This window comes from Kribbella sp. NBC_01505 (genome assembly GCF_045040285.1).
GTDB lineage: Bacteria > Actinomycetota > Actinomycetes > Propionibacteriales > Kribbellaceae > Kribbella.
In genome coordinates this window covers 2,606,831-3,063,618 of sequence record NZ_CP109425.1, presented here as the reverse complement: position 1 = coordinate 3,063,618, position 456,788 = coordinate 2,606,831, and the positions used below count along the sequence as shown (strand labels likewise).

Here is a 456,788-nt window from a genome sequence, read left to right as displayed (position 1 = left end):
CGGTGCCGAGTACTACGAGGAAAGCGGACCGCCACGTCAAGTGACGGTCGCCACCATCGTGGTACTCGGCTTCGGCGTCCTCTACTTGCTGCTCGGCCTGATGGCCCTCACCTCCGCCGGCGACCAGATCTCCGAGGTCGTCACCGGCTCGAAGGGCTCGTCGGCCGTCGTGGTCGTCGTCGCCTGGGTCGGCGCCGTCCTCTACATCGTCCCGGCCCTCTACCTCCGCCGAGGCCGCCGCTGGGCGCGCTACCTGATCATCGGCATCGCCGTACTGGGCATTGTCGGCGGTCTGCTCTCCCTGCCCACCGGCCTGCTCGGCCTGGCGATCCACGGCGGCTTGCTCTTCCTCATGCTCCGCCCCACCACCAAGCGCTGGTTCCGCCGCTGATGGAGATCTGGATCAACCCCGCCTGCTCCAAATGCGCCGCCGCCACCCAGGCCCTCGACGAGGCGGGCGTGTCCTACACCGTACGGCGCTACCTGGACGACCCGCCAACGGCCGCCGAGCTCGACGCGGTCCTGGTCCGCCTCAACCTCGACCCGTGGCACGTCGTACGCCACAACGAACCCGAGGCCGCGGCACTGACCGACCTGCCCCGCGACGACGACCATCGCGCCGACTGGCTAGCCGCCATGGTCGCGCACCCGATCCTCATCCAACGCCCCCATCCTGACCGCCGACGACGACACAAGTCCCTGCCGAGGCCCAGAGGTCTGTCCAGCAACGGTTTCCAGACCAGTGACTCGACTGGCCCCTCAGACGCGTCGGCCAAGGCGGCCTGGGGAGCCCTACCCACCCGAACCGACCTGCCGAACTCCCCAAACCGCTTTGGGGAGCGCAGTACTCCTGGCCGTCACTTCGGACTGGGGAGCGCTGCCTGCCTGAATCGGTTTGTTGGGTTCCCCGAACTGGTTTGGGGTGTGCTGCGTGCCCGAATCGGCTTATCGACCTCGCCGCTGTCGTGGTTGTCGGAGCACCGATGCTGGGATCAAAGCAGGAGCGTGCCAGGCGGAGCGGCGCGTGGCGAGCTGAGTAGATCTTGTCAGAGTTTTTGGAGGCGGGCCAAGGCTTCTTGCAACAGCTCTTCCTTCTTGCAGAAGGCCCAGCGGACCAGGGGGCGGCCTGCTTCTTTGTTGTCGTAGAAGACTTGGGTGGGGATGGCTACTACGCCTGTTTGCTGGGGGAGGAGGCGGCAGAAGTCGATGCCGTCGGTGTGGCCGAGGGGGCGGATGTCGGTGGTGATGAAGTAGGTGCCGGCGGGGCGGTGGACCTCGAAGCCCAGCTCTGCAAGGCCGTCGGCGAGGAGGTCGCGGCGGGACTGCAGGGTGGCCCGGACCGTGTCGAAGTAGTCGTTGCCTAGGGCAAGCGCATTGGCGACGGCGGGCTGGAAGGGGGAGCCGGAGACGTAGGTGAGGAACTGTTTGGCGGTGGTGACCGCCGTGACGACGGCGGGCGAACCTGTGATCCAGCCGATCTTCCAGCCGGTGACGGAGAAGGTCTTGCCGGCGCTGCCGATGGAGACCGTGCGGTCGGCCATACCGTCGTACGTGGCCAGCGGGATGTGCCGGTGGTCGTCGTACACGAGGTGTTCGTAGACCTCGTCGGTGATGACGACCAGGTCGTGTTCGACGGCCAGGTCCCGGATGCCGCGAAGCTCGAAATCGGTCAGGACGGTGCCGGTCGGGTTGTGCGGGGTGTTGATCAGCAGCACCTTGGTGCGCGGGGTGACGGCGGCGCGGAGCTCGTCGAGGTCGAGCCGGTACGACGGTGCGCGCAGCGTCACGGGGACCCGGTGACCGCCGGCGAAGGCGATGCCCGCGGCGTACGAGTCGTAGTACGGCTCGAGGGCGATCACCTCGTCACCGGGCTCGACGTAGGCGAGCAGGGCGGCGGCGATCGCCTCGGTGGCGCCCGTGGTGACGAGGACCTGCGTGTCCGGGTCGTACGACAGGTCGTAGAACCGCTTCTGGTGGTCGACGATCGCCTGCCGCAGCGCGGGGATGCCGCGGCCGGGCGGGTACTGGTTCGCGCCCGCGCGGATCGCGGCGATCGCATCCTCGAGCAGCGAGTCAGGACCGTCGGTATCGGGGAATCCCTGACCGAGGTTCACCGAACCGGTCGCGACCGCGAGGGCCGACATCTCGGCGAAGATCGTGGTGCCCAGCCCGTTCAACCGCTCAGCGTGTCCGCGCATACCTCCGACCTTAGCCGTTGGCGTTGCGCACCATCTGGGCGAGCCAGTCGCGGGCCGTGGCGCGGTCGGCTTCGCTGAACGACGCCTCCAGCTCGGCCTCCACCTCCAGTACGGCGGGGGCCGCCGCGGCCAGCCGTTGTTCGCCGACCTGGGTGAGGAACAGCTGCTGGGTACGCCGGTCCTGCGGGTTCGGGCGGCGTTCGACCAGGCCGGCCTTCTCCAGGCCGGTGATCAGCTCGTTGGCGGACTGCCGCGCCGTACCGACCGAGCGGCCGACCTCGGCGACGGTGTGGCCGGGGTGGTACGTGAGCACCATCAGGGCGCCGTACTGCTGCACCGACAGCCCGTGCTCGGCCAGCACGACGGCCACGGTCGAGCGCATGTTGAGCCACGCGTGCCGCACCAGGAACGTCACGCCGAAACGGTCGTCGGGTCCGATCATGCCCCTCATTCTGCCCATCAGCTCGAAAAGGTGATTGACAGGAACCTGTCAATCACTCCACACTGAAACCTCGTCAGGGTCCTGTCAATCATAGGAGCTGTGGTGTCCGTTCTGCAATCGCCCGCCCGACCCGGGCGGGTTCTCGCCGTGCTCGTCCTGCCCGCCTTGCTGACCTGGATCGACTCGACGGTGCTGGGCGTTGCTCTCGAGCGCCTCGCCGACCCGGTCCAGGGGCTCGGCGCCTCTCCCGGTCAGCTCCAGTGGGCGATCGGGATCTATGCGTTGCTCTTCGCCACAGCTCTGTTCGCCGCCGGCGCGCTCGGCGATCGGTGCGGACACCGCACGATGATGATGATCGGCCTGGTGGTGTTCGGCGGCTCGTCCGCCTGGGCCGCCTGGGCGGGTGACCCGGTCGCGCTCATCCTGGCTCGCGCCGCGATGGGCCTGGGCGGCGCGCTGATCATGCCGACCTCGATGGCCATCCTGGGCTCAACCTTCGCGCCCGAACGGCGTGCCGGCGCGATCGCCATCTGGTCGTCCGCGGCCGGTGTCGGGGTGGCTGCCGGACCGGTCCTCGGCGGCCTGCTGCTCAGCCACTTCTGGTGGGGCTCGGTATTCCTGATCAACCTGCCGCTGGTTGCGATCGCCTTGCTCGGCGCCGCGTTGGTCCTGCCCAACCCACGCAGCGTGCAGCGCCGCCGCCTCGATCCGCTCGGCCTCGGTTTGTCCACCCTCGGTCTGCTCGGGCTTTCGTACGGCCTGATCGAAGGCGGTCACGCAGGCGGCTGGAGCCGCTGGCAGGTCTGGGCGAGCATCGCGGCCGGCCTCGTCCTGATCGCCGCCTTCCTGTACTCCGAAGCGCGCGAACATGACCCGAGTTTCGATCCGCGTCTGTTCCGCAACCGGCATTTCGCGGCCGGCAACCTCGCCCTCGGCGCGCTGTTCCTGACCATCACCGGCCAGGCGTTCTACCAAACCTTCTACCTGCAAGGCGCCCGCGGCTTCAGCCCGCTCCACGCCGGACTCCTAACGTTGCCTGGGGCAACAGGCGTCGTACTCGGCTCACCCCTCGGCGCCCGACTGGCCGCCCGCTTCGGCATCGCCCGCGTCTCCGGTACGGCGCTCGCCGCGTTCACGCTCTGTCTGGTCCTGAACCTCACCTTCACGACCGATACGTCGCTGCTGTGGTTCGCCATCGTCGGCGCAACGGCCGGCCTCGCGATCGGTGCCGCCGTCGCGCCGACCACCGCAGGCGTCGTCGCGACCCTCCCGATGGACCGGATCGGTGCGGGTTCCGCAGTCAGTAACGCGATCCGGCAGGTCGGCAGTGTGCTCGGGGTCGCCGTGATCGGCACGCTCGTCTCGTCGACCTACCAGCACCGGATCGCGTCGTCCCTCGTCGGTCTGCCCGACGAGGCCCGCGAATCCGCCGAGGCCACCAGGCACTTCGCGGCCGCATCCGGTCGCCCGCAGTTGGTGCCACTCGCGAACGACGCGTTCATCCACGCCATGCACACGGCCGCACTCGTCGCCGCGGGCTTCACCTTGGTCGGCGCCGTCGTACTGATGGTTGCCTTCCGCCCCCGCCGGAAGTCGGAAGCCCCAGTCCCTGTCTCCGTCGGTGCGCCCGGGCGGTCTTAGGCCGGGCCCACCGACGGTGCTCCCTTAGTTCCAGGGTGATGGCGCCGGCGGCGGTACGACGGCTGGACGGTCCTCGCACCAGGTGGCGCCGTACCAGCCGCCGTCGTTGCCGGTGAGCAGCCGTACGTCGAACTCCGGCGGGCCGTCGAAGTGGAAGGTGCCGCAGTTGTTGACGAAGGGTGCGCCGACGTTGCGGGCGTCCACGTTCTCGAACGAGGCGAACCCGCCGACCCGGGCGTTCACCACGCCGGTGCCGGTGCCGTCGACCTTGATGTTGCGGACGGCAACATTGTTGATCGCGTAGACGTCCTTCACCGGCCAGTCGACGACGAACATCATCGCGTTGTACGTCGAGTCGAGGAACGAACTGTCGGTGATCTGCAGGTCGGCGTTCATCGTGGACTGCAAGGCGTACAGCCAGATCGCGCCGAGCCCGATGTTCCAGTTCAGGTCGCGGGGGCCGCCGCGCACGGTGGTGTTGCGGGCGAAGGTCAGCTTGCCCTCGAACGGCGTCGAGTTGAAGCGGGACCCGGCGTGCAGGGTGGAACCCTCGCGGATCGGGTCCGCGACCAGGTTGTCGGTGACCGCGTTGTCCTTGCCGCCGTAGATGGCGATGTTGTTCGCCAGCACGGGCGTCTGGACGGTGTTGTGGTCGTAGACGTTGTCGTGGTTGGCGAGGTTCTTCTCGTTGGACTCGGACCACATCGCGAGGCCGTCGTCGCCGCTGTTGCGGACGAAGTTGTTGGTCGCGCGGACGTTCGAGACGCCGAGGTGCAGGTTCATCCCGTCGGCGATCGCGTCGGTGATGATGGTGTTCCGGATCAGCAGCCCGTCCATCGGACCGTCCAGCCAGATGCCGACCTTGGTGTGGTGCAGGTAGAGGTTCTCGATCGTCGAACCCCCGCCGATCGCACCGCCGACCCCGTTCACCTGGTCGGTGTCGATCCGTTCCCGGACGTCGCTCTCGATCGCGAAGTCGGCCAGATGGACCTTCGTGCTGCCGCCGGCATCGGCGTACTTGCCGTAGAAGCCTGGGGCGCTGTGCACCGATTTGTCGGGCGCGGGTTCGGCGAGTGGCAGCACCTTGCCCTTGATGATCGTGTGCCAGTTGCCCGCGCCGCGGACGGTGACCTTGTCCACGACGATGTGCCGGTTGACCTGGAACGTGCCCGCCGGGATGAATACCGACCAGCCGATCTTCTTCGCGGTCGCGATGGCGCGATCGATCGCCGGTGCGGCGTCGCGCCGGCCGGTCGGGTCGGCGCCGAAGAGCCGCACGTCGAGCGATCGGGCCGGCTGCCGGATCGGCGCCTGCACGAGTTCGAAGTCGGCGACGTCGATCACGGTCCAGGCGGCATTCGTCTGCTTCGGTACGGCGAACCTGACGCGATCGCCGGCCCGGTACGTCCGGTCCAGCAGCACGCGCTGCTCGTCATAGAAGTGATTCGGCCGGAACGGCTTGGCGACCGGGTCCGGTTCCGGCTTCCACCAGCCAGGAATCGGGTCGACGTTCGGATCATTGGAGAACGGATACATCCCGTACAACCAGGCGTACTCCGACGTGAGCGTCAGGGTCCGCTTGTGCTTGCCGTTCACCGTGACGTCGAGTGGCGCGCGGATCCCGCCGCCCGTCGGGGCATCCGGGATGCTGTATCGCAACGTCAGCGCGTTGGCCGCGTGCGTGAGCGTGAACTCGACGTACTGCTGCGGCATCAGTCGCACGGCTGTCCGACCAGACGCCTCCGCGGGCAACGTGTAGGCCTCCCGCCCCGGACCGATCTGCTCCCCCGTGAAGAAGGCGTTCTCCGCCTCCTGCTCGACAAACGGAACGGTGGCTCCCCGCCCGGCAACCAACGCCGGATCAAGCCCTGCGCGAGTGACCCGCGGCCCCGGCCGCCCAGCCATCGCAGGAGCAGTAAGCGTGGCGCCGAGCACGGCCGTCGTCAGGGCGACGGCCAGAACGCGCAAATGAGTACGGGACATTGGCGGATCCCCTCCAGACGACTCGCCTGGAGGCTACGCAACCCGACATTCCCCTGCAAGATCCCGACAGAAGAAAGAAAATTCCCCTCACCCAGTCCCGCCCGCCACCCACCCTCCCCAACGTCCGAAGAACCCGCACACCCACCCTCCGAATCGTCGGACGTTAAGTCCCGAACGGCGCTGGGCGGCCGGAGCGGACCTGCATCACCCACTAAGTACTCCCGGCGAGGGTTTCGGGCGGCGGTTGAGCGTGGCGAGGCAGGCGCCGCGAACGTTGTTGGGTGATGGCGGTCCGCGGTGTGGGCTGAGCCGTTGTCTCGGGTGACCGGTGCGGGCTGGGGGGTATCGCGCTATCCGGTGGATTTTGGGTGCCCAGCGACGAAAATCGACCGGATAACGCGCCGAGCAGTCGTTCGCGCCCGAGTCGGGCAACGCGGTGGCGGTGGCCGGGCGGACCTCGTACGGGGGCGGGACGGCCTACCGGGTTAGTTGGGTTGGGGGGTGGGGCGGAGGGCTCGGAGCCAGAGTTCGGTTTGGGCTATGTGGGCGGAGGCGGCGGTGGCTGCGGCGGCTGGGTCGCGGAGGGTGATGGCGGAGAGGATGGCGCGGTGGCCGCGGTCGCTGGTTTGTTTGATGGCGTCGAAGTCGATGCCGGGCTCGAAGATGCGGTAGTGGCCGCCTCGGCCGCGGATCACGGCGGTCAAGGCCGTCACGGTTGGGTTGGCGCCGGCGGTGCAGATGGCGCCGTGGAACTCGGCGTCGAGTTGCTGGATCTCGGCTGCGTCTGTGGTCGCTTCGAGGCGGTCGAGGATTTCGGCGAGCCGGTCCGCGAGCTCGGGGTCCTGGCGTGCGGCTGCTGATGCGGTCGCGTGGGCTTCCAGGACGCGTCGTACCTCGAGCAACTCGAGCACACCCTCGAGCGGGATCAGCTCCACCGACAGTGAGAACCGGCTGATGATCGCCGCTGGGTCCAGCGCCGACACGTACGTACCGGACCCGTGCCGGGACTCGATCACCCCGAGCGCCGCCAGCGACCGGACGGCCTCGCGCAACGAGCTTCGCGAGACGCCGAGCCGGTCGCACAGCTCCGGCTCGGGCGGGAACTTCGCCCCCGGTCCCAACGCCCCCGACGCGATCATCTGCCGCAATCCCGCCAACGCCGTATCAGTTGCCGCCACCGCTCACCTCCGAAGTCCTCAGACCATTCAAGCCCACGATCACCCATTTCCCCCGAAAACGCGAACCAGATCCCTCAGTCATCAGATGTCAGTGCGTCCAGGAAGCGCGCCAGATCCCAGGCCCGCCAGCTGCGCGGGCCCAGTTCCTCGTACGGCGTCGCACCGGCGACCGCCTCGCCGGAGACCCAGACGGTCGCCATCCCGAGCTGCTCGGGAACCTGCAGGTTGACCGCGAGATCGTCGCAGAAGACGGCGGACTCCGGAGTGACCGCGAACTGGTCGTTGAACCGTTGGTAGGTCTCCGGGTAGGGCTTCGGGACGAGTTGACCGGCCAGGATGTCGAAGACGCCGTCGAACAACCCGGCCAGCCCGAGCCGGGCCAGCGCCTGGTCCGCGTGGTACGCCGATCCGTTCGTGAACAGGAGTTTCCGGCCGGGGAGCGCGGCGAGGGCGGTGGTCAGCGCGGGGTCGGGCACCAGGACCGAGTAGTCGATGGTGTGTTCCCAGGCGAGGTAGTCGTGCGGGTCGATCCCGCGGGTGTTCATCAGACCGCGCAAGGTGGTGCCGTGCTCGGCGACCAGCGCGGCCTGCAGACGGTGGGTCTCCGCTTCGTCGGCGTCGAAGACGTTCGCCAGGTAGGCGCGGATACGGACGTTCATCTGATCGGCGAGCCCGGTGCTCGGCGGATAGAGCGTGTTGTCCAGGTCAAGGATCCAAGTGTCGATGCGGCTCAGCACCCGGTCAGACTAAGTGGTCCACTAGTGACAGACTGGGGGCTGGCGATTGGGAGGACCGACGTGGCGACTGCGCTCATCACGGGACCTACGACTGGCATCGGCCGGGCGTTTGCGGAGAAGCTGGCGGGCGAGGGGTACGACCTCGTGCTGGTTTCGCGGGACGAGGCGCGGTTGAAGGAGGTCGCGGCCGAGATCACCCAGCAGTACGGCGTGGAGTGTGAGGCGCTGGCCGCGGACCTGACCGATCGCGACGAGCTGGCCCGGGTCGAGGAGCGGTTCCGGAGCGGGCCGATCGAGGTGTTGGTGAACAACGCCGGGTTCGGGCAGAAGAAGCCGTTCTGGGCGAATCCGGTCGAGGCCGAGGAGAAGCAGCTGGATCTGCTGGTGCGGGTCGTGCTGCGGCTGACGCACGCGGCGGTGCTGCCGATGATCGAGCGTGGTTCGGGTGCGGTGATCAACGTGTCGTCGGTGGCCGGGTTCCTGCAGCGCGGCAGCTACAGCGCGCACAAGTCCTGGGTGACGAACTTCTCCGCGGGGCTCGCGATCGAGCTGCACGCCAAGGGGGTCGCGGTGATGGCGTTGTGCCCGGGGTTCGTGCACACCGAGTTCCACGACCGGATGGGGATGGACAAGACCGTCGTCCCGTCGTTCATGTGGCTGGAGGCGAGCGACCTGGTCGACGCCGCCTGGAAGGACCTGATGCGCGGGAAGGCGATCTCGATCCCGACCCGCCGGTACCAGCTGCTCGCGGCCGCGGCGCGCTACACCCCGCGCACGCTGATCGCGCGGTTCTCGACGATCGGGCTGGACGGCCGCCGCCGTACCTGAGATGCCGTGATCAACTCGTGTCCCAACCGCAGCGGTCCAGGTCGCGTCCAACCTGACACCTAAGGGGAAGGTTGGAGCCATGAACACTCGGGGAATGCGGCGCGTGGTCGCCGCGGCGGGGCTGGCGGTCGCCAGTCTGGGACTAGTAGCCTGTGGCAACCAAACGCCGGCCGGCGGAGCACCGTCGCAAGGTGTCAGTACACCGGCGCCGAGCACTGCGCCGACCAAGCCACAGCCCAGTACGTCGATGCCGATCAAACCGTCGACGCAGCCACCGACGGTCACGCCGTCTACCGGGCCGACGGCTTCGCCGACCAAGACGGTTCAACCGCCGACCGTGAGTCCGACCAGGCCGCCGACCGTCACCCGATTGGCGAACGCGATGCTGCTCACGGGCAAAGAGGTCGCGGCGTCGGACCCGAAGCGCGGCTGGACGACTACCTCCGCGGCGAGCCGGTCGATCTGCGGCAAGTCGGCCACCCAGGGGAACGGCGTGCAGGGTCGGCTGACCCGCTCGTTCACCAACGAGCTGGACGCCTCCGGGGGGCAATGGCTGACCCGCTACCAAACCCCGGCCGCGGCCAAGACGGCGTACGAGCAGATCGTCGCCACCATCAAGTCCTGCAAGGCGTTCGTGCCCGGTGAAACCCACGCCCGCAAGCTGACCGAGAACCGGACCCTCGCGGTCGGCGACGCCACGGCGATCCTGCGCTGGTACGACTACCCGAAGCCGAACGACCCGGGCAGCGAGGACGGCGGCTTCCCCTACGCCGTCACCCGCAAGGGGACCGTCGTCTCGGTCATCGCGTTCGGCGAAATGGGCAAGGGCATCGCCCCGGCCCACTGGGAAGCCCTCGCGCAAACGGCCGCCGCGAAGCTCCCGTAGTCACCGCAGCGGCTTGTCGGTGCCCTGACCGGGCTTCGACGGGTCGCTGATCAGCTGCACCGCCGCGGCGATCGCCTTCGCATCGAGGGGCTTGTCGGCCGCGGCGTGGGCGGCGAACCCGCTGCCCAAACCGAAGATCGTGGCGTTCAGCCCACCATCCACCTGCGCCTGCCGCCCGTCGATCTTCGTGTTGGGCTTCTCGTCCGGCAGCGGCTTCTCGACGCCGGCGGCCGGCAGCCCCGAGACCTGGGACGGGTCGGTCGGCGTGAAGTCGGCCACCGTGACCTCGTAGGTGACGTACTTGTCGGCGCGGACGTACGGGACGCGCACCATGACGACCTCACTGTCCGCCGTGAAGAGCCGCCGCGGGACGGTGAAGGGAACCGTCAGCATCGCCGGCGCCTTGCGACGATGGATGCTCTCGGCAACGTGTCGCGCGCGCTGCAGCCGGTCCGCGTGATCGGTGAACACGACCACAGTTCCCCACGCGTCATCGGCGTACTGCCAGGTGATCGTCACGGCGGCCTTGTTCTCCGAGACGACGTACACCGGTCGGCCCTCGATGGGATCGAGCGGCCGGATCGACGGGCCGGCCGATGGTTTCAGGCCGGGCGCGTAGAGGGTGACGGCCGCGGCCGCGTCGCTCGGCCCGGAGCGGTCGGTCCGGGTCAGCGCGATGATCTGGAAGCGCCGGCCGGTGACGTACTGGTACGGCTGGAAGCCGCCCGCCGTACCGGCGTCGAACTCGCGGCCCCAGACCTCGAAGGGCTCGAACGGCGGTAGGCCCGCGACCGGCGGTTCCTGGAAGGCGTTCAGCAGGGGGCGGACCGAGGAGGCGGCGCCGACGATGCCGACGACGGCGAGACCGCCGAGCACGCGGCGGCGGTGGATGGTCCGGCGGCCGTCGTGGATCGCACGGTCGATGCTGATCGACTCGGTGGGCTCGTCGGGCGCCTCCTTGAGCGCCTTCAGGAGCCCGGCGTAGTCCTCGTGTTGCTGGTTCATGCGCGCTGCTCCTTTCGGTCGAAGGCTGCGAGGTTGGAGCCCAGTTGGCGGCGCAGCTGGATCAGGCCGCGGGAGGTATGACTCTTCACGGTGTTCTCCGGGCATCCGAGGGTGGCGGCGACCTCACGGACGGACAGGTCGTAGAGGAAACGCAGGACGAGCACGGTCCGGACCTTCGGCGGAATGCGGTCGAGGGCCTCGGCGACCACCAGGCGGGTCTCCACCTCGCGACCACCCGGTGCAGGACGCTCGATCGGCTCGTCGACGAGTTTGACCTTCGACCACCGCAGCCGGCGTTCGTTGAGGAAGGTGCGGACGACGATGGTCCGCACGTACGCGTCCAGGTTGTCGGCGCTCTGCGCCTTGTGCCAGTGCACGTAGAGCTTGGTGATCGCCGTCTGGACGATGTCGTCCGCGCGGTCGCCGTCCTTGCACAGCGACCCGGCCAGCCGACGCAGCTCGGGCAGGCGTGCCGTGACGTAGTCGACGTACTGCTGCTCCTCCTGTGCGCGCACGCTCACACCTCCCTTCTGACAATCATCATGAGCGCTCCACCGGCCACACCCACATTCCGCCGACGAGCGAGCCCTTGCCGAGCAGCCCGTCCAGGCACGTCCGCATCCGCTCGTTTCCCGCCTGTACGACGATCGCGTCCGCCCGCCAGAACTGCAGATCGGCGTGAAGCCGGGCCGGGGCGATCGCGCACTCGCCGCCGTCCTGGACCTGCCAGAACATGGTTGACGTCGGCCGCGGCTGCGCGCCGTACCCGCCCTTGCCCGTCGGTCCGTGCGGTCCGACGAAGTACCCGTCCGGCAGGGTGAATCCGAAGTTCGCTTCGCGCTGCCACTGCAGGGGCGCGCCGTTCGCGCCGTTGGTCGGCGGAGCCGGTACGACGGAATGGCCCGGCCGCACGTAGTCCCGCCAGAGCCCCGCGCTGAAGAACTCCGGCGCCGGACCGCGATCGATCACCGTCAACGGGACCGGCACGATCGGCAGCAGCGCGGCCGCGATCACGGTGTACCCGAGCATTCGGAACTTCAACGGCTTGAGTTGATCGATGCCGATGGCAAGGAGTATGCCGATGATCGGGATGCAGACCATGGCCAGCCGGGACTCGACCACCGAGTCGTAGAGCGGCAGGAACCGGATAGCGGCCCACGGGCCGGGGATATCGACGCCGAACAACTCCATCGATCGTCCGGTCGACAACCAGGCGAAGATCAGGGCAGTGATCCCGAGGATCCGGACCTTCGGTTGTTTGCGCAGGGCAATGACGATGCCGACCACGAGGAGCAGTAACGGCCAACCGAAGAACGCGTTCTCCTCGGTCGGATTGATCGAGCGTGCCTGGGCGGTGTCCGGATCGCCCGCCAGAGCCCAGGAGTTGAACGCGGTGAACGCACCCAGCGGATTGCCCGCGCTGCCGTGGCCGAGCTTGTGATAGCTCTGCGGGCCGAAGAACTGCCAGGCCAACGGCAGCGCGACGATCGCCAGCGTGACTGCCCCGGCGCCCAGGATCGTTGTCGCATACCGGCGGACGAAGGTGGACGACTCCAGCGGCCGGACGATCGCGTGGATCAGGCCGAAGACGGCCAGCCCGGTTGCGGCCAGCAACAAAACCTCTTCACCCAGGAAGATCTGATAAGCGATCAAGAGGCCGAGCACGATCGCGGTCCGGCGGCCAGGCGGTCGCGGCAGCAGGAGCAGTGGGATCACTGCCAGTACGACGAAGTTCGGGTGCGCGTTCGCGTGCGAGATCATCGCGGGCGCGAACCCGCAGAAGAGTCCGCCGATCGCTGCCGCCGGGGCCGAGGCGAGTCGCCGGGAGAACATCCAGAACCACGCGTACGCCGTACCGGCCAGGCCGAGGGTGAGGATCAGGACCCACGTCACGCCGGAGCCGAGCCACGCCGTGACCGGGATGAGCGGGAGGCTCAGCCCGAACATGGCGGTGTTGGCCATCAGGTTGACGCCGAGTGGAGCGTTCATCAGCGTGCTGAACAAGGGGTTCTGGCCGTTCAGCACCTGATGGGCGGTGACGTCGAAGAACCATTGCCACTGGTTCTGATCCTGGCCGCTGTCCCAGAGGTAGCGTCCGTTCGGATCCGCCCAGATGCCATGCAGCAAGACGACCGCGGCCGTTAAATAGCCGACGGCAACCAATGCCGCGGTCCATCGACCTACCCGTGGGCGAGTGGGTTGGGCTGCGGGTCGCAGTTCGACGACGGTCACGGCGTACCCAGCAGCTCGGGCTGGAGCAGCCGGTGCAGTGGCGGCAGCGCGTGGTGGTACCGCCGGATCCGGCCGAGCTCTACCAGACCGGACAGGTAGCCCGACGGCCGCAATTTCGAGCCGTCGCGGTCGAACCAGCGCACTGGCACCTCGGCGACCTCGAGACCGAGCCGGTGGAACAGATGCAGCACCTCGGCATCCGAACACCAGCCATCGATCCGAGCCAGCTGGAAGACGAGCCGCGCCCGCGGTCCGTCGTACAACTTGAAGCCACACTGGGTGTCCTGGATCCCCGGTACGGCGAACGCCTGGATCAGCGCGTTGCCGATCCGGCCGCAGGTCTCGCGGAGCCGGCTCTGCCGGATCTCGAGCTCCGAATCGGCGAGTGCGCGCGAGCCGATCGCCGCACTCGCCCCGCCATCCAGCGCAGTCTGCAGGATGCCGAGCTGCTCGATCGGAGTCGCGTTGTCGGCGTCGCACATCAGGACGCGGGCGCCGCGGGACGCGAGGATGCCGATCCGGACGGCGTGACCCTTGCCGCGATTGACCGGCCAGCGGATCAGCCGGACGCGGGAGTCACCGGCAGCCTGGACAGCTCGCGCGGTGTCGTCGGCCGAACCGTCGTCGACGACCAGGACCTCCCAGTCCTGGCACACGGTGCCCAGGTGGGCGGTCACGGCGCGCAGGGTCTGCGGAAGCCGCTGTTCCTCGTTGTATGCGGGAATCACCACGCTGAGCTGAACCGTCACACCACGCAGACACCGGCGGCGGTCCGGATGGTTGAGTGACCTGGGTCACAGCCTGAGAGCGACCTCGGTCAGTACGTCGAGGGTCGCGGTGATCAGGGGGTGGTCGGCGCGGCTACGGCGGACGGCGGCGTACACCCGGCGTACCGGCGCTGGATCGGGCAGCGGGCGGATGAGTGCGAGGGTCGGCGCGGGGACCGCGAGCCGGGGGACCAGCGAGACGCCGGCACCGGCGGCGACCAAGGCGGCGACGGCTTGGAAGTCGTCGGATTCGTGCGCGATCTTCGGCTGGAAGCCGGCCTGTTCGCAAGCGAGCAGGACGACATCGCGGATCGGGTTGCCGGCCGCGGTCATCACCCAGTCGTCGCCGGCGAGCATCGCAAGGTCGACCGTTTCGTGGCCGGCCGCCGGATGGGTCGGTGGCAGGACAGCGACGAAAGGCTCGGCGTACAAGGGGATTCGGGTCAGGCGCTGGTCGTCCGCGCGCGGTGAGCCGCGGTGCTCGACCGCGATGGCGAGGTCCGCGTCGCCGTCGAGGAGCTGGGTGATGCCTTGGTGACCTTCGGCATCGCGGATGACCAGTGTCAGGCCGGGGCTGGTGTCGCGCAGCCGGGCCAGGGCCGGCGCGACCAGCAGGCTGATCGCGGTCGCGAAGGCGGTGATCCGGACCTCGCCGGTGGTGCCGTTGGCGAACAGCTTCAGCGCGTCCTCGGCCCGCTCGACCTCGCCGAGAATCGTGGCGGCGTGGGTCAGCAGCAGGCGGCCGGCCGAGGTGATCGCGACCCGGCGGCCGCGGCGTTCGAGCAGCTCCTGGCCGACCTCGGACTCCAGGGCGGCCAGCTGCTGGGAGACCGCCGAAGGGGTCAGGTGCAGCACCTCGGCGGCCGCGGTCACGGTGCCGTGATCAGCAAGCGCGCGCAGGACCCGCAACCGTCGTACCTCGATCACGGTCCTCAGCTTGGCACACCTCGGCGGTGGGCTTGTCCAGCAGGCGTCGTACGGCGCGGGCCAGCCGGGCGCGCTTCGGCCGGTGCAGGCGGATCGGGGCGTGCGGATCGGCGGAGTGCATTTCTTCGTGGACGGATTTGACGAAGGAGAACGGGATGTAGCTCATGCCTTCGACGGTACGAATCATCGAGGTGATGCGTCCAATGAAAGTTTGTCGCGCAGTTGATACGCCTGATGCATGATGTAACCCATGGAGCTGCGGCAGTTGCGGTCTTTCGTGGTGGTGGCCGAGGAGCTGAACGTCGGGCGTGCGGCGGTGCGGCTGCATCTGACGCAACCGTCGTTGAGCCGGCAGATCGCGGCGCTCGAGCGCGATCTCGAGGTCGAGCTGTTCGCGCGGATCAAGAAGCGGTTTGTGCTGACCGCGGCTGGTGCGACGTTCCTAGCGGAGGCGCAGGATCTGTTGCGACGCTCGGACGAGGCGGTTCGGGCCGCACAGCGCACGCAGCGGGGTGAGCTGGGGACGCTGCGGCTGTGGTTCGTGCAGTCGGCGACCTTCGATGCTCTGCCACGGTTGCTCGGCGCGTTCCGAACGGCGTACCCGGAGGTCGTTCTCGACCTGGAGTCGATGACTACGTTGCGTCAGACGGAGGCTCTGCGCGACGGGCGGATCGACGTGGGTCTGCTGCGCCCTCAGGCGCCCGCCGGGACGACTGCGGTCGGCCTGGCGCCTGGGCTGGAGACGCGGGTCGTGTCGTCGGACCCGGTGCTGGTGGCGCTTCCCGCGGGACATCGGCTGGTCCGGCGCAAGCGGCTGCGGCTGGCCGATCTGGCCGACGAACCGTTCGTGTTCTACACGCGGCCGAGCGGCCCGGTCGTCCATGACACGTTGGTCGGCTTCTGCCGTTCGGCGGGATTCACGCCGCGGATCGAGCAGGAGGCGGCCGACGTACAGACGATCGTGTCGCTGGTCGCGGCCGGGCTCGGGGTCTCGCTGCTGATCGGACCGACGCCACCGTCCGACCCGACGAGCGTCGTTTACCGCGAGTTGTCCGACGACCTACCACCTTGGCAACTCTCCGTCGCCTGGTCGCCGGACAACCGGTCCCCGGTTCTCGCCCGCTTCTTGGACTGCGTCTAGCCGAGGGTGTCGGGGTCGCCGCCGGTGCGGACGCCGGTCTCGAGGTCGGCGATCGCGGCCATGTCGTCGTTGTCGAGCTGGAAGTCGAACACCGCGATGTTCTCCTGGATCCGGCTCGGGGTCGTCGACTTCGGGATCACCACGTTGCCCAGCTGCAGGTGCCAGCGGATCATCACCTGAGCCGGCGACTTGCCGTACTTGTCGCCGAGCGTCTTCAGCGTGGTGTCGCCGAGCAGCTCACCCGACGCGAGCGGGCTCCAGGCCTGCGTGATGATGTCGTTCTCCGCGTTGAACGCGCGCAGCTCGTCCTGCGGCAGCGCCGGGTGCAGCTCGATCTGGTTCACCGCCGGCCGGATCGTGGTCTCGTCGAAGATCCGCTTGAGCGCCGGCTCGTGGAAGTTCGACACCCCGATCGCGCGGATCCGCTTGTCGGCGTACAACTGCTCGAACGCCTTCCACGTGTCGACGTACTTGTCCTTCTTCAGGCACTGCCAGTGGATCAGGTACAGGTCGACGTACTCGAGGCCGAGCCGTTCCACACTGGCGTCGAACGCGGCCAGCGTGCTGTCGTAGCCCTGGTCCTCGTTCTGCAGCTTGGTGGTGATGAACAGGTCGTCGCGCGGCAGACCGCTCGCCGCGATCGCCCGCCCGACACCGGGTTCGTTGCCGTACGCCGCCGCTGTGTCGATGTGGCGGTAACCCGCCTCGAAGGCCGTCGTGACCACGTCGGCCGCGATCGCATCCTCGACCTGCCAGACCCCCAGGCCCAGCTGCGGGATCTCGACGCCGTTGTCCAGAGTGATGGAGGGGACTGTGTTCATCTATCCATTTGACCGGCCCGACGGGGTCTGGCCCAGTCATCTGATGTGTGACAACAACCTCATCAACCGCCCGTAACCACCTCGACTGCCTTCGCGTCCGGCTCCAGGAACCCCAGCAACGCGGTCCCTTCCCGCTCCAGCGCGGCCTGGTCGCGCTTCGGCAACCGCCCGAACGGCGTCAGCGTGAGAGTCGCCACACCACGCTTCGTCGTCATCGTCCAGAGGCCCGCGACCAGCCCGTCGACCGTGTACGTCGCCTTCACCCGCAGGTTCTTGGTGAAGACGGCCGGCCGGTGTTCGTCGGCGATGATCCGCTCCCGCTTCGCGTGCGCCAGCAGCAGATTGTCGAACTCCGGCAGGAACCTGACGGGAACCGCGGTGTCCGGATCAGGGCGCGGCGCATCCGGTACGTCGTACAGGGGCTTGCCGTTGTCGTCCGTGAACACCTCGAGATCGAGGCTGTCGAACACCGGCTTCGCTTTTGATAGTCCGGACCAGGTCTGGAAGTCGGCCGGGGTCGCGGGGCCGAACGCCTGCAGGTACCTGATGACGAGCTCGGCCTGCTCCTGCTTTGCATGCAGCTTCTTGCCGAGCCACGCATCGGCCGGCGTGAACCGCGCATTCGCCGGCCAGCCCCAGCGGACGCCGGTCGGATACATCACCAGTGGCACGAGCATGCGGGTGCAGAAACCCAGCGCTCGCTCATTCACCTCGGGAAACTCGCGCTGCAAGGCATCGCGAACTTCGGTGAACGTCAACGGCTCCTTCGCGAGGATCCGCTCCGCCGCCGCTACGACCTTCGCCGGCTCCATCCCCTCGGCCCGCTCCTTCAACATCCGCAACCCGGCTTCGAGCACCGGAGCCACAGTCGTGCGAAACCGCAGGTAGTCCTCGGCAGTCACCAAATGCAAAGTCCCGCGGAAGAGCGTCGCCCTGACAACCTCTCGCCCCTCCACCGCCCGATCCAGGTCGTCCTCTTTGAACCCAGCAACCCGAGACCACAACCCGACGTACGGATGCTTGGCCTCCTGCCCCTGCATCCCAGCGAGCCGCCCAACCGCCTCCACCGCACCAACCTCAGCCCGCTCCACCAACAACTGCCGAGCCAAAGTCGCCCGATTGACCGCCCGCCCACTCATCACCACCATCCCCGCATCGTCGCGCACCCTGCCGACAAATCGAATGCGTCAGCCCGCGAGTGCTGACAACCTGATCCGCATGCGTAGCTCCAGGCCCACTCTCGAGCTCACCCGGTACGCCGAACTCCAGCCGCCCGAACCCACCGACGAACTGGTCTCCGTCTCCATCGGCCCCACCGGCGAAGCCGCCGCCCTCTGGGCAAGCCCGGCGGATGCGACGACCCTGAGCGAGGGCGACTTTCGCGTCGGTCCGGTCAGCCGGGCGGTCTCCGTGCGGGCCGCTCTGCACAGCCCAGATCTCGTCCAGGTGGTGTCGATTCCCGACTTCCGCCTCCGCTGTTCGATGGTTCAGCCGATGCCTGGAGGTGCGTTCCTCACTGTCGCACCCCGCATCCGGCCGTGGCCGGACGGCGTACCTCCGAATGCGACCATCCACGACGCAGCCGGCAACCTGCAGGCCGAGGGGGTCTTGGGCGACGGCATCGAGCACATCCAGACCACCGAGAGCGGCCAGATCTGGGTGGGCTACTTCGACGAAGGCGTCTACGGCCACCTCTACTGGGGTTCAGCAGCAGTGGGAGGAGCCGGCCTCCTGCGCTTCACTCCCGACCTGATGGTGGACTGGACGTACTCGGCCGCCGACGCCGGTCTGGAGATCATCGACGACTGCTACGCCTTGAACGTCGTCGGCGAAACCGCCTGGTGCTGCTACTACGCCGACTTCTCGCTGATCGCAGTCCAGGCGAACGCCGTCCGCTCCTGGCGGAACAAGGTCAGGGGCGCCCGCGCCATCCTCGTCCACGACAACCGCGTCGCCCTGTACGGCGGCTACAGCAACCACCGCCACCGTCTCGTCACCGCCCACCGCGACCAGAAGGCCCTCACCAACTACCGCGACTACCGCCTCGTCCTCCCCGGCGGCAAGCGGATCCCCCGAGCCCGAACCTTCGCCCGCGGCTCCACCCTCCACATCTTCGCCGACCGAACCTGGTACCGCCTAGACCTGGCCGACCTGCCGTAAGCGGACATGCACCACCCACCAACCTCCGCCGACCGCAGCCGTCCCCGCCTGAGCCAGCTCAGCCGAGCCCGCAGATCGCGAGTTACTGGGTGATGGCGGTCCGCGGGTGTCTCCAGCGGCCGAGTGTGTTCGTGCCGTCCAGGGGCAGGAGCCGTGGGGTTGTCTTTCGGTAGGGCACTCGGGCCGGCTGGACGAGTCCCTCCGCGCGGGCTCGTGCTCGATCGGATCCCGGCATGCCGTTGCCGGACAGGTGGTGGGTGACGGCTTCGCGGACGAGATCTTGCTGGGATTTACCCGTGCGTTCGGAGGCGGCCTGCAGGGCTGCTCCGAGTTCCGCACTCAATTCCAGGTTCATGGAACCCATGGTGTCGGACTGGAGTGAGCCTGTGCCACTCAGTAACCGGCCCGGATGGGCGTCTCGGGCCGGTTGTGGTCCGCTCAGGCCAGGGCGGCGCGGGCTTCTATGAAGGCGGCGATTGCCTTCTCTACGTCGGCGGTGGAGTGGGCGGCTGAGAGTTGGACTCGGATTCTGGCCTTGCCGTGGGGGACTACGGGGTAGGAGAAGGCGATGACGTAGATGCCCAGGTCCAGGAGTTTCTCGGCCAGTACGGCGGCTTGGGCGGCGTCGCCGATCATGACGGGGGAGATGGCGTGGGTGCCGGGGAGGACGTCGAAGCCGGCTTCGGTCATCTTGGCGCGGAAGAGGGCGGTGTTGGAGTCCAGTTGGTTGCGGAGGGCCGTCGAGGTGGCGATCAGTTCCAGGGCCTTCAGGGAGGCGGCGGTGACTGAGGGGGCCAGGGAGTTGGAGAAGAGGTAGGGGCGGGAGCGTTGGCGGAGGAGTTCGACGATCTCGCGGCGGGCGGAGACGTAGCCGCCGGAGGCGCCGCCGAGGGCTTTGCCGAGGGTGCCGGTGACGATGTCGACGCGGTCCTTCACGCCGAACAAGGACGGGGTGCCGGCGCCGTCGGGGCCGACGAAGCCGACGGCGTGCGAGTCGTCGACCATGACGAGGGCGTCGTAGCGCTCGGCCAGGTCGCAGATCTCGTCGAGCGGGGCTAGGTAGCCGTCCATGGAGAAGACGCCGTCGGTGGCGATCAGGCGGTAGCGGGCGTCGGCGGCGTCCTTGAGCTGGGCCTCGAGGTCGGCCATGTCGCGGTTCTTGTAGCGGAAGCGCTTGGCCTTCGACAGGCGGATGCCGTCGATGATGCTGGCGTGGTTGAGCTCGTCGGAGATGATCGCGTCCTCAGGCCCGAGCAAGGTCTCGAACAGGCCGCCGTTCGCGTCGAAGCAGGAGCTGTAGAGGATAGTGTCCTCAGTACCGAGGAAGGTGCTCAGTGCCGCTTCGAGGTCCTTGTGGATCTGCTGCGTCCCGCAGATGAAGCGGACCGACGCCATCCCGAATCCCCAGGTGTCCAAGGCGTTCCTGGCCGCCGCGATCACCTCGGGGTGGTCGGCCAGACCGAGGTAGTTGTTCGCGCAGAAGTTCAGCACCTCGTTGCCGCTAGCAACAGAAATCAGCGACTGCTGCGGCGACGTGATCACCCGCTCGGACTTGTACAGCCCCGCGTCCCGGATCTCGCCGATCGTCGTCGTCAGGTCGTCCCGCATCTGCCCGAACATCAGTGCTTCTCCTCCAGTACTTCGCTCGTCCAGTCCAGAATGACCTTGCCGCACAGCCCCGCGCGGGCGACGTCGAAGGCCTGCTCGAAGTCGCCGTACCCGAACCGGTGCGTGATCACCGGGGTCAGGTCCAGCCCGCGTTCGAGCATCACCGACATCGAGTACCAGGTCTCGAACATCTCCCGGCCGTAGATGCCCTTGATGGTGAGCATGTTGAGTACGACGGTGCTCCAGTCGATCGCGATCTCGTCGGCCGGGAGCCCGAGCATCGCGATCTTGCCGCCGTGATTCATGTTCGCGAGCATGTCGCGGAGCGCGGCCGGCTGCCCGGACATCTCCATCCCGACGTCGAAGCCCTCGCGCATCCCGAGGTTCTGCTGCGCCTCGGCGATCGTCTCGGTGCCGATGTTGACCGCCCGCGTGACGCCGATCTTCCGGGCGAGATCCAGCCGGTACTCCGACAGGTCCGTGATCACGACGTTCCGCGCCCCGGCGTGCAGCGCGACGGCCGCGGCCATCACCCCGATCGGCCCGGCGCCGGTGATCAGCACGTCCTCGCCGACCAGCGGGAACGACAAAGCGGTGTGTACGGCGTTCCCGAACGGATCGAAGACCGCGGCGACGTCGAGGTCGACCGGGTCCTTGTGGACCCAGGCGTTCTGCGCGGGCAGAGCGACGTACTCGGCGAAGGCCCCCGGGTGATGGACGCCCAGGCCGCGGGTCTTGATGCACAGGTGCCGGCGGCCGGCGCGGCAGTTGCGGCAGCGGCCGCAGACCAGGTGCCCCTCGCCGCTGACCAGGTCGCCGACCGCGACGTCGCGGACCCCGACCCCGATCTCGACGACCTCGCCGACGAACTCGTGCCCGGTGACCATCGGTACCGGCACGTTCTTCTGGGCCCACGCGTCCCAGCTCTGGATGTGCAGGTCGGTACCGCACAACCCCGTCCGCAGCACCTTGATCAGGACCTCGTCGGCCTCGATCTTCGGCTCCGGAACCTCCTGCAACCACAGACCGGGCTTCGCCTCAGCCTTGACCAGCGCCTTCACCGCGTACCTCCGTAGATCGGTCGCCCACATCGTCGTCCCGGGCAACCACCCGCGTCCATCGACACGTCGTACACAGCCTTTGCAGTTGAACTGCATACTGGTCCGCATGAGGGGTGTCGTGCGGGGGCTGGGGATCCTCTTTCTGGTGGCGGGTCTCGGGCTGCTCGGATGGGTCGGGTGGCAGTACTTCGGGACCGGGATCACGTCGAACCAGCAGATGGGCGAGGCGGAGAACTCGCTGCGTGAGCAGTGGAAGAAGCAGGCCTTGCCCAAGGCGGCCGAGGGGGATCCGGTTGTCCTGGTGCGGATCCCGAAGTTCGGCGCGGGCTGGGAGAAGCCGGTCATCGAGGGCGTCGGCAAGGGCGAGCTCGCGCGCGGGATCGGGCACTACCCGCAGACGCAGCTGCCCGGTGAGCCGGGGAATTTCGCGATCGCCGGGCACCGGGTGACGCACGGTTCGCCGTTCCGCAAGCTGCTCGAGCTGCGCAAGGGCGACCAGGTGATCGTGGAGACCGCCGACGCGATCTACACCTACGAGCTGGACGGCTCGCCGCGCGACCTGACCGTGAAGCCCGCCGACAACTGGGTCCTCGAACCGGTCCCTGGCGAACCGCGTGAGACCGCGACCAAATCGATCATCACGCTCACCACCTGCCAGGACCTCTTCCACTCGCCGGACCGTTCGGTGGCCTTCGGTCATCTGGTGAAGCTGACCAACAAGTAGGCTGACCGCTCATGAGCTACGACCGGGACGCGCTGCTGGAGCAGGTCAAGACGAAGGCCGTCGTGCACGGCAAGGTGACGCTGGCGTCGGGCAAGGAAGCCGACTACTACGTCGACCTGCGCCGGATCACGCTGGATGCGGCCGCGGCGCCGCTGATCGGCCCGGCGATGCTGGAGCTGACCAAGGACCTCGAGTACGACGCGGTCGGCGGGCTCACGCTCGGTGCGGATCCGGTCGCGATGTCGATGCTGCACGCGGCGGCGGCCCAGGGCCGGACGCTGGATGCGTTCGTCGTTCGCAAGGCTGAGAAGACGCATGGTCTGCAGCGCCGGATCGAGGGCCCGGACGTCAAGGGTCGCCGGGTGCTCGCGGTCGAGGACACCTCCACCACCGGTGGTTCGGTGCTGACCGCTGTCGAGGCGCTCCGTGAGGCCGGTGCCGAGGTGGTCGCGGTGGCGGTCATCGTGGACCGGGCGACCGGTGCCAAGGAGAAGGTGGAGTCCGAAGGACTGGAGTACCGCACTGTCTTCGGCCTGGACGACCTGGGCCTGTAGTGAACGTCAGCCCGATCCTGCTGGTCCTGCTGGCGTTCCTGATCGCACTGGGGTTCTTCTACTTCAGCTACGTCCAGGCCAAGAAGCGCCGCGAGGTGTTCGCCGGCTTCGCCGCCCAGTACGGCTGGTCGTACACCCCCGCCAACCACGCGCTGGCGGGCAACTGGCAGGGGTCACCGTTCCAGACCGGTGACCACTGGCAGGTGAAGAACGTGCTGGCGGGGCTGTTCAACGGGCACCAGATGGTTGCCTTCGACTACAGCTACCAGACGCACACGTCGAACGGCCGAGGCCGCCGTACGACGACCACTCACAAGTACGGCGTGGTTGTCCTGCAACTGCCGGGAGCGCTGCCGCATCTGGAGGTCACCCACGAGGGGATCTTCGGGGGAGCGGTGGCGAACGCCCTCGGCTTCCGGGACCTGCAGTTCGAGAGCGACCAGTTCAACCGCGCGTTCCGGGTGAAGGCGAACGACGAGCGCTTCGGCCATGCCGTGGTGACCCCGCGGATGATGGAGCTGCTGCTCGCCCGGGGCGAGATCGGCTGGCGGATCGAGGGCAACTCCCTGATCGGCTGGGACCCCGGACCGCACCAGCCCCAGGAGGTCCTCAACCGCCTGCAGTTGCTGGAACAGGTGGTCGCCCAGATTCCGCCGTACGTGTGGCGCGACTACGCGGGGGTAGAACTCCGCTACCCGTAGAGTCTTGGCCAGCATCGCCAACACTCGGGAGCAAGGCAATGACTTTCGTCATCATCGCGATCGTGGTGATCGTCGTGATTCTCGGCATCGCGCTGATCACGTCGTACAACCGGTTCGTCAAGCAGCGGAACCTGATCCAGGAGTCCTGGCGGCAGATCGATGTCGAGCTGCACCGCCGCTACGACCTGATCCCCAACCTGGTCGAGACCGTCCGGGCGTACGCCGCGCACGAGCGGCACGTGTTCGAGGAGGTCGCCCGGCTGCGCACGCAGGCCGTGAACGTCCAGGGCGCGACCCCGGAGCAGCGGGCCGCGGCGGAGGGCGAGCTGTCCGGCGCACTGCGGCAGATGATGATCTCGGTCGAGGCCTACCCGCAGCTGCAGTCGAACCAGAACTTCCTCGGTCTGCAGCGCGAGCTGACCGACACCGAGGACCGGATCGCGGCCGGCCGCCGGTTCTACAACGCGAACGTCGGCGACTACAACACCCGGGTCGAGGCGGTGCCGTCGAACATCGTCGCGGGCGCATTCAAGTTCGCCAAGGCCGGCTACTTCGAGGTGAAGGACGAGTCGGTCCGCGCGGTTCCGCAGGTCTCGTTCGGGACCATCGGTTCGGTCTCCGGTGAGCAGGCGCCGCCGCAGATGCAGCAGGGCGGTCAGTCCTCGGGTCAGATCCACCCGCAGATGCCGGGCGACCCGGGCGGCTACGCACCGCAGCAGATCCCCGGACAGCAGCCCCAGTACGGCGCTCCTCAGGGACCGCCGGTGGGCGGCCCGCCTGCGGGTTCCCCCAGCCCGCAGGACGGACAGCCACCCTTTACGGGCTAACACCGCACCGGCGGCCACTGACGGAGTGCCTGGCGGACACTCCTGTGTCCCGAAGTGAGGACACTTCGACACCGGATCCCCGTGATCCAGGACCCCCGATCCCGAATTCCGTTCCGATGCCGGGTCCGGGGCGCGGCGGCGGTCGGTCGCCGTGCCCCGGGCCCTGCCTCCCCCCGGTACCGGTGTCAACCCTGCCCGACTGAGATACATCCGGCGTACATCGGGCTTCCCGCGCGGTACAGCGGGATGTGAGGATGGATCGGTTCAAGACCGTGGAGAGGGTAGGCGAGTGGACAGTCCGAGGTACGGAATCCTCGGGCCCCTGCGTCTCAGCCACGTCCAGGGGCAGCCGCTGAAGGCCGCGAAGCCGCGGCAGCTCCTCGCGACCCTGCTCCTGCACCCCAACCGGTTCGTCTCGACGGACCTGATCGCGGATGCACTCTGGGAGAGCACGCCACCACGCTCCGCGACGGCGAACATCCGCACCTACGTCCGCGCTCTGCGTGGCGTGCTGCAGGACGCCGGTCTGTCCGCGCCGATCGACACCTCGGCGGCCGGCTACAGCATCGAGGTCGGCGTCGACGAGCTCGATGCCAGTCTGTTCGAATCGCTGCTCGCCGAAGGCGGTCACCTGAAGGACGCCGGTGACGGCCGGCAGGCGATGCAGGTGCTGTCCCGGGCCTACACGCTGTGGCGCGGGCGCCCGCTGGAGGACCTGACCATCCCGGCCGCTTGGGAGGGGTCGATCAACCGGCTCGAGGCGCAACACCGCGGGCTGGTCGACAACCTGCTCGACCTGCGCCTGGAGTACGGCGATGCCGGCGGCGCCGCCGTACTGCTGAGTGCCCGGCTCACCGATGACCCGTACGACGAGCAGCTCTGGCGGCGGCTCGTGGACGCGCTTCTGGCCGCTGGTCGAGTCGGTGAGGCGCGAGCGGCGTACGGGAAAGCTGTTCAGACGCTTGCCGACGAGCTCGACATCAAGCCCGGACCGGAGCTCGAGGCAGCGGGAGCCCGCGCCGAGAACGGCCGCTCCGCCAACTGGCCGAACCCAGGCATCCCAGCAGCCCGACTAGGCCAATCGAAAGAGGCGGAGCGTCCGCGTGCCGAGGTGGTTCCGGGGCCGATGGCGGCCCCCGAGCTCACCGATCCGCTCCGCCCGCCGAGTCAGCTGCCGCTCGACCTGCCCGACTTCAGCGGCCGCGAGGACCACCTGGACCAGCTCCGCGACCTGGTCTGCGGTCGTGACCCGGTCCGGCCGCCCATCGCGGTCGTGTCGGGTGCTCCGGGGACCGGCAAGACCTCTCTGGCCGTTCGGCTAGGCCATCTGGTCAGGGAATCCTTCCCGGACGGGCAGATCTACCTCGACATGCACGGTGCGACCCAGCCACGTGATCCGGCGGCCGCGCTGACCGATCTGCTGCTCAGCCTCAACCTGCCCGACTACGCGATCCCGACTGATCCGGAGCGGCGTTCGGCGATGCTCCGGTCGGAGCTGGCCAGCCGGCGGGTGCTGATCATCCTCGACGACGTTGCGACCGCCGGTCAGGTCACGCCGCTGATGCCTGGTACCGGTGCTTCCGCAGTCGTCGTCACCAGCCGCAACCGCTTGGCCGATCTGGCCGGTGCGGACAGCCTGGCTCTGGACACGTTCGACGACGGCGAGGCCGCTGCGCTGCTGGAGTCCGTGGCCGGCGCCGGACGGGTCGACCGCACGACGTCCGCCGCCGAGGAGATCCTGGCCGCCTGCGGGAACCTGCCGCTGGCCATCCGGATCGTCGGTAGCCGATTGGCCCAGCGCCCCGACCTGAGCCCGGGCGAGCTGGCCCGACGGCTGCGGGACGAGAGCTCCCGGCTGGACGAGCTGAGTATCGGCGAGCTGGCCGTCCGGACCAGTGCCGACCTGAGCTACGACGCACTGAGCCCGGACGAAGCCCGGCTGTATCGGCTGATCGGTCACTTCGCGGTCGGCGTCTTCTCCGCGCGGGCCCTAGAGGCGATGGCGTCGCCGGCGTCGGTACGACGCAGTCTGGACCGACTGATCGAGGTCAACCTGGTCCGGATCAGCTCGGTCGACCACCGCGGTACGGCGCGTTACCGGATGCACGACCTGCTTCGCCTGCATGCGATCGGAGTCGGCGACGAGGGGCAGCAGGCCGAGGCCGTGAAGGACGTGGCGACTGTCGTCGACGCGATCCTGAACAAGATCCGCCGAGCCAACAAGGCGCTCGCGGTCGAGTACTTCGGCGTACTGGAGCACACCGGGCCGTTGACGTCACCGGACCCGGCACCGTTCACCGAGACCGACGCGATCGCTTGGTTCGACAGCGAGCGCAGTACTTTCGTGCCCGCGATCCGGGCTGCCGCCCAGAACGGCCTGCACGAGTATGCGTGGCGGATCGCCGCCGCGTGGGGGCCGTATCTCGACATGCGTGCCGGCTTCGACGACTGGGGTGAGTCGCACCGCGCGGGTCTGCGGAGTGCGATCGAGTGCGGCGACCGTTGGGGCGAGGCGATCATGCACCGCAACCTCGGCCAGCTCGGCATCTACCAGGACGACTGGGATGCCGCTTCACAGCACCTCGACCAGGCGGCGACGATCTTCGCCGAGGTCGGGGACCGGCTTGGTGACGGCATCAGCGCGGTCGGTCTCGGGACCTGGCTGCGCGAACGCGGTCGGCCGGACGAAGGCCTGGCGCAGTACGAGAAGGCGATCGAGGCCTTCATGGAGGTCGGCAATGCCAATGGCGAAGCGGTCGCACGGACTGCAGCGTCGTCGGTCTGGCTGTCCCGCGACGACACCGTGATCGCCGGTCGCTACCTGGCCGAGGCCTTCCTGCTCGGCGTCCGCCTGGCGGATGCACACCGCGTCGCCAAGGTACGGCGGCGGATCGCAGAGCTGCGGTTGCACCAGGGCCGCCAGGACCAGGCAGTCCGGCAGCTCCGGACGTCGCTGGAGACCTTCACCAATCTCGGTGACGACCACTGCGCGGCGTACGCTCGTGCCGATCTCGGCCATGCCCTGATGGAGCGCGGTGAGCTGGCCGCGGCGCGCAAGATGTTGCTGGACTCGATGGAGATCGGCCGCCGGCTGGGCGATCGCAGCGTCGAAGGTCAAGCCGCGCAACACCTCGGACGGCTCTACCTGAAGACCGGCAACCTGGACTGGGCTCGCCGGACCTTCGACCGGGCCGCGCGCGTGTGGCAGCAGGCCGGTCACGACGCCCGCGCCACCGCCTGCCGCCGCGAGCTCGCCGCGTTCGAGAACGACGCCGCCGCGGTCTGATCGCCGTACAGCCTGATCGCCGTACAGCGGCTCAATGTACGGCGGCTGTATCGCGCTCCGGCAAGCTCTCTTCAAGCACGGCAACACGAGGCCGGCGGTTACACGGGGATCGGGGGATGCCTATGGCCTGGGGGGATGTTGTGGTGGAGCGGCGGGTGACGAACCCGCGGGACACCGAAGCGGCACTGAACTGGCAGCTGGAACGACTGGGGTCGGCGGCTTGGCAGGACTGGCCGTTGAAGTTCCAGCGGATGGCGTTCGGCTACGCGCAGGACAGCGGCTGGCACGACGCGGCCGACGCAGTGCAATGGCTTGACCACCACGCCCTTCTTCACGAAGGGACGGCGCCACGGGGGGCGCTGGTCTGGTACCAGGCGGCAGACCGGATCCGAGTGGCTTGTGCGCTCGGCTCCGGTCAGGTGGTCGGCCCGCTGGTCGACGGTCCGGTGGCCATCGCCGTGCTCAGTGAGGTGAGCACGGACTGGATCTGGTCCGAGCCGGTCTTTCCGTTCGGCCAGTAGTAAGGCTCAGTCTTTGGCGGCGGCGTGCTTCGGGGCCGCGTGCTTTGCCACGCCGTCGCCGCCGGCTGCCGCTGCCTTCTTGTTGCGGCGGCGGGCCAGCACGATCTCCACACCCATCGGGATCAGCGAGATCAGCACCAGCAGGATCAGCGCCGACTCGAGGTGGGCGTGGATGAACTCCACGTTGCCCAGCGCGTGCCCGAGCAGCGTGATGCCGGGGGCCCAGATGACCGCGCCGACCCCGGTCCAGAGGAAGAACTTCTTCGGGTCCATCTTGCCGGCGCCGGCCACGATCGTGATGAACGTCCGCACGATCGGCACGAAGCGGGCCAGCACCAGCGCCCGGGGGCCGTAGCGCTCGAAGAACTCGTGGGTCTGGACGATGTACTTCGGTTTCAGGAACCGCGCGTTCGGGTTCTGGAACAGCGACGTCCCGAGCACTCGTCCGATGTAGTAGCCGGAGACGTTGCCGAGGAACGCGGCCACCGTCAGCAGCACGCAGGCCAGCCACAGCGGTACGTCGATGGTGCCCTTCGCGATGAACAGGCCGACCGCGAACAGCAGCGAGTCACCGGGCAGGATCGGGAACAGCACCCCGCACTCGACGAACACGACCAGGAGCGTGCCCCAGAGGGCCCAGTCGCCCAGCCAGTTCAGCAGGTACTCCGGGTCCATCCAGTTCGGCATCAGCATCGCGAGTTGTACAAGCACGGGCACAGGGTAGCGTCCCAACCTGTGCAGGAGCTCAATCGTGATGAGAAGGACCTCCGCGGGACCGACGTGGTGGGCCCCAACGAGGTCGGCGTCGGTCCGTGGACCGGTGACTGGCCGGACGACCCGCGGCTGGACCCGGAGCTGCTCGAAGGCGGCGACCGGCGGAACGTGGTCGACAAGTACCGGTACTGGCGGCTCGAGGCGATCGTCGAGGACCTCGACCAGCAGCGGAACCCGTTCCACGTCGCGATCGAGAACTGGCAGCACGACCTGAACATCGGATCGGTCGTCCGGACTGCGAACGCGTTCCTGGCCAGCGAGGTCCACATCGTCGGTCACCGGAAGTGGAACCGCCGTGGCGCCATGGTCACCGACCGCTACCAGCACGTCCGGCACCACCCGCAGCTCGCCGACCTGGCGACGTACGCCGCCGAGCGCGACCTGCCGGTGATCGGCATCGACAACCTGCCGGGCTCGGTCCCCTTGGAGACCTACGACCTCCCGGCCGCCTGCGTGCTCCTCTTCGGTCAGGAGGGCCCCGGCCTGACCGACGAAGCCCACAAGATCTGTACGGCGGTGCTGTCGATCGCGCAGTTCGGTTCGACCCGCTCGATCAACGCCAGCGCGGCCGCCGCGATCGCCATGCACAGCTGGATCCGGCGGCACACGTTCGGTCAGGCGACATGAGCGGGTGGGCTGATCACGCGATCTGGTGGCAGGTCTATCCGCTCGGATTCACTGGTGCGGAGCCGACCGCCGCGCATCGGTTGCCACGGATCGAGAACTGGCTGGACTATGCGATCGAGCTTGGTTGCTCCGGGCTACTCCTGGGGCCGGTGTTCGCCTCCGAGACTCATGGGTACGACACGGTCGACCACTTCCGGATCGATCCTCGGCTGGGGGACGACGCGGATTTCGATCGGCTGGTCGCGGCCGCGCACCAGCGTGGGCTGAAGGTTGCGCTCGACGGGGTCTTCAACCATGTCGCTCGGTCGTTCGATGCTCCGGACGACTGGATCCGGCGGCAGCCGGACGGGACGCCGGCCACCTTCGAAGGCCACGAGCAGTTGGTCGCGCTCGATCACAGCAACCCGGCGGTCGCGTCGTACGTCACCGAGGTGCTGGAGCACTGGCTCGATCGCGGGGTCGACGCGTGGCGGCTGGATGCGGCCTATGCGGTGCCGGCGGAGTTCTGGCGGGCGGTGTTGCCGCGGGAGCGTTATCCGGAGGCGTGGTTCTTCGGTGAGGTGATTCACGGCGACTACGCCGGGTACGTCGCTCGGAGCGGGCTGGACTCCGTCACGCAGTACGAGCTGTGGAAGGCGATCTGGAGCTCGCTGAACGACGGGAACTTCTTCGAGCTGTCGTATGCGCTCGGTCGGCACGACGCCCTGCTGGACACCTTCGTGCCGCAGACCTTCGTCGGCAATCACGACGTCACCCGGCTCGCGACCCGGTTGGACGACGAGCGGCATGTCGGGCACGCGCTCGCGATCCTGTTCACGGTCGCCGGGGTCCCGAGTGTGTACTCCGGTGACGAGCAGGGGTTCCAGGGGCTGAAGGAAGATCGCGTCGGCGGTGACGATGCGATCCGGCCGGAGTTCCCCGCGTCGCCGGGCGACCTCGCGCCGTACGGAGAGTCGACGTACCGGACGCATCAGGAGCTGATCGGTGTACGGCGGCGGAACCCGTGGCTGACGCGGAGCCGGACGGTGGTCGAGCATCTGGCCAACCGGACGATGGCGCTGCGGTCAGGCAGTGGCGACGACTCGGTGGTGCTGCTGCTGAACATCAGTGACGAAGAGTTTCGCCACTCGGGGGAGTCCGTTCCGGCGCACAGTTGGAGATTGTTGACGGGACGCGTAACCCCCGAGGCCGGTGCTCCGTTGTCCTTCTGACAGAAGTGAGGCTTCTCGACCAAAGTCAGCCCCTCGGGCGGGGCGGCGCGCCCTCACGCGCGCCGACTGGGTTTGTGACGGGAAAACAGGGGATTGTCATGAGTTCACTGTGGGACGAACTGATCCACGAATTGGGGACGGTGCGCGCCTTGAGCGCTGCTGCTCTCCAGGCGCGCTCCGAATCGTCGCGCGTCGCACTGATCACGTTGCTGGATGCCGAGACCGCGGAGATCTCGGCCATCCTCGAGCAGATTCTCCGCGACGCCCGCGAGCGGGCGGAGGCACAGCAGTCGTCAGCGGCCTAGGAGTTGGCTGACTGCCGTCTGCAGGGCCTCGGTGGGATCGGTAGGTAGCTCGGACGCGCGGTAGGCGATGTGCGCGTCCGGGCGGACCAGCAGGCACCCGTTGTCCGGGATCTCGCGCACGCGCGACCAGTCGCCGTACAGGTCCTCGAGTTCGCGGCCGGGTCCGACCACGAAGGGCTCGATCGGTACGCCGAGTTGTTCGGCGACCGACTGGGCCGCCTTCACCCACGCCTCGCCGCCGATGCCGGTGAGCAGAGTGAACCGGCCTTTGCCGACCACATCGAGCGTGCTGACGGTGCCTTCGTGGCTGCTCAGCCAGGCATGCGGAATCCGCGCGCCCGGCCAGGTGGTCGGGTGGTAATAGAGCTCCGGATCCCGGTCGTACGACGGTTCCGGCGTGCCGTCGGTGACGACCGCGCCCGAGCTGTAGCGCTGACCGAGCTCGACGCCGTGGGCGTTGAACTCGTAGTCCTTGAGCGCGATCGCGGCCCGCAGCTCTTCGCGCTGGGCGATGCCTTCGGGGGTGTCGTCCTTGCGGGACTCGATCGTGCGGCCTTCCGGCGCGTCCGGCGTCATGCCCAACGCCTTGAAGATCTGGCCGAACTGGGTGCGGCTCTTGTTGGCCCGATCGACGATCTGCCGGGCGATCGGGGTCCGCTCCTCGTCGTACGTTTTCAGCAGGTCGGGCGACGCCTGGTCCTTGAGGACGAGCGAGAGCTTCCAGGCCAGGTTGTACGCGTCCTGAATCGACGTGTTCGAGCCGAGGCCGTTGCTCGGCGGGTGCCGGTGGATCGCATCGCCCATGCAGAACACGCGGCCGCTCGACGCCTTCTCGGCGTACATGTGGTTCACGCTCCACACCGAGGTGCCCTTCAGCTTCACGTCGATCGTGTCGTCACCCACCAGGTTGTGCACGATCTCGGTCGCCATCGCCTCGTCCACCACCGGCGCGGGCTGCGTGATGTCGTAGCCCCAGACGATCAGCCACTCGTTCCACGGGCGGACCATCCGGACCAGGCCGGCGCCGATGCCACCGATCTGCGCACCCGGCTGCAGTACCCAGTAGAGGACGCTCGGCCGATGCGCGACGTACTTGGACAGATCGGCCTCGAAGACGATGTTCATCGAGCCTTCGATGTCCATCGCCCCGGCCATCGGCAGCCCGATGTCCTGTGCGACCTTGCTCCGGCCGCCGTCCGCACCGATCAGGTACTTCGCTCTGATCTGATACGTCTCGCCACTCAGCCGATCGCGGACGGTCGCGGTCACGCCGTCGTCGTCCTGCTCGAGCGACAGGTACTCGGTGTTGAAGCGAACCTTCGCTCCGCGGGCGGCCGCCGTACTGACCAGGATCGGTTCGAAGAGCGTCTGCGGGAGGTCGCAGGGCAGCGTCGGGCTCGCCTCGGTGTAGTCGGCGAGCCGGCGTGGATGCGTGCCCCACGTGCGGATCCGGCCGATCTCCTCACCGGCCAGGCTGGTGCAGAACGCGGTCTGGCCCATCAGATGATGCGCGGTGCCCTTGCCGGTGATCTGGTCCTCGATGCCCATGTCGCGCATCAGCTCGACCGTGCGCTGGTTGGTGATGTGGGCTCGCGGGGTGTTCGCGGTCCAGCCGTAGCGCGTGAGCACGATGTTGTCGACGCCGTACGTCGACAGGAACAGGGAGGCGGCGCCACCGGCCGGACCGGTGCCGACGATCAGGACGTCGGTGGTGATCATCGCGACTCCTCAGCGAGAACGAGGTCGTAGGTGACGGAGTAGTAGGGCACGTCCGGCGTCTTCCCGTACGGCGCGGTGGAACCTGCCGGGTGTTCGCTGAACTCGGCGACCAGCGAGTCCTTGACGCCGAAGACCGCGTCGTTGCCGAGGTAGGGGTCACCCTGCTCGAACACGTGGGTGATGAGCCGGTGGTAGCCGGGCGCGGTGACCATGAAGTGGATGTGCGCGGGACGCATCGGGCCGCGACCACCGGCCCGCAGCATCTCGCCGACCGGGCCGTCGTCCGGGATCGGGTAGGCGACCGGCTTCACCGCCCAGAACGCATAGTTGCCCTCGGCATCGGTTGTCAGATGGGCCCGGTTCTGCGGACCGCCGAGCTCCGACTTCTGGACGTCGTAGAAGCCGTCCTCGTCCGCCTCCCAGGTCTCCACCAGCGCGTCCTTGATCGGCTCACCCTTGGTGTTCAGGACCCGGCCGCTCACCAGGCACGGATGTCCGGGCGCGCCGTTCGCGATGTCGCCGCCGAGCTCGACCTCGGGCGAACCCTCGACGAAGAACGGCCCGAAGACCGTCGACTCGGTCGCGCCTTCGGTCGCCGGGTTGCCCAGCCCGACCGTCAGCATCGACAGTCCGAGGGTGTCGGCCAGCAGCACGAACTCCTGGCGCTTGTCGTTCGAGATCTGGCCGGTCCGGGTGAGGAAGTCGATCGCGAGGAAGTACTCGTCCTCGGTGAGGTGCACCTCGCGTGCGAACGCGTGCAGATGCCGCACCAGCGCGCTCATCACCTCTTTGGTCCGCGGCTCCAGGCTCCCGTCGAAGCTGGCCACCACCGCATCTGTCAGGTCTTCTCCGTGCAGGTCCATTTCGCTGCCTTTCAGGCTTCGATCACCAGTGCCAGTCCCTGCCCGACGCCGATGCAGAGAGTGGCCAGTCCGTAGCCGCCGCCGCGGCGTTTCAGTTCCTGCGCGAGGGTGGTGAGAATCCGGGTCCCGGAGCTGCCCAGGGGATGTCCGAGGGCGATCGCTCCGCCGTTCACGTTGACCTTGGTGCGGTCGAGGTCGGGCCATTGGCCCAAGCAGGCCAGGCTCTGGGCGGCGTACGCCTCGTTGAGCTCGACCAGGGTGAGGTCGTTCCAGCCGATGCCGGCCTTGGCCAGCGCCTTGTTGGCAGCCTCGACCGGTCCGATCCCGAAGTACTGCGGCTCCACGCCGTGCACCGCCCGGCTGACAATCCTTGCCAGTTTGGGGATTCCCAGGCGATCCGCAGCAGCTTCATCACCGATCAGTACGGCGGATGCCCCGTCGTTCAACGTGGATGCGTTGCCGGCGGTGACCGTGCCGTTGTCGCGGAAGGCCGGCTTGAGCTTGGCCATCAGCTCCGGCGTACTGCCGTCGCGGATCGATTCGTCCCGGGTCAGCGGGGTGTGCTTCTTCGGGAGGATCTCGGCCAGACGGTCCCAGGGCAGCACCTCGTCGTCGAAGGCGCCTGCTGCCCAGGCCTTGGCTGCCTTCTCGTGACTCTCCAGGGCGAACAGGTCCTGCGCTTCGCGCGTGACGCCGTACTTCTCGGCGAGTTGCTCGGTCGCTTCACCGAGCGAGACCGTCCACTCCTTCGGCATCCGCGGGTTGATGAAACGCCAACCCAGGGAGGTCGACTCGGCTTGGAGGCTGCCGTGCGGGAAGGCGCGGTCGGGCTTCGGGAGCACCCACGGTGCGCGGCTCATTGATTCCACGCCACCGGCGATCACCAGGCTCGCATCGCCGGTCTCGATCGCCCGCGCCGCCTGGATCGCGGCTTCCAGGCCGGACCCGCAGAGGCGGTTGACCGTCGTACCGGGGACGCTGGTGGGGAAGCCGGCCAGCAGGGCGGCCATCCGGGCCACGTCGCGGTTCTCCTCGCCGGCGCCGTTCGCGTTGCCGAGGAAGACGTCGTCGAGCTCCGCCGGGTCGAGGCTCGGGTTTCTCCGGGCGAGCTCTTGCAGGGTGACGGCGGCGAGGTCGTCGGGGCGGGCGCCGGCCAGGGCGCCGCCGAGTTTGCCGACCGGGGTGCGGACGGCGTCCAGCAGGTAGGCGGATCTCATCGGGTTGCTCCTTCGGGCCGGGTCCCGGCCCACGCTCTCGTCAGAATCTCTTCCACATCGCCGGGGAACGAGTGGGCGGCCGCAACGGCCTGCTCCCGCGTCAATCCCAGGGCTTGCAGGCTGGTCGGCACATTCGCCGCCGCGAACAGATCGAACAGGCCGGTCGCCAGGTCGTCGGTCTCGAGCGCTTCTTCCAGCCGGGCTTTGGCTCTGGGAACCTCGACGGCCTTCACCCGCGTGACCTGGGGGAGGACGGCCGCGTGGGTCTCGGCGTGCGGGAGGTTGTAGGTGCCACCGAGGAGATGGCAGAGCTTGTGATGTACGCCGGTCCCGGCCGCGGCGAGGGCGGTTCCGGCCAGGCAGGCGCCGTACAGAAGGTTGCCGCGAGCATCTATATCGGTGGGGTTCGCGAGGGTTGCGCGGAGGCCGGTGCTGAGAGCGCGGGCGGCCTCGACTGCGGTGGTCTCGGTGATCGGGTTCGCCTTCTCGGTCCACACCGCCTCGACGCAGTGCGCGAGGGCGTTGGCCACGCTCGCCGCGGTGACCTTCAGCGGTAGCTGGAGTGTCAGTCGCGGGTCGTAGATGACCGTCTTCGGTAGCACTCGCACATCGGTGCCGGTGGTCTTGCTGCCGCCTGAGGTCTCGCCCCAAACGGGCGTCATCTCGGAGCCGGCGTAGGTCGTGGGGACTGCCAGGATCTGGACGTCCGCGGTCAAGGCGATCGCTTTCGCCAGCCCGATCGCCGATCCGCCGCCGATGGCGATGATGCCGTCTGCCTGGACTTCTCGGGCTTTGGCTCGGGCCGCCTCGGCGACCTCGGTGGGGACGTGCTGCCGGACGCCGTCGATGCGTCCGGCGAAGCGTTCTTTCAACCCTGCTTGGACTTCGTCGGCTGCTGGTTGCGCGGAGCCGGTCGCGATGACGAGTGCTCTCCGGATGCCGAGGAGCTCGACCTCCGTGGCGACCTGGTGCAGGCTGCCCGCTCCGAAGACCACCCGTCCGGCGTACGACGTGTGGACGAACGCTTCGGTCATTCCCAGCCACCCCATTCGCGGTGCTCAGCCATTGATGACCTCGCGGGCGCGCAGCCGGCGCAGGACGTCCAGCTCGGTCTCGGTGGGCGCCGGGACCTCTTGGATGCTATCGGCAACCTTCAGGTCCCAGCCGGTGACCGCGCGGGCCTGCTCGACGGTGACCCCGGGGTGCAACCGCGTCATGGTCAGCTCGTTGGTCACCGGATCCGGCTCGAGGACGCCGTGGTCGGTGATCACCAACGTGGGACCGGCGCCGGGCGCCTGCCGCTCGCGACCGGTCGGGCCGTAGCCGACGCTCGTGACGAAGTCGACCTGCTCGACGAACGTCCGCGGCGACTGCTTCACGATCACGATCACGCGGCCGGCATTGGCCGCGATCTCCGGTGCGCCACCGGCACCCGGCAGCCGCGTCTTCGGATTGTCGTGGTCACCGATCACCGTGGTGTTGATGTTCCCGAACCGGTCGATCTGCGCGGCCCCGAGGAACCCGACATCGATCCGGCCGGCGCCGACCCAGTAGTTGAACATCTCCGGCACCGAGACGACCGAGGTCGCGGTGGCCGCCAGGTCGTCGTCCCCGATCGACAGCGGCAGCCGACGCGGCTTGGCGTCGATCGCACCCGACTCGTAGACGAGGCGGCAGGCCGGCGCATGCGTGTGCCTGGCCAGGTTTGCTGCCAGGTTCGGCGGACCGACCCCGACCAGGCACACGTCCCCGTCATGCAGTTCGCGGGCGGCGGCGACGTTCATCATGTCCGCGCTGTTCCAGTTCTCAGGCATCCGCAGCCGCCTCCAGTCCGTTCTCCTTGGCCCAGGCGAGGAAGGAGCCGCGATCGCGCGACACCGCATCCCACTGCTGGTAGAAGTCGTTGTCCCGGGTCGAGTAGCCGAGCGCATACGACGGCCAGGCCCCACCCGGTACGACGCTCACCGCGGCGAGCGCCCATTCCGGCAGAATCACCGCACCGGTGCGTTCCGGGAACTCGTCCACGATCTCTTCGACCGTGACGATCGCCCGGTCGGCTGCGAGGACCGCCTCGCGCTGCACGCCGGTCAGACCCCACAGCATCACGTTGCCCTCGCGGTCGGCCAGCTGTGCGTGGATGACGGACACATCTGGGTTGACCGCCTTCACTGCGGCCAGCTCCTCGCCGGTGAACGGGCAGGTGACCCGGCTGATGATGTCGCTCTGTTGTTCGAGGTCAGTGCCGCGATAGCCCCGCAGTACGGCGAAGGGCAGTCGGCCGGCACCTGCGACGTACGCGTTGGCCAGTCCGGCGTGGCTGTGCTCGTGAACGACCAGCTTGTGCGGCCAGTGCTTCTCCACGGCGTCGCGCAGGCGGTGCAACGAACCGACGCCCGGATTGCCGCCGTACGAGAAGACGAGCTCGTCCGCGACGCCGAGGCCGATCAGCTGGTCGTAGACGACGTCGGGCGTCATCCGGACGAGCTTCAGGTGCCGACGGCCCTGGCGGGCGATCTCGTGCGCGGCGGCGAACGGGATCAGGTGGGTGAAGCCCTCGAGCGCGACGGTGTCACCGTCGTGGACGTGAGTCGCTATCGCTTCGTCGAGGGGGACTGGACGGGGCATGCGCGGCTCCACTATGATTTCGCTGAGCGAAAAGTTCTTCTTTCAACGAAAAGTAGGCTAGCCGATGGTTGGTGAGGCGTCCAGTGGGACCTTTCTGCAAGGGCTCGAGCGCGGGCTCGCGGTGATCCGTGTGTTCTCCGCGGAGGCGCCGTCCCTGACGTTGAGCGAGGTGGCGCGCGATGTCGGCCTCACGCCGGCGACCGCGCGGCGGATCCTGCTCACGCTCGAGCAGCTTGGCTATGTGCGCACTGACGGTCGCCAGTTCTCGCTGACCCCGCGCGTGCTCGCCCTCGGTTGGGCCTACCTGTCCTCGCTGGACCTCGGCGAGCTCGCCGGTCCGTACATGGAGGAGCTGAGCGTCGCGACCCGCGAGTCCTGCTCGATCGCGACCCTCGACCTGCCCGACATCGTGTACGTCGCTCGCGTCCCCACCAGCCGGATCATGACCGTGGCGCTGGGGGTGGGCGCGCGTCTTCCCGCCTACCCCACCTCGATGGGCCGAGTCCTGCTGTCCGGTCTTTCGTCGGCCGACCTCGACGCCTACCTGTCCGCGCTGGACGCCGAGCCGCTCACCGACCGTACGGTCACCGCACCCGACGCTCTCCGCACAGCCATCGACCAGACCCGCGTGGACGGCTACGCCTTGGTCGACCAGGAGCTCGAGCTAGGCCTCCGCTCCCTGGCCGCCCCCATCCACAACTCCCGCGGCCGCATCATCGCCGCCCTCAACGTCTCCGCCCATGCCTCCCGCTCCACCCCCGACTCCCTCTGCCAAGAAGTCCTCCCCCACCTCCTCAACGCCGCCACCCAAATCACCACCGCCCTAAAACACCGAGGCCCCCTCTAACCCCGCCCCCCGCCGTACCCCACCCCGCCGTACCCCACCCCGCCGTACCCCACCCCGCCGTACCCCACCCCGCCGTACCCCACCCCGCCGTACCCCACCCCGCCGTACCCCACCCCCACCTCGCGCCCAAAGAGCAGCCCCCGCACCTTTGTGCACGCGCCGCGTCTTTGTGCGCGCGGCGCATCTTTGGGAACCCACCAACCACGCAGAGCGCGTCGAAACGATCGGTGGCTTCCCAAAGTTGGTGATCGCACCCAAAGAGCGGCCGCCGCACCTTTGTGCACGCGTCGCGTCTTTGTGCGCGCGGCGCATCTTTGGGAACCCACCAACCACGCAGACCCCGTCGAAACGATCGGTGGCTTCCCAAAGTTGGTGATCGCACCCAAAGAGCGGCCCCCGCACCTTTGTGCACGCTCCGCGTCTTTGTGCGCGCCCCGCATCTTTGGGTAGCCACCGACCATCCGGAGGGGGTGGAAGTGGTTGGTGGGTTCACAAAGTTGGTGATCGTGCACAAGGAGCAGTCGGCGCACCTTTGGGGGCGAAGTGGGGGTGGGGTGGGAGGGCGGGTCAGCCGAGGCCGATTTGGGTGTTGAAGGACTGGTTGTCCCAGAAGAGGTATTCCTCGTCCATGGTGTTGTGGCGGTTCCAGATGCCGACGGTGGCCATCGAGATCTTGTAGGGCTTGTTGGTGGGCTTGATGTAGCCGCCCTTGCCGTCGGGCATCGGGCGGGTGAAGGTGCCCTCCATGATTCCGGTGACCGCGGTCAGCTCGTTGGTCGCGACCCGGAGCGGGTGCTGCTGGATCCGGGTGTCCGGCGCCCAGACGAACATCGCCTTCAGGTCCGCGATGTGCTTGTCGATGCCGTCGGTGAAGTGCCCGTCCGGCCAGTGCACGCGGATGGTGTGGGCGTGGCTCTCGTCGAGCCGGTTCCACTTCTGGCCGGTGAAGATCTCGAAGTCGAGCTCGTCGAAGATCCGCAGGTGCCGCCGCTCGGTCGGCGACAGGTTCGCCGGGTAGTCGTCGTGGGCGAGTGCGGTGCCGTTGTTCACCGCGGCCAGGGCCAGTGCGCCGAGGCCCACCGCGCCGCTGCTCCTGATCAAAGAACGCCGGTCGATCGTCATGATTCCTCTTCCTCGGGCTCGCGTTGCTGTCTGGAGTTTCTAAGAGATACTGCTTACCAATAGAAACTACGAACTTCAAGTACCTGGTTCCTGTGACGAACTACACTGGCCAGGTGAGTGAGGACATCGAGTACGACGTGTTCTCCGCCGCCTGCCCGTCCCGGCCGGTGCTCGAGGACGTGACCGGCCGCTGGGGAGCACTGGCGCTCGGAGCGCTGGCCGACGGCCCCATGCGCTTCAACGAGCTCCGCCGGCACGTCGACGGAGTCAGTCAGAAGATGCTGGCCCAGTCCCTGCAGGCCCTCGAACGCGACGGCCTGGTGCTCCGGGATGTCCAGTCGACCTTTCCGTTGAAGGTCGAGTACAGCTTGACTCCGACCGGCGCCGTACTGGCCGGCAAACTGCTGGATCTGATCGGCTACCTGACCACGAGCATGCCGGGGATCCTCGACGCCCAGTCCGCGTACGACGAGGCCCACGCCGACTGACGCTGGGTCAGTGGACGTGGGCCTCGGGGTGCTGTGTCAGGAGCGCGTCGACTCGACGATCTCCAGGTAGTGCGGGTTGTTCATGATGCCGATCAGGTTGCCGAACGGGTCGACCACCGACGCGGTCCGGAAGCCGGTGTTGTTGCCTCGCTCAACGATTCCCTCGTTGACGGTGGCGCCGAGCTCGACCAGGCGGGCGAGGGTTGCTTCGAGGTCGTCGACCTGCCAGTTGAGGATCGCCCCGGCCGGTCCGCCGTCCACCTTGTGCGGTGCGAACTTGGCGTTGATGATGCCCAGCTCGGCCTGGAAGTCCCCGAACCGGAACTCGACGTACACCGGCTCCTCGGCCGACGGCACCGCGAAGTACGCCTCGGTGCCGAGGAACTCCGCGTACCAGTCCCGAGCCGCCTTGACGTCCTCCGCGTAGAAGCTCACGGTCGCCATGCCTCGCAACATCTGCCCACACCCTCTCGCTGTTCTGATGTCTCTACTCTCCCAGCAGAAGAGGACAGGTTCTGTCCGCTACTTCCGAAGATTCCGGATTCGCTGCAGGACATCGAGTTGCGCCGAGTTGTACACGTCGTTCATGGCCAAGTCGATCGTTCGGCCGACATGTTGCGACCCACCAGGAGCGGCGGCCCGGGCCTGCTGCAGCTCGGGGAACTCGGCGCGGATCTCCGCGAAGTGCGCCCCGAGCCGGACGACCAGGTCGGCGCGCCTGCTCTCGTCCGCATCCGGCGGCAGCTGGTCGAACTCGCCGACCGCGGGATCCTCGGCGTACTCGACCAGGAATCGCTTCCATGCCTTGAGCCCTTCCGGTCCGAGGAGGCGGGCCTGGACGACCAGCAGGGCGCGGTCGTTCGCGGACATCTTGCCGACCAAGGGCGCCCACTCGGCCGGAAGGTCGGTCGGCCAGCCGTGCTCGAGCATCGGAGCCAACTCGGCGCGGAGTCGTTGCAGTCGCTCGATCCCGGCGGCGAGCTCGGCATCGAGGTGGCGCAGCGTCTGCTCGGGGTGTTCGGAGGTGTCACCGAGCTCGGCGATCTGCGCCAACGACAGGCCCAGCTCGGTGAGCCGGCGGATCCGCAGCAGCCTGGTCAGCTCGGCTACGCCGTAGTGCTTGTAGCCGTTGGAGGTTCGTTCGGGCTCTGTGAGCAGACCGAGCTTGTGATAGTGCCGGACCGCCTTGACGGTCGTCCCGGCGAGCTCGGCGACCTGACGGGTGCTCCACGCCATGGAAGCGATCTTCCCATGGCGTGGAGTGTTTCCGGCCAGGGTCAGCTGCCCATTAGCTGGCGCAGCGCAGGTCGTGCTTCGGGCGCTTCCCGTCGACGAGGAAGGCCGTTGCCACGTTCAGGACGCAGGCGTTGCCGCCGTAGACGTAGGCTCCGTGGCCACCCTGATCGACGCTGACCAATCGGGATCGGTCCCCGAACGCCTTGCGTAGCAGGACTCCGCCGACATGCGGAGTCGCTGGGTCGCGCAGGTTCTGCAGGATCAAGATGTTCGCCGGACCCTTGGTGCTGATCGTGGCCGGCGGCTCGCTCGGGGCATGCGGCCAGAACGCGCACGGGTTGATGTTGGCGCCCGCCGCACCGAACAGCGGGTACCGCTGCCGAGCATCCTTGACGTCGCGCTGGTAGGTGGCCAGGTCGCGCGGCCAGGCCGAGTCGTTGCAGACCACAGCCAGATACGCCGAGATTGCGTTGTCGTACGGCGACGGCGTACCCGCTGACTGGGTTGTCGGGGCAGCTGCGGGCCGGGCGCCGAGCACGGGGTCGGCGGCCAGCGCTTTGGGTGCTGGCAGTGTCGATGCTCCGGGCTTCTGGCCGGTTGGGGTGAAGCTCTTCAGGCCCTGCCAGAGCTGGGCGGCGTGGGGGAAGTCGTGATCGGCGTAGAGGCTGGCGAAGACCGTGATCCGGAAGGTGGCACCGTCGTACCCGAGGACTGGTTTCGTCTCGAGCTGCTTGGCGAAGGCGAGGAAGTTCCGGCGGACTTCGGTCGGCGTCCGGCCGAGACCGTACGCCGTGCTCCGGGCCGCCGCGAACTTGGCGAAGTCGGGGAACCGTTGCTCGGCGCCGAGCCCGAAGCGGAGCTGGCTCTCCCGAGTGAGCACGGTGCTACCGGAGTTGCTGTCGAGCACGATCCGGTCGGTGCGCTCGGGGAAGAGTGAGGCGTACGTCGCGCCCAGCGCCGTACCGTAGGAGCCGCCGAAGTAGCTGAGCTTCTCCTCGCCCAGAGCGGCCCTGATGGTGTCCATGTCCCGCGCGGTGTTCGCGGTCGACATGAATCGGAGACGTCCGTCGTGATCGTTCGCGGCGCACTGATCGGAGACGCCCTTCACCACGGTCGCCCATTGGGTGACCGCTGCCGCATTTGCCGGGTACGGCGGGACGTTGCCGGCGTACGCCTGATCGCTGGTGAAGCCACAGCTGACGGGAGCGGAGTGGCCGACGCCGCGTGGATCCATCCCGACCAGGTCGTAGCTGTCGAGCACGCTGCCCGGAATGCCGAGCGTGACCAGCTCGGCCGGCATCGACAGCCCTTCGCCGCCAGGGCCGCCGGGGTTGGTCAGCAGGACTCCGCGCCGGGCCGGGTTGATGCTGGCGACGCGGGACACCATGATGTCGATGGTCGCTCCGCCGGGCTTCGCGTAGTCGAGCGGCACCGGAACCTTCGCACACTCCATCGGCGCGGCCGGGAACTTCGCCGTCGTATCCGCCGGGCAGGCACCCCACACCACCTTCGACCCCGCCGACGACTTGGCCGGTGCCATTGCCGATGACCTTGCCGGTGCCGACGTGTTGGTCTGTGCCGGGCTGGTCCCGGCGGCGGTGCTGGTGGCTGGCACCAGCACCGATCCGGTCGCCAGGATCGCGAGCCCCCAGCCCGCGATCGCCTTGCGTCCCCGTCCCATGGCGTCTCTCCTCCGTTGCTCGAATGCTTCCGAGCACCATCTGAAACCGTGGCCTTAGGGCACGGTCAAACCGGAGAGACGCGGGGTGTTTCAGTCCGTCTGGGTGACCTTGCGCAGACCGCGCGGGGCGTCGGGGTCGAGGCCGAGCTTGCGGGCCAGCGCCTCGATCGCGCGCTGGGCCGGGATGACGAGCGCCAGCGGGGCCAGGGTCTCGGGGAGATCCGGGCCGGGCAGGTTCACGTCGCAGCGGGAGGCGAAGGTCGGGTCGCCGCCGATGCCGAGGATCTTGCTGCCCTTCTCGCGGACGAGGCCGGCCAGCTCGGTCATGCCGGGCAGCGCCGGGCCCTCGCCGGCCGCGACCAGGATGGTGACCAGGTCGGCGTCGACGACCGCGATCGGGCCGTGCTTCAGGTCGGCGTACGAGAGACCCCGGACCGGCTGGAGACAGGTCTCCTCGAGCTTGAGCGCGACCTCGAGCGTGGTCCCGAAGGTCAGGCCACGGCCACTGGCCAGGACGTCGTGCGCACCGGCCAGCAGCGCGGCGGCCTCCTCGACCGAACCCTCGAGCATCTTCGCGGCCGCGTCCGGAACCCGGGCGATATCGGCGTCCAGCGTGCCCGGCTTCTGCGCGAGCGCGTCGACGACGACTGTGATCGCGGCCAGCTGGGTGGTGTAGGTCTTGGTCGCCGGGACCGCGAGCTCCTTGCCGGCCTGGGTGATCAGGGCGACATCGGCGGTCGAGGCGAGCTGGCTGTCGCCGTCGTTGGTGATGCCGACCACCGCGGCGCCGTTGCGCTTGGCCCACTCCGCGGTCTCGACGATCTCCTGGGTCGCTCCGGACTGGCTCACCGCCACGACCAGCGAGTTCGACAGGTCGAGGTTGGCGCCGTACAGCGTCGCGACCGACGGAGCGGCCAGCGCGGCCTGGCGGCCGGCGTGGATCTCGGTCAGGTAGCGGCCGTAGACGCTCGCGTTGTCGGACGACCCCCGGGCCACGAAGATGACGTTGCGGCGACCCGCGGCGAGCCGCGTGATGTCGTGCCGCAGCGGGAGAACATGCTCGAACGTCGCGGCCAGGGCGGCCGGCTGTTCGGCGATCTCCCGCGCCATCTGGGTTGCCGGGGCGGGGACAGACACCACTGCGATCACTGGTCCTATCTGGTCTTAACAGGTATGCTGCGCACGATAGCAGTGAGCGGCGTCCCGGGGCACCCCCGAGTCCCGCCCAGGTCTGGAGGATCGAGTTTCGATGGTGGCGACGAAGCGGGCCCAGGTCCGATCGGTGCTGGAACGGCTGATCGATGTCGAGCTGCACCCCGGGGATCCGATCCCCTCGGAGCGGGCCCTGGTGGACAAGCTGAACGTCTCCCGGGTGACCGTGCGGCAGGCGATCAGCGACCTGGTCGAGTCCGGCGCGCTGGAGCGGGTGCACGGCAAGGGCACCTTCGTCACCGGCCCACAGGTCGACTCCCAGCTGCACCTCACCTCGTTCTCCCGGGAGATGCGGGCGCGGGGGCTGGAGCCCGGCACGGTGGTGCTGTCGGCCACCGAGATCGAGGCCTCCGACGAGACCGCGAAGGGGCTGCGGGTCCCCAAGGGCACCAAGGTGATCCGGGTCGAGCGGCTGCGCACGGCCGACGCCTCGCCGATGGCCTACGAGGTCGGCTTCTATCCGTCCGCGCTCTTCCCCGGCCTGCTCGGCCGCGAGCTCGGCACTCTGTACGACGTCTTCGCCAGCGAGTACGACGTCGTCGTCACCTCGGGTGAGCAGACCGTCCGGGCGGACAACGCCGACGGTCACGTCGCCCGGGTTCTCGGCGTGGCCAGGCGGGCACCCCTGCTGGTCCTCGAGCGCACCACCTTCGCCGGCCGCAAGGTCGTCGAGCTGTCCTGGTCGGCCTACCGGGCCGACCGCTACCGGCTGCACATGGCGCTGACCCCCCGCGGCCCGCGGTCCGGGTCGGCCTGAAAGCTGTAACAAACTGGATCGGTCCTGTTCATCAACTGGTCTGTTCGTCTGCCGTTCGCTCCCCGGCCACCTGGCCGGCTCGGCAGGCAGGCCGCCGGGCACGACGAAGTGCCCGCCGGTGATACTGGAGCTCAACCCACATGAACTTTGCTGTGAGGAGTACCGCGAGACATGCCTATTGCCACCCCTGAGGTCTACGCAGAGATGCTGGACAAGGCCAAGCAGAACCGCTTCGCCTACCCGGCCATCAACGTCAGCTCCTCGCAGACGCTGATCGCCGCCCTGCGCGGTTTCGCCGAGGCGGGCTCGGACGGCATCGTCCAGGTCTCCACCGGCGGCGCCGAGTACCTGTCCGGCTCGACGGTGAAGAACATGGTCACCGGCTCGGTCGCGCTGGCGGCCTACGCGCACGAGGTCGCCAAGAACTTCCCGGTGAACATCGCGCTGCACACCGACCACTGCCCCAAGGACAAGCTGGACGGCTTCGTCCGGCCGCTGCTGGAGATCTCCGCGGAGCGCGTCGCCCGCGGCGAGAACCCGCTGTTCCAGTCGCACATGTGGGACGGCTCGGCCGTGCCGCTGGACGAGAACCTGGAGATCGCCAAGGACCTGCTGGCCAAGGCCGCGGCGGCGAAGATCGTGCTGGAGATCGAGGTCGGTGTCGTCGGTGGCGAGGAGGACGGTGTCGCCAACGAGATCAACGACAAGCTCTACACCACGGTCGAGGACGGCCTGGCGACGGTCGAGGCGCTCGGCGCCGGTGAGCACGGTCGCTACCTGACCGCGCTGACCTTCGGCAACGTGCACGGCGTCTACAAGCCCGGCTCGGTCAAGCTGCGCCCGGAGATCCTGAAGGAGATCCAGGACGCGGTCGGCGCCAAGATCGGCAAGGACCGCCCGTTCGACCTGGTCTTCCACGGCGGCTCCGGCTCGACCCTGGAGGAGATCCGCGCCGCGGTCGACCACGGCGTCATCAAGATGAACGTCGACACCGACACGCAGTACGCGTTCACCCGTCCGGTCGCGGCGCACATGTTCGCCAACTACGACGGCGTCCTGAAGGTCGACGGCGAGGTCGGCAACAAGAAGGCCTACGACCCGCGCGCCTGGGGCAAGGCGGCCGAGGCCGGTATGGCCGACCGGATCAAGGAAGCCTGCGAGAGCCTCCGCTCCACGGGGACGTCGCTGAACGGCTGACATCACGTTTCTCCTTCCAGGGCTTGGCTTTGAAGCAATTTCTGGTTCGAGGTAGATCTGGTTCGAGGGGCTCATCGCTGACCGCGATGGGCCCCTCGATCACATCCGGGCGAAGTCGACGTGCCGGATGTCGGTCCGGCGGGCCGCCCGGGCGAACGTGCTCGTGATGCGGTCGAGCACGACCTTCGGGTGGTCGAGGTCGGTCCAGGAGATCCAGCACCTCTCCACGGGCGGCGGACCGTCCGCGGTCGGGAGAGGGGCGGGCTGTTCCGCGTCCTCTTCCAGCTCTTCGCACCAGTAGGGAATCCGGGGCTCGAACTCGACCAGGGTGCGTTGCTCGGGGAACCAGAGGGCCGACTCCAGCTCCGGCGCTTCGACATGGGGTGGCAAGGCATCCGCCGGGGTGGGCAGCCCGGCCGCGTGGAGCGTGAACCGCAGCCGCGACTCGGCCACCGAGGCTGAACCCCGGCAGTGGGCGAAGACCCCGAGCGCCCGATCCCCGCCGTACTCGAGGAGGCCGGCGGCTCGGCGCAGGGTGCGTTTGGTGGCGAGACCGGCATACAGAGCGGCGTCGGCCAAGGCGATGGCCGGAGCTGTCGGTGCGATCGCCGCGACCTCGGCGACCGAGCGGGCCGCGGACACCATCGGCAACTTGTTCCAGATCAGTACGCCGGGACCGACCGGATCCCGAATGTGCCGATACACACTGCCGATCCGGCCGCTCCGCCCCGCGGGCGCGGTCACGTGGACGGTCGACAGGTCGAGCCCCCACACCGGCAGCGCGTGCAACACGGCCGCCGATTGATGGCTGGCGAACACCTGGCCACCGCTGGCCAGCACTGCGCGATGCACACGCCGGAGATACAGGACCTCTGGCGTCACGACCGTCAGCGCCCGCTGCTCCGCATACGTCCCGCGCCGGATCCGCCGCCACCCACCGGTCGCCAGTAAGTAGTCGATATCCGCGTCGTCATATCCACAGGCCCGGGCGTCCGCCCGGCGAAACACCCCGCCCCGAAGGCCGGCCATCACCGCAAGTTGAGGATTCATACCCAAGAAGTTGCAGCAATCAGACCCTCGATCCGCCAACAACTTTCAACCTGTGGAGAACCCAGACGTTCGGCTCGACGTACAGCGCCTGATCCTGCGCGACTGCACACCGAACCGTCGTCAGCGCTCCCGGCACCTCGAGCTCGCCGCTCGCGTCGAACGGCAACCCAGTCCACCGGCGCCACTCGGCGAGGGACCCCGCCACGACCCAGGACGCCGGCGCTACCCCGACGATCTCGCCGCCGGCCCGCGCATGCGTCCGGAGCCACGCGTCGTACGGCAGACCGTCCGGTCGCGTGCGAGCGACGTACTCGGCCATTGGTGTCCGTGGTTCGACTGACTTCTGGCTTGGGCGGACGGGGGCTTGCAGAGTGTGGTGCCCCAGGTCGGCGGCTGCTTCGCGGAGTGCGGACAGCAGCGCAGCGGCCAGACCTTGGCCTTGCAGGTGGTGGGCAACGCTGATGTTGAGCGCGCAGGTGGTGTCCGGGCGGACGCCGCTGTGCAGGTCGGCGAAGGCCCAGACGACTGCCTGCTCCCAGCCGCCGGTCGGGAGCTCCGGCCGCGCGGCGAGCTGCACGGCGTGCGCATCCCCGACGACCTGTCCGTCGGGGGTGGTGGCGATCAGGCAGGTGCTCGGGAAGGCGGTGAGGGTGCGGTGGAAGTACGCCTCGGAGACGCGGTTGTGCCGCATGAACTCCGGCCAGGGGCCGGCATCCAGGGCGGCGCCGGCCAGGTGCGGACGGTCAGCGACCGTGGTGATCTCGACCTGGTGGTGACGCCACGACCTGGAAAAGGGCATAAAAAATGCCCGTCATGTGACTATGACGAGCTCGGCTCTGGTTGGAACCCAGGGTTGCCAGAGGAGGGGCATGTTGGCCTCGCCCGGGGTCCGGTTGCCCTTGCGCTCGTTGCACGAGGCGTGGGCGGCGACCGCATTGAGCCACTCGGTGCGGCCGCCTCGGGACCTCGGTTGGACGTGGTCCATCGTGTTGGCGTTCTCGAGGCCGCAGTAGGCGCAGCGGAACTTGTCGCGGCGGAGGACCCCGTGTTTGGAGTACTTCATCCGGCCGGCGGCGTAGCGCCAGTGGGTGACGACGTAGCGGACCAGGCGCAGCACTCTGGGCACCGGAAAAGGGCCGATGTATCTCTCGCCGTGCGCCTCTTCCACCACTGCGACCTCACGGACCAGCATCCGGATGGCGTGCTGGATCGAGACGGTGTGCAGCGGCTCGTACGACGCGTTCAGGACTATGACGCTCATCCGGTGCCTCCTTCCGGCCGTAGCTGGGAACCACGGCGGTGTTGACGCAAGGGTCTCAAGCATCCGTGGCCGGTCGGTGAACGGTCAACGGATTTCGCCAGACGGTCACGTGCCGGGTCGGCGGCGTGATCGGCGAAGATGTGCTTATGGAATTGAACAATCTGCTCTCAGGCCCACCCGAGACACTACTCCCAGTGGACCCGGCCGCGGCGGAACTCGCCGCCGGGACCCCCGCGGTGGAGGCCGCGGCCAAGTTCCCGGCCTCCTCACTGGCCTGGGGGACGCTGGCTGAGGCGGCCCTCGCCGCCGGTAACACCATCGAGGCCTACGCCTACGCCCGGACCGGCTACCACCGCGGTCTGGACGCGCTCCGGCGCAACGGCTGGAAGGGCCACGGCCCCGTTCCGTGGGAGCACGAGCCGAACCGCGGCTTCCTGCGCTGCCTGGCCGTCCTCGGCAAGGCGGCCGGCATCATCGGCGAGACCGAGGAGGCCGAACGCTGCACGACCTTCCTGCGCGACTCGTCCGCGACCGCCGCGGACGCCCTGGCCTGAATCCGGTTTGCCGGGCTGGTCACCTGACGGCAGGATGCGTCGGATGACCAGCCCGTACTCCCAGCAAGGTTTCCGCGTCGGCTTCGACTGGGGTCCGGTCGGCGCCGACGTGGTCACCGGCAATCTGGTCGCCGTCGTCGACGTGCTGTCGTTCACCACCACAGTCACCGTCGCGGCCGACCTCGGCATCGACGTCTACCCCTATCGCTGGCGCGACGAGACGGCCGTCGCCTACGCCCAGCAGTACGACGCTCACCTGGCAGTCGGCCGATCCCAAGCCGGCCCCGGCGACGTGAGCCTGTCCCCGGCCACCATCCGGCAGGCGACCGGGGTCACCCGACTGGTGCTGCCGTCACCTAACGGCTCGACCATCGTGCAGCAGCTCAGCGACAGCGGCGCCACGGTCATCGCTGTCTCCCTCCGTAACCGGCTGGCTGCCGCAGCCTGGGCCAACGAGCGTCTGGCCGCCGACCCGAACCTGAAGGTCGTGGCGATCGCCGCCGGGGAACGCTGGCAGGACGGCTCGCTGAGACCAGCTGTAGAGGACCTCTGGGGTGCAGGAGCCTTCCTGAGCGCACTCGAGATCGACGGGCTGTCACCGGAGGCCCGAGCGGCGGTGGCGGCCTACGAGGCGGTGGCCGATGAGCTTCCCGCCGTGCTGCACGACTGCGCCGGCGGTCGCGAGCTCACGCAGTACGGCTATCCCGACGATGTCCGGATCGCAGCGGAGGTGGATCAGAGTCTTTCCGTGCCGGTGCTGAGAGACGGTAAGCTGAGCACGTCAATCTGAAACGATGATTTTTGCCCGTTGACAGAGCCGGCAGGCGGTGTGCGTCCCCACTTCCTGCCAACACTGGACGGTTGTAGGCGGATTCGACGGACCGGTGAAGCAGGACGCCCACGGTCTGTCCCCGCCCCGACGGGCAGCGGAAGGCCTTACCGTGCCGGCACTCACCGGACGGCTCAGCTATGCCCAAGCACTCCGCACTCCTGGGGCATGGAAGTTCTACCTCGCGGCCGCACCGGCCCGCATCGGGATCGCCATGACGGGCCTCGGCATCGTCTGGCTGGTCCACGGATCCACCAACTCGTACGCCGTCGCCGGCACCGTGACCGGCGGCTTCGCCGTCGCCGAAGCGGTGGGCGGTCCGCAGGTCGCCCGCCTCATCGACCGCTTCGGCCAGACCCGCATGCTGCCCATCATCCTGCTGACCCACGCGTTCACGATCGCGCTCCTGGTCGGTCTGACCGTCTCGCATGCACCACTCTGGGCACTCGTCACTGCGGGTGTCCTCGCTGGCTCATCACTGCCGCAACTAGGTGCACAGACCTCAGCGCGGTGGTCATACGCCTTGCGTGGCTCACCACTGCTGTCGTCTGCCTTCGCGCTCGAGGCCTTGAGTATCGGTGTGGCTTTCCTGGTTGGTCCGGCTCTGATCGGCCTGGTCAGCTCGTTGGCAAGCCCAGTGGCCGGTTCTGCGATCGCCACCGGGCTAGTGTTGGCAGGCGGATTCACACTGGCCGCACAGCGTCGTACAGCACCCCCGCCTGTCGAACGTGGCCAGCAGGTGAGCTCAAGTCACTTGCTACACAAGCGATTCCTCGCGCTGGTTGCCACCACCACTGGCATTGGACTGTTCTTCGGCAGCATGCAGGTGTCGGTCACTGCGTATGCCGTCGAGCGTGGAACCCCAGCCCTGGCAGGTCCGCTGTACAGCATCACCAGCCTGGTCAGTCTGTTCGCCGGACTCATCTATGGCGCCAGACGATGGCGCATGGCAACAGAGAGCCAGCTCGTCCTCGCGCTGGCCGTCCTGACCATCGCCTCAGTGCCTCTGCTTGTCGTCAACGCGCCGTGGGCTGTCGGAGTTGCCTTGGCCTTGCCAGGACTGGCGATCGCGCCCTACCAGACCCTCTCCGCAGTAATGACCGAGTCGTCCGTGGAGCCGACCGTACTGACCCAGGCCTTCACCTGGATGAACTCAGGAAGCGCCGCCGGCATCGCCCTCGGCGCAGCCCTGGCCGGCCGGATCGTCGACGCCCAGAGCCCCCACCACGGCTTCGCCGTCGCACTACTCGCCGCGCTCTTTTCGGTGCTGATGGCCATCGTGGTCGGATCGGCCAGGGCCTTGAAGCCTGCTGACGGCCGCCGTTGAGGTGACTTGACGTATTTTGTCGACGAGGTCTGCGACACTTTGTGTAGAAGGCTCGAGCGTTCGGACGTAGTGAGAGGAGCGCGCCAATGCTGGACACCTATGAGACACCGCTCCTCACGGCGCGAGAGGCGGCGAGGTATCTCAAGATGCCGGAGTCGACCCTCGACAGTTGGCTGGTGGGTGGGGCGCGGCCGTCGCTGGTGCACGCGGTTCATCCTGAACGTCGTGGATGGCCACGGGTTCCCTTCGTCGGGATCATCGAGGCCTATGTCCTGCGGACGCTCCGTGAGCTGGGATTCTCGATGCCGGAGATCCGCCGGGCGGCGGATCTGGTCCGGTCCGAGTTCGACGACCCTTACGCGTTGGCAAGCGAGCGAATTGCCAGTGACGGAGTCGGACTGTTCGTTCGCGTCGCGGATGAGTCTCTCGTCCACGCCCGCGATCGTCAGGTTGCGTTCTCCGAGGTCATCGCGGAGTACTTGACCTACATCAGCTGGGACTCGGCCGGCAGCCCAGCGCGGCTGCGCCTGCCGCAGTACCCAGCTCAGGCAGAGGTGGTCATCGATCCGAGGTTCGGATGGGGCGCACCGGTACTGGCGAAGAGCAAGGTGCCAGTCGATTCGCTGGTTTCCCTGTGGCGAACCGGAGAATCGATCAGCCTTGTTGCCGAGGAGTTCGACCTGCCCGCGAACGTAGTTGAAGATGTGCTCCGCCAAGCTGCCTGAGTACTTCTTCGATCGCAGTCTCGGTAAGGCCTCGGCAGCCCTCCTTCGGGAGCGCGGCTGGGTGATCCATCTGATCGCTGACTTCTACGAACATGATGCTGCCGACGTCGCCGACGAGCAGTGGATCGCCGAGGGGTGTTCGCGAGGCTGGCTGTTGCTCACGAAGGATCAGCGGATCCGCTACCGGGAGCACGAGTTGAGCGCGTTGGCGGCCGGTCACCTGTTCTGCCTCGGCTCCGGGAATCTGTCCCTTGCCGACATGGCTCAGCGCTTCGTCGAAGCGGAGCGGGCGATGGTGAACGCAAGCCGACGACGCTCCGTCGGATTCTGGCACGTCCATGCGGGAGGCAGAATCAAGCTGATGTGGCCATGACGGTGCGCGACTAACCTCCGTAGGCCTCTAGTTCTACGATTCTTGAGTAGGTTGGGCCTTCGTTGCCGGCCAGGGTGCGGATTCTTAGTGCGGTGGCCAGTACGGGGGTGAAGGTGGAGGACTTTAGGCCTGCAGTGTTGGCTCGGACTTCGGCGACGGTCTGCCAGTTGCCGGCGACCTGGGCTTGGACGTCCCAGTCCTTCAGGCCGTAGCCGGCTGCGGGGTACTGCTTGGAGTTGAGGGTGTAGAGGTCGACTCGGCCGACGGTCTGCGGTTGGTCGAAGGTCACTTGGAGCCAGTCGGGGAAGGTGCCTTTGGTGGCGTCGTTCCAGCCGGTGGTCTTGGCCCAGTGCTCGGAGTATCGGTCACCGTCGACTGCGCCACAGGCTGGGTACACCGGGAGGTGTTCGCTGGACGCTGTGACTGGCACGTAGCGAGCGAGGTTGCCGGTCGTGTTGATCGGCGGCTCGCCTACCTGCACCGGGAGCGTGAGCTTCCGGTTGCCGGCCTTGACGGTGATCGAGTAGCTGCCCGGTGCGGTACTCCGCGGTGCGTTGACGGTGATCGGGACTTTCAGCGTGTAGCCGGGCGGCAGGTAGCTCGACACCAGCTTGCGCGACAGGGTGAGCGACGTACCGGCATCAAGGAACGCATCGGCGTACACAGCTGTCTTTCCGGTGTTGCCGAAGCGCAACTCGAAGCCCGCCTTCGAACACGGCGCCGGTGTCACCGCGACCTGGGCTACATCGGCCGTGAGGGTCAACGACTGCCGATCCGTGCTTCCAGGAGCAACCGCACCCAGAACCACCGCAGCCAGTACGACGATCGCGCGCATCCTCATCGAGCTGCCTCCACTGTGTTCAGACCGGGGTTGCCGGCCTCGACCACGAACGAATGGATGGTGGAGATCGGTGCGCCGGGCCGGTCGATGTAGGGCACCGCCCGGAAGTCGATGCGCAGTTCCCGCTCGTCGAACCGAAGCACGGAGTAGCCCCGCTTCTCGTTGACCAGCTTCAGATGTGGGTTCGCGGCCAGGAACTTCTCGCCGTTGGCCGAGACGTCGACGCCATTGCCGCCACTGCTGAAGGAGGTCGGCACGACCTCCACCCCGTAGGTCTGGGAGGACGGATCGGCGAAGTCGCGCTTCATGTCCATCGCGTAGCCCGCGTGCACATCGCCGGTGAGGACGACCGGGTTGCGGTGCCGGTTCGCAGCGAGGCCGTCGAGCATCACCTTCTGCTCGGCGCCGTACCCGTCCCAGGCATCCATGTTGTAGAGGTCCGCCGGGGTCGGGTCGAGATCCATCCGGCTCATGATCACCTGGTTGGCGAGCACGTTCCAGGTAGCGCGCGAGCGCTGCAGACCGGCCAGGAACCACTGTGCCTGCTGCTGTCCCGCCAACACTCGCGCCGGATCGCGGCGGGCGTCGGAGTCCGCCTTCCAGCCGTCACCGGCGGCCTGGTCCGAGCGGTACTGCCGAGTGTCCAGCACACTCAGCTCGGCAAGCCTGCCGAAGGTGAGTCGGCGGTAGAGCAAGTAGTCGGGTCCCTGTGGGGCCGGTCCGCGCAGCGGCAGGTGTTCCCAGTACGCGCGGTACGCGTTGGCACGCCGTACGAGGAAGTCTTCGACCGGAGCGTTGTTCTTGGACGTCAGTCCGGCGTAGTTGTCCTGTACTTCGTGGTCGTCCCAGGTGGTGATCCAGGGAGCGTTCAGATGGGCCGCCTGCAGGTTCGGGTCCGACTTGTAGAGCGCGTACTGCAGGCGGTAGCGGTCGAGGGTGTCTGCCTCGGTGCGGAACTGGTCCGGCACCGGATCGGTCAGATTGCGCAGTCCGCCAGCCGCTGCGATGCCGTACTCGTAGATGTAGTCGCCGAGGAACACCACCGCGTCGACGTCCTCGTCTGCGAGATGTCCCTGGGCCGTGTAGTACCCGTCGGGCCAGGACTGGCAGGAGCTCACGCCAAGCGTCAGGTGCCCGCCGCGCTGACCAGGCGCGGGCGCCGTACGGGTGCGGCCGGTCTGGCTGAGATAGCCGTCGACGCGGAAGCGATACCAGTAGTGGCGGCCGGGCTGCAGTCCCCGTACGTCGACATGCACACTGTGCGCGAACTCCGGCCGAGCGGTGGCGTGGCCGCTGCGCACGATCTTGCGGAAGTGTTCGTCAGCAGCGACCTGCCAGTCGACACCGACCTTCCGGTACGGCGCTCCGCCCAGCGGCTCGAACGGACGCGGCGCCAGGCGGGTCCAGATCACGACCGCATCGGGCAGCGGGTCGCCGGACGCGACGCCGAGTGCGAACGGGCTGCCGGTCAGTCGGCCCGAAGGCTTCAGAGCGGAGCCCGGCAGGTTGGTACCGAACGCCACCGCGGTGGCGGCGCCGGTGAGGGTGAGGAACCGGCGTCGGGCCAGCCTCACCGCGGGTCTCAGATCTTCGGTCACCGGTTATCCCTTCAGACCACTGGAGAAGCCACGGATGACATAGCGCTGCAGGACCAGGAAGACGAGCAGGATCGGCAGGGCGGCGAGCACCAGCCCGGCCGCGACCAGCCCGTAGTCGGAGGTGTATTCGTTGACGAAGGCAAAGATCCGGACCGGCACGGTCTCGCGGCCGGAGCCGCCCAGGTAGAGCAACGGGGTGAAGAAGTCGTTCCAGATGTGCACGGCGTTGAGGATCAGCACGGTGCCGGTGATCGGCCGCAACAGCGGGAAAATCACGTGCCGGAAGGCCTGCAGGTGCGAGGCTCCGTCGATCAGCGCCGCGTTGGTGTAGTCGGCCGGCAGGGACCGGATGAAACCCGTGTAGAGGAACACGGTGAAGGGCAGCTGGATCCCGGTGTAGAAGAGGATCATGCCCTGGTAGGTGCCGAGCAGACCCAGGTCGTTGACGAGCTGGTACAGCGGAATCATGCCGAGCTGGAACGGCAGGATGATCCCCACCAGGAACAGGATGTAGAGGCTGTAGCTCAGCCGGGAGGCCCGGCGCGCGAGGAAGTAGGCCGCCAGTGAGCCGAGCACGATCAGCGCAAGCACGCTGGACACCGTGATCAGCGTGCTGTTGAGCAGCGCCGAGCCGAGTGACGCCGACTGCCAAGCCGTACCGAAGCTGTCCACCGATGGTGGGTCGGGCGGCGACAGCGGTGCGTTCGCGATCTGCTCGGGATCCTTGAACGCCAGCGTGACGAGCGCGTAGACGGGGAACAGAAAGGCGATGGCGACCGCCACCATCACGAGCTCCAGGACGAAAGTGCGCGGCCGGTACGCCGTCCTCATGCGGCCGTCTCCCTCGAACGCAGGTAGCCGATCTGGACGAAGGACACCGCCGCGACGAAGATCGCCAGCACCAGCGCGACAGCGGTGCTGTAGCCGAACTTGCCGAACACGAACGCCTGTTTGTAGAGCACGGTCGACAAGGTGTCGGTGGCGTAGCCGGGACCACCGTTCGTCATCGCGATGATCTGCGTGAACAACGTCAGTCCACCGACCGTGGACAGCATCACGTTGATCGTCACGGCCGGTGCCAACAGCGGCCAGGTGATGTGCCGGAACCGGGCAACCGTTCCGGCGCCGTCCACCATGGCCGACTCGTGCAGCTCGGGCGGCACGCCTTCCAACCCGGCCAGGAAAATCACCATCGAGTAGCCGGCGCACTGCCAGATCACGGTGAAGGCGACCGACCAGATTGCCAGCGACGGGTTCCCCAACCAGTCCTGCCGCAGTGAGCCCAGGCCGACCGCCCCGAGTGCAGCGTTGAGCCCGGCGTCGGGTGCCGGGTTGTAGACGTACTTCCACAAGAACGACACCATCACTGGACTGACCACGACCGGCGCGAAGAAGATCACCCGCAGCACCATCCGGCTCTTGATGGTGGTGTGGACCCCGAGAGCCAGCAACAACCCCAGACCGTTCTGCACCACCACGATCGCGACGGTGAGCAGCAGTGTGTTGCGTAGCGCACCCAGCGCCTGGTCGTCATGGAGCAACTGCTCGAAGTTGGCCAGGCCGACGAATGACCGTTCCTCTCCGACACCGGACCAGTCGGTGAAGGCCGACCCGGCGCCGGCCAGGCTCGGGTAGAGCATGATCACCGCGTAGACCAGCAACGCCGGTACCGCGAACAACCAGGGCGGCGCGATTCCGCCCCGCCCGCCAAACCGTCGTACCGGCGTCATGCTGTCTTCCGGTAGGCCTCGTCCATCTTCTTCAGAGCGCCGTCGACCGTGGTCCTGCCGCCGAGAAGCTCTTGTACGACGGCGAAGTGGGTGGGCTGGACCTCGGCGTTCGGCCAGCGCTGGTCCATGAACGGGACCGCCTTGTTGTCCGCGAGATAGGGCAGGAAGGGCTTCAGGACCGGATCGACCTTGGCCGCGCCGTCGGAGTACAAGGGCACGCAGGCGACCGCTTCGGACCAGGCGCTGACGACCTCCGGTTGCCCGCAGAACTCGATGAACTTGCGGGCCTGTTCGGCCTTCTTGCTCTTCGCGCTGACCGCGATCCCGACCACGATGCCGCCGGGGATCCAGTTGTCCGCGACGGTGTCGGTCGCCGGGAAGGGGAACATCCCGAGGTCGTCCGGCTTCGGCGCTGCGGCGCGATAAGCCTGCAGGACAGCCGAGACCTGGACGGCCATCGCCGCCTTGCCGGTGCCGACCATCGAGGTGGCCTGCTCGTACGTCGTACCGTTGGGGTTGGCGTTGAAGTAGCCGCGCTTCTGCAGCTCCAGGTACTTGTTCATCGCGTCGGCCCAGCCCGAGCCCGCGAAGCTCGCCGAGCCCGCCGCCATCTTGTCGTCGAAGTCGGGCTGCTTGGCGTAGACCGTGCCGGGGACCAAGGCGTAGTTGATCAGCTGCGTCACCCATGGGGTCTGCGCACCGAGCGCCAGTGGCACGATGCCCTTCTTCTTCAAGGCTTCGCACACTGTCAGCAGCTCGCTCCAAGTCGTCGGCGGCTGCACCCCGGCGGCGGCGAAGGCCGGCTTGTTGTAGATCGCACCGAGCACGCTGGTGCCTGGCGAGAAGATGTAGGTCTTGCCGTCCTGCTGATAGGCGCCTTTGAACCCGGTGGGGATCTTCTGCGTCCAGGCCTGGTCGCTCAGGTCCGCGAGCAGATTCGCCTTGCTGAGTTGGACCATCGACATCGCGCTGCCGTTGCCGGGGTAGACCGCGTGCAGGTCCGGGGCGTTGCCGGCCGCCAACTGCGCCCGCAGCGAGGTCTGCAGCTGATCGGCGGGTGAGAACGACAGGTTGAAGTCGAAGTCGGCGTTCTTCGCCTTGTACTCCTCCAGCGCCTTGCGAAGGCCGGCTTCCTGACTGCCCGCGCCGATCACCTTCAGCCGGCCGCCGCCGCTTCCGGACGAACCGTTCCCGCAGGCCGCGAGCGCGCCGACAGCTGCCGCACCGCCCATCAGTTGCAGGAGTCTGCGGCGGGGCAGGGGACGCTCGAATACGGATGCCACGGTTCCTCCTGAGCTCCGGAAATACCGTCGAATGACGTGAATTCACCGGGAAGAAGTGTTAACTACTCACGCCGGGCACGGTACGGACGCCGCGGAGCGGGTGTCAAGAGCTCCGCGACCTTGTTTGAAAGGATTCATCCGCCGTTGTGCCAGGGCGGGCGAGGTGCGCCTGTCAGCGGTGGCTGATCTGGGCGCCGAGGGCGGCCCGGACCGCGTACTCGGCCGGTGTCAGGCCGATCTGCTGCTTGAACTCTTTCGAGAAATGGGCCTGGTCGAAGTACCCGAGCGCGGCCGACAGCCCGGCGAGCTCGGTGACTTCGCCGCGGGCCAGCAGCTCGGCGCCGTCGTGCAGCCGGTACCGACGGAGGACCCACTTGGGCCCGACTCCGACGTACCGACGGAAGAGGCGTTGCAGGGTCCGGATCGGTACGTCGAAGCGCTCGGTGACCTCGTCGACCCGGGCCAGCGAGCGGTCCGTGGCCATGGCGGTGACGATGTCGCGGACGAGCTCGTACGACGGGTCCGGCGGCGACAGGTGATCACGGAGGAACGCCTCGAACACGGCGCGACGCCGTACGTCGGACTCCTCGGCGAACACGAGATCCGCCAGCCGATCGCCATCGGGGAAGACTGCGGAGATCGGCAGCACCTGGTCGCTCAGCGAACCGACATCCAGCCCGGTGATCGCGCCGAATCCACCAGCCCAGAACTTCGCTCCGAACACGCGGCCGCGGCCGGTGAGCTGTCGCTCGAACTTGCGCGTGTAGACGCCGTTCACGAACGCACCGCCGGGCTGCTCGAAGGTGACGTTCACGCTGGGGAACGGCAGCACCTCGGCGGTGTAGGGCTCGTCCAGATCCCACTCGACGATCCAGTACCACTCCACGAAGCGTTCGGCGCCGGGACCGGGAGCGAGCCGGCTCAGCGTGCGGTGCCGGGCCTGCTCGCGGGGATGCAGGATGCCCTTCTCGCTGTCTTCGGGCTGGCGCATGGGTGGCTGTCGCTTTCTTACAAGACCGGTCGGGTGGTCGGCGGGTTGACTAACAGCATGACGACGGACACCGACAAAAACAGCGTAGTCAACCCCATCCCCGACGGTTATCACTCGCTCACGCCGTACCTGGCGGTGCCGGACGGGGCGAAGGCGATCGCCTTCTACCAGGAGGTGTTCGGGGCGCAGGTGATCAGCAGGCAGGACCTGCCGGACGGTCGGGTCGGCCAGGCCGAGCTGCTGATCGGGAACTCGATGCTGCAGCTCAGCGACCAGATGCCGCAGCTCGGGCTGCAGGCGCCGAACGGTGAGTGGGTGCACTCGTCGCTGGTGCACTACGTGCCGGACGTGGACGCGACGTGCGCGAAGGCGATCGCGGCCGGGGCGAAGCCGGTGGAGGAGGTGCAGACCTTCATGACCGGGGACCGGTTCGGGTCGCTGATCGATCCGTTCGGCCACCGCTGGGCGATCCTGACGAAGGTCGAGGACGTGTCCCGCGAAGAGGCCGACCGGCGGGTGCAGGAATGGCTCGGCTCGAACCCGGAAGGTATCGGCTGATTGCACGATCGGGCAATTTCGGAAGGCCGCCGGAATTGCTGCGTATCGTCGAAGAATGTCGACCGACTGGAATTTGCTCGAGGTTGCCGAGAGCTACGAGGACTACGAGCCGGTCCGCGAACGGGCCTTCGCCTGGGCGGCTCTGTTCGAGCAGGCCGGCCTCGCTGAGCCCGGGTGCCGCACCGTGCTCGACTACGGGGCCGGGACCGGCCGGGTTGCCGCGGAGATCCTGCGGGGCCATGACGTTTCGGTGATCGCCGCCGACCGGTCGCCGAGCATGCTGAAGGTCGCCCGGAGCAAGCGCCAGGACCCGCGGATCTCGTACCAGGTGATCGGCGACGACCAGCGGCTCGAGCTGCCGGACGACGGGATCGACGCGGCGATCTCGAGTTTCGTCTTCGTCTGTATTCCGGACGCCGAAATCATTCAGAACATTGTTTCCGAGGTCTACCGGGTGCTGCGTCCGGGGGCGACCTACGCGGTGCTCGACGTTAATCCGGATTCGATCGGTGTGCCTTTCGAGATCGGCCGGTACGGCGAGGCCGGGCGCGCGTACGCAGCGGGCGAGGCGATCGAGATGCGACTGGCCAGGCCGGGTGCGGAGCCGGTCAGTCTGGTCGACTACCACTGGCCGAAGGACGCGCAGCTGGACCGGTTGCGCGCGGCCGGATTCCGCGAGGTCGGGCTGGTCGAGCCGACGCTACCGGCGGACTACGGCGGGCCCGATCAGGACCGGATGCCCGTGGAGCGGACGTCCCCGCCGTACGTGATCTATGTGGCCCGGAAGTAGTCGGCGAGCCAGGGCATAAGACTGCTTCCTCAAGGAAATGAGACTGCTTCCTCAAAGGAAATGAGGAAGCGGCCCGCCGGAACCGTCCCCTGCGGCAGTTTCGGCGGGCCGCTGACTAAGAGTGTGCACGTGATCACGGAAATTGGCAACCCGTTACGTGATGAAACACTTACTTGAAGTGGTCGTTCCAGAGGTTCCAACGATGAACTCAGCGAGTGGACCGGGTTCCGGTAAGCTTCGGTCGTAAGAGCCTGGGTGCGTTGCCGCGTGAATTGGCGGTGAACGTCTCCGGGCTTCACCGTTTCCAGCGTCCGGCTGCCGCACGTCGTGAGGGCCGCGGGCCGGCGCGTGAAGAGGAGGGCTGAGATGCCCGCAATCGTGCTCGTCGGCGCCCAGTGGGGCGATGAGGGCAAGGGTAAGGCGACCGATCTGCTCGGCAACACGGGCGAGGTCATCGACTACGTGGTGAAGTTCAACGGCGGCAACAACGCCGGCCACACGGTCGTGATCGGCAGCGAGAAGTACGCGCTGCACCTGCTGCCGAGCGGCATCCTGACACCCGGGGTGACGCCGGTGATCGGCAACGGGGTCGTCGTCGACCTCGGTGTGCTGTTCGAGGAGCTGGACGCGCTGCAGGCGCGTGGCGTCGACACGTCCCGGTTGGTGATCAGTGCGAGCGCGCACCTGATCCCGCCGTACAACCGCACGCTGGACAAGGTGGCCGAGCGGTTCCTCGGCAGCCGCAAGATCGGAACCACGGGCCGCGGTATCGGGCCGACGTACGCCGACAAGATGAACCGGATCGGCATCCGCGTCCAGGACCTGTACGACGAGAAGATCCTGGAGCAGAAGGTCGCCGGGGCGCTGGAGCAGAAGAACCAGCTGCTGGTGAAGGTCTACAACCGGCGAGCGGTCGAGATCCGCGAGGTCCTCGACGAACTGCTCTCGTACGCCGAGCGCCTCCGCCCGATGGTGGCCGACACCAGCCTGCTGCTGAACAAGGCGCTCGACGACGGCAAGACCGTGCTGATGGAGGCCGGCCAGGCGACACTCCTGGACGTCGACCACGGCACCTACCCCTTCGTCACCTCGTCGAACGCGATCTCCGCCGGCGCCTGCACAGGCACCGGCATCCCGCCGACCCGCATCGACCGCGTGATGGCGGTCGTCAAGGCCTACACGACCCGCGTCGGCGAAGGCCCGTTCCCGACCGAGCTGCTCGACGCCGACGGCGAGTGGCTGCGGCAGCAGGGCTTCGAGTTCGGTACGACGACCGGTCGCCCACGCCGCTGTGGCTGGTACGACACGGTGATCGCCCGCTACGCGGCCCGCGTGAACGGCGTCTCCGACTTCGTCCTCACCAAGGTCGACACCCTCACCGGCCGCGAGAAGATCCCGGTCTGCGTCGCGTACGAGGTCAACGGCGTCCGCCACGACGAGATGCCGATGACCCAGACCGACTTCCACCACGCCACCCCCATCTACGAAGAGTTCGACGGCTGGTCCGAAGACATCACCGGTTGCCGCACCTTCGAAGACCTCCCCAAGCAGGCCCAGTCCTACGTCCGCGCCGTCGAATCCCTCAGCGGCGCCCGCATCTCCGCCATCGGCGTAGGCCCCGAACGCTCCCAAATGGTCCAACTCTGACCTCCCGTCGGCTGCCCATCCCGGGCAGCCGACACACGCCTCGGCCGGCATGCTGGTCGCCCAAAGAGCCCCACCCTTGTGCACGCCGCGCATCTTTGGGAGCCCACCAACCGTTCCAGGCCCGCCGAAATGGTTGGTGGCTTCCCAAAGTGGGTCTTCGTGCCCAAAGAGCAGCCCACCCACCTTTGGGCGCGGGGATCATCTTTGGGAGCCCACCAACCGTTCCAGGCCCGCCGAAATGGTTGGTGGCTTCCCAAAGTGGGTGTTCGTGCCCAAAGAGCGGCGGGGAGTGGTGGGGTGGGTCGACCCCCGGTTGGCCGGGTTCTGTGCGTCTTTGCGGGGATCTGCTGTCTCTCAGCGGCAGTAGCTCCCCGCAAAGCCAAAGATCCGGCCACCCGATCTGCCCAGCAGCAACCCCCGCGGCGGATCACCTACCCGACCTCCTCACCACCAGCCCAGCCGCAGCCCGTCAGCCACAAGCGACGGGAACCGCGGTCGCCGACCGCACCATCCCCCTCAGCCACAGACCGCCCCAGCCACCCGTCTCCGTAAATCCGGCCGCAGCGGCGACCAGCCACCGCGTACGTCGCCGGCCGAATCCGAGCGGACGGACGGGACGAGCGCCCTCGGGACGGCGGGGTTCCTGGCCAGGCAAAGTCCTCAGCCACCGCGACCGATCACCTGCCGCGATCGCGCTCCCCGAATCAGGCTTGTGTCGGAACGTTCGTGTAGCTAGTCTGAAATCAGATTAGTTGGGAATCCGGAGTAGCGGGAGGCGGTAGTAGTGGGCGACTCGTCGTCGGGTTGGCTGCGGGGAACGGTGGAGTTGGTAGTAGGGGCTGTGCTGGTTGAGGGGGAGCTGCACGGCTACGCGTTGATTCAGCGGATCGCTGAGCTGGGGCTGGGGGACATCAAGGCGGGCGCGCTGTATCCGGTGCTCGGCCGGATGGAGAACGGCGGGCTGATCGAGGCGAACTGGGTCGCCGGCCAAGGCGGTCCGGGTCGGAAGGTCTATCGGCTGACCGACGCGGGACGCGAGCGGGTGCGTGCCGACGCGGCGCTGTGGCACGACTTTTCGGGGGCGATGGAGCGTCTGATCACACAGACGGAGAGGGCAGGGAGATGAGCATGGTGAGCGGGGACGTGGACAAGGACGCAGTCGTTTGGGATGCGCGGGTGCGGTTGAAGCTCGCAGGCGGCGGTGTCAGTAGGCAGACGGCCGACGAGGTTCTGGCTGAGGTCGCACAGCACTGCGCGGACAGTGGTGAGACGGCGCGGGCAGCATTCGGTGATCCCGATCAGTTCGCGATCACAGTTATCCAGGAACGGCAGTCGCCGGCGGAGCGGGCGGATATCGACCGGTTCGGCTACAACAGTGCTGAGCGCAGGTCCGAGACGATTGCCCAGGTGGGCTTGTCCTTCACGGTGATCGGCGTCTTCCTGTGGATCGCCGAAGGGCTGATGCTGTCGGTGACAGTCGCCGGAGGCATCGGTTGGGTGCTGTTCATCGCGGCGAGCGTCCGGGCCAAGTACGTCGTGCACACGATGCGCGGGGATGGTCGTCGTACCGGCGTGTTGGTGCGGGCGTGGTGCGAGGCGCTCGGCCTCGGCGTCACTGCCGCACTGGCCTTCACTTTGCTTCCCACCAACAGCATTGGCCGGTTTCCGACGCCAGTCCTGGTCGGGGTCGGCCTTGCGCTGCTGGGCTGGGCGTTTGTCCGCGATGACACCGAGCCCGCTCCGGCCAACGAGGACGAGGCGTGGCTGGTCGAGCTGAGGGCGCTGCTGGTCGGCAGGCACGGCGTACCGCGTCGGAGGGTCCAGGCGTTGATTGCTGAGACCGAGGCGCACCTCAACGATGCGAAGCGCTCGCCTCTGCAGGAGTTCGGTCCGGCCGATGAGTACGCCGTGACGCTGGCCGACGGCGAGCCGCGAACCCGCTGGCCGTGGCTGTGAGACAGCGGCCTTAGTTGATGCCGATGATGGGGATGTCGCGGATGAGCGGTGCGTGGCGCAGGTCGCCGAGGGTGGGGCGTTCGATGGTGGCGCCCTCGGTGGGGTTGCGGGCCCAGTCGGAGCCGGCGCCGCGCGAGGCTTCGTAGAACGTGTAGCCGCCGACGCCCAGGGCGACGATCGCTACCGCCGTCGCGAGCCAGCGCGGTCGGAAGATGTTCCGGGCAGTGATGTGCGCGCCGCGGCGCAGGGAGTTGCCGCCGGGTCCCCACCAAGCCGTGAAGAGGGCAGCCAGGCCGGCGGAGCCGAAACCGATGGCTGACAAGGGCTGCCAGTCGAGGCTGCGCGCGGTGGCGGTGACGCCGGTGACGACGCCGCCTACGATCGCACCCACTACCAGCGGCAGGATCAGACAGACCAGAGTGATCAGTCCGGCGGTCACCAGCTGCACGGGTGACGAGGCGACGGCGACGACACCGTCCGAGCGACCGGAGCGGCCGCGGACCTGGCGGCGGCGCATCAACGCCGTACTGCCGCGGTCGACTGTCCGTGCAACCACAAACAACACAATCGCCGCCAGTGCGCCCAGCAACGGGTAGAGCGCGATCAGTCCGGTCAACCCGACCATCAGTCCGACCACTACCGCCGTACGGCGTCCTGTGGCCGGAGCCCGGTGTGGTTCCACTGCCTGGCCCGGCTGCTGGTACGGCGAGACGTCCTTCGACGGAGCCTTGTACGGCGACACGTCTCTCGAGGGAGGCTGGTACGGCGCCACTGGCTGAGGCGCGTGCTGATAAGGCACCGTCACCCCAGGAGCAGCAGCAACCGGTGCCGGGCTGTAAGGCGCCGGATGTGTCATCGGTGGCGTGCCAAAGGGACCTGTCACAGGAACACCTGCAGCAGCAGTACCACCTGCAGTTGCAGCACCACCGGCAGCAGCTGCAGTGCCCGCGCCCGCTGCGGTTCCGGCGGCTGCTGCGGCGGCGGCTCTGGTGGCTTTGCGGGTGGCGGCTGCGTCTCGGACCTTGTTGGCTAGGGGGGAGAAGGCGGAGAGCGGTGGGATGACTGGGGGGACGAGGCCGGCTACCTCGGTGGGGGACGGGTCGGGGTCGACTGGGTCCGGGGTGTCAGTTGGCATCACGCGGGTCATTTGGCGCGTGGGCGGATGCATCTGGACGGTGTCGGCGACAGATGCTGTGCGTGGGGGCAGAGCGTCGCGGCCCTCGGCGTAGCGGGTGAGGCCGGTCATGATCTCGGCCTGGGTGGGACGGTCCTGTTTCTTCGGGGCCAGAGCCGCAGCCAGGAGAGTCTTGAGTCGTGGGTCCAGACCCTCAAGGTCCGCCTGGCCGGTGTGGACGCGGTGCAGGACGGCTTCGAAGGGGCCCTTGCCGAACGGGCGTCGCCCGGTGGCAGCGAAGGTCACTGTGGCCGCCCAGCCCCACCAGTCGGCGGACTCGGAGACCATCTCGCCTTCGATGAGCTCTGGTGCCAGATAGCCCGGCGTACCGATCACGAGACCGGTCTGCGTCAGCCGGAGGTCGTCGGCGGCCTGGGCGATGCCGAAGTCGATCATCACCGGCTTGCCGTTCAGCATCATCACGTTGCCGGGCTTGAGGTCGCGGTGGATCACTCCGGCGAGGTGGATCGCCTGCAGCGACTCGGCCAGGCAGCCGGCTAGCGGGAGCCACCTGCGCGGAGTCAGCGGGCCACGGTCGTCGACCTGCTCGTCCAGTGGACGGCCGGGGACGAACCGCGTCACCAGATACGGCCGCTCGGACTCCAGGTCGTGATCGAGGATGCCCGCCACACCGGGGTGGCTCACCTTCTGCAGTGTGGTGGCTTCGCGCTGCAACCGGGCGCGCGCGGTCTCGTCGTGCGCGACATGCGGCCGCAGCACCTTGAGTGCGACCTCCTGCAGATCCGGTCCCTCTGCCAGGTAGACGACACCCATGCCACCTTGACCGAGGCGGCGGATCAGCCGGTACGGACCGACGTGCTCCTCCACCTCCCCGGCGGGCCTGGAAGGCGTTCCCCCTGTGACAGACATGCCATCGACTGTACGTCGACAGCAGATCAACCATCCACGATGACGTCCGAGGTAATCGCCGAAACGACCTCCAACGCCCGAGGCTGGTGCCACCAGGAACCACCGAGGAGGCACCAGTGACGCACTATGCGATCGCCAACCTGCAGAACGTCAACGTCGGCCCGGACATCGTCGAGTACCTGGAGCGCATCGACTCCACACTCGCGCCGTACGACGGCCACTTCATCATCCACGGCAATCAGCCGGAGCCCGTGGAGGGCGAGTGGGCCGGGACCCTGATCGTGATCGCGTTTCCCGACGAAGCGAGTGCCCAGGGCTGGTACGCATCACCGGCGTACCAGGAGATCCTGCCGCTGCGCACCAAGAACTCCGACGGCGTGACGATGCTGCTGGCGGGCGTCGACCGCAGTCACCGCGCCACCGACGTACTGGGCTGACTTCGCCCAGTACGTCGGTCGGCGTCGGTCGGCGTCAGCTGACTCGCAGTCGGAACGAGAGCAGTCCGGTGCCGGTCGCGTTCGTGATCCACGGTCCGGAGCCGATGTGGCTCTGGTAGATCAGAGCGGTCACTCCGGTTGCCGGACCGGACAGTGTGAGCGCCAGACTCCCACCGGCCTGGTAGGCGACAGACGACACAGTCACTGCGGAGCCCTCGATCCGGAAGTCCGCAGCCGCACCGGCGGCCACAGTCAGCGGATCACCAGTCCGGAGCTTCACTACGAGCTTTGAGCCGCTTGCGGTGACACTGGCCGGGTTCGGCGCCGAGACGCCGGCCGACGGGCCGCCGTACAGGTCGCGAGCGATCACTGCGAAGTTGTGGTCACCCAGGTCGCGGTAGCCGCCGAGGTACGCGTAGTGGCAGCCGTCGTGACCGGACAGTCCGTTGGTAGAGAGCAGTACGACGCCATCCGTGTCACCGAGTGCGCGCTGCGCCTCCCGCAGGTTGATGCTGGTGGTGTTGCCGCAGGGCGACGTACGGACTTGATTCACGTAGTAGCGGGTCGTCGTACCGAAGTCAGCACGCCAGTCCGCCAGCAAAGCGCGGAACCCAGCCACATGCACGGCTGCGTTGTCGTTGTCGCTCTCGCCCTGGTACCAGAGCACTCCGCGGACCTGACTGATCACACCGGCAGCCTTGAGCCGCGTGCGCAGTCGGCCGTAGTTGGTGGTGAGGTCATCAGGATTGGCGTCGTTCCGCTGGAAGAAGCTGATCGGCTGACCGCCGTGTGCGCCCTGGATGATCGCCACCGGCACCTTGTAGGTGTCCACGAGCCGGCGACCCATCCGGATCGCCCACTGGCCGACCGAACCGGACTGCACTGTCACGTCACCAGTCGCGTAGTGCCACACCCGGTCTGCGCTGGAGACCTGACCATCCGAGGCCGGAGTGCCGTAGCTGCGCAGCCATGGCGACTCCTCCACGTTCGCAGCGCCGCTGTACTTGGCCGCCTCTGCGTTCGACTGTCCCTGGATGACAAACACGTCACCAGAGACCACACCGGTACGCCGGGCCACGACTCGGTCGAATCCGCTTCCGAGCGCACGCAGTTCGAAGGTGTGGTCCTGCAGCGCCGCGTTGATCCGCGGAGTGAACCGGAAGTCGCGGGACCGCGAGCGGTACGTATCCGTGTGCCCGTTGCTGATCACTCGCAACTGCACCTCGGTGACATTCGGATCGGTCATCCGCCCGGCCACCGGCACGTTGGCGCCGTTCGCTGCGTCACGGGGAACCAGCTGCCGATCCTGCGGTGCTTCGGACAGCGTCACCAGCGACGTCCGGACGTAGGCAGTCAGCTTCCGCTGCGTGTACCGCGGCGCGTTACCGGCGAACGTCCAGTCCGGCTGACCGGACGGGCTGGTCCCGATACCGATCGACAGCGGTACGTCGGCCGGCTGGGTGAACGAGTTGATCGCGAGCACCGTCTTCGCGGCTGCACTCGATGGCCGGGTCGCACCAACCTGTGAGACCTGGAACGACCCGTACGCACCGATGGTCGGGCTGTCATCCGCGTCGAACGTGATCGGGGAGGTGTTCGCGACCTGGGTGCTGGTCTGTTCGGCGTAGGTGTTCGGCCACATCTCCAGGTAGCCGGTCTGTCCGAGGCCAGTGGTCACGTTCGGCACGTTGGACGCGACCTCTAGGTCGTCAACGCGCTGCCGGGTTATCTGTCCGGCATTGGTGGGCAGTCCGATGTTGCGGGCGTCCGCAGAGAACGGTTCCATCGCGGTCCACACGCGCTGCGGTCCGTCGGGTCCGTTCAGCTCGAGGCAGTACCCGACGCGGTCGAAGTTCGACCCCACCTCGGTACGGCGATCAAGGGTGTACGGCAGCTCCTTGTCGAGCCAGCCGGCGCGCTCTGGCAGCGTCAGTTGCAGCACCGGCGTGAAGCCGACTGCTGCGGCCGCGCAGCCGACGCCGGGATCTCGGAGCGCGGGAAGAATGGCATGGGCCTGCGCAGTGACAGTCGAAGCCAGCAGGGTGGCTACAACAGACACAGCAAGAAGACGTCGAGGCATAGGCGGACCTCCGGGGGCGGGGCGGTTGTCTGGGTACTTCGTAAGCGACCCGATGCCCCCAGGGCTTGGGCCGGACCGGAGTCGTGCGGTCAGCGGTCCGAACCCTGCGCCCAACGGACCGGGTGTCCTGAGTCAGAATTTCGACGGCACTGGAGACGCCCAGGCACGCACCTCGCGGCGTTGGCGAAACGCCCACGATGAACCCCGCATCGAGGACGCTCCGCCGCCTTGCGATGCACGCACCTGGACCCCTCCAGCACTCGCCGACCTTCTGACTCAGGACACCGCGTTGTCAGCTCTTCTGCAGCTCGGGATAGGCCGCCGCGAGGTCTCCGGCCACGGACTGCTTGGCCCACCGTGCGGTGTCGTCGGCGAGCACCTCGTACGCGCCGGATTCGATCCCGTCGAGCGCCTGCTTGGCCACGTCCTCCGGCCGGGTCTTCGGTCCGTCCAGCCAGGACGTCATGTCGGTGTCGACGTACCCCATGTGCAGTCCGGTGACACCGATGCCACGGTTCACCAGCTCGACGCGCAGGGAGTTCGACTGGTGCCACAGCGCCGCCTTGGTGGCGGAGTAGGCGCCGTGCCGGGCAACCCAGGACAGGGCCGAGTGCGCGTTCAGGATGTGACCGCCGCCGTTCCGCTCGATGATCGGGACGAAGGCCTTGGTGACCTCGAGCGGGCCGAAGAAGTTCGCCTCGAAGACTGCGCGCAGGTCGTCGGTCGGTGCGTCCAGATAGCTGTCAGGAGCACCCGCTCCGGCGTTGTTGATGAGCACCGTGACATCAGGTGCGGCCGCAGCCAGCGCCTCGATGGATGCCTGGTCAGTGACCTCCAGCGGCAGCGGTACGACGCGCGGGTCGCTGCTCGGCTTCGGTGTCCGGGCGGTGGCGTAGACCTTGGCCACTCCGCGGGTGAGCAGGTCGTCGACGATGGCCTTGCCGATGCCGCGCTGGCCACCGGTGACGAGAACGACAGCGCCTTGTAATGCGGTCATGAGGTGCTCCTGGGGAGATTGGAAACCGATCTGTTTCCACTAGCGTAAACCGATCAGTTTCTATTCCCAAATCCAGCCGGTACCCTCGTCGTATGAGCAGCTCGGCGACACCCCGCGAACGCCTCCTCGAGGCAGCGGGCGACCTCTTCTACCGTGACGGCGTGAACATCGGCGTGGATGCGCTGTGCAAGGCGGCGGGAGTGTCGAAGAAGTCGATGTACCAGCTGTTCCGCTCCAAGGACGAGCTGATCGCGGAGAGCCTCGCGAACCGCGGCCCGGCGTACCAGGCGATGCTGACGCCGGGGCCGGACGACCGGACGCCGCGGGAGCGGATCCTGGACGTCTTCGAGCGCCAGGACGATGTGGTTGCTCACGGCAACTTCTTGGGCTGCCCGTACGTCGGGACCTCGGTCGAGCTGAAGAATCCGGAGCACCCGGGGTCGGTGGTCGCGCGGCACTTCAAGCAGCAGCTGACCGATTTCTTCCACCGCGAGCTGGTCAAGGCCGGCGCCGAGGACCCGGGCACGGTGGCCATCCAGCTGACGATCGCCTTCGACGGCGCGAGCGTGCGCTCGGTCATCCGCGCCCAGTCGCTGGGCGGCATCGGCGTACTGACTGCCGGCGCCCTCCTGGACGCGGCCGGCATCCGCGCTCCCGAGCTCGCAGGTCACCTGAGCTGAGGCTGAGCTGACGCTGACGTTGATGCGCCCGGGCGGGCCGATCGCCCACCCGGGTCGCGACGATCAGTTGGTCAGCTGGGCGAGCTCAGCGCCGGCCAGCAGGAAGGCGCCGACGCCGAAGTCGGCGGTCGACTGGTAGTTCACCGGCTGGCTCGACTCCGGCCGGTCGCCGACCTTCTGGACGTAGCCGAGGAAGCCGTCCGGGTGGACGGCGGTGGCGACCATTCCGTTCCAGGCCTTGGCCGCCATCGGCAGATAGGTGACCGAAGGCAACAATCCGGCGCGGACCGCGTAGGCCGTCGAGTACGCGAAGAACGCCGTACCGCTGGTCTCCGGGCCGGGCAGGTGCTGTGCGTCGGCCAGGTTCACGTTCCAGAAGCCGTCGGAGCGCTGGATCGACCGCAACGAACCCACCAGCTGCGTCAGGCCGGTCTTGTACTCCGCGACATTCGCCTGGTCGGCCGGTAGCGCCTTCAGGGTCTTGACGTGGGCCGCCGCGACCCAGCCGTCGCCGCGCGACCAGACGACCGGTTTCCCGTTGGGAGAAAGGATTCCCGTCGGCAGGAAGCGGTCGTCGCGGTACCACAGCCCGTTCGACGTGATCCACAGCTTCCGCGTCCGCTTGGTGTGGTTGTAGAGCTGGTAGACCTTCGTCCAGTACGCCGGATCCGCGCGCAGCTTGCCGATCCGGGCGAACGCCGGCATCGCCATGTGCAGCGCGTCGCACCACCACCAGTCGTCGATCTTGGTGCTGTTCACCATCCGGCTCAGGGTGTCGGTCGCCGCGGTGAGCTTGTTCGCGGACGGCTCGAGCTCGTAGAGGTCGAGGTAGGTCTGAATGCAGTTGTGGTTGTCGGCGTGCCGGGTGCTGACGCCGCCGGGGATGCCGTAGTTGTGCCGTTCGGCCCAGGCGCGCGCGTAATTCAGGTAGCGCACCTCGCCGGTCAGCTTGTGCGCGGCCATCAGGCCGCTGAAGAAGGTGGCGCGGGCCCAGCCGTTGTCGCCGGAATCACTGTGCGTGGCGATCCACTGGTCGGCGACGCGGCGCACCACGGCGACGATGTCGGCCCGTCGCGGCAGGCTGCCCGGCGGTGGCGCCGCGCTGGCGGTAGCAATTACGGAGGGTAGTGCCGGGGCGGCCATGACTGCGGTTCCGACGGTCAGGAACTGGCGTCTTTTCATGGGACAAGTCCTCACTTTGTTCCACTGAACTGGGAAAACAGGATGAATTGTTCCAGCGTGAAGTTAATGCTCCTGAGATATTGACGCCCTTACTGTCCGTCGTCAAACTTCCGAAAAGACTCTGCGGATTCTGGGGGGAGTCGCAGAGTCCTACCGCCCCCTCAAGCAAGGACTCCGCCCATGAGAATCAAACCTCTACTGATGGCTGTGGTGAGCGCCGGTCTGGTGGCCGGCGCCCTGAGCAGCCCAGCGGTCGCCGCCAAGCCTGCCAAGCCCGCGGAGATCGCACCGGCACTGGCGCCGGCCGTCTTCGCGCATCCCGGGGTCGGCGTCAGCCGGGCCCAGCTGGACTTCGTGAAGGCGAAGGTGCTGGCCGGTGCGCAGCCGTGGACCAACGCCTACAACCAGGCCAAGAACAGCGCGTACGGCTCGTTGTCGCGGACGCCGGCACCGCGGGCGGTCGTTGAGTGCGGTCCGTACTCCAACCCGAACCTCGGTTGCACCGACGAGCGGCAGGACGCGATCGCGGCGTACACGGACGCATTGGTCTGGTACATCAGCGGTGACGTCCGGTACGCGCAGAAGTCGATCGCGCTGATGGACGCGTGGTCGGCGACGATCCGCGACCACACCAACAGCAACGCGCCGCTGCAGACCGGCTGGGCCGCGTCGTCGTGGCCGAAGGCGGCCGAGATCATCAAGCACGCCTACGGAAACTGGCCGAACTCGGCGCGTTTCGGCACCATGCTGCGCAACGTCTACGTGCCGGAGATCATCAACGGCTCGAACTCCAACGGCAACTGGGAGCTGACGATCATCGAGGCCCTCCAGGGCATCGGCGTCTTCCTCGAGGACCGGACGATCTACGACAAGGCGCTCTCGCTGTTCGCCAACCGCGCACCGGCGTACGTGTACCTGGCGTCGGATGGTGCGCTGCCGAAGACGGTGCCGAGCCAGAACCTCAACACCCGCGACAAGATCGTCAGCTACTGGCAGGGCCAGGGTACGTTCGTCACCGGTCTGACTCAGGAGACCTGTCGCGACTTCGTCCACACCGGCTACGGCATCTCCTCGATCTCACACGTGCTGGAGACCTCGCGGATCCAGGGCATCGACCTCTACCCGACGTACGGCGAGCGCCTGCGCCAGGCACTCGGCTTCCAGGCCAAGTACGAGCGTCAGGCCGAAGCGGTCCCGTCCTGGTTGTGTGGCGGTTCGGTGAACCGTGGCCTCGGTCCGATCACCGAGGTCGGCTACAACGCCCTGCACACCCGGCTGGGCATCGCGATGGCGAACACGCAGGCGCTCACGGAGGCCAATCGGCCGTCCGGTACGAACGCCTTGTTCGTGGCGTGGGAGACCTTGACCCACGCGGAGAACCCCGCCTGAGGTAGCAGACTCAGGCTTACGAAGGTGATCCGGGAGAGCTGGGGATTCTGCCCCCGCAGCTCTTCCGGATCGCTATGTCAGTGCGCAGTGACCCGCAGCGCGCTCAGTGCGGTGACCAGCTCGGCCAGCTGCTGTGGATCACGCAGTGACCGACCGGTGAGCGTCTCGATCCGCCGTAACCGGTAGCGAACGGTGTTGGCGTGACAGTGCAACTGCTCGGCGGTCCGGCTCGGCGACCCCTCGTTGGCACACCAGGTCCGCAGCGTCTGGATCAGTACGGACCGCTCATGCACACCGAGCGCCAACAGCTCTCCCAGTACGGCGGCGCTGATCCGCTCGGCCTCGACCGGAGCCGCACTGACCAGCATGGCCAGCGGACTGGGGTCGTACTGCACGACCTTGCCGCCCCGATGCGACAACGTGGTCAGAGCGATCCGCGCATCGTGCAGTGCCCGCGGAGTGTCCCGCAGATGCTCGAAGACCGGGCTCACTCCCATGTCGCCACTCGCACAGCTCTCCAGATCAGCCAGTACGCCGGACTCCGCCGTACTGCGGCCGATCGACAGCAGGCCGGTCAGTGCGTCCGGTTGCCAGCGCCACGTCGAGTGGACACCGTGCCGCCGCAACCGGGCAGTCAGCTCTGGACCGTCTCCGGCTGTGGTGATCGCCACCAGGAACTGTCCACTGAGCGGCGTACCGAGTGCTTCAGCGATCTCCCACAGGGTCGTGGTGTCGGAGGTGGCGCCGCTGAAGAGCGCATCGAGCAGTGCGAGTCGCCGATGCTCCTGCTGTACGGCGAGCTCCGTCGAGGACGCGCGGTAGGCGATGGCGAGTGCGTCGGTGCACTCACCTGCCAGCCGCCAGACCGTGGTCGCCGCGTCGACCAGACTGGTGTCGCTGGCGATCCCAGTGGTCCGGGCGGTCGTCACCAGGTCGTGCCAGAGCTCCTCGAAGCCGATCCGGAACGCACGGAGCACCTCCGGCAGCGGTGCGTTCTGCTCGGCGCGCTCACGCCCAGTGGCGCGGGCCGGGGTGAGGTCCAGTGGCTCGGCCGCGCTCAGGCTGCGCAACACCGGTACCAGGTTGCCGTAGATCGAGCGGCGCAGGTCGACGGCCGACACATCGCCCTCGGAGTAGAAGGGCAGCTCGGAGTAGACGCGACGCGACATCGACTCGACCACAGCGTCGAGCCGCTCGAGCACCAGATAGCTGAGGGCCGGCAGCTCACTCATCGCAGCAGCGTAACTCCGCAGGTCAACCCACAGGAGTTGGTATGGCGAACAATCCGTCCGGGCTGATCTCGCTCACCGGTGACATTGCCCGGGCCGGCGCGCGGATCGAGGCTGCGAACACCATCGGAATGGCTGGAGGAAGCGTTGAGCCCAGGGAGGGACCACAAGGGTGAGCTGACCGGACGGGTCGCAGTGGTGACCGGAAGCAGCCGGGGGATCGGCCGTGCGCTGGTGCTGGCGCTCTCCCGGGCCGGTGCGGACGTCGTGGTGAGTGGAAAGAGTGAGACCGAGGACCCGCGGCTGGTCGGCACGATCCACTCGGTGGCGGAGGAGGTCAAAGCACTCGGCGGCCGCGCGCTCGCCGTACGGACCGATGTCCGGGACGAGGTCGAGGTGGAGCGGCTGATCCAGCGCACCGTCGAAGAGTTCGGCCGGGTGGACATTGTGGTGAGCAACGCAGGCGCACTGTGGTGGGAGCGCGTCATCGATACCCCACCGAAGCGCTACGACCTCATGTGGCAAGTGAACGTGCGGGCCGCCTACCTGGCCGCGTACTATGCGCTCCCGCACATGGTCGAGCAGGGCTGGGGGCATCTGCTCACCAACAGCCCGGAGGTGACGACCACAGCCACACCGGGCAAGGCGGCGTACATGACGACCAAGATGGGCATGAGCCGGCTGCAGCTCGGGATTGCGGCCGAGCACCTGGCCGACAACGTCGCTGCCAATGCACTGTGGCCGGCTGCGCCAGTGGACACCGCGGCGACGCGCAACTGGGGTAGCGACCGGATGGGTGATCCGGCACAGTGGCGTCGGGTCGACATCTATGTGGACGCCGCCATGGAGATCCTGACCAGTGAACCGCGGACGTGTACCGGGAGGATGCTCACCGACGAGGAGATCCTCACCGAGCGCGGCTGGACGGCCGAGGAGCTCGACTCCTACTGGCTGACCGGCGAGGCGCCGGCGGAACCGTTCTGGATCGACGGGAGAAGCACATGATCACCGAGGACACGGTCGGGTCCTTGCTGCGGCAGGCGGCCGAGCAGGCGCCGTCCACGGTCGCACTGGTGGAAGGCGTGCCCACTGACCGGCGGCGCTGGCGGTATTCCGAGCTTCTGGCTGAGTCCGAGCAGGTAGCCCAGGCCCTGCTCGGCCGGTTCGCACCTGGTGAGCGGATCGCGGTCTGGGCGAACAACCTGCCCGAGTGGGTCCTGCTCGAGCTGGCGGCCGGGCTGGCCGGCCTCACCCTCGTCACAGTCAACCCGGCGCTGCGCGAGCGCGAGGTCGTGCATGTACTGCGGCAGTCCCGTGCGGCTGGGATCTTCCTGATCCGCGAGTACCGCGGCAACCCGATGCTGGACACACTGCTCGCGGTCCGGGCGGAGCTCCCCGACCTGCGTGAGGTCCTGCTTTTCGAGGACTGGAAGAGCTTCCGTGAATCCGCCTCTCCGACCCAAGAGCTGCCGACCGTCCATCCCGACGACCCGGCGCAGATCCAGTACACCTCCGGTACGACAGGGGCCCCGAAGGGCGCCGTACTGCGGCATCGGTCGATCACCAACAACGCCCGGCTGTCCTATGTGCGGGCCTTCGACATGCAGCCGGGGGAGGCGTTCGTCAACACGATGCCGCTGTTCCACACCGCAGGCTGTGTGCAGGGAACACTCGCACCGCTGGTCAGTCTGGGGACCCAGGTTCTGCTGCCAGGGTTCGATCCTGGGCTCTACCTGCAGCTGGTCGAGTCCGAGCGCGGTGCGCAGTTCTGCGCCGTACCGACGATGCTGCTCGCGATCCTCGGCCATCCGGCCTTCGAAACCACTGACCTCTCGTCGGTGCGCTATGCGGTGTCAGGTGGTGCCACAGTCGCGCCTGAGCTGGTACGGCGAGTTGAGGCGGCGCTCGACGTACCGCTGGCGATCATCTATGCGCAGACGGAAGCGTCGCCGGTGATCAGCATGACCAGCCTGGACGACGCGCCCGAGGACCGGGCCGCGACGATCGGCCGGCCGCTGCCGGGGGCCGAGGTGAAGATCGTCCGGCTCGATGGTGAGCCGGCGGCGGCGGACGAGGTCGGCGAGCTGTGGACCCGCGGCTACCACGTGATGGCCGGGTACTTCGAGGATCCCGTCCAGACGGCCGCGGCCCTCGATGCGGACGGCTGGCTGCGGACCGGCGACCTGGCGAGTATGGATGCGCGCGGCTACTGCCGGATCGAGGGGCGGCTGAAGGAAGTGATCATCCGCGGCGGCGAGAACATCTACCCGCGCGAGATCGAGCAGCTGATCGCCACGCACCCGTCGATCGCGGACGTCGCGGTGGTCGGCGTACCGGATGACCACTGGGGCGAACAGGTCGCCGCCTTCGTCAGACCGGCCGCCGGTACGACGCCTTCGCCGGCCGAGCTGGAGGAGTTCCTGCACGGGCGACTGGCGCGGCACAAGGTCCCGAAGGTATGGCGGGTGGTCGAGGAGTTCCCGACCACCGCCTCGGGCAAGATCCAGAAATTTGCCCTACGCAACCAATTGAACTAGCCGCCTGCTCTAGCCGATCGCTTCGCCGCGTTTCCAGTAGCCCTGGAAGGAGATCGACGGTTTCGGGAGGCCAATCACGTTGACCAGGTGGCGTCGTACCGCCTTGATCATCGAGGACTCGCCGGCCACCCAGGCGAAGTCCACCGACTCCGGCAGCTCGGCGGCCTTGAGGGCCTCGAGCAACGGAAGGTCGGCGTCCGACTCGGGGGCCGCGGTGATCCAGGTGACGTCCGCGGTGCCGGGAGTGGGCAGCGGGCGGACGTCACGGTCGTCCGGGACCTGGGCGAAAACGGTCGCGTGTACGCCGGGCTCAAGCTGCTCGAGGATGCCGGTCAGCGCGGGGAGCGCGGTCTCGTCGGCAATCAATACGCGGTGCTTGCTGGTGCTCGGCGGGACGTAGTCGACGCCCGAGTTCAGCATGCCCTTGGTGCTGGTCGTGTCGACCGCGAACGGGATGAACAGCGCGATCTCGGCACCCGGTACGACGTCGGTCGCCCAGGCTGAGGCAGGTCCGTTGACACCGTGCAGGACGAACTCGATGTCCAGCTCGGACTGCTCGGCGCGCAGTTCGCGAATCGTGTACGTCCGCATGATGCAGCGCTCGTCCTCGGGCTGGGCGCACCAGTCGGCGTACCACTCCGCACCGGACAGCAGCATCAGATCGGTCCCGTTCGGCGGCGGCAGCAGGATCTTGATCCGCTGGTCGGGACCGGCGACGACGGCCTCGGCGAGCCGCGGTGCGACGAAGGTCACGCGGCGCAGGTGCGGGCTCAGATCTTCGATCGCCTGGACGGTGACGAACAACGAATCGAAGACGATCGGCTGGGCGGCGACTGTGGTCATTCGGGTTTCTCCAAACCGGCGCGGGGAGACTCGGATGCGCATTCGAGGACGGCCAGGTTATTCTGAGGCACCTAGAGGTTAGCCTTACCTAAGAGGAAACCAAAAGCCTGATGCCACCGCCTAGTACCGCAGTCGACACGAGCGCGACCGCTGCCGTTTCGACACGCCCGCGCCGGACCCGGCGCGCCACCTTGGTGCTAGGGCTGGTTGGCGCGATCGCCCTGCTCGCGTTGGTGGTTCTGCTCAGCATCGCCGTCGGCTCGAAGCAGATTCCGTTGTCCACGGTGATCGACGCATTACGCCATTACGACGAGTCGAATACCGATCACGTAATCATTCACTCACTGCGTGTGCCGAGAACGATCATCGGTCTTTTGGTCGGCGCCGCGCTCGGGCTGTCCGGTGCGTTGATGCAGGGCGTCACCCGGAACCCGCTGGCCGACCCCGGAATTCTCGGCGTCAACGGCGGCGCCGCACTCTTTGTTGTCGGCGGCATCTACTGGTTCGGGCTCGCCAGCCTGACGGCCTACGTCTGGCTGGCCTTCGCCGGTGCGGCCGCGGCCTCGGTGGCGGTCTACTTCCTCGGATCGCTCGGCCGCGAGGGCGCGACGCCGGTCAAGCTCGCGCTCGCCGGTGCGGCGCTGACCGCGATGCTCGGGTCGCTGACAACAGCCTTGCTGATCAGCGACGTCGACACCTTCGACCAGTTCCGGTTCTGGTCGGTCGGGTCGCTGTCCGGCCGTGGTTCGGACATCGCCGGCCAGGTGGCGCCGTTCATCCTGATCGGGATCGTGCTGTCGATGTTCTGCGGCCGCATCCTGAACGCGATGTCCCTCGGCGACGAGGTGGCGAAGTCGCTCGGTCAACGAGTCGGCCTGGCCCGGTTGTTCGTCGCGGTCGTCGTCGTGCTGCTCTGCGGAGCCGCAACCGCCGCGGCCGGACCGATCGGGTTCGTCGGTCTGACCATCCCGCACGTCGCGCGGCTGATCACCGGCCCCGACTACCGGTGGATCCTGCCGTACTCGGCAGTGCTGTCCCCGATCCTGCTGCTCGGTTCCGACGTGATCGGCCGGGTCGTCGCCCTGCCCGGTGAGCTGCAGGTCGGCATCGTGACCGCGGTCATCGGCGCACCGTTCTTCATCATGCTGGTTCGCCGGCGGAAGCTGGCAGACCTGTGACCACAGCCGAACCTGTGCCCACCGTAGAAGGAGTCCACGTCATCAGCCGGGCCCGGGCGGTCCGGCAGGCCCGCACGGTCGCGGTGATCGCCGTACTCGCGGTCCTCGTCTTCATCACGTTCTGCGTCTCGCTGTCGCTGGGTGACTTCAAGATCCCGGTCATCGACGTGGTGAAGACCCTGTTCGGCGGCGGCGACAAGGCCACCGAGTTCATCGTGAACCGGCTCCGCCTGCCGCGGGCGCTCACCGGCCTGATGGTCGGCGCCGCGCTCGGCATGTCCGGGGCGATCTTCCAGAGCATCGCCCGCAACCCGCTGGCCAGCCCCGACATCATCGGTGTCACGTACGGCGCGAGCGCGTTCGCCGTGTTCGCGATCGTCACGCTCGGGATGACCGGGCTGGCGGTGTCCGGGTTCGCCATCGTCGGCGCGATCCTGACCGCGTTCATCATGTACGTGCTGGCCTGGCGGCACGGGGTGTCGAGCTACCGGTTGATCCTGATCGGGATCGGGATCGGCGCGATCGCCACCAGCGTCACGTCGTACCTGCTGACCAAGGCGCGGGTCGAGATCGCGCAGCAGGCCCTGATCTGGCTCACCGGCTCGCTGAACGGGCGCGACTGGTCGAACGTGCAGGCGATGACGATCACGCTGGTGATCACCGTGCCGCTGTCGGTCTGGCTCGTGCACCGGCTGCGCATCCTGCAGCTCGGCGACGAGACGGCGTACGGGCTGGGGTTGCGGGTGGAGAGCTCGCGGCTCGGACTGATCGTGGTCGGCGTCTTCCTGGCCGCCGTCGCGACCGCCGCGGCCGGGCCGATCGGGTTCGTCGCGTTCGTGGGTCCGCCGATCGCGCGCCGGCTCACCCGCTCGCCGGGACCGGCGATGATCACCTCCGCGCTGATCGGTGCGCTGGTGGTGGCTCTGTCCGACCTGATCGCGCAGCACGCGTTCGGTGAGACGCAACTGCCCGTCGGCGTCGTGACCGGAGTCGTCGGAGCGCCGTACCTGATGTACCTGCTGGCTCGGACGAACCGGGTGGGAAGTGGTGGCTGAGATGGAGAACAGTGTGGCCGGAGACACGATGAGGCACAGCCTGGCGGCCGAGGGCCTGGCGGTCGGCTACGACCAGCGGCAGATCATCGACGACCTGTCGGTCGAGATCCCCACCGGCAAGATCACCGTCATCGTCGGCGCCAACGCCTGCGGCAAGTCCACGCTGCTGAAGACGCTCGCCCGGCTGCTCAAGCCCTCCAAGGGCACGGTGCTACTGGACGGCAAGAGCATCCAGTCGATCCCGACCCGCGAGGTGGCCACCAAGCTCGGCCTGCTGCCACAGTCGCCGACCGCGCCGGAAGGCATCACGGTCGCCGACCTGGTCGGCCGTGGCCGCTACCCGCGGACGCGCTGGATCCGGCAGTGGACCAAGACCGACGACGAGGCGGTCGCGAGCGCGATGACCTCGACGGATGTGCTGGAGATCGCCGACCGGCCGATCGACGAGCTCTCCGGCGGTCAGCGCCAGCGGGTCTGGATCGCGATGGCGCTCGCGCAGGAGACCGACATCCTGCTCCTGGACGAGCCCACCACGTTCCTCGACCTGACCCACCAGTTCGAGGTCCTCGACCTGCTCGTCGACCTCAACAAGCGCGACGCCCGCACGATCGTCCTGGTGCTGCACGACCTGAACCAGGCCTGCCGGTTCGGCGATCACCTGATCGCGATGAAGAACGGCGCGATCGTTGCCAAGGGCAACCCGGATGACGTGATCACCGAGGCGGTCGTGCACGACGTGTTCGGCCTGCACGTGAAGATCATTCCGGACCCGGTCGCCGGTACGCCGATGGTCGTGCCGATCGGCCGTCACACCACCCGCACCGACCGCAGCACCGACCATCCGGCGGATCTGCCCGCGGCCAACCCGGCTGCCGCGGCACTGGCTGCTTCCGCGGCGGCGAACGGCGTCTGCAGGCCTACCGACAGCTGACGGATCGGTTTTGTCGGCGGCCCCAACTAGGGTTGCCGCCATGTTGTCCGTCCTGGGTTATCACCGAGCCGTGCTGACGGTTGTCCGCCGTCAGGACGAGGCTGCTTGGGCTGCTTTGCGAGGTGAGCCCGGCGGCGATCTCGACGATGCGCTGCGGCGGAACGCTTATCTTCTGGGCGCTGACGCCCATCCGGTCGTGCACCGGGCCGGCCGGCGGGCGGCCGAGGCGCTCGAGATGGACCCCGACATCGAGTACTACCAGGTCAACGGTGAGCCGAATGCGTCGTACCTGCATCAGGCCGGCCGGGCGGTGGTGCTGTTCCAAGGCGCATTGCTCGATCGGCTGGACGAGGACGAGCTGACGGCCGTCATCGGGCACGAGCTTGCTCATCGGTTGCTGTGGCAGAGCGAGGGTGGTGCCTATCTCGCGGTCGATCGATTGCTTGATGCCGCGGCGGGTGACGCGCGGACACCGGCGCAGTACTTGGAGACCCATCGGCGCTGGTCACTGGCCACCGAGCTGTTCGCCGACCGTGGTGCGCTGACGGCCGCTGGGGATCTTGGTACGACGATTCGCGCGTTGCTCAAGCTGGAGACCGGGCTGAGTTCGGCGGATCCCGCGGCGTACCTGCGACAAGCGGAGACGGTCGACCTGAGTTCGGGGAGCCGGGGGACTTCGCATCCCGAGGCCGTGATGCGGGCCTGGGCGTTGAAGGGCTGGCTCGCCGGGGAGAACGTGGAGTCGCTGATCACCGGACCGCTCGATGTGGATGCGCCTGACCTGCTCGATGCCGAGCTGCTACGCGAGGTCAGTCGCGACTTCGCGGCGTTGATCGCTGGGTCCGAGGGGTTGGTGACAGAGGCCGTCGCTGTCGCGGCGGCTGGGTTCGCGGATCCGTCGGCGCCGTTGGGAGTGCCTGGAGCGGCGGTCCGGTTCGATGAGCCGTTGGCGGTGCGGCCGGTTGACGGTGCGCCGCTGCCTCGGCCCCGGCCGCTGGCCGACTCCACCAGGCGCTATCTGGCCTACCTGCTGCTGGATCTCGCCACGGTCGACCCTGATACGGGGGATGACGGGCTTGTCGCCGCGCTCCGGATTGCCCGGCGTACGGGACTCGGTGGGTATGTCGAGGTTGCGGACAGCGAGCTCGGGTGGAGTGACAAGGAACGCGCGCGGCTTGTCGAGGCGGTGAACGAGTGAGCGCCGAAGAGCTGGTCGTGCTGGCCGTGGGCCAGGAGGGGCTGGGGAGTGACGCGCTGCTGGCCGCGGTGCTGCCGCTGTTCCGGGCGACGGCCGAGGTGCATGAGCGTGGTTTGGTGGCGCCGCTGCGTGGGCTTGACCGGCTGACCGTCGACGACCAGCATCAGCTCGGGTTCCGGCCGGAGGATGCGAGCCGGCCGACGCTTGCGGTGGCGGAGCTCGATGCTCGGCAGGGGCCGCGTGCGGAGGCTGTTGAGGTCGTTGCCCACCGGAGCGAGCAGCTGGATCTTGGTTCGGATGGCGGTCGAACGACGACTTCCGTCGCCGAGCCGGTTCCTGAGGCGATCACGGGGCCGATGCATGTGCCGGGGTGGCAGAGCTGGGAGCACGTGGTCGGACACCACGATCCGCTCACCGATGTGTACAGCCTCGGTCAGTTGCTGTTCGCGCTGGGGAGCGGGTTGGACCTGTCCCGGTCCGAGGATGTCGCGGAGCTGATAGATGCCAGGGGCAACCTTTATCGGCTGGCGCCGCGACTGCATCCGGTGATCGTCTCGATCGCCGCGCAGATGGCCGAGCCGGATAGGCGTCGGCGTGCCCAGGATCTGCACTCGCTGATCGACCAGCTGGAGAACTATCGCGACCAGCCGCTCGACTTCGACGTCGCAGCGATCACTCACGACGCGGCCGACCGTCGAGCAGCAGTGCTCGGCGCACTGCGGAACCGGCTGTTCGACCTGTCGCGGCGGAATCGGTTGATCAACTTCCGCCCGACCGGCCAAACGCTGAACCTGACCGAAGTCTCGGTTCCCCTGATGCTCGACATCCGCACGATCCGTGCAGAGCAACTGTTCACCTGGCGCGACGAGCTGGCCACCCAGCTCCTCGGCAAGACGCAGGCACTCGGCAAATGGATCCGGTACGACGAGGCGCCGTATGCCGCGAACACGTTGGACAAGCTGATCTCGACAGCGCGGCGGGACCGGACGGAGTACGGGCAGGATCAGTTGCGGTTGGTGCCCGCGTTCCTGCGGTGGCACGACCTCAAGAACGATCCGGAGACGCGGCTCGCCTCGCCACTGGTGCTGGTGAAGGTGGAGCTCGCGAAGAAGCGCGGGGTGCGGGACTCGTACACGATCCGGGTCACTGATCCGATCGCGGAGGTCAATCCGACGCTGCGCCATCACTTGCATCAGCTGTACGGGATCACGTTGCCGGAGACGGTCGACCTGTCCGAGCGTGGCGCGTTGGCGATGCTGCACGAGCGGCTGGCGAAGGAGATTCAGGCGACCGAGCCGGGGCTGCAGTTGCACCTGCAGGAGAAGCCGCGGATCGACCTCGTCCGGCAACGAGCGATCGTGAAGCTGCGCAGCTACCAGCGGGGTCGGCGGCGCGGGGCGGTCGGCTTTACGGGCAAGCAGTATGCGTATTCGTATCGGCGGTCGGACTATCAGCCGCTCGGGACGCAGATCTTCCGGTCGCAGATCGCCCAGCAGGTGCTGCCGCTGGGGGTCGCGCTCGGCGCGGAGCCGCGGCGGCCGGGAGCGATCGAGACCGATACGTATTCGCTCGACACGGCCGGTGGGCCGTACTCGTGGGACGTCGACCTGTGTGCGGTGTCGCTGGCGAACTTCAACTACCGGACGCTGGGGCTGGTCCGGGATTACGACGAGCTGCTCGCGACCGGCGAGAGCGCTGCCTCGTTCGAGCAGTTGTTCTCGGATCGGCCGCGACCGATCAGCAGCGTGCCGCCGGAGTTGCCGGTGGGCGAGCGCCACCTCGTCGTGCCGGCGGATGGCTCGCAGGTGGGCGCGATCGCGCGGGCACAGCGTGGCGAGAGCTTCGTCATCCAGGGCCCGCCGGGGACCGGGAAGTCGCAGACGATCACCAACATGATCGCGGACTTCGTCGCGCGCGGGCAGCGCGTGCTGTTCGTCTGCCAGAAGCGCGCGGCCCTTGATGTCGTCCACGCCCGGCTGGCGAGCCGCCGGCTCGACGGGCTCTGCACGCTGATCCACGATTCGCAGGCCGACAAGAAGACGTTCGTGCACGGGCTGCGCGAGACCTACGAAGCCTGGCTCGCTGCCGACGACAACCTCGACGAGCTGACCGAGCGCCGGACCGCGCTGGTCGCCCGCGTCGATCGGTTACTGGTCGCGGTCGGTGACTTCGAGGGCCTGCTGGCCGCGGGCTCACCCCGCCTGCGAGACGTCGTCGATCGGCTGGCCGAGCTGCGCGACCACCACTGGGAGGCTGCCCCGGAGCTGATTCCTCGAGCTGCTGACTGGTGGTCTGCTCGCGAGGCCGTCCGCGCGGTAGCTGCAGAGTTGGCGGCCGCCGACCCGCAGACCGATGGCGTGCTGGCCCGAAGCCCGCTGGCCTACGTGGCCGCCGACCGTTGGGCCGATGACGACCTTTCGGTCTTGGCTCGAAGCGTCCGCACGGCCTGGACAGGGGTAGCTGAAGCCCTCGCCGTGGCGGATCACCAGGGTTCTTCGACTGTCCGGCAGGTGGAGGCGCTTGCTGCGTTGGGGCGTGTCTTGGTGCCGCTGGCGGTCCGGGATCGGGCGCAGGCGCTGGATCCGCGATCGGATGCTGCTTCACGGCTGGCTTCGGCCGCTGCGCAGCGTGGGCAGCTGGAGAAGGCTGAGCGGAGTGCTTGGCAGGCTGCTGCCGGGTGGAGTGAGCCGTTGGCGCCGGCTGATGCGAAGTCGGCGTTGATCATTGCCCAGAGCAAGGAAGGTGGGCTGTTCTCCTTCCTGGCTGGGGATTGGCGGCGGGTTCAAGGGTTGGTGCGCGGGCGGTTCGACAGCTCCGGGCGCACGGTTCGGCCTTCTGTGGTGGAGACTCTGACGAATCTAGTGGCCGCTCAGACGGCATCCGCAGCCGTGGCAGCGCATGCTGAGCAGCAGCTGGTTGATTGGGGAGTTGGCGATCCGCGCGAGCTGGTCGAGCGACTGACGGCGGTGCGCAGCGATCCCCGGTTGCCGGATTGGCGGTTCGCGCTGGCCGACGGCGTACCGGATCGGTTGCGGTTGCTTGCGGACGCGCTCGACGCGGCCGAGGGGCCGACACGTGAGTTGCTGGATGCGGAGGTCGCGTCGCTGACCGTCGACGCGCTCCGCGAGCTGCTGGATCGGCTCGTCGCTGCGGACTCCGTCGTACGGGCTGTTGGTCCGGCCCTGCGTGAATTGCAGACGGTTTCGGCGACGGTGCAGACCGCTGTGCGGCGGTTGGATGCCTCGCCCGATCAGCTTGAGTACGCCGTCTGTGCGGCGGAATGGGAGCGCGCTCGGTCGGTCGCGGCGCTCCGGTTGCCGTCGGCGCGGGTCGATTCGATCGTTGGCGAGCTCGGCGTGGTCTACGACGAGCTGACCGAGCTCGAGGCGGAGGTGATCGTCGCGCGGGTCCGGCGGCGGTTCCTGGCTGAGGTTCAGCACTCCGAGCAGAGTGTGACTGGGATGTCGGCGGAGGATCGAGCCCGGAAGAAGCTCTTCGCCACCGGGCGGCGCGAGGTGGAACACGAGTTCGGCAAGGTGATGCGGTACCGATCGATCCGCGACCTCGCGTCCGGCGCTCCTGGTGCGGTGGTGTCCGCGCTCCGGCCGGTGTGGCTGATGAGTCCGTCGTCGGTTTCCGACACGTTGCCGCTGACCGCGGCCTTTGACGTCGTCGTGTACGACGAGGCGAGCCAGATCCCAGTGGAGGAAGCGATTCCGGCACTGCATCGCGCGCCGCAGGTGATCGTGGTCGGTGACCAGATGCAGCTGCCACCGACGCAGTACTTCCGGGTGCGCGCCGACGGCGATCTCGAGGACGACGCATCCGAGCAGGTGGGAGTGGCGCTGACGGAGGACAGCTTCCTCTCGATCAGTGCGCTGCGGCTCGCCGCGACCATGCTGACCTGGCACTACCGCAGCCGGTCGGAAGCCCTGATCTCGTTCAGCAACTCGGCGTTCTACCAGGGCCGGTTGGCCACGGTCCCGGATCGGTTGCCGGCCAATGTCGCTCCGCCCTGGCTGCTGCGGTCGGATACGCCGATGGTGTCCGAGGTCTGCGACGGCCTGCTGACCGGCAGCATCACGTCGGTCCGGCTGGCCGACGGAGTCTATGTACGGCGGACGAACCCGGCCGAGGCACGGTGGATCGCGGAGCTGGTGCGCGAGCTGTTGGCTCGGCAGACCGGGAAGAGCATCGGGATCGTGGCGTTCTCCGAAGCCCAGCAGACCGAGATCGAGCGTGCGCTGGACGAGTTGGCGGACAGCGATCCGGCGTTCGGCGCGCAGTACGAGGCCGAACAGGTGCGGATGCACGGCGAGCAGGACGTCGGCCTGTTCGTGAAGAACCTGGAGAACGTGCAGGGCGACGAGCGCGACATCATCCTGATGAGCGTCTGCTACGCAGCCGGCGCCGACGGCCGGATGCTGATGAACTTCGGCCCGATCAACACCTCGGGCGGCGAGAAGCGCCTGAACGTGATCTTCAGCCGCGCCCGCCACCACATGGTCGTCGTCAGCAGCATCGAGCCCGAGGCGATCACCAACACCTACAACGACGGCGCCAACACCCTGCGCCGCTTCCTCACCTACGCCGGAGCCGTCTCCCGAGGCGACGCCCCCGCCACCCAAGCAGCCCTCGCAACCTTCGCCGCTCCCGGCCGTCGGCTCGCTGCATCCGCCCAACCCGATGCTGCCGCAGTCGTCACGCAACTCCAGCAGGCGTTGGAGTCCCACGGCATCGAGGTCGAGACAACCGTCGGCAACTCGGTCTTCCGCTGCGACCTAGCCCTACGCCTCCCCGGCGACACCGGCTACCGCATGGCAGTCCTGGTCGATACCCCAGCGCGAGTCTCCGCCGACAGCCTCCTAGAACGCCTGACCACCCACCCAGCCGCCCTCAAAACCACCGGCTGGCGAGTCCACCACGTCCTGACCACCGACTGGATCCAGTCCCCCGAAACAGTCCTAACCCACCTCCTGGACACCCTCCACCGCCCCACCGACCCCTAACCCCAGTCCGATACCTCCTCGTCCCCAAGGGTCATCCGCGCCAGCCGCTTTGAGCACCCACCAGTCACGTTCAACCCGCTGGAATGGTTGAGCGGTGCTCAAAGTCACGCGGCCGGCTCGCTTTGAGTACCCATCAACCACTTTCGGCCCGGCCAGGTGACTGATCCGTGCTCAACGTCGTACCGGGGCGCACGGGGTTGCGTCATGCTCCTCACCGATCCGAACCGGCCGGGCCCGAACGCGGTGGTTGCTCGCCCCTGCGGCCGATTGACTGAGAAGCGCTTGGCTGAGCGGGTCTCTGGCTGAGGGGGACGGTGCGGTCGTGACCGCGGTTCCGGTCGCTTGAGCTTCCGGGCTATGGCTGAGCTGAGCGAGGTGACGGCAGTCGGCAAGTTCCGGTCGCCATTTGAGAAAAAGTACCGACCAACGAACCCGGTTCGCCGCGAGTGGCGCTATTCGCGAGGAGCGATTCCCCGGCTGGCCCGCGCCACCAGTGGTGGCCGGAGACAAGAAGCCGGGGCCGGAGACCTATGGCAACAGGTCTCCAGCCGTCACAAGGTGTCTCGCGCCACCAGTGGTGGCGCGAGAACCCGGCCGCCTGCCCGACCATCCGGGGCCACTGACCGCGACGGGTCAGGTAGCAAGCCTCCTGATCGTCGGCGGAAACCACAGCCCGTCAGCCACAGGCAACGGGGAACCTCGGTCGCCGACCGAACCATCCCGCCCAGCCCCAGACCACCCCAGCCACACCGCTTCAGCAAAACCGACCGCAGCGGCGACCAGCCACCGCCTACCTCGCCGGCCGAATCCGAGCGTCCGGATGGGACGAGCACCTTCAGGAAGGTGGGGTTCCTGGCGAGACCGAGCGATCAACCACCGCGACGGATCACCTCGTCCCCGGCAGATCCACGGACGTCTACTGCCAAATACCAGCAGCGATCATCCGCAAACCTCCCCCAGCCTCCACCTCTAGCTAACGTCCGAAGATCCGGAGACCACGCTCTCCGATCGTTCGGACGTTACGGCGGCGCGGCTTCTAACGTCCGAAGATCCGGAGACCACGCTCTCCGGTCGTTCGGACGTTAGGGGCAGCTGGTTAGCGAGATCGGCGGGTGGTTTGGTGGAGGAGGAGGCCGGCTAGGAGGGCGCCTAGGGTTCCTAGGGCGAGGTCGCCGAGGGTGTCGGTGTAGGCGGTTTGGAGTTCGGGGGAGTTGCGGACGAAGGCTACGTACTCGCCGAGCTCCCAGACAACAGCTGCGGTGGCGCCGAAGCCCAACGCCACGAAGGCGGTGACGGCGCGGGAGAGGTTGCGAGGAGCGAAGGCCAGCAGGGCGCCGGCGGTGAGGAAGCCCCAGAGCAGGAAGTGCATGGCGTCGTCCCACCAGGCGACCGTGTCGAACAGGTTGAGGCGGTTGCCGATCAGGTCGATCAGCCAGGGCAGGGTCAGCAGCAGGTCGGCGGTCCAGGGGAAGGTCTGGTGCAGTTTGCTGCGGGTCCGGCCGTAGGCCCACCACCACAGTGGGAGCACCATCGCGCCGATCGGATAGACGACGAGCCGCGCGGTCGACGCTTTCCCCTTGATGCCGCTCAGGTCCGGCCAGATCAGAGCCGTCAGCAACAAGGCGAAGAGCAGTACCTTGGCGATCAGGGCGGCGTACCGGACCTTGTTGGTGCGGGTGGCCGGGGCCGTGGTGGTGGCAACCATCGTCGTCATGCCTCTCAGTCAAACTGACCGCTGGGCGAGGCGGATGAGTACATCTACGCGAAGAACCCCCGCGATCTCGTCAGTCTGACGGATCGCGGGGGCTCTGGGGGATTAGGTCAGCCGACGCTCAGCAGGTCGACGACGAAGATCAGGGTCTCGCCCGGCTTGATCGCGCTGCCGGCGCCGCGGTCGCCGTAGCCCAGGTGCGGCGGGATGACCAGCTTGCGGCGGCCGCCGACCTTCATACCCTGGACGCCGGTGTCCCAGCCCTGGATCACCTGGCCGATGCCGAGCTGGAAGCCCAGCGGGGCGCCGCGGTTGTACGACGCGTCGAACTCCTCGCCGGTGGAGTGCGCGACGCCCACGTAGTGCACGTTCACCCGCGAGCCGGCTACGGCCTCGTCGCCGTCGCCCACGGTGATGTCGGTGATCTCGAGATCCGCCGGCGGCGGTCCGTCGGGAAAGTCGATCTCTGGCTTGTCAGTCATGACTCCAGGCTAACCAGACCCCTGGTGCACCCGATTCAGCGGGTCAGGGCGGTGAACCAGGCGAGGATCTGCGGGTAGGCCAGTTCGGCGGTGCGGTTGTGGTCGACCGGCCCGGTGTCCGTGATCGTGGAGCGGGTACCGCGGGGGTCGAGGTTGGCGCGGCAACTCTGTGCGTTCTGAGCCGGTACGTCGGTATCCGCCGAACCGGTGAAGAACCGGGTCGGCACCCGCGGCGACCAGTCCGTGCAGATGCGGTCAGCCTCCCGCAACCGCTTACCCAGCGGCCCGGTCGGCCGAGCCAACTGCTGGAGAAACGCAGGCCGGACGAGCTTGTCCGGGCTCGACGGAAGCGCGGCCGCGATCTCCTGGACGGTGTGGCTGCCGTCGAACATCGCATCGACAACCCGGTCGTACGGCGGCAGGAACACCTCCGCGGGATCGTCGTACAGGGGGATCAGCCGGCTCCACGCGGTCAGGAAGTAGCCGAGGTAGAGCGTGGCCACGAACGGGCTGACCTGCCCATTGACCAGCGCGGGCAGCTCGACGCCCAGCAGGTCGTAAGGTCCGGCGACCGGAGCCATCGCCCGCAGCCCGAACCCGCGGACCTCACCCCGCTGCAGCGCTCGCCCGAGACTGAGCGTGATCCGGCCGCCCTCGGAGAAGCCGGTGACGAGTACGTCGTTCCGCACGGATCGACCAAGCGCGCCGGCGAGCTGACGCGCGGCGATCAGCTGGTCCGCGGATGCACTCGTCTCGGAGGCGGTATCGCCGTACGGATGCCGTCCGGGCCCGGTACCCAGCCCGAGCAGATCCGGCGCGGTCACCACGAATCCGGCGCCGGCGAACATCAGGCTGCGGACTCGGTCCGGGCTGCTCCGCGAGACCGACGCCGTCGAGGCGCGGGTCGCGTTGGTGCCGTGCAGGAAGGTGACCAGATCCAGCCGCCTCTCGGTACGGCGGGGAATCGCGACCAGACCGCTGGCCGTGGTCGGTCGGCCGTCCGGGGTGATCGTCCGATAGACGACCCGATAGGCATCCGCGCCGTACTGGGCAGGCTTCCCGGTCGACTGCAGATACTCGGTCAGCTCCCTCCTGGTCAGGTGCTCGATCGGCTCAACCGAAACGACCGAACCCCGCGGAGGGCTGGTGGCAACTGCGGGTGTCGGTCCGACCAGACCGGCGGTGAGGAAGAGAGTCAGGGCAGCGCGTGCGAGCAGGCTCATGCCATCCAGCCAACGCCTTCTCAGGCGCTGGCGGGATGGTCCCTCGACCACTCTCGTAGTGGACTTTCGCCCACCCCGGGTTGCTCAGACGGGCGGGAGGTCGGCGGCCAGGGTGCGGAGCCGGTCGAAGACCGAACCCCCGGAAGCGGAGCCACCATCGTGCTGCCACTCGTTGGTGATCCAAGTAGCGAGGTTGCCGATCCGCGCGGCGGTGCGCAGCGAGAGCGCGACATCGACGTACATGTCCTCGTGCCAGATCGCCGCCGCGACCGGGACCCGGTTCGAGGCCAGCCGGTCGACGTCGTACAAGGGGAACCAGCCGCCCTCGGTGGCGAGCAGATTCGCGGCCTCGGCGAACTCGCGCAGACCCGCGATCTCCTCGAACATCCAGGGGTAGATCATCTCGCCGGTGAAGAGCAGCCGCGACGCGTCCGGTGCGAACTCCGGCGGCCGGAGCCGGTCGGCGGCCCAGTTCGTCGGGTGGTCGTCCTGCGCGTAGATGGACTCGTGGATGACCGCCCACAGCGGATCCAGCCCGAGCGTGGTGTGTTCCGTGACGGCATAGCGGAACTTGTCGGACAGCTCCGTACCGTCCCAGGCGCCGTCGACTAGCCAGTGCAGCGACTGCGCCGCGTTGCCCATGCCGAGCCCGATGCCCAACGACTGGAAGCGCCGGACGTCGAGGCGGTCACCGTCGGGCAGGCGGACGTCGTGATCGCGGAGGTGGTCGGCGATCCGGCGGACGCGTTCGACGTCTTCGGGGAAGCGGGCGTAGTACGCGTCGTTCTTGGCCACAACCTGTGGATAGGTGTGGGCATAAACGTCGTCGGCGGTGGTGTCGAGGCCGGGCAGACCGCCGGTGATCAGGCAGGTCTTCAGTCCCTCCGGAGCGAGCGACAGGTAGGTAAGCGTCAGGAATCCGCCGTAGCTGGTGCCGAGCGTTGTCCAAGGCTTGTCGGGGCTGAGCTGGCCGCGGATCAGTTCGGCGTCGCGCACGATCGAGTCGGCGCGGAAGTGCCGCAGGTACGCCGCGAGCTCGGCCGGGCTCTTCGCCGCTGCGGTACGGCGGGTGATCGCCGTACTGCGACCCGTCCCCCGCTGGTCGAGGAGCAGCACGCGGAAGTCGTCCACGGCGTGGCCGATCCAGCCGCCGGCCTCGAGCGGGCGCGGCGACGCTAGCCCCGGCCCGCCCTGCAGGTAGACCAGCCACGGCAGATCCGAGTCTTCCTTGCCTGGTGCGACGACTTCGCGGCCGAGCACCTCGATCGTTTCGCCGTCGGGTTTGGCGTGGTCGAGCGGAACGGTGAACAGGTGATCGGTGACGACCAATCCCGGCAGTCTCGGCATGCCGCCCATCCTCGGCCCCGCCGAGGTCATCAGTCCACGGGATTGATGCGTGCGTGCAGGTGGGCGTCGTGGCGGCCGTCGGCGAGTCGCCAGGCGCCGCGCAGGGTGCCTTCCAACTGGTAGCCGGCCTTCTCGGCGACTCGGCAGGACTGGTTGTTGCGCGTCGAGTGCTGGAGGGCGAGGCGCCGGAAGCCGAGGTCGAAGCACCAGCGCTCGAGGGTCGCGAGTGCCCGCGGCGCGAGCCCCTGCCCTCGGGCGGCGGGCAGCATCCAGTACGAGAGGCTGACGGTGGCGTTGCCCAGATCGATCTGCCGCAGCCCGATCTGGCCCACCACCGCATCGCCGCTGGTGATCGCCCAGGAAGCGGCCTTGGCTGCTGTCCAGCGCTCCGGCCACTGGGCGAGCCAGGCCTGGGCTTCAGCGATGTCGTCGATCCGCAGCACATGCCACTGCTGGATCTCGGCGTTGCTGAAGGCCTCGATCACGGCCGGTACGTCGGACTCGCGCCACGGGCGGAGGCTGTCGAGGACGGGCTGGTCGGCGGCGAACGTCGTACCGGACAGGGCCGGGCTCACTAACGTCGGCATGGTTAGGCGAGCACCTCGTGGAGCTTGACGGCGAACTCCGCGGGCTTGCCCGGCATGCCGTACTCGTCGCCCAGGAAACCGCCGTGGTTGCTGGGGAAGACGACCGGGGTGAGGCCGAGCCGGTCGGCGACCGCCTGGCCGCCGCGCGCGGCGAGCTGCTGGACGGACTCCTCGCCGACGCCGATCACCAGTTTGTCCGCAACGGCGGCGAGGGCGTCGAAGTCGGGCTGGTACGACGTGCTGCCGCGGAGGTTCTGGCCGATCAGGATGTCGTCGCGGCTGCCGTCGTCCTCGGCGGGGAGGCCGAACATGGCGGGATCGGGCGCGGGCCGGTCGGTGTAGTCGGCGGGGAACTCGCCCTCGAAGCTGACCAGGGCGATGAACTTCGCCATCCCGGCGCCAAGGCCGTCGCGCTGGTAGGTCGCGTAGATGTCGTCGTTGGCGGCCCGCGCGGCGTCGCGGTCCGGGAGGATCTCGACGAGCGGCGGTTCGTGCGCCACCAGACTGTTGACGAGGTCCGGCCGGGCGGTCAGCAGGGCCAGGCCGTTCACGGCGCCGCCGCTGCTGGCGAAGACGTCGACCGGGCCGACGTCGAGAGTCTCGATCAGTACGGCGATGTCCGCGGAGTGGATCTGCGGATCCAGCTCACCACTGTCGGTCCGCACGCTGCGCTCGACGCCACGCGGGTCATAGGTGACCACGGTGCGATCGGTGAAGTGCGACGCCAGGGTCGCGAAGCCGCCCGCGCCCATCGGGCAACCGATCATCAGCAGCACCGGCTGGTCGCGATCCGCGAGCTCCCCGCGGACGTCGTACGTGAGGGTGACGCCTGGAAGGTCGATCGTGGTGGTGACCGGGTCTGTCATGGCTGGAGCCTACTAACGCTGGACCTGGTCGGCACTACCCTCGAAAACCATGCGGAGAAAACTTCTGGCGACGTTGATGGCTGCTGCGCTGACCATTGCCGGTTCCGGTACGGCGCACGCCGCCGGACCGAACTACGGCGAGTACTCGCTGATGTTCGAGAAGTCGGCCGGGCAGTACTGGGCCGGTCAGTCGGCGGCCGGGCAGTGGGCCTGGACGCCGTTGAGCGCGACCGAGTCCGACATCTCCTGGGGCGACCCGGCGACCTGGCCGCCGAAGTCGGCCGAGCACTTCATCCACGACGGCGACTGGGTACTGCTCGACGGCTACAACGACGGCGCGGGCCGGCCGCTCACGCAGATCCAGCGGGTGACGTCGGAGAAGCTCGGCGACGCCAGCTGCAACAACCTCACGCCGATCCCGTCGGCAGGCGGCCGCCAGCACTACGTGAAGTGGAACATCCCCGCCACGGGCTACTGCCTCGACGCCACCGGCACCATCAAGCCCCCGAACGGCTCCACCACCGTCAACTTCCGCCACCTGCAGAAGTGGTCGCCCCCGCACACCTGCTCCAACCCGTACTTCAGCAACCAGACCTGCATCACCCAGTTCGAGCAGTGGTGGGACGACAACAACCACCCCTACGCCCTCCAACTCTCCCGCACCCTGGAACTGGCCAAAGGCCAAGGCATGGCCTTCACCAACCACACCACAGTCCCCGTGAACTGGAACGCCAACGCCCGCTACTACTGGCACTACTGAACGCACGAAACGGCCATCCGGAAGTTTCTCCGGATGGCCGTCGGTGTGGGGTGGGACTACTTCTTGACTGCCTTGTTGTAGGTGTCGATCTGGGGCTTGACGGAGTCGGCGGCGGCCTTCATGGCGGTGGCCGGGTCAGTGCCCAGGACTGCCTTCTCCAGGCCGTCTTCAGCGGCCTTGCGGGCTTGCGGCATGACGCCGAGGATGCAGCCGGAGGAGGCGTTGGTCGGCTTGGTGTTGTGGAGCTGGGTGATGGCGGTGGTGAACTGCGGGTACTGCGCCACCCAGGCCTTGTCGGCCGGGAGGTCGAGGGCCTTGGAGTTGATCGGGAAGTAGCCGGTGCCGGTGTGCCAGGCGGCCTGCTGCTCCGGCGACGACGCGAACTTCACGAACTCCCAGGAGGCGCGCTTCTCGGCGTCGGAGTGGCCCGGGCCGTCGACCCAGAGCGAGGCGCCGCCGATGATCGGGCCGCCGGTGTCCGAGGCGCTCAGGTGCGGGAACGGCGCCGTCATCACGGTGAACTTGCCCTTGGCCGCGTCCAGGTAGCCGCGCAGTGAGCCGGTCGACTCCAGGTGCATGGCCGACGTACCGGACTTGAAGACGGCCTGGGCGTCGTCGGTCTTCTTGCCGGTGTTCGGCATCAGACCCTGCTTGACCATCTCCTGGTACCAGGTGGCGACCTTGACGCCCTGCTCACCGTCGAAGTCGACCTTCGAGGCGAGGTCCTTGCGGCCGTTCTCGTTGTCGCAGTAGGTCGTCCCGGACTGGGCGATCAGCTGCTCGACGAACCATCCGTAGATGGCAGCGTTGAAGCCGTACTGGACGGTCTTGCCGCCCTCCTTGACGGTCAGCTTCTTCGCCGCCGCCATGATCTCGTCGAGGTTCGCCGGCGGTTTGGCCGGGTCGAGACCGGCCTTCACGAAGGCTTCCTTGTTGATGTACAGCAAGGGCATCGAGGTGTTGAACGGCATCGAGTTGAGCTTGCCGTCGATCGAGTAGTAGTTCGCGATGTTCGGCTCGATCGAGCCGAGGGAGTAGCCGTCCTTGTCGGCGAACTTCTGGATCGCGACGGTCTGCTTGGAGTCGATCATGAACCGCGAGCCGATGTCGTAGATCTGGACGACCGAGGGGGTGTTCCCCTGCTGCACCGAGGTCTTGTACTTCGTGATCGTCTCGTCGTAGTCGCCCTGGTAGACCGGGGTGACCTCGATCTTGCCCTTGTTGGCTTCGTTGAACGCGGCAACCAACTTGTCGACCGCCGTCCCGTTGGCGCCCTTCATGCCGTGCCAGAAGGTGACCTTCGTGACGCCGGTCGCCTGGTCGAGGGCGCTCGCGTCGGGCGCGTCCACCGAGCCGGCGGCGTCGCCCTTCGTGTCGCTGCCGCCACAACCGGCCGCGATCAGCGCCAGCGCGGCCAGGACCGACACCGCGGATGCCGTACGTCGGATTGAACGCATCACAGAACCTCTCTCGAGAACATCAACGGATCGCGCCCGCGGTCAGGCCGCGGACGATGAAGCGCTGGCCGAAGATCACGATGGCCAGAGTGGGCAGGATGGACAGGGTGACGCCGGCCAGGATGATCCCTGGGTCGGCCGCCTCCGCGTCGTTGAGCTGGCTGATCCCGATCTGCAGCGTCCGGCGGGACGCCGAGTCGCCGATCAGCAGCGGCCAGAAGAACTGGTTCCACGCGGCCAGGAAGACGTACAGGCTGACCGCCATCAGGGCCGGCTTGTTCAGCGGCACCAGGATCCGGGTCAGGAACCGCCAGTGCCCGGCGCCGTCGATCGTCGCCGCGTCCCGCAGCTCCAGCGGGAACTGCAGGAACGACTGCCGGAGCAGGAACACCCCGAACGCGTTCGCCAGGAACGGCAGCACCAGCGCGAGCATGGTCCCGGCGTACGACGCGGTCAGCCGCTCGCCGCCGATCGACCAGCCGGTGATGGTCAGGTAGTTCGGGAGCACGATCGACTCCCACGGCACCATCAGCGTGGCCAGGAACAGGCCGAACAGCACGGTCCGGCCCCACATCTTCATGAACACGAACGCGTACGCCGCGAGCACGCTGGTGATCAGCTGCGAGATCGTGATGACCGAGGTCTGCAGGATCGAGTTCAGGTACTGCTGCCCGATCGGCGTCCCCGAGTGCGTGGCGCCTTCGTAGTTGCCGGTGAACAGCCCGTGCGGGAAGAGATCCGGCGGGTACGACGAGATCTGGCCGGGTGACATCACCGAGCCCGCGATCACGTAGTACACGGGGAAGATCACCAGCAGCGCGGCCCCGATCAGGACCAGATAGGTGATGACGCGTGCCGGCCTCACTTGTAATGCACCCGCCTCTCGAGGACGCCGAACTGGACACCCGTGCAGATCAGCAGGATCACGAACAGCACGATCGCCTGGGCCGACGCGGCGCCGAAGTCGCTGGCGTTGTTCGCGAAGGCGGTGTGGTAGATCGAATAGACCAGGGTCTTGGTCGACTGCTCCGGCCCGCCCTCGGGGGTGAGGATCTTGATCTGGCCGAAGCTCTGCAGGGACTGGATCGTCGAGATCACGACCAGGAAGAACAACTGCGGGCCGAGCATCGGGACGGTGATGAAGCGGGCGGCCCGGAAGCCGCCGGCGCCGTCCAGGGTGGCGGCCTCGTTGATCTCGTCCGGGATCGCGCCGATCCCGGCGGACAGCACGAGCACGTTGTAGCCGATGCTCATCCAGACCGTCGTGATCGCGACGCTGATCAGCGCCCAGGACGGGTCGGTCAGCCAGCCGATCCGGTCGACCCCGAACTTGCCGAGCATGCCGTTGGCCAGCCCGATCGCCGGGTTGTAGATCGTGGCGAAGATGACCGACGCGCTGGCCACCGAGAACGCGAACGGCAGCGCGAAGGCGGTCCGGAAGATCCGGATGCCCTTGATGTGCTGCTCGAGCAGCAGGACGACGAGGAGCGCGCCGAGCACACCGGGGATGACGGTGAGCAGGACGAAGGCCAGGGTCACCCAGAGGATGTGCCGGAACTCGGCCGAGCCGAGCATGTCGCGGTAGTGCTGCAGTCCGACGAAGGCATCGGGCCGGCCGAAGAGGTCGGAACCGTGCAGGGACAGCGAAACGGACTTGCCGAGCGGCCAGACGATGAACAGCGCGAAGATGACCACGCAGGGCACGAGCATCAGCCAGGACAGCAGCGAGGCGGGCGTCGGCCGCCGTCCGGGTGCGGTATGGGTAGTCAAGCGTTTACCTCCAGTCAGAGCGCAGTCTTACACCGCCCGGGGCCGCCACGGCCAGGGCACGCTAGGCTGAGCGCCCGTGAAGGTCTTGGTGATCGGTACGGGTGGCCGCGAACACGCACTGGTGTGGGCGTTGGCCCAGGATCCGGATGTCGAAGAGGTGGTGGCGGCCCCGGGCAACCCTGGCATCGCCGCGTTGCATCCGGCGTACGACGGCCAAACGATTGTTTGCCGTCCGGTGGATGTTTCGGACCACGCCGCGGTCGTCGCGCTGGCGACCGAGATCGGTGCGGACCTGGTCGTGGTCGGGCCGGAGGCGCCGCTGGTCGCCGGTCTCGCCGACCCGCTCCGGGAGGCCGGGATCGCGGTCTTCGGGCCGTCCAAGGACGCTGCCCAGCTCGAGGGGTCGAAGGCGTTCGCCAAGGACGTGATGGCTGCCGCGAGCGTGCCGACCAGCCGCGCCTACGTCTGTACGACGCCCGAGCAGGCCGCTGAGGCGATCGACGCGTTCGGACCGCCGTACGTGGTGAAGGACGACGCGCTCGCCGCCGGTAAGGGCGTCGTGGTCACGTCGGACCGCGACGAGGCGCTCGCGCACGCGGCCGGTTGTGCGCAGGTGCTGATCGAGGAGTTCCTGGACGGTCCCGAGGTGTCGCTGTTCGCGATCACCGACGGGACGACGGTGTTGCCGATGCAGCCGGCGCAGGACTTCAAGCGCCTGGGCGACAACGACGAAGGCCCGAACACCGGCGGCATGGGCGCCTACACACCGTTGCCCTGGGCACCGGAAGGATTGGTTGCCGAGGTCACCGAACTGGTGCTGCAGCCGACCGTCGACGAGATGCGCCGCCGCGGTACGCCGTTCAGCGGCCTGCTGTACGCCGGTCTCGCGCTCACCTCGCGCGGTCTGCGCGTGATCGAGTTCAACTGCCGGTTCGGTGACCCGGAGACGCAGGCGCTGCTGCCGATGCTGAAGACCCCGCTCGGCGGCCTGCTGCTCGCGGCCGCCACCGGCAAGCTGGCCGACTACGACCAGCTGAGCTGGCGGAACGGTTCGGCGGTCGCGGTCGTGGTCGCAGCCAAGAAGTACCCGGCCAGCCCGCGCAGCGGCGACCAGATCGCCGGGGTCGAGCAGGCCGAGAGCGGCGGAGTCCAGGTCTTCCACGCCGGTACGGCGCTCGACGGCGAGGAGCTCGTCACGTCGGGCGGCCGGGTGCTCGCGGTCAGTGCCACCGGCAAGGATCTCGACGAGGCCCGGCAGCGCGCCTACGCCGGGGTCGGCCAGATCCGGATCAAGGGCTCGCAGCACCGCACCGACATCGCCCTGAAGGCCGCCCGCGGCGAGATCGACGTCTGAGCTACGGCCCGTAGAGGATGCCCGGCGTCGGCCCGATCGTGCCGTCGAAGGTGTTGTCGCGGACCGGATGCACCCCGGCGAACTTCGGTACGCCGGGCAACGGGTGCTCGAAGATCTCCCGCAACCGCTCGTCCTCGATCCCGGCCACGCCGAGCACCGCAACCCGCCGTACCCCGGTCGGGTTCTCGGCACGCAACTCCCGGTGCAGCGGACTGAACCGCGACAGCACCCGCGGCCGGGAAACGCCTTCGTCCAGCGTCTTGATCGCCGGTCTGCCGGCCAGCCGAGTGATGAACTCGTCGATCGGTAACCCAGATTCGGGCAGTAGCTCCAGCGCGGCAGTCTCGATCCGCAAGGCGGCCGTCCCCTCGGCCGACATCAGCGGCGCCTCGCCTTCCTTCACGCGCTGCCGCTTGAACCCGACCTCCAACTGACCCGCGGCCGCCATCGCGATGAACACGGTCAGCGCCACCCGCTCGGCCCCGCCAAGCACCCACGCCGTCTCGTACTCGGTCAACTTCGTCATGAAACCCATAGTGACTCTCAGTGAGGGTCATCCAGTGGCAGCTTCAGGTCATCGAGGTCACCCTCCGCACTCGGCCTGCGACCGTGGGAAATCGATTGCACCTCGAGATCTCTGGGAGCGACATGAAGAAGAAACTGGTGACAGCAGCCGCGACGCTCGGGCTCGGTCTGGGCGCGGTCCTGGCCGTGGCCGGTCCGGCGGAGGCGAACGTCTGGTGGTTCCAAGGTGGGTTCGGATCACCGCAGGCCTGTGAAATCAACGGCTCGACCGGTCAGTCAATGCACTACTGGATCGCCTACGACTGCAAGCAGAACAACAGGCCGACCGGGACGTCGTGGGATCTCTGGGTCTTCGGCTGATCCGTTCCGCGATTGCGGCCGGTGTCGGCACACCAGCGATAATGGTGGTGTGCCGACTGCCAGCAAGCCTCTGATCCCGAACGTTCTCGCCTCCCGTTACGCCAGTCTGTCGATGGCGCGGCTGTGGTCGCCGGAGCACAAGATCGTGCTCGAGCGGCAGCTGTGGCTCGCGGTGCTGAAGGCGCAGAAGGAGCTGGGCGTCGACGTACCGGACGGGGTCGTCGAGGACTACGAGCGGGTTGTGGACCAGGTCGACCTGGAGTCGATCGCGGCCCGGGAGCGGGTCACGCGGCACGACGTGAAGGCGCGGATCGAGGAGTTCAACGCGCTCGCCGGGCACGAGCACATCCACAAGGGCATGACGAGCCGGGACCTGACCGAGAACGTCGAGCAGCTGCAGATCCGGGCCGGGCTCGAGCTCGTCCGCGATCGCGCGGTGGCGACCGCCGTCCGGCTTGGCCAGAAGGCAGCGGACCACGCGGCGCTGGTGCTGACCGGCCGGTCACACAACGTCGCCGCGCAGGCGACCACGCTCGGCAAGCGGTTCGCGTCCGCGGCCGACGAGCTGCTGGTCGCGATCGCGCGGCTCGAGGAGCTGATCGAGCGCTACCCGCTGCGCGGCATCAAAGGCCCGGTCGGTACGTCGCAGGACATGCTCGACCTGTTCGGCGGCGACCCGGCGAAGCTGGACAAGCTGGAGAGCGACATCGCCCAGCACCTCGGCTTCAGCCAGACGCTGACCAGCGTCGGTCAGATCTACCCGCGATCCCTCGACTACGACGTCGTCTCCGCGCTGGTGCAGCTGGCCGCCGGGCCGTCGAGCCTGGCCACGACGATCCGGCTGATGGCCGGGCACGAGCTGGTCACCGAGGGCTTCAAGGAGGGCCAGGTCGGCTCTTCCGCGATGCCGCACAAGATGAACACCCGGTCCTGTGAGCGGGTGAACGGCCTGACTGTGATCCTGCGCGGCTACGCCTCGATGGCCGGTGAGCTGGCCGGCAACCAGTGGAACGAGGGCGACGTCTTCTGTTCCGTCGTACGGCGGGTCGCCCTGCCGGACGCGTTCTTCGCGCTGGACGGGCTTTTCGAGACGTTCCTGACCGTGCTCGACGAGTTCGGGGTCTACCCGGCCGTCGTCAGCCGCGAGCTCGAGCGGTACCTGCCGTTCCTGACGTCGACCAAGGTCCTGATGGCCGCGGTGAAGAACGGCGTCGGCCGCGAGACCGCCCACGAGGTCATCAAGGAGCACGCGGTCGCGACCGCCCTCGATCTGCGCAAGGGGCTGGCGGCCAACGACCTGTTCCACCGGCTCGGTGCGGACGGACGCCTCGGGCTCACCGAGGAGCAGATCGTCGGCATCGTCGGCGAGCCGCTGTCCTTCACCGGTGCGGCCGTCGCGCAGGTCGGCGCGGTCGTCGCCCGCATCGACGAGCTCGCCAAGCGCTACCCGGAGGCGGCCGCCTACAACCCGGGTGACATCCTCTAACTCGTGTTCGGACCGTTGACCTGGGCCCTGGTCGGGCTCTCGCTCGCCGCGATGGCCTATGCCATCGTCCTGGCTGCCCGCGACAAGCGGATCAACTGGTCGCTGCTGGGCGTGCTCGGCGTGGTCGAGGTCGGCCTGCTGGCGCAGCTCGTGGTCGGGATCGTGCAGCTGGTCGGCACCGATCGAGACGTCTCCGGACCGTTCTTCGTCGGCTACCTGATCGGCTCGCTGCTGGTCCTGCCGGTGGGTGCGCTGTGGGCGCTGGCCGAGAGCAGCCGCTGGGGCGCGGGTGCGCTCGCGGTCGCCTGCTTCGTCGTACCGGTGCTTGAGTTGCGGCTGCACGAAATCTGGGTCGGATGAGCGCCCCCGAGGCGACCCGGCACGGGCCCGGCCGGATCTTGATCCTCGTGTACGGCGTGTTCGCGCTGGCCGCGACTGCCCGGGCCGGCGTTCAGATCGCGATCCAGTTCTCGGATGCTCCGATCGCCTATCTGCTCTCGGCGGTCGCCGCGGTGATCTACTGCGCGGCCACGTTCGCCCTGGCGAAGGCGACCGTCGTGTCCCGGCGGGTTGCGACGATCGCGATCGCCATCGAGCTCATCGGCGTACTGGGGATCGGTGCGTTCAGCTACGCCGTACCGGAGGACTTCCCGGATGCGACCGTGTGGTCGCACTTCGGGCAGGGCTACGGGTTCGTCCCGCTGGTGCTCCCGATCCTCGGGCTGCTCTGGCTACGCCGTACCCGGTAGCAACTTCCAGCGCAGGGCCCGCAGCAGCGTCTGGGGGCTGGCCAGCGTGCTCGGGTGGTCGAGCATCGTGTTGACGCGGGTGAACTTCGCGTTGAGCGTCGAGTCCTTGGCCGTGGCCTCGTAGATCATTCCGGCGATCCACTTCGTCACGCGATAGCCGCGGGGGTAGGGGCCGTCCACGTGCGGTAGCGAGAGATCGGCCGAGGTCGACAGCTGCCACGCCACGTCGACGACCACGCTGACGTCGTCGAAGTACGAGCGAGCCGGTTGATCGAGCGCCGGGTCGGAGTTCAGGTACGCCGACAGGCACGAGGCATGCAGTGTCGCCGACGTCATGCCTTGTCCGTAGATCGGGTTGAACGAGGCCACCGCGTCGCCGGCCACGATCAGACCGGCCGGAATCCGGTCCAGCTGGTGGTAGTCCCGGCGCCGGCTGTCGGCCTGGTGGTAGGTCACCACCTCACCGATCAGCTCGGCGTTGTCGGCGATCTGGCCGAACTCGGACGGGTAGTCCCGGCGGCAGCGCGCGCGGAAGTCCTCGAAATCGCGCGTCGGCCGGTCGTCGGCGTACCCGGCGACCAGCATCAGCCACCGGTCGCCCTCGACCGCCAGGACGCCGCCTTGGCGTGGCGACATCCCGGCGCCGGGCTGGTTCGAGGCGATCGCTACCCCGATCGTGGAGACCTTCGGGTCCCGTTTGAACAGGGCGCTGGCGTAGTTGAGCTTGATCGGCATCCGTTGCATCGGCGGCTGCGGCCAGCCGGCCGCTCCGAGCCAATCGCTGAGCCGGCTCGACCGTCCGGTCGCGTCGACCACCAGGTCGGCGGGCGCGGTGACGATCGACTCCGGGCCGCTGGTGCCCTCCGGCTGGTACCGGGCGGCGGTGACCCGGTCCGCACTGATCTCGATCCCATCGGCCCGGCCGCTGACGAGCTGGACGTTGCCGATGTCCAGCGTGCGCCGACGGACCATCGACTCCAGGAACGGCCGGGTGCTGACCAGCGTCGGGCCTACGGACTCCACCGGGGCCGCCGGACGTTGCGTGCCGTTCACATAGTTGCGGGACTCTTCCGGCGACGGATTGGTCGCACCGGTGGCCAGCGCCTCTTCACTGAAGCCGGGGAACCAGCGGTCGAGCTGCGCGTTGCCAGCTGCCAGCAGGGCGTGCACCTGACTGCCTTGCGGTACGCCGGGACGTGGGTCGGTGGAGTCCGTCGTGGTGTCCCGCTCGATGATCAGCACCTCGTCGGCGTGATCACTGAGCACCCGAGCGGCCATCAGCCCGGCCATACTCGCGCCGAGCACGACCGCGCGCTCCATCACGACCTTCGGTCTCGCCGGTCGTTCGACCCCGGTGATCCGGGCGAAGCGTTGTGCGGCGGACTCGACCATGGTGCCCCCAGGCAGAAAGTGGAAGTTGCCGCCACTTTAGAGCGCCTACCAAGATTCCGCCGCCCCACGCATGTCGTGACTCCCAGTGAACTGCCAGCCACACCCAACGACCGTTTCAGGTTCGCCCGACAGCATCGAATCCATGCAGACATCAGGTCATCCCAGCGATTCGAGGCGGGTCGAGATCGTCGTACCCGTCAAGAACGAGGAACACGACCTCGGCCCGAACATCCGGCGGTTGCGGGAGTTTCTCGACACCGCCTTCCCGTATCCGGCCGAGGTCTGCATCGCCGACAACGGAAGCACGGACGCGACGTACGAGATCGGCGCGCTGCTGGCCGCCGAGCTGCCCGGGGTCCGGGTGGTCCGGATCGACCAGTCGGGGCGCGGGCGCGCGCTGAAGCAGGTCTGGTCGGAGTCGACCGCGGACGTGCTCGCCTATATGGACGTGGATCTGTCCACCAATCTGAACGCGCTGCTGCCGCTGGTGGCTCCGCTCTTCGCCGGGCACAGTGATGTTGCCATCGGCACCCGGTTGTCGAACGGCTCGCGAGTGGTCCGACGGCCCAAGCGGGAGTTCATCAGCCGGTCCTACAATTTGTTGCTCAGGGCAACTCTGAGCACGCACTTCTCCGATGCCCAGTGTGGATTCAAGGCGATCCGCGCCGACGTGGCCCGCGAGCTGCTGCCGTACGTCGAGGACACCAGCTGGTTCTTCGACACCGAGCTGCTGGTGCTCGCCGAGCGGGCCGGCCTGCGGATCCACGAGGTCCCGGTCGACTGGGTCGACGACCTGGACTCCCGGGTCGCGATCGCCAAGACGGTCGGCGAGGATCTGCGCGGGATCGCCCGGCTCGCTCGGACCCGGGTCGACCTCGAAGCGATCCGTACGACGTACGGGCGGCCGCGGGTTCTCGATCCACGGACCGCGCTCGCCGCGCGGGTGCTCAGGTTCTGCGGGATCGGCGTACTGAGCACGCTCGCGTATGCGCTGCTCTATCTCGTGCTGCGGCAAGGCATGCCGGCGCAGGTGGCGAACCTGCTCGCGCTGCTGATCACCGCGGTCGGCAACACCGCCCTCAACCGCCGGATCACCTTCGGTGTCCGCGGGGTCGAGGGCCGCTGGCGGCATCAGTTGCGCGGCCTCGTCACCTTCGCCATCGGCTGGAGCCTGACCGCGTGCGCCCTGTGGCTGCTGCACACCGCGGTCGCGGTGCCGCACCAAGCGGTCGAGGTGACCGTGCTGACGCTCGCGAACCTGGCCGCGACCGTGGTCCGGTTCAGCCTCTTCCAAGCCTGGGTCTTCGACGATGACGCACCCACCGTCCCGGCAATCCAACACAGCGCACCATCGAGCCTCAGGAGCAGTTGACATGGCGACACTGACCGAATCCAGACCACGAGTGGTCGCGAAGCCACTCGCGATCAGCCGGGACAAGGCCCTGTACGGCGGCCTACTGGTCCTGACTGCGATCGCCTACCTGTGGGGACTGTCCAAGAACGGCTACGCCAACGAGTACTACGCGGCCGCCGTACAGGCCGGGTCAACGAGCTGGAAGGCCTGGTTCTTCGGGGCGTTCGACTCGTCGAGTTTCATCACCGTCGACAAGACCCCGGGTGCCCTGTGGGTGATGGGGTTGTCGGGGCGGATCTTCGGCTTCAGTAGCTGGAGCATGCTCGTGCCCCAGGCGTTGATGGGCGTCGCGAGCGTCGGCTTCGTCTACGTCTCGGTACGGCGCTGGTTCTCGGCCAATGCCGGGTTGCTTGCCGGAGGCATCCTTGCGCTGACGCCGGTCGCCGTACTGATGTTCCGCTTCAACAACCCGGACGCGCTGCTGATCATGCTGCTGTGCGCGGGAGCCTGGGCGGTCACCCGGGCGATCGACTCGGAGAAGCATGCCGCGCGCTGGATGATGCTGGCCGGGGCGCTGGTCGGATTCGGGTTCCTGGCGAAGATGCTGCAGGCGTTCCTGGTACTGCCGGCCTTTGGGTTGGCGTATCTCGTGGCTGGTAAGCCCGCGCTCGGGAAGCGGGTTGTGCACAGCGTGCTGGCACTGGTGGCGATGATCGTGAGTGCCGGTTGGTGGATCGCGATCGTCGAACTGGTCCCGGCCTCGGCGCGACCGTGGATCGGTGGTTCGTCGGCCAACAGCATCCTCGAACTGACGCTGGGCTACAACGGCCTCGGACGACTGAACGGCAATGAAGAAGGATCTGTCGGTGGTGGCGTCGGGAACCCCGGATGGGGTGGCGCGACCGGGCTGCAGCGGTTGTTCGGTGGTGAGTTCGGATCGCAGATCGCGTGGTTGCTGCCGGCCGCGCTGCTGGCGACCGTCGTGCTGATTGTGGCTGCCGGTAAGGCGCCGCGGACGGATCGGACTCGGGCGTTCACGATCCTGTGGGGCGGCTGGCTGCTCGTGACCGGGCTGGTGTTCAGCTTCATGCAGGGGATCATTCACAGCTACTACATGATCGCGCTGGCGCCGGCGATCGCCGCGGTGATCGGGGCGGCGATGATGGTGCTCTGGCGACGCCGGGCCGAATGGTTGCCGCGGGCAACTCTCGCGGGCGGGATCTTGCTGACGGCAGGCTGGAGCTTCGCGTTGCTGAATGCATCGCCGACCTGGAATCCGTGGCTGCGCTGGGTTTTGCTGCTGACTGGGGCGATCGCGGCAGGCGCGCTGCTGATGGTTCCTGAGCTTCGCTTGAGCCGGACGACGGCTCGGCGGGCGGGCCTCTTCACCGGGGTGCTGCTGGCCGTGACGGCGTTGGCCGGACCGACGGCGTACTCGGTGAGCACGATCGCGACGGCTCACGCCGGAGCGGTTCCGACGGCAGGTCCGGCGGGTGCCGGTGGCCGGGGCGGGTTCAACCGCGGCGGTGGTCCGCCTGGGCAGACCGGGACGGGTACACCGCCCGGGACCGGTACGCCTGGTGCGACGACTGGTACGCCTGGTGCTACGACTGGTGCGCCGACCGGCGGGATGCGTGGCGGCGGTGGCGGCTTCCTTGGTGGCGGCGGGATCAGCGCGGTGTCGAGTGAGCTGGTGACGCTGTTGCAGCAAGGGAAGAACGGCTACACCTGGGCGGCTGCGGCGGTGACCTCGAACGCGGCAGCACCGCTGCAGATCGCCGCCGAGGTGCCGATCATGTCGATCGGCGGCTTCAACGGAACCGATCCGGCACCCACCCTCGCGGAGTTCAAGGAACTGGTTGCCCAGGGCAAGGTGCACTACTTCGTCGGCAGTACCGGCGGTGGCGGCGGCTTCGGTGGCGGGCGCGGCGGAACCTCCTCGGAGATCTCCACCTGGGTGTCCCAGAACTTCCAGGCCCAAACAGTCGGCACGGCCACCGTCTACGACCTGACCAGCAACTAGGAGCTTTTAATGACGAATCCTCAGTTCCCCAACCAGCCAGTCGGTCCGGCGCCGGCTTTCCCCGGACCTGGAGTACCCCCGGCCGGCGCCTACGAGCCGCCGGCCCCGGCGACCGCCGTACCGGCAGCGCCTGCCGCCGCGAAGCCGAGCGGTCTCGTCCTGGCGGGAGCCGGATCGCTGGTCGCGGTGCTGGCGTTCCTCGGCGGGATGGCGGTCGGGCACGCGTGGGACGGCAGCTCGACCGGGACGACCACTGGGCCTGGTGGCGGGTTCCGACAGTTCCCTGGTCAGGGTCAGGGCGTTGGGCCTGGGCAGCAGGTGCCTCCTGGGCAACAGGTGCCGCCTGCCAGGTGAGATCCGGTAGGTGAGAAGCAGCCCGGCGGGTACGAGCGGACACTTGGGGCTCGCCGGGCGTTTCACCTTGAGGGGTGGTGTGACTGGTGCGGAGTGGGGTAAGCATCTGGGGGTGGAATGGTCGAACGTCACCTGGTTCCTGACCGCGCTCGGTGCGGTCGTCGTGCTGTTGACGCGCGTCCGGCTCGGAGGAGCGGTCGTCGACGGCACTGGCCGGTCCAGTGGAAACGCCGGATATTCGGCTGCCCTGCTGCGGATCCACACCGCCGCGGGCGTCCTCACGCTGCTGGTCTGGATCGTTGCCATGGTCACCGGTCGCCGTGAGATCGCTTTCCTCGGCCTGGCCGGGTGGTGGCTGCTGGCAACCGTCGGTTTGTTGCTTCTGGCCCGTTGGCTGCCGAGTGGCGGCAAACATTCCGAACATGCCCGCGGTGATGCCTGGGGCTCCGGCGCCGGCCTGTCCCTCCTCGGCCACGTCGGCGTCTTCCTCGGCTCCGGCTACTTCACCTGGATCACTCTGACGGAACGCCTCTGATCAGCCCGTCCAGCACCGCCCCGACAGCACGCCGTACACCGTCCTCGTAGTCCGCCTCCGAGAGCGTCGACCCGGTCCCGGCGACCCGGTCGTACAGGAGGCCGTCCAGCATCGCCGCCAGCGGCCACGCGGCCCGCTCCGGATCCGGTACGCCGAGTCCCGCGAGCAACTGACCGAGCCTCTCCCGCAACTGGCGCCCACCGGCGTCGATCGCAGCCCGGAGCTCAGGCTGCCGACTCGCCTCCAGCGACAGCTCGTAGCGCGCAATCAGCCCGTCCGGTCGCTCAGCAGCCAGCCCCACGACCATCGCGGCCACCAGTTCGGTCGGCGATTGATCCTGCGTCGGAGTGGCCGTCTCCAGGTCGCGTGCCAGCAGCCGGTCCAGGCAGGCGGTCAGCAGCGCGCTGCGAGTGCGCAGGTAGTACGACGTAGACCCCGGCGGCAGCCCAGCCTCCCCGTCAACCGCCCGATGCGTAAGCCCCCGCAGCCCCCGCGTCGCAACCAGCCGAATCGCCGCGTCCGCAATCGCATCCCGCCGCTCCACCCCCACCGGCACCTTCTTCGTCACACCCCGCAGTCTCCCACCCCCACCCCACCACCCAGCCCCCATCCACCCCGCCCACTCCGCCCCCAATCCGCCCAAAGGTGGGCCGCCTGCTCCTTGTGCACGACCACCCACTTTGGGAACCCACCAACCACTTCGCCGGCCTCCAAATGGTCGGTGAGCGCCCAAAGATGCGCCCCGCGCCCAAAGATGCGCCCCGCGCCCAAAGATGCGCCCCGCGCCCAAAGATGCGCCCCGCGCCCAAAGGTGGGCCGCCTGCTCTTTGGGCGCGGAGACGCTCTTTGGGAAGCCACCGATCATTTCGGGGGGCTCCAAGTGGTTGGTGGGCGCCCAAAGATGCGCTGCGCGCCCAAGGATGCGTCCCGCGCCCAAGGGTGGGTGGGCTGCTCTTTGGGCGCGGAGACGCTCTTTGGGAAGCCACCGATCATTTCGGGGGGCTCCAAGTGGTTGGTGGGCGCCCAAAGATGCCCTCCGCGCCCAAAGATGCCCTCCGCGCCCAAAGATGCCCTCCGCGCCCAAAGATGCCCTCCGCGCCCAAAGATGCGCTGCGCGCCCAAAGATGCGCTGCGCGCCCAAAGATGCGGTGCGCGCCCAAGGGTGGGTGGGGTGCTCTTTGGGCGGGGGACAAGGGGGCTCTACAGGTGTAGAGTGGGGGGATGGGGACGGTGATCGTGGTGGGTGCGGGGATCGGAGGGGTTACCGCTGCGGTGGCGTTGCAGCGTTGTGGGTGGGGGGTCACGGTGCTGGAGCGCTCGGTGACGTTGGGGGAGGTCGGTGCCGGCATCTCGGTCTGGCCGTCGGCGGTCGCCGTTCTCACTGAGCTTGGGGTCAAGGGCATCGACCAGGCGGCCGCGCTGTCCGGTCCGACCGCGCTGCGGAAGCCGAGCGGTCGCTGGGTGGTCGGTGCGGCTGACCTGGGGGTTGAGCTGCCGGTGATGATCCACCGGGCCCAGCTGCACGGGCTGATCACCGCGGAGTTCGGTCCGGGCGTGACCGTGCGGACCGGGTACCTGGTCAAGACCGTCACGCAGGACGACAGCGGCGTACTGATCAACGACGAGCTCCGGGCCGACCTGGTCATCGCGGCCGATGGCCTGCGCAGTGTGATCCGCAGTGCGCTTCACCCCCAGTACGCCGGACCGCGGTACTCCGGCTACACGGCGTACCGGGGGATTGCCGACGTGCGGGCGGACGACGGTGGCGAGACCTGGGGCCAGGCGCAGCGGTTTGGTGTCACTCAGCTGATCGACGGCCGCGCGTACTGGTACGCCACGGCCAACCAGCCTGCTGGGCAAGGCGGTGACCTGGCCGCGGTCATCCGCCGGTACGGCGGTTGGCACGACCCCATCCCGGCGATCCTGGCCGCGACCGACACCGCCCTGCAGAACGACATCTACGACCTGACACTGCCACTGGTCCCGTTCGCCACCGGCCGGATCGCACTGCTCGGAGACGCGGCCCACGCCATGACTCCGAACCTCGGACGCGGCGCCTGCACCGCCATCGAGGACGCTGGTGCCCTGGCCAGACACCTCCAGTCGGCTCCCGATCCGCTCACCGCTCTGACCCGGTACGACGCCGAGCGCCGCCCGATCGCCACCAAGCTCGTCAAGCGCTCCCGGCAGATCGGTCAGCTCGGCCAACTGGACAATCCGCTCGCGGTCGGCGTCCGCGACGTACTGATGTCAGTGGGGGCATCGGCGGCCCGTGGTGCTGCCGCACTCCGCAAAATGAAACAATCGCGGCGTGACCACTCCTCCGCAGGCTCCTGAGATCCCCGGTGCCAAGCACCTCCACTCCGGCAAGGTGCGCGATCTCTACGAGCTGGAGACCGGCGAGCTGCTGATGGTGGCCAGTGACCGGCAGAGTGCGTTCGACTGGATCCTGAGCACGCCGATCCCGGACAAGGGCAAGGTGCTCACCGCCATGAGCCTGTGGTGGTTCGAGCAGCTCGGAGTGCCGAACCACATCATCTCCACCGACGTTCCGGCCGAGGTGGCGGGCCGTGCGGTGATCTGCGAGAAGCTGGAGATGTTCCCGGTCGAGTGTGTCGCCCGCGGGTGGCTGACCGGCTCCGGACTGGTCGAGTACGAGGCCACCGGCGCGGTCTGCGGGATCCCGCTGCCGGCCGGACTGGTCGAGGCGTCGCGGCTGGACGAGGCGATTTTCACGCCGGCCAGCAAGGCCGAGTTCGGCGAGCACGACGAGAACGTCTCGTACGACGCGGTCGTGGCCACCGTCGGCGCGGAGACGGCCGCGGCGCTGCGGGAGGCGACGCTGGACATCTACAGCCGCGCCCGGGCGATGGCCGAGGAGCGGGGGATCATCCTGGCGGACACCAAGTTCGAGTTCGGCGCCCGTCCGGACGGGACGATCGTGCTGGCCGACGAGGTCCTCACTCCGGACTCGAGCCGCTTCTGGCCGGCCGAGCAGTGGGAGCCGGGCCGGGTGCAGCCGTCGTACGACAAGCAGATCATCCGGAACTGGCTGCAGTACGAATCCGGCTGGGACCGGCACTCCGGTGAGGCGCCGCCGCCGCTGACCGACGAGGTCGTCGAGCGCACGCGGGCGGCGTACATCGATGCCTACGAGCAGCTGACCGGCCGCACCTTCACGCCCTAGAGCCGAGCTCAGAACAGGCCGACCCCGAGGGCCAGCAGGACGAAGCGGGCGCCGCGGCCGACGAGCACGGACAGGCCGAAGCTGACCACGCCCATCCGGGACGCGCCGCCGATCAGGGCGACGCCGTACAGGGGTGGGAGGCCGACGGACGCGCTCAGGAGCGTGACCGGAACGCCCAGGCGGCGGTCGCTCATCGCATCCAGCAGGCGCTTGCTGACGTCCCGGTTCCACTGGACGAAGCGGCCCCGGCGGGTGTCCAGGTCGACCGGCTTCGGCTCCTTGGACTTCCGCGCGGCATAGCCCGGGCGGTAGCGGACGGCGAGGAACATGGCGACCTTGCCGATGGTCTGCCCGACCGCCACCCCGATGGCGGCCACCACCGGGTCGAGCGCACCGGAGACACCGACGCCGAGGACATAGGCCTCGGCGTTCAGCACCGGAATGACGGCGGAGCCGATTCCGAAGCCGATCGCCAGCAACAGCTGCCACACCCACATGACCTCGAGGCTATGCGCTGTTGCCTGAGCAATCACGAACATTTTCAGGTCCGGGGTGTGGCGACCTGGCGCCCACGGAGGATCGCGATCAGCCGGTACGACGAGGCCACCTTCACCACGCACGCGCCGATCGCAGCCGTGTAGGGCAGCCACTGCCAGCCGGTCTGGTGGGCGATGACGAGTGAGATGACCACTGCGGCGGTGTTGACCGCCTTGGCCGGCTTCGACCAGTTCCAGAGGTAGATCGGGTTGTCGACCTTGTAGAAGTAGTTCGGGCTGAGTGTCCCGCGCCACAGCAGGAACGCGAGCGACAGCATGGTGTCCAGTACGCCGAACTGCACCAGGAAGATCGCCAGCGGCCCGATGGTCTCCGGGAACGTCGCCATGAACGCGGCCGCCAGCAGGAACGAGCACGCCCGGTCGCAAACGATGTCGAACACCGCACCGCCCTCGGACTCCTCGTCGCGGTACCGGGCGACCGCACCGTCGGCCATGTCGCCGATCCAGTACGCCGCGTAGCCGATGATCAGCCAGCTCAGCGCACCGGTCCGGAACGCGACCGCGGCGATCACCATGGCGACGACGGTCCGGGCGAGCGTGATCCGGTTCGGGACGCCGAGCAGCAGCGCCGGACGGACGGGCAACGGAACAGGAATGGTGGCCATCATGCAGCCCTCAGATTCTCGGGATCGAGTGCGTCCCGCAGTTGGTTGCGAAGCAGGTAACCGGCCAGGGCGGCGCCGCTGACGGCGAACCCCCAGGACAGCAGCAGCAAGCTCGAGAAGCCCACCGCGAGGAACGGCAGCGACGGCAGATCGACCTGGAAGCCGATCAACCCACCGGGGCCCACCACGAGCCCCAGACAGCTACCGATCATGAGCGCCGGTGTCGCCACCATGGCGACCTGTTCCCGGACCATCAGGCGGCCCTCAGGTTTTCTGGGTCGAGGGCGTCGTGTAGTTGGTTGCGCAACAGGAAGCCAGCCAGTACGCCGCCGCCGAGTGCGAAGAGGCAACCGCCGGCGATGACACCGACGGTGCCCAGCAGCGTGACTGTCTGGAAGGGGCCATGGGAGGTGCCGACCACGCGGTCCAGACCGAGGAGCATGCCGGCCGCAGCACCTGCTGCGAGGGCCGGTGCTCCGACGGTGGTGATCTGGCGGGTGATCATCCGCCCCAGGAAGCGGGCGTCGACGCCGAGTGCGGTCAGGGAGGCGAGCTGGCGGCGCTGGTCGACCAGTTGGTCGGCGACACCGACGATCAGCGCGCCCATCGCGACCCCCATCACCAGCACGAGGCCGGCGATCGCCATGGCGTAACCGGTCGCGAAGAAGACTGCTTGGTCCGCGAAATCGGGGTCCCGCTTGATGGTGAGCAGGCCGTGGAGCAGGAGCCCGACCAGGAAGCCGCAGCAGCCGAGCAAGGTGCTCAACCGGGAGGAGGACCGGGCGTCCGCGATCAGCCGCGCGCCGGTCAACAGGTTGACCGCATCGCCGGATCGGTGGAGGAAGCGGGCGGCGGTCTGGAACCAGAGCCGGTTGAGGTGCAGCATCACGAAGGCCAGCCCGACCACGAGCACGGTCGTTGCGACGTAGCCGGTCAAGGAAGCGGTGAGCAGTGCGAGCGCGATCAGCACCGCGCCGGCGAGGATCCCGCCACGGCTTGGCTTCCCGGCTGGGACCTCTTTCTGCAGTGAGTCGTCGTCCTCGTGCAGCACACCGGCGATCAGCGCGCCGGCTGCGGTCATCATCACGATGACCAGGAGCCAGACCCCGAAGTCGACGACCTCGGCGGCGGGCAGGATCTGGGCGACCCTCGGCAGCAGGCCCAGGAGCAGGCTGAGCAGCAGATAGATCGGTCCCGCGAGCAGACCGCCGGCCAACCCCGCCATGGACGCGTCCGTGACGGACAACCGCCGTACCTGCCTGCTGGAGGCGCCCGCCAGCCTCATCGCGGCCATCCGGCGTTCGCGGGCCGCCGTACCGAGCCGGAGCGCTTGAACCCCGAGTCCTGCGGTCAGTGTCGCCAAGATGACGAGGATGGCGACCAGACCGGATCGCAGACTGGGCTCGGTGATGTAGTTGCTGTAGACCGTCTTGTCGACCTCGCCGTGACCGAGCCGAGCGATCCGCAATGCACCGAGGAGGAGTGCGCCGCTGAGACCCAAGGCGGCGACAGTCAGGTGAATGCGGCTGCGGTCCGCCGGAGTGCGGGACCTGGCTAACAGGAGCTGGGTCTCGAACCTCATCAGATGGCTACTTCGTGTTGGATCACACCGTCGCGCAGCCGGATTTCGCGGTTGGCGGTGGCGGCCACGAGGTTGTCGTGGGTAACCATCACCAGTGCGGCACCGCGGTACCGAGCGGTGCTGATGAGTACGTCGAGCAGCTCCTTGCCCGCGCGGCTGTCCAGACTGCCGGTGGGCTCGTCAGCCAGTACGACGGACGGTCCGGTCACCAGTGCGCGAGCTATGGCGGCCCGCTGGGTCTGACCGCCGGACAGCTCAGCCGGTACGGCGTCTGCCTCGTCCTCGATGCCTACCCGGGTCAGCCAGTCGCGTGCGTGCTCATGCGCCTCGGAACGCTGATGACCGGCGAGCAGCAGTGGCAGTGCGACGTTGTCGATCAGCGGCAGGTCCGGCACCAGTTGGCCGAACTGCAGCACGACACCGATCTTGGTCCGCCGCAGTGCGGCCCGGTCGTCGGGTGACAGGGCCGCCAGGTCCTGGCCGTCGAGCCGGACCGAACCGGCGTCCGGCGCCAGGATGCCGGCCGCGCAGTGCAGCAGCGTGGACTTCCCGCAGCCGCTGGCGCCCGTGATCGCGACGATCTCCCCGGCCTTGACCTGCAGCGAGACGCCGCGCAGGGCCGTGTTGCGCCGGTACGAGTACTCGACGTCGGTCAGCTCAAGAGCGTTCATGGGGTCTCCTGCTCGGGAATGCGGTCGAGGGCGCTGTCGAGCCAGCGCAGGTCGGCGTCGAGATGGGCGACGATGTAGTCGCGGGCTATCGCGGCGGTCGGGTCGGGACCGGTCGGGGTCTCCTGCAGTTCGCGGATGCGGCGCAGGTGACTGGCGCGCTGCCGGGCCAGGAAGGTAGCGGCGTCGCTGCCGGTGCGGACTGCCGCGACGACCTTGCGCAGCACCTCGTCGGCGCTGCCCCAGGCGGGCGGGACCGGGTCGACCAACCAGTCGGCCAGGTGCTTGCGGCCTTTGTCGGTGAGCGCGTAGACAGTCCGGTCCGGACCGCCGCCGGAGACCTTCTCGACCACCTCGACCAGTGCGTCGCGCTCGAGCCGGCCGAGCGTTGTGTACACCTGCCCGAACGCCAGCGGGCGTCCGTCCGGAAACCAGGTGTCGTGGCCGCGCTTCACGTCGTACCCGTGCGCGGGACCTGCCGAGAGCAGGCCCAGCACGAGCTCCGCGGTTGCCATGGGAAGGACTATACATCGAGTGTATGTACTGAGTGAATAGTCCGCCGATGCGGGAATCCGGGGACCCGGTCGGTAGGATTCGCAGCGTCACCCCGGAACGAGACCTGGAGTAGTCAGTGGCTCGCGTTGTCGTCGACGTCATGCTCAAGCCCGAGATCCTCGACCCGCAGGGCAAGGCGGTGCACGGCGCGTTCGGCCGGCTCGGCTTCGACGGCGTGGCCGATGTCCGGCAGGGAAAGCGGTTCGAGATCACCCTGGACGGTGAGGCGACCGAGGAACGGGTCGCCGAGATCCGCAAAGCCGCCGACACCCTGCTGGCGAACTCGGTGATCGAGGACTTCACGCTGCACGTGGAGACTGCTGACGTCGAGGCGGGTCAGTGAAGGTCGGGGTCGTCACCTTCCCCGGTTCGCTGGACGACGCCGACGCCCGCCGCGCGGCTGCGGTGGCCGGTGCCGAGGCGGTCGCTCTCTGGCACGGTGACGCCGACCTGCACGGGGTCGACGCGGTCGTCCTGCCGGGCGGCTTCTCGTACGGCGACTATCTGCGCGCCGGTGCCATCTCCCGGTTCGCGCCGGTGATGGAGACCATCATCAAGAAGGCCGGCGAGGGCATGCCGGTGCTGGGGATCTGCAACGGCTTCCAGGTGCTGTGCGAGTCGCACCTGCTGCCCGGTGCGCTGATCAAGAACCACCACCGCAAGTTCATCTGCCGCGACCAGGTGCTGCGGATCGAGAACAACACGACCGCGTGGACCAGCGACTACGACGCGAACCACGAGATCACCATCGTGCTGAAGAACCAGGACGGTTCGTTCGTCGCCGACGAGGCGACGCTGGACCGGCTGGAGGGCGAGGGCCGCGTGGTCGCCCGCTACCTCGGCAACCCGAACGGCTCGTACCGCGACATCGCCGGCATCACGAACGAGCGCGGCAACGTGGTCGGCCTGATGCCGCACCCCGAGCACGCCGTCGAGACACTCACCGGACCGACCACGGACGGCCTGGGCTTCTTCACCTCGGTCCTGAAGGCCGTCGTCGCCTCCTGATGACGTTACGCGGAGTGCGGCGACTGCTGTTGTGCGCCGCCGCCCTCCTGACAATCGGCACGGCAACAGCCGGTACGTCGCACGCCGAGTCGCCGACGCCCGAGTCGTCCGGGGTGATCGTGTTCGGCGTTCCGGGACTCAGCTGGAACGACGTGAAAGCGTCACCCGGCCTGGCCGCGTTGATGGACTATGCGAACGTCGGCTCGATCACCGTGAAGACGGCTGGGCCGCACACCTGTCCGGTCGACGGCTGGCTGACCCTCGGTGCCGGCACTCGCGCCTGGGGAAGCGTCCCCGATCAAGAGTGCGGTGAGCTCCCGGCGATTGCCGACGGCAAGATCGCGAACTGGCAGACCTACGTCGACCGCCAGGCAGAACGCCACACCGGCGCTCCACTGGGCCGCCTCGCGGAGAGCCGCCCGAGCCTCTGCGGCTTCGGCCCCGGCGGGGCGATCGCCGTCGCGCGGGCCAACGGCGCTGTCGGCAACTGGTTCGCTGATCTGAGTATCGACAAGCTCCAGGGGTGCGGCGACGCGATCATCGACGCCGGGCCCCTGCCGTTGCGTGAGGGCCGCGACGAGGCACTCACGAAGCTCGCCAACCTCGTGGGCGAGGCCAAGGCTGCTGCGATGGGCTCCACAGTGCTGTTGGTCGGCATCAGCCAGGAGACCGCCAACGCCCACCAGGAGCCGTTGGTCGCCATGCAGTTCCCGACCGGTGAGCCCGGTTCCCGGTGGCTCACCAGTGACTCCACTCGCCGGCCGGGCCTGATCCAGCTCACCGATGTGACGGCGACCGTGCTGCGTGGGCAGGCCAAGGAGCTGGACCCTGCTGGAGCAGCGCAGCCCGGACCGCTCGACGGAAATGAAATCTCCGTCGATGGTGGTGAGCACGGCACCCCGGCTGCGGTGATCGAGGAGCGGCTGGATACCAATCAGCGGTTCGAGCAGCCGCGGCCGGTGCTGATTGCGGTGTCGATGACGATCCTGCTCGTTGAGCTGCTGGCGGTGGGCTGGTTCTGGCTCCGGCGTACTCCGCGAGCCCGCCGGGCCGCGACGTTCATGCTGCTGACCCAGGGCGGCTTCTTCATCGCGGTCTTCCTGTCTACAGCGACCGTCTGGTGGCGCTGGCCGTCTCCTGGTTTCTCCTTGTACTGCGTCGTGCTGGGGATCAGTGCGCTCTTCGCTGGGCTCGCACAGGTCTTCCTGAAGCGCTACGCGTACCTCGGTATCGCACTGGCCGCCTACGCCATTCTGTTGGTGGACGGAGTGCTCGGTACGCCGCTCCAGTTCGGCAGCATGTTCGCCGACGGCCCTGTCATCGGTGGCCGGTTCTATGGCTTCGGGAACTCGACTTTCGCCACTCTGGCGATCGCAGCGCTCGTGGTAGCCGGTTGGGCGGCGCAGAAGCTCATCGACCGGAGCAGAGTGCGCGCAGCCCTTGCTGTGCTCGCGATTGGCGGCGCTGCGATCGTTGTGGACGGCAGACCGGGCTGGGGCACCGATTTCGGCGGCATCATCGCGCTGACACCGGCAGTGCTCCTCATGGCCTGGCTGACCTGGCGCGGCAGCATCAGTTTCCGCGCACTCATCGGCGTGGGCGTGGCCGGCGTACTGGCTGTGTCTGCGGTTGCTTTCCTCGACTATCTGCGTCCTGCGGACCAGCGCAGTCACTTCGGTACGTTCGTCGCGCGGCTGCTCGACGGTGACGTCAGTGACGTGCTCATCCGCAAACTGCAGATGGCGGTCGCGTTCTTCAACGGTCCGGCCGGCTGGGCGATGCTCGTCGGGGTGGTGCTCGCCATGCTGGCGACTGTGCTCCCCGCGCGGGTCCCGTTCCCGGCGTACCGGTCCTTCTACACCAGTCTGCCGATGATCCGGCCGACTCTGCTCGCCATGTCGACCTGTGGTCTGGTCGGCATGCTGCTGAACGACGCCGGGGTCGCACTGCCCGCGATCATGACCGGTTTCGCCGCACCACTGCTGGTGGCGCATCTGATCGCCCCTCAGCAGTCCAATACCGATCAGGCCAGTACCGTTTCACCTGAGTCCCACCTAGTGCAGGAGTCCAAAAGTGTCGACTGACACCGTCACCAACGCCGAGAGCACCCCTGAGGTCGAGCAGCCGTGGGCGGAGCTCGGACTGAAGCCGGACGAGTACCAGCGGATCCGCGACATCCTGGGCCGGCGCCCCACCAGTTGCGAGCTGGCGATGTACTCGGTGATGTGGAGCGAGCACTGCTCGTACAAGTCGTCCAAGGTGCACCTCAAGCGGTTCGGTGAGATCCCGCAGGAGACCCCGGCCGGCAAGATGCTCGCCGGGATCGGTGAGAACGCCGGCGTGATCGACATCGGCGAGGGCTACGCGGTCACCTTCAAGGTCGAGTCGCACAACCACCCGTCGTACGTCGAGCCCTATCAGGGCGCGGCCACCGGGGTCGGCGGCATCGTCCGCGACATCATCGCGATGGGCGCCCGCCCGGTCGCGGTGATGGACCCGCTGCGGTTCGGTCCGCTGGACGCGCCGGACACCAAGCGCGTGCTGCCCGGGATCGTCTCCGGCATCGGCGGCTACGGCAACAGCCTCGGTCTGCCGAACATCGGCGGCGAGGTCGTCTTCGACCCGACGTACATCGGCAACCCGCTGGTGAACGCGCTCTGTGTCGGCGTCATGCGGCACGAGGACCTGCACCTGGCCAACGCGACCGGCGTCGGCAACCAGATGATCCTGTACGGCGCCAAGACCGGTGGCGACGGGATCGGCGGCGTCTCGATCCTGGCCAGCGAGACCTTCGCCGAAGGCGGCCCGACCAAGCGTCCGGCCGTCCAGGTCGGCGACCCTTTCATGGAGAAGCTGCTGATCGAGTGCACGCTCGAGCTCTTCGCCGCGAAGGTTGTCGAGGGCATCCAGGACCTCGGTGGCGGCGGTCTTTCCTGCGCGACCTCGGAGCTGGCCAGCGCCGGCGACGGTGGCATGCGCGTCTCGCTGGACAAGGTGCCGCTGCGGGACGCCTCGCTGTCTCCCGAAGAGATCCTGATGAGCGAGTCCCAGGAGCGGATGATGGCCTGCGTGACGCCGGCCAACGTCGAGGAGTTCCTGAAGATCTGCGCCAAGTGGGACGTCCAGGCCGACGTGATCGGTGAGGTGACCGAGACCGGTCGCCTCGAGATCGACTGGCACGGCGAGCGGGTCGTCGACGTCCTGCCGGAGACCGTCGCGCACGAGGGCCCGGTCTACAACCGTCCGTTCGCGCGGCCGTCCTGGCAGGACGAGCTGCAGGCCGACGGCGCCGAGAAGTTGCCGCGTGCAACGACTCCGGCGGAGCTGCGGGACACCCTGCTGCAGCTGGTCGCGTCGCCGAACCTGTGTGACAAGTCCTGGGTCACCGACCAGTACGACCGCTACGTGCTCGGCAACTCGGTGCTCGCGCAGCCCGAGGACAGTGGCATGATCCGCGTCGACGAGACCAGCGGCCTCGGCGTCGCGGTCTCCACCGACTGCAACGGCCGCTTCGCCAAGCTCGACCCGTACACCGGTGCCAAGCTCGCGCTGGCCGAGTCCTTCCGCAACGTCGCCACCACCGGCGCCCGCCCGGTCGCCGTCTCCGACTGCCTGAACTTCGGTTCCCCCGAGGACCCGGACGTCATGTGGCAGTTCACCGAGGCGATCCGCGGCCTGGTCGACGGCTGCAAGGAGCTCGGGATCCCGGTCACCGGCGGCAACGTGTCGTTCTACAACCAGACCGGTGACGTGGCGATCCTGCCGACGCCCGTCATCGGCGTACTGGGTGTCATCGACGACGTCACCCGCCGGACGCCGATCGGCTTCACCGGCGAGATGGAGGGCCACCAGCTCTACCTGCTCGGCGAGACCGCCGAAGAGCTGTCCGGCTCCGAGTGGGCGCACGTCGTCCACAGCCACCTCGGTGGTCGTCCGCCGGCCGTCGACCTGGCCGCCGAGCAGCAGCTCGCCGACATCCTGATCAACGCGTCCCGCGACGGCCTGATCGACGCCGCCCACGACGTCAGTGACGGCGGCGTAGCCCAGGCCCTGGTCGAGTCCGCCCTCCGCGGCGGCGTCGGCGCCCGCGTCTGGGCCCCCGACGGCCTCGACACCTTCCTCTTCCTCTTCGCCGAGTCCGCCGGCCGCGCGGTCGTCGCCGTACCCCGCACCGAAGAGGTCCGCTTCACCGACATGTGCACCGCCCGCCGCTTCCCGCACACCAAGATCGGCGTCATCACCGGCGACACCCTCGACGTACAGGACCAGTTCGAGATCCCCCTCACCGAGCTCCGCGAGGTCTGGACCGCCACCCTCCCCGCCGCCCTCAACTGACCCTCAGGGGAACCTGGCGCTGCCCCATCGTCTGGCACACTCGATAGCAGGGAGTGTGAGGCACATGGTGGAGCGGCGTCCGGTTAAGGCGGGGGATCTGATCGGCAAGGCTGCGGCGGCCGGGCAGGAGGCTCGGGTTGTCGCGGCTCGGCGGCGGGTGGCGAACATCCGGCTGACCGACGAGGAACGGCACCTGTTCACGGATGAGTTGGCTGAGCAGTTCGCGATCGGGCGGCTCGACGAGCTCGAGCTGCATCGGCGGGTCGACCTGCTGAACGAGGCGGTCACGCATGCCGATCTGCAGCCGATCTTTCACGGGCTGCCGACGCCTTCGCTCTATCGCCCCACGCCGCGGCCAACCGGCCGCTGGCGGTGGGCAGCCTTCGTCGGCGCGGCCTGGCTGGCCGCACCGTTCTTCCTGCTGGGACTGGTCTTTCTGGTGTTCGGCCGCGAGGTCGCCGCCGCGATCTTCGGCGTTCCGGCCGTTCTGTGGACGGCCGTCGCGTTCCGCTGGGCCCGCCGAGGCACCCGCTCGGGGCCTGCGATCAGGTGACGCGGGTTCCGCCGTCGAGGTGGAGGTCGATCGCGTTCGCGGCGCCGTTGCGGAGCAGGAAGTCGGTCGCGTCGACGATCTCGGCCGTGGCGGTGAGGCGGCCGGTGGGGGTGCGGGCCGCGACCGCGGAGGTGTTCTTGTCCTGCCAGGCGGGGCTGTCGCCGACGACTCCAGGGTGCAGGGCGTTCACGCGGACCGGCGCGAGCTCGACGGCGAGCGTGCGCATCACGCCGGAAACGGCGGCGTTGGTCGCGGTGATCATGGTCGAGCCCGGGTACGGACGGACCTTCCCGAGCCCGCCGAACAGCACGATCCCGGCGCCCGGACGGAAGCGACCCTGCAGGACGCGGGCGACCTCCGTGTAGCCGACCAGCTTGACCGTCGAGGCCCGGATGGCGTCTTCGATGCTGAAGTCCTGCACGGTGTTGCTGTACTGCTCGATCGCCGTGATCACCAGCGAGTCCAGCTCACCGACCTCCGCCAGCGCCTTGTCGATCGACTCCGGACGGGTCAGGTCGATCGCCAGCCCGCGGGCGCCCAGCTCGGCCGCGACGGCCTCGGCGCGCTCCGCCGAGCGGCTGGTGATGATCACCTCGTCGCCGCGGTCCACGAAGTGCCGGGCGATCTCGCGCCCGAGCCCACCACTGCCACCGACGACCAGTACAGCTGCCATGCCAGCCACTCCCCAGAAGTTGAAGATTCAATCTAGAGCGTAGCTCACGCGCCGAGCGTGGACTCCCGGGGGACGAGCTGCGCCGGAAGTTCCAGTACGCCGTGATGCGGCGTACCGGCGATCGCCTCCAGCAGGAGCTGCGCGGCGCGGCGGCCGAGCTCCTCGAGGCGGAGGTCCACCGAGGTCAGTGGTGGACGGCTGGCCAGTGCCATCACCGGCCAGTTGTCATAGCCGGTGACAGCGATCTCAGCCGGTACGGCGCGGCCCAGCTCGCGGAGGCGGTCGCAGACACCGCGCGCGATCTGGTCGCTGCCACAGGTGATCGCGTCGACGTCAGGCTGTGTCCTGAGGATCAGATCGGTCGCCTGGCGACCCCACTGCTCACTCCACTCACCGAACAGCGGCTCGGCCGACAGACTGCCGCTCATCGCCTGGGCCCGCTCGATTGCGGACCGGTGATCGGCCGGACCGGTGATGTGTGCGATCCGACTGCGGCCAAGGCTGGCCAGATGCGTGGTGACCGCGGCCGCACCGGCAGCGTCGTCGACGATGACTGAGGCATCTGCCGGATCGCTCGACGCAGCGAGCGCATAGACAACAGGCAGCGGTACGTCGATCGGCGGCCGCGGCTCAGTGCGGCGGCCGGTCACCACGATGCCGTCGACCCCACGGGCCACCAGCGACCGCAGATAGCTCTGCTCGCGGAGCGGATCGTCGCGGGTGTCGCACAGCACGGTCGCCAGCTCGCCGGCGCTCAGCACGTCCTCGACGCCACGCATGATCGGGATGCTGAACCGGCCCGAGCTGTCGGTGGTCAGCAGGGCGACCGTGAACGTGCGCCCGGACGACAAGGCCCGGCCGCGAACGTCCGGCGTGAAGCCGAGCTGGGCCGCGGCACGGCGTACTCGCTCGCGGGTGTCCTGGCTGAGCTGGCCGGTGTTGTTGAGCGCCTTCGAGGCCGTCCCGGCGGAGACCCCGGCCAACGCGGCGACATCCGTGATCCGTACCGCCGGGCGCTTCATGGGGTTACTCTAGCAGCGCGGAAAACGTATTCTGTTTTTCCGTGTGTAGGTGATCGTCCGCCCCCGAATCACCCGAAAGCAGGGACTGCCATGACCTTTCCGAAGGGACTGCCCCGTCGTGAATTCCTCGGTGTCACCCTTGCCGCGGCGGCTGCCGTGAGCGCCGTCGAACCGTCCACCGCCGAAGCCGCCCGACCACTCGGTCCGCCGGCCGGCCGTGGCGGGCACTACGTGCCGCAGCGCGCGCCGCTCCGGCCGGTGCCGTTCCAGAAGCTGCCACCCGGTGCGATCGAGCCGCGCGGCTGGTTGGCGCAGCAGCTCAAGCTCCAGGTCAACGGCCTCTGCGGCCGGTACGACGAGATCTCCGACTTCCTGGTCTACGACACCAACGGCTGGGTCGACCGGAACAAGGATGCCTGGGAGGAGCTGCCGTACTGGCTGCGTGGCTTCGGTGATCTCGGCTACGTCACCGGCGACACCGGCGTACTGACCAGAGCGCAGCGGTGGATCGACGGCATCCTGCGTACCCAGGCCGCCGACGGCTGGTTCGGTCCGGACCGGCTGCGGACCGCGCTGGAAGGCGGGCCGGACTTCTGGCCGGGCATGCCGCTCCTGGGTGCGATCCGCTCCTGGTACGAGTACTCCGGCGACCAGCGCGTCATACCGTTCATGACCAAGTACCTGCGATTCCAGAACGGGCAGCCGGCTGAGGTGTTCAACCGGTCGTGGGGTGCGTTCCGCTGGGGCGACAACATCGACAGTGCCTACTGGCTCTACAACCGGACCGGTGAGTCATGGCTGCTGGACCTGGTCAACAAGATGCACTCCGGCTCCGCGGACTACGTGAACGGCATTCCGACCTGGCACAACGTCAATCTGGCCCAGGGGTTCCGAGAGCCGTTGCAGTACTGGCTTTTGTCGGGCAACGAGCAGCACCGCGCGGCGACGTACCGGAACTATGACACTGTGCTCGGACAGTACGGGCAGTTCCCCGGTGGCGGGTTCGCGGGGGACGAGAACTCGCGGCCGGGGTTCGGTGATCCGCGGCAGGGGTTCGAGACCTGCGGGATCGTGGAGCTGATGCACAGCTTCGAGATGCTGTCCCGCTTCACCGGAGAGACTGTCTGGGCGGACCGGTGTGAAGAGCTGGCGTTCAACTCGCTGACGGCGTCGTACGACCCGAAGCAGCAGGTGATGCACTACATCACCTGTGCGAACAGTGTGGAGCTCGACGACACCATCAAGCATGGGCAGTTCCAGAACGGCTTCGCCATGCTGGCTTACAAGTACGGCATCCACCAGTACCGGTGCTGCCCGCACAACTACGGCATGGGCTGGCCGTACTACGCGCAGGAGCTGTGGCTGGCCACTACCGACAACGGACTGGCTGCCTCGCTCTACGCCGCCAGCAAGGTGACTGCGAAGGTCGGTGGCGGTGAGACCGTCAGCATCGTGCAGGACACCGAGTACCCGTTCGGCGACACCATCAACTTCACTGTGCAGGGCAACTCGCGTTTCCCCTTGTATTTAAGGGTCCCTGGCTGGGCTGATGAGTACTCCGTCGCAGTCAACGGCGCACGCTGCCGAGTGCGTGCAGAAGGCGGCTGGGTCCAGCTCGACCGCGCTTGGCGGTCCGGTGACCGCGTGAAGCTGGTGCTGCCGATGCAGGTCAGCACTCGGCAATGGACTGCGAACCAGGGCTCGGTCTCGGTCGACCGTGGGCCGCTGACCTACTCGCTGGCGATCAGTGAGCGCTACGAGCGCATCGGCGGTACGACGGATTGGCCCGAGCTAGCTGTGCACCCGGACTCCCCGTGGAACTACGGTCTGGTGCCAGATGCCGGATTCACCGTCGTACGGCGGACTCCCGTGCCCGGTGCGGACCCGTTCACGACCGCGGGTGTGCCGGTAGCGCTGACCACGAAGGCGCGCCGCATCCCGCAGTGGGAGGCCGACAGCGAGAACGTAGTCGGCCTGCTGCAACCGAGCCCGGCCAAGACCACCCAACCGGACGAGACAGTGACGCTCATCCCGATGGGCGCCGCCCGACTCCGCATCACCTCGTTCCCGCAGGTCTCGTCGACCGGAGCGGAGTGGCGGCGACGGACCCGCATCACCGCCTCACACGTCTTCGACGGTGACTCGCTCGAGGCAGCCGACGACGGGCGCCTGCCCTCGTCCTCGGCCGACACCTCCATTCCGCGCTTCACCTGGTGGGACCGGCGCGGTTCGACGGAGTGGATCCAGTACGACCTCCGCGAGGTCCGCGACCTGCGCCGGGCCTCGGCGTACTGGTTCGACGACACCGGCTTCGGCCAGTGCCGCGTCCCAGCCTCCTGGCAAGTTCTCTGGCTCGACGGCTCCACCTGGCGCCCAGTAACCAACCCCACCCCATACGGCGTAGCCCCCGACCGCCTGAACACCACCACCTTCACCCCAGTGCGTGCCCAGTACCTCCGAGTGGAGGCAGTCCTGCGCCCGACATTCTCCGGAGGCCTCCTACACCTCGCGTTCGAGTGGAGTAGTTAGTGCGGTTCGCACTCCGGTCAGCGGCGCTGGGAGCTCCCCAGCCCCGACTTTGTGCACCCACCAACCACTTTCCGGCCGGAAAAATGACTGGTGGGTGCACAAAGATCGCTCACGTGCACCCAGACCCTCGTGCAGGAGAGGATGAGGGTCTGGGGCGATGGAGGGGGAACAGGTGGGGAACTCGGCGCTGGAGTTTGCGGTGCTAGCGCATCTGGAGGTGGCGGAGCTGATTCAGGCCGAGCTGGCCAGGCGGTCTGGGGTGTCTGAGACCGCTATGCAGTCGGTGCTCGATCCGCTGGTGGCGCGTGGGGAGGTGGCTCGCCAGGAGCAGGGGGTCGAGCCGGCGACCTTCAGATTGACGATGACCGGAGTCGAGCGGCTCAAGAACCATCGCGAGTACTCCGAGGCTCGGGCTGGGCGGGAGTGGCGCAAGACACCGAGTGAAGGGCCACAGGAGCCGCGGTCGATCACCTGGACGTGGGCGGGGGAGACGCCGCCGACGCAGCAAGGCAATCCGGCGCTGGAGCAGGCGTTGATTGAGCAGTTGGAGCATGTTGCGTTGTCGCGGGCGGAGTTGGTCCGGCGGGTCGGGGCTTCGGATCACGAGGTGCAGGCGGCGCTCGACAAGCTGGTGGGGGAGACTTTCGTTGCGCGTTATCCGGAGGACAATCTGCCGGCGGAGTACGGGCTGACGGAGGGTGGGCTCGGGCGGCTGAGGCTGATTCGGGAGTTCACCGAGTCGCCGATGAGTGCGATGGGGAAGGTGCTGGGGGCAGCGGCGTCGGAGGCGGTGCAGCGGCGACGGCGGGTTCCGGCGGTGCGTGCGCGGTCGACGCGGATGCGGTTGAGTGACAGTGAGCGGACGGCGTGTTCCACTGCGCTGGCCGAGCAGTTCGGGCTGGGGCGGATCGACATCGGCGAGCTGCATCGCCGTACCGACCTGTTGTTGGCGGCTACCACCCGAAACGACCTCGGCGTGGTCTTCGACGGGCTGCCGTTTCTGGTGCTCGACAAGCAGCAAGTCCAGCACCAGCCGTCCCACTGGCGCATGGTGGCGTTGGGGTCGCGGTCACGGTGTCGCTGCCGTTCCTGCTCGGCAGTTGGGCCCTCCTCGACACTCACGCAAATGTGACGAGTGTTCTGATCGGTCTGGCGCTGGGTGCCGGTGCAGTGGCCTGGAATCTGATGGCCTGGTTCTGGGCTCGCGGCGGCCGCAGATCGCAGTGAATTAGCCTGTCGGTGTGGAGCCTGTGTTGCGGTTGGCGGTGCGGGAGGACAGCGCCGCGGTGGCGGAGCTGGGGCGTGCGTCGGTGCTGGAGCTGTTTCCGGCGTTCCATGACGCCGTTGAGACCGCCAGTGCGGCGGAGCACATCACCAAGCTGGACCCCGCGCTCATCGACGACGGCACCTACTACGTGCACGAGGTCGATGGCGAGATCGTGGCCTGCGGTGGTTGGAGCCGACGCAACAAGCTCTTCAACGCCAGTACGGCGGGTGCCGACGAGCGACTGCTGGATCCAGCGACCGAACCGGCGCGGATCCGGGCGATGTTCGTCCGGAGCGACTGGACGCGGCGTGGACTGGCCAGGGCGATCCTGACCGCCTGCACGGACGCTGCGCGGGCCGAGGGGTTCACCCGGCTCGCACTGATGGCGACACTGCCCGGAGTGCCGCTGTACAAGGCTTTCGGGTTCGTTGAGGTGGGCGCTGCCGAGCTGCCGATGCCGGATGGCGTGAAGCTGGCCGGAGTGGCCATGGAACGATCGATCGAGGAGAAGACCCCATGACCGTACACATGCCACCCCTCCGGGGCGGCGAGTCATGGGGTCCTGGCTCCATTTCTTCCCTCGTCATTCCAGTCGCTTCGCTCCCTCCACTCCTCAGTCCAGAAATGGAGACCCCATGACTGCAGGCACCACCGTCACCGCCCCCGACGGCACCGAGGTCGTCCTCGGTGAGATCGGCACCGGCGTCCTGCTGAAGAACGACCGCGTCCGCGTCTGGGAGGTCTCGCTCGCACCGGGCGAGGCGCAGGGCTGGCACCTGCACCACAACCCGTACGTCGTGCTCTGCCTGTCCACGTCCCCTTGTCACATGGACTGGTTGGACGGCAGCGCTGCGCGCGAGCTGAGCGAGACGGTCGGCGGTTCGGTCTACCGTCCGGTGTCCCCGGTCCACATGCTCACGAACGACGGCGACGCGCCGTACCTGAACCGGCTGATCGAGCTCCTGGATCTCGGTGAGGAAGCGTCCGGTCAGCCGTACACCGCCCTGGACACCACCGAGGCCGGGTTCGACGAAGAGGTCCCGACCAAGGTCGTCGTCGACGAGGACGACGTACGGGTGCAGCACGTCACTCCGGACGCGGGGGAGACCTACACCTGGCACACCGGCGCCTACCCGGCGCTGGTGGTCGACCTGGACCTGGCGAACCCGGACGTGACCTACCTCGAGCCTGGCGAGAGCTACACGCTGCCCGCCAAGCCGGAGCGCACGTCCGGCTTCAACCTGGTCGAACTCCGCTACTACAGCAGCGCGCGCACCTGATCCCCATCACGTGCGGCCAGCACTGCGGCCGTGTCGATCAGTCTGAGATCGGCCTCCCGCAGTCTGGCCTTCACCAAGGGCACCTGCGGAGCGATAGCACTCAACTCGTGCACACCTAGCGCGGCGAGGATGACGGCGGCCTGCGGGTTGCTGGCCAGGTCACCACACACTCCCACCGGTACGCCGGCGTTGCGGACGACGTGATCGACCAGCTGCAGCACGGCCGGGTCCAGCCCGTCCGCCAGTGCGGCCACGGCCGGATTCGTCCGGTCGGTCGCGGTGACGTACTGCGTGAGGTCGTTCGTGCCGATGCTGACGAAGTCCAGGTCCGCGGTCAGCGTGGCCACCCGCAGGGCGGCCGCGGGCACCTCGACCATGATGCCGACCTTCAGGCCCTCCGGGCGCGGGCCGAGCTCGTCCAGCGCCCAGGCGACCTCGTCGGCGGTGGTGACCATCGGGAACATCACGTGCACGGGGATCTCGGCCGCGATCTGCCGGACGGCCTCGAGTTGGTCACGGAGCAGCTCCGGTCGGCGCCGGAAGGCCCGCAACCCGCGCTCACCGAGGAACGGGTTCGCCTCTTCGTCCTGCGGCAGGAACGGCAGCGGCTTGTCGCCGCCGACGTCCCAGGTGCGGATCGTGATCGGCTTGCCCGGCAGCGCCGCGGCCACCGCCCGGAACGCCTCGACCTGCTCGGCGACGGTCGGCGCCGTACGGCGATCGCCGAACAGCAGCTCGGTCCGCACCAGCCCGGACCCCTCCGCACCCCGCACCGCGAGCGCGTCCTGCACCGTTCCGACGTTCACCAGCACCGCGACCGTGCGGCCGTCGATGGTCACCGCCGGCAACTCCGCCTCGATGGCGGCTTGCTCCTGCTCAGCCTCGCGCTCGGTGATCGTCGCCCGGACCCGCTCCACATCGGGCTCGATCTCGAACGACCCCTTGCGGGCGTCGAAAGCGACCACCGCGCCGGCCGGCACGTCCACGTCGCCGATCCCCGTGATCAGCGGGATCCCACGCGACCGAGCCACGATCACACCGTGCCCAGTAGCCCCGGCAGCCCGCACCGCAACACCCGCGAACCGATGTCCGTCCAGCATCGCCGCCGTCGCCGCATCCAACTCCGGTACGACGAGGATCGCGGGCTGGTTGGTCTCGACCTGAATCGGGCTGTCTTCCGTGGTGTCCGTCAGATGCCGCAGCACCCGGTCACGCACCGCCCGAACGTCCTGCGCGCGCTCCCGCTGGTACGCGTCGTGCAGCTCCTCGAACCGCTGGGCGAGCCGGTCGAAAACCAACTGCCAGACGTTCACCGCCGACGCCCCGCGAACCAGGACCTCGCGAATCTCCTTCAGCTGCCGATCGGTCAGCAACGCCAGCTGTGCCTCGAAGATCCCGGCGAGGTCCGGACTCGCGTCGCGCAGCCTCCGCAGCTCCTCGGCAACCGCCTCGACCGCCGCCTCCAGGCGCGCAGGCTCGTTGTCGCCGGCAACATATCCGCTCACGTCGACGAGGCCGCTGGCCAGCACAGCAGGACCGAACGCGACGTCCAGCCCGGAACCACCGTTGTCGCCCTCCACCGGCGCACCCAGGCGCGCGGGGAAACGAGCAGGCTCGTCGTCGCCGAAGTTCTCCGTGGCCAGATCCTGAACCGCGGCCAGTGCCGCATCCGCCTCCGGGCCGTCGGCTGCGAACCGCAGCAGATTCCCGCGGATCGCGTTCAGCGTCGCGACCATGCTGAGACTGCCGGCGTCGACCGGCCCGTGACCGGTGTCCACATTCGTCACCGTGACCCGAGCGTCGAACTCGTGCAGCAATCCGACGAGCCGCGCCGCCGGCCGGGCGTGCAGCCCGTGCTTGTTGCTGACGACAACCTCAATGCTCTGCCCGGACTCGACCGCGCTCACCGACTCTGGAGCGGCGTCGGCACCGAGATGCTCCTGCTTCCCCAGCAACCCACGCTCAGCCTCGGTTGCGACCGCGTCCAGCGAAGCACCGGTCGATGCCGTCACGGCCGCAGCCACCAAGCCCTCGACCAGCGGCGCGCTCGTCAACCGGACCCGCGCAGCGAGCTCAGGATCGAGGAACTCCAGCGCCAGCTCCGCGCTCAGCACCGCACTGCCCAGATCCACTAGCACCAGTACGCCGTCCGCGGAGTCCGCCGCCGCGATCGCCTCGGACACGGCGACCGCGTCCGTACCGAACGTCGTCTCGTCCAGCCCGGCCGCCACGACAATCACCGGCTGCTTGCCATCAGCAACCATCTCGGACGCCAGCCCGACCGCCGCGGTCGCCAGCGCGTGGCTGTGTGACACCACCACGATCCCGATCATGCGAGCGTCCGTGCGGCCGACTCGAGCAGCAGGGTGGTCGAGGTCGCGCCCGGATCCTGGTGACCGACGCTCCGCTCGCCCAGATAGCTCGCGCGTCCCTTCCGTGCCTCCAGCGGCACGGTCGCATCCCGTCCCTTGGCTGAAGCCTCGGCGGCAGCGGTCAACGCCGCCCCGAGGTCACCGCCACCCGCAACAGCAGCGTCGTACGCATCGAGAGCCGGAGCCCAGGCGTCGTACATAGTTTTGTCCCCCAGTTCAGCCTTGCCACGCGCCAGCACTCCGCCGACACCGGCCCGCAGTCCTTCGCCGATCGTCTGCGCGGACAGCTCGGCACCGGCGAGCGCCGTACCGAAGCGCAGGAAGAACGTTCCGTACAACGGCCCGCTCGCTCCACCGACCTTGCTGACCAACGTCATCCCCACCTTCTTCAGCAACTCGTCGACCGATTCGAACGATGTCTCGTCCAGTACGGCGACCACCGCCGCGAACCCACGATCCATGTTCGCGCCGTGATCCGCATCCCCGATCGCCGAGTCGAGCTCTGTGAGGTACGCCGCATTCTCGTGCAGCACCTTCGCGGAATCCCGCAACCAGTCGGTGAACTTGTCGATCATGAGCCCCACCGTAGGCCGGGTGTGTTAACGGGAGCGTCCCAGAGGCGGACCAGCTCGTCGTCGACCTTGAGCAGGGTGACCGAGCAGCCGGCCATCTCCAGCGAGGTGATGTAGTTGCCGACCAGCGAGCGGGCGACCGTGATGCCCGCGCGGTCCAGCAGTTGAGCCACCTCGTTGTACATCAGGTAGAGCTCGATCAACGGCGTGCCGCCGAGTCCGTTGACGAAGGCAATGACCGAATCGCCTTGTCCATAAGGAAGATCGGACAGAACTGGGTCGACCAGCAGTGATGCGATCTCGCGGGCCGGTGCCAGTGGCAACCGTCGGCGGCCGGGCTCGCCGTGGATGCCGATGCCGAGCTCCATCTCGGTCTCGGCCAGGTCGAACGTCGGCTTGCCCGCGGCCGGGACTGTGCACGACGTCAGCGCCATCCCCATGCTGCGGCCGCTGTCGTTCACCTTCTTAGCGAGGTCTGCGACCTCCTGCAGCGAGCGACCCTCCTCGGCCGCCGCACCGACGATCTTCTCCAGCAGCACGGTGACACCAACACCCCGGCGACCTGCCGTGTAAAGGCTGTCCTGGACGGCCACGTCGTCGTTCGTCACGACCGACAGCACCTCGGTACCGGCGTCGGCCGCGGCCAGCTCGGCAGCCATCTCGAAGTTCATCACGTCGCCGGTGTAGTTCTTCACGATGTGCAGGACACCGGCGCCCGCGTCGACCGCCTTCGTCGCCGCCATCATCTGATCCGGCACCGGCGAGGTGAAGACCTCACCCGCACAGGCCGCGTCCAGCATCCCGAGCCCGACGAACCCGCCGTGCAGCGGCTCGTGCCCGGACCCACCCCCGGAGATCAGCCCGACCTTCCCCGGTCGCGGCGCCTCCTTGCGATAGACGATCCGGTTCTCGTGGTCCACCCGCAGGCGGTCCGGATGCGCCGCCGCCATCCCGAGCAGCGCTTCACTCACAACATCGGCAGGGTCGTTGATGAGCTTCTTCATGCCCCCCATCTGAGCACACCCCGGCCGCGAACGGCAGCCCCCGAAAGTCAGGCCGCTTTGACCTCGGAGAGCAACGGAATCGAGCGGATCGGTCGACTGAGCGTGAGCAGGACCGAACCGACCGCGAGCAGGCCGCCGAAGATCAGCAGGGCTGTCTGTGCCCCGAGCGTCCCCAGCAGGAGCCCACCGAGGAACGGTGCCAGCGGGGCGGCGCCGTTGGACATGAACATGAAGGCGCTCTGCGCCCGGCCCTGCAGCTGATCCGGGGTGATCAGCATCTGATATCCGAACAGTCCGGAGTTCAGCGCGGGCAGCAGGAAGACCGCGAATGCCGGCAGCACGATCAGTACGGCGGTCTTCGTGCTGGCGGCCGTCGCCGCGAACGCGACCGTGATGACCCAGGAACCGACCATCGTGATCCGCCCGGTGCTGTACTTCGCCAGCAGCCGGGGCGCCGCGAAAGCGCCGGCGAGCCCGCCAACCCCCATCGCGGTCTCCAGCAGGCCGATCACCGGAGCGTGGACGCCACGCTGCTGCATGCTCAGGATCAGCACCAGGATCGTCCCGTTCGCGGCGAAATTGAGCAGGGTCGCGACGACCGCGATGGTCCGTAGGTCGCGATGGCTCAGAAGCCAGGCCAGCCCGGTACGGATCGCCTTCAGCATCGGCTCGTGCGCGCCGCCCTCGGGCTTCGTGGCCGGCAGCGGGTGGCGGATCGTCGTGAGCATGACCGCCATCACCAGGTACGAGACCGCGTCGGCGGCGATCGGGATCACCCGGCCGATCGAGAAGAGCAGACCACCGAGGGGTGCGCCGGTCAGCGCGGCGACGTTCTGCCGCCCGTGCGCGGTGGCGAGTGCGGTGCTGAGGTCCTCCGGGGCGACGATCTGCCGCAGCGCGGCGGTCTCCGCGGGCATGAACAAGCTGTAGCCGGCGCCGTTGAGCAGACCGACCACCATCAGGTGCGGAAGCGTCAGATGCCCCAGCCAGCCGGCAACGGCCACCGAGCCGAACAGAAAAGCACCGAGGAAGCTGTAGCCGATCAGGATCTTGCGGCGGCTCCACCGATCCGCCAGCGCCCCACCCGGTAGCGCGGTGAGGAGCGAGCCGAGGGAGGCCGCCGTACCGACGAGACCTGCCTGGACCGGCGAGCCGGTGATGGCAAGGCCGAGCAGCGTGAAGACGAAGCCGCTCATCGCCGACCCGAGCGAGCTGACGGTCTGACCGGTCAGCAGCTTCAGGTAGTCGCCGTTGTGGAAGAGCCCCCGTGTGGACATCCTCGCGAGGTTATGTCCACTCAGGGGCTAGCGGCAGACCTCACGGTCTGCAGCTTCGTGCAATTGGTCAGTCCTTCGGGCGGAGCAGCGGGCGGACGACCTCGCGGGCGTCGTGGATCCGCGACTTGACCGTGCCCAAGGGGGCACCGACCTCTTTCGCGATCTCCTCGTACGAGAGGCCGTAGACGTCGCGCAGGACGAGCGGGGTGACCATCTGCGGACGGTCGCGCTCGAGCGTCTCCAGGGCCTCCAGGAGGTCCAGACGGGTGCCGGCGATCACGCTCGTGGTGCGCGGGTCCGGCTTCTCCATCGTCTCCGGGTTGTGCGCCGCCTGGGCGGTGCGCTTCAGCTTGCGGTACGTCGAGCGGGCCGAGTTGGCCGCCACCGAGTGCACCCAGGTCGAGAAGCTGCTCCGGCCCGAGAACGAGTTGATCTTGGTGGCGATGTTGAGCAGAGCCTCCTGAGCCGCGTCCTCGGCGTCCGCGGAGTACGGCAGGACACTGCGGCAGATCCGTAGGACGCGCGGATGGACCAGCCGGAGCAGGTCGTCCATCGCGTTCTTGTCGCCTGCCTGGGCCTGCTCGGCCAGCAGCGCGAGCTCATCGGCCGGGCTGGTGCTCTCGCTCATCTGCGCCTTTACTGTCTCGGCCCCGGTCAGGGACTCTCCGTACTACATAATGCCTTGTATGGGGGTCCCAACCAGACTAGGCCGTTACATCGTGCGCCGCCGCCTGGGCTCAGGCGGTTTCGCTACGGTATGGCTCGCTCACGATGAGCAACTGGACGCCGAAGTGGCGATCAAGGTGCTCGCGGACAACTGGGGGCACGACGAGACCGTGCGCCGCCGGTTCCTCGAAGAGGGCCGGTTCCTGCGCCGTGTCGAGTCCGAACACGTCGTCCAGGTCCACGATGTGGGCGAGCTGGAGGACGGCCGGCCGTTCCTGGTCCTGACCTACGCCGACCGCGGCACGCTCGCCGACCGGCTCAAGAAGGAGCCGCTGGCGCTCCCGGTGGCCGTCGACGTGGTCGTGCAGATCGGCCGGGGACTCCAGGCGCTGCACCGGCGCGGGCTGCTGCACCGCGACGTGAAGCCGGCCAACGTGCTGTTCCGCAGCACCGACGACGACGGTGAGCGGGCGGTCCTGTCCGACCTGGGCCTCGGCAAGTCCCTCGACGAGGTGTCGAGGATCACGCTGCCCGGCGGCACCCCGTCGTACGTCGCTCCTGAGCAGGCGATGGGTGAGCGGCTCGACCAGCGCGCCGATCAGTACTCGCTGGGAGCCGTCGCGTACGCCGCTCTGACCGGCCGCTCGCCGCACCAGGTGGACGGATTGGGCGCGGCCGGCCGGGTGAAGGCTCCGCCGCCGCCGAGCTCGCTCGGATTCGAGCTGCCGGACCAGATCGACGCCGCGATCGTGCGCGCCCTCGACCCGGACCGGTCGAAGCGCTGGCCCGACGTACCGACGTTCACTCGTGAGCTTGTCGGGGCGCTCGACGAGACCACCCATGGGTTCCTCGGGAAGTCCCGCGAGGTCATCACGGTCGGCGAAGGGGACGACGACGGCGAGGTGACCGCGCTCAGCGAGGCCAACCAGCCGACGATCGTCAAGGCCGGAGCCACCGTCGACAGCAAGGCCGAGACGGTCGACGCGGACGACGAGACCGCGGCCAACCCCACGACGACCACTGCGGCCGCGGAGACCACGACCGGCAAGAAGCGATCCAAGAAGGCCCGCGCCGCCGAAGCCGCCGCAGCTAGCGCTGCGGTCACTGAGCCAGTGGCTGCAGGGACCACGACCACCAAACCCGTGCAGGACAAGGCCGCAGCCGACGAGGCCGGTACGGCGACTGTCGACGCCGAGGTGCTGGGAATCGCCGGCGGACTCGGTGGATCGGGTGACACGGCAACGGCTCCCGTGAAACCGCGGAAGCGGCGGCGGGCCCGGTGGGTGATTGCCGCCGTACTGGCTCTCGCGATCGGTGGCGGGGCCGGCTTCGAAGGCCAGCGGTATCTGTCGGCTCGGCAGTTGGTGGCGGTGAACTACGGGGGCTTTTCGCTCGACGTGCCGCGCGGCTGGCTGAAGTCGGTCGCCGAGGAGCCGTGGCAGCCGCCGGGCAGCACCCAGTCGCTTCCGGCCGTGCGGATCAGCGAGCAGAGTGCGTGGGGATCGGGCGCGGGAGTCTTCGTCGGAGTGACCGGGATCCCGGCCGCGCAGGTCAAGCTCACGACCGACAACAGCTTCCAGTGCCAGATCAAGGAAGCGCCGACCCCGTGGGGTCCCGGCGAGGTGAACTTCAGTGAGCAGTTCTGGCAGAAGTGCGGTCCGGACGGCGGTATGCTCCTCCAACGAGTCGTCGTGACGGGGACCGGCGGCTCGATGCTCATCCAGGTTCTGATGCCTGGTGACGACCGCGCACGAGCCAGGGAGATCGCCGGCTCGGTCGGTCTCATCAGCTGAGGCCACAGGGGGGATGAGCGCCTGCCCGCTCGTGCTCAACCCTGTCTGAGGAAACCCCTGTGCGTATCGCCACGGAACGGCTCCGCCCGTCCCCTGCCCTGATCCAGTCCACCCGCCGCCGCTTCTACCGGCTGCGTTCGTCGATCTTCCGCACCATCTGGCCCGCCGACTGCTGAACCGTCAGGACGGCGCGAGCGGGATATCGCGCCGTACGACGCTCTCCGAGGCGTGGTCGATGACGGCCCGGAGAGCGGCGGCATCCTGCGGCAGCCCGGTGACGCCGAGCTCGACGGCCACGTCGCCACTCTCGTCCGCGACCCAGCGAACGATGACGAGCCGCAGGATCGGATTCTTCGAGATGCTCTCCGGAGGGACCCACTCGTAGGCCAGCGTCGCGACGTCGCCGTCGTCGACCTGGGAGATGAATCTGACCTGCTGACTCTCCTCGAGATTGGTCAGGTCGTGGACCTTCGCGGCCATCGAGGCGGACGGCGGCCGGGTCCGGGGGAAGCCGGCCTGGAACCGCAGGTAGCGCTTGGTGGTTTCGTTGAACCGGGCGGTGTCCTCGTCGGACTGCGGCGTGTACACCCAGCCGATCGGGACCTTCAGGGAGACCTCCGACTTGAGGGTGCCGCGGACCGTGACGGTCTGGGTCTTGTACCTCAAGGCGCCGGCCCGTAGCGGCTTGCTGGTGTCCGGCACCGGCTTGCGCGAGTCGACCGGGATCGGAGTCGTGGAGGGCGGCGCCGGCGTCTTCAACAGGTCGATCTGGCCGAGGGGCATCGGCTTGCCGGTGGCCGAGATCGAGCGGTCCAGAGCGGTCAGCCAGCCCACGCCGTACCCGCCGGCGCCGCCGATGGCGATCATCGCCACCAGACCGGACGCCAGCAGTGCAGTCCCCCGACGTGCCATCTGTGCCCCACCTCCCCAGAAAACCCACCTACTGGAGAAGACCTCGTGACCGGGCTCGCGGTTGCGTCAGCCGGGTAACAATTCCGTGAAAGTCTCTCTGGGCGGAAGAGACATTGTCTCAGTCTTTCGGCGTGACCGATTCTGCCGCTTTGTCCGCGATCAGATCCAGTGCTTTCTGGTCATGGGCCAGCCCGGTGATCGACATCTCGATGTTCGCGCCGCTCCGGCCGGAGGTGGCGACGTACTTCACGACCACCGGCCGGGTCCACTCCTGCGGAATGTAGGAGTACCGCAGGGTCGACACCTGCCGCTGGTCGCCGTCGTCCTCGTCGAGGACGTCGTCGGACTGGTCGATGATCTTGAGGTTGTTCTCGTACGAGACGTTCGCCTTCAGATTGGGAACCAGTTGGTCCCGCTTCTGCCTGGGGGTCGCCTTGACCGGGAAGACCGTCGCCAGCCGGATCCAGCGGGCATGCGACGGGTCCTGGTACTTGACCTCACCCTTCTCGGTCAGCAACAGCTCCCACCCGATCGGCACCAGCACCGACATCCGGACCGGTGGCGGGTCGATCCCACCGACCGCCACGAGATCGACCGTGACGTTCACCCGATGGAACTTCAGGTCCTTGGCGTTCAGCGGGGTGTACCCGTCGGGCTTCGGCGTCTTGCGCGGCAACGGCCCCTCGGTCGGCGAGGCCGTCACAGCGCCGAGCGGAGCAGCAACTCCGGAGGCGACCGGGTACGGCGACTTGGTCACCTCGCCGGCGTAGTAGCCCCCGGCGACGCCAAGCACGGTCGCGAGTACCAACCCGCCGACCAGCACCACCCGCTTCGCGCGCACCGAGACATCCTCTCAGGCTCCCGGCCCCCCAACCCAAATCGGTTCGCCCGGGGTGTCGCCGCCGCCCTTTGTGCACCCACCAACCATCTGGAAGCCCCAGGAATGGTTGGTGCGTGCTCAAAGGTGTCGGCCGCGGTGCCTTGAGCACGCATCAACCACTTTCACGCGCCCGGAATGGTTGGCGGGTGCTCAAGGGTGGATCAGTAGACCTCGATGCGGTCGAGGCTGATGATCGAGCCGCCGGAGGACGGGTTGCGATCGCCGGTGACACGGACCTTGAGGGTGTGTTGGCCGGCCGACAGGGTGGGGGTGACGTAGGTGAGGTGTTCGCCTACGCGGATGGAGCTGTAGTAGTCGACGCGCTGTTCGGGCCCGCCGTCGACGGAGATGGCGGCGATGCCATTACCGGCGTCGATGACGCTGAGCAGGGCTGCGCGGGTGCCGTTGAAGCGGATGGTGGCGGTGGCGTTGGTTTCGCCGCTCCAGTGGTCGTCGCTCCAGAAGCACTGGTTGCCACAGCCGGATCCGGAGCTCCAGTTACCGGTGTACTCAACTTGGTTGAGGCCGGTGCCGACCTGGGTGTCGTTGATCCAGTAGTTGGCCGAGCCCGGGTCACCGGAGGGCAGGTTCTGGGTGGCCCCGGCGGCGAGCGGGCTGCCGAGGTTCGGCGTACCGTCGGCGTTCCAGCTGATCTTCTGCGCGCGGGAGGTGCGGAAGTTGTAGGTGTAGTTGCTGGTGTTCTTGCCGTGGTAGGCGATCCAGTCCTGGGTGCCGTCGGGCGACTTGAAGAACGAGTGGTGGCCGGGACCCCAGACGCCGGTGGAGTCGTTGCGGGAGAAGATCGGGCCCGGGTGCTGCTGCCAGTTCGAGGCGACCATCGGGTCGGCGTTGTTGGCCAGGCTCTTCATCCACAGCTGATAGTCCGGCTTGCCGGTGTCGCAGCTCGAATAGGTCAAGAAGATCCGATCGCGGCCGTAGAGCGGAGTCGGCCCTTCGCGGACCTCGTTGCAGCCGCCGTCGGCCGGGATCGCGACCCGCTGACCCACGGACGTCCAGGGGTTGCTCATCCGGACGATGTACAGCTGCTGCGGTCCGCCCATGCCACGTCCGGGTCCGGTCCAGACGAAGTACTGCTGGCCGTTGACCGTGATCGGCTCACCGTCGATCGCGTACTCACCGAAGTCGGCGATCTTCGCCTTGAACGAGTACGGCCCGAGCGGGTCGTTGCCCGCGGACTCGAGCACGTACATGCGGTGGTTGGAATCCACGCCGTCGGAGGCCGTGTAGTAGATGTACCAACGGTTCCCGACGTGCCGGAACGCCGGTGCCCACATCTGCGTGTTGCGGCTCGGATCGCTGTCGCGCCACACGACCTGTTCGGGCTGGATCAGTAGCGTGGCAAGGCTGTTCGACGACCAGATGCCGATCCGGTCGCCGCGGGTGGTCGCGACGTAGTACTTGCCGTTGTAGACCAGCATCGAGGGATCCGCCGACGGGTTCACCGGGTTCCGGAACGTCTGTGACATCGCCGCGTGCTCCTGTGGTTCGGCAGCCTGAGCTTTGACTGTTGGAGCGGTGCTCGCGACCGTCCCGACCAGGACGGCGGCGAGCAGGGTAGCGAGGACGGTGCGGGCGAACCTCATGGCAAGACCTCTTCCGAGCCGCTGTGCCAACGTTGTAGAGGCACTTTCTACCGGCGCTGTACGACGATGTAAACAGTTCACACCACGGTCGAACAGCACTGCCCGGAACCGGCCGGGGACGACCGGCGTCGTAGCTCGCATGAAGCTCAAGGTGCGGGTCGTGCACTACCGGGAGGACTCCTGGTACGCCGACATCGACGACGCGGACGATCGTCAGCCCGACGATCCGTACTGGTACGTCGCCGGCTGCCGGTCCCAGGCCGAGGCGATCCGGCTGGCGTGCGGGCAGCTCGCCGTACTGGACCAGGCCGTTGCCGCAGGCATTCTTCTGAACCGGATCAGCATGGAGTCGGTGGCCGCGTAGCCGGATCGAGACCTGGTGAGACCTGGTGAGCCCTGGTAACCAGTAGTGACAGGGCTTCATCATGGAGCGATGTTGGGGGAATCGGAAGGTACCAAGGGTGAGGCCACGATCGAGCAGATCGGCCGGCGCAGAACCTTCACCAGGACACTGCAGTTGGCGATCGTCCTGCTCGTCGTGCAATGGCCGATGCGCAACGCGGTCGCTGCCGGCGGCAGCTGTGAGGTCCCCGGTCGGCTGTCGCTGCTGGTCGACGCGACCTTCATCATGGCCTACGTCTACGCGGCGTACCGGGGCTACAAATACGTCCGGTTCCTGAATCATCAGTCCTGGCGCAAGGTTGCGGCGATCGGTGCGTGGCTCGTCTTCGCGGCCGCGGTCCTCGACGTCTTCGAGGACCTCAAGCTCTGGTCGGACTTCGGCGGCACCGCCTGCGCGGACCTGTCGACCGGCCTGCTCACCACGGTGATGGGCGTGACCTTCCTGGTCGGCTGGCTCGTCCTCGCGGTCTGCTACTTCGCGACCAGCCGCTACGGCCAGCAGAAGCTGTACGGCGTCGAGCTCGAACTGCCGGCCAAGTTCACCCCGAGCCAGGAGCAGGACAGCCCGGACGCCGGCAAGCTGGTGATCACCTGCTCTGGCGGTGGTATCCGCTCGGCCTCCTTCTGCCTCGGCGCCCTCCAGCACCTGCGCGAACTCGGCTTGTACGACAAGGCTTCCACCGTCATCGGCGTGAGCGGCGGCGGTTACACGGCCGCCGCGTTCCACGTCCTGCGTCGCGCCGTCAAGGACCCGTTCGCCCAAGGCTCGCCCGAACTCGCCCGCCTCCGCCGCCAGACGCGGTATCTGCTCCAAGGCGGTCGCGCAGTCTTCCTGGCCGGTCTGTCCGTCCTCTTCGGTCTGGTCGTCAACCTCCTGCTGATCGGCATCGTGCTGCGCGCGATCGCCTGGGTCCTCGGCTGGTTCCTCGACAACCAGCGGGTGATCGTCGACGGCTACACCGAGATCCACGTGACCTGGCGGCCGGACGGCTCGTGGAACTTCCTCGCGCTGTCGGTCGGCCTGCTCGCGGTCAGTGCCGCCATGTTCCTGATCGAGAAGGTCTGGGACCGCTGGGCACGGATGCCCGACATCGTCCGCAAGGTGCTGAACTCGATCGGCAGCGTCTCCCTCCGGTACGGCGCACCAGTCGCGGTACTGCTCCTCGGCGTACCCGGTGGTCTCTACCTGCTCGGCCAGTTGCCAGGTGACAGCGGATTGCCGTCCGCCCTGCTGGCGTTGGTGGATCCGACCAAACAAGGTGTCGCGTCGTTCGGTGCGTTGGTCGTCGTACTGATCGGTCTCGGCCGCTCGGTCTGGAACGGTCTGGCCAGCGAGGGCAAGGAGTCGTCCAAGCTCAGGGATCGCCTGCTCGCGTTCGCGCAGACAAAGCTCGCGCCCTGGGCGGGTACGGCGATCATCGTGCTGGCCGCGACCATCGTGCTGCTGCGCTGGACCGGCGGCTACGCGATCGAGGAGAACTACCAGAAGGACTGGGGAGTCGCGGTGATCCTGGCCGCGATCGCTGGGGCCATCAAGGTGTTCACCGACGCGAACCGTACGTCGCTGCACTCGTTCTACCGCGAGCGGTTGTCGCGTGCGTTCCTGGTGGAGCGCAAGCCCAACGGCTCCGCGGCCGCGATCGACTACTACAAGCGCCTGCGCTACTCGGACTGGGCGAAGCCGAACACGGCCGGGCCGCGCCTCGTCATCGCCGGCGTCGCGAACGTCGAGGACGCGGACTTCGTCCCGACCCAGCGCGACTGCGTGCCGTTCGTCTTCGACGCGGACTGCATCGGCATCATCGGCGACCGTTCGCTCCCGGACGGCGGCCGCCGCCGGACCGCGGACTACGAGCGTGAGGCCGATGTCCTGCTGCGCGAGGTGACCGTGCCGGCTGCGATGGCGATGAGCGGTGCCGCCCTCAGCCCGCTGACCGGCCGCGTGAATGGGCGGACCCGGCCGGTTCGCCTGCTGCTCGCCGTACTGAATGCACGTCTTGGCGTCTGGCTGCCGAACCCGTACTGGAACAACCGCGCAGAAGATGCGTTCCCCGAGGTGCACGGCTTCTTCCCCAAGCTCAGCCGGTACGTCGGCAGCGTGATCGACAAGCCTGGTCCGTATCGCCTGCTGAGGGAGGCGGTCGGGTCGCCGTCGATGTACGACCGGCGGATCTACGTGACCGATGGCGGCCACTACGACAACCTCGGCCTGGTCGAGGCGCTCCGCCGCAAACCGGCCCAGGTGATCGTGATCGATGCGTCGAACGACGCGGAGGATCGGTTCAGCGCACTGGCCGAGGCGATCGCGACCGCCCGGATGGACCACGGCATCCAGATCGACGTCGACCCGAAGCCGATGATCCGCGGCGGCAAGGCGCGCGCGGACCGGGCCTGGGTCTACGGGATCGCGACGCATCCGCAGGCCAAGGGCGAGGAGAAGCCGTACAAGACGGAGATCTTCTTCGTGAAGGCGGTTCTGACGGGCGGCCTCGACTGGGATCTCGAGGTCTACGCCGGCCGGAACCCGGCGTTCCCGCGGACGGCGACCAGCGATCAGTTCTACGACGAGTGGGACTTCGAGGCCTACCGCTCACTCGGCTACTCGCTGGCCGAGTCGCTCACCGGCCATCACCGGGTCCGGGACCGGCTGAACACGCCCTAGTGCCCTAGGCAACAGAGCGTTGCTGAACCGGTTGTCCCTGTAGATATCCCCACAGCCTGTGGATAAGTCTCTACATTTGCTCGCTGCGCTCGCAGGGGCAGCAACCGGTTCTGCGGGTGCACGTGCAGTCCGGGGAGTGAGCTGTTGCTTGCCGCGCTGCGACGACGGTGATTGCATAGGCGCCGTGCCGGAAAACTTTACGAAGATTTAGTCGTGACCTTCGGCGCGCCAGGTCGTTGATCAGTCAGACAGTTCGGATCAACGGCACAGATTTGCTGGGGAATCTGGGAAGGACCGCCCGTGTACCGATTCAATCCGCCGCCTGACTGGCCCGCGCTGCCGAGCGATACCTGGCGGCCGCCGCCTGGCTGGGAGCCGGATCCCGCCTGGCCGGACGCCCCGGAGGACTGGGGTTTCTGGGTCGGCCGCACCGGTCGCCCGGCGACCGGTCCGCTCGGCGCCTTCGGTTCCGTCGACGCCGGCCGCTCCGAGCTGGCCACCGCGGACCCGTCGCTCGTCCTGATGCACGCCTGAGTCCCGCTGAGTCTTCGTGTCACCAGCTGTTCGCCCCGCCTACTTACAGGCGCAGTCGGCGGTCGGCGAACCGGCTCCCGTCGCCCCCGAGGCAGCGGGAGCCGACTCGGTTCTAGCCTCTTAACGCAGCTCAGTGTTATCTTCTCAACTGATCTAACAGTCTGAGGGGAGAGTCGCTGTGGCCTGGATCGGCATCGACCTCGGCACGCAGAGCGTGCGGGCCGTGCTGGTCGATCCCGACGGCGAAGTGCTGGCCCGGGCGTCTCGGCCGCTGACCAGCTTCCGCGAGGGCGTCCGCCACGAGCAGGATCCGCAGCAATGGCTCGACGCCGTCGACGCCTGTCTGGTTGACATCGGCGGGGTCCCGACCGGCATCGCGATCTGCTCCACCTCCGGCACCTTCCTGCTGACCGACCCTGCCGGCCGCCCGCTGACCCGGGCTCTGATGTACGACGACGCCCGCTCGGCCGCCCGTCGTGTCCACATCGTGGACGCCGACCCGGATCGCTGGGCGACCTCGATGCAGCCCACCTGGGCCCTGCCGAAGGTACTCGACCTGGTTGCCAACAGTAGTTACCGGGTTATCCACAGTGCTGATTTCGTCGCGGCGCATCTGGTCGGGCACCCGGTGGCGACCGACACGAGTCACGCCCTGAAGACCGGCTACGACCTGGTCGCGAACAGTTGGCCGACCGCAGCCTTCGACAAACTCGGCCTGCCGATCGAGATCTTCCCCGAGGTGGTGCGTCCCGGGACTGAGCTCGGCCGCACCCCGGCCGGAGTTTCCGTGTACGCCGGAATGACGGACGGCTGCGCTGCCCAGATCGCAGCCGGTGCGCTGGCACCAGGGGACTGGAACTCGGTGCTCGGTACGACGCTCGTCCTGAAAGGCGTGAGCGAGAAACTGCTCGACGATCCGACCGGCGCGGTCTACAGCCACGTGCACCCCGACGGCGGTTGGCTTCCTGGTGGAGCCTCCAGCAGCGGCGCCGGCGTACTGACTGAGTTGCTTCCGGGTGCGGACCTCGACGCGCTCGACCACGCCGCTCAGCCTGTCGACGCAGTCACCTACCCGCTGACCAAGGTGGGCGAGCGGTTCCCGTTCGTCGCGCCGCAGGCTGAGCGCTTCACGCTGGGACGGGTCGACAGCGAACTGGATACCTATGTCGCGGTTCTGCAAGGCGTTGCGTTCGTCGAGCGGCTCGCCTTCGAACACCTCGGCGCGCTCGGGGCGGATCCGGTTCGCCGCGTCTCCCTCACCGGTGGCGCGACGCGCAGTCAGTACTGGAACCAGCTTCGCGCCGACACCCTCGGCGTACCGGTTGAACTTCCGGCGGCCGCAGATCCGGCGTACGGGATGGCTGTTCTGGCCGCATCGCAGGGTGGCTCGGTGACCGAAACCGCCCGGCGGATGGTCCGGGTCGATCGCGTTCTCGAGCCGCGACCGAGCCGCCTCGACGACCTGTACGCCGCTTTCGTGGCGGAGCTGGATGCGCGGGGGTATCGCGGATGAGGACCACGATCGTGCTGGCCCGGCATGGGCGGACAGCCTGGCATCACGGCAACCGCTACACCGGCTCGTCCGATCTGCCGATCGACGAGGTCGGTCAGCAGCAGGCCGAGCAACTACGGGATTGGGCAACCGACTTCGCGCCGGATGCGCTGTGGTGCTCGCCGATGCTACGAGCCAGGCAGACCGCCGCGCCGACTGCCTCGGTCCTTGATCTGGAGCCGATCCTCGATGCGAGGTTGCGAGAGGTCGACTTCGGATCGGCCGAAGGGAAGCGACTTGCCGAGCTGCCGCCCGCGGTTGCTGCGGCGTTCGAGCTCGACCCGGTCCGCGACCACTTCCCGGGCGGCGAGGACCCGGCGGAAGCAGCCGATCGGGTCGCCGAGGTCTTCGCTGAGATCGAGCGGAAACATCAGGGTGGCAAGGTCCTGGTGATCGCTCACAACACGCTGATCCGCCTTCTCGTGTGCAGGGTGCTCGGGTTGCGTTTGACCGACTACCGCAGACTTCTTCCTGCACTCGGTCCCGCGGCGCTCGTGCGCTTCCGCAGTACGCACGGCACAGTGGGGCTAGAGGCGTACAACGTTCCAGCAGTACGAATGGAGAACCCGTGACAGAGACCGACGGTGAGCTGAGTCGTCCCGCACGCCGGCAGGCCGAGATCGCGGCGTACGTCGTCGAGCACGGCTCGGTGTCGGCCAACGACCTGGTCGAGGCGTTCGGCGTCAGCGTGATGACGGTGCATCGCGATCTGGATGAGCTGGAACGCCAAGGCGTGGTTCGAAAGTATCGCGGCGGCGTCAGCGCGCAGCCGACGAGCGTCTTCGAGAGCAATGTCGCGTACCGGCTGAACACCGCGCAGACCGAGAAGGCTGCGCTGGCCCGGTACGCGCGGACGCTGATCGAGCCTGGGATGTCGGTGATGCTGGACGACTCGACGAGCGCGCTCGCTCTGGTCGACCTGCTCGAGGACATCACCCCGTTGACGGTGGCAACGAACTTCCTGCCCGCGATCACCCGGTTGACCGACCGCCGGGATATCACGCTGGTCGCGCTCGGTGGCATCTACTCGGCTACCCACGACTCGTTCGGCGGGATGCCGTGTGCGGAGGCCGTCGAGGCGCTGCACACCGACCTGCTGTTCTGTTCGGTGTCGGCGGTCTCGCCGACGCACGCGTTCCACCAGGAGGAGGAGATCGTCCTGGTGAAGCGCGCGATGCTGCGTGCGGCGAAGACCAAGGTGCTGCTGGTCGATCACGCCAAGCTGCAGCGCACCGCCCTGCACCGGCTCGCGCCACTGAGCGACTTCGACGTCGTGGTGGTCGACGAGAAGACCCCCGACGAACTGATCCGCCCACTGCGCGACCAAGGGGTGACCGTGGAGGTCGCTACCTTCTAGGAGGCACCAATGGACGTCGGCGTGGACGTCGGCACCACTGTCACGAAGGCGGTCGCGTTCGAGAACGGCCGGCCGTTGGCCGAGGCGTCTCGGCCGACCCGGTTGGTGCGGCCGTCGGCCGGGCGGTTCGAGCACGAGACCGCCGAGATCGTTGCCTCGGTCAACGACGTGGTCGGCGAGCTGGCTGCTTCGGTCGGGCGTGAACCTGGGGTCCTGGCGATCACCGCGCAGGGTGACGGGCTCTGGCTCGTTGATGCTGACGGAGCTGCGGTGCGGCCGGCGATCTCGTGGCTGGATGCGCGCAGTAGCGGAATTCTCGAGCAGTGGACCGCGGATGGCGTTGCTGAGCAGGTGTTTCGGCGCTCCGGCAACCGGATGTTCCCGGGCGCATCCGGTCCGCTGCTGGCCGCCGTACTGGCTGAGGAGCCGGCGGTGATCGCGTCGGCGGCGACAGCGGCGTACTGCAAGGACGTGGTGATGCAGGCACTGACCGGGGTGCGCGCGACGGATGTGTCGGATGCTTCGGCTCCGTTCCTTGATCCGCGGACCGGTTCGTACGACGACGAGGCGCTGGCCGCGACTGGCTTGTCGGAGCTGCGCCACTTGCTCGCGCCCGTGGCATCGGGCGGTCCGGTGGGCGAGTTGCGGGATGACTCGACCGGGATGGCTCGGGGGACGCGGGTTTCGGCCGGGCCTTATGACCTGCCGGCGGCTGCGGCCGGGGCTGGGGTGGATACGCCCGGCGATGCCTTGCTGACCGTCGGTACGACGCTCGCCTGCCAGGTGGTCACTCGATCCATCCCGAGCGATCCGGCCGGGCTGTTCCTCGGTACCTGGACGCCTGGACTGTGGTTGCGGGCGATGCCGGCCATGGTCGGTACGGCGGCGCTCGACCGCGTACTTGGATTGGTGGGCGCGGGCACCGACCAGCTGCCGGCGTTCCTCGCCGAGAGTCCACCGGGTGCGCAGGGCGTGACCGTGCTGCCGTATCTGTCCGAGGCCGGGGAGCGCGCGCCGTTCGTCGACACCCGTGCTCGCGGAACCATCGACGGCCTCTCGCTGTCCACGACCACTGCCGACCTGATCCGCGCAACCTGCGAGGGCATCGCATACGCCGCTCGGCATTGCCTGGAAGCGGCAGGCTGGACGGGCCGAGTGACGGTCTGCGGCGGTGGCGCGCGAAGTGCCGAGTGGACGCAGATCCTCGCCGACGTACTGAATGCACCGCTGCACACGACCGCGGCCGAACAGGTCGCCGCGCGTGGCGCCGTCATCTGCGCCCGACGTGCGGCGGGTGACGAGGTCGGACCGGAGTGGATCGCCTCGACACGCCAGATCGACCCGGACCCGAGCCGCGCCGCCTTCTACGCCGAGGGATACGCCCACTACCTGCGCCGGATCGAGAACGCCCGCCCCCGCTGGGCCGATCCAGTACCAACCCTAGTGGGCCGTGGCGAAAGTTCTTTGGCGCTTGCGGCGCCCAGGCACGCGCCTCGCGGCAGCTGAGGAACAGCCACGATGGAAAGGCATCGAGGCCGCCCCTCAGCCCCCACGATGCACGCACCTGAACACCGCAATCACTCAAACAACTTCCACCACGGCCCACTAGGAGCTCGATGAGAACCGTCACCACTCTGCTCGCCGGTGATCACTTCGTCCGCAATTCGTTGCTGGCCTCGGCTTTGGGCACGTTGGAGGGTGTGCAGTTCGACTTCCGCGAGCTCACCTTGCCGTGGCCGCTGACGCCGTACGGCGCGGTGGCCGAGGTGGATGAGGCGAGTGATGCCGAGGATCAGTTGATCGCGGCGCTGCCTGGGGTCGAGTTGGCGGTCACGCAGATGGGACCGTTCACCGAGCGGGTGCTGGACGCTGCGCCGGATCTGCGGTTCCTGGTCGTCTGCCGGGGTGGTCCGGTCAACGTGAATGTGCCCGCGGCAACCAAGCGCGGCATCATCGTTGCCTCCACCCCCGGACGTAACGCGACCGCTGCCGCCGAGCACGCGGTCGCCTTGATGATGGGGGCCTTGCGCAACCTTCCGCGCCTGCATCGCACGCTGGAGCTTGGCGAATGGCGCAGCGACCTCTACGCGTACGACGAATGTGGCGTCGAGCTGGATGGCGCGACCGTCGGACTGGTCGGGTACGGCGCGATCGGGCAACGAGTCGCCCGGGTGATGCTTGCCTTCGGCTCCCACGTGGTCGTCGCCGATCCGTACGTCGATCCGGCCCGAGTCCTGCCGGGGATCGAGGTCGTCGAGCTGGATGACCTCCTGCGCCGGTCGGACGTGGTCAGCCTGCATGCGCGGTTGACCGATCAGACCCGCGGCATGATCGGTGCAGCCGAAATCGCGCGGATGCCGCGCGGCGGCGTACTGGTGAATACCGCGCGGGGTGGGCTGCTCGACTACGAAGCAGCCGTGGATGCCCTCGAATCAGGCCAGTTGGGGGCGGCTGCCTTCGATGTCTTCCCGGTCGAGCCGCTGCCGGCGGGGTCACGGTTGCTGACCGCACCCAATGTGGTGCTGACCCCACATTTGGCCGGAGCGACGCGGCAGACCGCGCTTCGGGCCGGATCGATCGCCGCGGAGGCCGTCGCCGCGTACCTCGCCGGAAAGGACCCGGCAGGACTGGTCTCGGCCTAGGACGGGAACCGGAACGGACATGAACTTCGCAACATCCTCCACCTGGACCGAACTGCTCCTGCTGCTGATCGCCTTCGTGCTGTCGATGGTCATCGGCATCGAGCGGCAGGTGCAGCAGAAGAGTGCCGGGATGCGGACGCACACGCTCGTAGGGACCGGTGCTGCCCTGTTCACGCTGGTCTCCGGGTTCGGCTTCCAGGAGGTGCTCGGCCCGGACGTGAAGCTCGACCCGTCCCGGATCGCGGCCCAGATCGTCTCCGGCGTCGGCTTCCTCGGCGCGGGCGTGATCTTCATGCGCCGCGACGTCGTGCGTGGTCTCACCACCGCGGCCACGATCTGGATGACGGCCGCGATCGGGATGGCCTGTGGCGCCGGGATGCCGATCCTCGCGGTGGCCGCGACTCTCCTGCATCTGCTGGCGGTTGGGCCCTTCGGCTGGTTGGGGCGGCGGTTGCCGTCGCCGGATCGGCGGCGCGTCGTGACAGTGCGGTACGACGACGGGGCCGGCGTACTGCGGGCGATCTTGGCGACCGCGACGACGATGGGGTTCGAGGCGTCGGTACTGCGGACCGAGGTCGACCGGCATCAGGTCCGGGCGTCGATGCGGTTCACCGGACGCGCCCCACTGCAGAACCTCGTGCTGGCACTGAACGACCTCGACGGCGTGACCGGCGTCCGCCTGCGGGATGATGATGACGGCGACTGATGATGTGAAATCGGATGGAAAATCACAGACTTTCTCTATACGACACCATGATCTGGTGATAATTTCACGGCGTGCCTGAGAATCCGGTAGGTCCGCGGTCGCGGCGGCGACGGGAGTACTGGCTGTTCGCGGCGCTGGTCGCGCCGAACCTGCTGGTGATCGCGGTCTTCGCCTACTGGCCGATCCTCTACAACGCGTTCCTGAGCCTGACCGACTGGAACATGATCGCGGCCCGGCCGGCGTTCGTCGGACTGGCGAACTACGGGCGGACGCTGACCGATCCGGCCTTCCACCGGACCCTGTGGATCACGGTCCTGTTCACCGGGCTGATCGTCGCCGGAAGCCTGGTGATCGGGCTGGCGCTCGCGTTCCTGTTCAACCTGCCGCTGAGGGGGCGCGGCGCGGTCCGGACGATCGCGTTCGCGCCGCATGTGTTGTCCGGCGCGGCGGTCGCGACGATCTGGTTGTTCATCTTCGACCCGGGCTACGGGTTGATGCGGGCGCTGGCCTTCGGCGCCGAGCCGCCCGACTGGATGAACAACTCCGACTGGGCGCTGCCCGGGCTCGTGATCGTCTACCTGTGGAAGAACGCCGGCTTCGCCGCGCTCATCTACCTGGCCGGTCTGCAGGGGCTACCGAAGGAGCTCGACGAGGCTGCTGTGATGGACGGCGCGAGCATTTGGCGACGGTTCCGCGCGATCAAGCTTCCGCTGCTGGCGCCGATCACCTTCTTCCTGCTGATCACCACGGTGATCGGGACCTTCCAGGCCTTCGACGTGATCGCGGTGATGACCGGCGGCGGGCCGGGTGACGCCACCACGACCTTGAGCTGGTCGATCTACAACGAAGGGTTCCAGGCGTTCAACGCGGGTCGCGCGGCGACGTTGTCGATCATCATGTTCGTCATCCTCCTGGTCGTCACCACGGTTCAGGCCCGAGTCATGGAGAGGCGGGTGCACTACCGATGAAGGTGCGCGCGCTGCAGTACGTCGTACTGGTCGGGGTCGCGGCGGTGTTCCTCGGGCCGTTGTACTGGTTGGTGTCGACGGCGTTCAAGCAGCCGGCCGAGATCTACCAGTGGCCGCCTTCGTGGTGGCCGGATCACCTGACCTGGGAGAACTTCGCGCTGGCCTGGAAGGCGGCGCCGTTCGATCGCTTCTTCGTGAACTCCACGGTGATCACGCTTGCCGGGACGCTCCTGAAGGTGACGAACGCGGTGCTGACGGCTTATGCCTTCGCGTACCTGCGATTCCCGGGCAAGAAGGTGCTGTTCTTCCTGGTGCTCGGCGCGATGATGGTGCCGGGGCATGTGACGCTACTGCCGAACTATTTGACCGTGGCAACGTTGGGCTGGATCAATACCTATGCCGGGTTGATCATTCCGGGGATCGGTTCGGCGTTCGCGACGTTCCTGATGCGGCAGCACTTCCTGACGTTGCCGTCCGAGGTGACGGATGCCGCCGCGGTCGACGGCGCCGGCCATCTGCGGACGCTGTGGCGCGTCGTACTGCCGATGTCGCGGCCGATGCTGGTCACGGTCGTGGTGATCACGGCGGTCGAGGAGTGGAACAACTTCGTCTGGCCGCTGATCGTCACGAACACCGCGTCGATGCGGACGCTGCCGGTCGGACTGCTGATCCTGAAGGACGAGGAGGGGCTGGCCAACTGGGGAACGATCATGGCCGGGACACTGCTCGTGCTCGCGCCGATGTTGCTGATCTTCCTCATTGCCCAGCGCTACATCGTCGGCGGAATCACGCAGGGTGCGTTGAAGGGATGAGCATGCGGCGCAGGGGATTCCTCGGACTGACCGCGGCATTGTCGTTGGCAGGCTGTGGATATCGGTCGATCGACGCGGTCTACTCGCAGCCGGCCGGGGCCGTGCCGCCGCAGTATGCCGGCCGCGTTCGGGTCGTGTTCTGGTCGTCGTACGGCGGCGTGAATGGCAAGGCGGTCGACGGACTCGTTGCCAAGTTCAACGAATCCCAGGACGACGTGTACGTCGAGGTCCAGTTCCAGGGGAGCTACGACGATGTCGCGCAGAAGGTCGCCGCGGCCCTGATCGCCAAGCAGGCGCCGGATCTCGCCGTACTGTCGGATGTGACGTGGGAACGGTTCTTCCTCAACGAAGCGCTGGAGCCGTTGAACGGATATCTGGCGGATCCGACGGTCTATCAGCCGAAGCTGTTCGGTGAGTATGTGGTGAAGGGGCAGAGCTGGTGCGTTCCGTTCGCCCGGAGTACGCCGATCCTGTACTACAACCGGGATGCGTTCGCGGCCGCTGGTCTGCCGGATCGAGCGCCGCGGACGTGGAGCGAGCTGCAGTCGTGGGGGCCGTCGCTGGCCAAGGTGCAGGCGGGTGGGCGGTCGCTGCGGACGTTGGCGTTGGCGAAGGTTGACGGGGACTGGCAGTTCCAGGGGAACGTGTGGCAGTTCGGTGGTTCCTACTCGCGCGGGCTCGACGTCACGATCGACGAGGCGGGCGCGGTGGCGGCGGGGGAGTGGCAGCGGTCGATGGTCCACTCGCTGAAGCTGGCCTATATGGCGAGCAGTCCGAGTACGGACTTCGCGAACGGGCTCGTGGCAATGATCCAGGAGTCGACCGGTGGGCTGAAAAGCATGACCAGCAAGGCGAAGTTCCGGGTCGGCGCGGGGTTCGTGCCGGCCGAGGTCGCATCCGGGATCGCCACCGGTGGTGGTGGGATCGGGATGCTGCGCAATATCTCGGCCGAGCGGAAGCAGGCGGCTGCGAAGTTCCTCGCCTTTCTGGCGCGGCCGGAGAACTCGGCCTGGTGGACGATCCAGACCGGCTACCTGCCGGTGGTGGAGGCCGCGCGGAACGTGCCGGAGCTCAAGAAGTTGATCGCCGAGCAGCCGAACTACGGGGTCGCGATCGCGCAGCTCGCCAACGCCCGGCAGCAGGATGCGATCCGGCTCTACGGGCGCAATGCGAACGTTGCCATCTACACCGGTCTGCAGCAGATCTACGCCGACAATGCGGTTCCTGCCAAGGTCTTCGCTGCGGTGGGCCGTCGGCTGGACGCGATCGGTGATGAGGTTCGTCGGCTCTACGAGGAGAAGGTGCTGTGATCATCACCGGTCATCGAGGCTCGCTCGGCAGCGAACCCGAGAACACCTTGCGATCGTTTCGTCGAGCGGTCGCGGACGGTTGCGACGAGATCGAACTCGACCTCCGGGTGAGCGCGGACGGTTCGCTCGTCGTCATGCATGACGCCACCGTCGACCGAACCACGACCGGCTCCGGCTCCGGCTCCGGCGAGGTCGCCTCCCTCACGCTCGCCCAACTCCGCACGCTGGATGCCGGGCTGGGCGAGCGCGTCCCGACCTGGGCCGAGACGGTCGCCGCTCTTCCCGGGACGGTCCGCTTTCAGGCCGAGGTCAAGGCGGCTGCCGCTGTTCCGTTGCTGGCCGATTCGCTCCGGGCCGACCCCGAACTCGCGGCTCGGACGCTCGTCACGTCCTTCCATCCCGAGATCCTGCTCGCCACCCGACGTGCCTTCCCCGGGGTGACGACCGGCCGGATCTTCGGTCGCACGACTCCCGACGTACTGGCGCTGACCCGGGAGGCTGAAGCGACCTGGGCGTTGTGCGGCATTAGTGGTCTGACCTCGGCGTTTGTCGCCGACCTGCATGCTGCTGGGCTGTCCGTGACCGCCTGGCCGGTGCCCGACGCGACCACGCTCGCCGAGGCGGTGGAGCTCGGGGTGGACGGGGTCACCACCGACAACCCACATCTGCTCACACGTTCCAACGTCTGAATTTGTTCTTCCATGGAACATAAATGTGTGATTGGCTCTTCCGTATGGGAATCAGCATCGGTGTGGCCGGAGCCGGCCAGTTCGCCCCCTCGTTCCTGCGGCTGTGGACCGCGCACCCGGATGTCACCGAGGTGCGGCTGACCGACGTCCTCCCGGAGCGGACGGCGGCGATGGCGGCCAAGCAGGGAGTCGCGGTCACCTATCAGTCGTTCGAGGAGATGCTCGAGTCCGACGTGGACGCGGTCGCGATCTTCACCCAGCGCTGGCTGCACGGCGAGATGGCGATCCGGGCGCTCGAGGCCGGGAAGCACGTGTACTCGACCGTGCCGATGGCGATCCAGGCCGACCAGATCGCGCGGATCATCGAGCTGGTCAAGGAGACCGGCCTGACCTACATGATGGGTGAGACCAGCTTCTACTACCCCTCGTCGGTGTACTGCCGGCAGCGGCTGGCCGCTGGTGACTTCGGCCGGGTCTTCTACTCCGAGGGCGACTACGTCCACGACATGGATCTCGGGTTCTACGCGGCGTACCAGTACTCAGGCGGTGAGGACTGGAAGAAGACCGCGTCCTTCCCGCCGCTGCTCTACCCGACGCATGCCGTCGGCAACGTTCTCTCCGTGACCGGCCAGCACGCCACCCATGTGTCGGCGATCGGGGTCAAGGACGATCGCGGTGACGGGGTCTTCGACAAGGAGATCAGCCAGTTCGACAACGACTTCTCGAACGCGACCGCGCTGTTCAAGCTCGCCGACGGCGGCATCATGCGCACCAACGAGATGCGTCGCGTCGGCTACCCGTCGCACATCCGCGAGTCGCGGCTGCGCGTGTTCGGGACCGAGGGCAGCTTCGAGCAGCTCGCTACCACGACCCTGTGGCAGAACAAGGAAGGCGTCGAAGATGTCAGCCACCTGATGGAGACGTCGGCCGGCGCCCTCGACGACGAGGACCTGGCGAACGTCGACCCGGCGCTCCGCGACGCGTTCCGCTCCGGCCTCTCGCCGGTGCACGACCGCAGCCGCCTGCCGTCCGAGTTCGACGGCCTGCACAACGGCCACGAGGGTTCGCACCACTTCCTCGCCGACGACTTCGTCCGCGCGGTCGCCGACAAGACCCTCCCGCCGATCAACGCCTGGGTCTCCGCCCGCTACACCCTTCCGGGGATCTACGCTCACCAGTCCGCGCTCCAAGGCGGCGTACAGCTGGAGATCCCCGACCACGGCGACGCCCCGCTCTAACGACAGGACATATACGCCTACTAGGCCACCGCGCCACGCTCAGGCCCGTCACCCGCAGCGGTGACCGGCCTGACATGTCCTGTCCTTAGAGCTACCGTGCACCGATGGACCTGTTCGCCGGAATCTCCGTCAGCGACTACGCCACCGCCGTCGGCTGGTACTCACAGTTGCTCGGTACCTCGCCGGCCTTCCTGCCCAACGACATCGAGGCCGTCTGGGAGCTCGCCGAGCACCGGTACCTCTACATCGAGGTAGTCCCCGAACACGCCGGCCACGCCCAGCACACCCTCTTCGTCGAGGACTTCGACGCGACCCTGCGTGGGATCGCCGAGCGTGGACTCGAGCCCAGCACTCGCGAGACCTACGACAACGGCGTCCGCCACGCGACCTTCTTCGACCCCGACGGCAACGAGATCTCGTACGGCGGCGCCACCCTCGAATGATCCGATCAGGCGATCGGCTGCGTACGGCTTATTACCTCCGCCGCGTGGAACGCACCGACCGATCACGGTGGCGACGGAGGTACGGATCGCGTCCGGTGCGGCCTCTCCTCACTGCGCTCGCGACCCGATCCACGGCGGCCGTCGCGCGGGTCCTGATTCCGGCCCGAGCGACGGCCCCACCCGACAGGTCCTGTCCTCAGGCGGAACGCTTGGCGAGGTCTGTCAGGCCGGTCATGATCCGGTCCAGGCCGAACTGAAAGTCCTGGTCGGTGTAGGCGATGGAACTGGTGATGGTCTCGTCGGCGAACAGCTGACAGAACATCGGGTAGCGGTCCGGTGTCAGCACGCCGCTGAGGAGCTGCACGTACCCGCTCTCGGCTTCGCCGGCGATGACCGGATCCGCTGCCAGGCGGGCCTGCTCCCGGACGTAGCCGGTGATCAGTGTGATCGCGCGGAGCCGGTCGGGTGCGCTCAGGGTTGTTCGCGACATCGCCCGCAGCATGTGCTCGCCCCACATGAGCTCGTTCGGGGTGGTCGGTGGCCCGGTCGGCGGCGTGTCCAACATCCACGGATGGGCCCGGTAGCGCGCGAAGATCTGCTCGGCGAGCCGGCGCAATGACTGTTCCCACCGGTCCGGGTCGGGCCGGTGGAGATCCGGCGGTGGTGCGGCCGCGGTGTCGCGCATCAGCAGGACGAGGTCCTCCTTGGCCCGGACATAGCGGTACAGCGACGTGGTTGCGCAGCCCAGCTCGGCGGCGACCCGCGCCAACGAGACAGCTGCCAGACCGGACCGGTCGGCGAGCCCGATCGCCGCGTGCACGATCTGCCCCAGGTTGAGCCCCGGCCGTGGACCACGCTTCGGCTCGCGCGCGGTAGCCCATGCCAGCTCGGCGCCCCGAGGCAACTGTGCCCTGTGTGTCTCGGCCATCGGTGCGGATTCTCCCGTCGCTCGTTGACCTCTCACTCTAGTTCGGCGTACATTGTTCGCCATTATGGAGAACAATGTACGCCATTATTCTGAGTGTGAGACTGCCACGACGAGCGCGGCTTCCGTGTGCAGACTGGGGCAATGGTCGGGCGGCGTCGTCGCCATGCTGAGCCTCATCTACCTGGGCATGCTCAGCAGCATGATGGTGGCGGGTCTGCCGTTCCCGCCCGCCGAGCCGTACACGACCGGGTTCCACGTGCTGATCCTGGCAACGGTCCTGGCCATGGTGCCGTTGTGGTGTGCCATCCACCTCGCCGCGCCACCCGACCGCCGAATCTTCACCCTGACGTCGCTGGTCTTCGTCGCGATGCTCGTGCTGCTCGTGACGATCAACCGGTTCGTCGCGCTGACGCTGGTCCGCCAGAGTCCGGGACTGGGGCGGACCGAGGGGCTCGACTGGTTCCAGCCCTACGGCTGGCCCTCGCTGATGTTCACCTTCGAAAGTCTGGGCTGGGGCATCTTCTTCAGCCTCGCCTGCCTGTTCCTGGTGCCGGTGTTCCGGACCGGCAAGCTGGCGCGCTGGATCGGTGGCTCCTTCCTGGTGGTCGGCGTCCTCAGCCCGGCCGCCGCGATCGGCCTCTACCTCAACTCGATAGAGCTGATGGGCCTGGTCGCCCCGGTCGCCTGGGGTGTAGGCCTCATCCTCGCGACCGCCCTAGTGGCCCGCTGGTTCAAACCAGCCACCCAGAAGCCGACTCTCGTCGAGTGATCCGCTCAGCCGGTCGCGTGCGTATCGCCTAGTACTTCCGCCGCGTGGAACGCACCGACCGATCACGGTGGCGACGGAGGTACGGATCGCGTCCGGTCCGGCCTCTCCTCACTGCCGCCGCGACCGATCCAGGGGCGCCGTCAGCCGGCCCACCGATTCCGGCCCGCCGACGGACCCCCGCCCCTCCCCAAACCGGTTTGGGGAGCATCCACCCCCCAATTCGGGCGGATTTGCTCCCCAAACTGGTTCGGGGAGGATTGGCCCCTCGATTCGGGCGGATTCGCTCCCCAAAGCGGTTTGGGGAGGATCGGAGGCACTGTTAGGGGTGGAGGGCAATCTCGTCCAGCCGCGCCCAGTCCAGGACGCGGACTGCGATGACGGTTCGTCCTGCCAGCTCGGCGTGCAGGAGGCGGTGGAGGCCGTCGAGGACGGTGATCCGGCCGTCCTCCCGCCGTACGACGTCGATGGGGTATTCGCGGATCTCCAACGTGTAGGGGACGGTGTAGCCGAGATCGGCTGCCAGAGTGCGGGCGTGCTGCTGGTGGTAGCGGGCTGGGTCGGCGGCGACCTGGTACGGCGTGACCTGGAACGGGCGGCCGTCGTACGCCCAGAACGGAAGGTCGAGGTGATGTGCGAGCTCAGCCACCGTCAGCTCGGCCGCAGGTAGATCGAGGGCGTGTAGCCGCGACACATCCCAGTGGAAGTCGAGGATGTACGGCCGGAGGATCGGCGGGATCGGCAGCGGGAACGGTTTCCGGGTCACTCGTAGATCTTGCGGAGGCGGGACTGCATGGAGTTGTGGATGTGGCGGGTCATTGCGGCCTCGGCGGCGGCTGGGCTGCCGGAGGTGATGGCTTCGACGAGGGTGCGGTGTTCGGTGAGGACCTCGGGGCCGATGTCGCGCTCGTAGTGCAGCCGGAAGATGTGCAGGTGGCAGTGGGTGCGCTGGAAGGCTAGGCGGACCTGGGCGCTGCCGGAGAGCGTGGCGATGAGGGTGTGGAAGCGGTTGTCGTGGACCGTGAGCGACTTGTAGCCGGCGTAGTCGACGGACGTGGGTTCGACGGCGGCGGCGAGCTCGGAGTGCAGCTGGTCGCGGCCTTCGTCGGTGATGAGTTCGGCGGCGCGGCGGGCGGCCCACGGTTCCAGCAGCAGCCGGAAGCGGTAGAGGTCGTCGAACTCGGCCAGCGTGAGCAGCGGGGTCGCGCGGTAGCCCTTCAGCGGCTCTTTGAGCGCGAGCCCCTCGGATTCCAGCCTCGCCAGCGCCTCGCGGACCGGGGTCGACGAAACCTGGAACTCACGGGCGAGTCCGTCGATCGAGATCCGGGCACCGGGCCGGATGACGTGGTCCATCAGCATCGTCTTGATCGCCTCGTAGACGTCGTCGGCGAGCATCTGCCGACGCAGCACCCGCCTGTCGGACCCAGCTACATCGTGATCAGCCACCCCGTCTCCCCTCCGGATCCTGAGCGCGGCCTTGACCCGGCCGGTTGTCTTGGGCAGGGTGGATCATGCATCATGCACGATCTGGCCCACGGTAGCGCCGGAGTAGCCAGCTACGGAAGGCGGACACGGTGTTGAGGTTCGAAGAGATCGGCGTTCTACCCGAGCCCGAGGACAACGCCGCGATCTGTTCTCGACGCCTGGACGCGGGCACCCAGATCGAGCTCGGCGGCACCACGATCACGCTCCCGCACACCATCCTCGAGGGCCACCGGGTCGTCGTACGGCGGATCTCGCAAGGCGACGCGATCACCTCCTGGAACACCCCCTTCGCCCGGGCGTCCCGCGACCTGCTCCCCGGCGACTACGTCTGTACGCCGACCAGCCTGCAGGCAGTGACCGCCCGTGGCGTGGAAGGTCTCCCTGCCGAACCGTCCGCCACGAACGAACCCCTGGACCCCTTCGAGCTCGACGAGAACGCGCTCCACCTCGGCCGGCAGGTCACCAGCGTCGAGCAGCCCGGCACCTTCCTCGGCTATCCCCGCGCGCAAGGCCCAGCCGGTACACGCAACCACGTGGTGGTGATGGCGACCAGCTCCCGCAGTTCCGGCTTCGTCACCGAGCTTGCCCGCCGCTTCGACGGCGCGGCCGCGGGCGACGGCGTCGTACCGGTTGCTCACACCGAGGGTGGCGAGGACGAGGTACCGAACAACCTGCACTTCCTGCTCGCGACCCTGGCCGGCTTCACCCTCAACCCGAACGTCGGCGCCGTCCTGATCGTGGACACCGCCGACGACGTGGTCTCCGGTCAGGCGATCCAGGACTTCATGACCGAGCACGACTACCCCGAGATCCAGGTCCCGCACGCGTTCTTCACCCGCGAGGCCGGGTTCGAGCACGACCTGACCACAGCCGGCGCCCTCGTCCAGCCCTGGCTCCCGGTCGTCGATGCTCAGCAGCGGGTCGAGGTCCCGCTGGCCGACCTCAAGATCGCGCTGCAGTGCGGCGGCTCCGACGCCTTCTCCGGTATCTCGGCCAACCCGCTCGCCGGCCTGGTCGGCGCAGAGGTCATCAAGCACGGCGGCGCCGCCGTACTGGCCGAGACCGACGAGCTCATCGGCGCCGAGCCCTATGTGCTGAAGAACGTCCGCGACCTCGCCACCGCCCGCCGCTTCCTGACCACGATCCGCTCGTTCAAGGAGCGCGTCGGCTGGCACGGGCACACCGCCGAGGGCAACCCGTCCGGCGGCAACGTGTACCGCGGCCTCTACAACATCGTCCTCAAGTCGATCGGCGCCGCCCGCAAACTCCCGCGCGAGGTCCGCCTCGACCACGTGATCGACTACGGCGAACCGCTGCCCGGCAACGGCTACATCTTCATGGACAGCCCCGGGAACGACCTCGAGTCGGTCGCCGGCCAGATCGGCAGCGGCTGCAACCTGATCTTCTTCACCACCGGCAACGGCTCGATCACCAACTTCCCGTTCGTGCCGACCCTGAAGTTCGTCACCACCAGCGATCGGTACGAGCGGTTGCACGCGGAGATGGATGTCGACGCGGGCCGCTATCTGACCGGTACGACGATGGCGCAGCTGACCGCGGAGACCTTCGACCTGACCGTCCGGGTCGCGTCCGGCGAACCAAGCGCGGGCGAACGCGCGGGCCACAGCCAGGTGTCGATCTGGCGGAACTGGAAGCAGAGCGGTCCGCGCGAAGGGATCTCGATCAGCACCGACGGCCGCCAGAGCCGCGCGCTGGCCGACCTCCCGGCCGACGACCGCGATGCGCCTCTCGATGGTCTTCCACTGACCGGCTTCGTCAGCGCCGGACGCACCCCGGCCCGGCTGCTGCAGGTCGACGATCGTCTTCTCCCCGAAGCCGTCGGACTGATCTTGCCGACCAGCCTCTGCTCCGGCCAGATCGCCCTCCGCCTCGCAGCTCAGGCTGAGCTGGAGAAGTGGGCCGGCGACGCAGTCACCCGGATGGTCGCGCTCCCGCACACCGAGGGCTGCGGTAGCAGCGGCGGTGCTTCCGAGGAGACCTTCGCCCGGATCATGCTCGGCTACCTTCTGCACCCGAACACCCGGATGGCTCTGCTCCTGGAACACGGCTGCGAGAAGACCCACAACGACTACTTCCGCTCCCGCCTGGTCGAGGCCGGGAAGGATCCGTCGCGGTTCGGCTGGGCGAGCATCCAGGCGGACGGCGGTCTGGACGCCGTCGGTATCAAGGTGCAGGACTGGTTCAACAGCTTCGACCTCTCCCGTCCGGTCGAGCGCGAAGGCGATCTCGGTGCGCTCACGGTCGGCCTGGAGGCTCGCGGTCCGCTGACCGCCGACACCGCCGGGGCGCTCGGTCTGATCGGCGGTGAGATCGTCGGTTCGGGTGGCTCGGTCGTGCTGTCCTCGCGCGGCTCACTGCTTGCGGATGAGGACTTCCGCCGTACGGCGTTCGGCTCCGTCGCCGAGGTAGGCCCGACGATCGCGCATGGTCAGCAGCTCGCGGGGCCGGGCTGGCACGTGATGCGGATGCCAGGCACGGACTGGATGGAGACCGCGACCGGGTTCGGGGCTTCCGGCGTCCAGCAGATCCTGGCGCATGTCGCCGGCGGGACGTTGTCGGCGCAGCGGTTCGTGCCGGTCGTCGAGTTCAGCAAGGACCCGGAGACGGTCGCCCGGTACGGCGACGACCTCGACGCGGTCGCCACCGGGGACGCGGCCGACCAGGCGCGGATCGGGCTGGAGACGATCGCGCTGGTCGCGAGCCGGCAGCTCGTGCCCAAAGCAGTTGCCTCCGGCAACGTCGGCTTCCAGATCACCCGGGGTCTGCTCGGCACGTCAATGTGACCTGGACTTCAAAGTGATCGGCACGTCAATGTGAGAGGTGGACACATGCACTTGGTCCGTTACCAGTCGCCCGACGGGCGGCCGGTCGTCGGCGTACGTACCGGGGACACAGTGGCACCGGTCTCAGATATCGCCAGCATGGCCGAGCTGCTCCGGCTTCCACTCGCGGACCTGCGGACGGCCGTTACCAAGACCGGTACGGCGGTCGCCGCCGACGGCCTGACGTGGTTGCCGCCGATCGACGGCCGTGGCGAGGTCTGGTGCGCGGGCGTCACGTATGAGCGGTCGCGGGGCGCGCGGATGGAGGAGAGTACCGAGCAATCCGTCTACGACAAGGTCTACACCGCGGAGCGGCCCGAGCTGTTCCAGAAGGCGCCGGCCTGGCGCGTCGTGACAGACGGCGAACCGGTCGGGATCCGGGTCGACTCCGGGCATGACGTCCCGGAGCCGGAGCTCGCGGTCGTCGCCAACAGTCACGGCGAGATTATCGGCTACACGATCTGCAACGACATGAGTTCACGCTCGATCGAGGGCGTGAACCCGCTGTACGTCCCGCAGGCCAAGCTGTTCGCCGGTGGCTGCGCGCTCGCGACCGGGATCCGGCCTGCCTGGGAAGTGGCTGATCCCAAGGATCTGACGATCGACCTGGTGATCCGCCGCGGCGACGACGACGTCTTCACCGGTACGACGTCGACCGCGAAGCTGGTGCGCGAGCTGCCCGATCTGATCGATGCGCTCTTCGTTCCGAACGACTTCCCGGACGGCGTGATTCTGGCCACCGGGACCGGCATCGTGCCCGAATTTGCGTTCGAGCTACACGAAGGTGATGTGATCAGGATCAGCATCGACGAACTGGGTACTTTGACGAACACCGTGGCCACCGGCCGGGAGCCTTTCGCGTTCCTGGCTGTGCAGAACTCTGAGGAGAAGCGATGACCGCCGACACCACGCCTGCCGAGCTCGAGCAGGCCCTGGCCGACGCTGCTGCTGCCGCGGCTGCGCTCGGGACCGCGGAGCCCGCCGTGCGGGCCGGGTGGATCCGGGCCGCGGCGGACGCGTTGGATGCGGCCGCGGATGAGCTGGTGCCGATCGCGATGCGCGAGACGGCATTGCCCGAGGCGCGGTTGCGGGGTGAGGTCGGTCGGAGCACCGGACAGCTGCGGATGTTCGCCGACGCGCTGGTCGAGGGATCGTTGCTCGAGGTGATCATCGATACCGCCGATGCTGCGGCCAAGCCGGTGCCGCGACCGGATCTGCGCCGGGTGCTGGTGCCACTCGGCCCGGTTCTGGTGTTCGCTGCCAGCAACTTCCCGTTCGCCTTCAGCGTCTGTGGTGGTGACACCGCGTCGGCTCTGGCGGCCGGCTGCCCGGTGATCGTGAAGGCCCATCCGGGGCATCCGGAGCTCTCGGTGCGGACGGCCGCGGTGATGATCGAGGCTTTGCGCGAAGCCGGTGCGCCGGATGGTTCGCTGGGGCTGATCCAGGGCTTCGATGCCGGTGTGGCGGCGCTGAAGGATCCGCGGATCACTGCGGCTGGTTTCACCGGTTCGGTTCCGGCCGGCAAGGCGTTGCACGAGATCGCGGTCACCCGGCCGGAGCCGATTCCGTTCTACGGCGAGCTCGGCAGCCTGAACCCGGTCTTCGTCACGCAGGCCGCGATCGATGCCCGCGGCAAGGAAATCGCCAGTGGGTACGTCGGTTCGTTCACGCTCGGCGTCGGTCAGTTCTGCACCAAGCCGGGGCTCCTGTTCCTGCCGGATGGTCACGGTCTGAAAGACGAGCTGATCGCGGCGATGGGCGGTGTAGGTGGCGGCTCGATGCTGAACGGCCGGATCAAGGAGGCCTTCGATACCGGACTCGATCGGCTGCACAAGGTCGAGGGCGTCGTCGAGTGGGCGTCGGGTGGTGGTGCGACGTTGCTGCAGACGACGCTCGCCGACCTGATGGTCTCGCGTGCGGACGTGCTGGAGGAGTGCTTCGGCCCGGTCTCGATCGTGGTCGAGTACGACGGGGCCGACGAGCTGCGCGAAGCGATCGCCGCCTTCGACGGAAACCTCACCGCCACCCTGCACGCCGAGGAGTCCGACGCCTCATTGGTCACCGACCTGCTGCCGTTGCTGACGGCAAAAGCCGGGCGAGTGCTGTGGAACGGCTGGCCCACTGGGGTTGCGGTCTCGTGGGCCCAGCATCACGGCGGTCCGTTCCCATCGACGGTCGGTTCGATCCACACGAGTGTCGGAGTGACCGCGGCTCGTCGGTTCCAGCGACCGGTCGCCTACCAGGACGCGCCCGATGCGGTGCTTCCCGCCGTGCTGCGTGATGCGAACCCACTCGGGATCAGCCGCCGCATCAACGGCGCAATCAGCCGAGACGAGGTAGAGCGATGAGTGATCGCCCGCCGACCGACGATCCGCGCGACAGCGAGCTGCCGCCGGCAAGCGGCGTACCGACTCCGGAGAAGGGGACCGAAGTCCCCTCTGGTGCACCGAACGGGCTGCGGAGTTATGAGCACTGGTTCGGGGAGGAGGGGCGGAACGGGTTCATCCATCGGTCGTGGATGCGGGCCCAGGGCTTCTCCGAGGAGGTGTTCGACGGGCGGCCGGTGATCGGGATCTGCAACACCTGGTCCGAGCTGACGCCGTGCAACGCCCACCTGCGGCGGTTGGCGGAGTCGGTGAAGCGCGGGGTGTGGCAGGCCGGCGGATTCCCGCTGGAGTTCCCGGTGATGTCGCTCGGCGAGACGATGCTGCGGCCGACCGCGATGCTCTTCCGGAACCTGCTCAGCATGGACGTCGAGGAGTCGTTGCGAGGTAACCCGATCGACGGCACGGTCCTGCTGACCGGCTGTGACAAGACCACCCCGGGCTCGATCATGGGCGCGGCGAGCGTCGACCTGCCGACCCTGGTGGTGACCGGCGGACCGATGCTGAACGGCAAGTTCCGCGGCTGCGACATCGGCTCCGGTACGGCGGTGTGGCGGTTCACCCAGGATCGGAACGCCGGGCGGATGACCGAGGCGGACTATGCGGCGGCCGAGTCCGGCATGTCCCGGAGCAACGGCCACTGTATGACGATGGGCACCGCCTCCACCATGGCCTGTATGGCCGAGGCGCTCGGTCTCCAGCTGACCGGGTCCGCCGCGATTCCCGCGGTCGACTCCCGGCGGTATTCGCTCGCCCAGCAGGCGGGTCGGCGGATCGTCGAGATGGTGCATGAGGACCTGAAGCCGTCCGACATCCTGACCCGCGACGCGTTCGCCAACGCGGTCCGGGCGAACGCGGCGATCGGTGGTTCGACCAACGCCGTCATCCACCTGCTCGCGATCGCCGGCCGGGTCGGCGTCGAGCTCACGCTGGACGACATGGACGAGTGGGCCCGCGGCGTGCCGTGGCTGGCCGACCTGCAGCCGTCGGGGAAGTATCTGATGGAGGACTTCTACTACGCCGGCGGTCTTCCGGCGGTCCTGCGCGAGATCCTGCCGCTGCTCAAGGCGGACGCGATCACCGTGACCGGCCGGACGATGGGCGAGAACGTCGCTCAGGCGGAGCGGATCGACTGGGCCGGTCAGGAGGGACAGCCTGCCGTCGCGGTGATCCGCCCGGTCGGCAATCCACTCGGGAGCGGTGCAGGCACCGCCGTGCTGAAGGGCAATCTGGCGCCGGATGGTGCCGTGGTCAAGCAGTCCGCGGCGTCGGAGCGGCTGCTGCAGCATCGCGGGAAGGCGCTGGTCTTCAGCAGCATCGAGGAGTATGACCTCGCCGTCGACGATCCGGAGCTGGATGTCGACGAGGACACCGTGCTCGTGCTGCAGAACGCAGGGCCGCGCGGCTATCCGGGGATGCCGGAGGTCGGCAACATGACGATCCCGCGCAAGCTGGCCGAGATCGGTGTCGACGACATGGTGCGGATCTCGGACGCGCGGATGAGCGGCACGGCGTACGGGACGGTTGTTCTGCATGTCACGCCCGAGGCGGCGGTGGGTGGGCCGTTGGCGCTGGTTCGGACGGGCGACTGGATCGAGCTGGATGTTCCGGCCCGGCGGCTGCACCTGGATGTGTCGGACGAAGAGCTGGAGAAGCGGCGAGCGGACTGGCAGCCACCGGCGCCACCGACGGATCGCGGCTGGGCCCGGCTGTATGTCGACCACGTCACGCAGGCCAACAAGGGCTGCGACCTCGACTTCCTGGTGGGCCGCACCGGCTCCGCGGTCGCGCGGCAGAGTCACTGATGACCGCGCCGGCGCAGGATTGGGGACCGTTCGAGGCCGTCCGGGGATTGCGCCCGGACGGCGTGATTCCGCAGGTCACGCCGATCCGTCGGCTGCTTCCCGACCTTCCGGCGGTGGCACCGGCGGAGGCGACCCAGGCCGCGCTGGAGCCGCTGCGGTCCCGGATCCAGCCCGGCGCGCGGATTGCCGTGACCGCAGGCAGTCGTGGAATCCATGACTTGGTGCCGGTCGTTCGAGCGGCTGTCGACTGGCTGACGGCGGCGGGCGCTGCGCCGTTCGTCGTGCCGGCGATGGGTTCGCATGGCGGTGCGACCGCGGAGGGGCAGCGCGAGATGCTGGCCGGGCTCGGGATCACTCCGGCCAGCGTGGGTTGCCCGATCGAGGCGACGATGGAGACAGTGGTCGTCGGCAAGCTCGAGGACGGTACGCCGGTTCACCACGACGCGATCGCCGCGGCCGCCGACGGGGTGCTGGTGATCAACCGGGTCAAGCCGCACACCGACTTCCACGGTCCGATCGAGAGCGGCCTGGCGAAGATCCTCGCGATCGGCCTCGGGAATCACGCGGGTGCGGCCGCGCTGCACGCGGGCGGGATTCCTTCGCTGGGCGGCAATATCGAGGTCGCGGCACGGACGGTCGTTGCTGGCGGCAAGATCCTGGGTGGGCTGGCGATCCTGGAGAACGCGCTCGAGCGCACCGCGGCGGTGGAGTTCGTTCCGGCGGAGGGAATCGCGGGCGCGGCCGAGCACGCGTTGTTGCAGCGGGCAAGCAGTCTGCTCGGGCGGCTGCCGTTCGACGAGTTGGACGTGCTGGTCGTCGATGAGATGGGCAAGGACAAGTCCGGCTGCGGGATGGACACGAACGTCATCGGGCGCTGCTGGGTCTACGGCATCCCCGAGTTCGAGTCGCCGTCGATCGCCGCGATCAGTGTGCACTCGCTGTCGGAGGCCTCGCACGGAAACGCGTCGGGTCTGGGGATGGCCGACGTGATGCCGGCATCGATGCTGGCGCAGATCGATCTGCGCGCCAGCTACGTGAACGCGTTGACCTCGGGCGCCGGGGGAGCGCGTCGGTCCCGGCTGCCGATGGTGATGGAGGACGACGAGGCGGCGATCCTGGCCGCGATCACGATGTGCGGACGGCGCGATTGGTCCGAGCTGCGGTTGGCCCGGATCAAGGACACGCTCTCCCCGCATGAGCTGCTGGTGACGCCCGCGCTGCTGGACGAGGCCGCGGACCGGTTCGACCTGGAGATCACCGGCGCTGCCAGTGACCTGACCGTCGAGGGGGTTCTTGCGCCATGGTGAGTCTTCGCGAAGCGCATGCCTTGCTGGCCGATCGCGGCTTCCGGCCCGGTGGTCCGTCCACGGCCACGTTCCCGGACGGAGCGCCGTACAAGGTGGAGATCCCTTCGTGTGAGGGGCCGCGGGTGCTGGCGGCTGTGCTCGAAGAGGCGGCCACGCGCGGGGTGACCGTCGACCGGGTCTCGCAGGGCAGTGGCGTGATGATGCTGACCGACGGCGAGATCGAGGAGATGCTGTCGCTCGGGGCGTCCGCCGGGGTCGAGGTGTGTCTCTTCCTGGGACCGCGCGGCGCCTGGGACATCGGCGGGCAGGCGAAGGTCTCGGCCGCCGTCGGAGGCGTGGCGCGCGGCAACGCGATGGTTGCCGCGTCATTGTGCGACGCCTTCCGGGCGGTCGAGCTCGGCGTGCGCAGCCTGCTGGTCGGGGATATCGGCGTGCTGGAGCTGCTGGGACAGCTGAAGGTCGACGGATCGTTGCCTGCTGACCTCGTGCTGAAGACCTCGGTGCTGATGCCGCTGCCGAACGCACCGACCGCACGGTTGTACGAGCGGCTGGGTGCGACGAGTCTGAACGTGTCGACGGATCTTCCGGTGCCGATCCTGGCGGAGATCCGATCGGTCACCTCCGTGCCGATCGACATGTACATCGAGGTGCCGGACGACCAGGGCGGGCACGTGCGGTTCTACGACGTACCGGAGATCGTGAAGGTGGCCGCGCCGGTGTATCTGAAGATGGGTCTGCGGAACGCCCCGAACATCTATCCGGTCGGGGCACACCTGGCCGCGACTGCCGAGGCGTTGGGGCGTGAGCGGGTCCGCCGAGCCGAATTGATCCTGCGACTGCTGGCCGAACAGGATGAGACCTTATGAGTGACTTGCTGGTGGCCCGCCTCCGCTCGGTGCTGGGGGACAACGCGGTGGTCGTCGACGCCGACGTATTGGAGTCGCATCGCAACGACGAAGCGACCTTCTGCACGGCCGGCGTGCCGCTGGCGCTGGTGCGGCCCTCAACCACGGCTGAGGTGTCGGAGGTGCTGAAGGCCGCGTCGGAGTTCGGCGTACCGGTTGTCACGCAGGGAGCGCGGACCGGCCTGTCGGGCGCCGCGAATGCGGTCGACGGATGCTTGCTGCTGTCGACCGCGCGGATGAACCGGATCCTGGAGATCTCCACCGAGGACCAGGTCGCGGTGGTGCAACCGGGCGTGGTGAACGCCGAGCTGTCGCGCGCTGTTCTCGAGCAGGGGTTGTTCTACCCGCCGGATCCTTCGTCGTGGGAGATGTCCACGCTGGGTGGCAACATCGCGACCAACGCCGGTGGGCTGTGCTGCGTGAAGTACGGCGTGACCTCGGACTTCGTGCTCGGGCTCGAGGTCGTGCTGGCATCGGGTGAGGTGCTCCGGACCGGCCGGCGGTCGGCGAAGGGCGTCGCCGGGTACGACGTGACGCGGCTGATCGTGGGTTCCGAGGGAACGCTGGGCGTGGTCACCGAGGCCACGCTTGCGCTGCGGCCCGAGCCTGAGGCCGCGCTGACAGCGGCGGCCACGTTCCTGTCCATCGAGGACGGGATCGCCGCGGCTGCCGCGGTGATGGCAGCTGGGCTGCGGCCGTCGCTGCTGGAGTTCATCGACGGGCCGACTGCGCGGGCGATTCAGGACTATCGGGACATGGGACTGCCCGCGGATGTCGGGTCGCTGCTGATCGCACAGTCCGACCGGGGCGCGCGGGCCGCCGACGACGTGGCGCGGATCGCCGCGATCTGCACGGCCCACGGTGCGGTCGAGGTCGCCGAGGCGTCGGATGCCGAGGAGTCCCGGATGCTGCTCGAGGCCCGCCGATTGGTGCACGCTGCCCTGGAGCCGCTCGGCACCTCGCTGGTCGATGACGTCGCGGTGCCGCGGTCGAAGCTGGTCGCGCTGCTCCGGGGGATCGCCGAGATCAGCACGAAGTACGACATACCGATCTACTGCGCCGGGCATGTGGGTGACGGCAACATGCATCCGAATGTCATCTTCGAGCCCGGCAACACCGCGGCCGAGGCGCGGGCGCTGGAGGCGTTCGGGGCCGTGATGGAGCTCGGGCTGGCGCTCGGCGGGACGATCACCGGCGAGCACGGGATCGGGACGTTGAAGGCGAAGTGGCTCGAGGACGAGCTCGGTCCGGTCGGCCTCGAGCTGCACCGGCGCGTCAAGCACGCCTTCGATCCGGCCGGTTTGCTCAACCCTGGCAAGGTGTTGCGTTGATCGACCCTTCATTGGTGCGGCCGTCGGCACGGCAGCTCGCATGGCAACGGCAGGAGCTGACAGCCTTCGTGCACTTCGGCGTGAACACGTTCACGGATCTGGAGTGGGGGACGGGGCTCGACGATCCGGCTGTGTACGACCCGCAGGAGCTCTCGTGTGATCAATGGGTGCGAGTGCTGGTGGACGCCGGGTTCAAGAGCGTGATCTTGACGGCGAAACACCACGACGGCTTCTGCCTGTGGCCGAGCCGCTATGTAACGCACAATGTCGCCGCAAGCCCGTCCGGGCGCGACGTGATGGCGGAGCTGTCCGCCGCTTGTGCTGAGCATGGGTTGGGGCTGGGCTTCTACCTGTCACCGGCGGATCTCCATCAGGAGAAGGCACCCGGTGGGTACTACGGCAACGGCAGCCCGGTGGTTGTCTCCGACATCCCTTCACTGGGTTCGTCGCGGTTCGTCTACGAGGTGGACGACTACAACCGGTTCTATCTCAACCAGCTGTACGAGCTGCTGACGCAGTACGGGCCGATCGCCGAGGTCTGGCTGGACGGCGCCAACCCGACCAGTACGGCGCAGGAGTATGCCTTCGACGCGTGGTTCGACCTGATCCGGAAGTTGGCGCCCGAGGCAACGATCGCGGTCGGCGGACCGGATGTCCGGTGGGTCGGCAACGAGGACGGGCTCGCCCGCGAGACCGAGTGGAGCGTCGTACCGTTCGCTTCCGGTCGGATGGTGGCGGCAGAGTCCGCTCCTGAGGTGGCCGGACCTTCGGAGCTCACTGCCGCTGACGAGCTGCGCTGGTATCCGGCCGAGGTCGACGTCTCGATCCGGCCCGGCTGGTTCTACCACTCGTCCGAGGACAGCGCAGTGAAGTCGCTGGCCGAGCTGTTGGACATCTACCGCAAGTCGGTCGGCCGGAACGCCGTGCTGCTGCTGAACATTCCGCCGGATCGGCGCGGCCTGTTCGCCGAGCCCGACGTACAGGCGTTGTCTGCCTTTGGTGCAGCGATTCGCTCGTACTACGACACTGCTGTCGACCTGCCCGGATCGTTCAATGTGCTGAGCCTGCGCGAAGACATCGCGGCCGGCCAACAGGTCGAATCTTTCGCTGTCGATGCCTCGATCGATGGCGCCTGGACCGAGATAGCGGTCGGCACCACCATCGGCTACCGCCGCCTGATCCCCCTGGACCATTCGGTGACCGCTGACGCCGTACGGGTCCGTGTCCTGGCCAAGCGCGGTGCGGCGGACGTCGCCGTCACCGTTCACCACGACCCGCACCTCGGCTGACCTCGCGGCAGCTTCCGGCCGCGGCTCCGGCGAGGTGCCGTTGCTGGGGTTGACTGCCGGCATGGACGTCTACAACCGGCGCCTGCAGGATGTCGGCCAGTTGGCCGAGGCGTTCCTGGAGGCCCCAGCGCCTGATCTGCGTGACTTGGCCGACCTGACGGTGATGGCCGCCTCGTTTGACTATCAGGTCAAGAATGGTGGCTTCGCGCAACTGTTCTTCAACGGCGGCTACGACCTGCTCGAGCCCTACGAGGTCATGCTGCACACCGTCGACGCCGAGCGAACCGCAGCCTTCTACGTCCGGGCCATCACGCTGTGCGCCGACCACGCCGACGACTTCCACCTCGTGATGGCGACCTTCACCCACCCCTGCCAACTCAACATCGACCTGCTGATGCTCAGCATGGAGTACCTCCGGGAGAATCACTTCGACACCGAGGTCGCCAGGTTCCTCGAGTACGCCGAGGCGACCTTCGCGAACGTCCCCCTGCCTGGAGTCGAACCAGGGACCGAGCCTTCGGAGAGCCCGACGTGAATCCGTCACCAAAGGGTCAGGCGCCGCCATCCACCTGAATGGCGGCGCCTTCGCTTACTCCTCCACCGAAACGACCCGCATCCAGTCGGAGCATTCGCCCTCACACCAGACGTGGTCACCGCGGTGCGCCAACCGGTCCCGCTGCACGTGCCCACACGACAGCAGCACCCGTCGCAACGCATGCCCCTGACTGACCGGAGAACCGGTCCGCCCACCAGGCACTCGCTTCCTGTTCCTGAGTCCCGCCATAGCCGGTCCTCCTTTCATCTCATCAGTTGCCCCAGGCCCTTTCGCCCGGAGTTGGTGCAGCAGACAGGATTCGAACCTGCTCAGCCCGAAGGCAACGGGGTTACAACCCGCCCCACCTCGCCATCGGTGGCGCTCCTGCTCGTTGTCTTGCTTGGTGCGGTGGCGCAGACGGGACTCGAACCCGCACACTCCGCGGTGAAAGCGCGGCGACTCTTCCGTTTCGTCCACTGCGCCCTGCGTACCCCGTACCGGATTCGAACCGGTGATCCCCCGGCCGAGAACCGGATGTCCTGACCACTAGACCAACGGGGCCTGCCGACCTGCGCGCTCCGTACCGGATTCGAACCGGTGATCCCCCGGCTGACAACCGGGTGCCCTAACCGCTAGGCCAACGAAGCTCGTGCTGCGCGGTGAGAGTGAGATTCGAACTCACGGGCCGGCCGAAGCCGACCGACGGTTTAGCAAACCGCTGCCCTTACCTACAGGCGGATCTCACCTTGCGCGGGGCTGCCGTGTCCCCTGAACACGGCAGTCCCGTCAGCCCTTGACGCAGATGACCTGCTTGAGGTGGGCGACGACCTCGACCAGGTCGGACTGAGCGGCGATGACCGACTCGATGTCCTTGTACGCCGCCGGCAGCTCGTCGAGCACCCCGGCGTCCTTGCGGGATTCGACGCCGGCCGTCTGGGCGATCAGGTCGTCGACCGTGAACCGGCGCTTCGCCTCGTTGCGGCTCATCCGCCGGCCCGCCCCGTGTGAGGCCGAGTAGAACGAACGCTCCGAGCCGAGACCGCGAACGACGTACGAGCCTGTCCCCATCGAGCCCGGGATCAGTCCGAGGTCGCCGACGCCGGCCCGGATCGCACCCTTGCGGGTGACGAGCAGGTCGAGGCCGTCGAAGTGCTCCTCGGCCACATAGTTGTGGTGGCACGAGATCGGCTTGTCGAACTGGATCTCCTGCGGGAACGATTCCCGCACCGCCCGCATCACGAGCGCCAGCATCGTCGCCCGGTTCTGCGACGCGTACTTCTGCGCCCACGTCAGGTCCCGCCGGTACGCCGTCATCTGCGGCGTACCGGACAGGAACACGGCCAGGTTGCGATCCGGGAGGTCCGCGTTGTGCGGCAGTTCCCGGGCGATCGACATGTGCCGCTCCGCCAGTTCCTTGCCGATGTTGCGGCTCCCGGAGTGCAGCATCAGCCACACGCGGTCGTCGTCGTCGAGGCACACCTCGATGAAGTGGTTACCCCCACCGAGCGAGCCCATCTGCTTCTGGGCCTTGCTCTCACGCTGCTGCACGCCCTTGTGCAGCTCGTTGAACGACCCCCACAGCCAGTCCCACGCCCGCGGGTTCAGCCCGAGCCGCCGGATGCTGACCGGCTCGTCGTGCGCCCGGAAGCCGACCGGTACGGCGGCCTCGATCCGGGACCGGATCCCGGACAGGTCGTCCGGCAGGTCCGCTGCCGTCAGTGACGTCAGCACACCCTCCATCCCGCACCCGATGTCGACGCCGACCGCAGCCGGCGACACGGCCTGGTACATCGCGATCACGGACCCCACCGTGGCGCCCTTACCGAGGTGCACATCCGGCATCACCCGAACACCGTGCACCCACGGCAGCGCAGCGATGTTCCGCAGCTGCTGCAGTGCCTGCGCACCCACCTCGTACTCGTGAGCCCACATGAGCGTGGAGCTCTTGGCCCCGCTCAGCTCCACCGGAAACTCCACGTTCATCTCCTCACCCTTCTCGTGTGTGTACATGCAGCGGAAGCAGGTCTCGAACCTGCACGCCCTCTCAAGGGCTGACCGTTTTCGAAACGGTTGCCGATAGGCCGAAACTCGGCTTATTCCGCCGGACTGACGCCGTACCGGATGACGTCAGGACGCTGCCAGGGCAGGGCTCGAACCTGCGGGGCCTCGGGTCAGAACCGAGGATGGGTCACCGTCGCCCACCTGGCATCGCGCTCCAACGCGACACCGGTGGGGTGTCACGTCAGAGCGATAACTCAGCTCGCGAGGGGATCCACGGCTGCCACAACAGCGGCATACCGGCTTCCTCGGGCGTGCGTGAGCCCTTCTTCTCGTTGCACGATGCGTGCGCGGCCACAGCGTTCAGCCACTCACCACGTCCACCACGGGACCGCGGTACGACGTGGTCCATCGTGGTCGCGCCCTTCAGGCCGCAGTACGCGCACGTGTGCTTGTCACGCCGCAGTACGCCGGCCCGCGTGTACTGGAGGCGGCCGGACGCGTAGCGCCACTTGGTGACGACATACCGGACCAGTCGCAGCACTCGGGGGAGGGGGAACGGTCCGATGCTGGCGCCGTCATGTGCTTCCTCGACGACGGCCACTTCGCGCACGAGCATCCTGATGGCGTGCTGGATCGACACGACCTGCAGTTGCTCGTACGACGCGTTGAGAACGATCACACCGCTCATGTGCTTCCTCCTCCCTTCCAGTGTGCCCGACCACGCCACGCGAGGTCGGGTGTTTCGGTGTCGGTGCGGCCCCAGGGAGTCGAACCCTGAACCTCCTGGTCCTAAGCCAGGTGCCTCTGCCAGTTGGGCCAGAGCCGCAAGTACTACGGTGAGTGGTGGCACTACGCACAGAGGGTGTCCGGCGGGGCTCGAACCCGCTTCCTCCGGGGTCACGTCCCGGTGCCTCGACCGCTTCGGCCTCGGACACAGCACGCTCGGCAGGACTCGAACCTGCAACCTCCTGCTTCGTAGGCAGGCGCTCTCTCCACTTGAGCCACGAGCGTTCATGCACCCTGCGCGGGATGTGCAGCGGATTTCCCGCGCAGGGCACTGCTGGGGCGCCCGCTCGGCCGGTAGCAAGCATCCTGCGGGCGCCTGGTCCAGCTGGAGGGACTCGAACCCCCGTCTCCCTCATCCCAAATGAGGTGGCCTGGCCACTGGCCCACAGCTGGATAAACGATGTAATTGTCAATTGTGCGAATGGGCATCCGTAAATGCCCGAAGAATGCATCGGTGGAGGGAATCGAACCCTCTTGACGCGGGTTTGGAATCCGGTCCGCAGCCATTGCGCACCGACGATGGTCCGTGTGTGGACAAAACAAAAGAGCCGCCTGCTCCGGTTGCCCGGCCCAGACGGCTCCTGAGGTGTCTCCCTCGCGGGATCACCCAGGCGGACCGCCTGAACGCAGGCTCAGTTCACTGCCGAGCTGGTGATAGAACGTATCGATACGCACAGTTCGCAGGCACGACGGCAAAGCCATGGGGCAACGCCGCCATGCTTTCCGCTCGTTCTGCGTCCTGGTCACGATTCGTCTCCTAGTCAGTAGTCCTTGCGGGGAATAGTCTCACCCAAAGCCATCCCCCGAGTCAACGCATTTCCCCCACCTTTTCTTCCCCGCCCCCATTCACCCCCGGGAAGTCCCCTTCTTTGTGGAGTCCTGAGGCCGCTCCGTGGCAGTAGCAATCCACAAAGACCCCCTCGACCCGCCACGTCCCAGCTCCACCGTGCCGCACCCCACACCCCCGCCCCCGGTATCCGATTCGAACTACCCCCCACCCTCCCGCTACACTCTTCCCTCGGTACCACCCGCCGCCTTAGCTCAGTCGGCAGAGCGTCTCACTCGTAATGAGAAGGTCGTCGGTTCGATTCCGACAGGCGGCTCCACGAAAGGCCCTCTGACCAGGCAAAACGCCTGAGTCAGAGGGCCTTCCACTCGCCCCGGATCTGCCAGGTACGGGAAGAAGTACGGAAAGTCTGGCGGGGTTCCGCAGGTGTCCGTAGTGGTGTAGGCCGCGCTGGTGTGCGGCGGGGTTCGCCCCACATGCGCGTGTACGAGCGCGTCTCGGACTGTGTGTATGCCCTCGGGGAGAGCCTTGAAGCTGTCGGGCCGTGCAGGGGCTGGTCGTGGTCTCGTTCTGGCGTCAACGAGGGCTCTGCCTGGTATCCCTGTTGCCCCAAGTGGGGTCGTGGGCTCCGAATGACCCGGTAGCGGTCGCGCAAGAGGCGATAGAGCGCCGCCGATGAAGACCCAAGACGGTCCTGGTCGTGGCTTGGTCCTTCGGCACTCGCAGAAGGGTCTTGCTCTGGGCCTGACCGAGGCCCTGTAAAGCCGCGCAGCGGCCCGAGATCTGCCCGTTGACTCCGTAGGGCAGCGAGTTGCTGAGGTGCTCCTCGCTCGAAGAGTGCTCGTATCGTCTACGGGCGGAGTGGAGCGCGGTACTCGATCGGTACCTCGGTAGCGCCCTCCGAGCTTCCGGCTAGCCCGTAGTCAGTCTCTGCTGGTCCCACAGGTTGTTCCTCCCAAACGAACTCGCCTATGTCGCCGAGGGGAGCTCCGGCTGCCAGGTGCCCTCGCGCGTGACTCGGCCGCTCAGTGTCGGATCAGCTTGTGGAGCTCGCTGGGGTCGGAGGTGCTGAGGTAGCGGAAGCTTTGCGGGGGACGGAACGAGGCTGATGCCCGCAATGTGCCGAGGCTCAGGGGGTGGGCGAGCTCTTTGACGTCGTCTAGTCGCAAGAGGTGGGCCTGCTCGACGCCGGTGAGGTATTCCATGAACTCTGCCCAGGTCAGGCCGAGAGTGTTGCGATAGCGGCGCCATGCGGTGTGGGGACGCAGCGAGACGACATCGGTCAAGGTTGCGGTGCCTACGACACCCATGGTCGGCGAGCTCTCGTAGAGGATTACGGTGGTCCCTGGGAGAGCCTTGATCGGACGTCGCCGCAGTTCGACGGTTTTAGAACCGTCAAGGATTGCCTGCGCGAACCGAGGGCGCAAGGACAGGACCAGCGCTCTGTCGGTCATGTGGAGAACCCTTCGCGGTAGATCGTAGCGAAGAGGTCGGCAGGTATCAGGCGAGGACTCTGCGGAGGCGCGCCTGATTGGTCTAGTTCCTTGGCGATCTGGCGAAACTGGCGCAGTAGAATCTGTCTCGGGAAGATCTCCGTGCTGGTGAAGCGCAGAGCTTGTGCGAGGTCGTTGCGTGCTGCCTGCATCACATCTTCGAGTCGCCACACGCCGAGGTGCCGGAATCGGTTGTGCAGGTCCTCGGCGGGGCCGACATGAACGGCATCGAGATGGGAGCAGGCGATGATAGCCGCCTGCTGAGCGACCGATGATCCGGTGGCGCTCATGTACCAAAGGATTCTTGCCGGTGCCTGCAGACGTTGCGTACCCGGGCTGCGGTAGTAAACGTGCTCGCGATTCAGGCCGAGTGTGTCGTCGCGCTCCAGCAGTGCGGATGGCACATCGAGCAGCTCGGTTGAGAACGTCTGACGAATCGGGATCAGGTACGTCGGTAGTGCGGAGTCGACGAGTTTCGCGGGCCACCAGTTCTGCTCGAGTTCGGCGGCCGGGATTGCAAGCATCCCTGATCGTATCCAGGACGGTGGGGCCAGTCCGACTGCACGCGCCGCTTCGATCGCTTGGAGACCGATGACACTGGCGTCGCCGACTGCGTCGAGGACGAAGGTGATCAGGCTCCCATTGTGCTCGCGGAACCCGTCGTTGATCGCAGCAGACCGGGCCGCCGATTGAAGGCGAGTGCAGTCGATGGCAACGACTCGTATGCCGCGGTCGCGCGCAGTCCGGCGAAGGTCGAAGAGCAGATGGCGGATCAGGGTGTCGCCGATGTAGGCGTTGGTGACGCGGAGCGTCGTGACATTCAGAACAGGTCCTTGCTCTTGTAAGCCGTAGTAGGCGGACAGCTCTCCGTTGGGTCCGAAGACGCCGATCCGATCGCCGCCATCGAGGGCGACCTTGCGGGCGGCGGTGAGGATCGATCTTGGCCGCTCACCACCCGACACGTTTGCGAGCGATTCAACGAGATGATCTTCGCCCGTGCCGAGCAGCCGTTGGGTGTACCGGGTGTGGCCCAGATCGGCCGGCCGGTAGGCCTCTGCTCTGGCGAGTTCGTCGATCCGAACGAGGACATCGGTCGGGTGAAGGACCGACATGCCGCGACGACCGGCTTCGGGGCCAAGAGCCCGTGTGAGCTCGGCGTCGAGGGTGACGAAGACGTTGAGTCCACCTGCAATCGCCGCCGCAACATGCTGGAGATCGAACTCGTCCTGCGGATGGCGTGGATAGCCGGGGATCTCCGTGGCAGCCGCGGTCAGTAGTAGTCCATGAACGAGCGAGTACCGCGCCGGATCGCGTGGGGCCGCGATCAGGGGCTGGATCTTTGCCAGGCACTGCTGCCGGAGTGCGCCCCGGATGGTCTCAATCTCCGCATCGAGACCATGAGTCCTGAACAGCTGCAGCCGGTCCGACAGTTGTTCCTCCAGTAGAGCGGCGGACTCAATGTGACCTGGGCGGCCCGGCTCAAGCCAGTTGCGCAGGATGTTCATATCGATCGCGGCCTTGACCAGCACCGAGTTGGTGTCTACGGCGTACAGGTCGAGGTGACCATGATCGAGCCACCAGTCGGTCAGCGGCTGGGCGTCTCGTCCACGACCCGGGCGCTCGCCCAGTTGCCTGAAACCCAAATTGATCCACATCTGCGCGAGCCCGTAGTCCCGGCGGCAGCGGACCCGGATCCCGAGATAGTCCGCGTACCGCTCGGAGACCGCTTGGACCAAGAGCCGCGCAACGCCCTGATGCTGAGCGGTCTGCGCCACGCACAAGTGCGCCAGCCGGATCCGTCGCCTGGCCAACCCGAACAATGAGTAGCCGACGACGTCGCCATCGGCGAGTGCGACGAGGAGCGTCCCGGCATCGGCTGCGTCGTGATAGGCCGCAAACGGCAGGTGCCCGAGGGTTGCCCTGGCTGTGTTGCCCAACTCAATGGCCGCGTTAATGAGCTCGTCGTCCTGGGGACGTACGGCGACGATCTCAGCGTTCGGCGTCAAGCGTGAGCCAGCACCCGACATACCCCGAGGCTACGGTCGGTGACGAAATCCTGCTCCGCCGCGCGTGTCGGCTGCCCCGCGGCTGACTACGTCAGCGGCGGCCGATCCAGCCCCTGCGGTCTAGGTCGGCGGCGTCTGGTTGTACGGCGCCTGTCTCGTCGAAGACCATCCTGAGTCGCTCGGCGTCGTCGTACTGGGGCCAGCCGGGGACGCCGGTGATGGCGAACGGGGTGACGGCGTTGTACACGGTGGTCGCCAGTTGCTGCGGAGGGCTGTCGCCGTAGACCGGGCGACCTCGCCGGGGCGCGGATGGAGGCCAGGTCGTCGCGTCCAGGCCGTGGGGCCTGCACGGCCCACCTGCGCACCGGCGGCCTGGAAGCCGCGATCTGCCTGTGGCTGCTACCGGCACGACGTTGTTGGGCGGGTGGTTCGACCTGCGAGGAACCTTCCTGACTCTTGCCGACAATGACGACAGGACGGTATTAGTCGACTGACGGTTATCGGGCCGGCTCGAGCGGGGTGCGCCCGGGGATGGGGCTGGATGACGCATCCGCGGCTGCTTGCCATCGACGGCAATCCTGTCTTTTGCCTTGATGGATCGCTGGATCCTGGCGGTCCGCGGATCGCGGATCGCGACGCGATCCGCGAGACCTACGAGCGAGCTTTTCTTTGGGATGAGGCCTTCGCTGAGGGTTTGCGACCGCCACAGATTGGGGCAACGCTCAGCGTTCTGGGGTACTGGACGCGCGGCCCGACGGAGCCGGCGACGGTCGTCATGCCGACTGGGACAGGCAAGACGGACACGATGATTGCGGTGTTTGTTGCCGGGCAGTTGCAGCGTTTGCTGGTGGTCGTCCCGACGGATGCGTTACGAGAGCAGATTGCCGACAAGTTCCTCAGCCTAGGGATCCTGCCCTTGCGTCGTCTGGTGAAGGACTCAGCCCGAATGCCGGTCGTAGGTCGTGTCGAACGCGGATTCAAGTCGGTCAGCAGCGCACGAGAGTTCGCAGCCGTCTGCAATGTCGTGGTGGCGACTCCCAACGCGCTCGCGGCTTCCTCGGAGGAGGCCCGGACCGCTTTGCTGGCGGCGCACACCCACCTCTTCGTGGACGAGGCTCATCACATTGCGGCGAAGACGTGGAACCGGCTCCGTGAGATGTTCGGATCGAAGCCGGTTGTGCAGTTCACGGCCACGCCGTTTCGACGCGACCACCGGCGTCTGGGCGGACGGTCGGTCTACACCTTCAGCCTCAGGCAAGCGCAACGGCTGGGCATCTACTCGTCGATCGACTATCTGCCGGTCACGCCCAGGGCTGACACGGATCTGGCGATCGCACAGGTGGCGATTGCCCGACTTCGGGAAGACCTCGACTCGGGGTTCGACCATCTGATGATGGCGCGGGCTCGCAGCATCGCCGAGGCGACGCGATTGCACGCGCTCTACTGCGAGCTCGCGCCAGATTTGGAGCCTCAGCTACTCCACAGCAAGGTGGGGGCTGTCGCCCGCCGGTCAGCCTTCGCGACCATGGATGCGCGGACTTCACGGATCGTCGTCTGCGTGGACATGCTTGGAGAGGGGTATGACCTGCCGCAGTTGAAGGTCGCGGCTTTGCACGATGTGCATCGGAGCCTGGGCATCACGCTGCAATTCGTCGGTAGGTTTGCGAGGACGAGTGACTCGGTAGGACCTGCGTGTGTGGTGGCTCCCCGCCGGCCCGCGCGGCTCGATGAGAATCTGCGCCAGTTGTATCAGGAAGACGCAGACTGGAATCTGCTCATTCGCGATCTGAGCGAGGGGCAGGTTGCGGAGCAAGAGGCTGTCGACGAATTCGAGAGCGGGTTCGGCGACGAAGGCACAGCGCTGTCCGTTCGCAATGCGCTGCCGAAGATGAGCGCGGTGGTTTACCGCACTGAGTGCGACCACTGGAACCTCGCAGGTCTGGCCGAGCTCTTCACCCCCGAGGACTTGTTGACGGGCCAGTTCGTCGTCAATGCCGAATGGCACGTGCTGTGGTTCGTCACAGAGGACCGGCAGCCCGTCGTGTGGCAAGGTCTGGCGACCGTGGAGGACGTCTCACATGAGCTCTATGTCTTCTACTGGAACGAGGATCAGGGCCTGCTCTACATCAACTGTTCGGCGAACGACGGACACTATGAAGCCGAGGCTCAGGCGCTGTGCGGAGGAGGGGCGCGGTTGGTCCGGGGTACGGCTGTCTACCGCGCGATGGCGGCCCTGGAGCGTCGCGTCCCGACAACTGTCGGTCTACTGGACAGCCGGAATCGGTGGCGGCGTTTCACCAGCCACACGGGCGCGGATGTGTCGGAGGGGTTTCCGCAGGTCGAGGCTCAGACCAAGGCCCAGACGAACATCTTTGCCGTCGGCTACGAGGCTGGTCGCCGGGTGAGCGTTGGGGCATCGCGTAAGGGCCGGATTTGGAGCTATCAATCGGTTCCGACGCTCAAGCACTGGGTCGATTGGTGCGACGTCATGGGTGCACGGCTCATTGATGAGTCGATTGACATCGAGGCAGTGCTGGCAGGTTTCATCCGCCCGGAGATGCTCGACGCGTGGCCGGACTTGGTGGCTCTTGCCGTTGAGTGGCCGGTTGAGTTGGCACAGGTCGATCCCGACAGCACAGTCATCGAGCTTGGGGCCGATGCGGTGCCGCTGATCTTCGCCGAGTTGGCGATTGTGGAACATGTGACGGGCCCACCTCTGGTGGCGGTTCGCACGGACGGCTGGGAAGCGCAGTACAGGGTGGACATCGATCAAAACGGGATGGTCGTCACACCGGTCGGACCTGATCCTGTTGTGAGGCGTGCTCGGTCGAGTCAGACGCTGTCGAAGCTCTTGGGCCGGCGCGGGTTCCGGATCCTGCTCGAAGGCGACGCGGTAGTTGAGCAGCCGGGTGTGTTGTTGCGGCCGCGGCGGGATCTGTCGCCGTTCGATCCCGAGCGACTGCAGCCGGTCGGTTGGGAGGGCATCGACATTCGTCGCGAGTCACGTGGGCCGAGCAAGGACCCGGCGTGCGTCCAGGCCCGGGCGCTGGAGCACTTGCTGGAGGAGGCTTGGGATGTCGTTGTTGACGACGATGGCGCGGGCGAGGTAGCCGACCTTGTCGCGCTTCGCCGCTCGGGAGACGCTCTGGTCGTTCGGCTGGTGCACTGCAAGTACTCGTCGAAGAGCTCGCCTGGCAGCAGGGTGGATGACTTCTACGAGCTCTGCGGCCAGGCCCAGAAGAGTGCGCGGCACCGAGACGACCTGTATGCCATGGTGGAGCGGCTGATTCGGCGTGAGCAGCACAGATCTGCTGCAGGGCGCCGAACTGGAATCGAGCGCGGTTCCGTCAGCGATCTGTATCGCCTGGGCGATGAGCTTTCGCTCCTGACTGTCACGATCGAGATCGTGCTTGTCCAGCCAGGACTCAGCCAGAGCGCAGTGAGTGATTCGGTGCTGCACCTGCTGGCAAGCACCGAGATCTACGTCGGCGAGGTGGGTGCCGCAACGCTGTACGTCCATTGCAGCGAGTAGCTCACACCTGCGGCGATCGACGGGTCCGCGGCGAATGGCCAGTTCGCGCTCCCGACCCGTGTTTGATGGGCTTGTTGGAGCGGTCTTGGCAGGTGTGGTGACTGTTCTAGCAGTGCGTCTGACCATCCGTCATGAGCGTCGGCTCGCGACCGAGCAGCGATTGCAGGAAGCGTGTACACGTCTGCTCAGCGCCGTCACGGTGCTTCGACGCAGGATGTTGCATGCACCGGATGAGCAACTGTGGGATCGACCAGAGTTCCTGGAGTACGTCGCCGGGTGGCCGAGGTTCGGATGCGAGCAGCTCGCCAACATGCGCAGTTCGCACGGGTTGTCGAGTCGGTCGGGCAGGCGTATCTGTCCAGGCTGGAGGGTGGTGGAGGCGATCTGACCGCGGTGTATTCGGAGCTGGTCCTGGGCGATCTGAACACGATGACGCGGACGCTGGAGGCTTGGTTGCTGGATCCAGGGCGGTTCCGCAAGGGTGAGGCAATCGAGACGACCCTCCGAACAGGGACCGTCTACGCGAGACACGACATCTCTGCTGATGCCGACACGGTGATGGCCGCTGATCAATCGCCCGTACTGGACCGCGCTCCACGCGTCGTACGACACCGCATCCGCGAGCAGTAGCCCCGAACAGCGCGTGCCGACTCACTGAGGGCGACACGCGACGAGATGTGGGTGATCGCGGAGCGGGTTAGGTTGACTTCGCTTGGTTACCAGGGGGAGGGCGAAAATGGATATTGGTGAGCTCGCTGCGACGGGGGCGACGACGCTGGTTGCGGCGATGACAACGGGCGCCTGGGAACAGATACGCACACGGCTCGCGCGCCTACTTGGGCGCCGTGACGATGATGCGCAGCGTGAGTTGGAGTCGGATCTCGACGAGGCGCGGAAGCTGCTGGTGGGATCCACCGGCGAGGAGCTCACGGCGCTGGAGATCAAGGCCGAGTTGCGTGGCCGGCTGTCGCAATTCCTGCGCAGTAATCCTGATCTGGCGGCTGAGCTGGAGAGCCTGCTGGCTGAAGTTCAGAGCGGTGTTCCTGATGATGTGACACCCGTAGGCCAGTACGCGTTCGCAGATCGCGGTGCGGTTGTCATCCAAGCGGGCCGAGATGTGCGGGGGACGTCCCTGGGCGCGGACCGGGATCGCGAGAAGTGATCGAGAACATGGACAGTCAGGCATCCTTGGCCACGGCGTCTGATTCATCGGCCGGTCCATCGGTTCCGACAGTGGTTCAGTACGCCGACGCCTCCGGTGCTTCACGCGTCAACCAGGCTGGTCGAGACCTCTATGAACAACAGGTTCGGTGGCTTCCCGAGGTGGATATCAGCGCCGAGGTGGAGCGGACCGTCGCCGCATTCGTCGAGCCCAAGGGATATCGGCAGCCGGCAGATGCCTTCAACGATGGCCGCCAAGCTCTCGTGGTGCTCCGAGGGGCGAGGGGGAGCGGGCGACGTGCGAGTGCGTTGAGCCTGCTGGCGCGTTCCGGTGACGGAGTGACCGAGTGCTCGCAGGATTGGATCACAGGCCCGCAGGTTCCACTTCTCCCCCGTGCGCAGGATGGCCGGTACCTGCTGGATCTCACCGGGGAGGAGGACGTGCCGGCGACATTCGGCAGCCACCTCGGCTCGTATTCGGATGTGCTGGCCGGTCGCGATGCCCGAATGGTGATCCTCGTGACGCCGGAGTTGTGGCGCTCCTGTGAGCGGCACTGTCACACCTTCACGTTCGATCTCGAGACGCCTGAGCCCGAGGCAGTGCTGGTTGCCCACCTAGGGCAATCTGCGGAGCACCTCCGCTGGTACCAGGAAGAGCCTGCCCTGCGCGCACTTGTCGGCGAGACATCGCATGTCCGGGCCGAGGAGCTGGCAAGAATCATCACGGGCACTGCGGAGTTGAATGCGGCGGGTGCCTCGCGGGTCGCGGATGCTTTCAACCACTGGCTGGGCTATCTCGTCGAGCATCTCGGCCCGACTGTCAGCGAGAGCGAGGTTGCGCAGGCCGCCAAGATGCGGGAGCGGGCCACGCTCATCGCGGCCGCCGTGCTGGACGGGTCTCCGATCGGAGCGGTCCTGGCGGCCGCCGATGAGTTGCTCCACGAGCTCGGCGAAGCGCCGTCGTACCGTGAAATCCTCCTGGGCGATGGAGTGACCAGCCGCTTCGAAAAGCTTGAGATCGAGACTTCTCAAGGCAAGGTCGACCTGATGGGCCGTCACCCTGGACTCGACCGCGCGTTGCTTGCGTGGCTGTGGACGCAGCGATTGCCGATGCGACCGCGGATCCAGAGATGGATCGAGCGGATCACGGTCGACAGCAAGATCGCGGCCGGCCAGCTGGCCCGAGTGGCAGATGCACTTGTCGGGTTGGCCATCGACCAGCGTTCGCTGGAGATTCTCGGGACCGTTGAGGCGTGGGTGCAGAGCGGAGCACAGCACCGCCGCCTGGCAGTGTCGGTCCTCGAACGCCTAGCGGTAGACCCGGAGATCGGTTCCGAGGTACGGCGCCGACTCCGAAACTGGGCGATCAACAAGACGACCGGCCCCGAGCTCCTTGAGGCAGTGACGTCGGTCTGTGGTGGCCTACTTGGCCAAATGAACACGCCGGCCGCCTTGGCCAGGCTGAAGCTGCTCCTGGGGCGGCCAGAGGCCGCCGTACGCCGTGGGGCGAGTGATGCGTTGCAGAGCTTGGCGGATGAGCCGGCGATGGCCAAGGTAGTAGCCACCACAATGAGCAAATGGAGCGAGGATGCGGAGGACCACGCCGCACACCAGGCTGTCCTCTCCCTCGCTGATCCAGGCGAGGAAAACCGGCGTGCCAGGCAGATCGACGCTCTCCTGCGGGATCCGGTACGGTGCGCGACCTTGCAACGCAGTTGGTCGGCACAGCTCACGGCGGGGAACAGCGACGCGGTGGATCTGCTTCGGCGCTGGCTCGCATGTGTAGACGCGAAGGTCCTCGATCGTGAGGTCGTGATCGCAGCGCTCAAACCTGTTGCCGGCTCCCTGCGGGGTGAGCCGTTCAAGGACCTGTTCATGACGAGAAGAGATTTGAGCGCTCAGGAAGAGCTCTTTCGGGAGCTTTACGCGCCGAGGCCCCAACAGGTCGACAACTGAGTTCAAGTAGATGATCGACGTACTCGGTAGACGCCGCGCTCGGTTCGTCACGGTGCTGTCGTCAGACCTGCCTGGAGCAGTGTTCACTGCGACATTCGTCGCTCGCTGGCACCGGCCGGCGGCGCCGGCTGACGAGCCGAACGCTGTGTCAATCCGCGCGGCGCTTCGGGAGCGGGCCGAGGAGGTCGCGGTCGGCTATGCAGTCGACCGCCCGGACGCCGCGGCAGATGCGATCCGTCTCCGAGTTGAACATAAGCCGCTGGCCGTCGCCTCAGGGGCATCCGTGGAGGTCGAGATCTCGGTGAGCTTGTCGGTCGATGCGCAGAGCGCTCGGTTGCGGCAACAACGTCGCGAGGCCGAGCGCCGCCAAGCTACTCAGATCGCAGATATCCGGGATGAACTGGAGAGCCTGCGGCAGCAAGTGTTGAACGGTGGATCTGCCGCGCGCCTGTGGCTGCTCATGCGGTTCCCTGAGCTCGCCGGCCGGCACGATTTCGTCGATCTGTTGGTCGAGACGCTGGACGACCAACAGGCAGAAGGGCACGCGGTTGAGGACAGCGCGACGGCACTGACGGAGTTCACTGCGTGGTTGATCAACGAGGCGCGCCCAGGGGAGAGGGGCTTGGATTTGCTCGACAACTTCCTGGAGTACTGCGAGGCGCCGGAAGTGAGCAAGATGCTCCATGTACTGGCCGCGCGGACTAGCCCACCCGGGTGAACCGTCAGGTGTCACGCGGAGCAGTTCTTTGACGACAGAGATAGGGCGAGAGAAGCCGACGGATATGCCTCGTCCGATCGGGGACAGCGCACAACACTGCAGAACCCACTCGAACACATGGCCCGCAGCTCAGCACCGACCAGCGGAGGTCGTGATTACCGCGACGGCATCTGCGAAGTCGGTTGGGTAGCCGCTGGCGGCGGGGCCTTGGCGTCGTAGCCGTGCGGCATAGGAGGGCTGCCGTTGTTGGGGGAGGTCGGTGGTGGTCGTGCTGAGTGGTCGCAAGGTGATCCGGCGGTGCTTTGCTGTGGCTTCGCGCGGTGGAGACTTCGTCGTCATGGAGGGTGTTGCGCGTAGGTGGCGGTAGAGATCGCCGTAGTCGCGGATCATGCGGATCACGCGTTTCCGGGTGCCGATCCCGAGTCGTTGCGGGCCGGTGACCAGGTGAGGTGTTGCGGGTTCCAGGTTGCGTTGTTCGAGTTCTTCTCGAGTGTGGGGTCGATGAAGGCTGCGACGAGTTCTGCTGCGGTCTTGGCGGTGAAGGATTCGGCTAGTGGTACGCCTTTGGCCGCTTTGGGGTATGTCCGGGTCCAGTCGGCGGGGATGTCGAAGTGTCCGAACGGTTTGATGTTGCTGAGGTTCTGTTTGGCGGTGATTGCGAGCCGCAGCTCATGCAGGTCAACTCTCTGGGTGTGCGCGAGTACGACGAGGTCGACCAGGTCTTTGACGCGACTGCTGTGCTTGCCGCCGGGATAGTTGGTGTCCATGGTCGCGCAGACTTTGTCGGCGATCTGGTCGGCGGCGGGGTAGAGCCGGTAGGGGTGAGTGACGAGTGGTCGGCGCAGGTGGAGTCGGTTGGCCGGCTCGATCACTTCGGGTTGACCGATCGGAGGCGGTCCGACTACGACGTCGACCACGATGGTGTCGATCTGGTTGTCGTGGTCGACGTCGATGCAGGCAAAAACATAGCGCCGCGTCGCTACGCCGGGCTGGTTGTCTCCGAGGCCGGTGGGTGTGGAGCGGATGAGCCGGAACGTGAGATGGTCGCCGAGTTCCACGTCGACCAGTTCGGTCAGGGCTCTCTCGGCTTCGGCGAGATTGGGCGCTTGCTGAGCTGCGAGGTCTACGTCCTTGGTGGTGCGCGAACGGGGCACGCGGGCGAGCATGCTCATCCCGCCCTTGAGTAACCACTCGGACTGCTCGCCATGGGCGAAGACGCGAGAGAGGAACCGGTCGAAGCGGGCCTGCCGGATCTTGGCGTCGACGCTGGCAGCACTGACTCCGGGGCCGGCGTGTTGGGCAGCCTTTTTCGCGGCGTCCTTGATCGCCAGCTCCAGTGATCGCCAGTCGGTGTAACCTTCGTTCTCAGCCACGATCCCATCCTTCCGGGCTCACGCCGGCCAGTTCGAACAGGTCGTTTGCCAGAGAGCTGCCGTCACCCCTGCGCTGTGCTGCGATGGGGTCGAGGTAAGACGCGAACCGGATGGCTGCCACGAGCTTGTCGGCGCGCACCGCGTCACGGATGGCGCCGGCGACCAGGGACAGGTCGGTGCCGATTTCGACCAGATCTGCGAGGGTGCGCTCCACGGTTAGGGTGGGGAGTCCGTCGACGGGGATCACTTCGTCACGGCTCAGTTGCCGGATGCGCAGCTGAACCCCGGGAAGCCGGGTTCCTTTACGTGCAGGCACCATGAAGTCGAGGCCGTCGAGGAAGAAGTCACCGACATCGTGGACGATCGCCGCCGTGATGCCTGCCCCTACGACCGATGCGACCCCGGTCCTGGTACGAGGTGCGGTCGCTCCACCCAGTGCCAGCCAGGTCGCGTAGATCGCCTCGTGATCCTGTGGTGGTGCTCCGGCCATGCGGTACACGCCCTGCGCTATACGCTCAATCGCGCCGGCTGAAGCCATCCGGGAGAGCTGCTTGCGGGAGACACCGGCATCCTCGGCCTGAGCAGTGGTGATCAGACCCCACCGGTGCTCCGCGATGGAGCCGAGCCGCACCAGCGTTGCATCAGACATGACAACTATTGTACCCAATTTCGGGTACAAATGTTGTCAGTCCCGAGTCGGTGGCTTGGCGACTCGCATCGTGCGGACCAGCTGTCAGAGCAGTTCATCGACGGGGTCCGGCGGTTTCGCCGATCAACCGCTCCGCGCAGAGACCAACGAACTTGGCCTGGCCCAGACATGGAGACCTGGAAGAGCTAATTGCGGCCTTATCTGCAACACGCTACAGATACTCGCGGGCGTGCCGGAGGCGATCCGAACAGCGCATCTAGGTCACACCGCGCAGGTCAACCGTCGCAACGGCACTGACGCCAGAGACGAAGTCCTGTTTGACCGATCATTGGCCGAGCTGCGGGCCGCAAAAAGTACGCTCCAAAGTACGGAAAGCGAGAGCTCCCCAGTGATCTCTGACGAGCCGATCTGAGCCCCAAAGGATCCAGTCAATCGTGCTCTGACCAGGCAGTTCATAGCGAGACGGCTCTCTGACCAGGCATTATGTCGAGAACTCTTGAATAATGAGAAGGTCGTCGGTTCGATTCCGACAGGCGGCTCCACCAAGAAGCCCAGGTCACAGCAGATGTGACCTGGGCTTCTGCCTGCTTCGGCTGCTTCCCGGCGGACTCCTCGGAGCCCGTCTTACTCGCCGGTCTCCTCGCATCCTCAGCGTCCAGCGGTCTCGCGGTCTCGCATCCTGGCAACATAGTCGCGTGAGTCTCGGTGAGGATCGCGACAGCGCCGGTGTAGACCTGCGTCGTGAGCTGTCCGAGCTCCGGGCCGAGCGAGACCGGCTGCGGGTCGAGAACTTGCGGCTGTCGCGTCTGCTGGAGCTGCGAGGCCAGGACACCACGCCCGCGGCCGAGCAACTCGCGGCTCCTGTGTGGCCCGGCGGGTTGGTGTCGATGGCAGGCTCGACGCCGCAGCAGAAGCTTGCCCTCTACCTGGACCTCTTCCGTGCCAGGAGCGATACGTATGCAAAGCGCTGGGAGGACCCGCGTACAGGAAAGAAGGGATGGATGCCCGTAGCAGCGGGAGGCTGGCGTAGGGGTATGACTCGCGCGACCGCCCGTCTGCTCCCGCTGACCCCAGACGTCGTCGCGGAGCATCTGGCAGCACAGTCGCGGCAGGACCTGTTCATCGGCCTGTACCCGATGCTCCCGAACAACACCTGCTGGTGGCTGGCTGCGGACTTCGACGGCAAGACCGCGATGCTCGATGCCCTGGCGTACGTCAAGGCCGCCCGGAGTGCAGGCGTCCCCGCTGCGCTAGAGATCTCCCAGTCCGGTGCCGGGGCACATGTGTGGATCTTCTTTACCGAGGCAGTCCCAGCACAGACGGCGCGCGCGGTGGGGACCGCGCTGATCCACGAGGCCATCCTCCAGCGTGGCGCCATGAGCCTAGGTTCCTATGACCGTCTGTTCCCAAGTCAGGACGTGCTGCCCGGCTCCGGCCCTGGCAACCAGATCGCCGCTCCGCTTCACGGCAACCGTCGCAGGAGCGGGCTGACGCTCTTCCTCGACCCGGCCACGCTGGAACCGTACGAAGATCAGTGGGCATTCCTCTCGACGCTTGACCGGCTCACGCCGGGTGATGCCGCGCGTCTCGGGCGTCGCGCGCCGCCGTCGGCCGCGACGTCACGACCCTGGCACGAGCTGAATCCACCAAGGTCCACCCGCCCATGCCGCCGGTCGTGCGCGCCGAACTCGCTGCTGGTCTGGTCCTGGACGCAACCGCACTCCCGCCAGCTGCTCTCGCGACTTTCAAGCATGCGGCATCGATGGCGAACCCGAAGTTCTACGAGCTACAACGGCTTCGCAAGTCCACCTGGGACACCCCGCGGTTCGTCACCGGCTACAACCTGGCCCTGGACGAGAAACTTTGTCCTGCCTCGCGGACTCAGGCACCTGGTCACCGGCATTGTCGAGAGCAGTGGCGCTCGTCTCGACGTCACTGACAACCGAACCTCGGGAGCGGAGATCGACGTCGCTCTCATCGGCGAGCTCACCGACCGGCAGGCCGTGGCAGTCGGTGAGTTGCTCGCGCATGATGACGGCGTCCTGGTCGCCCCGCCAGGATCGGGCAAGACCGTCATGGCGTGCGCGGTCATCGCCGAACGAGCGGTGTCCACACTGATCCTGGTCGATCGCAAAGCCCTCGCCGACCAGTGGCGGACCCGGCTGACCGAGTTCCTCGGCCTCAAACCAGGACAGCTTGGTGGCGGACGGAGCAAGCTGACAGGGATCGTCGACGTCGCCATGCTGCCTACCCTGGCCAGGCACGACGACGTCGCGACCCTGACTGCCGGATACGGGCAGATCATCATCGACGAAGCTCACCATGTCGCCGCAGCGGCCTACGACCACTCGGTCAAGAAGATCGCGGCCCGCTACTGGCTCGGTCTGACCGCCACCCCCGACCGCCGTGACGGTCTCGGCGAGCTTCTGCGCTGGCAGCTCGGACCAGTCCGGCACACGATGACGGACGAGATACCCGGGACGCTGGCTGAAGCAGTTGGCGCTAGTGCGGGACCGGCACGAGTGCTGCACTTGCACGAGACCATCTTCACCGCGGCAGACATCGATCAGGATGCCCCGTCACCCATTGCCGAGGCGCACCGGGCACTCACCGTGGATGTAGATCGCAACGAGCAGATTCTCGAGGACGTCCACGCCGCTCTCACCCGGGGGCGTAACTGCCTCGTCCTGACCCGCCGGGTAGCCCATCTCGAAACGCTGACTTCGCTCCTGGCCGGTCGCGGCCACGCACCACTTGTGCTCCAGGGCGGCATGCCGGCCAAGGAGCGGCGTGCAATCGTCGAACGACTCGCCGACGCCAGGGCCGGAGACGGTGTCCTGGTTCTGGGTACTACGCCGTTCGTGGGCGAGGGGTTCGATGCACCCGCCCTGGATACCCTGTTCATCGCAGCGCCGATCTCCTTCGACGGACTCCTGCTCCAGTGTGCCGGGCGAGTCGTCCGGCCCGCTCCCGGCAAGACCGTCGCCGAGGTCCACGACTACCACGACCCACTCGTCCCGATGCTGGCAGCCTCGCTCCAACGACGCATGCCCGGGTACAAGCGGCTGCACTTCGAGCGGGCCTGAATGCGAGACCGCGGCACGAGGCGAGCCGCCCGGCCAGGCAGCGAGCAGGAAGAGCGTAATATTGCGTGTTACGCTTTGGGTGTGGCCAACATGCGCTTCAGTATCTCGACGGACCCGCAGGTTCATGCTGCGGTGAAGGCCCACGCCGACACCGCTGGCATGGACGTTTCGGGTTACATGATTGCGGCCGCCATGGCCCAGATGGCAGCCGACGACGCTGCGGCGGCGGTTTTCGCCCCGCTCGACAGCGACAACGCTGCCGCGCTGGACGAGGCCGCGACACTCGAGGCTCCCAGCCTGCCTGCCTTCGAAGACCTGACGGCCGAGGAGCAAGCCCAGGTCAGCAGGATTCTCGCCTCAGCGCTCGGTTCGGACCGAGCCGACGTCGCGTGACCGGACGGACTGTCGTCTACGACACCGGCATGCTCCTTGCGATGCTGAGTGGCGATGCAGTGGCGTTGACCTTGCACCATGGACTGCGAACGGCACTGCACAGGCCCATCATCATCGGTCCGGTCCTGGCGCAGGCACGGCGACCGGAACCCAAGACGGCGCACGCCTTCAGCGGATACCTGAAGGACTGCACAGTTCCGCAGGCACGGGGCTCGGCGGCACCGATGCAAGGGAAAGCCGCCACCACCGTGGAGTGCGTGGCCTGCGCGAAGACCGGAACCCTGGACTCGTATCAGCGGGCTGGGGCCATGCTTGCCAAAGCCCTGTTGCCGGGCAAGAAGCGCCCCGACGCTGTTGACGCTCTCGTCGTGGTGACCGCAGCCCTGCATGTCCCCGCCCAGATTCTCACCACCGATCCCGGCGACCTGACCGCCTACGCCGCAACCCTCAATCACGCCGACATCAGGATCGAACGCATCTGATCGTTGCCGCCTCCCGGCGGGAGGCGGTCAGACTGCTTTCATGAGTTTCCAGTCGTTCGAGGGTGCCGCCGAGCTGTATCCGGACCTGGTTGCCGCGGGCAGCCTCGTTGCCGCGCTGGAGCAGACGGCCGGCGGGCTGGGTGTTGAGCTGGGAGAAGTACGCGGTCCGAGCTCCGACACGGCGACGGTCTCCGGCGGTGCGGCCGGCCGCGGCTCCTACTCGGTCTGCCTATGCGCTGTGGAACGATGGGTCATCGTCGATGGCTGGAGTCGAGGCGTCTGCCTCATCGGCGGCAAGACGAAGGACCTCCAGGCAGTGACCCAGGCCGCAGCTGCTTGGCGAGCCGGTGCGACTCTGCGGGAACTGCGAGACCGCTGTCCTTTCGTCAGCTTCAGCGAGCTTTCTGAGGCTCATGAGCGTGGTCCTGCTGACGCCGTCGCGGTGGAGTGGCGTCTCCTCCGCAGGAGGATGCAGGAGGGCTTCTCGTTCCCGGGAGCCCGTGAACTGGTGGAAGCCGCTTATGTCGAGCCGAAGCTCAGGCAGCTCTTCCCCTTCACCAGCCACTGGTCCCTCCACTTCACCACCTGCACCGGGTACCCGTACACCCGGGTCATACCGTTCGTCGATCCACTACGTGACGGGACCTACCAGGTGTACGACGCCAAGCTGGGAACGGTGATCGGCCGGGCCGACACCGCTGAGCAGGCCATCGCGCTCGTGCTCCGCCATCTACCCCCGGACCTCGGCCCAGCCGTCGCAGGCACCGCCGAAGACCTGGCCGGCTCATAGCCGTCCTAGCTCAACCCGCGTGAATGAGGAGTACGTCATCGAGATCGAGTTTCGGATGGTGATGGACGAGCGGGCGCTGTCGAGCTCGGTCTCAGCTGGACGGCCGTCGGCGGTGTGATTGACTTTCTTCCACCAGGAGGTCTGCCCTGTCGGATGAGGAGTTCGTCATCGAGATCGAGTTTCGGGTTGTGAAGCCGGCTGGGGATCGGGCGCGGCGGAAGGTGACCCAGCTCCGGCTCGTGGGCACGACGGACGCCTACGGCGAGATCGAGATCTGGGTCGGGTCGGGGGTAGCGACCGTGACCGGGGTCGGAGTGCCCGGCGTTGAGATTCGGCATCCGGGGAAGTTCGAGTCGGACCTGTTGCCGATCGATGAGCAGACCGTACTCGCAGTCGACGGCGTACCGGCTGTGTTGATGCCCGGATCGGGGCGGAGCAAGACTGATCGGGCGGCGCGGATCGAATTGAACGAGCGGAAGTACACACTCATCGCGACCGAACGAAGTACCGAAGAGCTTCGAGGCGCCGACGGTACGACGTTGGTTCGGGTCTACCGGCCGTTTGGGCTGAAGCCGAGCACGGTCAGCACGTCCACCAACGCAGACGCCACTGATCTGGCCGTCGGCCTCGCCTTGCTCGCGCTGGATCCCACCAAGCTGACCACGACCCGAGCAGCTCTTAAAGGCGTGTTCAACAAGGTGTTCAACTCAGGTACCGGCGAACCAGGTTGAGCAAGGCTCAGGACGCCGCGGCTGGGTTGGCGAGTTTGGTGGCCTGTTTGTCCAGCTCCGTGGCCTCTGCGCGGAGTTTGGTGGCGACCTCGCCGCAGCGGGTCTTCCAGGTGCCGATCTCGCCGGTGAGGCGGTCGGTCAGTGGCCCGGACCACTCCATCTTGCCGGCGTAGTCCTTGACCGGGTCGATCAGCTTCTCGACCTGGTCGGCCAGGGTGCGGAGCCGGCTGGCTTGTTTGCGCATCTCCTCGACCTCGGGTGGCGGCATCGAACGGATCTCCTCAACGGCTTCAGATGGCAGGTAGTACTCCTGTCCGGATACATTCTGCTGCATGGGCGACGAGCGCGGGTTCCGGCCGGAACAGTTGGAGCGTCTCGCGGGGTTGATCGGCAAGGTCGCGGTCTCCGCGGACGACGCGTTCAAGCAGGCGGGCAATCTCAGTGCCACTGCCCAGATGACGTCGTTGCGGGAGTTGCCGGGCTGGGCCGAGAAGCAGGACCCCGATCTACGCAAGCGGTCCTCGATCATCCGGCTCGAAGGCGGTGATCCGCTGGCCGGTCTGGCCTGGGCAGGGTTCACGCCCCTGGAGCTGTCCGCGAACGGCGACAAGCTCGACCCCGCGTCGCTGATCTTCGTCAACACCGTCGCCGACTACGCGAACAAGAACCACCGGACCGACCTGAACCGCAAGTCCGGCGAGAGCCTCGACGACTACCTGAAGAGGCTCGAGGCCGCGGCGATCTCGAAGGTCATCCCGGCCCTGGCCCCGCACGAGGCGACCGTGGCAAACGTGCTCAAGGTCGTCGGCGATGTACGCGGTGTGATGACTACCGGACCGATCGTGACCATGCAGGGCGCGGCCTTGCTGCGTCTGATGGCGAACAACAAGGCCTGGGCGCCGCTGACGGCCAAGCTGACCGGCGGCCGGTTCGCCCTGCAGACCCGCTCGGCCGTTGCCCCCGGCACCTATCTCGGCGCGATCACCCGCAAGCTGTTCATGAAGAGTGCCCTGTACCGCGACACGGTGGCGCTGCTGCCCGAGTTCGCCGAGATGGACCGGGTGTCCGGCGCGGTGAACGGCGGTCGCGCCCTCCTGGGCACGCGGGTCAACAACTTCCTCAACCTGACCTTCGGCAACAACTCACTCGCCAAGGTGCTCGGCGGGACGACGCATTCCGGCCAGGCCGTCACGATCTCGGGCCAGGCCAACCTGCTGAAGGTCTGGGCCGCCACCGGCGATGCGTCGAAGCTCGCGGAGTCCGCGGCAATTCTCGGCGTCGATGCGACCAAGCTCACCCGCTTCGGCGCACTTGCCCGTACGGCGGGTGGCCTGCGCACCCTCGGCGTCGTCGGTCAGGCCGGCATGACCGTCTACAGCGCCGCCAACGTGATCTCGCAGGGCAACCCGGTCGACGCCTTCAAGCGTAACGGCGCCGGGTACGTCGCAGACGTGGCCGAGCTCGGTTTCAACGCGTCCCTGACCGCGGCGATGATCGCGCCCAACCCGTTCACCATCGGTGCAACCGTCGTCTTCGGCGCGGTCTATGTCGGGGCGAAGGTCGTGGAACACTGGGACGACATCAAGGAAGGCGCCGGCAAGGTGGTCGACAAGGTCGGTGGGTTCGTCAAGAAGCTCAACCCGTTCGGATGAGGAAGAGACAGATGCCGTCGTACGACAGTGCCCGGGACCGGTTTCGCCTGGCTCAGCAGCATCTCGGCGTACTGGGATGTCTGTATGAGGGTCAGCCCGTCCCAGCCGAGTTGCAGGCTGCGCATGAGGAGCTGAAGCTCACCGGGTTCCTCGCCGAGGACGACAGCGCGATGCCTGAGCTGGCACCGCTGGTGTCCGTGCTGGCCGGCCCGATCATGGTCGTCAACCTCGAGGTCACCGGCCCGGAAGGCGTCACCGGCAACGGTGCGATCCTGGGCAACGACGCCTGCTACGTCTACGAGACGTGGCCCGGTCAGGACGAAGCGGAGTACGTGCCGACCGATCCGTCCACGTTGATCTGGGCGCTCGCCCGCGTGGCCGGCCTGCGCGAACGCGACGCGAAGCCGCCGCAGGCCGCAGTGATCCGTACGACGATGGCCGCGATGGACGCCGGTTTCGCCGAGCTGGGCCGACTCAACCTGGACAGTACGTCGGAAGCGGCCGGGCCGGTGAGCTCCGCGATCGCCGAGGCGAGTGGTCTGGAGGAGCCGGAGTTGACCGTCCTCACCCACCTCCTGCTGCAGCTCACCGGCAACTGGCGGATGACAGTCGCCTGGCCGAGCGCCGACGGCGAGAACACCGACATCCGCGGACTGGCTGTCCTCGACTGCGGCCCCCTCGGCTACTGGGTCCGCGACCTCCCGGCGGAGCCGATTCTCCCGGGTGCGGTCACCCCGGACAGCGAACTCCAGTTGACCTTCGCGACGGCCGCGGAGGTCTGGGAACGCATCACGAACCTCATCCCCGACGAGCTCCCCGCAGCGCCCAAGAACTAACCGTGTCGCCTGCTCACCGCCGCGCTGCGACCGTTGCAGCTCGGGCTCTTGGGCGGGAGGTCGCCTCTGTTGAACCGCACCGGACGTGGGGGCCGACGGTTGTGGTCGAGGTTGTTTTTCGCGACGGTTTGACGGTCTTCGTCAAGGCGGGCGCGAACCAGAACGTGCATACCGAGGCCGCGGTTATCGAGCGGGCGCGCGCAGGCGGCGTACCTGTTGTGGAGGTTTTGGCAACGGGCACCGACGAGGATTTGCCTGGCGGTCGGTGGATGATCAGCCGGGCTGCGCGCGGGCGGACGCTTGAAGATGTCGGGTTGGCTGCCCCGACGGTCAAGCGGAGCCTCGCTGACCTTGCGGAGCACTACGCGCGATTGCACGAGACGACGCTGCCTGGACGCGGGCCGATCGCGCCTGACGGTTCGCGGGGGACACTCGACAGTTGGTCGCAGTGGCAACAGCAGGGCATGGAAGAAGCGCTTGCCAAGCTGACGAACCAGGTCAGTGTTACGTTCGCTGAGCGGGCTAGGGGCTTGTCAGAGCAGTTCGCTGCGGAGCTCGACCGGGCGCCTGCCGCGCTGCTGCATGCCGATCTGGGTGACCGCGAAGTCTTCGTCGACCCGTCGAACGGAGTCGTGACGGCCATCGTGGATTGGGGCAGCGCCTTGGTCGGAGACCCCCTGTACGACGTTGCTCGCTTCGTCGGCGGCGGCCCGGCCACCGACCCTCGGCCAGGCCGGCTCAATCCCTTGCTGCGCGAACGCTACTTCGCGTGCAGGCCTCAGGAGCTCGACCAGGCGAACCGTAGGTTGCTCTTCTATCGCTTCCACATCTGCGTCCTCGAAGCCGCCTGGGAGCCAGACTGGGCGCCGGCCCACACCGCCTGGGCCGACAAGCTCATCACCGAACTTTCCTAAGGACCCGTCGGCGTCAGGGAGGCTTTGTTGTCGGCGACCCAGCGGAGTTCGGCTGCTTCTTCGGCGACTACGCCGTCGGCGACCCAGGTGCGTTGGGGCTCGATGCCTTGGGCGGCCAGGGAGAGTTCGAGGTCGATGGTCGCCTGGCCGCGGCTGATGATGGCGTCGACCACGTCGAACGGTTGGGTCGGGCCGTAGGCGGCCAGGAAGTGCTCGATGCGTTCGCGGCGATCCGGGACTGCTGGGAAGTGGTGCCAGTCCAGGCAGTGCTGGTCCGCGCGGGTCGGTGCGAACCAGAAGAGCGCGTAGGCGACGTCGTCGAGGGGGCTGCCTGGATGCAGATAGTCCCAGTCGAACAGCCCCACGGCCTGCCCGTCTCGCCAGGCGAAGTTCCACGGGCCCGGATCGCCGTGGCAGAAGACCTCGGCTTGCGGGGCCGCGAGTGCTGACTGTCCGAACACCGCATCAGCCGGTGGTACCCAGCTGCGCGATGCATCGTGAATCCGGCGCAGCAGTCTGGCGGCTGACTCAAGTCCTTCGAGCCTGTGCTGATGCTGCCACGCATCACCGCCCGCATCGCCTTCGACGAGACGCAGGGTCTCCGTCGTACCGTCGAGCGACAGTGGTTCAGGTACCACGTCCTCCAGCCCCTGGGCGCGCAGATGCCTCAGGAACGCGTGCACGGTCGCCGTCTGCGCGGCCGCCGTACGAGTGACGATTCCGTCCGCAACACGCACCGGCCGAAACTCGGCGTTCGACTCGACGGCGCGGGCGCGAGCTTCGGTTCCGCCGTCGTGATCTGTGCTCACGCTCGCGGCCACTGGTTCCACTCGTGCCGGCCTGCGCGCAGGGCTGCCAGTGCGCGCCACCGGGGATCTCCGGAGGCCTCCGATTCCGCTTGCATGGATTCAGGTTGTCATCCGCACGCCTGGCCGGCCACCGAGTTTGATGCGGGGCGGACCTGTGCCACTGATCAACTTCCCTAGGGAGTCAGGGAGAGAGTGCGCTGAGCGTGAGCCGAACTAGCCCCACGAGGTTGGTCAGTGGTGGCGGTCCGCCGTCAGTAGGATCTCCTGGCCCCAGCTGTTGACTCGGAGGAACTCGTGACGCTCCCGGCCCCAGCCCGATGACTGTCGACGAGCTGGCCGAGGAGGTCGGCCCAGAGCTCTTCCAGCGCGCCTGCGCAACCGCCTGGGCCACAGCGCCGCAGGTGGGACGCGGTATCCAGCCGGAGTGGCCTACCGACGAGTCCGAGGTGCTGCACGAGCTCTCCTAGCCACCCTCGCCCTCCCACCCACCCGCACAAACACCCTGCAAGAAAACTCAGCTAGGTGGTGGCGGTGGGTGGGATGGCGTCGGCGGAGTTAGATCTGGCCGGCTTTTTCGAGGGCTGCGCAGCAGGTGTTCACTAGGAGGCGGGTGACGGTGTAGGGGTCGATGTTGGCGTTGGGGCGGCGGTCTTCGATGTAGCCCTTCTTGTCGACCTCTACCTGCCACGGGATGCGGACCGAGGCGCCGCGGTCGGAGACGCCGTAGCTGTAGACGTCGTGCGGCGCGGTCTCGTGGGCGCCGGTGAGGCGCTCCTCGATGCCGTGGCCGTAGCCGAGGATGTGCTCGTCGACCTTGCCGGGGGCGCCGAGGGACTCGCAGGCGGTGATGATCGCGTCGTAGCCTTCGCGCATCGCGCGGGTGGAGAAGTTGGTGTGCGCGCCGGCGCCGTTCCAGTCACCCTTGGCCGGCTTCGCGTCCAGCGTCGCGGCGACGTCGTACTCCTCGGCGATGCGGTAGAGCAGCCAGCGCGCCACCCAGAGGTGGTCGGCGACGTCGACCGGGCCGGCGGGGCCGATCTGGAACTCCCACTGGCCGGGCATGACCTCGGCGTTGATGCCGGAGATCGCCAGGCCGGCCTCGATGCAGGCGTCCAGGTGCTTCTCGACGATCTCGCGGCCGAAGACCTCGTCGGCGCCGACGCCGCAGTAGTACGGGCCCTGCGGGGCGGGGAAACCGACGGCCGGGAAGCCGAGCGGACGGCCTTCCTGGAAGAAGGTGTACTCCTGCTCGATGCCGAACCAGGACTCCTGCTCGGCATACTGGGCCGCGACCGGGAGCAGATCGGCGCGGTGGTTGGTCGCGTGCGGGGTGCCGTCGACGAGGTAGACCTCGCACAGCACCAGCTTGTGGTCGCCGCCGCGGATCGGGTCGGGGCACGAGAAGACCGGCTTGAGCACACAGTCCGAGTTGTCACCAGGTGCCTGGTTGGTGCTCGAACCGTCGAATCCCCAGTCCGGCAGCTCCGCGCCGTCGGCGAGAATCTTGGTCTTGGAGCGCAGCCGCGCGCTCGGCTCGGTCCCGTCGATCCAGATGTACTCGGCCTTGTAGGTCAACCGTCTGTCCCTTCATCGCGGCCGTCCCCTCAGGTGTTCCTGAACCGGCCACCATCGACAGTGTCAACGAGCCATTACGGACCTGTTGCTCGTTTGTGAACGCCGTGTAAACCGGCAGCCCGGTACGACGCCTGTCAGCGTCTGCGGGCTAGCTGGGTGTGATGCTCTCGGGCTCGCCCTGGTCCGGGTACCACGTCATCTCGATGTCGTCCGCGACGACCAGCCAGCGAGCGGTGGCGTCCATCGACCACCACTCGACCTCGCGGACGAGGCGGCCGGCATCGTCGAGACGCAGCTCGTCGTAGCGCCAGTCCGCGTGACCTGTGCCGACTGTGAAGCCGTCGAACGTGTAGGAGTGCACCGTGGGGTAGCGCAGCTTGATGTTGCCGTCGTCGTAGGCGCCGCGCAGTGTCAGCTCGAGCGAGAGCAGCCGGTTGTGCCAGTGCGGCTCGCCAGGTCCCATGCGTTCCGTGATGGACATGGATTCCAGCCGGCTGTCGTGCGGACCGCGGTGGTCGTAGGAGGCGTAGTACCAGTCCGTCCGGGCGAGGTGCAGTGCGCCGGCCGGGAACCGATCGGCGGACTTCTCGACGTACTCGGCGTAGGCGGTGAACCCCTCGGGGGTGCGGCCGTCGGACTGCAGCATGAACATGCCGGGCAGTCTGCCAGCCGCTAGGTCAGTGGAGCTGTGGTCCAGGTCCAGGTGCCGTTGGTGCAGGTGAAGGTCCAGCTGAGGGGCTCGCCGGTCTGCAGATAGGCGACTGCAGGAACGGCGAGGGGCGGGTAGGGGAGCTGGGTGAGGAGTGCGGCGGCTTCGGCGGGTGGGAACCAGGCGGCCTCGAGGATCGCGCCGTCGGGGTCGTCTACAGCCAACGTGTCGTCTTCCACCGTCGCGGCGTAGTTCCACGCGTTTGAGGTCAGCTCGCCGTCGATGATCACTGTGATGTGCCAGACGAGCTGCAGCGCGCTCTCTGCGGCCTTTAGACCCGTCTCCTCGGCCAGCTCCCGGACCGAGCCCGCCTCGGGGCTCTCGCCGTCTTCCACGGTTCCGCTGGGCGGACTCCAGTACGGCGCGTCCCACGTCTCGTACTGCTCGCGCACCAGCGCGACCCGGCCGTCGTACGTCGCGATCACTCCGCCAAACCGTCGCACTGTCATGGCTGAAGAATATTCCGGAAGGGGAGCGTCCGGAACCGGGATTACGGTTCTGGACATGAGCGAAACACCATGGGAACCGCCGTTGGCGGGCAGCGAGGTTGAGCAGGTACTGGGTGCGTTGGAGCGGTTGCGCGCGACGTTCCGGTACAAGGTGGACGGGCTGGATGCCGCTGGGCTCCAGGTGCGGATCGGGGCGTCGAGTGTGACGTTGGGCGGGTTGCTGAAGCACCTGGCGGCCAACGAGGACTACATGTTCAACGTCAAGCTCAGAGGGCTGCCGATCGGTGAGCCGTGGACCAGTAACGGGTGGCGGGACAACAACGACTGGGAGTTCGACTCGGCGGTCGATGACTCGCCTGAGACGCTGTATGCGTTGTGGGACGGCGCAGTGGAGCGCTCGCGCGAGCGGGTGGCGGCTGCGTTGGCAGAGGGCGGCATGGAGCTGCCAGCACACATCAGCTGGCCGGACGGGCGGCATGCGAGTCTGCGGCGGCTGCTGTGCGACCTGATCGAGGAGTACGGGCGTCACACCGGCCATGCGGATCTCATCCGGGAGGCGGTCGACGGTCGGGTCGGTGAAGACCCGCCTGCAGGCTGGCGGCCGGCCGTGTCAGTTCAGTAGCTGCAGCGCCTCGTCGTACTGGGCGCGGTCAAAGGTGAACGGACCGAAGCCGCTGTAGTCCCACTCCGGTCGGTGCGGCTGCCTGAAGCTGTCCCAGGTGACGGTGTCCGCGTCGGCGTGGATCTGCGCCGCTAACGGCCAGCAACCCATGTCGCCGCAGTCACAGCCGAGGAGGGCGTACGGCGTACCGGGCCCACCAGTCAGGTAGGCACGCAGGCCACTGGGCAGATCGCCGTACAGCACCAGGCCGGCGTAACCATCTGCTGGCTTGAGACCCTCGTTGCGTTCGTAGCGGGCGACCAGTTCGATGAGACTGACGCCGTTCACGAGCGGAACGAGCTCAGTGCCGCTGTCCTCCCACGGCCGAAGCTCGAACCCCACCTGTCGCATCGCACCAGCCTAGGCGCGCTTGAGCGTCCCGTCAGGTGTAATAACGACGGTCGCCCGTGCTGACCCGACCCGTAGGTTGAGCAGCGTCTGGCCGGCGCGCTGCGTAGTGGTGTAGCTGACAGCCGCATCGGCGTGGGCGGGCACGATCACCGACAGGATAGAGGCAGTCCGCCCCGATCGCGCGAATCCGACGACCGGCGCCGGACTGCGCTTGTCGATCGTCCGGTACTGCCAGCTCGACCCCACCCGGGCCGGGCTGGTCGGTTCGCCGTACGGGACCTGCAGGAGCACCGTCTTCACGGTGTCACCCGGCCGCTGCGCCACCACCGAGCCCTTGCCGTACGGCGTCACCCGTTGCCCCGCAGGCAGATGCCACTGCGTCTCGTAGGCACGCCGTACCGCAGACGTCCCGCGGTCGAGCACCACCATCAGATCCGGATCCTTGAGCACCAGTACGTCGCGGGTCCGGCCCGCATCGCGGAGTTCGTAGAACTCAGACGCGTCCTGCACCACCGACCGCGTCAACCGAGTAGCCGACGCACCAACGCCCGACACCGTCATCACGTTGTGCGCGGACTGCCCCCGCGCCCATCGCTGCCAGTCGTCACCCTGGTACCCGGCGTGACCGCCGTCCACCAGCACGTCACGTCCCAGCGAGGTGTAGGTGATCGACATGTGGTCGTCGTGCCCGTGCAGTCGGCGCACTGGCCCAAACCTGATGCTGTACGTCGATTCCGCGCCGAATGCTCGCTCAGAACCCCACCCGGTCCGCCCGAACACGTACCCCGCGTCGAAGATCCCCACTCGCTCCGCTGGCCGAGTCCCACGCTTCCCCAGCGTCCCGGCGTACTCAAGCGGCGTACCGGCCACTGGCGCCGTCTTCACAACCTCAGAGTCACCAAGCTGATGCAGATACCCGAGTGAGTTGGTCGCCAGCGCCAGCCAGCGCGCCATCTGCGCCCGCCGCGCTGTGATCGTCGGACTCGGGTCGACCCCACACTGCCCGAGTACGTCGATCGCCCGTCCCCAGAGCGAGTAGTTGTACTGCGCGTAGGCCGTCGACTGCTCATTCGTCGACCCCTGCGCGTCGATGGCCGTCTTGATGCCTGCATCGAGCCGATCAGCCGCAGTCCGCTTCAGCTGCGCACGTCCCAGCGTGCACCCCACTCCGAACAGCGCGAGGCTCTCTTCGGTGCCATGGTTCCAATCACCGCTCCAGTGCTGCTGCAGGTACTGCGCATGCTGCAGCAACGCGGTATCGATCCACCGGTACGCCGCAGGCAGCTGGGTGGCTCGCAGTCCGGACAGCACGGCCTGACGCAGGCAGATGAGCACGTTGGTCCGGTGCATGGTCGACTCGGTAGCGCCCGCGTCGTCCCGCCACGGATACGGGTTGTCGCGGACCCAGTCGTGCGCGATCGCGTCCACGCGTTGCAGCGCTCGCTTGTCGCCCGTGCCGGCCGCACGAATCCCCTGCCCGAGCCAACGCAGCGAGTGCAGCCACATGTACCAGCTGGGATTGCCGGCCGGATTGAGCCGCCAGTCCACGTCCCCATGCCCGTCACCGACCTTGTACGGCGGTGTCGTGCCCCAGGCGAACGTGTCCCGGTAGAGGTTCTGCACGGGGTTCGGTCGCTCGATACCGGAGTACGACGCGCAGGTGTACGTGTTGCGCTCAACAGGCGCGGCTGGAGCCGCCTGCTCCACAGTCACCGGTGTAGGACGAGTAGACGACTCTGACACCTGGTCCGGAACCACCACGGACCCGATCACTACCGCAGCAGCCACCACTACAGCCGCAGGGCGCGAACGCAGGCCGGTGGCGCGCTCACCACCCCGGCCGGTGGGCATTACTCCGCGCTCTCCAGCGCCTGCGCGATCAGCGCGTTCCGAGCCTGCTGCCCGGCCGGCTGCGTGGTGTGGATACCGTCCCGCAGGTACGCCCTGACCTGACCCGGCCGCGCCGACAGGAACTCCGACCACCGCACCACCCGCAGATTCGGGTATCGTTCGGCCGCCTTGTCGAGCGCCTGGTTGATCACTGCGCTGTTGGCCCGGTCCGCGGACTGCACGGCTGCGGACTTGTCGAACCGATTGGCGTGCACGTTCACCCAGTACACGGTCCGCTGCGGTCCGGCGAGCTTCATCGCCTGCTCGACCTCGGTCGCGAACGCGGCCGGCTCGAAGATGTCGTTCGTCCCGACCGCCATGACGATCCGGTCCGGCAGCCCGAACTTCCGTGACCACTCCGCCAGCGCATCCACCGCGGCCGATGCAGGCTGGCCAGACCAGTCGTGCACAGCGATCGGCTTGCTGGTCTGTGCGGCCACCTGCGCCTCCAGCGCCGGCCCGTCCTGTACGGCGATGCTGTCGCCGAACATGAACACCCCGTTGCCGCGGACCGTGGCCCGGATCTTCACGTCACTGGAGATCCGCCGGCTCAGGTTCTTCCAGGGACCCAGCCGCCCGGAGCTGGACCGCCCCGTTGACGTCGTCCGAGGAGGGACATCAGCTGAGGTCCGGGGCGCAGCCGTAGGCCGTGGAGTCGGCTTCACCGGCGCGGGAGTCGGCGTCGGCGTCCGGTCGTCCACTGCTCCAGTAGCCGCGACAGTCACCAGCGGCTGGTCCACCTTGGACACCGCCTGCACCACAGCCATCGTCGTACCGCCCAACAGCGCGACCGCTGTCAGAGCGCCACTGAGCGCCATCCACCGGCCGCTGATGAGCCTCCACGGACCGACGAACAGCTCGCGGCCCGCATCCCGACGACTCAACCCGCCCTCCATAGCTCAAGCTTCCGACCGCCTTAACTTACCCTGCCGAGGCGGTCGAAAGCCTCCTGAGCTCAGGACATCCGGACCAGCGACCCGCCGCCGGTGACTCCCACGGACGTCTTCACCCCGTCCACAGTGAGGTCGATCACGAACGTCGTACCGGACATCCGGGTCGTGTAGCCGACCTGGCCGTTCAGCCGCACCGGAACGACCAGCGACAGCGTGCTGACCGACTTGCCGACCCGGGCGAACATGACAGTCGGGGCGGCGGTCCGCCTGGTGATGTCCGGGAAGACCCAGCCCTGCTTCGGGTTGGTCACGCCCCGCTTGACCAGCGTGGAGCCGGCCGGAACCGCGACTCCCCGGTACGGCACCTGCAGCAGCACGGTCCGGGTGTTCTCACCGGCCTTCTTCGCGACGGCCCCGGTGCGGGAGGACACCGTGGCGGTCTGGTCCGACGGGAGGTGCCACAGGGTCTGGAACTGCTGAGACGTCTTCGCGGACGCGCGGTCCAGCGTCACCAGGACATCCGGCTTCCGGAGGACCAGCACGGCACGGGTCCGGCTGACACCCGCGGCAGGCGTGTCGGTCATCTCGTAGAAGTCCGCGTTGGACTTCACCGTGTACCGGGTCAGCTTGGTCACCGGATTCGCATCGGCGAGCTTCGGAGTGGTCATGGTGCTGTGGGCGAACGGGCTCAGCACCCACGGACGCCAGCCGTTGTTCACGTAGCCGGAGTACCCGCTGTCGACGATGATGTCGCGGCCGCGGGCCTGGTAGGTGACCGAGGTGTGGTCGACGTGGCCGTGCAGCTGGCGGCGCGGACCGAACCGCAGGCTGTACGCCGTCTCGTTGCTGAACGGAGTCGTGGTCCCCCAGCCGGAGCGGCCGAACACGTAGCCCGCCGAGTAGACCTTGACCCGGTCCTTGGGGGCGATGCCGGACTTGCCCTGGGTAGCGGCGTACTCCGCCGGCGTACCGGGGATGTTGTACGTCTTCGCGGTCTCGGTGTCACCGATCTGGTGCACCAGACCCAGCGGGGTGGTGGCGTGCGCGATCCACGTCGCCAGCAGCTCGCGGCGTACCCGGATCGTCTTGCCCGGGTCGACACCGCAGTCCTGTAGAGCCTTCGACGCGCGGCCCCAGAGGTTGTAGTTGAACATCGCGTAGCCGGTGGACTGCTCGTTGGTCGAGCCCTGGGCGTCGATCGCGGTGGTGATCGACTTGGCCAGCCGGTCCTGCGCGGTCTTCATGTAGTCGGTGCGGTTCAGCGTGCACCCGACACCGAACATCGCGATGCTCTCGTCGGTGCCGTGGTTCCCGGCGCCACTCCAGTGCGCAGTCATGAACCTGGCGTGGTTGATCAGTGCGGTGTCCAGCCAGGAGTACGAGGCCGGCAGCGTCTCCACACCGAGGTTGGCCAGCACTGCTTGCCGGGTGCAGATGAGCACGTTCGTCCGGTGCATCGTCGACTCGTGGGCGCCGACGTCCGACAACCACGAGTACGGGTTGTCGTTCACCCAGTCGTGCACGATCGCGGTCACGTGGTCGAGCGCGGCCTTGTCGCCCGCGGACGCCGCGTAGATGCCCTGACCGATCCAGCGCAGCGAGTGCAGCCACATGTACCAGCTGGGGTTGTTGTGCGGGTTGAGCTTCCAGTTGATGTTGCCCTTGCCGTTCCCGACCTTGTACGCCGGGAAGTTGCTCCAGATGAACGTGTCGTTCATGACCGCGCTCAGCGGTACCGCGTCGTCGATGCTGCTGAATCCCGGGCAGACGTACTTGCCGGCGGCCGCGCCCGCGCTCTTGGCCTGCGCGCGCGGCTTGATGTCGGTCACCGCCTCGCCGGTCACCGGCACGTAGTTCGACGTACCCGGCACGAACTGCGACTCGGTCGGCTCCGCGACGTCAGGCAGTACTTCGATCCCCGGACCAGTTGCCGCGAACGTCGGTGCGGCGGGTCCGGTCAGCGCGATCCCACCCACTCCCGCCAGGACGAGAGCAACGGAAAGAACACGTTTGAACACCACGAAATCCCCCACCATGAAGCTGCGCCCAGGCAGCACCCCAGAAACCCGTTGTCCCCCGACAACTCACAGTGTGCACGGCCGGTTACGGTTTAGGCCAATACCCACTGATTGTGTGTTTGTGAACAGGCGCGATCAGGAGACCCGGACCAGCGAGCCGCCGCCGGTGATGCCGAACGACGCCCGCACACCGTCGACATTCAGGTCCACCACGTACGTCGTACCGGACATCCGGGTCTTGTAGGTGACCTTGCCGTTGGCACGGACCGGGACGATCAGGGACAGGATCGTGACGGACTTCCCGGCGCGCGCGAAGACGACCGTCGAGGCCGCCTTGCGGGTGGTGATGTGCGGGAAGTGCCAGCCCTGGATCGGCTTGGTCTGGCCGGTCTTGACCAGCGTGGAGCCGGCCGGGAGCGCGCCCTTGTAGGGAAGCTGGATCAGCACGGTGCGGGTCTTGTCGCCGGACTGCTTGGCGACGGCGGCGGCGCGGCCCGAGACCGTTGCACGCTGGTCGGACGGCAGGTGCCACAAGGTCTGGAACTGCTGCGCGGTCTTGGCGCTGGCTCGGTCGAGGGTGACGACCACGTCCGGCTTGCGCAGGATCAGTACGCCGCGGGTGCGGGTAACGCCTGCTGCCGGGGCATCGGTCAGCTCGAAGAAGTCGGCATTGCCCCGCACCCTGGAGCGGGTCAGCTTGGTGATCGGGTTGGTATCGGCCAGCTTCGGCGTCACCATCTCGTTGTGCGCGGACGGACCGAGGACCCAGGAACGCCAGGCCGGGTCCGCGTAGCCGGAGTACCCGGCGTCGCTGAGGATGTCGCGGCCACGCGCCTGGTACGTGATCGAGGTGTGGTCGCTGTGTCCGTGCAGGACCCGCTTCGGCCCGAACCGCAGGCTGTACGCCGACTCGGCCGCGAACGGCGTGGCCGAGGAGCCCCAGCCCGAGCGGCCGAACACGTAGCCGGCCGAGTAGATCTTCACGCGGTCCTTGGGGGCCTTCCCGGACCTGCCCTGGGTCGCGGCGTACTCGGCCGGCGTACCGGGGATGCTGTCGGTCCGCACGTACTCCGTGTCGCCGAGCTGCTGGATCATGCCGGACGGCGCTGTGGCATGGGCGATGAAGGTGGCGAGCAGGGTGCGGCGGGTCCGGATCGTCTTGCCCGGGTCGACACCGCAGTCCTGCAAGGCCTTCGCGGCGCGGCCCCAGAGGTTGTAGTTGAACTGGGCATAGCCGGTCGACTGCTCGTTCGTCGCGCCCTGGGCGTCGATCGCGGTGGTGATCGCGGTGCCCAGCCTGGTTTGTGCCGTCTTCTTGAAGTCGCCGCGGTTCAGAGTGCACCCGACACCGAAGAGAGCGATGCTCTCGTCTGTACCGTGATTGCCCTTACCGCCCCAGTTCGCGGTCATGAACCTGGCGTGGTTGACCAGAGCCGCGTCCAGCCAGGCGTAGCTCTTCGGCAGCTTGGTGGCGCCGAGGTTCTTCAGTACGGCCTCGCGCAGGCAGAGCAGCACGTTCGTGCGGTGCATGGTGGCCTCGTGCGCGGCGGGGTTGGCCTTCCAGGAGTACGGGTTGTCCTTCACCCAGTCCTTGGCGATCGCGGTCACGTGGGCGAGCGCGGCCTTGTTGCCCGCGGACGCCGCGGTGATGCCCTGACCGATCCAGCGCAGTGAGTGCAGCCACATGTACCAGCTGGGGTTCTTGTACGGGTTGGCCTTCCAGTTGATGTTGCCCTTCCCGTTACCGACCTTGGTCGGCTTGAACTTGCTCCAGACGAAGGTGTCCTTCATGACCGAGCTCAGCGGTACGGCGTCGTCGATGGTGCTGTAGCCGGGGCAGGCGTAGTGCCCTTTCGCGGCCGCCGCCGTACTGACCGCGACGGCCGGCACGGACACGACGGAACCGCCGGTGATCGCCATCACGAGGGCAAGCGAAGCTGCACGTCCGAGCACTGGATTCCCCTAGCTACGAGCTGCTCCCCAGCAGCACCCGACACTTGTTGGCACCTGAGAAGATGCTCAGTTCGCGCAAGAAGTCATTCAGTTGCTCAAGGCAACTTGGGAGAGACTTATCACGTCCGGGGCCCGGAATTGGGGATCTTGGCCGGGTCAGGCGTTGCGTTCGGCCTCGCTGCGCTCGACGCAGAACTCGTTCTGCTCGGGGTCGAGCATGGTGACCCAGCCGGGCCCCTCGGGCGTGCGGTGGTCCTCGTGGATACTCGCGCCGAAGCCGAGCAGCCGCTCGACCTCCTCGTCGCGGGAGCGCTCGGTCGGCACCCAGTCGATGTGCACCCGGTTCTTCAGCGTCTTCGACTCCGGGACCCGGATGAACAGCAACCCCGGCACCGGAGCGGGGGCCACGACCAGGACCTCGTCGTCCCCGGGCTCGTCGCCCTCGCCCAGCGGCCAGCCGGTCGTGGTGCTCCAGAACTGCGCGAGCTCGTAGGGGTTTTCGGCGTCGATCGTGATGTGTCGCAGGATCATGCCCAGACCCTAATGCCCAACACAGGGCGTCCGGCCGATGACGCAACGGGGTTGGTCGGCCCGGAGTCTCGCGAACTGTCGGCGGGCGGGTCTAGTGTGCGGCTCAGGGTGGTTTCTGGCTGGTTTTCGGGCACGGGGAAGGGGAGATCTGATGGCATCTCGGTTGAATCCGTACATCCAGTTCGACGGGAGTGCGCGCGAGGCTCTGGAGTTCTATCAAGGGGTGCTGGGCGGCGAGCTGACCACGAGCACCTTCGGCGAGTTCGGCGCCGGCCACGGTCCGGACGACGACAGCAAGCTGATGCACGGTCAGCTGGAGACACCGAGCGGGTTCACGCTGATGGCCGCGGACACTCCGCAGGGGATGCCGTACAACCCCGGCGAGAACATCTCGATCAGCCTCAGCGGTGACGACGGCGACGACCTGCGCGGCTACTTCAGCAAGCTGTCCGAGGGCGGCAAGGTCACCGTCCCGCTCGAGAAGCAGATGTGGGGTGACGAGTTCGGTCAGCTCAGCGACCAGTTCGGCATCAACTGGCTGGTCAACATCACCGGCAGCTGACCGCGTTCCACCAGCAGGACCGGCCCCTCGGCGACTCAGCCCCGAGGGGCCGTGCCCTTTGCTGTCTGGTGTCTTGCGTCTGTTGTCTGGTGTCCGGCGTCGACGGAGGGTGGAGCGGGCTTGGCTGATCTGGCTGACGACGGTGTGCGGCTGGAGGACGGGCGCTGGGTCGAGCTCTGGCACGGCGGCGCGACGGCCGGTATGCCGGTGCTGTTCCTGCCGGGCTGCCCAGACACCAGGCAGGCGGCGTATCCGGGGGATGCGGCTGCCCGGCGGCTCGGAGTCCGACTGGTGGCGATCAACCGACCTGGGTACGGGCGGTCAACCAGTCACGCCTCGACGCATCTCTCCGTGGCCGATGACGTAGTGGCCGTGGCGGACGCTCTGGGGATCGAGCGGTTCGCGGTGGCCGGCATGTCCATCGGCGGCCCGTACGCCGTGGCGTGCGCGGCCCGACATCCAGATCGGGTCACCGCCCTGGCCGTGCTCGCGAGCCCGGCGAGCGTTCCGGAGCTGGACCCGCCGTACCACCGAGACGACCTCGACGTCGACGGCCAAGCCTTCTTCAACCGGTTGGCCCGAACCGCGCCCGAGGAAGCGGTCGAGCTGATGCGTCCCGACTTCCTGGCCTACGTCGCCCAGCTGAATCCCTCTGACCCGGACGACACCGCCCTGGTACGACGCTTCCTGGCCGAGCTGGATCCGCAGGACGCCGAGGTGATGCGCGGGGCGACCGGTGAGGTCGCTGGCCTTCGCCTCGGATCGGACCAGGCAATCGCCGCCGGCGTTCGTGAGGCCTTGGCGAATCCGGAGGGCTACCTTCGGGATGCCGCGATCTCCTTCCGTGCTTGGGACTTCCGGCCCGAGGAGGTTTGTTGCCCAACGCGCCTCTGGTACGGCGAGCTGGACACGAACGCCTCCGTGCGCAACGGGCACTGGCTCGCCGAACGGATTCCCGGGGCCCAGTTCGTCATCCACCCGCAGACGACCCACCTCGCCGTACTGCACAAACACTGGACGGCAGTGCTGAGCGGCCTCACGCAGAAAAATCAGGTTCCGCCGACGGGGTCGGCGGGCTAGCTTGAACGCATGGGACAGAACGACGTACTGCGGGATCCGATCCGGCACAACAACTGGGCGACCAAAAGCCTGATCCAGTTCTGCCGAGAACAGGGACTGACAGCCGAACAGCTCGAGGTCACCGGCGTCGGCACCTTCGGCGGGATCGTGGCGACGCTGGATCACATCGTGCGCTGCGACGGCAGCTACCTGCGCCGGATCGCGGACCGCCCACTCGACTACGTGGATAGCGACAGTACGCCGGACTTCGACCTGCTGGAGCAGTGGAACGACGAGGCCGGAGTGCTGTGGGAGGAGTTCCTCGCCGGCCCGATCGACGTCGAGAGGGTGATGATCGTCGACGACAACACCCGGGGCACCCGCGTAGGCATCTTCATCGCCCAAGCCATCAACCACGCCAACCACCACCGCGAACAAGTCTGCGCCATCCTCACCGGCCTCGGCATCGAGCCCCCAGACATCCAAGCCTGGGAATACGCCTGGCAAACCGAACGCATCTGGGACCTCCCCACCCCCTAACCCGGCCCCGCAGCACCCGGCGTCCGATCCCGAGCCACCATCCGGGGGCTTGAACAAGTTCCGGTGGCCTTGAACAAGGTATGACCTGTTCACGCCCACCGCCGAGTGTTCACGCCCCCTGCTTGTGGCCGCGGCGAGGTTGCGCAGTGGCGCCACTCGCGAGGGCGGCAACCGTCGGGCTGGGGAGCCGTCCCCCGGAGCCCGACGCGTAGAACCTCCCCCAGTGCTGCTGGCCCCTCGCCATCACTGGCGGCCGCAGACATGAAGCTGGGGCTGGAGACATGAAGTTGGGGCTGGAGACATGAAGTTGGGGCTGGAGACTTGTGGCAACAGGTCTCCAGGAACCACAAGGTGTCTCGCGCCATTACACAAGGTGTCTCGCGCCATTGGTGGTGGCCCGAGACCATCCACCTGGCCTCAGGCAGCGTTCGTCGTGGTCTTCGGACGCTGACCACCTCGGCCGTGGCTGGGCTGGTTCCCGGATGATTGCTGCCGGTATTTGGCAGTAGAACCCCGTGAACCTGCGGCTGGTCGGGGTTTCCACGTGTTTGCGGGGATCTGCTGCCGCTGGGAGGCAGCAGATCCCCGCAAAGCGGGGTTGGTGTGCCCCCGATTCGCGCCGCACCGGACAGGCCGGACACGTACCCGGTGGCTGGCCGCCGCGGCGGCCGATTTACTGAAGCGCTAGGCGGGCGTGGTCTGGGGCTGAGGGGGATGGCGAGGCCGGTGACCGAGTTTCGGTTGTTTGAGCTTCCGGGCTTGGGTTGCGGTCCCGGAAAACGAGGGGATCTCCCCGCAAGTTGCTGGTTCTCCCCTCAATATTTGAGCAGAGAAGGGTCAACTTGAACGGATATCCAGCCAAATTTCCGCAGCCGAGGCAGACAACCCGAACCCCAGTGGTCAACCACGTCGGCGAGTCACCTGACAGGCATCCTGATCGTCGGGAGCAACCACCGCGACGGGCCAGCTACCAGGCATCCTGATCGTCGGGAGCAACCACCGCGACGGGCCAGCTACCAGGCATCCTGATCGTCGGGAGCAACCACCGCGACGGGCCAGCTACCAGGCATCCTGATCGTCGGGAGCAACCACCGCGACGGGCCAGCTACCAAGCCTCCTCACCGTCGGGAGCAACCACAGCCCGGAAGCTCAAGCCACCGCAACCGCGGTCACTGACCGCACCATCCCCCTCAGCCGAAGACCACCCCAGCCACCCGTCTCAGGAAATCCGGCCGCAGCGGCGACCAGCCACCGTGTACGCCATCGGCCGAATCCGAGCGGCGGGACGGGACGAGCACCTTCGGGGAGGAGGGGTTCCTGTCCAGACAAAGCCCTCAGCCACCGCGGCCGATCACCGCCGTTGGCGCGCGGGTTCTGGTCGCTGTTCGCGTCCTGCCGCGATCCCGCTCCCCAAACCGGTTTGGGGAGCACAGCCGCCAAATCGCCACAGGCACTATCTGGCAGCAGACATCCGTAAACCGGCGAGCGCGTCCGCCCGATGCGCCTTTGCGGTGTTCTACTGCCGCTCGGTGACAGTAGTTCGGCGCAAAGGCGAGCTTTCGCTTGGCTGGTGATGCGGCCGGCTGGGACTGCGGGCTGGGGCTAGAGGTCTTGGGATTCTGGGACTGGGGTTAGGGCGGTGCCGTAGGTGAACCAGTTGAGGAGGTTCTCTACGACTAGGTTGCCCATTGCGGTGCGGGTTGGCTCGGTGGCTGAGCCGACGTGGGGGAGGAGGACTGCGTTCGGCAGGGTGAGTAGGTCGGGGTGGACCTTGGGCTCGTGTTCGAAGACGTCCAGGCCGGCGGCGAAGATCGTGCCGGAGTGGAGGGCGTCGACCAGCGCCTGCTCGTCGACGACCGAGCCGCGGGCGACGTTGATCAGGATTCCGTCCGGCCCCAGGGCATCGAGGACCTCGGCGTTCACCAGGTGGCGTGTGGAGTCGCCGCCGGGGATGACCACCATCAAGGTGTCGACGTCGCGGGCGAGCTCGAGCAGGGTCGGGTAGTACGGGTAGTCGACGTCTTTCTGGCTGCGGTTGTGGTAGGCAACGGAGATCCCGAACGGCGCCACTCGATCGGCGATCGCCTGGCCGATCCGGCCCAGCCCGAGGATGCCCAGGCGGCGGCCGTTCATCGTTGCCTTGGTCAACGGATACGAACCGTCCTGCTGCCACTTGCCGGCCCGCAGATAGCGCTCCGCCTGCGGCAGCTCGCGCACCGTCATGAGGAGCAGGCCGAGGGCGGTGTCCGCCACCTCGTCGTCCAGAACACCTGGGGTGTTGGTGACCACGACACCGTGCTCGGCCGCCGCCACGGCGTCGATCTGGTCGTAGCCGACGCCGAAGCTGGCCACGAGCTTCACCGCGGGCAACTGATCCAGGTAGGCGCCGTCGATCCGCGTCCCACCGGCGGCGACGGCAACGATCTCGTCGCGGCGGGCCGCGAGGACCGCGTCGGGGTCGCTCTCCTCCCAGAGCCGGATCAGCTCACAGTGACCGCTCAAGCCCTCGGCGACGGCGGCCTGCATCGGTGTCGGCATCAGCACCACTGGTTGTCCCATGCGTCCTATCCTCATCGACGGACCCCGCCCGGACCAGGAACCCGGTACGCATTTCCCAGGAACTGGACAGGAATCGCGCCCGAAGTTCACCTGCTCACCCCTGTTTCGCGGCGGGCTCTGTCAGCGACGATCGGGGCAGGGAGGCAACCATGATCATCGACTGCGCCTACTACCAGGACGGCCGCCGTCAGCACGTCGAGACGATGTCGGTCGGCGATGCCGCCGCGCACTGTGCCAAGGGCGGATTCGTCTGGCTGGGCATGTTCGACCCGAGCACCGAGGAGCTCGCCGAGGTCAGCGCGAGTTTCGGCCTGCACGAGCTGGCCGTCGAGGATGCTCAGACGTTCCACCTGCGGCCGAAGGTCGAGCCGTACGAGGGTGACATCCGCCTGGTCATCCTGCGCACCGCCCGGTACGACGAGGAGCGTGAGGAGGTCGAGTTCGGCGAGGTCAGTGTGTTCGTCGGGCCGGCGTTCGTGATCACGGTCCGCCAAGGGGTGGCGAGCGACCTGCACGGTGCGCGGATCCGGCTGGAGCAGCGTCCCGAGCTGCTGGAGGCCGGCACGAACTCGGTGCTGTGGGCGATCCTCGACCAGGTCGTCGACAGCTACGGCCCGGTCGTCGCGGAGCTGGAGCGCGACATCGAGGAGGTCGAGCGGACGGTGTTCGCCGGTGCGGTCGCGCCGACCGAGCGGATCTACTTCCTGCGGCGCGAGGTGACCGACTTCTATCGTGCAGTGCATCCACTGCTCGCCGTACTGGCCACGATCGAGCGGGGTGCTCGAAACACCGAGCTGCTGCCGTACTTCCGCGATGTGCACGACCACCTGGTGCTGGTGAACGAGGAGGTGGCGGCTCAGCGCGACCTGCTGGCGACAGTGCTCGAGGCGAACATGGCGGTCATCTCGGTCGAGCAGACCAAGGTGAGTGTCCGGCAGAACGCGACCATAGAGCAGCTGACGATCCTGGCCACGGTCTTCCTGCCGCTGACCTTCGTCACCGGCTTCTTCGGTCAGAACTTCGCCTGGCTGGTCGACCACATCGGAGCCGAGTGGGACTTCCTCGCACTAGGCCTCGGCGGCCTGCTCGTGCCCTGCATCGCCTTGCTCATCTGGTTCCGCCGCCAGCGCGCCGCCCGCCAGCCAGATCCGTTGGGGTAGTGGACACCAGCTGACCGCAATGCTGTCGATGCTGGGAGACATGAGCGAGCACAACACCAGCACACTGCACACATACCTCGGTTATCGCGACGCGGCCGGCGCCCTGCGCTGGTTGGAGCGAGCCTTCGGCTTCGAGACCACGGCGGAGCATTCCGACGGTCAGGGCGGTATCGGCCATGCGGAGATGCGGTACGGCGACGTCGCGTTCATGGTCTTCAGCGACAAGCTGGGCTACGACCGTCCAGTGCGGAAAGAAGACACCGTCGGACAGGGCATGTACGTCGCGATGGACAGCCGCGAGACGGTAGACGCGTTGTACCAGCGCGCATCGGAGGCTGGTGCGGAGACGGTCTGGAAGCCGGAAGCGAACGAATGGAACTACCGCTTCCGGGTTGCGGATCCGGAGGGCTACGAGTGGACGTTCGGTATCTACCGGCCGGGAGTAGCCGTCGAGTGGTAAGACGGTGGGACGTTGCGACGGATCGGTCGTACGTGACTGTTCACCAGGCGGTTCACGTGGGCGGCGTGTGGTGGTTCACCGAGCGAGTGGTGCGTATCCGCCTGACCGGTGACCTCAGCCGGCACCTGCGGCTCTAGCCGAGGTTCAGGTCGGCGACAGTCACTGGTTGGCCGGTGGCTAGGGACTGGTTGGCGGCGATGCCTACGGCAACCGCGTGGATGCCGTCGTGGATGTCGGCGGCGCGACCAAGAGGGTCGTTGCCGGGGCCTTGGAAGAGGTCTGCGTAGAGGAGGCGGTCGCCGCCGCCATGCCCGCCGGTGGCTTGGGGGATCTCCACCTCTACTGCGGCGGACCAGTGCTTCTGGAGTACCAGGTGTTCTCCGTCGGAGCGGATGTCGCCGGTGATCAGGTTTCCGGCCGGATAGCTCGGGTCGATGTGGGCGTCGAGTACTGCGGCGCGTTCGACGACCGCCAGCTCGGCGCGGCCCTCGGTGCCGTTGACGGAGACCTTGTAGCCCTCCCAGGGCGAGTGCGCGTTCAGGGAGTAGCTCAGGCGGGCGCCGTTGGTGTACTCGGCGATGACGGCCAGGTTGTCCTCGATGGTGATGCCAGGCCCGAAGACGTCCTGGTCGCGGAGATAACCGTCGTACTGCTCGCTCTCGTAGTAGAGGCGGCGGTTGGCGTCGTCTGCGCGCAGGTCCAGCAGCCAGGGGTCGTCCGGATGGTCGTCGACCGTGCCGCGGGGTGGGCGGGGACCGAGACCGCGGCTGGTGGCGTTCTGGTCGCCGTAGAAGGACAAGGCGCCGGAGGCGAAGACGCGTGCGGGTTCGGAGGCGATCCACCAGTTGACCAGGTCGAAGTGGTGGGAAGCCTTGTGGACCAGCAGACCGCCGGAGTTCTTCTTCTCGCGGTGCCAGCGGCGGAAGTAGTCCGCGCCGTGCCTGGTGTCGAGCACCCACTGGAACTCGACGCTGGTGACCGTGCCGATGGAGCCGTCCGCTATCAGTTGGCGCAGGGCGCTGTTGCGGGGTGAGTAGCGGTAGTTGAAGGTCACGACGACGGACTTGCCGGACTCGGCCATGGCAGCTGCGATCTGACGGGTGCCATCGGCGTCGATCGTCAGCGGCTTCTCGACGATCACATCGGCACCGGCTCGGAGAAGCCGCGACACCACGCTCGCATGGGTGTAGTCGGGGCTCGTGACGATCACTCGGTCGACGGACTGCTCCTTGACCATGCGCTCCAGGTCGTCGGCGCCGTACTGCGGGAGTGCGTGGCCGCCGAGCTCTTCGACGTACTGCTGGTGGAAGGCGAGGCGGCCCGGGTTCGGGTCGAGGAGGGCAACCAGTTCGGCGTCGGTGGGGTGGTCCTGGAAGATCGCGCGGAGGTACTCGCAGGCCCGGGAGCCGGTCCCGGCGACTGCGTAGCGCCTGGCCATGGCGGCGGCCTCTCTACTCGTGTAGATCTACTCGTGTAGATCGAGGCTAGCAACAGCCTTCCGCGGCGGTCAACGGTCGTACCATCGGCTCATGTCGCCGTCTCCTGTCACCCGCAACGACGTCGCCCGGTACGCCGGTGTGAGCACCGCCGTCGTGAGTTACGTGGTGAACGACGGGCCGCGGGCCGTGTCGCCGCAGGCGCGGGAGCGCGTTCTCGAGGCGATCCGCGTGCTCGGGTATCGGCCGAACGCGACGGCACGGGCGCTGCGGACGGGGAGCACGCAAACCTTCGGCCTGATCACTCCCGATGGCGGGAACCCGTTGTTCGCCGAGCTGGCCAAGGCGATCGACCGGGCCGCGGCTGAACGCGGGTACGTCGTACTGCAGACGAGCGCTGACGGCGATCCGGAAACCGAGCGCACAAAGGTCGCCCAGTTGCTGGCGCGGCAGGTGAGCGGACTCGTGCTGGTGACGCCCGCCGAGGCCCCTGACCTGGCCGGCGCCGACGTACCAGTCGTTGTCGTCAACCGGGTCCTGCCGGGAGTGAGCTCAGTCAGCCCGCGCTACCGCGAAGGTGCCCGCGCCGCCGTCGAACACCTCGCCTGGCACGGCCACACCCGAATCGCCCTGGTAATCGGCGAGCCCGGTCCTCGGTCAGAGGTGGCGCGGGGGGCGGGGTCTGAGCGGGAGCGGGGGTGGCGGGAGGGGTTGCGGGCGGCGGGGTTGGCGGATGGTCCGCTGATCAGAGTGAGGTTCAGCCGGGACGGTGGGTATGCGGCGGGGAGGTGGTTGGCGGGGTTGGAGGTGAGGCCTACTGCGGTGTTTGTCAGTTCGGATCTGCAGGCGGTTGGGGTTCTGCGGGCGGTGCGGGAGGCGGGCTTGCTGGTGCCGGAGGATGTGGCGGTGGTGGCGTTTGACGGGACTGCGGAGGCGGAGTGGTGTTGGCCGCCGCTGACTGTGGTTCGGCAGCCGTTGGAGCGGATGGCCACGGAGGTGGTGCGGCAGTTGGTGGAGGGGCCGGCCGGTCGCACCACGGCGTACCCGACCGAGCTGGTGATCCGGAAGTCCTGCGGCTGTTAGCGAGTTCTAACGTCCGAAACACGCCGACCCTGTACTGCGAACGTTCGGACGTAAGAGCTAGAGGGTGCCTAGGTCTTCGAAGATGAGGGCGGTGCGGGTGCCCAGGACCTCGGGGATGGCTTGGAGCTTCTCGAGGACTACGCGGCGGAGGCCTTCGTTGTCGGCGGCGCGGACCAGGAGGATGGCGTCGAAGTCGCCGCCGACCAGCGCCATGTGTTTGATCTCGGGGATGGCCTGGAGCTGTTCGCGCAGTGAGCGCCAGGAGCTCTGGCGAAGACTGAGCGTGACGTACGCCGAGGTCGCGAGACCCAGTTTGAGCGGGTCGACGGTGACCGTGAAGCCGGTGATGGTGCCGGTGCTGGTGAGGCGTTCGACCCGGGCGTAGGCGTTCGCCCGGGAGATGTGGACCTGCTCGGCCAGGGCCCGGATCGAGAGCCGTCCGTCGCGGCCCAGCGCCTCGACGATCTGCCGGTCGATCTCGTCGAGCGCCGGAGCGATGACCATCCGTCCAGGACCTGCCTGATGCGGGATCTCGTCCTGGGACATTTGCACTCCAAAATCAGCCGATGGAAACCAAGTGTCTCGGCATTTTCCCAGGTCTGGATTCGAATGGCCAGAAGAACGACGATGTGGCCACCGTCCGTCTCCCTGCACTGGAGGGTTTATGACCACCGTCGAGGAGCGTTTGCTCCCCTCCGCCGAACCAGTCCGGTTGATCGACCAGGACGGGGTTCCGCACCACCATTCGTCGTACAAGCTGCCGACCGACCAGGCACTTGTCGACGGCTACGTTGAGTTGATCAAGGGACGTCGGATCAACGATCAGGCCAGCGCGCTGGTCCGGCAGGGCCGGCTGGCGGTCTACCCGTCGTCGCATGGGCAGGAGGCCTGCCAGGTGGCGGCCTCGATGGTGCTCGCCGACGGGGACTGGCTGTTCCCGACCTACCGCGACACGGTCTCGATCGTGAGCCGCGGGGTCGACCCGATCGAGGTGCTGACGCTGCTGCGCGGTGACTGGCACTCGGGCTACGACCCCTACGCGCGCAACGTCGCGCCGCAGTCGACGCCGCTGGCGACGCAGCTCACGCATGCGGTCGGTGTCGCGCACGCGGCGCGGCTCAAGGGCGAGGACACCGTGGTGATGGCGCTGTGCGGTGACGGCGCTACGAGTGAAGGCGACTTCCACGAGGCGCTGAACTTCGCGGCGGTCTTCCGCGCACCCGTGGTGTTCTTCGTGCAGAACAACGAGTACGCGATCTCGGTTCCGCTCTCGAAGCAGCTCGTCGCGCCATCCATTGCCCACAAGGGGATTGGGTACGGCGTTCCCGGAGAACGGGCCGATGGCAACGACCTTGCCGGGCTGCTCGCCGTACTGGGGCAGGCTGTCGACAAGGCGCGTGCCGGCGAGGGGCCGCAGCTGGTCGAGGCGCACACGTACCGGGTGCAGGCGCATACGAACGCCGATGACGCGACGCGCTACCGGCAGGACGACGAAGTGACGCCCTGGCTGGCGAAGGATCCGATCAAGCGGCTCGAGGCCTACCTGACGAACGCCGGTCTGCTGGACGACGCCGTCCGGCAGCGGGCTGACGAGACCGCCACTCGGGTGGCGCAGCAACTGCGGGACGGGTTGATGCCGGAGCCGAGCGTGGATCCGGAGGACCTGTTCAAGCACCTGTACGCCGTACCGACGCCGCAGCTCGTTGAGCAGGCCGCGTTCCTGCGGGACGAGCTGGCGCGAGAGGAGGCCTGACCATGACGCACCAGAAGATTTCGATGGCGCAGGCTTTGAACCAGGCGCTGCGCGACGCGATGGCCGCTGACGACAGCGTGCTGATGTTCGGTGAGGATGTCGGGGCGCTCGGCGGGGTCTTCCGGATCACGGACGGGCTGACCGCCGAGTTCGGTGAGGATCGTTGCTTCGACACCCCGTTGGCCGAGTCCGGGATCGTCGGGATGGCGGTCGGACTGGCGATGAACGGGATGCGGCCGGTGGTCGAGATGCAGTTCGACGCGTTCGGGTATCCGGCGTTCGAGCAGATCGTGTCGCATGTCGCGAAGATGCGGAACCGGACGCGTGGCCGGGTCGCGCTGCCGATGGTGATCCGGATGCCGTACGCCGGTGGGATCGGCGGGGTCGAGCACCACTGCGACTCCTCGGAGGGGTACTACGCGCACACGCCGGGACTGACGGTCGTTGCCCCGAGCACCGTTGCCGACGCGTACACGTTGTTGCGCCGGGCAATCGAGTGGCCGGATCCGGTGGTGTTCATGGAGCCGAAGAAGCTCTACTGGGCCAAGGAAGAAGTCGATCTGACCGAGGATGTGCCGGGGATCGGGAAGGCTGTCGTACGGCGCGAAGGGGCGGACGCGACGCTGATCGCCTACGGGCCTTCGGTGCCGGTCGCGATGGAGGCCGCGGAGGTTGCCGCGGCCGAGGGGCGGCAGTTGACGGTCGTGGATCTGCGGTCGGTGGTGCCGTTCGACGACGAGACGGTGTGTGCGGCGGTACGGCGTACTGGGCGGGCTGTGGTGGTCGCCGAGGCCAGTGGGTTCGCGAGTGTGTCGTCGGAGATCGTTGCTCGCGTCACCGAACGGTGTTTCCACTCGCTGGCCGCGCCGGTACGGCGGGTGACCGGGTTCGACATTCCTTATCCGCCGCCGAAGCTGGAGAAGCACCAGCTGCCGGGGGTCGACCGGATCCTTGATGCTGTTGACGATCTGCAGTGGGAGGACTCGTGAACACCTTCCTGCTCCCGGATCTCGGCGAGGGGCTGACCGAGGGCGAGATCGTTCGCTGGTTGGTCGCGGCCGGTGATGTGGTTGCCGTGGACACCCCAGTTGCGGAGGTCGAGACGGCGAAGTCGGTCGTGGAGCTGCCGTCGCCGTACGCGGGTGTTGTCGAGGAGCTGCACGGTGAGGTGGGGACGGTCATCCCGGTCGGGAAGCCGCTGATCACCATCGGCGCCGAGGCCGGCGCGGCCTATCGCGAGGAAGAGCGCGCCGGCTCGGGCAACGTGCTCATCGGCTACGGCACCGGCGAGTCAACCGGCCCCGGCCGCCGCCGCAAACCGCGTGGTGCTGCGTTGGTCGGAGACTTTTCGTCAAATAGCGCCCAAAAAGTACCGGACAGCGCGAAGCGGCGGGTGCCGTTGGTGGTTTCGCCGCTGGTACGGCGGTTGGCGCGCGATGCCGAGGTGGATCTGACGAGCGTCGTGGGAACCGGGGCCGACGGACTGATCGTCCGCCGCGACGTGGAGCTGGCGATCGCCCGCCGAGTCGGACCTGTGGCGGCTGAGGTCACGACGGTTCCGGCCGCCGCCGAACGTCAGTCCGCCCCGGTTGAGGTAGCCGGGGCCAGCGCGAGGGCGGTTGACTCGCGGACTGGGTTGGCGGAGTTGCGGCGGGAGGGGATGAGTGGGTTCCGGAAGGTTGTGGCGGCGACTTTGAGTCGGAGCCGGCGGGAGATTCCGGAGGCTACGACGTGGGTGGATGTGGATGCCACCGCGTTGCTGGAGTTGCGGGAGTCGTTGCGGTCGGCAACTGATCCGGGGCCGGGGTTGCTGGCGCTGATGGCTCGGTTCGTCGTTGCCGGGTTGGTGAAGTATCCGGAGCTCAACGGGTTCGTGGACACCGAGCGCGAGGAGCTTGTTCAGTTCGACGGGGTGAACCTGGGGCTGGCGGCGCAGACCGAGCGTGGGTTGGTGGTGCCGGCGGTGGCTGGTGCGCACAAGCTGAGTGCGCGTGGGCTGGACGCGGAGATCCGGCGGTTGACCGAGACCGCGCGCGCCGGGCGACTGACGCCGTACGAGCTGGGCAGCGGGACGTTCACGCTGAACAACTACGGGAGTTTCGGGGTGGATGGGAGCGCGGCGATCATCAACCATCCGCAGGTCGCGATTCTCGGTGTCGGGCGGATCATCGACCGGCCGTGGGTTGTCGACGGCGAACTGGCGGTGCGGAAGCTGACGCAGTTGTCGCTGGTGTTCGACCACCGGGTGTGTGACGGCGGAACGGCCGCCGGGTTCCTGCGGTTCGTCGCGGATGCTTTCGAGAACCCGACTTCGGCGTTCGCTGATCTGTAGAGAGAAGAGTGGCCGGCCCCCGTGGGCCGGCCACTCGAACGCAGCTAGTTGTTGATCTGCGTGGTCAGTGCGCTGGCGTAGGTGGCGACCTGCGCGTACACGCCCGGGTTGCCGGCGTCGGCGCAGCCGAGACCCCAGGAGACGACACCGAACAGTCGGCCGTTCAGGACGAGCGGGCCACCGGAGTCACCCTGGCAGGAGTCCTTGCCGCCATTCTTGTAGCCGGCGCAGATCTCACCGTTGGCCACGTAGCCCTCGCTTGCGTAGACCTGGTTGCAGTACGCGTCGCCGAGCACCGGCGTGAGGACCTTCTGGAAGCGGTCCGAGGGACCAGTGCCCTCGGTGTCGCCCCAGCCGTAGACGGTCGACTGCGCGCCGACCGCGTCCGCTGCGGTGCTGGTCTCCAGCGGCAGCGTCGCGATACCGGTGAACGGTGTGGTCAGCGTCAGTACGGCGACGTCGTGGCCGGCTACCTGTCCGTACTGCGGGTCCTTCCAGATCTTGGAGATCTTCGAGGTCCGACCGGCCGTGGTGCGCAGGTCGTCGCGGCCCTGGACCGCGGTGTAGGTGCTGATCGGCTGGGTGACGCAGTGCGCCGCGGTGACCAGCTTGTTCGCCTTCACGAGGGTCGCGCCGCAGTACTGCCCGTACGGGTCGGACGAGCGGCTGTTGTTCAGCGCGATCGCCCAGGGGGCCTGCGCCGTACTGGCCAGGGTTCCGCCGACGATCGGGGCCGGGGGCTTCGACCGGGCGGCCTGGGCAGAACCGACCGCTCCGGCCGATGCTGCCACCAGGATGATGGCGGCGAACGCGGCACGGGCGAGCTTGAGCTTTCCTGACATACCTCACACTCCAGGGTTATCTCAGGGGGCCGCAGGGCGGCGCAGCCCCATAACCGTGAAGAGTCGTCCTGTGACAGGGGGTAGCACAAGCGATTGACCGGGCACAGTGGTGACGGGTCATCCCTGTGTCACAGCAGGTCAGGACAGCTGTCGGGGACGCAGTCCGACCAGAATCACCCGGAGCCCTGCGGAAAATCTGGCCTCCGGACCGGCGCGGTTGGCGCGGTTGAGGTACGCGGCCAGACTTTCGGCTCCGACGCCGAGCTGATCACCGGCCTCGTTGGCCCACTGTCGCTCGGTCAGTCCGCTGCGCCGGACCATCGCGGACCAGGCGGAGTCGGTGACGGCCGAGCCGATCAGGTAGTGGAAGACGGCCGAGACCGCGGAGTCGAGGTACTCACCCTTGAAGCGCGCTGCGGTCAGGATCGTCACGAGCTGGTCGGTGAAGGCCTGGTAGTTCGGGCCGAGGCCGGCGTGGGTCGCGAGCAGTTGCGGTGCCCAGGGGTGCTCCCACAACACCCGGTACGCCGCTGTGCACGCAGCCGTGAGGTGGTCCCGCCAATCGCCCGGGCCGGGGTCGGCGAGCGCCGTACCGAGGATTTCGTCGACTGCGAGCTCCAGCAGGTCGTTCTTGTTGGCGATCCGCCAGTAGAGGGCTGAGGTCGCGGCGGTGCCGAGGACGGTCGCCATCTTCCGCATCGAGAAACCGTCGAGACCGTCGTGGTCGAGGAGCTCGATCGCGGCGCTCACGATCTGCTCGCGGGTGAGCGGGGCCCGGGTCGCCTCCGCCTCGCTCCGGAGCCATACGGATCCGAGCGCTGTCCGGTCGTCTGCTGCACGCACTGAAACAGTGTCTCAGATCCGAGCACACCGTGTTCGCAACCAAAGTCGCCGGGCGAGGGACGGAGGGTGGACGACTGTCGCCTTCGCTCGGCGAACACTCGTGGACATGGACGAATCGCGGATGGACCGAGCCCAGTTCCTACGACGCGCGGTGGCGCTTGGGGTGGTCGCCGGGGCGGCAGGCTCCGTAGGTTCCGCAAGCCTGGCCTCCGCTGCGGGAGGCGGCACTGCGGCGGGCAATGCCCTGCCCCACCCCGTCGAGAGGGCCCACTCCCTGGGTACAGGCGGGCGACGCAGGCTGGCGTTCAAGGGGGTGGCTTATGACGTGGGGACGGGGTTCCTTGGAGACGACAGTCGGGTTCGGTGGAGTCGGGAGTTGATGTGTGGGGAGGTTCGGGCGATCGGGGAGCGGTTGCATGCGAACTGGGTGAGTGTTTATGGGAGTGATGTCGGGCGGCTGATTGAGACGGCGGAGGAGGTGACGCGGCGGGGGATGGCGGTTTCGGTGCAGCCGCGGGCGTTTGATGAGCCTCAGGAGGATGCGCTGGCGAAGTTGCGGGCGGTGGCGATCGGGGCGGAGCGGTTGCGGCGGCGGTCGGGGCCGGAGGTGATCTTGGTGGTGGGGTGTGAGTTCATGCTGTTCACGCCGGGGATCGTGCCGGGGAAGGACTTCTTCGAGCGGGTCGAGTATCTGACCAAGGGTGAGTTCGACATGAAGGAGCTGCAGCGGCGGTTCCGCGCGATCACCGCGCAGATGGTGAAGGTTGCCCGGCGCAACTTCCACGGCCGGATCACGTACGGTGCCGCGCACGACCTGGAGAACGTGGACTGGTCGTTGTTCGACATCGTCGGGCTGGACTACTACAGCTTCCACGAGGATCCGGCCGGTCACACCAAGGAGCTCGCGCCGTTCCGCAGGTGGGGCAAGCCGATCATGGTGCTGGAGTTCGGCTGCTGCACGTTCACCGGGGCGCCGGAGCTGGGTGGGATGGGCTGGGAGATCGTCGACTTCAGCGGCGACGTACCGGTGATCCCGCCGCAGTACACGCGAAACGAGCAGGCCCAGGCCGACCACCTGACGAACATGCTCGAGGTCTTCGCCAACGAGGGCTTCCTCGGCGCCTCGATGTACACGTTCATCTCACCGGACGCCCCGCACCGGCCGAACGACCGCCCTCACGACGAGGACATCGCGGCGTTCAGCCTGTGCAAGGTCATCCGGAAGACCTCCGCGGACCCAGCGTCGCCGTACCGCTGGGAACCGAAGAAGTCCTTCCACGCAGTCGCGGAGTACTACGACACGCACTAGGAGGCTGCTGAATTAGGGCGGTTTTGGGATTGGTTGCTGTGTGGGTCTGAGCGCGGAGATTGGTGGGCAGGCGCAGTTCGAAGTCTGGGGCGAGGCGTGGCAGAGCGGTCCGGTCGGTGAGAAGGTGTCTGGGGCCGGTGGGGTGGCTCGTGGTGGGCGCTGACGCCGATCGGAAGCCTCGCTGGTGGCCTTTGTCAGGTGGTCTGGGCGGTCAGGACCCAGAGTCCTGTCGTGCGGGTGAGTCCTCGGCCGATGAGGTTGCGTAGGTTGAGGGCGGCGGTGCGGTGTTTGAGCCAGGCGTTGTTCTTGGTGGTGCCGCGGTAGCGGAGTTTGACGCGGCGTCCGCCGTGGCTGGCGATCTGGGAGATGGCTCGTTCCACGTTGGGCCGGTTGGTGCGGTAGTTCTGGCGCAGGTCCGGGTCGTTGGACCAGTCGCGGCGGGCTTGGCGTAGCAGCGCGTCGTGGTTGTGGAGTTGGAGGATACGGCCGTTCTTGGCCGTGGTGCAGTGGGTCCGCAGCGGGCAGTCGCGACACAGCACGCCGAAGACCACGGCGCGTGTCTTGGTGATCGTCCGGGTGTGCCCGGCCGGGCACTGGGCCTGGCCGGCCGCTTCGTCCACGGTGAAATCATCGATGGTGAAACCGCCTTCGACCGGGGCCTTCACCGGGCCGGGTTTGATTACCGCGCCATGTCCGGACTCGGCGATGGCGGCCCGCAGATCCCCTGCGCCATAAGCGGAATCGCCGTACCACTGGCGGGGTTCGGTCTCGGCGGCCAGGAAGTCGGCGGCCACGGCAGCGTCGCTGTTGTCGGGCCCGGCTGCCTGGGTGAGGGCCTCGTCGGTGATGATCGCGGTCTCCGGCTCGGCGGCCACGTGCGCGCGATACCCATCGCGGGTGTTACGTGGCGACTTGCGGGTATGGCGGGCCTCGGGATCGACCGTGGAGATCACCCGCTCGGGCGCGGTCCGCCGCGCGATCCGCCACCGCCCGTCGGTGCCGTCGCTGCCGTCGGCCGGTTCCACGTCTTGGCCGGCGATCAATGCCAGCAACGCCACCACGTCCTCGGCGTCGTCGTCCAGCTTCGTGCCGGCCAGGGCATCGATCAGCGCGTTCGCGTCGTTGACCAGCGCCGATACCAGCGCCTGCCGCGCGTCACGGTCGTCCCAGTCGATCACCGGCTTGCCCGGCTGGGAATAGTCGTGGCCGGTGCACACCGCCGCGATCTGCTCCATAGCGCCAGGCACCTGCCGACCGACCCGGCGAATCACCGAGACCAGCTGAGTGATCGTGTCCTGAGTGGCCACCGCGTCGTCAAGGATCGTGGAATCCACCGCCCGCTTCGACCGGCCCCGCAACACTCCGGTCACCGCAACCAGCTTGCGGACCGCGTCATTGATCCGATACGGCCGATCCGACTTCGCCAACCGCCGCCGCCAATACACCAACGTCGAAGCGTCGAAACCCTTCGCGTCCAACGCCATCCCGGTCGCGACCTTCCACCGCAGATCACACCGCGCCGCCTCCGCGGTCTCCCGATCCGAATAGTCGTGCAACGTCTGCAGCACCATCACCGACGCCATCACCGACGCCGGGATCGACGGCCGTCCCTTACCCGACCCGAACAGATCATCGAAATCACTGTCAGCGAACAGCTCTCGCCGATGCTCAGCCAAGAACGCGAACATGCTCCCCTCAGGCACCAGATGACCGACCAGCGCCCGCGCATCCAACAACTCCCGATCAACCCGCTCAACACCCTGCACCCCACAATCGTCCCCGCGACCAACCCACACACCCGGCAGGGACACACCGATTATTCAGCGGCCTCCTAGACGACGTTGAAGGTGTCCGGGTGCGGGCCGGTGCGCTCGTCGCGGTCCAGAGGGGTGATCGCGGCGAGGTCCTCGTCGGTCAGGTCGAAGTCGAACACGTCGAGGTTCTCCTTGATCCGGGCCGGCGTGACGGACTTCGGGATGATGATGTTGCCGAGCTGGAGGTGCCAGCGCAGGACGACCTGGGCCGGGGTGCGGCCGTGCTTGGCCGCGAGCGCCTCGATGACCGGGTCGGTCAGCAGCGAGCCGCCCTTGGCCAGCGGGCTCCACGCCTCGGTGCGGATACCGAAGTCGGCGCCGTACGCGCGGACCTCGTCCTGCTGCAGGAACGGGTGCAGCTCGACCTGATTGACGGCCGGGGTGATCCCCGCGACCTCGGCGAGCCGGTCGAGGTGCTGCGGCTGGAAGTTGGAGACACCGATCGCGCGGACCTTGCCGTCGGCCAGGATCTTCTCCAGCGCGCGCCACGTGTCGACGTACAGGTCGAGCTCGGGCGCGGGCCAGTGGATCAGGTACAGGTCGAGGTAGTCGAGGCCGAGCAGGTCGAGGCTCCGGTCGAAGGCCTTCAGGGTGTTGTCGAAGCCCTGATCGGCGTTCCACAGCTTGGTGGTGACGAACAGCTCGTCACGATCGATGCCAGAGGCAACCAGTGCCTTACCGACACCGGCCTCGTTCTGGTACGCCGTCGCCGTGTCGATGCTGCGGTAGCCGGCCTCCAGCGCCGCCGTCACGGCCGCGGTGGTCTCGTCGTCGGGGACCTGGAACACGCCGTACCCGAGCTGGGGCATCTCGACGCCGTTGTTGAGTTTCACGGTGGGAATCATCGGTGGATCAAATCCTTCAGACAGTAGTGAGGACAGAGGAGTTCTGGGTACGGCGGCGGTGGTCCAGTGCCCCAGAGGTCAGGGCAGCAATCAGACCGGCGATCGCCAGCGCGGCGCCGACCCAGTTGGCGGCGGTGTAGCCGAGGCCGTGCGAGATGGTCAGTCCGCCGAGGTACGCGCCGATCGCGTTGCCGAGGTTGAAGGCGGCGATGTTGGCCGCGGATGCCAGCGCGGGTGCACCGGCCGCCTTGTCCATGACCCGCTTCTGCAGCGGAGCCACGGTCGCGAACCCGGCTGCCCCGAAGAGCGCGATGGTAATTGCCGACGGCACCTTCGCGTGCGCCGTGAAGACGAACGCGACCAGTACGGCGGCGAGTAGCGCGAGGATGACGTACAGGCTTGGCATCAGCGAGCGATCCGCTGCCTTGCCGCCGAGCAGGTTGCCGACGACCAGGCCGCCGCCGAACAGCACGAGCAGCCAGGTGACCGCGCCGGACGAGAAGCCCGCGACCTCGGTCATCATCGGCGCGATGTAGGTGAACGACGCGAACACACCGGCGAAGCCGAGCGTGGTCATGGCCAGTGCCAGCCAGACCTGCAGGTTCTTGAACACGGCCAGCTCGACCCGCAGGCCAGGTCCCTCGGTCGTGTCCTGCCGCGGGACCAGGAAGATGATCCCGGCCAGCCCGATCACGCCGAGCGCGGAGACAGCCCAGAACGCCGACCGCCAGCCGAACTGCTGACCGAGCGCTGTACCACCGGGAACACCGAGCACATTGGCCACGGTCAGTCCGGTGAACATCAGCGCGATCGCGCTCGCCTGCTTGGCCTTCGGCACCAGCGATGCCGCGACCACCGAGCCGACGCCGAAGAACGCGCCGTGGGACAGCGCGGCCACGATCCGTCCGGTCATCAGGACGCCGTAGGTCGGGGCGACCGCGGAGATCAGGTTGCCGGCGATGAACACGCCCATCAGGGCGATCAGCACGGTCTTGCGAGACACCTTGGACCCGATCGCGGTCAGTAGTGGCGCGCCGACCACGACGCCGAGCGCATAGCCGGAGATCAGTAGACCGGCCGAGGGGATGCTGACGCCGAAGTCCGTCGCGACCTCGGGCAGTAGCCCCATGATCACGAACTCGGTGGTACCGATCCCGAATGCACCGATGGCCAGTGCGAGTAAGGCCGCAGGCATGGGCTCTCCGCTCCTTCGAATGTAGTCTTGAGACTGTTACCGGCGTCCGCCGCTAGTTTCCAGCGCGGATAGTTGCAGACGCGGGCTATTGCACAAGCGCTATGATTGCGCATGCAAACGTAAAGTTCAAGTGGAGGAGCCGTGGGACTACCGGACGACGCCGCCGAGGCGCGGGCGCAGGGGTGGCGGACCCTGGCTGCTCTGCATGCCCGGATCGAGGACGAGCTGGAGCGCGCGCTGCAGAAGCAGCACGGACTGTCCGTGAGTGAGTACACCGTGCTCGACGTGCTGGCCCGGCAGAACGACTACCACCTGCGGATGAACCAGTTGTCGACTGCGGTCGTGCTGAGTCAGTCCGCGACGACACGTCTGGTGAGCCGGCTGGAGGATCGCCAGCTGTTGAGTCGGTACCTCTGTGCCGACGATCGCCGGGGGATCTACACCGAAGTCACCGCCGCCGGCCGCGAGCTGCTCGACCAGGCCCAGCCCACCCACGACGCCGTACTGACGTCTGCCCTCCAGAAAGCAGCCGAGCTCCCCGAGCTGGCTCCCCTGGTCACCGCCCTGGACAAGCTGCCCCTGACGGTCTGACTGTCACAGGTCGGCCGTGATCGACTGACTGAGTAGGGCTATGAAGGCTGCGGCCAGTGGGTCTGGGCGGCCGCGCGTGTACGCCGTTAGGGCGCGGCTGATCGAGGGGGCGGGGCGGAGGATGTGGCCGTCGTACGAGGGCGGCAGGATGTTGTGGGGGACCAGGGCGGGGCCGAGGCCGGCGGCGGCTAGCGCTGGGGCGGCGGCGGTTTGTTCGGTGCGGATGGCGATGCGGGGTTCGAAACCTGCTTGTGCACAAGCGATGTCGAGTACGTCGGACAGTCCGTGGCTCGGCGTGTAGTGGACCCAGGACCGGTCGGCGAGGTCGGCTAGCTCGACCGTGTCGCCGACCGCGGCGGGATCGTCGGACGCGACCACGACGACGAAGTCCTCGGAGCCCAGCGGCTCGAGCGTTCCCAACCAACCGGTTGGTTGGGGCCCGATCGCGAGGTCGGCCTGACCGGCGGACATGGCCTCGACGAGCTCGTCGGTATGCCGGTGCTCGAAGAGGCGGATGCCGACCTCGGGGTAGGACTGGCGCCAGCGGCGGAGCGCGGCGGGAAGAACGCCCAGGGTGATCGAGTAGAGCGTGGCGATCTGCAGCTCGCCGACCTCGAGGCCGGCCGCTTGGCGCGCGGCGCATTGGGCGCGGTAGGCATCGGCCAGCGCCGCGCGGGCGTGCGGGATCATCGCGCGGCCGGTCGAGGTGAGCCGGATGTTGCGCGGGAGCCGCTCCAGCAGCGGGCCGCCGGCTGACCGCTCCAGGGCGCGGATCTGATGCGAGAGCGCCGGCTGCGTGACATGCAGCTGCTCGGCCGCCTTCGTGAACGAGCCCGTGTCCACAACCGTGACCAGGTACTCCAGCTGGCGCAGCGTTGTCATTAGCCCAGCTTATGGCAACTGAAATAACTATGCCTTGGACTTATCCACATGCCTGCACACAGGCTGTGGATATGCAGAATGTGGCGTTGGTGGTCGGTGCCCGTGGGGTGATCGGGACGAATCTGGTCGAGCACTTGGCCTCGCTGGCGGACTGGCGAGTGATCGGGTTGTCACGGCGTGGCGGCGTCGACGTACCGGGGAAGGTTCGGCACCTGGCGGTGGACCTGCTCGATCCCGCGGATACCCAGGCCAAATTGGCTGAGTTGTCCGAGGTGACGCACGTGTTCTACGTGGCGTACCAGGACCGGCCGACCTGGGCCGAGCTGGTGCCGCCGAACCTGGCGATGCTGGTCAACGTGGTGGATGCGATCGAGCCGGTCGCGAAAGGTTTGCGGCACATCAGTCTGATGCAGGGCTACAAGGTGTACGGCGCGCATCTCGGACCGTTCAAGACGCCGGCGCGCGAGGACGATCCGCCGCATCTGCCGCCGGAGTTCAACGTCGATCAGCAGCAGTTCCTGGAGGCGCGGCAGGTCGGCAAAGCGTGGGACTGGTCCGCACTGCGGCCGTCGGTGGTCGGTGGTGTTGCCTTGGGCAACCCGATGAACCTGGCCGTCGCAATCGCTGTGTACGCGTCGCTGTCGAAGGAACTGGGAGTGCCGCTGCGGTTCCCGGGCAAGCTCGGGGCGTACGACGCGCTGCTCGAGGTGACCGATGCGGGGTTGCTGGCCAAGGCGGCGGTGTGGGCAGCGACCGCGCCGGCCGCGGCGAACCAGGCGTTCAACATCGCGAACGGCGATCTGTTCCGGTGGAGCGAGTTGTGGCCGAAGATCGCACGCTGGTTCGAGATGGATGTTGCCCCGCCGCTGCAAATGTCGCTGCAGGACGTGATGGTCGACAAGGAGCCGGCCTGGAAGCAGTTGCAGGCGACGCACGGGCTGGCGGCGACATCCTTTGCCGAGGTGTCGTCCTGGCCGTTCGCGGACTTCGTGTTCGGCTGGGACTACGACGTCTTCGCCGATGGCTCGAAGGCGCGGCGTGCAGGCTTCCATGAGTACGTCGCCACCGACGAGATGTTCTTCCGCGCCTTCGCCGAGCTCAGGCGGCAGCGCGTGATCCCCCAGTAACGTCCGAACGATCGGAGAGCGTGGTCTCCGGATCTTCGGACGTTGTGAATTCTCGTCGCGAGAAGAGGGTCTGGTGTCGGCCGTGGCTGGTCGCCGCTGCGGGCTGCTGCTTGACCGGTTCGGGGAGTCTCTGCCCTCGGAATCGGTCGGTTTTGCTCCCCAAAGCCGCGCAGGCGTCACTGCGGTCGGCACCGGTTTATGCTCCCGGTGTGGCGGCGATGGGTGCGGGGCGGGTGCTGGGCGCGAATCTGCGTGCGCGGCGGGATGAGCAGGGGATCTCGCTGTCCGAGCTGGCCCGGCGGTCGGGGATCGCCAAGGGGACGTTGTCGCAGCTGGAGTCCGGGAGCGGGAACCCGACGATCGAGACAGTGTTCAGTTTGTCGAACGCTCTTGGGGTGCCGGTGTCGGCGCTGCTGAGCGATGCGCCGACGGCCGATCTGGTCGTCGTGCGGGCGGCGGAGATCGACGTACTGTCCGGTGAAGCGATCGATCTGCGGATGGTACGGCGGCTCGAGCCGGCCGGTGGACTGTTCGAGATCTACACGCAGGACGTGCGGCCGGACGCCGTTCAGCACTCGGACGGGCATCCCGGGATCGAGCACCACATCGTGCTCAGCGGCCGGTTGCGGGTGACTTCGCGCGGTCGGACCGAGGAGCTCGGGCCGGGGGACTACCTGGCGTTCCGGGCCGGTGGGCCGCATGGGTACGAGGCGGTGGACGGGCCGGTGCGGTCGGTGCTGCTGCTGGAGTACCCGCCGGACGCCGCGCCATCCGGCCCGGGACCGCATCGCGACTGACCGTTGACCGCGGGGCGGCGAGCGACGTACTCTCGAAATCGTTCAGTTTAATGAACGTTTGCCGAGGAGGTCGCCGTGCCGCAGCCCGACGTGGTCGTCGTGGGTGCCGGCATGGTCGGGGCCGCCTGCGCCGAGGCGCTGTCGGCGGCCGGGGTCCGGGTGCTGGTGATCGATCGGGACGGGCCAGCGGCCGGTACGACGGCAGCCGGCGAAGGCAATGTGCTCGTGTCGGACAAGGAGCCCGGGCCGGAGCTCGAGCTGGCGGTGGCATCGCGGTTCGAGTGGGAGACGGTGCTCGCGCGGTTGCCGGAGCGGGTTGCTGATGTCGAGTGGGAAGCCAAGGGTGGTGTGGTCGTCGCGACCGGCGATCCGGCGCCGCTGAAGGCGTTCGCTGCGAAGCAAGCGGGTGCTGGGGTCTCGGCTCGCCTGATCTCTGCGGCTGAGGCGTTTGAGCTGGAGCCGTTGCTGACGCCCCGGGTCACGGGCGCGGTGCATTATCCGGATGACGCGCAGTTGCAACCGGTGCTGGCGGCAACGGCTTTGCTTGCTGCTGTTCGGGATCGGGGCGGTGAGGTTCGGTCGGGGGTGACTGCGATCGGGGTCCGGCGATCTGCGTCGGGGCGAGTGATCGGGGTGGAGACGACTGACGGCGTGATCGCGTGCGCCGCCGTACTGAATGCTTGTGGGCCTTGGGCTGGGGCGTTCAGTGCTGAGGCTGGTGCGCCGATTCGGGTCCTGCCGCGGCGGGGGATGATTTTGGTGACGGCGCCGCTGCCGGAGTGTGTTCGGCACAAGGTCTACGACGCGGACTACGTCGGCGCGGTCGGGAGCGGGGACGCGGATCTGCAGACGTCGACGGTGGTCGAGTCGACGCGGGCCGGGACGGTGCTGATCGGGTCGAGCCGGGAGCGGGTCGGGTTCGACGAGTCGCTGCGGGTTCGGGTGTTGCGGGAGTTGGCGCGGAAGGCTGTTGGGCTGTTTCCGTTCCTGGCCGAGGTTGCGGTGATGCGTGCGTACGGCGGGTTTCGGCCGTACGCGCCGGATCATCTGCCGGTGATCGGGGCCGATCCGCGCGTGCCGGGGTTGTGGCATGCGACCGGTCACGAGGGTGCGGGGATCGGGTTGGCGGCGTCGACCGGGCGGTTGATCACTGAGCTGTTCCTGGGGTTGGAGCCGCATGTGGTGGCGGATCCGTTCCGGGTGGACCGGGCGGCGGTGATCGACGGATGACCGCCTTCTTCGCGCGGGACTCGGTCGGTACGGCGAGCGCCGTACCGGTGACTGTGGATGGTTCGCCGGTGGAGGCGGTTGCCGGGCAGACGGTTGCCGGGGTGTTGCTGGCGCGGGGGCAGGATGCTTGGCGGACGACGCGAGGCGGGGGTCGGCCACGCGGGGTGTTCTGTGGGATCGGGGCATGTTACGACTGTCTGGTTGTCGTGAACGGGATTCCGGATGTGCGGGCCTGCCAGCGGACTGTGTGTGCGGGGGATGAGATTCAGTCGCAGGTTGGGGCTGAGTTGCCTCGGGGCGGTGGCGCTGGAGGCTCGGCTGGTGTGTCGCGGCGGGCTGACGTTGTGGTGGTGGGGGCCGGGCCGGCGGGGATGGCGGCTGCGTTGGCGGCGGCTGATGCTGGGGCGTCGGTGCTGCTGGTTGATGCTGGGCGTACTTTGGGTGGGCAGTTCCATCGGCAAGCTGAGTCGGAGTTCGGCGTGCGGCGGAAGGCGTTCGTCGGTGATCGGCTGTTGTCGCATGAGCTGATCACGTATCTGCCGGAGACCTCGGTGTGGGCGGTTGAGGGGATGCGGCTGTGGGTGCAGAGCGGGGCGGCGGATGCTGCAGGGCGCTCGGTGTTTGCGGTTGACGGTGGTTCGGTGGTGTTGGCTACTGGTGCTTACGATCGGGTTTTGCCCTTCCCTGGTTGGGATTTACCGGGGGTTTATACGGCGGGGGCGGCGCAGGCGCTGGCGAAGGGTCAGCGGATCGCTGTTGGTCGGCGGGTTGTTGTCGCTGGGACCGGGCCGTTTCTGCTGCCGGTCGCGGAGTCGTTGGTCGGGGTCGGCTCGTCGGTGTTGGGGTTGTTCGAAGCCAACCGGTTGTCGACGGTTGCTCGTGGTTGGTCGTCGGATCCATTGGTTGCCGTTGGCAAGCTCGGAGAGTTCGCCGGGTATGTGCGCACGCTCGCTCGCCACCGCATTCCGTACCGTCATGGTTGGACGGTCGTGGAAGCCCACGGGACCGACCATGTCGAGGCCGTCACCGTCGCTCGACTGGACCCGAACTGGAACGTGGTGTCGGGCTCGGAACGCCGGATCGAGTGTGACGCGGTCTGCGTGGGCTTCGGTTTCACCCCACAGCTCGAGCTCGCAGTAGCCGCCGGCTGCAAACTCACCGAAGACGGCCTGGCAGTCGTCGCAGACGCCGAGCAGCAGACAACCACCCCCGGAGTCTTCGCCGCCGGCGAGCTGACCGGCATAGGCGGCGCAGCCCTATCAGCAGCAGAAGGCGCAATCGCCGGTGCAGCCGCGGCTCGTGCGGCCGGTCATCCGACGGTGGTGGACGCCGATCGGCCCACTAGGTTGCGGCGGTTTGCGGGGGCTTTGGGGCGGGCTTATCCGGTTCGGGAGGGGTGGAAGGGGTGGAGTTCGGCGGGGACTTTGGTTTGTCGGTGTGAGGAGGTTTGCCGGGGGGAGGTTGAGGGGGCTGTGGGGGAGCGGGGGGTTGCGGGGCGGGCGCTGCGGTTGAGTGCCCGGGCTGGGTTGGGGTTGTGCCAGGGGCGGGTTTGCTCGCGGAACGTGGCTGAGTTGCTGGGTGGAAGTACGTCCATGAAACGGCCGATCGCCGTACCGGTGCGGTTGGGTGATTTGGCAGAGGCTGAGGAGAAGTTGTGACGGAGAAGCTGGACGGCGTAATTGTTGCTACCGCCTTGCCCTACAAGGAAGATGCCTCAGCACCCGCTGGGTTGCGGCCGGACTTGGATCGGTATGCGGAGCATTGCCAGTGGCTGGTGGCGAACGGGTGCCGTGGAGTCGGGCCGAACGGGTCGCTGGGGGAGTACTCGTCGCTGACGGATGATGAGCGGCGGGCGGTGGCGCGGACGGCGATTGATGCTGTGGGCAACGATGGTGTGGTGGTCGTCGGGGTGCACGGGGTCGGCGCGCATCAGGCGCGGTCGTGGGCGGAGAAGGCGGCCGAGGACGGGGCGGACGGCGTACTGTGCCTGCCGCCGACGATGTACCGGGCGAACCGGGGTGAGGTGCTTCATCACTTCACCGAGGTCGCCAAGGCCGGCCTTCCGGTGATGGTCTACAACAACCCGATCGACACGAAGGTCGACCTGACGCCCGATCTGCTGGCCGAGATCGCGCAGATCGAGAACGTTGTCGCGGTCAAGGAGTTCTCGGGCGACGTCCGGCGGATCCTGGAGATCCGCGAGCTGGCGCCGGAGCTCGCGGTGATCGCGGGTGCCGATGACCTGACCCTCGAGGCGCTGCTGATGGGGGCGACCGGATGGTTCGCCGGGTTTCCGAACGTTTTCCCGGCCGAATCGGTGCGGTTGTACGACCTCGCCGTACAAGGCAAGCTGGAGGAGGCGCGCGCGTTGTACGAGCCGCTGGTCGCCGCGTTCCGCTGGGACTCGCGGGTCGAGTTCGTCCAGGCGATCAAGTACGGCATGGACTACGTCGGCCGGTACGGCGGCCCCTGCCGCCCGCCGCGTGGGCCGCTCGTGCCCGAGCACGTCGTACAACTGGAGCAGGACATGAAGAAGGCTGTGGAGTCTTTGCGATGAGATCCGTCCGCACGATCACTGCGATCGACTCACACACCGAGGGGATGCCGACCCGCGTCGTGACGGGCGGGGTCGGGGTCGTGCCCGGTACGACGATGGCCGAGCGGCGCGAGTACTTCGTGAAGCACCTCGACGGGTTGCGGCTCTTCCTGATGAATGAGCCGCGCGGTCACGCCGCGATGAGCGGCGCGATCCTGCAGCCGCCGACCCGCCCCGACGCGGACTGGGGTGTGCTCTATATCGAGGTCTCCGGGTGCCTGCCGATGTGCGGCCACGGCACGATCGGGGTCGCGACCGTGTTGGTCGAGTCCGGCATGGTCGAGGTGCAGGAGCCGCTCACCGTCGTGCGGCTGGACACCCCCGCGGGACTGATCGTGGTTGATGTTGCCGTGCGCAACGGTCGCGCGGAACACGTGACGCTGCGGAACGTACCGTCGTACAGCCATGCTCTGGACGCGGTTGTGGAGGTGCCGGGGCTGGGGTCGGTGACCTACGACCTCGCGTACGGCGGGAACTTCTACGCGATCCTGCCGTTGGAGCAGCTCGGGATCCCGTTCGACCGCGCGTACAAGGATCAGATCCTCAACGCTGGGCTCTCGTTGATGGATGCGATCAACGCGGCCGACCGGCCGGTGCACCCGCTCGATCCCGGGATCAGCGGCTGCAAGCATGTGCAGTTCACCGCGCCGGGTCTCGATGGCGCGCACTCCCGCAACGCGATGGCGATCCACCCAGGCTGGTTCGACCGCTCACCGTGCGGGACCGGTACGTCGGCCCGGATGGCGCAACTGCATGCCCGTGGCGAGCTCGCCCTCGACACGGACTTCGTCAACGAGTCCTTCATCGGCACCCGCTTCACCGGCCGGCTGGTCGAGGAGACAACCGTCGGCAACCACTCGGCCGTCGTGCCGACAGTCACCGGCCGAGCCTGGATCACCGGGACCGCCAACTATCTCCTGGATCCCGACGATCCGTTCCCGACCGGCTTCGTGCTGTAGCCGCTAGTTGAGGTGGTTTTCCCAGTCGGTCGGCACGTTGCCGGCCGGGCCGGGGACCGGCTGGTCGGCCGGGCGGGACTGGGGGTCGGCAAGCGCGGGGCCGTCGTAGTACTGGGACTCGCCGTAGTGCCAGAACCAGTCCTCGCCGGGCTCGAAGCTGCGCACGATCGGGTGGCCGCTCTCGGCGAAGTGGGCCGACGCGTGCTGCGCCGGCGACGAGTCGCAGCAACCGATGTGACCGCACTCCGCACACCGCCGCAGGTGGAACCACCACCCGTCGTTGCTCAGACACTCCGCACATCCGGTCCCGCTCGGCGGCACCGTGCTGTCGATCCCAGAACTCTCCGTCATACCGGACATCCTTACCCGCCCGAGCCCCCCAAACAAGCATCGTTCAGCGGGTCACTCCGGCCAGGCGGAGTTCTGGATGATCTCGACGAAGTCGGTACGGCGGTAGTCGGGGACGAAGTGGGCCATGACGTCGGCCTTGACGTTGCCGAAGGTGGTGGCGGGGCGGTCGATGAGGCCCTCGGTGAAGGCGGCGAGGATCTGCGGCTTGAAGTTGGGCCGGGGGTGCGCGGCGACGACGGCCTTGCGCTGGGTGTCGGGGAGGAAGTCGTAGCCGAGGCCCAGTACGTCGAACTCGACGCCGCGGGTGACGAGGGCGATCTCCGGCGCCATGTGCAGCGGGATCTCCGGGGTGGTGTGCAGCGCGATCGCGGTCCAGACGCGATCGGCGTCGAGGGTGGGGATGCCGTGCGCTTCCAGGAACCGTCGGGCCTGGTCGGCGCCGTCGATCTCGAAGCGCTGGTCGGTACGGCGGTAGCGCTCGGTCAGACCGAGGTCGTGGAATAGGGCGCCGACGTAGAGGAGTTCGGGGTCGAACGCGAGGCCGTCGGCGAGGCCGCGGAGGGCGCCGAACAGGAAGACGCGGCGTGAGTGGTGGTAGACGAGCGGCGTCGCGGCGTCCCGGACCAGGTCGGTGGCTTCGCGGGCCAAGGTGCTGTCGGGGATCTTGATGCCGGCGATCTCTTCGGTCATGGGACTGCCTTTCCAGTGTTTGGGTCTTCAGCTTGACCGCCGCGGCTACGCTGAGGACATGTCCAAAATGCCGGGAGCACCACAGATTCGGACATGCCGGGTCGCCTTCGTCGTGTACGACGACGTGACGCTGCTCGACGTCAGTGGGCCGCTCGAGGTGTTCCATCAGGCCAACCGGGAAGGCCCGCGGTACGAGACCGTCCTGGTCTCGCCCAAGGGCGGCAACGTGCGGACGTCCTCAGGCCTGACGCTGGCCGACACGGTCACCGCGGCCGAGGTCGACCGGGTCGACACGGTCCTGATCGCGGGCGCCGACCACCTCGCCGAGCGGGTTCCGGACGACGTCCGGGACACCGCCGCCGTACTGGTAGCTCGAGCCGAGCGGGTCGCGTCGGTCTGCACCGGGGCGTTCGTGCTCGCCGCGCTGGGTGCATTGGATGGCCGCCGCGCCACCACCCACTGGCGGCATGCAAGCGCGCTCGCCCGCCAGTATCCGCAGATCCAGGTGGAGCCTGACGCACTGCACATCACCGACGGGCGGTATGTCACCTCGGCCGGCATCAGCGCCGGAATCGATCTGACACTCGCGCTCGTCGAGGCCGATCACGGTGCGGACGTCGCCCGCGAGGTGGCGCGCGAGCTCGTCGTGTTCATGCAACGCCCAGGTGGTCAGTCGCAGTTCTCCACGGCGATCGCGACACCTCCGGCGAAGAGCGATCCACTGCGGGTCGCGACCGCGGCCGTGGTGGCCGACCCCGCAGGTGACCACAGCCTGCCGAACCTCGCCAAACAGGTCGCGGTCAGCCCGCGGCATCTGACCCGGCTGTTCCAGACCGAGCTGCGGACCACGCCCGGCCGGTGGATCGAGCGGGTCCGGCTGGACCGCGCGCAGCAACTGATCCTCGACGGCCACAGCATCACCGCGGCGGCGCAACACAGTGGCCTCGGCAGCGACGAAACCCTCCGCCGCGCCTTCGCGAGGCATCTGAGTACGACGCCGACGGAGTACCGGCGACGGTTTCAACAGGTCGGGCAGTAGGCCTACGAGGCCGGTCGAATGGTCTAGCCGGGTTCCTGGACCAATTCGGCCGAGCCCGTAGATGGTTGACGGCAGCAGGTGGCCGCCCCGCCGCCGTTCCGAGAGGACCCGTCATGCTGCCAGTCCGCCGTCTCGTCATCGCTGCCCTGGTGGCCGTCGTGGCCTTCGCTCCGAACGCCCAGGCCGGCACCGCGCCACCCCCGAAGCAGGTCGTGCAGGCCGCGCCCGGAGTCGACTACTGGACCGAGCCGTCCAGTACCAGCGTCTTCCGGGACAGCCTGCCCAGCAAGGAATCCGGCCGCACGATCGCCCTCGATGCCGCGAGCAACGAGGAGGAGAGCGCGCAGATCGTGCTGCGTTCCTCCTCGACGGTGAACGTCGACGGCGTCTCGTTCTCTGCGCTCACCGGCAACGGCGCATCGATTGCCGCCAGCAACTTGTCGTACAACTTCGTCAACTACAAGTACCTGAACGCGAACACGAAGTTCGGCAGTCAGCAGATGTATCCGCCGGTCCGCAAAGCGCCGGGAGACTTCCCGGATCCGTTGTCCAACGCCCGTACGGCGAGCGTCGGACCGCGAACGGCGTTGTCGATCTGGGTGACCGCAGCCGTACCGAAGGGAACCGCCGCGGGGGTCTACACCGGTACGGCGACGGTAGCCACGCAGGCGGGTCCGATCGAGGTGCCGATCTCGGTCGACGTCCGCGCGGTGACGCTGCCGGATCCGAAGGACCAGACGTTCGAAACGACGCTGTGGAACGTGTTCTTCGGTGAGATCTCGTGGGCGCCGAACGGTCAGACGATGGAGCAGACCTACAAGTACCCGCGGTACAGCCCGCAGTACTGGGACCTGATGGACAAGGTCGCCACCCAGATGAAGCGGCACCGGACGAACACGCTCACCCTGCCGCTGGTGAACATGCTGTTCGACGGCAACACCACCGTGACGAACAACAGCAACGCGCAGGGCGTCTACACCTTCGACTGGAGCCGGATCGACGAGGTCATCCAGTTCATGCTGGACCGTGGTGTGGTGAAGCGGCTCGAAGGCTTCTGGGTCTCGGCGGACACGTACAACTGGGGTCGCCCGCAGGACGGGATCCGGGAGGTCGAGATCATCGACGGCACCGGCGGCAAGGGGCAGCGCAACTACGTGAACTGGAACACGGCGAAGGCGAACAACTTCATCGACCAGTTCATCCCGCAGCTCAAGCAGCACCTGGACGCGAAGGGCTGGACCGAGAGCCTGAAGTACTGGATGCATGTCGGTGACGAGCCGGTCGGCGACCAGGAGGAGGCGGCGTACCGCGGGATCGCGCAGCGGATGCGGTCGCACTGGCCGGACGTCCGGATCGGCGACGCCGCGTTCCACGAGCCGACCGCGTCGAACCTGGCGTCGACCATGTCGGTGATGGTTCCGAACCTGCTCAACTACGACCAGAACCGGGCGACGTACGACAACTTGCGGGCCCAGGGCAAGGATCTCTACTTCTACAACTGCAACATCCCGGTCGGCAACTTCCTCAACCGCTTCATCGACCAGCCGCAGTACAACCAGCGGCTGACGCCCTGGTACGCCTACTCGCGGGGTGCGAACGGCTACCTGCACTACTCGATGAACGGCTGGCTGGCCGATCTCGACGAGACCGAGTCGAAGGGCGACCACGAGATCGTCTGGCCGGACGTCGAGAACAACACCATCCAGTCGTCGATCCGGTACGAATCGCTGCGGGACGGGATCGAGGACTACGAAGTACTGAACATCCTCGGCCGGACGAATCCCAAGCTGGCAAAGGATCTGGCGGCCGCGTTGGCCGAGCGGGCCGACAAGTACAGCGCGGACACCGGCTACCAGGCGCGGATCCGGCGGATCGCGCTGGACGCGGCGGCCGGCAAGCCGGTGATCGCCGCCGACCTCGCCGCGGGGAAGACCGTCAGCGCGTCGAGCGCGGCCGCCGGCCACGAGGCAGCCAAGGCGGTCGACGGTGACAAGGCGACCAGTTGGCAGCCGAGCGGAACCGGTGCGCAGTGGTTCCAGGTCGACTTCGGGCGGCAGGTGCAGCTCGACGGTCTCCAGCTGAACTGGTCTGGAGTTGCTGCTGGCAACTACTCGGTCCGGGTCTCGTACGACGGGGTCCGCTGGAGCACGGCGTACACGGGCGGTGGTGGAACCTTTGCCGGGGTCAATGGGAAGGCGCGGTTCGTCCGGATCGAGTTCGGCAGTGGAGTGTCCGGGCTGAACAGTCTGGAGGTGGCCGGGAGCCCGTTGGCGAAGCAGAACGTGCTCGGCGGTCGCAGCTACACGGTCAATCCCGCGCCGAACAACAAGCCGGACAGCGGATTCGAGTCGACCGACGGCGTTCTGGCGGATGCGCACGACGATGGCCGGACCTACGGGTTCGGGGCGGGGCAGGGGACCGCGACCATCCAGTTCGACCTCGGTTCGGCGCAGAACCTCGACGAGGTCCGGCTGCACGCCTACGAGGAGTATCCGGCGTACCGGCCGGACCGGGTGACGATCGCGACCAGCACCGACAACGTGACCTGGAAGCAGAAGGGCTTCCTGCCGGGGACGCCGAACGACCGGTCGAAGATCTGGTACCAGTTCGACTTCCCGCCGACCACCGCGCGCTATGTCCGGGTGACGTTGAACAAGACGTTCACGGCCGACGCGTCGGTGATGCTGGTCGACGAGATCGAGGCCTACGCCGCCACCGGTCCGGACAACCTCGCCGCGGGCGCGACGTACACGAAGGGTGAGCCGCCGCACGCCAACTACCCCGACACCGGCAACAAGGAGTCGACGGACGGCGTGATCGCCGGACACCACGAGGACGGCTTCAGCTACGGCTACACCTTCGGAGTCGGTACGACGGGTTGGCGGAAGGTGACCGTGGACCTGGGCTCGGTGAAGACGATCGGGCGGATCGAGGTGCACGACAACTTCGACGGGGTGACGAAGTACTCACCGGATGCCGTCCGGATCTCGACCGGCGAAACCCTGGACAGGGTGACCCAGATCGCGGCCACCAGCGTTTCGTCGGCGCAGTGGTTCCGGTTCCCGGTGCAGACGACCGCGCGGTATGTGCAGGTCGAGTACGAGAAGTACTCACAAGGCGTGGCGGCCGACTGGATCTTCGTCGACGAGATCGCCGCCTATTCGAACTGACACAGCCGAACTGAGACAGAAGTCTGCGGGATCCCAGTCAGCGGGTCACGACATATACCCAGTGAGACCCCCGGTGGGGGGACGATCTGGAGGTGGTGGCGTGACGATCGCGCTGACTGGGAGACCCGAGGGGTTGCCGGCGACGATGAGTGACGGCGAACTCTGGCGGCGGTCCGTCGAGGGGGAGACCGAGGCGTTCGGGGTCCTCTTCGACCGGCATGCCAAGGCGGTCTACAACTTTCTGTTCCGTCGGACGGCCTCGTGGAGCGACGCCGAGGACCTGACGTCGCTGGTGTTCCTGCACGGCTGGCGGCGCCGGGCGGAGGTGGTGCTGGTCCACGAATCGGCGCTGCCGTGGCTGTTGCGGACCGCCGACTACGTCTTGCGGAACGAGTGGCGCAAGCAGCATTTCCGGCGGCTCAACCTGCTGCGCCAGAGCCCGGCGGCCGACGTACCGGATCATGCCGAACACGTCGCGGCCCGGATCGACGACGAGCGGGAGGCCAAGCGGCTGCGGGCGTTGCTGCGCAAGTTGCCGCGGCACGAGCGCGAGATCGTCGAGCTCTGCTTCTGGTCGGGGCTCGACGCCCAGTCGGCGGCCGTCGCCCTCGACATCCCGCTCGGCACCGTGAAGTCCCGGATGTCGCGCGCCCGCACACGTCTTCGCGACCTGAGCGTCGCCGTCAGCACTGTGGAGGACCCGTCATGAGAGAGCTGCTCAACCGCCGTACCGATCAGCCGCTGCCGCCCGGGCAGCACGAGAGACTCCGCGCCGAGCTGCTCGACGCGATCGAGTCCGAGCAAGCCGGTACGCCGCGCCGCGTGCTGGTCCCGGCTGCCGCTGCTGCCGCGGTTCTGCTGGTCGCCGCCGGCCTGGCCGTCGCCGTACCGGCATTGCGGAACAACGATGCGGGTACGGCGGTCGCCGGGCAAGGTCAGCCGGCCGTTCGGGATCTGTCGGAGGCCGATACCGCCGCGCTGCAGAAGCAGTGTCTGGCCGAGGCCGACCGGATCACGGTCAAGCAGTTGCCGAAGCCGTTCCGCTCGTACAAGCCGGTCCATGCCTTCGAGTTCGTCGATGTCAACGATCCGAAGGTCGTGAAGACCTGGCTGATCGCCAAGGGGCTGCCCGGGTACTGGCTCTGCAGCCGGACCGCCGGCGGACAGATCAGCGAGTCGAGCCTCAGCATCCGCGGGGACGGGGCTGAATGGTCGATGCCGTTGCGGGGCCTCGCGCGCAACGCCGGCATCTTCATGAATCCGGTAGTTCGGGTGACGTTGCAGCAGAAGGGCCACCCGGCGACCGACGCCCACCTGTACCACGGGTTCTGGTTCGCGCCGACCGTCGGCCGGGTCGGCTGGGGACCGTACGACGCCGATGACCCCGACCAGGACGACTTCGTCTATCGCGGGTACGACGCGAACGGCAAGGAGATCTACTCCAGCACCACCACGCCGGAGCCGTGCACCGCGCGGGTGAACATCGTGCACGACGACGGGACGCGGGAGCCGGCGCCTGGCCCGGCGAACCCCAGCCCGCCGTACTGCAAGAGGTACAAGTGGACCTTCTGAGTCAGGTGCCGAGCTGAGCCGGTGTGGCCCAGGCCGCGACATGTACGTCGCGAGCCTGGGCCACCGCAGGCTTCGTCGCCTAGCCGAGCATCCAGTCGAACGTCCCGGCATTGCCGAGGTAGGCGACAGCGGTCTCGGCGGATTCCCGGGTGAGGTTCTCGACCATGATGACGTTGGCCTCGTAGAGGACCACGCCGCCTTCGGTCCCGCGTTCGGCGTCCTGGCCGATCCGGACCGGGTCGTACACGACGACGGGGAACTCGCGGTCGCCGTGGACCAGCCGGGCACCCATCAGCACGCCACGGTCCTCGATCTGGGCCCAGTCGCCCTCGTCGAAGTCGTCCGGGGCGGCCAGCCGCCAGCCTGCCTGGGTCATCTCATCTCCTTACGGTCGGTACGGCGTCAGCACGATGTCGTTGAGAAGGTTCTGGAATTCCTGTTTGGTCATCTTCTCGCCCGCGTTCGGCATGATCTCGTAGTGTGTCGGGTTCCCGCCGGTCTGCATGAGCCTCAGCCGGGGGCTGATCGTGCTCCTGTCGACCTCCCACGGCACCAGGCCGGCCCTCGGGATCGCCACGATCTTCGCGGGGTCGGTGTCGGTCGACGGGCCGGCGTTGGTCCGCACGTAGGGCGTGCCGTCCTGCAGCTTCGACTCCCCGTCCTTCAGCTTCCACGGGTCGCCCTCTTGGCCAGGCTTGACCCCACGATAGAGCGCCGAGTCGTCGTCCGGTCCGGGCCCGAGCCTGCGTGGTGTCTGCTGGGGACCCTTCTTCTTCTGCTGCTGGTCCCTGTCCGGCAGGGGTACGCGGGGCTTGGCCGGTGGGCGAGGCTTCGGCGGGGTCGGTTTGGGTCTGGGTGCGGTCTTGGTGCCGCCGTCGCCGCGCGCATGGTTGTTCCGGGGTTTCACCTTGTCGGCGACGTACTTGACGATCGTCTTGTAGACGATCTTCGCCTTCGCGACCACGTACATGACGAGCACCGTGATCAGCTTCCACAACGTCACGATCGTGGTCACGACGACCTTGACGAGTTTGACGACCGAGTGCCACGCCCATTTCAGGACGTCCCAGATGTTCTCGACCTTCTCGCGCCATTCGATCGTCTGCACTTCCTGCTGGTACGACTGCAGGTACATCTGCAACATGAACGCGATGATCAGCACGATGATCAGCACCGGGATCACGATCAGAATGGCGAGGTCGCCGCTGGAGTCGTTGTAGCTGACCGGGTTGTGGTTGGCGTAGCCGTACCCGTTCATCTGCCGTGGATCGCCGGGGTCGAGGATCGCGTCGACCGACAGGAATCTGCCGGTGCTCTTGTCGTACTGCCGGGACCCCAGCTGGACCAGCCCGGTGTCCGCGTCGTTGGTGCCGCCGTGGAAGTCGCGCTGCCCCGGCCAGGATGCCGGTGCCGCGCCGCGGAGGTCGCCGTACGGCATCGTCCGGCGTTTCTGGACGACCTGTGTGACCGAGTCGATCGCGGTCTGCGGCGTTCCTTGCAGATCGCTGGTGAGCCAGCTCAGCTGCGTTCCGGAGCGGACGGCGACCACTCGGTCCCCGAACCCGTAGTACCGCGTCCCGGTCACGGTCTGACCGGACTTGTCGAGGTGCAGCTCGGTCTCTCCGACGTACAGCGTGGTCCCGGTCGAGTCGCGACGGATCAGCCGCTTCCCGTCCGCGTCGTACACCGCGGCCGTCGAGGCCGTGCCCTTGGTCGTGCCGGTCAGCCGGTTCTCGGCGTCCCAGGCGAGGACCTCGTCCTTGCCGTCGGCTGTGCGCCGGGTCGTGTTGCCGACCTCGTCGTACCCGAAGGTCTTCGTCTTGGTACCGGCCGGGCCGGTACTGGTGACGCCGGTCAGCGCATGCGGTTTGGCACTGCCGTACTCGTAGGTGCTCGTTGTGGTCCCGGCAGGTGTGGTGGTCTTCTCCGACTTGCGGTTGCCCGCCTGGTCGAACGTCCACTCCTGTGCGTACGGCGCCGGTCCGCCGAGGTCCTGTGCACCCGCGCAGTCGCCGGCGCTGTTGTCCGCACCCGGCTTCGGGGTCCAGGCCTTGGTCAGCCGGCTCAGGTAGTCGTAGTCGAAGCACTGCGTGTCAGTGGCCTCGGCCGACTCCGCCGGAGCGATGTCGGTGATCTTCTTGATGTTGCCGCCGGGGTCGTAGTCGTACCGGGTGTCCGAGACCCGTTTGGGCGACAACTCCTTGTCCACAACGACTCTGCTCACTCGACGGGTGATCTGGTCGTACTCGAACTTCTGCTGCACGAACGGACCGGACGCCGTACCAAGAGTCAGCACGTCGGCATCCTCGAACGGCGTGTACGACAGCTGCCGCACGTAGGAGTCCTGGCCGGCCATCGAGGTCGGCAGGCCCTGGCTGTTGTAGCCGTAGTTGATCGTCTCGGCCCCGAGCCCACCTCCCGCCGGGAGTGATCGGGTGGCCAGGTTGCCGTCCTCGGTGTAGGTCTGGCCGATCGCGTACGTGCCGGCCAGCTTGCCCTCGGAGGCCGGCAGGGTCAGCGTCGTGCCCGTGGCCTGCCCGGAGGCGTCGTACCCGGTGATCGCGGTCGTGTACGCCTCGGTCTTGCCGTCCTTGACGACGTAGCGCGTCGAGGACGTCGTCCGCCCGGCCGCGAGGGAGTCGTACTTCCACTCGGTCTGCACCGGTCCGTCCGGACCGTTCAACCGAGTGTCGGTCTTCCGGCCGACGGAGTCGTAGCTGTTGTACAGCTTCACCCCGCGGGCGTCCGTGGTCGACACCAGTTGGTCGGCGGCGTCGTACTCGAACTTACTGATGCCCTTGTCCGGGTCGCTCTCCTCGATCTTGCGGCCCTGGATGTCGTACTTGTAGCTCCAGACGCTGCCGGCCGGATCGGTGACCGACTTCAGGTTGCCGGTCGGCCAGTAGGCGTACTTGGTGCTGTCGTACGTCCCCGTCGTACCGGTGCCGTGGTACTGGCGCAGCTCGGTCAGCGTGCCTTCGGCGTTGGTGATCCGGGTGACCGGCGTCTCGCCGTCCGGCGGGTCGATGCTCTGCCTGCCGGTGGCGACGTCGTGCTCGATCGACCACTTCTCCACGCCCATCGACTTGAACAGCTGCCGCGCGGGCCGCTCGGCCTGGTCGTAGACCGTCACCTCCTGCTTGGGCAGGGTGGCCTCGTCGACGACCTTGAGCTCACCCTCGGCCAGCGTCGCGGCGTAGTACGGACCGTTGACCTTGGTCTCGAGCCCCCGCGAGTTGTACCGGGTGTCGGTCACCAGCCAGCCACCGCGTGGCGACTGCTCGTGCGTCTGCCGGAGCCGGCCGAGGCCGTCGAACAGCTCGTAGCTGACGTCGAAGGTGTTCTTCACCCGGCGTTTGGTGATGACCGCCGACGGTCCGTCGTCGCGGATGGTGTACGCCATCTCGAGGTCGGCCGGTCCGGTCGGTGCGTGCCCGGCGTCCCACGACTTGGTGACGCGTCCGACGGCGTCGAGCTGGCGTACACCACGCCGTCCGTCGGCCGCCTGGACGGCGGTCTGGACGCCGAAGGCCGGCTCGATCTCCCCGGACACCTGCTGGCCGTTGTCAGCCGTGTCGGTGACCTTCACGAGCGGCCCGTACGCCGGACTGTAGGCCCGTCGCGTGGTCCGGTTCAGCGCGTCCGTGGTCTCGGTCTGCCGGCCCTGGGCGTCGTACTTCGCACTGAAGGTCAGCTCGTACGTCGGCGCACCGGCCGCGTCGAACCCGGACAGCCGCTCGGCCCGGGTGACCTGCCCGACGGTCGGAGTGGCGGTCGGCGAGGTGGCGCCGTCGTAGAACAACCGCTCGTCCATCAGTACGTCGGTGTTGGTGAACGGCTGGTCGCAGCGCTTCCCGACTCGTTGCACCCGGGCCGGGAGCTCGCGCAGGTTCTTCGCCGTGTTCTCGACGTAGCTGTACCGCGTGCAGCCGTCGTCAGCCGTGGTGCTGAGGTCGCCGGCCTCGTCCTTGGTCAGCAGACGGCCGCCGGCGTCGTAGTTGTTCTGGGTGTCGGTCTTCACAGCACCGGTGCCGGTCGGCTGGTACTGCGTCATCTGCTTCTGGCCGGAGTACCGCGAGGTCAGCGTGCCCCACGGCCGCGTCATGGTCGCGGTGGGAGCGGACAGGTAGTAGTCCGAGATGCTCTTGGTGAGCACCTCCGGGCCGTTGTACACGATCTGCTCGCGGGACTGGCCGGCGAACTCGTTGACGTCCTCCACCGCGGTACCGGTGGAGTCGGTGATCTTCACGTCCTTGGTGCCGCCCGCTGCTGTCCGGTCGCCGTCCAGGCCGCGGAAGTACAGCGTCTCGTTGGCGGACTGCGGTTCGTCGGCACGGCCCTTGAGCACCTTGACGCGACCGAAGCCACGCCACTGCGACCAGGTCGACTCCTTCAAGTCGGTGCCGGCGTCCTGCTCCTCGAAACGCCAGGCCGGCTTGTCGAGGTACTGGACAGTCGTGATGACCGGTACCGGCGCCTGCCACGGGTCGGTGGCCGAGACCGTCCGGTCCGTCTGCTGGACGGACTGCACGACGTACTTGTGGAACCAGTCGGTGCGGTCGGGTGAGGTGTCGAGCAGCGACCACTTCTGCGGACGGCAGCGCCGGTCGTTGTTGTCCGGTGCCGGCAGACCTGTTGGCAGACAGTCGATCGGGTAGTAGTTGACCGCGAGGTCACCACCGGTCCCACCATGTACGGCGTTGATCCGGAACCACTCGAGCGGCGGCACGGTGTCGCTGCCGGTGTCGACGCGGTTCGCCAGCGGGATGCCATCGAAGCTGGTCGTGGGCATCTGAACCGGTGTACCGACGAGACCGGTCGGAGTGATCTCCTTCAGCCACAGGGACGGACTGCTGTTGTCACCGCGCAGATACTCCTGCCGCAGCGACCACGACTGCACGTCCTCGTGCTTGCTGGTCGCGGCTCGCCATACCTGGGTAGTGACCTTGTCCATCCGGAGCTGGGTCCAGAACGTCGGGGTGTAGTGGTTCTCGCAGTTCGTCGTGCTCGCGCAGGTCAGGTCCCACGGAGTGTCCGGGTACGTCGCCTTCTGCGTCGGCCCGCACGGCAACGGCGTACAGCGCTCGGCCGTTGTGTACTGGACCTGGCCGATCGGCTTCTGGGTGAACACCTGGCCGTCGGTCTGGCCGTACTCGATCCGCTTGATGTTGCCGGCGCGGACGTAGGTGCTGACCGACGCCTTGGTCAGGTTGCGCGCGTAGCGGTCGATCTCGGTGTTGTAGAACGTGCTCATCGTGTTGCCGTTGCGGTCGACGACGTAGTCCAGGTTCCAGGCGTAGGCCTGCTGGCACCACGAGTCGGCGAACGCGGTCTTGTTGCACTGCTCACCGGAGTGGTTGCCGAACACCGGGACGGTGAACGCGGACTTCGTCTCCTCCTTGCCGGTGGACCAGCCAGGCAAGCGGTTCAGGCCGAAGTAGTACTTCGTCCCGTCCTTGGACGTCATCCGCCAGTACTCGCCCTTGTCGGCCGCGGCGATGCCGTCGTCGCCGTTGGTCGCGCCGCTGAGCCGCTCGATGATCGAGCCGTCGTCGCCGCGCATCCGCCAGACCTCGCCGCTGGCGTCCTTCTTGGCCAGCACCAGGTCACCGGACTTGCCGTTGAGCGAGATGTTCAGGCTGTCGCCGCGGAAGCAGAGGTCACCGGTCTTGCGGGTGCCGTTGTTGCCGCCGAGGTCCTTGGAGCAGGTCTTGTAGCGGCGCTCGATCGAGCCGCCGCCCATCAGGTTGAACCCCTGACCGACGACCGAGGTCTGGTTGTTGGTGGACGACGACAGACCGTCGAGCGCGCCGGAGGAGTAGCTCAGACCGGTGCCGGGCTGGGGGCCTCCGGACGACGGCGGAGCAGTGAACGGCAGTTGCCATTCGAAGTCGCCGGACGAACCGCCGACGCTCCAGGTCGAGGCGCCGTCGCCGATGCCGGACTTCTTGTAGTCGCCGGCACCGCTCGAGTCGCCGGCCGCGACCATGAAGGTCCGCGGCTGGGCACCGACCGGTACGTCGGCGATCACGTCGCCGTTGCCGTTGTTGCGGGTCGGGATGACGACGGTCTTGCCGTCCTGCTGCGTCGTGAACCGCAGTCGGGTCGCCCAGTCGCCGCCGTACGTGTCGCGGAACTCGCGGTAGTCGACGCCGACCGTGACGTTCCCGGACTTGGCCGAGCCGTCGGCCCGGGCCACGGTGAGTTCGAGGGCGTCGCCGCGTCGGCCGACGAGGTCGACCGCGACCTTCGCAGGCGCGGTGGGGGCGACGCCGTTCGCGAGCACTGCTTGCGAGGTGGCGGCCGTCGGCGCGACCCAGACCGGCAGCGAGCCGGCCTTGGCGCGCTCGTTGACGCGGCCACCGTTCAGTGCGAGCTGCCAGGTGCCCTTGGCGGCGGGTTGCGGGACAGCAACCTCCGCGGATCCGGCCACCGGCCACCGATCGGCGGGCCGGCCGGTGTAGACACGTGCGGCCACCTGATCCGCTGGGCGGGGATCGGCCTTCGCCGTCCGGCCGTCGAGGGACTTGTACTCGGTCGGTGTGAACGCCGGGTCGGACCGGGTCGCGGCCGCGGCGGCGAAGCCTTGTTGCTGGATGGACAAAACCATCGTGACAGCCAGGCCGACGGCTATCGTCGTCCGGACGCCGAGGTTCGCTCGGAACCTTCGAGAGGGCATGGGCGGGCCTCCTGAGTTAGAGGCCTCCACTTTGCGGTCCGGCCACGGTCGGTCACCAGGTCAGAAGTGGACAACGTCCAGTACCGGTCAGCGGCCGATTCGGCTGTCACGCCCCGCTACCAGCGGCCGTCCTGATCAGGTGCTGAAGGTGACGCCTTGCCCGGGGCGGAGTTGGGCGCAGGCGGGGATGGAGGCTTGCGCGACGTAGGCGATCACGGGGTACCCGCCGGTGACGGGGTGGTCGGCGAGGAAGACGACCGGGAGGCCGGAGGGCGGGATCTGGATCGCGCCGAGGGCCATGCCTTCGCTGGAGAGCTCGCCATCGCGGGAGCGCTCGAGCGGGGTGCCGTCGAGGCGGACGCCGACCCGGTTGCTGTTGCTGCTGACCGCGTACCGCTGGCTGAGGAAGGACGTCCAGCCGGCGTCGGTGAACCAGTCGCGGCGCGGGCCCGGAGTGACGCGGACTGACACCGGGCCGGCCTCCGGATCCGCGACCGGGGCGAGGTCGACGCCCGGCATCGGTCCGAACGCGCGACCGACGGATAACGACGTACCGGCTTGTAGTGGGGCTGGTCCGAGGCCGGAGAGCAGGTCGGTCGAGCGAGAGCCGAGGATTGGCGGTACGTCGATTCCGCCGCGGACTGCGACGTACGTGCGCAGGCCGGAGCGGGGTGGGCCGAAGCGCAGCACGGTGCCGGCCCGAACGAAGGACGGTGCATTCAGCGGTACGCCGGAACAGGGGGCGCCGGTCACGGCGATCGTGAGGTCGGTGTCGGCGTGCAGGACGAGCCCGCCGAAGGTGATCTCGAGCGCGGCCGCTCCGGGGTGGTTACCAACCAACCGGTTGGATAGCGCGTACGACGTGGCGTCGCAGGCACCCGAGGCCGGGACTCCGAGGGCACCCTGGCCGACCCGGCCGGCATCCTGAATCGTTGCCAAGGGCCCCGTTTCCAGGACCGTGATCATGTGGGGCCCGCAGCCACGAAGCGGACCCGGCGGCCGGGGTGGAACAGTGCGGCCGGATCCCGTTGCTGGTCGAAGATCTTCAGGTCGGTGCGGCCGATCAGCTGCCAGCCACCCGGCGACTCCCGCGGATAGACCCCGCTGAACTCACCGGCCAATCCGACCGCGCCGACCGGGACCTTGGTGCGCGGTGACGAACGGCGTGGAATGTTCCAGTCCGCCGTACCGGTCAGGTAGCCGAAACCGGGAGCGAAACCGCAGAAAGCCACGGTCCACTCCTCACCGGTATGGCGTTCGACCGCCTCGGCCGGGGTGCACCCGAGCAGCTCGGCGACGTCGGCAAGGTCTTCGCCGTCATAGACGACCGGGACCTCGAGCAGGTCGCCTGCGCTCCGGGCCGTGGTCAGCGGCTGCACGTTCAGCAGCAGGCGGTTCAAGGCGTCCAGGCTGCCTGTTGTCGTGACGAGCACGGTCCGGGCCGCGGGGACGATGTCGACGGCGTTGGGCGGCCGGTCGGCGAGCAGTGCGGCGTAGTAGCCGAGCACCTGGTCGAGGTCGTCGAGCTCAACCAGCAACGCGCAGTCACCCGCGGGCAGGACGCGCATCAGCGACCGAACGGGCTCAGCGTCACGCCGGCATCCTCCAGCGCGGCGCGAACCTGGCGAGCGATCCCGACGGCGCCCGGAGTGTCACCGTGCACGCAGATCGAGGCCGCGTCGACAGTCAGCTCACCACCCGCGCTGTCGGTGATTGGCCGGCCGGTCGCCATCGCCGTACAGCGGGCGGCGATCTCGTCGGCATCGTGCAGCACCGAGCCGGCCTCGCGGCGGGACACCAGCGTGCCCTCGGGGGTGTAGGCGCGATCGGCGAAGGCCTCGTGGACAACGGTCAGACCGGCCTCGGCGGCGAGGCGGAGCCAGGCCGAGCCGTGGAGACCGAGCACCGGGAGGGTGCGGTCGTAGTCGGCGACCGCGCCGACGACGGCAGCGGCCTGCGCCTCGTGGTGGCCGATCGTGTTGTAGAGCGCGCCGTGCGGCTTCACGTAGCGGACGCGATCCCCGGCGATCCGGGCGAACGCGTCCAGTGCGCCGAGCTGGTAGACGATCTCGTCGCGCAGCGCGTCCGGCTCGATGTCGACGAACCGGCGGCCGAATCCGGCCTTGTCGGCGTACCCCACGTGGGCGCCGATGGCGACCCCGCGCTCGACCGCTTCGCCGGTCACCCGGCGCATGATCGAGGGGTCCCCGGCGTGGAAGCCGCAGGCCACGTTGGCGCTCGTCACCACGTCGAGCAGTGCGCTGTCGTCGCCCATCGGCCAGGAGCCGAAGCCCTCGCCCAGATCCGCGTTGAGGTCCATCAACGTCCTCCTCAGCTTGTACTTCGAGGGTAGATATTGTTCAACAATCCTGCAAGAGGATGGTTCTACTTTCCCTGGTGACCTGTAGTAAGCGATGATGCCGCCATGACTACGGGTGAGGCCGACGGGAGCCGGCAGGCGTGGCTGCGGACGGTCGCCGCGGATGTCGCGCGGCTGGACCGCAGTAGCTCCGCCGAGCGCGCCGCCGACATTCTCCGCCGCAGCATCACGGAGGGGGCGCTGCCACCCGGTGCCCAGTTGTCCGAGGTCGAGCTCACCGAAGTGCTCGAGGTCAGCCGGAACACGCTGCGCGAGGCGTTCCGGCTGCTGACCCATGAGGGTCTGCTGATCTACAAGCTGCACCGCGGCGTCTTCGTTCCGGAGCTCGACGAGGCCGACGTGGTCGACCTCTACCGGTTGCGCCGGGTGCTCGAGGTGGACGTCGTCCGCGGGCTCGCCGACCGCGACCCCGAGCTGCCCGCGGCCCGGCTCGAACCGCTGGCCGATGACGTCGAGGCCGCCGAGGCCGCGGCCCTCGCGGATCGCTGGCCTGCCGTCGGTACGGCGAACATGCGGTTCCATCAACACCTGATCGGCCTGGCCGACAGCGCCCGGATGGACGCGATGACCGGCCGGCTGCTCGCGGAGCTGCGACTCCTCTTCCATGTGATCGCCACGCCGCGCGAGCTGCACGAGCCTTATATTGCCCGCAACCGCGCGCTTTTCGAGCTGCTCGAAGCCCGCCGGTACGACGACGCCGCGGCCAACCTGCACCAGTACCTGCTCGAGTCCGAGATCGCCATCCTCGAAGCCTTCCGGTCTCGCTGACGATTAAGGGGTTGCGCGCCCCCATCGCGACCTGAGTTGATGAAGTTTGACCAGCCGGGAGCAGCAAGGGGAGCGCAGCGCATGACCGACGAGCGGACCGACCAGACGCCCAAGTCCTACCGCCCTATCGACGCCAAGGGATTCCGTGAGTCGATCGCGCGAGGCTGGGGTGCGGTGGACCGTACGGTCACCGTGCCGGCCGGGCTCGCCGAAGCGGCCGCCGAGCATCGGCGCAAGCTGGTCGCGGCGCTGCCGGGCCGCCGGATCGCGCTGGGAGCCGGTCACGCGCCGGTGCGTTCCAACGACACCAACTTCGACTTCCGCGCCGACAGTGACTTCGTCTGGCTGACCGGTTGCCAGGCCGAGGGCGCCGTACTGGTGCTGTCGGCCGACGGCGACGCCACCTTGTACCTGCGCGAGGCGGCTGGGCCGGAGGAGGCCGATTTCTTCGCGAACGCGCGCGACGGCGAGCTGTGGATCGGTCCGGTCCCTGGCCTGAAGGACTGGTCGGACGCGCTGCAGATCGCCTGCCGCCCGATCGAGGAGCTGCCGTCCGCGGTGCGCGGCGCGGTGCCTTACATGCTGTCGGTGCCCGGGGTCGACCCGATGCTCGACGCGCTGGTGCAGACCGCGCCGCACGACGGGAACGCGCTGCGGCAGTCCATTGCCGAGCTGCGCCGGATCAAGGACGACTGGGAGCTGGATCAGCTGCGCGATGCGGTCGCGGCCAGCGTGCTCGCGTTCGAGGACGTGGCTCGCGAGCTGCCCGAGGCGATCCGTAGTGGCGGTGAGCGTTGGCTGCAAGGCACTTTCGACCGCCGTGCGCGGACGGCCGGCAACGGCGTCGGCTATGCGTCGATCGTTGCTGCTGGCAAGCATGCGCCGGTGCTGCACTGGGTCCGCAACGACGGTGCGGTCAACGAAGGCGACGTGATCCTCCTCGACGCCGGTGTCGAGACCCGCACGCTCTACACCGCTGACGTGACGCGGACCTTCCCCGCCACGGGTGAGTACACCGCTGCCCAGCGGCAGGTTCACGACCTCGTGCACAAGGCACAGCTCGCCGCACTCGATGCAGTCAAGGCAGGAGCGCCGTACCGAGCCTTCCAGCATGCGGCGATGGTCGTGCTGGCCGAAGGGCTGCGGGACTGGGGTCTGCTCGACATCTCGCTCGACGAGCTGCTCGGGCCGGACGGTCAGCAGCACCGCCGCTTCATCGTCTGCGGGACCGGCCACTACATCGGCCTCGACGTGCACGACTGCGACGCGGCCCGGCCGGAGACCTACTTCGCCGGTGAGATCGAGGCCGGGATGGCGCTCGCGGTCGAGCCGGGCCTGTACTTCCACCCGAACGACGAGACCGTGCCGCCGGAGCTGCGCGGGATCGGCATCCGGATCGAGGACAACGTCGTCGTGCACTCCGACCGGCTGGAGATCCTCACCGAGGCCCTCCCGATCGACACCGCCGGCCTCGAGCAGTGGACCCGCAAGCACCTCAACAGGCAGTAATCGACCGGTCACCGAAAATTATCGGTCACCAGCAGTAACACATTCCGGTGGCAACCCGATGTAGTCGTCGGGGAGGGTCGAACTCGGCCCGGCGCGTGACAGTGGGGGGCCGCGGTCACGCGCCGGCCGAATTCCGACACCGGATCAGAGGAGATCCACGGGGGAATGGCTATGAATCTGCGAGTGAGAGTCGTCCACTACGGCCAGGCACACTGGTACGCCGACATCGACGACGCCGACGATCCAGTCGTCGACGACCCCTTCTGGTACGTCGACCACTGCCGCACCCACGCCCAAGCCCTGGAAGCGGCCTGCGCCCAGCTGTCCACCCTGACCACCCGGGTAGACCGCGGCGACCGCCTCCACCGAGTCCTCGAAGTCACCGGCGTAGCGGTCTAACCCCTAACGTCCGAAAAACCCGCGGTCCACGTACTGCTGTTGAGTCTCGTCAGATAGTTCACGGGTGTGTCGCGGGACATTGGTGACACTTTGATCGGTCCGCAGGCTTGAGTTCTGGTTCATGGCCGGGGGTCGCGGCTGCGGCCGATTTGCTGCACGGGAAGGTTGAGGGGATCTCCGCTCAAGTTGCTGGTTCTCCCCTCGTTTTTTGACCAGAGAAGGGTCAACTTGAACGGATAGCCCACCAAAATTTACTGAGGCCCAGGCAACGGGCACAGACCCATCGGCGCGCCTTTGTGTGGATCTACTGCCACCCAGCGGCAGCAGAACTCCGCTGATCGACAACTCCCGCAGATCCGGGGCCGGCGCCGCACTCCGCAACAGGCTCACAACCACAGCCCAACGCCGCCAGACCGGCTCGACCGCAGCCGTAACTGCCACCTATGTTCGGAGACAGCAACTAGTACCGATGTCCCGAGACATGACAGCGATCCACGTACTGCATTCCTTCGGACGTTAGCGATCAGGTGGTCGGATGCTCCCCAAACCGCTTTGGGGACCGAAACCGGCCGATTCCGGTGGGTGTTCCGGTGCACTACGCTCCCCAAACCAGCCGGCCAGTCGCGGTCCGCACGCCTCGGTCGAGCAGAAATTGCCCTGGTTGGGCGAGGAGAACCTCATTTCAGTGGTTGCCCCCACGGATGGGGGGTTGCCTACTGAAAAGACGAGTGGGCAACCCCCTATCTGAGCGGGCAACCCCAAGGCCGATTGGTCGGCCCAGCGGGGCGGTGGCGCGGCGGGCGGCCGAGCCGGACGGACCTCGCCGCTCAGCCGGTCGGGGGGACGGCGGGGCAGGTTGTGCCGGGCTTCGGGAGTTTGCGGTTGACGAGGTAGGTGTCGATGGTGGCGGTCATGCAGGGGCTCTTGGTGTAGCTGCCGTGGCCCCAGCCTTCGTAGGTGAGGAGGCGGCCGTTGCGGCCTAGCTGGCGTTGGACGTTCTGGGCCATTGAGTACGCCGTGGCTGGGTCGTGCAGCGCGTTGGCCAGCAGGACTGGGGTTTTGAGGTGGTGCACGTCCAGGCGGTGCTGGGGGTTGTTGGCTGCCGGACCGCCCAGGCAGAGCGAGATGGCCATGAACTGGCCTGGGTACGGCATGCCCGGGTTGTTGCGGGCGAGCCTGGCCAGCAGGGCGGCGTACTCGGGGTAGGTCCTGACCTGCAGGTTCCAGTCCTGGCAGAACGGGACGAGGGTGTTGGAGACGAGCTCGCCGGTCGGTGGTGGCGGGGTCGGGATGACGCCCTTCTGCAGCACGGTTGCCAAGGCGTTCCACTGGGGCGCGTAGAGCAGGCGGAAGACGGCGAAGGAGGCGTTGAACTTGTTGTCCGACCGAGCCAGTACGTCGGCCCAGCGCGCCCGAACGTCTTGTCCGTGCAGGGCGCACGTCGTCGTACGGTCGCACCAGGCGACGAACTCGTCGAACGAGTCCTGGACCGACGCGGCCTGTGGATCGAGGAACTGGCGTGGTGTCGCGAGGCTGTGGTCGAGGACGCTCTCCAGGACCATCGCGCGGACGCGGTGCGGGTAGGTCTCCGCGTACTGGGCGCCGAGCGGGGTGCCGTACGAGCTGCCGTGGAAGGTGATCTGCTGCTCGCCGAGTGCGCGGCGGATCGCGTCGACGTCGCGCACGGTCTGCCAGGTGTCGACGTGGTCGTAGAGCGGACCGGTGTGCGCGCGGCAGTCGTCGGCGAGCCGGCGGTTGTAGTCGATCAGCGCGTCGAACCCCGCCTGGTCGCGGACGAGCGGTGACGGCATCGCGGCGTACAGGCTGGTGGTGCACTTGACCGGGTTGCTGCGCGCGATCCCGCGCGGGTCGAAGCTGACGATGTCGAACCGGTCCTGCAGTTCGGGGCTGAAGCGGTCCATGCCGGTCTTGATCCGGTCGACGCCGGAGTCGCCGGGACCGCCGGGGCCGAAGATCAGGACGCCGATCCGATGCTTGCCGGTCCGGCGGGCGATCTCGAGGGCGAAGGTCGGCCCGTTCGGATTCCGCCAGTCGACGGGGAGTTGCAGGGTCGCGCACTCCGAACCCTTGATGTCCTCCGGCTTCTCCTTGCCTTCGAGCTTGCAATCGGTCCAGTGGACAGCGGCCGACGCCGGGAGGACGGCGAGGCTTGAGGCGGTGACTGTGAGGACCAATCCCCACACGAGCGATCTGAATCTCATCTGCTCGATCCTTCGGTAACCGCTTGCTCCCGCACATCGGGGACAGCCCCCAAGACCACCCCGGGCCGGCCTTGAGGGACTTGTTAGGGTCGGGCTCGATGACACACTCACGGTGGTTCCGCGCAGTGGCGATCGCCGAGGCGATCTCGTGGACCGGTCTGCTGATCGGCATGCTGTTCAAGTACGTGCTGTCCGACAACGAGGCCGGGGTGAAGATCTTCGGCCCGATCCACGGCGGCATCTTCGTCCTGTACGTCGTCACCGTGCTGATCGTCCGGGGGCCGCTGCGCTGGTCGTGGCCGGTCACACTCGCGGCACTGGCCGCGAGTGTTCCGCCGCTGTTCACCTGGTTCTTCGAGATCTGGGCTCGAGGTCGGGAGCGGCAGTTTCACGCCTACTCCGCGGCACCCGGCACGGCACCTCACCGCACTTGAGCGAAGGACAAGATGCTCCGCATCGTGCCCTCCTCTCAAGCACGCCGAGCTACCGCACCGGGCACCTGCTCGCTACGGCGTGAAACTGCCGCTCCCGACCTAGCGCACCGGCCGGATTGACGCCGGGCCGAAGGCCGCCGTACCGTCGCGTCCGGAAGCTAATTCAACAGCCGCATGAACCCGTGCGGGAGAGACCCGGCCTAGGGCATCTCTCCCAACCCCACACCTACTGCGCTGCACTCGGCACGGCACCTCGCCGCACGGGTGCAAAGGGCAAGATGCGCCGCATCTAGCCCTTCGCCCCCGCGCGCCGATGCACCGCACCGAGCACATGCTCGCTACGGCGTGGGATTGGGAGAGATGCCTGTGAGCCGGGCGCCGTAGGAGCAACTCTCCCCAAGAATCTCTCAGGCACCTTCACCGTGCGGGCGAGGCATCTCTGGAGGGCATCAGCCCGACAGAGCGGGGAGGACACCACTCGGTCAACGACGACCGGAAGGGACCTCCGTCATGGCGATCAGTGTCTTCGACCTGTTCAGTATCGGGATCGGCCCGTCGAGCTCACACACCGTGGGCCCGATGCGAGCGGCCCGTACGTTCGTTCTCGGCCTCCAGGACGCGGGTCTGCTGACCGCGACCGCCCGGGTCGAATCGCAGTTGTTCGGGTCGCTCGGTGCGACCGGGCACGGCCACGGCAGTAACAAGGCGGTGCTGCTCGGGCTCGAGGGTGAGGACCCCGAGACCGTCGCCACGCACTCCGTCGACGCCCGCGTCGAGACGATCCGCGAGCGCGGCCGGCTGCGGCTGGCCGGCGTCCACGAGATCGCGTACGACGACAACTCCGACCTGATCATGCATCGGCGGAAGGCCCTGCCGTACCACCCGAACGGGATGTCGTTCCTGGCCCGCGGGGCGGATGGTGAGATCCTGCGGGAGCGCACGTACTACTCGGTCGGCGGCGGTTTCGTGGTCGACGAGAACGCGGCGGCCGGGGACCGGATCGTCCCGGACAGCACGGTGCTGAAGTACCCGTTCCTGAGTGGTGCCGAGTTGCTCGATCGGTGCCGTGAGTCGGGGCTGTCGATCGGCGAGGTGATGCTCGCCAACGAGCAGGCCTGGCGGTCCGAGGAAGAGATCCACAGCGGCCTGCTGAAGATCTGGAAGGTCATGCAGGACTGCGTCAAGGAGGGCTGCGAGACCACGGGCGTGCTGCCCGGCGGTCTGAAGGTGCCGCGGCGGGCACACGCGCTGCACGGCAAGCTCACCGGCGATCCGTGGTCGGTGGATCCGCTGAAGGTGATGGACTGGGTCAACCTGTTCGCGCTCGCGGTCAACGAGCAGAACGCGTCGGGCGGGCGGATCGTCACCGCTCCGACGAATGGTGCCGCGGGCATCATTCCCGCCGTACTGCACTACTACCGGCGGTTCATCCCGGGCGCCACTGACGACGGCTGCGTGCGGTTCCTGCTGGTCGCGGCGGCGATCGGCGTTCTGTACAAGGAGAACGCGTCGATCTCCGGGGCCGAGGTCGGTTGTCAGGGCGAGGTCGGTTCGGCCTGCTCGATGGCCGCGGCCGGGTTGTGCGAGTTGCTCGGCGGTACGCCGGAACAGGTGGAGAACGCGGCCGAGATCGCGATGGAGCACAACCTCGGACTCACCTGCGACCCGGTCGGCGGGCTCGTCCAGATCCCGTGTATCGAGCGGAACGCGATGGCCGCGGTGAAGGCGATCAACGCGGCCCGGATGGCGATGCACGGCGACGGCGTGCACGTGGTGACGCTCGACAAGGTCATCAAAACCATGCGTGAAACCGGTGCGGACATGAAGATCAAGTACAAGGAGACTTCCCGTGGCGGCCTGGCCGTCAACGTGATCGAATGCTGACGTGCAAGCACCGCTCACCAACAGCGTCCTGATGACCCGCCGGCTGGCCGAGGGATGAGCCTGCTGCGTTACTGGTGGGTGCTGCCGGGTGGGCTCGCCGTACTGGGTTATCTGCTGTCCTTCGCCGGGCTGACCCGGTCGCAGCGCGCCGAATGGGTGACCGCCCGGGTCGTCGATCTCGAGTCGCCGGACCACGGTGCCAGCAAGGACGGCGGCATCCCGGTCACCGTGTCGTTCCGCGACCCGCGCTCGGGCCAGGAGTTCACGCTGCCGAACACCGACGGCAAGCACGGCTTCCCGGTCCGCGCCGCCTGGATCGGCCGTGAACTGGTGGTGTACTACCCGAAGGGCCATCCGGAGAAGTTCCGGATCGCGCTGTATCCCGAGGCCGAGGGGGACGGCCGTGACTTCCCCAACGTCATGGTGGCGCTCCTGCTGCTCGGCCTGGTCATCCACGCGATTGTTGCCTGGGGCTACGAATGGGCCTTCCTCGGCTTCGGTGCCCTGCTGTTCCTGGCCGGTCTCCTCGGCCGCGACCTCCGCAGCGCCCGGCTCCGCGGACGGCAGTTGGCCGACGCGATCGCCGTACCGGCTCACGTCGTCGCCGTCACCACCGACGTCTACAAGGACGGCGAAGGCAGCGAGATCATCAACCACGCCCCGGTCATCGCCTTCACCACCACCGACGGCCGCGCGGTCCTCGTCCAGCCCCTCGACAACTTCCCCAAGCCAGGCACCTCGCTGGGCCGCGAGTTCACCCTGCACTACGCCCCCAGTGACCCCACCGTCTACACCCACAACCTCGACTTCGACCGCAAAGACCGCCTCAACACCGCCCGCTACACCACCGTCCCCCGAGCCCTGGGCCTACTAGCCCTCCTCGCCGGCGCCACCCTCCTCTACCTCCACCGCTGAGGAATCCACCCACTAGGTTTGGTCGGGTGCCGATGAAGCGAACGAGCGTGTACGCCGATGCCGCGGATCTGGCGGTCCTTGCCGAGGCAGCGCGGCGGCGGGGTGTGGCGGCGGCGGAGCTCCTCCGCGAGGGTATCCGCCTGGCCGCGATGAACAGCCGGGTCTGGGACGCGCCGCTCGACTGGCCGACCTTCGACAGTGCGCCCAGTGATCCGCGGTAGCCAAGGACATGTAGTCCTGGGCTCGGGGGACGTCCGTCACGCTGCGGGAGCTGATGAACGGGGTGCCTGAGGGAGCTATCTCATGTCGTTGGCGACGCTAGGGGTTGGTGGTTTGGAGGATGGTTCGGGCTACTTGGTCGGGGGCGTCGTTCATGGGGACGTGGCCGGCGTTGAGGAGGGGGATCATCCGGGCCTGGGGGATCTGGAGGTGGGCGCGGGCGGCTTGGACCGGGAGGAGGACTCGGTCGTGGGTGCCCCAGGCGATGGTGACGGGGAGGTTGGGGACGTCGCCGTCGAAGGTGGCGCCGGCGCGGGCGTGGGCGGCTACGCGGTCGAAGCCGGGGGCGTCGCGGAGGGCGCGGGATTCGGCGACGACGGCGTCGGGGGAGCGCAGGGCCGGGCGGTGGTAGATGGTGCCGGTCAGGACGCGGCGGCCGGCGGGGGTGCGGGCGAGGCGCTGGACGGTCTGGTCCGGGGTACGGCGGGCGACGCGGCGGAGGTTGGTGAGCAGGCCGATCGCCCAGCGGTTCTCGCGGGGTGACCAGAAGCCGGCCGGGGCGAGTGCGGTGACCGAGCGGACCAGGCCGAGCTGGCCGAGGCGGAGCGAGACCATACCGCCGAGCGAGTTGCCGGAGACGTGCGGCTGGTCGAGGTCGAGCGCCTTGCAGAGGGCGTCGACGGTGTAGGCGAGCGTGTCGAGCTCGTCCGGGATTCCGAGCGGAAGGTCCGGCGATTCGCCGAATCCGGGGAAGTCGAGCGCGATCACGTCGTGCCGCTCGGCCAGCTGGTCGAGGACCGGGTCGAACGCCTGCCAGTGGTGACCGATGCCGTGCAGCAGCACCAGCGGATCGCCCGAACCCTTGCGGTAGTAGGCCACCTCGACACCCGGAACGCCGGCCACGGTCAAGCTCGCGGTTGCACTCATAACCTCATCGTGAACCTACTACCGCGTCCTGTCATCGTGACATGGTTGATGTCACATAGCCTTAATAAGCTTCTACCTCGCTGGTGGACGCATTGCCGCTGACCGTGGGGTTCAGGTTGATCTTCCAGGACTTGTCCGGCCCGAACGCCTGGTCGAACTTCAGGTACGAGCACCCGGTCCCGAACTGCCGCCGCGCCGAGCTCCAGTCCGCGCCGCTCTTGTAGTACAGGTGGTAGGCCCCGCCGATCCGCGTGATCGCCGCCGCCTTGCCGGCCCGGATGTACGTCATCACGTGCGGTTCCCGCGGCGGCTTCCCGTCGGTGACGACCGAGATCGCGACATCCTTCGCCGTACCGTTGGTGATCTCCAGCCGCCCCGTCCCGGCCTTCCCGGTCCGCACCACGGTCGCGCCGTTCACCGGCCGCTCCGGTTTCGGCGCCGCACCCGGGTTCGGCAGCGTCCCCCCGAACACCAGCTTGAGCTTCGTCAACGCCGCCAACGCGGGCGCGAGATCCACCCGCAACTGCCGCTGCACCTTCTGCGACGTGTACGCCCCACCACCACACCGCGCGTCGAGCTCGGCCTGCTCCGAATCCGACAGCTTGTACGCCGCCACTCCGATCCGGTCCTGCAGCAGTTGATGTACGGCGCTCAATCGCCCCTCGACCGTCAATCCGGCCAGCCGCCCCGAGGCGGTGTTCAGCGACTTCGACACGTCATCCATCGCCTGCGCCAACCCCTCGGCCGTCTGCGCACGCGTCAACGCCCGAAGACTCACAGCCAGCGACTGCTCCGCCTTGGTCAACTCGGCCTGGTACGCCGCTTGCCCCAGCGGACCCTTCGGCGCCGACGACGCGACAGCCGCCGTACCGCCACTCACTGGTGGGGTATCTGTGCCGTTGACCAACGGCGCTCCGCACCCCGCCAACACGCAGAGCAGCGCCCCAACTACCGCAACCTGCTTCATCCACCCCGCCCCAGTATCCCCAACCCCGCGCCCTGCTCCAGGCTACGTGGCGGGCCAACTGGAGACACCCAGCGCAGCGTTAAGAATCCCGCGGAGCCGGGCGGACAAAGGGAAAGGCGAGCGTGGCGCGGATGTTCTGGCCGGTCAGCATCATCATCACCCGATCGACGCCGATCCCGAGCCCACCGGTCGGCGGCATCGCGTACTCGAGCGCACTCAGGAAGTCCTCGTCCAGCGACATCGCCTCCGGATCACCGGCCGCCGCCTTCAGCGACTGCTCGGTGAGCCGCCGCCGCTGCTCGACCGGATCGACGAGCTCCGAGTACGCCGTACCGATCTCGGCTCCGAAGGCGACCAGGTCCCAGCGCTCGGCGAGCCGGGGCTCGGTCCGGTGCGTCCGGGTCAGCGGTGACGTCTCCAACGGGAAGTCGGTGTAGAACGTCGGCAGCGTGGTGTTCGGCTCGACGAGCTCGTCGTACAGCTCGAGAACCAGCTCACCCGCGCTCAGCTCGAACGTCGTGTGCACCCCGTGCTTGAGACACAGCTCCCGCAGCGCCTCGACCGAAGTATCCGGAGAGACCGGTACGCCGGTCGCCCGTGCCACCGCATCGTGTACCGAGATCACCGGCCAGTCGCCGGAGATGTCGATCTCGCCGTCCGGCCGTTGCACCATCGGCTTGCCGAACACCGCGGTCGCCGCCTCGATCAGCAGCTCCCGGGTCAGTTCGCGCATCACGTGATAGTCCGCATACGGCTGGTAGGCCTCGACGGACGTGAACTCCGGGTTGTGCGTCGCGTCCGCGCCCTCGTTGCGGAAGTTCCGGTTCAGCTCGAAGATCTTGCCGAGCCCGCCGACGCTGAGCCGCTTCAGGAACAGCTCCGGCGCGATCCGCAGGAACAGGTCGGTGTCGTAGGCGTTGATGTGGGTCTGGAACGGCCGCGCGTTCGCGCCACCGTGCACGGCCTGCAGCATCGGCGTCTCGACCTCGATGAACCCGCGGGTCTCGAACCCGTTCCGCATCGCCCGTACGGCGGCGCTGCGCTGTCGCATCATCCGGAGCGAGTCCGGATTCATCACCAGGTCGATGTGCCGCTGCCGCACCCGGGCCTCGGGGTCGGTGAACCCCTTCCGCTTGTCGGGCAACGGATGCAGGCACTTGGCCGCCATCATCCACTCGGTCGCCTCGATGGACAGCTCGCCGTGCTTGCTCGTCACGACCTCGCCGGTGACGCTGACGTGGTCGCCGATGTCGACGAGCCGCCGCCAGTGGTCGAGCGCAGCCGGGCTGCACTCCTCGGCGGACAGCAGCACCTGCAGCTGGACGAGCCCGTCCTGCAGCTGGGCGAACGACAGGCCGCCGTGGTTCCGCATCCGCAGCACCCGGCCGGTCACGGAGACCATGTGGCCGGTGTGGTGATCGGGCGGCAGGTTCTGGTGCAGCTCGCGAATCCGCTCGATCGTCTCGGTCCGCAACACCGACACCGGGTACGGATCGATGCCAGCGGCAACAAGCCCGACCAGCTTGGTACGGCGGATCTGCTCCTGCTCGGTGAGTTTGCGCTCCGGCAGGGCAGGCCGCAGCAGGGTCTGCTCCTGCTCGTGAACCGACGCGGCGAACGTGTCGCCGTCACCGGCCTGGATCGCGTGCCGGTCACCGTGGCTCTCGCTGTCGACCCGGGTCCACGGCCGCGGCGCGGGCAGGAAGCCCTCGGCCGTGCCGGCCGCCAGCAGGACCTGGGCCAGCGAGGCGCCGCGGGAGTAGCAGATCAGTCGCGGCGACCAGCGCGGCAGATACTTCTCATTCGACTGGTAGAGACTCTCCAGCTGCCAGAATCGCGAGGCCGCGGTGAGCAGCGCGTTCGTCAGCCGCAGGACCGGACCCGCGCCGACCCGCTCGGCGTCGCTGAAGATTTCCCGGAACATCGCGAAGTTCAGCGAGATCCGGTGCAGACCGAGGTCACCGCACGCCTCCACCAGGGAGGTGACCATGAACTCCATCAGACCATTGACCGACTCGGGATCGCGGCGCATCAGGTCGAGCGAGACACCGCGCAGACCCCACGGCACGAAGGACAGCAGGCCGCGGACCTCGCCGTCGGCGTCGCGCGCGATCACCATCACGCAGCGTGCGTCCGCCGGGTCGCCCAGCCGGCCGAGCGCCATCGAGAAACCACGCTCGGTCTGGGCACCCCGCCACTTCTCCGCAAGCTCGACGTACTCAGCGAGTGCGTCGGGGGAGAGGTCTCCGTGCCGAACGACCTCGGCGCGATAGCCGGCCCGCTGGGCCCGCGTCACCGCCTGCCGGACCGGACGCATCGTGCGGCCTTCGAGACTGAAGTCGGCGACGTCGATGATCGCCTCGTCGCCCATCGCCAGCGCGCGCAGCCCGGCGTCGACATACGCCTGGGCGGCCTCCTCGCTGGCAGACAGGACCGCCGGGGACCAGCCGTAGAGGCGAGCCTCCTCGGTCCAGGCATCGATCGCTCCGGGCCAGGCGGCCGGATCACCGAGCGGATCACCACTGGCCAGACTGACCCCGTTGACCACCCGATACGCGATCGCAGAGTCACCGGCTGTGGAGAAGATGACCGCCTTGTCCCGGCGGGTCGCGAAGTACCCGAGCGAGTCCCGCTCACCGTTCTCGAGCAGCAGACGCCGTACGCCGAGCTCCTCGGGCTGGGTCAGATAGCGGACCCGGCGGGCCGAGCGGAGGAAGATCGCGAACGCGATCACCAGCGACATGGCCGAGATCGCGCTCACCACCAGCCCGACCCAGGCATGCCCGCCGTGCCCGTCGAGCTTGCTGTGCTGCTGGCCGAACGCGGCCACGACGGCCCAGCCGATCTTCTGCTTCTGGCCGGTCAGGCTGTTCGGGAAGACCTGGGTCAGCGAGATGCTGACCGCGATCGAGATCAGCATGCCGGTGATCAGCGCACCGACGGCGAGCCGGCGGCTACCTGGTGCCAGCCGGGCCGGGAACGCGCCGCGGATCTTCCACAGCAACACCATCAGAGCGGCCACCACGACGAGCTGCACGATGTTGAACTCGAGCCGCTGGACCGTCATCCGGTCTTCGAGCAGGGCGGTCTCGGGGTTGTTCAGCTGCACGCTGCCGAAGGTGACCAGCGCGATCAGCCCGAGCAGCAACAGCCCCTCGAAGATCCACAGCACCCAGAGCAGCGCAGCCCGTTTTCCGCGCAGCAGCGCGCTGCCGACCACGGCCAGGTAGACCGCCGGGAAGAACGTGTGCCCCGCGGGGATCCCGAAGAAGTCGAAGCCCTGATCGACCCGGCGCACATACGCCGGAGCGAAAAGATGCAACACAATCGCAAGGAACGACCACACCGCGGCGAGCATCACAACACGCCCGACCCACACCGCAGCGCGGTGCTGCCACGCCGGAATCACCTTCGTCTGTTCAGACCGCACCTTGCGATCATCCCACTCCCCAGGCCTAACTTTCGGTCGTGCTAGCTCCACCTTCCGGGTAGACCTGGCGCGACAGTCACAGACTGGGGGCGTATGGAAGGCTTACGGCCATGTTCGCCGTACCCGCCGGGTTCCCGTACCGCCTGACCCGCGACCTGATGATCGCCGCCGGCGTCCTCTACTGCAGCCTGCTGCTGGAGGCCGCCGCGGGGTATCCCCTGAACGTCCACACCTCGTTCCTGAGCGAGCTCGGAGCTCTGGACCAGTCGACCAGCCTGTACGCGCGGGCGATGGACCTGGGGGCGAGTGTGCTGGTGCTGGTCGCCGCGGTGCTCGCCCGGCCGGCGGCGCGGATCCACCGCGACGTCATGGGTCTGATGATCAGTACGGGGCTCTTCGGGCTCGGGACGCTCGCCGACTCGTTCTTCCCGATGGACTGTGCCCCTTCGGCCAGCCAGGCGTGCCGGCTCGCGGAGAAGCACGGGCAGGACGGCGCGGAGCTGGTGATCCACGAGGTGACCTCGACCCTGGCCGGGCTCGGGACCATCGCCATCGGCCTGTTCGCGATCCTGGTCCTGCGCCGGATCGGGTGGGGCGGCTTCTGGGGCAAGACGGTCGCTGTCCTGGCCGGAGCGGTCGCGGTCACGAACGCCTGGCTCGGGCTCGAGACCGGGCTGGAAGTGATCAGCGGTGACGACCTGCACCCGCCGGGCATCCTGCAGCGGGTGGCGATCCTGCTCGTCTGTGTTCTGCTGGGAGTGTTGCTTCCCGCCTTGAAGCGAGGTTTTCAGCGATGACGATGCCCTGGATCGTGCTGCCCGGGATGGCCGAGACCGCGGAGGAGTTCGCCCGCGTCGTCGAGCTGCTACCGGAGTGCGAGCTCCACGTGATCGATCCCTGGCAGACGCCGGTGAACGCCGATCCCGACGTACTGCGGGCTGCCGCCGGGGTGCCGGATGGCGTGCCGGTCGGGCTGATCGGTCACTCCATCGGTGGGCTGGCCGCATTGCGCTGGACGCTGACCCGGCCGGGGGAGGTGGCGCGGCTCGTGCTGGTCGACTCGACCTTGCCGTCGGAGTCCGGTCAGCGCTGGCTCTACCCAGGGACCGGCGCCGAACGGGTCATCCGCGTCATGCTGGGTTTCTACGGCCGGATCGGCTTGCCGCGGCTCGTCGGTCCACTCGTCCGCCGGTCGATGGTGCGGGTCGGCAGCATCGCCAAACGCGATCCGTTGTCCAAGGCAACGATCAGGCAGCGGTACGGCGATTCGCGTTCCTGGCAACGGTTCTGGGCCGAACTTGCGGCCAGCTGGACGACCGCTGCCGAGGTCGGCAAGCTGCTTCCGGGGAGCGGCGTACCGGCTGTGTTGCTGGTGGCAACAGGTGGTAGCTCGCGTTCCGGTGCCGACACCTGGCTGGCCGGTCAACGCGAGCTGGCCACGGCGTTGTCCGGCACGGTCGAGGTGCTGACCGACTCGGCGCACCTCGTACACATCGACCGCCCCGACGCCATCGCCGCAGCGGTTCGTGGCTAGGTCGTGCTGGTCAATGTGGGGGTCGGGAGCTTGCGCTGCCAGACCTCGTCGAGGGCCATCCGCATAGCGCCGGTGACGACCGCGTCCTCAGCCAGAGCGGACAGCTCGAGCTTCGGGTGGTTTAGCGTGAGCAGCCGAAGCTGGTCGGAGATGGCATCCAGCAGGACAGCACCGGCCCGGGCCACACCGCCGCCGATCACCACAGCTGTCGGATCCAGGACCAGTACGGCGGGGGCCAGCGCGCGGGCGAAGTCGCGGGCGACCTGCTGGACGACTGCCTGAGCCACCGGGTCCCGCTCGGCCGCAGCGGCGAAGACATCTGCCGTGTCGAGCTGGTCGCCGCCCAGCTCGGCGAGCCGGGAGTCGGGGTTGTCCAGGGCGGCCTGGCGGCCGAGGGTGGCGATCGCCTCCGAGCCAACCGCACGCTCCAGCGGACCGCGGCTGTCCTCGGGGTTGATCACGTCATCCGGTGCGGTGGCGATGAAGCCGATCTCACCGGCCGCGCCCGTCCCGCGGTGCAGGCGACCGTCGATCACGATGCCGGCACCGAGCCGCTCACCCCACTGGACCGCGAGCAGCGTGCCCGTGCCGCCCCGAGCCGCCGCGATGGCCAATGCGGCCAGGTTCGCGTCGTTGTCGAGGATGACCGGGCAGTCGAGCAGGCTGCGAACGTGCTTGATCAGGTCGATCGCGGACCAGCCCGGCACACTCGGGACCAGCTGGACCCGGCCGGTGTGCTCGTCCACGATGCCCGGGCTCGCCGCGACCGCCGCCGCGATGTCGTCGGCCGGTACCTCGGCCTCCGCGAGCGCCTCGGTAATCACCTCGCTGATGACCCCGAGCAGTTCCTGAGCAGTCCAGCCCGGACCGGAGCGTCGTACCAGAGCGAGCTTGCGACCGGCCAGGTCGGAGACGCCGACGGTCACCCGGTGCGGGCCGACATCCAGCCCGAGCACCGGCGCGGCGCGGCCGCGCAGCGAGACCCGGATCGCCGGGCGACCCAGCGAACGGTCCGCGGAATCCGGCCCATGCTGCTGCAGCCAACCGGCGTCCAGCAGCTCGTCGACGGCCTGCGCCACGGTCGGCCTGGCCAGTCCGGTGCGCTCGACCAGCTCGGCCACGCGCAACGGCGCGGGCGCGGAACGGCGAACCGCGTCCAGTACCGCGGCGACGTTGATCCGCCGCAGCATCGTCGTACCGCCGCCGCCGACCGTTCCCTTGCTCATGTCCGACCCCTTGCCTGCCACCCGCCCACTCTATATACAAAGCGAGCGTTCATAAATTACGTCTTGAGGTCAGTCTTGCAGCACGGTGCGAGCAAAACTGCTCAACGCCTCCCGATCGGGCTGCTGGGTTTTCGTCATCAGACTCGCCACGTGCTTCTCGACGGTCCGCGGCGAGATGTGCAACCGGGACGCGATCGACTTGTTCCCGATCCGGTCCACGAGCAGCCGGCACACCTCGTACTCCCGCGTCGTGATCCCCAACCGCCGCAGGTCCGCGGGCACCTGGTCACTCCCCGTACGCCGCTGCGAAACCGTCGCCCCCAGCTGCCGCAGCAACCCACGGCACGCGCTGGAGACCGGCTGAACGTTCGCGCCGTGGAAGTACTCCTCGGCCTGCCGAAGCCAACTGATCGGGTCACCCCAGCCATCGGCGTGCGCCGGTTCGGCCACCAGCCGCATCCCGAGGTGCCGAGCCATCGGGAACAGCGACGACGTCTCCATCGCCTCGGTCATCTTGGCGTTCGCGGCGTCGCGCAGCCCGTCGCGACCCAGCAGAACGGCGTGAGCCATCTGGACGAACTGCTTGTTCCAGCGCATCCCGCCCGCGGCCGTCGCGTTGATCACCTCGAAGTGTGGCCAGCTGTTCCGGCCGGCGAGCACGCCGAGGAGCAGGGAGAGGCCGTTCTTGCCGGAGGTGTGGAACGTGGTCGGATTCTGGGCGTCGTAGGCGAGTGCCTGAGCCATGTCGGACTCCGCGAGCTCCCGGTTCTCCTCGAGCAGCGCGCAGAAGGCCCTGCCGAGCCCGTACGTGACCGGCAACTCGTACGGCGTGTTGTCTCGGGCCAGGCTGGTTGCTTCGTCGAAGGTCTGCTCCATCGCGTTCCGGAGGCCCCGATGGGCTTCGTGGATCGCCTTGTAGGCAAGGAAGAACGTCGCGATGCCGTTGAGCCGGAGCCGGCGAGTCACCTGGAAACCCTCGTCGATGGTCGCGGCCGCGAGACTGTACTCCCCGCGCAGGACCGCCTGCAGAGCGAGGATGCAGTTGACCTCGTAGACGAGTGCGATCGCGCCGATCCGGAGTGCCTGCTGACGGGCCCGCTCCAACTCGACGACGCTTCCGGTGGCCAGACAGATGCTGCCACCCTCGTAGACGTGCGCCAGGACCCGCTGCAGGGCCATCCCGTGCTCTTCGGCGACCTGGCGAGCGCGCTGGAAGTAGGCGATCGACTCGTCGAGATCCCGCTCGCGGGCCAGCATCCCGAGCATCTGGAAGGCCTCACAGGCCACCTCCGGTAGACCGGCCTGCTCGGCGGCAGCGGCGGCCCGGGTGGCCAGTTCGGTGGCAGTACGCAGGCGGCCGGGACTCGTCCGGGCGATCTCGAGATTCGCCGCCAGAATGTCGACCGGCGCGGTGTCGACCGGGTCGGCGCCCTTACCGAGCAGCGACCGGGCCACGGCCAGATGCGTCTCCGCGGCCGCTTGGCGACCGGCCACGTGCTCGGCGAAGGCCAGGTGCACCTGCAGTCCGGCCACCTTGTGATGGTCGAGATTGCGGTCCGCCATGTCGTCGACGGCGGCCGCGTGGAGAGCCAGGTCGTCGAACTGTCCCACCGTTCGCAGCGCGACCAGCAGCAGCCCGAGGACCTCGGCGCGCTGCTCCAGGTCGGGATCCGTGGTCAGCAGCTTGTTCGCGCGCTCGAGGAGGTTGACGGCAGAGCTGGTGGAGCCCTCCTCGAAAGACCGTCGGCCGGTCTGCGCGAACAACTGGCCCGCCCGGCTGAGGTCGCCGCCGGTCTCGGCCAGCTCGGCCACCATCGGCGACCACTCGCCGGGCAGACCGGGATGCAGCTCTTCGATCGCGTCCGCACAGCGCCGCGCCAGCTCGGCGCGCTCGGTCGGCGTCAAGCCGGCCAGCAGCGCATCGGCGGTCAGCGGATGGCAGAACGCGTACCAGTCCGGAACCGGCTCGTCCGGCCCGACCAGCTGCGCCGCGACGCCTGCCCGGAGGGTTGCCAGCAGCAACCGTTCGTCTGTTCCGGTGGCCTTCCGCACGACGCTCAGCGGAAACCGGTGCCCGATCACGGCGGCCAGGACGAGAATGTCGCGGGACTCGCTGCCGAGCTGGTCGGTGCGGCTCGTGATACTGCGGACCACTGCTGCCGGCACGTTGGTGCGTAGTCCGTCGATCACTTCCAGACTGCCATCCGGTTTCGCCAGGAGCTGCCCGGCCCGGCTGGCCTCCTGCAGTAGTTCCTCGACGATGAAAGGGACGCCGGCGCTGTCCTGCCACAAGCGTTCGCACAGCTCTTTCGGCAGGCCTTCGACCGGCACCTCGAGGCAGGCCGCCGCGAGCTCGACGACCTCGGCCGGCCGGAGTGGTCGCAGTCCGAGAAGGTTCGCCGAACCACGTTGTGCGGCGATGCGCGCCAGGTCCGTGGCCGGGCAGTGCTCCGGACGCATCGTCGCGACCAGGGCGATCGGCTGGTCCTCGAGGTTGTCGAGCAGATACTCCACGACGGCCATCGTCTCCGGGTCTGCGTCGTGCAGGTCCTCGAGGACCAGCAGACAGCCGCGGCCACGGCCGACCAAGGAGAGCAGGCGCAGCACAGCCTCACCGAGCACCACCGGTGAGGCTGCGGCGTCATGCGCGGTCCCGTCGTCCCACTCCGGGATCAGCCGCCCGAGCACCTGCCGGTACGGGCCGAGGCTGTCCGGGTCGGGCATCTCGCCGCGGCGGATCAACGCCAGCAACGCCTCGGCGAAAGGGCGGAAGGCAACCATGGTGCCCAGAGCGCCGACCCGGCCGCGCAGCGCGGCCATCCCGTCGTCGAGTGCACGAGCTGTCGCGAGCGCCGCGAGGCGGCTCTTGCCGATTCCGGGCTCACCGACCAGGAACACGGCGCCCCCGAGCCCGGCGCGTGCTGTGGCCAGCATCTGAAGGAGCTGGTCGATCTCCGGGTCCCTGCCGACCACCCTGGGCGAACGGGTCTGCATGGTGGCCACTGTAATCACCGATTCCTGTTACCGCAGCGGCATCGGCGAAGTCGGCCGGCCGGATGCCCGGCCGACTTCACTGGTTCAAACGCTCGCTGGACGGCGCAGTCAGTAGAAGCTGACCGAGGTGGTGATGGTGATGGTGTTCGGATCGGTCTCGGCGACGAGGGCGGCTGCGGCCAGTCCGACCAAGCCGGTCAGAGCCATCGCGCGGGCGCCGATCCGGGTGCGGGTGGGCAGGGCGATCGGGCCCAGCGGGTCGGTCTCGGTCGCGGCCTGGTCAGCGTGGTCGCGGCACTCGTCGTTCTGGACGTTGTGGTTCTGGGCGGTCATTTGGTTCTCCCCTGGGGCGTATTGAACGATTCCGGCAGCACGGTCGAATCGCTCACTCGGTGATCACCGTCGTGGTCAGCGTGGAGTCGTACGCTCCGATGGCGATCGCCGACAGGCCGACTACACCGGCCAGAGCCATCGCGCGGGCGCCGATGCGGATGCGGGTGGGCAGGGCGATCGGGCCCAGCGGGTCGGTCTCGGTCGCGGCCTGGTCAGCGTGGTCGCGGCACTCGTCGTTCTGGACGTTGTGGTTCTGGGCGGTCATGTTTCTCCCCTGGTGCTGAATGGATGTCAGCGGCGCACGGCTCGCTTCCATCCGGTGGTTGATTCCAGCAACAGCACGGAGGGCACGCGTTCTGGGAACGCCAGCCGGAGCAACCCGTAGCCGATTCCCGCCAGACCGGTCAGCAGACCTGGAGATGGAACCGCGCGAGGTGTACCGCACTGTGGTCCGTACTGCTGTAGTGCAGCGAGCACCAGCCGGATACGGTTTTGCCGTACCCCCTCAACGGCAGGGTGATCGCTTTCGGTCAGCCACGCCAGTGGCTCGACCGCGCCGAGCTCGCCATGACACAAACTGAGGTCTGCGAGTATCGGACGTTCGGAGGTGGTCCTCAAATACACTTCGAGGTCCACAGGTTTTCCGGCCACAAGCTGCGCCAGGGTTGTTCCGGCGTCGCCGGAACACCAGCCAGGGCTGGGCTTCTGGCCGTTTCGGTCCGGATCAGCTGCGGCCGAGGCCGCAGCCGCGTACTTGTCGCCGGGGGTGCCGTACCGGCCGAGTGCCCAGGCGATCCCCTGGTAGCCGCGGGCAAAGCCTTGGCCGGGTGCGGCCCGACCGCTGCCGACGACCTGGACCAGCTCGTCGGCGTAGCGCCGAGCCAGCCGCACGGCAGCCGGTACGTCGCGGATCGCCTGCATGGCGGCCAGCCCACCGGCCGCACCTTCGGCGTAGGCCGGGAATTCGCCAGGGTCCGGCGTGAGTTGGGCCGCGAGGTCGAGCGATGCGCTCAGCCAGGTCGACAGCTCGGCATCGCCGAGCAGCGAGGACAAGCGGTCCAGTCCGTAACTGATCCCGCCGAGGCCGTGCAGCCCCGGGCCGATCAACTGCGCCGACTCCTGGTCGGATCCGAGTGCCTCCAGCAGTTGCGGGATCGGGCGGATGACATCGCGCGCCAGCTCGCAGTACTTGCGCTCTCCGGTCAGGGCGCCGACCTGTGCGAGGAAGAGCGCCGTACCGGTGTAGCCGTTGGTCAGGCCGGCGCCCATGGGACGCACCGCCCAGTGGTTGTCGTCCAGGAGTTCCAGGCCGATCCAGTTCGCCGCACCGCCGGTCTTACCGATGACCTGGGCAACGATCTCGTCGGCGATGTCGGTGGCGGCTGCCAACGCGCCGTCCGGGTGTGCGCCGGTGGTGCCCAGCCAGGGTCGACTTGCGGTGCTGTGGTGGACGATCGGCTCAGGTCGGGTTGCCAGCGTCGCGGAGATCAGCCATCGCTGCCGATGCTGATCGACGTCGCTCAGTGACGCGATCTTCCGCTCGACCGTGGCGAGCCCTTCAGCCGCAAGCACACCGGGGATGTGCGTGCCGTCCGATGCCCAGACGTCGCGACTGCCCGGGTTGACCGTGAACAAGGGGACGTCCCCTTCCCACAAGTCGTCCAGCTCGTGCGGGACGAGGCTGTGCAGCCACGGGCCGGCCTCCCACAGCAGGTCGAGCAGTTGACTACGTCCGTCCGCCGCACGCAAGGCGTTCGGATGCGTCGCCTCCTCGAGCAGGCCGGCGTACAGGCTGGTGCTGCGGGGTACGAAGCGCACCTGGTCGGTTGCGCATCGGGCCAGCATCCCGTCCGGTCCCAGGAGCTCGCCACGGTTCCGGGAGATCGCCTGGTAGGCGTCCCGGAAGCCCATCAGTACGGCGATCTCGTGGTCGCGTGGTTCGACGGCGATACCGTCGAGGATCGGCCTGTTGTTCCCGGTGGGAGCAGCGGTCGGCCGCCGGACCAGATGCATCGAGTCCAGGCCTGCGTCAGCCCAATCGGCGCGCACCGCCGCGGGTGCGTCGGCGTCTCCGCCGAGTCCGGAGACGTCGGCCACCGAACCGGTCTCACCGACTATGAGCAGCGGCAGCAGGGCGGTGCGGGAGACCGAGCTCCGGATGCTCTGGGAGGCCGGATCACTGCCGATCGCGCCAGGCGGGGTCGGGGACGGGTGGAACAGGGTTTCGATGTCGACCAGGACCGGGTGCTCGCCGACGGCGATGAGGTTCTCGTAGTGCATGTCGGTGCCGTCAAGGACGTACAGCAGGGCGAGTAGGGCGCCTTGGCGGTGGTAGAAGCGGCGGACGGCGCCTTCGTCGGCGCAGGGCTCGGCGGTGATGAACTCGAGCCAGCCGTAGTCGGTGCGGCGTTCCAGGCGGACGGTGCGCAGGTCCAGACCGGTTTTGCTGTTCAGCCAGTCGACGAGTTCGTTGAAGTGGCCGTGGAGGTCGAGGGAGCGCGGTTTGTAGATCAGGCGGCGGCCGTCGGCGAAGGCCAGGGTGGCGGTCGCGCGGCCGCCGCGGTGCGAGTCACCGGCGGGCTCGACGGAGACCAGCGCGCCTGGGTCGCGGCCGCCGAAGATCCCGTCGACGAGCGACTCTCGGTCCTCGGCGAGTCGTGCCAGCAGTTCGAGGTGACCCTCGATGCTCTGTCGGCACGACTCGCCCAGGACCCGGGCCAGCACCGGATAGGCGGCCAGGAACTCCGCCAGCTCGCTCCCTCCGACGAGCTGGTGGGTGAAGTCGAGGAAGCGAAGCGCCGGGGTGGCGCCGGCGAGCTCACCGCGGTCGCGGGCTCGAGCCAGTTCCAGTACCAGCGTGCGGGAGGAAAGCTTGACCAGTCGCAGTCCGAGGCGGCGCAGGAACTGCTCGGTCAGTACGCCGGTGTGGCCGGCGGCGGTCAGGTCTTCTCGGGCGACGGTGAGCAGGGGCTGCAGGCAGCTCATGAAGGCCTGCTGCCAGTCTTCTCCGGCCGTCACCGGGGTGACGCACCGGTGGGCGGCGATGCTGCGCTCGACGTACTGCGCCCAGGGCGGGGTACCGCCGGCCATCTCATCCGGCCGCAGCTCGTCCGGCCGCAGCTCGTCCGGCCGCATCTCGTCCGGCCGCAGCGCGGCGGACCACCAGGCGCTGTCGCGCTCGTCGGTCCGGAGCGGAGTCGCGGTCGCTGAGTTGAGCATCTGCTCAGGCTGCCATCGGCAGTTGGTGCTCGACATGGGTACCAAGCCCCCATATTTCCGGCCGAACCGGGAGATCACGGATGACAACGATGGGCAACTGCCGCGGGGCGACGACTGGGGGTTGATCACCCCGCGGCAGCAGCGCCCGGCCGGCCTTTGGTGGAAGGCGGGCCGGATCAGGTGTGGAGCGCTAGTGGCGCGTCGCGTCTAAACCTTGGCACTGGCGGCGCCCAGGCGGGCACCTCGCTGCGTTGGAGGAAAGGGCACGATGGAAAAACATCGAGCCCTTCCCTCCGCCTTGCGATGCACCCACCTGGACACCGCCAGCACTCAAGTTTTAAACGCGACACACCACTAGGGCTCCGACTGTGGTCTCTGCACTCGTGCTTGGCCTCCTCTGCCGCGAATGTCCGGAAGGAACGCCGGGAACGATGCCTGACAGCTCAGGCAGACGGCAAGGGATCGGTGCCCCCATCTTTCGGGGTCCCGGCGGGGGCAAACATGGGGGCCGGGCCCCCATGTGGAAAGCGCGGAGCGCTGCGACGGTGGTCGGGTGTTATCTCCTCTGATTCCTGGTCTGCCGGTGTCTGCGCACTCGGTGCTGGACACCGTTCCGCAGCTGCCCGGTCAGTCGGCTGCGGCCGCACTCCGGGAGACCGCGGAGGTCGCACAGGCTGCCGACGACCTCGGTTACCGCCGGTTCTGGTTGGGGGAGCAGCACGGCGTCCGGGGCGTCGGCAGCGCGGCACCTGCCGTGCTCGCCGCAGTACTCGCGGCACGGACCGATCGGATCCGGTTGGGCTCGGCCGGCGTCCTTCTGACCAACCACCAGCCGCTGGTGATCGCTGAACAGTTCGCCGCGCTCGCTGCGGCGTACCCGAGTCGCATCGATCTCGGTGTTGGCCAGCAGTTCAGCCATGCACCCAGTACGGCGGCCGCGCTCGGCGGTAGCGCCCGGGACACGTTCCCGCAGCGACTGGACGAGCTGTGCGGGTTCCTCCGGGACGGCATGCCCGGTCGCGCACCTGTTGGCGATGTACGGCTGTCGCTTGCCGGACTGCCGCCGCCGGTGCTGGTCTGCGCCGATCACCCCGGTGCGGCTGCGGTTGCCGCCGTACGCGGGCTGCCGGTCGTGGTGCAGCATCACAGTGCGACTGCGATGACCAGTGCGGCGGTGGCGGCGTACCGGGATCACTTCGAGGCCAGTGGGCCGACGGTGAAGCCCTATCTGGTGGTGACGATCGGAGTGGTTGCCGCGGACACCGAGGCCGAAGCCATCATCCGGTTCGCCGAGTATGTGCGGGTGCGGACGCGGCTCAGCGTTGCGTCACCGCGGGCGACCACAGCCGAGCTGATGGCGTTGCTGGAGCCGCCACTCACCGGCCGGGAGCGCGGTCGTGCCGAACGCCTCCTGGACGACCCGAGCCACATTGTCGGCTCACGGACCACAGTGGTGTCCGCACTCGGCAGACTGGTCGCCAGTACGACGGCTGACGAGCTCATGCTGGTCCCGCTGGCCTTCGACGGTCTGGTCCGGTCGTCGATCCTGCGCACGATCGCTGCCGGTCTGACTCGCACGATCCGGACGGTACCGCGGCACGCTCCGCCGCTCATTGCCACCGCCTGAGAGCGACCTATGGTGGGTATATGGACCACGAACAGGCCGTTATCGAGGGGTGTCCGACCGAGCTGTTCATCGCTGGCAAGTGGAGAGCGGGCGAGGGCGGCAAGACACTGGCCGTCGAGGACCCCTCCACCGGTACGACGCTGTGCGACGTCGCCGATGCCACTCCGGCCGATGGGCTGGCAGCGCTCGACGCTGCGGTCGCCGCGCAGGCGGACTGGGCAGCCACGGCACCACGTGAGCGTGGGGAGATCCTGCGCCGTACCTATGAGCTGATGACTGAGCGCGTCGACGAGCTGGCGCTGCTGATGACGCTCGAGATGGGCAAGCCGATCGCCGAGTCCAAGGGCGAGATCGCGTACGCGGCCGAGTTCTTCCGCTGGTTCGCCGAAGAGGCGGTCCGGATCGAGGGCAGCTACCAGGTCGCGCCGAACGGCAAGGGCCGCTTCCTGGTGATGCGGCAGCCGGTCGGCCCGTGCCTGCTGATCACGCCGTGGAACTTCCCGGCCGCGATGGGCGCCCGCAAGATCGGCCCAGCGGTCGCGGCCGGCTGCACGATGGTGATCAAGCCCGCCTCACAGACACCGCTGTCGATGCTGAAGCTGGCCGAGCTGATGACCGAGGCCGGGCTGCCGGCCGGCGTCCTCAATGTGGTGACCACCAGCGACTCCGGTGGCGTGATGGAACCGCTGATCCGCGACGGCCGCGCCCGCAAGCTCTCCTTCACCGGCTCGACCCAGGTCGGTCGCAAGCTGATCGAGCAGGCCGCCGAGCAGGTGCTGAAGACCAGCATGGAGCTGGGTGGCAACGCGCCGCTGCTCGTCTTCGCCGACGCCGACCTGGACCAGGCGGTCGAAGGCGCGATGCTGGCGAAGATGCGCAACGGCGGCGAGGCCTGTACGGCGGCCAACCGGATCTACGTGCAGACGCCGATCATGGCGGAGTTCGCCCAGCGGCTGAGTGAGCGGATGGGCGCGCTGACCGTCGGCCGCGGGACCGAGGACGGCGTCGACCTCGGCCCGCTCATCGACGCCACCCAACGGGACAAGGTCAAGGACCTGGTCGACGATGCGGTGGCGCACGGTGCGGAGGTGCTGACTGGCGGCACGGTTGCTGAGGGCAACGGTTACTTCTTCCCGCCGACCGTGCTGGCCGGAGTCCCGCGTGACGCCCGCCTGCAGAAGGAGGAGATCTTCGGCCCGGTCGCGCCGCTGACCGCCTTCGACACCGAGGACGAAGGTGTCGCAATGGCGAACGACACGGAGTACGGGCTCGTCTCCTACCTGTTCACCAACGACCTGACGCGCGCGCTGCGGGTCTCCGAACGCCTCGAGACTGGCATGATCGGCCTCAATCAGGGCATCGTCTCGAACCCGGCCGCGCCCTTCGGCGGCGTGAAGCAGTCCGGCCTCGGCCGCGAGGGCGGCACGGTGGGGATCGACGAGTACCTGGAGACCAAGTACATCGCCATCAATATCTAGCTATTCGGCGAGCCAACGCTGCACAGTCTCCGCGTCGGGGCGGGGACTGGTGCCGATGGCGTGTGGGACGAAGCGGGCGTAGTAGTCGGTGATCGGGCCGTCGGACTCGCGCACCATCATTCCGGCGGCCGAGCCGTCCACGATCCAGCTCCCGAGCACGGCCTGGTTGCCGTCGTACGAGGGGAGTGGGTACCACTGCTGGTAGACCATCGTGGACATGTCGTACGGACCGTCCTGCGTGTGGTCGTGGTCGACAGTATGGATGACGATGTTGCTGCCCTCGCGGCCGTGCAGCGGTTTGGCGACCCACTCGGTCAGGTCGCCGGGGTGACCGAAGTGCGCCGGTAGCAGGTTCGGGTGATCCGGGTAGAGCTCCCAGAGCACCGGCAGGATCGCCTTGGTGGACAGCATGGTCTTCCAGACCGGTTCGATCCACTGCACCGGCTGGCGTTCCTTGCCCGCGAGGATGTGCCGGCCGAACTCCTCGTCCAGCATGTCCTCCCACGGGTACAACTTGAACGCCGTACGGATCGGTCTGTTTCCCCAGTCCACAAAGGCGCGCTGCGCGGAGTCCCAGCCGACGTCCTCGATCTCATGCCCGTACGTCGCCAGTCCGGCCTGTGCCGCGGTGTCGCGGAGATAGGCGACCGTCATCTCCTCCTCACCGGAGGTCTCAGCGGCAGAGTTGAAGAAGTGCGCCTCGTTGCCGGGGAGGCGGCCCGCAGTACGTTGCTGGGCCCACCACTGCACCAGGCGGTCGTGGACCGAGTTCCACTGGTCGGCGTCCGGGAAGACATCCTCCAGCCAGTTCCACTGGATCACCGCTGACTCGACCAGGCCGGTCGGCGTGTCGCCGTTGATCTCCAGCATCTTCGGGTCGGTGCCGTTCCACGCCAGGTCGAAGCGGGCGTACATCGACAGGTCCTCGCGCCGCAACGACTGCTGGACCAGAGCGAGCGTGCCGGACGCCAGGCCGAGCTGGGCGTCCGAGAAACGGTCACCGGTCGCCATCACCTCGGCTGCGTGCCGGCACATCGCATAGAGCTCCTCGGTAACGCGTTCGAGGTGCAGGACCTCGTCCATGGTCACCTCGTACCAGGCGCTCTCGTTCCAGTACGGGCGTTCGGTGCCGTCGGGCATGTCGGTCATCGGGAACACCAGTCCCTGCTCGACGACCTTCTCCCGCCAGCCGGCGCGTGGCTTGCTCGCATGCCGCCACATCAGCCCCCGGACCTCCCATGGCTCGACTGACCGAATCCGCCGCGCGCAACAGTACCGATGTCGCCACCGCTCTTCGACAGACCGCCACGCTGGATCGTCGGCGCCCCGCCGCCGCCACCGGTGGACTGGTCCCGCTGCCGGGGCACGGTGTAGGTGCCACCGCCGCTGCTGTACCGCCCGCCGATGGCCGGTACGTACGCAGCGCTCCGAGTTGCCATGTAGAACCAGAAGAAGCCTGCGCCCGAGCCGTGGTACTCCCGCTCGTCCTTGCAATTGTTGTCGTCGACCCGGGTCTCCGTCTGCGGATCGACACAGATGGCCGCGTAGTCCGCGGTCTCGTCGTCGTCGTCGCTGGAGCACCCGGTGAGAGTGGCCGCGACCAGAGCGGTCAGGCCGAGCGTGATGCCGGCACTCCGCATCCGCCGCTTCTTCATAAGAAGACTGACGGGGTGGTCATCTCAGCGGTTCCCGTTCATGAGCTGAGTCACAGTGACGAGCTGATAGCCCTCTGCCCGAAGCTTCTTCACGATCGGTACGACGGCCTCGGCCGTGTGCGGTGCGTTGTCGCCACCGTGCATGTGGAGGACGACGATCGAGCCGTTCTGCACGTGGGAGAGCACCTGCTTGATGATGGGCTTCGGGGACTTCGCGAAACCGTCCGCCCCCGGTACGTCCAACCCCACAGCCGTCACGCCGGCCGGGGCGAGCTCGTGCAACGCCGTACCGTCGTAGCACCCACCGGGGAAGCGGAACCAGCGCGTCGGGTGCGGATCCAAGGCGTCCAGCTGTTTGACCGCCTTCTGCACGTCAGCCAGCATCTCTGCGCGCGGGACCGTGCCGAGTGTGTAGCAGTGCTTGGTGAAGGCGCGGTGGTCGTAGGTGTGCGTGCCGAGCTCGAACAGCGGGTCAGCGGCCAGCTCTCTCGTCACCTCTGGATACTCCTCCATCCACATCCCGGTGAGGAACATGGTGGCCGGTACCTGCAACTGCCGGAGCTCCTTGATCAGAGTGGCGTTGTAGTACGACTTCACCTTCCCGCTCTCCAGCCGCTTCCGCATGACTGCGGTGAGGTCGGCGTCGAACGTCAGCGCAACCAGCTTCCGGTCGCGCGGCCCGTGGTCGACAACGCGCATCAGATTGCTGGTCGGCGGGGTGAAGGGCGTAGTAGCAGGAGGAGGCGTGCTGGGTGGCGGCGTGCTGGCCGTCGTGGACGGAGTCGCTGAGGGAGTCGCCGAGGGCGTCGTACTCAGTGGAACGACGCCCGTGGACGACTCCTTGTCCGCACAGCCGGCCAGTACCGCTACGGCTGCCAGTAGCAGCGCAATCCCCCGAGCACCAGTCACAATCGTCCAGTATGCGTCACTCCACGGTCAGGGCTCGGCGTCGGTTCAGTTCAGCAGGTCGTTCGCCGAGCGCAGGACCGGTACGCCGACCTCTGCCGGAGCGCTGGCGCCGGTGACGTGGAAGGTGTGGGATTCGCCGGCGGACAGGGTGATCAGGCAGGAATCGACCCGGGCAGCCGCGTCCAGGCGGTCCGGGAAGAGTGCCAGGTCCTTGGCCAGCGCGGTCGCCGTGACAGTGACGTCGTACCCGGTTGCCGTCGGGGTGACGGTAGAGGTGAAGGCATCGGCTGCCAACTGCAGCTTGGTGTCCTCGACGAAGTACCAGTGCGCCGACGCGCCGTCGTCCGCCCGGACCTCCAGGTACTCGGTGGTCGCGTCGTAGGAGATGAGCGAGACCGGTACCGTGCTCAGCGTTGCGGAGCGGGGCTCTACTTCGAGAGCGATGCTCTCGCGAGCGAACACCTCACCGCCGGGACCGGTCGCCCGCCGGGTCAGCGTCAGCCGGGTCGACCAGGCCTCGTCCGAATCGTTGTGCGCGGCAACGACCAGCCCGTCCTCGGTCGGCTGCACGCTGAGCAGGCGATCGGCGTACACCTTCTCGAGAGCGAACCACAGCGGCTTGCGGATCCCGTGCCCGTCGACCGCGGCCCACGACACCACCGGCCAGTTGTCGTTGAGCTGCCAGATGATCGCGCCCGTGTTCAACGGGAACAGGCTGCGGAAGTGCTCGATCCCGTAGATGATCGCCCGCGCCTGGTTGAGCTGCGTCGTCCAGTGCCAATCATCCATCGACTTCCACAACGGCAAGTGATCACCGAGACCGCGCTCCAGCTTGAGGTTGCCCTCATAAGCCTTCTGGTGCACGAGCATCTGCTCGCCGTACGGATCCAGCGGCTCGTCGTGCACCACCGAGGTCAGCGTCGACCAGGCCGGCGGTCCCTGGAATCCGAACTCCGACACGAACCGCGGCTTGTACTTGCGGTAGTTCGTGTAGTCCACCTGGTTCCACACGTCCCAGATGTGCATGGTGCCGTTGCGGTCGTCGTTCGGGTGGATGAAGTGGTCGTACGAGTAGGGGCTGCCTTCGGAGTACGGCGTTCGCGGGTCGAGCTCGTGGACGATCTTCGGCAGCAGGTCGAAGTAGTAGCCCTCACCCCACTTGCGCCCGGCCAACGGCGCGCGCCAGCCCCACTCGACGTACCCCCAGATGTTCTCGTTGTTGCCGTTCCAGACCGCGAGGCTGGCGTGCTGGCTCAGCCGCGTGACGGCCTGCTGCGCCTCGGCCTCGACCTCGCTCCACAGCGGCTCGTCCTCGGAGTAGGCCGCACACGCGAACAGGAAGTCCTGCCAGACGAGCACACCTTGCTCGTCACAGATGTCGTAGAAGTCGTCGGTCTCGTAGATCCCGCCGCCCCAGACGCGCAGCAGGTTCATGCCGGCGTCGAGCGCGTCCTGGATGCTCGTCTCGTACGTCGAACGGTTCAGCCGGGTCACGAACGCGTCGTCCGGGATCCAGTTCGCGCCACGGACGTAGATCGGTTTGCCGTTCACCGACAGGACGAACGGGCCGCCGTCCTTGTCGGGGGCAACGTTCATCGTGATGTCGCGGAACCCGACCCGCCCGGTCCAGCTGTCGTCACCGGCGGATACGGCGACGTCGTACAGGGGCTGCTTGCCGTGGCCGCGCGGCCACCAGACCTCAACATCGGCGACGCTGCTGGTCAGCTCGACGCTTTCGGTGCCTGCAGCAACTGTCGCGGAGACTGAGGTGCCACCGACCTCCACCGTGACTGTGGTTTCGGCTGCGCCTTCGCTCCAGGCCAGTGCGACGTGCGTGGTCAGCGTGCCGTCCTGGCTTGCGAGCGGACGGACGGAGGAGATCCGGACGCCGGACCAGGACTCGATCCCGATCGGCTTCCAGATACCGGCCGTGGCGAGGTCGGGGCCCCAGTCCCAGCCGTAGTTGCTGGCCATCTTCCGGATCGCGTTGTACGGGTGCTTGTTCGTGTGCGGCCAGAGCCCGAGCGTCTCGGCGAACCTCTTCGCGGCCTCGACCGGCGCCTCGAACGCGACCACCAATTCATTGCCTGAAGCAACCAGCAGGCTGGTGACGTCGAACCGGTACCCGCGGTGCTGGTTGCGGGTGCGGCCGAGCTCGGTCCCGTTCAGCGTCACGGTCGCCACCGTGTCGAGTCCGTCGGCCACCAGTTCCTGGATGGTGTGACCGTCCGCGGCCCAGTCGAAGGTCGTCCGGTAGACCCAGTCCGTCGAGCCGATCCAGGCCAACTTGCTCTCATTGTCCCCGTCGAACGGGTCGGGGATCAGGCCCGCCGCCAGCAGATCGGTATGTACCTCACCAGGCACAGTCGCTGTCACAGCTGCTCTGTCGGCAGACTCGACAGTCCAGGTGGCGCCACCCTCGGTGGTCAGATTCTTGCGAGCAGTCACAGCGGATCTCCAGGAGAGCGTGAACCGGTTTAGTCAGAACAAACTACCGCCCCCAGGGTGAGGCCTGGGAGCGGTAGTTCAGGGAGCGAGAACGTACTGCCGCCACAGGTCGGCGAGTGCCTGGTGGCCGGCGGCCGAAGGGTGCACGCCGTCGTCGGCCAGCGTCGCCGCGCCGACCGTTTCCGCGAGCTTGTTGAGCTCGACATCGGCCGGGACGAGGATCGCGTCGTACTCGAGAGCCAGCTTCCGGACGACCTCGATCTTCGGATCGAGATCCTCCCGCCAGACGGCGTGCTCGGGCTTGACCGCCAGCAGGAACGGCTCGACCAGCACGATCGGACACTCCAGCGGGTCGAGCAACTGCCGGTACGACGCCTCGAACGCCTCGACCGTGGTCGGGTCGTTCTTGTCGTACCGCCGCCAGGTGTCGTTGATGCCGATCAGGATCGACACCAGGGACGGATCGAACGCCAGGACGTCGGTCGACCAGCGCGCGACCAGATCGACCGCGCGATTGCCGCTCGTGCCGGCGTTGACGATCCGCGGCCGGTCCTCGCCGAGCGCAGTCGCTATGTAGCGGGGGTAGGTGTCGCCCAGCCCCGTGGGATCGGTGCGGTGACCGCCGTCGGTGACGGAGTCCCCGGCGAACACGACGGTCCACCGGGGATCCAGCTCAAGTTTGTTCACGGAACCATCTTCACAGGGTTGCCGCGTGCACGTCCCAGTCGTCCGGCAGCACCGGTGCGACCTCGACCGTGCTCGTCACGTCGACGAACGCGCCGGTGTCGATCGACTGGGTGATGGAGGACATCACGTCGACGATGTGGAACGCGAGCGCTCCGTTCGCCCGGTGCGGCCGGTCGGCGCGGATCGCGCGCGCCATCTCCAGCACGCCCGTGCCACGCTCGGCCGAGGCCTTGGTGGTCTCCAGCGTCTCCCAGTCCTCGGCGCCGCGGCGGCGGATCTTGATCTCGCCGTCGAACGCGTTCGGGTCGGGTACGGCGAGTGTCGCGTCGGATCCGGTGATCTCGACGAACCCGGCCCGGGACAGCGGCGAGTCGAAGCTGAAGATGCTCTGCGACGACTGGCCCGACTCGAACCGTGCGATCGCGCTGACGTGGGTCGGAACCGTCACGTCGAAGTCGGTGCCGGCCAGCGGACCCGATCCGATCGTGCGCTTCTCCTTCGACTTCGACCCGATCCCGGCCACCGCCGCGACCGGTCCGAACAGCTGGACCAGCGTGGTCAGGTAGTACGGGCCGATGTCCCAGAGCGGTCCGGCGCCTTCGGTGAACAGGAACGCCGGGTTCGGGTGCCAGGACTCCGGGCCGGGGGACTGCATCAGGGTGAGCGCGGTGAGCGGCGTACCGATCTCGCCCCGCTCGATGATCCGGCGTGACTCCTGCAGACCCGGACCGAGGATCGTGTCCGGAGCGCAGCCGAGGCGCAGACCTGCGTCCTGCGCGGTCGCCAGCAGCTTGCGCCCGCTCTCCTGGTCCAGCGAGAACGGCTTCTCGCTCCAGACATGCTTGCCCGCGGCAACGGCAGCCAGCGCGACCTCGACGTGCGCGATCGGGATGGTCAGGTTGACCACGATCTCGACATCCGCGTGGTTCAGCACGGCCTCGGGACCCCCGTGGGCCTCGATGCCGAACTGGCTCGCCTTCTCCTTGGCCGCCTCCGGCCGCAGGTCGCCGATCGCGACGACCTTCAGGTCCGGGAAGCTCTGCATGCTCTTGATGTAGGCGTCGGAGATCACTCCGGCGCCGATCACACCTACGCCAACTGAACTCATGCGGGAGCGCCCTCTCCGGTGAGGAACTTGAAGCTGCCCTCGACGGCGTCGAAGATCTCGCCGGTGAAGTCGTCCAGCTCGACCACGCGCAGCGCCTGCGGGGCCGCGGCCAGGATGTCGGCGATCGCGATCGTGCCGTCACCGACAGCGGTCTGCGCCTTGTTGTCCAGCGTGCCGTCGCCGTCCTTGACGTGGATCGCCTGGACGCGGTTGCCCCACTTCTTCAGCAGGGCGGGGATGTCACCGCCACCGACGACGCCCCAGTAGGTGTCGACCTCGAGGATGACCTCGTCGTTCAGGTGGTCGATGAAGATCTCCAGCGGGTGGGCGCCGTCGATCTTGTTCTCGAACTCGAACTGGTGGTTGTGGTAGCCGACCTTGATGCCGTGCTCGGCCGCCTCGACCGACGCCTGGTTCAGGGCCTCGGCGGTCGCCTTGATGTCATCGGCGGAGAGCCAGCGGGCCGGGTCGATGAAGGGCTCGATGACGGTGCCGATGCCGAGCTTCTTGGCGGCCTCGTAGATCGGCGCGGCCTCGTCGCGGAGCAGGCCGGCGTGGGTGGTGGGCGCCGTCAGGCCGTGCTTGGGCAGCGCGTCGGCCAGGCGGTCCGCGTTGCCGGGGATTCCGAACGGCTCCACCTGGGTGTAGCCGATCTCCGCGATGCGGGCCAGGGTGGCGTCGAAGTCCTCTTCGAGCTTGTAGCGGACGGTGTACAGCTGGAGGGACAGGTTGTCCACTGCGACCATGGTTTCTCCTCGTGACCGGCACTGCGCCCGCTGCCCTGGAGCCGCCGTACCGGCGTGATAGCCGAACCGGTTAAGTAACGCTGGCAACCGTATCCCACGAGAGCGCGCTCAGACTAGGGGTTGCCGGATGGTTGTGACGCCTACTGCGCGGCACTCGGCACGGCACCTCGCCGCACGTGTGCAAAGCGCTAGATGCTCCGCATCGAACACTTCGCCCCCGCGCGCCGATGCACCGCACCGAGCACCTGCTCGCTACGGCGCCACAACCATCCGCCAACCCCAGGTCAGCCCACACCTCGAATCCCCGCGACCGGAACCGGCGCGTTCCGAAAAGAGAACCAAAGAGTCACTCTCTGCTCCCAACCGGTGACACGGCGTGGAAACGCGCGCACACTGGAGGATTCCGGACCGACCGTCAGCGGTCCGGCCGCCCGTGAGGAGTTTGTTGTGCCCCGAGTCACCATCAAGGAGATCGCACGCCGCGCCGGCGTCTCCAAAGGCGCGGTGTCGTACGCGCTGAACAATCAGCCCGGAGTCTCCGCGGCTACCCGTGCGCGGGTCTTGAGAGTCGCCGAGGAAATGGAGTGGGTACCGAATCGCGCCGCCCGTCAGCTGTCCGCGGCGCGCAGTGAGACCTTCGGCCTGGTGCTTGCGCGGACCGCGCAGACGCTGACCGAGGAGCCGTTCTACATGGGCTTCGTGGGAGGTGTGGAGTCCGTGCTCGCCGAGCGCTCGTACGCGTTGGCCCTTCAGGTGGTGACCAACTTGGACGAGGAGCTCGCGACGTACCGGAAGTGGGCCGCCGAGCGACGCGTCGACGGCGTGATCGTGGTCGACCTGCGGGTCGCCGATCCGCGGATCCCGTTGCTGCGCAAGCTCGGCCTGCCCGCCGTCCTGGTCGGCGATCCTGAACTGGCCGATGGTCTGCCGTGCGTCTGGACCGACGCGACCGCGGCCATGCATTCCGCCGTCGGTCACGTCGCCTCGCTCGGCCACCGCCTGGTGGGTCGGGTCGCCGGACCTCCCGAGTACGGCGACGTGTGGATCCGCGACCGTGCGTTCGGTGAGGCGAGCAGCCGCTTCGGCCTGGAGACCAAGGTCATCCACACCGACTACTCCGCCGACGAAGGCGCCGCCGCCACCCGCGACCTGCTCGCTGCCGACCCGCGACCGACCGCGATCATCTACGACAACGACCTGATGGCCGTCGCCGGCCTCTCCGTCGCCCAGGGCCTCGGCGCCTCCGTCCCCCGCGACATCACCCTGATCGCCTGGGACGACTCCACCCTCTGCCGCATCACCCACCCCCGCCTGACCGCGATGTCCCACAACATCGTCGGCTTCGGCGCCGAAGTAACCCACCGCCTCCTGAACCTCCTGGACGGCGCCCGCCCAGAACCCCACCTCTACTCCACCCCCCTCCTCAACATCCGAGACTCCTCAGCCCCACCCCCCACCCTCACCCCGACCCCCCTCTGCAACCGCCCACCCCGCTACGCCCCCCGCCCCCACCCCACCCCCTAACCACCCAACGCGGCCCCTCCCCGGACGGCTACTCGCTCCGCCCGGTCCCGAACCCCGCCGCCCCCGCCGCCCCTCCCGCCCCTCCCGCCCTCCCGCCCCTCCGGAATTTGAACGGATATCCCCTCGAACTGCCCCTTCTCCCCTCGTTTTTTGAGCAGAGAAGGGCCCAGTTGAGGGGATATCCGTTCAAATGCGCCCTCAGCGGCGGCGGCCGGGGTGTTGCCGCCCGCGCCCTGCGGAACGCCCGCGGGCCGGCCGCTGCGTCGGACGACCGGCCGCAAGGTTCCCTACCTGGCGCGGCGCCCACTGCGGGTTCCGGCCGACCGCACCCATGACGGAGCGGACTGCTCCCAGGTCGGTTCCACCCCTCGCGATTTCGACGGATATCCCCTGGTGTTGCCGGTTCTCCCCTGATTATTCGGGCAGAGAAGGGGCGATTTGCGGGGTGATCCGTTCATATTGCCCTGGGGTGGTACGGCGGGGTGGGGGAGTGGAGGGGTTAGGGGGTGGGGGTGACTTTTACGGGGACTCCGTTGACGGCGGCTGTGCCGGAGATGGGGTCGGTCAGGGCGCTGTCGGTGAGGTCGTTCAGGGAGATGCCGGGGAGTTGGCTGGCTACGGCCAGGTGGACTCCGGGGCGGGAGTGGCCGAAGCCGTGCGGGAGGGAGACGACGCCGGGCATCATGTCGTTGCTGGAGGCAACTTCTACGGCGAGGGAGCCGGCGGCGGAGGTGATGGTGACGAGCTGACCCGCGGTGAGGGAGCGGTCGGCCAGGTCGGTGGGGTGCATCAGGAGGTGGTGGCGGGGCTTGCCCTTCACCAGGCGGGCCGAGTTGTGCATCCAGGAGTTGTTGCTGCGGAGGTGTCGCCGGCCGATCAGGAGCAGCTCGCCGTCGGCGGTCGTCTGCAATGCGTCCAGCCGCGCGATGTCGGCGAGGATCATCGGCTGGTCGAGGTTGATCCGCTTGTTCTTGTGGAACAGGGCGTTGGGCATCGCCGGCTGCAGCGGCCCGAGGTCGATCCCGCCGGGCGACTTCCGGAGTTTGCGCAGCGACAGCTTGTACGGACCGATCCGCAGGCCGGCGTCGACGATCCGGCGCGGGGCCAGCCGCAGTCGCGCCTCCGCCAGGATCCGCTTGCGGCTGAGCGGAGTACGTCGTACCAGGGCGATCCCGAGATCGCGGAAGATCTCCCAGTCGTGCCGTGCCGACGGCGGCTTCGCCAGTACGGCGTCGTTCCAGCGGGCCGTGTTCCGGACCGCGAACTGGTGGAAGATCACGTCGTAGTGTTCGCGCTCGAGCGGCGGGGCCGGCGGCAGAATCACGTCGGCATGCCGGGTGGTCTCGTTGATGTACGGATCGACCGAGACCATGAAGTCCAGCGACTCGAACGCCTCGTCGAGCTTGCGTCCGTCCGGTGTCGACAGCACCGGGTTCCCGGCGATCGTCACCATCGCGCGGAGCTGTCCCTCGCCCGGCGTCAGGATCTCCTCGGCCATCACCGACACCGGCAGCTCACCGCCGAACTCGGGCAGCCCGCGGACGCGGCTCGACCACACCCCGAAATGCCCGCGCCCGAGCCCGATCAGCGCGTTCACCGCCGGACGCGGGAACATCGTTCCGCCCGGCCGATCCAGGTTGCCGGTGATGATGTTCAGCACCTGGATCGCCCACTGGCACAGCGCGCCGAACTGCTGGGTCGACACCCCGACCCGCCCGTACACCGCGGCCCGCCCGGCCGTCGCGAAGTCGGTCGCGATCTGCCGGATGACGTCCGCGTCGATCCCGGTCAGCGCGGTAGCCCGCTCCGGGGTCCACTCCTCGACCGCGGCCTCGACCGCCGCCAGCCCGTCGACGTACGACGCCGGTTGCGCGTGCCCGCCGACGATCACCTGATGAATGAGGGCGAGCAGGAAGGCCGCATCGGTCCCGGGCCGGACGAAGTGGTGCTCGTCGGCGACCGCCGCGGTCTCGGTCCGGCGCGGATCGATCACGACCACCTTGCCGCCGCGCTTGCGAACCTCCTTGAGCCGCCGCCCGAATCCGGGCGCGGTCATCATGCTCCCGTTCGAGGCGAGCGGGTTGGCGCCCAGCATCAGCAGGTACGACGTCCGGTCGATGTCGGGCACCGCGATCATCAGCTGATGCCCGTACAGCAGGTACGACGACAGCATGTGCGGAAGCTGGTCGATCGACGTGGCACTGAACTTGCTCCGCGTCCGCAGCTGCCGGACCATCGTCGGCATGTGCGTCAGCGCGCCGAGGCTGTGCACGTTCGGGTTGCCGAGATAGACGCCGACCGAGTTCCGCCCGTGCTCGCGCTGGATCGCGGTCAGTTTGCTCGCGATCAGTTCGTACGCCGCGTCCCAGCCGATCGCCTGCCAGCCATCGGCGGTACGTCGTACCGGCGTGGTCAGGCGGTCCGGATCCTCTTGCAGATCACGCAGCGCGACGGCCTTCGGGCAGATGTGACCGCGGGACAGCGGGTCGGACTCATCACCCCGGATGTCCGTGACGTGGCCGTCCTCCACCGTCACCAGGACGCCGCAGATCGCTTCACACAGGTTGCACGAGGTTCGCCGTACCGTCGTCGCCATCCAGTCAAACTACCCTTGGGTAGCCTGGCTCGCCATCACTCGAAGCGCGCCTCGTCGAGCCGGCCGAGGATCGCGTCGACGGTCTCGCCGGCGGACAGGTCGGAGTTGTCCAGCCACAGGCCACGGCGCGGGCTGAACGCGTGCAGCTCGTAGTCGAGCTCCTCGACGGCATGATGCGAACCGCCGAGCCGCCCGGAGATGACATCGGGCCGCGGCGTCAGTACGACGAGGTAGCGCGGGCGGGTGCGGATGCCGTCGAGGAACTCGCGGAGCAGCTCGCCGATCACGACGTCCTGCAGCACGACGGTGAACCCGGACTCGGCGTACGAGTCGGCGGCCTGGCAGGCGAGCCGGAATCCGAGCCGCATCTGCCGCTGTGCCTCGGTCGGATCGTCGGTCATCGAGGGGTGTCCGCTGACGATCATCCGGCGGAACACATTGCCGGGGATGTTGACGCCGTACTGGAAGCGTTCGGCGAGGAGCTGGGCGACCGCGGACTTCCCGGACGCCATGATCCCGCTGACGACGATGACGCCCGCGGACTCCATGCTGGTGATGTTGCCACGGTAGGCAATGTTTTAGTCAGGTTTGTGGCGAACATGTCGTGCAGTGGACGAGAATTCCTTGGTTTGGCCAATCTCTTTGTTTTGTAAGGGCTTTTCGGCCAAGAGGGAGTCGATGTGAAGGCGCAGGAGCCTTCTGACCCGGGCCGGAGTGGTGCGCCGGCGCTGGACGGCGGCGTGCATCGCCAGCCCGTCGACCAAGGCATGCAAACGTTCGGCCTCGAGCCGCAGGTCCAGGCCTTCGCGCAGTGATCCGGCGGCGGACAGCGCGTTCACCAGCTCCGCGCACAGGTCGTGCAGGCCGTCGTTCACGGACTCGATGTTGTCCTGCAGCGCGCCGGCTCCGGACTCGGCCAGCGCCTGAGCGGTGAAAGCGAGCCAGACGTCGAGCTCCACCATCCGCTCCTCGTCGAGCGGGAGCACCTCTTCGAGGTACCGCAGCGCGACGACCGTGGCGCTGCCCTTCGTGCCGCCGCTCGCGGTCAGCGCGGTGAGTCGCTCCCCGACGCGGCGGGAGACCAGCTCCATCGCGAACTTGAGCAGGCCCTCCTGGTCGGGGAAGTAGTAGCGCACGGCGCCGGCGGACCAGCCGGCCTCGGCGGCGATGGTGCGGACCGAGGCGGCGCGGATACCGCCGCGGCGGACGACCCGCCACAGGGCCTGGGCGATCTCCTCGCGGCGGGCGTCGTGGTCGACGATCTTGGGCATGTGCCCTTTTTAGCACACTCGTGTTATGGTTCTTTCACAACACAGTCGTATCAAAACAAAAAGGGGTGAACTGCTGTGCTGCTCGCTGTGATCGCTGCGTGTGAGATCGGCTTCTGGGTGCTGCTTGCGGCCGGGATGGCGACGCGCTACCTGTTCCGTCGGCCCAAGGCCGGGATGGTCCTGCTGATGATGGTTCCGCTGGTCGACGTGGTCATGCTCGTGGCGAGCGTGGTCGACATCCACCGCGGCAGCGTGCCGTCGTTCAAGCACTCGCTGGCCGCGATCTTCATCGGCGTCAGCGTCGCGTTCGGGCATCAGACGCTCAAGTGGGCCGACAGTTGGGCGGCGCACAAGTTCGCCGGCGCGCCGCGGCCGGCGAAGCCGCCGAAGGGTGGCCGGGAGCGGGCCCAGCGCGAGCGCGCCGGCTGGTTCCGGCATCTGCTCGCGTACGTCATCGGTGTCGGCATCATGCTCGTGCTCGGCCTGCTGTCCGGGAAGGGGTACGACGCTGCCCTCTACCCGGCGTGGCCGTGGACGATCGTGCTGGTGATCGACGGGTTCGTCTCGTTCAGCTACGGATCCGGCGACGCGGCGAAGGACGAGCAGGCGCCGCGACTGAAGCAGGACGCCTGACCTACCGGCTCCACCCGTCCGGTCGTCGTAGATTGCAGCTATGACGACCGGACGGCTGGTTTCTGCGGTCACTGCGGGCATCGCGTTGGGTGGCGTCGTGCTGCAACTGGTGGTGTCGCCGGGCTGGGACGTCTTTGTCTACTTCACGATCCAGTCCAACCTGCTGCTCGGTGTGACCACCCTGCTCCTCGCGCTCCGGCCGGATCGGCCACGCGGGCTGCTGTTCAAGGTGCTGCGGTTGAACGGGGTGCTCTGCATCGCGGTGACCGGGATCGTCTACCACGCGGTGCTCGCGGGCACGGACGAGTTGTCCGGCGGGGCGGCAGTAGCGAACTTCCTGCTCCACACCGCCAGCCCGCTGATCGGCGTACTCGGCTGGGCCATCTTCGGACCCCGCGGTGCGACGAACGTCCGGATCGCTGCCTGGTCAATCGTGTACCCGCTGCTCTGGCTGGCCTTCACCCTGATCAGAGGCGCGGCCGACGGCTTCTACCCCTACCCGTTCGTGGACGTGTCCCTGCACGGATATGGACAGGTCCTGCTGAACTGTCTGTTCGTCGCGGTACTGTTCCTGGCTCTGGCGGCCGGGGCCACAGCCCTTGATCGTCGGCTCAGCGAAACCGTCGAAGGGTGAGGTGTCCCTTCGGCGTCGTAGCTCGACGCTACCGGCGCCCAGGCACGCACCTGGACACCGCTATCGTTCGACCTACAACCCCGAAGGGACACCTTGCCTTGCTCGTCACCTCTCGCTCGTACGCCGAGTACGAAGCGATGTTCGACCTGACCGAACTGCCTGCCTCCGTGCTCGACTGCTCGGCCGGGGGATCGAGCTTCACCGCCGAGGCCGCCGCGCGCGGAGTGGACGTGGTGGCGGTGGATCCGGCGTACGAGTTGACGATGCCGGAGCTCGTCGACACCGTGCGGCGCAGTCTGCCGGTCGGGAACGACCTGGTGGACGCACACTCGGACAAGTTCGTCTGGCATTGGTACGGCGCTCCGGAGCGGCGCGACGAGATGCGGCTCGAGTCGGCCGACCGCTTCCTGCAGGACATCGGCGAGGCGCCCGACCGGTACGTCGCGGGCCGACTGCCGGAGTTGCCGTTCGAGGACGGGCGGTTCGAGCTGGCGCTGTGTTCGCACCTGCTCTTCACCTGGGCCGACACCTTCGACCGGGCCTGGCATCTGGCCGCGTTGCGGGAGCTGCTCCGGGTGAGCAGCAAAGAGGTCCGGGTGTTCCCGTTGGTGCAGCAGGGGGCTGGTGAGCCGGTGCCGTTCCTGCCTGAGGTGCTGAGCGATCTCGTCGGCGTCCGCTGGGAGTTCCGCAAGGTTCCCTACGAGTTCCAGACGGGCGCCGACGAGATGCTCGTGCTCACTCACTCCTGAGGGGTCCGAAGTGAGGGGCGGGCGTCTTTCAGGGAAGGAAGCGTCCGCAGACCGGCCACGGCGAGTTGCCGCGCTGCGCGTAGAGCTTCTTCGCGCGCAGCAGCTGCTCGCCGGCTGATGCCTTGGCGGGGCTGCCGCTGCCGCCGACACTGCGCCAGGTCTGCATGTCGAACTGGAACAGGCCGAGGTACTTGCCGTTCGGGCTGACGGCCCGCGGGTTGCCGCTGGACTCACAGTTGGCGACCTTGCGCCAGGCGGCACTCATGCTCACGTTGTTGCTGGTCGACGGGCGCTCGGCGGAACGGTTGGTCCGCGGTGCGCGCACAGTCTGCTTGGTGACGACCTTCTTCTTGGTGACGACCTTGGCCTTCGGTACGACGCGCTTCGGCGCGGTGGCCGTCTTCACACCGTCGAGCGTCAGGGTCTGACCGATCAGGATCAGGTCCGGGTCACTCAGATTGTTGACCTTGGCCAACTGGTGCCAGTCGGCGCCGTTGGCCTGAGCGATCTCGGAGAGCGTGTCTCCGGCCTTCACCTTGTAGTCGGTCGCGAACGCCGCGCCGGTGGCAGCGACGGTGATTCCCGCGCCGAGACCGGCGACGGAGAGGGTCCGGACCACCCGGCGAGTACTTCGCCGGGGGCGCGCATGTCGGGCTTTGGACATCGGTAAGGCGCTCCTTGTGAGCTTGGGCATGGTGGACAACACCAGCCCCCCAGGCAGGGGAGGGGGCACCCGGACAGGTAACGAAAGGGAGTCCGGATGATCACGTCCAGGTCACGACGCGATGTGAGTCATCCTGTGTGACCATCGCCGCGAACGCAAGGCCAGATCGGAATCTGCCCCGATTTTTTCTGTCCCTTGACGTACCGAAAACCCAACAACAGAACGGTTTCCGACTGTAATCACCGAGGGTAAACCGATCGGTTTCACGAGTGAAGTCAGCGGTGTAAATACCGCGCCGGAACAAGGTCGATCGTGAGTTTCCGGACCAGCGCACGATCACTGTCCGGCCAGGCGTCCCAGACCTGGGCAGCCCAGGTCAACATCGCTTTCTCGACCTCGTCGGGACCACCCGCGGCCAGTACGTCGGATGCCGTCAGCTGCCCGGCGGACTCGGGCGCGGTGAGCTCGGGCCAGTCGTCGAACGAGTTCGCCATGATGCCGTGCGCGGTGCGGACGTCGACGTTGCCGGAACCGCGTTCCAGGAACATGTAGAGACCGTTCAACGCGAAGACCGGACCGATCCTCGGGGCTCCGGCCTGCACGTGCTGCGCGTGGTAGGCATCCATCCGCAACTGGTGCAGGTAGCCGAGCTGCTCCCGGTGCTCGATCTCGAAGACGAGCAGGTCGCCGGCAGCCTTCAGGCAGGCCGCGGAGGCATGGATCTTCGGGTTGTCCGGCCACGGCTGCACCGGCAGCTCCACCCGGCAGCCGGGGCAGCGGGTGGATTCGCGCGTGTCATCTCCGGAGTTCACTCGTTGATGGAAACACGGGCACCGCCGTCCGGCAGCTGGATTTTGGCCGTCGTGGGGTGGTGGCCGCCAGATGAGGCGACGGACGTGATGGGGGCATGCGGTGATCCGAGTAGCTCTCGGCCACCGCGGCACGATGGTGCGAGGCGCATTGGCCGCGGTGCTGGCAAGTGAGACGGACATGGAGGTCGTGGCCGAGCTGGATCGCTCGGAGGACGTCCTCCAGGTGGCCGGCCGGCGGCCGCATGTCGTGCTGCTCGACCCACAGCTGCCCGGCCGGATCCGGATCGAGGAGCTGTGCCGCAAGCTCACCGGCCGCGGGGTGCTGGTGCTGATCGACCACGAGGCGATCGCCGCGACCAGCCTCGCGCTGGTCAAGCAGGCGCCGCGGATCGGGCTGATCGCGACCGACTCGACCACGGACCAGCTGGTCCAGGCGGTGCGCGACGTGGCGAAGGGGCTGCCGGTCGTCGACGTGCGGCTCGCGGTGGCGGCGCTCAAGGCGGGTGACAATCCGCTCACCGATCGCGAGTGCGAGGTGCTGCGGCAGGTCACCACGGGCGCGACGGCGCAGGAGGTCGCGCGCACGCTGAGTTTGAGTGCCGGGACGGTGCGCAACTATCTGTCGCGCATTTTGGCGAAGACCGGCTCCCGTAGCCGCATCGAGGCGATTCGGAAGGCTCAAGACGCCGGCTGGATCTGACCTGGCTGGATCTGCCGGGGCTGGACGCGAGTGGGCTCGGGACGGTTGCGCTGGAGCTCGCTCACGATCGGGTCCCAGTTGCCGTGCAGATCGCGGTACAGGCTGGAGCTGCGCATCAAGGCATGGTGGGTGCCGAGGGCGGCCTTGTTCCCGTCCAGGACGAGGATGCGGCGGGCTCGCAGCGCTGAGCTGATCCGGTGCGCGATCACCACCAGCGTCCCGCCGCGCCGGGCGAACGCCTCCTCGGCCTGCCGCTCGGCCTCCGGATCGAGGAAGCAGGTCGCCTCATCCAGTACGACGAGTGGCGCCGGAGAAAGGTAGGCCCGCACCAGCGCGAGTAGTTGCCGCTCACCGGCGGAGAGGTCGGCGGGCTTCACGACTGCGTCGAGACCGCCGATCCGCTCGATCAACGTGCTCGCGCCGATCGTGTCGATGGCTGAGCTCAGCTCGTCGGTCGTCGCATCGGGTAATAGATAGGTCAGGTTCTCAGCGACCGTCCCACTGAAGACATAGGCCTCTTGCGGGATCAGCACGCGCGTCTGCGCCAGCCGCTCGGTGGTCAGCTCGGTCGGTGGTACGCCGCCGAGCAGCAACTGGCCCCCGGTCGGTGTCAGCATCCCGCAGATCAACGCGGCCAAGGTCGACTTCCCGATCCCGCTCGGACCGACCACCGCCAGGTGATCGCCTTCCGGGATCGTCAGCTCCAGGTTGTCCAGCACGGGCTCGGCCGCCGGCCCATACGCGAAGGTCAGGTGGTCGGTCTGCACCTGGTGCCCGTGCGTCACATCGATCGGTCGGACCGGCTCGTCCGGGTGGCCGGCGTCGAGGATCCGACCGAGCGTGATCACGAACCGCAGGCCGCTGTCGCCGAGCGCACCCATCACCTGCCCGAGCGCCGGTTGCAGTCCGATCAGCACATAGGTGAGACCGCCGAGCAGCGTTCCGGTGCTTACACCGCGCCCGACCAGCCAGGGGCCGGCCGCGAGCAGGATCAGCAGCGGCAGCCAGCCACCGACCGCGAAACAGAGAGTGCGCAGCGCCGACACCTTGGCCAGCGCCCGCTCCGCCGACGCGTGCGCCTCGATCGGCTCGCCGACCAGGAACTCGGCGTACTCCTCGGTGCCGGTCGCGGTGATGTCGCGCACCCCGCTGAACACCATCCCGGCTGAGGCGGCCAAGTCCTCGTCGGCCTGCAGCGAGGCCCGCACCCGGTGGGACGCCATCCCCAGCACCGCGATGGACAACGCGAAGCCGGCCAAGAACGGCGGCACGACGAAGGCGGCCACGATCGGCGCCAGTGACAACAGGCCGGCCAGCACGCCGAACAGGGTGACTGCGAAGCTCCTCATCACCAGGACCAGCCCGGCGAACGTGTCCCGGACGATCTCGACCTGCCGATTCAGCCGTGCCACCGCGCTGTCGTCGCCGGTCCGCAATGCGCCGGCCACAACTCGCCGTACCAGGTCGTCCCGGACCGGCTCGACCAAGTCGCCGAGGCGCCGGTAGACCTGCCGTGCACCCGCGGCGCCGAGGCCTGCAGTCGCGACCAGTCCGCCGAGCCAGGCGATGCCCTGCCAGACGTGGCCGGCCAGGAAGTTGTCAGTTGCCCGCGCGACCGCGACCCCGTAGATCGCAGTCGGAAGAATCTCCGGCACCGACCACGCGACCAGCTTGACCGTCGCCCGCTTCCGCAACGACTGAACGCCGTACCGCAGCTCGCGCTTCATGCCCTCCACGCCTTTCGGCCCCATCGCGGTGCGCGATGAGGCCGGTTGTGAAGAGCAGGAAGGATCACCCGAAGACCTCCCGGTACGACGTGTTGCTCCACAGGTCGGCGTGCGGGGCGACTGCACGGACCTGGCCGCGGTCGAGCCAGACCACGAGGTCTGCCCGGGCGGCGGTGGCGGGGCGGTGTGTGACGATCAGGCGGGTCCGGAGCTGGCGGTCCTCGGTGAGGGTCCGGCCGATCTGCCGCTCGGTGGCGGTGTCGAGACTCGAGGTGGCATCGTCCAGCACCAGCAACCGGTTGGCCGGCCAGGCGCGGGCCAGCCCGAGTCGCTGCCGCTCGCCACCCGACATAGGGGCCCTGCGCAACGAAGTGAAGTACCCGTTGGGGAGTCGGCTGACGAAGTCGTGGGCGTGCGTGGCGCGGGCCGCGGCCAGTGTCCGGACCGGGTTGATCGCATCGGGTGCGATCGATTCACCGATCGTCCGGCCGACCAGCTGCGGCCGCTCGAACGCGCAGCCGACCGCACGGCGCAACGCATGCCGACTCACTGCCTGCAGCGGCACGCCGTCCAGCGAGACATGACCAGTCGACGGATCGCGCAATCGAGCCGCGACCGCGGCCAGCACCGACTTCCCGGCGCCGCTCGGCCCGACGACCGCAACCGTCATCCCACCGGGGAGCTCGAGGTTCACATCGTTCAGCAGGACGTTGCCATCCGCGACGACACTGACGTGGTCGAAGGTGAGGTGCCCCGCACCGGCGGCAGGCAGCTCCAGCGAACCGTGCGGCACCGTGGTGATCGCATCTACCTCGGCGCTCCGCTGAACGCCCGCCTTTGCGCGGGCGATCTCACCGATCACGCCGGTTAGCGTGCCGAGACCGGCGCCGAGAACGGCGTACTGCGAGGCGGCGAAGAGCTCACCGGCAGTGATCTGCCCGGCGACCAACTGGACGCCACCGACCGCAAGCACGGCAACCAGTACGAGCGGGCCGACAACCGCGGCCTGTGCTCCGGAGCGAGCCAGGATGCGCCAGGTGACGACACCTTGTTGGTGCAGCTCGGGCAGCAGGCCGAGAATGCGTTGCTCCTCGCGGCCCGTCGTACCGGCTGCGGCGATGGTGCGGATGCCGGTCAGCGACTCGGAGAGCCGGGCGGCGATCCGGCCCTGCGTCTCCTGGTAGGCCAGGCTGACATCCGCGGTCCGCTTCGCGAACGCGAGCAGCACCAGGATCACCAGCACCACACCGCCGAAGAACGCGGCTGCGAGCCAGGGGTCGATCAGGGCGAGCAACACCAGGCTGCCAACCGGCGGGGCGATCGCTGCGATCGCGGTGACCGCGGCGGGGCCGGCCTGGGCGGCATCGGTCGCGTTGGCCGAGACTCTGGTGACCAGGTCGCCGGTCTCGAAGCCGCGGCTGCCCTCCGGGCCGCCGCGAACGACCTGGTGGACCAGGCGATGCCGCAGCCAGGCAGTGGTTTCGGCGACACAGGCAGCGCCGGCGAAGGCGTCGATCAGGCTCGCCACGATGCCGAGCCCGATCGCTGCCGCGGCGGCGATCAGCCAGCGGGTGTAGCCGGTCCCGGCGACGATCGAATCCACCGAGCGGCCGAGGATCGTCGGCAGGGCCAAGGTCACCGCGCTGCCGATCAATGCGTTCAGCCCGATCAGCGGCAGCCACCCTCGGCCACGTTTCGCGACCGACCCGAAGGTGATCACGACGACACTCTCAGCCCGGTGCGAGCAGCCAGGAACGCGAGCATGTCCGCGGCCAGGCCGATGCCCTGACTCGCGGAACCACTCGCATGACCGGCATCCGGATCCAGTCGCAACAGGACTGGTCCCTCACTGGCGGTCGCGTGTTGCAGGGCTGCGCAGAGCTTGCGGGAGTGCAGTGGGTCGACGCGGGTGTCGTTGCCGAACACTGTGAACAGCACGGCGGGATACTTCACGCCTTCGCCGACCCGGTGGTACGGCGAGTAGGACAAGAGGTTCTCGAACTGCTGTGCGTCCTTGGCGGACCCGAACTCCGGGGCCCAGCGCTCACCCAGACCGGACAGCTCATAGCGCAGCATGTCTGTCAGAGGTGCCGAGCAGACCGCGGCGGTGAACAGCTCTGGCCGTTGAGTCAGTGCGGCCGCGACCAGCAAGCCGCCGTTGGATTCACCGCACAGCGAGAGCTGCTCGGCTGTCGTCCAGCCGGTGGAGATGAGGTGCTCGGCCGCCGCGATGAAGTCGTCGAAGACCTTCTGCTTGCGATCCAGGGTCCCCGCCTGGTGGGCTTCCGCGCCGCCGCGGGTGGTCGCGGTGACGAAGATGCCACCGGCCTCGACCCAGGCGAGCGCGAACGCCGAGTACGTCGGAGTGAGGAGCTGCCCGAATCCGCCGTACCCGTAGAGGAGGGCTGGTCGGGGGCCGTGGTCGCCGCGCCTGGCGATCACCAGCAGGGGGACCTTGGTGCCGTCGGGACTGGTCGCGACGAGCTGCTGCGACACGGCCCTCGCGGCCACGCCCGGCGCCGGCGACCAGAGCGTCGCCTGACCGGTTGTGTGGTCGTAGCAGTAGACGGCCGACGGAGTGACGCTGTCCGTGTAGCTGAACCAGGCTTGGGGTCCGCCATCGGGAAGCGTGGTCAGTGAGCCGACCGAACCGGCACCGGGGAGCACGACATCGCTGACGTGCGCGCCGGTCTCGAGGTTGTGGACAGCGATCCCGGTCGGGCTCGCGAGCAGGAGCGCGTCGTCCAGGATGGCCAGGCCGGTGAGTGGGGCCTCCGGGGTGACGAGGTCCTGCCAGATCAGCGGATTGTGCGGATCGCCGACGCAGATCCGGCCGGTCGGTGCGTCCTTCGTAGTGACGACGTACAGGCGGCCGTCGGGGCCGACCGACATCACAGTCAGCGCGTCGATGCCCTGCTGGATCGGGCGCGGTGATTGCGCGCTCTCGAGATCCTGCAGCCACAGGTCGTTCGCTCCACCACGAGCCGCGGAGATGGTCAGCCAGCGGCCGTCGGCGCTCAACTCCAGCCCGTACGACGCTTCGCTCGACAGCACGACGGTGTCGTCGGGAACGTCCAGGTGGCGGCGGCGCACCTGCCGGAAACGCACGTAGTAGAAGGACCTGCCGTCCGGAAGCCAGGCGACCGGGGAGTAGCGGCAACCGTCGATCGGGTCGCCGACGAGTTCACCGGTGTCGACGTCGAGGAGGTGCAGGACGGACTCTTCGGTGCCGCCACGGGAGATCTGGAAGGCGACCAGGGATCCGTCGGGCGAGGGCTGCCAGGCGTCCAGGGTGGTGAGCCCGGACGGGTCGAGCGCCATCGGGTCGAGGATCGCGCGCCGGCCGTCGTACAGGACCGGGTGCTGCTGACCGGGGTCGCGGCGGAGCGTGAAACAGCGCCCGCCGTGCCACGACGGGGTAGAGACAGTGCCGACGTTCGAAAGGGCCTTCACCCGGTTACGGAACTGGAACCGGCCGGACAGAGTGGCCGCATGGTTCAGCCAGAGCTCTTCCTGGGCCGCGAGCCAGCGCTTGGTCTCGGAGGACTCTGCGTCCTCCAGCCAGCGGTAGGGATCCGCGATGGTGTGGCCGTGCACCTGCTCCACGAGCGGTAGCCGCTCGGCGCATGGATAGGACTGCACGGAATCGGACAACGGTGCTCCTTCCGTCGGATGGTGCGGACCGGGCTGGAGACAGGTTCGGCCCTGGGTGGGTATGCCGCCCACCCAGGGCCTCCGGAACCTGTTAACCAGGATCCGATCAGTGGCAGAGCAGAAGGCTCAGGTTGCTCGGGCGCTGCGAGGAGCAGCCCAGCACCGTCAGCGTCGAGCCACCACCGTGGTGACCACCGCCGTAACCCGGGGTTTCGAGGCCCTGAAGGTCGAGAAGTGCCATGTGTTTACACCTCCTTCGATTCTTGTTGTAGGGATGGGAACTCGGACCACTGGGGAGGTCCGAGGAACGGGAGGGATGTGGGCACCGAGTGCAGTGCCGATCCCAGGGCCAGCAGGACGCCGGCCGATCCGGTGGCCAGATCCATCGACAGGCGAAGGAGCTGGTGACCGGGGAACGCGAGCCCACCTGCGTAGGGCATCGCGTGCCAGCCGAGTCCGTACACGAGGTCGTCGACCGTTGTCTGCTGCGCACCGAGTGAGGCTGCGGTGAGAAGCAGACCGGCGCGACCCATGAACAGGCCGGGCTGGACGTAGAAGGAGCAGTGCGCCACCCGCTCGAGCCGCGCGAGGACCGCGGTCAGCTCGTCGGACGGGCGATGCTTCAGGTAGCGCGCGAGGGCGAGGGCGATCCCGGCCGAACCTTCTTCGAGGTACGGCAAGGTGCGCCAGCCCTGGTTGACCTGGAGCATGTCGCCCTCGGGTGAGGCCGAGCAACGCCGCAGGTCCTGCCGGATCGCGATCTCGGCCAGGTCGAGCAGACCGGTGTCGCCCAGCTGCTCGAACGCGGCGATGAAGAGCAGCGCCGGTCCGGAGGAGCCGTACATCAACCCGGCGTGCGGATACTGCCCGCCGCTGATCTCCGGTACGTCGCCCACGTCGCCGAGCCGGTCTGCCACCAGATCGAGAACCCGGACCGCCTTGGCACGCAGGGCGGGCTCGGTGTCGAAGTGCAAGAGGTTGAGGCCGATCCCGGCCAGGCCCGAGTGCAGCCCGAGCTCGCGAGTGCTCCAGTCGTCGGCGAGTGTGCGCTCGACCAGATCCAGCGCGTGCTGGCGATGACCGAGCTCGTCGAAGACGTGAGCCACTCCGTGCAGACCGTCGTACAGACCTGGGCCGGCCTCCGTGGACAGACTCCGCTCGCGCAGCCACTCCTCGTAGTGCTCGAAGCGGCCGGCGCCGGTCTTGGCCAACGCGTAGAGGACTCCGGCGGCACCACTCGCGAGGTCGATCCCGCCACCGCTACGGAACTGCGCGATGTCGCCGGGGAACAGCCGGTCGGTGCGCTCGGGCGTTGCCGAGGCCACGATCGCCTTGGTCAGCGCGGCGCGGACGTCGGTCCACTCGGCCTTGCCGGGTAGTGCGAGCTCGGCCATCTCCGGATCGCCGGTGACCTCGGGGCCGACGACGGTCCGGACCGCGGCGTCGATCGTTGCCCTCGGCACCGGGAAGGTCTCGGTGATCATCTCGGCGAGCTGGAAAGCCTTGCCGCGATGGAGATTCAGCAGGATCGTCGTCTGCGGCGCGTAGACACCGAGCTCGATACAGGCCAGTGCGTAGCGGTCCACCTCGACACCCTGGCGGTCCGGCGGTGCGGCGTAGCCGGGGTGGGCAAGGGTGGAGCGAGCCTCGTCCGCGGCGAGTGTCGCCACCTCGAAGTCGATCAGCACCATCCGGCCGTCGGCGTCGATCAGCACGTTGTCCGGGTGCAGGTCGCAGAACACGACGCCGCGCTCGTGCAGCTGAGCAACCGCCGCGGCGACCTGCTCGACCGCACGCGTCGCCCACTCGGCGAACTCCGCCCGGTCGGCCTCGGTCGCATCCGGCCGGCTGAGCGGATAGCGCATCACCAGCTCACGTTGCAGGGACACCGAGTCGATGTGCTCCTGGATCATGAAGTGGTGCTCGCCGAGCTCGAGCTGCTCGTAGGTCTTCGGTACGACGTCCAGGCCTTCGAGGCGCTGCAGGATCTCGTACTCGTGGGCGATCCGGGTGACTGCGTCCCGGCCCGCGATGTCGAGACCCGCGTAGGGACGGCCTTCCTTCAGTACGACGCGGTCACCGGACTCCTTGTGGTGGCCGAGATACACGCCGCCGCCGTTGGAGAACTGGATGACGCTTTCGATCGTGTAGGCGAGCTCGTTGGTGGAGACCGCGTTGCGGGCCTCGAGGTGCGGCTGCAGGAAGTCCGGCAGTGCCACCCAGGGCGGCAGGCTGAACGTCGGGCCGCGATGATCCGGAACCAGCTGTCCGTGGTCGTTCTCGAGGGCAAGCACACGCTCGCCGCTCGGCGACAGACAGAAGCGGCTGACGAAAGCGCCGTACCGGACGAAGAGCGCGCCGGTGCCGTAGCGCAGGTCGCTCAGGATGTACGGGCCCTGGACGCCGTCGAGGACGTCGTCGAGCTCCTTGAGGACCAGCTCCAGCTGCGCCTCGTCGGTCGGGTAGATCGTGACCAGCTTGCCGCTGGCTCCGCGCGGTGCGGCCTTCGAGTTCGCCATCACCAGCACGGCTTCGTTGCGGAGGAACTTGAACGCGATGCCGCGGGGTACGCAGTACTCCCACACGGCCTCGAGCGTCCGGATCACATCGTCGAGCCGCGCCGAGACGTGGATCTTCCAGCCCTGCTGCGGCAACCGCAGACCCTCGGGTGCGTAGTGCATCCAGGTGTCGCCGGCGACGTGCTGCCATCCCTCGGGCACCGCCCGAGTGGCCGGCTCGAAGTCCGGATGTTCCACACTGCTTTGGATACCTTCCCCGCCCCGCCGCCCCGAACGATGGGTGGGTGTGTCGTAGAACGTCCGATCCGACAAGCAGTAGAACTCGTAACTCTCTTGCGCTCCGCTACGCATAACTGATCAACCCCCTCTCGTGGTGCTCCGCCATCTTGGGCGGCTGGAGAGGGGTCGGCGTAGTGCACGATGTCATCACTCTGATGTGAAGAATCCACATACTACGAGTGGGTAAGTAAACACTCTTTGTTACCTGTTCGCGCGTTCTGAGCGTGGAATCGGCTGTTACAAGATGTCAATTCGTGGCAGTGACATCACGAGGCGTAACTTCGCTCTGGATGCCTCGTCGGCCCGGATTCATACGTTGGTGTCAGGCCTCAGTTCCAGTTGTCCTGCTGAGGAGTGTCGGCCGGCGACGACCACCAGCGGTGCCTGGGCAGACCGGTGCCAGGGGCAAACACATGCAGTTCGGCGTCGAACCGGACTGCCCGGCAGCCGCTCGCCAACTGCGCTAGCAGTTGCCCTACCGGCCGAGCCACCAACCGGGGGCTGGAACAGGAACCGGTGGCCCGCCACAGGTCATTACTTGTTCAAACCCCCGCGCGATCTGCCCACCCCCGAAAGCTGTCGGCGGCTGACCCACCTCGGCCCACGCGCGGACCGGCCGCGTGCGGGACGGGGATTACACCGGGTAGGTGGTTACTTCGGTGGCCTTGAGGGTGGCGTGCAGCGGGTGGCCGGGGGCTGGCTGGAGGTCGGCCAGGGCGGCGGGGGTGATGTCGGCCAGCAGGGTGGCCGGGCCTAGGGGAGTGGCGTCGAGGGTGAGGCGGACTGTGTGGGCGTGTTGTTCCAGGGCGACGACGGTGGCGGGCCAGGTGTTGCGCGGGCTGCCGTTGGGGGGTGTGCGGTAGAGGCTGACAGCGGTGGGCGGGAAGGCTACGTGGACTGGGCCTTGGGCCGGTTCGGCGAGGGTGATGGTGCCGCCGGTGGGGAGGGTGACTGTGGTGCCGTTGGCAGTGCCTCGGTAGAGGTTGAGGCCTACTAGCTGGGCTACGTAGTCGGTGCGGGGGTGGCGGGCTATGTCGGTGGGGGTGCCGGACTGGACGATGCGGCCGTTCTCGATGATGACCAGGCGGTCGGCCAGCACCATGGCGTCCAGGGGGTCGTGGGTGACCAGCAGAGTGCGGCCGGGGAAGCGGTCGAGATGCTGGCCCAGTTCGGCGCGGACGTGCAGGGTGGTGCTGGCGTCCAGGGCGGCTAGTGGTTCGTCCAGGAGCAGTACGTCGGGGCTGGTGGCCAGTGCGCGAACCAGAGCGACTCGCTGAGCTTGGCCGCCGGACAGTGCGCGCGGGCGGGTGCGGGCGTAGGAAGTGAGACCTACGGTCTCGAGCCAGCGGGCTGCTTCGGTGCGGGCTTCGTGCTTGTCGATGCCACGAGCTCGCAGGCCGAAGGCTACGTTCTCCAAGCAGGTCAGGTGGTTGAAGAGCAGGTAGTCCTGGAAGACCACACCGATCGGTCGCCGCTCGGGCGGACGGAAGGTGCCGGGCGGTTCGTCCCAGGTCTCGTCGCCCAGAGCGATGCGTCCGGCTCCCAACGGGAGCAGACCGGCGATCGCGCGTAGTGCAGTGCTCTTGCCAGCGCCATTCGGCCCCAGCAGCGCAACGACTTCACCGGGGGCGATCGTGAGATCCACATCCAGGTCGAACGGACCACGGCTCACCCGCAGGTCGGCGTACAGGGTCATCGCAGCCCACTGATCCAGCGCTCGCGTAGCGACGCCAGCACGACGACGGACACCAGCAACAGCACGAGACTCAGTACGACGGCCACGTCCGGATCGGTCTCCAATGCCAGGTACACGGCGAGCGGCATGGTCGTCGTCCGGCCCGGGAAGTTGCCGGCGAACGTGATGGTCGCGCCGAACTCACCGAGTGCGCGCGCCCAGCAGAGCACGGTGCCTGCGACCACACCGGGCGCAATAGAAGGCAGTGTGACCCGGCGGAACGTCAGCCAGCGGCCAGCGCCGAGTGTTGCGGCCGCCTCTTCATAGCGTGGGTCCGCAGCACGGAGTGCGCCCTCCACCGAGATCACCAGGAACGGCATTGCCACAAAGGCCTCGGCAACGATCACTCCGGCCGTTGTGAACGGCAGTGAGAAGCCGAACCAGGTATCGAGATGCTCACCCACCAGTCCGCGCCGCCCGAGCACCAGCAACAATGCGACACCGCCGACCACCGGTGGCAACACCAGCGGCACGGTCACCAATGCTCTGATCAGCCCGCGCCCCGGAAGCTCACCTCTGGCCAGCAACCAAGCCAGCGGGATCCCCAGCAACAGACATAGCGCGGTAGCGGCGGTCGCACAGACCAGTGAGAGCCGCAGCGCCGTCCACACGTCCGCACTGAACAGTTTGCTCGGCAACGTCGACCAGGGTGCTCGAGCGAGCAATCCGATCAGTGGGATCAGCAGAAAGGCCAGACCGATCAACGCAGGCAGCAAGAGCACGAGGGGCAGCCGCCCGCTCGTGCTCCTGCTGCGACGACTCACGGTGCGTCGAAACCTGCGGCCGAGAGGACAGTCTTGCCCTTGTCGGACAGGATGTAGTCGACGAACGCCTTGGCGCCGCCCGCGTTCGGTGCCTTGCTCAGCGTCGCGATCGGGTATTCGTTGATCGCCTTGCCGGCCTCAGGGAACTCGATTCCGTCCACCTTGTCCTTGGCAGCCAGCACGTCGGTCTTGTAGACCAGCGCCGCGTCCACCTCACCCAGGCTGACCTTGGTCAGTGCGGCCTTCACGTCCTGCTCCAGGCTGTCCGGCTGCGGTGTCAGGCCGACTGCCTTGAACACCTTGTCCGCCGCCGCACCGCACGGCACCTGCGTGGCGCACAGCGCGATCTTCTTGTTCTTGTCGGTGAAGTCCTTCAGCCCGGCGATCTTGCCCGGGTTGCCCTTCGGTACGGCGATCTCCAGCGTGTTCGTCACGAACGTGGTCGGAGTGCCCTTGTCGGTCACCTGGTCCATGTTCTTCGGCGCTGCGGACGCGAACACGTCAGCTGGCGCGCCCTGGTTGATCTGCGTGGCCAGCGCCGAGCTGCCGGCGAAGTTGAAGACGACCTTCGTGCCGGGGTTGGCGGCCTCGAAGTCCTTGCCCAGCTGGGTGAACGTCCCAGTCAGCGATGCCGCTGCGAAGACCGTGATGGTCCCGGACACTGCCGCCGTACTGGAAGTGGAGCTGGGCGGGGGTGACGCGGCCGGCTTGTCGGCGCCGCAGCTGACCAGGGTCAGGGCGGCAACGGTGGTGAGCGCGGCGAACGCGGTACGGCGGAACATCAGGCCTCCGGGATCTCTACGACGACGTGCGTGGACTTGATCGAGGCGACGGCGACCACGCCGGGCTCCAGGCCGAGCTCGTCGGCGGCCTCGCGGCTCATCAACGACACGACGCGGAACGGGCCTGCCTGCATCTCGACCTGGGCCATCACGCCGTCCTTGACGACGCGGGTGACGATCCCGCGCATGCGGTTGCGTGCCGAGGCCGCGGTGGTGTTACCCGGCTCCGGTGTCTCGGCCAGCTCCTGGGCGAACGCCGCCAAGGCCTGGCCCTCGACGGCCATCCGGCCGCCGTCCTGAACCGAGGTCAATCGCCCCTGATCGATCCAGCGCCGGACGGTGTCATCGCTCACACCGAGGAGCGCTGCCGCCTCACTGATCCGCAAATTCGGCACGGTAGACAGCATACCGCCGCAACTGCGCCTGGCTGCCGGTCTGTCCGAGTTGTCCACAAGCCGTAATTGGTCACAGAAAGTCGCCGCGAATCCGCATATGTTGTTGGTATGAGGACATCGGGGATGCGGGACTATCTGGACGGGCCGCACAAGGCGGCCCGCGACGTGGTGCGCGCCGGCCTGGCGGCGAACACCGAGCTGTTCGAGTTCGCCGTGCGGCAGCCGCGCGACGAGTATCGCGACACCGTGCTGCAGATGATGCAGGCGATCACCGCCGAGGGGCATCCGGCGCGGGGCTTCCCGAAGGAGTACGGCGGCGAGGGCGACCTCGGTGGGTACATCGCCGGGTTCGAGACGCTCGCGTTCGGGGACCTGTCGCTGATGGTGAAGGCCGGGGTGCAGTTCGGTCTGTTCGCGGGCGCGATCCTGCATCTCGGCACCGAGCGGCACCACGAGGCCTATCTCGCGGACGCGATCGGCGGCCGCCTGCTCGGCTGCTTCGCGATGACCGAGACCGGGCACGGCTCCAACGTCCAGGCCCTCGGCACGACGGCGACGTACGACGCCGCGACCGGGGAGTTCGTCATCCACACCCCGTCCGCGTCGGCTCGCAAGGACTACATCGGCAACGCGGCCCGGCACGGGCGGATGGCGGCCGTGTTCGCCCAGCTCGTGGTCGGCGGCGAGATCCACGGCGTGCACTGCCTGCTGGTGCCGATCCGCGACGAAGCCGGTACGGCGCTGCCGGGGGTCACGCTGTCCGACTGCGGCCCGAAGCTGGGGCTGAACGGTGTCGACAACGGCCGGATCGTCTTCGACCAGGTCCGGGTGCCGCGGGAGGCGCTGCTCGATCGCTATGCCCAGGTCGATGCCGCTGGCAACTATCACAGTGAGATCGAGAATCCGGACCGCCGGTTCTTCACGATGCTCGGCACGCTGGTCCAGGGCCGGGTGTCGGTCGGGGGCGCGGCGATCACGGCGAGCAAGGTCGCCCTCGAGATCGCGATCCGGTATGCCGCCCAGCGGCGGCAGTTCGGCGCCCCGGGGAGTGAAGAGGAGACGCTGCTGCTGGACTACCGCATGCATCAGCGCCGGCTCTTGCCGCTGCTCGCGCGGACGTATGCGCTGCACTTCGCGCAGGGTGAGCTGGTCGACGAGTTCGTCCGGGTGTTCGGCGACGGCAGCAGTGAGCACGACCGCCGGGCCCTGGAGGCGCAGGCGGCCGGGACGAAGGCGCTCGGGACGTGGCATGCGACCGAGACGATCCAGATGTGCCGCGAGGCATGCGGCGGCGCGGGCTACCTCGCGGAGAACCGGTTGGCCACCCTGAAGGCGGACACCGATGTGTTCACCACCTTCGAGGGGGACAACACCGTCCTGCTCCAGTTGGTGGCGAAGGGGCTGCTGACCGACTACCGCGAGTCGTTCGGGAAGCTCGATCCGCTCGGGACGGCTCGGTTCATCGCGGCTCAGGCCGTCGAGATCGCGGTCGAGAAGACCGCGCTGCGACCGCTCATCGATCGGCTGCGCGACGTCGTACCGAATCGGAACGACACGGCCGACCCGGATGCCGGGCTGCGTGACGACGCGTACCACTCCGGGCTGCTGCGATTCCGTGAGCAGCACATGCTTGCCGGGGTCGCGCGGCGGCTGAAGGCGGGGATCGACGCCGGCGACGGGGCCTTCGACGTGTTCAACCGTTGCCAGGACCACGTCATCGCGGCCGGCCGGGCCCATGTGGACCGGGTCGTGCTGGAGGCGTTCCAGGCGGCGGTCGTGGGTGCGCCCGAGGAGATCCGGGGCGTGCTGAAGGACGTCTACGACCTGCACGCGCTCTCGGTCATCGAGTCCGAGCGCGCGTGGTATCTCGAGCACGGACGGTTGTCACCGGCCCGTTCGAAGGCGATCACCGCCTTGGTGAACGAGCTGTGCGGGGTCGTCCGGCCGGTCGCGGTCGAGCTCGTGGAGGCGTTCGGCGTACCGGGCGCGGCGGTCGAGGTGCCGATGGTTGTACCGTCACAGCATGAGTGAGTCGATCGAACCCGCGTCGGCAGCCGAGGCCGCCCGCGAACTCGCCCGGGTGCTGCTGGAGCAGGCCGACGCCCTCGACCTGCACGATCTGCGGGCCACGACAGCGATCGAGAACGTGCGCGTCCAGGCCAGAGTGCTGGCCGACGCGGTCAACGAGCGCGGCTGGGGTGACATCTTCCTCGGGATCGACTCCTACGACCCCGACGAGCTGGACGAGCTCCCGCTCGGGCCGGACGACTTCGACGACCCCGAGGACTACCGGGAGATCGTCGCGGGCGACGACCTGGACGAGCTCGAGGAGGTGCTGCTGCCGGAGGACGGTGTCCGGCTCAGCTACCAGGCCCGCTACGACTTCGTGGTGACGGATCCCGAGGCGTTCGTCCGCTACGTCCGCAGCCGCGCGCCCGAGGCGCAGAACGACGAGATCGTCGACGACATCGAGGACGCGCAGTCGGCCTTCGAGCTGCTCTGCTACCTCGACGGGCTCGGCTCCAAGGACTACGACCAGGCCGGCCTCACCCCGGCCGGCGGCGAGGAGTCGCACAAGGTCGTCGAGTTCTCCCTGTGGGACCTCGACCCGACCCGCCGCGACGACACCTACCCGTACTGAGCCACCGCGCTGTACTCAGGCCCCGGGCCGCGGCTTGTTGTTGCGGAAGGCAACATGTCGACGGAGAGTAGTTGAAATAATACTCAGCGTTGCCTTGTTCAAAGGCAATGCAAATGTTTGAACCGAGCAGTAGCCGGTTCTCAGGTGCCCATGACAACGTTCTTCTTGTCAGCGACGGACGGGTCGCGGACACAGGCTCCAGGCGGAAAATCGACGTACTCCCGTCCGTGACCGGAAATGTACCTCCCCTGCCGGCTGCGGAATGAGACGACGGATCCGCCCTCCTTCGGGCCGACTGCCCTCTCGGGGCAACAGCAGGACGCCGGTCGCGCCATCAGCGGTTCCGGTCGCCAGTGAGGTGGCGACCGACACCCGGCGCGGCCGGCGTTTCTTATGCGCGGAACTTCTGCTGCGCGGAGCCTTGGCGGCGTACTGGTGCGACTGGGGACCAGTACGCCGCGAGGGCGTGCTCGGCTAGGCGAGTTCGAGCAGGGTGTTGGAGCGTTGCTGGACTTCGCCGTAGGTGGTGGTGCGTTGGCGGGCGGGGCGGTTCGCGGCGGTGGCCATCGCGGTGAGTTCTTCGATGGACTTGCGGGAGCCGTGTTTGGAGCCGGCCATGCGGCTGATGGTTTCTTCCATCAGGGTGCCGCCGATGTCGTTCACGCCGCCGTTGAGGACGGCTACGCAGCCGTCGACGCCGAGTTTCACCCAGGAGCACTGGATGTTGTCGATGCGGCCGTGCAGCATGATCCGCGACATCGCGTGCACGGCGCGGTTCTCGTCGTACGTCGGGCCGGGGCGGGCGACGCCGGCCAGGTAGATCGGCGAGTTCTGGTGGATGAAGGGGAGCAGGACGAACTCGGTGAAGCCGCCGGTCCGGTCCTGGACGGCGGCAATCGTGCGCAGGTGCTGGACCCAGTGGTGCGGGGCGTCGACGTGGCCGTACATCATCGTGGAGCTGGACGGCAGACCGATCTTGTGGGCGGTGCTGATCACCTCGATCCAGCTTGCCGTCGGCAACTTTCCCTTGGTGAGGATCCAGCGGACGTCGTCGTCGAGGATCTCGGCGGCGGTGCCCGGGATGCTGTCCAGGCCGGCCTCCTTGACCGAGATCAGGAACTCCTCGATCGACAGGCCGGTCCGGACCGAGCCGTTCAGGACCTCCATCGGCGAGTACGCGTGGACGTGCATCTCCGGGACGCGGTCCTTGATCGCGCGGACGAGATCCGCGTACGCCGTACCGGGCAGATCGGGGTGGATACCGCCCTGCATGCAGACCTCGGTCGCGCCGATCACCCATGCCTCCTCGGCGCGCTGGGCGACCTCGTCCATCGAGAGCGAGTAGGCGTCGGCGTCGGTGCGGCGCTGGGCGAACGCGCAGAACCGGCAGCCGGTGTAACAGACGTTGGTGAAGTTGATGTTCCGGTTCACGACGTAGGTGACGTCGTCGCCGACAACCTCCTTGCGCAGGTCGTCCGCGATCCGTGCCAGCTCGTCCAGCGCCGGGCCAGTGGTGGTCATCAGGGTCAGCGCCTGTGCGTCGGACAACCCGGCGGGGTCGTGCTCGGCGGCGGCGAGCGCGGCCTTCACGTCGGCGTCGATCCGGGTCGGCGCCGAAGCTCCGAGCCCGGCATCGATCGGGAGTGACGTGCCGGCGGCTCGGCGGGCCGCGACGTTTTCACGTACGGCGTCCCAGTCGCCGTACGCGGCGTCGAAGTCCGAACGAGTCTCGGTACGGCGGCCCTCGGTGTCGATGGCGGTGTGCAGATCGGTCCGGCCGACGCTGTCCCAGCCGCCGTCGGGCTCCTGCCAGGGCAGGCCGACGGGCATCGCGGACTCGTTGGCCAGGCCGGTCTCGGGATCGACCAGTGCCTCGACGTGCGAGATCAGGCGCGGGTCGAGCCAGGGCTCACGCAGGTACTCGGGGTGGGCCGTCAGCCGCTCGCGCAGCTCGAAGCCGGCGTCCGCGGTGACCTTGGCCAGGTCGTCGATCTGCGGCCAGGGCCGCTCCGGGTTCACGTGGTCGGGCGTCAGCGGGGAGACCCCGCCGAAGTCGTCGACGCCCGCGTCGAGCAGTGCGCGGCACTCGGCCAGGTCGACCAGGTTCGGCGGCGCCTGGACCCGGACGCCCGGCCCGAGCACGACCCGGGTGACGGCGATCGCGGCCAGCCACTCCTCCAGCGGTACGTCGGCGTCGTTGCGCATCGCCGTGTCCGGCTTCACTCGGAAGCCCTGGATGATGACTTCCTGGATGCCGTTGTACTGCCGGGCGATCTTGCGCAGCGCGAAGATCGAGTCGGCCCGCTCAGCCAGGTTCTCGCCGATGCCGATCAGCAGACCGGTCGTGAACGGGACGTTCGAACGACCCGCGTCCTCAAGTACTCGCAGGCGGATCGCCGGGTCCTTGTCAGGGGAGCCGTAGTGCGGCTGCCCCTTCTCCTCGAACAGTCGCCGCGAGGTGGTCTCGAGCATCATGCCCATGCTCGGCGCGACCGGCTTGAGTCGCTGCAGGTCCTGCCACGACATGACGCCCGGGTTCAGGTGCGGCAGCAGTCCGGTCTCCTCGAGGACCCGGATGGACATTGCCCGGACATAGTCCAGCGTGCTGTCGTACCCGGCCTCCTCGAGCCAGACGCGGGCCGCGTCCCACCGCTTCTCCGGAGCGTCGCCCAGCGTGAACAGCGCTTCCTTGCATCCCATCGCCGCGCCCTGCCGGGCAACCTCGAGCACCTCATCCGGCGACATGAACGGCGCATGCACGCGGCCCGGTGTGGTCGCGAAGGTGCAGTAGTGGCAGCGGTCCTGACACAGCCGCGTCAGCGGGATGAAGACCTTCTTGGAGTACGTGATGATGCCGGACCGGCCGGCATCGGCCAGCCCCTGGTCGCGCACCCGGGCCGCGGTCGCCATCAGGGTGGTCAGCGCCGTCCCCGAGGCGGTCAGCAGCACCTCCACCTCGGCCGGGTCGAGGGTCTTGCCGTCGTCGGCCCGCTTCAGTGCGCGGCGCATCGCCGTACTCAGCTCGTTGGTTGTCACGTCACCAAAGCCTAGGGGCCGAAACCCGGCCGATCCCGCGATTCGGGCGGCCAAAAACAATCCGTACGAGTGTCCTGATAGTTTGCGATTTATGCCTGCCGACGGTCGCCGTAAGCGTGGTGAGCTGCGGCGGAGTGAGCTTCTGCAGGCCACGGTCGAGGTGATTCGATGCGACGGAGTCGCAGGTGTGAGCCATCGTGCGGTCGCCGCGAAGGCCGATGTGTCGGTGGCCTCGATCACCTATCACTTCGCGACACTGGACGAGCTGCTCGTCGCCGCGCTCACCTGGGCGGCTGATGATCTGGCCACTGAGCTGCATGGTTGGGGCAGTGAACTGGGACTCCGACCTACTGATGAGCTGGCCCGGCTGATCGAGCACAACCTGGTACGGCGTCGCGGCCGCACGCTCGCCCTCTACGAGCTCTACCTGTACGCGGCTCGTCGTCCGGAGCTCAGGTCGGCCGCAGCGGCATGGCTGGAGCCGATGACCGATATCGCCCGGACCTTTACCGCGGATCCGCGGAAGGCGCAGCTGCTGGTCGCCTCACTGGACGGTCTGCTGATGCAGTGCCTGATCGGCGCGCGCGAGGTCGACCGGGCCGACATCGCGGCGCTCCTCGACGTACTGCGGTAGCGCGCGAGCTACCCCAGGTGGGGTGTGTGGGCCAGCGCTGGCGAAGACGTATCCCTGTTGGCTGGAGCGCATGCTCAGGTTGTCGGTCGGTGCTGTGCGGGACAGGTGGCAGTTGTTCGCCGGAGCGATCGTTGCGGTGGCTCTTGGCGTCGGACTGGTCCAGTCGGGTCTGCAGATGCTGGCAGCCACTGGGCGACCCGTGCTGCCCGCCGGACTGTCGGCGTACGAGCGCGCGCAGGTCCGTGAGGGCTATGTGGGCGCGGGGACGCTGCTGGGGATGTCCGTGATGCTTGCGGTGTTTCTGACCGTGTTCATCGTCAGTACGACGTTCGGCTTCACCGTGGTCCAGCGTCGCCGGGAACTGGGGCTCCTGCGACTGGTCGGGGCGCAGCGCGGCTATCTGTGCCTGATGCTGGTCTGCGAGGCCGCACTGCTCGGTTTGCTGGGGACTGTGGCCGGGGTGCCGATCGGATTGCTCGCAACCTGGGGGCAGTCGGCGCTGATGATCAAGCTCGGCATGCTGCCGGAGTGGTTCGCCGCACCGTGGAGCCAGGGCTCGATGTGGGCCGCGTTGGTCGTCGGCATCGGTACGGCGCTCACCGGCGTACTGGCTGCTGCGTGGCGCGCGTCCCGGGTGAACGCGTTGGAGGCGCTGGCCGAGAGCCGCGCCTCGCAACGGGTGATGACTGGCTGGCGGTGGTTCTGGGGACTGTCGGCGGCGGCTGCCACTGTGGCCATGGTGATCGCGGCGCAGGCCGCGCGGGATCTGGTGGCCGGTCTGCTGATCGGACTGATGGTGCTGGTCAGCGGATCGGTCGCGCTCAGCCAGCTCAGCCCGATCGTCGTACCGTGGGCCGGGCGGTTGCCCGCGCTGGTCCTGCGCGGCCATCTGATCGCGGACCTGGCCCGGGCCGGCGTTCTCCATGCGGCACATCGGAGTGCGGCGACTGCGGCACCGTTGATCGTGCTGGTGGGGTTGGTGGTCGGTCTCTGGGGCACGTTCGGTTCGCAGGCGAAGGCGGTCGGGGTTGAGCAGGAACGACTGATTACGGCGGACCTGGTTGTTGATCGAGCGGTCGCGGCGGGGCCTGGGATCGCGGTCGTTTCGCCGCAGACCGCCGTACCGGTGGTGGTCTCGCGAGGGAAGAACACCGTGTACTCGGAGGCGGTCGGGATTGATCGGGTGGCGTATCAGCAGACGCATGCGCTGCGGCCGCGGAAGGGATCGCTGGACAAGCTGTCCGGGCAGACGATCGCGATCGGGCCGGGGATGGCGGCCGAGGGGTACAAGCTGGGGTCGACACTGACTGTTGCCATGGGCAAGAAGAAGGTGGCGGTGAAGGTCGTCGCGATCATGCCCGAGACGCTTGATGTCAGTGAGAACTTCTTCGTTCCGCTGTCGTTGTTGCCGGCAGGTGGTCGTATCGAGACGCTGGTGAAGGTTGCTGCAGGCATCGATCCGGCGGTGGTGGCCGCGGGGTTGCCGGGGGAGGTGCGGACGGTTGGTGAGTGGGCGAAGGCGCGGGGTGATGCGCAGCAGCGCAACAACACTGGCCTGTTTGCCGCGCTGATGGGGCTGGCCGGGATCTTCACCGCGGTCGCTGTTGTGAACGCCGTGGTGATGTCGACGGCGGACCGGCGCCGCGAGTTCGCGTTGGCCCGGATGGCGGGGCTCACTCGTCGGCAGGTGATCGCGGTCGCGCTCACGGAATCCGTCACAGTCGTGCTGACCGGCGTACTCCTCGGCGCACTCGTAGCCGCCGCAGCCCTCGCCGGAATCGCCGCCGGCCCCTACGGCCTGGCCGCCGTCGCGATCCCCTGGCGCCTCCTCACCCTGATCCTCGCCGCCGCCCTCACCGTAGTAGGCGCCGCCACCGCAACCACTGCCCACCAAGCCACGAAGCAACACCCCATCACCCTCCTAGCCGCCCGCTGACCCCTTGAGCACGGCCCAACCATTTCGACGGCCCCCGCATGGTCGATGCGTGCTCAAGGCGGCACGGCCCCCTTCGTACGGCGTAGGCCCGGCCGGGCCGGCGGTTGGGCGCTGGGAGCGGTGGCGAGTGTCGGTGCGCGTTAGTCGGTGGATTTTCGTCGCGGGGCACCCAAAATCCACCGGATAGCGCGATGCCCCTGGCCCGCGCCGGTCGCCCGGGACGACGTGTTGTGGTGCGGGCCCGACAGGTCGCCCGGCGAGCGCCGGGAGCGGCTCGGGGCACGCTGTGGACCGCCCGCACTGACCAACCTCCGTGGCGCCTGCCTTCTCGCGCTCGACCGCCGCCCGAAAGCCCTCACCGGAGGGAGTTGGTCAGTGGCGCAGGTCCGCGCTCGCCGATTTGGCGCTGGGAGCGGTGGTGGTCGGTGCGCGTTAGTCGGTGGATTTTCGTCGCCGGGAGGCTGTTGCAGAATCGGCGTGGCTTTGGTGACTGCAATCCGGTGGCTGGGCGGGGTTGGTGCGGGTTCACGGATGATTGCTGCCGGTATTTGGCAGTAGGTATCCGTGGATCTGTGGCTGGGTGGGTTTGTGCGTGTTTGCGGGGAGCTGCTGCCGCTGAGTGACCCTGGGTTCACGGGAATCTGTGGCTGGTCGGGGTTTCCACGTGTTTGCGGGGATCTGCTGTCTCTGGGTGGCAGTAGATCCCCGCAAAGCGGGGTTGGTGTGCCCCCGATTCGCGCCGCACCGGACAGGCCGGACACGTAGACGGTGGCTGGTCGCCGCGGCGGCCGATTTACTGAAGCGCTAGGCGGGCGTCGCCTGGGGCTGAGGGGGATGGCGAGGCCGGTGACCGCGGTTGCGGTTGCTTGAGCTTCTGGGCTATGGCTGGGGTCGGCAGGGTTGCGGTAGTCGGTAAGTTTCGGTCGCTATATAAGAAAAAGTACCGGCTAACGAACCCGGCTACCCGATCTGCACGGCATCAACCCCCGCGACGGATCACCTACCCGACCTCCTCACCGCCAGCCCAACCACAGCCCGCCAACCACAAGCAACCGGAACCGCGGTCACTCCACACCATCCCCCTCAGCCGAAGACCACCCCAGCCACACTGCTTCAGTAAATCCGGCCGCAGCGGCGACCAGCCACCGCGTACGCCGCCGGCCGAATCCGAGCGGACGGACGGGACGAGCACATCCGGGGAGGAGGGGTTCCTGTCCAGGCAAAGCCCTCAGCCACCGCGCCTGATCACCTGCCGCGATCTCGCTCCCCGAACCGGTTTGGGGAGCAACAGCCGTCAAACGCACCAGGCACCGGGAACCCAAAATCCACCGGATAGCGCGATGCCCCTGGCCCGCGCCGGTCGCCCGAGACGACGCGTTGTGGTGCGGGCCCGACCGGTCGCCCGGCGAGCGCCGGGAGCGGCTCGGGGCAAGCTGTGGACCGCCCGCACTGACCAACCTCCGTGGCGCCTGCCTTCTCTCGCTCGACCGCCGCCCGAAAGCCCTCACCGGAGGGAGTTGGTCAGTGGCGCAGGTCCGCGCTCGCCGGTTGGGCGCTGGGAGCGGTGGTGGTCGGCGCGCGTTAGTCGGTGGATTTTCGTCGCGGGGCACCCAAAATCCACCGGATAGCGCGATGCCCCTGGCCCGCGCCGGTCGCCCGAGACGACGTGTTGTGGTGCGGGTCCGACCGGTCGCCCGGCGAGCGCCGGGAGCGGCTCGGGGCAAGCTGTGGACCGCCCGCACTGACCAACCTCCGTGGCGCCTGCCTTCTCACGCTCGACCGCCGCCCGAAAGCCCTTACCGGAGGGAGTTGGTCAGTGGCGCAGGTCCGCCATCGCCGATTGGGCGCTGAGAGCGGTGGTGGTCGGCGCGCGTTAGTCGGTGGATTTTCGTCGCGGGGCACCCAAAATCCACCGGATAGCGCGATGCCCCTGGCCCGCGCCGGTCGCCCGAGACGACGCGTTGTGGTGCGGGCCCGACAGGTCACCGGGCTAGTACCGGGAGCGGCTCGGTCCACGGCGCGGACCGCCATCACCCAATAACCTTCGTGGCACCGGCGTCGGCACGCTCAACCATCGCTTGAAGACCCTCGCCGGGATGGGTTGGTGGGTGGTGGAGGTCCGCCCGCGTTGTCCAGTTCAGCCGCCGACCTGGCTCGTCGCTTTCTTTTGTGGCTGTCTTTGGCGGTTGGGTGGGTGCAGGCCGAAAGTTCTCGGCCGGCGGCGTGGGTTTGTGGTTGCTCGCAGCGTCCGGCCGATCTGAAAGACAGCACCGTGAGCCGCCGCGGTGCCTGGGGTGGATGGCGAGGCCGGTGACCGAGGTTCCCCGTCGCCTGTGGCTGACGGGCTTCGGTTGCGGTTCGAGAAGAGGTCGGCGATCAGCTGTCCGTTGCCCTGGGGTTGCTGGCTTTGGCTGCGGTTCGAGATGGAGGTCGGTGGCCGCGTTGCCGTCGCCTGGGGCTGACGGGTTTTGGTTGCGGTTCGAGGAGGGGTCGGCGATCTGCTGTCCGTTGCCCTGGGGTGACGGGCTTCGGGTGCGGGTTCGGGGCGGAGGCGGGTGATCGGGCTTCCGTTGCCTAGGGCTGATGGGTTTTGGATGGGGTGCGACGGACAGGCCGGTGACCGCGTTTCCGTTGCTTGGGGCTGCTGGCTGTGGTGGGGGTTGGGGGAGGGCTTAGCCGGAAACTCTTCGGCGTATGGCGCCTAAGAGTTTCCGGCTAGTGCGGGTTCGGGGTTTGACGTCCGACGATTCGGAGGTGGGGGTTTGTGGGTGCTTCGGACGTTAGTTGAAGGGGAGGGTTGTGTTGGGGGTGAGGGTGGTGGGGGTGAAGGTGATGGGGGGTTGGTTGGGGAGGCTTAGGGAGGTTAGGTGGAGGGTGCCTGCGCGGACGTGGAGGCCGTCGGAGTCGAGGGTGCCGAAGGCGTTGCCGGTGGACCAGAAGTGGGTGCCGGGGGTGGTGAAGCGCATTGCGCCGGTGCGGCCGTCGTAGTCGAAGCCGGTGAGGGCGATTACTGCGCCCCAGCTCGCCATGGCGCGGGCGTAGTGGTGACCGCATTCAGCTTCGTCGTAGGGGTTGCGGCGTTCGCCGTCGTACCGGGCTCGGATGTCGGTGATGACCTGGAGGCCTTCGTCGATGAGGCCTTCCTGGATCAGGCCGACGGCGAGGATGTGCTCGAAGCCGGTCATGACTTCGGTGAAGTAGGGAAACGGGCGTTCGGGGCGGTTGCCGCGGGGGTAGCTGCACATCAGTACGGCGGTTTCGTCGCCGAGCACGTAGCTGCGCATGTGGTTGAAGTGGCCGTGGAATCCTTCGCGGCGGTTGTGGCGCAGGATGCTTCGCAGGGTGGTCTGCACTCGTTCGGTGTCGAGGAGGGTGCCGAGGTCGGCGATCCGTGCGAGGTGCTGGCCGGCCAGTTGGTCGACCAGGCAGCCGTCGCCGAGTTGTAGTTCGGGGTGGGTGGGGTCGGCGGCGCCCATGGATTCGCGGAGGCCGGGTGCTACGGCGTCGGCGGAGGCGGGTGGGCGGATCTCGTGGCGGTAGTACTCGCCGTTGAAGAGGTTCTTGTCCATCCAGGCGCTGCCGTAGTCGAAGAGCCGGCGGCAGTCGGCGGCGAGGGCATCTTCGTTGAGGTGGCGGGCCATTTCCTCGCAGGCGCGGAGGGCTGCGAGGTACCAGGACTGCATTTGCGGGTTGGGGCCGTAGTACTCGACGTCCATCGTGTTGTGCTGGCAGCCTTCCATCACGCCGTCGCGGTCGGCGTCCCAGCCGCCCTCGATCCAGCAGAACTCCAAGGCGCGCCGGGCCGCGGGCCACAAGGCATGCAGGAGTTTGTCGTCACCGCTGAGACGCCAGTCGCGGTACAGCTTGACCAGGCAGCCGAGCTGACCGTCGGCGGCCGCGACCCGCCAGTCTTGGGCGTTGGTCTCCAGGGGCAGACCGACGCGGAAGCTCATCAGGCCCTGCTCGTCGGTGGCGTGCGCGAACTCGACCTCGCGGAGGGAGCGCGCGATCTCGCCGAATAGGTACGGCGTTGCCTGCTCGTAGTTCCACACGTGCGTGCAGCTTCCGAAGCAGCTGCCGACGTGATCGGAACAGCCTTCCCAGCCGAAGAACCGGCCGTCCGGGGTGCGGAACACGGTTTGGGTGCGGAGCGTGCTGAGGTTGAAGAGTGCGGCCTCTTTGACCTGCTCGGGTAGGTCGCTGGCGAGGAAGTCCGAGACGAAGTCGACCGTACGGCGTTCCAGCGACTCGAGCTGTGCAGCGAATCGGCAGACTGCGGTCCACGCGTCGTCGACGAGGGTCGTGTAGTGGTTGCCGACGACATCGGACTTCTCCCAGGCGCGCCGGTTCGGGAAGTGCCAGCCGAGCAGGAAGGTGAAGCGCTCGGTCGCGCCGGCGGCGACGGTACGGCGATCGGCCACCGAGGCGACCGGTGTCTCGGACTCGCTGGCCCGCTCGTCGAGTCGTCCGTCGGCGGTGAAGTCGTCCCAGAAGTCGAGCAGGCTGCCACCCCAGGTTCGATCGGCCCACCCTGTACGACGACTCACGTCCTGCCCATCCAGCACCGCCAACGCAATCGACCCGAACTGCTCAGCCTCCGGGTCAACCCCGCGGCTACCCATCAACACCCCTTCGATATCGACAGCTGGGTGTCCGGATCCCCCAGAGGCAGCGGTGTTGTAGTTGCCTGCGGCAATGTCTGAGGTTCCGTCGCGGCCGATGAAGTTTTGGAGGGAACCGGCCAGGGAGACGGTGAGTGGTTGGTCGGTGGGATTGGTGACGGCGAAGCGGAGGACGGCGACGGGCCACGAGCTCGCCTCGACGTCGGTGGGGACGAACGGGGTGAACGCCTCGACGGCGAGCTCCACCGGTACGTCGTCATCACGCAACGACAGCCGTGCGAACGGGTACGCCGTACCGAATTCGGCGGAACGGAAGCGGGGCAGACCGTGGCTCTGGGCGGGGCTGCCGTGGGCGCCTTCGTAGTCGCTCAGGTCGAGAGGGCCTTCGGCGGCGCGGGTGGTGACGGTGCCTTCGGGGGATTCGGTGCGGATCGCGAAGAACGCCGTACCGGGGTGGAAGCCCTTGGCGGGGCGGTTCACGATCTCCCAGTCGCGGAGGTTGCCGCGGCCGCCGAAGCTGACGGTTCCGGTGCCGATCCCGCCGAGCGGGAGGGCGAGCCGGTGCAACTGCCGGCCGGTGTAGGTACGAAGCAGGGGCCACGGCGAGGTCGTCATGCTCATCGACCTTAAGTGCCCTGGCCCCTGGGGGAAACGGAGTTGTTTAGACCAATCAGGCGTCGGCGACGGTGAGAGCCTGGGCCTCGGTCGCTGAATGGTTGGCGGGGACGCGGAGGTGCGCGAGCGGCTTCCAGCCGGTGGCCAGGACTCCGACGGCGAGCAGGACGGCGAAGGCGCCGACGTAGAAGGGGAGCTGGACGTTGACCTCTTCGCCGAGTTTGCCGGCCAGCCAGGGGGCGACCGCGCCGCCGGAGAAGCGGACGAACGAGTACGCCGCGGACGCCGTGCCGCGCTCGACCGGAGCGGCTCCCATCACGGCCTCGGTGATCAGGGTGTTGTTCACGCCGAGGAAGAGGCCGGCCACGATCACGCCGATCGCGAGCACTGCCTTGTGGTGCGCGAAGACGCCCATCAGAGCGAGGTCGGCGCCGAACAGCAGCAGCGACGTCATCACCACCGGCAAGGTGCCGAACCAGCGCTGCAGCCGCGGTGCGACGAACACCGAGGTGAACGCCAGCCCGATACCCCAGCCGAAGAAGATCAGCCCGATCTGCCGCGCGGACATCGCCAGCGGGAACGGAGTGAAGGCGAGCAGGGTGAAGAAGCCGAAGTTGTAGAGCAGTGCGGTGACGGCGACCGTCGCCAGCGAGCGGTGCCGCAAAGCCTTCAGAGGTTCGAGGATCGACGTACGGCGGGCCTCGGGCGGCGTCGACGGGAGCAGGAAGGCGGTCGCGGCCAGCGCGATCGTCATCAGCACGGCGACCCCGAAGAACGGGCCTCGCCACGAGATCGTGCCGAGTTCACCGCCGACCAGCGGACCGGCCGCGATACCGACACCGAGGGCGGCCTCGTACAGGATGATCGCCTCGGCGACCGAGCCGGCCGCGGAGTTCACGATGGTGGCGAGGGCGGTCGCGATGAACAGCGCGTTGCCCAGACCCCAACCGGCCCGGAAGGCGACGATCATGCCGATCGAGTTCGACAGGCCGGCCAGCGCGGCGAACACGACGATGATGGCCAGGCCGATCAGCAGGGTGCGCTTGGCGCCGATCCGGCTGGAGACCGCGCCGGTGATCAGCATCGCGACACCGATGACCGCCATGTAGCTGGTGAACAGCAGCGACACCTGGGACGGGCTGGCGTGCAGCTGCTCGGCGATCGGCTTGAGGATCGGGTCCACCAGGCCGATGCCCATGAACGCGATCACGCAGGCGAACGCGACCGCCCAGACGGACTTGGGTTGCTTCAGAAACGACGACGTACCGCTCACCGGGGCGTGTCCTCCACTGTCTCGAGGGTGAGGATCTTGTGCATCACGGCGGCCGCGTGCTCGAGGGTCTCGAGGTCGGCTGCCGGAAGGTGACGGAGTCTGGCCGCGATGGCGGCACCCGCCTCCTGGCGGGCGCTCAGCAGTTCGGTCAGGCCTGCCTTCGTGAGGCTGATCAGGCTGGCGCGCGAGTCGGCGGGATCCGGCTCACGCCGTACCCAGCCTTGCTCTTCCTGGCGCTGGACCAGCGTGGACATGGTCGGCTGCGAACACCGGTCGGCCTTGGCCAGATCACTGATCCGGGTCGGCCCCAGCTCGTCCAGCCGGCCGAGCAACCGCATCGCCGCATGCGGCAACGCACTCACATCGCGGCTCGCCAGCCGCGTCAACCGCGCGGCGGCGACCACGACCTCAACACCCAGCTCGGTCAGCTCCACGCCTTCCAATATACATAGGATAGCTATGTATATCCATCGATGGGTGCGGTGAAGCAGATCACCCTGCCCGGGGTCAGTCCGGGGTGGGGATCTCGAAAAGAGCGAGCATCGAGCAGATCGTCTGGTACACCCCGGCGACGGCAAGAATGTCGAACAGGCCGGTGGTACCGAATGTCTGCTCGGCCTCTCGGTAGAGCGCGTCGTCGATCCGGCGGTTCGCCAGCAGCTCGAAAACGACCTTCGCGGCGAGCGATTCGTCGTGCGGGAGGTCGTCGGGGATGTCTCCCGCTGCCAGCGCCGTGACAGCGCTGTCAGGCAATCCGGTCTGGCGCGCGACCGAGAACTGCGCGTACAGCTCGTAGTCGGCTCGCCAGACGGCCCCGGTGGCGATGATCACCACTTCACGTACGGCGGGCGCGAGGGTCGTGTACTGCGCCTCGGCGACCTGCAGATCCGACATCTTCTCGGTGATCTCGGGGTGCAGCAGCAAGGGATTGAAGGGGCCGATCAGGCGCCCGTCGTCGGTCGACGCCTGGACGCCGATCTTGTCGGCGAAGGCCACCCAGGTCGACTTCAGCGTGTCGTAGAGCGCCCGCTGCGACCCGGTCAGCGTGCTCGGATCGAACAGCGGGAGTCGTCCGCCGAGTCCGTCGGTCGATTGCGTCATGGTCGTTGTCCCTTCGCCTGTCAGCGTTCGGTGAGCTCGATGCGTACGAGCGCGGCTTTGCGGAGCACGCCATCCGGCGGAAGCTGGATGACGCCGCCGTCCGTCGGGGCGTAGGCCACCCGGCCGTAGTCACCCTCGCCGCGGCCCCAGTCGATACTCGTGGGCCCGATCAGCTTGCCGTCGAAGGGATCGCCCGCTGCCGGCGCATGACCGACGCCGTCGCCATCGGGCGTCAGGGACGCGCGCTCGATGATGTGGTTGGGGTGCCGCGCGATATAGGCGACGCCGAGATCCTCGTCGAGGCAGAGATCGTCGATGTTCGGGATCTCACCGAGGAGCTCCGGTTCGCCGGCCGGGTCCAGCGTCCGCGGGTCGACCGGGACGCGCAGGAACAGGTTCTGCGACGAGGTCGTGTAGTACACGAACCCTGTTTTCGGCCCGAAACGCATCCCGTTGATCCCGGGGAAGGGCACCTCCATCGTGGCCGAGAACTTGATCGGCGGATGCCCGCCACCTGCCGCCATGGTGTCGTGTTTCAGCCAGACCCGAGCCTGCCCGGTCAGCCCGTCCTTGCTCAGGTCCACGCGCCAGATCAGGCCCTCGACACAGTCGGCGACCAGCAGGACGCCCGGCGCGAGCAGAGCGGAGCCGTTGGGTCCGGCCGGTGCCTCGAAGTCCAGCACCTTGGTCGGCTGAACGGGTTCGCCGGGCGTCCAGCCTCGCAGATCGAGGCGGTACACCGTCGCCTTCCCATAGGTGAAGACGTAGAACACCTCAGGCTCAGCCTCGACGAGACTCTGGGCCAGCGCTCCCTCTTCGAATGTGTGCAGCAGTAGCGGCTCAACAGGCAGGTCGCCTTTCGGCACATACCAAACCTGCCGCTGCGGCGACGCGACGACCAGGATGGAGCCGTCAGCACGGACCGCCAGGTTCTCGAGCATCGTGTGCTCCGGGAACCAGGCAACGGTGGTCACCTTCGAGAACGCGTCGCTCATGCGATGTCACTCCTTTGATCGTCAGAAGCTGTCGGAAGCTCTTCCTTCGTGCACTCGTCAATCCTGCGCGACCGTCGGCAGCCCGAGCCTCGCCGACTCCCCACGAAAACTTTGCAGTCCCGCAACCGAATGCTCTTCTGAGGCTGGATGACCCCCGCGGAATGGTTCGCTCAGGGAGTGAACGCCACCGTCTCCCGCAGGGTTGTGCTGTCCGCCGTCGCCACTGGGCTGCTGGCGACCGGGTGCGGGTCGCGCGGCGAGAAACCCCGTGCCGGTACGACGAGTCCGCCGCCGCTACCGGTTCGGGCGGCTGGCATCTACGTCTTCAGCGGCAGCTTCGACGGCCAGGCGCCGCCTGCCGGGGATGGGGTGCTGATCACGCCGCACTCGACGCACTCACTGGAATCGCTCGCCCTGCGGACCGAGGTGCAGGGGCCGGAGGCGCTGCAACTCGGGATCGATGCGTTCTCGGTGGAGCCGGGCCACGAGATCGTGATCGCGAGCTTCAAGGAGCCAGGGCCGCCGGCGTACTCCGAGAAGGCCAAGGCAACTCTGGTGGTTGCCGCCGGCAAGCAGACGCACCCCGTCGACCTGTTCGGGCCCTACGACCCGGTTGGCAGGAGCTACCGGGAGTTCCGCTCGCAGACGGTCGTCGCCTGTGTTCCGATCGGTACGCCGGTCGAACTACTCGCCACCGACGCCGGCCGGACCGTGTCGCTCGACCTCCGGACCGGAAAGCGGGGCGCCGGCGCGTACCCGCTGTCGGCATACAACACAGCCCAGGCGCGACTCGGTTCTGACTTCAGGGCCACCAGCGGCATCATCAGCCGACCAGCCGGCAGATTTCAGGTCGATGCCGAAATGTACAACCTGGACTTCGGAATCCACTACGCGGCCTTCGGGGTCAGACCGTGGACTCCGACACGAGGCTGGGCTCCCCGCGGCACGACGTGGGCCGTGCTGGCCAGTCTCAGTGTGACCGGCCGCACGGCTGACGGCCTCGGAAAGAACAGGGACGAGTATTGGTCGGTGACCACCGTGCTGGACCTGGCGTCGACGTTCCAGCTGACGCCCGCCGGAGGCCGTCGCCTCGCGGGGCCTCCCGGCAAGTTCAAGGTCCCGATCATCTCGGCGTCGGGCCTAGACATACCGGATCTGATCTGGGCGGTCCCCGACACCTTCACTGAGGGAGTGATCCGCATCCAGCCCCAGGGCTCCCTGACTGTCGAGTACGCGAACCGCCGCATCCCCGCCGCTTGGGCCTCGCCGCCCCTTTCTAAGGACGTCCCCGTCGCGGTCCCTGTGTAGGCACCGGCCTGCCCGAGGTCTCCGACCGCCGGGGATCAGCGAATTGTCGGTGCGGGGTGCTGGATGTGCGCTGGACCGGTTCTGGACCGGCAGTGTCTAGCGTCGTCAAGCATGAAGAGACAGCGGATCGCGGCTGCCCTGGTCGTCCTGGCCCTCGGCTCGGTCGCGGCCTGTTCCGGAGGCGGTGAGCGAGCGGCTGCCCCGGCGCCGGCGAGCAGCAGTACGCCGACCGCCTCGCCGACTCCGACTCCGACGCCGCCCATCTCCGAGGCTGAGGTCGGGCAGGCGGTCGCCGACTACTTCGCGACGCGGAACCGCGCAGCCGGCAAGTACGACGACAAGCTGATCAAGAGCGTGGCGAGCGGCCCGTTGCTCGAGCAGCGCCTGATGGATCACAAGATCAACCGGATCCTGAAGGCCAAGATCCCGGCGGTCGAGGTCAAGAACTCGGTCGGCACAGTGACGCCGCCGGGAGTATCGCCGCAGCGCCTGGTGGTCGAGACCGAGTTGCAGACCGAGCGCTTCCCGCGCCTGACTGCCTTGGCCGAACGGAAGCGGCCGGGGCTGCCGTGGAGCTGGCGCTATGCGGTGACCCTCGACGACGAGACCGTCATGCAGTACCTGACGACGAAACCCCGGACAGGCGACTCCACCCTGCGGACGCCGACGAAGGCCGAACTGGCGCGCTTGAAGCTGTCTCCCGCCGCCGCTGTCGAGAAGCTCGCCCAACTGCTGACGACCAGGACGATGGACATCAGCTTCGCGCCGTTCCGCACCACGGGAAGTGCGGACTCGTACACCGGCGAGTTCGTCTGGGCTCAGACCAACGACGACGACAAGCCGACAACCCTCGCGGTGGTCGACGGCCCGGTCGTCGCGCTGCAGTCGTCGTACGACAAGGTCCTCGTCTTCGCCACGATCAACATGTCCTGGATCTACCACCCCGAGCCCGGGACCACCCTCCAGTGGCCGCCGGGGCCACGCGCGGCCCTTGCGGTGAAGGGCCGCACGTACAGCAACGCGCTCATGTACTTCGAGAAGCTCCAGGTGGTGATCGGGATTCCGCCCAAGGGGCCGGGGATCCCCGACGTCTTCGGGATCGAGCCTCAGCTGACCGGAGTCGGCGGCTACTGACCGGTGCGGAAGAGGCTGACGGGGAGGGGACCGCGGTGGAGGATGTGGGGGACGTCGGCCCAAGGGAACAGTGGCTCGGTGGGGTTGAGGGTTCTTAGGCGCTGCAAGGCTTTCTCGGACGGCTGAGTGAGAGTCGCGACGGTAGCCGGGGAGTAGGCGATGAAGTCCTCGGGCGGTTGCGGGCGTAGTTCGGGGTCGTGGCGCTTGAGCAGGATGCAGGTGTCGGCGGGGTCGAGGAGTTCGGCGTCGAGGGTCCAGTAGTCGGGGACGAACGGGCCGATGCGGCCGGACTCGTGCAGTGCCTCGAAGAGTGGGGCCGGGTGGACCGGTGAGAGAAAGACGAGGTCGGTCCAGGTGCAGCCCAGCGGGTAGACCGGATAGCCCATCGTCTCGGGGCGCATCGCGTACTTCGCGGCTTCGCGCTCGTACAGGTCAGGGTGCTGATCGCGAAGCAGGTTGAGCGGCAGGATGGCGTCGCCGCGGAGATCATGGATCGCAGCTCGGTACAGAAGAGTCGTCATACGCGAAAGCCTCCGACCACAGGAAGTCTGCGTCGGAGGCTTTCACACATTCTACCGGCGCTTGAGGTCGGTGGCGAGGACTTGGGCGATGTTGCGTTCGGCCAGGGCGGTGATGGTGACGAAGGGGTTGACGCCGAGGCTGCCGGGGATCAGGGAGCTGTCGGTGACGTAGAGGTTGGGGTGGTTGCGGACGCGGCCGTAGTTGTCGGTGGCTTTGCCGAGCAGGGCGCCGCCGAGCGGGTGGTAGCAGAAGTCGGCCGCGAAGGCGCGGTTGCCGGTGAACAGATCGCGCCGGTACGTCGTACCGATCGCCTTGTTGATCTTGTCGAACAGGAACTGGGCCGAACGGATGGACGGGGTGCTCTGGCTCGCGCCCCAGTGCAGGTCGGCGCGGTCCGTGCCGTGGTTGTAGGTGAAGCGGCCGCGTTCGGGGTTGACGGTGATCGCGAGGTAGAGGCTGGCCCAGGTCTCGATGCCGACCGGGAGCGGGGCGATCTCGGCGAACGACGGGTACTTCGGGTGGTTCCAGTTGTCGATGGCAAGGGTCGGGATGGTCGACTGGAGTGATCCGGTCGGGTCCCAGAGGTGGTTGGCGCGGGCCGTCATCACGTTGCCGTTGGTGCCCCAGCCGTTGCCGATCGCGGCCGGCAGATTGGGTAGCGTGCCGGTTTCCCTTGCGCGCAGCAACAATTCGGTGGTGCCGACGCTACCGGCGCCGAGGAACAGTGACCCGCAGGCGATCTCGCTGCGCCGGATCACCTTGCCCCAGGCATCGATCTGTTCGAGGCCGACCAGATATCCCTTACCCTGCTGGCGAATCGTGGTCACTCGGGTCAGTGTGCGAATAGTGACGTTACCGGTCCCGAGGGCGTCGGCGAGGTACGTCTTGTCGAGCGACTGCTTGCCGTGATTGTTGCCGTAGATGACCTCACCGGCCAGCGCCGACCGCTTGACCTGCTTCTTCTCTTCGCGCCGCAGGTAGTTGAAGTCGTAGACGTTCGGTACGACGCTCGTCTTGAAGCCGGCCTGGTGAGCGTGCCGCCGGGACACCCGCGCGTACTTGTAGACCGGCGTCTGCTCCAGGTATTTGGGGTCGATCGTATTCACGCCGAGCATTCGGCGGGCGAGCGGGAAGTACCGCTTGTACATCGCGTCCGCGTCGACCTGGGGCAGCATCTTCTCGAAGTACGCGCGCCGCGGCGTCGGCGCCATCCCGCCGTTCACGAGTGAACCGCCGCCGACCCCGCGACCGACGTACACGCCCATGTTCGGGAAGTCGATCCGGTCGAGCACACCGGCGTACGGCGTACCGAGGTCGCGGTTGACGACGTCGAGCCAGAGGAAGGTGTCGAGCGGTGCGGCGGTCTTGCGGTGGAACCACATCGACCGGCGGTCCGGGCTCAGGGTCGAGCAGAACACCTTCCCGTCCTTGCCGGGGGTGGTCCACAGCTGGCCCATCTCGATCATCGTGGTCTTGATCCCGGCGGCACCCAGGCGCAGCGCGGTGACGGCGGCGCCGTACCCGGTGCCGACGACGAGGGCGGGCACGTACGGCGTCGCCGTGGCGGACGCGGTCGCGGGGCCGATCCGGGTCAGGCCGGTCGCGGCTGCCGCGGTGAGGACGGTCAGACCGGCGAACCGGCGGCGGGTCAAAGCGGACGGAATAGTCTCGAAAGTCACTGACGCAACGTAGTCGACCAATTACTAGGCTGCAGCGGTCTCGGCATGTCGCTTACCTTTACCCGCATGGACATGCGCTTTCTCGGCCGGACCGGACTGCAAGTCAGCGAACTGTGCCTCGGCACGATGACGTTCGGACCCGGGACCGACGAACCCACCGCCCATCGCATCCTGGACGAGTTCGTCGCGGCCGGGGGCACGTTCATCGACACCGCCGACACCTACTCCGGCGGGGTCTCCGAGGAGATCATCGGCAGCTGGCTGAAGAACCAGAACCGCGACGATCTGGTGATCGCGACCAAGGTGTACGGCGAGGCCGGCCCCGGACTGCCGGTCCGCGGCGCTGGGCGCAAGCACATCCTGGCCGGGGTCGAGGACAGCCTGCGCCGGCTGCAGACCGACTTCATCGATCTCTACCAGACCCATGTCTTCGACGACGCGACGCCGTTGGAGGAGACGCTGACGACGCTCGACGCGCTGGTGACCAGCGGCAAGGTTCGCTTCATCGGTGCGAGCAACCTGACCGGTTGGCAGCTGCAGAAGGCGATCGACCTCTCGAACCATCGCGGGCTCGAGCCGTATGTCAGCCTGCAGCCGCTCTACAACCTGCTGGACCGCGACGCCGAGCTCGATCTGATCCCGGTCGCTCTGAATGAAGGGGTTGGGGTCATCGCGTGGAGCCCGCTGGGTGGGGGCTGGCTGTCGGGTAAGTACAGCAAGGAGGCGGGCGGTCCGCCGGCCGGCAGCCGGAGCAGTCAAGAGGACTGGGATGCGCACGACAACGACCGCACCTGGCGAGTTCTCGACGTACTGCGTGCGGTGGCGGGCGAGGTCGGGAAGACGCCGGCGCAGGTTGCGCTGCGGTGGGTGCTGCAGCGGCCGGGGCTGACCGCGCCGATCATCGGTGCGCGGACTCCGGAGCAGCTCGCGGACAACCTCGGTGCGACCGGCTGGACGCTGAGCGACGAGCAGATGGGCCGCCTCACCGAGGCCGGGGACGGACCGCTGCCCTACCCGCACAACATCCTCAAACTGCCCCAGTTCATCCGCCGGCCAAGCTGACCGCCGCCGCGAGCAGGTCGCACTGCTCGCGCCAATCCCCATCGGCGAATCCCATCACCAGGTGGCCGGCGCCCGCCTGCTGGAACTCCGCCAGCCGCTCGGCCGCCTGGGCGGGACTTCCAGTGATCGGTACGCCGGTCGCCGGAATGCCGTAGCCGGAACTGATCGCGGCCTCGAGCTCCGCCGCGGTCTTGACCTGGTGGCCGAGTGCACCGGTGGCGCCGACCGCGACCGTCATCGGTCGATCGGTCTGCCCCGCCAGCCAGCTTCGCCCCGCCGCGACGTCGGCCGGCTTGACGAGCGACGGAAACCATCCGTCGCCGAGTCCGGCGGCCCGGCGGAGTGCGACCTTCGATGCATTCCCCACCCAGAACGGCGGGCGCGACACGGCCGGTGCCAAGGTCACCTCCTGCTCGCCGATAAGTGTCGGCGCACCGGCGAGCAGGGCCGGCAACAGTTCGAGGGCTCGGTCCGTGCGCGGCCCGCGATCGGCGTACGGGATCTCTGCCGCCGCCCACTGCGCAGACCCGCCGCCCGAGCCGATCCCGAGGATGAGCCGGCCGCCGCTGACCTGCTGCAGGCTCCCGATCTGTTTCGCGGCCCAGGCGAGTGAGCGCAGTGCGGGGACGAACACGCTCGCGCCGATCGAGATCGTCTCGGTCACCGCGGCGGCGGTGGCCAGGCCGACGGTCACGTCCAAGACCGGACCGCCGACGGCAAGGTGGTCGCCATGCCAGACGCTGGCCAGTCCGGCCTTCTCGGCGTACCGGGCGGCCTCGCGTAGGTCCAGATGCTGCTCGTGCTGGGTCCGCAAGGAGGGGAGGACGACTCCGACTGCCAGTGGACTCACGGGATGGTGATCACGATCTTGCCGTGGACTCCGCCGGCCTGGTAGGCGCGGAGGGCATCGGCGGCGTTGGCCAGTGGGTACGTCGCCATGATCGGAAGCCGGAGGTGGCCCTCGGCGTACTGGTTCGCCAGTTCGGTGAGACGGGCCGCCGAACGGGCGAGTGGGGTGACGCGGATGCCGAGGCCGGCGGCCTTGCCGTGGTCGGTGAGGGTGAGGATGCGGCTGCGGTCCTTCACCAGTTCGAGCGTCGCGTCCAGAGCTGGGCCGCCGACCCCGTCAACGGCGGCGTCGACACCCTGTGGGGCCAGCGCGCGGACCCGGTCGACGAAGTCGTCGGTGTAGTCCAGTGGAACGGCGCCGAGCTCGCGGACATAGTCGTGCTGCGCGGCCCGGGCGGTGCCGATGACGGTCGCGCCGCGCAGCCGGCTGAGCTGTACGGCGAAGGTCCCGACGGCCCCGGCCGCGCCGTGCACCAGGATCGTGTCGCCCGGCCCGATCCCGATCTCCTCCAGCGCGATGTGTGCGGTCTGGGCTCCGGCGGAGAATCCGCCCGCGACCTCCCAGGGCATGTTCGCCGGCTTGGCCGCCACCTGCGTGACCGGCACGGTCAGCAGTTCCTGGTAGCTGTTCAGGGTCCCGTAGCCGAGTACCTCGGCGCCGATCGCGAACTCCGTCACGCCGGCGCCGAGTTGATCCACGACCCCGGCGAACTCGTTGCCCGGAACGGTCGGGATCGCCGGATCCTGCTGCCGGTGGATCTGACCGGCGACCACCGCCACATCGAACGGCTGTACGCCGGCGGCCTTGACCCGCACCCGGACCTCGCCGGGTCCCGCCGAGGGCTCGGGTACGTCGATCAGCCGGAGGACCTCTGGTCCACCGGGCTGGAAGAAGGCCGCGGCTCTGCTCGTCCCACTTGTCGTCTGCATGCCGACAGTCTCAAACCTGAACATAAGTTGATGTCAAGGGAGGTACTGTCGTGCCGTTGCGGTGCCCGTTCGTGCAGGTGTGCAAAATTGCACTCGAAATAGTTTGCAGTGAGTGCAAGAACCTGCCTACCCTCGTTGGGTGAGGCAGGGTGAGGGTGGGTTGCGGGAGCGTAAAAAACTCCAGACCAGGGCGGCGCTGACGGAGGCCGCCCTGCGGCTGGCGTTGGAGAAGGGCCCGGAGAACGTCACGGTCGAGGAGATCGCCGAGGCGGCCGACGTGTCGGTGCGGACGTTCTTCAACTACTTCCCGCACAAGGAGTACGCGATCCTCGGGCGCAATCCCGCGCACCTGGAGGCCGCGCTCGAGCTGATCGCCACGGCACCGGCCGAGCAGTCGCCGCTGACCACGATGTGGCTGATCGTGCACGACGTACTGCGGGATCTGCTCAGCGAGGGATCGCTGACCCGGCGGGGTGAGCTGATCATGACCTCGCCGAGCCTGCTCTACCACCTGATGCTGTCGAGCATCGACGACGAGCGACAGCTGTCCGCGGCGATGACGGAGCGGATCGGTGACCCGTTGCGGGCGCGGCTGATCGTGACCGCGGCCGGGACGGCCTGCCGGGTCGCCGTCGAGCTGCACAAGACCACGCCGGACTCCGTGCCCGGTGAGCTGGTCGACCAGGCTTTCCAATTACTTGCTCAGGGCATCGATCCTGACTATCAGAAAGGTCACTCATGACGACGACCTCGGCCGAGGGGACCGGAGCTGGCGCGGCGCTGACGCCGCGGCAGACCGTGCAGGCCATGTCCGGTCTGATGATGGGACTGTTCGTGGCGATCCTGGCCGGCACCGTGGTGTCGACCGCGTTGCCGCGGATCATTCACGACCTGGGGGCGAGCCAATCGTCGTACACCTGGGTCGTCACGCTCGAGCTGCTCGCGATGACGGCCACGGTGCCGTTGTGGGGAAAGCTCGCGGACCTCTACAACAACAAGCTGCTCGTCCAGCTGTCGCTGGGCTTCTTCGTCGTCGGCTCGCTGGTCGCGGGCTTCGCGCCGAACATCGAGGTGCTGCTGGGCAGCCGGGTGCTGCAGGGTCTGGGCGGTGGCGGTCTGACCGCGCTGGTCCAGATCGTGATGGCGGCGATCATCCCGCCGCGTGAGCTCGGCCGGTACTCCGGAATCTTCGGTGCCGTCTTCGCGTCGGCGACCGTCGGTGGGCCGCTGCTCGGTGGCTTCCTGGTCGACTCGCCGCTCGGCTGGCGGGCCTGCTTCCTGATCGGCGTGCCGTTCGTGATCGCCGCGATCATCCTGCTCCAGCGCACGCTGCACCTCCCGACCGTCCGTCGAGAAGTGAAGATCGACTGGTGGGGTGCGTTCCTGATCACTGCCGGTGTCAGCACGCTGCTCGTCTGGACCACGTTCGCCGGCAAGCGGTTCGACTGGGTCTCCGGCTGGAGCATTCTGATGGTCGGCGGGGCACTGGTCGCCCTGGTGGCCGCGGTGCTCGTCGAGCGCCGGCACCCCGAGCCGATCATCCCGATGGACCTGTTCCGCAACCTCACGGTGACGCTGGCGATCGTGGCCAGCGCGCTCGTCGGTGTCGCGATGTTCGGTGGCTCGGTCTTCCTGGCGCAGTACTTCCAGGTCGCCCAGGGCTACTCGCCGACCAAGGCCGGCCTGATGAGCCTGCCGATGATCATCGGCATGATGGGCGCCTCCACCGTCGCCGGTGGGCTGATCACCAAGTACGGCAAGTGGAAGATCTACCTGGTGATCGGCAGCATCCTGCTCCCGATCGGGTTGGCGCTCTTCGGCACGATCGACGCGCACACCTCGAAGTACATGCTCTGGGGCTTCATGCTCGTCCTCGGTGTCGGCATCGGCCTGGTCATGCAGAACCTCGTGCTCGCCGCACAGAACGACGTACCGGCACGTGAGCTCGGCGCTGCGACCTCGTCCGTCAGCTTCTTCCGCAGCATGGGCGGCACCATCGGCGTCAGCGTCCTCGGCGCCATCCTGGCCAACAAGGTCCTCGACACCCTCAACCCCGGCGGCGCAGCCTCCGGCGGAGGTGGCGTCGTCCCGAACGTCGCCGAGCTCGCGCCTCCCGTCCGCGCCCTGGTCGAGAACGCCTACGGCGACGCCACCGCCGACCTCTTCATGATGTCGGTCCCCTTCGCCGTCCTCGCCCTCCTGGCCGTCATCTTCATCAAGGAAAAGCCCCTCCTCACCACCACAGCCACCGAACGCCGAGCCGACGAAGAAGCCGCCGGAAAACAAGACGCCTAACAGTTCCAGGGGTGGGAGAGCGCGTCTGGCTTCCCGCATTCGATCGTGCTCTCCCATCGGTCCGGTGTCCGCTGAGGCTGCCGTGATCAACCCTCCCCAAACCGGTTTGGGGAGTCCGACCGCCCGATTCGGTGGGGTAGCGCTCCCCAATGGCGCGATCCTCAGTGTTCGGGGTGCCGTTCGCCGTTGATGTCCGAGGGATTGCGGTACGTCGTGGGCGTGGTCGGTGTGGTTTCGGTCGTTGGGGTATCTGGTGTTTGGCGCGGGTTGGGGTTGCGCGTCGCTGGGATTCGGCCGGGGACGTGCGTGGTGGCAGATGACTTGCCTCGGTGCACCCACCCCACGCGACGGTCGTGGTGGTAGATGACTCGCCTGCGGTACGCCCACCCCACGCGACGGTCACTGTTAAGACGGGCCCTTCGTGTAGCTCAGCCGTAGCCCGTCAGCTGTAGGCGACGTGCACGCGATCGCTGACCGCACCATCCCCGTCAGCCGAGAACCCACCCCGGCCACACCGCTTCAGTCAAACCGGCCGCAGCGGCGACCAGCCACCGTGTACATCGCCAGCCGGATCCGAGCGCCCGGATGCGACGAGCGCCTTCGGGACGGAGGGGCTACTGGCCAGGCGAAGCGCCCCGCCCGCACAGCGATCCGGGGACGACACCCGGCCCCTGTCCACGGACCTCTGCCTTGGCCCCCGGCCCAGGCAGGTCTGCGGGGATCTGCTGTCTCTCAGCGGCAGCAGATCCACACAAACCCCGGGGCACACCCGCAACCACCACGACCGGTGTCCGAAACGCCGGCCACGTACTGCGAACGCCAGGCGGTCCAGGGCGGCACCAAGGGTCGCGCCGTACGGCGGCATTGGGGAGCGCTACCCCACCGAATCCGATGGTAAGACTCCCCAACCCTTCCGAAGCGCGATGACAGACCTCCCCAAACCGGTTTGGGTAAGACTCCGGGTGACGTCGAGCCGGTGCCGGCTGGGTCATATGGTCGTGTTCGCCGCTGACGAAGCTGAGGCGGCTGAGTCCTGAGGATTGACGATCAAGGAGATCACCATGCTTGTTGCGTTTTCGGTGGCGCCGGCTGTTTCTAGTAGCGAGGACGGGTCGGTGGCGGGGGCGGTTGCTGCTGCTGTTCGGGTTGTGCGGGAGTCGGGGTTGCCTAATCGGACCGACTCGATGTTTACGACGCTTGAGGGGGAGTGGGACGAGGTGATGGCCGTGGTCAAGGCGGCTGTTGAGGCGGTGGGGGCGGTTTCGGCTCGGGTGAGCCTTGTGCTGAAGGCGGATATCCGGCCTGGGTACACGGGGCAGTTGACGGCCAAGGTGGAGCGGATCGAGCAGGCGCTTGCTGATTAGTGGGAGTTGAGGGCGGCTACGGCTTCGGGGTGGCGGTTTTCGCGTTCGGCGGCTCGGAGGAAGTGGACTCGGTCGACGAGGATCTCTTCGACGTCGGGGTGCTGTTGGAGGATGGCGATCGACTCGTCGGTGTATTCGTCCAGCGGCATCCAGGACGGGTCGGGGGCGCTGCCCATCAGTTCCGTTTGGACTGCGGGTGGGACGAGTTCGATGACCTGTACGGCGGTATCGGCCAGCTGCAGGCGGAGGCTTTGGGCGTAGCTGTGGATCGCGGCTTTGGTGGCGTTGTACGTCGGGGTCAGGGCCAGGGGGACGAACGCCAGGCCGGAGGAGACCGTGATGACGGCTGGGTCGGTCTGCTGTTGCAGGTAGGGCAGGAACGTGGTGATCGAGCGGATCGTGCCGAGCAGGTTGATGTCGATCGTGGCCTCGCTGGCGGCCAGGTGGGCCGGGTCCTGGAGGTTCTCGGCCTGCATGATTCCGGCCATCGTGATCAGGACGTTGACGGTATGGCGGGCGGTCACCTCCGCGAAGGCGGTGGCGATCGAGTCGGGGTCGGCGACGTCCAGGACGACGCCTTCGAGGTGGTCCTCGGCGGCGAGTTGGTCGAGCAGGTCCTTGCGGCGGCCGCTGATGATGACGGTGTTGCCGAGGTCGCGGAAGCGGCGGGCGAGCTCGAGGCCGATACCCGACGTACCGCCGGTCATGAAGATCGTGTTTCCTGTTGTTTTCATGGCTCCAGCCTGCGATCGGATGCCGTGGGCAACCAGGCTCGGTGTAACCACTGCTCGGCAAGCAGTGGATAACCGCGCGCAGGCGAGGACACTGGAGACATGGAGTACGCAGACCTGTCAGATTTCCTCCGCAAGCGCCGGGAAGCCCTGCAGCCCGAAGACGTCGGGATGCCTCGCGGGCGACGCCGTCGTACGCCGGGACTCCGGCGCGAGGAGGTCGCCGTACTGGCGTCGATGTCGACCGACTACTACAGCCGGCTCGAAGGTGGGCGCGGGCCGCAGCCGTCGGTCGAGATGCTCGGAGCGATCGCTCGCGCGCTGCGGCTGACACTGGAGGAGCGGGACTATCTGTTCGTGCTCGCCGGGCATGGTGTGCCGCCGCGGACGACGCGGGCGTGTCACGTCGATCCCGGCATGCTGCGGATCATGGACCGGCTGCAGGACACCCCGGCGCTGCTGCTGAACCGTTGTGGCGAGACGGTCGCGCAGACGCCGGCCCACGTCGCGTTCGCCGGCGAGCAGACGAACTTCGAGGGGATGGAGCGCACCGAGGCCTATCGCTGGTTCGCGCACCCGGAGTCCCGCGCCCTCTACCGCGACCCCGAGCTGTCCAAGCACAGCCGGCTGCTGGTCTCGATGCTCCGGCAGGTCGCGACCGCGGACGGGCCGAAGTCGTACGCCGCCTCGATCGTGACGGCGTTGCAGGCGCTGAGCCCGGAGTTCGCCGAGATCTGGGAAGCGCACGAGGTGATCCCGCCGCACAGCCGGACGAAGCACTTCAACCATCCGGTCGTCGGCGAGTTCGATCTGTACTGCGAGGTGATCAACAACGCCGACCAGCAGCAGACCCTGGTGGTCTTCACCGCCGAGCCGGGGAGTGAAAGCGCAGAAAAGTTGCGGCTTCTCGGGGTTTTGGGAAGTCAGTCGATGAGCTCTGGACAGGACTTAAGTAGGGAGTTAATTTAAGCCCTGGATCTCGGAATGCCCTTTCCGAGGTTGACCCTTCGGAAAGGACCGCCCCATGCCTTCCGCTCGCTTACGCCTGCCTGCCCTCATCCTGGCCCTCCTCGTGATCGTGGCCGGACTGACCAGCTCGGCAATGGCTCAAGTTCAAGCGACCTTCAACGTGCTGGCCTTCTACGACGGCAACACGGACGACGCGGCGCACAACGACTGGGTGAAAGAAGCCAACCAGCGGTTCCCGCAGTTCGCCGCGCAGAACGGCTTCACCTACACCGCGACCAACGACTGGAACCGGCTGAACAATCTGCAGGCCTCGCAGTACCAGGTCGTGATGTTCCTGGACAACCGGCCGTGGGCCACGTCGCAGCAGACGGGGTTCCAGCGCTACATGGAGAACGGCGGCGGCTTCTTCGGCTTCCATGTGAGCAACTACAACGACTCCGGCCAGGGCTGGCCGTGGTTCAACAACACGCTGCTCGGCACCGGTCGCTTCAATTCGAACACCTGGCTGCCGTCCGCGGTCACGCTGAAGACCGAGAACCGTTCGCACCCGTCACTGGTGAACACGGGCGCGACGTTCCGGTCGTCGGTCAGTGAGTGGTACAGCTGGCAGAACGACCTGCGGCAGAACCCGAACATCCAGGTGCTCGCCTCGATCGACCCGTCGAGCTTCCCGGTCGGCAGCCAGAACGGCAACATCTGGACGTCGGGCTACTACCCGATCGCGTGGACCAACAAGAACTTCAAGGTCATCTACGCGAACTGGGGCCACAACGCGATGAACTACCAGACCAACACCCGGACGTCGTCGACGTTCGACAGCGCGGCCCAGAACCAGTTCATGATGGACTCGCTCAAGTGGCTCGGTGGCGGTGGCGGGACGGTGCCGCCGGTCGAGCAGCCGGAGCCCGGCACCTGGTACTCGGTCGCGAACAAGGCCAACGGCAAGTGCGTCGACGCCCGCGCGGCGGCGACCGCCAACGGCACGGTCGTCCAGCAGTACAGCTGCAACGCGACCACGGCGCAGAACTTCCAGTTCCAGCCGACCTCGGACGGCTTCACCCGGGTGAACAACCGCAACGACGCCACCAAGGTGATCGACGTGGCCAACGTCGCGACCACGGACAACGCCCCGCTGCACCTGTGGACCTACGGCGGCGGCACCAACCAGCAGTGGCAGGCGGTCTCCGAAGGTGGCGGCTACTTCCACTTCGCCGTACGGCACACCGGTAAGTGCCTGACCGTGCCCGGAGGTTCGACCGCCGACCAGACCCAGCTGGTCCAGTCCACCTGCAACGGCGGTACGGCGCAGTCCTTCAAGCTGACGGCAGCCTGACCGCCCGCTAGATTGCGGCCCATGAGAATCCTGCGTGTGGCCGCAGTTGCGGCAGGAGGTCTGCTCTTGATGTCTCAGCTCATACCTGCCCAGGCGACTGGCGGGCCGTCGTACAAGTGGAGCGTGACGCCGACCGGAAGTACGGCGCAGTTCCGTGGCTTGTCGGCGGTCAGCAAGGATGTCGCCTGGGTCGGTGGGACCGAGGGCCAGGTGCTGCGCACGGTGGACGGCGGCAAGCACTGGCAGAACGTCAGTCCGCCGGGCGCCGGTGCGCTGCAGTTCCGCGACGTACAGGCGTTCGACGCCAAGCGCGCGGTCATCCTCTCGATCGGCAACGGGACCGACTCCCGCGTCTACCGGACCTCGGACGGTGGCAAGAGCTGGACCGAGACGTTCCGCAATCCCGACCAGCCCGCGTTCTACGACTGCTTCTCCTTTCACACTGATCAACACAGCCACGACGATCAGCGGGGTCTTGCGCTGAGTGACCCGGTCGACGGCAAGTTCCGGATCGCGGCCACCGGGGACGGCGGCAAGTCCTGGAAGGTGCTGCCGAACGCCGGTATGCCGGCCGCGCTGCCCGGTGAGTTCGCCTTCGCCGCGAGCGGCACCTGCCTGGCCGCGGGACCCGCCCGTACGGCGTGGTTCGCGACCGGCGGCGGTGATCGGCCGCGGGTGTTCCGCACGAGTGACGGTGGTCTGCACTGGACTGTGGTTGATTCGCCGATGGCCGCCAGTCCGGAGGGCGGGATCTTCAGCCTGGCGTTCCGTGGATCGCTGACCGGTGTCGCGATCGGTGGGGACTACAAGTTCCCCGAGCCCGCGACGCGCGCTGCCTCCTACACGAACGACGGTGGTCGCACGTGGAAGCTGGTCCCGGCCGACAAGGCGCCGAAGTCTTACCGCAGCGGCGCGTCGTTCATCCCGCCGGCCGTGGCCTGGTCGCTGTCCACAGTGGTCGCAGTCGGTCCGCTGGGCAGTGACGTCAGCCGCGATGGTGGGCGTAGTTGGAAGCAGTTCGACGACGGCAGCTTCGACAGCATCGAGTGCGGCGGGTACGGCGTGCACGCCGGCTGCTGGGCATCCGGTGCGAAGGGTGCCGTGGCGAAACTGGTGGTCGGCCGATGAGGCGCGGATTGGTGATGCTGGTCGCGTTGCTGATGACTACTCCCGCGCTGGCGGCCGCTCAGCCGGACGGCGGTCGACCCGGTCGCGACCTGACGGTGATGACGTACAACATTCACCATGGCGCGGGCGTTGACGCCGTACTCGATCTGGAGCGGATCGCCGCGCTGATCGAGCAGAACGGCGCTGACGTGGTCGGGCTGCAGGAGGTCGACCGGCACTGGAGTGAGCGCAGCAACTGGGTCGACCAGCCGGCGTGGTTCGCCAAGCGGTTGAAGATGCACTACGCGTACGCCGCGAACCTCGACCTGCCGCCGTTGAACCCGGGGGAGCCACGCCGCCAGTACGGTACCGCGATCCTGTCGAAGTACCCGATCAAGGACTTCCACAACACGCTGCTGCCGCTCTATCCGACCGGTGAGCAGCGCGGACTGGCCGTTGCCACGATCAAGGTCCGGGGTGCCGAGTTGCGCTTCGCGAATACGCATTTGACCAGCAACAACAATGCCGAGCGGCTCGAGCAGGCCCAGAAAGTCGTCGAGCTGTTAGGAAAGATGCGCCAGGCAACATTGTTGGTCGGTGACCTGAATGCGCGGCCGGATGCGCCGGAGATCAAGACGCTGACCGGAGTGCTGCAGGACACCTGGGTCGAGGTCGGTACGGGCCCCGGCTACACGATCGAGGCGAGCAACCCGACGGCCCGGATCGACTACCAGCTGCACAGTTCGCAGCTGCGTCCGCTGAAAGCTGCAGTGCCCGTGAGCTTGGCTTCGGACCACCTGCCGGTGGTTGCCTCGTTCACCCTTCGCTGACCGTCCATCAGCGCTGAAGCGCCCGCTCAACTTCGGTTGGGCGGGCGCTTTTGTGGAATTACAAGCTTGTAGTTTGTCAAGTCGACACGCAGGTGAAACAAAGATACTTGTGTGATTACTGTTCCCAATGGGGCTACAGGCAACTAGTGTCACGTATGTGGTCCACGAGGACCAAAAGCGCTCACGGGGCCAGGGAAGGGCACTGTGACCGGCGGAAGGAAGATCCAGATGCGCGGCACTGGGAAGACCGGTAGGGCAGCGCTCTCACGAGCGGCGCTCTCCGGTGTGCTGGCGGTCTGTCTGGCCGGTTCCATGATGGTGGTTCCGGTCGAGGCGCAGGCCAAGCCGAAGCCGCCGGTGATTCCGTCACAGGCCGCCGTCGAGAGGGCCAAGAAGGCCGCCGCCGACAAGGCGGGTCAGGTCAAGGCGATCGAGCAGCAGCTGGCCGCGGCCGAGGCCCGGCTCGAGCAGCTCGGTATCCAGTCCGGCATCGCCGACGAGGCCTACAACGGCGCGGTCTACCGGCTCGAGCAGGCCAAGAAGGATGCGGCCGCCGCGGCGGATCGGGCCGCCAAGGCGCAGAAGTCCCTGACCACTCAGCGGCAGCAGATCGGCCGGTTCGCGGTCGCGTCGTACCAGGGCGGTGGCGACATCGCGAAGTTCGGGCCGCTGTTCACCGCGGAGGGTCCGCAGCAGCTGCTCGACTCGGCCGGTACGGCGCACACGGTGTCGAGTGCGATGCAGGGTTCGTACCTGCGGTACTCGGCGGCGCAGGTGGTGACGAACCTGTTCAAGGTTCAGGCCGACCAGGCCGTCGTGAAGGTGAAGCAGGCGACCGACGAGGCCGCGAAGGCGAAGAAGACGGCCGAAGCGGCCGAGGCCGCACAGTCGGCCGCGGTGACCGCGATGGGTGTCCAGCGGCAGCAGTCGATCGCGCAGCTGGCCGTCCTGCAGAACACGTCCGTCCAGGTCGCCGCTCAGCGGCAGCGGGGGCTCGAGGAGCTTGCGCGACAGCGCGCCGCCGCACTTGCCGCGAAGAAGGCCGCTGAGCTGCGGCGCAAGATCGAGGCCCGGGAGGCCGCCGAGCGCGCCCGGGAACGGGCCGAAGAGGCCCGTGAACGCGAGCAGGGCAAGAAGAATCCGCCCAAGAAGAAGCCGCAGAAGCCGCGCCCGGGCAACGACGGCAACGGCAACGGCAGCTCGGGCCGCGGCGCGAGCTCGGCGATCAGCTTCGCGATGTCCCAGCTCGGCGACATGTACCTCTGGGGCGGCACCGGTCCGTCCCGCTGGGACTGCTCCGGCTTGATGATGGGCGCCTGGAAGCGGGCCGGCGTGCAGCTGCCGCACTACAGCGTCGCGCAGTACGAGCAGACCAAGCACATCGACGAGGACGAGCTGCGGCCGGGCGACCTGATCTTCTGGGCGCTCAACCCCAACGACCCGGGGACCATCCACCACGTCGCGATGTACCTCGGCGGCGGCCGGATGATCCACGCGCCGCGCACCGGCAAGCCGGTCCAGATCCAGAGCGTCTACTACTGGGAGCCCCCGGACTTCTTCGGCCGGCCCTGAAAGTTTGCTGGAAACACTGCAGGACGGGGATGCACGTGATGAGAACTCTGGACGGTAAGGCGATCTTCGCGGTCGCGATGTCGTGGGTGCGGCCGTCGGCCCGCCGCGAGGTGCGGGCCGAGGTGCCCGCGGCTCCGGTCGCCGAGACCCCGCCGCCGATGGGTGCCGCAGGCAACAATGATCGCGAGTTCACGTCGTACTCGCTGATCGGCTGGTAGTAACTTCAGGGAATGGCGACGAGACGCCCGAGCGGTGTCCGGGCGTCCAGCTCCCGATGAAGATCCTGTACGTCGGCCAACGGGTAGCGGGCGTGCACCGCGGGCTGTAGTTCGCCGGTCTGCCAGCGGCGGGTGACCTCGGCGATGTCGGCCCGGGCCTCGTCGGGGCGGGCGGCCCGCCAGCCGAGCATCGAGACGCCGGTCACGGACTGCAGGCCGAAGAGCGCCTGTGCCGGGACGGTCGGCAGCTCGCCGGTGATGGCGCCGTACGTGACCATCGTGCCGAGCGGCCGGACCAGGCCGAGGCCTTGGTCGAAGACGGTGCCGCCGACCGAGTCGAGCACCGTGTCGACGCCGTCGGGAGCGAGTTCGCGGACCTTGGTCGGCCAGTCGGGGTCGGTCAGGTCGATGGCCTCGGCACCGAGTGAGCGGATGAAGTCCAGTCGGGTCGGCGAGGACGCCGTACCGATGATGGTTTTGGGGTCGAACGATCGGGCGAGCTGGACGGCCAGGTGGCCGATGCCGCCTGCTGCGGACTGGATCAGGACACTGCCGCCGGGTGGGATCCGGCCGGCTTCGAGCAGTCGGAGCGCCAGCGGTCCGGACATCGACATCATCGTCGCGGCGCCCGCGTCGGCGCCTTCGGGGATGGTCGCCAGGAACGCTGCATCCAGTACGGCGTACTCGGCGAAGGCGTCCGCGGACAGTCCGGCCACTCGGTCGCCAACGGCTAGGCCAGGAGGAGTGTCCGGACCGAGCTGGGTGATGTGTCCGACCACGTCACCGGTGAGTGAACCGGGCAGTGGGCGCGGCCAGGGGCTGCGTCCGGAGCGGAAGAGAGCGTCGATGGCGTTCGCGCCGATCGCCTCGACCTCGACCAGCACTTCGCCGGCGGCGGGCTCGGGAACGGCGACGTCGTCGAGCTGCAGAACCTCGGGGCTGCCGTGGGAGTGGTAGCGCGCTGCGCGCATCGAGCGCTCCTAGTCGTGGGATCTATAAATAATGGGTGAGACCCACGATAGCTCACGAGTTCTAGAGTGGACAGGTGCAGAAGTCGCCGAACCATCGCCTGTCCGATCGGGTGCTGTGGGCGTTGGGGCGGGCGAGTCAGCAGTCGCAGCGGCTGGTCCGGCGGCACGCGAGCGAAGCCGGCATGCGGACGCAGCACTACCACGTGCTGGCCAGCCTGGACGGCGACGGCGAGGCGGCCCAAGCGGCGCTGGCCGACCGGATCGCGCTCGATCGCAGCGACCTGGTGACGATTCTCGACGAGCTCGAAGAGGCCCGGTGGGTCGTCCGCCGCGTCGACCCGGCGGATCGGCGGCGCAAGATCGTCGCGATCACCGCGGCCGGCCTCGAGCAACTGGCGGTGATGGACCAGGTGATCTACGCGGCCGAGGGTGAGCTGCTCGAGCCGCTCACGGCCGCCGAGCGCAAGGTGCTGCTCGGGCTGCTGAGCAGGCTGAGCGGGGAATGACGAAACCGCCGGCGCCGCGGTGGCGGGCCGGCGGTCGGTGGAACCGTCAGTGGTCTTCGGTCTTCAGTGGCCTTCGGTCTTCAGGCGGGCGAACGACGCGGTGACCTCGGCCTCGGCGTCGGCGCGGCCGACCCAGCTGGCACCCTCGACGGACTTGCCCGGCTCGAGGTCCTTGTAGACCTCGAAGAAGTGCTGGATCTCGAGGCGGTCGAACTCCGGCACGTGGTGGATGTCGCGCAGGTGCTCCTGGCGCGGGTCACCGGCGGGGACGCAGAGGACCTTGTCGTCCGGCCCCTTCTCGTCGGTCATCCGGAACATGCCGATCGCCCGCGCCTTGATCAGGCAGCCCGGGAAGGTCGGCTCGGTCAGCAGGACGAGCGCGTCCAGCGGGTCGCCGTCCTGGCCCAGAGTGTCCTCGATGAAGCCGTAGTCGGACGGGTACTGAGTGGCCGTGAACAGGGTGCGGTCGAGCCGCAGCCGGTTCGTCTTGTGGTCCAGCTCGTACTTGTTACGGGTGCCCTTGGGGATCTCGATGAAGACGTCGAACTCCATACGGCAGATACTGTCACGGTTCGGACCGACCAAATGACAGGAGTAGCCCGGTGGCCCGTCCTTCCCGTGCGGCGTTCGTCACGCTGCTCGCCTCAGCCCTCTCTTTCGGCTTGGTGGGCGGTGCCGGCGCTGTACCGACGGTTGTCCAGGCGGCACCGGCTGTGCTGACTCCGGCGACAGCGGAGGGTGTGGCTCCGACCGCAGCGGGTGTGCAGAAGGCGCTGGCCGCTGTGCTCGCCGATCCGTCGCTGGGCAAGCACCGGGGCGTCTACGTGTACGACGTCTCCCGGGACAAGGTCGTCTTCTCCACCGGTACGGCGACGCCGTACACGCCGGCGTCCACTCTGAAGCTGCTGACGACTGTGTCTGCGCTGGCGACCCTCGGCCCGGAGCACCGGTTCACCACCCAGGTGGTGAGCGCGGGTAAGGGCTCGATCGTGCTCGTCGGCGGCGGTGACCCGCTGCTGACGGCCAAGCCGGCGAAGAGCGGTGGCTACCCGACGCGGGCGACGCTAGCCGCGCTAGCTGCCAGTACGGCGAAGGCTCTGAAGGCGCAGGGTCTCACCAGCGTCTCGCTCGGGTTCGACGCGTCGCTGTTCACCGGTCCGGCCGGTAACGCGAAGTGGGAGTCGAACTACCTGCCGGAGGGTATTGCCGCCCGCACGTCCGCTCTCTGGGTTGATGAGGGGCGACTGTCTTCCGGGATGGCCAAGCGGGCAGACTCACCGGCCGCGGCGGCGGCAGTCGCGTTCAGCAAGCTCCTGGTCGCCAACGGCATCAAGGTCGTGGCGGCACCCGCGCCGAAGACCGCACCGGCCGGCGCCGAGGCGCTGGCGAAGGTGCTGTCGCCGACTGTCGGTCAGATCGTCGAGTACGTGAACCTGCACAGCGACAACGACGGTGCCGAGGTGCTGCTGCGTCACGTCGGGCTGGCGACCAAGAACGGCGGCTCGTACGCCGGAGGCGTCACCGGGCTCGAGGAGACGCTCACCAAGCTCGGTCTGGACGTCAGTAAGGCACAGATCTTCGACGGCAGCGGTCTGACCCGGACGAACAAGGTTCCGCTCGAGTTGCTGGCCGGTGCGGTTCGGATGGCGGCTTCGAAGGATCACCCGGAGCTGCGGCATCTTCTGACCGGGCTGCCGATCGCAGGCTTCAGCGGTTCGCTCGAAGAGCGGTTCGGTGCCGGTAGCGCAGGCGCTGGGACCGGACTGGTCCGGGCGAAGACCGGCACGCTCACTGGGGTGCACAGCCTGGCCGGAATGGTCCGCACGCGGAGCGGCACGGTGCTGGCGTTCGCGGTGGCCAGTGACAGCGTCCCCGTGCCCAAGACACTCGATGCTCGGGCCGCTCTGGACAGAGCAGCTGCCGCGTTGGCCAACTGCGGCTGCTAATGCTTGTCCCTGGGACTAGGGTCGGGTTATGAGTACGGCGGCAGGTGGGACCGAGGGCAGGGCCACGACCGAGATGGTCGACTGGCAGCTGGCGACCGGTGTGGCGCGCAAGCTGCTGCGCCCGGGCCCGGTGGTCAGCCGGGCCGAGGCGGACAAGGTGGTCGCCGAGCTGCGCCAGTTCGCGGCGGAGTCCGAGCACCACGTGCGTGATTTCACCGGTCTGCAGGCCACATCGGCCACTGCGCCGGTCGTGATCGTCGACCGGCCGGGCTGGGTCCAGGCGAATGCCGACGGCTTCCGCACCGTGCTTCAACCGCTGGCTGACAAGCTGCAGGAGAAGGCCGATCGGACCGGTGGGCTGTCGTCCGCTGTCGGCTCCCGGGTGACCGCGATCGAGGCCGGTGCGCTGCTGGCGTTCCTGTCGTCGCGTGTCCTCGGACAGTTCGACCCGTTCTACCCGGCTGAGCCTGACCCGACGCGTCCGGACCTGACTGGCCGCCTGCTGCTGGTGGCTCCCAACGTGATGCATGTCGAGTCCGAGCTGGGCGTCGTACCGCGGGACTTCCGGTTGTGGGTGTGCCTGCACGAAGAGACGCACCGGGTGCAGTTCACCGCGGTGCCGTGGCTGCGGGACCACCTGCGCTCCGAGATCGGGCTGTTCCTCGATCAGGCTGAGCTGGACGCATCGGCGTACGCGGCGATGTTCCGTGAGGCCGTGCAGCGGCTGGGGCGGTCAGTGCGCGGTGAGGCTGATCTGAGCCTGGTGGATCTGATGCAGTCGCCGGAGCAGCGCGCTGTGCTGGACCGGCTGACCGCAGTCATGTCGTTGCTGGAGGGGCATGCGGACTTCGTAATGGACGGGGTCGGGCCGTCGGTGATTCCGACGGTGGACGCCATCCGGTCGAAGTTCACCTCACGGCGGCAGAGCGGGAATCCGGTGGACCAGCTGCTGAAGAAGCTGCTCGGTCTGGACGCGAAGCTGAAGCAGTACAAGGACGGTGCCGCGTTCGTACGGCGTGTGGTTGAGCAGGTCGGGATGGACGGGTTCAACCGGGTGTGGACCGGTCCGAACACGCTGCCCACCAAGAACGAGATCGCGAACCCCGATGCCTGGGTCACCCGACTCCACGGCTGAGTCCGGCTCCGTTGGGGAGCTGGTCGCCGAGCGGCGCGGCCGGCTGCATCCCGCGGTCGCCCGCACCCGCGAGGCGGTCCGGGCTGCGCTGTCCGACCTGCCCGCCGGAACGACGGCACTGGTCGCTTGCTCGGGCGGCACGGACTCGCTCGCGCTGGCAGCAGCTGTTGCCTTCGAGGCGCCGAAGCTGGGCCTGCGCGCAGGGGCCGTCATCGTGGACCACGGTCTGCAGGCGGACTCCGCCCGGACGGCGGAGATCGCTGCGGAGCAGTGCCGCGGGTTGGGCCTTGATCCGGTGCGGGTCAGCCCGGTGGAGGTCGGCAACGAGGGTGGACCTGAGGGCGCGGCCCGGGCGGCCCGGTACGACGCCCTGCGAGCTGCTGCGGACGAGTTCGGCGCAGATGTCGTGCTGCTGGCGCACACCCGGGACGATCAGGCCGAGACTGTCTTATTGGGGCTTGGACGCGGCTCCGGGGCCAGATCGCTGGCCGGGATGGCCGCGGTCGCCGGATTGCTCCGTAGACCGCTCCTAGAGGTTCCACGCGCGACCACAGCCGCCGCCTGTATCGCGGCGGGCCTCCGGCCCTGGCATGACCCGCACAACGACGATCCGGCGTACACACGGGTCCGCGTCCGCCACGAGGTGCTTCCGGTGCTCGAAGAGGCACTGGGGCCCGGTGTGGTCGAAGCGCTAGCCCGAACGGCCGGACTGCTCCGGGCGGACGCCGACGCCCTCGACATGCTGGCGGCAGACCTCGCGGAGACCGCAGTACGGCGTACTGACGGTGAGGTGCTGTGTGACGTGGGGATGCTCGCCGATGAGCCCGCCGCGCTCCGCACCCGAGTCCTGCGGCAGGCGGCTCTGGAGGCGGGCTCGCGGGCCACCGACCTGAGCGCCGGTCACGTGGCGGCGGTCGACGCGCTGATCACCGACTGGCGTGGCCAGCGCTGGATCGACCTGCCCCAAGGTGTCCGCGCGGTCCGCCGGGGCGGATTCATAATCCTGGGCCCGAATGTGACAGGCTGACGCCCGTGGATGCGGCGGACATCGAGAAGGACCTGACCCAGATCCATTACACCGAGGACCAGATCCTGGCGAAGCTGCGGGAACTGGCCGGCCGGATCGAGGAGGACTACCAGGGCAAGGATCTGCTGCTGGTGGGCGTCCTGCGCGGCGCGGTGATGGTGATGGCCGACCTGGCCCGGTCGTTCACCCGGCATGTCGAGATGGACTGGATGGCCATCTCGTCGTACGGGTCGGGCACCAAGTCGTCCGGGGTGGTGCGGATCCAGAAGGACCTGGACACCGACATCACCAACCGGCACGTGCTGATCGTCGAGGACATCATCGACACCGGCCTGACGCTGAGCTGGCTGGTCAGCAACCTGGAGTCGCGCAAGCCGGCCTCGCTGGAGCTCTGCACGGCGTTCGTGAAGCCGGGCGCGGCCAAGATGCAGGTGCCGGTGAAGTACGTCGGTCTGGAGCTGCCGGACGAGTTCGTCGTCGGCTACGGACTCGACTACGCGGAGAAGTACCGCAATCTGCGCTGCGTGGCCACTCTCGCACCGCACGTGTACTCCTGATCCAGCCCTGACGGGCAGAGTTGGTGACAGCCTGTACAACAGGTCGTACCGTCGTTCGGTGACCCTCGTGGTCGGCAGGCTTGCCCGGCACGAGACACTTGGACTGGTAGTACCGTCTCAAGCCCGCGAAATCCGGGCCTGCCGAGCTAGGAGGGACGGGGCGTAGGCCTCGATCATGGACGTGAAGCGCATCTTCCGCGGACCCCTGTTCTGGATCATCCTCGCCTTCTTGGGCGTGCTGGTGATCGGGCAGCTCCTGACCGGCTCGTCCGGATTCAAGACCGAGCCGACCGGTGAGGTCGTCAAGGTGATCAAGCAGGCCACCGACGCCCCGGCCGGCGAGAAGGTGATCAAGAACGTCACGCTGATCGACCCCGACCAGGAGATCCGGGTCGAGAAGTCCGACGGCACCAAGATCCGGGCGCACTGGGTCGACGGCCAGGCCAACACCCTGGGCACCTCGCTGCAGGACCTGTACCAGAACGGCAAGATCGAGAAGTACAACGTCGAGAACCCGAAGCCGAGCTTCATCGGCCAGGTGTTCCAGACGCTGATCCCGTTCCTGCTGATCGCGGTGGTCTTCATCTTCTTGATGAACTCGATGCAGGGCGGTGGCTCGCGGGTGATGAGCTTCGCCAAGTCGAAGGCCAAGCTGATCACCAAGGACACCCCGAAGACCACGTTCGCCGACGTCGCCGGCTGTGACGAGGCGATCGAGGAGCTCGGCGAGATCAAGGAGTTCCTCCAGGAGCCGGGCAAGTTCCAGGCCGTCGGCGCCAAGATCCCCAAGGGCGTGCTGCTCTACGGCCAGCCCGGTACCGGTAAGACCCTGCTGGCCCGTGCGGTCGCGGGTGAGGCCGGCGTGCCGTTCTACTCGATCTCCGGTTCGGACTTCGTCGAGATGTTCGTCGGTGTCGGTGCCTCCCGGGTACGCGACCTGTTCGAGACGGCCAAGACCAACGCGCCGGCGATCGTCTTCATCGACGAGATCGACGCCGTCGGCCGGCACCGTGGCGCGGGCCTCGGTGGTGGGCACGACGAGCGCGAGCAGACGCTGAACCAGTTGCTGGTCGAGATGGACGGCTTCGACGTCCGCGGTGGTGTGATCCTGATCGCGGCCACCAACCGGCCCGACGTGCTCGACCCGGCACTGCTGCGGCCCGGCCGCTTCGACCGGCAGATCGCCGTCGACGCTCCGGACCTGCCCGGCCGGGAGCAGATCCTGAAGGTGCACTCCCGGGGCAAGCCGATGTCGCAGGACGTCGACCTGCGGGCGGTCGCCCGCCGGACGCCGGGCTTCACCGGCGCCGACCTGGCCAACGTGCTGAACGAGGCGGCCCTGCTGACCGCCCGCTCGAACATGCAGGTGATCGACAACAAGGCGCTCGACGAGGCGATCGACCGCGTGATCGCGGGCCCGCAGCGCCGTACCCGCTTGATGTCGGACAAGGAGAAGGTGCTCACGGCGTACCACGAGGGTGGACACGCCCTGGTCGCCGCGGCGCTGCCGCACTCCGACCCGGTGCACAAGGTGACGATCCTGCCGCGTGGCCGCGCGCTCGGGTACACGATGGTCCTGCCGGACGAGGACAAGTACTCGACCACGCGTTCCGAGATGCTGGACAAGCTGGCCTACATGCTCGGTGGCCGCGCCGCCGAGGAGATGGTCTTCCACGACCCGACCACCGGCGCCAGCAACGACATCGAGAAGGCGACCGCGCTCGCCCGGGCGATGGTCACGCAGTACGGCATGACCGAGCGGCTCGGTGCGATCAAGTTCGGGTCGGACAGCGGTGAGCCGTTCCTGGGCCGCGACCTGGGCAGCCAGCGCAACTACTCCGAGGAGATCGCGGCCGCGGTCGACGAGGAGGTCGGCAAGCTGATCCTGAACGCGCACCAGGAGGCCTTCGACATCCTGGTCGAGAACCGCGTCGTGCTGGACCACCTGGTCGAGGAGCTCCTGGAGAAGGAGACCCTGGACAAGGCCCAGATCGCCGAGGTCTTCGGCCCGATCGTCAAGAAGGACCGCCGGCCGGCCTGGACCGGGTCCTCGACCCGGATCCCGTCCGACCAGCCGCCGGTGATGCCGCTGCCGGGGCGCGCCTCGCAGAACGGCTCGCTGTCCGACGTGATTCCGGGTGGCTCGGTCGGTCCGGACGAGAACGTGCAGCCGCCGAACTACGGTGGCGGCCCGACCCCGCCGCTGCCGGGCGAATGATCTGAAGCACCCCCGAAGCCCCGCTATCCGACCGGATGGCGGGGCTTCTGCTTGAGGCTTGGGTGGCAACTCCCCGCCTACTGCGCTGCACTCGGCACGGCACCTCGCCGCACTGGAGGAAAGGCCACGATGGAAAAGCATCGAGGCCTCCCCTCCAGCGCACCGATGCACCGCACCGAGCACATGCTCGCTACGGCGGTGAATCACCACCCAAGCCTCTACCCTGACGCCATGACGTCGCCGAAGTTCGACCACGCGCGGGCGGAACGCGCTGTCCGGGAGCTGTTGTTCGCGATCGGGGAGGACCCGGACCGCGACGGGCTGCGGGACACCCCGGCCCGGGTGGCGCGCTCGTACGCCGAGATCACCGCCGGGCTCGGTCAGACCGCCGAGGAGGTCCTGAGCACGACGTTCGACCTCGGGCACGACGAGATGGTCCTGGTGAAGGACATCGAGGTCTGGAGCGTCTGTGAGCACCACCTGGTGCCGTTCACCGGGGTCGCCCACGTCGGCTACATCCCGAACCGCGACGGCCGGATCACCGGCTTGTCCAAGCTCGCCCGCCTGGTCGACGTCTACGCCAAGCGCCCCCAGGTCCAGGAACGCCTCACCACTCAGATCGCCGAGTCCCTGATGGAGCTCCTCGAGCCCCGCGGCGCGATCGTCGTCATCGAGTGCGAACACCTCTGCATGACCATGCGCGGCGTCCGCAAGGCCGGCGCCAAGACCATCACCTCCGCCGTCCGGGGCCAGCTCCGCAACCCCGTCACCCGAGCCGAAGCCATGAGCCTCATCGTCGGCTGAAATCCTGCTCCGTAGCTCCTGGGGCTCTCAGTCGTTGGGGATTGTGAGCTGGTAGCTGTGGACATTCCGTTGCAGAACGTTTACTTTCCGTAAGGACGTTCGATCGACGGGGAACGGACGCCGGCGGTGAGGAGGACAAAGGAATGTCGGGGCGTTACCGGGTCGGCGCCGCACTCGTCGGCGCTGCCGTACTGACGGCTGCAGGATTGGTGGCGGCGAACTGGGCCACCGCGGACGAGGGCCGGCGGCATGCCGCCGAGGGGCCCCGGGTGGAGCCGACCAAACAGGTCGGGAAGCCCAGCAACAAGTCTTCGCTGACGGCTGAGGCGCTGCAGACCGAGCTCGGGTCGCGCGCGGTCGGCAGCTACTACGACAGCACGGGTGAGCTGGTGGTCGCGGTGTCCGATGCCGCCACGGCCGAGCTGGTCCGGGCCGCCGGCGCGGTTCCGAAGCTGGTGCGCTTCACCGCCGCCGAGCTGAACTCCGTGCAGTCCGAGCTGAACCGGCTGGCCGTGAAGTCGCGGCCGGGCAAGGTCCGCTCGTGGTATGTCGATCCGATCACCGGGACCGTCGTGGTCAGCGTGCCGAAGGGTGCGCACGACGTGTTCACCGAGCGGTTCGTGGAGCGGGCCAAGGAGCACGGCGACCTCGTCACGGTGAAGACCGTGTACGGCAAGGTCGTGCCGACGGCCGACGACTTCAGCCTGCGCGGCGGGTTCCAGGTCGACAAGAACACCGGCTACGTCTGCTCGCTCGGCTTCAACGCCCGGAGCAGCAAGGGCACGCGGGTCTTCCTGACCGCCGGTCACTGCACCTCCGGCAAGCCGTCGTTCTCGCGCAACGGCTACATCCTCGGCAACACGGTCGCAACGAGCTTCCCGGGCAACGACTACGGCAGCGTCGACGTGATCGAAGGCTGGGACCAGCAGGGGTCCGTCGAGGGTTGGGGCGCACCCAGTGTCGCGGTGCACGGGACGGCGAGCCCCACGGTCGGTTCGGAGCTGTGCAAGTCGGGCAAGAGCACCGGCTGGACGTGCGGCCGGATCGTCGCCAACAACGTCACGGTGAACTACGGCAACAACCGGGTCGTCCGCGGCCTCTTCCAGCACACTGCCTGTGTCGAGTCAGGTGACTCCGGTGGCGCCAACATGACCGGCAACTACGCCCAGGGCATCACCAGTGGTGCGGCGCTGATCGACGGCAAGTGCCTGGACAAGTCCAACCGCACCAACGAGTCCTACTCGCAGCCGATCGCCGCAGCACTCCAAGGCACCCAGACCACCCTGGTTCTGGGTAGCTGATTCTCAGGCTGTCCGACCCGCCCACTACGGTGGGCGGGTGGGAATTGGGTCGTGGGGTCACGTGGACGGGCTACCGGTGCTGGACCGGAGTCTTGTCATGGGTGTCGTGAATGTGACGCCGGACTCGTTCTCCGACGGCGGTGAGTGGTTCGAGCCCGCCGCCGCGATCAAGCACGGGCTGGATCTGCTCGCCGAAGGCGCCGACCTGCTCGATGTCGGTGGGGAGTCGACCCGGCCGGGCGCCGAGCGGCCGTCACAGGCCGAGGAGATCCGCCGGGTGCTGCCGGTCGTCGAGGCGCTGGCCGCCCAGGGCGCGCTGATCTCGGTCGACACCATGCGCTCCGAGGTCGCCGCGCTGGCACTCGCCGCGGGCGCCACGATGATCAACGACGTGTCCGCCGGCCAGTCCGATCCGGACATGCTCGCGCTGGTCGCAGAACGCCGTACACCGTATGTCGCGATGCATTGGCGTGGGCACTCGATCGACATGCAGAACCACGCCGAGTACGACGATGTCGTGGCCGAGGTGATCGCGGAGCTGGCCGAGCGGCTCGAGGTGATCCGCGCCGCCGGGGTGGATCTGGACCGGGTCGCCCTCGACCCCGGGCTCGGTTTCGCGAAGAACGCGGACCACAACTGGGAGATCCTCCGCCGGCTGCGGGAATTCGCCGTACTGGGCCGGCCGTTGCTGATCGGTGCGTCCCGCAAGACGTTCCTCGGTAGGCTGCTCGCCGATGAGGAGACCGGCGCACTCCGGCCGGCCGTACGACGAGACGACGCGAGCCTGGCCGTGAACGCCCTGGCCGCCGCCGCGGGAGCCTGGTGTGTCCGGGCCCATGTGGTGGCGCCCACCGCGGACGCGGTCCGGGTGGCCAAGAGATGGGGAACCGTATGACGGACGGATCCGGGAGCCCCCGGCCGGGTGAAGGCGCGCGCGGCACGACCGTCGAGGACGTCGTGCTGAACGCCAACACCGCGTTCTACAACGCGTTCGAGGCCGGTGACCTGGATCTGATGGCGGCCGTCTGGCTGCCGGAGCCGGACCCGGTCTGCATCCACCCGGGCAACGCCGCGATCTCCGGCTACTCGGAGATGATGCGGGCCTGGGCGATGATCTTCGCGAACACGCCGTACATCCAGTTCTTCCTCACCGATGTGCAGGTACGGGTGGATGAAGACGTGGCATACGTCACGTGTACGGAGAATGTCCTGTCGTCGGGTGAAGGTGCTCCGGAGGACGGGTTCGCGGGCGGCAAGGCGCTGGCGACCAACGTCTTCCGCAGAACTTCCTCCGGCTGGCGGTTGTGGATCCACCATGCCTCCCCGGTACTGTCGTCTGGGGGTCAACAGGAGGAGGCGGAATGAGCGGTCCCGTGACCCCTTCTGACGTGATCGAGATCCGTGGCATTCGCGGCTTTGGACGCCACGGGGTCTTCGATCACGAGCGCGCCGACGGACAGGAGTTCGTCGTGGACGTCCGGCTGGAGCTGGACACCCGTCCGGCCGCGGCCTCCGACGACCTGGCCGACACCGTGAACTACGGCGTGGTCGCCGAGCAGGTGCACCGAGCGATCGAGAACGACCCGGTGGACCTGATCGAAACCCTCGCCCAGCGCATCGCCGACCTGTGTCTCGCCGACCGGCGGGTGACAGCGACCGCGGTGACCATCCACAAACCTTCGGCGCCGATCTCGGTGCCGTTCGACGACGTTGTCCTGACCGTGCAGCGCAGAGCCGGAGAATCCTCGTGACCGAGACCCCAAGTCCTTACGTCATCGACGCGGACACCCTGAGCGGTGGCCTCAAGCCGATCCGGCAGGTGATCCTGTCGCTCGGCAGCAATCTCGGCGACCGTGAGGCGAACCTGCAGGGCGCGATCGACGCGCTGCGGGACACCCCGGACGTCGTCGTGGTCGATGTCTCGCCGGTCTACGAGACCCAGCCGATCGGCGGTCCGGACGAGTCCGGCCCGTACCTGAACGTCGTCCTGCTCGCGGACTCGACGCTGTCGGTCGAGCTGCTGCTGGACCGTGCGCACGCGGTCGAGCAGGCCTTCGGCCGGGAGCGCAGCGTGAAGGGCGCCCCGCGGACGCTGGACGTCGACCTGATCACCTACGGCAAGAAGACGATCGAGTCCGAGGACCTGACCATCCCGCACCCGCGGGCGCACGAGCGGGCGTTCGTGCTCGCGCCGTGGCTGGACATCGAGCCGGACGCGGTGCTGATCGGCCACGGTCCGGTCGCGGAGTTGCTGGAGAAGGTCGGCCTCGACGGTGTGACCAAGCTCGATCTCGAGCTCCAGTAGTGGCCTCCGGCGGTCCCGAGTCCGGTCGCGCCCCTGGTTCCGGCAAGGAGCCACAGCGCCCCGGCTCGGTCCGGCCGACCTCTCGGCGGCTGCTGGTGGCGATCGCCGTACTGGGTGCCGCGGTCGGGTTCACGATGGTCAAGGCGATCGAGGCCGGCGGCGGCGTCGCGCCGGCGGTCTCCTGGCTGACGCTGGTCGCCTGGAGTTTCCTGGCCGCGCTGCTGTTCGCCGCGGCCCGCAACACCCAGCAACGGGTGCAGGTACGGCGCGAGCGCGTCGAACCGCAGCGCGCGGTCTTCCTGTTGCTGATCGGGAAGGCCAGTGCTTTCGTCGGCGCGTTGTGCACCGGTGTGTACGCAGGGTTCGCGTTATCCTTCCTGCGAGGCGTGAGTGCCTCGGGACCTCGTAACAGAGTGATCATGGCCGGCCTCGCCGCTGTGGTCTCGGTGCTGGTCGTCACGGCCGGATTGTTGCTGGAACGTGCGTGTCGTATTCCCGAGGACCCCGATGAGACCGCCTAACATGACGGTCCATGGGGTCAAGGGGTAGCCGCCGTCGAACCAGGACCACTGTTCTCACCGTCGCCAACGCGCTGTTAATCGTTGTGTGCCTCGGTGTCAGCGTCGCGCTGTTCACTCAGAACACCTGGATCCTCCGCGGGGCAGCAATAGCCGCCGTCGCGGTGGCGATCGCTGCCTCCGTGCTGTTCCGCCACCAGTTGCTGGTCGAGCGGCTCGCGCACTCCGACGAACGCGCCCAGGTCGCGCAGGAGTATTCGCGGATCACCAGCGCCCGCGTGGTCGAGAACGCGGAGTTCGTCGACCTGATGCAGCGTCGTCTGGACAAGATCGACAAGCGCCTGGACAAGATCGACGAAGAGGTCGCGACGGTCGTTGCCGCCGGCGACAAACACTCGCAGGCCGACGCCCCGACCGTCGTGGATCTGAAACTGCGCGGTCTCGCCGCCTCCTGAGCAGGTAGGTTCTGACGTGTGGATCTCGCTCAGCTGCTGAAAGTCGCCCAGGCTGCCGTCGACCAAGGACGGACAGTGACCGACACCCGGGGACCTGGGGCGCTCACGTTCAAGAGTGACCGGGACATGGCGTCCGAGGTCGACTTCGCGGTGGAGCGGAAGATCCGGGAGTTCCTCGAGCGCGAGGCGCCGCAGATCGGCATCCAGGGCGAGGAGGAGGGCGGTCCCACCGAGGGCACCCGCTGGGTCCTCGACCCGATCGACGGGACGGTGAACTTCGTCCACGGGATGCCGTTGTGGGCCATCTCGCTCGGCCTGATCGTCGACGACCGCGCCGTACTCGGAGTGATCGACCACCCGCCGCTCGGCACCCGGTACGCCGCCGCCGAGGGGCTGGGCGCGACCTGCAACGGCAAGGCGATCCAGGGCAGCGGCTGTACGACGCTGAACGAGTCCCTGATCGCGATGGGTGACTACGCGATCAGCGAGGACGCGGCCGAGATCAACCCGCGCCGGATGGAGCTGCACAGCCTGCTCGTCCCGCGCGTCCAGCGGCTGCGCCAGATCGGGACGGCCGCGGCCGCGCTGACCTTCACCGCCAACGGCTTCTTCGACGCCACGATCATGTACTCGAACAAGCCGTGGGACACGATGGCCGGCGTCTCCATCTGCCGGGAGGCAGGGCTGCAGGTGCTCGACCTCGACGGCAGCCAGCACTCCCCGGCCTCCCGTGGCACCTTCGCGGTGGCTCCGGCGCTCGCCGACGAGCTCACCGAACTGGTGATTCGTTCCGGCGTCTGAAATACCTCCGCCACTCCGCGGGTTGTCAGTAGGTATGACGACCCTGGGCATTATCGGAAGTGGAAACATCGGGACCGTGCTGGCGAAGCTGGCGGTCACGGCAGGCATAGACGTCGTACTGGCGAACTCGCGCGGCCCGGAGAGCCTGCGCGAGAAGGCCGCTGAGCTGGGAGTGCGAGCCGGTACGGCGACCGAGGCCGCCGCGGCCGGGGACATCGTGGTGGTGACGATCCCGCTCGGCCGCTACACCGAGGTCCCGGTCGAGCCGCTGGCCGGCAAGGTCGTGATCGACACCATGAACTACTACCCGAGCCGCGACGGCCGGATCGAGCGCCTGGACAACGAGGAGATCCAGACCGCGGAGCTGCTGCAGGAGCACCTTCCGCAGTCGCACACGGCGAAGGCCTTCAACAACATCGCCGCGGCGGATCTGTTGTCGCTGGCTCGTCCCACCGGTGCCGCGGATCGCAGCGCGCTGCCGATCTCGGGAAATGACCCGGCTGCCCGGGCAACCGCGGTTGACCTGCTGGACAAGCTCGGTTGGGACGCGGTCGAGGTCGGCCCGCTGAGCGAGAGCTGGCGGCACGAGCCCGAGACGGCCGTCTACGTCAACCCGTACCGGACCGAGTCCAGCACCCCGGAGCAGCGCGCCGCCGGCGCCGTCGACCCGGGCCGCACCGCACCCGCCACCGAGATCGAGAAGCTCACCGCCACCGCAGAGCGCCCGCCCGTCAAAGACCGCCAGTTCTAACCCACCCCCCCGTCGCCATCTGATGGGTTCCCCCATCAGGTTGTGGGTTCTGCACCCGCATGGCGAGTCCAGAACCCGCAACGGCGTGGGTCAACCCACGAGATGGGGAGGGCGGCGGCTACTTGTCGATGTCGCCGACGACGAAGAACATGCTGCCGAGGATGGCGATCATGTCGGGGATCATGGTGCCGGGGAGCAGGGCCGGTAGGGCAGAGATGTTGTTGAAGCTGGCGGAGCGCAGTTTCAGGCGCCACGGGGTTTTGTCGCCGCGCGACACGAGGTAGTAGCCGTTGATGCCGAGCGGGCTCTCGGTCCAGGCGTAGGTCTGGCCCTCGGGGACCTTGAGGATCTTGGGCAGCCGGACATTGACCGGGCCTGCCGGCATCGACGACAGCTTGTCGAGACACGCGTCGACCAGGTCGAGTGACACCTTGACCTGCTCGAGCAGCACCGCGAAGCGGGAGAAGCAGTCGCCGTCGTGCCGAGTGACGACGCGCAGTACGTCCTGGAGCTCGCCGTACGCGAGGTAGGGCTCGTCGCGGCGCAGGTCCGCGTCGACACCGGAAGCGCGCGCGATCGGGCCGGAGACGCCGTACTGGGCGACGAGCTCAGGGGAGAGCTTGCCGATGCCGACGGTGCGGCCGCGGAAGATCTCGTTGCCGAGGATCAGGTTCTCGATGTCGGGCAGGCGTTTGCGGACCGCGGCGGAGGCCTCGGCGGTGCGGCCGAGCCAGCCGTACGGAAGGTCTTCCTTGAGGCCGCCGACCCGGTTGAACATGTAGTGCATCCGGCCGCCGGACAGCTCCTCCAGCACGGACTGGATGGTCTCGCGCTCCCGGAAGGCGTAGAAGACCGGCGTGATCGCGCCCAGCTCGAGAGGGTAGGAGCCGAGGAACATCAGGTGGTTGAGGACCCGGTTCAGCTCCGCGAGCAGCGTGCGCAGCCAGACCGCGCGGATCGGGACCTCCAGGCCCATCATCCGCTCGACCGCCAGTACGACGCCGAGCTCGTTCGCGAACGCGGACAGCCAGTCGTGCCGGTTCGCGAGCACGATGATCTGCCGGTAGTCGCGGACCTCGAACAGCTTCTCCGCTCCGCGGTGCATGTAGCCCACGATCGGCTCGCAACCCGCGATCCGCTCGCCGTCCAGCGTCAGCCGCAGCCGCAGTACGCCGTGCGTCGCGGGGTGCTGTGGTCCGATGTTGAGCACCATGTCCGTGGTCGCCAGCTGCGATCCGGCACCGGTCCCACCCCGCTCGAACGCAGGGTCGAATCCGGCCGCCCCCGCGCCGACACCAACCACCTTCTCAACGCTCATGCCCCCTATCGTGACAGGCTGGGTCCGTGGACGACCTCTTTGCACCCTCCGATGTCAGCTGGACGCCGGTGTCACCGCAGCTCGCTTCAGTCCGGCGAGTCAGTGCGGCGATCACGGCCGGAGTCTTCGGGATCGCGGTACTGCTCGCGCTCGGGCTGACGGTCGGCTGGCTGTACGGCGTACTCGGGGTGGTCGTGGTGGCCGCCGTGTTCGTCTGGTCGTGGGTCCTGATCGGCCGGAACCAGCTCTCGTGGAAGTACGCCGAGCGCGAGGACGAGCTGATGGTCAGCCACGGGATCATGTTCCGCGAACTGATCGTGGTGCCGTACGGGCGGATGCAGTTCGTCGACGTCGCGGCCGGTCCGCTGGAGCGTGCGTTCGGGATCGCCACGGTCGAGCTGCACACGGCCACGCCGGCGACCGACGCCAAGATCCCCGGCCTGCACCCGGACGAGGCGGCCCGGCTGCGCGACCGGCTCTCCGCCCTCGGACAGTCGCAGGCGTGGGGCCTGTGACCGAACCGACGCCGGCAGCGCCCGCTCCACGTGTGGAGCAGAAGGGCGCCCGGCTGCACCCGCTGACCCCGTTCGTCAAAGGCTGGATCGTCTTCGTCGCCGTGGCCCTGGCCCTGTTCAACAACGAGGGCCTGCGTGAGAACCTCAAGCTGGCCGGGATCGGGCTCGGGGCCGCGCTCGTTGGCGGCATCCTCCTCGGCACGCTCTCCTGGTGGTTCACGAAGTGGCAGCTGACCGACGATGCGATCCGGGTGGACAGCGGATTCCTCTACCGCCGGACGCGGATCATCCGCTTCGACCGGATCCAGGCGATCGACGTGGCCCAGCCCTTCGTGGCCCGGCTGCTGGGGATGGCCGAGCTGCGGATGGACGTGGCCGGCGGTGGCAAGAGCGACGGCAAGCTGAGCTACTTCAAGTACTCCGAGGCCGTGGAGCTGCGCACGCTGCTACTGGTCCGGGCCAAGGGCGAGCAGGTTGTCCAGCAGCAGACGCAGTTGGACCAGCAGCCCGAGCCGGAAGCGCTCCTCGTGGTGCCGACCGGTCGGCTGCTGGGAGCCACGCTGCTGTCGTCCGCAGTGCTCGGTAGTGCGGCGGCTCTGTTCTGGGTGATCGTCGGCGCGATGGTGTTCGACTTCCACGTCGGACTGTTCGCTGCGCTCCCGCTGCTGCTCGGTGTGGTCCAGCCGATCTGGAAGCAGGTCGTCGGCAACCACGGCTTCACCCTGTCCCAGACCGACCACGGCCTACGCACCAAGCGCGGACTGTTCGACGTACAGCGGCAGACCATTCCGCCGGGGCGCGTGCAGGGCCTGCTGATCACCGAGCCGCTCATCTGGCGGATGCTGGGCTGGTCCCGTGTCGAGCTGGACATCGCTGGTGTCGCCGGCGGCAAGGAAGACGGCGACAACGACAACGAGGGCGCACAGCTGCTCCCGGTCGGCGAACGCGGCGAAGTCAACGCAGTACTCGGCCGAGTCCTCCCCGGCTTCGACCTGGACGCCATCGAACTACAGCGAGCCCCCGAACGCGCCAAGTGGCTCCGCCCAATCGGCTGGCGCTACCTGGCCTACGGCGCCGACGAGCAGGTCTTCGTGACCACCGCCGGCTGGGTCAGCCGCCGTACCTCGATCGTCCTGCACCACAAGACCCAGTCCGTCCGCCTGGCCCAAGGCCCCATCCAGCGCCGCCTCAACCTGGCCGACGTACACATCGACACCCCCCAAGGCCCCACCAACGCCGTAGCCCTACACCGCTCCGCCGAAGAAGCCGCCTGGCTGACCCAAGCCCAAGCCCACCAAGCCCGCCAAGCCCGCCAAGCCATCGAAAGCACCCGCCCCGACCAGTCCTAGCCAGGCTATGCGTCTTGGGCCAGGTGACTGACTACCCAGCCGAAGCTGCCGAGTCCTGATGGGTCCAGCAACTCGGCCGCCTCACCTGCTGCAGACAGTGCGGCCAGGTAGGCGGCCGAGTTGGTGCTGGCTAGGGCCAGGGGTGGGCGCTGGGCGGAGACGCCTAGTTGCGTCAGCATTTCGCGTTGGGTGTGGACCTCGCCGCCGAGTGAGTCCAGTGCGACGTGGGCGGTGATGTCACAACTGCCGTCCAGCACGGGCTCGCACTCGCGGCCGGCACGGAAGCCGGTCAGGGTGCCGTACGGCGGTCGGTCGTCGGCGATGTGGCCGTAGTCGATGGCAACTGCTGTGCCGTGGTCGATGCGGGCGACCACGGCGGCCCAGGCCTCGTCCCGGGTCACACCGATCTCGGCGCGGTCGCCTGGCTCACCGGGCCACCACTTCCGCAGCCACTCCAGGTCGTTGCCTTCGACAACATCACCCGGTGTCAGGTCGGCGGTCAGATAGTGCGGCACGCCGTCTTCGTCCCACTCGGCCAGCTCACACGGGATGTTGTCGAGCCACTCGTTCGCCACGACCAGTCCGTTCAGGCGGTCGGGGAGGTGGTCGTCCAGCTCGATGTCGAGCACCTGCAGGCCTTCGGTGCGCAGGACGCGGCCCAGCTCACCGGAACCGGCCCCGATGTCGGTCACCTGATCGGTACCGACCTGCCGAGCCAACTGGGCGATGGCCCGGGCGAACAGCTCCGACGCGTGCACCGACGTACGGAAGTGTGCTGCTGGGCGCTCACGCCGGTAGAAGCCGTCTGGGCCGTAGAGGGCCTGTTGCCAGGCGGTGCGGTAGGTGGTCAGCTGCCCACTCCGACCCAGTCGAACTGGCTCCAGACGCCGTTGCTGTCTTCGCGCCACAGCTCCAGCCCGAGGAAGGTGATCTGTGGCGGGTCTTCCGCGGCCAGCGCAGCCTGTGCGTCGGCGAGTACGGCCGGTCCGCCCTGGGCGGACGAGGAGATGGTCAGGTGGGGGTGCGGCTCCGGGTAGTCGCCGTTGTACGGCGGGCACTCGGGGAATGCGTCGATCACCAGCTGAGAGACAGCCTGCAGCGCCTCGAAGGGCTCTGGGCGCAGCCAGACCGTCCCGTTCGGGAACTGGCCGGCCGCCATGAAGCTGATGTCGAAGGCCGGCACCTCGTCGAGCGCGACCCGCAACCGCTCGATGTCCGCAGCCGTCGGCTCGGCGATCCAGGGGACCAGCACCGTGATGTGTGGCGGGATCAGCTCATTCAGTGGGACGTCCGGCCGCATGCTGGTCCGGGAGACCGAGCGCCACCGGTCGGTGTAGTCCACCAGCTCCGGCGCTGTGATCAGAATCGCGGTCAATCCGGGCCGCTTCATCGCTGCATCGTTCACCAAGCCATCCTGCCATCGCCTAGGCTGACAGCGAGCTCGTCTGGTACCCACCCGTGGGACTGGAACGACGAAGAGAGTGAGTATGGAACGGATCGGCTTGATCGGAGCCGGCCGGGCCGGAACCGCCCTGGGAGCAGCCTTGGCGGCAGCCGGGTATCCCCTGGTCGCGGTCTCCGCGCGGTCGAGCGCATCACGTGATCGCGCCGCCCGCCTCCTTCCGCATGTGCCGGTGCTGACGCCTGATGAGGTCACCCGCCGCGCAGACGTCGTACTGGTTGCTGTGCCGGACGATGCGATCGCTGCCGTCGCTCACGAGCTCCCACTGACCAGCGGGCAGTACGTCGTGCATCTGTCGGGCGCACATGGACTCGGCCCGCTGCAGGGTCTGCCGGCAACTCCGGTGGCGTTGCATCCGCCGATGACGTTCACCGGTGCGGATGCCGTTGAGCTGTGGGACGTGGTCTTCACAGCGACTGCGCCGTCTGCGGCCAAGGCGGTTGTGGAGCGGCTGGTCCAGACGCTCGGAGCGCAGGTGCAGTGGGTGGCTGAGGAGGAGCGGGCGCGCTACCACGCCGGTCTGGTGCACGCTGCGAATCACCTGACCACCTTGCTCACGCAGGCGTTCGCCGTACTGCGGGAGGCTGGGGTTGCGGATCCTTCGGCAACACTCCGGCCACTCCTGACGGCAACCCTCGACAACACGCTGCGATCCGGTCATCATGCGCTCACCGGGCCGATCGCTCGGGGCGATGTCGACACGGTGGCAGCACATCTGGCAGGACTGCACGGCCGCACGGCGAGCACGTACACCGAGCTCGCCCGCGCGACGGTGGACCTGGCAGTGGCGGACGGACGGCTGGACGCGGGCACTGCGGCCCGGTTCGGCGAGGTGCTGGAGCGGTATCGGACAGGGGAGGCACCGCGATGAGACTCACCCAGACGAAGGCCGAACTGCGGGCGGCTGCGGCGGTCCGGCCCCGGGCGGTGGTGATGACGATGGGCGCGCTGCACGAGGGCCATGCGGCGTTGCTGGCCGAGGCCCGGGAGCGGGTCGGGCCGGACGGCAGCGTGCTGCTGACGATCTTCGTGAACCCGTTGCAGTTCGGGCCGACCGAGGACTTCGACCGCTATCCGCGGACGCTGGCCAGTGACCTGGCGATCGCCAAGAGCGAGGGCGTCGACCTGGTCTTCAACCCGTCCCGCGACGAGCTTTATCCGAACGAGCCCTCGATCACCGTGCACCCTGGCCCACTCGCCGACGAGCTCGAGGGCCAGGTGCGCCCTGGTCACTTCGGCGGCGTACTGACCGTGGTGTCGAAGCTGCTGCACCTGACCCAGCCGGATCTGGCGCTGTTCGGCGAGAAGGACTACCAGCAGCTCACGCTGATCCGCGAGATGGTCTGCGACCTGGACTGGAACGTCGACATCGTGCCGGTACCGACGGTCCGGGAGCCTGACGGGCTGGCGATGTCCTCACGCAACCGCTACCTCGACGAGACCGAGCGTGACGAGGCTCTGGTGCTGTACCGCGCTCTCACGGCCGGTGCGAAGGCCGGCATGAACGGACCGGACGCCGTACTGGCTGCAGCGCACTCCGAACTGGAGGCGGTCCCGTCGGTCAAGATCGACTACCTGGCCCTGCGTGCGCCCGACCTGGGCCCGGTCATCGGCCCTGGTGAAGCCCGCATGCTCATCGCTGCGCGGGTGGGTCAGACTCGTCTCATTGACAACATTTCCATCACGCTCCGATGAATTCGGTTGATACGGTCGCTGAATGACAGTGCTGATGCCGCGCCTCCGGCGCGGCGGGTCACGGGGCTTTAACCCCAGCCCTTCCCTCGTCGCTCCAGTCGCTTCGCTCCCTCCGCTCCTCAGCCCAGGTCAGGGGGCCCCGTGACCGGACCTGCTGTCCCGCAACGGCTGTCAGCACCAGAGCCGGGCTGGACCGACACAGTCGACGTGGTGGTGATCGGCTCGGGTATTGCCGGGCTGACTGCCGCGCTCAAGGCACGTGAGCTGGGGACCGTGCTGGTGGTGACAAAAGACGTAGTCGCCTCCGGCTCGACCCAGTGGGCCCAGGGCGGCATTGCTGCCGCACTCAGCCCGGAGGACTCGCCGGAAGACCACCTGCAGGACACTCTGGTCGCAGGGGCCGGCCTGTGTGACCCAGACGCCGTACGGGCGTTGGTGACCGAGGGGCCGGATGCAGTCCGGGATCTGATAGAGCTGGGTGCGCGGTTTGACACTCTGGCCAACGGTGAGATCTCGCTGACGCGTGAAGGCGGCCACCACCGTAACCGCATCGCGCACTCTGGTGGCGACGCGACAGGTGCGGAGATCGAGCGTGCACTGGTCGCTGCGGTGAAGCGGGCACCGGACATCCGTTTGATTGAGCATGCGCTCGTCATCGACCTGCTGCGCGCTGAGGACGGCGCCATCGCCGGTGTGACGTTGCACGTGATGGGTGAGGGCCAGCTCGACGGTATCGGCGCCATCCGCAGCCGTGTGGTGATTCTCGCCTCTGGCGGGCTCGGACAGCTGTACGCCGCGACTACCAACCCGAGTGTTTCGACGGGGGACGGTATGGCGCTGGCGTTGCGGGCCGGCGCCAAGGTGCGTGACCTGGAGTTCGTGCAGTTCCACCCGACCGTGCTCTGGCTGGGCAAGAGCGCGAAAGGCCAGCAGCCGCTGGTCTCCGAGGCCGTCCGTGGCGAGGGCGCGTTCCTCGTCGATCACGAGGGCAAACGCTTCATGCAGGGGCAGCACGAGCTGGCCGACCTGGCGCCGCGGGACATCGTGGCGAAGGCGATCATGCGCGAAATGCTTGCTGCAGGCAAGGATCACGTCTACCTCGACGCTCGCCACTTCGGTGACGAGAAGTGGCGGGTGCGGTTCCCGACCATCCTCGCGTCCTGCCGCTCACACGGTATCGACCCGGTTCGCGAACTCATCCCGGTCGCACCGGCCTGCCACTACTCGTCCGGTGGCGTGTGGACCGACCTGAACGGGCAGACTTCGGTGCCAGGTCTCTATGCCTGCGGTGAAGTCGCCTGTACTGGCGTCCACGGCGCCAACCGGCTTGCTTCGAACTCCCTGCTCGAAGGACTCGTGTTTGCCGGCCGCATCGCCGCCCACCTGGCCAGGGGCCTGCCTGAGCAGCGCGAACCGGCAGTGGACACCCGCATCCCCGGTCTGGTCGACGCGGACGTCGTACCGGAGCTGCAGCGAGTTATGACTGTTGGCGCCGGAGTGATTCGGAGCGCGTCCGGTCTGGGCGAGGCAGGTGCCGCGCTGGGCAAGCTGATCGAGCTACCGGCCGGTGAGCCCGGCACTCCGGGCTGGGAGGCGACCAACCTGGTGACGGTCGCCTCTGCCCTGATTGCCGCCGCTACCGTGCGCGAGGAGAGCCGCGGCTCGCACTGGCGTGAAGACCACCCGGATCGCGACGACCAGCACTGGTCGGGCAGTCTGGACCTGACACTGTTCGCCGATGGCGAGCGTGCCCGCCCCGGAACGAACTTCGTTCCACAGAGCAAGGAGAATCGGCAAGATGGATGACACCGTCGACCGCCAGTGGGTGGGTGACCTCGTGCGAGCCACGCTCGAGGAAGACCTCGCCGGTGGTGTGGACGTCACGACGACCGCCACGGTCGACCCGGACCAGGTCTCGGTCGCCGAGCTGGTCGCCCGGGCCGATGGTGTGGTCGCCGGGCTGGAGATTGCCGAACTGGTGATTCGGCAGGTCGCTGCGCCCGGTCAGGTCGAGCTCGAGTACTCCGTCGCCGATGGCGCGTCGGTACGGCGGGGCGACGTACTGATGACGATTCGAGGCAAGACCCAGCAGCTGCTGACCGCCGAGCGGACGTCGCTCAACCTGCTCTGCCACCTCTCCGGTGTGGCCACTCTGACGCGCCGGTGGGTGGATGCGGTCGAGGGGACCGGCGCGGTGATCCGTGACACCCGCAAGACCATGCCACTGCTGCGTTCCCTCGAGAAGTACGCCGTGCGCTGTGGCGGCGGCCGCAACCACCGGATGGGTCTGTCGGACGCCGCGCTGATCAAGGACAACCACGTGATCGCCGCAGGCGGTGTGGCTGAGGCGTTCCGGCTGGTACGCAAGGCCTTCCCGGAGATCTCGGTCGAGGTCGAGGTGGACTCGGTCGAGGACGCCCTGATCGCGGTCGACTCCGGCGCCGAGCTGATCCTGCTCGACAACATGGATGTCCCGCTGCTGCGGGAGGCCGTCGAGAAGGTGGCCGGCCGGGCCAAGCTGGAGGCCTCCGGCGGTCTGACGCTGGACCGGGCCCGCGAGGTCGCGGAGACCGGTGTGAACTTCCTGGCGGTCGGTGCGCTCACGCACTCCGCTCCGGTGCTGGATATCGCCCTGGACCTCAAGGCGGGCTAATGCTGCTGGCCGTGGCTGTCGAGAACACCAGGACCCTTGTGGGCCTGGTGTTCGAAGGCACGGTCAAACGCCACTGGTGGGTCGGGACAGACTCCCGCCGTACGGCGGACGAGTGGGCGGTGCTGCTCCAGGGCCTGCTCGCTGGTGAGGCTCCGGTGTCCGGGATCGCGGTCTGCTCCGCCGTACCGCAGGTGCTGCACGAGTTCCGCGACCTGGTCACGCGCTACTACCAGAACGTGCCCAGTGTGGTGGTCGAGCCGGGTGTGAAGACCGGACTGCCGGTGCTGGTCGACAACCCGCGTGAGGTCGGCACAGACCGGATCGCCAACGCACTCGCTGCCGTCCAGCTGTGCGGCGCACCCTGTCTGGTCGTCGACGTCGGTACGGCGATCACCATCGACGTGGTCAACCCGGCTGGCGCGTTTGCCGGCGGAGTGATCGCCCCCGGCATCGAAACCGCGACTGACGCGCTGGGTGATGTGGCAGCTCAGCTGCGCCGGGTCGAGCTGGTCCGGCCGCGCACACTGGTCGCCAAGAACACCGTCGAGGCGTTGCAGTCCGGCGCTGTGCACGGCTTCGCCGCCATGGTCGACGGACTGGTCGCCCGAATCCGTACGGATCAGTCCTTCGCGGAGGACACACCCGTCGTACTGACCGGTGCTTTGGCGCCGCTACTGCTCCGCGACCTCTCGACACAGGTCCTGCACGAGCCCTTGCTTACGTTGCGCGGTCTGCACCAGGCATTCGCGCGCAATCACGCCTAGCTCTCGATCGGCCGACCCACTGTCAGTGCGGTCCGCAGTGACTCGGGCAACGCGTTGTAGACGGCGTCCGGCTGAGCACCTGTGCCGTCGAGCGTCTTCGAGAAGAAGCAGCGCGCGGCAGCGGCCAGCACAACATCCAGTACGTCGTCGTCGCTGAGGCCGAGTGCCTTGAGCTCGTCCGCGTCCGCCTGCGTGACTGTGTCGGCGGCCAGCGCGATCTTGCGGGCGAAGGCCATCACCGCGCGGTCGACCGGATCCGTGGCCGCGTCAGCGGCGAGCTCGGTCACCTCGTCGGCGGTGTGGAACTTGTCCACGAGCACCTGGCCGTGGGCGAGGCTGCAGTAGCTCGACTTGAGTGCGGTGGCCGCTGCGAAGGTCGCGATCTCGTAGCGGCGCAGATCCATCGACGCCTTGACCGCTGTGTTCAGCTGGTTCCACGCCTCGAGGACAGCCGGCCGGGCCGCGAAGACCCGGATGTAGTTGGGCACGTGGCCGGCCGGAGCGCGGTACGTGTCGAAGAAGTCCTGGTTTTCGGGTGCTGCGATGAAGGCCACGGTGTTTCCCCCTTGGTCATCCCCCTGATGTGGCAGCTTCAACGGTATATCGTGCAGCCCGTCGGTTGTGAGGCAGCTGAGACGAGGTTGTACCTAGTGGTCCGGATACTCACCGTGGCACTGGTCGTCGTGACCGGTGCGTCCGTGCTGACCGCCTGTACGGCGGATCCGTCGCCGTCCGCGGTGTCCGTGGCCTGGGCGGGCGCCGCGAAGCACTCCGTCCGGGTGACCTGGAAGGACGACAACGCACCGAACCGGATCACCATCGAGGGCGTGCTCAGCGAAGGGCCGTCCTACGTGCAGTATCTGCCGGCCGGACAGGGCAACAGCTGGGACATCCCGACCTCGGCGTTCCCGCCGGACGGCAACTACCGCGTGGTGGTCACCAACGGGACCAGCAAGGACGGGCTCACCGGGTCGCCGGCGAAGTCGCCGGTCTTCGACACCGACGGACCGGTCCGGCCGAACTCGGCGCTCGCGCTCAAACACCGGAGCGGGGTCCTGGTCCGCTGGACCGTGCCTGCCGCCCGGCAGGACTTCACCCCGAACGACCCGCTCGACGTGACCGGGAAGCGGGTACTGAAGTACGTCCCGATGATCGGACGGCCGGGCGCGCAGCCGGTCGCGATCGGTCCGGCGACGACCACACCCAGCCAGGTGATCAAGGACATCAAGCCGCCGTTCCTGTTCCAGGTGCGCACCGAGAACGAGTGGTCGAGCAATCTCGGCGCGCAAGCGATCGGGCTGACCAGCACCGCGACCGTCTGGGCGCCACCGCTGGCGCAGTTCGGGCTGTCGATCCGTGTGCAGGGCCGGGTGGTGCTGCAGAAGACCCAGTGCGCGCCGGAGGCCGATTGCGCCCTCGAGCAGACCACTGCGGCGGGCATACCGCTGACTGTGCTGAGTCAGCTGACGCCGAACGCACGGTGGACGCCGGTGGCGGTCGGGAAGACCAGCGCGGGCGGACACTACGACATCCCGGTCGTCACGCCCAGTAGCCGTCCGTACAAGGTGGTGGCGAGCTCCTACGCCACTCCAGGTGTCCTGACGAGTGCGGCGGTCAGTCCGGAGGTGTTCACCCGCGCAGTGGTTCGGCTGGCTCGCGGGGGCTTCCTTCCCGGCAACAACGTGAAGACCGGCCACCCGGTCACCATCTCCGCCACGGTGTCCCCGTCGTACTCGTCGGTGGCGACTTTGGAGCTGTGGAACCGGCACACCAGACAGTGGGCCTACGTGACGCGAGTGCCACTCAAGCGTGGCCAGGTGCTCTACGCCTTCAAGGCCGGTGCGGTGGGCGAGTACTCCTACCGCTTCGTCTTCCCGCGGACCGCGTCGGCGGGCCGGAACATGAGTGGCCTGACGACCCCGCAGTTCAACCTGCGGATCCGGCCCTAGGAGGCCTGGACCTCGGCCGGCTCGGTCGTTTCGCCGGACCGGTGCCGGCGCCGGATCTTGTAGTACGCATACGCCGCGACTGCACCGATGCCGATCACAACGAGCGCCCAGACCGACACCTGGCCGAAGATCTTGTCCGCGTTGTCACCGATGTGGAAGGCAACGATCCCGATCGTGGCCGACCAGGCGATGCCGCCGGCGGCGTTCGCGATCAGGAACTTCGGGTAGGGCATCCGCAGGGTGCCGGCCATCGGTCCGGCGAAGATCCGGAGCAGCGCCACGAACCGGCCGAAGAAGACCGTCCAGACGCCGTACCGATGGAAGTATTTCTCGGCGCGGGTGATCCGGTCGGCCGAGAAGTGTTTGAACCGGCGGCCGAGCCGGTCGAACAGGCTGCGGCCGGCCCGGCGGCCGATGTAGTACCCGATCGAGTCGCCGATGATCGCGCCCGCCGCGGCGGCCCCGATCACGAACTCGATCCGCAGGTCGCCCTGCGAGGCGAGCAGTGCCGCGGCGATCAGCGTGGTCTCGCCCGGCAGCGGCACCCCCATGCTCTCGACGCCGATGACGAGGCCCACCACCAGGTACGCCAGGACTGCCAGACCACCGGTCGGTATCGCGATTGCCAGCGCTTCCCCCATGTACCCATAGTTACATCGGTCGGCAACCAGTTAGCTGACCTGGGAGGTACTTCGGGGGAAAATCAGGGTTGCGGTGCCTCTCCGGACGGCACGACGGTGAACATGATGTGGATCGAACGGGTACCGCCGGGGTGGTCCGCGGCCGTCCGTCCCTTCCGGTAGCTGTTGACCAGCTTCTGCAGGTCGGCGCCGAGCTCCTCGGCCTCTTCGTGGGTCAGCCAGACCCGGGACCGGCTCATCGCGCTGATGTCGTCCCACGCGTCGTCGACGCCGAGGTCGTCGAACAGCTCGAGCATCCGGTCGGTGGCGACCCGCATCATCGCCTGGTTGGCCGTCCGGCCGGCCACCGACGACTGCGACGTGATCACCATGCCCTGTGCGGGCGCCCGCCAGGGGCGTTCCCGGCCGTCGGTGGACTCGGCCCGCTCGACGATGCCCCAGCGCTCCAGCGCCCGGAGGTGGTAGCTCATCGCGGAGGGCGTCAGCCCGGCCAGCTCCGCGCACTCCGTCGCGGTCAGCACCCGGCCGCTGTAGAGCTCGTCGATGACCACCTGCCGAGCCGGGTGCGCCAGCGCGCGGATCGCCCGCGGATCGGTCAGCACCACCTTGTTCTCGGCCACCGCGTCAGCGTAGCGAAGGCTTGACGTGAAAGATGTGAAGCATTAGCTTCAGATTTATGAAGCAAACCCTTCAGACTTCTCTGTGGTCGTCCCGCGACATCCGCCTGGTGCTGCCCGGGCGGGCGATCTCGTACGCCGGGGACGCGATCGCGATGGTGGCGCTGATGCTCCGGGTCAAGGAGTACGGCGGCGCCGGGGCGATCACCGTGCTGTTGCTGGCCTTCGCCGTACCGACCGTGGTGATGATTCCGATCGCGGGGCGGATCGTGGACAGTTACGACTCGCGGGTGGTGCTGGTGTGGGCGACGTTGCTGCAGGCGGTCGCCGGGGTGGCGCTGGCGTTCAGCCACGACCTGGTGAGCACGGTCGGCTTGGTCTGCCTGCTGCAGGTGGGTCAGGCGGTGGCTGGACCGTGCTGGGGTGCACTGATCCCCCGGATCGTGGGGGAGGAGCTGGTCGGCCGGGCCACCGGGACCAGTCAGGCGCTGGTCGGGGTAGCGATGCTGGCCGGCTCGGCGGTCGGTGGGGTTCTGGTGGCCTGGGTCGGTGGACGCAACGCGCTGCTGGTCGACGCGGCCACCTTCGGTCTGCTCGTTCTGGTGGCCGGTGCGGTCCGGACTCGGCGGCGTCCCGAGCCGGGCGTAGCGCGCGAGCGTGGTGGATTCAGTGCAGGACTCCGTGGCCTGCTCGGTGACCCCCTGCTGCGGGTGCTGGTCACCTGTCTCTGGGGCTTCGTGCTGGTCGGCGAAGCGATGAATGTGGCCGAGGTCTTCCTGGTCACCAATGACGTCGGGCTGAATGCGGCCGGATACGGCTGGGTGCTCGCGGCTCAAGGAGCCGGCTCGATCATCGGTGCCTGGGGTAGTGGCCGGTTGACCGCCTCCACCAGTCGCGCGCGGGCCGTGATGGTGGGGATGGCCGGCATCGGCGGCGGTGCGGTGTGTATGGGGTTGGCGACCGGTGCGGTCGCGCTGATTGTGGGTGCAGTGGTGATGGGAGGCGGGGCCGGGCTGCTCAACGCAGCCACCAGCACGCTGATCGTCACGCGGGTCGCCGAGGCTGTCCGGGGACGGGTGATCGCTGCCCTGGCCGGGACGGTTCGTGCGTGCAGTCTGGTCGCGCTGCCGCTCGGTGGCCTGCTGGCCGGCGTGCTCGGGCCGCGGATGACGTTCGTGGGCTGCGGAGTCGCCTGCGTGGCCGGTGCGGCGGTGGCCGCCGTACTGGTGGTCAGAACAAAGGATTCGGCTCTGGAGGTGGTCAGTCACTAGCCTTTGGCTTATGACTGACGCACACGTGGACCCAGCGAACCCCGACACCGGGCAGGACGACCTGCCCGAGCAGATGCGGGTCCGCCGGGAGAAGCGTGACCGCCTGCTGGCGGAAGGAGTGCAGCCCTACCCGATCTCGGTGGCGCGGACGCACCTGCTGAAGGACCTGCGGGCGACGTACGACGGGCAGGAGCTGGAGCCGGACACGAAGACCGGCGAGCAGGTGTCGGTGGTCGGCCGGGTGATCTTCCTGCGCAACACCGGCAAGCTCTGCTTCGTCCGGCTGCGTGAGGGTGACGGGACCGAACTGCAGGTGATGCTGTCGCTGGCCGACCTCGGTGAGGAGGAGCTGGCCCGGTTCAAGCAGCTCGTCGACATCGGTGACCTGCTGGCCGTCCAGGGCGAGGTCGTGACGAGCCGCCGTGGCGAGCTGTCCGTGCAGGCGACCGGCTGGCAGATGGCGGCCAAGACGCTGCGCCCGCTGCCGAACGAGCACAAGCCGCTGAACGAGGAGGCGCGCGTCCGGCTCCGGTACGTCGACCTGATCGTGCGGCCGGAGGCCCGGGAGATGGTCCGGATCAAGGCCGCCGTACTGAAGTCGCTGCGCGCCACCTTCGACGGGCAGGACTTCGTCGAGGTGGAGACGCCGGTCCTGCAGCTCACCAACGGTGGTGCGGCGGCCCGGCCGTTCAGCACGCACCTGAACGCGTTCGACCAGGAGATGAAGCTGCGGATCGCGCTCGAGCTCGATCTGAAGCGCGCGATGATCGGTGGCGTCGACCGGGTCTACGAGATCGGCCGCACGTTCCGTAACGAGGGGCTGGACTCCACGCACGCCGCGGAATTCTCGATGATCGAGGCATATCAGGCGTACGGCGACTACGACACGATGGCCGATCTGCTGCAGGAGCTGATCCGCAACGCCGGCCGGGCGATCGGCCGGAGCACGGTCACCGCGCGCGACGGTTCGGAGATCGACTTCGAGCAGCCGTTCCGGCACGCGACGCTTTTCGGGCTGCTCTCCGAAGCGGTCGGTGAGAGTGTCGACCAGACCACGGAACTGCCCGCACTGCTCAAGCTCGCCGAGCAGCACGAGGTCGAGCTGCAGCCGGGCCGGAATGCCGGCGAGATCGCCGTCGACTTGTTCGAGAAGCTGTGTGAACACGACCTCATCCAGCCGACCTTTGTGCGTGACTATCCGGAGTCGGCGCGGCCGTTGGCGAAGCCGCACCGGGAAATCCCGGGGCTGGTCGAGGCCTTCGACCTCTTCGTCAACGGGGTCGAGCTCGGGGTCGCGTACTCGGAGCTGAACGACCCGGTGATCCAGCGGGATCGCCTGGTGGCACAGTCGTTGCTGGCCGCCGCCGGTGATCCCGAGGCGATGGACCTCGACGAGGACTTCCTGCGGGCGATGGAGTTCGGGATGCCGCCGGCCGGTGGGCTCGGGATGGGTCTGGACCGGCTCGTCATGCTCTACACCGGTGCCGGTATACGGGAGACGATTCTCTTCCCGTTGCTCCGGCCGGAGTGATTCCCGAAGATTTCGGAGTTGTGGGCCGTGGATGCTGCATAGCACATCCGCGGCCCACTGCATTTTCCGGGGCTATTTGAATACGCAAGGTCACCGGGGGTGTCCCACAACTTTGTGGGACATTCCGCGCGGAGAATGACAAGTGGGTGGTTTGTGCGGTACAAATCAGGTGCAAACAATTCGGCAGGGGATTGTGCCCGGTGACGGGTGCAGGAAGGATTGTCATCGATGGCGCAAAGGGTGCAGGTGGTCCTGGAGGACGATCTCGACGGCGGTAAGGCCGACGAGACCGTGACCTTCGGGCTGGACGGGACGACCTACGAGATCGACCTTTCCAAGAAGAATGCCGCCAAGCTGCGCGACGCCCTCGCCGGGTACGTCGGCTCGGGCCGCCGGGTGGCCGGTCGCCGGGGTGCCGCCGGACGGGCCCGCGGTCGCGGCCGGTCCGCGTCGGACTCCGCCGACATCCGGGCCTGGGCCAAGGAGAACGGCTACGAGGTCAGCGAGCGCGGCCGGATCTCGGCCGAGGTACGCGCGGCGTACAACGAAGCCAAGTAAATTTCAGCTCGGTCTTGCGATCCCGGTACCCTTGAGGTATCGGGATCGTCCGCATTCCGGTTGTTTCAGGATGTGGACGTGTCGCGATCAGGCAGTGCCCGGGATGCCTGACCCGGCAGCCATCAGGGAAATTCGCTGGTGGCGAACACGCTGTCCGATCGTGGTCAGGCGGGAACACTCTGGAGATCCGGTGGGTTGTTCCCTTGTGATGCCGCCCGGGTGTCCGATCCAACAGTGATTGTTTGTTCGCCCAGAGCGAGCTTGTCGGTACCGGGGACTAGCATGCATGTACGGGGGTCGGCCCACACGGCACGTCCGACTCCTCTGAGGCAAGGAGCGCTTTGGCGATGTTTGAACGATTTACGGACCGCGCCCGTCGGGTAGTCGTCCTGGCTCAGGAAGAGGCCAGGATGCTCAGCCACAACTACATCGGGACCGAGCACATCCTGCTCGGCCTGATCCACGAGGGTGAAGGTGTCGCCGCCAAGGCTCTCGAGAGCCTGGGTATCTCGCTCGAGGCCGTTCGCTCCCAGGTCGAAGAGATCATCGGCCAGGGACAGCAGGCACCGAGCGGGCACATCCCGTTCACCCCCCGCGCCAAGAAGGTGCTGGAGCTCTCCCTGCGCGAGGCCCTGCAGTTGGGCCACAACTACATCGGCACCGAGCACATCCTGCTCGGCCTCATCCGCGAGGGTGAGGGTGTCGCAGCGCAGGTCCTGGTCAAGCTCGGCGCGGACCTGAACAAGGTCCGGCAGCAGGTCATCCAGCTGCTGAGCGGGTACCAGGGCAAGGAGCCCACGACCTCCGGTGCACCCACCGAGGGGGCGCCGAGCAGCTCCCTGGTGCTCGACCAGTTCGGCCGGAACTACACCCAGTCCGCTCGTGAGGCCAAGCTCGACCCGGTGATCGGGCGCGAGATGGAGATCGAGCGGGTCATGCAGGTGCTGTCCCGGCGGACCAAGAACAACCCTGTCCTGATCGGTGAGCCGGGCGTCGGCAAGACGGCGATCGTGGAGGGTCTGGCTCAGCAGATCGTCCGTGGTGACGTTCCGGAGACGCTCAAGGACAAGCAGATCTACTCCCTCGACCTCGGCGCCCTGGTGGCGGGTTCCCGCTACCGCGGTGACTTCGAGGAGCGCCTGAAGAAGGTGCTGAAGGAGATCCGCACCCGCGGTGACATCGTGCTGTTCATCGACGAGATCCACACCCTCGTCGGGGCCGGTGCGGCCGAGGGCGCGATCGACGCGGCGAGCATCCTGAAGCCGATGCTGGCCCGTGGAGAGCTGCAGACCATCGGTGCGACCACCCTCGACGAGTACCGTAAGTACGTCGAGAAGGACGCCGCGCTGGAGCGTCGGTTCCAGCCGATCCAGGTCGCCGAGCCCTCGATCGCGCACACGATCGAGATCCTCAAGGGTCTGCGTGACCGCTACGAGGCGCACCACCGGGTGACCATCACCGATGCCGCGCTGGTGAACGCCGCGCAGATGGCCGACCGCTACATCTCCGACCGGTTCCTCCCCGACAAGGCGATCGACCTGATCGACGAGGCCGGGGCCCGGTTGCGGATCCGCCGGATGACGGCTCCGCCGGACCTGCGCGAGTTCGACGAGAAGATCGCGAACGTGCGCCGGGAGAAGGAGTCGGCGATCGACGCTCAGGACTTCGAGCGCGCCGCGGGTCTTCGCGACGACGAGAAGAAGCTGATCAACGCGAAGGCCGAGCGGGAGAAGCAGTGGAAGGCCGGCGACATGGATGTCGTCGCCGAGGTCGACGAGGAGCTGATCGCCGAGGTGCTCAGCACCGCGACCGGTATCCCTGTCTTCAAGCTGACCGAGGAGGAGTCCTCGCGTCTGCTCGACATGGAGAAGGTGCTGGCCAAGCAGTACATCGGCCAGACCGACGCGGTGAAGGCGCTGTCCCGCTCGATCCGGCGTACTCGCGCCGGCCTGAAGGACCCGCGCCGCCCGAGCGGCTCGTTCATCTTCGCCGGCCCGTCCGGTGTCGGTAAGACCGAGCTGTCGAAGGTGCTGACCGAGTTCCTGTTCGGCGACCAGAACGCGCTGATCAGCCTCGACATGTCGGAGTACTCGGAGAAGCACACGGCCTCGCGGCTGTTCGGCTCGCCTCCTGGGTACGTCGGCTACGAAGAGGGCGGCCAGCTGACCGAGAAGGTCCGCCGCAAGCCGTTCTCCGTGGTGCTGTTCGACGAGGTGGAGAAGGCCCACCCGGACATCTTCAACTCGCTGCTGCAGATCCTGGACGAAGGTCGCCTGACCGACGCCCAGGGCCGCGTGGTCGACTTCAAGAACACGGTCATCATCATGACGACCAACCTGGGGACCAAGGACATCTCGAAGGGTGCCCTCGGTTTCTCGCAGACCTCGGACACCTCCGGCTCGTACGAGCGGATGAAGTCCAAGGTGACGGAGGAGCTCAAGCAGCACTTCCGCCCGGAGTTCCTGAACCGCGTCGACGAGATCGTGGTCTTCCACCAGCACAGCAAGGACGACATCGTCAAGATCGTCGACCTGATGCTGGCCCAGGTGGAGGAGCGCCTGAAGGACAAGGACATGGGCATCGAGCTCACGCCGGCGGCGAAGGCACTGGTCGCCGACCGTGGCTTCGACCCGGTCCTGGGCGCCCGTCCGCTGCGCCGCGCACTGCAGCGCGACGTGGAGGACGTCCTGGCCGAGAAGATCCTGTTCGGGGAGCTACGGCCCGGCCAGATCGTCCTGGTCGACGTCGCTCCGGAGGACACGGTGGACGCCGACGGCCTGCGCGAGTACTTCACCTTCACCGGGACGCCGAAGGCAGGCGCTTCCGAGCTGGAGCTGACGGACCTCGCAGCCGGTGGCACCTCGGGTCTGCAGGACTCGTAACACCCCAGCATCAACCAAAGGACCCCGCACTCCGGTGCGGGGTCCTTTGTCGTTCCTGAGGGTTTTCCCTCGTCGTCCTGACAAGACATTCGATCCTCGTCGAAAGGTGTCCGGATCCGGTCTACTCGGCCATTCCCGCTCCTACACTGCAAACATGCCGTCGGGGCTCCGGATAGATCTGCTCGGACCGCTCACCGTCCGCAGCGGTGACGCGGAGATTTCGGTCGGCCCGCTCCGGCAACAGGCGATGTTCGCCGTTCTGGCGCTGAATGCCGATCGGGTGCTCACCCCGGAACAGTTGCTCGATCTGGTCTGGGACGACGATCCGCCGCCGACCGGGATCAAGGTCGTGCCGACGTACGTGTACCGGATCCGGAAGTCGCTGCCGCCGGGGTCCCAGCTGGAGCGGACGACGGCCGGCTATGTGCTGCGGCTCGATGCCGAGGTCCTGGATCTGGATCGGTTCGAGACGATGGTCCGCGAGGCCGGCCGGCACGGCGATCCGGAGCAGGCGCTGGCTCTGCACGATCAGGCGCTGGCGCTGTTCCGCGGCCAGCCGTTGAGTGGCCTGCCGGGTCAGTATCTGGCCGGCCAACGCCGCCGGATCGCAGAACGCCGGGAGAAGGCGCTCGGCACCCGCATCCAGCTGCAACTGGCCGCCGGCCGCCACATCGAAGCGATCCCGGAGCTGATCGGGCTGGTCGCCGACCACCCGTTCGACGAGCGCTTCGCGGTCTTGCTGATGAATGCGCTGGCCGGCAGCGGCCGTCAGGCCGAGGCCCTGGAGACCTATCAGCGGGTACGCCGGACGCTCGTCGAACAGCTCGGAATCGAGCCAGGCCCCGAGCTGCGGGCTGCCCAGCAGACGCTGCTTCGGGTCGAGGCACCGGCCCTGCCCGCACGCAACGAACTCCCGTACGGCGGTGCCGCGTTCGCAGGTCGAGCGGCGGAACTGGCCGAGGTCGTGGCCATGCTGCGGCCGGGTGCCGGATCCGCACCACCCGTGCTGGCCATCGACGGAATGGCGGGGATCGGCAAGACGGCCCTCGCGGTCCAGGCCGGGCATCGGCTGGCGTCGCAGTACCCGGATGGTCAGCTGTTCGTCGACCTGCACGGGCACACCCCGGGGCGCGAGCCACTCGGGACCGAGCAGGCGGTCGACCACCTGCTCCGCGGCATCGGCGTACCGGCGGATCAGATTCCTGGTTGTGTCGAGGACCGGCTGTCGTTGTGGCGGTCGAAGTCGGCGCGGCTGCGGTTGCTGGTCGTGCTGGACAACGCTCCGGACGCCGAGACCGTCCGGCCATTGTTGCCGGGGGCATCGGAATGTGCGGTGCTGGTGACGAGCCGGCGGTTGCTGGTCGAGCTGGATGCCAAGCGCAGGCTGGGACTTGGGCTGCTGGCGATGGACGATGCGACGACTCTGCTGACGGAGATCGCCGGGCCGGATCGGCACGATGGCGACGAGTCCGCCGTACAGGAGCTGGCCGAGCACTGTGGGCGGTTGCCGTTGGCGCTGCGGATCGCGGGTGCGCGGTTGCGGCACCGGCCCTCCTGGACGATGCAGCATCTGAACGAGCGGTTGCGCGGACGGCGGCGGCTGCGCGAGCTGGACGGCGACTCGAACGGAGTCCGGTCGGCGTTCGCGGTGTCGTACGAGCATCTGCCGGAGGAGCAGCGCCGGTTGTTCGCGTGCCTCGGGTTGTTCCCGGGCAAGGACTTCGAGGCGAAGGCCGCTGGCGCGCTGGCCGGGATCGACGTACCGGCGGTGGAGTCTCTGCTCGAGAGCCTGGTTGACGCGAGCTTGCTGCTGGCGCCACGGCCGGGGCGGTACGAGTTCCACGACTTGCTGCGCGGGTATGCGGCGGAGGTCGCGGATGACACCGAGGCGGTCGGTCGGCTGGTCGAGCACTACCTGACGGTGGCTGGGGCTGAGATCGATCTGACCTGGGCGGATGCCGAGCGGCAGAATCTGCTGGCTGCGTTGGAGGTTGCGGAGGATGCCCCCGCGGTTCGGCTCGCGTTGGTGCTCGCGCCGTACCTGCACGGCCGGAGTCGGTTGGGCGAGCTCGACGCCGTGCTGACGATTGGTCTGGCTGCTGCCGAGCGGCAGCAGGATGCGGTGGGCGAGGCGCGGCTGCTGTTCCTGCGCGGGAACTTCGGGCAGTTCCGCTGCGGACCGCAGAAGGGTCTGTGCGATCTGCGCCGGGCGGCGGAGTTGGCGCCGGACAGCGAGCCGGGGTTGCGGTCGCGGATTCTCGGGTCGTTGGGCTACACGCAGGGCACGCTGGATCCGTCGTCGAATCACGCCGAGCTACTCCGTACGTCGTTGCGTCTCGCGCAGCTGGCGGGGGATCGGCAGGCCGTGGTCGAGACGTTGAGCCGGCTGGCCGCGCTCGCGGTTCGGCAGCACGGGTTCGCGATGGCGCTGGAGTATTACGAGCGGGCGCTGGATCTGGCGCGGGAGATCGGTGACGAGCGGCTCGAACCTGAACTGCTGAACGGCATCGCGGTCTGTCGCCTCGCGGAGGACGAACCGCTGCCCGCGCTCGAGGCCACCCGCGCTGCGCAACGCCTGGCTGCTGAGCACGAGCTGGACTTCTCGATGAGCTACGCGCTGTGCCACCAGGGTGAGGCGCATCGCCGGCTCGGGCGCACGAAGCTGGCGGTCGAGATTCACGAGCAGGCCCTGAAGCTTGCCATCGGCAACTGTACGCACCTGGACGAGGTCGACGCTCGCCTGCACCTCGGACGCAGCCTGCTGAGCGCGGGCCGTGGCGAGGCGGCGGCTGAACAGTTCGATCTGGCACTTCGCCTCAGCCAGGATCGCGGCCACACGCTGGGCGTCGTGGAAGCCCTTACTGGCTTGGCCGACTGCTCCCCGCGCTCACCCCGAGCCGGTCGGCTTCTTCGGCAAGCCCACGACCAAGCACAAACGGCAGGACACACTGTCTTGGCCAACCGTCTCGAACACCGCTTGGATCGGGTGCCGGCCGTCCACGGCTGATCAGGGCTAGCGACGCCGCAGTTGGTTGATGGTCTGATCGATGGTGTCGGGGTGTGGGTGGTGGGTGCTGCGGTGGGTCAGCAGATGGCCTGCGGTGGTGAGCAGCCAGCAGGTGGTGGTGGCCAGGGCTATGGCGGGGCCCGGGCCGCGCCAGGTGTCGCCGAGAGCTTCTAGCTGACCTGCTTGGTAGGCACCGGCCAGGAAGAGCAGGCTGACGATCGCAGTGATGCCAGCCGCGGCTTGGGCTTTGTGACCGGGCTTGAGGAACAGCAGCGCGACTGTGGTCGCCAGGCCGACCAACCAGGTGAGGGCTAGTTGTGGCTGGGTTTCCAGGCCCAGCTGCCAGACGGACAGCCCGAGTCGGCGGCTGTAGGTCCACGGCAGCAGCAGTGTGAGGCCGGTGACGAGTGCGGCGAGCAGTCCGGCTCTGGCGAACCAGCGGTGTTCGTTGACGGCGAGTGCCTGCTCAGCGGCCGAGAGACGGCCCGGTAGCTCTTCGTCGGGCAGTGCGCTCACGGTGCGACCTCCAGGCGGACCAGATCGTTGCCCAGGTGGAAGTACAGCGCCTGACCGATCACCGTCACCTCATCTGCCGCTTGCGGGACGCCCTGCGTCGGACCGGCGAGCACAGTGACCCGGCCCCCCTCGACACGCAGCAGGTGAACGGCGTCGTACCCCCAGAGCTTTCCGTCGGGTCCGGCGAACCACATCCCGACTGTGTCGTCGAGCAGTCGGCCGGTGACCAGCAGCTGGGCAATCTGGTCAGGTTTCAGCTCACCTTTGACCGCAGTACGTCGTACGCGGCCTGGCTCGTAGAAGTTGTACAGCCCGCCGCCGATCGCGGTCACCAACCGATCTCCGGCCGCCGCAGCGAACTCGGCCTTCGGGTTGTCGGGCAACGGCAGTAGATCGCGTTGCACCGTGGTCCGACCGCGCACGAGGTGTACGGCGCGTTCTGGCCCCGGCTGATCGGCCAGCGTCCACCACACTCCGCCCTGCCCGTCAGGCGCCCAACTGCGCGCGGCCAACGGCAGTCGGATGTGGGCGAGCTTCCCACTGGCGTCCAGTCCGAGCTGCGAGCTCACGCCTGGGGCACCCTGACCAGGGTCCACGGTCCCGACCGGCGGCAGCACAGTCGCCCGGAAGTCCGTCGTACCGCGGACTGGCTTTCGACGGTCGCACCGCGGTTGTGGATCTGGTGCAGCCGGGTACGTCGACGCTGCGGCCGCCGCATCTGGGATCTGCAGGATCTGACTACCGCCACCAGGCGACGTCCCCAGCAGCACCGAGCCGTCCGGCCTGGCCTCGATGCTGCTGATCCCGTCGGCTCCACCGGGCAGCTTCCGCAGTACGCCGTCCGGCGTGATCACCGAGGTCGGCGCACCGCCGCCCAGCCAAACGTTGCCGCGCACATCGACCGCGAACGCGTCGACTGTCATCGACGAGCTGGTCGCATCGCTGCTCAACACGCAACCAGCCGGAGCAACTCCGGTCAGCTGCTGCGTCGGTCCACCGCGGCGAGCCATTGCCAGCCCGGTCTCGCTGGTCCGCCACACCGTCGTACCGTCCGGACCACTGGACACCGCGTTGCCGGGTGCGCCCGCTCCTGGGTTTACCCGAAAGTCCTGCAACCGCATGCCGGCGCGGAGCTGGTTCGCTGGGATCTGCCAGGTGGTCGAAGCTCCCCACACCACGATCGACCGGTCCGCATTGCGATGGCTGAGTCCCGGACCGACACCGGATGCGAGGACTTCCACTCCGGGCGTCACGTAGTACTTCCCGTCGGGATCCTTGTGGCTGAGGCTGATATCCGCCTGCGCGAGGTCTAGGGGGACGGACAGGATCGCCCAGGGCTTCCCGCCCGCTCCACCTGCCAGCAACACCAGATGGTTGTCGGTGACACCCCACAGGGCCGGTGCGGTAGGACCGTGGTTCAGCGTGACCTCGGGCAGCGCCACACCGTCGTCGTACGCGAAGACTGTCGAGCTCTCCGAACCTGTCCGCCCGAGCAGCCACTGTCCGGGCGAACCGTCCAGGGTGCTCGCGAACGAGTCCAGCGGATCGGAGGTCCCGATCGCGACGCGCATCCCGAGCCGGTCGACCAGCTGACCGCTGTGCAGGTTCAGCAGCCGATGTGGCACGCCAGCAGTCGTCTCCGGCAGGTACGGCGTACCTATCGCGGCCGGCACGAGTAGTCCGGCCAGTGCGCCGATGCTGCCGAGCAGAACGAGTAGCGAGCCGCCGATCAGCCCAGCGGCGATCAGAAGCACGCCAAGGACCAGAGCGGTCCACGCGCCGATGCCGGGGCGGTAGCCGACGCCGTTCGGCAGGATCGGCGGCAGCGAGAGCAGATGCGCAGCCAGCCCGGCCACGGTGGCGGATCCACACCCGACGGCCGCGAGTCGCCGTACCGGACCGCGGGTCGCGAGGGTTGCGACGGCCAGTCCGCAGATGATCAGCGCCCAGATCCGGGCCGGCGGGATCTCCCAGAGCTGCACCCGGATCAGCCCGGCGTCGGCGAGACCGACCGCGACCGGATCCCGGAGCTCCCGCCACGGAAGAACAGTTGAGAGTAGAACCAGTACGGCGAGGGTGCCGGTCGCGAACGGCATGAACCGCCCCCGGATCGGGGCCCGGATCGCGGTCCGATCGATCATTCGGACGAAGAGTGCCCGCAATTCGGACTGATTGAGCGGCTCAGCGGACACGTTCGGCGAGTCGTCGACAGGAGTTGGCCGAGGTGTCATCGGACCCCGGATCAACTGGGTTGCCCAGTACCCCGCGACGGCCGTGGCGAGGGTCCCGCAGGCCAGCGTCCCGATCACAGCCGGTGAGAAAGAGCAGCTCGGGCGGGCCTGCTGAACGAATCCGGTCCAGGCCACCATGGTGACCACCGCGAGCACCGCCGTACCCCAGCCGCGGACCTGCCGCCGGATGCCGAAACTCTCGGCAGACAAGCGATCCGCGAGGATCAGCGCCACCATCGCCACCGGCAGCGCGAGGGCCGCCGTACGGCCGCCGACCGGTTGGGTGGTGGCCCGCCAGAGGTAACAGCCTGTGCCTGTCTGCCCTGGTAGCAGGACCGCCAGCAAGGAGCCGGCGGCGAGACACGCAATCACAAGACCGGGTTTGCCGGTACGTCGTATGGTCCTACGATGCGTGAGCAGATCGGTACGGATCAGTGCTGCCGCTGCCTGCGATTCGGTGGGCAGATCGCGCAGCGGCATGAAAAAGAAGTTACCTGGCACCCATGTACCGCGTTGTAACCCTGTGACCACGTTGATGGGACCCGGACTGTCGGAAAGGGGGCCGAGGATGGAATCATCTCGTCGCATGGACGCGCCGCGTCTGCCCCTGACCCAAGAACCGGTCGCCGACACCGGTTCTTTTGGTGTGCGGCAAGCGGGCGGAGTGCTCGAGCGGGCCCAGCGGATCGCGGACACCCTGCGCGAGCAGGCGGAGTACGAGAACGACCTGGCCCGCGAGGACGCCGAGCGCGCCCGGACCGAGACCGAGCAGCTCCGCGCTGAGGCGGATGCGGCGGCGAGGAAGCTGCGGACCGACGCCACGTCGTCGGCGCAGCGACTGCTCAACGACGCCGAGCGCGCGGCCGAGCAGCTGCGCGCCGAGTCGGTGGCCGAGGCGGACCGGGTTCGCTCCGAGGCGCAGGACGCTGCTGAGCGGCTGCAGGCCGAGTCGACGGCGGAGGCCGATCGGGTACGCCGGGAAGCGGCCGAGGCGGCTGAGAAGCTGCGCGCGGAGTCGACAGGCGAGGCTGAGCGCGTCCGGTCCGAGGCCAGCACGCTCGCTGAGCGGATGACTGCCGGAGCCGAGCACGCGGCCGAGCAGCTGCGGGTGACTGTCGCCGATGAGGTCGCCAAGCGGCGCAATGACTCCGAATCGGCTGCCGAGCAACTGCGCGACGAGAGCCAAGCGACCGCCGACCGGTTGCGGGCCGAGTCGCAGGCTGCCGCCGACCGCCGGATCGCCGGAGCCGAGGCAGAGGCCGCTCGGGTCACCGAAGCCGCCGAGACCGAGGCCGCCCGGCTCAAGCAGGAGTCCGAGGCCGCGGCTGCCCAGCTGAAGGAGAGCTCCGAAGCCGAAGCTGCTCGGCTGAAGGCGGAGTCCGAGGCTGAAGCTGCCAGGGTCACCAAGGACGCTGAGGTTCGGGCTGCTCGACTGAAGGCCGAGTCCGAGGCCGCGGCTGCTCGGGTCAAGCAAGAGGCTGAGGTTGCGGCCGCCCAGCTGAAGGAAGCGTCCGAGGCCGAGGCGACCCGGATCAAGGACGAGGCGGACGAGCTGCTGCTGGGAGCCCGCGAGGCTCGCGAGGCGGCCGAGCTGATGGTCGACCGGGCCGGCCGCGAGGCGCAGCAGCTGGTTGCCGATGCCGGTGAGCAGGCGGCCCTGGTGTCGCAGGCCGCCGTACGGAACGAGGCCGAGCTGATCGCCCGCTCCGAGACCGAGGCCGCCGACCTGCGGGCCGCGGTCGAGCTGGAGGTCGAGGCGGCCCGGGAGAAGTCGCGGGCCCAGATCGCCGAGGGGCACGCCGAGATCGAGCGGCTGCGCGGCGAGAACCGGGCCGAGCTCGAGCGCCGTACGGCGGAGCTCGAGGAGACCGAGCGCGCCAAGCTGGCCGCGATCTCGCTGGAGATCGACAAGCTCCGGGCCGAGGCGGTGGCGGAGCTCGCCGAGCGCAAGGCCGAGGCGGAGCTGTCCAACGAGCGGCTGATGGCCGATGCGCGGGCGCAGGCCAAGCTGGTCGTCGACTCGATCGAGGCCGACCGGCGGAACGCGACCGGCGAGGCGCAGCGGATCGTCGACGACGCGAACAAGGCGGCCGAGCTGGCGATGGCCGAGGCCGAGAAGCAGACGCTGTGGAGCAAGAAGACCGTCGCCGACCTGATCGGGACGGCCGAGGCGGAGGCGCAGACGATCCGCGAGCAGGCCGCCGCGGAGGCGAGCCGGTTGCTGCTGGAGAAGCGGGCCCACCTGCGGCGCGTGGTCGGCCGCTCGACCAGCCGGCTCAAGCAGACCCAGGACGCGATCGCCAAGGAGAACGCGGAGCTGACCGCGCTGGCCGAGAACACGCTCGAGACCGCGTCCGCGCAGGCCGAGGCGACCCTGAGCTCGGCCCGGCAGGAAGCCCAGAAGGTGACCGCGCAGGCGCAGTCCCGGGCCGACCGGCAGAAGGTCGCGGCCGAGCTCGAGGCCAAGGAGATCGTCGACCGGGCGACCCGGCGCGAGACCGAGGCGCAGTCCAGCACGCAGGTCCTGCGCGAGCGCGCGGCCAAGGATCTCGCCGACGCGCAGCGCCAGTCCCACGAGCTGATCCGCAAGTCCCGCGCCGAGGCCCAGCAGCTCGAGGCGCAGGCCCGCGAGCATGCGGACGAGCTGCGCGCGCAGGCCCGTAAACTACTCGCCGATGCCGAGGCGAGGGTCGCGGCGCTGAATCAACGCCGCGACGAGATCACCAAGGAGCTCACCCAGCTTTCGGGTGTGATCGAGGCACTCGCTGTACCAGGGTTCCGCCCAGGTGGTGGAATGTCTTCCAGTGAGGGTTCCACGGGGGAATCAGGATGAGGACGTGACAGTCAGATCCTTGTCAGTGACAATGTGTGATCCACCCACCCAATTAAGTGAGTATCGGAAAACATGAGCAGTGAAAGCCCAACCCCGTTCCGTACCGTTCTGCGTGGCTACGAGCCCGCTCAGGTGGACCAGCACATCCGTGAGCTGACCACCTCGCTGACGGCGCTGCAGCAGCAGTCCGAGCAGCTCCAGCGGCACGTGCAGGAGCTCCAGCAGCGCACCGACGCCGCGGAATCGGCCGTGATCTCCGCCCAGGAGGACCACAAGGACCGTGCCCCGACGTTCACCGAGTTCGGTGAGCGGGTCGCGAAGATCCTGTCGCTGGCCGACGACGAGGCCCGTGACCTGGTGACCCGCGCGCGGACCGACGCGGAGGCGATCGTCGCCGACGGCGAGGCGCACGCGAAGAAGGTCCGCAAGGAGGCCGAGCAGTACTCCCTGGACTGGAAGAGCGAGGTCGACGCGGAGGCGGCTCGCATCCTGGAGGAGGCCCGCACCCAGGCCGACGACATGCGCGACGAGGCCGAGCGCGACGCGACCGCCCGCCGGTCCGAGGCACAGGCCCTCTACGAGCAGGAGCGCGCCAAGTCCGCTCAGGCCGCGGCTGCCTTCGAGACCACCCTGGCCGAGCGCCGCGGCAAGGTCGAGCAGGAGTTCGCCGCCCGGACGGCCCTGGCCGAGCAGCAGCTGGCCGCGGTCACCGACCGCGCCGCCCAGGTGCAGCGCGAGGCCGACCGGTCCCGCTCCGAGGCCGAGCGGTTGTCCCAGCAGCAGCTGGCCGACGCGAACCGTCAAGCCCAGGAGATCGTCGCCGCCGCGAAGGACAAGTCCGAGCGGATCCGTGCCGAGTCCGAGCGCGAGCTCGCGGCCGCGACGCAGCGCCGGGACAGCATCAACGCGCAGCTGACCAACGTCCGCCAGATGCTGGCGACGCTGTCCGGCCAGCCGGCGATGCCGCTCGACCTGCTGGCCGACGACGACGCCGAAGCCAGCACCGGCAGCAAGAAGAACTGAAGCACGAAGGCGATGGGCGACCCATGCCCGCGGAGAGCGCGGGCATGGGTCGCCTTCGTCGTGTTGTGCGGCTGCGCTTCGCTTGCCGCGGGCGGGGGCTTCGCCACCCGCACCCCCAGTCGTGGTGCCGCTATGCGGGGAGGCGGTAGCGGTTGCGGGGGAGCGGCTCTACAAGGCCGTCGGCGACCAGACCGTCGAGGGCGCGCTCGCGCTGGATGTGGTCCTGCCAGCAGGCGTCCAGAGCCTTCTTCGGTACGGCGCCGTGCTCGGAACGCAGGACGGCGAGCAGCCGGCCGCGTACCTGGCGATCGGTGCCCTCGTAGGTCTGTCCCTTCCGGGGCGGACCGACGTACGGCGGACTACCGGCCAGCACCCACGCACACTGGCTGCGGATCGGGCAGTCGGCGCACCGCGGCGTACGGGCTGTGCAGACCAGTGCGCCGAGCTCCATCGAGGCAACGGCCCAGCGGGCCGCGGTGGGCACATCGTCCGGCAGTGCGGTGACTGCGAGCCGTTGGTCGGCCGCAGTGGGGGAGATGGTCGGCTGTGCGACGCCGGTGAGGGCTCTGGCGAGCACTCGGCGGACATTGGTGTCCACAACCGCGTGACGCTGGCCGAACGCGAACGAAGCGATCGCAGCGGCCGTGTAGGTGCCGACACCCGGCAGGGCGAGCAGTGCGGCGTGGTCGTCCGGCACCTCACCACCATGGCGCTCCACAATCGCCTGTGCAGCCGCGTGCAGCCGCAGTGCGCGCCGTGGGTACCCAAGCCGGTCCCAGGCCCGCACAGCCTCGCCTGGCGGCTCTGCGGCCAGGTCTGCCGGTCGGGGCCACCTCTCCAACCACCTCTGGTACGCCGGGAGCACGCGCGCGACCGGAGTCTGCTGCAGCATGAACTCGCTGACCATGACTGCCCAGGGTCCCGCATCCGGGTCCCGCCACGGCAGTACGCGCGCGTTGACGTCGTACCACTGCAGAACGGGGCCATGGAGTGCGGCAGCTGTGGATGTGAGCGGCGAGCCTGACTGGTCGAGCACAGAGCCGATATTAGGGTGCCAGCATGAGCAGCCTGCTCCATCCGGTCGGGCATCTGCCCGCCAGCGTGTACTGGTTCCGTCGTGGACTGGTGCTGTTCGTTCTGGCGCTGCTCTTCTTCCTGATCTTTCAGCTGTTCCCGGGCGGCGACGATCCGAAGAAGTCAGCGGCCGTCGGAGACCCGCAGAGCACGCAGACCCCGCCGCCCTCGGACAAACCGGTGAAGACCCCGACGCCGACCCCGAATCCCAGCGGCAAGCCGAGCACCAAGGCGACCGGGAAGCCGTCGAACACGCCGACGCCCCAGGACGTGAAGTGCTCCGCGGCGAACGTCCGGGTCGACGTGGCGCCGTCCGCCCGCAAGATCACCTCAGGGGCGGCGCTGAACTTCGTCGTCCGGCTGAACGCGGTCGCCGACGAGTGCAAGGCGACCGTCGAGCCGGACTCGCTGACCGTCTCGATCACGTCCGGCGCCGATCTGATCTGGACCACGAGCCATTGTGCGCAAGCGATCCCGAAGGCCACCCTGGTGGTTGCCAAGGGCAAGGATGCGGTCAGTACGGTGGCCTGGGACGGGCACCGGTCCGGCCCCGGCTGCCTCCCTGGACAGCCGGTGGCCAAACCGGGAACCTACGTGGTCAAAGCCGAGTACTCCGGCCGCGAATCAACCTCGCAAGCCTTCACGATCGCCTGACGCCGCAGCGGCGGTCGGCGGCTGCCGACGTACCGGGTTGGCGAAGAAGAGCGCCGCGACCAGACCGATCACCAGCACGGCGGCCGGCAGGATCAGCGACTGTGCCATCGCGTCGCTGAAGCCCTGCCGGGCAGCCTCCGGCAGCTTCCCGCCGGCCGCTGCACCCTCGCCGCCCATGCCACCGCTCATGCCAGGCAGGTAGTGCGCCAGCCGCGACTCCATCAGTACGGCGATGCCCGCGCTGCCGAGGACCGCGCCGACCTGACGGGTCGTGTTGTAGACGCCCGCTCCGGCACCGGCCTGGTGCATCGGCAGATTCCGGGTGGCGGTGCTGCCGATCGGTGCCCACATGAAGCCGTTCGCGACACCCATCAGGGCCATCGGCAACAGCAACTGCCAGATCGGCAGGTCGGGGGAGATGATCTGGCTCAGCCAGAACATCGCCACCACGTTGCAGGCCAGACCGAAGCCGGCGATGTACCGCGGCGGGGTCGTGTCGACCAGCCGGCCGACGAACGGTGCCAGGGCTCCGGAGATGACCGCCATCGGTGCCAGCAGCAGTGCCGCCTTGGTCGGGCTCAGGCCGCGGACGGACTGCGCGTACAGCATCAGTGGGAACGCCATCGCCGTCACCGCGAAGCCGACCGTGGTGATGGAGACGTTGGCCAGTGAGAAGTTGCGGTCCCGGAAAAGGGCCAAAGGCAACAAAGGTTCGTTGCGGTTGCGGGACTGCCAGAACGCGAACAACCCGAGCAGGACCAGGCCGGCGATGATCAGCGACCAGACCGAGATCGGTCCGCTGATCTGACCCCAGTCGTACTTCTGGCCTTCCTGGATGCCGAACACCAGCAGGAACAGGCCGACCGTGCTCAGCGCGACGCCGAGCAGGTCGAACTTGTGCTCGTTGGTCGGCAGGTTCGGCACCAGGCGCATCGCCAGCACGAAACCGATCACACCGACCGGGACGTTGACGAAGAAGATCCACTGCCAGCCCAGGCCGTCGACCAGGACGCCACCGAGGATCGGGCCGACCAGAACGGCCACACCAGCCGTCGCGCCCCACAGGCTCATCGCCTTGCCGCGCTGGTCCGGCGGGAAGATCCGGGTGATCACGGCCATCGTCTGCGGGGTGACCATCGAGGCGCCGAGCCCCTGGACGACGCGGGCCACGATCAGCATCGCGATCGAGTTCGTCAGTCCGCACCACAGCGAGGCGAGCGTGAACACGGTCAGACCGGTCAGGTACATCTTCTTCGGACCGATCCGGTCACCGAGGCGACCGGTCACCAGCAGCGGTACGGCGTACGCGAGCAGGTAGGCGCTCGTCACCCAGATGACGTTGCCGACGTCGGTGCCGAAGTCGTTGAGGATCGACGGGGTCGCGACCGACACGATCGTCGAGTCGACCAGGATCATGAAGAAGCCGACCACCAGCGCCCACAGCGCCGGCCAGGGCCTCTTCACTTCTTCTTGCGGGGATGCCATGGCAGGTCCTTGCTCTCGATCCGTTCGATGGTGGTGGTCAGCCAGTCGCGTTCCGCGGCGAGCTGCGACCGCAGGTAGCCGAGGGTCAGCCAGTACGGCTCCGGGACGCCGCGCGAGCGGATGTCGGCCTCGGCTTCGTCTTCCTCCGCGATCAGCCGCTCGAGCTCCTCGACCCGGCGACGTAGCCGCAGTACGGCGTCGTCCCGCTCGAGGTTGTGCGCTTCGGCCAGGACGACGGGGAAGAGTGGGTATTCGTAGGTGTAGGTCTCGAGACCGGTCTCGACCCGCAGGCGCAAGGCCTCCGCGCCGGCGTCGGTGAGCTCGTACGTCGTGCGTTCGGGGCGGTTGCCGGCCCGTTCGGTGCCGGTCGCGCGGATGAACTCCTGCCCGGCCAGCCGCTCCACGGTGTGGTACAGCGAGCCCGGCCGGGTCTTCACGATCCGGTGGTTATGCCGGTGGATCAGCACTTGGTACATCTCGTAGGCATGCATCGCCCGCTCGTGCAGCAACGCCAGGACCGAGATCGCCAGCGGCGTCAGCTCAGCCATCATCCTCCACCCGGATTGTTCCGCACCAAATGTTCCACGTGGAGTATTACTCGGGCACGGCGCAGAAAGCAAGCGGCCCACACCTCCGACGGGAGGTGCGGGCCGCTGGGTGTCTGGGGTCAGACGTAGCGTTCGAGGATGCTGGACTCGGCGAGACGGGAGAGGCCTTCGCGGACGGTGCGGGCGCGGTTCTCGCCGACGCCTTCGACGGTCTGGAGGTCGTCGATGCTGGCCGCGAGCAGCTTCTGCAGGTGGCCGAAGTGCTCGATCAGGCGGTCGATCACGGCGCCCGGCAGGCGCGGGACCTTGGCCAGCAGTCGGTAGCCGCGTGGGGTGACCGCGGCGTCGAGCTGCTCGGCGCCGCCGAGTTGCAGGGCCCGGGCGACCTGGCCGATGTCGAGCAGGTCGGTCGGGCTGACCGCGTCCAGCTCGACCAGGACCTCCTCCGCACCCTTGGCGCGGCGACCGCCGGCCGGCGGCAGATAGTCCCGTACGACGAGCTCGCGCTCACCGGCGACGCCGGCGACGAGTTCGTTCAGCTGGAGGGTGAGCAGCCGGCCGTCGGTGCCGAGCTCGACCACGTAGCCGTCGATCTCGGTGGCGATCCGGCGAACCATCTCGAGCCGCTGCGCGACCGCCGCCACGTCGCGAACGGTGACCAGGTCCTCGATCTCCAGGGCGGAGAGCGTGCCGGAGACCTCGTCGAGGCGCAGCTTGTACCGCTCGAGGGTTGCCAGGGCCTGGTTCGCCCGGGACAGGATCGCTCCGGAGTCCTCGAGCACGTAGCGCTGGTCGTCGACGTACAGGGCGATGATGTGCATCGACTGCGACACCGAGATCACCGGGAAGCCGGTCTGCCGGGCGACGCGGTCGGCCGTCCGGTGCCGGGTGCCGGTCTCGTCGGTGTGGATGGAGGGGTCCGGCATCAGGTGCACGGCCGCCCGCATCAGCTTGGTGGCGTCGCGGTCGAGGACGATCGCGCCGTCCATCTTGCTCAGCTCACGCAGACCGGTCGCGGTGAATTCGATGCCGATCTCGAAACCGCCGGTCGAGATCGAGTCGACGACCTTGTCGTTGCCGAGGACCAGCAGCGCGCCGGTCCGGCCGCGCAGGATCCGTTCCAGGCCTTCACGCAGTTCGGTACCCGGTGCCACCGCCGCGAGGGTCGCGCGCATCCGGGCGCCGGTGCTGTTCTTGTCGGAGTTCGGGGCCACGGAAGGTGAGTCTATGCGGTTGCCCGCGGGTCATGGGTGCTAAGTCCCCACCGACCGCGGTCCTGGGGGTCGTCGATCCGGTTGACCTTGCACCTGCGCGTGCACGCGCTCGTGCATCTGGACCGTGCAGTTCCGGATCCCCGTGTGAATGGGATCCGGACCGGGGTGACCCCTGCGGCGTCAGGGGGTGCGGACGACCTGTCCGGCGTACGAGAGACCGCCGCCGAATCCGAACAACAGCACCGGCGCGCCGGACGGAATCTCGCGCTTCTCGACCAGCTTCGACCACGCGATCGGGATGCTCGCCGCGGAGGTGTTGCCGGACTCGATCACGTCCTTGGCGACCACCGCGTTGACCGCGCCGATGCGCTTGGCCAGCGGCTCGATGATCCGCAGGTTCGCCTGGTGCAGGATGACGCCGCCGATGTCCTCGGGCTTGATACCGGCCTTCTCGCAGACCTGCTGCGCGATCACCGGCAGCTGCGTGGTGGCCCAGCGGAAGACGCTCAGCCCCTCCTGCTGGAACGAACCGTCGCGACCCTCGATCCGGACCGCGTCCGACATCTCCGGCACCGAACCCCAGACGACCGGACCGACCTGCGGCTCGTCGCTCGCGACCAGTACGGCGGCGCCCGCGCCGTCGCCGATCAGCACGCAGGTGGTGCGGTCGGTCCAGTCCGTCCAGTCGCTCAGCTTCTCGACACCGATCACGATCGCCTTCGTCGCGGCGCCGGCCCGGATCGCCTGGTCGGCGGTCGCGAGCGCGTACGCGAAGCCCGAGCAGGCGGTGTTGATGTCGATCGCCGCCGGGTGCCCGAGGCCGAGCCGCGCGGCGACCCGGGCGGCCATGTTCGGTGAGCGGTCGATCGCCGTACAGGTCGCGACCACGACGTAGTCGATCTCGGCGGCGTCGATCCCGGCGTTGGCCAGCGCCTTCGCGGCGGCCCGCCACGCCATCTCGTCGACCGACTCCTCGGGCGCCGCGATCCGGCGCTCCTTGATCCCGACGCGGCTCTGGATCCACTCGTCGTTGGTCTCGACCATCGTCGCGAGTTCGGCGTTGGTGAGCACCCGCTCGGGCTGGTAGTGGCCGAGCGCGACAACTCTGGATCCGGTCATCTGATGCTCCTGCGGTCATCCGGCATACGCCGGGCGGGGGATCACGGGGTTCAACACGAACCCGTCTGGGGGCTACCCCAGAGTACGTTCCCCCATCAGCTCCCCGGCATCCCGCGTCTCACGCCCAACCCCCACATGTGTCCAGGAACACAGCCCTCGATCCCCGCCACCCTGAATCCCCACCACCCTGACACCATGCGCGCCCTGACACCGCGCGCGCCCGCCGTCCCACCCGTGCCCTGACACCACGTGGGCCCTGACACCACGTGGGCCCTGACACCACGCGCGCCCTGACACCGCGCGCGCCCGCCGTCCCACCCGTGCCCTGACACCACGTGGGCCCTGACACCGCGTGGGCCCGCCGTTCCACGTGCGTTCGCTGCACCGCGTGGGCCCGCCGTTCCACGTGCGTTCGCTGCACCGCGTGGGCCCGCCGTTCCACGTGCGTTCGCTGCACCGCGTGGGCCCGCCGTTCCACGTGCGTTCGCTGCACCGCGTGGGCCCGCCGTTCCACGTGCGTTCGCTGCACCGCGTGGGCCCGCCGTTCCACGTGCGTTCGCTGCACCGCGTGGGCCCGCCGTTCCACGTGCGTTCGCTGCACCGCGTGGGCCCGCCGTTCCACGTGCGTTCGCTGCACCGCGTGGGCCCGCCGTTCCACGCGGGTTCGCTCGCCATACGGCTCGTGCAACGCACTGCGCGTCCACCAAACCTGTGCGCGGGGTCGCCAACCACACGCGGCGACAAACACTCAACTGACGAGCGGGAGGTGGGTGGGCGAGCAGGCGCGGGGCCCGTCGCCTGTGCGGCGCGTTCCGTTTGATGGGCCGGCCAGGCAAATGGGGGGAGGGCCAACCGCATGCGGCGAGCTCACCCGCACGCTGGTGGGTGGGCCCATCAAATGGGGTTCCATCAACGCCGATCCCGTGGGGGAAATCGGGGGATCGGTGGGGGTGGGTGCCTGGTGCTGCTTGTGGGGTCAGGTGAGGCCGGCGGCGAGGAGGGCGGAGCGGATGTCGGGGGCGGCGAAGGTGCGGAGACCGTACTTGGCCTGGATGTCCATCGGCTTGAGGTCTTTGCTGCGGTTCGGGACGTCGGCAGGGATGATCGCCTTGGTGAAGCCGAGGCGGGCGGCTTCGGCGAGGCGCTTCTCGAGGCCGCCGACGCGGCGGACCTCGCCGGCCAGACCGACCTCGCCGATGGCGACCAGGCCCGGGTGGATCGGCCGGTCCATCTCCGAGGAGGCGACCGCGATGGCGACGGCCAGGTCGGCGACGGGTTCGGTGATCTTCACGCCGCCCACGGTGGCGACATACACCTCTTTGTCGTGCAGCTTCAGGCCGAAGCGGTTGCCGAGGACCGCGAGCACCATGGCGACCCGTTGCGATTCGAGACCTGACGTCGTACGGCGAGGTTGGGGCGCGGCGGATGGGCCGACCAGCGCCTGCACCTCGGCGAGCAGTGGGCGGCGACCCTCCATCATCACCGTCACGCACGTCCCGGCGACCGGCTCGGCGTGCTCGGAGACGAACAGGCCGGTCGGGTCGGTGACCTCGACGATGCCGGTGTCGACCATGTCGAAACACCCGACCTCGTCGGACGGGCCGAACCGGTTCTTCGTGGCGCGGACCATCCGGAACCCGGAGTGCCGGTCGCCGTCGAACGCGAGCACGACGTCGACCAGGTGCTCCAGCATCCGCGGCCCGGCGATCGCGCCTTCCTTGGTGACGTGGCCGACCAGGACGACCGCGATGTGCCGCTCCTTCGCCAGCCGCACGAGCGCGCCGGTGACCTCGCGAACCTGAGTGACACCGCCAGGCGCACCATCGACCTCCGGATGCGCCATCGTCTGCACGGAGTCGATCACCACGAACGCCGGCTCGACCTTGTCGATGTGCGCGACGACCGCGCCCAGATCGGTCTCGGCCGCCAGATACAAATCGTCGACGAGGGCGTCGGTCCGGCCGGCGCGCATCCGCACCTGGGCCGCCGACTCCTCACCCGACACGTAGAGCGTGCGCTGCCCACTGCGCGCGGACTGGGCCGCAACCTCCAGCAGCAGCGTCGACTTGCCGACGCCGGGCTCACCGGCCAGCAGGATCACCGCACCCGGCACGACACCGCCGCCGAGCACGCGGTCGAGCTCCCCGATCCCGGTCGGCCGCGACTCGGCCTCGATCGCGGACACCTTGCCGATCGGCAACGCCGGCGACGTCACTGCCCCCGCCGTGATCCGGGACGCCTTGGCCGCCCCGACCTCCTGCACCGTCCCCCAGGCCTGGCACTCGCCACACCGCCCGATCCAGCGCGCCGAAGTCCACCCGCACTCCGAACACGCGAACGCCGACTTCCCCTTAGCCGTCACCACCTTCGCCATACAAGCAACCTATCCGCCCCCACCGACAACCCACCGCAACAACCGCTTCACGGATGACCACGGCCGCCATCTGGCAGCAACATTCCGGGAATCTGCCCAATCCGCAGCAACTCCGCCCCCGGCAGCGTTAATCGGAACTTTTTCGTCAAATAGCGCCCACAAATCACCAACCAGCGCGACCACCCCGCCCCCCGCTGCGCCCGATCCCGCCGACCCGGCCGGTCCGCGCACTATCCGGTGGATTTTCGTCGCTGAGCACCCAAAATCCACCGGCTAACGGAACCTCTCAGTCCCGCACCGCTCACCCAAGTCGACGCCTCGTCGCGTCGACCCAACGGTTCACCGGTCGAGCACCGGGAGCGGCTCGCCCCCGCCGCGGACCGCCCCCACTGATCAACCTCCGCGGGGTCCACCGCTCCACGCTCAGCCGTCGCCCGACAACCCTCGCCGGGGTGAGTTGGTCAGTGGCGCAGGTCCGCCTCGGCCATCCAGCTCAGCCGCCGGCCTGGCTCGCCACTTCTTTGGTGGCCGTCTTTGGTGGTTGGCCGATGGTGCGGGCCGAAAGTTTCTCGGCCGGTGGCGTGGGTTTGTGGTTGCTCGCCGCGTCCGGCCGATCTGACGGACAGCATGCCCGGCTACCGCGGACCGCCTCACCCAATGACCTCCGCGGCGTCCACCTCCCCACGCTCAACCGTCGCCCGAAAACCCTCGCCGGACTGAGTTAGTGGGTGGTGCAGGTCCGTCGTCGCGTTCCAGTTCAGCCGCCGACCTGGCCCGCGGCTGTTTGCTGGCTGCTTTGCGGTCGATGGCGCAAGCCGAAGGGCTCGGCCGGGGGCGTGGGTTTGTGGTTGCTTGCCGCGTCCGGCTGATCTGACGGACAGCATGCCCGGCCAACGCGGACCGCCCCCACTGATCAACCTCCGCGGGGTCCACCGCTCCACGCTCAGTCGTCGCCCGACAACCCTCGCCGGAGTGAGTTGGTCAGTGGCGCAGGTCCGCCTCGGCCGCCCAGCTCAGCTGCCGGCCTGGCTCGCCGCTTCTTTGGTGGCTGTCTTTGGTGGTTGAGACGTGGTGCAGACCGAAAGGACTCGGCCGGGGGCGTGGGTTTGTGGTTGCTTGCCGCGTCCGGCCGATCCGAAGGACAGCGTGGCCGGTCGACGCGGACCGCCCCCACTGATCAACCTCCGCGGGGTCCACCGCTCCACGCTCAGCCGTCGCCCGGAAACCCTCGCCGGGGTGAGTTGGTCAGTGGCGCAGGTCCGCCCCGGCCATCCAGCTCAGCCGCCGACCTGGCTCGCCGCTTCTTTGGTGGCCGTCTTTGGTGGTTGAGACGTGGCGCAGACCGAAAGGACTCGGCCGGTGGCGTGGGTTTGTGGTTGCTCGCCGCGTCCGGCTGATCTGAAAGACAGCATGGTGGGCCGCCGCGGTGGCTGAACCGGATGGCGAGGCCGCGACCGCGTTCCCCGTCGCCTACGGCTGACGGGCTTCGGTTGCGGTCGGAGAGAGAGGCCAGTGACCGCGTTTCCGTTGTCTGGGGTGACGGGCTTTGGTGGCGGTTTGGGGAAGAGGGCGCCTTGTCGCTGGCCGCTCTTGTTCCCGGGGTGGCTAAGGACAGGTCAGTGTCAGCCTGGGGAATCGTGCGGCGTGGTGGTTGTCGCGGGAGACGCGGCGGGGGAGTACTACATGTCCTTCGGTACTAGAAGGATTTGGACCAGAGGTTGATGGCGTAGTCGACTTCGGTGCCGGAGTGGGTGGCGATGATGTGCTCGGCGTCGGCGGGGGCGAACTCGATGCGGATGACGGATTCGAGGTCGGCGCGGGAGTTGAAGCGCCAGCCCATGTCGAGGGGGGTGCGGTGCCAGCCTTGGGCGGTCCAGAAGCGTTCTACGTCGGCGGCTTTGACCTTTGGGTAGTACTCGCTGAACCAGCGGCCGAAGGTGGAGCGGGTGCCGTCGTTGTCGATCACGAAGGCGGTTCCGCCGCGGCGCATCACGCGGGTGAGTTCGGCGAGGCCTGGCTCGCAGCCTGGGCCGAAGAAGTAGGCCCAGCGCGCGTGCATCACGTCGATCGACGCGTCCGGTACGGGTAGGGCTTGTGCGGTGCCCTGGCGGACCTCGACGTTCGGCAGATCTTTGGTACGGCGTTGCGCCGCCTCGGCCAGTGCGCCGTGCGGCTCGACCCCGATCACCTGGGCTGCTGTCTCCGCGAAGCGGGGGAGGTGGAAGCCGGTTCCGCAGCCGATGTCGAGCACGGTGGATCCGGCCCAGTCGCGGATCGCGCGCATGGACGACTCGATGACGCCGTTCGGGTCGACTGCGTGGTTCTCGACCTCGTATTCCTTCGGGTGATGCCAGATGTTGGGGCTGGGGATTCCGCCGTCCGCGATGCTCACAGCACTAAACCCTAGTGGCGGTTGGCAACTGCTTTGTGGTGGCCGCGAGCAGGGCGACCGGGATGAGCAGCAGCCCGCACAGTACGGCGAGCCAGTGGAACCCCAGGTACGCCAGCACCGGGCCGGACGCCGTACCGGACAGTGAGGCCAGCACGCCCATCGTCAGATCGGACAGTCCCTGGGCCGAGGTGCGGATGTCGTTGGGGACGGACTGTGAGAGCAGAGCGGAGCCCGACACCAGACAGGCCGACCAGCCGAGGCCCAGCAGGACCAGAGCGACTGCGGTCAACCCGTGGGCGTTGTCCGGAGCCAGAGCCGCCACGGTCATCGCCATGGCGATGACGGCGAGCCCGATACCGATCGTGGGGATGCGGCCGAAGCGGTCCGCCAGCCAGCCCATGACTGGCGACAGTGCGTACATCCCGGCGACATGTCCGCTGATCACGAAGCCGACGATGGTGAGTGACGCGCCATGGTGCTGCAGGTGTACCGAGGTCATCGACATCACTCCGACCATCACCGCATGCGCGGTAGCGATCGCCAGTAGGCCGAGGCGGGCATGGGGGATCGCCATGACGCGCCGGAACGTCACCGCGAGTGGCTGCCGTTCGACTGATGCAGTCTGTGGTCGGGGCAGCCGGCGGAGTCCGAACGAGATTGTGGCCAGGCTCAACACCAGTGCGATCACCGAGAACACGTACGGGCCGGCCAGCGGCAGGATGCCGAGTGCGTCGCCGACAGTCGCACCGGCGCCAGTCAGATTCGGCCCGATGACCACGCCGATGGTTGTTGCCCACACGACCAGCGACAAGGCCCGTGCGACATGCGACGGGTCGGCCGCGTCCGTGGCGGCGTAGCGGGACTGCAGGTTCGACGCTGTGCCGCTGCCGAACAGACAACCGGCCAGGAGCAGCAGGGCGAGCGAGCTGACCTGTGCAGCGACGATGGTGAGGACAGCGCCCGCCGTGCCGATCACGTAGCCGACGGTCAACGCGAACCGGCGTCCGCGGCTCCGCGCGAGCCGGGCCAACGGTACGGCGAGGGCAGCGGCCCCGAGCGTGGTCGACGTGGCGACCAGACCGGCCATCGAGGTCGACCCGGAGATCCGCTCCGCGAGCAGGCCCGCGACCGCGAACCCGCTGGCCATCGCCACTCCGCCGAGCACGTTGCTGGCGACCAAGGTCCGGACTGTCGTCTGCTGCAGGTCGGCGGTCACCCAGCCACCCTCTCACCTACCTGACAGATCAGCTGTAACAATTTTAGAATAGGGTTGCGTAATCCCCGTGCCTGCTGTGCCCCCTCTGTCTTGGAGTCCGGATGCCCGACATCGCGATCGTCCCCGCGCCGCGTGAACTCACCGTCGCCGACGTCCGCTGGATCACCGCGAACCCGGTCGCCGAAGCGATCCGCGACGTCGTTGAGAACCTTGACGAGACCGAGTACCGGATCGACGTGACCGCCGACGGCGCTCGGCTCACCGGCGGCTCCGAGGAAGCACTCCGGTACGCCGAAGCGACGTACGGGCAACTGCTCGACGCCGCCGAGCCGGCCGCGGACGGGAAGGTCTCCGTGCCCGGCGTGCACATCGCCGACGCACCGCGATTCGCCTGGCGCGGGGTGATGCTCGACGTGGCTCGGCACTTCATGCCGAAGGACTTCGTGTTCAAGGTGCTGGACGTGCTCGCGCTGCACCGGATGAACGTGCTGCACTTCCACCTCACCGACGATCAGGGCTGGCGGGTCGAGATCGAGGCCTACCCGAAGCTCACCGAAGTCGGTGCCTGGCGCAACGAATCCATGGTCGGCCGGATGACGCACGAGCAGCGTGACTTCACGTACGACGGCGTTCGGCACGGCGGCTTCTACACCAAGGCCGACCTGCGCGAGATCGTCGCGTACGCCGCTGAGCGGGGCATCACCGTCGTCCCGGAGATCGATCTGCCGGGCCACATGCAGGCCGCGATCGCGGCGTACCCGGAGCTCGGCAACTTCCCGAACCACCAGCTGACCGTCCGCCAGGAGTGGGGGATCAGCGACGACGTCCTGAACGTCAACGACGAGACCGTCGAGTTCGTCCGGACCGTGCTGCGCGAGGTGCTCGACGTCTTCCCGAGCCCGTATGTCCACCTCGGCGGCGACGAGTGCCCGTCGGTGCAGTGGCACATCGCGGAGAAGGCCCAGAAGCGTCAAGCCGACCTCGGTCTCGAGCACGCCGAGCAGCTGCAGGGTTGGTTCACCGCGCAGGTCGCCAGCGTGCTGGAGGAGGAAGGCCGCCGGCTGGTCGGGTGGGACGAGATGGTCGACACCGACTGCCCGAAGGACGCCGTCATCATGGCGTGGCGCAGTGCCGAGCGCGGCGAGGTCGCCGTGAAGGCCGGCCACCAGACGGTGATGACGCCGAGCGAGTCGGTCTACTTCGACTACTACCAAGGCGATCCGGCCACCGAACCGCTTGCTATCGGCAACTTCATCCCGCTGGAGAAGGTCTACGACTTCGAGGTGATCCCGGCCGGTCTGAGTGAGGACGAGGCCGCCCTCATCATCGGCACCCAGTGCAACGTCTGGACCGAGTACATGCCCGACGAGCAGCAGGTCGGCTACATGCTGCTGCCGCGGCTGTCCGCGCTGGCGGAGCGCGCCTGGGGTTCGCCCAAGGTCTCGTACGACGAGTTCCTCGGCCGGCTGCGTCCGCACCTGGAGCGCATCGAGGCCCTGGGTGTGAACTACCGCCCGCTCGACTGAGCGGTCCCAGGGCCTCGGAACACGTCAGTTGATCGTCGCCGTGAACGTGGTCGGCGAGTCGTTCTGGAACGCGACTTGACCCGGTCGCAGGTTGCGAGTGGTGGTCCGGGTGAACGTCCCGGTGCCGGTGACTCCGCCGACGATCAGCGTGCCCTGGTTCGCCGGGCCGTCGATCGTGGTGTCGGTCAGCGTCCCCTTGATCCGGGTCTTGTCGATCATCAGACCGGACCGCAGCGAGCCCCGGATGACGTTGTTGCTCATCGTGAAGTTCGTGTAGGCGTTGGGGAATCGGGATGTCGGCCCGGGCGAGCCGATATGAACGCCGGTGCGGACGCCGTTCCAGCCGCCACCACCGATCAGCGTGTTCCCGGTGATGGTGGCCGATTCGAGCGGGTGACCGGAGTCCCCGAACACACTGATGTCCATCGCGTTGTTCGACGAGACGGTGTTGACGAGGTTGTCGCGGACTTCGACCTCGCGCCCGCCGGCGACCCGGATCCCATTGGCCCAGTACGGCGCGACCGCGGTGTTGTTGAGGATCTTCGTGCCGATCATCTGACCGTTCGTCCCACTCGCCCCGGAGTCCGAGTACGTCGCGAACGCGTCATCACCAGTGCCGCGCGCGAAGTTGTTCCGGATGGTGAGGTAGTGGCCGAGCTTCTCCGGATTCGGGGTGTTGCTGTTGTTCGCGTTGAAGCCATCGCCGTAGGTATCACCGGTCCGGCTGTTCTGTACGACGCCGTTCGTGCCGGACAGCCAGTTGGCGTCGGTGTGCCGGGTCCAGACGCGGTCGAGCAGCCAGCCCTTCGAACCGCCCGCGTTGAAGCCGTAGTCGTCACCGCCGGCACCAGCGATGCCGCGATACACCGCATTGGCGAGCACCTGCAGATCCGCGACCGTCGTACCCGAACCGACCGTGAGCTGTGACTTCCAGCCACTCGGCGCCGGCAGCGGCACTCGGCGGTAGAGGATCGAATGCCACATCCCAGCGCCTTGAACCTTCACACCGGTCAAGTCCAGGGCGGCGTTCGGCGCCACGCTGTTGGTCAAGTACTTGCCCGGCGGAATCCACACCGTCCGGCCCTGCGCACGGGCGTCGTTCACCGCGTTCTGAATCGCGGTCGTCGAATCCTTCGCAGTCGTCGGGTCGGCGCCGTACGAGACGACCGACAGCGAGTTCGCCGGCTGCTTCAGCGCGGGCGCGACGTTCTCCAGATCAACCGAGTCGATCGCGTACGACGGCGCCGTACTGTTCGTGTCCTTGCGGAGCGAGATGCTGCTGCCCGGCGCGATGGGCGCGCCCGTCACCCAGACCGGGAACTCGTTGTACAGAAAGATTGCCTGGCCGCCGCCGTGCGGATCATCGGGGTTCGTCGTCGAGTTGCGGTAGTTCCAGGCCTGCGTCGAGCTGAGAGTGATGGCCTGGCGCAGAACGCCGTTCACGTACAGGTTGATCGGCGCGGTGATCCCGCCGCCGTTCGGTGCGTCCGGCAACGAAGCGCGGACGACGAGGGTGTTCGCGGTGATGTTCGTGGTGTTCCGGATCGTGACCGAGGCTCCGGTTGCGCGGAGGTCGGCGAACGCGTAGCCGGAGGCCTCGAGCTCGAGAGTCGCGGAGGTCGGAACCGCCGCACCCGGAGTGATCCGGCGGATCGTGGCGCCTCCGGCGAGCGTGCCGGACTCGGCCTCGATCGTGCTGAACGGGAGGGTCGCGCCAACAGCCTGGACGGCCTGTGGAACCGCCTGGGCTTGGTTGCCGAGAGCAACGGATGGAATGGTGAGGAGGAGGGTGCAAGCGAGTAGCTGGGAGATTCTGCTGCCGTGCATGGGAGGGTCACCCCTTGGGGTCGGGTGGCGGCCGTCCGCGGGAGGGCGCCCGCCGGGGTACCTTGTTTGATATATCAAAGCCATTTACCATGTCAATGGTGGAGACCGTGCCGCTGTACGAGCAGATCAAGCAGGCGCTGACCGACGAGATCGACGCCGGCGGGTTCGACCATGCGGTCCCGTTCGTCACGCAGCGGCAGGTGTGCGAGCGGTTCGGCGTCAGCACGATCACCGCGGTCCGGGCGCTCAACGATCTGGTGGCCGCGGGCCTGCTGGTGCGCCGCCGCGGCCAGGGCACGTTCGTCGCCGAGCCCGAACGCCGGCGCGTGCCGGAGGCCGGCGGTGCGATCGCGTTGATCGTCAACGGTCTGCACGGGCTGCGCGGGAATCACCTGGCGAACATCCTGATCACTGCCGAGGCCGTCTGTGCCGAGCAGGGCTATCAGCTGGTCCTCTCGAACTCCGCCGAGTCGGCCGAGCGCGAAGAGGTCGCCCTCCGCCGTGCGCTCGACCAGGGCGTCCGCGGCATCCTGCTCTATCCCGTGCAGGGCCGGCTGCACCCAGAGGCATTGACCGAGGTACGACGTCGCCGCGTGCCGCTGGTGATGATCGATCGGTACCGCCCCGACGTACCGACCGACGCCGTGGTCGCCGACAACAGCGACCTCGCGCACCGCCTGACCACCCAGCTCATCGAGCGCGGTCACGAGCGGATCGCCACGCTCTGGGGCGAGACCGAGTGCACGAGCGTCGTCGAGCGGCAGACCGGGCATGTCCAGGCGCTGCGGGAGCACGGGCTCGCGATCCGGCCCGATCTCACGCTGCTCCGCCCCTACGAGCCGCTGGCCGGCAAGCCCCGACTGGCGATGCTGTCGAGCCTGCTGCAGTCCGCCGAGCCGCCGACCGTGCTGTTGTGCGCGAACGGCTACGTCCTGGCGCAGGTGGCCGAGGATCTAGCTGCGCTCGGCCGGCCGGACCTCGAGCTGGCGTGCATGGACGACTCAGGCCCGCCGTACCTGACCAGTGTCGAAGGGACATTGCCGTCGGCGGAGATGGCCCGCCAGGCGATGGAGCTGCTGCTCCGCCGGATCACCAGCTCCAGGCCGTACGCCGCCGCGCCCCGCCACGTCGTCGTACCGGTGGAGGCTCGTGAGGCCTCCGGTGTCCGATAGTTGTCACTTCAGTTGCTGAGGCAATAACTAAAACTCGGTGAACGCGGTTGTGCAGGGGTAGACGGGCCGGGTCGTGCTGACGAACGATAGGGCGTCGGGACCGAGTCCGGGAGCGGAGGCCGAATGACCGCGGTGGGGCCGCTGGATGCGATGTTCCTGCTCGGTGAGAGCCGGGAACAACCCATGCACGTCGGCGGGCTGATGCTGTTCGAGCTGCCGGAAGGGGCCGGGCGCGATCACGTGTTCCCCGAGGGGACGCGAGATTTCGTGTCGCGGCTCTACCACGACATCCTGGACGCGCCCACGGTGAATCCGGTCTTCTCGCGGCGCGTGCGGAACCGGGCGCTCGACCTCGGCTACTGGTCCTGGGAGCAGGACGACGCCATCGACCTCGAGTATCACGTCCGCCTGTCCGGACTGGCTCGTCCCGGGCGGTTCCGGGAGCTGTTCGAGCTCACCAGCCGCCTGCACGGCACTTTGCTGGACCGCCATCGCCCGCTCTGGGAGATCCACCTGATCGAGGGTGTCCAGGGGCGCCGGTTCGGCGTCTACAGCAAGATCCACCACTCGATGATCGACGGCGTCACCGCACTCCGCTGGATGCAGGACACGCTCACCACCGACCCGACCATGACGGACATGCCGGCCACCTACGCCCTGCCCGTTCGCCCCGGTACGGCGCCGCCCACCTCTGCAGGTGGTGTGCCGACGGCGGCCGAGCTGCTCGCCGCGGTCGGCCGGACGCCCGGACGTGCGCTGGGCGGCGCCACGAGCGCTGTCGGCGGAGCTGCCCGGCTGCTCGCGGACCTGGCCGGGCTGACACCGGTCGGGGTCAGGAGTCTGCTGCAGGAGCACTCCACCGTCGCGTTCAAGGCACCGCGGACGATCTTCAACCAGGGAATCACCGGCGCGCGCCGGTTCGCCGCGCAGTCGTGGCCGATCGAGCGGCTGGAGAAGGTCCGCGCGATCACCGGCGCGACGCTGAACGACGTACTGCTCGCCATGTGTTCAGGTGCCCTGCGCAACTATCTGCTCGAGCAGAACGCCTTACCCGACAAGCCTTTGACGGCCATGGTTCCAGTCTCGCTCAGAGGGAAGGATGACCGGGGCGGTGGGGCGGGGAAGGAATCCAATACAGCACCGGGCGGCGGTAACGCGTTGTCCACGTTGATCGCTGACCTTGCGACCGACGAGGCTGACCCCGAGCGGCGGATCAAACGGATCACCGCCTCCACGACGTACAGCAAGGGCGTGCTGTCCGGGCTCAGCCCGTTGCAGAACCTGATGGTCGGTGCGCTCGGCTTCGCCGTCGCCGGCCCGTCCGCGGTTCTTCCGGGCGTCGCCGGCCTCACCAACCCGCCGTACAACCTGGTCATCTCCAACGTGCCCGGCCCGGCCGAGAGCCCCCTGTACTGGAACCGCTCCCGCCTGCTCGGCATGTATCCGGCGAGCATCGTGATGAACGGCCAGGCGCTGAACATCAGCGTCACCAGCTACGACCACCAGCTCCACTTCGGCCTGGTCGGCTGCCGCCGGACCGTCCCCCACCTACAGCGTCTGCTCGCCCACCTCGAGACCTCCCTGTCCGAGCTGGAGAACATCCACTAGAGCAGCGGCCTGCTCGCCGAGCAGGCGGAAGCCGCAGGCAGCGGCGATCGCTGCAGCCTGTACGGCGGCCTCGATCGCGGCCGCCTGCTCGCCGATCGCCTGCCGGGCGCCGGACAGCGTGATCAAAGCCTCGGATTCGAGGTACGGGTAGGCCCCGCGCGCGATCGTGAGGCTGGTCTCGATCCACTGCACGGCGGCGGGAGCGTCGCCGAGGGCGAGCTGGACCTGGGCGATCGTCACGGCAGTCTTGGCCTGGGCGGCCGGGTCATAGATGGCGACCGCGATTTCGTAGGCCCGTAGAGCGGCCTGCAGCGCGGCCGGTCCGTCACCGCGCTGGGCGTACAACCTGGCCAACTCGTCCAGCGTCGACAGCTCGCCGCGAGGGTACGAACGGCGGTGGTGGGCATCCAGTACGTCGCTCAGCAGCGCGGCCGCGTGGTCGACCTCGCCCAACTGCCGGACCGCGCTCGCCAGATTCCCCCGGATGGTGAGAGTCGCCAGTTCGGGCCCGGTATCGCTGACCTGCAGGGCAGCCCCGAACAGGTCGGCTGCCTCCTGGAGCTCGCCCTGATACAGCCGGGTCATCCCGAGACTGTTGAGTACGACGGCGCGCAGGTGGTCCTGCTGTTCGTCCTCGACCAGCTCGAGCGCGCGCCGGATCCACCGGTCGGCCTCGGCGAGTTCGCCCCGCAAGAGCTGAAGCCATCCGATCAGGTGGGCCAGGTAGCCGGCGGCTGCGGTCCAGCCGATGGCCACCGCGATGGCCTGACCGGTCAGACCGTCGGACAGCGCCTCCTCGTCCCGTCCGATGGCTCCGACCGCCCAGCTGCGGTTGATCAGCATCGCCACTCGGGCGGCATCGTCCCCGGCCGTTTCGGCGGCCGCCAGTGCGGCGTCTACTGCCGGTAGCCAGCCGTCGATATCCCGCCGGAGCAGGAAGTATCCCCGGAGCTGGTCGACGATTCGCCAGGCCAACGACCGATCGTCGGAGTGGGCTGTGTTCTTCACCACCACCAGCAGAGCCGGGACCTCCGCGTCGAGCCAGTCGAGCGCATCGGCCCGCGACCCGAAGAAGGTCTCCGGTGCGGGGTGGGCAGCGAGCCGCACGAGTTCCGGGTGTACGAGGTCCATCGCGGCCGTCGCCGCCTCGACGTACCAGGCATGCAATCGCGTTCGCGCAGTCGTGGCCTCGGCGTCCTCGGCGAGCAGCCGGCGCGAGTAGAGGCCGAGCAGGTCGTGGAACCGGAAGCGGTTCTTCGTGTGCTGCAACAGCATGTTCGCCTCGAGCAGGACCTCCAGCACCCGATCGGCCGCGGCGGCCGGGATCCCGAGCAGAACACCGGCGCTCTCGGCGCTGAAGTCGTCGCCAGGATGCAGGCTGCACAGCCGGAACGCGCGCTGAGCGTCGGCGCTCAGGTCTGCATAGCTCAGGTCGAAACTGCTGAGGACGCTGGACTCGCCCAGGCTGAGCTCGGTGAGCCTTCTATTGCCGTCCTCCAGCCGGTGGGCCAGATCGGCAACTGTCCACTGCCGCCGAGTGGCCAGCCGGGCGCCGGCGATCCGCAGTGCGAGGGGGAGCCGGGCGCAGGCTTCCGCCAGGGCGCTCACGCCCGGCTGATCGCCGTCGAGCCGTCGTGTTCCTGCGGTGGCCGCGATCAGCCGGACCGCGTCGTCATGGGGGAGAGGCTCAAGATCCACGGCATGGGTGGTGGCGAGGTCCGGTAGTCGCCGTCGACAGGTGACGATCACGTCGCTGTCGCCGGCGCCCGGGAGCAGCGGCCGGATCTGAGCCGCGTCCTGGGCATTGTCGAGCAGGATCAGCATCCGGCGGTCCGCGAGTTCACTGCGGAGTAGAGCGGCCGCTTCGGCTGGTTCGGTTCCGATTCGACGTCCTGGTACGCCGAGTGCGCGCAGAAAGCGGCCGAGGATCTGGAGCGGCTCGGGGGCGACCGCGTCGGCGCCACGCAGGTCGGCGTACAGCTGGCCGTCCGGATACTGCGCGCGGAGACGATGCGCGGCGGTCAGGGCCAGGGCAGTCTTGCCGACCCCGGCGATCCCGCTGATCAAGACCACTCGGGACGAGAGCGCACCGGGCCGGCCGAGCGCCGTACAGATGGTGGCGAGCTCTTCCGCGCGCCCGATGAAGTCCGGCGGTGCGGACGGCGTCTGCTGAACGACTGCGCGTTCTGGTGGCGCCGATGGTCCCGGTCGGAGCACCTCGATATGAGCGGTGCGGAGCCCTTCGCCGGGGTCGACGCCGAGCTGGCTGGCGAGTGACGACCGGACCCGGTCGTAGGTCGCGAGCGCCTCGGCCTGCCGGTCCGCGGCGGCGAGGGTCCGGATCAGCTCGACGTGCAGCGGCTCGTCGAGCTCGCGCTGCCCGGCCAGGTCTCGCAGGGCTCGTAGCGCCTGCTCCGGTTCACCGAGGTCACGTGCCAACCCGGCCAGGTCGCGGACGGCAGCGGCGTACTCGTTGGAGATCGCGACGTAGAGCGGGCTGGTGTCGATCACCTCGACATCGATAGCGCCGCGCCACAGCTCCACCGCTTCAGTAAGCTTGCCCAAGGCAACTTCAGGATCATCCCGTACGGCGTCGGTCGTGAGAGCGCGGAACGCCAGCAGATCAAGGCTTTCGGCGTCCACCGCCAACCGGTAGCCGGATGGGCTCCCGACGATCACCTCGGGGGCGGGACCGCCGGTCTCGAGTAGTCGCCGCAACCTGGCAACGCGGGTCTGCAAGAGGTTCGCCGCGTTCTGCGGAACGTCGTTCGGCCAGAGGAGATCGATCAGTTCGGCCAGACTCACCGTCGTACCGGCCGCGAGGGCAAGCCTGGCCAGCAAGATCCGTTGCGGACCGGCGCCGATGGGGACGGGGACCTCGCCATGCCAAACGTCGAGCGGGCCGAGCACACGAATGCGCAGCGGCCCGTCGACGTCGGTCTTAGGGGTCACGGCTCGGCCTGCTTTGGCGGTTGCCCGGAGCCTTTCGGCGTCCTCACCGTTCAGGGCCAGGGCGGTGGTGATGGCCTCGATGGAGTCCGGCTTCGGGCCACGGCTTCGGCCCTGTTCCAGGTCGCGGATTGCGCCGGTACTGAGGCCGGCCAGGTCTGCGAGCTCCCGCTGAGTCTTGCCCGCGTCCTGGCGCAGACTGCGCAACAACGCACCGAAGCCGTTCTCCCGGGGCGTGGGCACAACCAGCATCCTACGCAACACAGGAGGTCTGGGCAGCTCGGCTGCCCAGACCTATCGGGTGCTCAGGCGCAAGGCCCGTTGACCCACTGGTGCGACCTGAGCAGCTCCGGGCTGACGAAGTTCCCGCGGGCACCGCGCGGAGTGCAGCCGGCGGTGTTGCGGTAGCCGGTCTGTGAGTAGTAGCGAACGCCGGTCAAGCTGGTGTTGGTCCCGTTGTTGCGGACCGACTTCGGCTTGACGTCGTCGGCCCAGGAACAGACACCCGGGGCGGCCAGCCAGTTGGTGTCGTTTCCGGACCAGTGGCAAATGGCTCCGGTTCCGCTCAGGCCGGAGTAGAAACAGATATCGCCGCTGGCGCAGCTCCAGGCGGCTACGAGCTCCTGCTTCTGCTCGTCCCACGCCTGACCGGTCTGCGCGGCGACCTGCACCATCTCCATGGTGGTGGGCTTCTTCTCGATGGGTGCGGCGCTGGCCGGCGCGGACACCGCCAGCACGGTCGCAACGGCTCCCAGGACGGCGATCAGTGATTTCTTGTAAGGGTTCATGTGCCCGACGCTACGAACTGCGATCGCCGTGGCACTGTCCGTACTACACCCGTACCTAGGGCAGCAGTGCGTCCATCTGGCCGACGGAGACTGTCAGGCCCTCGTCCATGCCCATGCTCATCAATTGCTCCATCTGCTCGCTGGTGTCGAAGATCGCTCGCAGCTCCATTCGCGTGCCGCCGTCGTACGGGCTCAGGTTCATCGTGGTGGTGCCCGTCGGCATCGTGGCGTCCGGCTTGCCCTCGGCGTTCCCGAACCCGTCGATGAACTCCAGCGACTTCGGCTCGTCGACGGCGGTCATCCGCCACCAGGCGTGGTGCTTGTCGCCCTCGGGGCCCGTCATGAAGTAGGTGACCTGGCCGCCCGGCGTCAGGTCGTGCTCGACGACAGTCGCCGTGTACGGCGCCGGGCCCCACCACTGCTCGAGCTTGCGCGGGTCGGCCCACAGCTCCCAGACCTGCTCGGTGGTGGCACTGAACTCCGCCACCAGGGTCAGGGTCAGTGCTTCCAGGTCCTTGTCAACGCTCTTCACGCTCATGGGTATCGCCTTTCGGTTCGTTCAAGAGATCGGTCATCCGGTCGACGCGAGCGCGCCAGACCGCTTCGAGCTGGTCGATCGCCGCGCGGGCCTGCCGGACGGCTTCGACATCGGTCCGCACGAGCTGCTCCCGTCCGCTGCGTTCCTTGGTCACCAGCCCGGCCTGTTCCAGGACGGCGACGTGCTTCTGCACGGCCGCGAAGCTCATCGAGTACTTCTCGGCGAGCCGGGACACGGAGGACTCGCTGACCAGGCAGCGACGCACGATGTCGCGCCGCGTGCCGTCGGACAACGCGTGCAGCAATCGATCCACAACTTCTTCACGTACAACCATTTGGTTGTACGTTAGGCCAACGGAAGAACCGGGTCAAGGCCAAGGGAAAATCAGATCCGTACGACGCCCGTCGGGGTCTCGAACTGGGCCGCGATCAGGCCGGGCTGGCCGTTCGGGCCGGCCCACCGCACGTCCAGGTCGTCGAGCAGGTGGTCGGCGGGGTGACCGATCCAGTCGGTGACGCGGATCGGGTCGCCGGCGATCTCCAGCGCGGTCAGGCGCAGGTCCTTGCCGCCCACCGACGGGTGCTGGGTGAGGTCGTCCCAGTGGATGAAGAACGGCAGTTGCGGGTCGGCGATCAGGCCTTTCACGCCGATCTGCCGCCAGGTCAGGTTCACCCCGTCGGGGCGGTGCCGGTTACCGGGGACGGACTCGCGGCCGAGCCGCTTCTCCATCCGGGCCATATCCGGGATCGCGACCACCCAGCCGAGCCAGCCGCCGCCGAGCTCCTTGCGGGCCCGGACCGCCTGACCGAACGGCGCCTTGTCGGATGCCGGGTGGTCGAGCACGTCCACGACCTCGATGTACCGGTCGTTGTCCAGCGGCAGGATGTAGTTGATCGTCCCGAACCGCGGGTGCACGCCGCCGTCGACGAACTCGGCTCCGAGCAGCGCGGACAGCCGCCGCACAGTCGCCAAACACCCATCGGGGCCGGCCGCGTACGACAAATGATCCAGACGCATGCCAGCATTCTTGCCCCAAATCCCGCCGATAGTGGGGGATCTGCGTGTCGTTCAGCGCGAAGCCGGGTGCGGCAGCAGCGGGCGCGCCGCCTCCAGACGCTGCTTGCAGAGGTCGGCCAGGATGTCGTAGGCCTTGAGACCCATCAGCGTCTGCAGCTCGACCTTGCTCGACTCGAAGACCGCCTCGACGGCGATGTGCGCCTCGGTGTTGCCGGTGCAGTACCAGTTCAGGTCGTGACCGCCGGGGCCCCAGCCGCGCCGGTCGTACTCACCGATGCCGACCTCCGTGTACGACGTACCGTCGGGGCGCTCCACCTCGCGGAACGTCCGGCGGATCGGCAGCTGCCAGCAGACGTCGGGCTTGGTCTCGACGAAGTGCACGCCCTTCTTCAGCGCCAGGCCGTGCAGCGAGCAGCCGCCCGTACCGCCGTTGAAACCGGGGCGGTTCAGGAAGATGCAGGCGCCCTCCCAGACCCGGGTCTTGCGGTCGCCGTCGTCGTCGGTCTCGACCCAGCCGTTCCGCTTGCCCTCCTTGCGGAACTGCCAGTCCTCCTTGGTCAGCTCCTTCACGTACTCCTTGACGCGGTTCTCGTCCTCGTCGTCGGAGAAGTGCGCGCCGAGCGTGCAGCAGCCGTCGTTCGGCCGGCCCTTGTAGATGCCGGCACAACCACCGCCGAAGATGCAGGACCAGTTCGACGTCAGCCAGGTCAGGTCACAGCGGAACACCTGATCCGGATCGTCAGGATCGGTGAACTCCACCCACGCACGGGGAAAATCAAGAGAAACCTCAGGCACTCGTGAAGCGTACGCGCCTGTTGCCGCGAACTGCGAACGGCAACTCCGAAACAACTGATACACCTGGAGTGAAGTACTTTGTGAGGTATGCGGCTCGGCGTACTCGACGTAGGTTCCAACACCGTCCACCTGCTCGTGGTGGATGCGCACCGCGGTGCCGCGCCGCTCCCGGCGTACTCGCACAAAACGGAGTTGCGGCTGGCCGAGCACCTGGACAAGGACGGCCGGATCGCGGACGAGGGTGCCGACGAGCTGGTCTCGTTCATCTCCGAGGCCGCCGAGCTGGCCGAGGACAAGGGCTGTGAATCGGTGATGGCGTTCGCGACCTCCGCGCTGCGCGAGGCGCCGAACGGCGAGAAGGTGCTGGCGCGGGTGCGCGCCGAGACCACGGTCGACCTGCAGGTGCTGAGCGGTGTGGACGAGGCGCGGCTGACGTTCCTCGCCGTACGGCGTTGGTTCGGCTGGTCGTCGGGGCGGCTCGCGGTGTTCGACATCGGCGGCGGCTCGCTGGAGATCGCGGCCGGGTCCGACGAGGAGCCGACGGTCGCGGTGTCGGTGCCGCTCGGCGCCGGGCGGCTGACCCGCGAGGGCGTGCACCAGGACCCGCCGGACAAGGACGAGATCCGTGCCCTGCGCAAACGGATCCGGATGGAGATGGCCGCGGTGGCCGGCGGCGTACTGCGGGCCGGCAAGCCGCAGCGTGCGGTTGCCACCAGCAAGACCTTCCGGTCGCTGGCCCGGATCTGTGGCGCGGCCCCGTCCGACGACGGGCCGTACGTGCCGCGGTCGCTGAGTCGTGACGACCTGGCCGAGTGGACCCCCAAGCTGATCAAGATGTCGTCGGCCGAGCGCGCTGCCCTGCCCGGAGTATCGGCCGGCCGGTCGTCGCAGCTGGTCGCCGGTGCGCTGGTCGCGGACGCGGTGATGGACCTGTTCGACCTGTCAGCCCTTGAGGTCTGTCCGTGGGCGCTGCGCGAAGGCGTCATTCTGTCCGAGCTCGACCAGCTGCAGCCCCGGTGAGCCCGATGCCCGCCCCTGCCAAAATTGGTCTGTCCACTGCCTCGGTCTACCCCGAGACGACCGCGAGCTGCTTCGAGCTGGCTTCCCGGCTCGGGTACGACGGCGTCGAGGTGATGGTCGGTATCGACCCGCTCAGCACTCAGATCGACGCGATCCAGCGGCTGGTCGACTACCACCAGCTGCCCGTGCTGGCGATTCACGCGCCCTGTCTGCTCATCACCCAGCGAGTCTGGGGGACCGATCCGTGGGAGAAGCTGGAGCGTTCCGCCGCAGCGGCGAACGACCTGGGCGCGGACGTCGTCGTCGTACATCCGCCGTTCCGTTGGCAGCGTGACTACGCCCGCGGTTTCGTCGAGGGGATCGCGCGGCTCGAGGCCGAGACCGGCGTGATCTTCGCGGTCGAGAACATGTACCCGTGGCGCGCGCCGGGCAAGGGCCTGCAGGCGTACGCGCCGAGCTGGGACCCGACCGAGCAGACCTACGCGCACACCACCCTCGACCTGTCGCACTCGTCGACGGCTGAGCAGGACTGTGTCGAGCTCGCGGCGGCGATGGGCCGGACGCTCAAGCACGTCCACCTCACCGACGGGACGGGCTCGGCCAAGGACGAGCACCTGGTGCCCGGCCGCGGTACGCAGCGGGCCGCCGATCTGTTGACCACCCTGGCCAATCAGGACTTCCGCGGGCACATCATCATCGAGATCAACACCCGCCGGTCGACCAGCCGCTCCGAGCGTGAGGTCGATCTGATCGAGTCGCTGGAGTTCACGAAGAAGCACTTCGTGAGCGACAAACAGAGCTTCCGCGGTAGTCGGCGGTCGCCGTTCGCGGTCACCCCGGAGGGGGAGATCTCGGAGCTGACTCCGTGACACCCCGCCGTACGACGGAGGCGCCCGCTGCTCGTGGTCCCGGGCGGCGTCCGGGCGGGCCGGATACCCGCGGCGAGATCCTCGGCGCGGCCCGGAAGTCCTTTGCGGACAAGGGATTCACGGCCACCTCGATCCGTGCGGTCGCGCGTGAGGCCGGGGTCGACGCGGCGCTGGTGCACCACTACTTCGCCAGCAAGGACGAGCTGTTCATCGAGGCGATGGCGCTGCCGGTCGACCCGCGCGAGATCGCGGCCGAGGTGCTCGGTGGTCCGCGCGACGACATCGGCCGGCGGATCGCGACCGTGTTCCTCGGGGTGTGGGAGTCGCCGGACGGGCAGCAGCGGATGCGGGCGATCTTCCGCAGCATGGTCGGGAGTGAAGAGGTCGCCCGGGTGATGCGCGAGGGCATCACCCAGCTGATCCTGCAGCCGGTCTCCAAGGCGCTGGACGTTCCCGACGCGGCCATCCGGGTGAGCTTGGTGGCCTCGCAGCTGATCGGGCTGGCGATGGTCCGCTACCTGATCGAGCTGGAGCCGATCGCCTCGGTCGACCAGCAGATCCTGATCGACCGCCTTGCACCGGTGCTGCAGCACCACCTCACCGGGTGATCCCGACCGAACGCGACATCCTCGCCGTACACAAGGATGCGGCGCCTTCCCGGGAGGCGTTCGAGCTGGTCTACGAGCACTGCCAGATCGTGTGCTCAGTGGCCTCGCAGTTCTTGGCCGGTCTCGACGTCGATGGTGATCTGGTCCGGGCCGGCGCGTTGCTGCACGACGTCGGCGTGTATCGGGTCGGGACGACGGCCTACGTTCGGCATGGGGTTCTCGGCCATGAATTGCTGGCAGGGCTTGGGTTTTCGGAGAGGATCTGCCGGTTCGCGTCCCATCACACGGGCGTCGGAATCACGAAGGACGACGTACTGGAGCAGGGCTTGCCGATCCCGGTGGCGGACTATCTGCCGGGGAGTCGGGAGGAGGAGTTGGTGATGTATGCCGACAAGTTCCACAGCAAGCGCACGCCGCCGGTGTTCGTGAGCGGCGACAGCTACGAGGCGATCGTCAGCCGGTGGGGTGTCGAGAAGGCCGAGATCTTCGCGGACCTCCGACGCCGGTACGGCGACCCGCTGCTGGACGAGTTGAGCGCCTCGACGGGACACGCTGTGGTCTGAGAGGGCGTCTGGAAACCCCACACCTACTGCGCTGCACTCGGCACGGCACCTCGCCGCACTGGTGCAAAGGCAACGATGGAAAAACATCGATGCCTCCGCCCCAGCGCACCGAGCTACCGCACCGAGCACATGCTCGCTACGGCGTGGAGTTCCCAGACGCCCTCTGAGAGGGCGTCTGGAAACCCCACACCTACTGCGCTGCACTCGGCACGGCACCTCGCCGCACTGGTGCAAAGGCAACGATGGAAAAACATCGATGCCTCCGCCCCAGCGCACCGAGCTACCGCACCGAGCACATGCTCGCTACGGCGTGGAGTTCCCAGACGCCCTCTGAGGTGTTGCCAAGCCGGCGGTCTCGGTGGGTTAATTCATCACATGGTGACAAACGCGGTGGGTTGCCGGGATGTCGTGGTGGTGCGCGGCGAGCGGGAGGTCCTGCACGGGGTGAGCTTCGACCTGCGGGCCGGGTCGGTGACCGGGCTGCTCGGGCCGTCGGGGTGCGGGAAGACGACGCTGATCCGGGCGATCGTCGGGCTGCAGGCGCGCGTGACCGGTTCGGTGTCGGTGCTCGGGTCGCCGGCGGGTTCGAAGGGTTTGCGCGGGCGGATCGGGTACGTGACCCAGGAACCCAGTGTGTACGGCGATCTGACGGTCGTGGAGAACCTGCGGTTCTTCGCGTCGGTGCTCGGGACCGGGGCAGACGACGTACAGCGGGTTGTTGATGCGGTGGACCTGCGGTCGCATGCCGACGTACGGGTCGATCGGTTGTCTGGTGGGCAGCGGTCGCGGGCGTCGCTGGCGGCTGCGCTGCTGGGGTCGCCGGAGTTGCTGGTGCTGGACGAGCCGACGGTCGGGCTGGATCCGGTCCTGCGGCGGGACCTCTGGGAGCTGTTTCATCGGCTGGCGGCGGATGGAGCGACGCTGCTGGTGTCCAGTCATGTGATGGACGAGGCGGTCCGCTGTGATCGGTTGTTGCTGATGCGGGACGGCGAGTTGTTGGCGGACGAGACGCCGCAGGCTTTGCTGGATTCCGTTGGCACACAGGATATTGAGCAGGCGTTCTTGACGCTGATCGAGCGGAAGGCGGCGACCCGATGACGTTGCGGGTGACGTTCGCGATCGCGGGCCGGGTGCTCGCGCAGTTGCGCCGGGATCATCGGACGGTCGCGATGCTGATCGTGCTGCCGGCCCTGCTGGTCACGCTGATGTGGTGGATGTTCCACGATTCACCGGCGACCTTCGATCGCATCGGCGGGCCGCTGCTGGCGGTGTTCCCGGCGATCATCATGTTCATCGTGACTTCGGTGGCGACATTGCGGGAGCGGTCGAGCGGGACGCTATCGCGCCTGTTCACGCTGCCGATGGGCAAGCTGGACTTCCTGCTCGGGTACGCCGTCGCGTTCGCGCTGATCGCGGTGGTCCAGGCGCTCGTGGTGGTCTCGATCGCCTTGTATGCCTTGGATCTGGATATCGTGGGTGCTGCTTGGCAGCTTGGTGTGGTCGCGGTCCTCGACGGTGTGCTCGGTACGGCGCTCGGTCTGTTCGCGAGTGCGTTCGCGGCGACCGAGTTCCAGGCTGTGCAGATGATGCCGGCCGTGATGATCCCACAGCTCCTGCTGTGCGGACTACTGGTTCCGCGGGACCACCTCCCCGGCGTACTGCATGCCGTCAGCAACGTTCTGCCGTTGTCCTACGCCGTCGACGCCGTCGTCGGAGTTGCCCAGGGCAACAGTCCGGCGGTCGAGATCCTGGTCGTGCTGGCCTTCATCGTGGCGGCGCTCGGACTCGGCGCCGCCACCCTCAAACGCCGTACCGCCTGAGTCCTTCGATCTGAGAAACGCCGGCCCGGGAGATCCCGGGCCGGCGCGATGATCAGCCCTCGGGGTAGAGCTTGGTGAGGAGCTTGCCGTCCTTGTCGTACGCCCGGACCGTCAGCTTGTCCTTGGTGGTGTGCGGAGTCTCGTCCAGTGCGGTGAAGGCGAACCAGCCGTCCTTCACCGGTGCGTCGTACTTGGGTCCGGATCCGATCTGCACCACGATCTTCGCCGTTGCCACCGGTGCCCGGCCCCAGCCCTTGGGCAGGGACTTTCCGCAGACCTCGCCCTCGCAGTTCGTGCCCTCGGGGAGGATCGTGGCCATGTCCTTGCCGAAGGTGCCGTCAGGCCACTGCACCCGCGGGTAGTCGGTGCCGAGATCGTCGAGTTTGAGGGCGTAGATTCCCCAGCCGGATCCAGTGGCCGGCGACCCACCGGTCGCCAGCTCGCAAGCCACCGCGGTGCGGCCGGAGGGTGAGACCGCGATCAGCTGGCCGCGGCGGAAGCCCTTGATGTCGCCGCCGGGCTCCAGCCGGTCGGAGACCACGATGTTCCACTTCGTCATGTCGACCCACGCGTCCACCGAGCAGTTCCGAAGTTGTCCCTGCGGGGTCGTCGGGAGCGGATCCGCCTCCGCGGCGGCGACGAGGGCAGCCGACGGCTTGTCCCCGCCGGGAATCGTGCAGCTCCAGACCGTGGTGTCCTTGTTCTTCTCATCCCAGGTCATGACGACCTTGCCGCCGCCGCGGGCCCCGCCCTTGATGTCGTACATCGTCGAGCGTGCGGACCGGAATCCGTTCTGCGCGAACAGGTGCTTCTTCTGCGGGCCGTACCGGAGGTCGCACCGGCGTTCGGCCTCCTTCTGATCGAGCCGCTGGCCAGCGCCTTCCTCACCGCGCGGTACGCCGGGGACCGGGCTGAAGTCCGAGTTCTCGGTACCGGCGACGCCCGGCTCCTGGTTCGCGGAGCTGATGTTGGGGATCAGGGTGGCGGCGAGGGCGATGGCGGCGACGCCGGCGATCCCGCCGCCGGCGCCGAGGAACCGGCGGCGACGCAGGCCGCCGCGGCCACGGGTGAGTACCGCGTTGGTGTCGAAGTCGGTCAGCGGCTCGGCGTCGGCGAGCCGGTGCAGCTCGGTGCTGACCTCGGGGTCGTTGTTCATCAGATTCTCCTTCACAGCGCCGGGCTCGTCCGTCGCATGGCCTTGCGGAGAGTTTCGAGACCGCGAGCCGCCTGGCTCTTCACGGTGCCTTCCGAACATCCGAGGGCCTCGGCGGTCTGCTCGACCGACAGGTCCTCGTAGTACCGAAGGACGACACAAGCTCGTTGCCGTGGGCCCAGCGCCCGCAGGGCGTCGAGGACCTGGTCGCGATCCGCATGCCCGGCCGCGAAGTCGCCGGCCGCCTGCTGCTCGGGCAGCACCGCGGTCGTCACTTCCCGGCGCCAGGGCCGCCGGCCGCCGTCGTACGCGGTGTTGACGACCATCCGCCGTGCGTAGGCGAACGGATTGCCGGTCCGGCTGATCTTCGGCCAGTGCAGGTACAGCTTGTACAGCGCGTCCTGCACGATGTCGTCGGCCTTGTGTCGGTCGCCACTGATCAGGTACGCCGTTCTTCGCAGCGACGGATTGGCCGTCTCCACGAACTCGACGAACGACTGGTCCCGCTCGCTCATCCGTGCCTCCCACTCTCCATGTCCACCACAAGACGGAAAGCGGGTTCACCCGGGTTGCATGCTCAGAGCTTCGGTTTGCCCGGCTGGTAGACCCACGCCTGGAAGAACGGGCCGAGGTCGCGGTGGGTCAGCCGCTCGACGAACCGGATGAAAGTCTGCGTCGTGACGTTGCTGTGCCGGTGGGCGGTCGGCCACTGCTTGAGGACCTGGAAGAAGGCGCGGTCGCCGATCTTCAGACGCAGCGCGTGCAGCGTCATCGCACCGCGGTCGTAGACCAGGCTGTCGAAGATCCGGTCGCGGCCCGGGTCGGCCACCTTGCCGGTCCAGTTGTCCTCACCGTTGTAGGCGGCCTCGAAGCTCTGCTGCGCCGGGATCCCGCGGAACTTCTCCTGGTAGAGCCACTCCGAGTAGGTGGCGAAACCTTCGTTGAGCCAGATGTCCGACCAGCGTGCCGGGGTGAGGCTGTCGCCGAACCACTGGTGCCCCAGTTCGTGCGCGAGCAGACCGCCGCTGACGTTGCTGCTGCGCTGGTCGTAGACCGGTCGGCCCTGGGACTCGAGGGCGTAGTGAACGCCGACGTCGCCGATGATGCCGCCGGTCGAGCCGAACGGGTAGCGCCCGTACAGAGAGGACTCCCACTCGACGATCTGCGCCGTGGTCTCGTTGAACACCTTGCCCTGACCGGCCTTGGTGTCGACCGACTGGCCGATCGCGGTGATGTTCAGCCGGCCGTCCTTCAGGCGGCTGCGGGTGACGTTGTAGTTGCCGATCGCAAGCATGCTCAGCTCGCTGGCCATCGGCTGGCTCATCTGCCAACGGAAGGTGGTCTTGCCGCGGTGCGTGGTCGTGGGGCCGGGCTCACCGTTGGCCAACACCGTCAGACCAGTCGGCACCGTGATGGTCTGGCTGTACGTCGCCTTGTCGGCCGTCGTGTCGTTCACCGGGTAGTAGGTCGCCGCGCCGATCGGCTGGTTGAGCGCGACCGCACCGTCCTTGGTCGCGGCCCAGCCGGAGATCCCCAGCGCCGGGTCGTCGATCCTCTGCGGGACACCCGCATACGTCACCGCCACCGTAAACGTGCTCCCACGCCACAGCCCACGCCGCGGCGTGATCACCAACTCCTGCGCCCCGCTCCGAGTGAACGCCGCCGCCCGCCCGTTGACCGTCACCTTGCTGATCTTCAACGGCCCCTGGAAGTCCAGATCGAAGCGCGACAGATTCTGAGTGGCCTTGGCGAGGACCGTCGTCGTCGCATCGATCGCCTTGGTCTTCGGGTCGAACGCAAGGTTGATGTCGTAGTGCCGGACGTCGTACCCGCCGTTCCCCATGTCCGGGAAGTAAGGATCCCCAGCCCCCGCCGCCCCCGGCGAGAACGGCGTGGCATTCGCGGTCAAACCCGAAGCCCCCGCCAATCCCAAAGCCACGATGACCGACAGCACCCCACGACGACGTCCCACAAGTCCTCCTCAGAAGTCCACGACAGACCCCCGCAGACTAAGCGACCCCCGCCGCAACCGCCTTGAGCACCCATCAACCACGTGACGCCCGCCGAAATGGTTGACCCGTGCTCAACGCCGTACCGGCGGAGTTAGCCGGCTAGGTGGGCGACGTTGTCCCAGGCGGGGTCTTGGGTGGTGGTTACGGCTACTTTGCCGTGGGTCCAGCCGGGGGTGGCGGCTTGGAGTTGGGCGGCGGCGGGGGTGGTGCCGTCGGTGTAGTAGTGGAGGAGGCGGGTGCCGGCGGAGGTTTCGTGGGCGAGGAGGTTGCCGGAGCCGCCCAGGCGGGCGGTGAGGTGGTCTTCGAAGGCCCGGAGTTCGTCGAGCATGTCGGACTCGGGGAGGCCGTCGTCGCGGATGACCGGGTAGCCGACGGAGATCTCGACGTGGGTGTCGAGGTGTGGGCGGCGGATGGAGCGCAGGGGGTATTCGGCGGTGGCGATCAGGCGGTGGCCGTCGCGGGTACCTTCGAGCATTTTCCAGGCGGGGCTGCCGTCTTCGAGGGTGTGGGCGGCGGCGAAGGCCGCGACCGCGGGCAGCAGGGCGGGGATCGGTTTGGCGTCGGCCGGTACGGCGTCGAGGGTGTCGATCGCGCCGACCCAGGTCTCGACCATCTCTTCGCCGAGCACGAGGTCGAGGATCAGGAAGGTGACCCGCTGCCGGACCTCGACCGGCAGATCCGGGAACGCCGGGTGGTAGACGCCGACGTGGATCGACGAGGCGTCGGGCTCGGTCGTGACGACCGACTGCTCGATCGGTACGGCGGGCAGTCCCTCGAACTGGATCGTGCTGACCGGCCCCGGCCGCCGCAGGTCGGCGTACTCCCAGAGGTGGTCCGAGACGGGCGCGGACCGCAGCCAGCGCCGGGCTGTCGCGCGCCGGCTCGGGTTTCCGGCGGCGGTGACGATCAGGGCGTGCTGGGCGTGCAGGCCCGGGCCGAGCTCCCAGTCGAGTTCGGGGTGGACGCGGTTGACCCATTCGCTCAGCGTGGCGCCGACATCCGCGGGCTCCTTGCGGGCGATCGCGTCGGCGACGAGTTCGGCGCCGACGGCGGTCCACCAGGTCCAGAACGCGCCGATCGGATCGGCCTCCACGACGGCCGCCTTGCGACGCTTGAAGATGGGCATACGTCCTATCCTCCCTCGCCCGAGGTGCGGACACACTGCGTGACCTGAGAGGGTGCCTGGAAACTACACGCCTACTGCGCAGCACTCGGCGCAGCGCCTCGCCGCACTGGTGCGAAGACCACGATGGAAAAACATCGAGGCCTCCGCCCCAGCACGCCGAGCCACTACACCGAGCACTTGCTCGCTACGGCGTGTAGTCCCCAGGCACCCTCTGACCAGTACGCCGCTGGTGTGGTTCCGGCCACAGGATTATGGAGCGCCTGGTTCAGGCGCGTAACCTGCAGACACCACTGGCATATGGGGCCGGGTGGCTTAGGAGGAGAACAGAAGTGCTTCGGCGAGTCCTGCTGGGCATGTCCCGCAGCCCCCAGATCAAGAAGGCCGTTTCGGCCATGCCGGTGTCCAGCGGCATCGTGTCGCGGTTCGTGGCCGGTGAGACCGCTCCGGAGGCCGTGCTGGCCACCGAGAAGCTGGTCAGCAACGGCCTGAACGTCACCCTCGACCACCTCGGCGAGGACGTCACCGACCTGGCCGCCGCGAGCGCCACGGCGGACGCCTACCTCGAGGTTCTGAAGCAGCTCTCCGCCGCCGGCCTCACCAAGAACGCCGAGGTGTCGGTGAAGCTGTCCGCCGTCGGCCAGGCGCTGCCCGGCGACGGCGAGAAGATCGCCCTGGAGAATGCCCGGACGATCTGCCACGCGGCCCGCAACGCCGGTACGACGGTGACCCTCGACATGGAGGACCACACCACCACCGACTCCACGCTGGGCATCCTCCGCGAGCTGCGCCAGGACTTCCCGGAGACGGGCGCCGTGCTGCAGGCCTACCTCCGCCGTACCGAGGCCGACTGCCGCGACCTGGCCCACGCCGGTTCCCGGGTCCGGCTCTGCAAGGGCGCCTACAAGGAGCCCGAATCGGTCGCGTTCCAGGACAAGCGCCAGGTGGACAAGGCCTATGTCCGCGCGCTGAAGATCCTCATGAACGGCACCGGCTACCCGATGGTCGCGTCGCACGACCCGCGCCTGATCGCGATCGCCGGCTCGCTCGCCGACCGCGCCAACCGGCAGCCGGGCAGCTTCGAGTTCCAGATGCTGTTCGGCATCCGCCCCGAGGAGCAGGTCCGCCTCGCAGGCCTCGGCCACACCATGCGCATCTACATCCCGTACGGCGAAGACTGGTACGGCTACCTGGTACGCCGCCTCGCCGAGCGCCCGGCCAACCTGCAGTTCTTCGCCCGCTCCTTGATCAGCAAGAAGTAACAACCAGTAAGAAGTCGTACTGTGTGGGCATGACTGACCAGGTGGCCATTCTCGGGGCCGGTGTGATGGGCGAGACGTTGTTGTCGGGGCTGATCCGGGCCGGGCGACGACCGGAGCAGTTGCTGATCACCGAGCGGCGTGCGGAGCGTGCTGCCGAGCTACGCGAGCGGTACGGCGTCGATGTCGTGTCCAACCTGGATGCGGCGGCGAAGGCGGACACCCTGGTGCTGGTGGTCAAGCCGCAGGACATGCCTGAGCTGCTGGCCGAGATCGCGCCGGTGGTGAGGCCCTCCCAGACGGTTGTTTCGCTGGCCGCTGGTATCTCCACCAGCTTCATCGAGTCCCGGCTGCCCGAAGGGGTCGCTGTCGTCCGGGTGATGCCGAACACGCCGGCCCTGGTCGACGAGGGGATGGCTGCCATCTCCCGCGGTGCGCACTGCGATGAGAGCCACCTCGCGCTGGCCGAGGGGCTGCTGTCCGCGACCGGCCGGGTGATCCGGGTGCCGGAGAAGCAGCAGGACGCGGTGACCGCGATCTCCGGCTCCGGACCGGCGTACATCTTCTTCGTGGTGGAGTCGATGATCGAGGCGGGCGTCCACATGGGCCTGCCGCGGACGACGGCCACCGACCTCGTCGTACAGACTGTCGTGGGCTCGGCCAAACTGCTCCGCGAGACCGGTGAGCACCCGACGGTGCTGCGCGAGCGCGTGACGTCCCCGGGCGGTACGACGGCCGCCGCGGTCCGCGAGCTCGAGGACCACAAGGTGCGGGCGGCTTTCCTGTCCGCGATCGAGGCGGCGCGCAACCGTTCCCGCGATCTCGCCGCCGAATAACACCTCTCTGGAGGGTGGCGTTATTCTGAGGCGATTCTTTCCGGCAAGGATGATCGGTTATGGTCCCGCCCATGGGTAATCGTTCGGCGCAGAAGAGCCCCGAGCAGCTCAGCCCTGCTCCGGAGCCGGTGGCGGAGCTGCCGGCGCTGCCGTGGCGGGTCCCGGTGGATCCCGCGCCGTGGTGGGCCTGGGCGCTGTTCGTGGCGCCGTTCATCGCGGTTCCGGCGCTGAATTCGTGGCTCTGGATGGGCGCCCGCGACATCCTCGCGGTCTTCCTGCTGACGATCATCGGCGCCTCGGTGGTCCGGGTCGCCGGCGGCGTCGTGCTCTACCGGGTGATGCTGACGCCGACCGCGCTCAAGGCGCGGACGAGCATGCTGATCCGCAGCCTGCCTTGGCAGGACGTGGACAAGATCGAGGTCGGCGGCGACAACGTCGTACTGACCCGTGGCAAGGACGAGAACGAGATCAACGGCATCCCGGCCGACCGCACCGCCGAGGTCGCCGCCGTGATGGAGGCCCTGCGCAGGCAGGCCGCCGGCCGTCCGGCCCGTCGCGCGACCCCGCGTCCCGGCATCGGCGCCCTGCTCGTCCTGCTCTACCTGGTGCTCTCCATCGGCTCCTTCCTGATGCGCTGGCACCTCGTCTGACCCCGACATAAGGTCGAGGTCATGGACTTTTCCTTTTGGCCGAACGCCGGCCGGACGTGGACCGAAATCCTCGAAGGCGCCGAGTACGCCGAGCGCACCGGGTGGCACGGGGTCTGGATCGCGGACCATTTCATGAAGAACGACGCCGACCTGTCGGTGCCGGTGAACGAGGCGTTCGCGCTGCTCGCCGGTCTCGCCGTCCGCACCGAGCGGGTGCGGATCGGCTCGATGGTGCTCGGCAACACCTATCGGCACCCCGCGGTCGCCGCCAATGCGGCCGCGACGATCGACCAGATGAGCAACGGCCGGTTCGTGTACGGCATCGGTGCCGGCTGGCAGGTGAACGAGCACGAGGTCTACGGCATCGAACTGCCGCCGGTGAAGCCGTTGCTGGCCCGGTTCGAGGAGGCCTGCCAGGTGCTCAAGGCGCTGCTCACCGAGGAGCGCGCGACCTTCGACGGCAAGTACTACCAGCTCAAAGGTGCCCCGCTCGAGCCGAAGCCGGCACACCTGCCGGTGCTGATCGGGGCCTCCGGCGAGAAGGTTGCCCTAGGCATCGTTGCCAGGTATGCCGATGAGTGGAACCACTGGGGTCGCCCGGATCTCGCCGCCCACAAGGGGAAAGTCTTCGCTGAGCACTGCGAGCGCATCGGCCGCGACCCGAAGACGGTCCGCCGTTCCGCCCAGACCTTCCTCGAGGTGATCGCCCCCGGCGACACCGAAGCGGTCGCCCGCAAGGAGAACTTCGAGTCCCGCGGTCTGCACGTGATCATGGGCTCGGCCCAGGAGGTCCTCGACGTCGTCGCCGAGTACCCGGCCGCGGGCATCGACGAGATCCTCGTCCCCGACCACTGGTTCGGCTCCGGCGCCGAGCGCTTCGAAACCCTCGAACGCCTCCGCGAAGAGGTCTTCAACAAGATCTAGAGCGACAGCGTGGCCATCACTGGCCAGTGATCGCTGGGCAGCCGTCCACCGGGACGGAAGTGCGAGACGGCTGCCTCGGTCACGGTCCAGGCCGGGCTGATCAGGATGTGGTCGATCCGGTCGTCGTCCTCGGCGCCGGTGAAGTCGTGCCAGCTACCACCCGCATCAGCCGGTACGGCGTACCGCAGGCCGGCGTCGGTGAGCGCCTTCAACGGGGGAGAGTCCGGCGTCGCGTTCAGATCGCCCATGACGATCCACGGCAGGTCACCGGCGGTCCACCGCGCGACCAGTCGAGACGACTGCAGTTGCGCGACCTCGCCGGCGTGGTCGTAGTGCGTGTTCAGTACGCCGATCGTCGTGCCGCTGCGGTGCCGCAACCAGACGAGCGTGGCTACCCGGGTCAGATCCGCGTCCCAGCCGACCGATCCCGGCGTACCGGGGTCGTCGGACAGCCACCGCGTCTCGGAGCGCTCGATCCGCCAGTCGCCCGTCCGGACCATGACGGACGAGCGCTCACCGGCGTCCATCCCGTCGTCCCGGCCGACGCCGACGATCTCGTGCTTCGGGAACCGGAAGCGCAGGTACTCGAGCTGGTCGGGCAGCACTTCCTGCAGCCCGACCACGTCGGCGTCGAGGAGTTCGATCGCCGCCACCGCCGCATCCCGCCGTACCGGCCAGGCGTTCTCGCCGTCCGGGGCGGACGAGTTGCGGAGGTTGAAGGTGGCGGCACGGATCCTCATGGCGTCCAGCCTTTCATGGGGCCCGGCCTTTCATGGGGCCCGGCCTTTCATGGGGCGCAGCCTGCCAAACCCATGGCTCGCGTCGCTGCCCGAAGTCGGGGTTCGCTCGCCTCGAGCGCCCGCTCCCGTCCTTGCGCCAGCAGCTCGTCGACCGCGCCGGGATCGGTCGCCAGCCGGGCGTACTCCTTCTGCAGCGGCTCGATCACGGCCAGTACGGCGTCCGCGACGTCCCGCTTGAGGTCGCCGTACGACGAGTAGGCCGCCGCGAGCCGGACCGGATCGCCGTCCGTGCAGGCGGCCAGGATCTCCAGCAGGTTGGTGACGCCCGGCTTGGCCTTCTCGTCGTGGCGGATCGAGCTCTCCGAGTCGGTGACGGCCCGCATCACCTGGCGCCGGATCACGTCCGGCGGGTCGAGCAGCCGGATCGTCCCGACCGCGTCGTCGGAGTCCGACTTGCTCATCTTGGCCGTCGGGTTGGCCAGGTCCTTGATCCGAGTGGCCAGCGCCGCCTTGTGCAACTCCGGTACGACGAAGGTCTCGCCGTACTCGCGGTTGAACCGGATCGCGACGTCCCGCGCCAGCTCCACGTGCTGGTCCTGATCGCCGCCGACCGGGACCCGCTGGGCGCCGTACAGGAGGATGTCCGCCGCCATCAGGCAGGGATAGGTGAAGAGCGAGGCCCGGGTCATCGGACGGCCGCCCTTCTCCTTGTACTGGATCATCCGGGACAGCTCGCCGACGTACGACGTGCACTCGAGCAGGTACGCGAGCTGGGCGTGCGTGGGGACGTCCGACTGGATGAATACCGCGCCCGGTGGGATTCCGGCCGCGAGCATCAGCGTCGCGCACTCGCGGGTGAGCGTCGCGAGTCGACGTGGATCGTGGCGTGTGGTCATCGCATGCAGGTTCGCGACGAAGTAGAACCCGTCGGGATCGGTGAACCGCCGCAGGGCGCCGAGGTGGTTGCCGAGCGTCAGGCGGCCGGACGGGGTGATGCCGGAGAGCGAGGTCATGTCAGTGCCTTTCGGTGAGTTCGGGCCCTACCTCACCGAGCGCACAAAAAAGGCCGTCTCGGCGAGACGGCCTCTTGGGTGCGTGTGAACGCCGGGTGACCGCCCTAGACGGCCCACCACAGCTGCAAGTTTGTGTTCACGCTCCAACCTTAGCCCGGCGACCGGTTCCAGGGCTACCTCAGGCTCACGCTGGGCGACCGATCTGACTTCTCTTGCAAATCCTGTAACGCTTTGCAGCCCCACAGCGATGAACCGAACGTTGGACCCGCTGCTGACCCAGCGTTTGAGCGGGCCGGCGCGTCCTGGGAGGGGTGTCGCGCCGCCCGCTGCTCCAACCTCCACCCGCCGAATCACCCCTGACAACGTGCGCCAAACTAGTGGCATGACGGTGCAGGTACGGCGATTGGCCGCTGACGACTGGGAAATCCTGCGCGAGGTCCGGCCGCGGGCCCTGATCGAGGCGCCCGGATCGTTCTACGAGAAGCACAGCGACTCGATCGCGCTGACCGCGGACGAGTGGCGGGCCCGGCTGAGCGCCGCCAACAAGGTCACGCTGCTGGCCGAGTCCGACGGGGAACCGGCCGGGATGGTCAGCGGCGTACCGGCCGGTCCGGACGAGCGGGACCCGGATGCCGCGCTGATGCTCTCGATGTGGGTCGCCCCAGCGTTCCGTGGAGTCGGGGTGGCTGACCGGTTGACCTCCGAGCTGCTGGTCTGGTCCCGGGAGCAGGCCTACAAGCGGTTGCTGCTCTGGGTGTACGCCGCTGCTCCGCGCGCTGCTGCGTTCTACCGCCGGGCCGGCTTCGAGCCGACCGGACGCGTCGAGACGTTCTACGACCCGACGCGCCCGCTCACCCTGATGTCCCAAACCCTCTGAGGCTCAGGCGGTCGGCTTCAGGCTGACGTCGATCGCGTCCAGTTCGGTGTAGCACTCACCCTTCTTGAAGGTGACCGTGTTCGTCCCCGCCTTGAGGTCGAGGTCGACCGCGGAGGTGCCCAGCAGGTCCCAGCTGTACGACGGGTACGTCATCGTGGCCGGGGTGCCGTTGTTGGCGTCGACCAGATGGGTGCAGTTGGTCCCGATCCCGTTCGCGCCGCGGGCCCGGATCCGATAGGTGCCGGCGGCACCGACGTCGAAGGTGAACTTGACGAAGCTGGTCGGGGTGTCGATGTAGCCGACCTTCGCGCCACCGGAGGCGGAGACGATCTTCGTCCGCTTGGTCGGTGCGCCGCTGATCGTCGCGTTGGCGGTCTGCTCGGCCTCGTACCGGGTCACCTGCAGACCGGTCAGGGCGGCGTACCAGCGGGCCGCGGCCTTGGATGCGGCGCCGTAGTTCGGGTGCCACATGTCGACGAAGTCGTAGGGCTGGAACAGCACCGAGTTCGCGTCCAGGTAGTCGACATGCTTGCCTGCGGCAACCTTGCCGGCGACGATGCCCGGGATCGTGTAGTTGAAGGCGGCTACGCGGGTGTAGTGATCGGCGTGCGCGAGCTGCGGGATGGCGCTCACGAAGACCCGCGTGTTCGGCAGGGTGCTGGTGATGGTGTCGATCAGGGTCGACAGCTTGCCGGGTGCGGCGCCCGCCCCGGCGTCGTCGTACATGTCGTTGGTGCCGATCTGGAGGGTGATCACGTCGGGCCGGTAGGTGTTCAGCCAACCGACCACATTGGCCTGGATCTGGCTGATCGTCCAGCCGCCGTGGCCCTCGTGGTTGGGGTCCATCAGGTTCGCCGGACCGCCGGTCTGCGACCCGACGAAGTCGACCGGCCGGCCGTCGGCCTTGAGTAGTTGCCAGAGGTCGGGCCGGTACGACGCGGTGGTACCGACGTCCCCGGCCGTGATCGAGTCGCCGAGCGGCATCACCTTGGTCGGAGTCGCCCGCACCAGCGGGACGGCCGGTACGTCGGCGGCGGGGGCGGCAGCGGTGTTCGTGGTGAGGGCTCCGGCGGTGACGGCGGAGCCGATCAGAGCGGCCGCGCCGAGCAGCGCGGGCAGAGCGCGAGCGATCGCACGCATCAGGTTCTCCTCCAGGTGGGCGGGCCGATTGGATCAACTGGCCGCCTTGATCGTCGGCCTGTGCCGGGAGACCGGCAAACCATTCGACGGACCCCGAAGCATCGGGTGGACCGCTAAGGTCGGCTTGAGCGAGCGGAGCGAGCTCATCAAAAGGCACAGGGAGCAAGGCTCATGGGGCCGGAGCGAAGCGGAGGACACATGAGTGGTGAGGCGAGATTGGTCTATGAGGATGCGCTGACGCGGTACGACTTCGGCCGCGGGCACCCGATGAGTCCGATCCGGATCCAACTGACCATCAAGCTGGCGCGCGAGCTCGGGATCTTCGACCACCTGCCGGTCGTCCCGGCTCCGATGGCCAGTGACGACCTGCTGCGGACCGTGCACACGGCCGAGTACGTCGAGGCGGTCAAACGGGCCGGCGCGGACCCCGACGTACCGGATCTCGAGCACGGGCTCGGTTCGGACGACACCTACAACTTCGCCGGGATGCACGAGGCGAGCGCTCAGATCGCCGGCGCCAGCGTCGAGGCGGCGCGGTCGGTGTGGTCGGGTGAGGTGCTGCACGCGGCGAACATCTCCGGCGGCCTGCACCACGCGATGCCCAACCGGGCCAGCGGCTTCTGCGTCTACAACGACCCGGCGATCGCGATCCAGTGGCTGCTCGACCAGGGCGTCGAGCGGGTCGCGTACGTCGACGTCGACGTGCACCACGGCGACGGCGTACAGGAGGTCTTCTACAACGACCCGCGGGTGCTCACCGTGAGCCTGCACGAGTCGCCGACCACGCTCTTCCCGGGGACCGGCAGCGCCGGCGAGACCGGCGGACCGGACGCGGAGGGATCGGCGGTCAACATCCCGCTGCCGCCCGGGACCGGGGATTCCGGCTGGCTGCGGGCGTTCCACGCGGTCGTGCCGGACGTCGTACGCGCGTTCCAGCCGACGATCCTGGTCACGCAACACGGGTGCGATTCTCACGTCGAGGACCCGCTCGCGCACCTGACGAAGACGGTTGATGGGCAACGCGCGGCGTACCTGGCCCTGCACGACCTGGCCCACGAGGTCACCGGCGGCAAGTGGGTCGCCACCGGCGGCGGGGGCTACGCGATCATCGACGTCGTGCCGCGGGCCTGGAGCCACCTGCTGGGGATCGTCGCGGGCAAGCCGATCGACCCGCAGACCGCCGTACCGGAGGCGTGGCGCGAGGAGGTGCGGATCCGCTTCGGCCGCGTCGCGCCGCTGCGGATGACGGACGGCCGGGACCCGGAGTACGTCGACTGGTCGGCCGGTTACAACCCGGACACCTGGCTGGACCGATCCATCAAGGCGACCCGGGACACCTGTTTTCCGCTCCTGGGCCTCGACCCAACGTACTGACTCCGTCACAGGATCGAGTCACACGAGTCCCCCTCTTTCCCATTCGCACCAACAGCCACTACCCTCGTGACATGCACGGACGGAGGTGCCGGAGGGGAAGCCGGCGCACGATCCGTGCTGGAAGTGCGGTGCGCAAATGGCATCAAAGAAGTCCGGTGGTGAGCAGCCGCTCGCAGAGGTGAAGTTTCTGACCGTGGCAGAGGTTGCCACGGCCATGCGCGTGTCCAAGATGACGGTGTACCGGTTGGTGCACTCCGGTGAGCTGCCCGCGGTGCGGGTAGGTCGTTCGTTCCGGGTGTCGGAGGACGCGGTGCACGACTACCTCAAGGGCGCCTTCTTTCAGGCCGGATAACCACGAGAGAAGCGGCCGGATCCCCTCGGGGACCGGCCGCTTCGTCATGTCTTGGTCTGTTGCTGCGACAGCGTCCGCAGTACGGCGATCGCCTGCTGGACCGTTTCGTCCGCGTGCCCGGCCCAGACCTGGTGCTGGGCCGCGGAGCTGGCGACGACGGCCTCCTCGGCGGCTTTGACGCCCTCCGGGGTGAGCCGGATCTGAGTGCCCCGGCCGTCGACCGGATCGGGCTCACGGTCGACGTAGCCCCGCCGTACCAGCTGGTTGACGACGTTGCTGGTGCCGCCGGAGGACAGGAACAGGTTCCGGCTCAGATCCGACGGCTTCTGCCGGTACGGCGCTCCGGCCCGGCGGAGGGCGACGATCACGTCGAACTCGGCCGAGGTCAGCCCGAGCTCCCGCAGGACCGGGCGACTGGCCTGGTCCAGAGCGTCGGCCAGCACCATCACACGCTTGCTCAGCTCGCTGGTCGGGTGCAGCGCGGCCGGTAGTTCGTGCTGCCAGGCCGCGAGGATCCCGTCCACCCGATCGGTCGTCATGGTTGACAGTCTAGATGCCTTTGATGATAGCTTTATGGAAAGCTTTCTACTGAGAGGAATTCTGATGTGCACGCTGGTGCAAGGCGGCCTGGTCATCGACACGGCTCCGGAGGTGACGGTTCGGCCGGAGGCCGACGTACTGATCTCGGACGGGCGGATCGTCGCGGTCGGGCCCGGCCTGTCGGCGGAAGGCGCGGAGGTGATCGACGCCCGGGGGCGGATCGTGCTGCCGGGGTTCGTCGACACGCACCGGCATGTGTGGCAGGCGGCGCTGCGCGGGATCGGGAACGAGGGGGACCTCGGGTACTACTTCGATCACGTGATGCAGGCGCGCGGGACGCGGTACCGTCCATCGGATGTTGCCGCGAGCAACTTTATTGGTGCGTTGGAGTGCCTGGATGGCGGCATCACGACGGTGCAGGACTACTCGCACGTGCAGGGCTCGGCCTCGTACGGCGAGGCCGCCGTCGACGCTTTGTCGCGCAGCGGGATCCGCGCTGTCTATGGGTTTGGCCCGTCACCGCTGGTGGGTGGAACCGCTGACCCGGCCGCCCTGCGTCAGGTGGTGGCCGCCGGCTCGGACCGGATCACCGTTGCCCTCGCATCCACCGGCCCCGCCTACGCGCCGTTCGATGTCGTCGAGGCCGACTGGGCGCTCGCTGCTTCGCTCGGTCTCTCCGTAGTCACCCACATCGACCGCAGTGAGGTCACCCAAACCCCGATCACCCTGCTGGCCGAGGCGGGTCTCCTGCGCCCAGACACCCTCTACGTGCACTGCAACAACCTGTCGGACGCTGAGCTGAAGCTGATCGCCGACTCCGGAGCCTCCGTCTCGATCGCCCCCGCCGTCGAGGCCCGCCTGGAAATGGGCCCGCCGGTCGCCGCTCGCCTGAAAGCCCTGGGCGTCCCCGTCAGCCTGGGCATCGACACCGTCACCAGCGCCCCCGGCGACATGTTCAGCATCATGCGGCAGATCCTCGCCCTCGGCTACAACGCCTTCACCGCCCCCGAGGTCCTCCAGCTGGCCACCATTGCCGGCGCCCAGGCCCTGGGGTTCTCCGATGTCGGTTCCCTTGCTGTCGGCAACCAAGCCGACCTGATCCTGCTCCGAGCCACCGACCCCAACCTCGCCGGCGGCCTGACAGATCCCGTCGCGACGGTCGTCACCTCTGCCCACCCCGGCAACGTGGAAACAGTCCTGGTCGCCGGCCAGCTCCTCAAACACAACGGCCACCTAACCACCCCCACCTACCCAGAAGCCCTAGCCGCCCTGACCACCGCCACCACCCACCTCTTCCCCTAACCGGTGGATTTGAGGTACCCCGCGACGAAAATCCACCGGCTAACGCACCACCCGCCGCGAAGCCAAAGCCGACACCCCAGGCGACGAGAACGCGGTCACCGGCCTCGCCATCCACCCCAGCCACCGCGGCGGCCCACCATGCTGTCTTTCAGATCGGCCGGACGCGGCGAGCAACCACAAACCCACGCCCCCGGCCGAGCCCTTTCGGTCTGCGCCACGTCTCAACCACCACAGACGGCCACCAAAGAAGCGGCGAGCCAGGCCGGCAGCTGAGCTAGAAGGCGCGGGCGGACCTGCGCCACTGACCAACTCACCCCGGCGAGGCGTTTCGGGCGACGGCTGAGCGTGGAGAGGTAGCCGCGGCGGAGGTTGATCAGTGGGGGCGGTCCGCGGCGACCGGCCACGCTGTCCTTCGGATCGGCCGGTCGCGGTGAGCAACCACAAACCGGCCGAGGACTTGCGTCCTGCCCCTACTCAACCGCACATCTGCGGGGCTATCCGTCCAAGTTGCCCCTTCTCCCCTCGTATCAAGGGGGGAGAAGGGGCGACTTCCGGGGTTATCCGTTCAAATTTCGGCCGGAGGAATTCACGTGGTTAGCGGGTTAGGAGGGATTGGATGGCGAGGGTGACTTCTTCGGGGGATTCCTCGGCTAGGAAGTGGCCGGCGGTGGTGGTTTGGTGGGTGAGGTCGGGGGCCCAGGCGCGCCAGCGGGCGGCGGCGTCGAAGCCTAGGGCGGAGCCCCAGTCCTGCTGGACGACGGTGACGGGCATCCGGAGTTTGTTGCCGGCGGCAAGGTCTTCGGTGTCGTGGGTGACATCGATGGTGGCGGAGGCCCGGTAGTCGGCGACGATCGACGGGATGGCGGCTCGGGAGGCATCCAGGTACGCCGTGCGGACGTCGGCGGGAATGGCAGTCGAGTCCTTCGTCCAGATGTCGAGGAAGTGACCGAAGAACGCATCAGAGGCGCCCGCGATGAGCTGTTCGGGCAGGCCGGGCGGTTGCGCCATCAGGTAGAGGTGGAAACCGATGGCTGCGGTGGTGCCGTGCATGACTTCCCACATGTCGAGGGTCGGCAGTACGTCGAGCGACAGCAGGTGGGTGACCACGTCCGGGTGGTCGAGCGCTGCGCGGAAGGCGACCAGGGCGCCGCGGTCGTGGCCGACCAGGGCGAACGTCTTGTGCCCGAGAGCCTGCGCGACTCCGACGACGTCCGCAGCCATGGTCCGTTTCGCGTAGCCGTCGAGCGGCTTGTCGCTGGCGCCGTACCCGCGGAGGTCCGGGCAGATGACGGTGTGTTCTGTAGCGATCTTCGTGGCGACGTGCCGCCACATCAGGTGCGTCTGCGGGAAGCCGTGCAGCAGCACCACCGGCGTACCGGTGCCGCCGACCGCGACGTTGAGCGTCACCCCGTCGACGCCGGGGAGCTGGTGGTAGTCGAATCCGTTGATCTTCACTCGCCCAGAGTCGCGGGTGCGGATGAGCGCTGGATGAGCACGTTACGGTGAGCGGGTGGAGTTCGGGGTGCTCGGGCCGGTGGTGGCTTGGGATGATGCGGGGGAGCCGGTTGCTCTCAAAGGACCGCGGCACCGGGCGGTGCTGGCGCGGCTGATCGTGGCGCACGGCCGGGTGGTACCTGCGACGCGGCTGGTCGACGATCTCTGGGCAGACCCGCCAGACGGTGCGCTGAGCGCCGTACGGACGTTTGTGGCCGCACTGCGCCGATCACTCGAGCCGAACCGCGCACCGCGGTCGGAGCCCAAGCTTTTGGTGACGGACGGTCCCGGCTACGCGCTGCGGACCGAGAGCGTCGATGCCTGGCGGTTTGAGTACGCGGTCGAGGCGGGGGAGTACCAGGCCGCCCTCCAGCTGTGGCGCGGCCCGGCGTACGCAGACTTCGCCGATGAGCCATGGGCGCAGGCAGAGCGGGCGCGGCTGACTGAGCTGCGCTTGCTGGCCGTGGAGCGGTGGGCTGACGCCCGTCTGACTTCCGGTCAGGCCGCAGCGGCGGTAGCTGACCTGGACGCGCATGTGACCGAGCATCCGTGGCGTGAGGAGGGCTGGCGGCTGTTGGCGCTGTCCCTCTACCAGTCCGGTCGCCAGGCCGACGCCCTCGCCGTACTGCGTCGTGCCCGGACCATGCTGGTCGCCCAGCTGGGCATAGACCCCGGTACGGCGCTCGCGCGGCTCGAAACGGACATCCTCAACCAGGTCGTGGAGCCGGCCTCGGTGTGGTCCGCTGCAGCGGCCGCCTACCAACGAACCACCGGCGCACGAGCTCAGCTGGAGTCAACGGTCGGACTGTTGCGCAGTCTCGCGATCACCGGCGAACTCGGCGAGGTACGTCGCCACCGCCTAGCCGCGATCACCGCGGCCGAGCAGCTCGGCGATCCGGACCTGGTCGCGCGCGTGATCGGCGCGTACGACGTACCGGCGATCTGGACGCGATCCGACGACGAGGCGCAGGCCGCGGCGATCGTCCGCGCCGCCGAGCGGGTCCTCCCGACCCAGGATCACCCGACGATGCGCGCCCGCCTGCTGGCCACGATCGCCTTGGAATCAAGGGGGTCCAGCGCGGCTCGCCCGCTGGAGGCTGCTCGCGAGGCGGAGCAGATCGCGCGCACGCTGGACGATCCCGCCGTCCTCGCCTTCGCATTGAACGGCGTCTTCATCCAGTCCTGCCGCCAGGCCGGCCAGTCCCGCGAGCGCGACCGGATCGGCGCCGAGCTGATCGCCCTCGCCGAGCGCCACGCACTCCCGGCGTACGAGGTTCTAGGTCATCTGATCCGCCTGCAGTCGGCCTGCGCCATCGCCGATCACACCGCCGCCGACGACCATGCGGCCGCCGCCGACGCGCTGTCGGCCCGGCATGACTCGCCGCTCGTTCGCGTCTTCACCGGTTGGTACGCCGCTCTCCGTGCGGACACTCCCAACGCGTACCGACAAGCCGCGACCCAGCACCCCGCCACCGCCATGCCCGGTCTCGATCACGGCCTGCTCGCGCTGGCGCTCGCGGCGCAAGCCCTCCGCCACCAGACCCCCATCGCGCAGACGGCCGACTACGGTCCCCATGCCCCATGGATCCAGCCGAACCTGATGATTGCCCAAGGCAAATACTCGTACGCCGCCCGTCTGCTCAGTCACGCGGCGACCCCGCCCCCAGGCCTGTTCCTCGAAGCGCACTGGGCCCTTCTCGCGCAAGCCGCCGAAGCCGTAGATCACCAACCCCTACTGGCCAAAGCGCGATCCGCACTCCGTTCGGCCGCGGGCGAACAAGCCGGAGCGCAGTCCGGCTTCCTCACCCTCGGCCCGGTCGACGCCTACCTCTGAGCGGCCGCCGTACGGGCGAAGGCGATGGACTCCTCGATCAGTCCGAGGATGACGGTGAGGTCCTCTGCAGTTCGGGGGCCGTAGACCATGATCTCGGTGTCGTGACCCGCATACCCGTGTGGTTCGCCCCACCCGAGCTCACAGACCTCGGCGGCGCGCGGTGCAGGCAGGCACAGGTGCACGCTGGTGTCTGTCGCGCCGTGGAGGTGTGCCGGCTCGAGCGGCGCTCCGCCGGCCAGGTTCGCGTCTGGAACGTGGGCATCCAGCAGGCCTTCCAGCAGGACCGCGCGGGACGACACAAGGGATGCTTGGCTGTGGCCCTCGACCACACCCGGCAGCTGAAAGACCTCATAGTTCAACCGGCCCCACAGCTCCGGTGAGGCGTTCTGGTCAAGCTGCGAGTGCGGACCGGTCGAGCTGGTCGCCGGACGTGTGCCGCTGCGAGGTTCGAGGATCATCCCGCCAAGCTATGCGCCCCGAAGGCCAGACCAGAGCCTGCATAGCTTAGACGTCGGGTGAGCCCGACTCGGCTTGGCGATCCGCGGCGACGCGCTGCTCCTGGTGGGCGTGGTGCGAGGTGGGGCGGTAGGCCTCCTCGTAGGCCGCGACCGCACCGGCGAGGCCTGAGCCGTGGCCGCGCCCCTTGGCCCACCTGGCGAACCAGGTGAGCCCGGCCAGGACCACGATCAGGCCGCCGAGAAAGATCGCGTAGGCCATCTAGGCAGGCTTCCGGGCGCGTACGGCGAGGGAGTGGGGCACGTCGGGGCCCTCGGGCTCGATGAAGCGTTCGAGGGTCAGGCCGGTGGTGAGGAAGGCGTTGAGGTAGTCGGCGAGCGGGACGTGGCTCATGCCGATGTGCTGGCGGATGCCGCCTTCGCCCCAGTACGGCGCGGGCTGGTGCCAGCCGGGTTGCCGGTACGACCCGTGCGCCGTACGGCTGCCGTCGTCGTCGTTGTAGACGACATGCGGTCCGTTGAAGCACGGGTGCACGCCGTACTCGATGAAGACACCGCCTGGCCGCAGGACGCGGGTGGCCTCGCGCAGCACGTCGCCGAAGTCGTCGACGTCGGTGGAGATCCACATCACCATCACGGTGTCGAAGGACTCGTCGGGGAACGGCAGTGCGGCCGCGTCACCGATCATCAGCGGGCCGTCGGTGCGGGTCCGTGCGAGGCGTAGCTGGTCGCCCGAGTAGTCGAGGCCGACGACCTCGCGGCCGCTGGCGCGGATGGTCCCGAAGTTGCGTCCGGTGCCGCAGCCGATGTCCAGGCAGGGGCCGGACCCCTCGCCGAGGAGCTCGAGCAGACCGGGTTGATGTGGCTCCGCGCCGATCACGAACCGATCGTCGTACCAGTCGGCAAGACCGTCGTAGCGAGCCCTCGTGGCAGTGGTCATGTGTGCCTCCCCAGACGTGATCTCCACCCTACCCAAGGGCCGCTTTAGGTCCACACGGTGACGTACGGGTAAGCTTTGCCGACGTTCTCTTTGAGTTTGGATGGTCCAACTGTGGGTTCTGTAATCAAGAAGCGCCGCAAGCGTATGGCGAAGAAGAAGCACCGCAAGCTGCTGAAGAAGACGCGGGTTCAGCGCCGCAAGCTCGGTAAGTAGCCCCGTTTTTGAAGTAGCAGGGCCTGTCGCGCCTCAGGTGTTGAGGCGACGCGGCAGTCAGTGGGGTTGTTGCTGTCTGGCTGGGGGCTTCTCGTGGCACAGGTAGTAATGGTGACCGGCGTCTCGCGAGATGCCGGTGCTCGGTGTGCCCGGAGGCTGGCCGACGATCCGTCGATCGGCACGGTGCTCGGCATCGACGTGGTTCCGCCACGCGCCGAGCTGGGCCGGGTCCGGTTCGTGCGAGCCGACATCCGCAACCCCGTGATCGCGAAAGTTATTGCCGCCGAGGGCGTCGACACCGTCGTCCATACCGGCGTGGTGGCCACCCCGGGCAGTGCCGGCGGCCGGTCGTCGATGAAAGAGATCAACGTCATCGGCACCATGCAGCTGCTCGCCGCCTGTCAGAAGGCGTCCGGTGTGGCCAAGCTGGTGGTGAAGTCGTCGACCACGGTGTACGGCGCGGGCCCTCGCGATCCGGCCATGTTCACCGAGGAGATGGCGCCGCGGGCGATCGCTCAGACCGGTCTCAGCAAGGACGCGGTCGAGGTCGAGGGATATGTGCGCGGGTTCGCCCGGCGCCGCCCCGACGTCTGCGTGACCACGCTCCGGATGGCGAACTGGATCGGCCCCAAGACCGACTCCCCGATCACCCGCTACTTCGGTCTCCCCGTCGTGCCGACAGTCTTCGGGTACGACGCGCGCCTGCAGTTCCTGCACGAGGACGACGGGATCGAGGCCATCCACCACGCCACGGTGAACGACCTGCCCGGCACGTTCAACCTGGCCGGCGACGGGGTGCTCGCCCTGTCCCAGGCGATCCGGCGGCTCGGCCGCCCGACGCTGCGGCTGCCCACGTTCACCGCGTCGAGTACGGCGGCCGCCGTACGGCGTGCGCGGCTGGCTGACTTCTCGCCGGACCAGATCGTCTTCCTGACCTACGGCCGGGTGGTCGACACCACGCGGATGCGGAGCGCCTTCGGGTTCGAGCCGCAGTTCACGACGGCCGAGGCGTTCGACGAGTTCCGCCGGTCGCTCGGGCCGGGCGCGGCCAGCCGGGCCGCGGCACTGCTGTCGACCGGGCTGGGAGCGTTGCGTGGCTGACGCGGAGGTGATTCCGATCGGTTCCGGTGGTCGACCGGGCCGAGGCAGCGGCCGCCGTACGACGCCGTCCGCGGCTGCTCGCGCGCTTGCCGGGCCGGGCAACGCCCGCCCGAAGAAGCCGACCAAGGCGAAGACCGCCGATGCGAAGTCTGTCGAGGAGACAGACGCCGGAGCTGTCGACGACACGGTCACCAAGCTGCCGACGCCTGCCGCCGACCAGAGCAGCACTCGCCAAGGCAGCACTCGCCACGGCAGGACTTCCCAGGGCACGACTTCCCAGGGCAGCGACCCGCAGGGCAGCGACCCGCGGGGCAGCGCCTCCCAGGACGGTTTCACGCGGGGCAGAGCCGCCCAGGGCACTGACTCGCAGGGCAGCGCCTCCCAGGACGGCTCTACGCGGGGCAGCAGCACGCGGACCGAGAGGCGCGGGCCGGATCTTGGAGCGCTGGCCGGGTTGGCCGGTCTCGACTTCGCCGCGCTAGAGAAGGCCGTCCGCGACCTGTTCGGTGCGGATGGCGAGCGACGGGTCGCCGAATGGTTCGCGTTCCTGCGCCGGCGGTTGTCGGGGGAGTACGAGGTCGACGAGTTCGGTTTCGACTCCGACCTGACCGACCAGATCCTGCTGCCGATGCTGCGGCCGCTCGCGGAGAAGTGGTTCCGGGTCGAGGTGCGCGGGGTGGAGAACATCCCCGACACCGGTAGCGCGCTGATCGTGGCGAACCACTCCGGCACGATGCCGCTCGACGGCCTGATCACCCAGCTGATCGTCGCGGACCACACCAACCGCCCGCTGCGCACGCTCGCCGCCGACCTGGTCTTCCGGACGCCGTTCGTCGGCGAGTGGTCCCGCAAGGGCGGCGCCACGCTGGCGAACAACGACGACGCCGAGCGACTGCTCCGCCAGGGGAATCTGGTCGGCGTCTGGCCCGAGGGTTTCAAGGGCCTCGGCAAACCGTTCAGCGAGCGCTACAAGCTGCAGCGCTTCGGCCGAGGTGGATTCGTCAGCGCCGCCATGCGGACCGGCGTACCGATCGTTCCGTGCTCGATCGTCGGTGCCGAGGAGATCTACCCACTCGTCGGCAACCTCTCCTCACTGGCCCGCCTGATGGGCGTCCCCTACGTCCCGGTGACCCCGTTCTTCCCGCTGCTCGGGCCGCTCGGCCTGATCCCGCTGCCCTCCAAGTGGCTGATCGAGTTCGGCGAACCGATCCGCACCGACGAGTTCCCCGAGGGCGCCGCCGACGACCCCATGCTGGTCTTCAACGTGACCGACCAGGTCCGCGAAACCATCCAGCAAACCCTCTACACCCTCCTAGTCCAACGCCGCAGCGTCTTCTTCTAACCCCCGCCCCCCGCCGCCCGCCCCCGCTGCCCGCCGCACCGGCGCCCCACCCCACGCCCAAAGGTGGGGCGGCTGCTCTTTGTGCACACGGCGCATCTTTGTGCACCCACCAGTCACGCGGAGGGCGTGGAAATGGTTGGTGGCTTCCCAAAGTTGGCGTCCGCGCCCAAAGTTGGCCTCCGCGCCCAAAGAGCAGCGGACCCACCTTTGTGCACGCATCGCATCTTTGTGCACGCACCAGTCACGGAAAGCCCCTCGAAATGGTTGGTGGCTTCCCAAAGTTGGCGTCCGCGCCCAAAGTTGGCCTCCGCGCCCAAAGAGCAGCGGACCCACCTTTGTGCACGCATCGCATCTTTGTGCACGCACCAGTCACGGAAAGCCCCTCGAAATGGTTGGTGGCTTCCCAAAGTTGGCGTCCGCGCCCGAAGTTGGCCTCCGCGCCCAAAGTTGGCCTCCGCGCCCAAAGAGCAGCGGACCCACCTTTGTGCACGCGGCGCATCTTTGTGCACCCGTCAGTCACGCGGAGGGCGTGGAAATGGTTGGTGGGTTCTCAAAGTGGAGGTTCGTGCACAAGGAGCAGCGGACCCACCTTTGGGCGCGGCGCGGCGCGGGGGCGGGGCTTGTACGGCGGGGGCGGGGCGGCTGGTGGGGTGCGGTGGAGGCGGGGTTGGGGGAAAGGCAGAAGCCCGGCCGCGGGGGCCGGGCTTCTGGTGGTGCTTGGTGCGGGTGCTGTTACTTCCAGGGCGGGAGCAGGGTCTGCAGGACGCCCGGGAGGTTGATCAGCGGTGGGAGGCTCAGGCTGGGGAACGGCCAGGGCCAGGAAGGGGTGTTCGGGGTCGGTCCGGTCGGCGGGCCTGACGGCGTACCGGTCGGGGTGGAGCCGGACGGGCGCGGGGGAGTCTTCAGGCTGCTCGGTGGCGGGGTCTGGGACTCTTCCACGATCGTCGTGTTCGGCACCTTGGTGGGTGTCGTGGTGGGCTTGCTGCTGGGGCCGCTCGTCGGCTTGGTGGCCGGCGGCGTCTTCAGCTTGCCGTTGGGCGGCTTCACCGACTCCTCGACCGTGGTCGGCACCTGCTGGTTCTTCGGTGCCTTCGGCTGGTCGCACTTCGGGCAGGCCGTCGTGGTGTGCTGAGCCAGTTGGTCGATCGTGGCCAGGGCCTCGACCGCCGACTTCAGCGACTCCGGTGGCAGCTTCGGCCCGAGCTCGACCAGGGCCTGGCGGGCGCTGGTGATGAACGCCGTGACTGCCGTGATCGCACTCGCGTCGCTGTCCTGCTGGTACGACGCGACCAGCCGGGACACGCCCTTGCGGGCCTGCGCCGAGAAGTCGTCGAGAGTGCCGTTGATGGTGGTCGCGGACCCGCCGTTCTCGGCGAGTGCCTGGACCTCGGACAGCCGGGTCTGGGCGTGCTCGAGATCGCGCCGGCCGCGGGAGTCGTCGCCGATCCCCACGTTGGTCGCCACGTTCTCGATACTGCGCTTCATCCCGTACAGCGTGTCGCCGGGCATCGCCTGCTGAGCGGCAGCGGCCGAACCGATGCCACCTCCCAGAAGCACCAGCGCGGCGGTACTGGCCACGAGCCGGATGCGCCGGCCATGACGATGGCGGATATCTGTCACGGACGCGTCGACGTCCTCGCCACTCGGCGGGTCGTCGGAGCTGTCAGGGGTGCTGCGCACCATGGTCGGGGTCGTGGTCGCCGCGCGGGCCGCCGCCTGCTCTAGCAGTCGGTGCCTTAGCTCGGCGCTGAACTCCGGCCGAGGTGCAACTGCGCCGGCGGTCCTCAGCCGTCCGACGAGTTCTACAGCCTCTTCCAACTCCGGGTCATCGCTCAGTCGCGAAGAGTGACGGGGCCCGTGATCAACGGCGTGCGCGAAGGTCTCCGCGCGCGCTCGAGCCCTGTGTAGGTCACTCATGGATCTCGTTCTCCTCAATGGCCAGTCGGGGTCACCGACAGGTCCTCACGAGGGAGAACGATGAAACTCCCTGACGGGTTACGGAAGACTGTCGTTGTCATCCGTCTCACCTCAAGTCCTTGGGGATAACCTTCGCCAAGTGCCGGACGGCCCTCAGTTGCAGTTGCTTGACGGCGCCTTCGGACTTCTCCAGCGCCCTGGCCGTTTCCGCGATCGACAAACCGGCGAAGAACCGCATCGTCAGGCAGTCGCGTTGTTCGTCGGGCAAGCCCGCGACGGCGTCCCGCAGCACCTCGGCGGTGGCCGCGGCCAGTACGTCGACCTCCGGCCCCTCGGTCTGCCGGTCGTGCGTCTCGATCTCGTCCGTGACCACCTCGAGCCGGACCCGGCCGGACTTGTAGTGGTCGGTGATCAGGTTCCGGGCGATCGTCACCAGCCAGGCGCCGAAATCCCGGCCCTGCCAGCGGAACGAGTCCAGCGCGCGGAGCGCGCGGACGAACGTCTCGCTGGTCAGGTCCTCGGCGAGCGCCGATGAGGACACCCGGGCGTAGATGTAGCGATAGACGGTGAGCGAGTACTCGTCGTAGAGCTCACCGAAGGCACCGACGTCACCTGCCTGAGCGCGATCGACGAGCTCTGCCCGTCTCATCCCGTCCGGACTTGGCTCCGGCGTCGTCAAGATCTCTCCCCGTTCGAAAGACACGTCGATTGACACATCCGCGCATGGCCACAGCGGCTGACGACGTGGGCGAGCACCGAGCGTTACGCCTGGAGCACTCACTGTCAACAGCTTGCGGCGTGCCGCCTTCCCGTCGGTCGTTCACACGAATGCGCCAGCGGACCGCTTCCGTCACCACCTGATGACGCAGAGCAGCCTGCTGTTGGGGTTATCGCGCATGGTCGCCCCGACGTGGACGGGTTTCTGCAGTGTGAGGTTCAGCAGAAGCACATCCACGAGTTCACCTGTATATCTCCCGTCACGCTCTGCTGCAACCATTGCGCGCAACCTGGGCCCTGCCTGAGCGTGGATCGGCCATGGCAGACTCAGCGGGTGGACTTCAACTTCGCGGACGTTCTTCGTGACACAGCGCGACGTCACGGCGATCGGGTCGCGCTGGTCGACGGCGACCGGCGACTGACCTGGACCGAGCTCGACGAGGCCGTCGAAACCGCCGCCCGGGGGTTCGCCGCGGCCGGTCTGGTGCCGGGCTACCGAGTCATCCTGTTGCTTGCCAACAGCATCGAGTTCGTCACCTCCTACCTGGGCGTTCTTCGCTCCGGGCTGGTGGCGGTGCCGCTGAACACCGGGCTGACCAAGCCCGAGGTGGACACCGTCGTGGCGCACTCCGGGGCCCGCCTCGCGGTCACCGACGCAGACCTCGCCGGGCTCGTTGAGGGGGTCCGGACGGTGCGGTCCGGCGATCTCGAGGGTGACGCTGTGTTACAGCCGACTCTCGACCCCGAGACGCTCGCGGTGCTGCTTTACACCTCAGGAACAAGTGGAGATCCGCGAGCGGCGATGCTCACGCACCGCGCACTCACAGCGAACGTGAGGAACCTCTCCGCACTCGGCCCCGACAGAATGGGCCCCGAAGACGTGGTCCTGGGCGTCCTGCCGATGTTCCACGCCTTCGGCCTGAACGCCGTCCTCGGCTGGACCGTCGCGACCGGCGCGGCCCTGGTCATCGACCAGCGCTTCGACGCCGCGCACACCCTCGACTTGGTCGCGCAGCACGAAGTCACCCGGCTCCCGCTCGCCCCGCCGGCTCTGCACGCACTGCTGGCCCAGCCAGACCTCCGTACGGCGCTCGCCGGTGTCAAGGTGGTGTTGACCGGCGCATCCGCGTTGGAGCGCAGCCTCGCCGACCGCTTCGAGCAGGTGACCGGTCTGTACGTCCACCAGGGCTACGGCCTGACCGAGGCCTCCCCAGGCGTCACCACGACGCTGGACGAGGAAGAGCCGAAGCCCGGCTCAGTCGGGCGCCCGCTGCCGAACGTCGAGCTCCGGATCGCCGACGAGCAGGGTGAGGACGTCGAGGGCGACGACCCCGGCGAGATCCTGATCCGCGGTGCGAACATCTTCTCCGGCTACTGGCCCGACGGTGTCGACGGTCCGGACGACCAGGGCTGGTACCGGACGGGTGATGTCGGCTTCCTGGACGCGGACGGAGACCTGTTCCTGGTCGACCGGTTGCGCGAACTGATCATCGTGTCCGGCTTCAACGTGTTCCCGAGCGAGGTCGAGGACGTGCTGGTCGCGGCGGACGGCGTACTGGAAGCTGCCGTGATCGGGGTGCCGTCCGAGGAGACCGGTGAGTCGATCAAGGGCTTCGTCGTGGCTGAGCCCGGCGTGACGCTTGAGCCGACGGCAGTCCTGCAGTACGCCGGGACGCGGCTGGCCCGGTTCAAATGCCCGAGTGAGCTCGAGATCGTGGAGCAGTTGCCGCATTCCGTCACCGGCAAGGTGGCCAAGGGCAGGCTCCGGGCGGAGGGATGAGCGCCCGCGTCACGCTCTACGGCAAGCCCGGCTGTCACCTGTGTGACGACGCCCGCGCGATCGTCGAGGCGGTCTGCGCGGAGGTCGGGGTGGAGTGGACCGAGGTCGACATCACCCAGGACGACGCGCTGTTCGTCCAGTACGGCGAGCAGATCCCGGTCACCCTGGTGGACGGCAAGCAGCACGATTTCTGGCGGGTGGACCCAGCCAGACTCCGGAAGGCCCTCACCTCTTAGTGCTGTCGGTCACCCTGGGGTTCGCCGATTTTGTTCTCACGTTCACAAGCTCCTAGAGTAAGAGGAGCCGCAGGGTACTGAACGCGGCTGCTGAGAACCACCCCCCAGGAGAATTGTGACGCGTGCCAACAGCCGTCGTCCCGGCCCGCCGACGAGAACCGAACGCGGCATCCCCGAGGCGACTGTCGCGCGCTTGCCGGTCTATCTGCGGGCGCTGACCGCGCTGTCGGACAGTGGTATCGCGACCGCGTCGAGTGAGGACCTGGCCACCGCGGCCGGCGTCAACTCCGCGAAGCTGCGCAAGGATCTGTCCTACCTGGGCTCCTACGGCACCCGCGGCGTCGGGTACGACGTGGAGTACCTCCGCTACCAGATCGCCCGGGAGATCGGCGTCACCCAGGACTGGGCCGTCGTCATCGTCGGGATCGGAAACCTCGGCCACGCGCTCGCGAACTACTCCGGCTTCGGGACCCGCGGGTTCCGCATCGTTGCCCTGCTCGACGCCGACCCGAAGCTGGTCGGCGAGCGGATCGGTGACATGGAGGTCCGCGACTTCGCCGAGCTCGAGCACATCGTGGAGACCGACCGGGTCTCGATCGGCGTCATCACCACGCCCGCCGGTCCGGCCCAGGAGGTCTGCGACCGGCTGGTCGCGGCCGGGGTGACCAGCATCCTGAACTTCGCGCCGGTGGTGCTGTCCGTGCCCGACGGCGTCGACATCCGCAAGGTGGACCTCTCGATCGAGTTGCAGATCCTGGCGTACCACGAACAACGAAAGTCCGGAGAGGTGGCGCTCCCCCAGGTGCCCGAGCTACCAGCGACCAACGGTCTTGCCTCCGATCTGACCGCAGGCGACCTGCCCGCCGTGGGCGGGGGTGTCAGCGCGTGAGTTACCTGGTTGTCGGGATCAGTCACCGGTCGGCGGACATCAACGTGCTGGAGCGGGTCGCGCTGGATCCGGACGCGGCGACCAAGCTCGCGCTGGCCGTGCAGAACACCCCGGCCGTGACCGAGTCCGCCGTGCTGGCGACCTGTAACCGCACCGAGGTCTACGCGACCGTCGACCGCTTCCACGCGGGCATGGACGAGGTCACCGCGATCCTGTCCGACGTCACCGGCGTACCGCTGATCGATCTGGCCGAGCACCTGTACGTGCACTTCGAGGAAGGCGCGGTCGCGCATCTCTTCCAGGTCGCGGTCGGGCTCGACTCGATGATCGTCGGCGAGAGCCAGATCCTCGGCCAGGTGAAGGAATCGCTGCGCGTCGGCCAGGACCTGGAGACGATCGGCACCGACCTGAACGCCCTGATCCAGCACGCGTTGCGGGTCGGCAAGCGGGCTCGCGCCGAGACCGGGATCGACTCCGCCGGCCGCTCGGTCGTGTCCGCCGGGCTCGAGGCCGTCGGCGGGTTCGAAGGCCGCCGCGCCCTGATCGTCGGCGCCGGATCGATGGCCTCGCTGGCCGCACAGACGTTGATCAACGGCGGCGCCGCGAGCGTGGTCATTGCCAACCGCAACTATGAGCGCGCGGTCGCGTTGACCGATCGCATCGGCGGTACGGCGATCCAGCTGGCAAACGTTCCGGACGCACTGGCCGAGGCCGACCTGGTGGTGTCCTGCACCGGTGCCCGCGGAGTCGTGTTGACCGCGGAGATGATCCGGAACGCCAGTGACGGAAGGGCTTTCGGGGTGCTGGACGTTGCGCTGCCGCGCGATGTCGCTCCCGAAGCCGCCCGGATTCCCGGCGTCACACTGGTCACACTTGCCGACCTGGCCGGCACTGCCGGTGGCAGCGAAGACGACATCGAGGATGTACGGCGAATTGTCGCCGCCGAGACGGGTGCGTTCGAGGCAACTCGGCGGGCCGCCTCGGTAGCCCCGACCGTCGTCGCGCTGCGGGCGATGGCCAGTGAGCTGGTCGATTCCGAGCTGGCCCGGCTGGAGCGCCGGCTGCCCGGCCTGGACGACAACCAGCGGCACGAGGTGGCCCGGACGATCCGCCGGGTCGTCGACAAGGTGCTGCACAACCCGACCGTTCGGGTGAAGGAACTTGCCGCCGATCCCGGCGGACCGACGTACGCGAACGCGCTGCGCGAACTGTTCGCCCTCGACCAGGCGACGGTCGACGCGGTGACGACGCCCAAGGCGCGCGGAGGTGAGCACGCATGATCAGACTGGGGACCCGGCGGTCCGCACTGGCAACCGCCCAGGCCAACCTGGTGGCCGACCAGTTGCGCGCACTCGGGCACGAGGTCGAGTTGGTTCCGATCGTCACCACCGGCGACGTCAACCTGGCGCCGATGCAGCAGATCGGTGGCACCGGCGTCTTCGTCAGCGCCCTGCGGGACGCGCTGATGGCACGCGAGATCGACATCGCGGTGCACTCGCTCAAGGATCTGCCGACCATCCCGGTCGAGGGCCTGACGGTCGGCGCGATCCCGCTCCGCGAGGATCCACGCGACGTACTGGTCGCCCGCGACGGGCTCACGCTCGGTGAACTGCAGCAGGGCGCGCTGGTCGGGACGGGCTCGGCCCGCCGGGTCGCGATGATCGAAGGGCTCGGTCTGGGGCTGGAGCTGACCGGGATCCGCGGCAACGTGGACACCCGGATCAAGCTCGTCACAGACGGTAAATTGGACGCGGTGGTCCTTGCGAGGGCAGGGTTGTCCCGGTTGGGACGGCTCGCCGAGGTGACCGAGACCCTGGATCCGATCCAGGTTCTGCCCGCGCCGGGACAAGGTGCCCTGGGCATCGAGTGCCGCGCGGACGACACCGAGGTACTGGCCGCCCTGGCTCCGCTGGAGGATCCGGCCACCCGTGCGGCGGTGACGGCGGAACGGCAGATGATGGCCACACTCGAGGCAGGGTGCTCGGCTCCGGTCGGAGCGCTCGCCGAGGTGGTCGAGGGTGAGGACGGTCCCGAGCTGTGGCTGCGGGGCGCGCTCGGCCAGGACGACGGCGTACGGCGGCTCTCCGCGAACGGGCCGGTGGACGATCCCGTGTCCCTCGGCATAGCGCTGGCGAACGAGTTGCTGGAGCGCTTATGACACCGCCACCACCGCCGGCACACGGCACGACGACAGCCAAGAAGACAAGCACCACGAGGACGAGGGCGAAGGCAGACGTGAGCAGCGCACAGACAGCAGCCTCCACCGCGGTATCCGCGACACCTCAGACAGTGCCGGCGAAGGCTGCCGCGAGCAGTGCGGCCAAGCAGCCGAGACCACTCGGTCACGTCACGTTCGTCGGCGTCGGCCCGGGTGACCCCTCGCTGCTGACCCTGGCCGGACGCGACGTCCTGGCCGGCGCGGACGCGGTCGTCGTCGAGGGACCGGAGCACAACGCCTTCCTGGCGTACTGCCGGCCGGGCGTCGAGGTGATCGACGGCTCCGGCGCCGAGGGCAGCCGCGCACTGCGCGTCGCCGCCCGTGGCCGCCTGGTGGTGAAGACCGCCAAGTCCGCCGCGAACGTCGTCCGCCTGCTGACCGGTGACCCGTTCACCTTCTCCAGCGGTGCGGAGGAGGCGGCCGCGTGCCGCAAGGCCGGCATCGGCTTCAACGTGATCCCCGGTGTCAGCGAGGTGAGCGCGGTCCCGACGTACGCGGGAATCCCGCTGACCATGAAGAACGACCGCGAGGTCACGGTTCTCGACCTGGCCGAGACCAAGCTGGACCTGAGCCGCCTGCACGCCAAGCAGACGCTGGTGCTGCTGAACGCGACCGATGTCCTCAAGGACACCGTGGCCGGGCTCCTCGAGGCAGGCTTCGACTCTTCGACCCCGGTCGCGGCAACGGTCGGCGGCACGACGACGGCGCAGACCAGCGTGGTCGGCACCCTCGAGACGATCGTCGCGGACCTGCGGGCCGCCAAGGTGGTCGGCGAGGCCGTGATCGTGATCGGCGCCGTGGTCGAGCAGCGCGAGGCGCTGTCCTGGTTCGAGACCAAGCCGCTGTTCGGCTGGCGGATCCTGGTGCCGCGCACCAAGGACCAGGCCGGTCCGCTGATGGACCGCCTCCGCCGGTACGGCGCGATGCCCGAAGAGGTCCCCACGATCTCCGTGGAGCCGCCGCGCAACCCGCAGCAGATGGACAAGGCGATCCGCGGGCTCGTCGAGGGCCGCTACGAGTGGGTCGCGTTCACCTCGGTCAACGCGGTCAAGGCGGTCCGGGAGAAGTTCGACGAGTACGGGCTGGACGCGCGGGCGTTCTCCGGGCTGAAGATCGCGGCGGTCGGCGACAAGACCGCCGAGGCGATCGGCGCCTGGGGCATCCGTCCGGACCTGACCCCGACCGGTGAGCAGTCCGCCGCCGGTCTGGTCGAGGACTGGCCGCCGTTCGACGAGGTGCTGGACCCGATCAACCGGGTCTTCCTGCCGCGGGCCGACATCGCGACCGAGACGCTGGTCGCTGGTCTGACCGATCTCGGCTGGGAGGTCGACGACGTCACGGCGTACCGGACCGTCCGGGCCGCGCCGCCGCCGGCGCCGACCCGCGAGGCGATCAAGTCGGGCAAGTTCGACGCGGTGGTCTTCACCTCGTCGTCCACGGTGCGGAACCTGGTCGGTATCGCCGGCAAGCCGCACGCCTCGACCGTGATCGCCGTGATCGGCCCGGCCACGCTGAAGACGGCCGAGGAGCACGGACTGCGCGTCGACGCGATGGCCGATGCGCCGTCCGCCGAGGAGCTGGCCGACGCACTCGCCCGGTTCGGTGCGGACCGGCGTGACACCATGGTGGAAGCGGGCGAGCCCGTGACCCGCCCCTCGGAACGTCGTGCAGGATCTCGTCGGAAGAGCTGAGACTGTGACTGGTTTCCCGGATGTGAGGCCCCGTCGGCTGCGACAGTCGGCGGCGATGCGCAGGCTGGTCGCGGAGACCACGCTCGAGCCGCGGCAGCTGATCCTGCCGATGTTCGTCCGGGAAGGCGCGCGGGAGCCGCTGCCGATCTCGTCGATGCCGGGTGTCTACCAGCACACCCGCGACACCGCGCGGAAGGCGGTCGCGGAGGCGGCGCAGCTGGGGCTCGGCGGCGTGATGCTGTTCGGGGTTCCGGAGGAGAAGGACGAGGTCGGATCGGGCGCGCTCGACCCCGACGGCATCCTGAACGTCGCGATCCGGGACGCGGTCAGCGAGGCCGGCGACTCGTTGCTGGTGATGTCGGACCTGTGCCTGGACGAATTCACCTCGCACGGGCACTGCGGCGTACTGGACTCCGAAGGTCGCGTGGACAACGACGCGACGCTGAAGATCTATGCCGAGATGGGCGTCGCGCAGGCCTCGGCCGGCGCGCACATCGTCGGTCCGTCCGGGATGATGGACGGCCAGGTCGGCGTCGTACGGCGCGCGCTGGATGCCGCCAACTTCCAGGACACGGTGATCCTGGCGTACGCCGTGAAGTACGCGTCAAGCTTCTTCGGCCCGTTCCGCGAGGCCGTGAACTCGTCGCTCCAGGGCGACCGCAAGACCTACCAGCAGGACGGCGCGAACGCCCGCGACGCGATCCGCGAGGTCGACCTCGACATTGCCGAGGGCGCCGACATCGTGATGGTGAAGCCCGCGCTCCCGTATCTGGACATCATCCGCCAGGTCCGCGACCACGTGAACGTGCCAGTCGCGGCGTACAACATCTCCGGCGAGTACGCCATGGTCGAGGCCGCCGCGGCGAACGGCTGGATCCACCGCGAGAACGCCATCCTCGAGACCCTGACCTCGATCCGCCGCGCGGGCGCCGACCAGATCCTCACCTACTGGGCCGCCGAAGCCGTAGCCCTCCTCGACCGCCGCTGACCTTTCGCTAGCGGAGGACGGTGTAGTCGGATTGGACGAAGCCGGCTTTTAGGGTGCGGGTGGCGTTGTGGACCAGGGTGATGTCTTGGTCGAGGGGGCCGAAGAGGGGGATGCCGGTGCCGATCAGGACGGGGGCTGTGGTGATGGTGAGCTCGCTGAGGAGGCCGGCCCGGAGGAAGGTCTGGATGACTCGGCCGCCGTCGGCGTAGATGCGTCGGGCGTTGCGGTCGGCGAGGGTCTCGACCAGGGCGTCGAGGGTGCGGTGGACGATGACGCGTTCGTCGGCATCCGCGCCCAGGGTGCTGCTGAGGACCTCGACGTGTTTGCCTTCGTAGGGCCAGAAGTCGAAGGTGAGCACCTTCTCGAAGGTGTTGCGGCCCATCACGACAGTGTCGATCGACGCCATGAACTCGTCGTACCCGGTGTCGCCGGCCTGCTCGCCACGCTCGGTCAGCCAGTCGATCGAGCCGTCGGGCCGCGCGATGTAGCCGTCCAGGCTGGTCGCGATGAAAACCGCCGCATGAAAGGTCACCGCCCAAGTGTAGGCTGATGACGTGCTGACCCGCGTCGCTGTGGCTGGTGTGCACGGTCACGGCGCTACCCATGTCCGGAATGTCCTGAGGCTGGCCGACCGTGCGCGGCTGGTGGCGATCGCGGATCCGCGTCCACCGACCGATCTTCCAACGGGGGTTGAGGTTTTCGGCACCCTCGATCAGTTGCTAGAGGCAACTGATGTCGACGTGGTGATCATCAGTACGCCGATCCAGACGCATGTGCCGCTGGCCGAGCTGGCACTGCGATCGGGCGCCGACGTACTGCTGGAGAAGCCGCCGACCGCGTCGCTGGCCGAGTTCGAGCAGCTGTCGGCGGTGCTCGCGGAGACCGGCCGGGTGTGCCAGGTCGGGTTCCAGGCGCAGGCCGCGCAGGCCACGTTGCACCTCGCGAAGATCATGGCCGAGGGGCAGCTCGGAGAGATCCGAGGAATCAGTGCCATCGGCAAATGGGTTCGCACGGCCCGGTACTTCGATCGTGCGCCCTGGGCCGGTCGCCGGACCCTGAACGGCGTCCCGGTGGTCGACGGTGCCGTGACGAATCCCTTGGCCCATTCGACCGCGGCCGCGCTGTTGCTCGACGGTTCGACCGGCGTGCACGACATCCGCTCCGTCGAAACCGACCTGTTCCGGGCCAACGGCATCGAATCCGACGACACCTCGACGGTTCGCATCACGACCACCCGCGGTACGCCGATCGTCGTCGCGGTCACGTTGTGTGCGATCGAGCACTTGGACCCGACCGTGATAGTCCACGGCTCTCAAGGTCGTGCCGTTCTGCACTACTCGACCGACACTCTCGTGCTGCCGGACGGCGTCCACACCTTCGAGCGGGCCGACCTGCTGACGAATCTCCTCGACCATCGTGCGGACCCCGCCGTACCTCTCTACTGTCCCTTCGCGGCGACCGGCGGATTCACCCGCGTCGTCGAGGCGATCCGGCTGGCTCCCGAGCCCGCGGTGATCCCGGATTCCTTCCTGCGTTGGGAAGGCGAGGGCCCCGACCGGCACCCGATCGTCGAGAACGTCGAGCACTGGATCGACCGGGCCTCCGACGAATTGGCATTGTTCAGCGAACTCCGCGCACCCTGGATATGAGTACTGCGCACCGTTTGTCCGTACACCGGCCGATCACGACCGAGCAGGTTTTCCTCCGCGCGGTTCCGTGAATTTGTCGAGTTTGCCTTTCGAACGTGTAAAGGTCAGGGTGGGTGGGCAGGTTCGAGACGTTTCCGGATTCGCCTCCCCTTTCGGGGCCGGGAACCGGTAGCCTCGTGCCGCCGTACCAGTCAGCCCCGCCGTCCGCGACGGAACTGCCGGAGTGCCCAAACCGGTCAGGAGACCACGTCTTGCAGGAGAACACCAGCAATCCCAGTACTGGCGAACTGGCGAACGTACCCCTCACCGGAGCGGACAAGGTCGCCTACGCTTTCTACGCCACGGCGGCCGCGGCCGCCCTCGTCGGTCAGGTGTGGGCCGGTGTGACCCACATCCCGTGGCCCGACGCCGGCTTCTCGACGTTCCTCAAGATCGTCCTCGTCACGCCGGCGGTGGCGGTCCTCGAGCTCGGTGGCGTCGCCACGGCCGCGCTGGCCGACCTGCGCCGCCGCAAGGGTGAGACGGCCTACGCCTACCGGGCGATGTCGTTGTTCGCGGCCGTGATCGCGGTCGTCTTCAACGTGGTCGGGCACTGGCGGCCGGAGGAGCGCTTCCTGGCCTTCGGCTTCGGCGGTCTGTCGGCGTTCGCCTATGTGCTGTGGCTGATCCACAGCTCGGCCCGCCGTCGCGACGCGCTGCGTCGCGCCGGGCAGATGATGACGACCTCACCGGTGTACGGCGTGGTCCAGTGGGCGCGGGAGCCGAAGGTCACCTGGCAGGCGCGGTCGCTGGCGATCGAGCACGGCTACAGCCTCTACGAGAGCCTGCACGCGGCCCGGCACCAGATCCGGAACAAGACCCGCCGTGACGCGATCGCGAGCACGGTCGCGGAGTACATCCGCTCCGAGCACCAGGACGAGCGGCTGGCGAAGATCGCCGAGACGACCTACGACCCGGACCGGCTGGCCGGCATGCTCGAGGACCGGATCAACTACGAGGTCATCACCAACAAGCTGACCAAGGCGATCTCGCCGCCGCCGGAGCCGGAGGAGACCCCGGACCCGGAGCTGCGCGCGGCCGTCTGGGTGGTCGAGGGTGAGGCGCCGCGAGCACGGCAGATCCGCGCGTCGGACACCGGCGTCTCGCTGCGCGACGAAGGCGCCTGGGGCGACGCGATGACCGGTGAGCTGATGGCGGTGGACTACCTGCCGTACGACCGCAGCACCGACGAGTCGGTCGCCGAGGCGGTCGTGGTCGAGGACCAGAGCGAGCACGTCGTGCGGAACGGCAAGGCCAACGGCAAGCTGAAGCCGACCGCGCCGAAGGAGAAGGTCGAGCCGGTCGTGCAGAAGCCGGCCGCGCCGTCCCCCTTCGCCGGGCCCACCGACACCGAGCCGCCGGCCCTGATCACCACCCCGGAAGCGAAGGCCAAGAGCACGGCCGCCGAGCCCCCCAAGGGCGACGACGAGCCGGAGCCCACCGCCCTCGAGAAGAAGCGCGCCCGCGCCTGGGCCCTGCTCGCCGACTGGCCCGAGGGCCGCGAGCGCACCGCCCAGTCCCTGGCCGCCGCGATCGCCTCCAGCGAGCCGATGGCAGCCCGCTTCATCCAGCAGTACGACGTCGAGCACGGTCTCGCCACGACCTCGCAGAACTGATCGTCTCCAGAGCCCGCGCCGATCTTCGGCGCGGGCTCTAGCTTTCCCAGACCGGGACTGACGGCAGCCCGAGGCTGGCGCGGGCTGCGTCTGTGAGGCGCTGCACGACCTCTGTCTTCGCGATGGTGTAGTCGAAGCCGCTCAGGCCCTCAGCAGCCAGCCGGCGCTTCAGGTCGCCGTACTCCTGTACGGCGGCCGGCGTCTCCCGCAGGTAGTCGCGCAGAATCCGCTGGTTCAGGCCGGCCCACGCCTCAGCCGGGAACACATGCAGGTTGTGTGTCAGCACCCCATCCACGACCCGCGTGTACGTACGCCGCCCGGGCGGTCCCGCCGGCTCATGTGTGAACCCAAGCGCATGCAGTTCCGCATCCCGTCCGGCAACCGCCTCCAGGTCATCGGCACAGGCCCCGATGTCGATCACCGGCTTCGCCACCAACCCCGGTACGGCGGTGCTCCCGATGTGCTCGATCTCCCGGGCCGCTGGGCCAAGCGCGTCCCGCAGCTGACCGGCCATCGCGGCGAACTGCTCCGCCCACGCCTCGTCGTACTCCGCCAACACCGTCATGCCCCGGAGGCTAACCCGCCGAAGGTGCGACGGTAGCCGGTCGGAGTGGTGGCGAAGGCCTTGGTGAAATGCTGCCGCAGCAGGACGGCGGTGCCGAAGCCGGCGGCGGTGGCGATCTGGTCGACGGTGAGCTTCGTGGTCTCGAGGAGCTCCTGCGCCAGCGTCAGCCGCTGACGGATGAGCCACTGCAGTGGGGTCGTGCCGGTCTGGGCGCGGAACTGCCGGCTCAGCGTCCGGGTGCTCATCGAAGCGCGGACCGCGATCGCGTCCAGGGTGAGCGGCTCGGCGAGGTGGTCGCGCATCCAGCGCTGCACGGGTTCCAGCGAATCGTTGCCTGCAGCAACAGGTGCGGTGACGAACTGGGCCTGTCCGCCGGCTCGGTGCGGCGCCATCACCAGCCGCCGGGCGACCGTCGCCGCGACCGCCGAACCGTGGTCGCGGCGGACCAGATGCAGACAGAGATCCAGCCCGGCGGTCACACCGGCCGAGGTCAGGACGTCACCGTCATCGAGGTAGAGCGCGTCGGCGACCACGTCGACCGCTGGGTACCGGCGGGCCAGATCTGCCGCATGGGCCCAGTGGGTGGTCGCCCGACGTCCGTCGAGCAGCCCGGCCTCCGCGAGCACGAAGGCGCCGGTGCAGATCGACGCCACCCGGATGCCGCGCCGATGTGCCTCGCGGACGATCTCGACCGCCTCGGGTGCGGCCTCGAAGGCGGCCGGGACGATCAAGGTGTGCGCCTCCAGTGCCGCGGACAGTGGGTACGGCGGGTCCGCCTGGAAGATCGGCCGTCGATGCGCGACCACCGTCGTACGGCGGGATCCGCACACGCGGACGTCGTACAGGTCCGCGCCGGTGAGCGGGTCGGCCGCGGTCGCGAACACCTGGCAGGCGCCGGCCAGCTCGATGCCGACGCTGCCGTCGAGGACGAGAGCGGCCACGGTGAGCATGGCGTGAATCTACTTGATCATGTCTTTCCAGCCACTCTCCAAGGAGAGCTGCCCGGACCAGAGTAGGGAGATGCGAATCGATCTACTGATGTTCGACGGAGTCGCCGAGGTGGACGTACTCGCGACGTACGCGGTCTTTGCCAACGCGAAGGGCCGCGGGGTGGACGTGGATCCGCGGCTCGTGACCGCGGATGGCGCGACCACTGTGAAGGGCTGTTACGGAACGACGATCAGTGACCTGGAGCCGTGGTCGCCCGAGACGGCTCGTGTCCTCGCGGTGTCGGGCTGCTGGATCGAGGAGGAGATCGCGCGCGGCGTCATCCCGGCGCAGCTCGCCGCGGCCAAGCAGGTCGGTGGTCCCGGGCTGATCCTGGCGGGGATCGATTCCGGCGCGATCCTGCTCGGTGCGGCCGGTCTGATCGAGGGTCGCCCAGCCACGACGCACCGTCCCGGCTACGACCTTCTGAAGCCGTACGCCGAGGTGATCGACGCCCGGATCGTCGATGACGGTGACCTGGTCACCTGTGGCAGCGGCTGGTTCGCCGGTGTGGACCTCGCCTGCTGGCTGCTCGAGCGTGAGCTGGGTGCCGCGGCCGAGGTCGTCGCCCTCGAGCAGTGGATCGGCCGGGACCGCCAGGGAACGGTCTGGCGGCGCTAGAGGCTCGTGCCGGGGGCGCCGATGCCGTGGAGGAGGGTTTCTATCACCTGGGTGGCGACCGCGTCGGTGTCGATCTCTTCGTCGGGGTGGGATGCGGCGTCCTGGCAGACCTCGTGGAGGAGGGCGTAGTAGACGCGGCGGGCCCAGAGGGGCGTGACGTCGGGACGGAGGATGCCGGCTTCGGCGAGGCGGGCGAAGAGCGCGTCGCAGCGTTCGACGACGCCGGCCTGGATCCGGTCGGCTTCGTTGCCTGGGGCAAGCGATGCGTTCATCGCGAAACCCCAGGAGAGCTTGACCGCCAGCACGTTGGTGGTCGCCTGGTAGAGGGCGATCAGCGGGGGTGTCGAATCCGGGCGGGCCGCTTCGACGGCGTCGGCCAGTTGCTGAGCGGCCCAGGTGGCGAGGGCGGCGATCAGCGCCTCGCGGGTGGCGAACCGGCGGTGCACGGTGGTGCGGGCGACGCCGGCCGCGGCGGCGATCTCCTCCATGGTGGCGTTCGGCTTGCGGTTCAGGGTGCGCTCGGCCGCTTCCAGGATCGTCAGCACGGTACGGGCACTGTCCGCGCGCAGCCTGGTCTCGGTCATGCGGGCAAGACTACCTGCTGGATGCGTCTCGGTCACTACTTGCGTCAACAGTGATGCAAGTTGTACCTTGAAGAGGTCAACGACGATGCATCTAGGGAGAATCTGATGGACCTGCAGCTGAAGGACAAGACAGCGCTCGTCACCGGTGCCAGCCGGGGGATCGGCCTGGCCGTGGTCGAGCAGCTCATCGCCGAAGGGGTCCGCGTGGCCGCGGTCGCCCGGACCAGTACGCCGGAGCTGCGGTCGACCGGCGCGTTCGTCGTACAGGCTGATCTCGGCATTGCCGGTGGGCCTGAGCAGGCGGTTGCCGCGGCGCTCGCCGAGCTGGGTGAGCTGGATGTGCTGGTGAACAACGTCGGCGGCGGTGACGGCGAGCTCGGTGCCGGGTTCCTGGACATCGACGACGCCACCTGGCAGACGATGTACGAGCTGAACCTCTTCGCGATGGTTCGTGCGACGCGGGCGGCTCTGCCGAGCCTGATCCGGCAGCAGGGTGCGATCGTCAACGTCTCGTCGAACTCGGCGCGGATGCCGTCGGCCGGCCCGACGCCGTACTCGACCGCGAAGGCGGCGGTGACGGCTCTGAGCAAGGCACTGGCCGAGGAGTTCGGCCCGCAGGGCGTGCGCGTGAACACGGTGTCACCCGGTGCCGTGCGGACGGCGCTCTGGACCTCCCCCGACGGGTACGGCGGCAAGCTCGCGCGTCAGCTCGGTATCCCGCAGGAGCACCTGCTCGCGGCGCTGCCGGAGCAGACCGGGATGCTCACCGGCCGCCTGGTCGAGCCCGCCGAGGTCGCCGCCCTGGTCACCCAGCTCTGCTCGCCGCTGTCCGCCAGCATCATCGGCGCCGACATCCTCATCGACGCCGGCGGCACCAAGACCGCGTGACCCATTTGGTGGGTGGACGCCTCAGATGGGGGGTTCCCGTACCGAATTTCCGTGCGGGAATCTCCCACCTGATGGCGTTCCCCCCAAAGGCCGGCTAGCTGGCCGGCGGGCCGACGGTACTGGGGAAACCAACAGGCCGGATTCGACAGCCAGAACTCCCCACTACCTGCTCTCTCATGCCACCACCAGCGGCCGGAGACACAAACCGTGGCCGGCGACCCCGGGCAACAGGTCTCCCGCCACCACAAGATGTCTCCCGCCACCACAAGATGTCTCCCGCCACCACAAGATGTCTCCAGCCACCACTGGTGGCGCGAGAACCACCAGATTCGGTCCGCTGACGGCACTCCACCGGACGCCTCGGTGCCCGAGTCGCTCGCCGTTGGACCCCTTTGCGGGGCAGTACTGCCACGGAGCGGCAGCAGATCCCCGCAAACCGAGCAAACCCCCAGCCAGCGGAGCTAACGTCCGAAGGATCGGAGACGGGGCTCTCCGTTCGTTCGGACGTTAACCGGTGCGCGTGGCTAACGTCCGAAGGATCGGAGACGGGGCCTTCCGTTCGTTCGGACGTTAGTGTGCGGCGGCCGGCTGTTGGCGCCGTACCAGCCTTCTGGCTAGCCGGGCCCGGCGGCCCACCACCCGACGGTTACTTCGTGCCGAAGGTGTAGACGGTGGTGGACTGGTAGGTCTGGCCGGGGCGCAGGACCGTGGAGGGGAAGTTGGGCTGGTTGGGGGAGTCGGGGAAGTGCTGGGTCTCGAAGGCGAAGGCGTCGCCCTGGCGGTAGGCCTTGTCGCCGATGCCGCGGAAGGTGCCGTCGAGGAAGTTGCCGCTGTAGAACTGCGCCCCCGGCTGGTCGGTGTGCACGGTCACCGTGCGGCCGCTCTCGGGCTCCCAGAAGCGCGCCGCGAACCGCTGTCCGTCCGCGCCCGCCTTGCCGCCGAGGACGAAGTTGTGGTCGTACCCACGGCCGACGACGAGCTGCGGGTGGTCGCCGCGCAGCCGGGCGCCGATCGCGGTCGGCTTGTTGAAGTCGAACGGCGTCCCCGCGACCGGAGCGAGCTCGCCGGTCGGGATCAGGCCGGCGTCGACCGGCGTGTACTTCGGCGCGTTCAGCTCCAGGATGTGGCCGTCGATCGAGCCACTGCCCTCGCCGGCCAGGTTGAAGTACACGTGGTTGGTCAGGTTCACGATGGTCGGCTTGCCCTTGACCGTCGCGTGGTAGTCGATCCGCAGGTTGTCCGACTTGTCGAGCGTGTAGGTGACGGTCGTGGTCAGCTCACCAGGGAAGCCCATCTCGCCGTCCGGGCTGACGTAGCTGAAGGCCACGCCGACCGCCTTCGACGACTGCACGGTCTTGGCCGACCAGACCCGCTTGTCGAAGCCCGTCGTACCGCCGTGCAGTGCGTTCTCGCCGTTGTTGATCGGGATCTGGTACGACGTCCCGTCGATCGAGAACTTGCCCTTCGCGATCCGGTTGCCGTAGCGGCCGATGGTGGCGCCGAAGTACGGGCTGAGCGCGGCGTAGTCGGGCAGGTTGTCGAAGCCCAGGCTGATGTTCTTCACCCGGCCGCGCCGGTCCGGCGTCTCGATCCGCTGCAGGGTGGCGCCCCAGGTCAGCATCGAGATCGTCACCCGGCCGTTGGAGAACGTGTAGACGTCCACCTTCTTGCCGTCCGGCGTGGTCCCGAACGGGTCCTTGCGGATCTCCAGCTTGCCGTGATGTGCGCCCATGGAAGCCAACCTATCTGGCGTGCCGGCGGCCTCCGCGGTGGTGCTCAAGGCTCCCGCGGCGGCAGCGCCCAGGCCCAGGGCTCCAGCCGTCCGGAGTACCTGGCGGCGAGGCAGGTGATCGGGCATCGCATTCCCCTCACTGAGTCGACAACGGCGGCGGGAGCGTTTCCACGCCGCCCCGCGCACTGTAAGCATTCCGGTCCAGTGTTTGGAATAGTTCGGAACGGTGTGAATTCGTCCGACCTCTCCAACGTTGTGAAACTCCCCGGCCCGCGCTGACCGGATCGGTCCGCTGCGCGCCGCGATCGGGCCTCCTCAAGACCCGCGACGGTCGGTGACGATGGACCCATGAGCCGAACCGCACTTCTCGTCGTCGACGTCCAGGAATCCTTCCGGGTCCGCCCGAGCTGGCAGATCGTGAACCACCCCGACATCGCCGACCGCGTCAACCGGCTGGTGACCGCTTCCCGGGCTGCCGGCGACCTGGTCGTCTGGGTCCTGCACACCGAGCCAGGCACCGGTACGACGTTCGATCCGGCCAGCGGTCACGTCCGCCTGATCGAGGGGCTGGAACCGGCCGAGGGTGAGCCGGTGATCAGCAAGACCGCGCACAACGCCTTCACCACCACCAATCTGCAGCAGCTGCTCACCCAGCACGGCGTCACCGACGTGATCGTCTCCGGCATCCGCACCGAGCAGTGCTGCGAGACCACCACCCGCGTCGCCTCCGACCTCGGGTACGACGTCACGTTCGTCACCGAGGCCACCGCGACCATGCCGCTCCCGCACTGGACGCTGCCTGCCGACGCGACCAACGAGCAGATCCTCGCCGACCCGCGAACCCTCTCGGCCGAGGCAGTCACCGAACGTACCGAATACGCGCTGGCGGGACGGTTCGCCACCATTCGGACGATTGACGAGTTGGCCGCCGTACCCGTGTCATCCTGACCGAATGGGGAGTGTCCGGGTCGTCTTCGTCCTGGTGCCGAAGCTGCACCTGCTGGACCTGGCCGGGCCGGCGCAGGTCTTCTCGACCGCTGACAACCTCGGCTACGGCTACGAGCTGACCTATGTGGCCGAGGCCGAGGAGGTCATGACTGCGCAGGGCGTGCCGCTGAAGACCCAGCGGGAGTGGCCGGAGCTCGGTCCGGACGACCTCGTCGTCGTACCGGGCTGGCGATCGCCGCGGCTGCTCCCGGTGCCGCCGATCGGCCCGTCGATCCAGCAGCGGTTGCGGGATCATCATGCGGCCGGCGGATCGGTCGCGAGCGTCTGCTCCGGAGCCGACGCACTCGGCGCGGCCGGGCTGCTGGACGGCCGCCGCTACACGACCCATCACGACCTGACCGAGATGATGGCCGACCGGTATCCGCGGGCGACCATCGTCCGGGATGTCCTGTACGTCGTCGACGACCGCGTCATCACGTCCGCCGGGATCGCGAGCGGGATCGACCTCGCCCTGCATCTGGTCGCCGGCGCACGCGGTGCCGAAGCGGCCGCCCGGATCGCGCGCGAGATGGTCGTCTACGCCCGCCGCAACGGCGACGAACTGCAGGAGAGCGCGATGCTCCGGCACCGCGGTCATCTGAGCGATCTCGCGCACCGCGTCCAGGACGTGATCGACGCCCGGTACGCCGACCGCCTGCTGCTCGCCGATCTCGCCGACCAGGTCAGTGTCAGCGAACGCACCCTGACCCGGATGTTCACCACCGCGACCGGGCTCACCCCACTGCGCTACCAGCAACTGCTCAGGCTGGAGCGAGCCGAGCACCTGATCGGCCACGGCAGCACGATCGAGGCCGCCGCCCGAGCAGTCGGCTTCGAAGACGCCCGCATGCTCCGCCGCCTCCGCTCTCGATCTGGCCCGTAACGTCCGAAGGAACCGGAGACACTGCTCTCCGGTCCTTCGGACGTTGTGAACTACTTCGTCTTGTACGCCGCCGTCAGCTTGGTGACTGCGGTGTGGAGCTGGCCGGAGAGGGCCGAGTGCTCGGAGTCCGCGGTCAGCTTCGAGACGGGCTCGGTCAGGTTCTGACCGATCTTGTTCTGGGCGATCCACCGGGCCGCGCCGACCACGGCGTCACCCTCGGCGAAGCCGTCCACCTTCGTGCGCTCCAGGTACTTCGCGGACTGTTCCAGCGCGGCCAGGGCAATGATTGCCTTCGGCCCCGACCAGTCCTTGGTCTGGAGAGCGATCTCCGCCGTGACTGCGGCAGCGAGTGCGTACGCATCATGCTTGCGCAGCAAGGCGTTCCGGGCGTCGGTCAGCTTCTGCCGAGCCGCCGCCTGCGTGGTCAGA

414 protein-coding genes, 12 tRNA genes, 1 pseudogene and 1 riboswitch (2 of these 428 running past the window's edge) are annotated in these 456,788 nt (G+C 68.0%); of the genes and pseudogenes, 221 read left to right on the top strand and 206 right to left on the bottom strand.

What is annotated here, in order from left to right:
- Positions 1-391 carry the 3' portion of a hypothetical protein gene (locus tag OG474_RS14400; RefSeq protein WP_405062778.1) on the top strand. It extends 5 nt beyond the left edge of the window, so the window shows 391 of its 396 coding nt (coding positions 6-396); its start codon lies off the left edge, out of view; its stop codon occupies positions 389-391.
- Between the two features lie 655 nt (positions 392-1,046).
- On the opposite strand, the gene OG474_RS14395 is transcribed toward OG474_RS14400, so the two are convergent.
- Together OG474_RS14395 and OG474_RS14390 are read right to left on the bottom strand one after the other, a co-directional pair.
- Positions 1,047-2,198, bottom strand: a complete 1,152-nt coding sequence (locus OG474_RS14395; RefSeq protein ID WP_405062777.1) for a pyridoxal phosphate-dependent aminotransferase — start codon at positions 2,196-2,198, stop codon at positions 1,047-1,049.
- A gap of 10 nt (positions 2,199-2,208) precedes the next feature.
- On the bottom strand, positions 2,209-2,640 hold the full coding sequence (locus OG474_RS14390) for a MarR family winged helix-turn-helix transcriptional regulator (protein ID WP_405062776.1): 432 nt from the start codon (positions 2,638-2,640) through the stop codon (positions 2,209-2,211).
- 102 nt (positions 2,641-2,742) lie between these two features.
- Between OG474_RS14390 and OG474_RS14385 the strand changes: the two genes are divergently transcribed.
- On the top strand, positions 2,743-4,281 hold the full coding sequence (locus OG474_RS14385) for an MFS transporter (RefSeq protein WP_405062775.1): 1,539 nt from the start codon (positions 2,743-2,745) through the stop codon (positions 4,279-4,281).
- A 24-nt stretch (positions 4,282-4,305) separates the two neighbouring features.
- On the opposite strand, the gene OG474_RS14380 is transcribed toward OG474_RS14385, so the two are convergent.
- The 3 genes from OG474_RS14380 to OG474_RS14370 form a co-directional block, all read right to left on the bottom strand.
- A complete protein-coding gene (locus tag OG474_RS14380; RefSeq protein WP_405062774.1) occupies positions 4,306-6,264 on the bottom strand; it encodes a glycosyl hydrolase family 28-related protein in 1,959 nt (652 codons plus the stop codon).
- 485 nt (positions 6,265-6,749) lie between these two features.
- A complete protein-coding gene (locus tag OG474_RS14375; RefSeq protein WP_405062773.1) occupies positions 6,750-7,442 on the bottom strand; it encodes a FadR/GntR family transcriptional regulator in 693 nt (230 codons plus the stop codon).
- Positions 7,443-7,516: 74 nt separating this feature from the next.
- A complete protein-coding gene (locus OG474_RS14370; RefSeq protein WP_405062772.1) occupies positions 7,517-8,179 on the bottom strand; it encodes a pyrimidine 5'-nucleotidase in 663 nt (220 codons plus the stop codon).
- 60 nt (positions 8,180-8,239) lie between these two features.
- Between OG474_RS14370 and OG474_RS14365 the strand changes: the two genes are divergently transcribed.
- Together OG474_RS14365 and OG474_RS14360 are read left to right on the top strand one after the other, a co-directional pair.
- The gene (locus tag OG474_RS14365) at positions 8,240-9,007 is read left to right on the top strand and encodes an SDR family NAD(P)-dependent oxidoreductase (RefSeq protein ID WP_405062771.1); all 768 of its coding nucleotides are present in this window, start codon (positions 8,240-8,242) and stop codon (positions 9,005-9,007) included.
- A gap of 79 nt (positions 9,008-9,086) precedes the next feature.
- Positions 9,087-9,893: a hypothetical protein gene (locus OG474_RS14360; RefSeq protein ID WP_405062770.1), complete on the top strand. Its 807-nt coding sequence runs from the start codon at positions 9,087-9,089 to the stop codon at positions 9,891-9,893.
- Here the strand turns inward: OG474_RS14360 and OG474_RS14355 are convergent, their stop codons facing one another.
- The 6 genes from OG474_RS14355 to OG474_RS14330 all read right to left on the bottom strand — a co-directional run bounded on the left by OG474_RS14355 (position 9,894) and on the right by OG474_RS14330 (position 14,990).
- A complete protein-coding gene (locus tag OG474_RS14355; RefSeq protein ID WP_405062769.1) occupies positions 9,894-10,898 on the bottom strand; it encodes a hypothetical protein in 1,005 nt (334 codons plus the stop codon).
- Positions 10,895-11,413, bottom strand: a complete 519-nt coding sequence (locus tag OG474_RS14350) for a SigE family RNA polymerase sigma factor (protein WP_405062768.1) — start codon at positions 11,411-11,413, stop codon at positions 10,895-10,897. The genes OG474_RS14355 and OG474_RS14350 overlap by 4 nt, the downstream gene beginning before the upstream one ends.
- Before the next feature lie 25 nt (positions 11,414-11,438).
- Positions 11,439-13,130, bottom strand: coding sequence for a hypothetical protein (locus OG474_RS14345; protein WP_405062767.1), 1,692 nt, complete (start codon positions 13,128-13,130; stop codon positions 11,439-11,441).
- Positions 13,127-13,861: a dolichyl-phosphate beta-glucosyltransferase gene (locus OG474_RS14340; RefSeq protein ID WP_405062766.1), complete on the bottom strand. Its 735-nt coding sequence runs from the start codon at positions 13,859-13,861 to the stop codon at positions 13,127-13,129. Before OG474_RS14340 ends, OG474_RS14345 begins: the two co-directional genes overlap by 4 nt.
- Before the next feature lie 63 nt (positions 13,862-13,924).
- Positions 13,925-14,824: a LysR family transcriptional regulator gene (locus OG474_RS14335; RefSeq protein WP_405062765.1), complete on the bottom strand. Its 900-nt coding sequence runs from the start codon at positions 14,822-14,824 to the stop codon at positions 13,925-13,927.
- The gene (locus tag OG474_RS14330; protein ID WP_405062764.1) at positions 14,781-14,990 is read right to left on the bottom strand and encodes a hypothetical protein; all 210 of its coding nucleotides are present in this window, start codon (positions 14,988-14,990) and stop codon (positions 14,781-14,783) included. The genes OG474_RS14335 and OG474_RS14330 overlap by 44 nt, the downstream gene beginning before the upstream one ends.
- 84 nt (positions 14,991-15,074) lie before the next feature.
- Here OG474_RS14330 and OG474_RS14325 point away from each other — a divergent pair, with 84 nt between their 5' ends.
- Positions 15,075-15,965, top strand: coding sequence for a LysR substrate-binding domain-containing protein (locus tag OG474_RS14325; RefSeq protein WP_405062763.1), 891 nt, complete (start codon positions 15,075-15,077; stop codon positions 15,963-15,965).
- Here OG474_RS14325 and OG474_RS14320 read toward each other — a convergent pair.
- Positions 15,962-16,786, bottom strand: a complete 825-nt coding sequence (locus tag OG474_RS14320) for an aldo/keto reductase (RefSeq protein ID WP_405062762.1) — start codon at positions 16,784-16,786, stop codon at positions 15,962-15,964. The genes OG474_RS14325 and OG474_RS14320 overlap by 4 nt on opposite strands.
- Positions 16,787-16,848: 62 nt before the next feature.
- Positions 16,849-17,952, bottom strand: a complete 1,104-nt coding sequence (locus tag OG474_RS14315; protein WP_405062761.1) for a winged helix DNA-binding domain-containing protein — start codon at positions 17,950-17,952, stop codon at positions 16,849-16,851.
- Positions 17,953-18,004: 52 nt separating this feature from the next.
- Between OG474_RS14315 and OG474_RS14310 the strand changes: the two genes are divergently transcribed.
- Positions 18,005-18,946: a hypothetical protein gene (locus OG474_RS14310; protein WP_405062760.1), complete on the top strand. Its 942-nt coding sequence runs from the start codon at positions 18,005-18,007 to the stop codon at positions 18,944-18,946.
- 82 nt (positions 18,947-19,028) lie between these two features.
- Here OG474_RS14310 and OG474_RS14305 read toward each other — a convergent pair whose 3' ends face one another.
- The 3 genes from OG474_RS14305 to tdh form a co-directional block, all read right to left on the bottom strand.
- Entirely contained in the window at positions 19,029-19,301 is a 273-nt protein-coding gene (locus OG474_RS14305) for a hypothetical protein (protein WP_405062759.1), read from the bottom strand.
- An 83-nt stretch (positions 19,302-19,384) separates the two neighbouring features.
- Positions 19,385-20,566 carry a glycine C-acetyltransferase gene (locus OG474_RS14300; protein WP_405062758.1) on the bottom strand — a complete coding sequence of 394 codons (1,182 nt, stop codon included), beginning with the start codon at positions 20,564-20,566 and terminating at the stop codon, positions 19,385-19,387.
- Positions 20,566-21,615 carry an L-threonine 3-dehydrogenase gene (tdh, locus tag OG474_RS14295; RefSeq protein ID WP_405062757.1) on the bottom strand — a complete coding sequence of 350 codons (1,050 nt, stop codon included), beginning with the start codon at positions 21,613-21,615 and terminating at the stop codon, positions 20,566-20,568. The genes OG474_RS14300 and tdh overlap by 1 nt, the downstream gene beginning before the upstream one ends.
- A 106-nt stretch (positions 21,616-21,721) precedes the next feature.
- Here tdh and OG474_RS14290 point away from each other — a divergent pair, with 106 nt between their 5' ends.
- The 6 genes from OG474_RS14290 to OG474_RS14265 all read left to right on the top strand — a co-directional run bounded on the left by OG474_RS14290 (position 21,722) and on the right by OG474_RS14265 (position 28,228).
- Entirely contained in the window at positions 21,722-22,339 is a 618-nt protein-coding gene (locus tag OG474_RS14290) for a class E sortase (protein ID WP_405062756.1), read from the top strand.
- An 11-nt stretch (positions 22,340-22,350) separates the two neighbouring features.
- Positions 22,351-22,893, top strand: coding sequence for an orotate phosphoribosyltransferase (pyrE, locus tag OG474_RS14285; RefSeq protein ID WP_405062755.1), 543 nt, complete (start codon positions 22,351-22,353; stop codon positions 22,891-22,893).
- Positions 22,893-23,594 carry a hypothetical protein gene (locus OG474_RS14280; protein ID WP_405062754.1) on the top strand — a complete coding sequence of 234 codons (702 nt, stop codon included), beginning with the start codon at positions 22,893-22,895 and terminating at the stop codon, positions 23,592-23,594. Before pyrE ends, OG474_RS14280 begins: the two co-directional genes overlap by 1 nt.
- A gap of 38 nt (positions 23,595-23,632) precedes the next feature.
- On the top strand, positions 23,633-24,421 hold the full coding sequence (locus tag OG474_RS14275) for a LemA family protein (protein WP_405062753.1): 789 nt from the start codon (positions 23,633-23,635) through the stop codon (positions 24,419-24,421).
- Between the two features lie 289 nt (positions 24,422-24,710).
- A complete protein-coding gene (locus tag OG474_RS14270) occupies positions 24,711-27,707 on the top strand; it encodes an AfsR/SARP family transcriptional regulator (RefSeq protein ID WP_405062752.1) in 2,997 nt (998 codons plus the stop codon).
- A 116-nt stretch (positions 27,708-27,823) separates the two neighbouring features.
- A complete protein-coding gene (locus OG474_RS14265; protein ID WP_405062751.1) occupies positions 27,824-28,228 on the top strand; it encodes a hypothetical protein in 405 nt (134 codons plus the stop codon).
- 6 nt (positions 28,229-28,234) lie between these two features.
- Here OG474_RS14265 and OG474_RS14260 read toward each other — a convergent pair whose 3' ends face one another.
- Positions 28,235-28,939 (bottom strand): DedA family protein, encoded by a 705-nt coding sequence (locus tag OG474_RS14260; RefSeq protein ID WP_405062750.1) that lies wholly within the window; start codon positions 28,937-28,939, stop codon positions 28,235-28,237.
- Positions 28,940-28,963: 24 nt separating this feature from the next.
- Between OG474_RS14260 and OG474_RS14255 the strand changes: the two genes are divergently transcribed.
- The 3 genes from OG474_RS14255 to OG474_RS14245 all read left to right on the top strand — a co-directional run bounded on the left by OG474_RS14255 (position 28,964) and on the right by OG474_RS14245 (position 31,145).
- The gene (locus OG474_RS14255) at positions 28,964-29,629 is read left to right on the top strand and encodes a TrmH family RNA methyltransferase (RefSeq protein WP_405062749.1); all 666 of its coding nucleotides are present in this window, start codon (positions 28,964-28,966) and stop codon (positions 29,627-29,629) included.
- Positions 29,626-30,840 carry an alpha-amylase family protein gene (locus OG474_RS14250; protein WP_405062748.1) on the top strand — a complete coding sequence of 405 codons (1,215 nt, stop codon included), beginning with the start codon at positions 29,626-29,628 and terminating at the stop codon, positions 30,838-30,840. Before OG474_RS14255 ends, OG474_RS14250 begins: the two co-directional genes overlap by 4 nt.
- Before the next feature lie 98 nt (positions 30,841-30,938).
- Entirely contained in the window at positions 30,939-31,145 is a 207-nt protein-coding gene (locus OG474_RS14245; protein ID WP_405062747.1) for a hypothetical protein, read from the top strand.
- Here the strand turns inward: OG474_RS14245 and OG474_RS14240 are convergent.
- Genes OG474_RS14240 through OG474_RS14215 form a run of 6 tightly spaced genes read right to left on the bottom strand, consistent with a single transcriptional unit; the run spans position 31,134 to position 37,569 of the window.
- Complete coding sequence (locus OG474_RS14240) at positions 31,134-32,864, bottom strand: FAD-dependent oxidoreductase (RefSeq protein WP_405062746.1); 1,731 nt, start codon at positions 32,862-32,864, stop codon at positions 31,134-31,136. The two genes, OG474_RS14245 and OG474_RS14240, sit on opposite strands and share 12 nt — an antisense overlap.
- Positions 32,861-33,727: an intradiol ring-cleavage dioxygenase gene (locus tag OG474_RS14235; RefSeq protein WP_405062745.1), complete on the bottom strand. Its 867-nt coding sequence runs from the start codon at positions 33,725-33,727 to the stop codon at positions 32,861-32,863. The genes OG474_RS14240 and OG474_RS14235 overlap by 4 nt, the downstream gene beginning before the upstream one ends.
- Before the next feature lie 11 nt (positions 33,728-33,738).
- Positions 33,739-34,944 carry a thiolase family protein gene (locus tag OG474_RS14230; RefSeq protein ID WP_405062744.1) on the bottom strand — a complete coding sequence of 402 codons (1,206 nt, stop codon included), beginning with the start codon at positions 34,942-34,944 and terminating at the stop codon, positions 33,739-33,741.
- Complete coding sequence (locus OG474_RS14225) at positions 34,941-35,978, bottom strand: maleylacetate reductase (protein ID WP_405062743.1); 1,038 nt, start codon at positions 35,976-35,978, stop codon at positions 34,941-34,943. Before OG474_RS14225 ends, OG474_RS14230 begins: the two co-directional genes overlap by 4 nt.
- 24 nt (positions 35,979-36,002) lie before the next feature.
- Positions 36,003-36,758 (bottom strand): CoA-transferase subunit beta, encoded by a 756-nt coding sequence (locus OG474_RS14220; RefSeq protein WP_405062742.1) that lies wholly within the window; start codon positions 36,756-36,758, stop codon positions 36,003-36,005.
- Positions 36,751-37,569: a CoA transferase subunit A gene (locus OG474_RS14215; protein WP_405062741.1), complete on the bottom strand. Its 819-nt coding sequence runs from the start codon at positions 37,567-37,569 to the stop codon at positions 36,751-36,753. Before OG474_RS14215 ends, OG474_RS14220 begins: the two co-directional genes overlap by 8 nt.
- Positions 37,570-37,633: 64 nt before the next feature.
- Here OG474_RS14215 and OG474_RS14210 point away from each other — a divergent pair, with 64 nt between their 5' ends.
- On the top strand, positions 37,634-38,416 hold the full coding sequence (locus tag OG474_RS14210; protein WP_405062740.1) for an IclR family transcriptional regulator C-terminal domain-containing protein: 783 nt from the start codon (positions 37,634-37,636) through the stop codon (positions 38,414-38,416).
- A gap of 567 nt (positions 38,417-38,983) precedes the next feature.
- On the opposite strand, the gene OG474_RS14205 is transcribed toward OG474_RS14210, so the two are convergent.
- Positions 38,984-39,538: a hypothetical protein gene (locus OG474_RS14205; RefSeq protein WP_405062739.1), complete on the bottom strand. Its 555-nt coding sequence runs from the start codon at positions 39,536-39,538 to the stop codon at positions 38,984-38,986.
- Between the two features lie 113 nt (positions 39,539-39,651).
- Here OG474_RS14205 and OG474_RS14200 point away from each other — a divergent pair, with 113 nt between their 5' ends.
- Positions 39,652-40,026 carry a winged helix-turn-helix transcriptional regulator gene (locus tag OG474_RS14200; protein ID WP_405062738.1) on the top strand — a complete coding sequence of 125 codons (375 nt, stop codon included), beginning with the start codon at positions 39,652-39,654 and terminating at the stop codon, positions 40,024-40,026.
- 36 nt (positions 40,027-40,062) lie between these two features.
- On the opposite strand, the gene OG474_RS14195 is transcribed toward OG474_RS14200, so the two are convergent.
- The 4 genes from OG474_RS14195 to OG474_RS14180 all read right to left on the bottom strand — a co-directional run bounded on the left by OG474_RS14195 (position 40,063) and on the right by OG474_RS14180 (position 44,080).
- Positions 40,063-40,482: a VOC family protein gene (locus OG474_RS14195; RefSeq protein ID WP_405062737.1), complete on the bottom strand. Its 420-nt coding sequence runs from the start codon at positions 40,480-40,482 to the stop codon at positions 40,063-40,065.
- Between the two features lie 66 nt (positions 40,483-40,548).
- Complete coding sequence (locus OG474_RS14190) at positions 40,549-41,262, bottom strand: MerR family transcriptional regulator (protein WP_405062736.1); 714 nt, start codon at positions 41,260-41,262, stop codon at positions 40,549-40,551.
- Positions 41,263-41,314: 52 nt separating this feature from the next.
- Entirely contained in the window at positions 41,315-42,943 is a 1,629-nt protein-coding gene (locus OG474_RS14185) for an alpha/beta hydrolase (RefSeq protein ID WP_405062735.1), read from the bottom strand.
- A gap of 90 nt (positions 42,944-43,033) precedes the next feature.
- A complete protein-coding gene (locus OG474_RS14180; RefSeq protein WP_405062734.1) occupies positions 43,034-44,080 on the bottom strand; it encodes an SIS domain-containing protein in 1,047 nt (348 codons plus the stop codon).
- 112 nt (positions 44,081-44,192) lie between these two features.
- On the opposite strand from OG474_RS14180, the gene OG474_RS14175 reads away from it, so the two are divergent.
- Together OG474_RS14175 and fbaA are read left to right on the top strand one after the other, a co-directional pair.
- Positions 44,193-44,912 carry a GntR family transcriptional regulator gene (locus OG474_RS14175; RefSeq protein ID WP_132191951.1) on the top strand — a complete coding sequence of 240 codons (720 nt, stop codon included), beginning with the start codon at positions 44,193-44,195 and terminating at the stop codon, positions 44,910-44,912.
- 171 nt (positions 44,913-45,083) lie between these two features.
- Entirely contained in the window at positions 45,084-46,109 is a 1,026-nt protein-coding gene (fbaA, locus tag OG474_RS14170; protein WP_405062733.1) for a class II fructose-bisphosphate aldolase, read from the top strand.
- Positions 46,110-46,208: 99 nt separating this feature from the next.
- Here the strand turns inward: fbaA and OG474_RS14165 are convergent, their stop codons facing one another.
- From OG474_RS14165 to OG474_RS14155, 3 genes are read right to left on the bottom strand one after another with little or no spacing between them, the layout of a single operon-like run.
- Positions 46,209-47,159, bottom strand: a complete 951-nt coding sequence (locus OG474_RS14165) for a type IV toxin-antitoxin system AbiEi family antitoxin domain-containing protein (protein WP_405062732.1) — start codon at positions 47,157-47,159, stop codon at positions 46,209-46,211.
- Positions 47,160-47,178: 19 nt separating this feature from the next.
- A complete protein-coding gene (locus OG474_RS14160) occupies positions 47,179-47,958 on the bottom strand; it encodes an N-acetyltransferase (protein WP_405062731.1) in 780 nt (259 codons plus the stop codon).
- 12 nt (positions 47,959-47,970) lie between these two features.
- Complete coding sequence (locus OG474_RS14155; protein ID WP_405062730.1) at positions 47,971-48,420, bottom strand: HNH endonuclease; 450 nt, start codon at positions 48,418-48,420, stop codon at positions 47,971-47,973.
- A gap of 146 nt (positions 48,421-48,566) precedes the next feature.
- Here OG474_RS14155 and OG474_RS14150 point away from each other — a divergent pair, with 146 nt between their 5' ends.
- The 5 genes from OG474_RS14150 to OG474_RS14130 all read left to right on the top strand — a co-directional run bounded on the left by OG474_RS14150 (position 48,567) and on the right by OG474_RS14130 (position 52,228).
- Positions 48,567-48,974, top strand: a complete 408-nt coding sequence (locus OG474_RS14150; RefSeq protein WP_405062729.1) for a DUF3151 domain-containing protein — start codon at positions 48,567-48,569, stop codon at positions 48,972-48,974.
- A gap of 43 nt (positions 48,975-49,017) precedes the next feature.
- Entirely contained in the window at positions 49,018-49,764 is a 747-nt protein-coding gene (locus OG474_RS14145; protein ID WP_405062728.1) for a 2-phosphosulfolactate phosphatase, read from the top strand.
- Between the two features lie 151 nt (positions 49,765-49,915).
- Entirely contained in the window at positions 49,916-51,130 is a 1,215-nt protein-coding gene (locus OG474_RS14140) for an MFS transporter (RefSeq protein WP_405062727.1), read from the top strand.
- Between the two features lie 86 nt (positions 51,131-51,216).
- Positions 51,217-51,855 carry a DUF433 domain-containing protein gene (locus OG474_RS14135; protein ID WP_405062726.1) on the top strand — a complete coding sequence of 213 codons (639 nt, stop codon included), beginning with the start codon at positions 51,217-51,219 and terminating at the stop codon, positions 51,853-51,855.
- Positions 51,833-52,228, top strand: coding sequence for a hypothetical protein (locus OG474_RS14130; RefSeq protein ID WP_405062725.1), 396 nt, complete (start codon positions 51,833-51,835; stop codon positions 52,226-52,228). The genes OG474_RS14135 and OG474_RS14130 overlap by 23 nt, the downstream gene beginning before the upstream one ends.
- Before the next feature lie 10 nt (positions 52,229-52,238).
- Here OG474_RS14130 and OG474_RS14125 read toward each other — a convergent pair whose 3' ends face one another.
- The 6 genes from OG474_RS14125 to OG474_RS14100 all read right to left on the bottom strand — a co-directional run bounded on the left by OG474_RS14125 (position 52,239) and on the right by OG474_RS14100 (position 58,671).
- A complete protein-coding gene (locus tag OG474_RS14125; protein WP_405062724.1) occupies positions 52,239-53,069 on the bottom strand; it encodes a discoidin domain-containing protein in 831 nt (276 codons plus the stop codon).
- Entirely contained in the window at positions 53,066-54,667 is a 1,602-nt protein-coding gene (locus tag OG474_RS14120) for an alkaline phosphatase D family protein (protein ID WP_405062723.1), read from the bottom strand. Before OG474_RS14120 ends, OG474_RS14125 begins: the two co-directional genes overlap by 4 nt.
- A gap of 3 nt (positions 54,668-54,670) precedes the next feature.
- Positions 54,671-55,498 (bottom strand): carbohydrate ABC transporter permease, encoded by an 828-nt coding sequence (locus OG474_RS14115; RefSeq protein ID WP_405062722.1) that lies wholly within the window; start codon positions 55,496-55,498, stop codon positions 54,671-54,673.
- Positions 55,495-56,397: a carbohydrate ABC transporter permease gene (locus tag OG474_RS14110; RefSeq protein WP_405062721.1), complete on the bottom strand. Its 903-nt coding sequence runs from the start codon at positions 56,395-56,397 to the stop codon at positions 55,495-55,497. Before OG474_RS14110 ends, OG474_RS14115 begins: the two co-directional genes overlap by 4 nt.
- Positions 56,394-57,680 (bottom strand): ABC transporter substrate-binding protein, encoded by a 1,287-nt coding sequence (locus OG474_RS14105; protein WP_405062720.1) that lies wholly within the window; start codon positions 57,678-57,680, stop codon positions 56,394-56,396. Before OG474_RS14105 ends, OG474_RS14110 begins: the two co-directional genes overlap by 4 nt.
- Positions 57,681-57,852: 172 nt before the next feature.
- Complete coding sequence (locus OG474_RS14100; protein WP_405062719.1) at positions 57,853-58,671, bottom strand: DUF6597 domain-containing transcriptional factor; 819 nt, start codon at positions 58,669-58,671, stop codon at positions 57,853-57,855.
- 57 nt (positions 58,672-58,728) lie between these two features.
- On the opposite strand from OG474_RS14100, the gene OG474_RS14095 reads away from it, so the two are divergent.
- From OG474_RS14095 to OG474_RS14075, 5 genes are all read left to right on the top strand, one after another.
- The gene (locus tag OG474_RS14095) at positions 58,729-59,229 is read left to right on the top strand and encodes a VOC family protein (RefSeq protein ID WP_405062718.1); all 501 of its coding nucleotides are present in this window, start codon (positions 58,729-58,731) and stop codon (positions 59,227-59,229) included.
- 55 nt (positions 59,230-59,284) lie between these two features.
- A complete protein-coding gene (locus OG474_RS14090) occupies positions 59,285-60,019 on the top strand; it encodes a class I SAM-dependent methyltransferase (protein ID WP_405062717.1) in 735 nt (244 codons plus the stop codon).
- A 366-nt stretch (positions 60,020-60,385) separates the two neighbouring features.
- Positions 60,386-61,666: an adenylosuccinate synthase gene (locus tag OG474_RS14085; RefSeq protein WP_405062716.1), complete on the top strand. Its 1,281-nt coding sequence runs from the start codon at positions 60,386-60,388 to the stop codon at positions 61,664-61,666.
- An 841-nt stretch (positions 61,667-62,507) separates the two neighbouring features.
- Positions 62,508-62,792, top strand: coding sequence for a PadR family transcriptional regulator (locus OG474_RS14080; protein ID WP_405062715.1), 285 nt, complete (start codon positions 62,508-62,510; stop codon positions 62,790-62,792).
- A gap of 2 nt (positions 62,793-62,794) precedes the next feature.
- Complete coding sequence (locus OG474_RS14075; RefSeq protein WP_405062714.1) at positions 62,795-63,622, top strand: hypothetical protein; 828 nt, start codon at positions 62,795-62,797, stop codon at positions 63,620-63,622.
- A gap of 10 nt (positions 63,623-63,632) precedes the next feature.
- On the opposite strand, the gene OG474_RS14070 is transcribed toward OG474_RS14075, so the two are convergent.
- Positions 63,633-65,666, bottom strand: a complete 2,034-nt coding sequence (locus OG474_RS14070; protein WP_405062713.1) for a protein kinase domain-containing protein — start codon at positions 65,664-65,666, stop codon at positions 63,633-63,635.
- A gap of 116 nt (positions 65,667-65,782) precedes the next feature.
- Between OG474_RS14070 and OG474_RS14065 the strand changes: the two genes are divergently transcribed.
- Positions 65,783-66,103, top strand: coding sequence for a DUF1330 domain-containing protein (locus OG474_RS14065; RefSeq protein ID WP_405062712.1), 321 nt, complete (start codon positions 65,783-65,785; stop codon positions 66,101-66,103).
- Positions 66,104-66,137: 34 nt separating this feature from the next.
- Here OG474_RS14065 and OG474_RS14060 read toward each other — a convergent pair whose 3' ends face one another.
- Both OG474_RS14060 and OG474_RS14055 read right to left on the bottom strand, forming a co-directional pair.
- Complete coding sequence (locus tag OG474_RS14060) at positions 66,138-68,183, bottom strand: sialate O-acetylesterase (protein ID WP_405062711.1); 2,046 nt, start codon at positions 68,181-68,183, stop codon at positions 66,138-66,140.
- A 292-nt stretch (positions 68,184-68,475) separates the two neighbouring features.
- Complete coding sequence (locus OG474_RS14055) at positions 68,476-69,180, bottom strand: SDR family oxidoreductase (RefSeq protein WP_405062710.1); 705 nt, start codon at positions 69,178-69,180, stop codon at positions 68,476-68,478.
- 92 nt (positions 69,181-69,272) lie between these two features.
- On the opposite strand from OG474_RS14055, the gene OG474_RS14050 reads away from it, so the two are divergent.
- Positions 69,273-69,860: a TetR/AcrR family transcriptional regulator gene (locus tag OG474_RS14050; RefSeq protein WP_405062709.1), complete on the top strand. Its 588-nt coding sequence runs from the start codon at positions 69,273-69,275 to the stop codon at positions 69,858-69,860.
- 63 nt (positions 69,861-69,923) lie between these two features.
- Here OG474_RS14050 and OG474_RS14045 read toward each other — a convergent pair whose 3' ends face one another.
- Positions 69,924-71,042 (bottom strand): glycoside hydrolase family 88 protein, encoded by a 1,119-nt coding sequence (locus OG474_RS14045; protein WP_405062708.1) that lies wholly within the window; start codon positions 71,040-71,042, stop codon positions 69,924-69,926.
- A gap of 180 nt (positions 71,043-71,222) precedes the next feature.
- Here OG474_RS14045 and OG474_RS14040 point away from each other — a divergent pair, with 180 nt between their 5' ends.
- Positions 71,223-72,431, top strand: a complete 1,209-nt coding sequence (locus OG474_RS14040; RefSeq protein WP_405062707.1) for an alginate lyase family protein — start codon at positions 71,223-71,225, stop codon at positions 72,429-72,431.
- A 77-nt stretch (positions 72,432-72,508) separates the two neighbouring features.
- Here OG474_RS14040 and OG474_RS14035 read toward each other — a convergent pair whose 3' ends face one another.
- Positions 72,509-73,663 carry a PucR family transcriptional regulator gene (locus tag OG474_RS14035; protein WP_405062706.1) on the bottom strand — a complete coding sequence of 385 codons (1,155 nt, stop codon included), beginning with the start codon at positions 73,661-73,663 and terminating at the stop codon, positions 72,509-72,511.
- A gap of 144 nt (positions 73,664-73,807) precedes the next feature.
- On the opposite strand from OG474_RS14035, the gene OG474_RS14030 reads away from it, so the two are divergent.
- Complete coding sequence (locus OG474_RS14030) at positions 73,808-74,665, top strand: SDR family oxidoreductase (RefSeq protein WP_405062705.1); 858 nt, start codon at positions 73,808-73,810, stop codon at positions 74,663-74,665.
- The gene (locus OG474_RS14025) at positions 74,662-76,197 is read left to right on the top strand and encodes an AMP-binding protein (RefSeq protein ID WP_405062704.1); all 1,536 of its coding nucleotides are present in this window, start codon (positions 74,662-74,664) and stop codon (positions 76,195-76,197) included. The genes OG474_RS14030 and OG474_RS14025 overlap by 4 nt, the downstream gene beginning before the upstream one ends.
- Before the next feature lie 9 nt (positions 76,198-76,206).
- Here OG474_RS14025 and OG474_RS14020 read toward each other — a convergent pair whose 3' ends face one another.
- Positions 76,207-77,040, bottom strand: a complete 834-nt coding sequence (locus OG474_RS14020; RefSeq protein WP_405062703.1) for a siderophore-interacting protein — start codon at positions 77,038-77,040, stop codon at positions 76,207-76,209.
- A 110-nt stretch (positions 77,041-77,150) separates the two neighbouring features.
- On the opposite strand from OG474_RS14020, the gene OG474_RS14015 reads away from it, so the two are divergent.
- From OG474_RS14015 to OG474_RS13995, 5 genes are read left to right on the top strand one after another with little or no spacing between them, the layout of a single operon-like run.
- Positions 77,151-78,218, top strand: coding sequence for a FecCD family ABC transporter permease (locus OG474_RS14015; RefSeq protein ID WP_405062702.1), 1,068 nt, complete (start codon positions 77,151-77,153; stop codon positions 78,216-78,218).
- 14 nt (positions 78,219-78,232) lie between these two features.
- Positions 78,233-79,273, top strand: coding sequence for a FecCD family ABC transporter permease (locus OG474_RS14010; protein ID WP_405062701.1), 1,041 nt, complete (start codon positions 78,233-78,235; stop codon positions 79,271-79,273).
- A gap of 1 nt (position 79,274) precedes the next feature.
- Positions 79,275-80,204, top strand: a complete 930-nt coding sequence (locus tag OG474_RS14005) for an ABC transporter ATP-binding protein (protein WP_405062700.1) — start codon at positions 79,275-79,277, stop codon at positions 80,202-80,204.
- Positions 80,205-80,244: 40 nt separating this feature from the next.
- Positions 80,245-81,402, top strand: coding sequence for a M48 family metalloprotease (locus tag OG474_RS14000; protein WP_405062699.1), 1,158 nt, complete (start codon positions 80,245-80,247; stop codon positions 81,400-81,402).
- Positions 81,399-86,411 (top strand): AAA domain-containing protein, encoded by a 5,013-nt coding sequence (locus OG474_RS13995; RefSeq protein ID WP_405062698.1) that lies wholly within the window; start codon positions 81,399-81,401, stop codon positions 86,409-86,411. Before OG474_RS14000 ends, OG474_RS13995 begins: the two co-directional genes overlap by 4 nt.
- 1,096 nt (positions 86,412-87,507) lie before the next feature.
- Here the strand turns inward: OG474_RS13995 and OG474_RS13990 are convergent.
- From OG474_RS13990 to OG474_RS13965, 6 genes are all read right to left on the bottom strand, one after another.
- On the bottom strand, positions 87,508-88,125 hold the full coding sequence (locus tag OG474_RS13990) for a hypothetical protein (protein WP_405062697.1): 618 nt from the start codon (positions 88,123-88,125) through the stop codon (positions 87,508-87,510).
- 107 nt (positions 88,126-88,232) lie between these two features.
- A complete protein-coding gene (locus tag OG474_RS13985) occupies positions 88,233-88,604 on the bottom strand; it encodes an FKBP-type peptidyl-prolyl cis-trans isomerase (protein WP_405062696.1) in 372 nt (123 codons plus the stop codon).
- A gap of 35 nt (positions 88,605-88,639) precedes the next feature.
- Positions 88,640-89,827, bottom strand: a complete 1,188-nt coding sequence (locus OG474_RS13980; protein WP_405062695.1) for a hypothetical protein — start codon at positions 89,825-89,827, stop codon at positions 88,640-88,642.
- 84 nt (positions 89,828-89,911) lie between these two features.
- Positions 89,912-91,174 (bottom strand): alpha/beta fold hydrolase, encoded by a 1,263-nt coding sequence (locus tag OG474_RS13975; RefSeq protein ID WP_405062694.1) that lies wholly within the window; start codon positions 91,172-91,174, stop codon positions 89,912-89,914.
- A 29-nt stretch (positions 91,175-91,203) separates the two neighbouring features.
- Entirely contained in the window at positions 91,204-91,761 is a 558-nt protein-coding gene (locus OG474_RS13970) for a GNAT family N-acetyltransferase (RefSeq protein WP_405062693.1), read from the bottom strand.
- A 2-nt stretch (positions 91,762-91,763) separates the two neighbouring features.
- Complete coding sequence (locus tag OG474_RS13965) at positions 91,764-92,627, bottom strand: alpha/beta fold hydrolase (protein WP_405062692.1); 864 nt, start codon at positions 92,625-92,627, stop codon at positions 91,764-91,766.
- Positions 92,628-92,676: 49 nt separating this feature from the next.
- Here OG474_RS13965 and OG474_RS13960 point away from each other — a divergent pair, with 49 nt between their 5' ends.
- Entirely contained in the window at positions 92,677-93,387 is a 711-nt protein-coding gene (locus OG474_RS13960) for a hypothetical protein (RefSeq protein WP_405062691.1), read from the top strand.
- 56 nt (positions 93,388-93,443) lie between these two features.
- On the opposite strand, the gene OG474_RS13955 is transcribed toward OG474_RS13960, so the two are convergent.
- From OG474_RS13955 to OG474_RS13945, 3 genes are read right to left on the bottom strand one after another with little or no spacing between them, the layout of a single operon-like run.
- Positions 93,444-94,844: an ABC transporter substrate-binding protein gene (locus OG474_RS13955; RefSeq protein ID WP_405062690.1), complete on the bottom strand. Its 1,401-nt coding sequence runs from the start codon at positions 94,842-94,844 to the stop codon at positions 93,444-93,446.
- Between the two features lie 22 nt (positions 94,845-94,866).
- Complete coding sequence (locus OG474_RS13950; protein ID WP_405062689.1) at positions 94,867-95,709, bottom strand: carbohydrate ABC transporter permease; 843 nt, start codon at positions 95,707-95,709, stop codon at positions 94,867-94,869.
- Complete coding sequence (locus OG474_RS13945) at positions 95,706-96,614, bottom strand: carbohydrate ABC transporter permease (protein WP_405062688.1); 909 nt, start codon at positions 96,612-96,614, stop codon at positions 95,706-95,708. The genes OG474_RS13950 and OG474_RS13945 overlap by 4 nt, the downstream gene beginning before the upstream one ends.
- A 76-nt stretch (positions 96,615-96,690) precedes the next feature.
- Between OG474_RS13945 and purD the strand changes: the two genes are divergently transcribed.
- Entirely contained in the window at positions 96,691-97,968 is a 1,278-nt protein-coding gene (gene purD, locus OG474_RS13940; protein ID WP_405062687.1) for a phosphoribosylamine--glycine ligase, read from the top strand.
- Between the two features lies 1 nt (position 97,969).
- Here purD and OG474_RS13935 read toward each other — a convergent pair whose 3' ends face one another.
- Complete coding sequence (locus OG474_RS13935) at positions 97,970-98,494, bottom strand: hypothetical protein (protein ID WP_405062686.1); 525 nt, start codon at positions 98,492-98,494, stop codon at positions 97,970-97,972.
- A gap of 122 nt (positions 98,495-98,616) precedes the next feature.
- On the opposite strand from OG474_RS13935, the gene OG474_RS13930 reads away from it, so the two are divergent.
- The 4 genes from OG474_RS13930 to OG474_RS13915 are packed head-to-tail and all read left to right on the top strand — an operon-like array spanning position 98,617 to position 101,088.
- A complete protein-coding gene (locus OG474_RS13930; protein ID WP_405062685.1) occupies positions 98,617-98,853 on the top strand; it encodes a hypothetical protein in 237 nt (78 codons plus the stop codon).
- 49 nt (positions 98,854-98,902) lie between these two features.
- The gene (gene purB / locus OG474_RS13925; protein ID WP_405062684.1) at positions 98,903-100,339 is read left to right on the top strand and encodes an adenylosuccinate lyase; all 1,437 of its coding nucleotides are present in this window, start codon (positions 98,903-98,905) and stop codon (positions 100,337-100,339) included.
- A 3-nt stretch (positions 100,340-100,342) separates the two neighbouring features.
- Complete coding sequence (locus OG474_RS13920; RefSeq protein ID WP_405062683.1) at positions 100,343-100,699, top strand: hypothetical protein; 357 nt, start codon at positions 100,343-100,345, stop codon at positions 100,697-100,699.
- A complete protein-coding gene (locus tag OG474_RS13915) occupies positions 100,696-101,088 on the top strand; it encodes a hypothetical protein (RefSeq protein ID WP_405062682.1) in 393 nt (130 codons plus the stop codon). The genes OG474_RS13920 and OG474_RS13915 overlap by 4 nt, the downstream gene beginning before the upstream one ends.
- On the opposite strand, the gene OG474_RS13910 is transcribed toward OG474_RS13915, so the two are convergent.
- Positions 101,071-102,480, bottom strand: coding sequence for an FAD-dependent oxidoreductase (locus OG474_RS13910; RefSeq protein WP_405062681.1), 1,410 nt, complete (start codon positions 102,478-102,480; stop codon positions 101,071-101,073). The genes OG474_RS13915 and OG474_RS13910 overlap by 18 nt on opposite strands.
- Positions 102,481-102,622: 142 nt before the next feature.
- Between OG474_RS13910 and OG474_RS13905 the strand changes: the two genes are divergently transcribed.
- The 4 genes from OG474_RS13905 to OG474_RS13890 all read left to right on the top strand — a co-directional run bounded on the left by OG474_RS13905 (position 102,623) and on the right by OG474_RS13890 (position 106,746).
- Positions 102,623-103,852 carry a glycosyltransferase gene (locus tag OG474_RS13905; protein WP_405062680.1) on the top strand — a complete coding sequence of 410 codons (1,230 nt, stop codon included), beginning with the start codon at positions 102,623-102,625 and terminating at the stop codon, positions 103,850-103,852.
- Between the two features lies 1 nt (position 103,853).
- Positions 103,854-105,857, top strand: coding sequence for a glycosyltransferase family 39 protein (locus OG474_RS13900; protein ID WP_405062679.1), 2,004 nt, complete (start codon positions 103,854-103,856; stop codon positions 105,855-105,857).
- A gap of 9 nt (positions 105,858-105,866) precedes the next feature.
- Entirely contained in the window at positions 105,867-106,211 is a 345-nt protein-coding gene (locus OG474_RS13895; RefSeq protein WP_405062678.1) for a hypothetical protein, read from the top strand.
- 79 nt (positions 106,212-106,290) lie between these two features.
- A complete protein-coding gene (locus OG474_RS13890; protein ID WP_405062677.1) occupies positions 106,291-106,746 on the top strand; it encodes a hypothetical protein in 456 nt (151 codons plus the stop codon).
- On the opposite strand, the gene OG474_RS13885 is transcribed toward OG474_RS13890, so the two are convergent.
- Positions 106,724-107,314, bottom strand: coding sequence for a TetR/AcrR family transcriptional regulator (locus tag OG474_RS13885; protein ID WP_405062676.1), 591 nt, complete (start codon positions 107,312-107,314; stop codon positions 106,724-106,726). The genes OG474_RS13890 and OG474_RS13885 overlap by 23 nt on opposite strands.
- A 653-nt stretch (positions 107,315-107,967) precedes the next feature.
- On the opposite strand from OG474_RS13885, the gene OG474_RS13880 reads away from it, so the two are divergent.
- Both OG474_RS13880 and OG474_RS13875 read left to right on the top strand, forming a co-directional pair.
- A complete protein-coding gene (locus OG474_RS13880; RefSeq protein WP_405062675.1) occupies positions 107,968-109,083 on the top strand; it encodes an FAD-dependent monooxygenase in 1,116 nt (371 codons plus the stop codon).
- On the top strand, positions 109,058-109,933 hold the full coding sequence (locus OG474_RS13875) for a phosphoribosylaminoimidazolesuccinocarboxamide synthase (RefSeq protein WP_405062674.1): 876 nt from the start codon (positions 109,058-109,060) through the stop codon (positions 109,931-109,933). The genes OG474_RS13880 and OG474_RS13875 overlap by 26 nt, the downstream gene beginning before the upstream one ends.
- 8 nt (positions 109,934-109,941) lie before the next feature.
- Here OG474_RS13875 and OG474_RS13870 read toward each other — a convergent pair whose 3' ends face one another.
- The 6 genes from OG474_RS13870 to OG474_RS13845 are packed head-to-tail and all read right to left on the bottom strand — an operon-like array spanning position 109,942 to position 113,860.
- Positions 109,942-110,430, bottom strand: coding sequence for a hypothetical protein (locus tag OG474_RS13870; protein WP_405062673.1), 489 nt, complete (start codon positions 110,428-110,430; stop codon positions 109,942-109,944).
- 44 nt (positions 110,431-110,474) lie between these two features.
- Positions 110,475-111,095, bottom strand: coding sequence for a CDP-alcohol phosphatidyltransferase family protein (locus OG474_RS13865; RefSeq protein ID WP_405062672.1), 621 nt, complete (start codon positions 111,093-111,095; stop codon positions 110,475-110,477).
- Entirely contained in the window at positions 111,095-111,349 is a 255-nt protein-coding gene (locus tag OG474_RS13860) for a hypothetical protein (RefSeq protein ID WP_405062671.1), read from the bottom strand. The genes OG474_RS13865 and OG474_RS13860 overlap by 1 nt, the downstream gene beginning before the upstream one ends.
- The gene (locus OG474_RS13855; protein ID WP_405062670.1) at positions 111,349-112,677 is read right to left on the bottom strand and encodes an FtsX-like permease family protein; all 1,329 of its coding nucleotides are present in this window, start codon (positions 112,675-112,677) and stop codon (positions 111,349-111,351) included. Before OG474_RS13855 ends, OG474_RS13860 begins: the two co-directional genes overlap by 1 nt.
- Entirely contained in the window at positions 112,677-113,348 is a 672-nt protein-coding gene (locus OG474_RS13850) for an ABC transporter ATP-binding protein (protein ID WP_405062669.1), read from the bottom strand. The genes OG474_RS13855 and OG474_RS13850 overlap by 1 nt, the downstream gene beginning before the upstream one ends.
- Positions 113,345-113,860, bottom strand: a complete 516-nt coding sequence (locus OG474_RS13845) for a helix-turn-helix transcriptional regulator (RefSeq protein ID WP_405062668.1) — start codon at positions 113,858-113,860, stop codon at positions 113,345-113,347. The genes OG474_RS13850 and OG474_RS13845 overlap by 4 nt, the downstream gene beginning before the upstream one ends.
- A gap of 116 nt (positions 113,861-113,976) precedes the next feature.
- Here OG474_RS13845 and purS point away from each other — a divergent pair, with 116 nt between their 5' ends.
- The 5 genes from purS (at position 113,977) to OG474_RS13820 (ending at position 119,796) form a co-directional block, all read left to right on the top strand.
- Positions 113,977-114,243, top strand: coding sequence for a phosphoribosylformylglycinamidine synthase subunit PurS (purS, locus tag OG474_RS13840; RefSeq protein WP_132412480.1), 267 nt, complete (start codon positions 113,977-113,979; stop codon positions 114,241-114,243).
- Complete coding sequence (gene purQ, locus OG474_RS13835) at positions 114,240-114,908, top strand: phosphoribosylformylglycinamidine synthase subunit PurQ (protein WP_405062667.1); 669 nt, start codon at positions 114,240-114,242, stop codon at positions 114,906-114,908. Before purS ends, purQ begins: the two co-directional genes overlap by 4 nt.
- Before the next feature lie 14 nt (positions 114,909-114,922).
- Positions 114,923-116,992 carry a hypothetical protein gene (locus OG474_RS13830; RefSeq protein ID WP_405062666.1) on the top strand — a complete coding sequence of 690 codons (2,070 nt, stop codon included), beginning with the start codon at positions 114,923-114,925 and terminating at the stop codon, positions 116,990-116,992.
- Positions 116,982-119,243 (top strand): phosphoribosylformylglycinamidine synthase subunit PurL, encoded by a 2,262-nt coding sequence (gene purL / locus OG474_RS13825; RefSeq protein ID WP_405062665.1) that lies wholly within the window; start codon positions 116,982-116,984, stop codon positions 119,241-119,243. Before OG474_RS13830 ends, purL begins: the two co-directional genes overlap by 11 nt.
- A 64-nt stretch (positions 119,244-119,307) precedes the next feature.
- Positions 119,308-119,796 (top strand): DUF1707 domain-containing protein, encoded by a 489-nt coding sequence (locus tag OG474_RS13820; RefSeq protein WP_405062664.1) that lies wholly within the window; start codon positions 119,308-119,310, stop codon positions 119,794-119,796.
- Here the strand turns inward: OG474_RS13820 and OG474_RS13815 are convergent.
- A complete protein-coding gene (locus OG474_RS13815; RefSeq protein WP_405062663.1) occupies positions 119,789-120,469 on the bottom strand; it encodes an SDR family oxidoreductase in 681 nt (226 codons plus the stop codon). The genes OG474_RS13820 and OG474_RS13815 overlap by 8 nt on opposite strands.
- 44 nt (positions 120,470-120,513) lie before the next feature.
- Positions 120,514-121,491, bottom strand: a complete 978-nt coding sequence (locus OG474_RS13810) for a LacI family DNA-binding transcriptional regulator (protein WP_405062662.1) — start codon at positions 121,489-121,491, stop codon at positions 120,514-120,516.
- A 90-nt stretch (positions 121,492-121,581) separates the two neighbouring features.
- On the opposite strand from OG474_RS13810, the gene OG474_RS13805 reads away from it, so the two are divergent.
- The 4 genes from OG474_RS13805 (at position 121,582) to OG474_RS13790 (ending at position 126,567) form a co-directional block, all read left to right on the top strand.
- Positions 121,582-124,020: a beta-L-arabinofuranosidase domain-containing protein gene (locus tag OG474_RS13805; protein ID WP_405062661.1), complete on the top strand. Its 2,439-nt coding sequence runs from the start codon at positions 121,582-121,584 to the stop codon at positions 124,018-124,020.
- 157 nt (positions 124,021-124,177) lie between these two features.
- The gene (locus OG474_RS13800) at positions 124,178-125,152 is read left to right on the top strand and encodes a DUF1707 domain-containing protein (protein WP_405062660.1); all 975 of its coding nucleotides are present in this window, start codon (positions 124,178-124,180) and stop codon (positions 125,150-125,152) included.
- A 109-nt stretch (positions 125,153-125,261) separates the two neighbouring features.
- Positions 125,262-125,807, top strand: a complete 546-nt coding sequence (locus tag OG474_RS13795; RefSeq protein WP_405062659.1) for a GNAT family N-acetyltransferase — start codon at positions 125,262-125,264, stop codon at positions 125,805-125,807.
- A gap of 115 nt (positions 125,808-125,922) precedes the next feature.
- Positions 125,923-126,567, top strand: coding sequence for a hypothetical protein (locus OG474_RS13790; RefSeq protein WP_405062658.1), 645 nt, complete (start codon positions 125,923-125,925; stop codon positions 126,565-126,567).
- On the opposite strand, the gene OG474_RS13785 is transcribed toward OG474_RS13790, so the two are convergent.
- The 6 genes and pseudogenes from OG474_RS13785 to OG474_RS13760 form a co-directional block, all read right to left on the bottom strand.
- Entirely contained in the window at positions 126,546-128,474 is a 1,929-nt protein-coding gene (locus OG474_RS13785) for an HPr family phosphocarrier protein (protein ID WP_405064574.1), read from the bottom strand. The genes OG474_RS13790 and OG474_RS13785 overlap by 22 nt on opposite strands.
- 15 nt (positions 128,475-128,489) lie before the next feature.
- Positions 128,490-128,900 (bottom strand): annotated as a pseudogene (gene dhaM / locus OG474_RS13780) (dihydroxyacetone kinase phosphoryl donor subunit DhaM); the annotation flags it as partial.
- Entirely contained in the window at positions 128,897-129,523 is a 627-nt protein-coding gene (dhaL, locus tag OG474_RS13775) for a dihydroxyacetone kinase subunit DhaL (RefSeq protein WP_405062657.1), read from the bottom strand. The gene dhaL and the pseudogene dhaM, both read right to left, overlap by 4 nt.
- The gene (dhaK, locus tag OG474_RS13770; protein ID WP_405062656.1) at positions 129,511-130,515 is read right to left on the bottom strand and encodes a dihydroxyacetone kinase subunit DhaK; all 1,005 of its coding nucleotides are present in this window, start codon (positions 130,513-130,515) and stop codon (positions 129,511-129,513) included. Before dhaK ends, dhaL begins: the two co-directional genes overlap by 13 nt.
- Positions 130,516-130,562: 47 nt before the next feature.
- A complete protein-coding gene (locus OG474_RS13765; protein ID WP_405062655.1) occupies positions 130,563-131,792 on the bottom strand; it encodes an MFS transporter in 1,230 nt (409 codons plus the stop codon).
- Positions 131,793-131,859: 67 nt separating this feature from the next.
- Positions 131,860-132,420, bottom strand: a complete 561-nt coding sequence (locus OG474_RS13760) for an RNA polymerase sigma factor (protein WP_405062654.1) — start codon at positions 132,418-132,420, stop codon at positions 131,860-131,862.
- A 49-nt stretch (positions 132,421-132,469) separates the two neighbouring features.
- Here OG474_RS13760 and OG474_RS13755 point away from each other — a divergent pair, with 49 nt between their 5' ends.
- Positions 132,470-134,251, top strand: coding sequence for a serine/threonine-protein kinase (locus OG474_RS13755; RefSeq protein WP_405062653.1), 1,782 nt, complete (start codon positions 132,470-132,472; stop codon positions 134,249-134,251).
- A 180-nt stretch (positions 134,252-134,431) separates the two neighbouring features.
- On the opposite strand, the gene OG474_RS13750 is transcribed toward OG474_RS13755, so the two are convergent.
- From OG474_RS13750 to OG474_RS13740, 3 genes are all read right to left on the bottom strand, one after another.
- The gene (locus tag OG474_RS13750; RefSeq protein ID WP_405062652.1) at positions 134,432-135,163 is read right to left on the bottom strand and encodes a hypothetical protein; all 732 of its coding nucleotides are present in this window, start codon (positions 135,161-135,163) and stop codon (positions 134,432-134,434) included.
- 118 nt (positions 135,164-135,281) lie between these two features.
- Positions 135,282-136,004, bottom strand: coding sequence for a hypothetical protein (locus OG474_RS13745; protein ID WP_405062651.1), 723 nt, complete (start codon positions 136,002-136,004; stop codon positions 135,282-135,284).
- A gap of 200 nt (positions 136,005-136,204) precedes the next feature.
- On the bottom strand, positions 136,205-137,647 hold the full coding sequence (locus tag OG474_RS13740) for a glycoside hydrolase family 43 protein (RefSeq protein WP_405062650.1): 1,443 nt from the start codon (positions 137,645-137,647) through the stop codon (positions 136,205-136,207).
- Between the two features lie 139 nt (positions 137,648-137,786).
- Here OG474_RS13740 and OG474_RS13735 point away from each other — a divergent pair, with 139 nt between their 5' ends.
- From OG474_RS13735 to OG474_RS13665, 15 genes are all read left to right on the top strand, one after another.
- Entirely contained in the window at positions 137,787-138,011 is a 225-nt protein-coding gene (locus tag OG474_RS13735) for a hypothetical protein (RefSeq protein ID WP_405062649.1), read from the top strand.
- Positions 138,012-138,080: 69 nt separating this feature from the next.
- Complete coding sequence (locus OG474_RS13730) at positions 138,081-140,711, top strand: hypothetical protein (RefSeq protein WP_405062648.1); 2,631 nt, start codon at positions 138,081-138,083, stop codon at positions 140,709-140,711.
- Positions 140,712-141,011: 300 nt separating this feature from the next.
- The gene (locus OG474_RS13725; RefSeq protein WP_405062647.1) at positions 141,012-141,245 is read left to right on the top strand and encodes a hypothetical protein; all 234 of its coding nucleotides are present in this window, start codon (positions 141,012-141,014) and stop codon (positions 141,243-141,245) included.
- A gap of 178 nt (positions 141,246-141,423) precedes the next feature.
- Positions 141,424-142,758 (top strand): FGGY-family carbohydrate kinase, encoded by a 1,335-nt coding sequence (locus OG474_RS13720; RefSeq protein WP_405062646.1) that lies wholly within the window; start codon positions 141,424-141,426, stop codon positions 142,756-142,758.
- A complete protein-coding gene (locus OG474_RS13715; protein ID WP_405062645.1) occupies positions 142,755-143,369 on the top strand; it encodes a histidine phosphatase family protein in 615 nt (204 codons plus the stop codon). Before OG474_RS13720 ends, OG474_RS13715 begins: the two co-directional genes overlap by 4 nt.
- Positions 143,366-144,154, top strand: a complete 789-nt coding sequence (locus OG474_RS13710) for a DeoR/GlpR family DNA-binding transcription regulator (protein WP_405062644.1) — start codon at positions 143,366-143,368, stop codon at positions 144,152-144,154. Before OG474_RS13715 ends, OG474_RS13710 begins: the two co-directional genes overlap by 4 nt.
- 9 nt (positions 144,155-144,163) lie before the next feature.
- Complete coding sequence (locus OG474_RS13705) at positions 144,164-145,660, top strand: FGGY family carbohydrate kinase (protein WP_405062643.1); 1,497 nt, start codon at positions 144,164-144,166, stop codon at positions 145,658-145,660.
- A 110-nt stretch (positions 145,661-145,770) separates the two neighbouring features.
- Positions 145,771-146,796 (top strand): 2-hydroxyacid dehydrogenase, encoded by a 1,026-nt coding sequence (locus OG474_RS13700; protein WP_405062642.1) that lies wholly within the window; start codon positions 145,771-145,773, stop codon positions 146,794-146,796.
- A gap of 19 nt (positions 146,797-146,815) precedes the next feature.
- Positions 146,816-147,502: an MgtC/SapB family protein gene (locus OG474_RS13695; RefSeq protein ID WP_405062641.1), complete on the top strand. Its 687-nt coding sequence runs from the start codon at positions 146,816-146,818 to the stop codon at positions 147,500-147,502.
- A 71-nt stretch (positions 147,503-147,573) separates the two neighbouring features.
- Positions 147,574-148,470 (top strand): carbohydrate ABC transporter permease, encoded by an 897-nt coding sequence (locus tag OG474_RS13690; protein WP_405062640.1) that lies wholly within the window; start codon positions 147,574-147,576, stop codon positions 148,468-148,470.
- Positions 148,467-149,282 (top strand): carbohydrate ABC transporter permease, encoded by an 816-nt coding sequence (locus OG474_RS13685; protein WP_405062639.1) that lies wholly within the window; start codon positions 148,467-148,469, stop codon positions 149,280-149,282. The genes OG474_RS13690 and OG474_RS13685 overlap by 4 nt, the downstream gene beginning before the upstream one ends.
- Before the next feature lie 2 nt (positions 149,283-149,284).
- On the top strand, positions 149,285-150,592 hold the full coding sequence (locus OG474_RS13680) for an ABC transporter substrate-binding protein (RefSeq protein ID WP_405062638.1): 1,308 nt from the start codon (positions 149,285-149,287) through the stop codon (positions 150,590-150,592).
- Positions 150,589-151,281, top strand: coding sequence for a glycerophosphodiester phosphodiesterase (locus OG474_RS13675; RefSeq protein ID WP_405062637.1), 693 nt, complete (start codon positions 150,589-150,591; stop codon positions 151,279-151,281). The genes OG474_RS13680 and OG474_RS13675 overlap by 4 nt, the downstream gene beginning before the upstream one ends.
- Before the next feature lie 44 nt (positions 151,282-151,325).
- Entirely contained in the window at positions 151,326-152,519 is a 1,194-nt protein-coding gene (locus OG474_RS13670; RefSeq protein ID WP_405062636.1) for a Gfo/Idh/MocA family protein, read from the top strand.
- 104 nt (positions 152,520-152,623) lie between these two features.
- On the top strand, positions 152,624-152,962 hold the full coding sequence (locus OG474_RS13665) for a VOC family protein (protein ID WP_405062635.1): 339 nt from the start codon (positions 152,624-152,626) through the stop codon (positions 152,960-152,962).
- Between the two features lie 196 nt (positions 152,963-153,158).
- On the opposite strand, the gene OG474_RS13660 is transcribed toward OG474_RS13665, so the two are convergent.
- Positions 153,159-153,890 carry a TetR/AcrR family transcriptional regulator gene (locus tag OG474_RS13660; protein ID WP_405062634.1) on the bottom strand — a complete coding sequence of 244 codons (732 nt, stop codon included), beginning with the start codon at positions 153,888-153,890 and terminating at the stop codon, positions 153,159-153,161.
- A 124-nt stretch (positions 153,891-154,014) separates the two neighbouring features.
- On the opposite strand from OG474_RS13660, the gene OG474_RS13655 reads away from it, so the two are divergent.
- The gene (locus OG474_RS13655) at positions 154,015-154,659 is read left to right on the top strand and encodes a hypothetical protein (RefSeq protein WP_405062633.1); all 645 of its coding nucleotides are present in this window, start codon (positions 154,015-154,017) and stop codon (positions 154,657-154,659) included.
- 319 nt (positions 154,660-154,978) lie between these two features.
- Here OG474_RS13655 and OG474_RS13650 read toward each other — a convergent pair whose 3' ends face one another.
- Together OG474_RS13650 and OG474_RS13645 are read right to left on the bottom strand one after the other, a co-directional pair.
- Positions 154,979-155,422 (bottom strand): hypothetical protein, encoded by a 444-nt coding sequence (locus OG474_RS13650; protein ID WP_405062632.1) that lies wholly within the window; start codon positions 155,420-155,422, stop codon positions 154,979-154,981.
- Positions 155,419-156,102: a GntR family transcriptional regulator gene (locus tag OG474_RS13645; RefSeq protein WP_405062631.1), complete on the bottom strand. Its 684-nt coding sequence runs from the start codon at positions 156,100-156,102 to the stop codon at positions 155,419-155,421. Before OG474_RS13645 ends, OG474_RS13650 begins: the two co-directional genes overlap by 4 nt.
- A 128-nt stretch (positions 156,103-156,230) precedes the next feature.
- Here OG474_RS13645 and OG474_RS13640 point away from each other — a divergent pair, with 128 nt between their 5' ends.
- From OG474_RS13640 to OG474_RS13600, 9 genes are all read left to right on the top strand, one after another.
- Positions 156,231-158,945: a UxaA family hydrolase gene (locus OG474_RS13640; protein WP_405062630.1), complete on the top strand. Its 2,715-nt coding sequence runs from the start codon at positions 156,231-156,233 to the stop codon at positions 158,943-158,945.
- Positions 158,946-158,990: 45 nt separating this feature from the next.
- Entirely contained in the window at positions 158,991-159,881 is an 891-nt protein-coding gene (locus OG474_RS13635; protein ID WP_405062629.1) for a fumarylacetoacetate hydrolase family protein, read from the top strand.
- Positions 159,878-161,332: an aldehyde dehydrogenase (NADP(+)) gene (locus tag OG474_RS13630; protein WP_405062628.1), complete on the top strand. Its 1,455-nt coding sequence runs from the start codon at positions 159,878-159,880 to the stop codon at positions 161,330-161,332. The genes OG474_RS13635 and OG474_RS13630 overlap by 4 nt, the downstream gene beginning before the upstream one ends.
- Positions 161,329-163,173: an IlvD/Edd family dehydratase gene (locus tag OG474_RS13625; RefSeq protein WP_405062627.1), complete on the top strand. Its 1,845-nt coding sequence runs from the start codon at positions 161,329-161,331 to the stop codon at positions 163,171-163,173. Before OG474_RS13630 ends, OG474_RS13625 begins: the two co-directional genes overlap by 4 nt.
- Complete coding sequence (locus OG474_RS13620; protein WP_405062626.1) at positions 163,173-164,480, top strand: DUF2088 domain-containing protein; 1,308 nt, start codon at positions 163,173-163,175, stop codon at positions 164,478-164,480. Before OG474_RS13625 ends, OG474_RS13620 begins: the two co-directional genes overlap by 1 nt.
- Positions 164,474-165,346, top strand: a complete 873-nt coding sequence (locus OG474_RS13615) for a U32 family peptidase (protein WP_405062625.1) — start codon at positions 164,474-164,476, stop codon at positions 165,344-165,346. Before OG474_RS13620 ends, OG474_RS13615 begins: the two co-directional genes overlap by 7 nt.
- A complete protein-coding gene (locus OG474_RS13610; RefSeq protein WP_405062624.1) occupies positions 165,343-166,716 on the top strand; it encodes an FAD-binding oxidoreductase in 1,374 nt (457 codons plus the stop codon). The genes OG474_RS13615 and OG474_RS13610 overlap by 4 nt, the downstream gene beginning before the upstream one ends.
- Positions 166,713-168,005 carry an alpha-L-fucosidase gene (locus OG474_RS13605; RefSeq protein WP_405062623.1) on the top strand — a complete coding sequence of 431 codons (1,293 nt, stop codon included), beginning with the start codon at positions 166,713-166,715 and terminating at the stop codon, positions 168,003-168,005. Before OG474_RS13610 ends, OG474_RS13605 begins: the two co-directional genes overlap by 4 nt.
- Positions 168,006-168,066: 61 nt before the next feature.
- The gene (locus tag OG474_RS13600; protein ID WP_405062622.1) at positions 168,067-168,540 is read left to right on the top strand and encodes a DUF4375 domain-containing protein; all 474 of its coding nucleotides are present in this window, start codon (positions 168,067-168,069) and stop codon (positions 168,538-168,540) included.
- 301 nt (positions 168,541-168,841) lie between these two features.
- Here OG474_RS13600 and OG474_RS13595 read toward each other — a convergent pair.
- From OG474_RS13595 to OG474_RS13535, 13 genes are all read right to left on the bottom strand, one after another.
- Positions 168,842-168,928: transfer RNA gene (locus tag OG474_RS13595), tRNA-Tyr, on the bottom strand.
- A 21-nt stretch (positions 168,929-168,949) separates the two neighbouring features.
- Positions 168,950-169,023: transfer RNA gene (locus OG474_RS13590), tRNA-Glu, on the bottom strand.
- 5 nt (positions 169,024-169,028) lie between these two features.
- Positions 169,029-169,101 (bottom strand) — tRNA-Glu (locus OG474_RS13585).
- 13 nt (positions 169,102-169,114) lie between these two features.
- Positions 169,115-169,187 (bottom strand) — tRNA-Asp (locus OG474_RS13580).
- 10 nt (positions 169,188-169,197) lie between these two features.
- Positions 169,198-169,286 (bottom strand) — tRNA-Ser (locus OG474_RS13575).
- 40 nt (positions 169,287-169,326) lie between these two features.
- A complete protein-coding gene (locus tag OG474_RS13570; protein WP_405062621.1) occupies positions 169,327-170,523 on the bottom strand; it encodes an RtcB family protein in 1,197 nt (398 codons plus the stop codon).
- Positions 170,524-170,551: 28 nt separating this feature from the next.
- Positions 170,552-170,643: transfer RNA gene (locus tag OG474_RS13565), tRNA-Ser, on the bottom strand.
- A 139-nt stretch (positions 170,644-170,782) separates the two neighbouring features.
- Positions 170,783-171,229: an HNH endonuclease gene (locus OG474_RS13560; RefSeq protein WP_405062620.1), complete on the bottom strand. Its 447-nt coding sequence runs from the start codon at positions 171,227-171,229 to the stop codon at positions 170,783-170,785.
- A gap of 64 nt (positions 171,230-171,293) precedes the next feature.
- Positions 171,294-171,367, bottom strand: a tRNA-Leu gene (locus OG474_RS13555).
- Between the two features lie 35 nt (positions 171,368-171,402).
- Positions 171,403-171,476 (bottom strand) — tRNA-His (locus OG474_RS13550).
- A gap of 2 nt (positions 171,477-171,478) precedes the next feature.
- Positions 171,479-171,552 (bottom strand) — tRNA-Arg (locus tag OG474_RS13545).
- Positions 171,553-171,644: 92 nt separating this feature from the next.
- Positions 171,645-171,720, bottom strand: a tRNA-Pro gene (locus OG474_RS13540).
- A 54-nt stretch (positions 171,721-171,774) separates the two neighbouring features.
- Positions 171,775-171,846 (bottom strand) — tRNA-Trp (locus OG474_RS13535).
- A gap of 511 nt (positions 171,847-172,357) precedes the next feature.
- Between OG474_RS13535 and OG474_RS13530 the strand changes: the two genes are divergently transcribed.
- A tRNA-Thr gene (locus OG474_RS13530) sits at positions 172,358-172,433 on the top strand.
- A gap of 706 nt (positions 172,434-173,139) precedes the next feature.
- Here the strand turns inward: OG474_RS13530 and OG474_RS13525 are convergent.
- The 3 genes from OG474_RS13525 to OG474_RS13515 form a co-directional block, all read right to left on the bottom strand.
- A complete protein-coding gene (locus OG474_RS13525) occupies positions 173,140-173,568 on the bottom strand; it encodes an ASCH domain-containing protein (protein ID WP_405062619.1) in 429 nt (142 codons plus the stop codon).
- Complete coding sequence (locus OG474_RS13520; protein ID WP_405062618.1) at positions 173,565-175,634, bottom strand: GNAT family N-acetyltransferase; 2,070 nt, start codon at positions 175,632-175,634, stop codon at positions 173,565-173,567. Before OG474_RS13520 ends, OG474_RS13525 begins: the two co-directional genes overlap by 4 nt.
- Positions 175,635-175,704: 70 nt before the next feature.
- Positions 175,705-175,860: a hypothetical protein gene (locus tag OG474_RS13515; protein ID WP_405062617.1), complete on the bottom strand. Its 156-nt coding sequence runs from the start codon at positions 175,858-175,860 to the stop codon at positions 175,705-175,707.
- A 294-nt stretch (positions 175,861-176,154) separates the two neighbouring features.
- Here OG474_RS13515 and OG474_RS13510 point away from each other — a divergent pair, with 294 nt between their 5' ends.
- The 5 genes from OG474_RS13510 (at position 176,155) to OG474_RS13490 (ending at position 182,980) form a co-directional block, all read left to right on the top strand.
- A complete protein-coding gene (locus tag OG474_RS13510) occupies positions 176,155-179,145 on the top strand; it encodes a DEAD/DEAH box helicase (protein WP_405062616.1) in 2,991 nt (996 codons plus the stop codon).
- A gap of 291 nt (positions 179,146-179,436) precedes the next feature.
- Positions 179,437-179,775, top strand: a complete 339-nt coding sequence (locus OG474_RS13505; RefSeq protein WP_405062615.1) for a hypothetical protein — start codon at positions 179,437-179,439, stop codon at positions 179,773-179,775.
- A 106-nt stretch (positions 179,776-179,881) separates the two neighbouring features.
- Positions 179,882-180,307, top strand: coding sequence for a hypothetical protein (locus OG474_RS13500; RefSeq protein ID WP_405062614.1), 426 nt, complete (start codon positions 179,882-179,884; stop codon positions 180,305-180,307).
- 161 nt (positions 180,308-180,468) lie between these two features.
- A complete protein-coding gene (locus OG474_RS13495; protein ID WP_405062613.1) occupies positions 180,469-182,262 on the top strand; it encodes a hypothetical protein in 1,794 nt (597 codons plus the stop codon).
- A 10-nt stretch (positions 182,263-182,272) separates the two neighbouring features.
- Entirely contained in the window at positions 182,273-182,980 is a 708-nt protein-coding gene (locus tag OG474_RS13490) for a hypothetical protein (RefSeq protein ID WP_405062612.1), read from the top strand.
- Positions 182,981-183,375: 395 nt separating this feature from the next.
- Here OG474_RS13490 and OG474_RS13485 read toward each other — a convergent pair whose 3' ends face one another.
- Positions 183,376-184,353: a nucleotidyl transferase AbiEii/AbiGii toxin family protein gene (locus tag OG474_RS13485; RefSeq protein ID WP_405062611.1), complete on the bottom strand. Its 978-nt coding sequence runs from the start codon at positions 184,351-184,353 to the stop codon at positions 183,376-183,378.
- The gene (locus OG474_RS13480) at positions 184,346-185,002 is read right to left on the bottom strand and encodes a type IV toxin-antitoxin system AbiEi family antitoxin domain-containing protein (RefSeq protein WP_405062610.1); all 657 of its coding nucleotides are present in this window, start codon (positions 185,000-185,002) and stop codon (positions 184,346-184,348) included. The genes OG474_RS13485 and OG474_RS13480 overlap by 8 nt, the downstream gene beginning before the upstream one ends.
- Positions 185,003-185,697: 695 nt before the next feature.
- Here OG474_RS13480 and OG474_RS13475 point away from each other — a divergent pair.
- The 5 genes from OG474_RS13475 to OG474_RS13455 all read left to right on the top strand — a co-directional run bounded on the left by OG474_RS13475 (position 185,698) and on the right by OG474_RS13455 (position 190,484).
- Positions 185,698-188,088 carry a TOTE conflict system archaeo-eukaryotic primase domain-containing protein gene (locus OG474_RS13475; RefSeq protein WP_405062609.1) on the top strand — a complete coding sequence of 797 codons (2,391 nt, stop codon included), beginning with the start codon at positions 185,698-185,700 and terminating at the stop codon, positions 188,086-188,088.
- A gap of 81 nt (positions 188,089-188,169) precedes the next feature.
- Complete coding sequence (locus OG474_RS13470; RefSeq protein ID WP_405062608.1) at positions 188,170-188,481, top strand: hypothetical protein; 312 nt, start codon at positions 188,170-188,172, stop codon at positions 188,479-188,481.
- Positions 188,478-188,963, top strand: coding sequence for a hypothetical protein (locus tag OG474_RS13465; RefSeq protein WP_405062607.1), 486 nt, complete (start codon positions 188,478-188,480; stop codon positions 188,961-188,963). Before OG474_RS13470 ends, OG474_RS13465 begins: the two co-directional genes overlap by 4 nt.
- A gap of 40 nt (positions 188,964-189,003) precedes the next feature.
- Entirely contained in the window at positions 189,004-189,753 is a 750-nt protein-coding gene (locus OG474_RS13460) for a DUF6193 family natural product biosynthesis protein (protein ID WP_405062606.1), read from the top strand.
- A gap of 188 nt (positions 189,754-189,941) precedes the next feature.
- Positions 189,942-190,484 carry a hypothetical protein gene (locus OG474_RS13455; RefSeq protein WP_405062605.1) on the top strand — a complete coding sequence of 181 codons (543 nt, stop codon included), beginning with the start codon at positions 189,942-189,944 and terminating at the stop codon, positions 190,482-190,484.
- A gap of 7 nt (positions 190,485-190,491) precedes the next feature.
- On the opposite strand, the gene OG474_RS13450 is transcribed toward OG474_RS13455, so the two are convergent.
- On the bottom strand, positions 190,492-190,818 hold the full coding sequence (locus tag OG474_RS13450) for a hypothetical protein (protein ID WP_405062604.1): 327 nt from the start codon (positions 190,816-190,818) through the stop codon (positions 190,492-190,494).
- On the opposite strand from OG474_RS13450, the gene OG474_RS13445 reads away from it, so the two are divergent.
- The 3 genes from OG474_RS13445 (at position 190,817) to OG474_RS13435 (ending at position 193,886) form a co-directional block, all read left to right on the top strand.
- On the top strand, positions 190,817-192,136 hold the full coding sequence (locus tag OG474_RS13445; protein ID WP_405062603.1) for a hypothetical protein: 1,320 nt from the start codon (positions 190,817-190,819) through the stop codon (positions 192,134-192,136). The two genes, OG474_RS13450 and OG474_RS13445, sit on opposite strands and share 2 nt — an antisense overlap.
- Entirely contained in the window at positions 192,133-192,972 is an 840-nt protein-coding gene (locus OG474_RS13440; RefSeq protein ID WP_405062602.1) for a hypothetical protein, read from the top strand. Before OG474_RS13445 ends, OG474_RS13440 begins: the two co-directional genes overlap by 4 nt.
- A gap of 101 nt (positions 192,973-193,073) precedes the next feature.
- Complete coding sequence (locus OG474_RS13435) at positions 193,074-193,886, top strand: phosphotransferase family protein (protein ID WP_405062601.1); 813 nt, start codon at positions 193,074-193,076, stop codon at positions 193,884-193,886.
- On the opposite strand, the gene OG474_RS13430 is transcribed toward OG474_RS13435, so the two are convergent.
- Positions 193,883-194,695 carry a phosphotransferase gene (locus tag OG474_RS13430; protein ID WP_405062600.1) on the bottom strand — a complete coding sequence of 271 codons (813 nt, stop codon included), beginning with the start codon at positions 194,693-194,695 and terminating at the stop codon, positions 193,883-193,885. The two genes, OG474_RS13435 and OG474_RS13430, sit on opposite strands and share 4 nt — an antisense overlap.
- Before the next feature lie 317 nt (positions 194,696-195,012).
- Here OG474_RS13430 and OG474_RS13425 point away from each other — a divergent pair, with 317 nt between their 5' ends.
- On the top strand, positions 195,013-195,162 hold the full coding sequence (locus OG474_RS13425; protein ID WP_405062599.1) for a hypothetical protein: 150 nt from the start codon (positions 195,013-195,015) through the stop codon (positions 195,160-195,162).
- 88 nt (positions 195,163-195,250) lie between these two features.
- Here the strand turns inward: OG474_RS13425 and glnII are convergent, their stop codons facing one another.
- From glnII to OG474_RS13410, 3 genes are all read right to left on the bottom strand, one after another.
- Positions 195,251-196,270 (bottom strand): glutamine synthetase, encoded by a 1,020-nt coding sequence (gene glnII / locus OG474_RS13420; RefSeq protein ID WP_405062598.1) that lies wholly within the window; start codon positions 196,268-196,270, stop codon positions 195,251-195,253.
- Positions 196,271-196,418: 148 nt separating this feature from the next.
- Positions 196,419-196,922, bottom strand: a complete 504-nt coding sequence (locus OG474_RS13415) for a hypothetical protein (protein ID WP_405062597.1) — start codon at positions 196,920-196,922, stop codon at positions 196,419-196,421.
- Between the two features lie 20 nt (positions 196,923-196,942).
- Positions 196,943-197,428 (bottom strand): NUDIX hydrolase, encoded by a 486-nt coding sequence (locus OG474_RS13410; protein ID WP_405062596.1) that lies wholly within the window; start codon positions 197,426-197,428, stop codon positions 196,943-196,945.
- A gap of 55 nt (positions 197,429-197,483) precedes the next feature.
- Between OG474_RS13410 and OG474_RS13405 the strand changes: the two genes are divergently transcribed.
- Positions 197,484-198,050: a DUF664 domain-containing protein gene (locus tag OG474_RS13405; protein WP_405062595.1), complete on the top strand. Its 567-nt coding sequence runs from the start codon at positions 197,484-197,486 to the stop codon at positions 198,048-198,050.
- Here OG474_RS13405 and OG474_RS13400 read toward each other — a convergent pair.
- The 6 genes from OG474_RS13400 to OG474_RS13375 all read right to left on the bottom strand — a co-directional run bounded on the left by OG474_RS13400 (position 198,039) and on the right by OG474_RS13375 (position 205,725).
- A complete protein-coding gene (locus OG474_RS13400) occupies positions 198,039-198,440 on the bottom strand; it encodes a hypothetical protein (RefSeq protein WP_405062594.1) in 402 nt (133 codons plus the stop codon). The two genes, OG474_RS13405 and OG474_RS13400, sit on opposite strands and share 12 nt — an antisense overlap.
- Positions 198,441-198,449: 9 nt before the next feature.
- Positions 198,450-200,153 carry a heparinase II/III family protein gene (locus tag OG474_RS13395; protein WP_405062593.1) on the bottom strand — a complete coding sequence of 568 codons (1,704 nt, stop codon included), beginning with the start codon at positions 200,151-200,153 and terminating at the stop codon, positions 198,450-198,452.
- A 137-nt stretch (positions 200,154-200,290) separates the two neighbouring features.
- Positions 200,291-201,214 carry a hypothetical protein gene (locus OG474_RS13390; protein ID WP_405062592.1) on the bottom strand — a complete coding sequence of 308 codons (924 nt, stop codon included), beginning with the start codon at positions 201,212-201,214 and terminating at the stop codon, positions 200,291-200,293.
- 71 nt (positions 201,215-201,285) lie between these two features.
- Positions 201,286-203,241, bottom strand: a complete 1,956-nt coding sequence (locus tag OG474_RS13385; protein WP_405062591.1) for a heparinase II/III family protein — start codon at positions 203,239-203,241, stop codon at positions 201,286-201,288.
- Between the two features lie 135 nt (positions 203,242-203,376).
- Positions 203,377-205,194 carry a heparinase II/III family protein gene (locus OG474_RS13380; protein ID WP_405062590.1) on the bottom strand — a complete coding sequence of 606 codons (1,818 nt, stop codon included), beginning with the start codon at positions 205,192-205,194 and terminating at the stop codon, positions 203,377-203,379.
- Between the two features lie 156 nt (positions 205,195-205,350).
- Positions 205,351-205,725 carry a VOC family protein gene (locus OG474_RS13375; RefSeq protein ID WP_405062589.1) on the bottom strand — a complete coding sequence of 125 codons (375 nt, stop codon included), beginning with the start codon at positions 205,723-205,725 and terminating at the stop codon, positions 205,351-205,353.
- 151 nt (positions 205,726-205,876) lie between these two features.
- Here OG474_RS13375 and OG474_RS13370 point away from each other — a divergent pair, with 151 nt between their 5' ends.
- The 3 genes from OG474_RS13370 (at position 205,877) to OG474_RS13360 (ending at position 207,886) form a co-directional block, all read left to right on the top strand.
- Positions 205,877-206,287, top strand: a complete 411-nt coding sequence (locus tag OG474_RS13370; RefSeq protein WP_405062588.1) for a VOC family protein — start codon at positions 205,877-205,879, stop codon at positions 206,285-206,287.
- A 120-nt stretch (positions 206,288-206,407) separates the two neighbouring features.
- Entirely contained in the window at positions 206,408-207,367 is a 960-nt protein-coding gene (locus OG474_RS13365) for an alpha/beta fold hydrolase (protein WP_405062587.1), read from the top strand.
- 9 nt (positions 207,368-207,376) lie between these two features.
- The gene (locus OG474_RS13360; protein ID WP_405062586.1) at positions 207,377-207,886 is read left to right on the top strand and encodes a DinB family protein; all 510 of its coding nucleotides are present in this window, start codon (positions 207,377-207,379) and stop codon (positions 207,884-207,886) included.
- A gap of 1,602 nt (positions 207,887-209,488) precedes the next feature.
- On the opposite strand, the gene OG474_RS13355 is transcribed toward OG474_RS13360, so the two are convergent.
- Positions 209,489-210,445, bottom strand: coding sequence for a 2-hydroxyacid dehydrogenase (locus OG474_RS13355; RefSeq protein WP_405062585.1), 957 nt, complete (start codon positions 210,443-210,445; stop codon positions 209,489-209,491).
- Positions 210,446-210,594: 149 nt separating this feature from the next.
- Here OG474_RS13355 and OG474_RS13350 point away from each other — a divergent pair, with 149 nt between their 5' ends.
- A complete protein-coding gene (locus OG474_RS13350; RefSeq protein WP_405062584.1) occupies positions 210,595-211,605 on the top strand; it encodes a CorA family divalent cation transporter in 1,011 nt (336 codons plus the stop codon).
- Between the two features lie 40 nt (positions 211,606-211,645).
- Entirely contained in the window at positions 211,646-212,065 is a 420-nt protein-coding gene (locus tag OG474_RS13345; protein WP_405062583.1) for a VOC family protein, read from the top strand.
- Between the two features lie 133 nt (positions 212,066-212,198).
- Here OG474_RS13345 and OG474_RS13340 read toward each other — a convergent pair whose 3' ends face one another.
- The gene (locus tag OG474_RS13340; RefSeq protein WP_405062582.1) at positions 212,199-213,503 is read right to left on the bottom strand and encodes a Gfo/Idh/MocA family protein; all 1,305 of its coding nucleotides are present in this window, start codon (positions 213,501-213,503) and stop codon (positions 212,199-212,201) included.
- Positions 213,504-213,594: 91 nt separating this feature from the next.
- Here OG474_RS13340 and OG474_RS13335 point away from each other — a divergent pair, with 91 nt between their 5' ends.
- Entirely contained in the window at positions 213,595-214,584 is a 990-nt protein-coding gene (locus OG474_RS13335; RefSeq protein ID WP_405062581.1) for a LacI family DNA-binding transcriptional regulator, read from the top strand.
- A 57-nt stretch (positions 214,585-214,641) separates the two neighbouring features.
- On the opposite strand, the gene OG474_RS13330 is transcribed toward OG474_RS13335, so the two are convergent.
- Positions 214,642-215,130 (bottom strand): Lrp/AsnC family transcriptional regulator, encoded by a 489-nt coding sequence (locus tag OG474_RS13330; protein ID WP_355459477.1) that lies wholly within the window; start codon positions 215,128-215,130, stop codon positions 214,642-214,644.
- 118 nt (positions 215,131-215,248) lie between these two features.
- Here OG474_RS13330 and OG474_RS13325 point away from each other — a divergent pair, with 118 nt between their 5' ends.
- Genes OG474_RS13325 through OG474_RS13315 form a run of 3 tightly spaced genes read left to right on the top strand, consistent with a single transcriptional unit; the run spans position 215,249 to position 218,669 of the window.
- Positions 215,249-216,337, top strand: coding sequence for a thiamine pyrophosphate-dependent dehydrogenase E1 component subunit alpha (locus tag OG474_RS13325; protein WP_405062580.1), 1,089 nt, complete (start codon positions 215,249-215,251; stop codon positions 216,335-216,337).
- A 2-nt stretch (positions 216,338-216,339) separates the two neighbouring features.
- The gene (locus OG474_RS13320) at positions 216,340-217,326 is read left to right on the top strand and encodes an alpha-ketoacid dehydrogenase subunit beta (protein ID WP_405062579.1); all 987 of its coding nucleotides are present in this window, start codon (positions 216,340-216,342) and stop codon (positions 217,324-217,326) included.
- Entirely contained in the window at positions 217,323-218,669 is a 1,347-nt protein-coding gene (locus tag OG474_RS13315; protein WP_405062578.1) for a dihydrolipoamide acetyltransferase family protein, read from the top strand. The genes OG474_RS13320 and OG474_RS13315 overlap by 4 nt, the downstream gene beginning before the upstream one ends.
- A gap of 44 nt (positions 218,670-218,713) precedes the next feature.
- On the opposite strand, the gene OG474_RS13310 is transcribed toward OG474_RS13315, so the two are convergent.
- The gene (locus OG474_RS13310; RefSeq protein ID WP_405062577.1) at positions 218,714-219,511 is read right to left on the bottom strand and encodes a S1 family peptidase; all 798 of its coding nucleotides are present in this window, start codon (positions 219,509-219,511) and stop codon (positions 218,714-218,716) included.
- Between the two features lie 138 nt (positions 219,512-219,649).
- On the bottom strand, positions 219,650-220,354 hold the full coding sequence (locus OG474_RS13305) for a TetR/AcrR family transcriptional regulator C-terminal domain-containing protein (protein ID WP_405062576.1): 705 nt from the start codon (positions 220,352-220,354) through the stop codon (positions 219,650-219,652).
- A 427-nt stretch (positions 220,355-220,781) separates the two neighbouring features.
- Here OG474_RS13305 and OG474_RS13300 point away from each other — a divergent pair, with 427 nt between their 5' ends.
- Positions 220,782-221,663 carry a hypothetical protein gene (locus tag OG474_RS13300; protein WP_405062575.1) on the top strand — a complete coding sequence of 294 codons (882 nt, stop codon included), beginning with the start codon at positions 220,782-220,784 and terminating at the stop codon, positions 221,661-221,663.
- 194 nt (positions 221,664-221,857) lie between these two features.
- On the opposite strand, the gene OG474_RS13295 is transcribed toward OG474_RS13300, so the two are convergent.
- The 3 genes from OG474_RS13295 to OG474_RS13285 form a co-directional block, all read right to left on the bottom strand.
- Positions 221,858-223,429: an IS1182 family transposase gene (locus OG474_RS13295; RefSeq protein WP_405060078.1), complete on the bottom strand. Its 1,572-nt coding sequence runs from the start codon at positions 223,427-223,429 to the stop codon at positions 221,858-221,860.
- A gap of 65 nt (positions 223,430-223,494) precedes the next feature.
- On the bottom strand, positions 223,495-224,322 hold the full coding sequence (locus OG474_RS13290; RefSeq protein ID WP_405062574.1) for an aldo/keto reductase: 828 nt from the start codon (positions 224,320-224,322) through the stop codon (positions 223,495-223,497).
- Positions 224,323-224,338: 16 nt separating this feature from the next.
- On the bottom strand, positions 224,339-225,517 hold the full coding sequence (locus OG474_RS13285) for an MFS transporter (RefSeq protein WP_405062573.1): 1,179 nt from the start codon (positions 225,515-225,517) through the stop codon (positions 224,339-224,341).
- Positions 225,518-225,658: 141 nt separating this feature from the next.
- Between OG474_RS13285 and OG474_RS13280 the strand changes: the two genes are divergently transcribed.
- The gene (locus OG474_RS13280) at positions 225,659-226,108 is read left to right on the top strand and encodes a MarR family winged helix-turn-helix transcriptional regulator (RefSeq protein WP_405062572.1); all 450 of its coding nucleotides are present in this window, start codon (positions 225,659-225,661) and stop codon (positions 226,106-226,108) included.
- Positions 226,109-226,111: 3 nt separating this feature from the next.
- On the opposite strand, the gene OG474_RS13275 is transcribed toward OG474_RS13280, so the two are convergent.
- A complete protein-coding gene (locus OG474_RS13275; protein WP_405062571.1) occupies positions 226,112-226,990 on the bottom strand; it encodes a LysR substrate-binding domain-containing protein in 879 nt (292 codons plus the stop codon).
- 71 nt (positions 226,991-227,061) lie between these two features.
- Here OG474_RS13275 and OG474_RS13270 point away from each other — a divergent pair, with 71 nt between their 5' ends.
- The 6 genes from OG474_RS13270 (at position 227,062) to OG474_RS13245 (ending at position 233,699) form a co-directional block, all read left to right on the top strand.
- Positions 227,062-228,117: an SDR family oxidoreductase gene (locus OG474_RS13270; protein WP_405062570.1), complete on the top strand. Its 1,056-nt coding sequence runs from the start codon at positions 227,062-227,064 to the stop codon at positions 228,115-228,117.
- 218 nt (positions 228,118-228,335) lie between these two features.
- Complete coding sequence (locus OG474_RS13265) at positions 228,336-228,914, top strand: helix-turn-helix domain-containing protein (RefSeq protein ID WP_405064573.1); 579 nt, start codon at positions 228,336-228,338, stop codon at positions 228,912-228,914.
- A gap of 75 nt (positions 228,915-228,989) precedes the next feature.
- Positions 228,990-230,144: an NAD(P)/FAD-dependent oxidoreductase gene (locus tag OG474_RS13260; protein ID WP_405062569.1), complete on the top strand. Its 1,155-nt coding sequence runs from the start codon at positions 228,990-228,992 to the stop codon at positions 230,142-230,144.
- Positions 230,141-231,802 (top strand): FAD-dependent oxidoreductase, encoded by a 1,662-nt coding sequence (locus OG474_RS13255; protein ID WP_405062568.1) that lies wholly within the window; start codon positions 230,141-230,143, stop codon positions 231,800-231,802. Before OG474_RS13260 ends, OG474_RS13255 begins: the two co-directional genes overlap by 4 nt.
- Complete coding sequence (locus OG474_RS13250; protein WP_405062567.1) at positions 231,799-232,701, top strand: dihydrodipicolinate synthase family protein; 903 nt, start codon at positions 231,799-231,801, stop codon at positions 232,699-232,701. The genes OG474_RS13255 and OG474_RS13250 overlap by 4 nt, the downstream gene beginning before the upstream one ends.
- Positions 232,698-233,699: a proline racemase family protein gene (locus tag OG474_RS13245; RefSeq protein ID WP_405062566.1), complete on the top strand. Its 1,002-nt coding sequence runs from the start codon at positions 232,698-232,700 to the stop codon at positions 233,697-233,699. Before OG474_RS13250 ends, OG474_RS13245 begins: the two co-directional genes overlap by 4 nt.
- Positions 233,700-233,702: 3 nt before the next feature.
- Here OG474_RS13245 and OG474_RS13240 read toward each other — a convergent pair whose 3' ends face one another.
- A complete protein-coding gene (locus OG474_RS13240; RefSeq protein ID WP_405062565.1) occupies positions 233,703-234,050 on the bottom strand; it encodes a UBP-type zinc finger domain-containing protein in 348 nt (115 codons plus the stop codon).
- A 51-nt stretch (positions 234,051-234,101) separates the two neighbouring features.
- Entirely contained in the window at positions 234,102-234,740 is a 639-nt protein-coding gene (locus OG474_RS13235; protein WP_405062564.1) for an HD domain-containing protein, read from the bottom strand.
- Positions 234,741-234,798: 58 nt separating this feature from the next.
- On the opposite strand from OG474_RS13235, the gene OG474_RS13230 reads away from it, so the two are divergent.
- The 4 genes from OG474_RS13230 to OG474_RS13215 all read left to right on the top strand — a co-directional run bounded on the left by OG474_RS13230 (position 234,799) and on the right by OG474_RS13215 (position 240,521).
- Positions 234,799-235,779, top strand: a complete 981-nt coding sequence (locus OG474_RS13230; protein ID WP_405062563.1) for a GlxA family transcriptional regulator — start codon at positions 234,799-234,801, stop codon at positions 235,777-235,779.
- Between the two features lie 113 nt (positions 235,780-235,892).
- Entirely contained in the window at positions 235,893-238,949 is a 3,057-nt protein-coding gene (locus OG474_RS13225) for a glycoside hydrolase domain-containing protein (RefSeq protein ID WP_405062562.1), read from the top strand.
- 100 nt (positions 238,950-239,049) lie between these two features.
- Positions 239,050-239,658: an RNA polymerase sigma factor gene (locus tag OG474_RS13220; RefSeq protein ID WP_405062561.1), complete on the top strand. Its 609-nt coding sequence runs from the start codon at positions 239,050-239,052 to the stop codon at positions 239,656-239,658.
- Positions 239,655-240,521, top strand: coding sequence for a hypothetical protein (locus OG474_RS13215; RefSeq protein WP_405062560.1), 867 nt, complete (start codon positions 239,655-239,657; stop codon positions 240,519-240,521). The genes OG474_RS13220 and OG474_RS13215 overlap by 4 nt, the downstream gene beginning before the upstream one ends.
- Before the next feature lie 79 nt (positions 240,522-240,600).
- Here OG474_RS13215 and OG474_RS13210 read toward each other — a convergent pair whose 3' ends face one another.
- From OG474_RS13210 to OG474_RS13190, 5 genes are all read right to left on the bottom strand, one after another.
- Positions 240,601-240,897, bottom strand: coding sequence for a hypothetical protein (locus OG474_RS13210; protein WP_405062559.1), 297 nt, complete (start codon positions 240,895-240,897; stop codon positions 240,601-240,603).
- A gap of 9 nt (positions 240,898-240,906) precedes the next feature.
- Positions 240,907-247,200, bottom strand: coding sequence for an RHS repeat domain-containing protein (locus tag OG474_RS13205; RefSeq protein ID WP_405062558.1), 6,294 nt, complete (start codon positions 247,198-247,200; stop codon positions 240,907-240,909).
- Between the two features lie 135 nt (positions 247,201-247,335).
- The gene (locus OG474_RS13200) at positions 247,336-248,139 is read right to left on the bottom strand and encodes a biotin-dependent carboxyltransferase family protein (RefSeq protein ID WP_405062557.1); all 804 of its coding nucleotides are present in this window, start codon (positions 248,137-248,139) and stop codon (positions 247,336-247,338) included.
- Between the two features lie 23 nt (positions 248,140-248,162).
- Positions 248,163-248,768: an allophanate hydrolase subunit 1 gene (locus tag OG474_RS13195; RefSeq protein WP_405062556.1), complete on the bottom strand. Its 606-nt coding sequence runs from the start codon at positions 248,766-248,768 to the stop codon at positions 248,163-248,165.
- Entirely contained in the window at positions 248,768-249,520 is a 753-nt protein-coding gene (locus tag OG474_RS13190) for a LamB/YcsF family protein (RefSeq protein ID WP_405062555.1), read from the bottom strand. Before OG474_RS13190 ends, OG474_RS13195 begins: the two co-directional genes overlap by 1 nt.
- A gap of 105 nt (positions 249,521-249,625) precedes the next feature.
- Between OG474_RS13190 and OG474_RS13185 the strand changes: the two genes are divergently transcribed.
- The 3 genes from OG474_RS13185 to OG474_RS13175 all read left to right on the top strand — a co-directional run bounded on the left by OG474_RS13185 (position 249,626) and on the right by OG474_RS13175 (position 252,256).
- Complete coding sequence (locus OG474_RS13185) at positions 249,626-250,348, top strand: GntR family transcriptional regulator (RefSeq protein WP_405062554.1); 723 nt, start codon at positions 249,626-249,628, stop codon at positions 250,346-250,348.
- 81 nt (positions 250,349-250,429) lie between these two features.
- Positions 250,430-251,857: an aminopeptidase P family protein gene (locus tag OG474_RS13180; RefSeq protein WP_405062553.1), complete on the top strand. Its 1,428-nt coding sequence runs from the start codon at positions 250,430-250,432 to the stop codon at positions 251,855-251,857.
- Positions 251,858-252,028: 171 nt separating this feature from the next.
- Positions 252,029-252,256, top strand: coding sequence for a hypothetical protein (locus OG474_RS13175; RefSeq protein WP_405062552.1), 228 nt, complete (start codon positions 252,029-252,031; stop codon positions 252,254-252,256).
- A gap of 827 nt (positions 252,257-253,083) precedes the next feature.
- On the opposite strand, the gene OG474_RS13170 is transcribed toward OG474_RS13175, so the two are convergent.
- Positions 253,084-254,478 carry an alpha/beta fold hydrolase gene (locus OG474_RS13170; protein WP_405062551.1) on the bottom strand — a complete coding sequence of 465 codons (1,395 nt, stop codon included), beginning with the start codon at positions 254,476-254,478 and terminating at the stop codon, positions 253,084-253,086.
- A 98-nt stretch (positions 254,479-254,576) separates the two neighbouring features.
- On the opposite strand from OG474_RS13170, the gene OG474_RS13165 reads away from it, so the two are divergent.
- The 4 genes from OG474_RS13165 (at position 254,577) to OG474_RS13150 (ending at position 257,932) form a co-directional block, all read left to right on the top strand.
- Positions 254,577-254,912, top strand: coding sequence for a DUF3817 domain-containing protein (locus OG474_RS13165; protein WP_405062550.1), 336 nt, complete (start codon positions 254,577-254,579; stop codon positions 254,910-254,912).
- 342 nt (positions 254,913-255,254) lie between these two features.
- A riboswitch (glycine riboswitch) is annotated at positions 255,255-255,345 on the top strand.
- A 77-nt stretch (positions 255,346-255,422) separates the two neighbouring features.
- Positions 255,423-256,796: an L-serine ammonia-lyase gene (locus OG474_RS13160; RefSeq protein ID WP_405062549.1), complete on the top strand. Its 1,374-nt coding sequence runs from the start codon at positions 255,423-255,425 to the stop codon at positions 256,794-256,796.
- A 54-nt stretch (positions 256,797-256,850) separates the two neighbouring features.
- Positions 256,851-257,711 carry a DUF3592 domain-containing protein gene (locus OG474_RS13155; RefSeq protein WP_405062548.1) on the top strand — a complete coding sequence of 287 codons (861 nt, stop codon included), beginning with the start codon at positions 256,851-256,853 and terminating at the stop codon, positions 257,709-257,711.
- Between the two features lie 32 nt (positions 257,712-257,743).
- A complete protein-coding gene (locus OG474_RS13150) occupies positions 257,744-257,932 on the top strand; it encodes a CopG family transcriptional regulator (RefSeq protein WP_405064572.1) in 189 nt (62 codons plus the stop codon).
- Between the two features lie 97 nt (positions 257,933-258,029).
- On the opposite strand, the gene OG474_RS13145 is transcribed toward OG474_RS13150, so the two are convergent.
- The 3 genes from OG474_RS13145 to lysX form a co-directional block, all read right to left on the bottom strand.
- On the bottom strand, positions 258,030-258,857 hold the full coding sequence (locus tag OG474_RS13145; protein WP_405062547.1) for an alpha/beta fold hydrolase: 828 nt from the start codon (positions 258,855-258,857) through the stop codon (positions 258,030-258,032).
- Between the two features lie 61 nt (positions 258,858-258,918).
- A complete protein-coding gene (locus OG474_RS13140) occupies positions 258,919-259,824 on the bottom strand; it encodes a hypothetical protein (protein WP_405062546.1) in 906 nt (301 codons plus the stop codon).
- Between the two features lie 79 nt (positions 259,825-259,903).
- Positions 259,904-263,254: a bifunctional lysylphosphatidylglycerol synthetase/lysine--tRNA ligase LysX gene (gene lysX / locus OG474_RS13135; RefSeq protein WP_405062545.1), complete on the bottom strand. Its 3,351-nt coding sequence runs from the start codon at positions 263,252-263,254 to the stop codon at positions 259,904-259,906.
- 110 nt (positions 263,255-263,364) lie between these two features.
- Between lysX and OG474_RS13130 the strand changes: the two genes are divergently transcribed.
- Positions 263,365-264,051 (top strand): DUF998 domain-containing protein, encoded by a 687-nt coding sequence (locus OG474_RS13130; RefSeq protein ID WP_405062544.1) that lies wholly within the window; start codon positions 263,365-263,367, stop codon positions 264,049-264,051.
- The gene (locus OG474_RS13125) at positions 264,048-264,788 is read left to right on the top strand and encodes an alpha/beta fold hydrolase (protein WP_405062543.1); all 741 of its coding nucleotides are present in this window, start codon (positions 264,048-264,050) and stop codon (positions 264,786-264,788) included. The genes OG474_RS13130 and OG474_RS13125 overlap by 4 nt, the downstream gene beginning before the upstream one ends.
- Here the strand turns inward: OG474_RS13125 and OG474_RS13120 are convergent.
- The 5 genes from OG474_RS13120 to OG474_RS13100 form a co-directional block, all read right to left on the bottom strand.
- Positions 264,785-266,014 (bottom strand): ROK family protein, encoded by a 1,230-nt coding sequence (locus OG474_RS13120; protein WP_405062542.1) that lies wholly within the window; start codon positions 266,012-266,014, stop codon positions 264,785-264,787. The genes OG474_RS13125 and OG474_RS13120 overlap by 4 nt on opposite strands.
- A 69-nt stretch (positions 266,015-266,083) precedes the next feature.
- Positions 266,084-269,008 (bottom strand): AAA family ATPase, encoded by a 2,925-nt coding sequence (locus OG474_RS13115; RefSeq protein ID WP_405062541.1) that lies wholly within the window; start codon positions 269,006-269,008, stop codon positions 266,084-266,086.
- 108 nt (positions 269,009-269,116) lie between these two features.
- The gene (locus tag OG474_RS13110; protein ID WP_405062540.1) at positions 269,117-269,341 is read right to left on the bottom strand and encodes a hypothetical protein; all 225 of its coding nucleotides are present in this window, start codon (positions 269,339-269,341) and stop codon (positions 269,117-269,119) included.
- Between the two features lie 52 nt (positions 269,342-269,393).
- Positions 269,394-269,606: a hypothetical protein gene (locus OG474_RS13105; protein WP_405062539.1), complete on the bottom strand. Its 213-nt coding sequence runs from the start codon at positions 269,604-269,606 to the stop codon at positions 269,394-269,396.
- A 26-nt stretch (positions 269,607-269,632) separates the two neighbouring features.
- Positions 269,633-272,560 (bottom strand): type 2 lanthipeptide synthetase LanM family protein, encoded by a 2,928-nt coding sequence (locus OG474_RS13100; RefSeq protein WP_405062538.1) that lies wholly within the window; start codon positions 272,558-272,560, stop codon positions 269,633-269,635.
- Positions 272,561-273,143: 583 nt separating this feature from the next.
- On the opposite strand from OG474_RS13100, the gene OG474_RS13095 reads away from it, so the two are divergent.
- Both OG474_RS13095 and OG474_RS13090 read left to right on the top strand, forming a co-directional pair.
- Positions 273,144-274,187 (top strand): MsnO8 family LLM class oxidoreductase, encoded by a 1,044-nt coding sequence (locus OG474_RS13095; protein WP_405062537.1) that lies wholly within the window; start codon positions 273,144-273,146, stop codon positions 274,185-274,187.
- 20 nt (positions 274,188-274,207) lie between these two features.
- Positions 274,208-275,665: an NAD-dependent succinate-semialdehyde dehydrogenase gene (locus OG474_RS13090; RefSeq protein ID WP_405062536.1), complete on the top strand. Its 1,458-nt coding sequence runs from the start codon at positions 274,208-274,210 to the stop codon at positions 275,663-275,665.
- On the opposite strand, the gene OG474_RS13085 is transcribed toward OG474_RS13090, so the two are convergent.
- The 7 genes from OG474_RS13085 to OG474_RS13055 all read right to left on the bottom strand — a co-directional run bounded on the left by OG474_RS13085 (position 275,666) and on the right by OG474_RS13055 (position 283,218).
- Positions 275,666-276,886 carry a glutathionylspermidine synthase family protein gene (locus OG474_RS13085; protein WP_405062535.1) on the bottom strand — a complete coding sequence of 407 codons (1,221 nt, stop codon included), beginning with the start codon at positions 276,884-276,886 and terminating at the stop codon, positions 275,666-275,668.
- On the bottom strand, positions 276,886-277,320 hold the full coding sequence (locus OG474_RS13080) for a hypothetical protein (RefSeq protein WP_405062534.1): 435 nt from the start codon (positions 277,318-277,320) through the stop codon (positions 276,886-276,888). Before OG474_RS13080 ends, OG474_RS13085 begins: the two co-directional genes overlap by 1 nt.
- A 24-nt stretch (positions 277,321-277,344) precedes the next feature.
- The gene (locus OG474_RS13075; RefSeq protein ID WP_405062533.1) at positions 277,345-278,229 is read right to left on the bottom strand and encodes a polysaccharide deacetylase family protein; all 885 of its coding nucleotides are present in this window, start codon (positions 278,227-278,229) and stop codon (positions 277,345-277,347) included.
- Positions 278,230-278,274: 45 nt separating this feature from the next.
- Positions 278,275-280,677 carry a glycoside hydrolase family 2 protein gene (locus OG474_RS13070; protein WP_405062532.1) on the bottom strand — a complete coding sequence of 801 codons (2,403 nt, stop codon included), beginning with the start codon at positions 280,675-280,677 and terminating at the stop codon, positions 278,275-278,277.
- 78 nt (positions 280,678-280,755) lie between these two features.
- Complete coding sequence (locus OG474_RS13065) at positions 280,756-281,364, bottom strand: SGNH/GDSL hydrolase family protein (RefSeq protein WP_405062531.1); 609 nt, start codon at positions 281,362-281,364, stop codon at positions 280,756-280,758.
- 10 nt (positions 281,365-281,374) lie between these two features.
- Positions 281,375-282,472 carry a Gfo/Idh/MocA family protein gene (locus OG474_RS13060; protein WP_405062530.1) on the bottom strand — a complete coding sequence of 366 codons (1,098 nt, stop codon included), beginning with the start codon at positions 282,470-282,472 and terminating at the stop codon, positions 281,375-281,377.
- Positions 282,469-283,218 carry a sugar phosphate isomerase/epimerase family protein gene (locus OG474_RS13055; protein ID WP_405062529.1) on the bottom strand — a complete coding sequence of 250 codons (750 nt, stop codon included), beginning with the start codon at positions 283,216-283,218 and terminating at the stop codon, positions 282,469-282,471. Before OG474_RS13055 ends, OG474_RS13060 begins: the two co-directional genes overlap by 4 nt.
- A 447-nt stretch (positions 283,219-283,665) precedes the next feature.
- On the opposite strand from OG474_RS13055, the gene OG474_RS13050 reads away from it, so the two are divergent.
- A complete protein-coding gene (locus OG474_RS13050) occupies positions 283,666-284,742 on the top strand; it encodes a LacI family DNA-binding transcriptional regulator (RefSeq protein WP_405062528.1) in 1,077 nt (358 codons plus the stop codon).
- 499 nt (positions 284,743-285,241) lie between these two features.
- Here the strand turns inward: OG474_RS13050 and OG474_RS13045 are convergent, their stop codons facing one another.
- From OG474_RS13045 to OG474_RS13035, 3 genes are read right to left on the bottom strand one after another with little or no spacing between them, the layout of a single operon-like run.
- Positions 285,242-287,338: a molybdopterin-dependent oxidoreductase gene (locus OG474_RS13045; RefSeq protein WP_405062527.1), complete on the bottom strand. Its 2,097-nt coding sequence runs from the start codon at positions 287,336-287,338 to the stop codon at positions 285,242-285,244.
- Positions 287,339-287,373: 35 nt separating this feature from the next.
- Entirely contained in the window at positions 287,374-287,886 is a 513-nt protein-coding gene (locus OG474_RS13040; protein WP_405062526.1) for a phosphotransferase, read from the bottom strand.
- Between the two features lie 30 nt (positions 287,887-287,916).
- Positions 287,917-288,609 (bottom strand): TetR/AcrR family transcriptional regulator, encoded by a 693-nt coding sequence (locus OG474_RS13035; protein WP_405062525.1) that lies wholly within the window; start codon positions 288,607-288,609, stop codon positions 287,917-287,919.
- Positions 288,610-288,684: 75 nt separating this feature from the next.
- On the opposite strand from OG474_RS13035, the gene OG474_RS13030 reads away from it, so the two are divergent.
- From OG474_RS13030 to OG474_RS13020, 3 genes are all read left to right on the top strand, one after another.
- Complete coding sequence (locus OG474_RS13030; protein ID WP_405062524.1) at positions 288,685-289,242, top strand: 2TM domain-containing protein; 558 nt, start codon at positions 288,685-288,687, stop codon at positions 289,240-289,242.
- Between the two features lie 40 nt (positions 289,243-289,282).
- Entirely contained in the window at positions 289,283-289,876 is a 594-nt protein-coding gene (locus OG474_RS13025) for a Pr6Pr family membrane protein (RefSeq protein WP_405062523.1), read from the top strand.
- A 98-nt stretch (positions 289,877-289,974) separates the two neighbouring features.
- Positions 289,975-290,625, top strand: coding sequence for a class I SAM-dependent methyltransferase (locus OG474_RS13020; RefSeq protein WP_405062522.1), 651 nt, complete (start codon positions 289,975-289,977; stop codon positions 290,623-290,625).
- A 28-nt stretch (positions 290,626-290,653) separates the two neighbouring features.
- Here the strand turns inward: OG474_RS13020 and OG474_RS13015 are convergent, their stop codons facing one another.
- Both OG474_RS13015 and OG474_RS13010 read right to left on the bottom strand, forming a co-directional pair.
- A complete protein-coding gene (locus OG474_RS13015; protein WP_405062521.1) occupies positions 290,654-291,289 on the bottom strand; it encodes a transglycosylase family protein in 636 nt (211 codons plus the stop codon).
- Positions 291,290-291,564: 275 nt separating this feature from the next.
- Entirely contained in the window at positions 291,565-292,101 is a 537-nt protein-coding gene (locus OG474_RS13010) for a DUF5946 family protein (RefSeq protein ID WP_405062520.1), read from the bottom strand.
- 100 nt (positions 292,102-292,201) lie between these two features.
- Between OG474_RS13010 and OG474_RS13005 the strand changes: the two genes are divergently transcribed.
- Positions 292,202-292,801 carry a response regulator transcription factor gene (locus tag OG474_RS13005; protein ID WP_405062519.1) on the top strand — a complete coding sequence of 200 codons (600 nt, stop codon included), beginning with the start codon at positions 292,202-292,204 and terminating at the stop codon, positions 292,799-292,801.
- Here the strand turns inward: OG474_RS13005 and OG474_RS13000 are convergent.
- The 9 genes from OG474_RS13000 to OG474_RS12960 all read right to left on the bottom strand — a co-directional run bounded on the left by OG474_RS13000 (position 292,780) and on the right by OG474_RS12960 (position 304,656).
- Positions 292,780-294,528 carry an ABC transporter ATP-binding protein gene (locus OG474_RS13000; RefSeq protein WP_405062518.1) on the bottom strand — a complete coding sequence of 583 codons (1,749 nt, stop codon included), beginning with the start codon at positions 294,526-294,528 and terminating at the stop codon, positions 292,780-292,782. The two genes, OG474_RS13005 and OG474_RS13000, sit on opposite strands and share 22 nt — an antisense overlap.
- 64 nt (positions 294,529-294,592) lie before the next feature.
- On the bottom strand, positions 294,593-296,248 hold the full coding sequence (locus OG474_RS12995; RefSeq protein WP_405062517.1) for an ABC transporter ATP-binding protein: 1,656 nt from the start codon (positions 296,246-296,248) through the stop codon (positions 294,593-294,595).
- Positions 296,245-298,182, bottom strand: coding sequence for a prolyl oligopeptidase family protein (locus OG474_RS12990; RefSeq protein WP_405062516.1), 1,938 nt, complete (start codon positions 298,180-298,182; stop codon positions 296,245-296,247). Before OG474_RS12990 ends, OG474_RS12995 begins: the two co-directional genes overlap by 4 nt.
- A 106-nt stretch (positions 298,183-298,288) precedes the next feature.
- The gene (locus tag OG474_RS12985) at positions 298,289-298,423 is read right to left on the bottom strand and encodes a SapB/AmfS family lanthipeptide (protein WP_405062515.1); all 135 of its coding nucleotides are present in this window, start codon (positions 298,421-298,423) and stop codon (positions 298,289-298,291) included.
- A 4-nt stretch (positions 298,424-298,427) separates the two neighbouring features.
- The gene (lanKC, locus tag OG474_RS12980) at positions 298,428-301,052 is read right to left on the bottom strand and encodes a class III lanthionine synthetase LanKC (protein WP_405062514.1); all 2,625 of its coding nucleotides are present in this window, start codon (positions 301,050-301,052) and stop codon (positions 298,428-298,430) included.
- 562 nt (positions 301,053-301,614) lie between these two features.
- Positions 301,615-302,676: an ABC transporter ATP-binding protein gene (locus OG474_RS12975; RefSeq protein ID WP_405062513.1), complete on the bottom strand. Its 1,062-nt coding sequence runs from the start codon at positions 302,674-302,676 to the stop codon at positions 301,615-301,617.
- A complete protein-coding gene (modB, locus tag OG474_RS12970; RefSeq protein ID WP_405062512.1) occupies positions 302,673-303,437 on the bottom strand; it encodes a molybdate ABC transporter permease subunit in 765 nt (254 codons plus the stop codon). The genes OG474_RS12975 and modB overlap by 4 nt, the downstream gene beginning before the upstream one ends.
- 38 nt (positions 303,438-303,475) lie before the next feature.
- Positions 303,476-304,261: a molybdate ABC transporter substrate-binding protein gene (modA, locus tag OG474_RS12965; protein WP_405062511.1), complete on the bottom strand. Its 786-nt coding sequence runs from the start codon at positions 304,259-304,261 to the stop codon at positions 303,476-303,478.
- Entirely contained in the window at positions 304,261-304,656 is a 396-nt protein-coding gene (locus OG474_RS12960) for a molybdopterin-binding protein (RefSeq protein ID WP_405062510.1), read from the bottom strand. The genes modA and OG474_RS12960 overlap by 1 nt, the downstream gene beginning before the upstream one ends.
- A gap of 108 nt (positions 304,657-304,764) precedes the next feature.
- Between OG474_RS12960 and OG474_RS12955 the strand changes: the two genes are divergently transcribed.
- Together OG474_RS12955 and OG474_RS12950 are read left to right on the top strand one after the other, a co-directional pair.
- A complete protein-coding gene (locus tag OG474_RS12955; RefSeq protein ID WP_405062509.1) occupies positions 304,765-306,687 on the top strand; it encodes an acyl-CoA dehydrogenase in 1,923 nt (640 codons plus the stop codon).
- Positions 306,680-307,297: a hypothetical protein gene (locus tag OG474_RS12950; protein ID WP_405062508.1), complete on the top strand. Its 618-nt coding sequence runs from the start codon at positions 306,680-306,682 to the stop codon at positions 307,295-307,297. Before OG474_RS12955 ends, OG474_RS12950 begins: the two co-directional genes overlap by 8 nt.
- A 474-nt stretch (positions 307,298-307,771) precedes the next feature.
- On the opposite strand, the gene OG474_RS12945 is transcribed toward OG474_RS12950, so the two are convergent.
- Positions 307,772-310,306 carry a bifunctional FO biosynthesis protein CofGH gene (locus tag OG474_RS12945; protein ID WP_405064571.1) on the bottom strand — a complete coding sequence of 845 codons (2,535 nt, stop codon included), beginning with the start codon at positions 310,304-310,306 and terminating at the stop codon, positions 307,772-307,774.
- Positions 310,307-310,424: 118 nt separating this feature from the next.
- On the opposite strand from OG474_RS12945, the gene OG474_RS12940 reads away from it, so the two are divergent.
- Together OG474_RS12940 and OG474_RS12935 are read left to right on the top strand one after the other, a co-directional pair.
- Positions 310,425-310,967, top strand: a complete 543-nt coding sequence (locus OG474_RS12940; protein WP_405062507.1) for a TetR/AcrR family transcriptional regulator — start codon at positions 310,425-310,427, stop codon at positions 310,965-310,967.
- 70 nt (positions 310,968-311,037) lie between these two features.
- Complete coding sequence (locus OG474_RS12935; RefSeq protein WP_405062506.1) at positions 311,038-312,903, top strand: FtsX-like permease family protein; 1,866 nt, start codon at positions 311,038-311,040, stop codon at positions 312,901-312,903.
- 2,780 nt (positions 312,904-315,683) lie between these two features.
- Here the strand turns inward: OG474_RS12935 and OG474_RS12930 are convergent.
- The 5 genes from OG474_RS12930 to OG474_RS12910 form a co-directional block, all read right to left on the bottom strand.
- The gene (locus tag OG474_RS12930; RefSeq protein ID WP_405062505.1) at positions 315,684-318,140 is read right to left on the bottom strand and encodes a GH116 family glycosyl-hydrolase; all 2,457 of its coding nucleotides are present in this window, start codon (positions 318,138-318,140) and stop codon (positions 315,684-315,686) included.
- A 55-nt stretch (positions 318,141-318,195) separates the two neighbouring features.
- The gene (locus OG474_RS12925) at positions 318,196-319,413 is read right to left on the bottom strand and encodes an MFS transporter (protein ID WP_405062504.1); all 1,218 of its coding nucleotides are present in this window, start codon (positions 319,411-319,413) and stop codon (positions 318,196-318,198) included.
- The gene (locus OG474_RS12920; RefSeq protein WP_405062503.1) at positions 319,410-319,847 is read right to left on the bottom strand and encodes a MarR family winged helix-turn-helix transcriptional regulator; all 438 of its coding nucleotides are present in this window, start codon (positions 319,845-319,847) and stop codon (positions 319,410-319,412) included. The genes OG474_RS12925 and OG474_RS12920 overlap by 4 nt, the downstream gene beginning before the upstream one ends.
- 73 nt (positions 319,848-319,920) lie before the next feature.
- Entirely contained in the window at positions 319,921-320,514 is a 594-nt protein-coding gene (locus tag OG474_RS12915) for a carboxymuconolactone decarboxylase family protein (protein ID WP_405062502.1), read from the bottom strand.
- Between the two features lie 20 nt (positions 320,515-320,534).
- Positions 320,535-321,509: a hypothetical protein gene (locus OG474_RS12910; protein WP_405062501.1), complete on the bottom strand. Its 975-nt coding sequence runs from the start codon at positions 321,507-321,509 to the stop codon at positions 320,535-320,537.
- A 177-nt stretch (positions 321,510-321,686) separates the two neighbouring features.
- Between OG474_RS12910 and OG474_RS12905 the strand changes: the two genes are divergently transcribed.
- The gene (locus OG474_RS12905) at positions 321,687-322,817 is read left to right on the top strand and encodes a hypothetical protein (RefSeq protein WP_405062500.1); all 1,131 of its coding nucleotides are present in this window, start codon (positions 321,687-321,689) and stop codon (positions 322,815-322,817) included.
- 111 nt (positions 322,818-322,928) lie between these two features.
- Positions 322,929-323,951: a hypothetical protein gene (locus OG474_RS12900; protein WP_405062499.1), complete on the top strand. Its 1,023-nt coding sequence runs from the start codon at positions 322,929-322,931 to the stop codon at positions 323,949-323,951.
- Here OG474_RS12900 and OG474_RS12895 read toward each other — a convergent pair.
- Together OG474_RS12895 and OG474_RS12890 are read right to left on the bottom strand one after the other, a co-directional pair.
- Positions 323,945-324,472, bottom strand: a complete 528-nt coding sequence (locus tag OG474_RS12895; protein ID WP_405062498.1) for a hypothetical protein — start codon at positions 324,470-324,472, stop codon at positions 323,945-323,947. The two genes, OG474_RS12900 and OG474_RS12895, sit on opposite strands and share 7 nt — an antisense overlap.
- 51 nt (positions 324,473-324,523) lie before the next feature.
- On the bottom strand, positions 324,524-326,152 hold the full coding sequence (locus OG474_RS12890; protein WP_405062497.1) for a GMC oxidoreductase: 1,629 nt from the start codon (positions 326,150-326,152) through the stop codon (positions 324,524-324,526).
- Positions 326,153-326,218: 66 nt separating this feature from the next.
- On the opposite strand from OG474_RS12890, the gene OG474_RS12885 reads away from it, so the two are divergent.
- Positions 326,219-327,214 carry an aldo/keto reductase gene (locus tag OG474_RS12885; RefSeq protein WP_405062496.1) on the top strand — a complete coding sequence of 332 codons (996 nt, stop codon included), beginning with the start codon at positions 326,219-326,221 and terminating at the stop codon, positions 327,212-327,214.
- Here OG474_RS12885 and OG474_RS12880 read toward each other — a convergent pair.
- Both OG474_RS12880 and OG474_RS12875 read right to left on the bottom strand, forming a co-directional pair.
- Positions 327,195-328,064, bottom strand: a complete 870-nt coding sequence (locus OG474_RS12880) for an LLM class flavin-dependent oxidoreductase (protein ID WP_405062495.1) — start codon at positions 328,062-328,064, stop codon at positions 327,195-327,197. The genes OG474_RS12885 and OG474_RS12880 overlap by 20 nt on opposite strands.
- A complete protein-coding gene (locus OG474_RS12875) occupies positions 328,061-328,993 on the bottom strand; it encodes an NADP-dependent oxidoreductase (RefSeq protein WP_405062494.1) in 933 nt (310 codons plus the stop codon). Before OG474_RS12875 ends, OG474_RS12880 begins: the two co-directional genes overlap by 4 nt.
- 139 nt (positions 328,994-329,132) lie before the next feature.
- Between OG474_RS12875 and OG474_RS12870 the strand changes: the two genes are divergently transcribed.
- The 3 genes from OG474_RS12870 to OG474_RS12860 all read left to right on the top strand — a co-directional run bounded on the left by OG474_RS12870 (position 329,133) and on the right by OG474_RS12860 (position 332,652).
- Positions 329,133-329,735 (top strand): TetR family transcriptional regulator, encoded by a 603-nt coding sequence (locus OG474_RS12870; protein ID WP_405062493.1) that lies wholly within the window; start codon positions 329,133-329,135, stop codon positions 329,733-329,735.
- Positions 329,732-331,288, top strand: coding sequence for an MDR family MFS transporter (locus tag OG474_RS12865; RefSeq protein ID WP_405062492.1), 1,557 nt, complete (start codon positions 329,732-329,734; stop codon positions 331,286-331,288). The genes OG474_RS12870 and OG474_RS12865 overlap by 4 nt, the downstream gene beginning before the upstream one ends.
- A 1,061-nt stretch (positions 331,289-332,349) precedes the next feature.
- Positions 332,350-332,652 (top strand): MTH1187 family thiamine-binding protein, encoded by a 303-nt coding sequence (locus OG474_RS12860; protein WP_405064570.1) that lies wholly within the window; start codon positions 332,350-332,352, stop codon positions 332,650-332,652.
- Here OG474_RS12860 and OG474_RS12855 read toward each other — a convergent pair.
- Entirely contained in the window at positions 332,649-333,386 is a 738-nt protein-coding gene (locus OG474_RS12855) for an SDR family oxidoreductase (RefSeq protein ID WP_405062491.1), read from the bottom strand. The genes OG474_RS12860 and OG474_RS12855 overlap by 4 nt on opposite strands.
- Before the next feature lie 99 nt (positions 333,387-333,485).
- Here OG474_RS12855 and OG474_RS12850 point away from each other — a divergent pair, with 99 nt between their 5' ends.
- From OG474_RS12850 to OG474_RS12825, 6 genes are all read left to right on the top strand, one after another.
- Positions 333,486-334,352 (top strand): helix-turn-helix transcriptional regulator, encoded by an 867-nt coding sequence (locus OG474_RS12850; protein ID WP_405062490.1) that lies wholly within the window; start codon positions 333,486-333,488, stop codon positions 334,350-334,352.
- Positions 334,353-334,407: 55 nt separating this feature from the next.
- Positions 334,408-335,685, top strand: coding sequence for a ThuA domain-containing protein (locus tag OG474_RS12845; RefSeq protein WP_405062489.1), 1,278 nt, complete (start codon positions 334,408-334,410; stop codon positions 335,683-335,685).
- Positions 335,686-335,706: 21 nt separating this feature from the next.
- Positions 335,707-336,813, top strand: coding sequence for a WD40/YVTN/BNR-like repeat-containing protein (locus tag OG474_RS12840; RefSeq protein WP_405062488.1), 1,107 nt, complete (start codon positions 335,707-335,709; stop codon positions 336,811-336,813).
- Positions 336,810-337,622, top strand: a complete 813-nt coding sequence (locus OG474_RS12835) for an endonuclease/exonuclease/phosphatase family protein (RefSeq protein ID WP_405062487.1) — start codon at positions 336,810-336,812, stop codon at positions 337,620-337,622. Before OG474_RS12840 ends, OG474_RS12835 begins: the two co-directional genes overlap by 4 nt.
- A 228-nt stretch (positions 337,623-337,850) precedes the next feature.
- Positions 337,851-339,194, top strand: coding sequence for a C40 family peptidase (locus OG474_RS12830; RefSeq protein WP_405062486.1), 1,344 nt, complete (start codon positions 337,851-337,853; stop codon positions 339,192-339,194).
- Positions 339,195-339,232: 38 nt separating this feature from the next.
- A complete protein-coding gene (locus tag OG474_RS12825) occupies positions 339,233-339,412 on the top strand; it encodes a hypothetical protein (RefSeq protein ID WP_405062485.1) in 180 nt (59 codons plus the stop codon).
- A gap of 5 nt (positions 339,413-339,417) precedes the next feature.
- Here OG474_RS12825 and OG474_RS12820 read toward each other — a convergent pair whose 3' ends face one another.
- The gene (locus OG474_RS12820; RefSeq protein WP_405062484.1) at positions 339,418-340,383 is read right to left on the bottom strand and encodes a zinc-binding alcohol dehydrogenase family protein; all 966 of its coding nucleotides are present in this window, start codon (positions 340,381-340,383) and stop codon (positions 339,418-339,420) included.
- Positions 340,384-340,457: 74 nt separating this feature from the next.
- Here OG474_RS12820 and OG474_RS12815 point away from each other — a divergent pair, with 74 nt between their 5' ends.
- Complete coding sequence (locus tag OG474_RS12815; RefSeq protein WP_405062483.1) at positions 340,458-340,889, top strand: MarR family winged helix-turn-helix transcriptional regulator; 432 nt, start codon at positions 340,458-340,460, stop codon at positions 340,887-340,889.
- A 63-nt stretch (positions 340,890-340,952) separates the two neighbouring features.
- Here the strand turns inward: OG474_RS12815 and OG474_RS12810 are convergent, their stop codons facing one another.
- Positions 340,953-341,441 (bottom strand): inorganic diphosphatase, encoded by a 489-nt coding sequence (locus OG474_RS12810; protein ID WP_405062482.1) that lies wholly within the window; start codon positions 341,439-341,441, stop codon positions 340,953-340,955.
- Positions 341,442-341,491: 50 nt separating this feature from the next.
- Between OG474_RS12810 and dacB the strand changes: the two genes are divergently transcribed.
- The 15 genes from dacB (at position 341,492) to OG474_RS12735 (ending at position 354,707) form a co-directional block, all read left to right on the top strand.
- Positions 341,492-342,835, top strand: coding sequence for a D-alanyl-D-alanine carboxypeptidase/D-alanyl-D-alanine-endopeptidase (dacB, locus tag OG474_RS12805; RefSeq protein ID WP_405062481.1), 1,344 nt, complete (start codon positions 341,492-341,494; stop codon positions 342,833-342,835).
- A 28-nt stretch (positions 342,836-342,863) separates the two neighbouring features.
- Positions 342,864-343,970: a zinc-dependent metalloprotease gene (locus OG474_RS12800; RefSeq protein WP_405062480.1), complete on the top strand. Its 1,107-nt coding sequence runs from the start codon at positions 342,864-342,866 to the stop codon at positions 343,968-343,970.
- Positions 343,942-344,997 (top strand): tRNA lysidine(34) synthetase TilS, encoded by a 1,056-nt coding sequence (gene tilS, locus OG474_RS12795; RefSeq protein ID WP_405062479.1) that lies wholly within the window; start codon positions 343,942-343,944, stop codon positions 344,995-344,997. The genes OG474_RS12800 and tilS overlap by 29 nt, the downstream gene beginning before the upstream one ends.
- A 5-nt stretch (positions 344,998-345,002) precedes the next feature.
- A complete protein-coding gene (gene hpt / locus OG474_RS12790) occupies positions 345,003-345,554 on the top strand; it encodes a hypoxanthine phosphoribosyltransferase (protein WP_132164525.1) in 552 nt (183 codons plus the stop codon).
- A gap of 175 nt (positions 345,555-345,729) precedes the next feature.
- A complete protein-coding gene (gene ftsH, locus OG474_RS12785; RefSeq protein WP_405062478.1) occupies positions 345,730-347,772 on the top strand; it encodes an ATP-dependent zinc metalloprotease FtsH in 2,043 nt (680 codons plus the stop codon).
- Positions 347,773-348,003: 231 nt separating this feature from the next.
- A complete protein-coding gene (gene folE, locus OG474_RS12780) occupies positions 348,004-348,576 on the top strand; it encodes a GTP cyclohydrolase I FolE (protein WP_405062477.1) in 573 nt (190 codons plus the stop codon).
- Between the two features lie 143 nt (positions 348,577-348,719).
- The gene (locus OG474_RS12775) at positions 348,720-349,877 is read left to right on the top strand and encodes a S1 family peptidase (protein ID WP_405062476.1); all 1,158 of its coding nucleotides are present in this window, start codon (positions 348,720-348,722) and stop codon (positions 349,875-349,877) included.
- 97 nt (positions 349,878-349,974) lie between these two features.
- Positions 349,975-350,772, top strand: coding sequence for a dihydropteroate synthase (gene folP, locus OG474_RS12770; protein WP_405064569.1), 798 nt, complete (start codon positions 349,975-349,977; stop codon positions 350,770-350,772).
- Positions 350,769-351,242, top strand: a complete 474-nt coding sequence (locus tag OG474_RS12765; protein ID WP_405062475.1) for a nuclear transport factor 2 family protein — start codon at positions 350,769-350,771, stop codon at positions 351,240-351,242. Before folP ends, OG474_RS12765 begins: the two co-directional genes overlap by 4 nt.
- Positions 351,239-351,628 carry a dihydroneopterin aldolase gene (folB, locus tag OG474_RS12760; RefSeq protein ID WP_405062474.1) on the top strand — a complete coding sequence of 130 codons (390 nt, stop codon included), beginning with the start codon at positions 351,239-351,241 and terminating at the stop codon, positions 351,626-351,628. Before OG474_RS12765 ends, folB begins: the two co-directional genes overlap by 4 nt.
- Positions 351,625-352,182 (top strand): 2-amino-4-hydroxy-6-hydroxymethyldihydropteridine diphosphokinase, encoded by a 558-nt coding sequence (gene folK / locus OG474_RS12755; protein ID WP_405062473.1) that lies wholly within the window; start codon positions 351,625-351,627, stop codon positions 352,180-352,182. Before folB ends, folK begins: the two co-directional genes overlap by 4 nt.
- Entirely contained in the window at positions 352,182-352,703 is a 522-nt protein-coding gene (locus OG474_RS12750) for a DUF3180 domain-containing protein (protein ID WP_405062472.1), read from the top strand. Before folK ends, OG474_RS12750 begins: the two co-directional genes overlap by 1 nt.
- 11 nt (positions 352,704-352,714) lie before the next feature.
- Complete coding sequence (locus tag OG474_RS12745) at positions 352,715-353,155, top strand: hypothetical protein (RefSeq protein WP_405062471.1); 441 nt, start codon at positions 352,715-352,717, stop codon at positions 353,153-353,155.
- An 18-nt stretch (positions 353,156-353,173) separates the two neighbouring features.
- Positions 353,174-353,956: an inositol monophosphatase family protein gene (locus tag OG474_RS12740; RefSeq protein ID WP_405062470.1), complete on the top strand. Its 783-nt coding sequence runs from the start codon at positions 353,174-353,176 to the stop codon at positions 353,954-353,956.
- A 22-nt stretch (positions 353,957-353,978) separates the two neighbouring features.
- A complete protein-coding gene (locus tag OG474_RS12735; RefSeq protein ID WP_405062469.1) occupies positions 353,979-354,707 on the top strand; it encodes an NADPH-dependent F420 reductase in 729 nt (242 codons plus the stop codon).
- Between the two features lie 118 nt (positions 354,708-354,825).
- Here the strand turns inward: OG474_RS12735 and OG474_RS12730 are convergent, their stop codons facing one another.
- Positions 354,826-356,025, bottom strand: a complete 1,200-nt coding sequence (locus OG474_RS12730) for an NADH-quinone oxidoreductase subunit D (protein ID WP_405062468.1) — start codon at positions 356,023-356,025, stop codon at positions 354,826-354,828.
- Positions 356,026-356,051: 26 nt separating this feature from the next.
- Between OG474_RS12730 and OG474_RS12725 the strand changes: the two genes are divergently transcribed.
- Together OG474_RS12725 and OG474_RS12720 are read left to right on the top strand one after the other, a co-directional pair.
- Positions 356,052-356,540 carry a PH domain-containing protein gene (locus tag OG474_RS12725; protein ID WP_405062467.1) on the top strand — a complete coding sequence of 163 codons (489 nt, stop codon included), beginning with the start codon at positions 356,052-356,054 and terminating at the stop codon, positions 356,538-356,540.
- Positions 356,528-357,889 (top strand): PH domain-containing protein, encoded by a 1,362-nt coding sequence (locus OG474_RS12720; protein WP_405062466.1) that lies wholly within the window; start codon positions 356,528-356,530, stop codon positions 357,887-357,889. The genes OG474_RS12725 and OG474_RS12720 overlap by 13 nt, the downstream gene beginning before the upstream one ends.
- A gap of 5 nt (positions 357,890-357,894) precedes the next feature.
- On the opposite strand, the gene OG474_RS12715 is transcribed toward OG474_RS12720, so the two are convergent.
- Positions 357,895-358,797, bottom strand: a complete 903-nt coding sequence (locus OG474_RS12715) for an SAM-dependent methyltransferase (RefSeq protein ID WP_405062465.1) — start codon at positions 358,795-358,797, stop codon at positions 357,895-357,897.
- Complete coding sequence (locus tag OG474_RS12710) at positions 358,737-359,294, bottom strand: 2'-5' RNA ligase family protein (RefSeq protein ID WP_405062464.1); 558 nt, start codon at positions 359,292-359,294, stop codon at positions 358,737-358,739. The genes OG474_RS12715 and OG474_RS12710 overlap by 61 nt, the downstream gene beginning before the upstream one ends.
- Positions 359,295-359,370: 76 nt before the next feature.
- Here OG474_RS12710 and OG474_RS12705 point away from each other — a divergent pair, with 76 nt between their 5' ends.
- The 5 genes from OG474_RS12705 (at position 359,371) to OG474_RS12685 (ending at position 364,463) form a co-directional block, all read left to right on the top strand.
- Positions 359,371-360,222 carry a Rossmann-like and DUF2520 domain-containing protein gene (locus OG474_RS12705; protein ID WP_405062463.1) on the top strand — a complete coding sequence of 284 codons (852 nt, stop codon included), beginning with the start codon at positions 359,371-359,373 and terminating at the stop codon, positions 360,220-360,222.
- Positions 360,219-361,046, top strand: a complete 828-nt coding sequence (panC, locus tag OG474_RS12700; protein ID WP_405062462.1) for a pantoate--beta-alanine ligase — start codon at positions 360,219-360,221, stop codon at positions 361,044-361,046. The genes OG474_RS12705 and panC overlap by 4 nt, the downstream gene beginning before the upstream one ends.
- A gap of 141 nt (positions 361,047-361,187) precedes the next feature.
- Positions 361,188-362,852 carry an L-aspartate oxidase gene (locus OG474_RS12695; protein ID WP_405062461.1) on the top strand — a complete coding sequence of 555 codons (1,665 nt, stop codon included), beginning with the start codon at positions 361,188-361,190 and terminating at the stop codon, positions 362,850-362,852.
- Positions 362,845-363,699: a carboxylating nicotinate-nucleotide diphosphorylase gene (nadC, locus tag OG474_RS12690; protein ID WP_405062460.1), complete on the top strand. Its 855-nt coding sequence runs from the start codon at positions 362,845-362,847 to the stop codon at positions 363,697-363,699. The genes OG474_RS12695 and nadC overlap by 8 nt, the downstream gene beginning before the upstream one ends.
- Entirely contained in the window at positions 363,699-364,463 is a 765-nt protein-coding gene (locus tag OG474_RS12685) for a type III pantothenate kinase (protein WP_405062459.1), read from the top strand. The genes nadC and OG474_RS12685 overlap by 1 nt, the downstream gene beginning before the upstream one ends.
- Here the strand turns inward: OG474_RS12685 and OG474_RS12680 are convergent.
- Positions 364,460-365,017, bottom strand: a complete 558-nt coding sequence (locus OG474_RS12680; RefSeq protein WP_405062458.1) for a carboxymuconolactone decarboxylase family protein — start codon at positions 365,015-365,017, stop codon at positions 364,460-364,462. The two genes, OG474_RS12685 and OG474_RS12680, sit on opposite strands and share 4 nt — an antisense overlap.
- Before the next feature lie 114 nt (positions 365,018-365,131).
- Between OG474_RS12680 and OG474_RS12675 the strand changes: the two genes are divergently transcribed.
- Positions 365,132-366,412, top strand: coding sequence for a hypothetical protein (locus tag OG474_RS12675; protein ID WP_405062457.1), 1,281 nt, complete (start codon positions 365,132-365,134; stop codon positions 366,410-366,412).
- On the opposite strand, the gene OG474_RS12670 is transcribed toward OG474_RS12675, so the two are convergent.
- Positions 366,409-367,053, bottom strand: coding sequence for a DedA family protein (locus OG474_RS12670; RefSeq protein ID WP_405062456.1), 645 nt, complete (start codon positions 367,051-367,053; stop codon positions 366,409-366,411). The two genes, OG474_RS12675 and OG474_RS12670, sit on opposite strands and share 4 nt — an antisense overlap.
- A 62-nt stretch (positions 367,054-367,115) precedes the next feature.
- On the bottom strand, positions 367,116-367,673 hold the full coding sequence (locus OG474_RS12665) for an ArsR/SmtB family transcription factor (protein ID WP_405062455.1): 558 nt from the start codon (positions 367,671-367,673) through the stop codon (positions 367,116-367,118).
- 56 nt (positions 367,674-367,729) lie between these two features.
- Between OG474_RS12665 and OG474_RS12660 the strand changes: the two genes are divergently transcribed.
- From OG474_RS12660 to OG474_RS12640, 5 genes are all read left to right on the top strand, one after another.
- The gene (locus OG474_RS12660) at positions 367,730-368,941 is read left to right on the top strand and encodes an MFS transporter (RefSeq protein ID WP_405062454.1); all 1,212 of its coding nucleotides are present in this window, start codon (positions 367,730-367,732) and stop codon (positions 368,939-368,941) included.
- A 10-nt stretch (positions 368,942-368,951) separates the two neighbouring features.
- Positions 368,952-370,472 carry a lysine--tRNA ligase gene (gene lysS / locus OG474_RS12655; protein WP_405062453.1) on the top strand — a complete coding sequence of 507 codons (1,521 nt, stop codon included), beginning with the start codon at positions 368,952-368,954 and terminating at the stop codon, positions 370,470-370,472.
- A 228-nt stretch (positions 370,473-370,700) separates the two neighbouring features.
- Positions 370,701-371,030 (top strand): Lsr2 family protein, encoded by a 330-nt coding sequence (locus OG474_RS12650; protein ID WP_405062452.1) that lies wholly within the window; start codon positions 370,701-370,703, stop codon positions 371,028-371,030.
- A 347-nt stretch (positions 371,031-371,377) separates the two neighbouring features.
- Positions 371,378-373,912: an ATP-dependent Clp protease ATP-binding subunit gene (locus OG474_RS12645; RefSeq protein ID WP_405062451.1), complete on the top strand. Its 2,535-nt coding sequence runs from the start codon at positions 371,378-371,380 to the stop codon at positions 373,910-373,912.
- A 154-nt stretch (positions 373,913-374,066) separates the two neighbouring features.
- Entirely contained in the window at positions 374,067-376,919 is a 2,853-nt protein-coding gene (locus OG474_RS12640) for a BTAD domain-containing putative transcriptional regulator (RefSeq protein ID WP_405062450.1), read from the top strand.
- Between the two features lie 6 nt (positions 376,920-376,925).
- Here the strand turns inward: OG474_RS12640 and OG474_RS12635 are convergent, their stop codons facing one another.
- Together OG474_RS12635 and OG474_RS12630 are read right to left on the bottom strand one after the other, a co-directional pair.
- The gene (locus OG474_RS12635) at positions 376,926-377,435 is read right to left on the bottom strand and encodes a hypothetical protein (RefSeq protein WP_405062449.1); all 510 of its coding nucleotides are present in this window, start codon (positions 377,433-377,435) and stop codon (positions 376,926-376,928) included.
- Positions 377,432-380,146 (bottom strand): hypothetical protein, encoded by a 2,715-nt coding sequence (locus OG474_RS12630; RefSeq protein ID WP_405062448.1) that lies wholly within the window; start codon positions 380,144-380,146, stop codon positions 377,432-377,434. The genes OG474_RS12635 and OG474_RS12630 overlap by 4 nt, the downstream gene beginning before the upstream one ends.
- A 106-nt stretch (positions 380,147-380,252) precedes the next feature.
- Between OG474_RS12630 and OG474_RS12625 the strand changes: the two genes are divergently transcribed.
- Together OG474_RS12625 and OG474_RS12620 are read left to right on the top strand one after the other, a co-directional pair.
- Positions 380,253-382,499, top strand: coding sequence for a kinetoplast-associated-like protein (locus OG474_RS12625; RefSeq protein WP_405062447.1), 2,247 nt, complete (start codon positions 380,253-380,255; stop codon positions 382,497-382,499).
- A gap of 72 nt (positions 382,500-382,571) precedes the next feature.
- Positions 382,572-383,522 (top strand): DivIVA domain-containing protein, encoded by a 951-nt coding sequence (locus OG474_RS12620; RefSeq protein ID WP_405062446.1) that lies wholly within the window; start codon positions 382,572-382,574, stop codon positions 383,520-383,522.
- A 130-nt stretch (positions 383,523-383,652) separates the two neighbouring features.
- On the opposite strand, the gene OG474_RS12615 is transcribed toward OG474_RS12620, so the two are convergent.
- Positions 383,653-384,558 carry an A/G-specific adenine glycosylase gene (locus OG474_RS12615; RefSeq protein ID WP_405062445.1) on the bottom strand — a complete coding sequence of 302 codons (906 nt, stop codon included), beginning with the start codon at positions 384,556-384,558 and terminating at the stop codon, positions 383,653-383,655.
- Between the two features lie 23 nt (positions 384,559-384,581).
- Between OG474_RS12615 and OG474_RS12610 the strand changes: the two genes are divergently transcribed.
- Positions 384,582-385,250 (top strand): hypothetical protein, encoded by a 669-nt coding sequence (locus tag OG474_RS12610; protein ID WP_405062444.1) that lies wholly within the window; start codon positions 384,582-384,584, stop codon positions 385,248-385,250.
- On the opposite strand, the gene OG474_RS12605 is transcribed toward OG474_RS12610, so the two are convergent.
- The 7 genes from OG474_RS12605 to OG474_RS12575 form a co-directional block, all read right to left on the bottom strand.
- Positions 385,221-386,735, bottom strand: a complete 1,515-nt coding sequence (locus OG474_RS12605; protein ID WP_405062443.1) for a DHA2 family efflux MFS transporter permease subunit — start codon at positions 386,733-386,735, stop codon at positions 385,221-385,223. The two genes, OG474_RS12610 and OG474_RS12605, sit on opposite strands and share 30 nt — an antisense overlap.
- Positions 386,711-387,283 (bottom strand): PadR family transcriptional regulator, encoded by a 573-nt coding sequence (locus OG474_RS12600; RefSeq protein WP_405062442.1) that lies wholly within the window; start codon positions 387,281-387,283, stop codon positions 386,711-386,713. Before OG474_RS12600 ends, OG474_RS12605 begins: the two co-directional genes overlap by 25 nt.
- Positions 387,284-387,402: 119 nt before the next feature.
- A complete protein-coding gene (disA, locus tag OG474_RS12595; RefSeq protein ID WP_405062441.1) occupies positions 387,403-388,497 on the bottom strand; it encodes a DNA integrity scanning diadenylate cyclase DisA in 1,095 nt (364 codons plus the stop codon).
- Between the two features lie 180 nt (positions 388,498-388,677).
- Positions 388,678-389,616, bottom strand: coding sequence for a beta-ketoacyl-ACP synthase III (locus tag OG474_RS12590; RefSeq protein WP_405062440.1), 939 nt, complete (start codon positions 389,614-389,616; stop codon positions 388,678-388,680).
- A 976-nt stretch (positions 389,617-390,592) separates the two neighbouring features.
- On the bottom strand, positions 390,593-391,990 hold the full coding sequence (radA, locus tag OG474_RS12585) for a DNA repair protein RadA (protein ID WP_405062439.1): 1,398 nt from the start codon (positions 391,988-391,990) through the stop codon (positions 390,593-390,595).
- Between the two features lie 1,696 nt (positions 391,991-393,686).
- Positions 393,687-394,382, bottom strand: coding sequence for a class I SAM-dependent methyltransferase (locus tag OG474_RS12580; protein ID WP_405062438.1), 696 nt, complete (start codon positions 394,380-394,382; stop codon positions 393,687-393,689).
- 4 nt (positions 394,383-394,386) lie between these two features.
- Complete coding sequence (locus tag OG474_RS12575; RefSeq protein WP_405062437.1) at positions 394,387-395,598, bottom strand: MFS transporter; 1,212 nt, start codon at positions 395,596-395,598, stop codon at positions 394,387-394,389.
- A 101-nt stretch (positions 395,599-395,699) separates the two neighbouring features.
- Here OG474_RS12575 and OG474_RS12570 point away from each other — a divergent pair, with 101 nt between their 5' ends.
- On the top strand, positions 395,700-397,124 hold the full coding sequence (locus tag OG474_RS12570; protein ID WP_405062436.1) for a beta-N-acetylhexosaminidase: 1,425 nt from the start codon (positions 395,700-395,702) through the stop codon (positions 397,122-397,124).
- Between the two features lie 24 nt (positions 397,125-397,148).
- On the opposite strand, the gene OG474_RS12565 is transcribed toward OG474_RS12570, so the two are convergent.
- Complete coding sequence (locus OG474_RS12565) at positions 397,149-398,951, bottom strand: glycosyl hydrolase family 28-related protein (RefSeq protein WP_405062435.1); 1,803 nt, start codon at positions 398,949-398,951, stop codon at positions 397,149-397,151.
- Positions 398,952-399,049: 98 nt separating this feature from the next.
- On the opposite strand from OG474_RS12565, the gene OG474_RS12560 reads away from it, so the two are divergent.
- Positions 399,050-400,123, top strand: a complete 1,074-nt coding sequence (locus tag OG474_RS12560) for a LacI family DNA-binding transcriptional regulator (protein ID WP_405062434.1) — start codon at positions 399,050-399,052, stop codon at positions 400,121-400,123.
- A 123-nt stretch (positions 400,124-400,246) separates the two neighbouring features.
- Entirely contained in the window at positions 400,247-401,731 is a 1,485-nt protein-coding gene (locus tag OG474_RS12555; RefSeq protein WP_405062433.1) for a WS/DGAT/MGAT family O-acyltransferase, read from the top strand.
- Here OG474_RS12555 and OG474_RS12550 read toward each other — a convergent pair.
- The 6 genes from OG474_RS12550 to OG474_RS12525 form a co-directional block, all read right to left on the bottom strand.
- On the bottom strand, positions 401,672-404,923 hold the full coding sequence (locus OG474_RS12550) for a BTAD domain-containing putative transcriptional regulator (RefSeq protein ID WP_405062432.1): 3,252 nt from the start codon (positions 404,921-404,923) through the stop codon (positions 401,672-401,674). The genes OG474_RS12555 and OG474_RS12550 overlap by 60 nt on opposite strands.
- 62 nt (positions 404,924-404,985) lie before the next feature.
- A complete protein-coding gene (locus OG474_RS12545; protein ID WP_405062431.1) occupies positions 404,986-405,468 on the bottom strand; it encodes a peptidase inhibitor family I36 protein in 483 nt (160 codons plus the stop codon).
- 55 nt (positions 405,469-405,523) lie between these two features.
- A complete protein-coding gene (locus tag OG474_RS12540; RefSeq protein ID WP_405062430.1) occupies positions 405,524-406,006 on the bottom strand; it encodes an SRPBCC domain-containing protein in 483 nt (160 codons plus the stop codon).
- A complete protein-coding gene (locus tag OG474_RS12535; protein WP_405062429.1) occupies positions 405,987-406,340 on the bottom strand; it encodes an ArsR/SmtB family transcription factor in 354 nt (117 codons plus the stop codon). The genes OG474_RS12540 and OG474_RS12535 overlap by 20 nt, the downstream gene beginning before the upstream one ends.
- Positions 406,341-406,390: 50 nt before the next feature.
- Positions 406,391-407,023, bottom strand: a complete 633-nt coding sequence (locus OG474_RS12530; RefSeq protein ID WP_405062428.1) for a VOC family protein — start codon at positions 407,021-407,023, stop codon at positions 406,391-406,393.
- Positions 407,024-407,074: 51 nt separating this feature from the next.
- On the bottom strand, positions 407,075-407,818 hold the full coding sequence (locus OG474_RS12525) for a hypothetical protein (protein WP_405062427.1): 744 nt from the start codon (positions 407,816-407,818) through the stop codon (positions 407,075-407,077).
- 87 nt (positions 407,819-407,905) lie between these two features.
- Here OG474_RS12525 and OG474_RS12520 point away from each other — a divergent pair, with 87 nt between their 5' ends.
- From OG474_RS12520 to OG474_RS12495, 6 genes are all read left to right on the top strand, one after another.
- Positions 407,906-408,838 carry a Ppx/GppA family phosphatase gene (locus OG474_RS12520; protein ID WP_405062426.1) on the top strand — a complete coding sequence of 311 codons (933 nt, stop codon included), beginning with the start codon at positions 407,906-407,908 and terminating at the stop codon, positions 408,836-408,838.
- A 5-nt stretch (positions 408,839-408,843) separates the two neighbouring features.
- The gene (locus tag OG474_RS12515) at positions 408,844-409,707 is read left to right on the top strand and encodes a sugar phosphate isomerase/epimerase family protein (RefSeq protein WP_405062425.1); all 864 of its coding nucleotides are present in this window, start codon (positions 408,844-408,846) and stop codon (positions 409,705-409,707) included.
- Positions 409,704-410,315, top strand: coding sequence for a TetR family transcriptional regulator (locus OG474_RS12510; protein WP_405062424.1), 612 nt, complete (start codon positions 409,704-409,706; stop codon positions 410,313-410,315). The genes OG474_RS12515 and OG474_RS12510 overlap by 4 nt, the downstream gene beginning before the upstream one ends.
- Entirely contained in the window at positions 410,312-410,878 is a 567-nt protein-coding gene (locus OG474_RS12505) for an HD domain-containing protein (RefSeq protein WP_405062423.1), read from the top strand. The genes OG474_RS12510 and OG474_RS12505 overlap by 4 nt, the downstream gene beginning before the upstream one ends.
- Positions 410,879-411,253: 375 nt before the next feature.
- A complete protein-coding gene (locus OG474_RS12500; protein ID WP_405062422.1) occupies positions 411,254-411,976 on the top strand; it encodes an ABC transporter ATP-binding protein in 723 nt (240 codons plus the stop codon).
- Positions 411,973-412,698: an ABC transporter permease gene (locus OG474_RS12495; protein ID WP_405062421.1), complete on the top strand. Its 726-nt coding sequence runs from the start codon at positions 411,973-411,975 to the stop codon at positions 412,696-412,698. The genes OG474_RS12500 and OG474_RS12495 overlap by 4 nt, the downstream gene beginning before the upstream one ends.
- 52 nt (positions 412,699-412,750) lie before the next feature.
- Here the strand turns inward: OG474_RS12495 and OG474_RS12490 are convergent, their stop codons facing one another.
- The 4 genes from OG474_RS12490 to OG474_RS12475 all read right to left on the bottom strand — a co-directional run bounded on the left by OG474_RS12490 (position 412,751) and on the right by OG474_RS12475 (position 416,989).
- Positions 412,751-413,854 (bottom strand): hypothetical protein, encoded by a 1,104-nt coding sequence (locus OG474_RS12490; protein WP_405062420.1) that lies wholly within the window; start codon positions 413,852-413,854, stop codon positions 412,751-412,753.
- Between the two features lie 11 nt (positions 413,855-413,865).
- Positions 413,866-414,366 (bottom strand): SigE family RNA polymerase sigma factor, encoded by a 501-nt coding sequence (locus OG474_RS12485; RefSeq protein WP_405062419.1) that lies wholly within the window; start codon positions 414,364-414,366, stop codon positions 413,866-413,868.
- Positions 414,367-414,428: 62 nt separating this feature from the next.
- A complete protein-coding gene (locus OG474_RS12480; protein ID WP_405062418.1) occupies positions 414,429-415,823 on the bottom strand; it encodes a M1 family metallopeptidase in 1,395 nt (464 codons plus the stop codon).
- A 131-nt stretch (positions 415,824-415,954) separates the two neighbouring features.
- Positions 415,955-416,989: a DUF695 domain-containing protein gene (locus OG474_RS12475; RefSeq protein ID WP_405062417.1), complete on the bottom strand. Its 1,035-nt coding sequence runs from the start codon at positions 416,987-416,989 to the stop codon at positions 415,955-415,957.
- Positions 416,990-417,318: 329 nt separating this feature from the next.
- Between OG474_RS12475 and OG474_RS12470 the strand changes: the two genes are divergently transcribed.
- The 4 genes from OG474_RS12470 (at position 417,319) to OG474_RS12455 (ending at position 420,655) form a co-directional block, all read left to right on the top strand.
- Positions 417,319-418,248, top strand: coding sequence for a proline dehydrogenase family protein (locus tag OG474_RS12470; protein WP_405062416.1), 930 nt, complete (start codon positions 417,319-417,321; stop codon positions 418,246-418,248).
- A 29-nt stretch (positions 418,249-418,277) separates the two neighbouring features.
- Entirely contained in the window at positions 418,278-419,081 is an 804-nt protein-coding gene (proC, locus tag OG474_RS12465; RefSeq protein WP_405062415.1) for a pyrroline-5-carboxylate reductase, read from the top strand.
- Positions 419,082-419,152: 71 nt separating this feature from the next.
- Positions 419,153-419,731: a hypothetical protein gene (locus OG474_RS12460; protein ID WP_405062414.1), complete on the top strand. Its 579-nt coding sequence runs from the start codon at positions 419,153-419,155 to the stop codon at positions 419,729-419,731.
- Positions 419,732-419,752: 21 nt separating this feature from the next.
- Positions 419,753-420,655 carry a TIGR03560 family F420-dependent LLM class oxidoreductase gene (locus OG474_RS12455; protein WP_405062413.1) on the top strand — a complete coding sequence of 301 codons (903 nt, stop codon included), beginning with the start codon at positions 419,753-419,755 and terminating at the stop codon, positions 420,653-420,655.
- On the opposite strand, the gene OG474_RS12450 is transcribed toward OG474_RS12455, so the two are convergent.
- Entirely contained in the window at positions 420,652-421,395 is a 744-nt protein-coding gene (locus OG474_RS12450) for an endonuclease/exonuclease/phosphatase family protein (RefSeq protein WP_405062412.1), read from the bottom strand. The two genes, OG474_RS12455 and OG474_RS12450, sit on opposite strands and share 4 nt — an antisense overlap.
- Before the next feature lie 47 nt (positions 421,396-421,442).
- Complete coding sequence (gene trpS, locus OG474_RS12445) at positions 421,443-422,408, bottom strand: tryptophan--tRNA ligase (protein ID WP_405062411.1); 966 nt, start codon at positions 422,406-422,408, stop codon at positions 421,443-421,445.
- A gap of 382 nt (positions 422,409-422,790) precedes the next feature.
- On the opposite strand from trpS, the gene OG474_RS12440 reads away from it, so the two are divergent.
- Positions 422,791-423,285 (top strand): GNAT family N-acetyltransferase, encoded by a 495-nt coding sequence (locus tag OG474_RS12440; RefSeq protein ID WP_405062410.1) that lies wholly within the window; start codon positions 422,791-422,793, stop codon positions 423,283-423,285.
- Positions 423,286-423,288: 3 nt separating this feature from the next.
- Here OG474_RS12440 and OG474_RS12435 read toward each other — a convergent pair whose 3' ends face one another.
- Entirely contained in the window at positions 423,289-424,425 is a 1,137-nt protein-coding gene (locus tag OG474_RS12435; RefSeq protein WP_405062409.1) for a GDSL-type esterase/lipase family protein, read from the bottom strand.
- Positions 424,426-424,623: 198 nt separating this feature from the next.
- On the opposite strand from OG474_RS12435, the gene OG474_RS12430 reads away from it, so the two are divergent.
- Both OG474_RS12430 and OG474_RS12425 read left to right on the top strand, forming a co-directional pair.
- Positions 424,624-425,799 carry an acetoin utilization protein AcuC gene (locus OG474_RS12430; protein ID WP_405062408.1) on the top strand — a complete coding sequence of 392 codons (1,176 nt, stop codon included), beginning with the start codon at positions 424,624-424,626 and terminating at the stop codon, positions 425,797-425,799.
- A gap of 136 nt (positions 425,800-425,935) precedes the next feature.
- On the top strand, positions 425,936-426,151 hold the full coding sequence (locus OG474_RS12425) for a helix-turn-helix domain-containing protein (RefSeq protein WP_012923942.1): 216 nt from the start codon (positions 425,936-425,938) through the stop codon (positions 426,149-426,151).
- A gap of 44 nt (positions 426,152-426,195) precedes the next feature.
- Here the strand turns inward: OG474_RS12425 and OG474_RS12420 are convergent, their stop codons facing one another.
- Entirely contained in the window at positions 426,196-426,690 is a 495-nt protein-coding gene (locus OG474_RS12420) for a MarR family winged helix-turn-helix transcriptional regulator (RefSeq protein ID WP_405062407.1), read from the bottom strand.
- Between the two features lie 64 nt (positions 426,691-426,754).
- Between OG474_RS12420 and OG474_RS12415 the strand changes: the two genes are divergently transcribed.
- Positions 426,755-427,993, top strand: a complete 1,239-nt coding sequence (locus OG474_RS12415; RefSeq protein ID WP_405062406.1) for an amidohydrolase family protein — start codon at positions 426,755-426,757, stop codon at positions 427,991-427,993.
- A 594-nt stretch (positions 427,994-428,587) separates the two neighbouring features.
- Here OG474_RS12415 and OG474_RS12410 read toward each other — a convergent pair.
- Complete coding sequence (locus OG474_RS12410) at positions 428,588-429,448, bottom strand: alpha/beta fold hydrolase (RefSeq protein WP_405062405.1); 861 nt, start codon at positions 429,446-429,448, stop codon at positions 428,588-428,590.
- 55 nt (positions 429,449-429,503) lie between these two features.
- Here OG474_RS12410 and OG474_RS12405 point away from each other — a divergent pair, with 55 nt between their 5' ends.
- On the top strand, positions 429,504-431,321 hold the full coding sequence (locus OG474_RS12405; RefSeq protein WP_405062404.1) for a BTAD domain-containing putative transcriptional regulator: 1,818 nt from the start codon (positions 429,504-429,506) through the stop codon (positions 431,319-431,321).
- Here OG474_RS12405 and OG474_RS12400 read toward each other — a convergent pair.
- From OG474_RS12400 to OG474_RS12390, 3 genes are read right to left on the bottom strand one after another with little or no spacing between them, the layout of a single operon-like run.
- Positions 431,312-431,779: a hypothetical protein gene (locus tag OG474_RS12400; protein ID WP_405062403.1), complete on the bottom strand. Its 468-nt coding sequence runs from the start codon at positions 431,777-431,779 to the stop codon at positions 431,312-431,314. The two genes, OG474_RS12405 and OG474_RS12400, sit on opposite strands and share 10 nt — an antisense overlap.
- 46 nt (positions 431,780-431,825) lie before the next feature.
- The gene (locus tag OG474_RS12395; RefSeq protein ID WP_405062402.1) at positions 431,826-432,038 is read right to left on the bottom strand and encodes a hypothetical protein; all 213 of its coding nucleotides are present in this window, start codon (positions 432,036-432,038) and stop codon (positions 431,826-431,828) included.
- Positions 432,039-432,716 (bottom strand): class I SAM-dependent methyltransferase, encoded by a 678-nt coding sequence (locus OG474_RS12390; RefSeq protein WP_405062401.1) that lies wholly within the window; start codon positions 432,714-432,716, stop codon positions 432,039-432,041.
- Between the two features lie 111 nt (positions 432,717-432,827).
- Between OG474_RS12390 and OG474_RS12385 the strand changes: the two genes are divergently transcribed.
- The 3 genes from OG474_RS12385 to OG474_RS12375 all read left to right on the top strand — a co-directional run bounded on the left by OG474_RS12385 (position 432,828) and on the right by OG474_RS12375 (position 435,372).
- Entirely contained in the window at positions 432,828-432,929 is a 102-nt protein-coding gene (locus OG474_RS12385) for a 30S ribosomal protein bS22 (RefSeq protein WP_008356322.1), read from the top strand.
- Between the two features lie 93 nt (positions 432,930-433,022).
- Entirely contained in the window at positions 433,023-434,030 is a 1,008-nt protein-coding gene (locus OG474_RS12380; RefSeq protein ID WP_405062400.1) for an NAD-dependent epimerase/dehydratase family protein, read from the top strand.
- Complete coding sequence (locus OG474_RS12375; protein WP_405062399.1) at positions 434,023-435,372, top strand: 1-acyl-sn-glycerol-3-phosphate acyltransferase; 1,350 nt, start codon at positions 434,023-434,025, stop codon at positions 435,370-435,372. The genes OG474_RS12380 and OG474_RS12375 overlap by 8 nt, the downstream gene beginning before the upstream one ends.
- Positions 435,373-436,104: 732 nt before the next feature.
- On the opposite strand, the gene OG474_RS12370 is transcribed toward OG474_RS12375, so the two are convergent.
- Positions 436,105-437,055 carry a DUF5667 domain-containing protein gene (locus OG474_RS12370; RefSeq protein ID WP_405062398.1) on the bottom strand — a complete coding sequence of 317 codons (951 nt, stop codon included), beginning with the start codon at positions 437,053-437,055 and terminating at the stop codon, positions 436,105-436,107.
- Between the two features lie 340 nt (positions 437,056-437,395).
- The gene (locus OG474_RS12365; RefSeq protein ID WP_132164702.1) at positions 437,396-437,938 is read right to left on the bottom strand and encodes a sigma-70 family RNA polymerase sigma factor; all 543 of its coding nucleotides are present in this window, start codon (positions 437,936-437,938) and stop codon (positions 437,396-437,398) included.
- Between the two features lie 402 nt (positions 437,939-438,340).
- On the opposite strand from OG474_RS12365, the gene OG474_RS12360 reads away from it, so the two are divergent.
- The 7 genes from OG474_RS12360 (at position 438,341) to hemB (ending at position 445,808) form a co-directional block, all read left to right on the top strand.
- Complete coding sequence (locus OG474_RS12360) at positions 438,341-439,786, top strand: class I adenylate-forming enzyme family protein (protein ID WP_405062397.1); 1,446 nt, start codon at positions 438,341-438,343, stop codon at positions 439,784-439,786.
- Positions 439,783-440,022, top strand: coding sequence for a glutaredoxin family protein (locus OG474_RS12355; protein WP_405062396.1), 240 nt, complete (start codon positions 439,783-439,785; stop codon positions 440,020-440,022). The genes OG474_RS12360 and OG474_RS12355 overlap by 4 nt, the downstream gene beginning before the upstream one ends.
- Before the next feature lie 115 nt (positions 440,023-440,137).
- On the top strand, positions 440,138-440,911 hold the full coding sequence (locus OG474_RS12350; protein ID WP_405062395.1) for a redox-sensing transcriptional repressor Rex: 774 nt from the start codon (positions 440,138-440,140) through the stop codon (positions 440,909-440,911).
- Positions 440,908-442,191 (top strand): glutamyl-tRNA reductase, encoded by a 1,284-nt coding sequence (locus OG474_RS12345; RefSeq protein WP_405062394.1) that lies wholly within the window; start codon positions 440,908-440,910, stop codon positions 442,189-442,191. The genes OG474_RS12350 and OG474_RS12345 overlap by 4 nt, the downstream gene beginning before the upstream one ends.
- On the top strand, positions 442,188-443,069 hold the full coding sequence (gene hemC, locus OG474_RS12340) for a hydroxymethylbilane synthase (RefSeq protein ID WP_405062393.1): 882 nt from the start codon (positions 442,188-442,190) through the stop codon (positions 443,067-443,069). Before OG474_RS12345 ends, hemC begins: the two co-directional genes overlap by 4 nt.
- Positions 443,066-444,820, top strand: coding sequence for a uroporphyrinogen-III synthase (locus OG474_RS12335; RefSeq protein ID WP_405062392.1), 1,755 nt, complete (start codon positions 443,066-443,068; stop codon positions 444,818-444,820). Before hemC ends, OG474_RS12335 begins: the two co-directional genes overlap by 4 nt.
- A 4-nt stretch (positions 444,821-444,824) precedes the next feature.
- Positions 444,825-445,808 carry a porphobilinogen synthase gene (gene hemB / locus OG474_RS12330; RefSeq protein ID WP_405062391.1) on the top strand — a complete coding sequence of 328 codons (984 nt, stop codon included), beginning with the start codon at positions 444,825-444,827 and terminating at the stop codon, positions 445,806-445,808.
- A gap of 7 nt (positions 445,809-445,815) precedes the next feature.
- Here hemB and OG474_RS12325 read toward each other — a convergent pair whose 3' ends face one another.
- Positions 445,816-446,340 (bottom strand): dihydrofolate reductase family protein, encoded by a 525-nt coding sequence (locus OG474_RS12325; RefSeq protein WP_405062390.1) that lies wholly within the window; start codon positions 446,338-446,340, stop codon positions 445,816-445,818.
- A 22-nt stretch (positions 446,341-446,362) separates the two neighbouring features.
- On the opposite strand from OG474_RS12325, the gene OG474_RS12320 reads away from it, so the two are divergent.
- Both OG474_RS12320 and OG474_RS12315 read left to right on the top strand, forming a co-directional pair.
- The gene (locus OG474_RS12320; RefSeq protein WP_405062389.1) at positions 446,363-447,457 is read left to right on the top strand and encodes a Gfo/Idh/MocA family protein; all 1,095 of its coding nucleotides are present in this window, start codon (positions 446,363-446,365) and stop codon (positions 447,455-447,457) included.
- Between the two features lie 251 nt (positions 447,458-447,708).
- Positions 447,709-449,112, top strand: a complete 1,404-nt coding sequence (locus OG474_RS12315; RefSeq protein ID WP_405062388.1) for a hypothetical protein — start codon at positions 447,709-447,711, stop codon at positions 449,110-449,112.
- 37 nt (positions 449,113-449,149) lie between these two features.
- On the opposite strand, the gene OG474_RS12310 is transcribed toward OG474_RS12315, so the two are convergent.
- Together OG474_RS12310 and OG474_RS12305 are read right to left on the bottom strand one after the other, a co-directional pair.
- Positions 449,150-449,677, bottom strand: a complete 528-nt coding sequence (locus tag OG474_RS12310) for a GrpB family protein (RefSeq protein WP_405062387.1) — start codon at positions 449,675-449,677, stop codon at positions 449,150-449,152.
- On the bottom strand, positions 449,674-450,627 hold the full coding sequence (locus OG474_RS12305) for a GlxA family transcriptional regulator (RefSeq protein WP_405062386.1): 954 nt from the start codon (positions 450,625-450,627) through the stop codon (positions 449,674-449,676). Before OG474_RS12305 ends, OG474_RS12310 begins: the two co-directional genes overlap by 4 nt.
- A 70-nt stretch (positions 450,628-450,697) precedes the next feature.
- Here OG474_RS12305 and OG474_RS12300 point away from each other — a divergent pair, with 70 nt between their 5' ends.
- Positions 450,698-451,285, top strand: coding sequence for a DJ-1/PfpI family protein (locus OG474_RS12300; RefSeq protein ID WP_405062385.1), 588 nt, complete (start codon positions 450,698-450,700; stop codon positions 451,283-451,285).
- Here the strand turns inward: OG474_RS12300 and OG474_RS12295 are convergent.
- The gene (locus OG474_RS12295) at positions 451,282-451,869 is read right to left on the bottom strand and encodes a TetR/AcrR family transcriptional regulator (RefSeq protein ID WP_405062384.1); all 588 of its coding nucleotides are present in this window, start codon (positions 451,867-451,869) and stop codon (positions 451,282-451,284) included. The two genes, OG474_RS12300 and OG474_RS12295, sit on opposite strands and share 4 nt — an antisense overlap.
- Before the next feature lie 105 nt (positions 451,870-451,974).
- Here OG474_RS12295 and OG474_RS12290 point away from each other — a divergent pair, with 105 nt between their 5' ends.
- A complete protein-coding gene (locus tag OG474_RS12290) occupies positions 451,975-452,757 on the top strand; it encodes an SDR family NAD(P)-dependent oxidoreductase (protein ID WP_405062383.1) in 783 nt (260 codons plus the stop codon).
- A 646-nt stretch (positions 452,758-453,403) separates the two neighbouring features.
- Here the strand turns inward: OG474_RS12290 and OG474_RS12285 are convergent.
- Complete coding sequence (locus OG474_RS12285; RefSeq protein WP_405062382.1) at positions 453,404-454,489, bottom strand: aldose epimerase family protein; 1,086 nt, start codon at positions 454,487-454,489, stop codon at positions 453,404-453,406.
- A 348-nt stretch (positions 454,490-454,837) separates the two neighbouring features.
- Here OG474_RS12285 and OG474_RS12280 point away from each other — a divergent pair, with 348 nt between their 5' ends.
- Both OG474_RS12280 and OG474_RS12275 read left to right on the top strand, forming a co-directional pair.
- Entirely contained in the window at positions 454,838-455,437 is a 600-nt protein-coding gene (locus OG474_RS12280) for a cysteine hydrolase family protein (RefSeq protein WP_405062381.1), read from the top strand.
- Positions 455,438-455,441: 4 nt separating this feature from the next.
- On the top strand, positions 455,442-456,359 hold the full coding sequence (locus OG474_RS12275; RefSeq protein ID WP_405062380.1) for a GlxA family transcriptional regulator: 918 nt from the start codon (positions 455,442-455,444) through the stop codon (positions 456,357-456,359).
- Positions 456,360-456,409: 50 nt separating this feature from the next.
- On the opposite strand, the gene OG474_RS12270 is transcribed toward OG474_RS12275, so the two are convergent.
- Positions 456,410-456,788: the final stretch of a glycoside hydrolase family 3 N-terminal domain-containing protein gene (locus OG474_RS12270; RefSeq protein ID WP_405062379.1), read on the bottom strand. The gene runs 2,741 nt beyond the window's last position; the window shows 379 of its 3,120 coding nt (coding positions 2,742-3,120); its start codon lies off the right edge, out of view; its stop codon occupies positions 456,410-456,412.

Excerpts from the sequence above, each read along its gene's own strand:
- OG474_RS14395 (WP_405062777.1), bottom strand. The coding sequence starts at position 2,198 with ATGCGCGGACACGCTGAGCGGTTGAACGGGCTGGGCACCACGATCTTC.
- OG474_RS14390 (WP_405062776.1), bottom strand. The coding sequence starts at position 2,640 with ATGATCGGACCCGACGACCGTTTCGGCGTGACGTTCCTGGTGCGGCAC.
- OG474_RS14380 (WP_405062774.1), bottom strand. The coding sequence starts at position 6,264 with ATGTCCCGTACTCATTTGCGCGTTCTGGCCGTCGCCCTGACGACGGCC.
- OG474_RS14360 (WP_405062770.1), top strand. The coding sequence starts at position 9,087 with ATGAACACTCGGGGAATGCGGCGCGTGGTCGCCGCGGCGGGGCTGGCG.
- OG474_RS14355 (WP_405062769.1), bottom strand. The coding sequence starts at position 10,898 with ATGAACCAGCAACACGAGGACTACGCCGGGCTCCTGAAGGCGCTCAAG.
- OG474_RS14330 (WP_405062764.1), bottom strand. The coding sequence starts at position 14,990 with ATGAGCTACATCCCGTTCTCCTTCGTCAAATCCGTCCACGAAGAAATG.
- OG474_RS14325 (WP_405062763.1), top strand. The coding sequence starts at position 15,075 with ATGGAGCTGCGGCAGTTGCGGTCTTTCGTGGTGGTGGCCGAGGAGCTG.
- OG474_RS14320 (WP_405062762.1), bottom strand. The coding sequence starts at position 16,786 with ATGAACACAGTCCCCTCCATCACTCTGGACAACGGCGTCGAGATCCCG.
- OG474_RS14310 (WP_405062760.1), top strand. The coding sequence starts at position 18,005 with ATGCGTAGCTCCAGGCCCACTCTCGAGCTCACCCGGTACGCCGAACTC.
- OG474_RS14305 (WP_405062759.1), bottom strand. The coding sequence starts at position 19,301 with ATGAACCTGGAATTGAGTGCGGAACTCGGAGCAGCCCTGCAGGCCGCC.
- OG474_RS14300 (WP_405062758.1), bottom strand. The coding sequence starts at position 20,566 with ATGTTCGGGCAGATGCGGGACGACCTGACGACGACGATCGGCGAGATC.
- OG474_RS14290 (WP_405062756.1), top strand. The coding sequence starts at position 21,722 with ATGAGGGGTGTCGTGCGGGGGCTGGGGATCCTCTTTCTGGTGGCGGGT.
- pyrE (WP_405062755.1), top strand. The coding sequence starts at position 22,351 with ATGAGCTACGACCGGGACGCGCTGCTGGAGCAGGTCAAGACGAAGGCC.
- OG474_RS14275 (WP_405062753.1), top strand. The coding sequence starts at position 23,633 with ATGACTTTCGTCATCATCGCGATCGTGGTGATCGTCGTGATTCTCGGC.
- OG474_RS14265 (WP_405062751.1), top strand. The coding sequence starts at position 27,824 with ATGCCTATGGCCTGGGGGGATGTTGTGGTGGAGCGGCGGGTGACGAAC.
- OG474_RS14250 (WP_405062748.1), top strand. The coding sequence starts at position 29,626 with ATGAGCGGGTGGGCTGATCACGCGATCTGGTGGCAGGTCTATCCGCTC.
- OG474_RS14245 (WP_405062747.1), top strand. The coding sequence starts at position 30,939 with ATGAGTTCACTGTGGGACGAACTGATCCACGAATTGGGGACGGTGCGC.
- OG474_RS14240 (WP_405062746.1), bottom strand. The coding sequence starts at position 32,864 with ATGATCACCACCGACGTCCTGATCGTCGGCACCGGTCCGGCCGGTGGC.
- OG474_RS14235 (WP_405062745.1), bottom strand. The coding sequence starts at position 33,727 with ATGGACCTGCACGGAGAAGACCTGACAGATGCGGTGGTGGCCAGCTTC.
- OG474_RS14230 (WP_405062744.1), bottom strand. The coding sequence starts at position 34,944 with ATGAGATCCGCCTACCTGCTGGACGCCGTCCGCACCCCGGTCGGCAAA.
- OG474_RS14225 (WP_405062743.1), bottom strand. The coding sequence starts at position 35,978 with ATGACCGAAGCGTTCGTCCACACGTCGTACGCCGGACGGGTGGTCTTC.
- OG474_RS14220 (WP_405062742.1), bottom strand. The coding sequence starts at position 36,758 with ATGCCTGAGAACTGGAACAGCGCGGACATGATGAACGTCGCCGCCGCC.
- OG474_RS14215 (WP_405062741.1), bottom strand. The coding sequence starts at position 37,569 with ATGCCCCGTCCAGTCCCCCTCGACGAAGCGATAGCGACTCACGTCCAC.
- OG474_RS14210 (WP_405062740.1), top strand. The coding sequence starts at position 37,634 with ATGGTTGGTGAGGCGTCCAGTGGGACCTTTCTGCAAGGGCTCGAGCGC.
- OG474_RS14205 (WP_405062739.1), bottom strand. The coding sequence starts at position 39,538 with ATGACGATCGACCGGCGTTCTTTGATCAGGAGCAGCGGCGCGGTGGGC.
- OG474_RS14195 (WP_405062737.1), bottom strand. The coding sequence starts at position 40,482 with ATGTTGCGAGGCATGGCGACCGTGAGCTTCTACGCGGAGGACGTCAAG.
- OG474_RS14190 (WP_405062736.1), bottom strand. The coding sequence starts at position 41,262 with ATGGCGTGGAGCACCCGTCAGGTCGCCGAGCTCGCCGGGACGACCGTC.
- OG474_RS14185 (WP_405062735.1), bottom strand. The coding sequence starts at position 42,943 with ATGGGACGGGGACGCAAGGCGATCGCGGGCTGGGGGCTCGCGATCCTG.
- OG474_RS14175 (WP_132191951.1), top strand. The coding sequence starts at position 44,193 with ATGGTGGCGACGAAGCGGGCCCAGGTCCGATCGGTGCTGGAACGGCTG.
- fbaA (WP_405062733.1), top strand. The coding sequence starts at position 45,084 with ATGCCTATTGCCACCCCTGAGGTCTACGCAGAGATGCTGGACAAGGCC.
- OG474_RS14165 (WP_405062732.1), bottom strand. The coding sequence starts at position 47,159 with ATGAATCCTCAACTTGCGGTGATGGCCGGCCTTCGGGGCGGGGTGTTT.
- OG474_RS14160 (WP_405062731.1), bottom strand. The coding sequence starts at position 47,958 with ATGCCCTTTTCCAGGTCGTGGCGTCACCACCAGGTCGAGATCACCACG.
- OG474_RS14155 (WP_405062730.1), bottom strand. The coding sequence starts at position 48,420 with ATGAGCGTCATAGTCCTGAACGCGTCGTACGAGCCGCTGCACACCGTC.
- OG474_RS14150 (WP_405062729.1), top strand. The coding sequence starts at position 48,567 with ATGGAATTGAACAATCTGCTCTCAGGCCCACCCGAGACACTACTCCCA.
- OG474_RS14145 (WP_405062728.1), top strand. The coding sequence starts at position 49,018 with ATGACCAGCCCGTACTCCCAGCAAGGTTTCCGCGTCGGCTTCGACTGG.
- OG474_RS14135 (WP_405062726.1), top strand. The coding sequence starts at position 51,217 with ATGCTGGACACCTATGAGACACCGCTCCTCACGGCGCGAGAGGCGGCG.
- OG474_RS14130 (WP_405062725.1), top strand. The coding sequence starts at position 51,833 with ATGTGCTCCGCCAAGCTGCCTGAGTACTTCTTCGATCGCAGTCTCGGT.
- OG474_RS14125 (WP_405062724.1), bottom strand. The coding sequence starts at position 53,069 with ATGAGGATGCGCGCGATCGTCGTACTGGCTGCGGTGGTTCTGGGTGCG.
- OG474_RS14115 (WP_405062722.1), bottom strand. The coding sequence starts at position 55,498 with ATGAGGACGGCGTACCGGCCGCGCACTTTCGTCCTGGAGCTCGTGATG.
- OG474_RS14110 (WP_405062721.1), bottom strand. The coding sequence starts at position 56,397 with ATGACGCCGGTACGACGGTTTGGCGGGCGGGGCGGAATCGCGCCGCCC.
- OG474_RS14100 (WP_405062719.1), bottom strand. The coding sequence starts at position 58,671 with ATGCGCCAGCCCGAAGACAGCGAGAAGGGCATCCTGCATCCCCGCGAG.
- OG474_RS14095 (WP_405062718.1), top strand. The coding sequence starts at position 58,729 with ATGACGACGGACACCGACAAAAACAGCGTAGTCAACCCCATCCCCGAC.
- OG474_RS14090 (WP_405062717.1), top strand. The coding sequence starts at position 59,285 with ATGTCGACCGACTGGAATTTGCTCGAGGTTGCCGAGAGCTACGAGGAC.
- OG474_RS14085 (WP_405062716.1), top strand. The coding sequence starts at position 60,386 with ATGCCCGCAATCGTGCTCGTCGGCGCCCAGTGGGGCGATGAGGGCAAG.
- OG474_RS14075 (WP_405062714.1), top strand. The coding sequence starts at position 62,795 with ATGGTGAGCGGGGACGTGGACAAGGACGCAGTCGTTTGGGATGCGCGG.
- OG474_RS14070 (WP_405062713.1), bottom strand. The coding sequence starts at position 65,666 with ATGTCTGTCACAGGGGGAACGCCTTCCAGGCCCGCCGGGGAGGTGGAG.
- OG474_RS14060 (WP_405062711.1), bottom strand. The coding sequence starts at position 68,183 with ATGCCTCGACGTCTTCTTGCTGTGTCTGTTGTAGCCACCCTGCTGGCT.
- OG474_RS14055 (WP_405062710.1), bottom strand. The coding sequence starts at position 69,180 with ATGACCGCATTACAAGGCGCTGTCGTTCTCGTCACCGGTGGCCAGCGC.
- OG474_RS14050 (WP_405062709.1), top strand. The coding sequence starts at position 69,273 with ATGAGCAGCTCGGCGACACCCCGCGAACGCCTCCTCGAGGCAGCGGGC.
- OG474_RS14045 (WP_405062708.1), bottom strand. The coding sequence starts at position 71,042 with ATGAAAAGACGCCAGTTCCTGACCGTCGGAACCGCAGTCATGGCCGCC.
- OG474_RS14040 (WP_405062707.1), top strand. The coding sequence starts at position 71,223 with ATGAGAATCAAACCTCTACTGATGGCTGTGGTGAGCGCCGGTCTGGTG.
- OG474_RS14035 (WP_405062706.1), bottom strand. The coding sequence starts at position 73,663 with ATGAGTGAGCTGCCGGCCCTCAGCTATCTGGTGCTCGAGCGGCTCGAC.
- OG474_RS14025 (WP_405062704.1), top strand. The coding sequence starts at position 74,662 with ATGATCACCGAGGACACGGTCGGGTCCTTGCTGCGGCAGGCGGCCGAG.
- OG474_RS14020 (WP_405062703.1), bottom strand. The coding sequence starts at position 77,040 with ATGACCACAGTCGCCGCCCAGCCGATCGTCTTCGATTCGTTGTTCGTC.
- OG474_RS14015 (WP_405062702.1), top strand. The coding sequence starts at position 77,151 with ATGCCACCGCCTAGTACCGCAGTCGACACGAGCGCGACCGCTGCCGTT.
- OG474_RS14005 (WP_405062700.1), top strand. The coding sequence starts at position 79,275 with ATGGAGAACAGTGTGGCCGGAGACACGATGAGGCACAGCCTGGCGGCC.
- OG474_RS14000 (WP_405062699.1), top strand. The coding sequence starts at position 80,245 with ATGTTGTCCGTCCTGGGTTATCACCGAGCCGTGCTGACGGTTGTCCGC.
- OG474_RS13990 (WP_405062697.1), bottom strand. The coding sequence starts at position 88,125 with ATGACGACGATGGTTGCCACCACCACGGCCCCGGCCACCCGCACCAAC.
- OG474_RS13985 (WP_405062696.1), bottom strand. The coding sequence starts at position 88,604 with ATGACTGACAAGCCAGAGATCGACTTTCCCGACGGACCGCCGCCGGCG.
- OG474_RS13980 (WP_405062695.1), bottom strand. The coding sequence starts at position 89,827 with ATGAGCCTGCTCGCACGCGCTGCCCTGACTCTCTTCCTCACCGCCGGT.
- OG474_RS13975 (WP_405062694.1), bottom strand. The coding sequence starts at position 91,174 with ATGCCGAGACTGCCGGGATTGGTCGTCACCGATCACCTGTTCACCGTT.
- OG474_RS13970 (WP_405062693.1), bottom strand. The coding sequence starts at position 91,761 with ATGCCGACGTTAGTGAGCCCGGCCCTGTCCGGTACGACGTTCGCCGCC.
- OG474_RS13965 (WP_405062692.1), bottom strand. The coding sequence starts at position 92,627 with ATGACAGACCCGGTCACCACCACGATCGACCTTCCAGGCGTCACCCTC.
- OG474_RS13960 (WP_405062691.1), top strand. The coding sequence starts at position 92,677 with ATGCGGAGAAAACTTCTGGCGACGTTGATGGCTGCTGCGCTGACCATT.
- OG474_RS13955 (WP_405062690.1), bottom strand. The coding sequence starts at position 94,844 with ATGCGTTCAATCCGACGTACGGCATCCGCGGTGTCGGTCCTGGCCGCG.
- OG474_RS13935 (WP_405062686.1), bottom strand. The coding sequence starts at position 98,494 with ATGACGAAGTTGACCGAGTACGAGACGGCGTGGGTGCTTGGCGGGGCC.
- OG474_RS13930 (WP_405062685.1), top strand. The coding sequence starts at position 98,617 with ATGAAGAAGAAACTGGTGACAGCAGCCGCGACGCTCGGGCTCGGTCTG.
- OG474_RS13915 (WP_405062682.1), top strand. The coding sequence starts at position 100,696 with ATGAGCGCCCCCGAGGCGACCCGGCACGGGCCCGGCCGGATCTTGATC.
- OG474_RS13910 (WP_405062681.1), bottom strand. The coding sequence starts at position 102,480 with ATGGTCGAGTCCGCCGCACAACGCTTCGCCCGGATCACCGGGGTCGAA.
- OG474_RS13905 (WP_405062680.1), top strand. The coding sequence starts at position 102,623 with ATGCAGACATCAGGTCATCCCAGCGATTCGAGGCGGGTCGAGATCGTC.
- OG474_RS13900 (WP_405062679.1), top strand. The coding sequence starts at position 103,854 with ATGGCGACACTGACCGAATCCAGACCACGAGTGGTCGCGAAGCCACTC.
- OG474_RS13895 (WP_405062678.1), top strand. The coding sequence starts at position 105,867 with ATGACGAATCCTCAGTTCCCCAACCAGCCAGTCGGTCCGGCGCCGGCT.
- OG474_RS13880 (WP_405062675.1), top strand. The coding sequence starts at position 107,968 with ATGGGGACGGTGATCGTGGTGGGTGCGGGGATCGGAGGGGTTACCGCT.
- OG474_RS13870 (WP_405062673.1), bottom strand. The coding sequence starts at position 110,430 with ATGTGGGTGTGGCAGCTGTTGCTGGCGATCGGCTTCGGAATCGGCTCC.
- OG474_RS13865 (WP_405062672.1), bottom strand. The coding sequence starts at position 111,095 with ATGGCCACCATTCCTGTTCCGTTGCCCGTCCGTCCGGCGCTGCTGCTC.
- OG474_RS13860 (WP_405062671.1), bottom strand. The coding sequence starts at position 111,349 with ATGGTCCGGGAACAGGTCGCCATGGTGGCGACACCGGCGCTCATGATC.
- OG474_RS13855 (WP_405062670.1), bottom strand. The coding sequence starts at position 112,677 with ATGAGGTTCGAGACCCAGCTCCTGTTAGCCAGGTCCCGCACTCCGGCG.
- OG474_RS13850 (WP_405062669.1), bottom strand. The coding sequence starts at position 113,348 with ATGAACGCTCTTGAGCTGACCGACGTCGAGTACTCGTACCGGCGCAAC.
- OG474_RS13845 (WP_405062668.1), bottom strand. The coding sequence starts at position 113,860 with ATGGCAACCGCGGAGCTCGTGCTGGGCCTGCTCTCGGCAGGTCCCGCG.
- OG474_RS13820 (WP_405062664.1), top strand. The coding sequence starts at position 119,308 with ATGGTGGAGCGGCGTCCGGTTAAGGCGGGGGATCTGATCGGCAAGGCT.
- OG474_RS13815 (WP_405062663.1), bottom strand. The coding sequence starts at position 120,469 with ATGGCAGCTGTACTGGTCGTCGGTGGCAGTGGTGGGCTCGGGCGCGAG.
- OG474_RS13810 (WP_405062662.1), bottom strand. The coding sequence starts at position 121,491 with ATGAAGCGCCCGGCGGTACGGATCACGGATGTCGCCGCGTTGGCCGGG.
- OG474_RS13805 (WP_405062661.1), top strand. The coding sequence starts at position 121,582 with ATGACCTTTCCGAAGGGACTGCCCCGTCGTGAATTCCTCGGTGTCACC.
- OG474_RS13800 (WP_405062660.1), top strand. The coding sequence starts at position 124,178 with ATGGAGGGGGAACAGGTGGGGAACTCGGCGCTGGAGTTTGCGGTGCTA.
- OG474_RS13790 (WP_405062658.1), top strand. The coding sequence starts at position 125,923 with ATGACTGCAGGCACCACCGTCACCGCCCCCGACGGCACCGAGGTCGTC.
- dhaK (WP_405062656.1), bottom strand. The coding sequence starts at position 130,515 with ATGAAGAAGCTCATCAACGACCCTGCCGATGTTGTGAGTGAAGCGCTG.
- OG474_RS13765 (WP_405062655.1), bottom strand. The coding sequence starts at position 131,792 with ATGTCCACACGGGGGCTCTTCCACAACGGCGACTACCTGAAGCTGCTG.
- OG474_RS13760 (WP_405062654.1), bottom strand. The coding sequence starts at position 132,420 with ATGAGCGAGAGCACCAGCCCGGCCGATGAGCTCGCGCTGCTGGCCGAG.
- OG474_RS13755 (WP_405062653.1), top strand. The coding sequence starts at position 132,470 with ATGCCTTGTATGGGGGTCCCAACCAGACTAGGCCGTTACATCGTGCGC.
- OG474_RS13750 (WP_405062652.1), bottom strand. The coding sequence starts at position 135,163 with ATGGCACGTCGGGGGACTGCACTGCTGGCGTCCGGTCTGGTGGCGATG.
- OG474_RS13740 (WP_405062650.1), bottom strand. The coding sequence starts at position 137,647 with ATGAGGTTCGCCCGCACCGTCCTCGCTACCCTGCTCGCCGCCGTCCTG.
- OG474_RS13735 (WP_405062649.1), top strand. The coding sequence starts at position 137,787 with ATGAAGCTCAAGGTGCGGGTCGTGCACTACCGGGAGGACTCCTGGTAC.
- OG474_RS13730 (WP_405062648.1), top strand. The coding sequence starts at position 138,081 with ATGTTGGGGGAATCGGAAGGTACCAAGGGTGAGGCCACGATCGAGCAG.
- OG474_RS13715 (WP_405062645.1), top strand. The coding sequence starts at position 142,755 with ATGAGGACCACGATCGTGCTGGCCCGGCATGGGCGGACAGCCTGGCAT.
- OG474_RS13705 (WP_405062643.1), top strand. The coding sequence starts at position 144,164 with ATGGACGTCGGCGTGGACGTCGGCACCACTGTCACGAAGGCGGTCGCG.
- OG474_RS13700 (WP_405062642.1), top strand. The coding sequence starts at position 145,771 with ATGAGAACCGTCACCACTCTGCTCGCCGGTGATCACTTCGTCCGCAAT.
- OG474_RS13695 (WP_405062641.1), top strand. The coding sequence starts at position 146,816 with ATGAACTTCGCAACATCCTCCACCTGGACCGAACTGCTCCTGCTGCTG.
- OG474_RS13685 (WP_405062639.1), top strand. The coding sequence starts at position 148,467 with ATGAAGGTGCGCGCGCTGCAGTACGTCGTACTGGTCGGGGTCGCGGCG.
- OG474_RS13680 (WP_405062638.1), top strand. The coding sequence starts at position 149,285 with ATGCGGCGCAGGGGATTCCTCGGACTGACCGCGGCATTGTCGTTGGCA.
- OG474_RS13670 (WP_405062636.1), top strand. The coding sequence starts at position 151,326 with ATGGGAATCAGCATCGGTGTGGCCGGAGCCGGCCAGTTCGCCCCCTCG.
- OG474_RS13665 (WP_405062635.1), top strand. The coding sequence starts at position 152,624 with ATGGACCTGTTCGCCGGAATCTCCGTCAGCGACTACGCCACCGCCGTC.
- OG474_RS13660 (WP_405062634.1), bottom strand. The coding sequence starts at position 153,890 with ATGGCCGAGACACACAGGGCACAGTTGCCTCGGGGCGCCGAGCTGGCA.
- OG474_RS13635 (WP_405062629.1), top strand. The coding sequence starts at position 158,991 with ATGCACTTGGTCCGTTACCAGTCGCCCGACGGGCGGCCGGTCGTCGGC.
- OG474_RS13630 (WP_405062628.1), top strand. The coding sequence starts at position 159,878 with ATGACCGCCGACACCACGCCTGCCGAGCTCGAGCAGGCCCTGGCCGAC.
- OG474_RS13625 (WP_405062627.1), top strand. The coding sequence starts at position 161,329 with ATGAGTGATCGCCCGCCGACCGACGATCCGCGCGACAGCGAGCTGCCG.
- OG474_RS13620 (WP_405062626.1), top strand. The coding sequence starts at position 163,173 with ATGACCGCGCCGGCGCAGGATTGGGGACCGTTCGAGGCCGTCCGGGGA.
- OG474_RS13615 (WP_405062625.1), top strand. The coding sequence starts at position 164,474 with ATGGTGAGTCTTCGCGAAGCGCATGCCTTGCTGGCCGATCGCGGCTTC.
- OG474_RS13610 (WP_405062624.1), top strand. The coding sequence starts at position 165,343 with ATGAGTGACTTGCTGGTGGCCCGCCTCCGCTCGGTGCTGGGGGACAAC.
- OG474_RS13600 (WP_405062622.1), top strand. The coding sequence starts at position 168,067 with ATGGACGTCTACAACCGGCGCCTGCAGGATGTCGGCCAGTTGGCCGAG.
- OG474_RS13570 (WP_405062621.1), bottom strand. The coding sequence starts at position 170,523 with ATGAACGTGGAGTTTCCGGTGGAGCTGAGCGGGGCCAAGAGCTCCACG.
- OG474_RS13560 (WP_405062620.1), bottom strand. The coding sequence starts at position 171,229 with ATGAGCGGTGTGATCGTTCTCAACGCGTCGTACGAGCAACTGCAGGTC.
- OG474_RS13525 (WP_405062619.1), bottom strand. The coding sequence starts at position 173,568 with ATGACCGACAGAGCGCTGGTCCTGTCCTTGCGCCCTCGGTTCGCGCAG.
- OG474_RS13520 (WP_405062618.1), bottom strand. The coding sequence starts at position 175,634 with ATGTCGGGTGCTGGCTCACGCTTGACGCCGAACGCTGAGATCGTCGCC.
- OG474_RS13510 (WP_405062616.1), top strand. The coding sequence starts at position 176,155 with ATGACGCATCCGCGGCTGCTTGCCATCGACGGCAATCCTGTCTTTTGC.
- OG474_RS13505 (WP_405062615.1), top strand. The coding sequence starts at position 179,437 with ATGCGAGCAGCTCGCCAACATGCGCAGTTCGCACGGGTTGTCGAGTCG.
- OG474_RS13500 (WP_405062614.1), top strand. The coding sequence starts at position 179,882 with ATGGATATTGGTGAGCTCGCTGCGACGGGGGCGACGACGCTGGTTGCG.
- OG474_RS13490 (WP_405062612.1), top strand. The coding sequence starts at position 182,273 with ATGATCGACGTACTCGGTAGACGCCGCGCTCGGTTCGTCACGGTGCTG.
- OG474_RS13480 (WP_405062610.1), bottom strand. The coding sequence starts at position 185,002 with ATGTCTGATGCAACGCTGGTGCGGCTCGGCTCCATCGCGGAGCACCGG.
- OG474_RS13460 (WP_405062606.1), top strand. The coding sequence starts at position 189,004 with ATGAGTTTCCAGTCGTTCGAGGGTGCCGCCGAGCTGTATCCGGACCTG.
- OG474_RS13445 (WP_405062603.1), top strand. The coding sequence starts at position 190,817 with ATGGGCGACGAGCGCGGGTTCCGGCCGGAACAGTTGGAGCGTCTCGCG.
- OG474_RS13450 (WP_405062604.1), bottom strand. The coding sequence starts at position 190,818 with ATGCAGCAGAATGTATCCGGACAGGAGTACTACCTGCCATCTGAAGCC.
- OG474_RS13440 (WP_405062602.1), top strand. The coding sequence starts at position 192,133 with ATGAGGAAGAGACAGATGCCGTCGTACGACAGTGCCCGGGACCGGTTT.
- OG474_RS13425 (WP_405062599.1), top strand. The coding sequence starts at position 195,013 with ATGACTGTCGACGAGCTGGCCGAGGAGGTCGGCCCAGAGCTCTTCCAG.
- OG474_RS13415 (WP_405062597.1), bottom strand. The coding sequence starts at position 196,922 with ATGTTCATGCTGCAGTCCGACGGCCGCACCCCCGAGGGGTTCACCGCC.
- OG474_RS13410 (WP_405062596.1), bottom strand. The coding sequence starts at position 197,428 with ATGACAGTGCGACGGTTTGGCGGAGTGATCGCGACGTACGACGGCCGG.
- OG474_RS13405 (WP_405062595.1), top strand. The coding sequence starts at position 197,484 with ATGAGCGAAACACCATGGGAACCGCCGTTGGCGGGCAGCGAGGTTGAG.
- OG474_RS13400 (WP_405062594.1), bottom strand. The coding sequence starts at position 198,440 with ATGCGACAGGTGGGGTTCGAGCTTCGGCCGTGGGAGGACAGCGGCACT.
- OG474_RS13375 (WP_405062589.1), bottom strand. The coding sequence starts at position 205,725 with ATGATCCTGCGACACATCACGATCGACGCCGAAAACCCCTACGAGCTC.
- OG474_RS13370 (WP_405062588.1), top strand. The coding sequence starts at position 205,877 with ATGGCATCTCGGTTGAATCCGTACATCCAGTTCGACGGGAGTGCGCGC.
- OG474_RS13360 (WP_405062586.1), top strand. The coding sequence starts at position 207,377 with ATGGGACAGAACGACGTACTGCGGGATCCGATCCGGCACAACAACTGG.
- OG474_RS13355 (WP_405062585.1), bottom strand. The coding sequence starts at position 210,445 with ATGGGACAACCAGTGGTGCTGATGCCGACACCGATGCAGGCCGCCGTC.
- OG474_RS13350 (WP_405062584.1), top strand. The coding sequence starts at position 210,595 with ATGATCATCGACTGCGCCTACTACCAGGACGGCCGCCGTCAGCACGTC.
- OG474_RS13345 (WP_405062583.1), top strand. The coding sequence starts at position 211,646 with ATGAGCGAGCACAACACCAGCACACTGCACACATACCTCGGTTATCGC.
- OG474_RS13340 (WP_405062582.1), bottom strand. The coding sequence starts at position 213,503 with ATGGCCAGGCGCTACGCAGTCGCCGGGACCGGCTCCCGGGCCTGCGAG.
- OG474_RS13335 (WP_405062581.1), top strand. The coding sequence starts at position 213,595 with ATGTCGCCGTCTCCTGTCACCCGCAACGACGTCGCCCGGTACGCCGGT.
- OG474_RS13330 (WP_355459477.1), bottom strand. The coding sequence starts at position 215,130 with ATGTCCCAGGACGAGATCCCGCATCAGGCAGGTCCTGGACGGATGGTC.
- OG474_RS13325 (WP_405062580.1), top strand. The coding sequence starts at position 215,249 with ATGACCACCGTCGAGGAGCGTTTGCTCCCCTCCGCCGAACCAGTCCGG.
- OG474_RS13320 (WP_405062579.1), top strand. The coding sequence starts at position 216,340 with ATGACGCACCAGAAGATTTCGATGGCGCAGGCTTTGAACCAGGCGCTG.
- OG474_RS13310 (WP_405062577.1), bottom strand. The coding sequence starts at position 219,511 with ATGTCAGGAAAGCTCAAGCTCGCCCGTGCCGCGTTCGCCGCCATCATC.
- OG474_RS13290 (WP_405062574.1), bottom strand. The coding sequence starts at position 224,322 with ATGATTCCCACCGTGAAACTCAACAACGGCGTCGAGATGCCCCAGCTC.
- OG474_RS13285 (WP_405062573.1), bottom strand. The coding sequence starts at position 225,517 with ATGCCTGCGGCCTTACTCGCACTGGCCATCGGTGCATTCGGGATCGGT.
- OG474_RS13275 (WP_405062571.1), bottom strand. The coding sequence starts at position 226,990 with ATGACAACGCTGCGCCAGCTGGAGTACCTGGTCACGGTTGTGGACACG.
- OG474_RS13270 (WP_405062570.1), top strand. The coding sequence starts at position 227,062 with ATGCAGAATGTGGCGTTGGTGGTCGGTGCCCGTGGGGTGATCGGGACG.
- OG474_RS13265 (WP_405064573.1), top strand. The coding sequence starts at position 228,336 with ATGGGTGCGGGGCGGGTGCTGGGCGCGAATCTGCGTGCGCGGCGGGAT.
- OG474_RS13255 (WP_405062568.1), top strand. The coding sequence starts at position 230,141 with ATGACCGCCTTCTTCGCGCGGGACTCGGTCGGTACGGCGAGCGCCGTA.
- OG474_RS13245 (WP_405062566.1), top strand. The coding sequence starts at position 232,698 with ATGAGATCCGTCCGCACGATCACTGCGATCGACTCACACACCGAGGGG.
- OG474_RS13240 (WP_405062565.1), bottom strand. The coding sequence starts at position 234,050 with ATGACGGAGAGTTCTGGGATCGACAGCACGGTGCCGCCGAGCGGGACC.
- OG474_RS13235 (WP_405062564.1), bottom strand. The coding sequence starts at position 234,740 with ATGACCGAAGAGATCGCCGGCATCAAGATCCCCGACAGCACCTTGGCC.
- OG474_RS13230 (WP_405062563.1), top strand. The coding sequence starts at position 234,799 with ATGTCCAAAATGCCGGGAGCACCACAGATTCGGACATGCCGGGTCGCC.
- OG474_RS13225 (WP_405062562.1), top strand. The coding sequence starts at position 235,893 with ATGCTGCCAGTCCGCCGTCTCGTCATCGCTGCCCTGGTGGCCGTCGTG.
- OG474_RS13215 (WP_405062560.1), top strand. The coding sequence starts at position 239,655 with ATGAGAGAGCTGCTCAACCGCCGTACCGATCAGCCGCTGCCGCCCGGG.
- OG474_RS13210 (WP_405062559.1), bottom strand. The coding sequence starts at position 240,897 with ATGACCCAGGCAGGCTGGCGGCTGGCCGCCCCGGACGACTTCGACGAG.
- OG474_RS13205 (WP_405062558.1), bottom strand. The coding sequence starts at position 247,200 with ATGCCCTCTCGAAGGTTCCGAGCGAACCTCGGCGTCCGGACGACGATA.
- OG474_RS13195 (WP_405062556.1), bottom strand. The coding sequence starts at position 248,768 with ATGCGCGTCCTGCCCGCGGGTGACTGCGCGTTGCTGGTTGAGCTCGAC.
- OG474_RS13190 (WP_405062555.1), bottom strand. The coding sequence starts at position 249,520 with ATGGACCTCAACGCGGATCTGGGCGAGGGCTTCGGCTCCTGGCCGATG.
- OG474_RS13185 (WP_405062554.1), top strand. The coding sequence starts at position 249,626 with ATGACTACGGGTGAGGCCGACGGGAGCCGGCAGGCGTGGCTGCGGACG.
- OG474_RS13180 (WP_405062553.1), top strand. The coding sequence starts at position 250,430 with ATGACCGACGAGCGGACCGACCAGACGCCCAAGTCCTACCGCCCTATC.
- OG474_RS13175 (WP_405062552.1), top strand. The coding sequence starts at position 252,029 with ATGAATCTGCGAGTGAGAGTCGTCCACTACGGCCAGGCACACTGGTAC.
- OG474_RS13170 (WP_405062551.1), bottom strand. The coding sequence starts at position 254,478 with ATGAGATTCAGATCGCTCGTGTGGGGATTGGTCCTCACAGTCACCGCC.
- OG474_RS13165 (WP_405062550.1), top strand. The coding sequence starts at position 254,577 with ATGACACACTCACGGTGGTTCCGCGCAGTGGCGATCGCCGAGGCGATC.
- OG474_RS13160 (WP_405062549.1), top strand. The coding sequence starts at position 255,423 with ATGGCGATCAGTGTCTTCGACCTGTTCAGTATCGGGATCGGCCCGTCG.
- OG474_RS13155 (WP_405062548.1), top strand. The coding sequence starts at position 256,851 with ATGAGCCTGCTGCGTTACTGGTGGGTGCTGCCGGGTGGGCTCGCCGTA.
- OG474_RS13150 (WP_405064572.1), top strand. The coding sequence starts at position 257,744 with ATGAAGCGAACGAGCGTGTACGCCGATGCCGCGGATCTGGCGGTCCTT.
- OG474_RS13145 (WP_405062547.1), bottom strand. The coding sequence starts at position 258,857 with ATGAGTGCAACCGCGAGCTTGACCGTGGCCGGCGTTCCGGGTGTCGAG.
- OG474_RS13140 (WP_405062546.1), bottom strand. The coding sequence starts at position 259,824 with ATGAAGCAGGTTGCGGTAGTTGGGGCGCTGCTCTGCGTGTTGGCGGGG.
- OG474_RS13130 (WP_405062544.1), top strand. The coding sequence starts at position 263,365 with ATGTTCGCCGTACCCGCCGGGTTCCCGTACCGCCTGACCCGCGACCTG.
- OG474_RS13125 (WP_405062543.1), top strand. The coding sequence starts at position 264,048 with ATGACGATGCCCTGGATCGTGCTGCCCGGGATGGCCGAGACCGCGGAG.
- OG474_RS13120 (WP_405062542.1), bottom strand. The coding sequence starts at position 266,014 with ATGAGCAAGGGAACGGTCGGCGGCGGCGGTACGACGATGCTGCGGCGG.
- OG474_RS13115 (WP_405062541.1), bottom strand. The coding sequence starts at position 269,008 with ATGCAGACCCGTTCGCCCAGGGTGGTCGGCAGGGACCCGGAGATCGAC.
- OG474_RS13110 (WP_405062540.1), bottom strand. The coding sequence starts at position 269,341 with ATGACCGCCCAGAACCACAACGTCCAGAACGACGAGTGCCGCGACCAC.
- OG474_RS13105 (WP_405062539.1), bottom strand. The coding sequence starts at position 269,606 with ATGACCGCCCAGAACCACAACGTCCAGAACGACGAGTGCCGCGACCAC.
- OG474_RS13100 (WP_405062538.1), bottom strand. The coding sequence starts at position 272,560 with ATGCTCAACTCAGCGACCGCGACTCCGCTCCGGACCGACGAGCGCGAC.
- OG474_RS13090 (WP_405062536.1), top strand. The coding sequence starts at position 274,208 with ATGGACCACGAACAGGCCGTTATCGAGGGGTGTCCGACCGAGCTGTTC.
- OG474_RS13085 (WP_405062535.1), bottom strand. The coding sequence starts at position 276,886 with ATGTGGCGGCATGCGAGCAAGCCACGCGCCGGCTGGCGGGAGAAGGTC.
- OG474_RS13080 (WP_405062534.1), bottom strand. The coding sequence starts at position 277,320 with ATGAAGAAGCGGCGGATGCGGAGTGCCGGCATCACGCTCGGCCTGACC.
- OG474_RS13060 (WP_405062530.1), bottom strand. The coding sequence starts at position 282,472 with ATGAGTTCAGTTGGCGTAGGTGTGATCGGCGCCGGAGTGATCTCCGAC.
- OG474_RS13055 (WP_405062529.1), bottom strand. The coding sequence starts at position 283,218 with ATGGTCGCAGTGGACAACCTGTCCCTCCAGCTGTACACCGTCCGCTAC.
- OG474_RS13045 (WP_405062527.1), bottom strand. The coding sequence starts at position 287,338 with ATGGCGACGACGGTACGGCGAACCTCGTGCAACCTGTGTGAAGCGATC.
- OG474_RS13040 (WP_405062526.1), bottom strand. The coding sequence starts at position 287,886 with ATGGAGTCCGCGGGCGTCATCGTCGTCAGCGGGATCATGGCGTCCGGG.
- OG474_RS13035 (WP_405062525.1), bottom strand. The coding sequence starts at position 288,609 with ATGCCCAAGATCGTCGACCACGACGCCCGCCGCGAGGAGATCGCCCAG.
- OG474_RS13025 (WP_405062523.1), top strand. The coding sequence starts at position 289,283 with ATGACGACCGGACGGCTGGTTTCTGCGGTCACTGCGGGCATCGCGTTG.
- OG474_RS13015 (WP_405062521.1), bottom strand. The coding sequence starts at position 291,289 with ATGTCCAAAGCCCGACATGCGCGCCCCCGGCGAAGTACTCGCCGGGTG.
- OG474_RS13000 (WP_405062518.1), bottom strand. The coding sequence starts at position 294,528 with ATGAAGCGCGAGCTGCGGTACGGCGTTCAGTCGTTGCGGAAGCGGGCG.
- OG474_RS12985 (WP_405062515.1), bottom strand. The coding sequence starts at position 298,423 with ATGGCACTTCTCGACCTTCAGGGCCTCGAAACCCCGGGTTACGGCGGT.
- lanKC (WP_405062514.1), bottom strand. The coding sequence starts at position 301,052 with ATGCGTAGCGGAGCGCAAGAGAGTTACGAGTTCTACTGCTTGTCGGAT.
- OG474_RS12975 (WP_405062513.1), bottom strand. The coding sequence starts at position 302,676 with ATGACCCTGTACGCCGACCTGCGGGTGAGCCGTGGTCCGTTCGACCTG.
- modA (WP_405062511.1), bottom strand. The coding sequence starts at position 304,261 with ATGTTCCGCCGTACCGCGTTCGCCGCGCTCACCACCGTTGCCGCCCTG.
- OG474_RS12955 (WP_405062509.1), top strand. The coding sequence starts at position 304,765 with ATGAGGACATCGGGGATGCGGGACTATCTGGACGGGCCGCACAAGGCG.
- OG474_RS12950 (WP_405062508.1), top strand. The coding sequence starts at position 306,680 with ATGAGTGAGTCGATCGAACCCGCGTCGGCAGCCGAGGCCGCCCGCGAA.
- OG474_RS12945 (WP_405064571.1), bottom strand. The coding sequence starts at position 310,306 with ATGCGCCGCGCACTGAAGCGGGCCGACGACGGCAAGACCCTCGACCCG.
- OG474_RS12940 (WP_405062507.1), top strand. The coding sequence starts at position 310,425 with ATGCCTGCCGACGGTCGCCGTAAGCGTGGTGAGCTGCGGCGGAGTGAG.
- OG474_RS12935 (WP_405062506.1), top strand. The coding sequence starts at position 311,038 with ATGCTCAGGTTGTCGGTCGGTGCTGTGCGGGACAGGTGGCAGTTGTTC.
- OG474_RS12930 (WP_405062505.1), bottom strand. The coding sequence starts at position 318,140 with ATGACGACCTCGCCGTGGCCCCTGCTTCGTACCTACACCGGCCGGCAG.
- OG474_RS12915 (WP_405062502.1), bottom strand. The coding sequence starts at position 320,514 with ATGACGCAATCGACCGACGGACTCGGCGGACGACTCCCGCTGTTCGAT.
- OG474_RS12910 (WP_405062501.1), bottom strand. The coding sequence starts at position 321,509 with ATGAGCGACGCGTTCTCGAAGGTGACCACCGTTGCCTGGTTCCCGGAG.
- OG474_RS12900 (WP_405062499.1), top strand. The coding sequence starts at position 322,929 with ATGAAGAGACAGCGGATCGCGGCTGCCCTGGTCGTCCTGGCCCTCGGC.
- OG474_RS12895 (WP_405062498.1), bottom strand. The coding sequence starts at position 324,472 with ATGACGACTCTTCTGTACCGAGCTGCGATCCATGATCTCCGCGGCGAC.
- OG474_RS12885 (WP_405062496.1), top strand. The coding sequence starts at position 326,219 with ATGGACATGCGCTTTCTCGGCCGGACCGGACTGCAAGTCAGCGAACTG.
- OG474_RS12875 (WP_405062494.1), bottom strand. The coding sequence starts at position 328,993 with ATGCAGACGACAAGTGGGACGAGCAGAGCCGCGGCCTTCTTCCAGCCC.
- OG474_RS12865 (WP_405062492.1), top strand. The coding sequence starts at position 329,732 with ATGACGACGACCTCGGCCGAGGGGACCGGAGCTGGCGCGGCGCTGACG.
- OG474_RS12860 (WP_405064570.1), top strand. The coding sequence starts at position 332,350 with ATGCTTGTTGCGTTTTCGGTGGCGCCGGCTGTTTCTAGTAGCGAGGAC.
- OG474_RS12855 (WP_405062491.1), bottom strand. The coding sequence starts at position 333,386 with ATGAAAACAACAGGAAACACGATCTTCATGACCGGCGGTACGTCGGGT.
- OG474_RS12850 (WP_405062490.1), top strand. The coding sequence starts at position 333,486 with ATGGAGTACGCAGACCTGTCAGATTTCCTCCGCAAGCGCCGGGAAGCC.
- OG474_RS12845 (WP_405062489.1), top strand. The coding sequence starts at position 334,408 with ATGCCTTCCGCTCGCTTACGCCTGCCTGCCCTCATCCTGGCCCTCCTC.
- OG474_RS12840 (WP_405062488.1), top strand. The coding sequence starts at position 335,707 with ATGAGAATCCTGCGTGTGGCCGCAGTTGCGGCAGGAGGTCTGCTCTTG.
- OG474_RS12835 (WP_405062487.1), top strand. The coding sequence starts at position 336,810 with ATGAGGCGCGGATTGGTGATGCTGGTCGCGTTGCTGATGACTACTCCC.
- OG474_RS12830 (WP_405062486.1), top strand. The coding sequence starts at position 337,851 with ATGCGCGGCACTGGGAAGACCGGTAGGGCAGCGCTCTCACGAGCGGCG.
- OG474_RS12825 (WP_405062485.1), top strand. The coding sequence starts at position 339,233 with ATGAGAACTCTGGACGGTAAGGCGATCTTCGCGGTCGCGATGTCGTGG.
- OG474_RS12820 (WP_405062484.1), bottom strand. The coding sequence starts at position 340,383 with ATGCGCGCAGCGCGCTACCACTCCCACGGCAGCCCCGAGGTTCTGCAG.
- OG474_RS12810 (WP_405062482.1), bottom strand. The coding sequence starts at position 341,441 with ATGGAGTTCGACGTCTTCATCGAGATCCCCAAGGGCACCCGTAACAAG.
- OG474_RS12800 (WP_405062480.1), top strand. The coding sequence starts at position 342,864 with ATGAGTACGGCGGCAGGTGGGACCGAGGGCAGGGCCACGACCGAGATG.
- tilS (WP_405062479.1), top strand. The coding sequence starts at position 343,942 with ATGCCTGGGTCACCCGACTCCACGGCTGAGTCCGGCTCCGTTGGGGAG.
- ftsH (WP_405062478.1), top strand. The coding sequence starts at position 345,730 with ATGGACGTGAAGCGCATCTTCCGCGGACCCCTGTTCTGGATCATCCTC.
- folE (WP_405062477.1), top strand. The coding sequence starts at position 348,004 with ATGACGTCGCCGAAGTTCGACCACGCGCGGGCGGAACGCGCTGTCCGG.
- OG474_RS12775 (WP_405062476.1), top strand. The coding sequence starts at position 348,720 with ATGTCGGGGCGTTACCGGGTCGGCGCCGCACTCGTCGGCGCTGCCGTA.
- folP (WP_405064569.1), top strand. The coding sequence starts at position 349,975 with ATGGGTGTCGTGAATGTGACGCCGGACTCGTTCTCCGACGGCGGTGAG.
- OG474_RS12765 (WP_405062475.1), top strand. The coding sequence starts at position 350,769 with ATGACGGACGGATCCGGGAGCCCCCGGCCGGGTGAAGGCGCGCGCGGC.
- folB (WP_405062474.1), top strand. The coding sequence starts at position 351,239 with ATGAGCGGTCCCGTGACCCCTTCTGACGTGATCGAGATCCGTGGCATT.
- OG474_RS12745 (WP_405062471.1), top strand. The coding sequence starts at position 352,715 with ATGGGGTCAAGGGGTAGCCGCCGTCGAACCAGGACCACTGTTCTCACC.
- OG474_RS12730 (WP_405062468.1), bottom strand. The coding sequence starts at position 356,025 with ATGAGCGTTGAGAAGGTGGTTGGTGTCGGCGCGGGGGCGGCCGGATTC.
- panC (WP_405062462.1), top strand. The coding sequence starts at position 360,219 with ATGAGACTCACCCAGACGAAGGCCGAACTGCGGGCGGCTGCGGCGGTC.
- nadC (WP_405062460.1), top strand. The coding sequence starts at position 362,845 with ATGGATGACACCGTCGACCGCCAGTGGGTGGGTGACCTCGTGCGAGCC.
- OG474_RS12685 (WP_405062459.1), top strand. The coding sequence starts at position 363,699 with ATGCTGCTGGCCGTGGCTGTCGAGAACACCAGGACCCTTGTGGGCCTG.
- OG474_RS12670 (WP_405062456.1), bottom strand. The coding sequence starts at position 367,053 with ATGGGGGAAGCGCTGGCAATCGCGATACCGACCGGTGGTCTGGCAGTC.
- OG474_RS12660 (WP_405062454.1), top strand. The coding sequence starts at position 367,730 with ATGAAGCAAACCCTTCAGACTTCTCTGTGGTCGTCCCGCGACATCCGC.
- lysS (WP_405062453.1), top strand. The coding sequence starts at position 368,952 with ATGACTGACGCACACGTGGACCCAGCGAACCCCGACACCGGGCAGGAC.
- OG474_RS12650 (WP_405062452.1), top strand. The coding sequence starts at position 370,701 with ATGGCGCAAAGGGTGCAGGTGGTCCTGGAGGACGATCTCGACGGCGGT.
- OG474_RS12645 (WP_405062451.1), top strand. The coding sequence starts at position 371,378 with ATGTTTGAACGATTTACGGACCGCGCCCGTCGGGTAGTCGTCCTGGCT.
- OG474_RS12640 (WP_405062450.1), top strand. The coding sequence starts at position 374,067 with ATGCCGTCGGGGCTCCGGATAGATCTGCTCGGACCGCTCACCGTCCGC.
- OG474_RS12630 (WP_405062448.1), bottom strand. The coding sequence starts at position 380,146 with ATGCCGCTGCGCGATCTGCCCACCGAATCGCAGGCAGCGGCAGCACTG.
- OG474_RS12625 (WP_405062447.1), top strand. The coding sequence starts at position 380,253 with ATGGACGCGCCGCGTCTGCCCCTGACCCAAGAACCGGTCGCCGACACC.
- OG474_RS12620 (WP_405062446.1), top strand. The coding sequence starts at position 382,572 with ATGAGCAGTGAAAGCCCAACCCCGTTCCGTACCGTTCTGCGTGGCTAC.
- OG474_RS12610 (WP_405062444.1), top strand. The coding sequence starts at position 384,582 with ATGAGCAGCCTGCTCCATCCGGTCGGGCATCTGCCCGCCAGCGTGTAC.
- OG474_RS12605 (WP_405062443.1), bottom strand. The coding sequence starts at position 386,735 with ATGGCATCCCCGCAAGAAGAAGTGAAGAGGCCCTGGCCGGCGCTGTGG.
- OG474_RS12600 (WP_405062442.1), bottom strand. The coding sequence starts at position 387,283 with ATGGCTGAGCTGACGCCGCTGGCGATCTCGGTCCTGGCGTTGCTGCAC.
- OG474_RS12590 (WP_405062440.1), bottom strand. The coding sequence starts at position 389,616 with ATGACCGGATCCAGAGTTGTCGCGCTCGGCCACTACCAGCCCGAGCGG.
- radA (WP_405062439.1), bottom strand. The coding sequence starts at position 391,990 with ATGGCGAAGGTGGTGACGGCTAAGGGGAAGTCGGCGTTCGCGTGTTCG.
- OG474_RS12570 (WP_405062436.1), top strand. The coding sequence starts at position 395,700 with ATGCCCGACATCGCGATCGTCCCCGCGCCGCGTGAACTCACCGTCGCC.
- OG474_RS12565 (WP_405062435.1), bottom strand. The coding sequence starts at position 398,951 with ATGCACGGCAGCAGAATCTCCCAGCTACTCGCTTGCACCCTCCTCCTC.
- OG474_RS12555 (WP_405062433.1), top strand. The coding sequence starts at position 400,247 with ATGACCGCGGTGGGGCCGCTGGATGCGATGTTCCTGCTCGGTGAGAGC.
- OG474_RS12545 (WP_405062431.1), bottom strand. The coding sequence starts at position 405,468 with ATGAACCCTTACAAGAAATCACTGATCGCCGTCCTGGGAGCCGTTGCG.
- OG474_RS12540 (WP_405062430.1), bottom strand. The coding sequence starts at position 406,006 with ATGAGCGTGAAGAGCGTTGACAAGGACCTGGAAGCACTGACCCTGACC.
- OG474_RS12535 (WP_405062429.1), bottom strand. The coding sequence starts at position 406,340 with ATGGTTGTACGTGAAGAAGTTGTGGATCGATTGCTGCACGCGTTGTCC.
- OG474_RS12530 (WP_405062428.1), bottom strand. The coding sequence starts at position 407,023 with ATGCGTCTGGATCATTTGTCGTACGCGGCCGGCCCCGATGGGTGTTTG.
- OG474_RS12520 (WP_405062426.1), top strand. The coding sequence starts at position 407,906 with ATGCGGCTCGGCGTACTCGACGTAGGTTCCAACACCGTCCACCTGCTC.
- OG474_RS12515 (WP_405062425.1), top strand. The coding sequence starts at position 408,844 with ATGCCCGCCCCTGCCAAAATTGGTCTGTCCACTGCCTCGGTCTACCCC.
- OG474_RS12500 (WP_405062422.1), top strand. The coding sequence starts at position 411,254 with ATGGTGACAAACGCGGTGGGTTGCCGGGATGTCGTGGTGGTGCGCGGC.
- OG474_RS12495 (WP_405062421.1), top strand. The coding sequence starts at position 411,973 with ATGACGTTGCGGGTGACGTTCGCGATCGCGGGCCGGGTGCTCGCGCAG.
- OG474_RS12490 (WP_405062420.1), bottom strand. The coding sequence starts at position 413,854 with ATGAACAACGACCCCGAGGTCAGCACCGAGCTGCACCGGCTCGCCGAC.
- OG474_RS12485 (WP_405062419.1), bottom strand. The coding sequence starts at position 414,366 with ATGAGCGAGCGGGACCAGTCGTTCGTCGAGTTCGTGGAGACGGCCAAT.
- OG474_RS12475 (WP_405062417.1), bottom strand. The coding sequence starts at position 416,989 with ATGCCCATCTTCAAGCGTCGCAAGGCGGCCGTCGTGGAGGCCGATCCG.
- proC (WP_405062415.1), top strand. The coding sequence starts at position 418,278 with ATGACTGACCAGGTGGCCATTCTCGGGGCCGGTGTGATGGGCGAGACG.
- OG474_RS12460 (WP_405062414.1), top strand. The coding sequence starts at position 419,153 with ATGGGTAATCGTTCGGCGCAGAAGAGCCCCGAGCAGCTCAGCCCTGCT.
- OG474_RS12455 (WP_405062413.1), top strand. The coding sequence starts at position 419,753 with ATGGACTTTTCCTTTTGGCCGAACGCCGGCCGGACGTGGACCGAAATC.
- OG474_RS12450 (WP_405062412.1), bottom strand. The coding sequence starts at position 421,395 with ATGAGGATCCGTGCCGCCACCTTCAACCTCCGCAACTCGTCCGCCCCG.
- trpS (WP_405062411.1), bottom strand. The coding sequence starts at position 422,408 with ATGACCTCGCTCTCCGGCATCACCCCGTCCGGCCGCCTGACGCTCGGC.
- OG474_RS12440 (WP_405062410.1), top strand. The coding sequence starts at position 422,791 with ATGACGGTGCAGGTACGGCGATTGGCCGCTGACGACTGGGAAATCCTG.
- OG474_RS12435 (WP_405062409.1), bottom strand. The coding sequence starts at position 424,425 with ATGCGTGCGATCGCTCGCGCTCTGCCCGCGCTGCTCGGCGCGGCCGCT.
- OG474_RS12430 (WP_405062408.1), top strand. The coding sequence starts at position 424,624 with ATGAGTGGTGAGGCGAGATTGGTCTATGAGGATGCGCTGACGCGGTAC.
- OG474_RS12425 (WP_012923942.1), top strand. The coding sequence starts at position 425,936 with ATGGCATCAAAGAAGTCCGGTGGTGAGCAGCCGCTCGCAGAGGTGAAG.
- OG474_RS12420 (WP_405062407.1), bottom strand. The coding sequence starts at position 426,690 with ATGACGACCGATCGGGTGGACGGGATCCTCGCGGCCTGGCAGCACGAA.
- OG474_RS12415 (WP_405062406.1), top strand. The coding sequence starts at position 426,755 with ATGTGCACGCTGGTGCAAGGCGGCCTGGTCATCGACACGGCTCCGGAG.
- OG474_RS12400 (WP_405062403.1), bottom strand. The coding sequence starts at position 431,779 with ATGATCCTCGAACCTCGCAGCGGCACACGTCCGGCGACCAGCTCGACC.
- OG474_RS12395 (WP_405062402.1), bottom strand. The coding sequence starts at position 432,038 with ATGGCCTACGCGATCTTTCTCGGCGGCCTGATCGTGGTCCTGGCCGGG.
- OG474_RS12390 (WP_405062401.1), bottom strand. The coding sequence starts at position 432,716 with ATGACCACTGCCACGAGGGCTCGCTACGACGGTCTTGCCGACTGGTAC.
- OG474_RS12370 (WP_405062398.1), bottom strand. The coding sequence starts at position 437,055 with ATGGTGCGCAGCACCCCTGACAGCTCCGACGACCCGCCGAGTGGCGAG.
- OG474_RS12365 (WP_132164702.1), bottom strand. The coding sequence starts at position 437,938 with ATGAGACGGGCAGAGCTCGTCGATCGCGCTCAGGCAGGTGACGTCGGT.
- OG474_RS12355 (WP_405062396.1), top strand. The coding sequence starts at position 439,783 with ATGAGCGCCCGCGTCACGCTCTACGGCAAGCCCGGCTGTCACCTGTGT.
- hemC (WP_405062393.1), top strand. The coding sequence starts at position 442,188 with ATGATCAGACTGGGGACCCGGCGGTCCGCACTGGCAACCGCCCAGGCC.
- OG474_RS12335 (WP_405062392.1), top strand. The coding sequence starts at position 443,066 with ATGACACCGCCACCACCGCCGGCACACGGCACGACGACAGCCAAGAAG.
- OG474_RS12310 (WP_405062387.1), bottom strand. The coding sequence starts at position 449,677 with ATGACGGTGTTGGCGGAGTACGACGAGGCGTGGGCGGAGCAGTTCGCC.
- OG474_RS12305 (WP_405062386.1), bottom strand. The coding sequence starts at position 450,627 with ATGCTCACCGTGGCCGCTCTCGTCCTCGACGGCAGCGTCGGCATCGAG.
- OG474_RS12300 (WP_405062385.1), top strand. The coding sequence starts at position 450,698 with ATGCGAATCGATCTACTGATGTTCGACGGAGTCGCCGAGGTGGACGTA.
- OG474_RS12295 (WP_405062384.1), bottom strand. The coding sequence starts at position 451,869 with ATGACCGAGACCAGGCTGCGCGCGGACAGTGCCCGTACCGTGCTGACG.
- OG474_RS12290 (WP_405062383.1), top strand. The coding sequence starts at position 451,975 with ATGGACCTGCAGCTGAAGGACAAGACAGCGCTCGTCACCGGTGCCAGC.
- OG474_RS12285 (WP_405062382.1), bottom strand. The coding sequence starts at position 454,489 with ATGGGCGCACATCACGGCAAGCTGGAGATCCGCAAGGACCCGTTCGGG.
- OG474_RS12280 (WP_405062381.1), top strand. The coding sequence starts at position 454,838 with ATGAGCCGAACCGCACTTCTCGTCGTCGACGTCCAGGAATCCTTCCGG.
- OG474_RS12275 (WP_405062380.1), top strand. The coding sequence starts at position 455,442 with ATGGGGAGTGTCCGGGTCGTCTTCGTCCTGGTGCCGAAGCTGCACCTG.